The 391,362-nt window shown below is 71.5% G+C and carries 370 protein-coding genes, 4 tRNA genes, 1 other RNA gene and 2 pseudogenes; 243 read left to right on the forward strand and 134 right to left on the reverse strand.

Features of this window, described 5'->3' with window-relative positions; genetic code table 11:
- Positions 1 to 985: OmpA family protein (locus tag LUTJ29_RS0108870; RefSeq protein ID WP_027072214.1), on the forward strand; the 985-nt coding region annotated here is incomplete at its 5' end.
- Between the two features lie 143 nt (positions 986 to 1,128).
- Entirely contained in the window at positions 1,129 to 1,611 is a 483-nt protein-coding gene (locus LUTJ29_RS16860) for a hypothetical protein (RefSeq protein ID WP_043741000.1), read from the forward strand.
- 45 nt (positions 1,612 to 1,656) lie between these two features.
- Here the strand turns inward: LUTJ29_RS16860 and kbl are convergent, their stop codons facing one another.
- A complete protein-coding gene (kbl, locus tag LUTJ29_RS0108880; RefSeq protein ID WP_027072215.1) occupies positions 1,657 to 2,850 on the reverse strand; it encodes a glycine C-acetyltransferase in 1,194 nt (397 codons plus the stop codon).
- 82 nt (positions 2,851 to 2,932) lie between these two features.
- Positions 2,933 to 3,967, reverse strand: a complete 1,035-nt coding sequence (gene tdh, locus LUTJ29_RS0108885) for an L-threonine 3-dehydrogenase (RefSeq protein WP_027072216.1) — start codon at positions 3,965 to 3,967, stop codon at positions 2,933 to 2,935.
- 210 nt (positions 3,968 to 4,177) lie between these two features.
- Between tdh and LUTJ29_RS0108890 the strand changes: the two genes are divergently transcribed.
- The 7 genes from LUTJ29_RS0108890 to LUTJ29_RS0108920 all read left to right on the forward strand — a co-directional run bounded on the left by LUTJ29_RS0108890 (position 4,178) and on the right by LUTJ29_RS0108920 (position 14,050).
- Positions 4,178 to 6,277 (forward strand): S46 family peptidase, encoded by a 2,100-nt coding sequence (locus LUTJ29_RS0108890; RefSeq protein WP_232221195.1) that lies wholly within the window; start codon positions 4,178 to 4,180, stop codon positions 6,275 to 6,277.
- A 43-nt stretch (positions 6,278 to 6,320) separates the two neighbouring features.
- A complete protein-coding gene (locus LUTJ29_RS0108895; protein ID WP_027072218.1) occupies positions 6,321 to 8,474 on the forward strand; it encodes a S46 family peptidase in 2,154 nt (717 codons plus the stop codon).
- Positions 8,475 to 8,572: 98 nt separating this feature from the next.
- On the forward strand, positions 8,573 to 9,217 hold the full coding sequence (locus LUTJ29_RS0108900) for a histidine phosphatase family protein (RefSeq protein WP_027072219.1): 645 nt from the start codon (positions 8,573 to 8,575) through the stop codon (positions 9,215 to 9,217).
- Between the two features lie 86 nt (positions 9,218 to 9,303).
- Entirely contained in the window at positions 9,304 to 10,599 is a 1,296-nt protein-coding gene (gene folC, locus LUTJ29_RS16865) for a bifunctional tetrahydrofolate synthase/dihydrofolate synthase (RefSeq protein WP_051322872.1), read from the forward strand.
- Between the two features lie 41 nt (positions 10,600 to 10,640).
- Positions 10,641 to 11,684 (forward strand): SPOR domain-containing protein, encoded by a 1,044-nt coding sequence (locus LUTJ29_RS0108910; RefSeq protein ID WP_027072220.1) that lies wholly within the window; start codon positions 10,641 to 10,643, stop codon positions 11,682 to 11,684.
- A 61-nt stretch (positions 11,685 to 11,745) separates the two neighbouring features.
- Positions 11,746 to 13,218, forward strand: a complete 1,473-nt coding sequence (gene purF, locus LUTJ29_RS0108915; RefSeq protein ID WP_027072221.1) for an amidophosphoribosyltransferase — start codon at positions 11,746 to 11,748, stop codon at positions 13,216 to 13,218.
- 10 nt (positions 13,219 to 13,228) lie between these two features.
- Positions 13,229 to 14,050 (forward strand): ferritin-like domain-containing protein, encoded by an 822-nt coding sequence (locus LUTJ29_RS0108920; protein WP_027072222.1) that lies wholly within the window; start codon positions 13,229 to 13,231, stop codon positions 14,048 to 14,050.
- A gap of 89 nt (positions 14,051 to 14,139) precedes the next feature.
- On the opposite strand, the gene lpxH is transcribed toward LUTJ29_RS0108920, so the two are convergent.
- Entirely contained in the window at positions 14,140 to 14,895 is a 756-nt protein-coding gene (gene lpxH / locus LUTJ29_RS0108925; protein WP_027072223.1) for a UDP-2,3-diacylglucosamine diphosphatase, read from the reverse strand.
- Between the two features lie 80 nt (positions 14,896 to 14,975).
- On the opposite strand from lpxH, the gene gltX reads away from it, so the two are divergent.
- Entirely contained in the window at positions 14,976 to 16,379 is a 1,404-nt protein-coding gene (gene gltX, locus LUTJ29_RS0108930) for a glutamate--tRNA ligase (RefSeq protein WP_027072224.1), read from the forward strand.
- 31 nt (positions 16,380 to 16,410) lie between these two features.
- Complete coding sequence (locus LUTJ29_RS16870) at positions 16,411 to 16,941, forward strand: transcriptional repressor (RefSeq protein ID WP_051322873.1); 531 nt, start codon at positions 16,411 to 16,413, stop codon at positions 16,939 to 16,941.
- Positions 16,942 to 16,965: 24 nt separating this feature from the next.
- On the opposite strand, the gene LUTJ29_RS0108940 is transcribed toward LUTJ29_RS16870, so the two are convergent.
- Entirely contained in the window at positions 16,966 to 19,164 is a 2,199-nt protein-coding gene (locus LUTJ29_RS0108940; protein ID WP_027072225.1) for a TonB-dependent receptor, read from the reverse strand.
- 81 nt (positions 19,165 to 19,245) lie between these two features.
- On the opposite strand from LUTJ29_RS0108940, the gene LUTJ29_RS0108945 reads away from it, so the two are divergent.
- The 3 genes from LUTJ29_RS0108945 (at position 19,246) to LUTJ29_RS0108955 (ending at position 21,355) form a co-directional block, all read left to right on the forward strand.
- Positions 19,246 to 19,656 carry a MerC domain-containing protein gene (locus LUTJ29_RS0108945; protein WP_027072226.1) on the forward strand — a complete coding sequence of 137 codons (411 nt, stop codon included), beginning with the start codon at positions 19,246 to 19,248 and terminating at the stop codon, positions 19,654 to 19,656.
- A gap of 105 nt (positions 19,657 to 19,761) precedes the next feature.
- Complete coding sequence (locus LUTJ29_RS0108950) at positions 19,762 to 19,947, forward strand: 30S ribosomal protein THX (RefSeq protein ID WP_027072227.1); 186 nt, start codon at positions 19,762 to 19,764, stop codon at positions 19,945 to 19,947.
- Between the two features lie 220 nt (positions 19,948 to 20,167).
- Positions 20,168 to 21,355, forward strand: coding sequence for a GNAT family N-acetyltransferase (locus LUTJ29_RS0108955; RefSeq protein ID WP_084524806.1), 1,188 nt, complete (start codon positions 20,168 to 20,170; stop codon positions 21,353 to 21,355).
- A 7-nt stretch (positions 21,356 to 21,362) separates the two neighbouring features.
- Here LUTJ29_RS0108955 and LUTJ29_RS0108960 read toward each other — a convergent pair whose 3' ends face one another.
- Entirely contained in the window at positions 21,363 to 22,577 is a 1,215-nt protein-coding gene (locus LUTJ29_RS0108960; protein ID WP_027072229.1) for a dipeptidase, read from the reverse strand.
- Positions 22,578 to 22,600: 23 nt separating this feature from the next.
- Positions 22,601 to 23,821, reverse strand: coding sequence for an imidazolonepropionase (gene hutI / locus LUTJ29_RS0108965; protein WP_027072230.1), 1,221 nt, complete (start codon positions 23,819 to 23,821; stop codon positions 22,601 to 22,603).
- Positions 23,822 to 23,969: 148 nt separating this feature from the next.
- Between hutI and LUTJ29_RS16875 the strand changes: the two genes are divergently transcribed.
- Positions 23,970 to 25,220 (forward strand): formimidoylglutamate deiminase, encoded by a 1,251-nt coding sequence (locus tag LUTJ29_RS16875; protein ID WP_051322874.1) that lies wholly within the window; start codon positions 23,970 to 23,972, stop codon positions 25,218 to 25,220.
- A 96-nt stretch (positions 25,221 to 25,316) separates the two neighbouring features.
- Positions 25,317 to 26,489 carry a 5-demethoxyubiquinol-8 5-hydroxylase UbiM gene (gene ubiM / locus LUTJ29_RS0108975; protein WP_027072231.1) on the forward strand — a complete coding sequence of 391 codons (1,173 nt, stop codon included), beginning with the start codon at positions 25,317 to 25,319 and terminating at the stop codon, positions 26,487 to 26,489.
- Positions 26,490 to 26,510: 21 nt separating this feature from the next.
- Here the strand turns inward: ubiM and LUTJ29_RS0108980 are convergent, their stop codons facing one another.
- The 3 genes from LUTJ29_RS0108980 to LUTJ29_RS16880 are packed head-to-tail and all read right to left on the reverse strand — an operon-like array spanning position 26,511 to position 29,904.
- Positions 26,511 to 27,026 (reverse strand): methylated-DNA--[protein]-cysteine S-methyltransferase, encoded by a 516-nt coding sequence (locus tag LUTJ29_RS0108980; RefSeq protein ID WP_027072232.1) that lies wholly within the window; start codon positions 27,024 to 27,026, stop codon positions 26,511 to 26,513.
- Complete coding sequence (locus LUTJ29_RS0108985; protein ID WP_027072233.1) at positions 27,023 to 28,567, reverse strand: AlkA N-terminal domain-containing protein; 1,545 nt, start codon at positions 28,565 to 28,567, stop codon at positions 27,023 to 27,025. Before LUTJ29_RS0108985 ends, LUTJ29_RS0108980 begins: the two co-directional genes overlap by 4 nt.
- 50 nt (positions 28,568 to 28,617) lie before the next feature.
- Positions 28,618 to 29,904, reverse strand: coding sequence for an ectonucleotide pyrophosphatase/phosphodiesterase (locus LUTJ29_RS16880; protein WP_051322875.1), 1,287 nt, complete (start codon positions 29,902 to 29,904; stop codon positions 28,618 to 28,620).
- Positions 29,905 to 30,067: 163 nt separating this feature from the next.
- Between LUTJ29_RS16880 and LUTJ29_RS16885 the strand changes: the two genes are divergently transcribed.
- Positions 30,068 to 30,400 carry a hypothetical protein gene (locus LUTJ29_RS16885; RefSeq protein WP_043741001.1) on the forward strand — a complete coding sequence of 111 codons (333 nt, stop codon included), beginning with the start codon at positions 30,068 to 30,070 and terminating at the stop codon, positions 30,398 to 30,400.
- Between the two features lie 25 nt (positions 30,401 to 30,425).
- Here LUTJ29_RS16885 and LUTJ29_RS19115 read toward each other — a convergent pair whose 3' ends face one another.
- Together LUTJ29_RS19115 and LUTJ29_RS0109005 are read right to left on the reverse strand one after the other, a co-directional pair.
- Complete coding sequence (locus LUTJ29_RS19115; RefSeq protein WP_255327208.1) at positions 30,426 to 30,557, reverse strand: hypothetical protein; 132 nt, start codon at positions 30,555 to 30,557, stop codon at positions 30,426 to 30,428.
- 137 nt (positions 30,558 to 30,694) lie between these two features.
- Positions 30,695 to 31,276, reverse strand: coding sequence for a TetR/AcrR family transcriptional regulator (locus tag LUTJ29_RS0109005; protein ID WP_027072234.1), 582 nt, complete (start codon positions 31,274 to 31,276; stop codon positions 30,695 to 30,697).
- Positions 31,277 to 31,426: 150 nt separating this feature from the next.
- Here LUTJ29_RS0109005 and hutU point away from each other — a divergent pair, with 150 nt between their 5' ends.
- Positions 31,427 to 33,097, forward strand: coding sequence for a urocanate hydratase (hutU, locus tag LUTJ29_RS0109015; RefSeq protein WP_027072236.1), 1,671 nt, complete (start codon positions 31,427 to 31,429; stop codon positions 33,095 to 33,097).
- Between the two features lie 15 nt (positions 33,098 to 33,112).
- Here hutU and LUTJ29_RS16890 read toward each other — a convergent pair whose 3' ends face one another.
- From LUTJ29_RS16890 to LUTJ29_RS0109035, 4 genes are all read right to left on the reverse strand, one after another.
- On the reverse strand, positions 33,113 to 34,972 hold the full coding sequence (locus tag LUTJ29_RS16890) for an FUSC family protein (RefSeq protein ID WP_084524808.1): 1,860 nt from the start codon (positions 34,970 to 34,972) through the stop codon (positions 33,113 to 33,115).
- A gap of 403 nt (positions 34,973 to 35,375) precedes the next feature.
- Positions 35,376 to 35,696: a hypothetical protein gene (locus LUTJ29_RS0109025; protein ID WP_027072237.1), complete on the reverse strand. Its 321-nt coding sequence runs from the start codon at positions 35,694 to 35,696 to the stop codon at positions 35,376 to 35,378.
- A gap of 88 nt (positions 35,697 to 35,784) precedes the next feature.
- Positions 35,785 to 35,961 carry a hypothetical protein gene (locus tag LUTJ29_RS18645; protein WP_198012666.1) on the reverse strand — a complete coding sequence of 59 codons (177 nt, stop codon included), beginning with the start codon at positions 35,959 to 35,961 and terminating at the stop codon, positions 35,785 to 35,787.
- Positions 35,962 to 36,371: 410 nt separating this feature from the next.
- Complete coding sequence (locus tag LUTJ29_RS0109035; RefSeq protein ID WP_027072238.1) at positions 36,372 to 36,731, reverse strand: DUF1428 domain-containing protein; 360 nt, start codon at positions 36,729 to 36,731, stop codon at positions 36,372 to 36,374.
- 255 nt (positions 36,732 to 36,986) lie between these two features.
- On the opposite strand from LUTJ29_RS0109035, the gene LUTJ29_RS16895 reads away from it, so the two are divergent.
- Positions 36,987 to 38,135 (forward strand): hypothetical protein, encoded by a 1,149-nt coding sequence (locus LUTJ29_RS16895; protein ID WP_084524809.1) that lies wholly within the window; start codon positions 36,987 to 36,989, stop codon positions 38,133 to 38,135.
- Positions 38,136 to 38,139: 4 nt separating this feature from the next.
- Here LUTJ29_RS16895 and LUTJ29_RS0109045 read toward each other — a convergent pair whose 3' ends face one another.
- Positions 38,140 to 39,993: an ABC transporter ATP-binding protein gene (locus LUTJ29_RS0109045; RefSeq protein WP_051322876.1), complete on the reverse strand. Its 1,854-nt coding sequence runs from the start codon at positions 39,991 to 39,993 to the stop codon at positions 38,140 to 38,142.
- A 77-nt stretch (positions 39,994 to 40,070) separates the two neighbouring features.
- Positions 40,071 to 41,012 (reverse strand): alcohol dehydrogenase catalytic domain-containing protein, encoded by a 942-nt coding sequence (locus LUTJ29_RS0109050; RefSeq protein ID WP_051322877.1) that lies wholly within the window; start codon positions 41,010 to 41,012, stop codon positions 40,071 to 40,073.
- Positions 41,013 to 41,133: 121 nt separating this feature from the next.
- Here LUTJ29_RS0109050 and soxR point away from each other — a divergent pair, with 121 nt between their 5' ends.
- On the forward strand, positions 41,134 to 41,589 hold the full coding sequence (soxR, locus tag LUTJ29_RS0109055) for a redox-sensitive transcriptional activator SoxR (protein ID WP_027072241.1): 456 nt from the start codon (positions 41,134 to 41,136) through the stop codon (positions 41,587 to 41,589).
- A 6-nt stretch (positions 41,590 to 41,595) separates the two neighbouring features.
- On the opposite strand, the gene LUTJ29_RS0109060 is transcribed toward soxR, so the two are convergent.
- Complete coding sequence (locus tag LUTJ29_RS0109060) at positions 41,596 to 43,335, reverse strand: DUF2207 domain-containing protein (protein WP_027072242.1); 1,740 nt, start codon at positions 43,333 to 43,335, stop codon at positions 41,596 to 41,598.
- Positions 43,332 to 43,886: a LemA family protein gene (locus tag LUTJ29_RS0109065; protein WP_027072243.1), complete on the reverse strand. Its 555-nt coding sequence runs from the start codon at positions 43,884 to 43,886 to the stop codon at positions 43,332 to 43,334. The genes LUTJ29_RS0109060 and LUTJ29_RS0109065 overlap by 4 nt, the downstream gene beginning before the upstream one ends.
- A 167-nt stretch (positions 43,887 to 44,053) precedes the next feature.
- Here LUTJ29_RS0109065 and LUTJ29_RS0109070 point away from each other — a divergent pair, with 167 nt between their 5' ends.
- Positions 44,054 to 44,557 (forward strand): DUF4019 domain-containing protein, encoded by a 504-nt coding sequence (locus LUTJ29_RS0109070; RefSeq protein ID WP_027072244.1) that lies wholly within the window; start codon positions 44,054 to 44,056, stop codon positions 44,555 to 44,557.
- Between the two features lie 21 nt (positions 44,558 to 44,578).
- On the opposite strand, the gene LUTJ29_RS0109075 is transcribed toward LUTJ29_RS0109070, so the two are convergent.
- Together LUTJ29_RS0109075 and LUTJ29_RS16900 are read right to left on the reverse strand one after the other, a co-directional pair.
- Entirely contained in the window at positions 44,579 to 45,520 is a 942-nt protein-coding gene (locus tag LUTJ29_RS0109075) for a DMT family transporter (RefSeq protein WP_027072245.1), read from the reverse strand.
- 79 nt (positions 45,521 to 45,599) lie between these two features.
- Positions 45,600 to 46,484, reverse strand: coding sequence for a LysR substrate-binding domain-containing protein (locus LUTJ29_RS16900; protein WP_043741002.1), 885 nt, complete (start codon positions 46,482 to 46,484; stop codon positions 45,600 to 45,602).
- Between the two features lie 101 nt (positions 46,485 to 46,585).
- Between LUTJ29_RS16900 and LUTJ29_RS0109085 the strand changes: the two genes are divergently transcribed.
- Together LUTJ29_RS0109085 and LUTJ29_RS16905 are read left to right on the forward strand one after the other, a co-directional pair.
- The gene (locus LUTJ29_RS0109085; RefSeq protein ID WP_027072246.1) at positions 46,586 to 47,482 is read left to right on the forward strand and encodes a DMT family transporter; all 897 of its coding nucleotides are present in this window, start codon (positions 46,586 to 46,588) and stop codon (positions 47,480 to 47,482) included.
- A 164-nt stretch (positions 47,483 to 47,646) separates the two neighbouring features.
- On the forward strand, positions 47,647 to 48,906 hold the full coding sequence (locus LUTJ29_RS16905) for an amidohydrolase family protein (RefSeq protein ID WP_051322878.1): 1,260 nt from the start codon (positions 47,647 to 47,649) through the stop codon (positions 48,904 to 48,906).
- Here LUTJ29_RS16905 and LUTJ29_RS16910 read toward each other — a convergent pair.
- The 3 genes from LUTJ29_RS16910 to LUTJ29_RS0109105 all read right to left on the reverse strand — a co-directional run bounded on the left by LUTJ29_RS16910 (position 48,888) and on the right by LUTJ29_RS0109105 (position 52,143).
- Positions 48,888 to 50,222, reverse strand: a complete 1,335-nt coding sequence (locus LUTJ29_RS16910; RefSeq protein WP_051322879.1) for an MFS transporter — start codon at positions 50,220 to 50,222, stop codon at positions 48,888 to 48,890. The two genes, LUTJ29_RS16905 and LUTJ29_RS16910, sit on opposite strands and share 19 nt — an antisense overlap.
- 3 nt (positions 50,223 to 50,225) lie before the next feature.
- A complete protein-coding gene (locus LUTJ29_RS0109100; RefSeq protein ID WP_084524811.1) occupies positions 50,226 to 51,209 on the reverse strand; it encodes an aldo/keto reductase in 984 nt (327 codons plus the stop codon).
- Between the two features lie 97 nt (positions 51,210 to 51,306).
- Positions 51,307 to 52,143, reverse strand: a complete 837-nt coding sequence (locus LUTJ29_RS0109105; protein WP_027072248.1) for a DUF72 domain-containing protein — start codon at positions 52,141 to 52,143, stop codon at positions 51,307 to 51,309.
- Between the two features lie 262 nt (positions 52,144 to 52,405).
- Here LUTJ29_RS0109105 and LUTJ29_RS0109110 point away from each other — a divergent pair, with 262 nt between their 5' ends.
- From LUTJ29_RS0109110 to LUTJ29_RS0109165, 12 genes are all read left to right on the forward strand, one after another.
- A complete protein-coding gene (locus tag LUTJ29_RS0109110; RefSeq protein WP_027072249.1) occupies positions 52,406 to 54,043 on the forward strand; it encodes a TldD/PmbA family protein in 1,638 nt (545 codons plus the stop codon).
- A 158-nt stretch (positions 54,044 to 54,201) separates the two neighbouring features.
- Positions 54,202 to 55,836 (forward strand): TldD/PmbA family protein, encoded by a 1,635-nt coding sequence (locus LUTJ29_RS0109115; protein WP_027072250.1) that lies wholly within the window; start codon positions 54,202 to 54,204, stop codon positions 55,834 to 55,836.
- Between the two features lie 21 nt (positions 55,837 to 55,857).
- Positions 55,858 to 57,192, forward strand: a complete 1,335-nt coding sequence (locus tag LUTJ29_RS0109120; protein ID WP_027072251.1) for a TldD/PmbA family protein — start codon at positions 55,858 to 55,860, stop codon at positions 57,190 to 57,192.
- 151 nt (positions 57,193 to 57,343) lie between these two features.
- Complete coding sequence (locus LUTJ29_RS0109125; protein ID WP_027072252.1) at positions 57,344 to 58,057, forward strand: DUF4159 domain-containing protein; 714 nt, start codon at positions 57,344 to 57,346, stop codon at positions 58,055 to 58,057.
- Positions 58,058 to 58,109: 52 nt separating this feature from the next.
- The gene (locus tag LUTJ29_RS0109130; RefSeq protein ID WP_027072253.1) at positions 58,110 to 59,108 is read left to right on the forward strand and encodes a MoxR family ATPase; all 999 of its coding nucleotides are present in this window, start codon (positions 58,110 to 58,112) and stop codon (positions 59,106 to 59,108) included.
- 7 nt (positions 59,109 to 59,115) lie between these two features.
- Positions 59,116 to 60,012 (forward strand): DUF58 domain-containing protein, encoded by an 897-nt coding sequence (locus LUTJ29_RS0109135; RefSeq protein WP_027072254.1) that lies wholly within the window; start codon positions 59,116 to 59,118, stop codon positions 60,010 to 60,012.
- Positions 60,009 to 61,172, forward strand: a complete 1,164-nt coding sequence (locus LUTJ29_RS0109140; protein WP_027072255.1) for a BatA domain-containing protein — start codon at positions 60,009 to 60,011, stop codon at positions 61,170 to 61,172. Before LUTJ29_RS0109135 ends, LUTJ29_RS0109140 begins: the two co-directional genes overlap by 4 nt.
- The gene (locus LUTJ29_RS0109145; RefSeq protein ID WP_027072256.1) at positions 61,169 to 63,313 is read left to right on the forward strand and encodes a DUF4175 family protein; all 2,145 of its coding nucleotides are present in this window, start codon (positions 61,169 to 61,171) and stop codon (positions 63,311 to 63,313) included. Before LUTJ29_RS0109140 ends, LUTJ29_RS0109145 begins: the two co-directional genes overlap by 4 nt.
- Positions 63,310 to 65,139 (forward strand): hypothetical protein, encoded by a 1,830-nt coding sequence (locus LUTJ29_RS0109150; protein ID WP_027072257.1) that lies wholly within the window; start codon positions 63,310 to 63,312, stop codon positions 65,137 to 65,139. The genes LUTJ29_RS0109145 and LUTJ29_RS0109150 overlap by 4 nt, the downstream gene beginning before the upstream one ends.
- A 40-nt stretch (positions 65,140 to 65,179) precedes the next feature.
- Entirely contained in the window at positions 65,180 to 65,533 is a 354-nt protein-coding gene (locus LUTJ29_RS0109155) for a GFA family protein (RefSeq protein WP_027072258.1), read from the forward strand.
- 95 nt (positions 65,534 to 65,628) lie between these two features.
- The gene (locus LUTJ29_RS16915) at positions 65,629 to 66,432 is read left to right on the forward strand and encodes a DUF2785 domain-containing protein (protein WP_084524812.1); all 804 of its coding nucleotides are present in this window, start codon (positions 65,629 to 65,631) and stop codon (positions 66,430 to 66,432) included.
- A gap of 73 nt (positions 66,433 to 66,505) precedes the next feature.
- The gene (locus tag LUTJ29_RS0109165; RefSeq protein WP_027072259.1) at positions 66,506 to 67,459 is read left to right on the forward strand and encodes an aldo/keto reductase; all 954 of its coding nucleotides are present in this window, start codon (positions 66,506 to 66,508) and stop codon (positions 67,457 to 67,459) included.
- Positions 67,460 to 67,566: 107 nt separating this feature from the next.
- On the opposite strand, the gene LUTJ29_RS0109170 is transcribed toward LUTJ29_RS0109165, so the two are convergent.
- Both LUTJ29_RS0109170 and LUTJ29_RS0109175 read right to left on the reverse strand, forming a co-directional pair.
- Positions 67,567 to 67,863: a hypothetical protein gene (locus LUTJ29_RS0109170; RefSeq protein WP_027072260.1), complete on the reverse strand. Its 297-nt coding sequence runs from the start codon at positions 67,861 to 67,863 to the stop codon at positions 67,567 to 67,569.
- A gap of 75 nt (positions 67,864 to 67,938) precedes the next feature.
- Entirely contained in the window at positions 67,939 to 68,856 is a 918-nt protein-coding gene (locus LUTJ29_RS0109175; protein ID WP_027072261.1) for a peptidylprolyl isomerase, read from the reverse strand.
- A gap of 118 nt (positions 68,857 to 68,974) precedes the next feature.
- Here LUTJ29_RS0109175 and LUTJ29_RS0109180 point away from each other — a divergent pair, with 118 nt between their 5' ends.
- Both LUTJ29_RS0109180 and LUTJ29_RS0109185 read left to right on the forward strand, forming a co-directional pair.
- On the forward strand, positions 68,975 to 69,349 hold the full coding sequence (locus tag LUTJ29_RS0109180) for a PadR family transcriptional regulator (protein WP_027072262.1): 375 nt from the start codon (positions 68,975 to 68,977) through the stop codon (positions 69,347 to 69,349).
- Complete coding sequence (locus tag LUTJ29_RS0109185) at positions 69,346 to 70,284, forward strand: sensor domain-containing protein (protein ID WP_027072263.1); 939 nt, start codon at positions 69,346 to 69,348, stop codon at positions 70,282 to 70,284. Before LUTJ29_RS0109180 ends, LUTJ29_RS0109185 begins: the two co-directional genes overlap by 4 nt.
- Positions 70,285 to 70,327: 43 nt before the next feature.
- Here the strand turns inward: LUTJ29_RS0109185 and phaZ are convergent, their stop codons facing one another.
- Positions 70,328 to 71,647 (reverse strand): polyhydroxyalkanoate depolymerase, encoded by a 1,320-nt coding sequence (phaZ, locus tag LUTJ29_RS16920; protein WP_051322880.1) that lies wholly within the window; start codon positions 71,645 to 71,647, stop codon positions 70,328 to 70,330.
- 103 nt (positions 71,648 to 71,750) lie between these two features.
- Complete coding sequence (locus tag LUTJ29_RS0109195; protein ID WP_027072264.1) at positions 71,751 to 72,365, reverse strand: class I SAM-dependent methyltransferase; 615 nt, start codon at positions 72,363 to 72,365, stop codon at positions 71,751 to 71,753.
- A 72-nt stretch (positions 72,366 to 72,437) separates the two neighbouring features.
- Between LUTJ29_RS0109195 and LUTJ29_RS0109200 the strand changes: the two genes are divergently transcribed.
- The gene (locus LUTJ29_RS0109200; RefSeq protein WP_027072265.1) at positions 72,438 to 72,890 is read left to right on the forward strand and encodes a CopD family protein; all 453 of its coding nucleotides are present in this window, start codon (positions 72,438 to 72,440) and stop codon (positions 72,888 to 72,890) included.
- Positions 72,891 to 72,926: 36 nt separating this feature from the next.
- On the opposite strand, the gene LUTJ29_RS0109205 is transcribed toward LUTJ29_RS0109200, so the two are convergent.
- Together LUTJ29_RS0109205 and LUTJ29_RS0109210 are read right to left on the reverse strand one after the other, a co-directional pair.
- Complete coding sequence (locus tag LUTJ29_RS0109205) at positions 72,927 to 73,712, reverse strand: 3-hydroxybutyrate dehydrogenase (RefSeq protein ID WP_027072266.1); 786 nt, start codon at positions 73,710 to 73,712, stop codon at positions 72,927 to 72,929.
- Between the two features lie 82 nt (positions 73,713 to 73,794).
- A complete protein-coding gene (locus tag LUTJ29_RS0109210; protein ID WP_051322881.1) occupies positions 73,795 to 75,510 on the reverse strand; it encodes an alkaline phosphatase in 1,716 nt (571 codons plus the stop codon).
- 256 nt (positions 75,511 to 75,766) lie between these two features.
- Between LUTJ29_RS0109210 and LUTJ29_RS0109215 the strand changes: the two genes are divergently transcribed.
- The 3 genes from LUTJ29_RS0109215 to LUTJ29_RS0109225 all read left to right on the forward strand — a co-directional run bounded on the left by LUTJ29_RS0109215 (position 75,767) and on the right by LUTJ29_RS0109225 (position 80,027).
- Positions 75,767 to 77,104, forward strand: a complete 1,338-nt coding sequence (locus LUTJ29_RS0109215) for a dicarboxylate/amino acid:cation symporter (protein ID WP_027072268.1) — start codon at positions 75,767 to 75,769, stop codon at positions 77,102 to 77,104.
- Between the two features lie 117 nt (positions 77,105 to 77,221).
- On the forward strand, positions 77,222 to 78,604 hold the full coding sequence (locus LUTJ29_RS16925; RefSeq protein WP_043741003.1) for a pitrilysin family protein: 1,383 nt from the start codon (positions 77,222 to 77,224) through the stop codon (positions 78,602 to 78,604).
- 22 nt (positions 78,605 to 78,626) lie between these two features.
- On the forward strand, positions 78,627 to 80,027 hold the full coding sequence (locus LUTJ29_RS0109225; RefSeq protein ID WP_027072269.1) for a pitrilysin family protein: 1,401 nt from the start codon (positions 78,627 to 78,629) through the stop codon (positions 80,025 to 80,027).
- A 152-nt stretch (positions 80,028 to 80,179) separates the two neighbouring features.
- Here LUTJ29_RS0109225 and LUTJ29_RS0109230 read toward each other — a convergent pair whose 3' ends face one another.
- The 4 genes from LUTJ29_RS0109230 to LUTJ29_RS0109250 form a co-directional block, all read right to left on the reverse strand.
- The gene (locus LUTJ29_RS0109230; protein WP_027072270.1) at positions 80,180 to 81,064 is read right to left on the reverse strand and encodes a bile acid:sodium symporter family protein; all 885 of its coding nucleotides are present in this window, start codon (positions 81,062 to 81,064) and stop codon (positions 80,180 to 80,182) included.
- A gap of 24 nt (positions 81,065 to 81,088) precedes the next feature.
- Positions 81,089 to 81,505: a hypothetical protein gene (locus LUTJ29_RS16930; protein WP_043741004.1), complete on the reverse strand. Its 417-nt coding sequence runs from the start codon at positions 81,503 to 81,505 to the stop codon at positions 81,089 to 81,091.
- A 149-nt stretch (positions 81,506 to 81,654) separates the two neighbouring features.
- Positions 81,655 to 82,368 carry a C40 family peptidase gene (locus LUTJ29_RS16935; RefSeq protein WP_232221191.1) on the reverse strand — a complete coding sequence of 238 codons (714 nt, stop codon included), beginning with the start codon at positions 82,366 to 82,368 and terminating at the stop codon, positions 81,655 to 81,657.
- Between the two features lie 206 nt (positions 82,369 to 82,574).
- Entirely contained in the window at positions 82,575 to 83,189 is a 615-nt protein-coding gene (locus LUTJ29_RS0109250; RefSeq protein ID WP_084524813.1) for a C40 family peptidase, read from the reverse strand.
- A 60-nt stretch (positions 83,190 to 83,249) separates the two neighbouring features.
- Between LUTJ29_RS0109250 and LUTJ29_RS0109255 the strand changes: the two genes are divergently transcribed.
- From LUTJ29_RS0109255 to gorA, 5 genes are all read left to right on the forward strand, one after another.
- Positions 83,250 to 83,732, forward strand: a complete 483-nt coding sequence (locus tag LUTJ29_RS0109255) for a peptidylprolyl isomerase (protein WP_027072272.1) — start codon at positions 83,250 to 83,252, stop codon at positions 83,730 to 83,732.
- A gap of 75 nt (positions 83,733 to 83,807) precedes the next feature.
- Complete coding sequence (locus LUTJ29_RS16940; protein WP_051322882.1) at positions 83,808 to 85,772, forward strand: serine hydrolase domain-containing protein; 1,965 nt, start codon at positions 83,808 to 83,810, stop codon at positions 85,770 to 85,772.
- A gap of 44 nt (positions 85,773 to 85,816) precedes the next feature.
- The gene (locus LUTJ29_RS0109270) at positions 85,817 to 87,019 is read left to right on the forward strand and encodes a DUF418 domain-containing protein (protein WP_084524814.1); all 1,203 of its coding nucleotides are present in this window, start codon (positions 85,817 to 85,819) and stop codon (positions 87,017 to 87,019) included.
- A 41-nt stretch (positions 87,020 to 87,060) separates the two neighbouring features.
- A complete protein-coding gene (locus LUTJ29_RS0109275) occupies positions 87,061 to 88,317 on the forward strand; it encodes an FAD-dependent oxidoreductase (protein ID WP_027072274.1) in 1,257 nt (418 codons plus the stop codon).
- Positions 88,314 to 89,678 carry a glutathione-disulfide reductase gene (gorA, locus tag LUTJ29_RS0109280; protein WP_027072275.1) on the forward strand — a complete coding sequence of 455 codons (1,365 nt, stop codon included), beginning with the start codon at positions 88,314 to 88,316 and terminating at the stop codon, positions 89,676 to 89,678. Before LUTJ29_RS0109275 ends, gorA begins: the two co-directional genes overlap by 4 nt.
- 71 nt (positions 89,679 to 89,749) lie before the next feature.
- On the opposite strand, the gene LUTJ29_RS16945 is transcribed toward gorA, so the two are convergent.
- Entirely contained in the window at positions 89,750 to 90,733 is a 984-nt protein-coding gene (locus LUTJ29_RS16945; protein WP_043741044.1) for a glycoside hydrolase family 43 protein, read from the reverse strand.
- Positions 90,734 to 90,888: 155 nt separating this feature from the next.
- Here LUTJ29_RS16945 and hutG point away from each other — a divergent pair, with 155 nt between their 5' ends.
- Positions 90,889 to 91,665 (forward strand): N-formylglutamate deformylase, encoded by a 777-nt coding sequence (gene hutG, locus LUTJ29_RS0109290; RefSeq protein WP_027072276.1) that lies wholly within the window; start codon positions 90,889 to 90,891, stop codon positions 91,663 to 91,665.
- An 18-nt stretch (positions 91,666 to 91,683) separates the two neighbouring features.
- Here hutG and LUTJ29_RS0109295 read toward each other — a convergent pair whose 3' ends face one another.
- The 3 genes from LUTJ29_RS0109295 to LUTJ29_RS0109305 form a co-directional block, all read right to left on the reverse strand.
- A complete protein-coding gene (locus LUTJ29_RS0109295; protein WP_232221192.1) occupies positions 91,684 to 93,990 on the reverse strand; it encodes a glycoside hydrolase family 127 protein in 2,307 nt (768 codons plus the stop codon).
- A gap of 152 nt (positions 93,991 to 94,142) precedes the next feature.
- Positions 94,143 to 95,870, reverse strand: coding sequence for an IlvD/Edd family dehydratase (locus LUTJ29_RS0109300; protein WP_027072278.1), 1,728 nt, complete (start codon positions 95,868 to 95,870; stop codon positions 94,143 to 94,145).
- Between the two features lie 146 nt (positions 95,871 to 96,016).
- A complete protein-coding gene (locus LUTJ29_RS0109305) occupies positions 96,017 to 97,024 on the reverse strand; it encodes a LysR family transcriptional regulator (protein WP_027072279.1) in 1,008 nt (335 codons plus the stop codon).
- Positions 97,025 to 97,172: 148 nt separating this feature from the next.
- Here LUTJ29_RS0109305 and LUTJ29_RS16950 point away from each other — a divergent pair, with 148 nt between their 5' ends.
- From LUTJ29_RS16950 to LUTJ29_RS0109335, 6 genes and pseudogenes are all read left to right on the forward strand, one after another.
- Positions 97,173 to 98,522, forward strand: coding sequence for an MFS transporter (locus tag LUTJ29_RS16950; protein WP_043741005.1), 1,350 nt, complete (start codon positions 97,173 to 97,175; stop codon positions 98,520 to 98,522).
- An 18-nt stretch (positions 98,523 to 98,540) separates the two neighbouring features.
- Complete coding sequence (locus tag LUTJ29_RS16955; RefSeq protein WP_051322884.1) at positions 98,541 to 99,506, forward strand: glycoside hydrolase family 43 protein; 966 nt, start codon at positions 98,541 to 98,543, stop codon at positions 99,504 to 99,506.
- Positions 99,503 to 100,561 carry an arabinan endo-1,5-alpha-L-arabinosidase gene (locus LUTJ29_RS0109320; protein ID WP_198012668.1) on the forward strand — a complete coding sequence of 353 codons (1,059 nt, stop codon included), beginning with the start codon at positions 99,503 to 99,505 and terminating at the stop codon, positions 100,559 to 100,561. Before LUTJ29_RS16955 ends, LUTJ29_RS0109320 begins: the two co-directional genes overlap by 4 nt.
- 226 nt (positions 100,562 to 100,787) lie before the next feature.
- Complete coding sequence (locus LUTJ29_RS0109325; protein ID WP_027072281.1) at positions 100,788 to 101,192, forward strand: hypothetical protein; 405 nt, start codon at positions 100,788 to 100,790, stop codon at positions 101,190 to 101,192.
- Positions 101,193 to 101,334: 142 nt separating this feature from the next.
- Positions 101,335 to 101,691: pseudogene (arsC, locus tag LUTJ29_RS0109330) on the forward strand (arsenate reductase (glutaredoxin)); the annotation flags it as partial.
- Positions 101,692 to 101,770: 79 nt separating this feature from the next.
- Positions 101,771 to 102,175, forward strand: a complete 405-nt coding sequence (locus LUTJ29_RS0109335) for a GFA family protein (RefSeq protein ID WP_027072283.1) — start codon at positions 101,771 to 101,773, stop codon at positions 102,173 to 102,175.
- Between the two features lie 48 nt (positions 102,176 to 102,223).
- Here the strand turns inward: LUTJ29_RS0109335 and LUTJ29_RS0109340 are convergent, their stop codons facing one another.
- The gene (locus LUTJ29_RS0109340) at positions 102,224 to 103,780 is read right to left on the reverse strand and encodes an alpha-L-arabinofuranosidase C-terminal domain-containing protein (RefSeq protein WP_027072284.1); all 1,557 of its coding nucleotides are present in this window, start codon (positions 103,778 to 103,780) and stop codon (positions 102,224 to 102,226) included.
- Between the two features lie 69 nt (positions 103,781 to 103,849).
- Entirely contained in the window at positions 103,850 to 106,684 is a 2,835-nt protein-coding gene (locus LUTJ29_RS0109345) for a TonB-dependent receptor (RefSeq protein ID WP_051322885.1), read from the reverse strand.
- 495 nt (positions 106,685 to 107,179) lie between these two features.
- On the opposite strand from LUTJ29_RS0109345, the gene LUTJ29_RS16965 reads away from it, so the two are divergent.
- The 10 genes from LUTJ29_RS16965 (at position 107,180) to LUTJ29_RS0109400 (ending at position 120,780) form a co-directional block, all read left to right on the forward strand.
- The gene (locus tag LUTJ29_RS16965) at positions 107,180 to 108,268 is read left to right on the forward strand and encodes an aldose epimerase family protein (RefSeq protein ID WP_051322886.1); all 1,089 of its coding nucleotides are present in this window, start codon (positions 107,180 to 107,182) and stop codon (positions 108,266 to 108,268) included.
- A 59-nt stretch (positions 108,269 to 108,327) separates the two neighbouring features.
- The gene (locus LUTJ29_RS0109360) at positions 108,328 to 109,134 is read left to right on the forward strand and encodes an SDR family oxidoreductase (RefSeq protein ID WP_051322887.1); all 807 of its coding nucleotides are present in this window, start codon (positions 108,328 to 108,330) and stop codon (positions 109,132 to 109,134) included.
- A 345-nt stretch (positions 109,135 to 109,479) separates the two neighbouring features.
- A complete protein-coding gene (gene araD1 / locus LUTJ29_RS0109365) occupies positions 109,480 to 110,484 on the forward strand; it encodes an AraD1 family protein (RefSeq protein ID WP_027072287.1) in 1,005 nt (334 codons plus the stop codon).
- A 20-nt stretch (positions 110,485 to 110,504) separates the two neighbouring features.
- Positions 110,505 to 111,941, forward strand: a complete 1,437-nt coding sequence (locus tag LUTJ29_RS0109370; RefSeq protein ID WP_027072288.1) for an aldehyde dehydrogenase family protein — start codon at positions 110,505 to 110,507, stop codon at positions 111,939 to 111,941.
- 83 nt (positions 111,942 to 112,024) lie between these two features.
- Positions 112,025 to 112,990 carry an ABC transporter substrate-binding protein gene (locus LUTJ29_RS0109375; protein WP_043741048.1) on the forward strand — a complete coding sequence of 322 codons (966 nt, stop codon included), beginning with the start codon at positions 112,025 to 112,027 and terminating at the stop codon, positions 112,988 to 112,990.
- Between the two features lie 85 nt (positions 112,991 to 113,075).
- The gene (locus tag LUTJ29_RS0109380) at positions 113,076 to 114,569 is read left to right on the forward strand and encodes a sugar ABC transporter ATP-binding protein (RefSeq protein WP_198012669.1); all 1,494 of its coding nucleotides are present in this window, start codon (positions 113,076 to 113,078) and stop codon (positions 114,567 to 114,569) included.
- Entirely contained in the window at positions 114,569 to 115,633 is a 1,065-nt protein-coding gene (locus LUTJ29_RS0109385; RefSeq protein ID WP_051322888.1) for an ABC transporter permease, read from the forward strand. Before LUTJ29_RS0109380 ends, LUTJ29_RS0109385 begins: the two co-directional genes overlap by 1 nt.
- Positions 115,630 to 116,658, forward strand: a complete 1,029-nt coding sequence (gene yjfF, locus LUTJ29_RS0109390; RefSeq protein ID WP_027072292.1) for a galactofuranose ABC transporter, permease protein YjfF — start codon at positions 115,630 to 115,632, stop codon at positions 116,656 to 116,658. The genes LUTJ29_RS0109385 and yjfF overlap by 4 nt, the downstream gene beginning before the upstream one ends.
- Positions 116,651 to 118,636, forward strand: a complete 1,986-nt coding sequence (locus LUTJ29_RS0109395) for a glycoside hydrolase family 97 protein (protein WP_043741007.1) — start codon at positions 116,651 to 116,653, stop codon at positions 118,634 to 118,636. Before yjfF ends, LUTJ29_RS0109395 begins: the two co-directional genes overlap by 8 nt.
- A gap of 38 nt (positions 118,637 to 118,674) precedes the next feature.
- A complete protein-coding gene (locus tag LUTJ29_RS0109400) occupies positions 118,675 to 120,780 on the forward strand; it encodes a glycoside hydrolase 43 family protein (protein WP_027072294.1) in 2,106 nt (701 codons plus the stop codon).
- Between the two features lie 678 nt (positions 120,781 to 121,458).
- Here the strand turns inward: LUTJ29_RS0109400 and parE are convergent.
- Positions 121,459 to 123,348 carry a DNA topoisomerase IV subunit B gene (parE, locus tag LUTJ29_RS0109405; protein ID WP_027072295.1) on the reverse strand — a complete coding sequence of 630 codons (1,890 nt, stop codon included), beginning with the start codon at positions 123,346 to 123,348 and terminating at the stop codon, positions 121,459 to 121,461.
- A gap of 175 nt (positions 123,349 to 123,523) precedes the next feature.
- On the opposite strand from parE, the gene LUTJ29_RS16970 reads away from it, so the two are divergent.
- The 9 genes from LUTJ29_RS16970 to truD all read left to right on the forward strand — a co-directional run bounded on the left by LUTJ29_RS16970 (position 123,524) and on the right by truD (position 131,287).
- Positions 123,524 to 123,937, forward strand: coding sequence for a globin (locus tag LUTJ29_RS16970; protein ID WP_043741009.1), 414 nt, complete (start codon positions 123,524 to 123,526; stop codon positions 123,935 to 123,937).
- A 175-nt stretch (positions 123,938 to 124,112) separates the two neighbouring features.
- Positions 124,113 to 125,792 (forward strand): CTP synthase, encoded by a 1,680-nt coding sequence (locus LUTJ29_RS0109415; protein ID WP_027072296.1) that lies wholly within the window; start codon positions 124,113 to 124,115, stop codon positions 125,790 to 125,792.
- A 98-nt stretch (positions 125,793 to 125,890) separates the two neighbouring features.
- Positions 125,891 to 126,730, forward strand: coding sequence for a 3-deoxy-8-phosphooctulonate synthase (kdsA, locus tag LUTJ29_RS0109420; protein WP_027072297.1), 840 nt, complete (start codon positions 125,891 to 125,893; stop codon positions 126,728 to 126,730).
- Positions 126,731 to 126,943: 213 nt separating this feature from the next.
- The gene (eno, locus tag LUTJ29_RS0109425; RefSeq protein WP_027072298.1) at positions 126,944 to 128,230 is read left to right on the forward strand and encodes a phosphopyruvate hydratase; all 1,287 of its coding nucleotides are present in this window, start codon (positions 126,944 to 126,946) and stop codon (positions 128,228 to 128,230) included.
- Positions 128,231 to 128,240: 10 nt separating this feature from the next.
- Positions 128,241 to 128,567 carry a cell division protein FtsB gene (gene ftsB, locus LUTJ29_RS16975; RefSeq protein ID WP_051322889.1) on the forward strand — a complete coding sequence of 109 codons (327 nt, stop codon included), beginning with the start codon at positions 128,241 to 128,243 and terminating at the stop codon, positions 128,565 to 128,567.
- An 8-nt stretch (positions 128,568 to 128,575) separates the two neighbouring features.
- Complete coding sequence (gene ispD, locus LUTJ29_RS0109435) at positions 128,576 to 129,289, forward strand: 2-C-methyl-D-erythritol 4-phosphate cytidylyltransferase (RefSeq protein ID WP_027072299.1); 714 nt, start codon at positions 128,576 to 128,578, stop codon at positions 129,287 to 129,289.
- Positions 129,286 to 129,735, forward strand: coding sequence for a hypothetical protein (locus LUTJ29_RS0109440; protein ID WP_027072300.1), 450 nt, complete (start codon positions 129,286 to 129,288; stop codon positions 129,733 to 129,735). The genes ispD and LUTJ29_RS0109440 overlap by 4 nt, the downstream gene beginning before the upstream one ends.
- Positions 129,732 to 130,211: a 2-C-methyl-D-erythritol 2,4-cyclodiphosphate synthase gene (ispF, locus tag LUTJ29_RS0109445; RefSeq protein WP_027072301.1), complete on the forward strand. Its 480-nt coding sequence runs from the start codon at positions 129,732 to 129,734 to the stop codon at positions 130,209 to 130,211. Before LUTJ29_RS0109440 ends, ispF begins: the two co-directional genes overlap by 4 nt.
- The gene (truD, locus tag LUTJ29_RS0109450; protein WP_027072302.1) at positions 130,208 to 131,287 is read left to right on the forward strand and encodes a tRNA pseudouridine(13) synthase TruD; all 1,080 of its coding nucleotides are present in this window, start codon (positions 130,208 to 130,210) and stop codon (positions 131,285 to 131,287) included. Before ispF ends, truD begins: the two co-directional genes overlap by 4 nt.
- Here truD and LUTJ29_RS0109455 read toward each other — a convergent pair.
- Positions 131,284 to 131,850, reverse strand: a complete 567-nt coding sequence (locus LUTJ29_RS0109455) for a Smr/MutS family protein (protein WP_027072303.1) — start codon at positions 131,848 to 131,850, stop codon at positions 131,284 to 131,286. The two genes, truD and LUTJ29_RS0109455, sit on opposite strands and share 4 nt — an antisense overlap.
- 103 nt (positions 131,851 to 131,953) lie before the next feature.
- Between LUTJ29_RS0109455 and surE the strand changes: the two genes are divergently transcribed.
- The 4 genes from surE to LUTJ29_RS0109475 are packed head-to-tail and all read left to right on the forward strand — an operon-like array spanning position 131,954 to position 134,901.
- Entirely contained in the window at positions 131,954 to 132,736 is a 783-nt protein-coding gene (gene surE / locus LUTJ29_RS0109460; RefSeq protein WP_027072304.1) for a 5'/3'-nucleotidase SurE, read from the forward strand.
- On the forward strand, positions 132,736 to 133,419 hold the full coding sequence (locus tag LUTJ29_RS0109465; RefSeq protein WP_027072305.1) for a protein-L-isoaspartate(D-aspartate) O-methyltransferase: 684 nt from the start codon (positions 132,736 to 132,738) through the stop codon (positions 133,417 to 133,419). Before surE ends, LUTJ29_RS0109465 begins: the two co-directional genes overlap by 1 nt.
- A complete protein-coding gene (locus LUTJ29_RS0109470; RefSeq protein WP_051322890.1) occupies positions 133,419 to 134,069 on the forward strand; it encodes an exopolysaccharide biosynthesis protein in 651 nt (216 codons plus the stop codon). Before LUTJ29_RS0109465 ends, LUTJ29_RS0109470 begins: the two co-directional genes overlap by 1 nt.
- A 43-nt stretch (positions 134,070 to 134,112) precedes the next feature.
- A complete protein-coding gene (locus LUTJ29_RS0109475) occupies positions 134,113 to 134,901 on the forward strand; it encodes a peptidoglycan DD-metalloendopeptidase family protein (RefSeq protein ID WP_027072307.1) in 789 nt (262 codons plus the stop codon).
- A gap of 16 nt (positions 134,902 to 134,917) precedes the next feature.
- Here the strand turns inward: LUTJ29_RS0109475 and LUTJ29_RS0109480 are convergent, their stop codons facing one another.
- Both LUTJ29_RS0109480 and yhbY read right to left on the reverse strand, forming a co-directional pair.
- Positions 134,918 to 135,292, reverse strand: coding sequence for an Mth938-like domain-containing protein (locus tag LUTJ29_RS0109480; protein WP_027072515.1), 375 nt, complete (start codon positions 135,290 to 135,292; stop codon positions 134,918 to 134,920).
- A gap of 17 nt (positions 135,293 to 135,309) precedes the next feature.
- Complete coding sequence (gene yhbY, locus LUTJ29_RS16980; protein ID WP_043741010.1) at positions 135,310 to 135,615, reverse strand: ribosome assembly RNA-binding protein YhbY; 306 nt, start codon at positions 135,613 to 135,615, stop codon at positions 135,310 to 135,312.
- A 140-nt stretch (positions 135,616 to 135,755) separates the two neighbouring features.
- Between yhbY and rlmE the strand changes: the two genes are divergently transcribed.
- From rlmE to LUTJ29_RS0109505, 4 genes are all read left to right on the forward strand, one after another.
- Positions 135,756 to 136,400, forward strand: coding sequence for a 23S rRNA (uridine(2552)-2'-O)-methyltransferase RlmE (rlmE, locus tag LUTJ29_RS0109490; RefSeq protein WP_027072308.1), 645 nt, complete (start codon positions 135,756 to 135,758; stop codon positions 136,398 to 136,400).
- 30 nt (positions 136,401 to 136,430) lie between these two features.
- Positions 136,431 to 138,344, forward strand: a complete 1,914-nt coding sequence (gene ftsH / locus LUTJ29_RS0109495; protein WP_027072309.1) for an ATP-dependent zinc metalloprotease FtsH — start codon at positions 136,431 to 136,433, stop codon at positions 138,342 to 138,344.
- A 124-nt stretch (positions 138,345 to 138,468) separates the two neighbouring features.
- Positions 138,469 to 139,368 carry a dihydropteroate synthase gene (folP, locus tag LUTJ29_RS0109500; RefSeq protein ID WP_027072310.1) on the forward strand — a complete coding sequence of 300 codons (900 nt, stop codon included), beginning with the start codon at positions 138,469 to 138,471 and terminating at the stop codon, positions 139,366 to 139,368.
- Between the two features lie 55 nt (positions 139,369 to 139,423).
- The gene (locus tag LUTJ29_RS0109505; RefSeq protein WP_027072311.1) at positions 139,424 to 139,693 is read left to right on the forward strand and encodes a DksA/TraR family C4-type zinc finger protein; all 270 of its coding nucleotides are present in this window, start codon (positions 139,424 to 139,426) and stop codon (positions 139,691 to 139,693) included.
- Between the two features lies 1 nt (position 139,694).
- Here LUTJ29_RS0109505 and LUTJ29_RS0109510 read toward each other — a convergent pair whose 3' ends face one another.
- Both LUTJ29_RS0109510 and LUTJ29_RS0109515 read right to left on the reverse strand, forming a co-directional pair.
- Complete coding sequence (locus LUTJ29_RS0109510) at positions 139,695 to 140,801, reverse strand: tetratricopeptide repeat protein (protein ID WP_027072312.1); 1,107 nt, start codon at positions 140,799 to 140,801, stop codon at positions 139,695 to 139,697.
- Between the two features lie 104 nt (positions 140,802 to 140,905).
- Positions 140,906 to 142,183 (reverse strand): hypothetical protein, encoded by a 1,278-nt coding sequence (locus LUTJ29_RS0109515; RefSeq protein WP_156911557.1) that lies wholly within the window; start codon positions 142,181 to 142,183, stop codon positions 140,906 to 140,908.
- Positions 142,184 to 142,493: 310 nt separating this feature from the next.
- On the opposite strand from LUTJ29_RS0109515, the gene LUTJ29_RS0109520 reads away from it, so the two are divergent.
- From LUTJ29_RS0109520 to LUTJ29_RS0109560, 9 genes are all read left to right on the forward strand, one after another.
- Positions 142,494 to 143,198: a fused MFS/spermidine synthase gene (locus tag LUTJ29_RS0109520; RefSeq protein WP_027072314.1), complete on the forward strand. Its 705-nt coding sequence runs from the start codon at positions 142,494 to 142,496 to the stop codon at positions 143,196 to 143,198.
- A gap of 67 nt (positions 143,199 to 143,265) precedes the next feature.
- A complete protein-coding gene (locus LUTJ29_RS0109525; protein WP_198012670.1) occupies positions 143,266 to 145,305 on the forward strand; it encodes a S9 family peptidase in 2,040 nt (679 codons plus the stop codon).
- A 25-nt stretch (positions 145,306 to 145,330) separates the two neighbouring features.
- A complete protein-coding gene (locus LUTJ29_RS16985; protein WP_043741011.1) occupies positions 145,331 to 146,638 on the forward strand; it encodes an MFS transporter in 1,308 nt (435 codons plus the stop codon).
- Between the two features lie 170 nt (positions 146,639 to 146,808).
- Positions 146,809 to 147,267 carry a DMT family transporter gene (locus LUTJ29_RS0109535; RefSeq protein WP_027072316.1) on the forward strand — a complete coding sequence of 153 codons (459 nt, stop codon included), beginning with the start codon at positions 146,809 to 146,811 and terminating at the stop codon, positions 147,265 to 147,267.
- 26 nt (positions 147,268 to 147,293) lie between these two features.
- A complete protein-coding gene (locus tag LUTJ29_RS0109540; protein WP_084524837.1) occupies positions 147,294 to 147,884 on the forward strand; it encodes a hypothetical protein in 591 nt (196 codons plus the stop codon).
- Between the two features lie 35 nt (positions 147,885 to 147,919).
- Entirely contained in the window at positions 147,920 to 148,285 is a 366-nt protein-coding gene (locus tag LUTJ29_RS0109545) for a DUF6164 family protein (protein WP_027072318.1), read from the forward strand.
- A 155-nt stretch (positions 148,286 to 148,440) separates the two neighbouring features.
- Positions 148,441 to 149,997: a leucyl aminopeptidase gene (locus LUTJ29_RS0109550; protein ID WP_027072319.1), complete on the forward strand. Its 1,557-nt coding sequence runs from the start codon at positions 148,441 to 148,443 to the stop codon at positions 149,995 to 149,997.
- 82 nt (positions 149,998 to 150,079) lie between these two features.
- Positions 150,080 to 150,838 (forward strand): sulfurtransferase, encoded by a 759-nt coding sequence (locus tag LUTJ29_RS0109555; protein WP_027072320.1) that lies wholly within the window; start codon positions 150,080 to 150,082, stop codon positions 150,836 to 150,838.
- Complete coding sequence (locus tag LUTJ29_RS0109560) at positions 150,835 to 151,230, forward strand: hypothetical protein (RefSeq protein ID WP_027072321.1); 396 nt, start codon at positions 150,835 to 150,837, stop codon at positions 151,228 to 151,230. The genes LUTJ29_RS0109555 and LUTJ29_RS0109560 overlap by 4 nt, the downstream gene beginning before the upstream one ends.
- Here LUTJ29_RS0109560 and LUTJ29_RS0109565 read toward each other — a convergent pair.
- Positions 151,215 to 152,057, reverse strand: coding sequence for a helix-turn-helix transcriptional regulator (locus LUTJ29_RS0109565; protein ID WP_027072322.1), 843 nt, complete (start codon positions 152,055 to 152,057; stop codon positions 151,215 to 151,217). The genes LUTJ29_RS0109560 and LUTJ29_RS0109565 overlap by 16 nt on opposite strands.
- A 109-nt stretch (positions 152,058 to 152,166) precedes the next feature.
- Here LUTJ29_RS0109565 and LUTJ29_RS0109570 point away from each other — a divergent pair, with 109 nt between their 5' ends.
- Entirely contained in the window at positions 152,167 to 152,580 is a 414-nt protein-coding gene (locus LUTJ29_RS0109570) for a hypothetical protein (RefSeq protein WP_027072323.1), read from the forward strand.
- Between the two features lie 9 nt (positions 152,581 to 152,589).
- Here LUTJ29_RS0109570 and LUTJ29_RS16990 read toward each other — a convergent pair whose 3' ends face one another.
- The 3 genes from LUTJ29_RS16990 to LUTJ29_RS18085 form a co-directional block, all read right to left on the reverse strand.
- Entirely contained in the window at positions 152,590 to 153,348 is a 759-nt protein-coding gene (locus tag LUTJ29_RS16990; protein WP_051322891.1) for a gamma-glutamyl-gamma-aminobutyrate hydrolase family protein, read from the reverse strand.
- Between the two features lie 114 nt (positions 153,349 to 153,462).
- Complete coding sequence (locus LUTJ29_RS0109580; RefSeq protein ID WP_027072324.1) at positions 153,463 to 155,307, reverse strand: DEAD/DEAH box helicase; 1,845 nt, start codon at positions 155,305 to 155,307, stop codon at positions 153,463 to 153,465.
- Positions 155,308 to 155,352: 45 nt separating this feature from the next.
- Entirely contained in the window at positions 155,353 to 156,447 is a 1,095-nt protein-coding gene (locus tag LUTJ29_RS18085; protein WP_051322892.1) for a diguanylate cyclase, read from the reverse strand.
- 169 nt (positions 156,448 to 156,616) lie between these two features.
- On the opposite strand from LUTJ29_RS18085, the gene LUTJ29_RS0109590 reads away from it, so the two are divergent.
- The gene (locus LUTJ29_RS0109590) at positions 156,617 to 158,221 is read left to right on the forward strand and encodes a YdiU family protein (RefSeq protein ID WP_084524818.1); all 1,605 of its coding nucleotides are present in this window, start codon (positions 156,617 to 156,619) and stop codon (positions 158,219 to 158,221) included.
- 81 nt (positions 158,222 to 158,302) lie between these two features.
- Positions 158,303 to 158,722: a CBS domain-containing protein gene (locus LUTJ29_RS0109595; protein ID WP_027072326.1), complete on the forward strand. Its 420-nt coding sequence runs from the start codon at positions 158,303 to 158,305 to the stop codon at positions 158,720 to 158,722.
- Between the two features lie 25 nt (positions 158,723 to 158,747).
- Here LUTJ29_RS0109595 and LUTJ29_RS17000 read toward each other — a convergent pair whose 3' ends face one another.
- Positions 158,748 to 159,422: an MliC family protein gene (locus LUTJ29_RS17000; RefSeq protein WP_084524819.1), complete on the reverse strand. Its 675-nt coding sequence runs from the start codon at positions 159,420 to 159,422 to the stop codon at positions 158,748 to 158,750.
- A 121-nt stretch (positions 159,423 to 159,543) separates the two neighbouring features.
- Positions 159,544 to 161,331 (reverse strand): M14 family metallopeptidase, encoded by a 1,788-nt coding sequence (locus LUTJ29_RS0109605; protein WP_027072327.1) that lies wholly within the window; start codon positions 161,329 to 161,331, stop codon positions 159,544 to 159,546.
- Between the two features lie 176 nt (positions 161,332 to 161,507).
- Between LUTJ29_RS0109605 and LUTJ29_RS0109610 the strand changes: the two genes are divergently transcribed.
- Both LUTJ29_RS0109610 and LUTJ29_RS0109615 read left to right on the forward strand, forming a co-directional pair.
- Positions 161,508 to 163,100 carry an MFS transporter gene (locus tag LUTJ29_RS0109610; RefSeq protein ID WP_144774589.1) on the forward strand — a complete coding sequence of 531 codons (1,593 nt, stop codon included), beginning with the start codon at positions 161,508 to 161,510 and terminating at the stop codon, positions 163,098 to 163,100.
- Between the two features lie 23 nt (positions 163,101 to 163,123).
- Complete coding sequence (locus LUTJ29_RS0109615; RefSeq protein ID WP_027072329.1) at positions 163,124 to 163,726, forward strand: rhomboid family intramembrane serine protease; 603 nt, start codon at positions 163,124 to 163,126, stop codon at positions 163,724 to 163,726.
- A 61-nt stretch (positions 163,727 to 163,787) separates the two neighbouring features.
- Here the strand turns inward: LUTJ29_RS0109615 and LUTJ29_RS0109620 are convergent, their stop codons facing one another.
- Entirely contained in the window at positions 163,788 to 163,976 is a 189-nt protein-coding gene (locus LUTJ29_RS0109620; protein WP_027072330.1) for a hypothetical protein, read from the reverse strand.
- Between the two features lie 189 nt (positions 163,977 to 164,165).
- On the opposite strand from LUTJ29_RS0109620, the gene LUTJ29_RS0109625 reads away from it, so the two are divergent.
- The 4 genes from LUTJ29_RS0109625 (at position 164,166) to cfa (ending at position 167,440) form a co-directional block, all read left to right on the forward strand.
- Positions 164,166 to 164,453: a GNAT family N-acetyltransferase gene (locus LUTJ29_RS0109625; RefSeq protein WP_027072331.1), complete on the forward strand. Its 288-nt coding sequence runs from the start codon at positions 164,166 to 164,168 to the stop codon at positions 164,451 to 164,453.
- Positions 164,454 to 164,775: 322 nt separating this feature from the next.
- Positions 164,776 to 164,985, forward strand: a complete 210-nt coding sequence (locus LUTJ29_RS0109630) for a cold-shock protein (RefSeq protein WP_027072332.1) — start codon at positions 164,776 to 164,778, stop codon at positions 164,983 to 164,985.
- A gap of 443 nt (positions 164,986 to 165,428) precedes the next feature.
- Positions 165,429 to 166,271: a DUF3298 and DUF4163 domain-containing protein gene (locus LUTJ29_RS0109635; RefSeq protein ID WP_027072333.1), complete on the forward strand. Its 843-nt coding sequence runs from the start codon at positions 165,429 to 165,431 to the stop codon at positions 166,269 to 166,271.
- 50 nt (positions 166,272 to 166,321) lie between these two features.
- Positions 166,322 to 167,440, forward strand: a complete 1,119-nt coding sequence (cfa, locus tag LUTJ29_RS0109640) for a cyclopropane fatty acyl phospholipid synthase (RefSeq protein WP_027072334.1) — start codon at positions 166,322 to 166,324, stop codon at positions 167,438 to 167,440.
- Here cfa and treF read toward each other — a convergent pair whose 3' ends face one another.
- From treF to LUTJ29_RS0109655, 3 genes are all read right to left on the reverse strand, one after another.
- Complete coding sequence (treF, locus tag LUTJ29_RS17005) at positions 167,441 to 169,018, reverse strand: alpha,alpha-trehalase TreF (RefSeq protein ID WP_051322894.1); 1,578 nt, start codon at positions 169,016 to 169,018, stop codon at positions 167,441 to 167,443.
- A complete protein-coding gene (locus tag LUTJ29_RS0109650; protein ID WP_051322895.1) occupies positions 169,015 to 169,854 on the reverse strand; it encodes an NAD-dependent protein deacetylase in 840 nt (279 codons plus the stop codon). The genes treF and LUTJ29_RS0109650 overlap by 4 nt, the downstream gene beginning before the upstream one ends.
- 154 nt (positions 169,855 to 170,008) lie before the next feature.
- On the reverse strand, positions 170,009 to 172,198 hold the full coding sequence (locus tag LUTJ29_RS0109655; protein WP_027072336.1) for a M3 family metallopeptidase: 2,190 nt from the start codon (positions 172,196 to 172,198) through the stop codon (positions 170,009 to 170,011).
- A gap of 165 nt (positions 172,199 to 172,363) precedes the next feature.
- Here LUTJ29_RS0109655 and LUTJ29_RS17010 point away from each other — a divergent pair, with 165 nt between their 5' ends.
- Positions 172,364 to 174,427 carry an amidohydrolase family protein gene (locus tag LUTJ29_RS17010; protein WP_043741012.1) on the forward strand — a complete coding sequence of 688 codons (2,064 nt, stop codon included), beginning with the start codon at positions 172,364 to 172,366 and terminating at the stop codon, positions 174,425 to 174,427.
- Positions 174,424 to 174,906, forward strand: coding sequence for a glutathione peroxidase (locus tag LUTJ29_RS0109665; RefSeq protein ID WP_027072337.1), 483 nt, complete (start codon positions 174,424 to 174,426; stop codon positions 174,904 to 174,906). Before LUTJ29_RS17010 ends, LUTJ29_RS0109665 begins: the two co-directional genes overlap by 4 nt.
- Positions 174,907 to 174,930: 24 nt before the next feature.
- On the opposite strand, the gene LUTJ29_RS17015 is transcribed toward LUTJ29_RS0109665, so the two are convergent.
- Both LUTJ29_RS17015 and LUTJ29_RS0109675 read right to left on the reverse strand, forming a co-directional pair.
- On the reverse strand, positions 174,931 to 175,350 hold the full coding sequence (locus LUTJ29_RS17015) for a universal stress protein (RefSeq protein WP_051322896.1): 420 nt from the start codon (positions 175,348 to 175,350) through the stop codon (positions 174,931 to 174,933).
- A 70-nt stretch (positions 175,351 to 175,420) separates the two neighbouring features.
- Positions 175,421 to 176,215 carry a ferredoxin--NADP reductase gene (locus LUTJ29_RS0109675; protein ID WP_027072338.1) on the reverse strand — a complete coding sequence of 265 codons (795 nt, stop codon included), beginning with the start codon at positions 176,213 to 176,215 and terminating at the stop codon, positions 175,421 to 175,423.
- A gap of 116 nt (positions 176,216 to 176,331) precedes the next feature.
- Here LUTJ29_RS0109675 and LUTJ29_RS0109680 point away from each other — a divergent pair, with 116 nt between their 5' ends.
- The gene (locus tag LUTJ29_RS0109680; RefSeq protein ID WP_027072339.1) at positions 176,332 to 176,877 is read left to right on the forward strand and encodes a DUF488 domain-containing protein; all 546 of its coding nucleotides are present in this window, start codon (positions 176,332 to 176,334) and stop codon (positions 176,875 to 176,877) included.
- A 15-nt stretch (positions 176,878 to 176,892) separates the two neighbouring features.
- Here the strand turns inward: LUTJ29_RS0109680 and LUTJ29_RS0109685 are convergent, their stop codons facing one another.
- The 4 genes from LUTJ29_RS0109685 to LUTJ29_RS0109700 all read right to left on the reverse strand — a co-directional run bounded on the left by LUTJ29_RS0109685 (position 176,893) and on the right by LUTJ29_RS0109700 (position 181,617).
- Positions 176,893 to 178,773, reverse strand: coding sequence for an ABC transporter ATP-binding protein (locus tag LUTJ29_RS0109685; RefSeq protein ID WP_027072340.1), 1,881 nt, complete (start codon positions 178,771 to 178,773; stop codon positions 176,893 to 176,895).
- Between the two features lie 222 nt (positions 178,774 to 178,995).
- Positions 178,996 to 180,396: a PhoH family protein gene (locus tag LUTJ29_RS0109690; protein ID WP_027072341.1), complete on the reverse strand. Its 1,401-nt coding sequence runs from the start codon at positions 180,394 to 180,396 to the stop codon at positions 178,996 to 178,998.
- Between the two features lie 100 nt (positions 180,397 to 180,496).
- Positions 180,497 to 180,979, reverse strand: coding sequence for a peroxiredoxin (locus LUTJ29_RS0109695; RefSeq protein WP_027072342.1), 483 nt, complete (start codon positions 180,977 to 180,979; stop codon positions 180,497 to 180,499).
- 50 nt (positions 180,980 to 181,029) lie between these two features.
- Positions 181,030 to 181,617, reverse strand: a complete 588-nt coding sequence (locus tag LUTJ29_RS0109700; RefSeq protein WP_051322931.1) for a glycine cleavage system protein R — start codon at positions 181,615 to 181,617, stop codon at positions 181,030 to 181,032.
- Between the two features lie 155 nt (positions 181,618 to 181,772).
- Here LUTJ29_RS0109700 and dapA point away from each other — a divergent pair, with 155 nt between their 5' ends.
- Positions 181,773 to 182,678, forward strand: a complete 906-nt coding sequence (gene dapA, locus LUTJ29_RS0109705) for a 4-hydroxy-tetrahydrodipicolinate synthase (protein ID WP_027072344.1) — start codon at positions 181,773 to 181,775, stop codon at positions 182,676 to 182,678.
- Positions 182,679 to 182,702: 24 nt separating this feature from the next.
- The gene (locus tag LUTJ29_RS0109710; RefSeq protein ID WP_027072345.1) at positions 182,703 to 183,212 is read left to right on the forward strand and encodes a hypothetical protein; all 510 of its coding nucleotides are present in this window, start codon (positions 182,703 to 182,705) and stop codon (positions 183,210 to 183,212) included.
- A gap of 706 nt (positions 183,213 to 183,918) precedes the next feature.
- Here the strand turns inward: LUTJ29_RS0109710 and fdxA are convergent.
- Positions 183,919 to 184,242, reverse strand: a complete 324-nt coding sequence (fdxA, locus tag LUTJ29_RS0109715) for a ferredoxin FdxA (protein ID WP_027072346.1) — start codon at positions 184,240 to 184,242, stop codon at positions 183,919 to 183,921.
- A gap of 150 nt (positions 184,243 to 184,392) precedes the next feature.
- Positions 184,393 to 184,468: transfer RNA gene (locus LUTJ29_RS0109720), tRNA-Glu, on the reverse strand.
- Between the two features lie 140 nt (positions 184,469 to 184,608).
- On the opposite strand from LUTJ29_RS0109720, the gene pcnB reads away from it, so the two are divergent.
- From pcnB to LUTJ29_RS19055, 6 genes are all read left to right on the forward strand, one after another.
- Positions 184,609 to 185,934, forward strand: coding sequence for a polynucleotide adenylyltransferase PcnB (pcnB, locus tag LUTJ29_RS0109725; RefSeq protein ID WP_051322897.1), 1,326 nt, complete (start codon positions 184,609 to 184,611; stop codon positions 185,932 to 185,934).
- Positions 185,931 to 186,425 carry a 2-amino-4-hydroxy-6-hydroxymethyldihydropteridine diphosphokinase gene (gene folK / locus LUTJ29_RS0109730; protein WP_027072348.1) on the forward strand — a complete coding sequence of 165 codons (495 nt, stop codon included), beginning with the start codon at positions 185,931 to 185,933 and terminating at the stop codon, positions 186,423 to 186,425. Before pcnB ends, folK begins: the two co-directional genes overlap by 4 nt.
- A 4-nt stretch (positions 186,426 to 186,429) precedes the next feature.
- Positions 186,430 to 187,248 (forward strand): 3-methyl-2-oxobutanoate hydroxymethyltransferase, encoded by an 819-nt coding sequence (gene panB / locus LUTJ29_RS0109735; protein ID WP_027072349.1) that lies wholly within the window; start codon positions 186,430 to 186,432, stop codon positions 187,246 to 187,248.
- A 10-nt stretch (positions 187,249 to 187,258) separates the two neighbouring features.
- Positions 187,259 to 188,113: a pantoate--beta-alanine ligase gene (gene panC / locus LUTJ29_RS0109740; protein ID WP_027072350.1), complete on the forward strand. Its 855-nt coding sequence runs from the start codon at positions 187,259 to 187,261 to the stop codon at positions 188,111 to 188,113.
- Positions 188,114 to 188,246: 133 nt separating this feature from the next.
- On the forward strand, positions 188,247 to 189,749 hold the full coding sequence (gene pgi, locus LUTJ29_RS0109745; protein ID WP_027072351.1) for a glucose-6-phosphate isomerase: 1,503 nt from the start codon (positions 188,247 to 188,249) through the stop codon (positions 189,747 to 189,749).
- 122 nt (positions 189,750 to 189,871) lie between these two features.
- Complete coding sequence (locus LUTJ29_RS19055; RefSeq protein ID WP_144774592.1) at positions 189,872 to 190,564, forward strand: hypothetical protein; 693 nt, start codon at positions 189,872 to 189,874, stop codon at positions 190,562 to 190,564.
- A gap of 159 nt (positions 190,565 to 190,723) precedes the next feature.
- Here LUTJ29_RS19055 and queG read toward each other — a convergent pair whose 3' ends face one another.
- Complete coding sequence (queG, locus tag LUTJ29_RS0109755; RefSeq protein WP_027072353.1) at positions 190,724 to 191,800, reverse strand: tRNA epoxyqueuosine(34) reductase QueG; 1,077 nt, start codon at positions 191,798 to 191,800, stop codon at positions 190,724 to 190,726.
- 24 nt (positions 191,801 to 191,824) lie between these two features.
- Here queG and LUTJ29_RS0109760 point away from each other — a divergent pair, with 24 nt between their 5' ends.
- From LUTJ29_RS0109760 to LUTJ29_RS0109785, 6 genes are all read left to right on the forward strand, one after another.
- The gene (locus LUTJ29_RS0109760) at positions 191,825 to 193,321 is read left to right on the forward strand and encodes a bifunctional ADP-dependent NAD(P)H-hydrate dehydratase/NAD(P)H-hydrate epimerase (RefSeq protein WP_043741013.1); all 1,497 of its coding nucleotides are present in this window, start codon (positions 191,825 to 191,827) and stop codon (positions 193,319 to 193,321) included.
- Positions 193,318 to 193,794 carry a tRNA (adenosine(37)-N6)-threonylcarbamoyltransferase complex ATPase subunit type 1 TsaE gene (tsaE, locus tag LUTJ29_RS0109765; protein ID WP_027072355.1) on the forward strand — a complete coding sequence of 159 codons (477 nt, stop codon included), beginning with the start codon at positions 193,318 to 193,320 and terminating at the stop codon, positions 193,792 to 193,794. The genes LUTJ29_RS0109760 and tsaE overlap by 4 nt, the downstream gene beginning before the upstream one ends.
- A 118-nt stretch (positions 193,795 to 193,912) precedes the next feature.
- The gene (locus tag LUTJ29_RS0109770) at positions 193,913 to 195,445 is read left to right on the forward strand and encodes an N-acetylmuramoyl-L-alanine amidase (RefSeq protein ID WP_027072356.1); all 1,533 of its coding nucleotides are present in this window, start codon (positions 193,913 to 193,915) and stop codon (positions 195,443 to 195,445) included.
- A 185-nt stretch (positions 195,446 to 195,630) separates the two neighbouring features.
- Positions 195,631 to 197,460 (forward strand): DNA mismatch repair endonuclease MutL, encoded by a 1,830-nt coding sequence (mutL, locus tag LUTJ29_RS0109775; protein WP_027072357.1) that lies wholly within the window; start codon positions 195,631 to 195,633, stop codon positions 197,458 to 197,460.
- A gap of 2 nt (positions 197,461 to 197,462) precedes the next feature.
- Positions 197,463 to 198,407, forward strand: a complete 945-nt coding sequence (locus LUTJ29_RS0109780; RefSeq protein ID WP_027072358.1) for a DUF1684 domain-containing protein — start codon at positions 197,463 to 197,465, stop codon at positions 198,405 to 198,407.
- Positions 198,408 to 198,478: 71 nt separating this feature from the next.
- Positions 198,479 to 199,441: a TraB/GumN family protein gene (locus LUTJ29_RS0109785; RefSeq protein WP_027072359.1), complete on the forward strand. Its 963-nt coding sequence runs from the start codon at positions 198,479 to 198,481 to the stop codon at positions 199,439 to 199,441.
- A gap of 42 nt (positions 199,442 to 199,483) precedes the next feature.
- Here the strand turns inward: LUTJ29_RS0109785 and rnfB are convergent, their stop codons facing one another.
- The 7 genes and pseudogenes from rnfB to LUTJ29_RS0109820 all read right to left on the reverse strand — a co-directional run bounded on the left by rnfB (position 199,484) and on the right by LUTJ29_RS0109820 (position 209,136).
- Positions 199,484 to 199,912: an Rnf electron transport complex subunit RnfB gene (rnfB, locus tag LUTJ29_RS17020; RefSeq protein ID WP_051322899.1), complete on the reverse strand. Its 429-nt coding sequence runs from the start codon at positions 199,910 to 199,912 to the stop codon at positions 199,484 to 199,486.
- 32 nt (positions 199,913 to 199,944) lie between these two features.
- Positions 199,945 to 200,109 (reverse strand): annotated as a pseudogene (locus LUTJ29_RS0109795) (HAD-IB family hydrolase); the annotation flags it as partial.
- Between the two features lie 8 nt (positions 200,110 to 200,117).
- Entirely contained in the window at positions 200,118 to 202,205 is a 2,088-nt protein-coding gene (gene metG / locus LUTJ29_RS0109800; protein ID WP_027072361.1) for a methionine--tRNA ligase, read from the reverse strand.
- A gap of 109 nt (positions 202,206 to 202,314) precedes the next feature.
- Positions 202,315 to 202,752, reverse strand: coding sequence for a DUF2147 domain-containing protein (locus LUTJ29_RS0109805; RefSeq protein ID WP_051322900.1), 438 nt, complete (start codon positions 202,750 to 202,752; stop codon positions 202,315 to 202,317).
- 157 nt (positions 202,753 to 202,909) lie between these two features.
- Positions 202,910 to 203,677 (reverse strand): sel1 repeat family protein, encoded by a 768-nt coding sequence (locus tag LUTJ29_RS17025; RefSeq protein ID WP_051322901.1) that lies wholly within the window; start codon positions 203,675 to 203,677, stop codon positions 202,910 to 202,912.
- Positions 203,678 to 203,846: 169 nt separating this feature from the next.
- Positions 203,847 to 206,714: a TonB-dependent receptor gene (locus LUTJ29_RS0109815; RefSeq protein WP_027072363.1), complete on the reverse strand. Its 2,868-nt coding sequence runs from the start codon at positions 206,712 to 206,714 to the stop codon at positions 203,847 to 203,849.
- A gap of 397 nt (positions 206,715 to 207,111) precedes the next feature.
- Positions 207,112 to 209,136, reverse strand: coding sequence for a prolyl oligopeptidase family serine peptidase (locus LUTJ29_RS0109820; protein ID WP_027072364.1), 2,025 nt, complete (start codon positions 209,134 to 209,136; stop codon positions 207,112 to 207,114).
- 239 nt (positions 209,137 to 209,375) lie between these two features.
- Here LUTJ29_RS0109820 and apbC point away from each other — a divergent pair, with 239 nt between their 5' ends.
- Positions 209,376 to 210,224, forward strand: coding sequence for an iron-sulfur cluster carrier protein ApbC (apbC, locus tag LUTJ29_RS0109825; RefSeq protein ID WP_027072365.1), 849 nt, complete (start codon positions 209,376 to 209,378; stop codon positions 210,222 to 210,224).
- A 96-nt stretch (positions 210,225 to 210,320) separates the two neighbouring features.
- Positions 210,321 to 210,893 carry a dCTP deaminase gene (gene dcd / locus LUTJ29_RS0109830; protein WP_027072366.1) on the forward strand — a complete coding sequence of 191 codons (573 nt, stop codon included), beginning with the start codon at positions 210,321 to 210,323 and terminating at the stop codon, positions 210,891 to 210,893.
- A 10-nt stretch (positions 210,894 to 210,903) separates the two neighbouring features.
- Here the strand turns inward: dcd and pcp are convergent, their stop codons facing one another.
- Genes pcp through LUTJ29_RS0109870 form a run of 8 tightly spaced genes read right to left on the reverse strand, consistent with a single transcriptional unit; the run spans position 210,904 to position 216,746 of the window.
- On the reverse strand, positions 210,904 to 211,548 hold the full coding sequence (gene pcp, locus LUTJ29_RS0109835) for a pyroglutamyl-peptidase I (RefSeq protein ID WP_027072367.1): 645 nt from the start codon (positions 211,546 to 211,548) through the stop codon (positions 210,904 to 210,906).
- Entirely contained in the window at positions 211,545 to 212,498 is a 954-nt protein-coding gene (locus tag LUTJ29_RS0109840; RefSeq protein WP_027072368.1) for a DUF979 domain-containing protein, read from the reverse strand. The genes pcp and LUTJ29_RS0109840 overlap by 4 nt, the downstream gene beginning before the upstream one ends.
- Positions 212,495 to 213,202 carry a DUF969 domain-containing protein gene (locus LUTJ29_RS0109845; protein WP_027072369.1) on the reverse strand — a complete coding sequence of 236 codons (708 nt, stop codon included), beginning with the start codon at positions 213,200 to 213,202 and terminating at the stop codon, positions 212,495 to 212,497. The genes LUTJ29_RS0109840 and LUTJ29_RS0109845 overlap by 4 nt, the downstream gene beginning before the upstream one ends.
- Positions 213,199 to 213,954, reverse strand: coding sequence for a 5-oxoprolinase subunit PxpA (locus tag LUTJ29_RS0109850; RefSeq protein ID WP_027072370.1), 756 nt, complete (start codon positions 213,952 to 213,954; stop codon positions 213,199 to 213,201). The genes LUTJ29_RS0109845 and LUTJ29_RS0109850 overlap by 4 nt, the downstream gene beginning before the upstream one ends.
- On the reverse strand, positions 213,947 to 214,918 hold the full coding sequence (locus tag LUTJ29_RS0109855) for a biotin-dependent carboxyltransferase family protein (protein WP_027072371.1): 972 nt from the start codon (positions 214,916 to 214,918) through the stop codon (positions 213,947 to 213,949). The genes LUTJ29_RS0109850 and LUTJ29_RS0109855 overlap by 8 nt, the downstream gene beginning before the upstream one ends.
- The gene (gene pxpB, locus LUTJ29_RS17030) at positions 214,915 to 215,625 is read right to left on the reverse strand and encodes a 5-oxoprolinase subunit PxpB (RefSeq protein WP_198012672.1); all 711 of its coding nucleotides are present in this window, start codon (positions 215,623 to 215,625) and stop codon (positions 214,915 to 214,917) included. The genes LUTJ29_RS0109855 and pxpB overlap by 4 nt, the downstream gene beginning before the upstream one ends.
- Positions 215,622 to 216,059, reverse strand: coding sequence for an HIT domain-containing protein (locus LUTJ29_RS0109865; RefSeq protein ID WP_043741014.1), 438 nt, complete (start codon positions 216,057 to 216,059; stop codon positions 215,622 to 215,624). The genes pxpB and LUTJ29_RS0109865 overlap by 4 nt, the downstream gene beginning before the upstream one ends.
- A gap of 12 nt (positions 216,060 to 216,071) precedes the next feature.
- Positions 216,072 to 216,746 carry a dienelactone hydrolase family protein gene (locus tag LUTJ29_RS0109870; protein ID WP_027072373.1) on the reverse strand — a complete coding sequence of 225 codons (675 nt, stop codon included), beginning with the start codon at positions 216,744 to 216,746 and terminating at the stop codon, positions 216,072 to 216,074.
- 185 nt (positions 216,747 to 216,931) lie between these two features.
- Between LUTJ29_RS0109870 and rimO the strand changes: the two genes are divergently transcribed.
- Positions 216,932 to 218,317, forward strand: coding sequence for a 30S ribosomal protein S12 methylthiotransferase RimO (gene rimO, locus LUTJ29_RS0109875; RefSeq protein ID WP_232221193.1), 1,386 nt, complete (start codon positions 216,932 to 216,934; stop codon positions 218,315 to 218,317).
- A gap of 18 nt (positions 218,318 to 218,335) precedes the next feature.
- Here rimO and greB read toward each other — a convergent pair whose 3' ends face one another.
- Together greB and LUTJ29_RS0109885 are read right to left on the reverse strand one after the other, a co-directional pair.
- Positions 218,336 to 218,839, reverse strand: a complete 504-nt coding sequence (gene greB, locus LUTJ29_RS0109880) for a transcription elongation factor GreB (protein ID WP_027072375.1) — start codon at positions 218,837 to 218,839, stop codon at positions 218,336 to 218,338.
- A 65-nt stretch (positions 218,840 to 218,904) separates the two neighbouring features.
- Positions 218,905 to 220,398 carry a helicase HerA-like domain-containing protein gene (locus LUTJ29_RS0109885; protein WP_027072376.1) on the reverse strand — a complete coding sequence of 498 codons (1,494 nt, stop codon included), beginning with the start codon at positions 220,396 to 220,398 and terminating at the stop codon, positions 218,905 to 218,907.
- 134 nt (positions 220,399 to 220,532) lie between these two features.
- Here LUTJ29_RS0109885 and LUTJ29_RS0109890 point away from each other — a divergent pair, with 134 nt between their 5' ends.
- Complete coding sequence (locus tag LUTJ29_RS0109890; protein ID WP_043741015.1) at positions 220,533 to 222,068, forward strand: transglycosylase SLT domain-containing protein; 1,536 nt, start codon at positions 220,533 to 220,535, stop codon at positions 222,066 to 222,068.
- A gap of 25 nt (positions 222,069 to 222,093) precedes the next feature.
- Here the strand turns inward: LUTJ29_RS0109890 and LUTJ29_RS0109895 are convergent, their stop codons facing one another.
- The 3 genes from LUTJ29_RS0109895 to LUTJ29_RS0109905 form a co-directional block, all read right to left on the reverse strand.
- Positions 222,094 to 222,573 (reverse strand): DUF6491 family protein, encoded by a 480-nt coding sequence (locus LUTJ29_RS0109895; RefSeq protein WP_027072378.1) that lies wholly within the window; start codon positions 222,571 to 222,573, stop codon positions 222,094 to 222,096.
- 266 nt (positions 222,574 to 222,839) lie between these two features.
- On the reverse strand, positions 222,840 to 223,688 hold the full coding sequence (asd, locus tag LUTJ29_RS0109900) for an archaetidylserine decarboxylase (RefSeq protein WP_027072379.1): 849 nt from the start codon (positions 223,686 to 223,688) through the stop codon (positions 222,840 to 222,842).
- The gene (locus LUTJ29_RS0109905; RefSeq protein WP_027072380.1) at positions 223,685 to 224,332 is read right to left on the reverse strand and encodes an SCO family protein; all 648 of its coding nucleotides are present in this window, start codon (positions 224,330 to 224,332) and stop codon (positions 223,685 to 223,687) included. The genes asd and LUTJ29_RS0109905 overlap by 4 nt, the downstream gene beginning before the upstream one ends.
- Before the next feature lie 191 nt (positions 224,333 to 224,523).
- Between LUTJ29_RS0109905 and prmB the strand changes: the two genes are divergently transcribed.
- The 7 genes from prmB (at position 224,524) to LUTJ29_RS0109940 (ending at position 232,249) form a co-directional block, all read left to right on the forward strand.
- Entirely contained in the window at positions 224,524 to 225,495 is a 972-nt protein-coding gene (gene prmB, locus LUTJ29_RS17035; protein ID WP_051322902.1) for a 50S ribosomal protein L3 N(5)-glutamine methyltransferase, read from the forward strand.
- A gap of 16 nt (positions 225,496 to 225,511) precedes the next feature.
- The gene (gene aroC / locus LUTJ29_RS0109915) at positions 225,512 to 226,606 is read left to right on the forward strand and encodes a chorismate synthase (RefSeq protein WP_027072381.1); all 1,095 of its coding nucleotides are present in this window, start codon (positions 225,512 to 225,514) and stop codon (positions 226,604 to 226,606) included.
- Complete coding sequence (locus tag LUTJ29_RS17040) at positions 226,599 to 227,603, forward strand: D-glycerate dehydrogenase (protein ID WP_051322903.1); 1,005 nt, start codon at positions 226,599 to 226,601, stop codon at positions 227,601 to 227,603. The genes aroC and LUTJ29_RS17040 overlap by 8 nt, the downstream gene beginning before the upstream one ends.
- 126 nt (positions 227,604 to 227,729) lie before the next feature.
- Positions 227,730 to 228,758 carry an aspartate-semialdehyde dehydrogenase gene (locus LUTJ29_RS0109925; protein ID WP_027072382.1) on the forward strand — a complete coding sequence of 343 codons (1,029 nt, stop codon included), beginning with the start codon at positions 227,730 to 227,732 and terminating at the stop codon, positions 228,756 to 228,758.
- A 120-nt stretch (positions 228,759 to 228,878) separates the two neighbouring features.
- Positions 228,879 to 230,735: a FimV/HubP family polar landmark protein gene (locus LUTJ29_RS0109930; RefSeq protein WP_051322904.1), complete on the forward strand. Its 1,857-nt coding sequence runs from the start codon at positions 228,879 to 228,881 to the stop codon at positions 230,733 to 230,735.
- Between the two features lie 5 nt (positions 230,736 to 230,740).
- Positions 230,741 to 231,559: a tRNA pseudouridine(38-40) synthase TruA gene (gene truA, locus LUTJ29_RS17045; RefSeq protein ID WP_051322905.1), complete on the forward strand. Its 819-nt coding sequence runs from the start codon at positions 230,741 to 230,743 to the stop codon at positions 231,557 to 231,559.
- 33 nt (positions 231,560 to 231,592) lie between these two features.
- A complete protein-coding gene (locus LUTJ29_RS0109940) occupies positions 231,593 to 232,249 on the forward strand; it encodes a phosphoribosylanthranilate isomerase (protein WP_027072384.1) in 657 nt (218 codons plus the stop codon).
- Here the strand turns inward: LUTJ29_RS0109940 and LUTJ29_RS0109945 are convergent, their stop codons facing one another.
- A complete protein-coding gene (locus tag LUTJ29_RS0109945) occupies positions 232,250 to 233,155 on the reverse strand; it encodes a LysR family transcriptional regulator (RefSeq protein WP_027072385.1) in 906 nt (301 codons plus the stop codon).
- A 97-nt stretch (positions 233,156 to 233,252) separates the two neighbouring features.
- Between LUTJ29_RS0109945 and trpB the strand changes: the two genes are divergently transcribed.
- The 7 genes from trpB (at position 233,253) to LUTJ29_RS17055 (ending at position 240,445) form a co-directional block, all read left to right on the forward strand.
- A complete protein-coding gene (trpB, locus tag LUTJ29_RS0109950) occupies positions 233,253 to 234,470 on the forward strand; it encodes a tryptophan synthase subunit beta (protein ID WP_027072386.1) in 1,218 nt (405 codons plus the stop codon).
- Positions 234,470 to 234,970 (forward strand): hypothetical protein, encoded by a 501-nt coding sequence (locus LUTJ29_RS17050; RefSeq protein ID WP_051322906.1) that lies wholly within the window; start codon positions 234,470 to 234,472, stop codon positions 234,968 to 234,970. The genes trpB and LUTJ29_RS17050 overlap by 1 nt, the downstream gene beginning before the upstream one ends.
- 43 nt (positions 234,971 to 235,013) lie before the next feature.
- A complete protein-coding gene (gene trpA / locus LUTJ29_RS0109960) occupies positions 235,014 to 235,814 on the forward strand; it encodes a tryptophan synthase subunit alpha (RefSeq protein WP_027072387.1) in 801 nt (266 codons plus the stop codon).
- An 83-nt stretch (positions 235,815 to 235,897) separates the two neighbouring features.
- Complete coding sequence (accD, locus tag LUTJ29_RS0109965; RefSeq protein WP_027072388.1) at positions 235,898 to 236,779, forward strand: acetyl-CoA carboxylase, carboxyltransferase subunit beta; 882 nt, start codon at positions 235,898 to 235,900, stop codon at positions 236,777 to 236,779.
- The gene (gene glmM, locus LUTJ29_RS0109970; RefSeq protein ID WP_027072389.1) at positions 236,776 to 238,137 is read left to right on the forward strand and encodes a phosphoglucosamine mutase; all 1,362 of its coding nucleotides are present in this window, start codon (positions 236,776 to 236,778) and stop codon (positions 238,135 to 238,137) included. The genes accD and glmM overlap by 4 nt, the downstream gene beginning before the upstream one ends.
- 78 nt (positions 238,138 to 238,215) lie before the next feature.
- A complete protein-coding gene (locus LUTJ29_RS0109975) occupies positions 238,216 to 239,154 on the forward strand; it encodes a 2-oxoglutarate and iron-dependent oxygenase domain-containing protein (protein WP_027072390.1) in 939 nt (312 codons plus the stop codon).
- Between the two features lie 85 nt (positions 239,155 to 239,239).
- On the forward strand, positions 239,240 to 240,445 hold the full coding sequence (locus tag LUTJ29_RS17055) for a hypothetical protein (RefSeq protein ID WP_051322907.1): 1,206 nt from the start codon (positions 239,240 to 239,242) through the stop codon (positions 240,443 to 240,445).
- Between the two features lie 24 nt (positions 240,446 to 240,469).
- Here the strand turns inward: LUTJ29_RS17055 and LUTJ29_RS0109985 are convergent, their stop codons facing one another.
- Positions 240,470 to 241,273, reverse strand: coding sequence for an SDR family oxidoreductase (locus LUTJ29_RS0109985; protein WP_027072391.1), 804 nt, complete (start codon positions 241,271 to 241,273; stop codon positions 240,470 to 240,472).
- 64 nt (positions 241,274 to 241,337) lie between these two features.
- Here LUTJ29_RS0109985 and tpiA point away from each other — a divergent pair, with 64 nt between their 5' ends.
- The 19 genes from tpiA (at position 241,338) to LUTJ29_RS19060 (ending at position 259,437) form a co-directional block, all read left to right on the forward strand.
- Positions 241,338 to 242,090 carry a triose-phosphate isomerase gene (gene tpiA, locus LUTJ29_RS0109990; RefSeq protein WP_027072392.1) on the forward strand — a complete coding sequence of 251 codons (753 nt, stop codon included), beginning with the start codon at positions 241,338 to 241,340 and terminating at the stop codon, positions 242,088 to 242,090.
- A gap of 34 nt (positions 242,091 to 242,124) precedes the next feature.
- Positions 242,125 to 242,598, forward strand: a complete 474-nt coding sequence (gene secG, locus LUTJ29_RS0109995) for a preprotein translocase subunit SecG (RefSeq protein WP_027072393.1) — start codon at positions 242,125 to 242,127, stop codon at positions 242,596 to 242,598.
- A 56-nt stretch (positions 242,599 to 242,654) separates the two neighbouring features.
- Positions 242,655 to 242,739 (forward strand) — tRNA-Leu (locus LUTJ29_RS0110000).
- A gap of 80 nt (positions 242,740 to 242,819) precedes the next feature.
- Complete coding sequence (locus LUTJ29_RS0110005; RefSeq protein ID WP_027072394.1) at positions 242,820 to 243,176, forward strand: NADH-quinone oxidoreductase subunit A; 357 nt, start codon at positions 242,820 to 242,822, stop codon at positions 243,174 to 243,176.
- The gene (locus LUTJ29_RS17060; protein WP_043741016.1) at positions 243,167 to 243,754 is read left to right on the forward strand and encodes an NADH-quinone oxidoreductase subunit B; all 588 of its coding nucleotides are present in this window, start codon (positions 243,167 to 243,169) and stop codon (positions 243,752 to 243,754) included. The genes LUTJ29_RS0110005 and LUTJ29_RS17060 overlap by 10 nt, the downstream gene beginning before the upstream one ends.
- Positions 243,747 to 244,520, forward strand: coding sequence for an NADH-quinone oxidoreductase subunit C (locus LUTJ29_RS0110015; RefSeq protein WP_027072395.1), 774 nt, complete (start codon positions 243,747 to 243,749; stop codon positions 244,518 to 244,520). Before LUTJ29_RS17060 ends, LUTJ29_RS0110015 begins: the two co-directional genes overlap by 8 nt.
- Complete coding sequence (locus LUTJ29_RS0110020; protein ID WP_051322908.1) at positions 244,517 to 245,812, forward strand: NADH-quinone oxidoreductase subunit D; 1,296 nt, start codon at positions 244,517 to 244,519, stop codon at positions 245,810 to 245,812. Before LUTJ29_RS0110015 ends, LUTJ29_RS0110020 begins: the two co-directional genes overlap by 4 nt.
- Positions 245,813 to 245,820: 8 nt before the next feature.
- On the forward strand, positions 245,821 to 246,348 hold the full coding sequence (gene nuoE / locus LUTJ29_RS0110025; protein WP_027072397.1) for an NADH-quinone oxidoreductase subunit NuoE: 528 nt from the start codon (positions 245,821 to 245,823) through the stop codon (positions 246,346 to 246,348).
- Entirely contained in the window at positions 246,348 to 247,715 is a 1,368-nt protein-coding gene (gene nuoF / locus LUTJ29_RS0110030; protein ID WP_027072398.1) for an NADH-quinone oxidoreductase subunit NuoF, read from the forward strand. The genes nuoE and nuoF overlap by 1 nt, the downstream gene beginning before the upstream one ends.
- Positions 247,712 to 249,973: an NADH-quinone oxidoreductase subunit NuoG gene (gene nuoG / locus LUTJ29_RS0110035; RefSeq protein WP_027072399.1), complete on the forward strand. Its 2,262-nt coding sequence runs from the start codon at positions 247,712 to 247,714 to the stop codon at positions 249,971 to 249,973. The genes nuoF and nuoG overlap by 4 nt, the downstream gene beginning before the upstream one ends.
- Positions 249,970 to 251,073 carry an NADH-quinone oxidoreductase subunit NuoH gene (nuoH, locus tag LUTJ29_RS0110040; protein ID WP_084524823.1) on the forward strand — a complete coding sequence of 368 codons (1,104 nt, stop codon included), beginning with the start codon at positions 249,970 to 249,972 and terminating at the stop codon, positions 251,071 to 251,073. Before nuoG ends, nuoH begins: the two co-directional genes overlap by 4 nt.
- The gene (gene nuoI, locus LUTJ29_RS0110045) at positions 251,073 to 251,561 is read left to right on the forward strand and encodes an NADH-quinone oxidoreductase subunit NuoI (RefSeq protein WP_027072401.1); all 489 of its coding nucleotides are present in this window, start codon (positions 251,073 to 251,075) and stop codon (positions 251,559 to 251,561) included. The genes nuoH and nuoI overlap by 1 nt, the downstream gene beginning before the upstream one ends.
- Positions 251,562 to 251,571: 10 nt before the next feature.
- Positions 251,572 to 252,204, forward strand: coding sequence for an NADH-quinone oxidoreductase subunit J (locus LUTJ29_RS0110050; RefSeq protein ID WP_027072402.1), 633 nt, complete (start codon positions 251,572 to 251,574; stop codon positions 252,202 to 252,204).
- Positions 252,204 to 252,527, forward strand: coding sequence for an NADH-quinone oxidoreductase subunit NuoK (gene nuoK, locus LUTJ29_RS0110055; RefSeq protein WP_043741017.1), 324 nt, complete (start codon positions 252,204 to 252,206; stop codon positions 252,525 to 252,527). The genes LUTJ29_RS0110050 and nuoK overlap by 1 nt, the downstream gene beginning before the upstream one ends.
- Positions 252,528 to 252,738: 211 nt before the next feature.
- Positions 252,739 to 254,802: an NADH-quinone oxidoreductase subunit L gene (nuoL, locus tag LUTJ29_RS0110060; protein WP_027072404.1), complete on the forward strand. Its 2,064-nt coding sequence runs from the start codon at positions 252,739 to 252,741 to the stop codon at positions 254,800 to 254,802.
- A gap of 4 nt (positions 254,803 to 254,806) precedes the next feature.
- Positions 254,807 to 256,321 (forward strand): NADH-quinone oxidoreductase subunit M, encoded by a 1,515-nt coding sequence (locus LUTJ29_RS0110065; protein ID WP_027072405.1) that lies wholly within the window; start codon positions 254,807 to 254,809, stop codon positions 256,319 to 256,321.
- 13 nt (positions 256,322 to 256,334) lie between these two features.
- Complete coding sequence (nuoN, locus tag LUTJ29_RS0110070) at positions 256,335 to 257,798, forward strand: NADH-quinone oxidoreductase subunit NuoN (protein WP_027072406.1); 1,464 nt, start codon at positions 256,335 to 256,337, stop codon at positions 257,796 to 257,798.
- A 76-nt stretch (positions 257,799 to 257,874) separates the two neighbouring features.
- Positions 257,875 to 257,951: transfer RNA gene (locus LUTJ29_RS0110075), tRNA-Met, on the forward strand.
- Positions 257,952 to 258,066: 115 nt separating this feature from the next.
- A complete protein-coding gene (locus LUTJ29_RS19060) occupies positions 258,067 to 259,437 on the forward strand; it encodes a hypothetical protein (protein ID WP_027072407.1) in 1,371 nt (456 codons plus the stop codon).
- On the opposite strand, the gene LUTJ29_RS18835 is transcribed toward LUTJ29_RS19060, so the two are convergent.
- The 13 genes from LUTJ29_RS18835 to LUTJ29_RS0110145 form a co-directional block, all read right to left on the reverse strand.
- Complete coding sequence (locus LUTJ29_RS18835) at positions 259,418 to 259,567, reverse strand: hypothetical protein (RefSeq protein ID WP_198012673.1); 150 nt, start codon at positions 259,565 to 259,567, stop codon at positions 259,418 to 259,420. The two genes, LUTJ29_RS19060 and LUTJ29_RS18835, sit on opposite strands and share 20 nt — an antisense overlap.
- Positions 259,564 to 259,755, reverse strand: coding sequence for a hypothetical protein (locus LUTJ29_RS0110090; protein ID WP_027072408.1), 192 nt, complete (start codon positions 259,753 to 259,755; stop codon positions 259,564 to 259,566). Before LUTJ29_RS0110090 ends, LUTJ29_RS18835 begins: the two co-directional genes overlap by 4 nt.
- Positions 259,748 to 260,002, reverse strand: a complete 255-nt coding sequence (locus LUTJ29_RS0110095) for a hypothetical protein (protein WP_144774219.1) — start codon at positions 260,000 to 260,002, stop codon at positions 259,748 to 259,750. The genes LUTJ29_RS0110090 and LUTJ29_RS0110095 overlap by 8 nt, the downstream gene beginning before the upstream one ends.
- 83 nt (positions 260,003 to 260,085) lie before the next feature.
- Positions 260,086 to 262,137, reverse strand: coding sequence for a ParB/RepB/Spo0J family partition protein (locus tag LUTJ29_RS0110100; protein ID WP_027072410.1), 2,052 nt, complete (start codon positions 262,135 to 262,137; stop codon positions 260,086 to 260,088).
- Between the two features lie 102 nt (positions 262,138 to 262,239).
- Positions 262,240 to 262,440 carry a hypothetical protein gene (locus LUTJ29_RS0110105; RefSeq protein ID WP_027072411.1) on the reverse strand — a complete coding sequence of 67 codons (201 nt, stop codon included), beginning with the start codon at positions 262,438 to 262,440 and terminating at the stop codon, positions 262,240 to 262,242.
- Between the two features lie 7 nt (positions 262,441 to 262,447).
- Complete coding sequence (locus tag LUTJ29_RS0110110) at positions 262,448 to 262,723, reverse strand: hypothetical protein (RefSeq protein WP_027072412.1); 276 nt, start codon at positions 262,721 to 262,723, stop codon at positions 262,448 to 262,450.
- A complete protein-coding gene (locus LUTJ29_RS19065; RefSeq protein ID WP_027072413.1) occupies positions 262,716 to 263,639 on the reverse strand; it encodes a hypothetical protein in 924 nt (307 codons plus the stop codon). The genes LUTJ29_RS0110110 and LUTJ29_RS19065 overlap by 8 nt, the downstream gene beginning before the upstream one ends.
- Positions 263,636 to 263,932: a hypothetical protein gene (locus tag LUTJ29_RS0110120; RefSeq protein WP_144774218.1), complete on the reverse strand. Its 297-nt coding sequence runs from the start codon at positions 263,930 to 263,932 to the stop codon at positions 263,636 to 263,638. The genes LUTJ29_RS19065 and LUTJ29_RS0110120 overlap by 4 nt, the downstream gene beginning before the upstream one ends.
- Before the next feature lie 49 nt (positions 263,933 to 263,981).
- Positions 263,982 to 264,158 carry a hypothetical protein gene (locus tag LUTJ29_RS18650; RefSeq protein WP_156911560.1) on the reverse strand — a complete coding sequence of 59 codons (177 nt, stop codon included), beginning with the start codon at positions 264,156 to 264,158 and terminating at the stop codon, positions 263,982 to 263,984.
- 1 nt (position 264,159) lies between these two features.
- The gene (locus LUTJ29_RS18655) at positions 264,160 to 264,300 is read right to left on the reverse strand and encodes a hypothetical protein (RefSeq protein ID WP_156911561.1); all 141 of its coding nucleotides are present in this window, start codon (positions 264,298 to 264,300) and stop codon (positions 264,160 to 264,162) included.
- The gene (locus tag LUTJ29_RS18660; RefSeq protein WP_027072415.1) at positions 264,293 to 264,607 is read right to left on the reverse strand and encodes a hypothetical protein; all 315 of its coding nucleotides are present in this window, start codon (positions 264,605 to 264,607) and stop codon (positions 264,293 to 264,295) included. The genes LUTJ29_RS18655 and LUTJ29_RS18660 overlap by 8 nt, the downstream gene beginning before the upstream one ends.
- Positions 264,592 to 264,840, reverse strand: coding sequence for a hypothetical protein (locus LUTJ29_RS18665; RefSeq protein WP_027072416.1), 249 nt, complete (start codon positions 264,838 to 264,840; stop codon positions 264,592 to 264,594). The genes LUTJ29_RS18660 and LUTJ29_RS18665 overlap by 16 nt, the downstream gene beginning before the upstream one ends.
- Positions 264,837 to 265,094, reverse strand: coding sequence for a hypothetical protein (locus LUTJ29_RS0110145; RefSeq protein ID WP_027072417.1), 258 nt, complete (start codon positions 265,092 to 265,094; stop codon positions 264,837 to 264,839). The genes LUTJ29_RS18665 and LUTJ29_RS0110145 overlap by 4 nt, the downstream gene beginning before the upstream one ends.
- Positions 265,095 to 265,304: 210 nt before the next feature.
- Between LUTJ29_RS0110145 and LUTJ29_RS0110150 the strand changes: the two genes are divergently transcribed.
- Entirely contained in the window at positions 265,305 to 265,595 is a 291-nt protein-coding gene (locus LUTJ29_RS0110150; RefSeq protein ID WP_027072418.1) for a hypothetical protein, read from the forward strand.
- Here the strand turns inward: LUTJ29_RS0110150 and LUTJ29_RS0110155 are convergent.
- Genes LUTJ29_RS0110155 through LUTJ29_RS18415 form a run of 3 tightly spaced genes read right to left on the reverse strand, consistent with a single transcriptional unit; the run spans position 265,592 to position 266,874 of the window.
- Entirely contained in the window at positions 265,592 to 265,870 is a 279-nt protein-coding gene (locus LUTJ29_RS0110155) for a hypothetical protein (protein ID WP_144774217.1), read from the reverse strand. The genes LUTJ29_RS0110150 and LUTJ29_RS0110155 overlap by 4 nt on opposite strands.
- Positions 265,867 to 266,208: a hypothetical protein gene (locus LUTJ29_RS17065; RefSeq protein ID WP_144774216.1), complete on the reverse strand. Its 342-nt coding sequence runs from the start codon at positions 266,206 to 266,208 to the stop codon at positions 265,867 to 265,869. The genes LUTJ29_RS0110155 and LUTJ29_RS17065 overlap by 4 nt, the downstream gene beginning before the upstream one ends.
- An 18-nt stretch (positions 266,209 to 266,226) precedes the next feature.
- Positions 266,227 to 266,874, reverse strand: a complete 648-nt coding sequence (locus LUTJ29_RS18415; protein WP_027072420.1) for an XRE family transcriptional regulator — start codon at positions 266,872 to 266,874, stop codon at positions 266,227 to 266,229.
- A gap of 73 nt (positions 266,875 to 266,947) precedes the next feature.
- On the opposite strand from LUTJ29_RS18415, the gene LUTJ29_RS17070 reads away from it, so the two are divergent.
- Positions 266,948 to 267,184, forward strand: coding sequence for a helix-turn-helix transcriptional regulator (locus LUTJ29_RS17070; RefSeq protein WP_084524827.1), 237 nt, complete (start codon positions 266,948 to 266,950; stop codon positions 267,182 to 267,184).
- Positions 267,185 to 267,204: 20 nt separating this feature from the next.
- On the opposite strand, the gene LUTJ29_RS0110175 is transcribed toward LUTJ29_RS17070, so the two are convergent.
- Positions 267,205 to 267,504, reverse strand: coding sequence for a hypothetical protein (locus tag LUTJ29_RS0110175; protein WP_027072421.1), 300 nt, complete (start codon positions 267,502 to 267,504; stop codon positions 267,205 to 267,207).
- Positions 267,505 to 267,717: 213 nt separating this feature from the next.
- On the opposite strand from LUTJ29_RS0110175, the gene LUTJ29_RS0110180 reads away from it, so the two are divergent.
- The 36 genes from LUTJ29_RS0110180 (at position 267,718) to LUTJ29_RS18680 (ending at position 298,219) form a co-directional block, all read left to right on the forward strand.
- Positions 267,718 to 268,101 carry a hypothetical protein gene (locus LUTJ29_RS0110180; protein WP_144774215.1) on the forward strand — a complete coding sequence of 128 codons (384 nt, stop codon included), beginning with the start codon at positions 267,718 to 267,720 and terminating at the stop codon, positions 268,099 to 268,101.
- A 4-nt stretch (positions 268,102 to 268,105) separates the two neighbouring features.
- Positions 268,106 to 268,330 carry a hypothetical protein gene (locus LUTJ29_RS0110185; protein ID WP_232221194.1) on the forward strand — a complete coding sequence of 75 codons (225 nt, stop codon included), beginning with the start codon at positions 268,106 to 268,108 and terminating at the stop codon, positions 268,328 to 268,330.
- A 69-nt stretch (positions 268,331 to 268,399) separates the two neighbouring features.
- Positions 268,400 to 268,540, forward strand: coding sequence for a hypothetical protein (locus LUTJ29_RS18670; protein WP_156911562.1), 141 nt, complete (start codon positions 268,400 to 268,402; stop codon positions 268,538 to 268,540).
- Positions 268,540 to 268,707 carry a hypothetical protein gene (locus LUTJ29_RS18675; protein ID WP_156911563.1) on the forward strand — a complete coding sequence of 56 codons (168 nt, stop codon included), beginning with the start codon at positions 268,540 to 268,542 and terminating at the stop codon, positions 268,705 to 268,707. The genes LUTJ29_RS18670 and LUTJ29_RS18675 overlap by 1 nt, the downstream gene beginning before the upstream one ends.
- Before the next feature lie 183 nt (positions 268,708 to 268,890).
- Entirely contained in the window at positions 268,891 to 271,224 is a 2,334-nt protein-coding gene (locus tag LUTJ29_RS17080) for a DUF5906 domain-containing protein (RefSeq protein WP_043741020.1), read from the forward strand.
- Between the two features lie 313 nt (positions 271,225 to 271,537).
- The gene (locus LUTJ29_RS0110205; protein WP_144774214.1) at positions 271,538 to 272,134 is read left to right on the forward strand and encodes a hypothetical protein; all 597 of its coding nucleotides are present in this window, start codon (positions 271,538 to 271,540) and stop codon (positions 272,132 to 272,134) included.
- Between the two features lie 3 nt (positions 272,135 to 272,137).
- On the forward strand, positions 272,138 to 272,737 hold the full coding sequence (locus tag LUTJ29_RS0110210) for a hypothetical protein (RefSeq protein ID WP_027072425.1): 600 nt from the start codon (positions 272,138 to 272,140) through the stop codon (positions 272,735 to 272,737).
- Complete coding sequence (locus LUTJ29_RS17085) at positions 272,734 to 274,662, forward strand: phage terminase large subunit family protein (RefSeq protein ID WP_156911564.1); 1,929 nt, start codon at positions 272,734 to 272,736, stop codon at positions 274,660 to 274,662. Before LUTJ29_RS0110210 ends, LUTJ29_RS17085 begins: the two co-directional genes overlap by 4 nt.
- Before the next feature lie 12 nt (positions 274,663 to 274,674).
- The gene (locus LUTJ29_RS0110220; RefSeq protein WP_027072426.1) at positions 274,675 to 275,007 is read left to right on the forward strand and encodes a hypothetical protein; all 333 of its coding nucleotides are present in this window, start codon (positions 274,675 to 274,677) and stop codon (positions 275,005 to 275,007) included.
- Entirely contained in the window at positions 275,007 to 275,696 is a 690-nt protein-coding gene (locus LUTJ29_RS0110225) for an NTP transferase domain-containing protein (protein ID WP_027072427.1), read from the forward strand. Before LUTJ29_RS0110220 ends, LUTJ29_RS0110225 begins: the two co-directional genes overlap by 1 nt.
- Complete coding sequence (locus LUTJ29_RS0110230; protein WP_084524828.1) at positions 275,686 to 276,306, forward strand: galactosyltransferase-related protein; 621 nt, start codon at positions 275,686 to 275,688, stop codon at positions 276,304 to 276,306. The genes LUTJ29_RS0110225 and LUTJ29_RS0110230 overlap by 11 nt, the downstream gene beginning before the upstream one ends.
- Complete coding sequence (locus tag LUTJ29_RS18100) at positions 276,303 to 277,673, forward strand: glycosyltransferase family 2 protein (protein WP_051322911.1); 1,371 nt, start codon at positions 276,303 to 276,305, stop codon at positions 277,671 to 277,673. Before LUTJ29_RS0110230 ends, LUTJ29_RS18100 begins: the two co-directional genes overlap by 4 nt.
- Positions 277,670 to 278,239: a hypothetical protein gene (locus LUTJ29_RS0110240; RefSeq protein ID WP_027072429.1), complete on the forward strand. Its 570-nt coding sequence runs from the start codon at positions 277,670 to 277,672 to the stop codon at positions 278,237 to 278,239. The genes LUTJ29_RS18100 and LUTJ29_RS0110240 overlap by 4 nt, the downstream gene beginning before the upstream one ends.
- Positions 278,240 to 278,295: 56 nt before the next feature.
- Complete coding sequence (locus LUTJ29_RS17095; RefSeq protein ID WP_043741021.1) at positions 278,296 to 278,520, forward strand: hypothetical protein; 225 nt, start codon at positions 278,296 to 278,298, stop codon at positions 278,518 to 278,520.
- Between the two features lie 22 nt (positions 278,521 to 278,542).
- The gene (locus LUTJ29_RS17100; protein WP_051322912.1) at positions 278,543 to 280,126 is read left to right on the forward strand and encodes a phage portal protein; all 1,584 of its coding nucleotides are present in this window, start codon (positions 278,543 to 278,545) and stop codon (positions 280,124 to 280,126) included.
- Entirely contained in the window at positions 280,126 to 282,438 is a 2,313-nt protein-coding gene (locus LUTJ29_RS18105; RefSeq protein ID WP_051322913.1) for a ClpP-like prohead protease/major capsid protein fusion protein, read from the forward strand. Before LUTJ29_RS17100 ends, LUTJ29_RS18105 begins: the two co-directional genes overlap by 1 nt.
- An 88-nt stretch (positions 282,439 to 282,526) precedes the next feature.
- Positions 282,527 to 282,886, forward strand: coding sequence for a capsid cement protein (locus LUTJ29_RS0110265; protein WP_043741022.1), 360 nt, complete (start codon positions 282,527 to 282,529; stop codon positions 282,884 to 282,886).
- Between the two features lie 67 nt (positions 282,887 to 282,953).
- Positions 282,954 to 283,265 carry a hypothetical protein gene (locus tag LUTJ29_RS0110270; protein ID WP_144774211.1) on the forward strand — a complete coding sequence of 104 codons (312 nt, stop codon included), beginning with the start codon at positions 282,954 to 282,956 and terminating at the stop codon, positions 283,263 to 283,265.
- Positions 283,262 to 283,783 carry a glycosyl hydrolase 108 family protein gene (locus LUTJ29_RS0110275; RefSeq protein ID WP_027072432.1) on the forward strand — a complete coding sequence of 174 codons (522 nt, stop codon included), beginning with the start codon at positions 283,262 to 283,264 and terminating at the stop codon, positions 283,781 to 283,783. Before LUTJ29_RS0110270 ends, LUTJ29_RS0110275 begins: the two co-directional genes overlap by 4 nt.
- 9 nt (positions 283,784 to 283,792) lie before the next feature.
- Positions 283,793 to 284,152, forward strand: a complete 360-nt coding sequence (locus LUTJ29_RS0110280; protein WP_027072433.1) for a hypothetical protein — start codon at positions 283,793 to 283,795, stop codon at positions 284,150 to 284,152.
- A gap of 3 nt (positions 284,153 to 284,155) precedes the next feature.
- On the forward strand, positions 284,156 to 284,602 hold the full coding sequence (locus tag LUTJ29_RS0110285; RefSeq protein WP_027072434.1) for a hypothetical protein: 447 nt from the start codon (positions 284,156 to 284,158) through the stop codon (positions 284,600 to 284,602).
- 1 nt (position 284,603) lies between these two features.
- Positions 284,604 to 284,903, forward strand: coding sequence for a hypothetical protein (locus tag LUTJ29_RS0110290; protein ID WP_027072435.1), 300 nt, complete (start codon positions 284,604 to 284,606; stop codon positions 284,901 to 284,903).
- Positions 284,900 to 285,091 carry a DUF1508 domain-containing protein gene (locus LUTJ29_RS0110295; protein ID WP_043741023.1) on the forward strand — a complete coding sequence of 64 codons (192 nt, stop codon included), beginning with the start codon at positions 284,900 to 284,902 and terminating at the stop codon, positions 285,089 to 285,091. Before LUTJ29_RS0110290 ends, LUTJ29_RS0110295 begins: the two co-directional genes overlap by 4 nt.
- Entirely contained in the window at positions 285,088 to 285,924 is an 837-nt protein-coding gene (locus LUTJ29_RS0110300; RefSeq protein ID WP_027072437.1) for a hypothetical protein, read from the forward strand. The genes LUTJ29_RS0110295 and LUTJ29_RS0110300 overlap by 4 nt, the downstream gene beginning before the upstream one ends.
- Positions 285,921 to 286,322, forward strand: coding sequence for a hypothetical protein (locus tag LUTJ29_RS17115; protein WP_051322914.1), 402 nt, complete (start codon positions 285,921 to 285,923; stop codon positions 286,320 to 286,322). The genes LUTJ29_RS0110300 and LUTJ29_RS17115 overlap by 4 nt, the downstream gene beginning before the upstream one ends.
- Entirely contained in the window at positions 286,315 to 286,749 is a 435-nt protein-coding gene (locus LUTJ29_RS0110310) for a hypothetical protein (protein ID WP_027072438.1), read from the forward strand. Before LUTJ29_RS17115 ends, LUTJ29_RS0110310 begins: the two co-directional genes overlap by 8 nt.
- 33 nt (positions 286,750 to 286,782) lie before the next feature.
- Entirely contained in the window at positions 286,783 to 287,550 is a 768-nt protein-coding gene (locus LUTJ29_RS0110315) for a hypothetical protein (RefSeq protein WP_027072439.1), read from the forward strand.
- A gap of 11 nt (positions 287,551 to 287,561) precedes the next feature.
- Entirely contained in the window at positions 287,562 to 288,020 is a 459-nt protein-coding gene (locus tag LUTJ29_RS17120) for a hypothetical protein (protein ID WP_051322916.1), read from the forward strand.
- Positions 288,021 to 288,330: 310 nt separating this feature from the next.
- Complete coding sequence (locus LUTJ29_RS0110330; protein WP_084524829.1) at positions 288,331 to 291,114, forward strand: tape measure protein; 2,784 nt, start codon at positions 288,331 to 288,333, stop codon at positions 291,112 to 291,114.
- Positions 291,101 to 292,285 carry a hypothetical protein gene (locus tag LUTJ29_RS0110335; RefSeq protein ID WP_027072441.1) on the forward strand — a complete coding sequence of 395 codons (1,185 nt, stop codon included), beginning with the start codon at positions 291,101 to 291,103 and terminating at the stop codon, positions 292,283 to 292,285. The genes LUTJ29_RS0110330 and LUTJ29_RS0110335 overlap by 14 nt, the downstream gene beginning before the upstream one ends.
- Positions 292,275 to 293,360: a phage BR0599 family protein gene (locus LUTJ29_RS0110340; protein ID WP_027072442.1), complete on the forward strand. Its 1,086-nt coding sequence runs from the start codon at positions 292,275 to 292,277 to the stop codon at positions 293,358 to 293,360. Before LUTJ29_RS0110335 ends, LUTJ29_RS0110340 begins: the two co-directional genes overlap by 11 nt.
- Positions 293,351 to 293,776, forward strand: coding sequence for a hypothetical protein (locus LUTJ29_RS0110345; protein WP_027072443.1), 426 nt, complete (start codon positions 293,351 to 293,353; stop codon positions 293,774 to 293,776). Before LUTJ29_RS0110340 ends, LUTJ29_RS0110345 begins: the two co-directional genes overlap by 10 nt.
- Positions 293,773 to 293,994: a hypothetical protein gene (locus LUTJ29_RS0110350; protein ID WP_027072444.1), complete on the forward strand. Its 222-nt coding sequence runs from the start codon at positions 293,773 to 293,775 to the stop codon at positions 293,992 to 293,994. Before LUTJ29_RS0110345 ends, LUTJ29_RS0110350 begins: the two co-directional genes overlap by 4 nt.
- Positions 293,987 to 296,776: a phage tail protein gene (locus LUTJ29_RS17125; RefSeq protein ID WP_051322917.1), complete on the forward strand. Its 2,790-nt coding sequence runs from the start codon at positions 293,987 to 293,989 to the stop codon at positions 296,774 to 296,776. The genes LUTJ29_RS0110350 and LUTJ29_RS17125 overlap by 8 nt, the downstream gene beginning before the upstream one ends.
- Positions 296,777 to 296,780: 4 nt before the next feature.
- Complete coding sequence (locus LUTJ29_RS0110360) at positions 296,781 to 297,611, forward strand: hypothetical protein (RefSeq protein WP_027072445.1); 831 nt, start codon at positions 296,781 to 296,783, stop codon at positions 297,609 to 297,611.
- The gene (locus LUTJ29_RS18680) at positions 297,608 to 298,219 is read left to right on the forward strand and encodes a hypothetical protein (RefSeq protein ID WP_144774207.1); all 612 of its coding nucleotides are present in this window, start codon (positions 297,608 to 297,610) and stop codon (positions 298,217 to 298,219) included. Before LUTJ29_RS0110360 ends, LUTJ29_RS18680 begins: the two co-directional genes overlap by 4 nt.
- Before the next feature lie 165 nt (positions 298,220 to 298,384).
- Here LUTJ29_RS18680 and LUTJ29_RS18685 read toward each other — a convergent pair whose 3' ends face one another.
- Positions 298,385 to 298,522 (reverse strand): hypothetical protein, encoded by a 138-nt coding sequence (locus LUTJ29_RS18685; RefSeq protein ID WP_156911565.1) that lies wholly within the window; start codon positions 298,520 to 298,522, stop codon positions 298,385 to 298,387.
- A 126-nt stretch (positions 298,523 to 298,648) separates the two neighbouring features.
- Between LUTJ29_RS18685 and LUTJ29_RS0110370 the strand changes: the two genes are divergently transcribed.
- Entirely contained in the window at positions 298,649 to 298,849 is a 201-nt protein-coding gene (locus LUTJ29_RS0110370; RefSeq protein ID WP_027072447.1) for a hypothetical protein, read from the forward strand.
- Positions 298,850 to 298,901: 52 nt separating this feature from the next.
- Here LUTJ29_RS0110370 and LUTJ29_RS0110375 read toward each other — a convergent pair whose 3' ends face one another.
- Together LUTJ29_RS0110375 and LUTJ29_RS0110380 are read right to left on the reverse strand one after the other, a co-directional pair.
- The gene (locus LUTJ29_RS0110375) at positions 298,902 to 299,282 is read right to left on the reverse strand and encodes a hypothetical protein (RefSeq protein ID WP_051322918.1); all 381 of its coding nucleotides are present in this window, start codon (positions 299,280 to 299,282) and stop codon (positions 298,902 to 298,904) included.
- An 853-nt stretch (positions 299,283 to 300,135) separates the two neighbouring features.
- On the reverse strand, positions 300,136 to 301,065 hold the full coding sequence (locus tag LUTJ29_RS0110380; protein ID WP_027072449.1) for an SOS response-associated peptidase family protein: 930 nt from the start codon (positions 301,063 to 301,065) through the stop codon (positions 300,136 to 300,138).
- Positions 301,066 to 301,194: 129 nt separating this feature from the next.
- Here LUTJ29_RS0110380 and tcmP point away from each other — a divergent pair, with 129 nt between their 5' ends.
- The 10 genes from tcmP (at position 301,195) to LUTJ29_RS0110425 (ending at position 314,229) form a co-directional block, all read left to right on the forward strand.
- Entirely contained in the window at positions 301,195 to 302,028 is an 834-nt protein-coding gene (gene tcmP / locus LUTJ29_RS18430) for a three-Cys-motif partner protein TcmP (protein WP_084524831.1), read from the forward strand.
- Between the two features lie 8 nt (positions 302,029 to 302,036).
- Complete coding sequence (locus LUTJ29_RS0110385) at positions 302,037 to 302,777, forward strand: phage Gp37/Gp68 family protein (protein ID WP_027072450.1); 741 nt, start codon at positions 302,037 to 302,039, stop codon at positions 302,775 to 302,777.
- 314 nt (positions 302,778 to 303,091) lie between these two features.
- The gene (gene rimP / locus LUTJ29_RS0110390) at positions 303,092 to 303,649 is read left to right on the forward strand and encodes a ribosome maturation factor RimP (protein ID WP_027072451.1); all 558 of its coding nucleotides are present in this window, start codon (positions 303,092 to 303,094) and stop codon (positions 303,647 to 303,649) included.
- Between the two features lie 107 nt (positions 303,650 to 303,756).
- Complete coding sequence (nusA, locus tag LUTJ29_RS0110395; RefSeq protein ID WP_027072452.1) at positions 303,757 to 305,268, forward strand: transcription termination factor NusA; 1,512 nt, start codon at positions 303,757 to 303,759, stop codon at positions 305,266 to 305,268.
- Positions 305,269 to 305,363: 95 nt separating this feature from the next.
- Positions 305,364 to 307,964: a translation initiation factor IF-2 gene (gene infB / locus LUTJ29_RS0110400; protein ID WP_027072453.1), complete on the forward strand. Its 2,601-nt coding sequence runs from the start codon at positions 305,364 to 305,366 to the stop codon at positions 307,962 to 307,964.
- Positions 307,965 to 308,042: 78 nt separating this feature from the next.
- A complete protein-coding gene (gene rbfA, locus LUTJ29_RS0110405; protein WP_027072454.1) occupies positions 308,043 to 308,402 on the forward strand; it encodes a 30S ribosome-binding factor RbfA in 360 nt (119 codons plus the stop codon).
- A 73-nt stretch (positions 308,403 to 308,475) separates the two neighbouring features.
- Complete coding sequence (gene truB / locus LUTJ29_RS0110410) at positions 308,476 to 309,441, forward strand: tRNA pseudouridine(55) synthase TruB (protein WP_027072455.1); 966 nt, start codon at positions 308,476 to 308,478, stop codon at positions 309,439 to 309,441.
- Between the two features lie 176 nt (positions 309,442 to 309,617).
- On the forward strand, positions 309,618 to 309,878 hold the full coding sequence (rpsO, locus tag LUTJ29_RS0110415) for a 30S ribosomal protein S15 (protein ID WP_027072456.1): 261 nt from the start codon (positions 309,618 to 309,620) through the stop codon (positions 309,876 to 309,878).
- 123 nt (positions 309,879 to 310,001) lie between these two features.
- Positions 310,002 to 312,110: a polyribonucleotide nucleotidyltransferase gene (pnp, locus tag LUTJ29_RS0110420; protein ID WP_027072457.1), complete on the forward strand. Its 2,109-nt coding sequence runs from the start codon at positions 310,002 to 310,004 to the stop codon at positions 312,108 to 312,110.
- A gap of 718 nt (positions 312,111 to 312,828) precedes the next feature.
- Complete coding sequence (locus LUTJ29_RS0110425; RefSeq protein WP_027072458.1) at positions 312,829 to 314,229, forward strand: replicative DNA helicase; 1,401 nt, start codon at positions 312,829 to 312,831, stop codon at positions 314,227 to 314,229.
- A gap of 15 nt (positions 314,230 to 314,244) precedes the next feature.
- On the opposite strand, the gene LUTJ29_RS0110430 is transcribed toward LUTJ29_RS0110425, so the two are convergent.
- On the reverse strand, positions 314,245 to 314,955 hold the full coding sequence (locus LUTJ29_RS0110430; protein ID WP_027072459.1) for a hypothetical protein: 711 nt from the start codon (positions 314,953 to 314,955) through the stop codon (positions 314,245 to 314,247).
- Positions 314,956 to 315,092: 137 nt separating this feature from the next.
- Here LUTJ29_RS0110430 and alr point away from each other — a divergent pair, with 137 nt between their 5' ends.
- From alr to LUTJ29_RS0110445, 3 genes are all read left to right on the forward strand, one after another.
- Positions 315,093 to 316,232, forward strand: a complete 1,140-nt coding sequence (alr, locus tag LUTJ29_RS0110435; RefSeq protein WP_027072460.1) for an alanine racemase — start codon at positions 315,093 to 315,095, stop codon at positions 316,230 to 316,232.
- Positions 316,233 to 316,263: 31 nt separating this feature from the next.
- Positions 316,264 to 317,733, forward strand: coding sequence for a deoxyribodipyrimidine photo-lyase (locus LUTJ29_RS17130; protein WP_051322920.1), 1,470 nt, complete (start codon positions 316,264 to 316,266; stop codon positions 317,731 to 317,733).
- A gap of 117 nt (positions 317,734 to 317,850) precedes the next feature.
- Positions 317,851 to 318,525, forward strand: coding sequence for an OmpA family protein (locus tag LUTJ29_RS0110445; RefSeq protein WP_043741133.1), 675 nt, complete (start codon positions 317,851 to 317,853; stop codon positions 318,523 to 318,525).
- A 218-nt stretch (positions 318,526 to 318,743) separates the two neighbouring features.
- Here the strand turns inward: LUTJ29_RS0110445 and ssrA are convergent.
- Positions 318,744 to 319,096: a transfer-messenger RNA gene (gene ssrA, locus LUTJ29_RS18435) on the reverse strand.
- 114 nt (positions 319,097 to 319,210) lie between these two features.
- Here ssrA and LUTJ29_RS18110 point away from each other — a divergent pair.
- Complete coding sequence (locus tag LUTJ29_RS18110) at positions 319,211 to 321,433, forward strand: CHASE domain-containing protein (protein ID WP_051322921.1); 2,223 nt, start codon at positions 319,211 to 319,213, stop codon at positions 321,431 to 321,433.
- A 15-nt stretch (positions 321,434 to 321,448) separates the two neighbouring features.
- Here LUTJ29_RS18110 and smpB read toward each other — a convergent pair whose 3' ends face one another.
- Positions 321,449 to 321,943 carry an SsrA-binding protein SmpB gene (smpB, locus tag LUTJ29_RS0110455; protein ID WP_027072462.1) on the reverse strand — a complete coding sequence of 165 codons (495 nt, stop codon included), beginning with the start codon at positions 321,941 to 321,943 and terminating at the stop codon, positions 321,449 to 321,451.
- Between the two features lie 39 nt (positions 321,944 to 321,982).
- On the opposite strand from smpB, the gene LUTJ29_RS0110460 reads away from it, so the two are divergent.
- Both LUTJ29_RS0110460 and LUTJ29_RS0110465 read left to right on the forward strand, forming a co-directional pair.
- Entirely contained in the window at positions 321,983 to 322,411 is a 429-nt protein-coding gene (locus LUTJ29_RS0110460) for a type II toxin-antitoxin system RatA family toxin (RefSeq protein WP_027072463.1), read from the forward strand.
- A 2-nt stretch (positions 322,412 to 322,413) separates the two neighbouring features.
- On the forward strand, positions 322,414 to 322,683 hold the full coding sequence (locus LUTJ29_RS0110465; protein ID WP_027072464.1) for an RnfH family protein: 270 nt from the start codon (positions 322,414 to 322,416) through the stop codon (positions 322,681 to 322,683).
- On the opposite strand, the gene LUTJ29_RS0110470 is transcribed toward LUTJ29_RS0110465, so the two are convergent.
- Positions 322,680 to 323,072 (reverse strand): outer membrane protein assembly factor BamE, encoded by a 393-nt coding sequence (locus LUTJ29_RS0110470; RefSeq protein ID WP_027072465.1) that lies wholly within the window; start codon positions 323,070 to 323,072, stop codon positions 322,680 to 322,682. The genes LUTJ29_RS0110465 and LUTJ29_RS0110470 overlap by 4 nt on opposite strands.
- Before the next feature lie 111 nt (positions 323,073 to 323,183).
- Between LUTJ29_RS0110470 and LUTJ29_RS0110475 the strand changes: the two genes are divergently transcribed.
- Positions 323,184 to 323,588, forward strand: coding sequence for a Fur family transcriptional regulator (locus LUTJ29_RS0110475; RefSeq protein ID WP_027072466.1), 405 nt, complete (start codon positions 323,184 to 323,186; stop codon positions 323,586 to 323,588).
- Positions 323,589 to 323,661: 73 nt separating this feature from the next.
- Here the strand turns inward: LUTJ29_RS0110475 and recN are convergent, their stop codons facing one another.
- Positions 323,662 to 325,332 (reverse strand): DNA repair protein RecN, encoded by a 1,671-nt coding sequence (recN, locus tag LUTJ29_RS0110480; RefSeq protein WP_027072467.1) that lies wholly within the window; start codon positions 325,330 to 325,332, stop codon positions 323,662 to 323,664.
- A gap of 139 nt (positions 325,333 to 325,471) precedes the next feature.
- Here recN and hrcA point away from each other — a divergent pair, with 139 nt between their 5' ends.
- From hrcA to dapB, 5 genes are all read left to right on the forward strand, one after another.
- Positions 325,472 to 326,536, forward strand: coding sequence for a heat-inducible transcriptional repressor HrcA (gene hrcA, locus LUTJ29_RS0110485; RefSeq protein WP_027072468.1), 1,065 nt, complete (start codon positions 325,472 to 325,474; stop codon positions 326,534 to 326,536).
- Between the two features lie 42 nt (positions 326,537 to 326,578).
- A complete protein-coding gene (gene grpE / locus LUTJ29_RS0110490) occupies positions 326,579 to 327,100 on the forward strand; it encodes a nucleotide exchange factor GrpE (protein ID WP_027072469.1) in 522 nt (173 codons plus the stop codon).
- 98 nt (positions 327,101 to 327,198) lie between these two features.
- Complete coding sequence (dnaK, locus tag LUTJ29_RS0110495) at positions 327,199 to 329,121, forward strand: molecular chaperone DnaK (protein ID WP_027072470.1); 1,923 nt, start codon at positions 327,199 to 327,201, stop codon at positions 329,119 to 329,121.
- A 132-nt stretch (positions 329,122 to 329,253) separates the two neighbouring features.
- On the forward strand, positions 329,254 to 330,378 hold the full coding sequence (gene dnaJ, locus LUTJ29_RS0110500) for a molecular chaperone DnaJ (protein WP_027072471.1): 1,125 nt from the start codon (positions 329,254 to 329,256) through the stop codon (positions 330,376 to 330,378).
- A gap of 52 nt (positions 330,379 to 330,430) precedes the next feature.
- The gene (dapB, locus tag LUTJ29_RS0110505) at positions 330,431 to 331,147 is read left to right on the forward strand and encodes a 4-hydroxy-tetrahydrodipicolinate reductase (protein WP_084524833.1); all 717 of its coding nucleotides are present in this window, start codon (positions 330,431 to 330,433) and stop codon (positions 331,145 to 331,147) included.
- On the opposite strand, the gene LUTJ29_RS18115 is transcribed toward dapB, so the two are convergent.
- Complete coding sequence (locus LUTJ29_RS18115) at positions 331,144 to 331,644, reverse strand: hypothetical protein (protein ID WP_051322922.1); 501 nt, start codon at positions 331,642 to 331,644, stop codon at positions 331,144 to 331,146. The genes dapB and LUTJ29_RS18115 overlap by 4 nt on opposite strands.
- A gap of 181 nt (positions 331,645 to 331,825) precedes the next feature.
- Here LUTJ29_RS18115 and carA point away from each other — a divergent pair, with 181 nt between their 5' ends.
- From carA to recJ, 5 genes are all read left to right on the forward strand, one after another.
- Positions 331,826 to 332,950 carry a glutamine-hydrolyzing carbamoyl-phosphate synthase small subunit gene (carA, locus tag LUTJ29_RS0110515; protein WP_027072473.1) on the forward strand — a complete coding sequence of 375 codons (1,125 nt, stop codon included), beginning with the start codon at positions 331,826 to 331,828 and terminating at the stop codon, positions 332,948 to 332,950.
- A 140-nt stretch (positions 332,951 to 333,090) separates the two neighbouring features.
- Positions 333,091 to 336,339 (forward strand): carbamoyl-phosphate synthase large subunit, encoded by a 3,249-nt coding sequence (gene carB / locus LUTJ29_RS0110520; RefSeq protein ID WP_027072474.1) that lies wholly within the window; start codon positions 333,091 to 333,093, stop codon positions 336,337 to 336,339.
- 10 nt (positions 336,340 to 336,349) lie between these two features.
- Complete coding sequence (gene greA, locus LUTJ29_RS0110525) at positions 336,350 to 336,826, forward strand: transcription elongation factor GreA (protein WP_043741025.1); 477 nt, start codon at positions 336,350 to 336,352, stop codon at positions 336,824 to 336,826.
- A gap of 6 nt (positions 336,827 to 336,832) precedes the next feature.
- Positions 336,833 to 337,765, forward strand: a complete 933-nt coding sequence (locus LUTJ29_RS17145; protein ID WP_043741026.1) for a phosphoglycerate mutase — start codon at positions 336,833 to 336,835, stop codon at positions 337,763 to 337,765.
- On the forward strand, positions 337,765 to 339,483 hold the full coding sequence (gene recJ / locus LUTJ29_RS0110535) for a single-stranded-DNA-specific exonuclease RecJ (protein WP_051322923.1): 1,719 nt from the start codon (positions 337,765 to 337,767) through the stop codon (positions 339,481 to 339,483). Before LUTJ29_RS17145 ends, recJ begins: the two co-directional genes overlap by 1 nt.
- Positions 339,484 to 339,490: 7 nt before the next feature.
- On the opposite strand, the gene LUTJ29_RS0110540 is transcribed toward recJ, so the two are convergent.
- A complete protein-coding gene (locus LUTJ29_RS0110540) occupies positions 339,491 to 340,735 on the reverse strand; it encodes an acyltransferase family protein (RefSeq protein ID WP_027072476.1) in 1,245 nt (414 codons plus the stop codon).
- Between the two features lie 143 nt (positions 340,736 to 340,878).
- Between LUTJ29_RS0110540 and LUTJ29_RS0110545 the strand changes: the two genes are divergently transcribed.
- The 5 genes from LUTJ29_RS0110545 to LUTJ29_RS0110565 all read left to right on the forward strand — a co-directional run bounded on the left by LUTJ29_RS0110545 (position 340,879) and on the right by LUTJ29_RS0110565 (position 347,963).
- Positions 340,879 to 341,754: a LytTR family DNA-binding domain-containing protein gene (locus tag LUTJ29_RS0110545; RefSeq protein WP_027072477.1), complete on the forward strand. Its 876-nt coding sequence runs from the start codon at positions 340,879 to 340,881 to the stop codon at positions 341,752 to 341,754.
- Between the two features lie 86 nt (positions 341,755 to 341,840).
- Positions 341,841 to 342,969, forward strand: a protein-coding gene (gene prfB, locus LUTJ29_RS0110550; RefSeq protein ID WP_144774363.1) for a peptide chain release factor 2 whose coding sequence is annotated in 2 segments (ribosomal slippage) — positions 341,841 to 341,915 and positions 341,917 to 342,969 — 1,128 coding nt in all. Because the reading frame shifts where the segments join, the coding sequence is not laid out codon by codon here.
- Between the two features lie 96 nt (positions 342,970 to 343,065).
- Positions 343,066 to 344,583, forward strand: coding sequence for a lysine--tRNA ligase (lysS, locus tag LUTJ29_RS0110555; protein WP_027072479.1), 1,518 nt, complete (start codon positions 343,066 to 343,068; stop codon positions 344,581 to 344,583).
- A gap of 180 nt (positions 344,584 to 344,763) precedes the next feature.
- Positions 344,764 to 345,822: a two-component system response regulator gene (locus LUTJ29_RS0110560; RefSeq protein WP_027072480.1), complete on the forward strand. Its 1,059-nt coding sequence runs from the start codon at positions 344,764 to 344,766 to the stop codon at positions 345,820 to 345,822.
- Between the two features lie 5 nt (positions 345,823 to 345,827).
- Positions 345,828 to 347,963 (forward strand): ATP-binding protein, encoded by a 2,136-nt coding sequence (locus LUTJ29_RS0110565; RefSeq protein ID WP_027072481.1) that lies wholly within the window; start codon positions 345,828 to 345,830, stop codon positions 347,961 to 347,963.
- Between the two features lie 17 nt (positions 347,964 to 347,980).
- On the opposite strand, the gene LUTJ29_RS0110570 is transcribed toward LUTJ29_RS0110565, so the two are convergent.
- Both LUTJ29_RS0110570 and LUTJ29_RS0110575 read right to left on the reverse strand, forming a co-directional pair.
- Positions 347,981 to 348,898: a crotonase/enoyl-CoA hydratase family protein gene (locus tag LUTJ29_RS0110570; RefSeq protein ID WP_027072482.1), complete on the reverse strand. Its 918-nt coding sequence runs from the start codon at positions 348,896 to 348,898 to the stop codon at positions 347,981 to 347,983.
- A 209-nt stretch (positions 348,899 to 349,107) separates the two neighbouring features.
- Positions 349,108 to 350,781: a long-chain fatty acid--CoA ligase gene (locus LUTJ29_RS0110575; RefSeq protein ID WP_027072483.1), complete on the reverse strand. Its 1,674-nt coding sequence runs from the start codon at positions 350,779 to 350,781 to the stop codon at positions 349,108 to 349,110.
- Between the two features lie 143 nt (positions 350,782 to 350,924).
- On the opposite strand from LUTJ29_RS0110575, the gene LUTJ29_RS0110580 reads away from it, so the two are divergent.
- Positions 350,925 to 351,398 (forward strand): nuclear transport factor 2 family protein, encoded by a 474-nt coding sequence (locus LUTJ29_RS0110580; protein WP_027072484.1) that lies wholly within the window; start codon positions 350,925 to 350,927, stop codon positions 351,396 to 351,398.
- Positions 351,399 to 351,440: 42 nt separating this feature from the next.
- Here the strand turns inward: LUTJ29_RS0110580 and acnA are convergent, their stop codons facing one another.
- Entirely contained in the window at positions 351,441 to 354,188 is a 2,748-nt protein-coding gene (gene acnA, locus LUTJ29_RS0110585; RefSeq protein ID WP_027072485.1) for an aconitate hydratase AcnA, read from the reverse strand.
- A 170-nt stretch (positions 354,189 to 354,358) separates the two neighbouring features.
- Between acnA and LUTJ29_RS17150 the strand changes: the two genes are divergently transcribed.
- The 4 genes from LUTJ29_RS17150 to LUTJ29_RS0110605 all read left to right on the forward strand — a co-directional run bounded on the left by LUTJ29_RS17150 (position 354,359) and on the right by LUTJ29_RS0110605 (position 358,056).
- Positions 354,359 to 354,565: an AbrB/MazE/SpoVT family DNA-binding domain-containing protein gene (locus tag LUTJ29_RS17150; protein WP_043741027.1), complete on the forward strand. Its 207-nt coding sequence runs from the start codon at positions 354,359 to 354,361 to the stop codon at positions 354,563 to 354,565.
- Complete coding sequence (locus tag LUTJ29_RS0110595) at positions 354,562 to 354,960, forward strand: type II toxin-antitoxin system VapC family toxin (RefSeq protein ID WP_027072486.1); 399 nt, start codon at positions 354,562 to 354,564, stop codon at positions 354,958 to 354,960. Before LUTJ29_RS17150 ends, LUTJ29_RS0110595 begins: the two co-directional genes overlap by 4 nt.
- Before the next feature lie 66 nt (positions 354,961 to 355,026).
- On the forward strand, positions 355,027 to 357,618 hold the full coding sequence (acnB, locus tag LUTJ29_RS0110600) for a bifunctional aconitate hydratase 2/2-methylisocitrate dehydratase (protein ID WP_027072487.1): 2,592 nt from the start codon (positions 355,027 to 355,029) through the stop codon (positions 357,616 to 357,618).
- Between the two features lie 117 nt (positions 357,619 to 357,735).
- Complete coding sequence (locus LUTJ29_RS0110605) at positions 357,736 to 358,056, forward strand: DUF3817 domain-containing protein (protein ID WP_027072488.1); 321 nt, start codon at positions 357,736 to 357,738, stop codon at positions 358,054 to 358,056.
- Between the two features lie 62 nt (positions 358,057 to 358,118).
- Here the strand turns inward: LUTJ29_RS0110605 and LUTJ29_RS0110610 are convergent, their stop codons facing one another.
- The 4 genes from LUTJ29_RS0110610 to LUTJ29_RS17155 are packed head-to-tail and all read right to left on the reverse strand — an operon-like array spanning position 358,119 to position 360,790.
- A complete protein-coding gene (locus LUTJ29_RS0110610; protein WP_027072489.1) occupies positions 358,119 to 358,718 on the reverse strand; it encodes a lysogenization regulator HflD in 600 nt (199 codons plus the stop codon).
- Positions 358,715 to 359,836, reverse strand: a complete 1,122-nt coding sequence (gene mnmA, locus LUTJ29_RS0110615) for a tRNA 2-thiouridine(34) synthase MnmA (protein ID WP_027072490.1) — start codon at positions 359,834 to 359,836, stop codon at positions 358,715 to 358,717. Before mnmA ends, LUTJ29_RS0110610 begins: the two co-directional genes overlap by 4 nt.
- Positions 359,833 to 360,297: an NUDIX hydrolase gene (locus tag LUTJ29_RS0110620; RefSeq protein WP_027072491.1), complete on the reverse strand. Its 465-nt coding sequence runs from the start codon at positions 360,295 to 360,297 to the stop codon at positions 359,833 to 359,835. The genes mnmA and LUTJ29_RS0110620 overlap by 4 nt, the downstream gene beginning before the upstream one ends.
- Positions 360,298 to 360,310: 13 nt before the next feature.
- Entirely contained in the window at positions 360,311 to 360,790 is a 480-nt protein-coding gene (locus LUTJ29_RS17155) for a hypothetical protein (protein ID WP_051322925.1), read from the reverse strand.
- A gap of 113 nt (positions 360,791 to 360,903) precedes the next feature.
- Here LUTJ29_RS17155 and clpS point away from each other — a divergent pair, with 113 nt between their 5' ends.
- Together clpS and clpA are read left to right on the forward strand one after the other, a co-directional pair.
- The gene (clpS, locus tag LUTJ29_RS0110630) at positions 360,904 to 361,224 is read left to right on the forward strand and encodes an ATP-dependent Clp protease adapter ClpS (protein ID WP_027072492.1); all 321 of its coding nucleotides are present in this window, start codon (positions 360,904 to 360,906) and stop codon (positions 361,222 to 361,224) included.
- Positions 361,225 to 361,302: 78 nt separating this feature from the next.
- The gene (clpA, locus tag LUTJ29_RS0110635) at positions 361,303 to 363,582 is read left to right on the forward strand and encodes an ATP-dependent Clp protease ATP-binding subunit ClpA (RefSeq protein ID WP_027072493.1); all 2,280 of its coding nucleotides are present in this window, start codon (positions 361,303 to 361,305) and stop codon (positions 363,580 to 363,582) included.
- A gap of 135 nt (positions 363,583 to 363,717) precedes the next feature.
- Here clpA and LUTJ29_RS0110640 read toward each other — a convergent pair whose 3' ends face one another.
- From LUTJ29_RS0110640 to trxB, 5 genes are all read right to left on the reverse strand, one after another.
- A complete protein-coding gene (locus LUTJ29_RS0110640) occupies positions 363,718 to 365,574 on the reverse strand; it encodes a DUF885 domain-containing protein (RefSeq protein WP_027072494.1) in 1,857 nt (618 codons plus the stop codon).
- 147 nt (positions 365,575 to 365,721) lie between these two features.
- Positions 365,722 to 365,940, reverse strand: coding sequence for a translation initiation factor IF-1 (gene infA / locus LUTJ29_RS0110645; RefSeq protein ID WP_027072495.1), 219 nt, complete (start codon positions 365,938 to 365,940; stop codon positions 365,722 to 365,724).
- 119 nt (positions 365,941 to 366,059) lie between these two features.
- The gene (gene aat, locus LUTJ29_RS0110650; protein ID WP_027072496.1) at positions 366,060 to 366,809 is read right to left on the reverse strand and encodes a leucyl/phenylalanyl-tRNA--protein transferase; all 750 of its coding nucleotides are present in this window, start codon (positions 366,807 to 366,809) and stop codon (positions 366,060 to 366,062) included.
- 58 nt (positions 366,810 to 366,867) lie between these two features.
- The gene (locus LUTJ29_RS0110655; protein WP_027072497.1) at positions 366,868 to 367,992 is read right to left on the reverse strand and encodes a GNAT family N-acetyltransferase; all 1,125 of its coding nucleotides are present in this window, start codon (positions 367,990 to 367,992) and stop codon (positions 366,868 to 366,870) included.
- 68 nt (positions 367,993 to 368,060) lie between these two features.
- Positions 368,061 to 369,020 (reverse strand): thioredoxin-disulfide reductase, encoded by a 960-nt coding sequence (gene trxB / locus LUTJ29_RS0110660; protein WP_027072498.1) that lies wholly within the window; start codon positions 369,018 to 369,020, stop codon positions 368,061 to 368,063.
- A gap of 201 nt (positions 369,021 to 369,221) precedes the next feature.
- Between trxB and ald the strand changes: the two genes are divergently transcribed.
- The 4 genes from ald to LUTJ29_RS0110680 all read left to right on the forward strand — a co-directional run bounded on the left by ald (position 369,222) and on the right by LUTJ29_RS0110680 (position 374,298).
- Positions 369,222 to 370,289: an alanine dehydrogenase gene (ald, locus tag LUTJ29_RS0110665; RefSeq protein WP_027072499.1), complete on the forward strand. Its 1,068-nt coding sequence runs from the start codon at positions 369,222 to 369,224 to the stop codon at positions 370,287 to 370,289.
- Positions 370,290 to 370,335: 46 nt separating this feature from the next.
- A complete protein-coding gene (locus tag LUTJ29_RS0110670; protein ID WP_027072500.1) occupies positions 370,336 to 372,690 on the forward strand; it encodes a DNA translocase FtsK in 2,355 nt (784 codons plus the stop codon).
- 246 nt (positions 372,691 to 372,936) lie between these two features.
- On the forward strand, positions 372,937 to 373,563 hold the full coding sequence (gene lolA / locus LUTJ29_RS0110675) for an outer membrane lipoprotein chaperone LolA (RefSeq protein WP_027072501.1): 627 nt from the start codon (positions 372,937 to 372,939) through the stop codon (positions 373,561 to 373,563).
- 33 nt (positions 373,564 to 373,596) lie between these two features.
- Complete coding sequence (locus LUTJ29_RS0110680) at positions 373,597 to 374,298, forward strand: hypothetical protein (RefSeq protein ID WP_144774367.1); 702 nt, start codon at positions 373,597 to 373,599, stop codon at positions 374,296 to 374,298.
- Positions 374,299 to 374,409: 111 nt separating this feature from the next.
- Here the strand turns inward: LUTJ29_RS0110680 and LUTJ29_RS0110685 are convergent, their stop codons facing one another.
- Complete coding sequence (locus LUTJ29_RS0110685) at positions 374,410 to 376,434, reverse strand: hypothetical protein (protein WP_027072503.1); 2,025 nt, start codon at positions 376,432 to 376,434, stop codon at positions 374,410 to 374,412.
- A 286-nt stretch (positions 376,435 to 376,720) separates the two neighbouring features.
- Between LUTJ29_RS0110685 and LUTJ29_RS0110690 the strand changes: the two genes are divergently transcribed.
- Both LUTJ29_RS0110690 and LUTJ29_RS0110695 read left to right on the forward strand, forming a co-directional pair.
- A complete protein-coding gene (locus tag LUTJ29_RS0110690) occupies positions 376,721 to 378,067 on the forward strand; it encodes a replication-associated recombination protein A (RefSeq protein ID WP_343122689.1) in 1,347 nt (448 codons plus the stop codon).
- Positions 378,068 to 378,245: 178 nt separating this feature from the next.
- Positions 378,246 to 378,320: transfer RNA gene (locus LUTJ29_RS0110695), tRNA-Val, on the forward strand.
- Positions 378,321 to 378,389: 69 nt separating this feature from the next.
- Here the strand turns inward: LUTJ29_RS0110695 and LUTJ29_RS17160 are convergent.
- On the reverse strand, positions 378,390 to 379,391 hold the full coding sequence (locus LUTJ29_RS17160; protein WP_043741028.1) for a restriction endonuclease: 1,002 nt from the start codon (positions 379,389 to 379,391) through the stop codon (positions 378,390 to 378,392).
- Positions 379,392 to 379,575: 184 nt separating this feature from the next.
- Positions 379,576 to 379,848 (reverse strand): polyhydroxyalkanoic acid system family protein, encoded by a 273-nt coding sequence (locus LUTJ29_RS0110705; protein ID WP_027072505.1) that lies wholly within the window; start codon positions 379,846 to 379,848, stop codon positions 379,576 to 379,578.
- Between the two features lie 75 nt (positions 379,849 to 379,923).
- Between LUTJ29_RS0110705 and LUTJ29_RS0110710 the strand changes: the two genes are divergently transcribed.
- The gene (locus tag LUTJ29_RS0110710) at positions 379,924 to 380,721 is read left to right on the forward strand and encodes an FHA domain-containing protein (RefSeq protein ID WP_027072506.1); all 798 of its coding nucleotides are present in this window, start codon (positions 379,924 to 379,926) and stop codon (positions 380,719 to 380,721) included.
- Here LUTJ29_RS0110710 and LUTJ29_RS0110715 read toward each other — a convergent pair.
- Both LUTJ29_RS0110715 and msrP read right to left on the reverse strand, forming a co-directional pair.
- The gene (locus LUTJ29_RS0110715; RefSeq protein ID WP_027072507.1) at positions 380,713 to 381,327 is read right to left on the reverse strand and encodes a protein-methionine-sulfoxide reductase heme-binding subunit MsrQ; all 615 of its coding nucleotides are present in this window, start codon (positions 381,325 to 381,327) and stop codon (positions 380,713 to 380,715) included. The genes LUTJ29_RS0110710 and LUTJ29_RS0110715 overlap by 9 nt on opposite strands.
- Before the next feature lie 80 nt (positions 381,328 to 381,407).
- Entirely contained in the window at positions 381,408 to 382,376 is a 969-nt protein-coding gene (msrP, locus tag LUTJ29_RS0110720; RefSeq protein WP_027072508.1) for a protein-methionine-sulfoxide reductase catalytic subunit MsrP, read from the reverse strand.
- Positions 382,377 to 382,499: 123 nt separating this feature from the next.
- On the opposite strand from msrP, the gene serC reads away from it, so the two are divergent.
- From serC to aroA, 3 genes are all read left to right on the forward strand, one after another.
- Positions 382,500 to 383,594: a phosphoserine transaminase gene (gene serC, locus LUTJ29_RS0110725; RefSeq protein ID WP_027072509.1), complete on the forward strand. Its 1,095-nt coding sequence runs from the start codon at positions 382,500 to 382,502 to the stop codon at positions 383,592 to 383,594.
- Entirely contained in the window at positions 383,587 to 384,885 is a 1,299-nt protein-coding gene (gene pheA, locus LUTJ29_RS0110730) for a prephenate dehydratase (RefSeq protein WP_051322926.1), read from the forward strand. The genes serC and pheA overlap by 8 nt, the downstream gene beginning before the upstream one ends.
- 85 nt (positions 384,886 to 384,970) lie before the next feature.
- Complete coding sequence (gene aroA / locus LUTJ29_RS0110735) at positions 384,971 to 386,296, forward strand: 3-phosphoshikimate 1-carboxyvinyltransferase (RefSeq protein ID WP_027072511.1); 1,326 nt, start codon at positions 384,971 to 384,973, stop codon at positions 386,294 to 386,296.
- Positions 386,297 to 386,352: 56 nt separating this feature from the next.
- On the opposite strand, the gene LUTJ29_RS18120 is transcribed toward aroA, so the two are convergent.
- Together LUTJ29_RS18120 and LUTJ29_RS17170 are read right to left on the reverse strand one after the other, a co-directional pair.
- A complete protein-coding gene (locus tag LUTJ29_RS18120) occupies positions 386,353 to 386,919 on the reverse strand; it encodes an energy transducer TonB (RefSeq protein WP_051322927.1) in 567 nt (188 codons plus the stop codon).
- A gap of 88 nt (positions 386,920 to 387,007) precedes the next feature.
- A complete protein-coding gene (locus LUTJ29_RS17170; protein ID WP_043741029.1) occupies positions 387,008 to 387,661 on the reverse strand; it encodes an energy transducer TonB in 654 nt (217 codons plus the stop codon).
- Positions 387,662 to 387,786: 125 nt separating this feature from the next.
- Here LUTJ29_RS17170 and serS point away from each other — a divergent pair, with 125 nt between their 5' ends.
- A complete protein-coding gene (gene serS / locus LUTJ29_RS0110750) occupies positions 387,787 to 389,115 on the forward strand; it encodes a serine--tRNA ligase (RefSeq protein ID WP_027072512.1) in 1,329 nt (442 codons plus the stop codon).
- A gap of 58 nt (positions 389,116 to 389,173) precedes the next feature.
- Here serS and LUTJ29_RS0110755 read toward each other — a convergent pair whose 3' ends face one another.
- Positions 389,174 to 389,749 (reverse strand): NAD(P)H-dependent oxidoreductase, encoded by a 576-nt coding sequence (locus tag LUTJ29_RS0110755; protein WP_027072513.1) that lies wholly within the window; start codon positions 389,747 to 389,749, stop codon positions 389,174 to 389,176.
- Positions 389,750 to 389,861: 112 nt separating this feature from the next.
- Between LUTJ29_RS0110755 and LUTJ29_RS17175 the strand changes: the two genes are divergently transcribed.
- Together LUTJ29_RS17175 and LUTJ29_RS0110765 are read left to right on the forward strand one after the other, a co-directional pair.
- The gene (locus LUTJ29_RS17175; RefSeq protein ID WP_051322928.1) at positions 389,862 to 390,866 is read left to right on the forward strand and encodes a LysR family transcriptional regulator; all 1,005 of its coding nucleotides are present in this window, start codon (positions 389,862 to 389,864) and stop codon (positions 390,864 to 390,866) included.
- 115 nt (positions 390,867 to 390,981) lie between these two features.
- The gene (locus tag LUTJ29_RS0110765) at positions 390,982 to 391,188 is read left to right on the forward strand and encodes a hypothetical protein (RefSeq protein WP_144774617.1); all 207 of its coding nucleotides are present in this window, start codon (positions 390,982 to 390,984) and stop codon (positions 391,186 to 391,188) included.
- The last annotated feature ends 174 nt before the right edge of the window (positions 391,189 to 391,362 follow it).

Here is a 391,362-nt window from a genome sequence, read left to right on the forward strand (position 1 = left end):
GGCGCAGGACTACGACGACCGCTGGTACCTCACCGGTTCGGTCGGATACAACCTGCAGGACGAAGACCGTCGTACGGACGACGCGTTCGCCGCCGCCCTGGGCGTGGGCCGCTTCATCAGCCCCGAGTGGTCGGTGGAAGGCGCGCTGAACTACCAGAACCCGCAGTTCAAGCACAACAGCGACCTGCTGTGGAGCCAGTACGGCGTGTCGGTGGACTTCCGCCGCCACTTCATCAGCGAGGAGCGCAACTGGGCCCCGTACCTGCTGTTCGGCCTGGGCTACCAGCGTTCGGAAGAGGAGTACGTGGCGACGTCGGGCACCGAATCGCCGCTGCAGCGCGAGGACGGCAACCTGGCGGCGAAGGTCGGCGTGGGCGTGCAGGGTGACTTCTCGCGCCGCGTGGCGGTGCGTGCCGAACTGGCGACCCGCTTCGACTTCGACACCAGCAGCTACGCGGCCGAGAGCGGCACCGACTCGTCGGGCTACCCGCACCAGATGGAGGAGAGCTACTTCTCCGACGTGATCGCGTCGCTGGGCGTGATCATCCCGCTGGGTCCGGAGCCGACCAAGCCGGTGGCCCCGCCGCCGCCGCCGCCGGCGGCCGAGCCGGCTCCGCCGCCGCCGCCGGCGCCGATCACGATCGACCTGAACGGCGTGAACTTCGACTTCGACAAGGCGACGCTGCGTCCTGACGCGGTGCAGATCCTGAACGAGGCGGTGGAGATCCTGCGCCGCTATCCGGAGCTGCGCGTGGAAGTGGCCGGCCACACCGACCTGTGCGGTCCGGACGCCTACAACCAGCGCCTGTCGGAGCGTCGTGCGGCCGCGGTGTACGACTACCTGACCAGCAACGGCATCGACGCCAGCCGTCTATCGGGCCCGGTGGGTTACGGCGAGAGCCGTCCGCTGGAGCCGACCCCGCAGACGCTGCCGGGGTGCAAGAGCGAGGTGAACCGTCGCACCGAGCTGAACGTCCAGAACTGATCCGGACGCACAGTGCAGACCAGGAAGCCCGGCCACGTGCCGGGCTTCCTTTTTGTGCGCGGTCGCCCGCCGTGGCATCCATGCCCTTGTCGTCGCCTCAGGCGCTGCTACACTCCGCCGCAACTGTGCAAGGGGTAGCGACGATGCGTGGACTGGCGATGGTGGTGCTTTCGATGGCGGCGTTCGGCGCGCAGGCGTCGTCGAGCCAGTGCCAGGACATCGCCGCCCGGCCGACGGCGGTGCGTCCCACCGTCCTCACGCCGGTGGCGGCCGGCTTCGCGGTGGTCAATCCGCAGCTGGGTTCGCAGCGTGGCGTGCTGGCGCCCGACTACGACGAGACGCAGTCGGTCGACAACGTGCTCTGGCGCCTGAAGGTGGAAGGCTGCCGCAGCCTGGCCGCGGCCCCCGCCGCGACCGCCACCCCGGCCGGCTACGTGAAGAAGACCGAATTCGACAACACGCCGTACCGGTTCAACATGACCCAGAACGGCCGGCGCATGACGGCCGACGATTTCGACGCGTGGCTGCAGGCCAACGGCTACAGCGCCGGTCGCCGCGTCGATCCCAACGCGCAGCAGCAGGCGCCCGCCGAGGCCGGCGCCGCCGAGGCCGCGCCGCAGCAGTAAGGCGCGAGGGCCGCGGCAGGGTGCCGCGACCCGCCCGGCGCGTGCTCAGCCCCCGAGTACGCCCAGTTCCCGCCCGACCCGGACGAAGGCGTCGATTGCCCGGTCCAGGTGTTCGCGCGTGTGCGCTGCGGACATCTGGGTGCGGATCCTGGCCTGCCCCTTGGGCACCACCGGGAAGAAGAAGCCGATCGCGTACACCCCTTCTTCCAGCAGGCGCTGGGCGAACCGCTGCGCGAGCGGGGCGTCGTAGAGCATGACCGGGCAGATCGGGTGGTCGCCCGGGCGCAGGTCGAAGCCCGCGGCGGACATGCGTTCGCGGAAATAGGCGGTGTTCTCGCGCAGCCGCTGGCGCAGCTCGTCGGCGGAGGCGAGCATCTCGAACGCGCGGATCCCGGCGGCGACCACGTGCGGCGGCAGCGAATTGGAGAACAGGTACGGACGCGAGCGCTGGCGCAGCAGCTCGATGACTTCCGCGCTGGCGGTGGTGAAACCGCCCAGCGCCCCGCCCATGGCCTTGCCGAGGGTGCCGGTGATGATGTCGATGCGGTCCAGCACGCCCTTGACCTCGGCCGAGCCGCGGCCGGTGGCGCCGAGGAAGCCGGTGGCGTGGCATTCGTCGATGTGGACCAGGGCGCCATACCGTTCCGCGAGCGCGGTGATCTCGTCCAGCGGGGCGACGAACCCGTCCATCGAGAACACGCCGTCGGTGGTGATCATGATCGTGCGCGCGCCGTCCGCCTTCGCCTGCTGCAGCTGCTTCTCCAGGTCGGCCATGTCGCAGTTGGAGTAGCGGTAGCGCCTGGCCTTGCACAGGCGCACGCCGTCGATGATCGAGGCGTGGTTGAGCGCGTCGGAGATGATCGCGTCGTTCTCGTCCAGCAGCGGCTCGAACAGGCCGCCGTTGGCGTCGAAGCAGGCGGCGTAGAGGATCGTGTCCTGCTTGCCGAAGAAGTCGGCGATGGTGCGCTCGAGCCGCTTGTGCAGGTCCTGGGTGCCGCAGATGAAGCGCACCGAGGCCATGCCGAAGCCGTGGCTGTCGAGCGCCTGCTTCGCCGCCTCGATCATGGCAGGGTGGTCGGCCAGGCCGAGGTAGTTGTTGGCGCAGAAGTTCAGCACCCGGCGCCCGTCCTCGAGCGTGATCTCCGCCGCCTGCGGGCTGGTGATGATCCGCTCGGACTTGAACAGTCCCGCTTCGCGGATCTCGTCGAGGGTCTCGGCGTAACGGGTGGTCAGGGACATCGGTGGAACCTCCTGTCGCCCAAGGGCAGGGTATGGGGGCGGACGCGTGCGTCGCGGGGCGCCGTGAAGTGTCTGGCCGGGCTCAGGTCCAGCTCAGCACGACCTTCCCGCACTTGCCGCCTTCCATCAGGTCGAAGCCCTTCTGGAAGTCGTCGGCGTGCAGCTGGTGGCTGAGCACCTTGCCGAGCGGGAAGCCCGACAGCACCAGCTGGGTCATCTTGTACCAGGTCTCGTACATGCGACGGCCGTAGATGCCCTGCACGGTCAGGCCCTTGAAGATGATCCGGTCCCAGTCCACGCCCGCGCCCTTGGGCAGGATGCCGAGCAGGGCGACCTTGCCGCCGTGGTACATGGCGTCGAGCATGTCGTTGAAGGCGCGCGGGTTGCCGCTCATCTCCAGGCCCACGTCGAAGCCGTCCATGTGCAGGTCGGCCATCACGTCCTTCAGCGAGGTGTTGGCGACGTTGACCACGCGCGTGGCGCCCATGTCGGCGGCCAGCTTGAGCCGGTAGTCGTTGACGTCGGTCACGACCACGTTGCGGGCGCCGATGTGCTTGCAGATGCCGGCCGCCATGACCCCGATCGGGCCGGCGCCGGTGATCAGCACGTCCTCGCCGACCACGTCGAACTCGAGCGCGCAGTGCGCGGCGTTGCCGTAGGGGTCGAAGAACGCGGCCAGCTCGCTCGGCACCTGGTCGGGCACCGGCCACAGGTTGCTGGCCGGCATGACGATGTACTCGGCGAAGGCGCCGTCGCGGTTCACGCCGATGCCGACCGTGTTCGGACACAGGTGCTGCTTGCCGGCGCGGCAGTTGCGGCAGTGGCCGCAGACGATGTGGCCCTCGGCCGACACGCGCTGGCCGACGCTGTAGCCCGACACGCCCGGACCGAGCGCCGCGACGCGGCCGACGAACTCGTGGCCGACCACCAGACCCTGCCGGATCGTGCGCTGGGCCCACTCGTCCCAGAGGTAGATGTGCAGGTCGGTGCCGCAGATGGCGGTCTTCTCGACCCGGATCAGCACCTCGTTGGGGCCGGGGGCCGGGACCGGCACCTCCTCCATCCACAGGCCCTTGGCGGTCTCGCGCTTGACCAGCGCCTTCATGGTTTGGCTCATCGTGCCGTCCTGGAGGAGGGGGCGGAAAGTATAAGTTGCACCGGCAACCGAGCGCGCCTCCGCGCCGCCCCGTGGGCCGGGCGGGGGCAGGGGGTCTAGAATCCCGACTCTTTCACCTGGAACCGTTCCGGCATGCGTCGTATCGCCCCGACCCTGGCCACGCTGGCCCTGGCCTTCGCCCCCGTTCCCGCGGCCCTGGCCGACGAAGGCATGTGGCTGCCTTCGCAGCTGCCCGACGTCGCCGGGGAGATGCGGGCGGCGGGCTACCGCGGCGATCCGGCCGGACTGGCCGACCTGACCGCGGCTCCGATGAACGCGGTGGTGCGCGTCGGCGGCGGGACCGGCGCCTTCGTCTCGGCGCAGGGCCTGGTGCTGACCAACCACCACGTCGCCTTCGGCGTGATCCAGTACAACAGCGGCAAGGGCCGGGACGGCGTCGAGCGCGACCTGATCGGGGAGGGCTACATCGCCCCGGACCGCACGGCCGAACTCCCGGCCAGCCCCGACTTCCGCGTGCTGGTGACCACCGGCTTCGACCGGATCACCGACCGCGTGCTCGAAGCCGCCCGCGGCCGGACGGGCCGCGCCTACCACGATGCGGTCGATGCCGCCGGCAAGGCCGCGGTGGCCGAGTGCGAGGCCGAACCCGGCTACCGGTGCTCGATGGCGACCATGGACTACGGCCGCGACTTCTACCTGGTACGCCAGCTGGAACTGCGCGACGTGCGCCTGGTCTATGCGCCGCCGAGCGCGATCGGCCGCTACGGCGACGAGATCGACAACTTCATGTGGCCGCGCCACAGCGGCGACTTCACCCTGCTGCGCGCCTACGTCGGGCCCGACGGGAAGCCGGCGCCGTACGCGCCCGGCAACGTGCCCTATGCGCCCCCGTCGCACCTGCAAGTGTCGGTGGAGCCGGTCCGGGAGGGCGACTTCGCCATGCTCGCCGGCTATCCCGGCACGACCTACCGCCATCGCACCGCGTCGGAGTTCCGCGACCAGGTCGAGTCGCAGCTGCCCTGGCGCGTGGACACCTTCGGCGCCCTCGTCGACGTGCTGGAACGGGCCGGTGCCCGCGACCGCGCCGCCGCCACCCTCTACGCCTCGCAGCTGGCCAGCCTGAAGAACAACCTCAAGCGCGCCCGGGGCGAACTCGACGGACTGCGCCGCAGCGACGCGGTGGCCGTGCGCGCGCAGGACGAGGCGCGGATGCTGGCCTGGGTCGAGCGCCAGCCGGACGCGGCGCGGATGCGCCGCGACGTCGCCGCCACCGAGCGCCTGCTGGCGGACGCCAGGGCGACCCGCGAGCGCGACCAGCTGTTCGGCCTGATGCGCAGCCAGACCCAGCTGCTGCGCAGCGCCCTGCAGCTGCAGCGGCTCGCGGTCGAACGCGGCAAGCCCGATCCGGAGCGCGAGAGCGGCTACCAGCAGCGCGACGAAGCACTGATCGAGGGCCAGCTGCGCCAGGTGCAGCGCCGCTACGCGCCCGAGGTCGAGCAGGCCCTGCTGGCCGAACTGCTGCGGCGCTACCACGCGTTGCCGGCCGGCCAGCGCCTGCCCGAGGTCGATGTGGTCTTCGGTGCCGACGAGGCCGCCAGCAGGCAGGCGCTGGCGCGGCTGTACGGGCAGACCCGGCTCGGCGACGAGGAGGTCAGGCTGGCGCTGTTCAAGGCTTCGCCCGAGGCCATCGCCGCCGACGCCGACCCGCTGATGCGCGCCGCCGCGGTCCTGCTGCCGGCGGTGCTGCGGCTCGAGGCCGAGGAGAAGGAACGCGCGGGCGAGCTCCTGCGCCTGCGGCCGACCTACATGCGGGCCCTGGGTGGTTTCCGCGCCTCGCGGGGGCAGGCGGTGTATCCGGACGCGAACGGCACCCTGCGGGTGAGCTTCGGGCGGGTCAGCCCGATGTCGCCGCGCGACGCCGTCGACTACCGGCCGCTGACGACGGTGGCCGGGATCCTCGAGAAGCACACCGGCATCGAGCCCTTCGACGCGCCGCCCGCGCTGCGCGAGGCGATCGCCCGCGGCGACTTCGGCAGTACCGCCGACCCGACGCTCGGCACCCAGACCGTGAACTTCCTCACCAACCTCGACACCACCGGCGGCAACTCCGGTTCGCCGGTGCTCGACGCCGACAATCGCCTGGTGGGGTTGAACTTCGACAGCAACTGGGAGGCGGTCAGCGCCAGCTGGATGTTCGATCCGCGCTACAAGCGCGCGATCCACGTCGACATGCGCTACATGCGCTGGCTGATGGCCAAGGTCTACCCGGCGCCGCACCTGCTCGCGGAGATGAGCCTGCCGGCGCAGTGACCCCGCGTCCCGCATCCTTCAACACACGAACCGAGGAACGACGATGAGAACGACTCTCCTGGCAGCCGCCCTGCTGGTGGCCGGCACGGCCCATGCGGCCGAGGGCATGTGGGTCCCGCAGCAGCTGCCGGAGATTTCCGCGGCGCTGAAGAAGGCCGGGCTCAAGCTCGACCCGAAGCAGCTGGCCGACCTCACCGGCGACCCGCTGGGCGCGGTGGTCTCGCTCGGCGGTTGCACCGCCAGCTTCGTCTCGCCGCAGGGCCTGGTGGCGACCAACCACCACTGCGCCTACGGCGCGATCCAGCTCAACTCGACCCCGGAGAACAACCTGCTGCGCGACGGCTTCAACGCCGCGGGGCAGGGCGACGAGATCACGGCCGGGCCGAACGCGCGCATCTACGTGCTCGATTCGATCACCGACGTCAGCGATCGCGTTCAGGCGGCGATCGCCGCCGCCGACGGCCCGCTCGGGCGCACCCGCGCCCTGGATGCGGTCGAGAAGCAGCTGGTGTCCGAGTGCGAGGCCGAGCCGGGTTACCGTTGCAGCCTCTACAGCTTCCTCGGCGGCAACACCTACCGCCTGTTCCGCAACCTCGAGATCCGCGACGTGCGGCTGGTCTATGCGCCGCCCGGCGGCGTCGGCAATTTCGGCGGCGAGGTCGATAACTGGATGTGGCCGCGCCACACCGGCGACTTCGCCTTCTACCGTGCGTACGTGGGGCCCGACGGCAAGCCGGCGGCGTTCTCGCCGGACAACGTGCCGTACCAGCCTCGCCACTGGCTGAAGATCGCCGACCGCCCGCTGCGCGAGGGCAGCTTCGTGATGGTCGCCGGCTACCCGGGCCGTACCAGCCGTTACGCGCTGGCCGGCGAGTTCGAGGACACGGTGGAATGGACCTATCCCTCGATCGTGCGCCACTACCGCGCGATGGCCGCGCTGGTGGAGGAGCGCGGCAAGGCCGACCCCGACATCGAGGTCCGATACGCCAGCACCGTGCGCGGCTGGGAAAACACGATGAAGAACTACCAGGGCCAGCTCGAGGGCTTCGCCCGGATCGGCGCGGCGGAGCGCAAGCGCGCCGAGGAAGACGCCGTGCTGGCCTGGCTGGCCGGTCGCGGCGACGAGGGCGCGGCGGCGGTCGAGGCGCACCGCAAGCTGGTCGAGCTGGACGAGGCCGAGCGCGCCACCCGCGACCGCGACCTGGTGCTGCGCATGCTCCATAACACCGGCGCGCTCTCGGCCGCGATCACGCTGTACAGGCTGGCGGTCGAGCGCGAGAAGCCCGACGCCGAACGCGAGCAGGGCTACCAGGAGCGCGACCTGCCCACGATCGAGGGCGGGCTGCGGCAGATGGAGCGACGTTACGTGGCGGCGATGGACCGTGAGCTGCAGCGCTACTGGCTGTCGGAGTACGTCAAGCTGCCGGTGGAGCAGCGCGTGCCGGCACTCGACAAGTGGCTCGGCGGCGACGGCGAGGCGGCGGTCGAGGCCGCGCTCGACCGGCTGGCGAAGTCCAGGGTCGGCGAGACCCCGGTGCGCATGGCCTGGTTCGAGGCCGGGCGCAAGGAGCTCGAAGGCAACCGCGACCCGGCGATCGCGTACGCGGTGGCGATGATGCCGACCCTGCTCGAGCTGGAGCAGGAACGCAAGGTCCGCGCCGGCGAGCGCCTGGCGGCACGCCCGGTGTACCTGCAGGCGATGGCGGACTACCGCCGCAGCCAGGGCGGCAGCGTATACCCGGACGCGAACTCCTCGCTGCGCATCACCTTCGGCAACGTGGTTCCGTACACCGGCCTGGACGGCACCCGGCACCAGGCCTTCACCCGGCTCGAGGAGGTGGCGGCCAAGGCCACCGGCGAAGCGCCGTTCGATGCGCCGCAGGCGCTGCTCGACGCGGTCGCGCAAGGGCGACACGGGGGCCTGGCCGACCGCCGCCTGCGCACGGTGCCGGTGAACTTCCTGTCGGACCTGGACGTGACCGGCGGCAATTCCGGCTCGCCCGTCCTCGACGCGCAGGGCCGCCTGGTCGGCCTGCTGTTCGACATGAACTGGGAAGCGGTGGTGTCGAACTGGGTGTTCGACGCCGGCATGACCCGCACCATCTCGGTCGACCAGCGCTACATGCGCTGGATCATGCAGGAGGTGTTCCCGGCGCCGCGGCTGCTGGAGGAAATGGGCGTCCCGGCCGGGCGCTGAGCCCGCGGGCGGCCGGGTTCGCTTAGACTATGCGCCGCGCGGGCGCCGGACGCCCGCGCGCCCGCAACGCGAACCCACCTTCCTGGACCCGCAGCCGCATGAGAATCCTGCTTGCCCGTCACGGCGAGACGCCGTGGAATGCCGAAGGCCGTTACCAGGGGCAGGAGGACATCCCGCTGTCGCCGGTGGGCGAGAAGCAGGCGCGGCTGCTGGGCGAACGGCTGCGCGACGTGCGCATCGACAAGGCGGTCAGTTCGCCGCTGACCCGCGCCTACCACACCGGCCAGCTGGCGCTGGGCGAGGCGCGCGCGCCGATGCTCACCACCGAGATGGGCTTCATGGAGATCGCCCACGGCACCTGGGAAGGCAAGCTCGCCAGCGAAATCGCCGAACTGGACCCGGACCTGCTGCGCGCCTGGCGCGAGGCGCCCGACACCGTGCAGATGCCGGGCGGCGAGTCGCTCAAGCAGGTGCTCGCGCGCTCGTGGGAGGCGCTGGAGTGGTCGGTCGAGGGCCTTGGCGGCAACGACACCCTGCTGGTCGTCGCGCACGACGCGGTCAACCGCGTGATCCTGTGCAACGTGCTGGGCATCCCGCTGTCGCGGCTGTGGTCGTTCCGGCAGGCGCCGACCACGCTCAACCTGCTCGAGGGCGACGACCTGTCGCGCCTGGAGGTGGTGCGGCTCAACGACTGCTCGCACCACACGGCCTTCTTCGGCGAGGCGGTGCACCGGGCGCTCTGAGCGCCGGTCGCTGCCGCGCCCGGCCGTGCGCGCCGCCGTCACGGTCGGCGCGAACCGCGATCGTCCGGCCAACCTGGTCCAACGCCGTGCCTGAGACGCTGACAGACTGGCTTGCCTGGATCGAACGCCAGCATCCGCGGGCGATCGAGATGGGCCTCGATCGCGTGCGCGAGGTCGCCGCGCGCATGCGGCTGGGGCGTCCGGCCCGGCGCGTGGTCACCGTGGCCGGGACCAATGGCAAGGGTTCGACGGTCGCCTTCGTCGAGGCGATCGCGCGGGCGGCCGGGCTGCGCACCGGCGCCTACACCTCGCCGCACCTGTTCGAATACCGCGAACGCGTGCGCATCGACGGCGCCGATGCCGGCGACGACGCGCTCGTGGAGGCCTTCGCCGCGGTGGAGGCGGCGCGCCGCGCGACGCCGCTGACCTACTTCGAGTTCGGCACCCTGGCGGCGCTGTGGCTGTTCGGGCGCGCCGGACTGGACCTGGCGATCCTCGAGGTCGGCCTCGGCGGGCGCCTGGACGCGACCAACCTGGTCGATCCGGACGTGGCCGTCATTACCACGGTCGACCTGGACCACCAGGACTGGCTGGGCCCGGACCGCGAGGCGATCGGCGCCGAGAAGGCGGGGATCGTCCGCGCCTGGAAGCCGGTGGTGCTGGGCGAGGACGACCCGCCCTCGAGCGTGCTGCGCCATGCCTACGCCCTGGGGGCGTCGGCGATCCGCGCCGGCAGCGACTTCTTCTTCGAACCGCTGGACGACGGTGGCTGGCGCTGGCGCGAACTCGACTACGCGCTGGACCTGCCGCCGCTGGCGCTCGATGCGCCGGTGCAGATGCGCAACGCGGCCACCGCGATCGCCGCGCTGCGGGCACTGGACATCGAGTTGCCGGAGCAGGCGTTCGCGCGCGGCGTCGCCCGGACCCGCCTGCCCGGGCGGCTGCAGGCCTTCGCGCACGATGGGGTGGAGGTGCGCGTCGACGTGGGACACAACCCGCAGGCGGCGCGCGAACTGGCCGCGTGGTTGCGTGCGCGTCCCGTGGCGGGGCGCACCCACGTGCTGTACGCGCCCCTGGCCGACAAGGATGCCGCCGGCGTGGTGGAAGCGTTCGATGGCGCGGTCGACCGCTGGTGGCTTGCCGGGACGCCGGGCGCCGGCGCGCGCGGGATCGCGATGGACGCGCTGGCCGCGCGCCTGGGCGGGAGCGCGGCCGGGAACGCACAGGCCTTCCCCGGGCCGCAGGACGCGTTGGACGTGCTGCTCATGGCCGCGGCGCCGGGCGACCGCGTGCTCGTGTTCGGGTCGTTCCACGCCGCCGAAGCCGCGTTGCGCCGGCTGCGTGGCCGGGGTTCAGAAGCCGGCGCCGACGCGGGCGTATAATCCGCGGGCCCGCCGCCCTTGCCGAACCTGGTCGGAACCTGATGGATGCCGGACTCAAACAGCGCCTGATCGGTGCCGCCGTACTGGTCGCGCTGGCCGTGATCTTCCTGCCGATGCTGGTCAAGGGCCCGGCCCCCGACAGCGGGGTCTCCGACCTGTCGATGCGCGTGCCCGACGCGCCGCAGGAGGGCTACCGCACCGTCGACCTGCCGCTGGTGGTGCCGCCCGAGGCGCCGGGCGGCGGGGTGCTGCCGGTGCCCGAGCCCGCCCCCGGGGACGGATTGCCGACGGTCGATACCGCCACCGCCTCGCCCGATGGCGACATGCTGGTCGAAGACGCGCCGCTCCCGGACGATGCCGCGGACCTGGCCACGCCGCCGGCCACGCGCCCGGCCGAACCCGCGCAAGCGGCAGCCCCGAGGCCGGCACCGGAGCCGGCGCGGCCCGACGCCGCCGCCGCGCCGAAGCTGCCGCCGACAGCCGCGGGCGGCGACTACGTGGTGCATTTCGGCGCCTTCTCCACCGAACGCGATGCGCAGCTGATCGTGCGCCAGCTGGGCGAGGCGGGCCTGACCGCCTATGCCGAGCCTTTCACGCTCAACGGGCGCCCGGCCCAGCGCGTGCGCCTGGGGCCGTACGCCTCGCGCGAGGCGGCCGAAGTGGTGCGGGTGCGCGCGGCCCAGGTCCGCAATGACGTGACCCCGCGGGTCCTGGCGCTCGATGCCGAGGCGCCGGCCGCGCCTGCCGCGACGCCTGCCCGCGGCGCCACCGCATCCACCGCGCCGGCGTCCCCGGCGCCGGCGGCCGGGGCGCCTGCGTCCCGCACCACGCCGGCGACCGCCGCGCCGGGCGTCGGCTTCGCCGTGCAGGTCGGCGCCTTCAGCAATGCCGCCGAGGCCGAACGCCTGCGCGAGCGCCTGCGCGGCCTGGGCTTCACCGCCTTCACCGACACGGTGGACACCGAACGCGGCCGCCTGACCCGGGTCAAGGCCGGGCCGGTGCCCGCGCGCGAGGACGCCGAGCGGCTCAAGTCGCAACTGCGCAGCCGCGCGGGGCTCGACGGGCTGGTCCGCCCGCACCCTTGAGCGTCCACGCAACCGCCCTCTTCCCGCAGTCCCGCCAGCAGCCCGAACCGGAACCACAGCCATGTGCGGCATCATCGGCATCGTCGCCACCACCGAAGTCGCGACCGCGCTCTACGACGGGCTGACCGTGCTCCAGCACCGCGGCCAGGACGCGGCCGGCATCGCCACCGCGAACGGCACCCAGCTGCGCGTGCACAAGGGCAACGGCCTGGTGCGCGACGTGTTCGACGCGCGGGCGATGCGGCTGCTGCAGGGCAGGGTGGGCATCGGCCACTGCCGTTATCCCACCGCAGGCAGCGAGGGCAGCGACGAGGCGCAGCCGTTCTACGTGAACTCGCCCTACGGCATCGCCCTGGCCCACAACGGCAACCTGGTGAACACCGACACCCTGCGCCGCGAGGTGTTCGAGCAGGACCGCCGCAATATCAACACCCAGTCCGACTCGGAAGTGCTGCTCAACGTGTTCGCGCACGAGCTCGACAAGAGCCGCACGCTCACGCCCGAGGCCGCGTTCCGCGCGATCGAGGGCGTGAACCGGCGCGCGCGCGGCGGCTACGCCGTGGTCGCGACGGTGCTGGGCCTGGGCCTGGTGGCATTCCGCGACCCGCACGGCATCCGCCCGCTGGTGCTGGGCAAGCGCGAGACCGAGGCCGGCAACGAGTACGCGATCGCTTCCGAATCGGTGGCGCTGGACATCCTCGGCTTCGAGCGCGTGCGCGACATCGGGCCCGGCGAGGGCGTGGTGGTGACCTCGCGCGGCGAGCTGCACACCCGCCAGTGCGCCGAGGCCGGCGTGCACGCCCCGTGCATCTTCGAATACGTGTACTTCGCCCGCCCCGACTCGATGATCGAGAATATCTCGGTGCACAAGGCGCGCATGCGCATGGGCGTGACCCTGGGCGAGAAGATCCTGCGCCTGCGCCCGGATCACGACATCGACACCGTGATCCCGATCCCGGACACCTCGCGCGACGCCGCGCTGGAGCTGGCCAACACGATCGGGGTGAAGTACCGCGAGGGCTTCATCAAGAACCGCTACGTCGGCCGCACCTTCATCATGCCGGGGCAGGGCGAGCGGGTGAAGTCGGTCAAGCGCAAGCTCAACCCGATCCCGCTGGAGTTCCGCAACCGCGTGGTACTGCTGGTCGATGACTCGATCGTGCGCGGCACCACCTCGCAGCAGATCGTGCAGATGGCGCGCGACGCCGGCGCGCGCAAGGTGTACCTGGCCTCGGCCGCGCCGCCGGTGCGCCACCCCAACATCTACGGCATCGACATGCCCACGCCCGAGGAACTCATCGCGCACGGCCGCAGCGAGGAGGAGATCGAGCGCATGATCGGCTGCGACTGGCTGGTCTACCAGGACCTGCCGGACCTGGAGAAGGCCGTGGCCGGGCCCAAGTTCGAGGGCATGCGGTTCGATACATCCTGCTTCAGCGGCGAGTACGTGACCGGCGTGGACCCCGGCTACTTCGACGGCCTGCGCCAGCTGCGCTCGGACGACGCCAAGCGCCAGCGCCGGCTCGCGCTCTGAACCCGGGCCGATGCCGACGCTGTTCGAGGCCGCGCGCGAGTGCCTGGACGCGGCGGCGGTCGACGACAAGATCGCGCTGACCCGCGCCCACGCCGCCGCATTCGCCCGCGGCGAACTCGCGGTGCCGGATGAGGCGCCGCCGCCCGATCCCATCCGCATGCCTGGGCGCCCGCCGCGCCCGCGCCTGGTGCACCCGCGCGAACTGCCGCGCCGTGGCCTGGGCAGCGACCCCGGCCGCGCCGCCTTCCTCCACGCGATCGCCCACATCGAACTCAACGCGGTCGACCTGGCCTGGGATGCGGCCTACCGCTTCCGCGGGATGCCGCCGGACTACTACGCGGACTGGGTGCGGATCGCCGACGACGAGGCCCGCCATTTCCTCCTGCTGCGCGAACGGCTGCGCGCGTTCGGCCACGACTACGGCGACTTCGACGCCCACAACGGCCTGTGGGAGATGTGCGAGAAGACCGCGCACGACGGGCTTGCGCGCATGGCGCTGGTGCCGCGGGTGCTGGAGGCCCGGGGGCTGGACGTGACGCCCGGGATGATCGCGAAACTGCGCTCGCTCGGCGACGACGCATCGGCCGACGCGCTGGAGGTGATCCTGCGCGAGGAGGTCGCGCACGTCGCCGCCGGCAGCCGCTGGTTCCGCTGGTTCTGCGAGCGGCGCGGCGTGGTTCCGGAACCGACGTTCCGCGCGCTGCTGGCCGAATACGCGCGCGCGGTGCTGCACGGCCCGTTCAACCTCGAGGCGCGCGGCGCCGCCGGCTTCAGCGAGGAGGAACTGGCCGCGCTGCAGCAGGCCGCGCAAGACGCCGCCGCGACGCCGTAGGAGTGGCTTCAGCCGCGACCGCGATCCGGACAATTCGGGAAGGCCGGTCCAGGGAAGCCCGACCCGCCCGGTCGCGGCTGAAGCCGCTCCTACAGCCCGTCCTGCGGGGCGAGGGGCAGGGCGCGCAGGTCGTAGCCTCCGTCCGACACGCGCAGCACCGAGCCCTGGGTGTACCAGTCGCCGAGCACGATCCGGCGGCGCGCGCGGCCGCCCGCTTCCAGCGCGTGGATCGCGGGCCGGTGGGTGTGGCCGTGGATCAGGGTGTCCACGCCGTAGCGGACGAAGGTGTCCTCGACCGTGGCCGGGGCGACGTCCGTGATCGTCTCCATCGTGCCCGCCTGCTGCAGTCCGCCCTGGTGGGCCTGGCTGGCGGCGCGCGCGCGGGCCGCGAACTCGAGCCGGGCCTGCAGCGGCTGGGCGAGGAAACCCGCCTGCCATGCCGGATCGCGGGTCTGGGCGCGGAAGGCCTGGTAGGCGTGGTCGTCCGTGCACAGCTGGTCGCCGTGGCTGATGAGCACCGGCGCGCCCGCGAGGACGATCACCGCCGGGTCGGGCAGGATCGCGAAGCCCGCCCGGGCCGCGTAGCCGGCGCCGAGCAGGAAGTCGCGGTTGCCACGCTGGAAGTACACCGGCACGCCGGCGTCGGCGAGCGCGCGCAGCCGTTCGGCCACCACCGCGCCGGCCTCGGACGGATCGTCGTCGCCCACCCAGGCCTCGAACAGGTCGCCGAGGATGTACAGGGCCTCGGCGTCGCGGGCCTCGCCGTCGAGGAAGCCGCAGAACAGGCGCGTGATGTGCGGCCGGGCCGGGTCCAGGTGCAGGTCGGAGATGAACAGCGTCGCCATCGCGCGATTGTAGGCGTCCGCCGGGGCGGTGGCGGCCCCGACCCGGTAACATGGGCGTCTTTCCAGCCCTGCCTGCCCAGATGACCTGCCGTACCCGCTTCGCCCCCAGTCCCACCGGCTTCCTGCACATCGGCGGCGCGCGCACCGCGCTGTACTGCTGGCTGGAGGCGCGGCACCGCGGCGGCCAGTTCATCCTGCGGATCGAGGACACCGACCGCGAGCGCAGCACCCAGGCCGCGATCGACGCGATCCTCGAGGCCATGGACTGGCTGGGGCTGGACTACGACGAAGGCCCGATCTTCCAGACCCAGCGCCTGGACCGCTACCGCGAGGTCGCCGAACGGCTGGTGGCCGAGGGCAAGGCCTACTACGCCTACGAGAGCAGGGAGGAGCTCGAGGCGATGCGCGAGGCCGCGATGGCCCGCGGCGAGAAGCCGCGCTACAACGGCGCGTACCGCGACCGCGACGAGCCCAGGCGCGACGATCCGAACCGGGTGATCCGGTTCAAGAACCCGCAGGGCGGCGTGGTGGCCTGGGACGACAAGGTCAAGGGCCGGATCGAGATCGCCAACAGCGAACTCGACGACCTGGTGATCCTGCGCGCCGACGGCTACGCCACCTACAACTTCGCGGTGGTGGTCGACGACATGGACATGCGCATCACCGACGTGGTGCGCGGCGACGACCACGTCAACAACACCCCGCGCCAGATCAACCTTTACCGCGCGCTGGGCGCGCCGGTGCCGGACTTCGCGCACCTGCCGATGATCCTCGACGAGCACGGCGCCAAGCTCAGCAAGCGCACCGGCGCGGCCGACGTCATGCAGTACCGCGACGCCGGATACCTGCCGCACGCGCTGCTCAACTACCTGGTGCGGCTGGGCTGGTCGCACGGCGACCAGGAGATCTTCTCCATCGAGGAGATGCAGCGCCTGTTCGAGCTCAAGGACGTCAATGCCAAGGCCTCGCGCCTGGACCCGGCCAAGCTCGGCTGGCTCAACCAGCAGTACCTGAAGAACGACGACCCCGCCGACGTCGCCCGGCACCTGGAATGGCACCTGCGCCAGTGCGGCTTCGACCTGTCCGCCGGTCCCGCGCCGGCCGACGTCGTGGTCGCGCTGCGCGACCGCGTGCAGACGCTGCGCGACATGGCCGAGCGCGCCTCGGTCTGGTTCCGCCCGCTCGAGCGCTACGACGACGCGGCCGTGGCCAAGCACCTGAAGGCCGGCGCGGACACGCCGCTCAGGGACGCGCGCGAGCGCTTGGCCGCGCTGCCGGAGTGGACCGTGGAGGCGATCGGTGCCGCGCTGCAGGCCACCGCCGAGGCGCTGGGCCTGGGCATGGGCAAGGTGGCCCAGCCGATGCGGGTGGCGATCACCGGCACCCAGGTCAGTCCCGACATCGCCCATACCGTGTACCTGGCCGGCCGCGAGGAGGCGCTCAGGCGCATCGACGCCGCCATCGCCCTGGTGCCCGCCGGTTGAGAACCGGCCGCGGCGGCGCCATCATCGGCCAATGGGCAAGCGCGCGCTGAACCACGCCACCGGCTGCATCGACCCCGACCACCACGTGCACGACGCGCGTGGATTCGTGCGCGCGGTCGAGCGCGCCTGCCAGGAACGCGGCCTCCGGCTCACGCCGATCCGTGCCCGGGTGCTGACCCTGGTGGCCGAGGCGGGAAGGCCGGTGAAGGCCTATGACCTGCTCGACCAGGTGCGCGCGGGCAAGGGCGTGGGCGCCGACGCGCCGCCCACGGTGTACCGCGCGCTGGATTTCCTGCTTGCCAACGGCTTCATCCACAAGCTGCAGTCGGTCAACGCGTTCGTCGCCTGCCACCATCCCGACAGCGCGCAGCACTCGGTCCCGTTCCTGATCTGCAACCGCTGCCACGGCGCGGTGGAGCTGGAGGACGCGGACGTGGTCGCCGCCCTCGACGCCCGCGCCCGGGCACTGGGCTTCGTGCCGCAGGCGCAGACGCTGGAAGTGCACGGGCTGTGCGCGGAATGCGCGACGGGCAATGCGCCCGCGCGTGGCGCCGACGACTGACACCGCGGCCGGGCCGCGCGTGCGCTAGAAGAAGAACCGGATCCCCGCGGCCACGCTGCGACCCGGCAGCGGCGCCAGGTCGCGCAGGAAGGAGGTGTGCGGCCGCGCCTCGCGGTCGAGCAGGTTGCTGGCGTCCACGAACAGCTCCATGGCGCTGCCGTCGGCGGTGTCCCGGTGCCAGGCGAGGTTGGCGTTGACCAGCAGGTAACCCGGGCTCGGCGCCTCGTGCGCGGCCACGCGGTGCTGCCGCGCGTGGTGGATCGCGCCGATGCCGGCGCGCCATGCGTCGCTTTCGAAGCGCAGCTCGGCGCCGGTGCGGCGGGGCGCGAGCCGCGGCAGGTTGCCGTCCAGCGCGAGTTCCGCAGTGTGGACGTGGAGGTGGTCGCCGTGCGGCACGGCGAACGACACCGTGCGGGTGCCGTCGCCGTCGAGCCGGCCGCGGACGGCGTCGGCGAAGGTGCGCAGGGTCCAGCTGCCGTGGAGGCCTTCGTGCAGGGCCCACTGCAGGTCGAGCTCGCCGCCGGTGAAGCGCGCGTCGGCCTGGTTCCAGGCGCGCACCGGCGTGCCGCCGTCCTCGACGCCGGTGTCGGCGAGGTAGATGAAGTCGCGGTAGTCGATCGCGTACAGCGAGGCGCCCACGCGTACCCGGCCGTGGTGCCAGTGGACGCCGGCCTCGATCCGGTTCGCGGTTTCGCGGCGCAGGGCCGGATCGCCGAACTCCCAGCTGCGCGTGGCCACGTGCAGGCCGTCGGAGTACAGCTCCTCGGCCGTGGGCGAGCGTTGCGCGCGGTCGAGTCCGAACGACAGGTGCAGGTCGTCGCCGACGTGCCAGCGCGCGGCCGCGGACAGGCTGGTGGCGCCGAAGCTGCGCGAGGGACTGCCCGCCCGGGCGCCGTCGGCATCGACGCGGTTGCGGTCGTGGCGCGCGCCGAGTTCGAGTTCCAGCGCGTCGAAGCGGCGGCTGCCGATCCAGAACAGGCCGATGTCGCGCGAGCGCGAACCCGGCACGAAGGCCTCCTCGCCCTCGGCCTCGAACCTGCGCCGCCAGGCCTGCAGGCCGAAGGCGCCGTCCCAGCCAGCCCAGGGGCGGTGGGCGAGTTCCAGGCGCAGTTCGGTGCTGTCGTTCCGGAACACCGTGCCGACCTCGCGGCCTTCGAACTCGGTGTGGTTGTAGGTGGTGCGGGCCAGCTTCACCCGCAGCGTGTCGAAGGCGCCGGGCCCGTCGAGGCCGGCGCGGACTTCCTGGCGGCGCTGGTCCATCGCGACGTGGGTCGCGTCGTGGTCGCCCGCGGGTCCATGCCCGCCTGCTTCGTGCCCGTCCCCGTGGTCATGGTCGTGGTCGTCGTCGTGACCCTCGCCGGGATGCGCGTGGCCGGGAATGCCGTAGCGGCTGCTGAACAGGCTGGCGCCGGCGCCGATGAAGCCGCGCTCGCCCACCCACGACATTCCCAGCGCGCCGCTGTCGGTGCGCACGAAACTGTTGGGCAGGCGGCCATGGACGTCGTGTTCCCCGTGGTCGTGCGCTTCGGCGCGCAGGCTGGCGCTCTCCGCATGGCCCGGGATGCGGTAGTCGCCGGTCTCGCGATGCAGGGCGTCGAGATGGAAGACCACGCGCCCGGACGCCGAGGTCCCGTCCAGGCGCACCAGCCCGGTCCGCTCGTCGCTGCCGCTGGCGGCGCGCAGCTCGGCGCGGCCCTGGAGCGGTTCGGTCGTCGCGCGTTCGGGGACGCGGCCGTCGACGACGTTCACCGCCCCACCGATCGCGCCGCTGCCGTAGAGCAGGGTGGCCGGCCCCTTGAGCACCTCGACCTGGTCGGCGAGGAAGGGTTCGATCGCCACCGCATGATCGACGCTCACCGTCGACACGTCGCCCGAGGCCAGACCGTCGTTGAGCACCTGCACGCGTGCGCCGTCGAGGCCGCGGATCACGGGGCGGCCCACACCCGGGCCGAAGTACGACGACTGGACGCCGGGCAGGCGGCTCACCGTCTCGCCCAGGCTCACCGCGCGGACCTCGTCCAGCCGGCTCCCGGCCAGGACTTCGACCGGCCGAGCCAGGTCCTCGGCGGTCCGCGGGAGGGGATTGGCCCGCACCACCACCTCGTCCAGGTCCTTGATGTCCCCGTGGCGGGGATCGTCGTGGTCGGCGGAGGCGGATGCGGTGGAAGAGAGCGCGAGCAGGATCGCTGCCGCGAGCGCGCACAGGGCGGGATGGTCGTGCATGGGAGGGGGGATGGCGTGGGGTCCAGTGATGTTATACTATTACGATTCCAGTCGCCCGCCGCTGTCAACCCGTCTTCCGTCATGCCCCACCACCACCGCCATCGATGGCTCGACCGCTTCGGCGCCGCAGGCTCGCTGGCCTGCGCGGCGCACTGCGCGCTGCTGCCGCTGGCGATCGCCGCGCTGCCTTCGCTCGGCCTGGCGATGTGGCTCGGCGACGGGTTGGAGCTGGGCTTCGTGGTGTTCGCTTCGCTGCTGGGTGCGTCCAGCCTGCTCTGGGGCTACCGCCGCCACCGCGCCCTGCGCGCGCTCGGGCTGCTGCTGCCCGGACTGCTGGTACTCTGGGCGGGCGTGCTCTACGCGCCGCTGCACGAGTCGGTGGTCCCGCATGCGGTGGCGATGACGTTCGGCGGGACCCTGGTCGGCCTCGGCCACCTGGTGAACCTGCGCCTGAACCACGGCCACGTCCACGACGCCAGCTGCGCGCACTGAGGGCGGCGGGGCCGCATGCTAGAATCCGCGGCCTCGCGCCAGTGCGCGGCGGCCCCCGGGGCCGTATTTCTTTCTGCCGAATTCCAAGCATCCAGGAGCACGACGATGGGCAAGGGCGACCGCAAGACGGCCAAGGGCAAGCGCTACATCTCCAGTTACGGCAAGGCGCGTCCGAAGGCCGTGGCCAAGGCCAGCGGCAGCGCCGCCGCGCCGGTCGCGAAGGCCGCCAGGGCCCCGGCCAAGGCGCCGGTCCGCAAGGCGGTGAAGAAGGTCGCTGCCAAGGGCGAGTGATCCGGTTCCCGTCGTGACCGGAAAGAGCCCCGCATTGCGGGGCTTTTTCATGCCCGCGGTCCGGTCGGCGGATCGCGGGCGGCGGTCGCCTGCGCGGGCAAGGGGCCGGACGGACGCGCGGATGATGGCGGAGCGGGCGTCGGGCAGGCCGCCTGCATCCGGCGCGGCCCGCGCGCGCTGAACGCAGGCCCCTTCACGGAGCCCCCTGCTGTCCGGATCGATGCCCGTTTCGCGTTGGAGTGGGTACCTGCGAAGCCGTGGAGCCGGACCCATCGCCCCTCAAGTCGAGTTCCTGGATGTCGAGGCGTACGACGGGCTGGCGGATGACTGGGCCTGGCTCGAGGCGAGGTCCGACGGGTCGCCGTTCACCAGCTGGACCTGGGTATCGACCTGGCTGCGCTGCCTGCCGGACGGCGTGCGGCCGGTCGCCTGCCGCGTGCACGACGCCGAGGGCCTGCTTGCGCTGGGCCTGCTGGTCCGGACGCCGGAGCGTTCGCTGCTGCGCCTGTTCGGTGCGCAGTCCCTGTACCTGCTGGAGACGGGCGATCCCGGGATCGACGAGGTCACGCCGGAGTACGTCGGACTGTTGCTGCGCCGCGGCCACGAGCGCGCGGGATACGCGGCCTTCTTCGAGGCGGTGGCCACGCGCTGTCGCAGCTGGCGCCGCATCCAGGTCTCGGCCACCGCGCACGCGGAACTGATCCAGCGCGCGCTGCCGGAGGGGCTGCGCGCCTACTGCATCGCCGAACGGCCTGCCTACCACGTGGACCTCGCGGCGATCCGGGCGTCCGGCCGGGACTACCTGCAGCACCTGTCGAAGAAGGCCCGGGCCAACCTCGCCCAGGTGCGCCGCGCCTACGGCGCGCTCGGACCCCTGCGCGTCGAAGAGGCCGGCGATTCCGGACGCGCGATCGAGTGGCTCGGCGAGTTGCGCATCCTGCACGAGCGGCGCTGGGAGTCGCGCGGCCAACCGGGCTCGTTCGCGAGTCCCTTCTTCCGCGCGTTCCACGAACGCATGCTCCGCGACCATGCCGCCAGCGGCTTCGCCCGACTGCTGCGGGTGACCGCGGGCGACCTCGTGGTCGGCTACCTCTACGCCTTCCACTGGCGAGGCGGCTGCTACTACTACAATTCCGGATTCAACTACGGCGCGCTGCCGCGCTACGACAGTCCCGGCATCGCCGCGGTGCACGCCGTGGTCGAACACGGCCTCGGGCAGGGTTGGGACCTGTTCGAGTTCCTGGCCGGCGACCAGGACTACAAGCGCAGGCTCAGCACCGGCGCGACGCGGATGCACTGGATCGACGTGCGCCGGGCCGGCGTGCGGCTGGCATTGGAGGGTGCGGTGACGCGCCTGCTGGCGCGCCGCTCGCTGGGGACGCCCCTCGCAGAAACCCTCGTGGCCTGAGCGCGCGTCAGCGCGCCGTGGCGCCCGCCTCGACTTCGGCCCAGACCCGCAGCAGGTTGCCGCCGAGGATCTTGCGGATGTCGGCGTCGGAATAGCCGCGCGCCTGCAGGCCCGCCACCAGGTTGGGGAAGTCGGCGACCGAGCGCAGCCCGTCGGCGAGTTCCCCGCCGACGCCGTCGAAGTCCGACCCCAGGCCGACGTGGTCGATGCCCAGCAGGCGCACGCCGTGGTCGATCTGGTCGAGCACCGCCGACAGCGGGGTCCGGGGCGTGGGATGGTCGCGGTCCCAGGCTTCCTCGAACGCCCGCGCGTCTTCCAGCGCCCTGCCTTCCGCCGCGGCGGCGGCGTTGCGCGCGTCAAGCGCGGCGCGGGCGCGGTACTTCGCCTGCAGGTCGCTGGCGGCCTGCGGGTTGACGAATGCGGTTCCGAACGGAACCTGGACCACGCCGCCGCGCGCTGCGATGGCCTTCGCCAGCTCGTCGCTGATGTTGCGCTCGAAGCCCGGGGTGAAGTGGCGGAAGGCCGAATGGCTGGCGATCACCGGCACCCGGCTCAGCGCGATCGCTTCCGCCGCCGCCGCGTCGGAGACGTGGGAGACGTCGACCATGATGCCGAGCCGGTTCATCTCCGCCACGAGCTCGCGTCCGAACGGGCTCAGCCCGTTCCACCTGCGCTCCACGCCGTAGGAGGAATCCGCGACGCGGTTGGCGGCGCTGTGGGCGAGGGTGATGTAGCGGATGCCGCGGTCGAAGAAGACCCGCACCAGGGAGAGGTCGTCGCCGATCGGCGCGGCGTTCTCCATGCCCATGGGCAGCAGCACGCGGCCGCCGGCGCGCAGGCGCTCCACATCGCGCGGCGAGGTGAGGATCGCGAAGCGGTCGGGGTGGCGATGCACCAGCGCCTCGACCGCGTCGATCTGCGCGTGCGCCGACTGGCGCGCCTTGCCCTCGCGGTCCTCGCGCGCCGAGGTGTAGATCGACATGAAGGCGACGTCCAGGCCGCCCTCGCGCGCCCTCGGCCAGTCGAACTCGCGGTCGGGCGCGGCTTCGCCGAGGTCGGCCCAGGCGTGGGCCAGCATGCCCGGCGCGTCGATGTGGGTGTCGACGATCACCGCGTCGCGGGCAAGCGCGCGCGCGCGGGCGAGCGCGTCGTCGTCCGCGTGTACGCCGGACAAGGCGGACGCCAGGACAAGGGCGAGGACGAGGCGGGCGGGCAGGGGCATGGGGGACTCCGGGGTGGACGGGATCACGACAGGCGCTGGCCTGCCGCATGGACGAGGCGGGCCAGCCGGCCGCCGAGCCAGTAGCACAGCTCGGCGGGATGGCCGATGTCCCAGCAGACGAAGTCGGCGCGCTTGCCCACGGCGAGGACGCCGCGGTCGTCCAGGCCCAGCGCCTTCGCCGCGTGCACGGTGGCGCCGCGCAGCGCCTCTTCGGGCGTGAGCGCGAAATGGGTGCAGGCCAGCTGCATCGCCTGGCGCAGCGACAGCAACGGCGAGGTGCCCGGGTTGCAGTCGGTCGCGACCGCCATCGGAACGCCCTGGGCGCGGAATTCCGCGATCGGCGGCAGCCGCGTCTCGCGCAGGACGTGGAAGGCGCCCGGCAGCAGCACCGCCACCGTGCCGGCACCGGCCATCGCCGCGACGCCTGCGGCGGAGGTGTATTCGACGTGGTCCGCGGAAAGCCCGCCGAACTCCGCCACCAGGGCCGCGCCGCCGCCGTCGCTGAGCTGGTCGGCGTGCAGCTTCACGGGCAGGCCCAGCGCGCGCGCGGCCTCGAACACGCGGCGCGCCTGGGCGGTGCTGAACCCGATGCGCTCGGCGAAGGCATCGACCGCGTCGACCAGGCCTTCGCCATGCAGCACCGGCAGCCATTCGCACACCGCGTCGATGTAGGCGTCCGCGCGACCGGCGTATTCGGGCGGCAGGGCGTGGGCTCCGAGGAAGGTGGTGCGCACGTCGACGCCCAGCGACTGGCCGATCCGGCGCGCGACCCGCAGCATCCTGCGCTCCGCGTCCAGGTCCAGGCCGTAGCCGGACTTGATCTCGAGCGTCGTCGCGCCGTCGGCCAGCAGTGCGCGCGCACGCGGCAGCGACTGCGCGAACAACGATTCCTCGTCGGCCTCGCGGGTGGCGCGCACGGTGGAGACGATGCCGCCGCCGCTGCGCGCGATCTCCTCGTAGCTGGCGCCATGCAGGCGTTGCTCGAACTCGGCGGCCCGGTTGCCGCCGAACACCAGGTGGGTATGGCAGTCCACCAGGCCGGGCGTGACCCAGCCGCCGCCGCCGTCCACCACGTGGTCGGCCAGGCGTTCCGGATCCCCGGGCAGGTCGGCGCGCGGTCCGGCGAAGACGATGCGTCCGTCGCGCCAGCCCAGCGCGCCGTCCTCGATCGCGCCCCAGCCCGCGTCGCCCCCGAGCGTGGCCAGTCCGGCCCCGACCAGCACGCCGTCCCAGATCTCAGGCATCGCGCGCTCCCGCATCGCGCGGGCCGGGGAAGCGCGCGCGCGCAGCGGCCGGCGGCATCGTCGATGGCGCTTCGAGCATGGCGGCACCCGATGAAAGGGACATCACGGCAAGGTAGCCTAACCCACTCCCGTCGCCCCCGGTCCGTCGATGCCCGCCTCCGTCCCGCTCCCGATCCAGCGCACCGCCTCGGGCTGGCAACTGCCCGGCATCGCCAACCTGCATTCGCATGCGTTCCAGCGCGCCATGGCCGGGCTGGCCGAGCGCCAGACCGACCCCGCCGACTCGTTCTGGACCTGGCGCGAGACGATGTACCGGATGGCCGCGCGATTCGATCCGGACGCGCTGCACGCGGTCGCCTCGCAGCTGTACGTCGAGATGCTCGAGGCCGGCTATACCTCGGTGTGCGAGTTCCACTACCTGCACCACGCGCCGGACGGCCGTCCCTACGCCACGCCCACGGCGATGTCCGACGCGCTGGTCGCCGCGGCGCGCGACACCGGCATCCGCCTGACCCTGCTGCCGGTGCTCTACATGACCGGCGGTTTCGACGGGCGCCCGCTGGGGGAACGCCAGCGGCGCTTCGGCAACGACGTCGATGGCTACCTGCGGCTGTTCGAGGCGCTGCATGCGCAGTCCGACGAGCTGTTGCGCGTGGGCTGCGCCCTGCACAGCCTGCGCGCGGTCCCGGAGGCCGCGATGCGCGCGGTGCTCGCCGCGCTGCCGCCGGACGTGCCGATCCACATCCACATCGCCGAGCAGGTGGGCGAGGTCCAGGACTGCCTGGCGATGCGCGAGCTGCGGCCGGTCGAATGGCTGGTGCGCAACGTCCGGGTCGACGCGCGCTGGACCCTGGTCCACGCGACCCACCTCAACGACGGCGAAGTGCGCGACATCGCCGGAGCCGGTGCGACCGTGGCGATCTGCCCGACCACGGAGGCGAACCTCGGCGACGGGCTGTTCCGTCTGCGCGAATACCTCGACGCGGGCGGGGCCTGGGGCATCGGCTCGGACTCGCACGTGTCCGTGTCGCCGGTCGAGGAACTGCGCTGGCTGGAATACGGCCAGCGGCTGGCGACGCGCCGGCGCAACATCGCGGTGGCGCCGGATTCGCCGGGCGTGGGCACGACCCTGCTGCGCGGCGTGCTGGCCAGCCGCGCGCAGGCGACCGGCTTCGACCGCCTCGAAGGGGACCTGGTCGTGCTCGACGCGGACGCGCCCGCACTGGCCGCCGCGCATGCCGGCGACGTGGCCGAACGCTGGATCTTCGCCGGCAATGTGCCGATGGTGCGCGACGTGCACGTGGCCGGCCGGCAGGTGGTCGCGGACGGCCGGCATCCGCGGCGCGGCGAAATCGCGGCGCGCTACGCGGCGACGGTGCAGGCGCTGTTGCGGGACTGAGGGGCGGCGCGGCGATGCGCGCCTGACCTGGATCAATGCGGCACCCACGGCCGGCGGGCGACCCTTCCGCCGTCGCGGGCAAGTGGAGGTGGGTGCATGAAGGTGGATGTCGCGATCGTCGGCGCGGGGCCCGCCGGGCTCTGCTTCGCCCGCTCGCTGGCGGGCAGCGGGCTGTCGGTGGCGGTGGTCGAGCGGCAGCCGCCCGAAGCGATCGCCGGACCCGCCTTCGACGGCCGCGAGATCGCCCTGACCCATGCCTCGCGCGCGATCCTCGAGCGGCTCGGCCTGTGGCAGCGCTTCGATCCGGACGAGGTGTCGGTGCTGCGCGATGCGCGGGTGAGCAACGGCGAGGCCGCCGCCGGGCTGGACGTCAGCGCGGCCGACGGACGCAGTGGCCAGCTCGGCTGGCTGGTGCCCAACCACCTGATCCGCCGCGCTGCATACGACCTGGTCGCGACGCAGCCGGACGTGCAGCTGCTGGCTGGGCGGGGCGTGGCCGGCGTTTCACGCCAGTCCGGCGGGATGGGGCTGGCGCTCGAGGACGGCGGCACCGTGCAGGCGCGCCTGCTGGTCGCGGCCGACAGCCGCTTCTCGCAGGTGCGGCGGATGCTGGGGATCGGCGCGCGCTCGCGCGACCACGGCCGGCAGATGCTGGTCGCCCGGGTCGCGATCGAACGGCCGCACCGGCACGTGGCCTGGGAGTGGTTCGGCTACGGACAGACGCTCGCGCTGCTACCGCTCAACGGCGACCGCGCCTCGGTGGTGCTCACGCTTCCGCCCGCCGACATGGCGCGGATCGTGGCGATGGACGACGCGGCGTTCGGCGCGGAGATGGAGCGGCGCTTCCGCGGCGAGGTCGGCGCGATCCGGGCGCAGGGGACGCGCCACGTGTATCCGCTGGTGTCGGTATTCGCCGACCGCTTCTGCGTACCCGGTGCGGCGCTGGTGGGCGACGCCGCGGTCGGCATGCATCCGGTCACCGCGCACGGCTTCAACCTCGGCCTGCAGGGCCAGGCGACGCTGGCCGAGGTCGTCCTGGAGGCCCATCGCAGGGGCGCGGACATCGGCGCCGCCGAGGTCCTGGCGCGCTACGACCGCCGCCACCGCGCCGCGGCCTGGCCGATGTACGCCGGCACGCGCCTGGTCGTGCGGGTGTTCACCGACGACCGCATGCCCGTGCGCGGCCTGCGCGCGGCGATCCTGGGTACCGTCAACCGGCTGCCGCCGCTGCGCCGGGCGATCGCGGGTCGGCTGACCCAGGCGGCGTAGGCGGCCCGGCCCGGAGGCCGGTCAGGCGACCGCCATCGGGAACAGGTCGAACGCCTCCGGCAGCGCGCCTTCGAGCTTGAGCAGGTACTGTTTGGCCGGCAGACCACCACCGAAGCCGGTGAGCGAGCCGTCGGCCCCGATCACGCGATGGCAGGGCAGCACGATCGGCAGCGGGTTGCGGCCGTTGGCGGCGCCGACCGCGCGCACCGCGGCGGGGCGTCCGACCCGCGAGGCCAGCTCGGCGTAACTGATCGTCGCGCCGTACGGAATCGTGGCCAGCGCGTTCCACACGGCGCACTGGAACGCTGTGCCCCGTGGCGCGAGCGGCAGCTCGAAGACGCGCCTGCGTCCGGCGAAATACTCCTCCAGCTGCCGGCGCGCGCGCCGCAGCAGCGGGCTGTCGCCTTCGCGCCAGTCGTCGCCGCGGCGCACGGGATGGCGGTTGCGCTGGAACTCGATCGCGCGCAGGGCGGTGTCGTCGGCGGCGATGGACAGCGGGCCGACCGGGCTGTCGATGATGGTGGTGAGGACGTTCACGCGGCTTTCCTCCTGTGGCGGGCTACGCGCCGCGGCTGCGGCTGCGCGGGGGCGAGGCCTGCTTCGCGCCAGGCGTGGATGACGGCGTAGGCGCGCCACGGCCGCCACGCCCCCGAGCGCCGTTCCAGCGCGGCCGCGCGCGCGGCGGGCGATGCAGGCACGTCGTCGCCGGCGGGCAGCTGGCGTTGCAGCACCAGGTCGCCGGCGGGGAACGCGTCGGGGTGGCCGAGCGCGCGCATGGCGATGTAGTGCGCGGTCCAGGGACCGATGCCGGGCAGCGAGGTCCAGGTCCCGACGAAGTCCTCCAGCGTGCGGGCCGCGCTGAAATCGACCTGGCCGTCGAGCAGCGCGCGCGCGATCGCGCGGATGGTGCGGGCGCGTGCGTCCGGCACGCCGAGGCCGGACAGGTCGGCGCCGGCGATCTGCGCTGGTCCCGGGAACAGGCATTCCAGGCCCGACGCCGCGAGCGCCGGCGGCAACGCGGTGCCGTGCAGGCGGGCCAGGCGCGCGGCGAGGGTGCGTGCGGCGGGGACGCTCACCTGCTGCCCGAGTACGGCGCGCACCGCGGTCTCGAATCCGTCCCAGCCGCCGGGCAGGCGCAGGCCCGGGCGCCGGCGCAGCAGCGGACGCAGCGCGGCGTCGCGCGAGAGCACGGCGGCGATCGCCTGCGGATCGGCGTCGAGGTCGAACATGCGGCGCACCCGCTCCACCGTCGCCAGCATCCGCGACGGGGCGCAGCCGTGCAGCTCGAGCTTCAGCGCATGCTCGTCCCCGTCCGCGCCACGCGACCAGCGGCTGACGCGGAACCAGCCGGTTTCGCCGGCGTCGGCGAAGGCGCGCGCGTAGCTGTCGTCGTCGACGCGTTCGACGCCCGGCAGCGCGCGCTGGCGCAGGAAGTCGAGGCTGGCGGCGAAGTCGTACGGTGGCCGGTAGGCCAGGCGCAGGGTGACCGCCTCGCCGTCGCCCGCCTCCGGCCGCCGCCGCAGTTCGCGCGGCGCCATCCCGTAGGCTTCGCGGAAACAGGCGTTGAAGCGGCGCAGGCTGCCGAAGCCGGCGGCCATCGCCACCTGCGTGACCGGCAGCGTGGTCTGGGTGAGCAGCTGGCGCGCGAACAGCAGGCGGCGGGTGCCGTGCACCCCGATCGGCGGTGCGCCGAGGCGTTCGCTGAACAGGCGGCGCAGCTGGCGTTCGCCCACGTGCACGCGCGCCGCCAGCGCCGACAGCGGCGCGTCGGACAGGAAGCCCTCGTCGATCAGCCGCAGCGCACGCGCCAGGGTGCCGTCGCCGCGACGCCAGCTGCCGTCCGCCGGCGAGAGCTCGGGGCGGCAACGCAGGCACGGCCGGAACCCGGCGGCCTCGGCCGCCGCGGCGCTGGCGAAATAGCGCACGTTGCGCGACTTCGCCGGCGGCGCCGGGCAGGTGGGCCGGCAGTAGATCCCGGTGGTCGCGACCGCGGTGAAGAACAGCCCGTCGAACCGCGCGTCGCGGCTCAGGCGCGCCTGTTCGCAGATCGGCGGATCGGGGAGCGCGGGGGTCGACATGGGAGCCAGTCTAGCGCCGGGGGTGGCGCCGGACTGGCCGTTTCCGGACATCAATGCGCGGGCGTGCCGGTGCCGTCCGCCACCTCTCCTGGCTCGCGCAGCGCCGGCAGCAGGGCGCGGGGATCGCCGTCGTCGCCGACCGGCTGCAGGCCGAGCAGGCGCGCCAGCAGCGGATACACGTCGACGTTGTCGATGGGCGGCAGCGCGACCCCGCGCCTGAACGAAGGACCGCCGGCGACGAACACCGCGCGCATCGACGGATCCGCCGGATCGTAGCCATGCGAACCGCGGGTCCCTGGCGGCCGCCGCGCGATATGCTCGCGTGGCAGCGCGTCCCAGCCCGGATCCATCTGGCACACGATCGGCGGGACCCGCGGATGGCGGCCGTAGTGCCAGCGTGCGGGCAATTCGTGCCTGCGCCAGCACTGCCAGTGCGCGTGACGGCCGAGCAGCCGGCGTTCGGCATCCGCTTCGCGGCCGGCCTGCGGCCGGAACCCCAGCACCTGGCCGGCGCTGACCAGCACCGCATCGGCCGGGTCGACCATGTCCTCGATCGCGACCACCTGTCCCGCGGGGACCTCGGCCATCCCGTGGTCGGACACGATCACGATGTCGGTGCGCGCCGCCGCGCCGCTGCGTCCGAGTTCGTCGAGCAGCCGGCCGATCGCCGCATCCACCTCGCGCATCGCCGCGCGCAGCTGCGGCGAACCCGGTCCATGCGCGTGCGCCGCGCCGTCGGGGTGCTCGAAGTACAGCAGCGCCAGGCGCGGGCGCGTGTCCTCCGGTTCCGACAGCCAGCCGGCGACGGTGCGGATGCGCTCGTCGATGGGCCGGGTCTCGTCGAACAGGAACCACCGGTCCGGGCGCACGCCCTGCACCGCGGCCTCGCTCCCGGGCCACGCGAGCGCCGCGGTGCGCAGTCCGGCGCGCTCGGCGGTCACCCACAGCGGCTCGCCGCCCCACCAGCGGCCGTCGCCGACCGCGTCGCGCATCTTCAGCGTGAACCGCCCGAGGTCCGGGTCGGACATGGTGTTGTGGACGATGCCGTGGCGGTCCGGCCGCAGCCCGGTGACGATCGTGTAGTGGTTGGGGAAGGTGAGCGCCGGATAGGACGGGCTCATCCAGCGTGCATGCACGCCTTCGCGCGCAAGCCGGTCGATGTTCGGCGTGTCCCCGCGTGCCAGGTCGTCGGGATGTACGCCATCGAGCGACACCAGCAGCAGGCTGCGTGGCCCGGTGGCGGCGTCGTCGGGGGCGGGAGCGTGGGGAAGGGGGTGGGCGCAGGCCGCCAGCCACAGCAGCCACGCCGCCACCGACAGGCGCCAGGCGGTTCTCATCCCGCCATGATAAGGCGTGCGCACGCGATCGCCCCGCGCCGCCTGGCGGGTCGAAGACGCTGACAGGGCTCTGAACCAAGCGACCGCGCTGCTTGATTCGGCGCCGGGCGGGCGTATGTTGGGTCGTTGGCCAGTGTTGGCCGATCCGTGCCGAGGTACCCCCATGACCATCTCCCCGCGCCACTACGCCAACCGCGTCCTGCTCGCCGGCCTCGCCGCCGGGCTGTTGTCGCTCGCCCTGCCGGCGGTCGCGCTCGCCCAGGACGAGGAACCGGAGGAGGAGGGCAGGGCCGCCGTCCGCAAGAGCGACCCGCAGGACCGCTTCTGCATCCGCGAGACCGGTTCGCGCATCGTCGCCACCCGCAACCGCAACCGCAGCGACGAGCAGGAGTGCGTCAGCGCCTCGGGGCGCGTCTATACCCGCAAGGACATCGAAGAGAGCGGGTCGGCGGACCTGCGCGACGCGCTGCGCCGGCTGGATCCCTCGATCCGCTGATCCCGGCGTCGCCGCGCACCGCGCGTCAGCGTCGCGGTGCGCGGAGGAGCGGCAGGCTCGCCGCCAGCAGCGCCGACAGTGCGAGGCAGGCGAGGCCGAAGGCATCGCCCCACAGCCGGTAGGGCGCGCGGGTGTCGCGCAGCGGCACTTCGGCCACCAGTGAAACCGGTCCCTGCGTCCCGACGGCCGAGGCCTCGGCGATGATCCGTCCGCGGTCGTCGCTGACCGGAGCCGGCCCACCAGGCGGCGGCCGCGAGCACGGTGCACGCGGCCGCGACGAGGGCGGTGCGCGGGTCAGGCCTTGAGTCCATCGAGCAGTCTCCCCAGCGAAGCCTTGTAGAACGCCTGGAAGCGGCGGTCGTCGTAGCTGAAGCGCCCGGCGCGGTAGAGCGCGACCAGGCCGTGCGAATGCGCCCAGAGCGTCATCGCGATGTCCCACGGGTCCCCGTCGCGCAGCACGCCGCGCGCCTGCGCGTCGACCACCGCGTCGTGGACCACGTTGAGCGTGGGCGAACGGCGGGCGCGGAAATCCTCGGGAAAGCGGCGGGCGTCGTCGCGGCGCACCGAGAACGCGTAGTCGAACAGGTGCGGATGCGCCAGCGCGTAGTCGAGGTAGATCATCTGGATCGCCACCAGCTGCGCCAGCGGATCGCCGCCCGACTTGCGCGCGGCCCAGTGGCGGGCGATCTCCTGGAAACTGTCGTCGCCGATGCGCTTGAGCAGCGCGTCGCGGCTGGGAAAGTGGCGGTAGATCGCCATCGGGGTGATCCCGGCCGCCTCGGCCACGCGCCGCATGGTGACCGCCCCGGGCCCTTCGCGTTCGAGCAGGGCGCGCGCGGCGGCGAGGATGCGCCGGGCGGTGGGCGGGCGGCTCATGTATACCCTGTATACGACGGCCGGGTTCCGGGTGCAATCGCGCCCCGTGTCGGCCGGTTTCCCCCTGCCGGGGCAGGGTGCGCGGCTGGCGGGGCCCGCGCCGCCGGCGCACACTTTCCGGCTGCATTCGCACGTTTTCCCGGAGTTGCCATGACCAGCCCCCGCCATGACCCGTCCCGTGAGGTCCGCGCGCCGCGCGGCACCGCCCTGCACTGCCGCAGCTGGCTCACCGAGGCCGCGTACCGGATGCTGCAGAACAACCTCGATCCGGACGTAGCCGAGCGCCCGCAGGACCTGGTGGTGTACGGCGGCATCGGCCGCGCCGCGCGCGACTGGGCCTGCTTCGACGCCATCCTCGACGCCCTGCGCACGCTCGGCGACGACGAGACCCTGCTGGTGCAGTCGGGCAAGCCGGTGGGCGTGTTCCCGACCCATCCCGACGCGCCGCGGGTGCTGATCGCCAATTCCAACCTGGTGCCGGCCTGGGCCAACTGGGAACACTTCAACGAGCTCGACCGCAAGGGCCTGATGATGTACGGCCAGATGACCGCGGGCTCGTGGATCTACATCGGCTCGCAGGGCATCGTGCAGGGCACCTACGAGACCTTCGTCGAGATGGGCCGCCAGCACTACGGCGGCAACCTGCGCGGCCGGTGGATCCTGACCGCGGGCCTGGGTGGCATGGGCGGCGCGCAGCCGCTGGCGGCCTCGCTCGCCGGCGCCTGTTCGCTGACCATCGAATGCCGCCAGGAGGCGATCGACTTCCGCCTGCGCACGCACTACGTCGACGAGCAGGCCAGCGACCTGGACGACGCGCTGGCGCGCATCCGCCGCTACACCGTGGCGGGCGAGGCGAAGTCGGTGGCGCTGCTGGGCAACGCGGCCGAGATCCTGCCCGAACTGGTGCGCCGCGGCGTGCGCCCGGACTGCGTGACCGACCAGACCAGCGCCCACGACCCGGTCCACGGCTACCTGCCGATCGGCTGGACCGTGGGGCAGTGGCTGGACCTGCAGAAGACCGACCCGGCGCGCGTGGGCGACGCGGCGCGCAAGTCGATGCGCGTGCACGTCGAGGCGATGCTCGCCTTCCACGCCCAGGGCATCCCGACCGTGGACTACGGCAACAACATCCGCCAGATGGCCAAGGACGAAGGCTGCGCCAACGCCTTCGACTTCCCCGGTTTCGTGCCGGCCTACGTGCGGCCGCTGTTCTGCCGCGGCGTCGGCCCGTTCCGCTGGGTGGCGCTGAGCGGCGACCCGGAGGACATCCATCGCACCGATGCCAAGGTCAAGGAGCTGATCCCCGACGACCCGCACCTGCACAACTGGCTGGACATGGCGCGCGAGCGGATCAGCTTCCAGGGCCTGCCGGCGCGCATCTGCTGGGTCGGCCTGGGCCAGCGCCACCGCCTCGGCCTTGCATTCAACGAGATGGTGCGCAAGGGCGAACTGAAGGCGCCCATCGTGATCGGCCGCGACCACCTGGATTCGGGCAGCGTGGCCAGTCCCAACCGCGAAACCGAGGCGATGCGCGACGGCAGCGACGCGGTGTCCGACTGGCCGCTGCTCAACGCCATGCTCAACGTCGCCGGCGGCGCCACGTGGGTGAGCCTGCACCATGGCGGCGGCGTGGGCATGGGTTACTCGCAGCACGCCGGGGTGGTGATCGTCTGCGACGGAAGCGAGGCGGCCGACCGCCGCATCGCCCGCGTGCTGTGGAACGACCCGGGCAGCGGGGTGATGCGCCATGCCGACGCCGGTTACGACATCGCCGTGCAGTGCGCGAAGGAGCAGGGGCTGAAGCTGCCGATGCTGGGCTGAGCACGCGCGCCGGCCTCAGTCCAGGCCCCCGCCAAGGATCCGGCGCAGGTCGTCGACGTCCTCCCGCAGCAGCGGCGGCAATGGCGTCGGCGGCGGGGGCGGGCCGAATTCGCGCCAGGCCCGGGCCAGCGCTTCCAGCGTGGCCGCGACGCGGGGCATGTCGCCCGGTTGCAGCGGCGTCGCGTCGGGCGCCGTTGCGGTGCCGTTGCGCTCGACCTCCCAGCACGCGGCGAGCACGCGGTAGGCCAGGCGCAGGCAGACCGCCACCGCGGGCCAGAGTCGCTCCGCAGCGTCGCGCTGGGCGCGCGACCCGGCCAGCGCGTCGTCCAGGCGCTGTTCGAGTTCGAACACGCGCCGTTGCAGGTCGCGACGGACCGTGCGCGCCGCGGGAGACGACACGTTGCCGGCCGCCAGCACGCCGCAGGTATCGCGCACCGCGAACAGCGCGTGGGCGATGCCGTCGCCGAGCGTGCGGTCGTCGGCCCTGGGCGGCAGCAGCCGGAAGGCGGCCAGCGCGCAGGCGCAGCCGAGCAGGGTGTCGACACCGCGCGCGAGCAGCAGGCCGGCGACATCGTCGACACGATGGCCGCCGCTGGCGATGGTCAGCGCCACGCCGGTAATGAAGACCACCGCGAGCGCGTAGTGGCGGACGACGATCATCTCGATCACGAACTGCAGCGCCATGACCACCAGCACCAGCCACGCGCCCTCCGGGCGCCACCACAGGATCGCGCCGGCGAGCAGCAGGCCCGCCCAGGTGCCGAGCGTGCGCTCGGCGCTGCGCTGCACGGTGCGGGGCCAGTCGAAGCCCTGGTGGAGCATCAGCAGCGCCGCGGCGATCGCCCAGTAGGCGCGCCCCAGCTCGAACGACGCCGCCAGCGCGCCCGCGAGCATCGTGGCCAGGCCGACGCGCAGCACCACACGCAGTGCGTTCGAACCGGGGGCGAGGGCTTCGCGCAACAGCGCCCATGCGCGCGGATAGCCGTGCGGCAGCTCGTCCTGCGCCAGGCCGCGCGGCCGCGCGATCGCCGGCTTGCCGGCCTCCGCGGTGAGGGCGCGCGCCCGCTCGAGCAGGGCATCGCGGTCGGCCGGCGTGGCCGACGGATCGATGGCGCTGGCGAACACCAGGTGCAGGTCGCGATTGACCGCGCGCAGGCGTTCGAGCTCGCCGCCCCTGCGCGCCGGGATGGGCTGGAAGCCGACCAGCATCTGCCAGCTGTCGAGCAACGCCTGTGCCGCCGCGCGGCGCGCTCCGGGATGGCCGGGGCCGGCCTGGATGCAGGCGGCGACGGCGCGGCCGGCGGCCGCCACCGCGCGGCGCTCGGGACCGCGCAGCTGGACCAGCGCGCCCGCGGTGTGCAGCCCCCAGGCCACCGCGCCTCCGGCCAGGACCAGCAGGCCCGCCTGCGCATGCGACAGGTCGCCGACGGGCAGCGCGGTGCCGGCCGCGCAGGCGAGCACGAACATGTAGGCGCCCGGCGGTCCCAGGCGCACGGCATTGCACAGCCAGGTCGCCAGCATCGCGACCGCGGCCAGGGCCGGGACCACCAGCCAGGGCCGGCCTTCGAGCCAGAGTCCGAACATCACCGCCGCGGCGAATGCGCAGGCGACCAGCGCCAGGGCGATCGCCCGCGACGCGTAGGGGCGCCCGCCACCGTAGAGCGCGGTGAACGCGCCGAGCGTGGCCATGAGGCCGGCGGAGGGGTGGCCGGTCCACACGCCGGCCGCGACCGGGATTCCCATCGCGAGGGCCGCGCGCAGCGCGAACGCCCAGCGCAGCGGCGGCCCCGGCCGGACATGGCGCAGGGTCCGCAGGACCTGCCTCGGGGTCGGGGCAGGAGGTGGGTCCGGGGCGGGAGGAAGGGCCGCAGGCATCGGGCCATCGTAGCGGCCCACGTGGCGTTCAGCGTCCTTTACTGCGGCGCAGCAAAAAATTCCGGACTCTGGTATGATTTAACACGCAACGCGTTGTAATTCCTACAATTATGGAGGACAAGATTAACAATCTGAAGCGTTCCGTCCTGACCCTCATCAGCCGCCGCCATCGCCCCAGGGCGCGCGTGCCTGCCCCCGCCGCGCGGCACAATCCACGCCCGGTGGCGCGACCCCCGGCACCGGAGGCGCCCAGGCTTCCCGCCGCGCCCGCGCACCCGTCCCCCCGCCCCCTCTATACCCCCGGACGCTACCTGAGCAGCCCGTGGCGCCAGATCCGCGCCGGGCACCCACTGTTCCGCATCGGCTGACCGCCGGCCGCTCCGGCCCTGCGGCGGTCCGCTCGCTACTGGAGCTCCAGCGTCGCCAGCAGCTGCAGGCGGCGCTGGTACGCGTCCCAGTCCGCCGGGCTGCGGGTCGGCGCGGTCGCGTCCGAGTACAGGTGGATCCGGTCGGTGTCCTGGCTCCGGGCATGGCTGAGCAGTTCGGCCTTGGCCGGCGTCAGCCCGACCAGCTTCACCGCGTGCGGCGCGTAGTCCACGTGTCCGGTGGTGCGCATGCCCAGCGGCTTGTAGAGGCGGTTGAGCACCACGTGCCCGTGGCCCTCCACGCGCTCGATGCAGTAGGGCAGGAAGATACGGCGGAACTCCTCGGTTCCCTGGTCCATGTCGGCCTCCCCGGTGGCGGTGGCCGCCAGTGTTTCGCTTCGACGGCCGCGCCGCAACCGTGGTCCCCGGAGGGTCGGGGCGCCGGCGTCAGGCGCCGCGATGGCGCAGCAGGAGCAACCCGTACACGACCACGGAGCCGACCACGTACACCGCGTCGACCACGGTCCGCCGCCGCGGGTGGTCGCGGCTGCGGGTGGCGTCGATCAGGAACTGGCGCAGCAGGAAGGTGTAGAGCACGTAGTACAGCATCTGCACCACGTGCACCGGCCAGGCGTGGTCCCCGACGCGGCGGTCGAAGCGTTCGAGGATCCAGCCGATCCGGCATGGATGCCGAGGATGCCGAGCGCGGCGTTGATGAACATCCAGTGCACCTGGTCGCGGCCGAAGATCTGCACGCAGAACGCCGGGTACACGACGATGGCGATGCCGCCGTGCATGTACAGGAAGGCCAGGCCCGGGGGTCTGCCGGCCGTAGGCCATCAGGAAACCCGACAGGCCGAACATGGCCATGTGCACCGCGAAGAAGGGGTACACGAACCGCTTCGGGAGTGTCCGGACACGTTTCCGGCTGGCGTCGGCCATGCGCGTCCCCGGCCGCCATCCGCAGGCGGGCGGCCACGGGGAGGCATGATCGCATCGCCGGCGGCCGCGGCGCAGGCGCCGGCGACGACCCGCTAGCGGTGCAGTTCGAGCACGGTCTCGAAGCCGCCGAAGATCATGCGCCTGCCGTCGAACGGCATCGAGGAGGCATCCCCGGACATGCGCGGATCCTCCATCACCTTGCGGTTGCCCGCGTCGCGAGTGGCCCGGTCGGGCCACTCCACCCACGCGAACACCACGGTTTCGTCGGGCGTGGCCTGGACCGCACGCCGGAAGTCGGTGAGCCTGCCCTCCGGCACGTCGTTGCCCCAGGCCTCGATCACCCGGGTGGCGCCAGCGTCGAGGAACACCGGGTCGATGGCGCGCGCGTGCCCGATGAACGCGTCGCGGTTGGCGGTGGGAACGGCGATCACGAATCCGTCGATGTACGGCATGGCTGTCTCCTGTGCGCGAGGCCGGGGGCCGTATTGGCCGCGCCGGCGACGACGGACGCCGAAGGCGGTCCGTCATGGCTGCGACGGGCGAACGGGCCCGGATTCGACATCGCGGGGCACGCCGCGGCCGGGCATGCAACGGTCCGGTTCACCTGAGGTCAGGTTCCAGGCGCGGTCGCGGCCTACACTGGAACGCCCCACATACGCGCGGTGCGCCGGCCCACGCCTGCCGCGTCGCGCCCGGATGCCTACCCGATGCGACTCCTGCTTTCCGCCGTCTGTCTCCTGGGCCTGCTGCCTGGTTGCAGCGCCCCAGAGCCCGACCGGCCCGGCAGCACCGTGCCGGTCGCGAGCGCCGAGGAAGGCGGCGCGGTCAGCACCGCGCCGGTACCGCTGGCCGACGAGGAGGGTGCCGGCCTGGCGGCCGAGCCCGAGCCCGAGCCCGAGCCCGACGATCCCGGCATCGACTGGGCGCCGGTCGACCTGGCCCCGGGCGTCGCGTCGATCAGCTGCGAACTGGACTACGCCAGCCACGGCGACGGCGAGCCGTTGCCCTCGCTCGAGCGCGAAGCCCTCGACGCGGCGCTGGCGCCCTGCGCCGAGCGCGGCGTGCTGCGCCTGCGCTACGCGGGCAAGATCAACGGCGGATTCACCCAGCTGATGCGGCGGGTGACCCTCGTGGCCGAAGAACTGGACATCGGCAAGCGCGTGCTCGACATCGATTCGAGCGGCGGCATGGTCGAGGACGCGATCCGCGCCGGCGACGGCATCGCCGAGTCGCGCTGGACGATCTGGGTGCGCGAGGGCGCGGTCTGCCACAGCGCCTGCGTGTTCGTGCTCGCCGCCGGCGACATGCGCATGATCAGCGGCCGGGTGGGCATCCACCGCATCATCCGGATGAGTTCCACCGCCACCACGCGCGCCGAACTCAACCGCGAACTGCGCGCGGTGTACGACCGGGTCCGCGACTACCTCGAGCGCAACGGCGCCGCCACCGCGATGGCCGACATCATGATGGCGGTACCCAACCGCAAGCTGCGGCTGCTCACCGCCGGCGAGCTCGGCCTGTACGGGCTGGACGGCATCAACCCGGCCCAGGACGATCTGGACCGGCTGCGCCTGATGCGCAAGTGCGGCGAGGATTTCGTGGTCCGCCGCGACGCGTTCGCGCGCGCCTTCGACGCCAGCTGCAAGGCGCCGGGCACGGACCTGGAGACGCTCAACGCCTGCGGCCTGGAACTGCGCAGGCAGTACAGGTTCCCGGACGAAGTGTGCCCGGCCGAAAGCCCGCTGTCGGAGTTCGACGCGCTGCTGGCGGCCGAGACCCCGGAGCAGGCCGCGCCGCGGCCGCGCGAGGCGCGCGACGACGGAGCCGGCCGGGGCGGCGACGCCGGCGCCCACTGAGCGGTCAGCCGGCCTCGATCGCCTCGTCCGCCGCGCAGCCGAGGAACCCGCCCGACTGCCGCTCCCAGAGCTGCGCGTACAGTCCGCCCGCGGCGACCAGTTCGGCGTGGCTGCCCTGTTCGACGATCGCGCCCTGTTCCATCACGATCAGGCGGTCCATCGCCGCGATGGTCGAGAGCCGGTGGGCGATGGCGATCACCGTCTTGCCTTCCATGAGCCGGTAGAGGTTCTCCTGGATCGCGGCCTCGATCTCGGAGTCCAGCGCCGAGGTGGCCTCGTCCAGGACCAGGATCGGCGCGTCCTTGAGCAGCACCCGCGCGATCGCGATGCGCTGGCGCTGGCCGCCGGACAGCTTCACCCCGCGCTCGCCGACGTGCGCGTCGTAGCCGCGGCGGCCCTCGCTGTCGACCAGCTCGAGGATGAAGTCGTGGGCGCGGGCCTGTTTCGCGGCCTCGACCATCTCCTCCTCGCTCGCGTCGGGACGCCCGTACAGGATGTTCTCGCGCACCGAGCGGTGCAGCAGCGAGGTGTCCTGGGTGACCACGCCGATCTGCGCGCGCAGCGAATCCTGCTGCACGGTGGAGATGTCGATGCCGTCGACCAGGATCCGCCCGCTCTCGACGTCGTGGAAGCGCAGCAGCAGGTTGACCAGGGTCGACTTGCCGGCGCCCGAGCGCCCGACCACGCCGATCTTCTCGCCGGGCCGGACGTGCAGGTCGAGGTGGTCGATCACGCCGCCGGCCTTGCCGTAGTGGAAGCCGACGCCTTCGAAGCGGATGTCGCCGCGCACGCGGGGCAGCGGCGGTGCGCCCGGCGCGTCGTCGACCGTGGGCGGCAGCGAGATCGAGTTGATCCCGTCGTGGACGGTGCCGATGTTCTCGAACAGCATCGACAGTTCCCACATGATCCACTGCGACATGCCCAGGATGCGCAGCACCAGGGCCACCGTCGCCGCGATCGCGCCGGCGCCGATCGCGCCGCCGTGCCACAGCCACAGGCCCAGGGCCACGGTGGCGAACAGCAGCGCCATGTTCATCGCGTACAGCAGGCTGTACACCCGCGTGGCCAGGCGCATCTGCGGATAGACGGTCCCGAGGAAGCCGTCCATCGCCTCGCGCGCGTAGGCCTGCTCGCGCTGCGAGTGGGAGAACAGCTTGACCGTGGCGATGTTGGTGTAGCTGTCGACGACCCGGCCGGTCATCACCGAGCGTGCGTCGGCCTGGGCGCGCGAGATCTTCTCCATGCGCGGCACGAAGTGCCACATCAGCAGCGAGTAGCCGGCGATCCAGGCGGCGAACGGCAGCATCAGCCGCCAGTCCGAGGAGGCGGCCACGGCCAGGGTGCCGGCGAAGAACACCAGCACGTAGTTGCCGATGTCCAGCAGCTTGATCACGGTCTCGCGCACCGCCAGCGAGGTCTGCATCAGCTTGGTCGCGATGCGGCCGGCGAACTCGTCCTGGAAGTAGCCCATCGACTGCCGCAGCAGGTAACGGTGCACGTTCCAGCGGATCCGCATCGGGAAGTTGCCGAGCAGGGTCTGGTGCTGGACCAGCGAGTTGAGCAGCACCATCGCCGGCAGCGCCAGCAGCACCAGCACGCCCATCCACAGCAGGCGCCCGCCCTCGGCGTCGAGGAACGTGGCCGGGGTGGTGCTGCCGAGGCGGTCGACCAGCGAGCCGACGTAGGCGTACAGCGCCAGCTCGGCGATCGCGATGCCGGCGGTGGTGAACGCCATCAGCAGCAGCCAGGGCTCGGCGCCGCGGGTGTAGTGGCGGCAGAAGGCGTAGAGCGAGCGCGGCGGCTGCCGCGGCGGGTCGGCGGGGAAAGGGTCGAGCCTGGATTCGAACCAGCGGTACATGTGGGGGGGCACGTGCGGGTCGGGACCGGATTGTCGCCGATCGTCGGTGACGGGAGCCGCGGCACGGGTGGAACGGCTCATGCCGTCAGCACCGCGATGCGGCCCAGGTGGTGCTCGGCGATGGCGTCGAACGCCCGCGAGAGCGCGCGCAGCGGAAAGCGGCGCGAGACATGCGGCAGCAGCCGGTTGCCGATGGCATGGGCGTGCAGCGCGTCGAGCAGGGCGGGTTCGAACCGGGTGGCGTAGGCGCCGGGACCGGTGCCGCCGCGCGGCGCCGGCGCGACGCCGACGCCCTCGGGCCAGGCGACACGGCTACCGGCGGGCATCGCCGCGACGACCCGCGCGGCCGCTTCGCCGCCCGCGGTGAGCAGGGCCAGGGCACGGGTCCCGGCGAACCGCGCGACCTCGCGCTCGAAGCCGCGACGGCGACCGTCGACGACCTCGTCCGCGCGCAGGCGCGCGGCCAGGCGCAGGCCGTCGGGACCGGACGCGATCGCGAGCGTGCGCAGGCCCATGGCGCGCGCCAGCTGCAGGGCGAGATGCCCGACGCCGCCGCTGGCGCCGAACACGACCAGCGCGTCGCGCGCACCGGCGGCAAGCGCGTCGCGCAGGCCCCGCAGCGCCACCATGCCGTCCACCGGGAGCACCGCCGCCTGGTCCATCGATATCCATGGCGGGACACGGCGCGCGAGACGCCCTTCGAACAGGGCGAAGCCGGCGTGGGTGCCGGGCTCGCCCGCGTGCCTGAGCAGCAGGCCGTAGACGCGCTCGCCGGCCTGGAAGTCGCCCGCGCCGGGGCCGGCCGCGACCACCACGCCGGCACCCTCGGCGCCGGTGACCAGCGGGAACCGCGCCGGACGACTGGAGCGACGGGCGAACACCCTGTCGCGCTCCAGCCGGTCCCAGTGCCCGACGCCGGCCGCGTGCAGGCGCACCAGCAGCTGTCCGGGGCCGGGCGTGGGGACCGGCAGTTCGCGCAGCGCGGGGCGTTCGGATGCGCCATGGCGGTCGAATCCCATGGCGGGCATGGTGCGGGGGAGTGCGCCGGCGGGCGCCGTGGCAGGAAGCATCCGGAGGGCCTTGAACGGGGATGCGTCGCAGGGTAGAACCTCAAGTAATGTTGAGGTCAAGGGGTACGGCATGGCACATCGGTCCTGCGTGGCGGGCGAGCTGACGGTGGGCGAGGTCGCCGCGCGCAGCGGCGTCGCGGTCTCGGCGCTGCACTTCTACGAGGCGAAGGGACTGATCCGCAGCCTGCGCACCGCGGGCAACCAGCGCCGCTATCCCCGCGACGTGTTGCGGAGGATCGCGGTGATCAAGGTCGCGCAGCGCACCGGCATCCCGCTGGCGCGGATCCGCGAGGCGCTGTCGGCGCTGCCGGACGGGCGCGCGCCCACGGTGGCCGACTGGCGCCGGCTGTCGCGGCGCTGGCGGGCGGAACTCGATGCAAGGATCGCGCGCCTGGTCCACCTGCGCGACGAGCTCGACGGCTGCATCGGCTGTGGCTGCCTGTCGCTGAAGCAGTGCCCGCTGCGTAATCCCGGCGACCGCATGGCGCGGCTGGGCCCGGGCGCGAACACGCTCGATCGCGACTGACGCGGCTCAGCGACCGCCGCCGCCGCCCCCGCCGCCCCCGCCGCCGGAGAACCCGCCGCCGCCACTGCCCGAACTGCTGCCTGGCGGCGTCGAGGACGAGGCGATGCGCGAGGTCAGGCCGCTGCCCAGCGCCGAGGCGAAGTTGCCGATGTCGCCGATGCCGTTCCGGCCGCCCTGGAACCAGGCCATGGACGCGGTCGCGGCCGCGGCCGCCGCGGCGCCCACCGCGAGGGTGAACTTCTTCGTCCAGGCCTGCTCCACGTCCAGCGCCACCGCATAGGGCAGCAGCCGTTCGAAGCGCCGCGCGTCGAGCGGTGGTTCGGGCTCGCCGGGTGCCTGCAGGCGCTGCAGGTCCTGGCGCTCGGCCACGCCCAGATAGCGACGCAGGCCCTCGATCTCGTCCAGCAGCCTGCGGCCCTCGGGAGTCGGCGCGCGCACCAGGAAGGCGAACACCAGCGCGACCGCGGCCATCAGCACCACCGGCACCAGCGTCAGCAGCACGCCGTCGCCGCCGCCGAGCTTGAAAGCCAGCACCGAGAAGCCGATCGCGAGCAGCAGCGCGATCGTGGAACTGCCGCCGTTGTTGTTGAACATCGTCCCCTTGAACCTGCGTGCGAGCGCATCGGTATGGCGGCGGATCGCGCCCTGCAGGCGGACGGCGTTGGCCTTGTCGAGCTCCACCGTGGACCCCTGCTCGAACAGGGCCCCGAGCAGCGCCGTCCGGTCGTCCCCGGCGGCCGCGCCGCCGGTGCGGTGCAGGGTCCAGTCGTCCCGGAGCAGGCCCTTGTCGCGCTCGATCCGCAGCGCGCCGTCGACCGCGAGCGCGAGCGCGTCCGCGGTGAAGCAGCGGGTGTCGTAGCCCATCTCGCGCACGTAGCGCAGCCCGGCAGGCGAGATCCCCTTCGGCGGCGTGTAGCGCACCACCACCGTGCCGGGCCGGGGATCGCGTCCCACCTGCCACCAGCGCACCAGGCACCAGGCCAGCAGTACCAGCAGGCCGCACGCGGCAACCAGCGGGCCGCGGTTGTCGGCCAGCAGCCAGCGCCACTTCTGCGCGGCGTCGGGTTCGGCCACGACGCCCTTGGGGAAGGCGACGACGACCGCCATGCCCTCGCCCGGGCCGAGCGGGCGGGTGGTGCGCCAGCGCGCCAAGCCCGGCTGGGCGATTTCCACCACGTAGTCGCGGCCGGTCGCGCCCTGTGCGCCGGTGTAGGCCTCGGCGTGCATCGCTTCCAAGGGCACGGCCACGGGCAGCCGCACCTCGACGCTGCCGGCCAGGATCGGGAATACCCATCCGGTGCCGATCGCGTTGAAGTACAGCTCGTCATGCGTATCGAAAAAGCCGAGCTGGCGCGTGGTCCGGTAGCGCAGGGTCCAGGTGTAGGTGGCGGGCACGGGCAGGAAATCGTCGTTGCCGGTGTTCACCCGCACCCCGTTGCCGCGCCGCTCGGTGAACCAGGGCTCGGGCCGGCCGTCGCGCAGCACCTCCAGCACCTCGAAGCCGACCACCACGCGGTTGCCGTAGCGGTCGCGGTAGCGGGTGGGGAAATCCCGGTAGATGCCGCGGCGGATCTGCGTGCCCTCGGCGCGGACGCGGATGCGTTCGGTGATCTCCAGGCTGCCGTCGGCGGCCACGTCGATGCGCACGTCGTAGCGCTCGATCCGCTCGAACGCGGCCGCCGGCGCGGCCCAGGCGAGCAGGCACAGCAACGCCAGCGTCCCCAGCGCGAAGCGCATCGCGTTCATGGCAGTTGCACCCGCACCGCGGCGCGTTGCGACTCGCCGGCCTCGAAGAATTCCTCGGGCCGGAAGCCGGCCAGGCGCGCGACGAGCAGGTCGGGCACGCGCTGGGTGGCGTCGTTGTAGTCGCGCACCGCGCCGTTGTAGAAGCGGCGCGCGGACTGCAGGTGCTCCTCGACCTCCACCAGGTCCTGCTGCAGGCGCAGGAAGTTCTCGCTGGCCCTGAGGCCGGGGTAGGCCTCCTTGAGCGCGAACAGCCTGCCCAGCGCCTGCCCGAGTTCGTCCTCCACCGCGGCCAGGCCCGGCCGGCTGTCCTGGGCCAGGGCCCGCGCGCGCAGTTCGGTGACCGCCTCGAGCAACGCGCGTTCATGCCCGGCGTAGGCTTTCGTCGCGGCCACCAGGGCCGGCACCAGGTCGTGGCGCCGGAGCAACTGCACGTCGATGTCGGCCCAGGCGGTCCGCACCTGGTTGCGCAGGCGCACCAGGCGGTTGAAGGCGACGACCGACCACGCCAGCACGGCGGCGACGGGCAGGGCCAGCAGCAGGGTCGCGTTCATCGGGTCCGGCTCTCCCCCCGGGTGGGTGTACCGTACCGGACGCTTGCGGGCGGCGCGGCGTGACCGACAGGGTAGCGGATCGGGCCCGGTGGGCTCCATCGGGTCGTCACTGCATCCGGCGGCGGCGGCCGCTACACTCCACCGACCAGACCGAGGAGGCAATGACGATGGACAGACTGCGCCTGTGCACCACCCTGCTGGCAGTCGCCCTATGCGGCGGTGCCGCCGCCCAGCAGCCCGCGGCCCAGCCCGCGCCGGCGGGTGGGCAGCCGGCGATGGAGCAGCTGACCCCCGAGCAGCAGGCCGCGCTGGCCCGGCAGGATGCCGACATGACCCGGGCGGCGCTGCAGGTCATGCAGCTGGTCGATGCGAACCGCATCGGCGAGGTCTGGGACGGGGCCTCGGAGGCCATGAAGCGGATGGTGACGCGCGACGACTTCATCCGCCAGGTCACCATCGACCGCAACCGCCTCGGCGCGGTCGCCTCGCGCTCCGACGCCCACGTCAGCCGCTCGCTGTTCCCCGCCGGCCAGCAGGTGCCCGAAGGCCTGTACATCAACGTGCGCTCGGCGACGAAGTTCGCCAACCATCCGGAGCCGGTGCGCGAGCTGGTCTCGTTCCGCCTCGACGAGGACCGGGTCTGGCGGGTGTCCGGCTACAGCCTGCGCTGACCCGCGCGGGCCGGCGCCAGGCTATTCGACGATGCCCTTGGCCTCGGACGTTCCCAGGACCTCCGGATGGCCGATCCGCCGCTGCCGCTGCAGCAGCGGATGCGCGAACACCACCGCCAGCAGGATCGCGACGCCGCCGTAGAACAGCGGCGTGAGCTCGCGCTGCTCGGAGAGCAGCAGCATCGCGAGCACGATCGCGTACACCGGTTCGAGGTTCAGCGCCATCTGCGCGGAGAAGGCGCTCATGTGGCGCAGTGCGACCAGCGAGAGCGCGAACGGGAACAGGGTGCAGGCGCCGGCGAGCAGCACCAGCCAGGCGGCGTCGGCGGGCGAGGGCAGCACCAGCAGCGGGCCCGCGAACGCCGGCACCAGTTCCTGCACCAGGGGCGCCAGCGCGGTCAGGGCCAGGGTGCCGGCACCGAGCTCGACGGCGGTCACCGTGAGCGGGTCGGCGCGCTCGACCAGGCGCTTGTTGAGCGATCCGAACACGGCCACCAGCACCGCCGACAGGGCACCCACGGCGATCCCGGCGCGCATTTGCGTGGACACGCCGCCGACCACCATCGCCACTCCGGGCAGCACCAGCACGCCCAGTGCCAGGTCGCGCCGCGAGAACCGTCCGCCGGCGACCTTCGGTTCGATGAGCGCGGTGAACACGGTCGCGAACGCCATGCAGGTGGCGGCCACCGAGGCATTGGCCAGCTTGATCGCGCCGTAGAAGGTGAGCCAATGCAGCGACACCAGGACCCCGATGCCGGCGTAGGCCAGCAGCAGCCGCGCGGGCAGCGCGCGCAGGCCGCGCCAGACCCGCGGGACCAGCATCAGCGCCGCGACCACCAGCCCCATGCGCCACCACACCAGCGGCAGGGCGGGCAGGCTGATGAGCTTGCCCAGGATGGCCGTGAAGCCCCACAGCAGCACGCACAGGTGGATCTGCAGGTGGGCCTTGGCGGTGGGGGTCATGCGCGGACGGCGGGCGTGCGTCGGTGCGACAGCATGCCCGCCGCGCGCGCCGGCGTCACTGGCGGCGGTGGCGCGGGCGTCATCGGGCCGCCTGTTCCAGCAGCCAGTCGATGACCCGCCGCACCGCCTGGCGCGGGCGCCGATGGGCCGGGTGGATCACGTGGTAGGCGTAGCGCCCCGGCATGGCCTCGCCCGGAAGCCGCACGAACTGGCCGCCGTCCAGCCAGGGCGCGACGATGCGCTCGCGCGCCAGGGCCGCGCCGAGTCCGAACGCGGCGGCGCGCAGCATGTCGGTGCTGTCGCTGAACACGAAGCGTTCGTCGAAGCGCGCGTTGCAGATGTCGTTGGCGCGGAACCAGTCGTGCCAGCCCTGGTGGCTGAGGTCGGCCACCAGCGGCAGCCTTGCGATGTCGGCCGCGTCGCGGACGCGTCCGACGCCCGGCATCGACGGCGCGGCCACCGGGAACAGCGACTCGTCCATCAGGTGGATCGCTGACAGCCCCGGCCAGCGGCCGGGGCCGTGGCGGATGCCGAGGTCCGGACCGCCGGTGTCGAACCGGGTCAGCGAGATCTCGGTGTCGATCCGCAGGCGGATGTCGGGATGGCGCTGCGCGAAGTCGGCCAGCCGTGGCACCAGCCAGGCGTAGGCGAACGAGTGCAGGGTGGTGAGGCGCACCGTCTGCGCGTCCTCGCGGCGGCTGCGCAGTTCGCGCATCGCATCGTCGATCTCATGGATCGCGCCCCCGGCGACGTCGGCCAGGCGCCTGCCCTCCGCGGTCAGGGCCACTCCGCGGGCGTGGCGGGTGAACAGGGCCACCCCCAGTCGCGATTCGAGCTTGCGCACGTGGTGGCTGACCGCGCTCGCGGTCAGGTGCAGTTCCTCGGCGGCGTGGGCGAAATTCTGGTGGCGCGCTGCGGATTCGAACGCGGCCAGGGCGGAAAACCAGTCGGAGCGGAGCGCCATCGAGCCACAAATCCCGTTTGTGCCTTGGCCCGAAAGTATGCGCTTGTCGCCGCCATGCTGGCAGGCACAATCCAATGACCTCCCCCACGAGGGTCGCCCGAATGTCCTGTCCGAACGTCGCCGCGGCGCCGCCGCGGAGCCTGGAGTCCGCCCGCTGGCTCAACCCCCTGGAACTGGGCGTGCTGGGTGCGATCTGGGGCGCGTCGTTCCTGTTCATGCGCGTGGCCGCCGACGACTTCGGTCCCGCGCCGCTGGTGGAGATGCGCCTCGCGCTTGGCAGCCTGGTGCTGCTGCCGTTCCTGTGGCGCGCACGGTCGCAGTTCCCCTTGCGGCTGTGGCCTAAGCTGGCGCTGATCGGCGCGATCAACTCGGCGCTGCCGTTCCTGCTGTTCGCCTGGGCCGCGCAGCGCGCCCCGGCCGGGATCGGCGCGATCGCCAATGCGATGACGGTGCTGTTCACCGCGCTGGTCGGTTTCCTGTTCTTCGGCGAACGCATCGGCACGCGGCGCGCGCTGGCGCTGGTGGTCGGCTTCGTTGGCGTGGTGGTGCTGGCGAGCGGCAAGGCCGCCGGCATGAGCATCGGCGCCGCCACCGCGGCCGGTGCGCTGGCCTCGCTGCTGTACGGCCTCGGCATCAACCTGGTGCGCCGCCACCTCGGCGGCCTGCCGCCGGCGGCGGTGGCCTCGGCGACGCTCGGCAGCGCCGCGCTGCTCACCCTGCCGGTGGCGATCGCGACCTGGCCGGTGCATCCGCTGCCGGCGGCGGCCTGGCTGTCGGCGGCGATGCTCGGCGTGCTGTGCACCGGGATCGCCTTCGTCATGTACTACCGCCTGATCGCGCGCATCGGCGCCAGCCGTGCCTCCACCGTGACCTACCTGGTGCCGCTGTTCGGCGTGGCGTGGGCGTGGTGGCTGCTCGACGAGCCGCTGACCTGGACCATGGCGCTGGCCGGCATGCTGATCCTGGGCAGCGTGGCCTTCAGCCAGAGGGCCAGGTAACGCGCACGATGCGCACCGCGTTGCCGCCAGGCTTCGCCGGTGTCGTTCCCGGTGCGCGCGATCGCCACGCCTGGTTGAACGGGAAACGAATCTGCGGCGATGTCCGGCCGCAGGGAGCTGTCGTACACTCCGCCCCCGCATCCATCGTCCTGCGGAGGGGTTCCATGCCGTCGTTCCGTTCGTCCGCGCTGGTCGCGGGCCTGCTGTGCGTAGCCGCCATGACGTGTCCGGCGACGGCCAGGGAACTTGCCATCACCAATGCCCGGATCGTGGCGGCGCCGGATGCCGAGCCGATCGCCTCGGGCACGGTCCTCCTGCGCGATGGCAGGATCACAGCGGTGGGCGACTCGACCGAAGTCGCGGTGCCCGAAGGCGTGGAGCGGCTCGATGCCGGTGGCGGAACGGTGGTCGCGGGCTTCTGGAACAGCCATGTCCATCTGATTGCGCCGCCGCTCGACCGGTCCGCGACCCAGCCGGGCGACGTCCTGTCCGAAGCCCTGCTCACCCAGTACCTGCGCTGGGGCTTTACCACGATCTTCGATATCGCGTCTCCCCCGGGCAGCGCATTCGTGCTGCGTATGCGCATCGAGGATGGCGACGTCACGGGTCCGGCCATTCTCACCACTGGCACCCCGTTTTTCCCGGTGGACGGCGTTCCTGCCTACCTGCCCACCGATCTGGGAGGCTGGTCGCTCAAGCAGGCCGAAGTGGCGACGCCTGAGGAAGCCGCCGGGCGCGCGCGCCGGCAGCTGGCCGCAGGCGCGGACGGGCTGAAGATCTTCGCCGGTGCCATGGTCGGCGGCGAGCTCGGCGTGTTGCCGATGGACGACGCCATCGGCAAGGCGGTGGGCGATATCGCGCGTGAGGCGGGCAAGCCGCTGTTCGCGCACCCGGGCAACCAGGCGGGGGTCGATGCCGCGATCGCCGCCGGCACCAGTGTGTTTGCGCATACCGCGCCGCTCATGGGCCCGTGGGACGATGCCCTGGTGCAGCGGCTGCTGGCCGAGGACATCGCGCTCATCCCGACCTTGAAGCTGATCGAGATCGAGGTGCGGAAGGAGGGTGGCACGCCGGAGGTCGTCGAGCGCGTGATGGCCGTTTCCCGCCAGCAGCTCGAGGCGTTCTCCCGCGCGGGAGGCACGGTCCTGTTCGGCACCGACTCGGGCTACATCGACTGGTACGACACCCGCGACGAACTCCGGCAGATGCACGCATCCGGCCTCGACTGGCGCCAGGTGCTGGCCAGCCTGACCACCGCGCCCGCGCAGCGCTTCGGCCAGGCGGGGCGCAAGGGGCGCCTCGCCCCGGGCATGGATGCGGACCTGGTGGTGCTGGGCGGTGATCCGGCCGAGGACGTCGCGGTGCTGGCGGACGTGCGCTACACGCTGCGCGCAGGCAAGGTCGTCTACGCCGCCGGTCCCTGAGCAGCAGGGGGGCGGGCGCCGGGTCCGGCCTGCGTCGCCGCCCGGTGCACGTGCGCCCGCCCGAGCCAGAGGCCGAGCAGCGCCCAGGCGACGGCCAGCGGCACTACCACGGTCGCCAGCCCGCCCAGCGCCAGGCCGATCCGGCCGAGCGCGCCTTCGACCTGCGCCCCGACCACGTCGCCGGCGCGATAGACGAAGGTGTCGATGAAGGCCTTGGCCTTGTACTTCTCCTCGCGGCTGACCACCGTGAACAGCGCCTCGCGCGCGGGGCGGGTCAGTCCGCGCTGGACGGCGCGGTTCATCGCCTCGAGCACGACCAGCATCGCGAACGAACCGTAGATCGCCAGGCCGACGAAGCCCAGCGCGGTGGCGACCGGCAGCACCGCCAGGGCCACCGCCAGCCCGAAGCGGCGGATGATCTGTCCGGTGAGGGTGAGCTGCAGCGCCAGCACCGCGATCTGGGTCCACATGTCGATGCTGCCGAGCAGGCCGGTGCGCGCGTCGAGGTCGCTCTCGGCCGCGGCCACCATCTGCAGCCGGGTGAAGTAGATGAAGGTGGCCACCACGGTCATCGCCAGCACGTAGCCGGCGATGCCCATCAGGTAGGGCGAGGCGAACACCGCGCGCAGGCCCGCCCACGCACTGCCGCCGATGCGGCGTTCCTCGCTGGCGATGTCGGACGCCGCTTCGGCGGCGGCGGAGGCCCCGCGGTCGCTGCGTACGTGCACGAGCACCCAGGCCAGCAGGATCGCCAGCAGCAGGAATCCGGCCGCGACCAGCAGCAGGCTCGGCGTGCCCAGCGGTTCGGCCAGGCGCGAGGCCAGCCAGGGGCCGAAGATCGCGCCCAGGGTGCCGCCCACCGCGACCAGCGCGAACAGGCGCCGCCCCTGGTCGCTGCTGAAGCGGTCGGCCAGCAGGGCCCAGAACACCATGGTCACGAACAGGTTGAACACGCTGAACCAGACGTAGAACACCTGGCCGCTGCGCGTCCCGACCGCGCCGGGCGCGAACACCAGCAGCGCCCAGAAACCGGCCAGGCTCAGGGCGAAGAAGGCGTAGGTGGCGGAGATGAAGTGCAGCCGCCGCAGCCGCGCGACCAGCCCGCCGAACAGCGGGTTGACCGCGAGCGTGACCACGGCGGTGCCGATGAACAGCCAGCGCACGCTGTCGATGCCGCGCTCCATGCCCAGCGCATCGCGCGCCGGGCGCAGCATCATCAGCGCGGTGAGGATGCAGAAGAAGAACGCGGCGGCGACCAGCACCGGCGCCAGTTCGCCGTGCCGGAGGTTGAACAGGTCCGCGAGGCGCCCGCGCATGGGTCAGGCGAACATCGCGACCAGTTCGGCCTGCTGCGCGTCGTCGAGCAGCGGCCCGGTCCCGCCGCGCAGGTTGTCGGCCTGGCGTTCGGGCTTGCCGGTGGCGGGGATCACCGCGGTCACCGCGGGGTGGCTGATCGCGAACTTCAGGAACATCTGCGCCCACGACGTCACGCCGACGTCGGCCGCCCAGCCGGGCAGCTCGCGGTCGCGCACCGCGGCGAACAGGCGGCCGTCGTCGAAGGCGCGGTTGACGATCACCGCGATGCCCAGCTCCTGCGCCAGCGGGAAGATCGTGCGCGCGGCCTGCGGCGCGTTGACCGAATAGTTGATCTGGACGAAGTCCGGCTTTTCCGCGCGCATCAGGCGCGCGGTCTCGGCGTGGCCGCTCTCCAGGTAGTGGGTGATGCCCACGTACTTCACCTTGCCGGCGTCCTTGAGCTCGCGCGCGTAGGGCATGGCCTCGGCCATGTTGCGCAGGTTGTGCACCTGCAGCAGTTCCACGTGGTCGGTGCGCAGGCGCCGCAGCGACGCGGCCCACTGCGCCTCCAGCGCCTCGCGGCTGTCGGCGGCGAGCTTGGTGGCCAGGAAGCAGCGCTCGCGCCAGCCGCCCTGCTCGAGCAGGGCCCCGACCACGTCCTCGGCGTTGCTGTAGTTGGGCGAGGTGTCGAGCAGGCGTCCGCCGCCCTCGAAGAAGATCCTCGCCACCTCGCGCAGGGCGTCGAAGTCGGGCGAGTCCAGCGGCACCTCGTAGCTGCCCGAGGTGCCGACGCCGATCGCCGGGATCGATTCGCCGCTGGCCGGGATGGTGCGCATGACGAGTCCGCCCGCGAGCGGCGCGATGCCGGCGATGGCGCCGACGGGCTTCTCGCGCGGCCGGCCGGGCAGGGGATCGGCGCGGTCCTGGCTGCAGGCGGCGAGCGGGGCGAGGGCGACGCCGGTGGCGGCCAGGCTGACGGAGGCGATGAATCGGCGGCGGCTGGTCATGGCGGATCTCCAGGGAAGGGGGCTGGATGTCGCGTCGGCAACGGGCAGGGTAGGCGCAAGCCGGCGTCCGGATCCAGAGGACATCGTCGAGCTCCACTCAACCCGGGTGCGCGCCCAGCAGGCGTAGCAACCCGATCGCGGCCGCGGGATTGCGTTCCTTGGCGGCATTGATGAAGAAGACGAACACCTCGCGGTGCGCGGCCCCCGGCGCGGGCGGCGCGAGCAGGGGCAGGCCTTCGGGCGCGCCTCCGGCGGCCCAGGTCCGTGCGCGCTGCGCCCAGGCCGCCAGTTCGCGCGCCGGATAGCCGCTGGCCACCTGCGCGCGCGAGCGCATCAGCCGCGCATAGACGAAGTCGGCGGTGGGATCGGCGACATTGGGGTGCTCGTCCGAGTCGGTGTAGACGATGGCGACGCCGTGGCGGCGGGCCAGCGCCACGTAGCCGGCATCGACGAAGGCGGGATCGCGCACGTCCAGCGCGTGGCGCAGGGGGCGGCCTCCCGCGTGGCGCGGGAGAAGCCCGAGGAAGGCCGCGAAGGCGTCGCGGTCGAGGCGGGGGCCGGCGTCGAACTGCCAGACCAGCGCGCCGAGCCGGTCGCCCAGCTCCGCGATCCCGCCGACGAAGTCCTCGATCTGCGGTCCGGTCCGGTCGAGCGCGCGCGACCGGGTGATGCGCATCGGGGCCTTGGCGGTGAACACGAAGCCCGGCGGGGTCTGGTCGCGCCAGGCGGCATAGATCGATGGCTTCTGCGCCCGGTAGAAGGTGCCGTTGATCTCGATCGCGGAGAGCTGGCGGCTGGCGAACTCCAGTTCGCGCCGCTGGACCAGGCCCTTCGGATAGAAGTTGTCGCGCCAGGCCGGGAACACCCAGCCGCCGACGCCCACGCGGATGCCGTTGACCGCGGGCACGCCCGCGTCCACCGGCGGCGTGCTCACGCGGCCCACGGGCGGCCCCCGGCGCTTCCCGGACGGCACCCGGTGGGGGCGCACGGACCCTTGCCGGCGTGTTCCATCGCGTGCTCCGTCGTGGCTGCGACCGCAGTATGGCGAGGGCCGGGTTCGCGTCGCGTGGACGCGACGCAGGACGCATTGGCCACGATCCGCGGCGCGCCCGGACGTGTCGAAAGTCATGGCCGCCATCCGCGCCGACCGGGACTATGCTGGGGCGCAATCGGATGTCCGGAAGCGGAGGCGGGCGATGCAGCGACGTGGTTTCCTGGCCCTGGGCGGACTCGCCGCCGGCGCGGCGCTGCTGCCGCCGCTGGTGCATGGACGCGCGGTGGCGGCCGAACGGCTGCTCGAACGCATCGACGACGGACTCAAGCGCCGGCTGGCCGACGCCGCGCTGCAGGCGGCGACCGACGCCGGCGCCAGCTACTGCGACATGCGCGTCGGCCGCTACCTGCGCCAGTCCCTGCTCACCCGCGAGGCGCGGGTGGAGAACGTGACCAACGAGGAGTCGGCGGGCGTGGGCGTGCGCGTGATCGCCGCCGGCGCCTGGGGCTTCGCCGCGACCAATCGCCTCGACGTGGATGCGGTCGCGAACGCCGCGCGCCAGGCAGTGGCGATCGCCAGCGCCAATGCGCGGATCCAGGCCGGCGGTCCGGTCACGCTGGCGCCCGCGCCCGGGGTCGGCGAAGTGGCGTGGCGCACGCCGATCGCGAAGAACGGCATGGAGGTGCCGATCCGGGACAAGCTCGACCTGCTGCTCTCGGTCAACGCCGCGGCGATCGAGGCGGGCGCGAGCTTCGTCAACTCCAGCATGTTCCTCGTCAACGAGCAGAAGTACTTCGCCTCCACCGACGGCTCCTACATCGACCAGGACGTGCACCGGATCTGGGTCCCGTTCACGGTGACCGTGATCGACCAGGCCAGCGGGAAGTTCCGCACCCGCAACGGCCTGTCGGCGCCGATGGGGATGGGCTACGAGTACCTCGACGCCGATCCGTCGCAGCGGTTCGATCTGCCCGGCGGGGTGGTGGCGTACGGCCGCTCCTACGACATGCGCGAGGACGCGGTGGCCGCCGCGCGCCAGGCGCGGGAGAAGCTCCGGGCGCCGTCGGTCAAGCCCGGCCGCTACGACCTGGTGATCGACCCGAGCAACCTGTTCCTCACCATCCACGAGAACGTCGGCCATCCGCTCGAGCTCGACCGCGTGCTCGGCTACGAGGCCAACTACGCCGGCACCAGCTTCGCCACCCTCGACAAGCGCGGCAGCTTCCGCTGGGGCAGCGACATCGTCAACTTCGTCGCCGACCGCACCCAGCCCGGCAGCCTGGGCGCCGTGGGCTACGACGACGAGGGCGTGCAGGCCAAGCGCTGGGACCTGGTCCGCGACGGCATCCTGGTCGACTACCAGTCGGTCCGCGACCAGGCGCACATCCTGGGCAAGGCGGAGTCGGACGGGTGCTGCTACGCCGACTCGTGGTCGAGCGTGCAGTTCCAGCGCATGCCCAACGTCTCGCTCCAGCCCGGCAAGGCGCCGCTCACGGTGCGGGAGATGATCGCCGGGGTCGAGAACGGGCTCTACATCCACGGCCGCGGCTCGTACTCGATCGACCAGCAGCGCTACAACGCGCAGTTCGGCGGCCAGCTCTTCTTCGCCATCCGCAATGGCGAGGTGCAGGGGCTGGTGGAGGACGCCGCGTACCAGATCCGCACGCCGGAGTTCTGGAACGCCTGCTCGGCGATCTGCGACGCCCGCGACTACCGCCTCGGTGGCTCGTTCTTCGACGGCAAGGGCCAGCCGAGCCAGGTCTCGGCGGTCTCGCACGGCGCGGCCACGGCGCGCTTCGACGGCCAGAACGTGATCAATACCGCCCGGTCGCTGGGCTGAGGCCCGCCGCATGGCGGGGATGTGCCGAAAGTCATTTGCGCCATGCGGCGGCGCCGCACAGAATCGGGTGAAACCATCCCGCCCGGCATGACCGCACCCCACCGGTGCCATCGCCGCGGCGGCGCTGGCGCCACGCCCAACCAACCGGAGAGCGCTCCGTGCAACGACGAGATTTCCTGGCCCTGAGCGGCCTTGGCATCGGCAGCCTGGCGCTGCCTTCCTGGCTCGGCAAGGCGGTGGCCGCCGAGCAGCTGGTCACCACCCTCGACGTGGCGATCAAGAAGCAGCTTGCCGACGCGGCCCTGCAGGCGGCGCGCTCCTCCGGCGCCAGCTACTGCGACGTGCGCATTGGCCGCTACCTGCGCCAGTTCGTGATGACCCGCGAGGACAAGGTCCAGAACGTGGTCAACACCGAGTCGACCGGCGTGGGCATCCGGGTGATCGCCGACGGCGCCTGGGGCTTCGCCGCCACCAACGGCCTGACCACCGACGCGGTGGCCGAGGCCGCCCGCCGCGCCACGGCGATCGCCAAGGCCAATGCCAGGGTGCAGGCCGAGCCGGTGCAGCTGGCCCCGGCGCCCGCCTATGGCGAGGTGTCCTGGCGCACCCCGATCAAGCGCAACGCGATGGAGGTGCCGCTCAAGGACAAGGTCGACCTGTTGCTCTCGGTCAACGCGGCCGCGCTCAACGCCGGCGCCAGCTTCGTCAATTCGACCCTGTTCCTGGTCAACGAGCAGAAGTACTTCGCCTCCACCGACGGCTCCTACATCGACCAGGACGTGCACCGGATCTGGGCGCCGATGACCGTGACCGCGGTCGACAAGGACAGCGGCAAGTTTCGCACCCGCGATGGCCTGTCCGCGCCGATGGGGCTGGGCTACGAGTACCTCGACGGCGACCCGGCGCAGAAGTTCGTCAGCCCCAACGGGGTGGTGAACTACGGCCACTCCTACGACATGGTCGAGGACGCGGTGGCCGCGGCGAAGCAGGCGCAGGAGAAGCTCAAGGCGCCGTCGGTCAAGCCCGGCCGCTACGACCTGGTGCTCGACCCCTCGCACACCTGGCTCACGATCCACGAGTCGGTCGGCCATCCGCTCGAGCTCGACCGCGTGCTCGGCTACGAGGCCAACTACGCCGGCACCAGCTTCGCCACGCTCGACAAGCGCGAGTCGGGGTTCCGCTACGGCAGCGACCAGGTCACGATCTTCGCCGACAAGACCCAGCCCGGCAGCCTGGGGGCCGTGGGCTACGACGACGAGGGCGTCAAGTGCAAGCGCTGGGACCTGATCCGGGACGGCATCCTGGTCGACTACCAGACCATCCGCGACCAGGCCCACATCCTCGGCAAGACCGAGTCGGACGGCTGCTGCTACGCCGATTCCTGGTCGAGCGTCCAGTTCCAGCGCATGGCCAACGTGTCGCTGGCGCCCGGCAAGTCGAAGCTGTCGGTCGCCGACATGATCAAGGACGTCGAGAACGGCATCTACATCATTGGCGACGGCTCATTCTCGATCGACCAGCAGCGCTACAACGCGCAGTTCGGCGGCCAGCTGTTCTACGAGATCAAGAACGGCGCGATCACCGGCATGATCGAGGACGTGGCCTACCAGATCCGCACGCCGGAGTTCTGGAACGCCTGCGTGGCGGTCTGCGACGAGAGCGACTACCGCCTCGGCGGCTCGTTCTTCGACGGCAAGGGCCAGCCGGGCCAGGTGTCGGCGGTCTCGCACGGCTCGAGCACCGCGCGCTTCAACGGCATCAATGTCATCAACACCGCACGTTCGCTCGGCTGACGGCGCAGGAGAAACGAACCCATGACCATCTTCACCGAAGCCGAAGCCAAGGCCATCCTCGACAAGGTCATCGCCCTGTCCAGCGCCGACGAGTGCACCGCGGTGCTCTCGGGCGGCAACAGCGGCAACATCCGCTTCGCCCTGAACAACGTGTCCACCAGCGGCACCGTCGACGACGTCGACCTGGTGGTCTCGGTCGCGTTCGGCAAGCGGGTCGGCACCGCCACCATCAACGAGTTCGACGACGCCTCGCTCGAGCGCGTGGTGCGTCGCGCCGAGGACCTGGCCAGGCTCGCCCCGGAGAACCCCGAGTTCATGCCGGCGATCGGCAAGCAGTCCTACGCGGCCACCGCCACCCACAGCGCGGCGACCGCGGCGATCACCCCCGAGTACCGCGCCCAGGTCGCGGCCAGCTCCATCGCGCCGTGCCGCGAGGCCGGGCTGGTGGCGGCGGGCTTCCTCGAGGACAGCCGCTCGTTCACCGCGATCGCCAACAGCAACGGCAACTTCGGCTACCAGACCGCGACCAGCGCCGACTACACCTGCACCGTGCGCACCGAGGACGGCCGTGGCTCGGGCTGGGTGGGCCGCAACGTCACCGACATCTCGCAGTTCGACGCCGGCCGCGACATCGCCGTCGCGATCCGCAAGGCCCGCGAGTCCGCCGACGCCAGGGCGCTGGAGCCGGGCAAGTACACCGTCATCCTGGAGCCGCACGCGGCCGCGGGGCTGATCTCGTTCATGATGTACTTCTTCGACGCCCGCCAGGCCGACGAGGGCCGCAGCTTCCTGTCGAAGAAGGGCGGCGGCAACAAGCTCGGCGAACAGGTCTACGACCCGCGCGTGAGCATCTGGGCCGACCCGGCCGACCCCGACGTGCCGGTGCTGCCGTGGGACGACGAGGGCCTGGCGCGCAAGCGCATGCCGGTGATCCAGGACGGCAAGGTCGCCAACCTGCTGTACTCGCGCTACTGGGCCCAGCAGCAGGGCAGGGAGCCGGTGGCGGCGCCGGGCAACCTGATCATGGCCGGCGGCACCAAGTCGACGGCGGACCTGGTGCGCGAGACCGAGCGCGGCATCCTGGTCACCCGCACCTGGTACATCCGCATGGTCGACCCGCAGACCGTGCTGCTCACCGGCCTGACCCGCGACGGCACCTTCTACATCGAGAACGGCCAGATCCGTTACCCGATCAAGAACTTCCGCTTCAACGAGTCGCCGGTGATCATGCTCAACAACATCGACGAGCTCGGCAAGCCGGTGCGGGTGAGCGGCGACGAGTCGCGCTTCGCCATGATGATCCCGCCGATGCGCCTGCGCGACTTCACCTTCACTTCGCTGTCCGACGCGGTGTGACGGCTCGCCTCGCCCCATGCCGGCTCCCCGCGCGGGGCGAAGGCGGACGGCCTGCACGGCGCTGCCGTGCAGGCGACCCGGGTGCGCGGGGCGCGGCGCCGCGGCGCAACCGGGGCGCGGGGCTGGCGGGGCGCGCATGAGCGGAACGTCCATGACGCGCGCGCGGTTCCTGCGCCTGGGGCTCGGCGCGGCCGCCGGGGCCTGGTTGGCGGCGCGCGCGCCGGTCGCGCGCGCGGCTTCGTCGGCGGGCTACGATTTCTGGTTCACCCGCCTCAAGTACGACTCGGGCGACTGGGACGTGGACGAGCGCATGCCGTCCAACCTGATCACCGCGCTGATCGATTACACCGGGCTGTGGGTGGATCCGAAGGAGCACGTGGTCGAACTCGCCGACCCGAAAATGCTGTCGGCCCCGTTCTGCTACCTGGCGGGCCATCGCCTGGTCGAGTTCAATCCCGCCGAGCGGCGCAACTTCGAACGCTACGTGCGCAACGGCGGGTTCGTGTTCGTGGACGACTGCAACCACGACATCGACGGACTGTTCGCCAAGTCGTTCGAGGCCCAGATGGCCTCGATCTTCGGCCCGCGCGCGCTGGCGCGGATCCCGAACAGCCATCCCGTCTACAGCAGTTTCTTCCGCTTCCCCGACGGCCCGCCGGCGACCAGCTTCGAGCTCAATGGCTGGGGCGACGACCTGGTGCACGACTACCTCAGGGGCATCAGCATCGACGGCCGCCTGGGCGTGCTCTACAGCAACAAGGACTACGGCTGCGAGTGGGACTACGACTGGCGCAACAAGCGCTTCCTGGCCGAGGACAACACGAAGTTCGCGGTCAACATCGTGGTCTATGCGCTGACCGGATGACGCCGCCGGCGAACGCCTCCCCGCACCACCTGCCTCCTCCCCCCGGATGCCCATGAACGCCCCACTCACCGAATCCGAGATCCAGGCCCGCGTCGCGCGCCTGCCCGAGCTGCGCGCCGCGATCGCCACCGCCATCGTCGGCCAGCACGACGTGGTCGAGCAGCTGCTCACCGGCCTGCTCGCCGGCGGCCACTGCCTGCTCGAGGGCGTGCCCGGCCTCGGCAAGACCCTGCTGGTCCGCACCCTGGGCCAGGCCCTGGACCTGCAGTTCCGGCGCGTGCAGTTCACCCCCGACCTGATGCCGAGCGACCTGCTCGGCACCGAGCTGCTGGAGGAGGACCACGGCACCGGCCGGCGCGAGTTCCGGTTCCAGAAGGGCCCGGTGTTCACCAACCTGCTGCTGGCCGACGAGCTCAACCGCACCCCGCCCAAGACCCAGGCGGCGCTGCTGGAGGCGATGCAGGAGCACACGGTCAGCTTCGCCGGCGTGACCCACGCGCTGCCGGAGCCGTTCTTCGTCCTCGCCACCCAGAACCCGATCGAGCAGGCCGGCACCTATCCGCTGCCCGAGGCCCAGCTCGACCGCTTCCTGCTGCACATCGCGCTCGAGTACCCCGACGAGGCCGAGGAGCGCGCGATCCTGGCGCAGACCACCGGCGCCCGCGTGGCCGAGGTGCCGCGGGTGATGGGCGGCGAGGAGGTGCTGGCGCTGCAGGCGCTTGTGCGCGAGGTGCACGTGGGCGAGGAGGTGCTGGCCTGGATCACCCGCCTGGTGCGCGCCACGCGCCCGGGCGACGGCGCGCCGCAGGTGGTGCGCGACTACGTGCGCTGGGGCGCCGGGCCGCGCGCCGGGCAGTCGCTGGTGCTGGCGAGCAAGGCGCGCGCGCTGCTGCACGGTCGCCTGGCCGTGACCCGCGAGGACGTGGCCGCGCTGGCCGCGCCGGTGATGCGGCACCGCCTGCTGCTGTCGTTCGCGGCCGAGGCCGAGCGCAAGCGGCCCGACGACGTGATCGCCGCGCTGCTGCGCGAAGTGCCGTTCCCGTCCGCCTGAGCCGGCGATGGACGACGACCTGCTGCCGCCGTCGTTGCGGGCGCGGCTGCGCGAGCTGCGCATCGGCTCGCGGCGGATCAGTCCGCTGCGCGGCGGCGGCGTGCACCGCAGCCGCGACCGCGGCGCGGGCCTGGAGTTCTCCCAGTACCGCGGCTACGAACCGGGCGACGAGCCGCGCCGCATCGACTGGAAGCTGTACGCGCGCAGCGACCGCTTCTTCGTCCGCGAGGCCGAGCGCGACAGTCCGTTGACGGCCTGGGTGCTGCTCGACGCCAGCGCGTCGATGGCCCAGGCCGACGAGTCGCGCCCGCAATGGACCCGGCTGGACGCCGGCAAGGCGCTGGCGGCGGCGATCGCAGAGGTCGTGGTGCGCCAGGGCGACCACATCGGGCTGGCCGTCCTGCGCGACGGGGCCATGCGGCTGGCGCCTGCCGCGCCCGGCGCGCGCCAGCGCGACCGGGTGTTGCTGGAGCTGCATGGCGTCGAGGCCCGGGGCGTGTTCCCCGCGGGCGAGCGGCTGATGCCGCTGTGGGCGCGGATCGGCGCCGACGAGCTGGTGGTGTTCATCGGCGACTGCTTCGACGAGGCCTGCATCGCGCTGGCCGAGCGCCTGGCCGGCGCGCGGCGCGAGGTCGTGGTGATCCAGCTGCTCACCGTGGCCGAGCGCGATTTCCCGTTCGACGACGGCCGCATGTTCCGTGATCCCGAGACGGGCGACACGCTGCCCGGCGACGGCCGCGCGCTGCGCGAGGGCTTCCTCGCCCGTTTCGGCGACGCGCAGCGGGCCCTGCATGCGCGGCTGGACGCGGCCGGCATCCGCCACGCGGTGCACGTGCTCGACGAGCCGCTGGAGCGCCCGTTGCGGCAGCTGTTCGCGAACGACGCGGAGGCCGCTGGCGCGTGAACCTGGTCCTGCTGCTGCCGGCCGCCCTGGGCGCGCTGCTCGCGCTGGCGATCCCGCTGCTGATCCATCTTTCGCGTCGCCAGCAGTACCGGCCGACCGTGTTCGCGGCACTGCGCTGGCTGCGCGCCAGCCCGAAGCCGCGCAGGCGGGTGCGTTTCGACGAATGGCCGCTGCTGCTGGTGCGGCTGCTGCTGCTGGCGCTGATCGCGCTGTGGCTGGCCCGCCCGGTGCTGCATGGCGCGCCCGATACGACGCCGTGGACAGTGGTGGCGCCGGGCGTGCCCGACGGACAGGTGCGACAGCTCGCAGGCAACGGCGAGGGCGAGCTGCGCTGGCTTGCCGCCGGCTTCCCGCCGCTGTCGCAGCCGGCCCCGGCGTCGCCGCAGCCGGTCGCCAGCCTGCTGCGCCAGCTCGATGCCGAACTGCCGGGCGGGGCCGCGCTGCGCGTGGTGGTGCCGGAACGGCTGTCGGGACTGGACGGTGGGCCCCTGCAGCTGTCGCGCGAGGTCGAATGGCATGTGGTGCCGGCGGGCGATGTCGCCCCACGGCAGGTTGAAGCTGCCCCGCGCGCGATCGTCGTGCGCCATGCGGAAGGACAGGAGGAAGCGGTGCGCGTCCTGCGCGCCGCGGTGCTTGCGTTGCGGGAGCCCGGAGGAGGCGAACCCGCCTTCGAAGCTGCAGCCGTCGACGAGCCGCTTCCCGGCGGCATGCGCCGGCTCGCCTGGATCGCCCCGGGTCCCTTGCCAGACGCGGCGAGGCGCTGGATCGAGGACGGCGGCGCGGCGCTGCTCGGGCCCGGGACCGGGTTGGAGCTCGCGGACGCGGAATGGCGCGCCGTCTGGCGCGACGACGACGGGACGGCGCTCGTCGAGGAAGCCGCGCTCGGCCGCGGCCGCGTGCTGCGCCTTCACCGGCCGTTGCGGCCGGCCGACATGCCGCAGCTGCTCGAGCCGTCGTTCCCGCATCGGCTGCAGGCATTGTTCGAACCGCCGCCGATGCCGACGCGGGCCTTCGCGCAGGACGTCGCGCCCGTTCGCATCGACGTGGCCTGGCCGGCCGCGCCGCGCGCACTCCAGCCGTGGCTCGCGGTCCTCGTCGCGCTGCTGGCGCTGCTCGAACGCTGGCTGGCGACTTCGCCGCGCCGCGGAGGCCGCGCATGAGCGCCGTGCTGCAGCAGCTGTCGCGCGGCGCGCGCGTGCGGGTGTTCGCCGGCGGCCTGCTCACGGGCCTCGGCATCGCGGTGGCCTGCGCGGCGCCGGCCTGGCACGCGTGGGGCACCGGCGTCGCAGGCATGGTGGGCGTCGCGGTGGCGGCGGCCGCCACGCTGCTGGCGTGGCGCAGGGCGCGCCGATACGACGCGGCATGGGCGGCATCGCGGCTGGACGCCACCCGTCGCGACCTGGAAGACAGCACGGCGCTGCTGCTGGCGGACCAGGACGCGCTCGGTCCGCTGCAGGCACTGCAGCGCGAACGCATCGCGCGGCGCCTGCACGAGCGCCCGCCGGGCGACCTGCGCCCCGCCTGGGCCTGGCGCGCGATCTGCACCGGATGGCTGGTCGCCGCGATCGCCGTGGCGTTTGCGCTGGCCTGGCCGCGGGGCACGCCGACCCCGCCGGCACCTGCCGTCGCCAGCTCAGCAGCGCCCGCGCCGGAGGCGCCGCCGCGGCTGGTGGAAGCGCAGCTGCGGATCGAACCGCCCGGCTACACCGGCATCGCCGCCACCACCACGGACGAACTCGACGTGCAGGCGCCGGTCGGATCGCGCCTGCACTGGACCCTGCGCTTCGACCCGCAGCCCGCCGCGGCGGCGCTTGCGCTGCACGACGGCAGCCGCGTCGAACTGCGCCGCGGGGATGACGCGTGGGTGGCGGAGACGCGACTGGAGGCGTCGCTGCTCTACCGGGTGTCGGCCGAGGGCGAGGCCGCGCAGGGCCGACTGCACCGCATCGACGCGGTGCCGGACGCGGCGCCGGTGGTGCGGGTCCGCATTCCGGAGCGCGGGCTCACCCTGGCCGACCCGCCACCGCGCGCCTGGCCGCTGTCGTTCGAGGCCGAGGACGACCACGGCCTGCAGGCGGAGGCCCGCCTGCTGGTGACGCGCTCCGAGGGCAGCGGCGAGAACGTGCGCTTCCACGAGCACGTGCGCGTGCTGCGCGGCCGCGGCGACCGCCGCGCGCTGCGCTTCGACGCCAGCCTCGATCCCTCCGACTTCGGCCTGCAGCGTGGCGAGGACCTCGTCGCCCGGCTCGAGGTGCGCGACAACCGCTCGCCGCAGCCGCAGGTGGCGCGCAGCGCGAGCGTGATCCTGCGCTGGCCGGAGCAGCCGCTGCTCGGCGCCGAAGGCCTGGAGGGCCTGGCGCGGCAGGTGCTGCCGGCGTACTTCCGCAGCCAGCGCCAGATCATCATCGACGCCGAGGCGCTGATCGCGCAGAGGCCGCAGCTGTCGGAGGACGCGTTCGCAGCGCGTTCGGACGCGCTCGGCGTGGACCAGCGCCTGCTGCGGCTGCGCTACGGCCAGTTCCTCGGCGAGGAAAGCGAAGCGGGCTCGCGTCCGCCGCCGACCAGCGACCTGCCGGTGGCGGACGCGGAGGATGGCGAGGACGGGCACGCGCACGACGACGGGCACGATCATGCGGCGTCGGACCCTGCAACGCCGCAGGGTTTCGGCGATCCGGGCGGCATCCTGGAGGCCTTCGGCCATACCCACGACCTGCCGGAGGCGGCGACCCTGCTCGATCCGGAAACCCGGGAGATCCTGCGCAGCGCCCTGCGCGAGATGTGGCAGTCGGAACTGCACCTGCGCCAGGCCGAGCCGGCGAAGGCGCTGCCGTACGCGAACCGCGCGCTCGAGTTCATCAAGCAGGTGCAGCAGGCCGACCGCATCTACCTGCAGCGCGTCGGCACCCGCCTGCCGCCGATCGACGAAACCCGGCGCCTGGGCGGCAAGCGCGAGGGCATCGCGCCGCGCGCGCCGTCGCCGCCGTCGCGACCGGGCGACGACCCGGTGCAAGCGGCCTGGCAGGCGCTGGGCGAAGGCGGCCCCGTCGCCACGGAGACGCTCGACGCGGTGCAGGACTGGGCCGCCGACCATGCCGCGCTCGTGGGCGACCCGCTGGCCCTGGTGGCGGCGATCGACGCGCTGCGCATCGATCCCGGCTGCGTTGCCTGCCGCGAGGACCTGCGTGGGCTGCTGTGGGCGGCGATGCGCCGGCCCGACGGTGGCGTCGCGCCGCGCGAGACGGGCGGCGAAACGGGGCGGCGCTATCTCGAACTGCTGCAGTCCGGGGAGGGAGCGCGATGACGCCGCAACTGATCGTCGCCTCGCTGCTGGCCATGGCGGTGGTGACGGGCTGGACCCGGTTGCTGCTGGCCTGGCGACGCGATCGCGCGGGTGAGCGGACCTGGCGGCGCATCGCGCTGCTGCTCGCGCAACCCGCGATGGCCGCCCTCCTGTACCTGGTGCTGTACCCGCCGCCGCAGGGTGGCGGCGCCGGCGGGGTGCCGACCGTGCTCGCCGAAGCCGCGGATGCAGGGGCGCTCGCGGACGCCCCCGGTCCCGTGTTCGCGCTGCCCGAGGCGCCGGCCATTGCCGGCGTGGGGCGCGTGCCCGACCTCGCCACGGTCCTGCGCCGGCATCCGGGCACGCGGCGCGTGCGCGTGGCAGGTGCCGGACTGACCGCGCGCGACCTGGATGCCGCGCTCGGGATCGCGATCGAGCCGGTGTTGACCGACCTGCCGCCCGGCGTGTGGCGCGTGCACGTGTCCTCGCCGGTCGTCGCCGGCGCGACGCTGCGGATCTCCGGGCAGGCCGGAGGCGTGCCGGGCGGGCAGGTCGAACTGCGCGACCCGGCGGGACGCCGCGTGGACGCGATGGCGCTGCCCGACGACGGCGCGTTCTCGCTCTCGGCTGGGGTGCACGCGCCCGGCACGGCGACGTTCGTGCTGCGGGTGCTCGATGCCGACGGCGGCGTGGTCGAGAGCGCACCGGTCGCCACGCATGCCGAAGCGCCGCTGGCGCCGCGGGTGCTGCTGCTGTCCGGCGCGCCGAACCCCGAGACGCGCGCGCTGTCGCGCTGGATGCACGATGCCGGCTTCGCGGTCCAGTCGCGCATCGCGCTCGGCGGCGGGGCGGCGATCGCGAGCGGGTCCGCCGAGGTCGACGATCCGCGCCTCGACCTGCTGGTGGTCGACGCGCGCGCCTGGCAGGCGCTGGGCGAGGGCGGCCGTGCGCGCGCCCTGGCCGCGGTCGAGGCGGGGATGGGCCTGCTGCTGCGCGCCGACGTGGCGCTGCCGGCGGCGGCCCTGCGCCCGCTGTCGGGCAAGGAGTTCGCGCTCGCCGGTGGCACCGGCACCACCGCGTTCGCCCTGGCGCCGCCGCGGCTGGCCGACGAGGCCGCGCTGCGCGCGCGACTGGGGACCGGCACGCGCGATGCGCCGGTCGACGTCGGGGCCGCCGCCGGCACGCCGCCGCAACTGGCGCGACGCGACCTGCGCGCCACCGGCGCGAGCGCAGTGCCGCTGCTGCGCGATGCCCAGGGCGATGCGGTCGCGTGGTGGCGGCCGCACGGGCAGGGCCGGATCGGCGTGTGGACGCCGGTCGACACGTGGCTGCTGCCGCTGGCCGGTCGCCGCGACCTGCACGCGGAGCTGTGGAACACGGCCTTCGCGGCGCTCGCGCGGCCGCGGCCACGCGCGGACATCCGCATCGACGGCCAGCCGCGCGCCGGCGAGCGCGTGGCCGTCTGCGGCGTTGGCGCGGACGCCACCGTGTCGGCGCCGGACGGCGTGCGCACGCGGCTGCTGCCCGATCCGGACGCCGGCGGCTGCGCGGCCTTCTGGCCTGCGGCCGGTGGCTGGCATCGGGTCGAGGACGGGGAGTCCGGACTTGCGTTCCACGTGCTCGCGCCGGACGCACTGCCGGGCGTGCGGCTGGCGGCGATGCGCGAGGCCACGCTGCGGCTGGCGGCGAAGGGGCCGGTGGACGGTGATCCTGGTGTCGCCCTGGTCGCGCCGCGCCGGATGCCGTCCTGGCCCTGGTTCCTGGCCTGGCTGCTGCTGGCGACCGCGGCCTGGTGGCTGGAGCGCGCCCGCGCCGGGCGTGCCGTGCCCGGGCGCGACCGGGCCTGACCGGCGCTATGCTGGCGGCGGGTGAGGAGGAGACCACGCCATGCCGACTTACGAGGGAAGCTGCCACTGCGGTGCGATCGCGTTCGAACTCGAAGGCGAGATCACCGAGGGCTACGACTGCAACTGCTCGATGTGCCGCCGGCGCGGCGGCCTGCTCGCGTTCCTTCCGCGCGAGGCGCTGGTGCTCAGGACGCCGGAGTCGGCGCTCGGGACGTACAAGTTCAACCGCCACGTCATCGACCATCATTTCTGCAAGGTCTGCGGCATCTCGCCCTTCAGCGAGGGCGTGCATCCGGCCACCGGCGCGAAGACGGTGGCGGTGAACCTGCGCTGCCTGCCGGACCTCGACCTGGCCTCGGTGAAGGTCGTCCCGGTCGACGGCGCCAAGCTGTGAGGCATGTCCGGCACGCGTCGTGGGTGGCGCGCGCCGGACTGGCCGTCGCCCTCGCGCTGCCCGCCGCGGCGTCCGCCGCATGCCCGCCCGAGGGCATGGATCGTGAGGGGCTGCAGGCGTTCAAGGTACGGCGCTTCGAAACGGCGGACCCGGCGCAGCGGCAGCGGCTCGCGCTTGCGCTGGCCGGATGCCTGGGCGATCCGGATCCCGCCGTGCGCGACGGCATCGCCTACCAGGCGCTGGCGCAGTGGATGCGCGCGGGCGAGCTCGACGTCGCCACCCTGCGCGCGCTGCGCGATCGCCTGCACGCGCTGGTCGACGGCGGCGAGGGCGAGGGCTTCGCGCGTCCGTTCGCGGCGCTGGTGCTGTCGGAAGTGGCGCGCACCGACCGCATCGCGCCGTGGATGACGCCCGGCGAGCGCAAGGCCATGGTGCGCAAGGCGGCCGGCTACGTGGCCACCGTGCAGGACTATCGCGGCTTCGACGATGCCCGGGGCTGGCGCCACGGCGTGGCGCACGGCGCCGACTGGCTGCTGCAACTGGCGCTCCATCCGGCGCTGGAGCGCGACCAGGGCGACCTGGTCCTCGAGGCCGTCGCCGCCCAGGCCGTGCCCGGGACCGCGCACGCCTACGTGTTCGGCGAGCCGGCGCGGCTCGCGCGCCCGGTCCTGGCGCTGGCCCGCAGCCGGCTGTACGACAGGGGCGACTGGCAGGCGTGGTTCGCCGACCTGCCGCCGCGCCTCGGCGATCCCGGGCTCGCCTACGCCGACGAGGAGTGGCTGGCGCGGCGCCACGACCTGGTGGCGTTCGTGCTTGCGCTCTACGTCGGGGCCGACCGGGATCCGGTACTGGGCGAGCTCAAGCCGCTGCTCGTGGAGACGCTCGGGGCGGTGCCATAGCCGGCTCGCGTGCGTTGAATCCCGCCGGCACCGCGGTCACACTCGGCCTTCATTGCCGATGGAGGATGGATCGATGGCGACCCGACGCGATTGCCTGAAGTTCACGCTGGCCACCGCGGCGGCGACGGCGCTGCCGCAGGCCCGCCTGCTGGCGCAGGAGGCCGGGCCCCTGCTGACGCGCGCGGTGCCGAAGACCGGCGAGCAGCTGCCGGTCGTGGGCCTCGGCAGTTCGGCCACCTTCGCCCAGGTGGCGCGCAGCGAGGACGTCTCGGCGCTGCGCGAGGTGCTGCAGGCGCTGGTGGAGGGCGGCGGGCAGGTGTTCGACACCGCGCCCGCGTACGGCGCCTCGGAGGAAGTGGCCGGGCAGATCGCGCACGAGCTGGGCCTCGGCGAGCGGGTGTTCTGGGCGACCAAGCTCAACGCCGTGCCGCGCGGCGGTGGGACCGCCGACCCGGCCGCCGCGCGCGAGCAGCTGGAGACCTCGTTCCGGCGACTGGGCAAGGATCCGCTCGACCTGGTCCAGGTGCACAACCTGGCCGACATCCCGACCCAGCTGGCGCTGCTGCAGCGCTACAAGGCCGACGGGCGCATCCGCCACGTCGGCGTGACCTCGACCAGCAAGCAGGCGTATCCGCGCCTGGTCGAGGTGATGCGCAACGAGGACATCGATTTCATCGGCGTGGACTACGCGGTCGACAACCGCGACGTCGAGGAGACCATCCTGCCGCTGGCGCTCGAGCGCCGGATCGGGGTGCTGGTGTACGTGCCGTTCGGGCGCACGCGGCTGTGGAGCCGGATCGGCGACCGGCCCCTGCCGGACTGGGCGGCGGAGTTCGACGCCACGTCCTGGGCCCAGTTCATGCTCAAGTACGTGCTCGCGCATCCGGCGGTCACCTGCGTGACGCCGGCAACCAGCAAGGCGCGCAACATGCTCGACAACCTCGGTGCGGGCCGCGGCCGGCTGCCGGACGACGCGCAGCGCCGGCGCATGGTCGAATTCATCGACGCGCTGCCGCCCGCGCCGTAGGAGCGGCTTCCGGCGCGACCGGCCTCCTGGCCCATGGCCGCGTGGACTGCACCGCCTGCGGGTCGCGGCTGAAGCGCTCCTGCGGGGGCGCGCGTCGGCGACGCGGGTTACTCCGGCTCGTCGGTCTCGAACTCGACGAAGACCTCCAGGTCGAAGGCGAGCGCTTCCACCGCTTCGCGCACGCGGCGTTCGGTGGAGGGGTTGGGGACCTCGATCTCGATCTCGTGGGTCTCGGTGCCGCGCACGTCGTGCAGTCCGGCCGAGCTGGAGTCGGCGTCGTCCATGTGCGGCATCAGGTCGTCGACTTCCTCGACGTGCTCGATGCCGTCGAGGCTTTGCAGCAGGTTGGCGATCGCACGGACCTGGTCGTCGTTGCCGGCGATGCGCATGCGGAGCAGGGCCATGGTGTCCTCGGGCTGCGGGAAGCTCCAGGGCAGACTAGGGCGGCCTCGGCCAACGCGGCGTGAGGACGGCGCGGGTCAGTCGCGCGGCGTGCGCGAGGGAATCGCGATGTTGCACAGGTCCACGTGGCCGGCCGGGCGCTTGTAGAACGCGTCGCGACGATTGCGGCGCGATTCGACGTAGGCATCGAACGTGGCGGTGTCGGTGCGCAGCACCTCGATCGGCTCTCGCTGCTCCGCGGGCAGCTCGGAGGCCAGGGTGATGGCGCGGATCGGGACGTGCCGCGCCGGATCCTCGAGCATCCCCAGCGGCTCGGGGCCGCGCGGCACCGCGCTGAGCAGCTCCATGCCCCGGATCACGCGTCCGACCAGGGTGATGTTGCGGTCGAGCTGGCGCGGCGACTGGCCGGTCACCACGTAGAGCTCGGCGCCGATGCTGCTGTCGGCCTCGAGGTTGCGCCCGGCGCCGACCGCCCCGTAGCAGTGGGCCATCCACGCGACGCCGTCCGTGCCCTCGCGGGCGGCGGGGAAGCCGGCGACGAACCCGGCTTCGGGCGCCCAGCCGTCACGGTCGGGCAGGGGATGGAAGTCGAGGTCGCGCGCGGGGCGCTCGAACTCGGCCGGAAGCCGGGTGCGCGCGCTGCCGGTCGGCCTGGCCCGTTCCGGATCGTCGGCGTGGGGGTCGCCGAACTGGACCACGAAATTGTCGTGCGAGCGGTAGATCGCCGCCCCGTTCCAGAAGCCCTCGCGGGCCAGGATCCGGATGTTCTCCACGTGTTGCGGGGCGAAGTCCGGAGCCAGTTCGATCACCACCCGGCCGGCGTCCAGGTCCATGTAAAGGGTGTTGGCGGGATCCGGGGTGCGCCAGTCGGCGGGCGTGGAGGCCTCCAGGACCTCCTGGGTCGTGCGCGTGGGCGGCGCGTCGGCACCGGCCACCGCGGCCGGGAGCGCGAGGGCGGCGGCGAGCAGGACGGCAAGTGCGGGCTGGCGGGGCATGGGCGGGCGCCGTAGGAAGGAGTCCGCGGATTGTGGCCTCCCGAACGCGGGGCGACTAATGGCACATTCGCTATAGAGAAGTCCTTAATAGCATGTCCTCCATCCGGAGGATCGCGGCGTGGACACAGGCGAAGACCAGGGCGCGGCGCAGCTGCGCAAGTTCCAGAAGGAGCTCAGCGCGGGCACGGTGGCGCTGACCCTGCTGGCGGTCCTCGCGTCGGGTGAGCCGATGTACGGCTACCAGATCGCCAAGACCCTGGAGCGCTTCGGCGACGGGGTGCTGGCCGGAAAGCAGAGCACCCTGTACCCGGTGCTCCGCAACCTGCAGGCGGCCGGGTTGCTGGACAGCTTCACCGAGCCGTCGGACGCCGGCCCGCCCCGGCGCTACTACCGCATCACCGGCGCGGGGCTGGCGGCCCTGCGCGACTGGGCCGCCGCCTGGCGCGCGACCCGCGACTCCGTCGACGCCGTCCTGGAGGGGACCCGCCCATGAACCGCAACACGCTGCCGACCACGATCCCGGAGTACCTGGAACAACTGCGCCGGTCGCTGGCCGGCGCCGATCCCGCCCTGGTCCAGGACGCCCTCTACGATGCCGAGGAATACCTGCGCTCGGAGCTGGCCGAGCAGGCCGGCAGGAGCGAGGCCGAGGTGATCGCGGCGGTCGCCTCCAGCTACGGCGCTCCCGACGAGGTCGCCGACATCTACCGCGATACCGAGGTCAAGGTGCAGACCGCGCTGCGCCCGCCGGCGCCGCCGAAGCGCAAGTCGGCGCTCGGCCGCTTCTTCGGCGTGTTCGCCGACCCGCGTGCCTACGCCTCGCTGTTCTACATGGCGCTGGCGCTGGCCACGGGGATCTTCTACTTCGTGTGGGTGGTGACGGGGCTGTCGGTGTCGCTGGGCCTGTCGGTCACCATCATCGGCATCCCGCTGCTGATCCTGTTCTTCGGCTCGGTGCGGGTGCTGTCGCTGGTCGAGGGCCGGATCGTGGAAGTCATGCTGGGCGAGCGCATGCCGCGCCGGCCGCTGTACACCGCGCGCGGGCGCACCCTCATGCAGCGCATCGGCGACATGTTCACCGACGTGCGCACCTGGTCGACGATCCTGTACATGCTGCTGATGCTGCCGCTGGGCATCGCCTACTTCACCCTGGTCGTGACCCTGGTGGCGACCTCGCTGGCGTCGATCGCGACGCCGCTGCTGGTGTGGACCGGCGTGGCCGACGCGGGCATCGACGTCAACGGCTGGCAGCTGCTGTACATCGATGGCGACACGGTGTCGACCTCGATCCCGGCGCTGGCCCTGCCGCTGCTGCTGGTGGGCGGGGTGCTGCTGCTGTTCGCCACGATGCACGTCGCCCGCGGCATCGGCCGCCTGCACGGGCTGCTGGCCAAGCACCTGCTGGTCAAGACCGCGCAATACACGTAAGCCAGGGAGCGCGCCGCGCGGCGCCATGCCCCCGTGCGGTCGCTCAGGCGGCGCGCGTGGCCCGCTTGCGCGGCTTCGCCGCCTTCTTCGTCGCAGGCGCCTTCGCGGGCTTCGCATCCGCGACGTGCGCGACGATGAAGTCGCGCACGCGCGGATAGACCTGCTCGCGCCAGCGGCGGCCGCTGAAGATGCCGTAGTGGCCGGCCCCCATCACCGTGTAGTGCTCGCGGTCGGCCCCCGGGATCGAGGTGCACAGGTCGTGCGCGGCGCGGGTCTGGCCGAGGCCGGAGATGTCGTCGAGCTCGCCCTCGATGGTCATCAGCGCGGTGCCGGTGATCTTCGACGGATCCACGCGCTCGCCGGCCACGTCCCACAGCCCGCGCGGCAGCAGGTGCTCCTGGAACACGATCCGGATCGTGTCGAGGTAGTACTCGGCCGGCATGTCGAGCACGGCGTTGTACTCGTCGTAGAACTTGCGGTGCGACTCGGCGTCGTCGAGGTCGCCCTTGACCAGGTTCTGGTAGAAGTCCCAGTGCGACATGAAGTGCCGCTCGGGGTTCATCGCCATGAAGCCGGTGTGCTGGAGGAAGCCCGGGTACACGCGGCGGCCGGCGCCGGGGAAGTGGCCGGGCACGGGGTGGATGACGTTGTTCTCGAACCACCACAGCGGCTTCTGGGTGGCGAGGTTGTTGACCGCGGTCGGCGAGCGGCGCGGGTCCACCGGCCCCCCCATCAGCACCATCGAGCGCGGCACGGGTTCGCCGCGCGCGGCCATCAGCGAGATCGCCGCCAGCACCGGCACCGTCGGCTGGCACACGCCGATCACGTGCAGGTCCTTGGCGCCGATCAGGCGGATGAAGTCCTGGATGTAGGCGACGTAGTCGTCGAGCGAGAACGGCCCGGCTTCCTTGGGCACCATGCGCGCGTCGACCCAGTCGGTGATGTAGACCTTGTGGTCGCGCAGCAGGGTGCGCACGGTGTCGCGCAGCAGGGTGGCGTGGTGGCCGGAGAGCGGCGCCACCACCAGCACCGGCGGCTGGCCGCGCATCTCGGAGATGGTGTCGGCATCGTCGGTGTAGCGCTTGAAGCGCTGCAGGCGGCAGAACGGACGGTTCGACACCGTCTTCTCGATCACCGGGTAGGTCTCGCCCTGCCACTCGATCGAGTGGATGCCGAAGGCGGGTTTCTCGTATCCCTTGCCGATGCGGTAGAGCAGTTCGTTGGCGGCGGCGACGCGCTGGGCGCCGGGCATCGCCGACAGCCAGCTGCCGCGGGCGGAGAACGCACGTGCATTGGCCTCCGCCCAGAAGGTGAGCGGCGCCATCCAGGAACGGGTGAGTTCGTGGAACTGGTACAGGAGCATGGATCAGGCCGGTCGGGGCTGCTGCGACGCAGCATACCGCATCGGGGTGCACGTCGAGTCAAGCCGCTGCGGCTGCAGTCGCCGGGGAAAGGGCGGCGCTTGTTCAGCTTCCGCGGCCGGTCCCAGGCGGCGCGAGCTCCAGCGCGGCGGCGTCCGCGGCAAGCGCCGGCGAGAGCCAGCAGTGCGAGCCCACCTGGCGGAAGCCCAGCGCGGCGAAGCGGCGGCGGTAGAAGGCCGCCGGCCGCGCATGGAACTCGACGTCGTCGCCCTCGGTCTCGTCCTCGCGGGTGAAGCACTCCAGGAAGGCGACGCCGCCGCACAGCTCGGCCAGCCCGGGGAGTCCGCGGTCGAGCTCTCGCAACGGCAGGTAGTGCATCACGTCGCTGCACACCAGCAGGTCCACCGGCGGGCAGGGGCGCAGGTGGGCGAAGTCGGCGAAGCGCGCCAGGTGCAGGTTGCGGTGCGCGCCGTAGCGCTCGATCGCGTACGTGCTCGAGTCGAAGCCGATGTACCGGGCCTTCGGCCGCAGCTTCAGCAGCGGCGCGCGCCAGGCGCCTTCGCCGCAGCCGACGTCGAGCACCGTGCGCAGCGGGCGCTCCAGGTGGTACTCGGCCGTGGCCACCGCCAGCGCCACCTTGCGCGCCAGGCGCTGCGCGCCGCCGATCCCGCGGGCGCGGTACCAGGTGTCGAAGTAGCGGCGGTCGTAGCGCTTGGCCATCGGGGCTGGGGTCCGGAAAACGGGGCGCTACAATAGCGCGACCGTCCGTCCGCGTCCGCGCAGGAGATCCGCTTGAACGCCTACCTCGTGACCAAGTCGCTGCACCTGCTGGTGGTGATGGCGTGGGTGGCGGCGGTGTTCTACCTGCCCAGGATCCTGATCAACCTGGCGGAGGCCGGCGACGACGCGGCGGTGCGCGCGCGCCTGGTGCTGATGGGCCGGCGGCTGTACCGCTTCGGCCACGTCATGTTCGGCCTGGCGCTGGTCGCGGGCGTGGTGCTGTGGCTGGGTTACCGGGTGATCCCGGACTTCCCGACCATGGTCGGCGCCGGCACCGGCTGGCTGCATGCCAAGCTCGGCCTGGTGGTGCTGCTGCTCGCCCACTTCGTGGTGGGCGGGCGCTGGCTGGCGGGATGCGCGCAGGGACGGGCGCTGCCATCGGCGCGCGCGTTGCGCATCTACAACGAGGTCCCGGTGTTCGTGTTGCTGGCCGTGATCTGGCTGGTGCTGGCCAAGCCGTTCTGAACGGGCGCCGGCCGCGTGCCGGCGCCGCCGCGACCATTACTGCATGAACCACCCGTGGCTGACCACGAGGCTCTGGCCGGTGAGTGCGTTGGTCTCGAACGCGGCCAGGGCGAGGGCGACGTTGGCCACGTCGTCGACGGTGGTGAACTCGCCGTCCACCGTGTCGCGCAGCATGATGTCGCGCACCACCGCCTCCTCGCTGATGCCGAACTCCTTCGCCTGCTCGGGGATCTGCTTCTCCACCAGCGGGGTACGCACGAAGCCGGGGCAGATCACGTTGGCGCGCACGCCGTAGGCGGCCGCCTCCTTGGCCACGGTGCGGCACAGGCCGAGCAGGCCGTGCTTGGCGGTGACGTAGGGCGCCTTGAGCTTGGAAGCCAGGTGCGAATGCACCGAGCCCATGTAGATGATCGCGCCGCCCTCGCCGCGCCGCTCCATGTCGCGCAGGCATTCGCGGGTGGTGAGGAACGCGCCGTCGAGGTGGATGGCGAGCATCCGCTTCCAGTCGGCGAGGCTGAAGTCGGTGAGCTTGTTGACGATCTGGATGCCGGCGTTCGACACCAGCACGTCGACCTTGCCCCAGCGTGCGACCACGGCGGCGATGCCCTCGACCACCTGGGCCTCGTCGGTGACGTCCATGGTCACGGCCATGGCCTCGCCGCCCGCGTCGCGGATCGCGCGCGCCGCGTCCTCGGCGTCCGCGGTCCTGAGGTCGGCGATCGCGACCCGCCCGCCGGCCCGTGCATACACCTCGGCGATCCGGCGCCCGATGCCGCTGGCCGCGCCGGTGACCACGCAGACCTTGTCGTCGAGTCGGTTCATGGGGGACTCCTGGGTGGGGCAGGTCAGGATAGCGGCGGAGGCGGGGCGGGCGCGACGGCCCGCGCACGCGACCGCCGCGGCGTCACGGTGCGGCGCCGAAGTCCGCTGGCGCCGGCAGTTCGACCGGCACCCCGTCGGCGTTGCAGGTGCCGGCCTGGCAGAGGCGTTCGCGCAGGCGCGGCGTGGCCTGGACGATGACGTGGTAGATCACGTGCTGCTCCAGCGTGCCGCGGAAGGCATGGCTGCCGGGGCCGCGCGCCCAGATGCCGACGTCGTCGCCGCCGTGGGTTTCCGACGCCATCGGCACCAGTGCCTCCTGCATGTAGTCGGGATCGGTGGTGTCGACGCGGGCCAGGTCGGGCCGGCCGTTCGCGGGCTGGAAGCCGGCGGCGGCGTGGAAGTGGCGCTTGGGCCCCGCCGCCTGGCGCGCGCTGGCGCCGGTGTAGCCCGGGCCGTTGGCGTAGACCAGGGTGGTGTAGGGCAGGCCGAGCATGTCCAGCGCGTAGCGGTCCGGATCGTCGTCCTCGCTGGTCCGGCCGCGCACCTTGTCCAGGATCGGATTGCCGCGCCGCGGATAGCCGACGAAGCCGAGCGTGTGCGAATGGTCCGCGGTGACCACGATCAGGGTGTCGTCCGGCGAGGTCAGTTCCGCCGCGGCACGCACCGCGCGCGACATCGAGGCGGTCTCGTCGAGCGCGCGGTAGGCGTTGCCCTCGTGGTTGGCGTGGTCGATGCGCCCGCCCTCGACCAGCAGCACGAAGCCGCCGGGGTCGCGCGACAGGCGGCGGATCGCCTCGCGGGTCATCGTCTCAAGGTCAGGCTCGCCGCCGGGGTCGCGCGGGCGGTCGTGCTCGTAGCGCATGTGCTCGAACTCGAACAGGCCCAGCAGCGCCGGCGCATCCGCCGCGGCCTCGAACTGTGCCGCGTTCCAGGCGAACGCGCCGCCCGGGTTGCGCTGCAGCCATTCCTGGACGAGGTTGCGCCCGTCCAGGCGCGCGCCTTCCTTGTCGGGATGCTCGGGATCGCGTTCGCCGGCCGGCAGGAAGTGGCGGCGGCCGCCGCCCAGCAGCACCTTGGGGCCGGTGCCGGGCGCGAACTCCAGCAGCTGGCTGGCGATGTCGCGGCAGCCCTGTTCGCGCGCCTTCTCCGGCATCACGCCGTCGGACTCCCAGTTGCGGTCGGGGACGTGCGCGTAGGTGGCCGCGGGCGTGGCGTGGGTCAGGCGCGCGGTGGTCACGATGCCGGTGGACATGCCGGCCGACGCGGCCAGGCGCAGCCAGGACAGCACTTCGCGGCCGCGGCTGTCGGCGCAGTCCGAGCGCACGCCGGCCGATACGCCGATCGCCCCCATGTGCGACTTCACCCCGGTGGCGATCGCGGTCATGGTGCCGGCCGAGTCCGGGGTCTGCGAATCGGTGTTGTAGGTCTTGGAGAAGGCGGTGTGGGGGAACCGCTCCCACGACAGCAGGTGCTCCTCGCCGGGCGTCCCGGCGCGCTGGCCGTCGAAGATGCGCGCCGCCGCGACCGTGGTCAGGCTCATGCCGTCGCCGAGGAACACGATCACGTTCTTCGCCCGGCCCTGCATCGCGCCGTTGGCGGCCGCGCGCGCGGCGCCGCTGCGGTACCACCACTGCGCGGTCTCGCCGTCGGGGTGCTCGATTGCGGGCACCTCCACGACGGGGATCGGGGGCGGGGCGTCGCGGGACGGCGTCGCGCCGCAGGCGGCGAGCAGCGTCGCCAGCAGGGCGGCCGCGAAGGAATGCGACGATCGGGGCAAGGGGCGGGAAGTGCCGGGCATTTCGTGTCCAGTACGTGCGATGGGTGCGGGGCGCGCGCAGGCGCGAGGGCGGAAGTGTCCGTGGCATGGGGGGGCGACGTCCAGCGCCGGCCGCGCGCTTCGGGCTGGACGGATTGCCCGGGTGCGGGGCGCAGGCCGTACGCACCGTCGCCGCCGGACGTCCTGCTGGCGGCACGCCGTCGTTCCGGCAGCCGCGTCGCCACGGCGGGGGTGGTGGGCTAAGGTGGCGTCCTTCGCCGCCCCCCACGGTTCCCGCATGTCCGTCGCCCAGGCCTGGTTCCGGATTCCCTTCTGGCAGCGCGTCGCCGCCGGCTTCGTGCTGGGCGCGCTGGCGGGCTGGGCGATGGGACCGGCGGCGCAGACGTGGTTCGGGCCGCTGGGCGCGGTGTACGTCAACCTGATCAAGATGATCGCGATCCCGCTGGTGTTCTTCGCGGTCGTCAGCGCGGTGGGGTCGCTGGCCGGCCAGCGTTCGATCGCGGGGCTGGCCGGGCGCACCTTTCTGTGGTTCGCGATCACCGCGGTGCTGGCGGTGGCCGTGGGGCTGGCGGCCGGCTGGCTGTTCCGGCCCGGCGTGGGCGTGGACGCGGCCAGCCTGCAGGTCGCGGCCAACTACCGGCCGCGCGAGGTGCCCGGGCCACTGGACGTGCTGCTCAACATCGTGCCGGAAAACCCGTTCCGCGCGCTGGCGGCGCTGGGCGCGGGCAAAGCCGCCGATGGCCAGAACGTCATCGTGCCGAGCAACTTCACCATCCTGCAGGTGATCTTCTTCGCCGGCCTCGTGGGCTTCGCGCTGGTGAAGCTGGGCGCGAAGACCGAGGGCCTGCGCGGGCTGTTCGACCAGGGGCGCGAACTGATGATCCAGGTCACCCGCTTCGTGCTCGAGGCCACGCCGCTGGGCACCTTCGGCCTGATCGCGGCGCTGGTGGGCAGCTACGGCTTCGGCCAGCTGCTGCCGCTGGGCAAGTTCGTGCTGGCGCTGTACGCGGCCTGCGCCTTCCACATCGTGGCGGTGTACAGCGGGCTGCTGCTGGCGCACGGGCTCAACCCGCTGAAGTTCTTCCGCGGCGCGGCGCCCGCGATGCAGGTGGGATTCGTCGCCTCCAGCAGCTTCGCCGCGCTGCCGCTCTCGCTCACCAGCGCCAGCCACAACCTGGGCGTGGACCGCGACTACGCCGGCTTCGCCGTGCCGCTGGGGGCGAGTATCAAGATGGATGGCTGCGGCGCGATCTATCCGGCGCTGGGCGCGGTGTTCATCGCCCAGTTCATGGGCCTGGAGCTGACCACGGGCCAGTACGTGATCATCGCCCTGGCCTCGGTGCTGGGCAGCTTCGGCACCGCGGGCGTGCCGGGGACGGCGGTGATCATGGCCACCGTGGTGATCGGCGCGGCGGGCCTGCCGCTCGAGGCGATCGGCATCCTGTACGCCATCGACCGCGTGCTCGACATGATGCGGACCATGACCAACGTGACCGGCCAGGTACTGGTCCCGGTGCTGGTGGCGCGGCAGACCGGCCTGCTCGACCGGGAGGTCTTCGAGCGCGCCTCGAGCAATGTCGGCCTCGAGGCGGGCGAGAAAGCCGGTAGCGGCTGAGCCCGGCCGGAGCCGCGGGTCCGGGGGCGTCGGGCGGGGACAGCCATGACTTTCCTCCTACGGTGGCCGGCCGCGGCTGCAGTAACGTGGGCCGTCCACATCGGGCAGGAGGTGCCCATGAAGTCCTTGCTTGCAGGCGTGCTGCCGTGGCTGCTGGCCGCGGCGCCGGCGTTCGCTTCCGACGGCGACCGGTGGGAGATCCCGGTCGCGGTGAAGAAGCTCGACAACGGCCTGACCGTGGTGGTGTCCGAGGACCGCAGCTCGCCCGTGGTCGGGGTGAGCGTGGTGTACGGCATCGGCATGCGCCTGGAACCGCGCAACCGCACCGGCTTCGCGCACCTGTTCGAGCACCTGATGTTCGAGGGCTCGGAGAACGCGCCCGAGGGCACCTTCGACCGCGTGATCACCGGCGGCGGCGGCCGCAACAACGGCTCGACGCGGCCGGACTTCACCAACTACATCGAGGTCGCGCCCTCGTCGGCGATCGAGCCGATCCTGTGGCTCGAGGCCGACCGCATGCGCATGCTCGACTTCAACCCGGCCACGCTGAAGAACCAGCAGGACGTGGTGAAGGAGGAGATCCGGGTCAACGTGCAGAACCAGCCCTACGGCGGCTTCATGTGGCTCGACATCGGCTTCCAGGCGTTCGAGAAGTGGGAGAACAACCACGACGGCTACGGCAGCTTCGACGACCTGGAAGCGGCCACGCTCGACGACGTGCGCGCCTTCCACCGCGACTACTACGGCCCCAACAACGCGGTGCTTGGCCTGGCGGGCGACATCTCGCCGGAGGAGGGTTTCGCCCTGGCCGAGAAGTACTTCGGCGGCATCCCGGCGCGTCCGGTGCCGCCGGCGCCCGATTTCAGCGAGGGCCTGAACACGCAGGAGAAGCGCCTGGTCCAGGCCGACAAGCTGGCCCAGGTGCCGGCGGTCGCGATCGCCTGGAAGATGCCCGGGCGCGGCAGTCCCGACCAGCCGGCGATGTCGGTGCTCGGCGCGCTGCTCGCCAACGGCGACGCCTCGCGGCTGTACCAGGGCCTGGTCAAGGGCCGCGAGCTGGCCCTGACCGTGGACGGCCTGTACGGCCTCACCAGCGAGTGGGAATACAACGGGCCGACCCTGTTCACCGTGTTCGCGCTCTACAAGCCCGACAGCGACGGCCACGCCATCGTGCGCGCGGTGGACGAGGAGATCGCGCGGATCGTCGCCGAGGGCGTGGACGACGCGACCCTGGCGCGGACCAAGACCGCGCTGCTGGCCGACTGGTACAACGGCATGGAGCCCTTCATCTCCCGCGCCGACACCCTCGCCAAGCTGCAGCTGCTGTGGGGCGACGCCGGCGTCGCCAACCGCATCCCGGGCTGGATCGAGGCGGTCACGTCGGAGGACGTGCAGCGCGCCGCCAGGACCTACCTCGTGGCGTCCAACCGCACCGTGATCGACCGCGTGCCCGAGGCGCAGCTCGCCGCGCGCCGCGTCGACGCCCCGCAGGCCGAGTGAGGAGAGCGCGATGAAGACGACGATGACACTGGTCCTCCTGGCCGCCTGCGCCGTCGCGGCGCCCGCGATCGCGTCCGGGCCCGCCGAACTGCCGCGCGACCTGCCGCCGTACGCGGCCGACAAGCCGCTGCCGGTGCCGCAGATCGAGCGCCGCACCCTCGACAACGGACTGGAGGTATGGGTGGTGCCGCGCGACGGCGTGCCGCGCGTGGACTACGTGCTGGCGGTGCGCAATGCCGGCCATGGCGCGGACCCGGCCGACGCGCCTGGCTTCGCCGGGTTGCTCGCCGGCATGCTGACCGAAGGCACGGCCAGGCGCGACTCGCGCGAGATCGCCGAAGCGGCGCAGTCGTACGGCGGCAGCGTCGGCGCGAGCGCCAGCAACGACGGTGTGCTGGTGTATGCCGACGCGCTGGCCGCCCACGCCGGGCCGATGCTGGGCCTGCTGGCGGAGATCGTGCGTGGGCCCGTGTTCCCCGACGACGAGGTGGTCCTGGCCAAGGCCAACGCACTGCAGTCGCTCAAGGCGATGCAGGCGCAGCCTTCGTTCCGCGCCTCGCGCGAACTGCTGGCCGCGACCTACGGCGACCATCCCTACGCACGGACCCAGTTCACCGAGGAGTCGATCGCCGCGGTCACGCCCGAGGGGCTGCGCAAGGCGCATGCGCTGCGCTTCCGTCCCGACCGCGCGCTGCTGGTGGTGACCGGCCGGGTCGAGCCGGAGGAAGCGTTCCGCCTCGCCCGGTCGGCGTTCGGCGAGTGGAAGGCGCAGGGCCCGACGCTCGCGCCGGCGCCCGCCGCGCCGCGCGAGGCCACGCCGGCCCGGGTGCTGGTGCAGCGCGGCGGCAGCGTGCAGGCCACGCTGCGCCTGGGACGGCCCGCCATCGCGGCCACCGACGAGGACTACGTGCCCGCGATCCTGACCGGGACCATCCTGGGCGGCGGCTTCAGCAGCCGCGTGAACCAGAACCTGCGCGAGGACAAGGGCTACACCTACGGCGCGAGCGCCGGCTTCTCGACCTCGCGCATGGGTGGCCGGGTGCAGGCGGGCGCGGACGTGCGCAACGAGGTGACGGGCGCCGCGCTGGAGGAGTTCTTCTCCGAGTTCAGGCGCCTGGCCGAGGAACCGGTGCCGGAGCAGGAGCTGCTCGACAACAAGCGCTACGTCGCCGGCGGCTACCTGATCAGCAACCAGCTGCAGCGCTCGGTGGCCTCGACCCTGGCCTCGAACTGGCTGGTCGGCCTGCCGGCGGACTTCCTGTCCGGCTACGTGCCGCGCATCCAGCAGGTCGATGCGGAGCAGATACGCGACATCGCGCGCAAGTACTTCGATCCGAAGGACCTGTCGATCATCGTCGTGGGCGATGCCGCGGCGATCGAGGACCAGCTCGGCGCGTACGGCGAGTTCCGCAAGGTCGAATAACCGGCGGTATCCCGCGTCGGACCCGACCCCCATCCCGGCCTTCCCCCGCAGGCGGGGGAAGGAGCGGGATGCCTGGACACCGTCGCCCGTGACCCCTCCCCCGCGGGTGGGGGAAGGAGCGAGCCACCGATCGCGCTGCCCGATCTCCCTTCTCAGCGGCTGCCCGCGGGCGCGGCGGCAGCCGCCGGTGCGCGTGCCGCCCACCAGGCGAACGCCGCCGCGGTGAAGAACATCAGCAGGCTGTAGACGGCCGCCGGTACCGACATCGCCGCGTTGCCCAGCACGCTCAGCGCGATGAAGATCGCGAGCGTGCCGTTGTGGATCCCGATTTCCATCGCGATCGCCACCGCCTGCCGCCTGGGCAGGCGCAGCGCCAGCGGTGCCGCGTAGCCTGCGCCCATGCTGGCCAGGTTGAACAGCAGGCAGGCCAGCCCGACCACCGCGAACCACGCCAGCAGGGTGCTCCAGGCCTGGACCACCGCGGCGACGATCAGCAGCGCCAGCACCAGCACCGAGAGCAGCCGCACCGGCTTCTCCATGCGCGCGGCGAAGCCCGGCGCGAAGCGGCGCACGGCCATGCCGATCGCCACCGGCATGACGATGATCACCGCCACCTCGACGATCTTCTGCACCGGCGGCGGCACGTACTGGCCGGCGCCGAGGAAATACCCGAGCGACAGGTTGAGGATCACCGGCAGGGTGGCCAGGCACAGCAGGCTGTTGATCGCGGTCAGGGTGATGTTGAGCGCGACGTCGCCGTGGGCGAGGTGGCTGTAGATGTTGGCGGTGGCGCCGCCCGGCGAGGCCGCCAGCAGCATCAGCCCGACCGCAAGTTCCGGCGACAGCCGGAACAGCAGCGCCAGCGCGAACGCGACCCACGGCAGGACGCCGGTCTGCAGGAACAGCCCCAGCAGCACCGCGCGCGGATAGCGTGCCACGCGGCGGAAGTCGTCGACGGTCAGCCCGAGTCCCAGGCCGAACATGATCACGCCCAGCGCGAGCGGCAGCAGCAGGGTGGTCAGCAGGGAAGACTGCATCGGCACGCTCCCTTGGCGTTGGAATCAGGCGGGTGGCGCCGGCGCGCGCCGCGTGGCCAGGTGCGCGGCAAGCCAGGCGATCGGGACCGGCAGCAGCACGCCGGCCACCGTCATCCACGCCGGATGCGGAAGCATGGCCGAATTGAGCAGGACGCCGAGCACGATCATCGCCCCCACGCACAGCGCGGCACCGGTGGCGTGGCGGCGGCTGGTGCGCGCGGCGGCGGCGGCGCCTGCGAAGGACGCGAGGGCCCAGCCCATCAGCACCCAGAGCTTCTTGCCGGTCGTGGACTCGGCCACGAGCCGGGCCAGGTCTTCCTCGCTGTCGAAGTGGACGCCGGGCGGCAGCGGGAACAGCGACATGCCGAGGTACTCGACCAGCAGCATGGTCGCCAGCGCGACGACCAGGCCGAGCAGCAGGGCTGCGATCGTGCGGACCATCCGGTGTTCCTCCCGGCGGACTGCCGGCAGTGTACGCGGTGTCCGCCCGGATCAGGCGGCATCGCCGCAATCGTCGACTCCGCGCCCACCAACGCAAGGGGCCGCGTTGCCGCGGCCCCCACTCTCCCGCGCCTTGCCTTCGGCGCGGCTCAGCTGTCGCTGCCGAGCTGCGCCACGCGACGCGCCTGCAGGAACCTGCTGGCCCAGTAGCCGTTGTCGAGCTGGGAGACGGTGACGTCGCGGCCGGTCCGCGGGGCGTGCAGGAAGCGGCCCTCGCCGATGTAGATGCCGACGTGGTCGACGCGCTTGCCGCGGCGGCCGAAGAACACCAGGTCGCCCGGGACCAGCGAGCCGCGGTCGACCTTGACGCCGTCGCGCGCCATGTCGCGCGAGATGCGCGGCAGCTCGATGCCGAGCGCGGTGCGGAACACGTAGCCGACCAGGCCGCTGCAATCGAAGCCGGAATCGGGGCTGCTGCCGCCCCAGCGGTACGGCGTGCCGAGCAGGGCAAGGCCGCGCTTGAGCAGGGACTGGACGGCGCCCTGTTCCGCCTCTTCCCCCGTGGCGGCGTCGCCGGACGGCGCCGGCTGCGCGGCCCGGGCCCGGATCAGCTGGTCGACGTCGCTGGCGAACAGCATGTCGCGGTCGGCCGAGCGCAGCGGATCGGCGATCAGGTTGCGGGTGACGGAGGCGGAGGCCGGGGCGGCAGGGCCGTCGGCGGAGTCGGCGGCGAGGCCGGGACCGGCGAGGGCGGAAGCGGGAGCGAGGGCCGCGGCGGCGCAGAAGAGGGCGATTCGAAGGCCGGTTCCGGGGCGCCAGGGACGCAGGCGGGCCGGAACGGACGGTGCGGATTCGGTCGTCACGCGGTCTTCACGGGTGCGGATCAGCGGCGAAGTGTGCACGAGTGAAGACGGCGTGATGTTAAATCACGGTTACACAAACCTGTCCAAGTGCGTGATTCCGCTCACAAACAGGCGCGGCCCGGAAGGCGTACGGCGCCGCGGGAGCGCGCAGGAAGCGGGGTTGCGGGCGTCCTGAACCGATCCCGGTGCGGCGACCGGTGCGGCACTCAGTCCAGCACCCGTTTGGCTCCGGTGTAGTGCCGGCGCCAGTAGTCCGCGTCCAGGTGGTCCAAGCGCACGGTGCCGCCGGTGCTGGGGGCGTGCACGAACCGTCCCTCGCCGACGTAGATGCCGACGTGGGTGACCTGGGAACCGCTGCCGAAGAACACCAGGTCGGCCGCGGCCAGCTGGCGCGGCTCGATCTTCGGCCCCTGCCAGGCGGCGAGTTCGCGCGAGGTGCGCGGCAGGCGCAGGTCGAGCACGTCGCGGAAGACGTAGTTCACCAGCCCGCTGCAGTCGAACCCGCCCTCGGGCGTGTTGCCGCCGTAGCGGTAGGGCGTGCCGACCAGGCTGATGGCGCGCATCAGCACCGCATTGGCCGCGGCCGGGTTGCGCGGGGCCACCACCGGCCAGTCGCGCTGCGGCGTGGTGGCGGTGCGCGCGGGGGCGGGACGGACCTGGTCCCGGGCGCAGCCGGCCAGCAGGGCCGCGAGGGCCAGCAGCGCGACCTGCGCGGCCCTGCGCGGGCCGCGGGTTGGCGTTGCTGCGGCGGAGACCGGATAATGCGCGGCTCCGTCGTCCGTGGCGGGGGTGCGGGCGCGGTTCTCTGCCATGCGCGGCATCCTGCACGGACCCTCCCGTCCAGACAAGCCGCGGCCCGCGCCGCGCCAGCGAGCCGCCCCATGAAGATCGAGAAAGACCGCGTCGTCCGTTTCCACTACACCGTCTCCGAAGCCGGCCAGGAGCCGCTGGAGTCGTCGAAGGAGTCCGGGCAGCCGGTGGCGATCCTGGTCGGCCACGGCAACATCATCCCGGGCCTGGAAAAGGCGCTGGACGGGCGCGAGGCCGGCGAGAGCTTCGCCGTCGACGTGCCGGCCGCCGAGGCCTACGGCGAGCGCCGCGAGGGCCTGGTCCAGCGCGTGCCCAAGAAGCACTTCGGCCCGCAGAAGCTCGCGCCGGGCCAGCAGGTGGTGCTCAACACCAACTTCGGCCCGCGCGCGGTGACCGTGCAGAAGGTGGGCCTGAGCGTGGTCGACGTGGACCTCAACCATCCGATGGCCGGCAAGGACCTGCACTTCGACATCGAGATCGTCGAGGTGCGCGAGGCCAGCGCGGAGGAGATCGAGCACGGCCACGTCCACGGCGACGGCGGCCACCAGCACTGATCCCGACGGCCGCGCGCGACACGGCCGGGCCGCGGCGCGATGTGATGTAATCCCCCGGGCACCACGGGGGGAACCATGTCGCGCCTGCTGCTGGCCGCATTCGCGGCCGTGCTGATGCTGTGTCCACCGCCCGCGCCCGCGCAGGCGCAGGCGCCGCCGCCACCGCCAGGCATCGAAGCCGGGGACGCGCAGGCGCCCGTGCCGCGCGCGATCGACGCCGCCGACCTGTCGGCCTATGTCGACGGGCTGGTCGAGTCGGCGATGCGGCGCGACGGCATCGCCGGGGTCACGGTGGCGGTGGTGGATCGCGAGGGCCCGCTGCTGCTGCGCGGCTACGGCATCGCGGCGCAGGCGCCGCAGCGTGCGGTGGATCCGGCCGGCACGCTGTTCCGGATCGGTTCGGTGTCCAAGACCTTCACCAGCCTGCTGGCGCTGGAGCTGGTCGACGAAGGCCGCCTCGACCTCGACGCCCCGGCCAACGACTACCTGCCCGAGGCATTGCGGCTGCCCGACGACGGCCTGCCGCCGGTGCTGGTGCGGCACCTGTTCACGCATACCGCCGGGTTCGAGGATTCGGCGCTGGGCCACCTGTTCGTCGACCGCGCCGACGCGGTGCCGTCGCTGGAGGACTACCTCGCGCGGCACCGCCCGCGCCGGGTGCGCGCGCCCGGCAAGGTCGCGGTGTACTCGAACTATTCGCTCGGGCTGCTGGGCGCGATCGTCGCCAGGGCCCGGGGCGCGGCCTTCGAGGAGCTGGCCGAGCGACGGCTGTTCGCGCCGCTGGGCATGCGCCTGACCACGTTCCGCGAGCCGCTCGCCACGGGCGACGCCAGGCGCGCGGGCGCGGCGCTCGAGGGACGCTGGTCGCAGGGCTACCTCCGCCAGGGCGGCGGCTTCGCGCCGCAGCATTTCGAATACATCGCCCACGTCGCGCCCGCCGGCAGCGCCTCGTCCACCGCGGACGACATGGGCCGCTACCTGCGCATGCTGCTGCGCGGAGGCGAACTGGACGGCGCCCGCGTGCTGGCGCCGTCGGCGCACGCGCGCCTGTTCGGGCCCTCGCTGTTCCGCAACGCGCCCCAGACCGGCGGCTTCAGCTACGGCTTCTTCGACTGGAACCTCGGCGCGACGCGGGTGCTCGCCCATGGCGGCTCCACCGGCTGGTTCCATTCGATGCTGATGCTGGCGCCGGAGGAGGGCGTCGGGATCTTCGTCTCGACCAATACCGACACCGGCCGCGGCCTGGCCACGCAGCTGCCGGCGCGGGTGCTCGAGCGCTACTTCGAGCGCGCACGGGCGCCGGCCGCCCGTGCGGCGGCCGTGGACACCGCCCGCTTCGCCGGCAGCTACACGGGCATGCGGCGCAACTACACCTCCGCCGAGAAGGTGTTCACGGGCACGACGATCGACGTCGAGGCCGCGGGCGACGGCGTGCTCGTCGCCAGCGGCGGTGGCCAGGCGCGGCGGTTGCTCGCCGAGGGCGGACTGGTGTTCCGCGAAGCCGAGGGCGCGGGGCGGGTCGTGTTCCGCGAGGATGGCCAGGGCCGGATCATCGGCTTCCACGATTCGGCCGGGCACGATTCGTTCGAGCGCACCCGGCCCTGGCGCGGCAAGCCCGCGCTCGTGCTGGCGCTCGCGCTCGCGGGGGCGGTCTCGCTGCTGGTGCTGGCCGGCGGCTGGCTGCGCCGCGACCGGCGCGACAAGGCCGGGCCACCCGCGCGGCGCGCCGCGTTCTGGATGTACGTCTCGGCCCTGGCGTGGCTGGGCTTCTGCGCCGGGCTGCTCTGGTACGCGAAGTGCGCGACGGGCGATCCGGAACTGGTGTTCTACCGCTATCCGGGCGCGTTGCTGACCGTGCTGCTGTGGAGCGTGCCGCTGCTGTACCTGCTGGTCCTGGTGGACGCCTGGCACCTGGGCGCGGCCTGGCGCGCGCGCGGCTGGGGCCCGGGTCGCCGGCTGCGACACGTGCTGGCGGTGCTGGTATGGGTCGCGGCGGCGGTGGCACTGTGGGACTGGAACCTGGTCGGCTGGAAGCTGTGACCGCGGCGTCGCCGGTCCCCCCGCCGCTGCCGGCTCCCGCGCCCGTGGACGCGGACCGTCGCCTGCAGGCGCTCGACGCCCTGCGCGGCTTCGCGCTGCTGGGCATCTTCCTGATGAACATCGAGTGGTTCACGCGCCCGCCGCAGCACATGGGCAGCGGCATCGACCCGGCCGCGACCGGCCCCGACCACGTCGCCGCGATGGCCGTGTACGTGCTCGTGCAGGGCAAGTTCTGGGTGCTGTTCTCGCTGCTGTTCGGGATGGGGTTCGCGCTGATGTCCGGGCGCGCGGTGTCCGGACCCGCGTTCCGGCGGGTGTACCTGCGCCGCTGCCTGGCCCTGCTGGGATTCGGGCTGGCGCACGGGCTGCTGCTGTGGAGCGGCGACATCCTCCACGCCTACGCGCTGGGAGGCCTGCTGCTGCTGGCGCTGGACGGGATCCCGCGCCGCGCATGGCCGTGGCTGGGCGCGGGCCTCTACATCATGGTGGCGGGGATGCTCGTCCTGTACGGGCTGGTCCTGGGCCTGCTTCCGCTCGAAGCGCAGCAGGCATTCGCACGGATGGCCGCGGACACCGACCGGGCCGCGGCGGCCGCGGCGGCGGCGTTGGGCGGCGGCAGCTGGCCCGCGGCCGTGGCCGGCAATGCGCACGCCTTCGCCACCATCACCTTGCCGGGACTCGTCGTGCTCCTGCCCATGGTGCTGGGCGTGTTCATGCTCGGGGCGTGGCTGTACGGCACCGGGCGGTTCGCCGACGTGGCGGCGCACTGCGGCTGGTTCGCGCGGCTGGCCGCCTGGACCCTGCCCACGGGCGCGGCGCTGACCGCCGCCTCGCTGGCGGTGGGCACGCACTTCGACGGCATGCGCGAGGCCGGTCCCATGACCCTGGCTTCGGCGCTGCTGATGCTGGCCAGCCTGCCGCTGGCGCTGGGCTACCTGGCGCTGTTCGCGCTGGCGCTGGGCACGCGCGCGCTGGCGCGGCCGCTGCTGTGGCTGGCGCCGGCCGGACGCATGGCGCTGACCCACTACCTGCTGCAGTCGCTGGTGGCCGCGCTGCTGTTCCATGGCTGGGGATTCGGGCTGTGGGGCCAGGTCGGGCGCGCGGGTCAGGTGGCGATCGTGGTCGCGGTGTTCGCGCTGCAGGTGCTGGCCAGCCACTGGTGGCTGGCGCGTTACCGCTTCGGACCGATGGAATGGCTGTGGCGGCGCATCAGCTACGGCGCGCCGCCGCCGATGCGACGCGCCTGAAACCAAACGGGGCGCGTCGCGCGCGCCGTTACACTTCAGGGATGGTGGAACGCACTGACATCCTGGTGGTCGGCGCGGGCGTCTCCGGGCTGGCGAGCGCATTGTGCCTGCTCGGGCGCGGTCGCAGCGTGCGGGTGCTCGATGCCGGCCGCGTTGGCGGCGGCAGCTCGCACGGCAACTGCGGCACCCTGACGCCCAGCCATGCCGGGCCGCTGCATGCGCCCGGCATGGTGGCCCAGGCGCTGCGCTGGATGTTCACGCCCGATGCGCCGTTCTACGTGCGCCCGCGCCTGGATCCCGCGCTCTGGGGCTGGATGCTGCGCTTCGCCGCGCGCTGCAACCCGCGCGACTGGGACGCGTCGGCGAGGGCGCGCGCGGCGATCCTCAATGCTTCGCGCGCGGCGTTCCCGGAGTGGATCGCGCGCTACCGGCTGGACTGCCAGTACTCCGAACCCGGCGCCGACTGCGTGTTCCGCGATCCGGCGCAGCTCGACGCCTACGTGCGCCACCTGCCTGCACTGGCGGCGCTGGGCATCGAGTCGCGGGTGATCGACGGGCGCGAGTACCTCGCCGCGGATCCGGCGCTGCGCGAGGGCCTGGCGGGCGCGGTGCACTTCCCCGGCGACGCGCAGCTGCGACCGGACCGATACGTGGTCGAGCTGGCGCGCGCGGTCACCGGGGCCGGCGGCGTGATCGAGACCGGTTGCGAGGTAACCGCGGCCGAGACGCGCGACGACGGCATGCGCGTGTCCACGTCGCTCGGCGAACGCCATGCGCGCGACATCGTGCTCGCTACCGGCGCCTGGTCGCCGCTGCTGGGGCGTTCGCTCGGACTGCGCTGGCTGCGGCGTGCGATGCAGCCGGGCAAGGGCTACTCGATCACCTACGCGCGGCCGTCGCTGGTGCCGCGGAGGCCGCTGACCCTGTTCGAACGCCGGGTGTGCGTGACGGTCTGGGAGGACGGCTACCGGCTCGGCAGCACGATGGAGTTCTCCGGCCACGACGCCACGCTCAACCGCCGCCGCCTCGATGCGCTCGAGCGCGGCGCGGCCGAATACCTGCGCGAGCCGGTCGGGCCGGCGAAGCGCGAGGAGTGGTACGGCTGGCGGCCGCTGTCCTGGGACGACCTGCCCATCATCGGCCGTGCACCCGGGCACCGGCACCTTTGGCTGGCGACGGGACATGGCATGCTCGGCGTGAGCATGAGCACGGCCACCGGCCGGCTGCTGGCCGAGCTGGTGACCGGGGAGACGCCGCACCTGGACCCCGTCCCGTACTCGCCGGAGCGATTCGCATGAGCCAGCCCGCGTTCGATTTCGACCTCGTGGTGCTCGGCGGCGGCAGTGGTGGCCTGGCCGGCGCGTTCCGGGCGGCGTCGCACGGCGCGCGCGTGGCCCTGCTCGAGCCGGGCGAACTCGGCGGCACCTGCGTCAACGTCGGCTGCGTGCCGAAGAAGGCGATGTGGCTGGCGGCCAGCCTCGCCGGCGACCTGGCCGTGGCCGCGCAGCTGGGCTTCGACCTGCCGCAGACGCCGACCCTCGACTGGCCGACCCTGGTCGCCGCGCGCCAGCGCTACATCCACGGCATCCACGCCAGCTACCGCCGGCGCCTGGACGAGGCGGGGATCGTGCTGGTGCCCTCGCGCGGCCGCCTGGTCGACGCGCATACCGTGGAATGCGACAACGGCAACCGCCTGCGCGGGCGCCACCTGCTGCTCGCCACCGGGTCGCGGCCGCGGCGGCCGGATGTCCCGGGCGCGGAACTGGCCGGCGTCTCCGACGACTTCTTCGCCTTCCACGCGCCGCCGGGCCGCGTGGCGCTGGTCGGCGGCGGCTACATCGCGGTCGAGCTGGCCGGGGTGCTGCAGGCGCTGGGATGTCGGGTCGACATCCTGGCGCGCGGCGAACGGCTGTTGTCGCACTCCGACGCGGAACTGGTGGAGCGGCTGCAGGAGGACTACCGCCAGCAGGGCATCGGCCTGCACCTGGGCCGGGAGCTGGCGGCGATCGAGGGCGGGCCGGGGGCGCTGTGCATCCGCGACCGCAATGGCGGGACGATCGACGGCTGCGCGCACGTGATCCTCGCCATCGGGCGGCAGGCGAACACGGCCGGCATCGGCCTGGAGGCGGCCGGGGTGGAACTCGATGGCGACGGCAACGTCGTGGTCGACGCCTTCCAGCGCAGCAGCGTGCCGCACATCGCTGCCGTGGGCGATGTCACCGGCCGCGCGATGCTCACCCCGGTGGCGATCTCCGCGGCGCGTCGTGCGATGGACCGCGTTTTCGGCGGTCGCGACGATGCGCGGCTGGACTACGACGACGTGCCGACCGTGGTGTTCTCGCATCCGCCGCTGGCCGCGGTCGGCCTGACCGAGGCCCAGGCCCGCGAGCGCCACGGCGACGCCGCGGTGCACGTGTATCGCAGCCTGTTCCGGCCGATGCGCCAGGCCCTGGTCGACCGGCCGCGCCACAGCCTGTTCAAGCTGGTGTGCGTGGGCGACGAACGCCGCGTGGCGGGCATCCACCTGCTGGGCGAGGGGGCGGACGAGATCCTGCAGGGCTTCGCGGTGGCGCTGAAGCGGGGCATCACCCTGGACGACCTCCACGACACGGTCGCGATCCATCCGACCAGCGCCGAGGAAGTGGTGCTGATGCGCTGAGCGCTGCGGCGGGGCGCGCGCCATCACGCAATGCGCGACGGCGCGCATCGCCTCCGTGCGCAGGCAGGGACTCAGGGCTTGCGCGGCACGGACACGCCCTCGCGGGTGTGCTCGATCGGGACGATGCCGCCGTCGGCGTCGTAATGGAGGTGCTCGACTGCCACCGCGCGGCGACCGAGTCCGCCGGCATGGTCGCCGACCGTCAGCACGCCGTTGTGGTAGAAGAAGTACCACTGGCCCTTGAACTCCACGATCCCCGGGTGGATCGTGAAGCTGTTCTCCGCCGGGCCGCTGATCTCGCCGCGATACGTCCACGGCCCGGTGATGGACGGGGCGGTGGCGTAGGAGACAAGTTCGTCCTCCGAGACCGACTTGTCCATCGAGGCGTAGGTCAGGTAATACGTGTCGCCGCGCTTGTGCACCCACGGTCCTTCGACGTACTTGGGCAGTTCGGCCTGCAGGATCGGGCCGTCGAGTTCGATCATGCTGGGCTTCAGGCGCGCGTAGTAGAAGTTGGCGTTGCCCCACATCAGCCAGGCGGTGCCGTCGTCGTCGATGAAGACGGTCGGGTCGATGTCGTCCCAGGTGTGCGGCCCCTGCGGCGTCATGTCGTTGCTGACCAGGGCGGTGCCGCGCGCATCGACGAATGGCCCGGTCGGGCTGTCGGACACCGCCACGCCGATCGCCTTGCCGGGCCGGGTCCGGTCGTGCTCGACCGTGGCGTAGAAGTAGAACTTGCCGTCCCTTTCGATCGCCTGCGAGGCCCAGGCGTCGCGGCTGGCCCACTTGAAGGCGGTCGGCTTCATGACCGGGCCATGGTCGGTCCAGGTCGCCATGTCCGTGGTCGAGTACACCCGCCACTCGACGATGTTGAACATCTCCTCGCCGCGGGCCATGTCGTGGCCGACGTAGAGGTAGAGCGTATCGCCGACGACCAGCGGCGCCGGGTCGGCGGTGTGCCGGTCGGCGAACAGCGGATTGGTGGCGGCGCGCGCCACCGGCATCGCGGTGGCGCAGGCGGCGATGAGGCAGGCCATCGGAAGCAGGCGTTTCATCGGCGGATCCTTTGCGGTGCGCATCCGGGCACGGGATGCGGGGAAGGGGACGGCAGGGGGAAGGCATGCGCGGCGCGGGGATGGCGACGGCCGCGGACGGAAGTGGCGGGCGGGACACGGGCCGGGTGCGGTCGCGGGACCGTACAATCCCGGCCATGGAAATCTTCACCCTGCATCGCGGCACGGCGCCATTGCTGGTGAGCCTGCCGCACGACGGCACCCTCGTACCCGACGACATCGCCGCGCGGCTGACGCCGCAGGGGCGGCGCGTGCCCGATACCGACTGGCACATCGCGCGCCTGTACGCGTTCGCGCGCGAGCTGGGCGCCTCGGTGCTGGTGCCGCGCTTCTCGCGCTACGTGATCGACCTCAACCGCGGCGAGGACGATGTCTCGCTGTATCCGGGCCAGAACACGACGGGGCTGTGCCCGGTCGTGCGCTTCTCCGGAGAGCCGGTCTACCTCGAGGACCAGGCGCCCGACGAAACCGAGGTGCGCGCGCGGGTGGAGCGCTACTGGCGCCCGTACCACGACGCGCTGCGCGGCGAACTCGAACGCGTGCGCGCCGCGCACGGCCGCGTGGTGCTGTGGGAGGGCCACTCGATCCGCGGCGAGCTGCCGTTCCTGTTCGAGGGCCGGCTGCCGGACCTCAACCTCGGCACCGCCGGCGGCGCCAGCGCCTCGCCGCAGCTGCGTGCCCGGCTGGAGGCCGTGCTCTGCGCGCAGGACGCTTTCGACTGGGTCCACAACGGCCGCTTCAAGGGCGGCTTCATCACCCGCCACTACGGCGACCCCGCGCGCGGCATCGAGGCCGTGCAGCTGGAGATCAGCCAGCGCATCTACATGGACGAGGACAGCTTCGCCTACGACGAGGCGAAGGCGACGCGGGCGCAGGCGGTGACCCGACGGCTGCTCGAAGCCGCGCTGGGCTGAGGGCGCGGCCGCCACGGATCACTCGCCCGACAACAGCCGCACTTCGAACACGCGCGGGGTGCGGCGTCCGTCGCGGGCGATGAAGCGCAGCTCGAGACCCTCGGCGCCGGCGCGCGCGGCGAGCGCCTGGGGCAGGGGGATGAGCCGGGTGTCGAAGTCGTCGCGGCCACCGCCTTCGAAGACGATGCGTTCGACCACCTCGCCGCCGGCCTCCACGTCCATGGCCACGTTCCAGTCGCCGCCGAACAGCACCAGCATCAGCGCCCGCGGCGGCGCGGAGGCGTCGCGCCGCGGCGCCAGGCGGTAGCCGAACCAGCCGCGCGCGTCGCGCCAGCGCCGCCCGAGCAGCTGGCCGGTGGCCGATTCCTCGCCGGCGTACCCGTGCTCGATCTCCGGCTGCTGCTCGCCGGGTTGCACCCGGTCGAGGGTGCGCGCCTCCAGCGCCTGGCGCTCGCGCTCGGCGGCCTCGAACGCCGCCAGCACCGCCGGATAGCCGGCCTCGGTCGTGGTCCGCCAGTAGCAGACGTAGCGCGCGTCGTGGATGCGGAAGAAGGGCTCCAGCCGCAGGCCGCGGGCGCTTGCCGGGCGCAGCAGCGCATCGGCCTCGAACGTCAGCGGCGGGGCGCCGGGCACGGGCCGCACGTGCGAGGCCAGCGCGTCGCGCGCGCCCACCAGCATCGGCGCGCCGTCCATCGGCAGGTACGGGCCGGGCGCGATATGGCTGCCGCGGCCGTCGTCGGCGACGAGGCCCTCGAGGTCCTCCTCGCCGGTGCGCGCCGCCAGCAGGAGCGGGCCGTGCATCAGCGCCACCCAGTCGCGATCGGCGAACAGCGGCTCGATCCGCGTGTGCATGGGCAGCTCCACCTCCACCCGGTCGCCGTCCGACCAGGTGCGCGCGATGTCGGCCCACTGCCCGGGCGCGGAGGACAGCGGCCGGGGCCTGCCGTTGATCCGCACCTGCAGCGGCCCCTCGAGCCAGGCCGGATGCCGCAGGCGCAGGGTGAACGCGCGGGGCGCGTCCAGCGCGAGTTCCAGCCGCGTGCGTGGCTCGTCGGGGAAGCGCGTGCGCTGTTCCAGGCGCACGCCACGCTCGCGCCAGTGGACGTGCGCCGGCATGTACAGGTTCACCGACAACGTCTCGCCGTCGTGGGAGCAGGCGAAGGCGCCGTGGCGGGCGTGGTTCTCCAGCCCGCTGCCCACGCAGCACCAGAAGCACTGCGTCGGCTGCGAATAGACCCGGTAGTGGCGCGGCCGGACCGGGGTGAAGTACACCAGCCCGCCGTGCCCGGGATGCTGGGTGGACAGGATGTGGTTGTACAGCACCCGCTCGTAGAAGTCGGCGTAGCGCGGCTGCGGATCGAGCCGGTGCAACAGCGCGGTCAGGCGCAGCATGTTGTAGCTGTTGCAGGTCTCCGGACCCTCGCGCGAGGCCAGCAGGGTCGAGGCGTCGTCGACCGGGTGGAAGTGCTCGCGCACGCTGTTGCCGCCGAAGGCGACGCTGCGGCGCAGGGCCACGGTCTCCCAGAAGAAGCGCGCGGCATCGATCCAGGCCTGGTCGCCGTCGAGCTCGCCGATGCGGGCGAAGCCGATCACCTTCGGGATCTGGGTGTTGGCGTGCAGGCCGTCGAGGCGGTCTTCGCGGCGCAGCAGCGGCTCGAGCAGGGCGCGGTGGCTGAAGCGGCGCGCCAGGCGCAGGTAGCGGCGTTCGCCGCTGATCGCGAAGCAGTCGGCCAGCACCTCGTTCATGCCGCCGTGCTCGGTATCGAGGATGCGCTGCAGGGTGGCGTCGTCGACGTGGGCGACCAGTGCCTCGCACCAGTCGGCGAAGCGCAGCAGCATGTCGCGCGCGTCGCGGCGGCCGGCGAGCAGCCAGGCGTCGCGCAGGCCGGCGTACATCTTGTGCAGGTTGTAGAACGGCACCCAGGCGCCGTCGAGCGAGAACGCCTCGGCCTTGAACTCGCCGCTGGCGATGCGCGTCCAGAGCCGGCGACCGCCCGGCACGCCGCCGAGGTAGCCGTCGCCGTTGGCCTGCTGGCATTCGGCCAGTCCGGCGAGCATCACGTCGAGGCGTTCGTCCGCCAGCGGTTCGCCCTGCGCGGCCAGCGACGCCAGCGCGGACAGCACGTGGCCGGCGGTGTGCCCGTCCAGCCCCATCGATTCCCAGTTCGGGTACTTGTCCGCGCGCGGCGCCAGGCCGGCCTCGATCCGGTACGGCGCCAGCAGGCGTTCGACCTCGAGCGCGGCCAGGTAGCGCAGGTTGCGCGCCTGGGCATCCGCGAACGGACCCGGCCCCAGCCGCACGTCCGCCAGGCCGACCGCCGGCATGGGGCGAGAATGCCCCGGGGCCGCCGCGGAGGCCGGGAGGAGAGGCGCCACCGCAGCGGTGCCCAGGGCCTGGAGGAAGCCGCGCCGGGTGGGCGAGGGCGCCGCGTCGACAGTTCCGTTCCGCGCGCTGCCGTCCATCGCCCGCCGCGGCCTCAATGCGAGTCGCCGGCGACCCCGTCGCCGCTGCCGCCGACCAGGAAGTCGAGGTCGGCGCCGAGGTGGGCCTGCTGCACGTGCTGGACGTAGAGGCGCTCCCAGCCGCGCGCGGGCGGCGGCGGCGCCGTCCACTGCGCGCGCCGGCGCGCGAGTTCGGCCGCGTCCACCTCCAGGTGCAGGCGGCGGCCGGGCACGTCGAGTTCGATCACGTCGCCCTCGCGCACCAGCGCCAGCGGGCCGCCCGCGGCGGCCTCGGGCGAGACGTGCAGCACCACCGTGCCGTAGGCGGTGCCGCTCATGCGCGCGTCGGAGATCCGCACCAGGTCGGTGACGCCCTGGCGCAGCAGCTTCGGCGGCAGTGGCATGTTGCCGACCTCGGCCATGCCCGGATAGCCGCGCGGGCCGCAGTTCTTCAGCACCAGGATGCTGTCGGCGTCGACCTCGAGCGCCTCGTCGTCGATGCGGCGCTTGAAGTCGTCGATGTCCTCGAACACCACCGCGCGGCCGCGGTGCCGCAGCAGGTGCGGCGAGGCCGCCGAGGGCTTGATCACCGCGCCGTCGGGGGCGAGGTTGCCGCGCAGCACGGCGATGCCGGCCTCGGGCCGGACCGGCTCGGCCAGCGGCCGGATCACGTCGCGGTTCCAGCACGGCGCCTCGGCGATGTTCTCGCCCAGGGTGCGGCCGTTGACCGTGGGTGCGTCGAGGTCGAGGTGGGCGGCGATCTCGCGCAGCACCGCGGGCAGGCCGCCGGCGTAGTAGAAGTCCTCCATCAGGTACTGGCCCGATGGCTTGAGGTTGACCAGGCAGGGCAGCCGCGAGCCGATCGCGTCCCAGTCGTCCAGGCTCAGGTCCACGCCCAGCCGGCCGGCGATGGCGAGCAGGTGGATCACCGCGTTGGTCGATCCGCCGATCGCGGCGTTGGCGCGAATCGCGTTGGCGAAGGCCTTGCGGGTGAGCACCTTCGACATGCGCAGGTCCTCGCGCACCATCTCGACGATGCGCCGGCCCGACAGGTGGGCGAGGCGGAACCGGCGCGCGTCCACCGCCGGGATCGCCGCGTTCTCCGGCAGCGACATGCCGAGCGCCTCGACCATGCATGCCATCGTCGACGCGGTGCCCATGGTCATGCAGCTGCCCTTCGAGCGCTGCATGCAGGCCTCGGCCTCGTTGAACTCGTCCTGGCTGAGGGTGCCGGCGCGCACCATCTCCGACATCTCGATCACGCCGGTGCCGGAACCCACCGGCTTGCCGCGCCAGTTGCCCGAGAGCGAGGGGCCGCCGGAAATGCCGATCGTCGGCAGGTCCACGCTGGCCGCGCCCATCAGCAGCGCCGGCGTGGTCTTGTCGCATCCCATCAGCAGCACCACGCCGTCGATGGGGTTGGCGCGGATCGATTCCTCCACGTCCATCGCCGCGAGGTTGCGGTACAGCATCGCGGTCGGGCGGATCTGGGTCTCCCCCAGCGACATCACCGGGAATTCGAGCGGGAAGCCGCCAGCCTCGTACACGCCGCGCTTGACGTACTCGGCCAGCTCGCGGAAGGAGCTGTTGCAGGGCGTGAGCTCCGACCAGGTGTTGCAGATGCCGATCACCGGGCGCCCGTCGAACATCTCGTGCGGGACACCCATGCCCTTCAGCCAGCTGCGATAGTAGAAACCCTGCTTGCCGTCGCGACCGAACCATTGCTGGCTGCGACGGCCCGGTTTCCTGGGAGGGGCGCTCATGCGGTCGGGGATCCTTCCTGCCCGTGGACGTAGGGAGGCCGGCGCGGATCCGACCGGACCCGTCCCCGACCTGTTGCCCCGGCGATGCTACCGGGCGTATCCATGCCCGAAAAATAACAATTCACCGGATATCGATACGGGAGTGGTTATGCGTCTGCCGGCTCGCGCCGGCGTCGCGACGGGGCCGGCCGCGGCGGTGCCGCCGGGGCCGGGTAGATCCGGGCCGCCGCCGACTTGAGCGCGTCGAGCACGGTGCGCGCACCGGGGGAGAGCAGCCAGTCGGTGCGGGTGATGAACCCGAACGAATCCATGCCGCACGACAGCTCCACCGGCAGGATCCGCACCGCGCCGTGGCGGGCGTAGTGGCGGGCCACGTCCACCGGCACCACGGCCAGGTGGTCGCCGTCCTCGAGCAGGCGCGGCACCAGCACAAGCGCGGCGGTCGCGATCACCCGTCGCGGCACGTCCAGGCCGGCGTTCTGGAACATCAGCTCGAAGCGGTGCCGCAGCACGCTGCCCTCGGGCGGCAGCACCCAGGGCAGGGCGGCGAGGTCGGCGAGGCTGGGGGTGCCGCCGGCCAGCAGCGGATGGCCGGGGCGGCAGATCGCGCAGACTTCCTCGTCGGCGATCGGCTCGTAGTGCAGGTTGCGCTTGTCGTGGCGCGGGAACAGGCGCCCGATCATCAGGTCGATGCGGTTCTGCGCCAGCTGCTCGAGCAGCACGTCGCTGCTCTCGATCGACACCGACACGCGCAGGTCCGGGTGTTCGCGGTTGAGCGCCGCCAGCACCGGCGGCAGCAGGGTCATGGCCGGGCCGGAGATCGCGCCCACCGAGACGTTGCCGGCGTGGCCGGCGCGCAGCGCCTCGATCTCGGCGCCGGCCTCGCCGAGGCTGGCCAGGGCGATGCGGGCGTGGCGGATCAGGCTCTCGCCGTACCAGGTGGCGCGCATGCCGCGCGGCAGGCGCTCGAACAGCGGCACGCCGATCAGGTCCTCGAGGTCCTTGAGCAGCTTGGAGGCGGCCGGCTGCGACATGTTCAGCGACTCGGCCGCGCGGTGGATGTTGCCGTGCTCCTCGATCGCGATCAGCAGCATCAGCTGGCGGGTCTTGACGCGGGCGCGGACGAACCAGGGCGGACTGGGCACGGCAGGCATCCTATATCGTCATTGCAATCGATTATCACGATTTTCCTATTTGTTGCATATCCCTCCGCGTGGCCAGAATGGTTCCGTCCGGAACCGCGCGCAGACGCGGCCCGGGCCGACCGCGCCCCGACCGGCCGCGGCACCCTCGGGAGGGGCGATGCAGGACCACAAGCTGTCGGTACTGGAGAAGATCGGGTTCGGCGCCGGCGACATGGCGGTGAACGTGGTGATCTCCTCGATGATGCTGATCATCACGTTCTTCTACACCGACGTGTACGGCCTGCGCCCGGCCGACGTCGCCCTGCTGCTGGTCGTGGTGCGCCTGTTCGACGCGGTCACCGATCCCCTGATGGGCCTGCTGACCGACCGCATCGAGACCCGCTGGGGCCGCTACCGGCCGTACTTCCTGGTGTTCGCGCTGCCGTTCGGCATTTCGGTGTCCCTGACCTTCACCACGCCCGACGCCGCCTACGGCGCGAAGCTGGCCTGGGCCTACGCCACCTACCTGCTGGTGACGCTGTTCTTCACCATCGTCACCATTCCCTACATCTCGCTGATCGGCGTGCTCACCGCCGACCCGAAGGAACGGCTGTCGGCCAACGGCTACCGGCTGTTCTTCGCCAAGGTCGCCGCTTTCCTGGTGACGATCCTGGTCCCGCTGCTGGCCGAGCGCTGGGGCCAGGGGCAGCTGGCCGAGGGCTACCGCTGGGCGATGGGGCTGATGGGGCTGATGGCGGCGGTCCTGTTCCTGTTCTGCTTCTTCACCACCACCGAACGCGTCCGCCACCAGGTCGAGCGCACGCCGCTGCTGCAGCAGGCCCGGCTGCTGCTGCGCAACGACCAGTGGCTGCTGCTGTGCGCGGTGTGCGTGATCGGCACCGTTGGCTACGTGGTGCGCGGCTCGGTCGCGGCCTACTACGCCAAGTACTACCTGGGCGGCGACGCCCGGCTGCTCTCGGCCTTCCTCGCGACCGGCGTGGTCGCCGCGATCCTGGCCATGGTCGCCTCGACCTGGATCACCAAGCGCTGGTGCAAGGTGGCGATGTTCCGCTGGACGCAGCTGCTGGTGGGCGTGCTCAGCCTGGCGATGTACCTGCTGGTGGGCCCCGGCGACGTCGCCCTGGCCTTCGTGTTCTATTTCCTCATCTGCTTCGTGGTCGACCTGCACGCGCCGGTGTTCTGGTCCGCGGTGGTGGAGTCGGTGGACTACGGCCACGCCAGGGCGGGCACCCGCGTGGCCGGGCTGGCGATGGGCGGCATCTCGTTCTGCCAGAAGGCCGGGATGGGCCTGGCGGGGGCGATCGTCGGCATGCTGCTCGCGGGCTTCGGCTACGTGCCCGACCAGCCGCAGAGCGAGACCGCGCTCAACGGCATCGCGCTCATGCTGACCCTGATCCCGGGCGTGTTCCATGCGCTGATGGGCGGGGTGATGTTCTTCTACCGGATCACCGACGGCTACTACCAGGAGATCAAGCGCAGGATCCTGGTCGACGCGCCGGCCCCCTGAGCACTGGATGGTTCCCGCATGCGGATCACGAACCCCTTCATCCCCAACCGCGCCGACCCGCACGTCTCGCTGCACGACGGCCACTACCATTTCACCGCGTCCGTCCCCGAGTACGACCGCGTGGTGCTGCGCCGCTCGCGCACCCTCGACGGGCTGGCCTCCGCGCCGGAGCGGGTGCTCTGGACGCCGCCGCCCGGTGGACCGGCGAGTTCGCTGGTCTGGGCCCCGGAGCTGCACCGCATCGACGGAACCTGGTTCGTCTACTTCGCCGCGGCCCCGTCGCGCGACACCAGGGACGGGCTGTTCCAGCACCGCATGTACGCGCTGCGCTGCACCGATGCCGACCCGATGTCGGGCGAGTGGACGTTCGCCGGGCAGGTGGACAGCGGGATCGACGCGTTCTGCCTCGACGCCACCAGCTTCGAACACCGCGGCGTGCGCTACTACCTGTGGGCGCAGAAGCATCCGGACATCCCCGGCAATTCGAACCTGTACCTGGCGCCGCTGCGCGACGGGCTGCATGTCGAAGGCGCCCCGGTGCTGCTCAGCAGGCCGGAGTTCGACTGGGAGGTGCAGGGCTTCATGGTCAACGAGGGGCCGTCCGTGCTGGTGCGCCACGGGCGCGTGTTCGTGAGCTACTCGGCCAGCGCCACCGACGAGCGCTACGCGATGGGCCTGCTGTGGGCGGACGGGGGCGCGGACCTGCTGGATCCGGCCAGCTGGCACAAGTCGCCCACGCCCGTGTTCGTGTCCGATCCCGCGCGGGAGGTATTCGGCCCGGGCCACAACAGCTTCGTCCTGGCGCCCGACGGCCGCACGGACCTGCTGGTCTACCACGCCCGCAACTACACCCGCATCGAGGGCGATCCGCTGTGGAATCCCGACCGCCACACCTGCATCCAGCCCCTGCAGTGGGATGCCGACGGGATGCCGGTGTTCGGCCGGCCGCTGCGCGAGGCGGAGATCCCGGAGGCGTCGTCGTGAGCGCGCGCTGGCTCGCGATCGCGTTCGCCGTCGTGCTGGCGTGCCCCGTGCTCGCGCAGCAGCCGCCGAACAACGACGACATGATGGAAAGCCCGCCAGTGGCGGCGCCGCGCGAGGGCTACTGGGCCGACGTGCTGGCCCACGACCCGGTGATGGCCCGCCAGGGCGACACCTGGTACCTGTTCGTCACCGGCCCGGGCATCACCGTCTACAGCTCGCGCGACATGGAGACGTGGAAGGCCGAGACGCCGGTGTTCCCGGAGATCCCCGCCTGGGCCTACGACATCGTGCCGAGGTTCAACGGCCATGTCTGGGCACCCGACATCTCCTTCCACGACGGGACCTGGTACCTGTACTACTCGATCTCCAGCGGCGGCAGCAACGCCTCGGCGATCGGCGTCGCCACCAACACCACGCTCGACCCGGCCGATCCCGGCTACCGTTGGGTGGACCATGGCATCGTCCTGCGCTCGGTCCCGCACCGGGACCTGTGGAACGCCATCGACGCCAACCTCGTCGAGGACGACGACGGCACGCCATGGCTGGCGTTCGGTTCGTTCTGGGGCGGGCTGAAGCTGGTGAAGCTGCGCGAGGACCGGCTCGGCCTCGCCGAGCCCCAGGTCTGGCACACGCTGGCCAGGCGCGAGCGTCCGGCCCTGCTCGACGACGCCGACCCCGGACCCGGCGCGGTCGAGGCCCCGTTCGTGTTCAGGCGCGACGGCTGGTACTACCTGTTCGTCTCGTACGACCACTGCTGCCGTGGCGCGAAGAGCGACTACCGGATCATGGTCGGCCGCTCGCGCACCCTCGCCGGTCCCTACCTCGACCGCGACGGCCGGCGCATGGACCAGGGCGGCGCCACCGAAGTCCTGCGCGGCACCGCCCGCTGGCCCGGCCCTGGGCACAACAGCGCCTACACCTTCGACGGCCGGGACTGGCTGGTCTTCCACGCCTACGATACCGGGGATGGCGGACGGCCCAAGCTCAAGGTGCTGCCGCTCGCCTGGGATGCCGAGGGTTGGCCGGTGGTGGACCAGTCGGGGCTGGACAGGTAGCGGCCGTTCCGGGGCACGTGCGTGTCGACCGGCCGCGATCTGGCCGTCCGCATGGAAGGCGTATGATCCGGTGCAGCCCGGTCGACGCCGATCGCGCCGGGCGCGTTCCCGCCAGGCTGTCCGGACCGCCGTGAGCATGGCGGCCTCCGCCGGTCTTCCGGGACCGCCCGGCGGCCGCGGACGCAAGACGCGCGACCGCCCCACGCACCGCTTCCGGGGAGGTGGCATGGACGACGCGCAGGACCACTTCATCGAGCTGCTCGCGCAGCTCATCGCGCGGGCCAACCGGATGCTGGCCGACGGCCGCAGCGTGCCGCCGCTCGGGCTGATGCTGATGCGCGACGGCAGCGTGGAGGTCTCGATCGCCGCGGACGCGGGCGAGGACCAGCTTCCGGAGCTGCTGGACGGGCTCCAGGCCAGCCTCTCGGACAGGGCGATGCACGAAGACGCCGTCGCATCGTGCATCGCCTACGCGGACGGCGACGGCGAACGCATCATCGCGCTGCTGGAGAACCGCGAGCACTGGTGCGCCACCGCGCTGCTGCCGGTGGCCGGCGATCCGCCCGCGGTCGACGGCGAAGCCATCACCATCGAGGACGGCGGGCTCCACGTCTTCCCGGCCAGCCACTGATCGAGGCGCCGGGGCGAGCCGTGATGCCGCGCGCCGGCCCGCCGGGGAGGACGGGAACCGCGCGGGTACAATGTCCCGGGGCAGGTGCGGCCCGGATGCGGACGCTGCGCATCGGCCTGCATCCCGAGTCGCGGAGAACCGAATGAGCGGCATCGCGATCTACCACAACCCGCGCTGCGGCACGTCGCGCAACGCCCTGGCGATGATCCGCGAACGGGGGTTCGAACCCACGGTCATCGAGTACCTGGAGGATCCGCCCGATCGCGACCGGCTGCGCGCGCTGGCGCGCGACTCCGGCGTGGGCGTGCGCGGGCTGGTGCGGGCGAAGGAGCCGCTGTACGCGGAGCTGGGGCTGGACGATCCGGCCCTGGACGACGAGGTGCTGCTCGACGCGATGCTGGCGCACCCGGTCCTGATCAACCGTCCGATCGTGGTGACCCCGGTCGGCACGCGCCTGTGCCGGCCGGCGGACACGGTGCTGGAGATCCTCCCCGGGGCTTGACCGCGGGCGGTGGCGCCTGTTCACAACGGGCGCGATCCGGGCGAAGCTTGCGCCTGTGTTGGCGACGGGGTGCGCGATGCTCTCGGGTGGATGCCTGTGTGGTGCGGTCCGGTACCGGTCTGGAGGGCCTGCGCTGTTCTCCATCGTCTGCCACTGCCGCGACTGCCAGCGCGCCTCGGGCAGCGGCGGGGTGCCGGTGCTGGGCGTGCCGAAGTCGTCGTTCGAGGCCAGCGGGCCGGTGAAGGCGGGGCGCACGCCGGGTGGCAGCGGGCGTAGCGCGGTGCGCAACTTCTGCGGCGAATGCGGCAGCCTGCTGTTCGGCACGCCCGAGTCCGATCCGGACCTGGTGACGATCTACGCCGGCTCGCTGGATGATCCATCCCGGTTCGTGCCCAGCGACGCGCTGTTCGTCGCGCACCGGCCGCCGTGGGCGCGGCTGGAAATGGGCCTGGCCGAGCACCCGGGCATGCCGGGCGCCTAGACCGGCGCGCGGTCCTCCGGGCGTGGCCCGGAGGACCGCAAGGGGCCGCTACTGCAGCTTGAGCACGACGATCGACCGGGCCGGCAGGTCGACCGCCAGGTTGCCGCCTTCGATCCGTGCGCCGTCGAACGCCTTCGGCTGCACCCGGTCGGGGGCGTCGAAGGTGTTGTGCGCGGTGATCGCGTCGGCGGTCAGCACGCGGCCGGACACGCCGGTCGCCTGCACGCCGGCCACCGCCACCGAGACGCTGGCCGGGCGCTGGGCGTCGAGGTTGCTCAGCGCCACGTACACGTGGCCGTCCTGCGCCCGCACCGCCGAGCCGTGCACCGCGGGCACCCTGGTCCCGCCATGGCGGTACTCGGGCGCCTTGAGCTCGAGCGGCAGGTGGGTCGCGTCCTGCCACGGCAGGTACATCTCGAAGACGTGGTAGGTGGGCGTGAGCACCATCTTCGCGTCATCGGTCAGGATCATGGCCTGCAGCACGTTCACCATCTGCGCGATGTTGGCCATCTTCACCCGGTGCGCGTAGCGGCTCATCACGTCGAAGTGGATCGCGGCCACGAGCGCGTCGCGAAGCGTGTTCTGCTGCTGCAGGAACCCGGGGTTGGTGCCGGGGTAGGGCGCGTACCAGGTGCCCCACTCGTCGAGGTACAGGGCGACCTTGTTCTCCGGGTCGTACCGGTCCATCACCTCGATGTGCCTGCGCAGCAGCTCGTCGACCTTCAGCGCGCCCTCGAGGGTGAGGATCCAGGCCGATTCGTCGAACTCGAAGCTCGACTGGCGCGGCGGCCAGCCGCCGGGCACCGTGTAGTAATGCACCGACAGCGCATCCATGTGCTTGCCGGCGATTTTCATCATCACCTCGGTCCAGTTGTAGTCGTCGCCATTGGCGCCGGCCGCGACCTTGGTGATCTGCTGCCCGGCCGGGACCTTGACGAAGGTCTGGAACTGGCGGTGCAGGTTGGCGGCGTGCTCGGGCGTCATGTTGCCGCCGCAGCCCCACATCTCGTTGCCGATGCCGAAGAACGGCACCTTCCACGGCTTGTCGCGGCCGTTGGCGCGGCGCTCCTCGGCCAGCGACGAGCCCTTCTCGTAGGTCATGTACTCGACCCACTCGGCCATCTCGCGCGGCGAGCCGCTGCCGGTGTTGCCGGAGACGTAGGCGTCGGTGCCCAGCAGTTCGGCGAAGTCCATGAACTCGTGGGTGCCGAAGCTGTTGGGCTCCTCCACGCCGCCCCAGTGGGTGTTGATCTTGACCCGGCGCTTCTCGCGCGGGCCGATGCCGTCGCGCCAGTAGTACTCGTCGGCGAAGCAGCCGCCGGGCCAGCGCACCACCGGCACCTTGAGCTTCTTCAGCGCCTCGACCACGTCATTGCGGTAGCCGCGGGTGTTGGGGATCTTCGAGTCCTCGCCCACCCAGATGCCGCCGTAGATGCCGTAGCCCAGGTGCTCGGCGAACTGGCCGAAAATGTAGCGGCTGACGGTCTCGCCGGGCTGGTCGGCGCGCAGGGTCGCGGTGGCGCGCGCCGGTTCCTGGGCCTGGGCCAGGCCCGCGGCGAACAGGGCGGTGGTCAGCGCAAGCATTCGGACGGTGGTCTTGAGCATGGTTCCTCGGCCTCGGGTGTCGATGGGTCGGGTGCGTCGCCGGGCGCGCCGGGCGCCCGGCGCGCCGGGTCAGAAACGGTAACGCAAACCGACGGCGAAGGTGCGGCTGTAGAGCGCGGTGCCGAAGTTGTGCGTGCCGGGGTACTGGTAATAGCTCTGGTAGATCTCGTTGGTGAGGTTGGTGGCGTCGAAGGTCAGGCTGAGCGAGTCGCTGGCCTCCCAGCTCATCTGGAAATCGAGGCTCTTCTCCGCGTCGAAGTACACGCCCAGCGGGTTGGCGAACTGCGGCGCCTCGTAATGGTGCAGGAAGTCGTCGCGCCAGACGTAGGACAGGCGGGCGCCGAAGCGGGCACGCTCGTAGGCGAGCACGACGCTGTAGGAGGTGTCGGAGATGCCGAACATCGGCGTGGTGGTGCTGCCCACCACCTCGCCCGCGGTGTTGGTGATCGGGATCTGCTGGCTGGAGTCCAGCGCGGTGTAGCTGGCCTGGATGCCGAAGCCGTCGAGCAGCCCCGGCAGGTTGTCCGGGAACCACACCAGGCCCAGCTCGACGCCCTCCAGTTCGCCGCTGGAGGCGTTGTCGGGCTGGGTGAGGATGTAGTCGTAGCCCTCGTAGGTCACGCGCCGGCGGAAGTCCGACACCATGCCCTCGATCTCGCGCCGGAACACGGTGCCGTACAGGGCGCTGCCGGGGGCGAAGTACCACTCCAGGCCGAGGTCGTAGTTCTTCGATTCGGTCGGCCGCAGGTTCGGGTTGCCGCCGGTCGCCGTGCCGTAGCCGATGTTGGTGACGTCGTCGGTGTAGATGATGTTCGGGTTGAGCTGGGCGAACCCGGGCCGGCGCAGGGTCTCGCCGTAGGCCAGGCGCGCCATCAGGCCCGGGGTGAAGCTGTAGCGCAGGATCAGGCTGGGCAGCACCTTGGACGCGCTGGCCGAGGCGGTGCCTTCGCCGAAGCGCATGTCGGTGTCGACGTCGACGTAGCGCAGGCCGACCTGGCCGTCGAGGGTCCGCTCGCCGAAATCGAAGGCGAAGTCGCCCTGCACGTAGGCGTTGGTGGTGATCTCCCCGACGTTGAAGTTCTCCGTCATCACCAGCTGGTCGCCGGTGGGGCGGCCATAGAGCTGCCGGTAGAAGTCGGCATTGGCGCGGATGTAGTGGCCATCCGGCACGACCCACGAGGACGGGACGTCGGAGCGGCCGTCGAAGAAGCCCCGGTTGGTGTGCACCAGTCCCGGGCGCGCGGCGAACGAACAGTCGGGCAGGGCGAGGTCGCAGGCGTTGTCCGGACCGACCCGCATGCCTTCGCTGGCGCTGCGATCGTCGTAGCGCACGCCGAAGGACACCTTGTGGAACGGGCCCCAGTCCGCGGCGTAGTCGCCGTCGAAGGTGAAGGTGACCGCGTCGCCCCGGGCGTAGTTGGCGTTGTCGTAGAGCTGGGCCAGGTTCCACTGCGCCGGATCGGCGGTGTCGCTTTCGTCGATGCCCGGCGTTTCCGGATCGTCGTCGAAGCCGAACGCGGGCTTGCCCCCGCCGGCATTGAAGTCCACCCACACGCTGCGGGTGACCCGCTCGGCGCGCATGGCGAAGAAGTCGGTCTCGTACTCGCTGTCCTGGTAGGTGACCTCGGAGCGCAGCTTCAGCCGTTCGCCCACGTCCCAGCGCCCGCCCAGGGCGTAGAGGAAGCTGTCGGTCCGCCCGGTGGACAGGTCGCCGCTGGTGAAGTTGTACGGGAAACCGATGCCGCGGCGGGCACGCACGATGTTGGTGCCCGGGTACAGCTCGATGTTCTGGCCGGGGTTGTCGCCCAGGGCGCCCCACCAGTCGACGAACGAGAACAGCAGCGAGTTGAACGATTCGTTGCGGTAGCCGTTGTAGAACGCTTCGAACACGTACTCCGAGGCGTCGTCCGGGGCCCACTGCAGCGAGACGCTGGCGGCGGGGCGCTCGCGCTTGCCGGTGAGGTCGCTGGCGAACACCGCGTCGCGCGAAAGCACGTACTCGTACTGCTGGCCGCGCACCGGGACCGTGGAGCCCGGCGCGAAGGGCAGGCCGGCCTCGAGTCCCGGCTGCCACACATCGGCGCCGTCGATGATGGTCGGGATGCGCTCGTAGGGCACGAAGCCCTCCGGCGGGTTGTCGGTGAAGAAGGGCACCATCGCGCCGGCGGTCACGCTCTGGTCGCGATAGTTGGTCTCGGCGTACGACACGTTGACCAGCGCGCCGAACCGGCCGCCGCCCACGTCCCAGGTGTTGGACGCCAGCAGGCTGACGTTGGGGTCGGTCTCGTTGTTCTGCTCCTGGTGGATCGCGCGCGCGGCGACCACGAACCGGCGTCCGTCGAAGTCGAACGGGCGGTGGGTGCGGATGTCGAGCGTGCCGGCGATGCCGGTCTCGATATGCGCCGCCGAGCGGGTCTTGAAGACCTCCACGCTGGCCAGCAGGCTCGCCGGCACGTCGGCCAGCGCCACCGACCGGCCCGAGGCGGTGAAGATGTTGCGGCCGTTGATGGTGGTGTTGACGTCGTTGAGGCCGCGGATCGAGACCGTAGACACCTCGCCGTCGCCGCGGTCGGTGGTCTGCACGCCGGTCACGCGCTGCAGCGCCTCGACCAGGTTGTTGTCCGGGAACTTGCCGATGTCCTCGGCCACGATCGCGTCGACGATCTGCATCGAGCCCTGCTTGATCGTGAGCGCGTCGACCAGGCTGCCGCGCAGGCCGCGCACCTCCACGCGGTCGAGTTCGACCGCGTCCGCGCAGGGCGCGGCGGGATCGTCGGCGGTGGGGCAGGTGCGCGGCGCGTCCTGCGCGGTGGCGGGCAGGGCGGCCATGGCGAGTGCCAGCGCGGCGGGCAACGCGGCAAGGCGCAGGGCATGCGGCTGGGTCCGGCGGGTTGGACGGTTCATGTGGGCCTCGATGTCTCGGGATGTCGGGAAACCCCGCGCCGCCGTGCGACGCGGCGGGATCAGGGGAACAACGACCGGGTCGGCGGGCGGCGCCATCGGCGGCGCGTGGGCCGCGGGCCGGACGGGATCGCGGCGTGGGGGCGTGGCATGGCGGCATCCGCGGATGCCGCTCGAATCTGCGTCGTCACTGTCAAACCCCTCCCGGTTCCGTCTGGACGCTGTCGTTCGATTCGTGTCCGTCGCGCGCTGCGCGGCGAGGCGTCCCGGCCGTGTCTGGTGGCGTTGTGTGGCCGGGACGCGAACCGAGAATAGTTTCGGGTTTGATAACCTTCTAATGAATTTATGGCCCAGATGAATATGAAAGCGGATATGTTTTGCGGGACCCCCGCGAGGCATTCGATCTGGCCTTGCACCGATCCCAAAAGCGGGATGGCAGGCCTGCCGGGACGCCCCTAAGCTGCCGCGCGGCGGAGGGTCCGCCGCACGGGAGCAGGCATGGGCGGCATCCGGAACTTCGGACGGCTCGACGATGGGCCGGCGGTCGGCGCATATGCGATCGGCGATCCGGCGCAGGTGTCGGCGGAAATCCTCGACCTGGGCGGGATCCTCGCGCGGCTGCGCGTTCCCGGCGAGCGGGGCGCGGTTGACGTGGTGCTCGGCCTCCCCGACGCGCGCTCCTACGCCGTTGATCCGGCGTATCTCGGGCAGCTGGTCGGCCGCTACGGCAACCGCATCGCCGGCGCGGCGTTCGTGCTCGACGGCCGGCACTACAGGCTCGATGCCAACGAAGGACCCAACCAGCTCCATGGCGGCGCCGCGGGCTTCGGCCGGCGGCTCTGGAGCGTCGCCTCGCATTCGGAGGAGGCGCTGTCGCTGTCGCTGCGCTCGCCGGCGGGCGAGGGAGGCTATCCGGGCAACCTCGAGGTGGTGGCCACCTACCGTGCCGAAGCGGACGGACTGAGCCTGGTGTTCGAGGCGCGGTGCGATGCGCCGACGCCGTTCAATCCGACCCACCATCCCTACTTCAACCTCGCCGGCGACCGCGGCGTGCCGGCCGCGGCCCAGTGGCTGCAGGTCCCCGCGTCGCACTTCCTGCCGGTGGACGCGGCGCTGATCCCGCTCGGCGGCGTGGCGCCGGTGGACGGGACGCCATTCGATTTCCGCGTTGCGCGCCCGCTCGCCGGCGCCGCGCCGCATCCGCAGCTCGAGGCCGGCGGCGGCTACGACCACTGTCTCGTGCTCGACGCCGCGCGCGGCTTCACCGCGGCGCTGTATTCGCCGCACAGCGGGGTGGCGATGCGCCTGGACGCCGACGCGCCTGCGCTGCAGTTCTACGGTGGCCAGGGGCTGGCGCGCCAGCATCCGGGGCTGGGCGACGGCATCTGCCTGGAACCGCAGGACTACCCGGACGCGCCGAACCGGCCCGGGTTCCCGCCGGCGATCCTCGCGCCCGGCCAGCGCTACGTGCGCAGGATCCGGTACCGCTTCGCCCGTCCCGGGCGCGGGCGTGGCTGGGACGAGGTCGCGCGGGCGCTCCGGCTCGACCAGCCCGGCCTTGGCAGCGACGACGCGTCGCCCGCATAGTCGGGCGGACGCCACCTTCCATGCCGGCCGCATGGCCGGCCACGCATCGAGGAATACGCATGGCGACAACCCAATCCACGCACGACGCCCGGCGGATCGGCGAACAGGCCTGCTACCCGAACCTCGCCGGACGCCGCGTGTTCATCACCGGCGGCGGCAGCGGCATCGGCGCGGCGCTGGTGGAGGCGTTCGCGCGCCAGGGCGCGCGGGTGGCGTTCGTCGACATCGCCACCGCGTGCAGCGAGGAGCTGGTGCGCTCGGTCGAGTCGGCGGGCGCGTCGCGCCCCTGGTTCCGCGCCTGCGACGTGACCGACGTGGCGGCGCTGCAGCAGGCCATCGCCGACGGCGCCAGCGCGCTGGGCGGCGACTTCCACGTGCTGGTGAACAACGTCGGCAGCGACGACCGCCACCGGCTCGAGGAGGTCACGCCCGAGTACTGGGACCGGCGCGTGGCGATCAACCAGCGGCCGGCGTTCTTCGCGATCCAGTCGGTGGTGCCGGGCATGCGCCGGCTGGGCGGCGGTTCGATCATCAACCTCGGTTCGACCGGCTGGCAGTGCAAGACCGGCGGCTACCCGGTGTACGCCACCGCCAAGTCGTCGGTGAACGGGCTGACCCGCGGCCTGGCGCGCGAGCTGGGCGCCGACCGCATCCGCATCAACGTGGTCACTCCCGGCTGGGTGATGACGCAGCGCCAGATCGAACTGTGGCTGGACGAGGCCGGCGAGGAAGACCTCAAGCGCAACCAGTGCCTGCCGGACAAGGTCTGGCCGGACGACATCGCCGCGATGGTGCTGTTCCTGGCCTCGGACCAGGCGCGCGCGATCACCGCCCAGGAATTCGTGGTCGACGCCGGCTGGACCTGAGCGGCGGTCGGGGATGACCTCCTTCCCCCGCGTGCGGGGGAAGGCCGGGATGGGGGGCTTCAGCGGCATCGAAGAGTGGAAGGGGCCGGGTGGCCTTCGTTGCCCCCACCCCGGCCCTCTCCCGCAGGCGGGGGAGGGAGTCGTCGGGCGGTCGACCTTCCCCCGCATGCGGGGAGGGAGCCGTCCAACGGGCGGGCACGGAGCGCGCGGGCGGGACGGAACAGGCGGTCCGCAGCCTGGCTCGATATGCCCCTATCCATATCGATTTCCCTCTGAATCGAATTGGATGGATATCCCTCGCCCCGGCAGAATGGGCGTGGCATTCCTGGCAGGACCGCTCAGCAGATGCGATTGATCCAGCTGAAGGACGGGGCCGACGTGCGCGTCGGCATCGTCGAGGAGGACGGCCGGCACGTGCGCGTGCTCGGCGGCGTGGATGGCACCTGGGCCCTGGCCCGGGCCGCGATCGGCGCGGGGAGGAGCCTGGCCGAGGCGGCCGGAGCGCTCCCGGTCCAGGCGCGGCTCGAGTACGCGACGCTGCTCGCCGAGCGGCGCGTGCTTCCTCCGCTGCACCATCCCGACCCGGCGCACTGCATGGTCAGCGGCACCGGCCTGACCCACCTTGGCAGCGCCGCGGCGCGCGATGCCATGCACCAGAAGCTGCAGCAGCAGGCGGAGGAGGGCAGCCTCACCGACTCGATGCGCATGTTCCAGTGGGGCGTGGAAGGCGGCATGCCCGCGCCCGGCGAAGTCGGCGCCCAGCCCGAGTGGTTCTACAAGGGCGACGGCTCGATCGTGGCCGCGCCCGACGCCGAACTCGACTCGCCCGAGTTCGCCCTCGACGGCGGCGAGGAGCCCGAGCTCGTCGGCCTGTACGTCATCGACGACGCGGGCGTGCCGCACCGCCTCGGCTTCGCGATCGGCAACGAGTTCTCCGATCATGTGACCGAACGCCAGAACTACCTGTACCTGGCGCACTCCAAGCTGCGCGCCTGCGCGATCGGCCCCGAGCTGCGCGTCGGCGAGCTGCCGCGCGACCTGCGCGGCACCAGCCGCCTGCGGCGCGACGGCGCCGTGGTCTGGGAGAAGCCGTTCCTCACCGGCGAAGCCAACATGTGCCACTCGCTGGAGAACCTGGAGTACCACCACTTCAAGTACGCCGCGCACCGGCGCCCCGGCGACGTGCACCTGCACTTCTTCGGCACCGCCACGCTGAGCTTCGCCGACGGCGTGCGCACGCAGCCGGGCGACGTGTTCGAAATCGACCTGCCGGAGCTGGGCGCACCGCTGCGCAACACGCTGCGCAGCGTTCCGGCCGGCTTCCGGCCAGGCGGGGTGCGCCCGCTCTAGGCGCACGGGAGGGCCCCCACATGGAACAGCATTTCCGCAGCTACGTCGGCGGCCAGTGGGTCGACGGCAGCGGCAGCCACGCCGACGAGAATCCCGCCGACCTGGCCTCGCCGGTCGGCCGCTACGGCGTGCTCGACGCGGCGGCGACGGCGCAGGCGGTGGATGCGGCGGCCGCGGCGCTGCCGGCCTGGTCGCTGTCCAACCCGCAGCAGCGCGCCGACATCCTCGGCTTCGTGGGCAGCGAGATCCTCGCCCGCAAGGAGGAGCTGGGCCGACTGCTCGCGCGCGAGGAGGGCAAGACCCTGGCCGAGAGCATCGGCGAGGCCACGCGCGCCGGGCAGATCTTCAGGTTCTTCGCCGGCGAGGCGTTGCGCATCCCCGGCGAGAAGCTGGCTTCGACCCGTCCCGGCGTCGAGATCGAGATCACCCGCGAGCCGGTCGGCACCGTCGGCATCATCGCGCCGTGGAACTTCCCGCTGGCGATCCCGGCCTGGAAGATCGCCCCGGCCCTGGCCTACGGCAACACCGTGGTGTTCAAGCCGGCGGAGATCGTGCCCGGCTGCGCCTGGGCGCTCGCCGAGATCCTCTCGCGCGCCGGCCTGCCCGACGGCGTGTTCAACATGGTCCTGGGCAGCGGCCGCACGGTCGGACAGGCCCTGGTCTCGCACCCGAAGCTGGACGCACTGACCTTCACCGGCTCGGTGCCCACCGGCCGTGCCCTGCTGAAGCAGGCCGCGGAGCGGGCGCTGAAGGTGCAGATGGAGATGGGCGGCAAGAATCCGCTCGTGGTGCTGGCCGACGCCGACCTCGACACGGCGGTGGAATGCGCGGTCAATGGCGCGTTCTTCTCCACCGGCCAGCGCTGCACGGCCTCGAGCAGGCTGATCGTCGAGTCGGCGGTCCACGACGCCTTCGTCGAACGGATGCAGGCCCGCCTCGCGCAGCTGAAGGTGGGCGATCCGCTCGATCCGTCGGTGCACATCGGGCCGGTGGCCAGCGGCGCCCAGCTCGAGACCGACCTGTCCTACATCCGGGCCGGGCACGAGGACGGCGGCGAGCTGCTGGCCGGGGGCGCGCGCGTGGACTGTGCCACCGAGGGCCACTTCCTGGCGCCGACCCTGTTCGCGGCCCAGCCGTCGCACCGGATCGCGCGCGAGGAGATCTTCGGCCCGGTCGCGGCGGTGCTGCGCGCCGACGACTACGAGCACGCGCTGGCGCTGGCCAACGACACCCCGTTCGGGCTGTGCGCGGGGATCTGCACCACATCGCTGAGGCACGCCTCGCATTTCAGGCGCCACGCCCAGGCGGGCATGGTCATGGTGAACCTGCCCACCGCCGGGGTGGATCCGCACGTGCCCTTCGGCGGCCGCAAGGCCTCGAGCTACGGCCCGCGCGAGCAGGGCCGCTACGCGGTGGAGTTCTACACGACGGTCAAGACCGCCTACATCGCCCCCTGAGGGCGGGCCCGGTGCCGGCACGCCCCGGCGCATGGCAACATGCTTGGTAGCGCAAACATCAAGATGGCGTACGGGAGGAGATGATGCGGAAGGTTTCTGGAGTGCTGGCGCTGCTGTGCGCCGCGATGCTCGCCGGCTGCGGCGGCGGGGAGGGAGGCGGCGCCGGCGACTCGATCACGGTCGGTTTCAGCCAGGTCGGCGCCGAGAGCGAGTGGCGCACCGCCAACACCCGCTCGGTGAAGGAGGCGCTGGCGCCGCCGGAATTCAACCTGCGCTTCTCCGACGCGCAGCAGAAGCAGGAGAACCAGATCAAGGCGCTGCGCTCGTTCATCGCCCAGGGCGTGGACGTGATCGCGTTCTCCCCGGTGGTGGAGACCGGCTGGGACACGGTGCTGCAGGAGGCGAAGGCCGCCGGGATCCCGGTGGTGCTGACCGACCGCGCGGTGAAGGTGTCCGACGAGTCGCTGTACGCGACTTTCATCGGTTCGGACTTCGTCGAGGAAGGCCGCCGCGCCGCGCGCTGGGTGATCGAGGACAGCGAGGGCAAGCCGGGCCCGATCCGGATCGTCGAACTGCAGGGCACGGTCGGTTCGGCCCCGGCCAACGACCGCATGCGCGGCTTCAAGGAAGTGATCGGGGAAGACGACCGCTTCGTGATCGTGCGCTCGCAAAGCGGCGACTTCACCCGGGCCAAGGGCAAGGAAGTGATGGAGGCCTTCCTCAAGGCCGAAGGCGGCAACATCGACGTGCTCTTCGCGCACAACGACGACATGGCCATCGGCGCGATCCAGGCGATCGAAGAAGCCGGCCTCAGGCCTGGCACCGACATCCGCATCGTGTCGATCGACGGCGTGCGCGGCGCGTTCGAGGCGATGAAGGCCGGCAAGCTCAACGCCACGGTCGAATGCAACCCGCTGCTCGGCCCGCAGCTGGCGCAGCTGATCCGCGACGTGCACGCCGGGCGCGAAGTGCCCCGGCGCGTGGTGGTGGAGGAGGGCGTGTTCACCCAGGACCAGGCCGAGGCCGAACTGCCCAACCGCAAGTACTGAGCCCGGCCCCGATGCGTCGCTGTCGCCTGACCCGCACGCCGGCCCGGTGCCGGCGCGCGCAGCCGCATCCGCGGGGGACGTGGCGGTGAGCCACGTGCTGCACGCGCAGGGCCTGCGCAAGCGCTTCGGCGCCACCGTGGCGCTCGACGGCGCGGGCCTGTGCCTGCGCGCCGGCGAGATCCACGCGCTGATGGGCCAGAACGGCGCCGGCAAGTCGACGCTGATCAAGCTGCTCACCGGGGTCGAGCGCCCCGACGCCGGCACCGTGGAACTGGACGGGCGCCCGATCGCCCCGTCCAGCCCGCTCGAGGCGCAGCGCGAGGGCATCAGCACCGTCTACCAGGAGGTCAACCTCTGCCCGAACCTGTCGGTGGCGGAGAACCTGCATGCGGGCCGCTATCCGCGCCGCTTCGGCCTGATCGACTGGCGCCGGGTGCGCGCCGGCGCGCGCGAGCTGCTGGGCCGGCTGCACCTGGACCTCGACGTGGACCGGCCGCTGGCCTCGTACCCGGTCGCGATCCAGCAGATGGTGGCGATCGCGCGCGCGCTGGGGGTGTCGGCGAAGGTGCTGATCCTTGACGAGCCCACTTCGAGCCTGGACGAGGGCGAGGTGCAGGAGCTGTTCGCGGTCATGCGCCGGCTGCGCGAGCAGGGGATGGCGATCCTGTTCGTCACCCACTTCCTCGACCAGGTGTACGCGGTCTCCGACCGGATCACGGTGCTGCGCAACGGCACGCTCGTCGGCGAGTACACGCCCGGGGAGCTGCCGCAGGCGGCGCTGGTCAAGGCGATGGTCGGGCGCGACGTGGCGCTGGCCGAAGGGCGCGCCGACCATGCCGGCATCGCGGCGGACGCGCCGGTGGTGCTGGAGGCGCGCGGCCTGTCGCGCCGCGGCGCCCTGCATACGGTGGACCTGCAGGTGCGCGCGGGCGAGGTGGTGGCGCTGGGCGGCCTGCTCGGCTCGGGCCGCACCGAACTGGCGCGGCTGCTGTTCGGCCTGGATCGCGCAGACGAAGGCACGCTGCTGCTCGAGGGCGCGCGCGTGGACCTGCGCCATCCCGCCGACGCGGTGGAGCGCGGCCTGGCCCTGTGCCCGGAGGAGCGCAAGACCGAGGGCATCGTTGCCGAACTGTCGGTGCGCGAGAACATCGTGCTGGCCCTGCAGGCCCGGCGTGGCTGGTGGCGCGCGCTGCCGCGGTCCCGGCAGGACGAACTCGCCCGCCACTACGTCGAGTTGCTGGGCGTGCGCACGGCCGGGATCGAGACGCCGGTGGGCGCGCTGTCCGGCGGCAACCAGCAGAAGGTGGTGCTGGCGCGCTGGCTGGCCACCCGGCCGAAGCTGCTGATCCTGGACGAGCCGACCCGTGGCATCGACATCGCCGCCAAGCAGGAAATCATGGGCGAAGTGGTGCGCCTGGCGCGCGAGGGCATGGCGGTGCTGTTCATTTCCGCCGAGCTCGAGGAGCTCACCCGGCTGGGCGACCGCATCGTGGTGCTGCGCGAGCGGCGCAAGGCGGGCGAGCTGCCCGGCGGCAGCGAGGGCGCCCGGGTGCTCGACCTGATCGCGGGACACGCCTGATGGCAACGACCGATCCAGACGCGCAGGCGCCGCTGCCGCTGCATCGCAGGATGCTCGCGCATCCGCTGTTCTGGCCGCTGCTGGCGCTGGCCCTGCTGCTGCTCGGCAACGGCCTGCTCAACCCGGGCTTCCTGGCGCTGGAATGGCGCGACGGACGCCTGTACGGCAACCTGGTCGACATCGCCAACCGCGCCGCGCCGCTGGTGCTGGTGTCGATGGGCATGACCCTGGTGATCGCGGCGCGCGGCCTCGACATTTCCGTGGGCGCGGTCCTGGCGATCGCCGCCACCGTCGCCGCCTGGACCATCGGCCGCATGACCGCCGGCGGCGGGACGGGCCTGGCGCCGCTGTTCGCCGCGATCGGCGCGGCGCTGGCCACCGCGGCGCTGTGCGGGCTGTGGAACGGGGTGCTGGTGGTCAAGGTCGGGATGCAGCCGATCATCGCCACCCTGATCCTGATGGTGGCCGGACGCGGTGTCGCCCAGCTCATCAGCGGCGGCAACATCCTCACCATCTACTACCCGCCGTACTCCTTCCTCGGCACAGGCTTCCTGTTCGGGCTGCCTTTCCCGCTGTACGTCGCCGGCGCGCTGTTCGTGGTCCTGGCGCTGCTGCTCGACCGCACCGCCCTGGGCATGTTCATCCGCGCCATCGGGCACAACCCCGCCGCCGCGCGCGTGGCCGGGGTGCGCGCCCGCGCGATCACGCTGTGGCTGTACGTGTTCAGCGGCTTCTGCGCCGGGCTGGCGGGCCTGCTGGTCAGTTCCAACGTGGCCAGCGCCGACGCCAACAATGCCGGCCAGCTGCTCGAACTCGACGCGATCCTCGCGGTCGCGCTGGGCGGCACCGCGCTGGCGGGCGGCCGCTTCAGCCTCGCCGGCAGCGTGGTCGGCGCGCTGATCATCCAGGCCCTGACCACCACCATCTACGCCATCGGGGTGCCGCCGCAGGTGAACTACGTGGTCAAGGCGCTGCTGGTGGTGGCGGTGCTGCTGCTGCAGTCGCCGGAGTTCCGCGCCAGGGTGCGGGCGCTGGCGCGGCGCCCGGCGAGGGGGGGCGCATGAGCGCGGTGCCGCTGCGCGCGCTGTTGCGGGGCGGCGGCGTGGCGCGCCTGTGGCGCGATCCGCGCTATGCGTCGCTGGCGGTCACGGTGTCGCTGTTCGTCGCGATGTCGGTGGCCGGCGGCGTGCTGTACGACGGTTTCCTGCGCCCGCAGGTGTTCCTCAACCTGTTGATCGACAACAGCTTCCTGCTGATCGTCGCGGTCGGCATGACCTTCGTGATCCTGACCGGCGGCATCGACCTGTCGGTGGGCGCGGTGATCGCCTTCAGCACCGTGCTGCTGGCCAGCCTCGTCCAGCACCACGGCTGGCATCCGCTGCCGGCGATCGGCGCGGTGCTGGTGCTGGGCACCGGGTTCGGCGCGCTGATGGGGGTGCTGATCGAACGCTACCGACTGCAGCCGTTCGTGGTGACGCTGGCCGGCATGTTCCTGGCGCGCGGCGCGGCCACGCTGGTGAGCGTGGACTCGATCGGCATCGACCACGCGTTCCACGTGGCGGTGGCGAGCCTGCGCATCCCGCTGGGCGGGCGCACCTCGATCTCGGCCGGCGCGCTCATCGCGCTGCTCGTGGTGGCCGTGGGCGCGCTGCTGGCGGCGAAGACGCGCTTCGGTCGCACCGTGTACGCGATCGGCGGCAACGTGCAGTCGGCGCACCTGATGGGCCTGCCGGTCAAGCGCACCCTGGTGCAGGTGTACGCGCTCAGCGGCTTCTGCTCGGCGCTGGCCGGGGTGGTGTACACGTTCTACATGCTCAGCGGCTACAGCCTGCACGCGACGGGGCTGGAACTGGACGCGATCGCCGCCGTGGTGATCGGCGGCACGCTGCTCGCCGGCGGAAGCGGCTACGTACTGGGCACGGTGTTCGGCGTGCTGGTGCTGGGCCTGATCCAGACCCTGATCGCGTTCGATGGCACCCTGAGCTCATGGTGGACCCGGATCGCGATCGGCGTGCTGCTGCTGGCGTTCTGCCTGCTGCAGCGGCTGCTGGCGCGCACCGGTCCCGCGGGCGGTGGCGGTCATGGGTGAGCGGGTGCCACGCCGCCGCCTGGAGGCGCGCGCCCTGCGCGTCCTCGCCGCGCTGGCCCTGCTGGGTGCCTGCCTGCCGCTGATCGCCGCAGACGCGGTGGCGCCTGGTGACGTCGCCAGCCCTGACGGCCGCCTGCGCGTGGAAATGTCGCTCGACGCCGAAGGCAGGCCCACCTGGCGGCTGCTGCGCCAGGGCCGCGAGGTGGTCGCGCCCTCGCCGCTGGGCATGGTGGGGGAGGGCGTGGACCTGTCGCGGGCCCTGGCCTTCGCCGGGGCCGATGCGGTGGAGCCGGTGGCCGACGACTACGAGCTGCTGTCGGGCAAGCGTCGCCACAACGCATATCGCGCCAATCGCCGCGTGTTCCGCTGGCGCGATGCGCAGGGAAACGAACTCGTCGTGGCCTGGCAGGTCTCGAACGACGGCGCCGCCTTCCGCTACGAGCTCGAGCGCGAAGTACCGGGCCTGCGCACCTGGACGCGCGATGCGGCGACGTTCCGCCTGCCGTCCACCGCCCACGCCTGGCTGCAGCCGCTGGCCGAGCCCAAGACCGGCTGGGGGCGCACCAACCCGTCCTACGAGGAGGACTACTTGCAGGACGTGCCGGTGGGCACGCCGAGCCCGATGGGCCATGGCTGGGTGTTCCCGGCGCTGTTCCGCAGCGGGGAGGACTGGATCCTGCTCAGCGAGGGCAGCCTGCGTCGCGGCGACGCCGGCAGCCGCCTGGACGACGGCGCGCGTCCCGGCGAATACGTGCTCGCCTTTCCCGACGAACGCGAGGCGCTGCCGGGCAAGCCGGCGCTGCCGTGGATCGAATCGTTCCCGTGGCGTTCGCCCTGGCGCATCGTGGCGGTGGGCGACCTCGCCACCGTGGCCGATTCCACCCTCGGCACCGACCTGGCCGACCCGCCGGCGGTGGCCGCGCCCTCGGTGCCGGGCAAGGCGTCGTGGAGCTGGCCGCTGCTGGGCGACGACCACACCGTGTTCGAGGTGCAGCGGCAGTTCGTCGACTACGCCGCGCGCATGGGTTGGCGCTACACCCTGGTCGACGGGCTGTGGGACACCCAGATCGGCGAGGACAAGCTCGCCGAACTGGTGGAGTACGCGCGCGGCAAGGGCGTGTCGATCCTGGTCTGGTACAACTCGGCCGGCGACTGGAACGAAGCGCCGCAGACGCCCCGAAGCCGGCTGCTCGACCACGCCAGCCGGATGCGCGAGTTCGACCGGCTCAAGGCCATGGGCGTGGCGGGGCTGAAGGTGGACTTTTTCGGCGGCGACGGCTCCTCGATGATCGCCTACTACCTGGACCTGCTGGCGGACGCGGCGCCCTACGGCTTCCAGATGAACTTCCACGGCTCGACCCTGCCGCGCGGCTGGCAGCGCACCTGGCCGCACCTGCAGACGATGGAGGCGGTGCGCGGCCTGGAGTTCGCCACCTTCGAGCAGGCCAATGCCGACCGGATGGCCGTGCACGCGGCCACGCTGCCGTTCACGCGCAACGTGTTCGACCCGATGGACTTCACCCCGGTGGCGATGGCGAAGCTCAACGACCGGGTGCAACGGCGCACCAGTCCGGCGTTCGAGCTGGCCCAGTCGGTGCTGTTCGTCTCCGGCATCCAGCACTACGCCGAGACGCCCGAGGGCATGGCCCAGGTGCCGGACTACGTGCGCGGTGTCCTCGCAGGCCTGCCGGAGGTGTGGGACGACAGCCGCTTCCTCGACGGGTACCCGGGGAAGTACGCCGTGTTCATGCGCGAGGGCGGCGGCCGCCGGTACGTGGCCGGGATCAATGCCGGACCCGGGCCGCGGACGATCACGCTGGATGCGCAAGCGCTGGGCGGCGGCACCCTGCGCGGCGCGCTGGTCACCGACGGCGGCGATGCCCCTGGCTTCGCCCTGCGGCAGCTGGAGCTGGCGCCGGACGCGCCGCTGGACCTGGAACTGCCCGAGGCCGGCGGATTCGTGCTGCAGCTGGACTGACGCAGCGGCGCGGGCCGCGCCGCGCGGGGAGGTGATCGATGGTGTGGGCGCGACTGTTGCTGATGCTGTTCCTGCTGGCCGTCGGCGCACCGGCCCGCGCGGCGACGGCCACGTGGACCGCCGACAACGGCAACGGCACCTACACCAACCCCCTCTTCTACGACGAGTTTTCCGACCCGGACCTGATCCGCGTCGGCGACTGGTTCTACCTGACCGGCACCACCATGCACGCGGTGCCGGGCCTGCCGGTGCTGCGCTCGCGCGACCTGGTGAACTGGGAATTCGTGTCGTACGCGCTGGCGGAATTCCCTCCGGGCCCCGAATACCGCCTGGAGGAAGGCAGGGACCTGTACGGCCAGGGCATCTGGGCACCGGTACTGCGCCATCACCATGGCCGCTTCCACATTTTCGCCAACATCAACGAGCGCGGGCTGCACGTGTTCACCGCCGAGGATCCGGCGGGGCCGTGGGCGCACACGGTGATCGACCGCAACCTGCACGACCTGTCGGTGCTGTTCGACGACGACGGCCGGGTGTGGGCGGTGTTCAACTACAACGAGGTGCGGCTGGTGGAGCTCAAGCCGGACCTGTCCGGCGTGGTCGAGGGCAGCGAGCGGGTGATCATCCCGGCCGGCCACGGCATGGGCGAGGGCCACCACTTCTACAAGATCGATGGGCGCTACTACATCATCAGCGCCAACTACGCCCCGGTCGGGCGCATGCAGGCCGCGCGCGCCGACCGCCTGGACGGCCCCTGGGAGACGGTCGCCATCAGCGCCAGCGAAACCATGGGCTTCCAGCGCGGCTGGTGGGAGGACAGCGTGGGCCAGCGCTCGCCGATCCCGGCCGACGGCGCCCGGTTCTCGCACCGCAAGCCGGGCGACAACGAACTCGGCGCGGTGCCGCTGCACCAGGGCGGGATCGTGCAGGCGCCCGACGGCAGCTGGTGGGGCTTCTCGATGATGGACCTCAAGTCCATCGGCCGCACCACCTTCCTGTCGCCGGTGACCTGGCACGAAGGCTGGCCGTACTTCGGGCTGCCGGGCAACCTCGGCCGCTCGCCGCGGACCTGGACCAAGCCGCAGGCGGGTGCGGAGGTCCGGCCCCGTGCGCCGTACGCGCGCAGCGACGGGTTTTCCGCCGCGCAGCTGCAGCCGGTGTGGCAGTGGAACCACCAGCCGCAGGCGGGCAAGTGGTCGTTGCGCGAGCGCCCGGGATACCTGCGCCTGCATACCCTGCCCGCGGCAGGCTTCCTGCATGCGCGCAACACGCTGACCCAGCGGGTGGTGGGACCGGAGGCGACCGCCACCGTCGTGATGGATGCTTCGGGGCTGCAGCCGAGGGATATCGCCGGCCTCGGCCTGCTCAACATGCCGGCCGCATGGCTGGCGGTGGCGCGGGAAGACGGCCGGCACGTCCTGCGCTGGTATGCGCAGGACCGGGACCGGCGCGTCGACGTGCCGCTGGAGCAGGCGCGGGTGCACCTGCGCGTGCGTGGCGACCACGACCAGGACCTGGCCTGGTTCTCCTGGAGCGAGGACGGGCGCGTGTTCCACGACATCGGCGAGCCGGTGCGCCTGCCGTACCAGCTCAAGACCTTCCAGGGCGTGCGCTACGCGCTGTTCGCCTTCAACCGGGAGGGTCGCGAAGGCGGATACGCGGACTTCGACCGTTTCGAGCTGGTCGAACCGCTCGCCGACCGCTCGCGCAATATTCCGCTGGGCGAGGTGGTGGTGCTGGAGAACCTGGGCGACGGCAGCATGGCGACGGTGCATCCGCTGGGCGTGGTGCAGCCGCTGCCGCCCGGCGCGGAGAAGGCGAAGTCGCCGGCCGCCCGCTTCCGCGTGCACGACCGCGGTGGCGGCCAGGTGGCGCTGGAAGCGATGGACGGCAGCGGTTTCCTGACCGTGGTCGGCATCGGCCTGTCCGCGGACGTGCGCCTGCTGCCCGAGCATCCGGTCGACAGCCGCTTCATGTGGCAGGACCTGCTGCGCGGCGAGTTCATGCTGCTGTCGATGAAGACCCATCGCTACCTGGGCATCCTCCCGCACAGCGGCGAGCCCTATGCCGCGGACCGGCCCGGGACGCGTCCGGACCGGCGCGACGGGACGGTATTGCGGTGGCGCGTGCACTTGGGCGAGTGAGGCCGGGACCGGGTTCTGCGCGATGACGTCGATACGGTTGGACCGCGCCGGAACCGGGCGGCCTTGCGGCGATGTCCCCCGGCCGCCGACTGCGTCGACGTCCTCCTCCTTGATTTCGCGCAAGGCCTCCCGACCCCGGCGCGCCCGGGCTTGCGGCAAGCACACGCCCGTCGCCCGGACAGGTCGCTTGGCCCGGATATGGCCAATGGCCGCATCCGGGACGCGGGCACAAGGCACAAGGCACAAGGCACAAGGCACAAGGCACAAGGCACAAGGCACAAGGCAGAGGAGAGGCGATCCCGGCTGCGCCAGGTTTGCGCGGACTACGCGCTACTCGTCGAGGGCGCGCGTGCGGCTGGGATGTGCGTGCGGCGCATCCATCCGAAGCGAGCCGTGTCGCGGGCGGGGAGGCCTTGCGATGAAATCAAGGAGGAGGCGGCCGCCGCAGGCGGTCGCCGGGGGACATTCATTGCAAGGCCTCCCCGGTCGCAGCACGGCCCTTCCGGTCACGCCGGAACCGGGACGCTGACCTCACCCGGGGAAACGCCAATGAAGCACCCGCGTCACGCCTCGAGCGTCGCCAGGTCGCCCTTCTGCTCCAGCTGCGCCCCGCGAGGCACATGACATCCCGGGTGGAACGAGGTCGTTGCAACGGCCGAGGTCGATGAGGCGCGCGCGTCACACCTCGAGCGTGGCCAGGTCGCCCTTCTGTTCGAGCCACGCCTTCCGGTCGCTCGCCCGCTTCTTCGCCAGCAGCATGTCCATCAGCCCGCGCGTCTCCACGTCGTCGTCGATGGTCAGCTGCACCAGGCGGCGCGTGTCGGGATGGATGGTGGATTCGCGCAGCTGGGAGGGGTTCATCTCGCCCAGGCCCTTGAAGCGGGTCACGCTGACCTGGCCCTTGATCTTCTCGCGCTCGATCTTCTCCAGCAGCAGCCGCTTCTCCTCCTCGTCGAGGGCGTAGAACACCTGCTTGCCCACGTCGATCCGGAACAGCGGCGGCATCGCCACGAAGATGTGGCCGGCGCGCACCAGCGCGGGGAAGTGCCTGAGGAACAGCGCCGAGAGCAGGGTGGCGATGTGCAGGCCGTCGGAATCCGCGTCGGCGAGGATCACGATCTTGCCGTAGCGCAGGCCGCTGATGTCGTCCTTGCCCGGGTCGCAGCCGATCGCGACCGCGAGGTCGTGCACTTCCTGCGACGCGAGCACGCCGCCCGAGGCGACCTCCCAGGTGTTGAGGATCTTGCCGCGCAGCGGGAGGATCGCCTGGAAGTCCTTGTCGCGGGCCTGCTTGGCGCTGCCGCCGGCCGAATCGCCCTCGACCAGGAACAGCTCGGTGCGGGAGAGGTCCTGGCTGATGCAGTCGGCGAGCTTGCCGGGCAGGGCGGGTCCCTGGGTGACTTTCTTGCGGACGATCTGCTTCTCGGTCTTCAGGCGCGCGCTGGCGCGCTCGATCGCGAGCTGGGCGATCTTCTCGCCGAAGTCCACGTGCTGGTTGAGCCACAGCGAGAACGCATCGTGCGCCGCGTTCTCCACGAACCCGGCGGCCTGGCGCGAACTCAGCCGTTCCTTGGTCTGGCCGCTGAACTGCGGGTCGGTCATCTTCAGCGACAGCACGAACGACACCCGGTCCCACACGTCCTCCGGCGCCAGCTTCACCCCGCGCGGCAGCAGGTTGCGGAAGTCGCAGAACTCGCGCAGTGCGTCGGTGAACCCCGTGCGCAGGCCGTTGACGTGGGTGCCGTGCTGGGCGGTGGGGATCAGGTTGACGTAGCTCTCCTGGACCAGGTCGCCCTCGGGCACCCAGGCCACGGCCCAGTCCACCACCTCGGTGTCCTTCTTCTGCTGGCCGACGAACAGCTCGGGCGGCAGCAGCTCGCGCCCGGCCAGTTCGCCCCTGAGGTAGTCGCGCAGGCCGTCCTCGTAATGCCAGGTGTCGCGTTCGCCGCTGGCCTCGTCGAACAGGGTCACGGTCAGGCCGGGGCAGAGCACGGCCTTGGCCCGCAGCAGGTGGCGCAGGGCGCGCACGCTGAACTTCGGGCTGTCGAAGTACTTCGGGTCCGGCCAGAAGCGCACGCGGGTGCCGGTGTTCCTCTTCCCGACCGTGCCCACCACCTCCAGCGGCGTGGCGCGCTCGCCGTCGCGGAAGGTGATGCGGTGTTCGGCGCCGTCCCGGCGGATGTGCACCTCCACCAGCGACGACAGCGCGTTGACCACGCTCACGCCCACGCCGTGCAGGCCGCCGGAGAAGGTGTAGTTGCGGTTGCTGAACTTGCCGCCCGCGTGCAGGCGGGTGAGGATCAGCTCCACGCCGGGGATCTTCTCCTCGGGGTGGATGTCCACCGGCATGCCGCGGCCGTCGTCCGCCACCTCGCAGCTGCCGTCCCTGTAGAGCGTGACCGAAATCTCCCGCGCATGGCCCGCCAGCGCCTCGTCGACCGAGTTGTCGATCACCTCCTGGGCCAGGTGGTTGGGCCGGGAGGTGTCGGTGTACATGCCGGGCCGGCGCTTGACCGGGTCCAGGCCGGACAGGACTTCGATGTCGGCGGCGTTGTAGCGGGAACTCATCATCGGGGGGCGGTCGACTGCAAGGCGCGCAGGATGCGGGCCGGGAACGGGGCGGTCAAGGATCGCGCCCGTCCGTCGCAGGAGCCGGGACGGGAGCGGCGTCATTGCGGCGGATCAATGCGGGCCGGGGCGCGGTCCGGCCATCCTGCGGGCTCCACAGGGGGCTCGATCCACGATGGCAGACCAGTACGAGGACCTGCAGCAGAGCTACGGCCGCTGCCTGCGCACCGGCCGCTTCATCGAACGCTTCTACGAGGTGTTCATGGACAGCGACCCGCGGATACGGCCGCTGTTCGCCGGCACCGACATGGGCCGCCAGCGCATGGCACTGCGGCGCGGGATCAGCGTGGCGATCTTCCATGCCGCCGGCAGCCCGCTGTCGCAGCGGGCCACCGCGGAAATGGCCCGGGTCCACTCCCGGAAGGGCCGGGCCCCGGTCGATCCGGCGCTGTATCCGGCCTGGATCGAGAGCCTGGTGCAGGTGGTCGCCGAATCCGACCCGGAGGCCGACGAAGCCCTGCTGGCGCGCTGGCGGCAGGCCATGGAGGTGGTCTGCCGCACGTTCGCGGCGCATTACCAGGCCGGTTGAGGCGCCGCGCGCGGCGCGACGGCGCGGCCTGTGGCCCCGGCGCGCGGCCGCAGGCGCGGCGGACCGCCGCGGCATCGCCGTTGCCGCGCCGTTGCCGCGCCGTCCGCGCACGACGGGCTGGGTGCCGGGCGCCGGGACCTGTAGAATGGGGCTTTCCAGCGGGTGCCCACTCCCCATGACTTCCCCCGGCTACGTCACTCCCCTCGTCTTCGTCACCGGCGGCGTGGTGTCCTCGCTCGGCAAGGGCATCGCGGCGGCGTCGCTGGCCGCGATCCTCGAAGCCCGCGGCCTGCGGGTGACGCTGATGAAGCTGGATCCCTACATCAACGTCGACCCGGGCACGATGAGCCCGTTCCAGCACGGCGAGGTCTACGTCACCGACGACGGCGCCGAGACCGACCTGGACCTGGGCCACTACGAGCGCTTCATCAACGTCCGCCTGTCGGGCAAGAACTCGATCACCACCGGCAAGATCTACGAGTCGGTGATCCGCAAGGAGCGCCGCGGCGACTACCTCGGCGCCACCGTGCAGGTGATCCCGCACATCACCGACGAGATCAAGCGCTGCATCGACGCCGCCACCCAGGGCTTCGACGTGGCCCTGGTGGAGATCGGCGGCACCGTGGGCGACATCGAGTCGCTGCCGTTCCTGGAGGCGATCCGCCAGATCCGCGCCGAGCGCGGCCCGGACAAGGCGATGTTCATGCACCTGACCCTGGTGCCGTTCATCGCCGCCGCGGGCGAGCTCAAGACCAAGCCCACCCAGCACTCGGTCAAGGAGCTGCGCTCGATCGGCATCCAGCCCGACATCCTGGTCTGCCGCAGCGAGCAGCCGCTACCCGACGGCGAGCGGCGCAAGATCGCGCTGTTCACCAACGTGACCGAGAAGGCGGTGATCTCGGCCGTCGACCTCGACAACATCCACAAGCTGCCGATGTGGCTGCACGCCCAGGGCCTCGACGGCCTGGTGGTCGAGCGCCTGCGGCTGGAGGACAGGGCGGCGCCGGCCGACCTGTCCGAATGGCTGGCGGTGGTCGATGCCAGCGAGCACCCGATCGACGAAGTCGAGATCGCCGTGGTCGGCAAGTACGTCGACCACAAGGACGCGTACAAGTCGGTGGGCGAGGCGCTGCGCCACGGCGGCATCCGCCAGCGCACCCGGGTCAACCTGCGCTGGATCGAGTCCCAGGACATCGAGCGCGACGGCGCCGAGCGGACCCTGCGCGGCGTGCACGGCATCCTCGTGCCCGGCGGCTTCGGCGACCGCGGCTTCGAGGGCAAGGTGCTGGCGTCGAAGTTCGCGCGCGAGAACGGCATCCCGTACTTCGGCATCTGCTACGGCATGCAGGCGGCGGTGGTGGACTTCGCCCGCCACGTGGCCGGGCTGGAGGGCGCCAACAGCACCGAGAACGACCGCCAGACCCCGCACCCGGTGATCGGCCTGATCACCGAGTGGCGCACCAGCACCGGCGAGATCGAGCGTCGCGACGAGAAGTCCGACCTCGGCGGCACGATGCGCCTGGGCCTGCAGGAGCAGCGCATCAAGCCGGGCACGAAGGCGCGCGAGCTCTACGGCAGGGACGTGGTCGGCGAACGCCACCGCCACCGCTACGAGTTCAACAACCGCTACCGGACCCAGCTCGAGGACGCCGGCCTTGTGATCTCGGCCAAGTCGATGGACGACCTGCTGGTCGAGATGATCGAACTGCCGGGCCACCCGTGGTTCATCGCCTGCCAGGCGCACCCCGAGTTCCTCTCGACGCCGCGCACCGGGCATCCGCTGTTCATCGGCTTCGTGCGTGCCGCGCGCGAGCAGAAGGCTGGCGGCAAGCTGCTCAAGGAAGCCAAGGCCTGAGCCCTGGCGCGATCCCGCCCGTGGCGGGGTGACGGGCGCGCCCGCGCGCCCCTTCCGGTCCGCGGCCCGCCGCGGACCGCCACAACCAAGGTGTCCTCATGGAACTGTGCGGATTCAAGGTCGGCCTCGACCAGCCCCTCTTCCTCATCGCCGGCCCCTGCGTGGTCGAGTCCGAACAGCTGCAGCTCGACGTGGCCGGGCGGCTGAAGGAGATCACCGGCCGGCTGGGGATGAACTTCATCTTCAAGTCCAGCTTCGACAAGGCCAACCGCACCTCGGGCAGCAGCTTCCGCGGCCCGGGGATGGAGGAGGGCCTGCGGGTGCTGGCCGAGGTCAAGCGCCAGATCGGCGTGCCCGTGCTCACCGACGTGCACGAGTACACCCCGATGGACGAGGTGGCCGCGGTGGTCGACGTGCTGCAGACGCCGGCGTTCCTCGTGCGCCAGACCGACTTCATCCGCAAGGCCTGCAGCGCCGGCAGGCCGGTCAACATCAAGAAGGGCCAGTTCCTCTCGCCCTGGGACATGAAGCCGGTGGTGGAGAAGGCGAAGTCGACCGGCAACCAGCAGATCATGGTCTGCGAGCGCGGCGCCAGCTTCGGCTACAACAACCTCGTGAGCGACATGCGCTCGCTGGCGGTGATGCGCGAGACCGGCTGCCCGGTGGTGTTCGACGCCACCCATTCGGTGCAGCTGCCGGGCGGGCAGGGGACGAGCTCGGGCGGCCAGCGCGAGTTCGTGCCGGTGCTGGCGCGCGCGGCGGTCGCGGTGGGCGTGTCGGGCCTGTTCGCCGAAACCCACCCGGATCCGTCGAAGGCGCTGTCCGACGGCCCCAACGCCTGGCCGCTGGACCGGGTGGAGGGCCTGCTCGAGACCCTGCTCGAGCTCGACGCGGTCACCAAGCGCCACGGCTTCGCCGAGCAGGCGCTGCAGGGGTGACCCGGGGCGGCCGTGCCGGCCGCCCGCCGCCCGCCGGCGTTTCGACATCCGCGCGGCGGCGGAGCGCCGCGGCCCGGCGGCCCACGCCACCGCCGCCGTCCGGCGACGCTTTCCCCGGAAACGGATCCGGCGGCCGGACGACCCCGGCCGGCAGGATGCGCCGCGCTCCGCTAAACTCGCGGCCGACTCCATCCTCCTGATGTTTGCGCCTACATGACCAGCATCGCCAAGATCCACGCCCGCGAAATCCTCGACTCCCGCGGCAATCCGACCCTGGAGGCCGAGGTGACCCTGGCCGACGGCTCCTTCGGCCGCGCCGCCGTCCCCTCCGGCGCCTCGACCGGCGCCCGGGAGGCGGTGGAACTGCGCGACGGCGACAAGACGCGCTACCTGGGCAAGGGCGTGCGCAAGGCGGTGGCCAACGTCAACGGCCCGATCGCCGAGGCGCTCGCCGGCTTCGACGCCGCCGACCAGGCCGGCCTGGACCGGCGCCTGATCGACCTCGACGGCACCGAGAACAAGGGCCGCCTGGGCGCCAACGCGCTGCTGGCGGTGTCGCTGGCCAACGCGCACGCCGTGGCCGCCTCGCGCAGGCTGCCGCTGTGGAAGCACCTCGGCGGCGACCGCGCGCCGGTGCTGCCGGTGCCGATGATGAACATCATCAACGGCGGCGCCCATGCCGACAACAACGTCGACTTCCAGGAGTTCATGGTCCTGCCGGTGGGCGCGTCCTCGTTTTCCGAGGCGCTGCGCTGCGGCACCGAGATCTTCCACGCGCTCAAGTCGGTGCTCAAGGGCCACGGCCTGTCCACCGCGGTGGGCGACGAGGGCGGCTTCGCGCCCGACTTCCGCAGCAACGTCGAGGCCCTCGACACCATCCTCGAGGCGATCGGGAAGGCCGGCTACAAGGCCGGCGACGACGTGCTGCTGGGCCTGGACGTGGCCTCGAGCGAGTTCCACGACAGCGGCAAGTACAACCTGGTCGGCGAGAACAAGCGCCTGACCAGCGAGCAGTTCGTCGACTTCCTCGCCGACTGGGTGGCGCAGTACCCGATCGTCACCATCGAGGACGGCATGGCCGAGGACGACTGGGGCGGCTGGAAGCAGCTCACCACGCGCCTGGGCGACAAGGTCCAGCTGGTCGGCGACGACCTGTTCGTGACCAACCCGAAGATCTTCAAGGAAGGCATCGACAGCGGCACCGCCAACGCGATCCTGATCAAGGTCAACCAGATCGGCACCCTGACCGAGACCCTGGAGGCCATCGCGATGGCCGACGCGGCGAGGTACGCGGCCATCGTCTCGCACCGCTCGGGCGAGACCGAGGACACCACGATCTCGGACATCGCCGTCGCCACGACCGCCACCCAGATCAAGACCGGATCGCTGTGCCGCAGCGACCGCGTGGCCAAGTACAACCAGCTGTTGCGGATCGAGGAGCAACTCGGCGCCGGCGCCGCCTACGCCGGTCGCGACGCCTTCGTCTCTCTGCGGCGCTGATCCGCCTGCCATGCGCTGGTTGCGCGTCCTGCTGCTGGCGCTCCTGATCCTGCTGGGCTGGCTGCAGTACCGGCTGTGGTTCGGCGAGGGCGGGACACGCGCGGTCCAGGCGCTCGAGGAGCGCGTCGTCCAGCAGCGGCGGCAGAACGAGGGCCTGCAGCAGCGCAACGCGGCGCTGGCCGCGGAGGTGGCCGACCTCAAGTCGGGCGAGGCCGCGATCGAGGAACGCGCGCGCAACGAGCTGGGCATGATCCGCCCGGGCGAGACGTTCTACCGGGTGGTGGACGACCAGCGCAGCCGCACCGGCGAGGAACCGGAAGAGGAGGCCCGGCCGTGAGCGCGGACCTGGTCGCGGGCGTCTGGGGCATCGTGGTCGCCGCCGGCCGCGGCACCCGGTTCGGCGGCGAGCTGCCCAAGCAGTACGTGCAGGTGGCCGGCCGGCCGCTGCTGCTGCACACCCTCGACGCGCTGCTCTCGCATCCGGGCGTGCGCGGCGTCGCCGTGGTGCTGGCCGAGGGCGATCCGCACTGGCCCGGGCTGGACACGCTCCACGGCAAGCCGCTGCTGGCCTGCACCGGCGGCGACACCCGCGCCGACTCCGTGCTCGCCGGCCTGCAGGCGCTGCCCGTGGAGGTGCGCGCGGACGAGTTCGTGCTCGTGCACGACGCAGCGCGCCCGAACCTGCGCCATGCCGACCTCACCGGACTGCTCGAGCGCGGGCGCGCCGATCCGGTGGGGGCGATCCTGGCCGCGCCGGTGCGCGACACGCTCAAGCGCGCCGGCGACGACGGCGGCATCGACGCCACCGAGCCGCGCGAGCGGCTGTGGCGCGCGCTCACGCCGCAGCTGTTCCGGCGCCTGCAGCTCACCCGCGCGCTCGAGGCGGCGCGCGACGCGGGCGTGGCGGTCACCGACGAGGCGATGGCGATGGAGCGCCAGGGCATGCGGCCGTTGCTGGTCGAGGGCGACGAGGACAACTTCAAGATCACCACCGCCAGCGACCTGGCGCGGTTCGAATTCATCCTGGCGCGGCGCCGGGCGAGGGGAGAGGGGCAATGAGGCACGTCGTGGCGGGACTGCTGGCCGTGGCCGGCGCGGTGGCACCCTGGGGCGCGACCCGGGCGCAGGAGGCCGGCGACCTGCAGTCGTGCGTGATCTCGGCCGCCGGCGCGGACGACCAGCGCACCCTGGTGCAGTGGATGTTCTCGGCGATCGCGCTGCATCCGGACCTGTCGGACATGGCCCAGGTCAGCGACGAGCGGCGCGCCGAGGCCAACCGCGCGATGGGCGAGCTGATGGTCCGGCTGCTCACCGTGGACTGCGCCGACCAGGCCCGGCGGGCGTTCCGGGATGGCTCGGCGGAAGGCGCCTTCGGCGAGGCCTTCGGCCGCGTCGGCGAGCTCGCCGGCGAGGGCCTGTTCAACGATCCAAGGGTCGCCGCCGAGGCCGCCGGCCTGATCCGGCACGTGGACATGAACCGGATCGTGGAGCTGTTCCTGCCGTGAGCGTCCGCATCGGCCAGGGTTACGACGTCCACGCCTTCGGCGAAGGCGACCACGTCATGCTCGGCGGCGTGCGCGTGCCCCACGAGCGCGGCGTCACCGCGCACAGCGACGGCGACGTGGTCCTGCACGCGCTTTGCGATGCGATGCTCGGCGCGCTCGCGCTGGGCGACATCGGCATCCATTTCCCGCCCGCCGACCCGCGCTGGAAGGGGGCCGACAGCCGCGTGTTCCTGCGCCACTGCAACGCGCTGCTGCGCGAGCGCGGCTGGCGGGTGGGCAACGCGGACGTGACCGTGGTCTGCGAACGGCCGAAGGTCGGCCCGCACGCGCAAGCCATGCGCGAGCTGATCGCCGGCGACCTCGGCATCGCCGTCGACGCGATCAGCGTCAAGGCCACCACCAGCGAACGGATGGGCTTCACCGGCCGCGGCGAGGGCATCGCCGCGCTGGCGGTGTGCCTGCTCGTGGCGGCGTGAGCGACGACGCCGGCCGGCTTCCGCGTGCCCACGGCGCGCCGGTGCTGCGGGCGCGCCTGCGCGAGGCGCCCGAGGACTTCAGGGTCGCCGAGATCGATGCGTTCGAGCCCAGCGGCAGCGGCGAACACCTGCTGCTGGCGGTCGAGAAGCGCGCGCTCAATACCGTGTTCGTCGCCCGCAGGATCGCGCGCTGGGCGGGCGTGCCCGAATCGGCCGTCGGCTATGCGGGGACCAAGGACCGCCACGCCCTGGCGCGCCAGCGCTTCACCGTGCAGCTGCCCGGTCGCGAGCCGCCGCCGCTGGAGCAGCTTTCGTTCGAGGACCCTGCCACCGGCGAGGCACTGCGCGTGCTGGAGGCGGTGCGCCACGCGCGCAAGCTGCCGCGCGGTGCGCTGGCCGGGAACCGCTTCGCGCTGACGCTGCGCGGCGTGGAGGGCGATTCGGCCGGGATCGAGGCGCGGCTGCACTCGATCGCGGCCCGCGGCGTGCCCAACGCGTTCGGCGTGCAGCGCTTCGGCCACGGCCGAAGCAACGTGGCGAAGGCGCTGGCGATGTTCTCGGGCCGGCGCGTGCGGCGCGAGGAGCGCTCGATGCTGCTCTCGGCCGCGCGGTCGGAACTGTTCAACAGGGTGCTGGCGGCACGGGTGGAGGCGGGGCACTGGGACCGCGGACTGGACGGCGAGGTGTGGATGCTCGACGGCAGCCGCAGCGTGTTCGGCCCGGTCGCCGCCGACCCGGATCTTGAGGCGCGCCTGGCGGCGTTCGACATCCATCCCACCGCGCCGCTCTGGGGACGGGGCGAACTGCGCAGCGCGGGTGAGGCGCGCGCGTTCGAACTGGCCGCGCTCGACGATCCGGCGTCGCGGCGCCTGCGCGAGGGACTGGAAGCCGCCGGCCTGCGCCAGGAGCGGCGCGCCACGCGGTTGAAGGTGGCGGAGCTGGCGTGGTCGTGGCCGGGGGAAGGCGTCCTGCGCCTGGAGTTCGCGCTGCCGCCCGGCACCTACGCGACCAGCGTGCTCGCAGAGCTGGGCGACGTGGTGGACGTGGCGCGCGACGGCGCCGCGCACCAGGACTAGCCCGTCCGGCGCGGCCGCAACAGGACCAGCACCGCCCCGGTCCCGCCTTGCGCGGGGGGTGCGGAGTGGAACGCGAGCACGTCGCCGCGCTGGCGCAGCAGCCGGTCGCACAGGTTCTTGAGCACGGGCACCCCTTCCGAGTTCAGGCCCTTGCCGTGGATCACGCGCACGCAGCGCATGCCCGCCTGGCCTGCGTCGTGCAGGAAGCGGCGCAGCAGGTCGGCGGCCGCGGCCGCGCTGGCATGGTGCAGGTCGATCTCGTCCTGCACCGCGTATTCGCCCTGGGCCAGGCGCTTGAGCACGCGCGAGGGGACGTCGTCGCGGCGGTGGCGCAGGGTGTCGCCGGCCTCGACCGGCGCTTCGTCGAGCAGACGCAGGAACTCGTCGCGGGCGTCGGCGTCGTCGAGCTCGGCCATGCGCGTGCCCGGGCGTGGCCTGGGACGCGCCGGGCGCGGATCGGCCGGCGGCAGCTCGCGCACGGGGCCGATCGCGGCCCGGAACAGCGCGGCATCGTCGTCGTCCCAGTCGGGCGTGCCGTTGGGCGGTGGAGGCTTTTTCGCCATCGGGCCGCAGTATGCCGCGTTCCACGCGGGCGGCGCGACCGCGTCGTCGCATCCGGTATCATGGGGCCACGGCATCGGCAGCGAGGGTGGTCCCGGAAGGTTCATGCGCGTACTGGTCAGCAACGATGACGGCGTCGATGCCCCCGGCATCCGCATCCTCGCGCAGGGCCTGCGCGATGCCGGCCATGAGGTCCTGATCGTCGCCCCGGACCGCGACCGCTCCGGCGCCAGCAACTCGCTGACCCTGGACATGCCGCTGCGGGTGGAACAGATCGAGTCGAAGGTCTGGCGCGTGTTCGGCACGCCCACCGACTGCGTCCACGTCGCCATCACCGGCATGTTCGACGTGGAGCCGGACATCGTCGTCTCCGGCATCAACAACACCGCCAACCTCGGCGACGACGTCATCTATTCGGGCACCGTCGCCGCGGCGATGGAGGGGCGTTTCCTCGGCCTGCCGGCGATCGCGATGTCGCTGGCGACGGTCAACCACGACGGCCGCTACTACGAGACGGCCGCGCGCGCCGCGGTGGAGATCGTGGAGCGGCTCAAGGCCGATCCGCTGCCGGCCGACACGATCCTCAACGTCAACGTGCCCGACCGCGCCTGGAGCGACATCGCCGGGTTCGAGGTCACGCGCCTGGGCAACCGCCACCGCGCCGAGCCCTGCACCCGCCAGGACGACCCGCGCGGCCGCACCTGGTGGTGGATCGGCGCGGCCGGCCCGGAGATGGACGCAGGTCCCGGCACCGACTTCCACGCCGTGCGCTTCGGCCACATCTCGATCACCCCGATCCACGTCGACCTCACCCGCTACCAGGCGCTCGAGCAGGTGTCGAGCTGGGTCGGCGGGCTGGCCGCGGAGCTGAGGGAGGCCGCGCCGTGATGACGCCGCGCCTGCGCCTGCAGCCCGAGGCGATCGGCGTCGGGATGACCTCCCAACGCGTGCGCGACCGCCTGATCGAGCGCCTGCGCGCCAACGGCATCCGCGACGAACGCGTGCTCAACGCGATCCGCACCGTGCCGCGCCACCTGTTCGTGGACGAGGCCCTGGCCACGCGCGCCTACGAGGACACCGCGCTGCCGATCGGCCACGGCCAGACCATCTCGCAGCCGTGGGTGGTGGCGCGCATGACCGAGGCGCTGTTCACCGACGGCCACGCCCCGCGCAAGGTGCTCGAGGTGGGGACCGGGTCGGGCTACCAGGCCACGGTGCTGGCCGCGCTGGGGCTGGAGGTCCACACCGTCGAGCGCATCGGCGACCTGCTGCGCGTGGCGCGCAAGCGCTTCCGTTCGCTCGGGCTCAACGTGCGCAGCCGCCACGACGACGGCCGCATCGGCTGGCCGGAGAACGGCCCGTACGACGGCATCCTGGTCACCGCGGGCGCGCCGGCGCTGGTCGACGCCCTCACCGCGCAGCTGGCGCCGGGCGGCATCCTGGTCGCCCCGGTCGGCGCGTCGGGCGCGCAGCAGCTGCTGATGCTGCGCAGGGAACAGGACGGTTCGATTTCGCAGCGCGACCTCGGCCCGGTGGTGTTCGTACCGCTGCTCTCGGGCACCATCGACTGATGGCGGCGCGTGCGGCGTCCCCGGTCGGGGAAGGACAGAGCCTCGGCACGCAGATCGAGGGGATGATCGAACGCATGCCCCCCGACTACGTGAGCGTCGGCGAGCTGCTCGACCTGTTCGGCGACGAAGGCCTGCTGCTGGTGACCATCCTGCTGACCCTGGTGTTCCTGATCCCGGTCTCGATCCCGGGCGTGAGCACGGTGTTCGGCGCGGCGATCCTGCTGGTCGGCGTGAGCCGCCTGCTGCGGCGCCAGCTGTGGCTGCCCGGCAAGGTGCGCAACCGGCGGCTGCCCTCGGGGCGCCTGCGCCCGGCGCTCGCCGGTGGACTGCGCTGGGTACACCGGTTCGAGAAGCTGAGCCGGCCGCACCGGCTCTCCGTCCTGGTCGACGGCCGGGCCCAGGACACCGTCAACAGCCTCGCTTTCATCCTCGCCGCGCTGCTGCTGATGGCGCCGTTCGGCTTCGTGCCCTTCAGCAACACGATCCCGGCGCTGGCCTTGCTGGCCTATGCGATCGGCTTCATCCAGCGCGACGGCGGGGCGGTGCTGCTCGGTCACCTGGCCAACATCGGCACCGTGGTCTACTTCAGCGTACTGATCGGCGGTGGCGGCTTTGTGGCGCAGGAACTGTTCAAGCGCGTTGCGGGATGATGCCCGCGCCCCCGGAGCCGGACCGGAAGGACGACACCCACAGATGAGCAAGCGACCGCGCCCGTACACGATCGCCCTGCTGGCAGGCCTGGCCATGCTCGCGCTGGCGCTGGCCGCCTGCAGCAGCAAGGTGGTGCGGACCACGCCCGCCGGCGGTGGTCCGCCGAAGGTCTCGACACCGAAGCCGGGCGCGAGCGTGGTGGTCAAGCGTGGCGACACGCTCTACCGGATCGCGGTGAACAACGGCATCAGTCCGATGGACCTTGCGCTGTGGAACGGGATCGCGCCGCCGTACACGATCTATCCGGGCCAGCGGCTGCTGCTTTACCCCCGCCAGGGCGGGGCGCGTGGCGGCGGCACCGCCACCGCGAGCCGGCCCGCGGCGTCCGGGACCCAGCGGCCGCCGGTGCGTCCGACGCAGGCGCCGCCGCAGCCCACGCAGCCGCCGCCGGCCACCAGCAGCGTGGCCTGGCGCTGGCCCACCGACGGCCAGGTGGCCGCGCGTTTCGCGGCGGGAGATCCCACCCGCCAGGGCATCGACATCGTCGGCCGCAGCGGCCAGCCGGTGCGCGCCGCCGCGGACGGGGTGGTGGTGTATTCGGGTTCGGGCCTGGTGGGCTACGGCGAACTTGTGATCGTCAAGCACGACGAGCAGTGGCTCTCGGCCTACGGCCACAACCGCACCCGGCTGGTGAGCGAGGGTGCGCGGGTCAAGGCCGGGCAGCAGATCGCGGAAATGGGCAGCACGGGCGCGGCACGCGACATGCTCCATTTCGAGATTCGCTACAACGGCAAGCCGGTCGACCCGCTGCAGTACCTGCCGCGCCGCTGAGCGGGGAGCGCAGGCCTCAGCCGGCGAGGATGAAGCCGGCGACGACCCGCCGGCCTTCACTGGCGAGCACGTTGTAGGTGCGGGCGGCGGCGGCGTTGGTCATCGATTCCAGGCCGACGCCGCGCGCGAGGCTGGCGGCCATGGTCGCGGCCGGCGGAAAGGCCTGGGTGGCGCCGCAGCCGAGCAGGATCAGTTCCGGGCCCAGCGCGAACAGCGCCTCCAGCTCGGCCACCGCCAGGGTGCGCACGTCGCGCACGGGCCAGTCCTCGACCAGGCGGTCCGGGGCGATGATGAAGCTGCGCTCCAGCCGGCGTTCGTTCACCAGCGCGCTGACGCCGTCCGCGCCGCGCATGAAGAAATCGAAGTCGGGCCGTTCCTGGATCAGCTGCATGGTCGGTGCCCCGGCCCTCAGGCGCGCGGCAGGACGATCTGGCGCTTGTCCTTCGACGGCCGGTACAGGACCGCGACGTGGCCGATGCGCTGCACCAGGGCCGCGCCGGTGCGTCCGGCGATCTCCTCGACCAGGCGGTCGCGGGCGTCGCGGTCCTCGGCGGCGACCTTGACCTTGACCAGTTCGTGGTGCTCCAGGGCGCCGTCGAGCTCGGCCAGCAGCGCGTCGGTCACGCCCTTGCCGCCCACCTGCAGCATCGCCCGGAGGTCGTGCGCCTGGCCTCTCAGGAATCGGGTCTGGGCGGGCGTGAGGGCGATCGGCATCGGCGGGCGGCGGCACGGGGGACGGGCCGGGCAGGGTATCATGGCGACCGCAGTCCCTTCCCGGGGCCGCGCCTGGCGACCCGCCCAGCCCGGACCCCCGTCCCGGCCGCACCCTCGCCGGCGACGAGACGGAGCAGGCCGTGGCCCGCAGCAAGAGCAGCCATCGCTGGCTGAAGGAACATTTCTCCGACCCCTACGTGAAGAAGGCCCAGGCCGAGGGCATGCGCTCGCGCGCGGCCTACAAGCTCGAGGAGCTGGTGGCGCGCGACCGGCTGCTCAAGCCCGGGATGGTGGTCGTGGACCTGGGGGCGGCGCCCGGAGGCTGGTCGCAGTGGGTGCGGCAGGAGCTCCACCGGCTCGACCCGGCGCGGCCGGGCCGGGTGCTGGCGCTGGACATTTTGGACATGCCGCCGCTGGCCGGGGTCGAGTTCCTTCATGGCGATTTCAGGGAGGATGCGGTCTTATCCAGCCTTGAGACGATGCTGGGGGGCCAGTCCGTGGACCTTGTGTTGTCCGACATGGCCCCCAACAAGAGCGGTGTGGAAGCGGTCGACCAGCCGCGCGCCATGCACCTGGCAGAGCTTGCGATGGACTTCGCCGACCGCCATCTGCGGCCCGGCGGGGCGTTCCTGATCAAGCTGTTCCAGGGCGTGGGGTTCGACGGGTACGTGCGCGACCTGCGCCGGCGCTACGCCAGGGTCGCGATCCGCAAGCCCGCGGCCTCGCGCCGGCGCTCGCCGGAAGTCTATGCCCTCGCCCAGGGCAAGCTGGCGGCAATCAAGTAGCATGGCCCCATTGGAAGACCGGAAGAACCGATGAACGACCTGGTGAAAAACCTCCTGCTGTGGGCCATGGTGGCCGTCGTGCTGATGCTGGTCTTCAACAGCTTCAGCCCCGGCACCGGCGCGACCAGCGAAGTGCGCTACTCGCAGTTCATCGAGCAGGTCCGGCGCGACCAGATCCGGTCGGTGAAGATCGCCGAGGACGAGAAGACCATCGAGTTCGTCACCAAGGGTGGCGAGACCGGCACCGTGATCGCCCCGCGGCGCGACGAAGGCATGATGAACGACCTGATCAACCACAAGGTCGACATCCAGGCCGCGCCGCCGTCGAGCGGGCCGTCGCTGGTGTACATCCTGATCAACCTGTTGCCGGTGGCGCTGATCATCGGCTTCTGGTTCTTCATGATGCGGCAGATGCAGCAGGGCGGCGGCAAGGGCGCGATGTCGTTCGGCAAGTCGCGCGCCAAGATGCTGAGCGAGGACCAGACCAAGGTCACCTTCGCCGACGTCGCCGGCTGCGACGAGGCCAAGGAGGAGGTCGCCGAGCTGGTCGAGTTCCTGCGCGACCCGTCCAAGTTCCAGCGCCTGGGCGGCAAGATCCCGCGCGGCGTGCTGATGGTCGGTCCGCCGGGCACCGGCAAGACCCTGCTCGCCAAGGCCATCGCCGGCGAGGCCAAGGTGCCGTTCTTCTCGATCTCCGGCTCGGACTTCGTGGAGATGTTCGTGGGCGTCGGCGCCAGCCGCGTGCGCGACATGTTCGAGCAGGCCAAGAAGCACGCGCCCTGCATCATCTTCATCGACGAGATCGACGCGGTCGGCCGCCATCGCGGCGCCGGGCTGGGCGGCGGCCACGACGAGCGCGAGCAGACCCTCAACCAGCTGCTGGTGGAGATGGACGGCTTCGAGGGCGGCGAGGGCGTGATCGTGATCGCCGCGACCAACCGTCCCGACGTGCTCGACCCGGCGCTGCTGCGCCCGGGCCGCTTCGACCGCCAGGTGGTGGTCGGGCTGCCGGACGTGAAGGGCCGGGAACAGATCCTGCGCGTGCACATGCGCAAGGTGCCGCTGGCCGAGAACGTGGAGCCGATGGTGATCGCCCGCGGCACGCCCGGCTTCTCCGGCGCCGACCTGGCCAACCTGGTCAACGAGGCCGCGCTGTTCGCCGCGCGCGAGAACGCGAAGGAGGTCCGCATGGACCACTTCGACCAGGCCCGCGACAAGATCCTGATGGGCGCCGAGCGCCGCTCGATGGCGATGAGCGAGGAGGAGAAGACCCTCACCGCCTACCATGAGGCCGGCCACGCCATCGTCGGGCGCCTGGTGCCCGAACACGACCCGGTCTACAAGGTCACCATCATCCCGCGCGGCCGCGCGCTGGGCGTGACCATGTACCTGCCCGAGGGCGACAAGTATTCCTACAACCGCACCGCGATCGAGTCGCAGCTGTGCTCGCTGTACGGCGGCCGGGTGGCCGAGGAGCTGGTGTTCGGGCCGGACAAGGTCACCACCGGCGCCTCCAACGACATCGAACGCGCGACCAAGATGGCGCGCAACATGGTCACCAAGTGGGGCCTGTCCGACGAGATGGGGCCGATCGCCTACAGCGAGGACGAGGACGAGGTGTTCCTCGGCCGCTCGGTCACCCAGCACAAGAACGTGTCCGACGACACCGCGCGGCGGATCGACGAGGTCGTGCGCGGCATCCTCGACAAGGCCTATGCGCGCACCCGCGAGATCCTCACCGCCAACATGGACAAGCTGCACGCCATGGCCAAGGCGCTGCTGGAGTACGAGACCATCGACGTGCCGCAGATCGACGCCATCATGGAGGGCCGCGAACCGCCGCCGCCGATGGGCTGGGTGGAATCCGGCAAGGGCGGCGGCAAGGGCGGAGATGGCGGCGCGCGCCCGCTGCCCCCGATCGGCGGCCCGGCCGAGCAGACCTGATCCGGCTCGCGTCCGCGCACGGGCAAGGAAGGACGGCGCCGGCGACCCCGGTGCCGTTTCTCTTTGCACCGGCGCCGCGCCAGCGGCACGATTACGCCACGCACCTCCATCGGCCTACCGACCCATGTTCGACACCGCTCCCCAGCTCGATTGCGCAGGCCGTGTCCTCCGGCTCGACCGCACCCGGGTGATGGGCATCGTCAACGTCACCCCGGATTCGTTCTCCGACGGCGGAGAGCACTTCGATCCGGACGCGGCCGTCGCCCACGGGCTGCGGCTGGTCGAGGAGGGCGCGGACATCCTCGACGTGGGCGGGGAGTCGACCCGGCCCGGCGCCGAGGCCGTGCCCGTGGAGGAGGAACTGCGCCGGGTCGTGCCCGTGGTGGAAGCGCTGGCGCGCGCGACCACGGTGCCGGTGAGCGTCGACACCTACCGTCCGCAGGTCATGCGCGCCGCGGTGGCCGCCGGCGCCGGCATGATCAACGACGTGTATGCGCTGCGCCACGAGGGTGCCCTCGACGCGGCCGCGGAGCTGGGAGTGCCGGTAGTGCTGATGCACATGCTCGGCGAGCCGCGCACGATGCAGGACGCGCCGGTGTACGACGATGTGGTCGCCGACGTGCACCGGTTCCTGGCCGAGCGGATCTTCGCGGCCGAGATGGCCGGGATCCCGAAGAGGCGGATCCTGGTCGACCCGGGTTTCGGGTTCGGCAAGACCACCGCGCACAACCTGCAGCTGCTGGCGCGCCTGGAACGCTTCACCGAACTGGGCGTGCCGGTGCTCGCCGGGCTGTCGCGCAAGCGCACGATCGGCGAACTCACCGGTCGCGGGGAACCGCGCGACCGGCTGCACGGCTCGGTCGCCGCCCACCTGGTCGCGGCCCAGCGCGGGGCCGGCATCGTGCGCGTCCACGACGTGGCCGCGACCGTCGATGCGCTCAAGGTCTGGCAGGCGGTGGCGGAAGTTCCCGAGCCGCGCCGCGATCCCGGCGCGCCGGCGATCAGCTGGCCGGACGGGATCTGAACACCGGATGCGGTAAACAGGCCGCATCGATTGCATTGGTTCGACGGAGGACGCCATGGCAACGGGCTGGGCAGGCGACGGCGCGGTGCACGACCAGATCGAGGCGACGGTGAAGGACGCGATCGAGCGCGCCCGCAGCCAGCTGCCGCAGGGCCCCGGCCTGGAGCATTGCGAGGAATGCGACGCGCCGATCCCCGAGGCGCGGCGCAAGGCGATGCCGGGCGTGCGCCTGTGCGTCCGCTGCCAGGAGGCCGAGGAGCGCGGGGAGCAGCAGTCGCACAGCGGCTACAACCGCCGCGGCAGCAAGGACAGCCAGCTGCGCTGAACTACAGGCCCTTGCGGCGCAGCAGGTCGAGCTTGGCCGTGTAGTTGGCCTGCATCTGGCCGCTGCTCAGGTCGCGCGCGCGCCGCAGCTCGCGGCCGGCCGATTCGGCGTCGCCCATGTGCAGGAGGGCGCGGGCGAGGCCGTAGTGGAAGCGGTGGTCCTCTTCGTACATGCCGATCGCGCGCCGGTAGTGGCGCGCCGCGGCGGCGTAGTCGTCGCGGCGCTCGGCCTCGACCGCCTGCATGAACGCATGGTAGGGATTGCGCTGGCGCAGCCGCTCGAGCCGCCGGGTGTAGATCTCGGCCGTGGCGTGCTCGCCACGCGATGCGTACAACGCCGCCATGTTCATCAGCGTGCCGTCGTGGGTGCGGTCCAGCTCAAGCGCCCGCCGGAATGCCCGCTCGGCCTCGTCGGACCTGCCCTGGCGCAGGCGCAGCACGCCGGCGTTGTTCCAGGCCGAGGGATAGCGCGGATCGGCGGCGAGCGCGGCATCGATGAAGCGGGCGGCGTCCGCATGGCGTCCCTGGGCCAGCAGCCCTGCCGCGCGGTTGCTGTAGTACACGGCCAGCAGGCGGGAATCGTCCACGCGCTTGGGCGGGTCGCGGCTCAGCACGCTGTCGCTGGCCACATCGACCGTGTATTCGTGGGGACCTATGCGGACCCCGGCATTGACGTGGTTGCTGAAGTACAGCGTCTCGCCGTCGGAGTACCAGGACAGGGTGCGCGCGATCTCCTGCGGGTAGGCCTCGAATCCGGCCGCGCGCGCCAGCGCGATCGTGAGCAGGGTGAACGACAGGCAGTTGGCCTGGCGCTTCTCCCAGACCTCGGCGACGGTGTAGTCGGCGTCGTGGCGGTACTGGATGCCGAGTCCGTCCGGGTCGTGCAGGAATGCGACCAGGCGCTCGAGCCGGCCCATGCCACGTGGCGTGCGGTCGATGACCCGGGTCTTGAGCGCATCGAGCAGCGCGGGCGGCAGTGCCATCACCTCGTCGGGCGACGGCAGCGACGCCTCGACGGCCGGGACTTCGATGGCGGGCGGCGCAAGCGGCATCGCTTCCTGCGGAGCAGGCGATGCGGCCAGTGCGGCCGCGAGCAGCCAGGCGTTCATGGCGGCCTCCTCCAGCGCGTGGCAGCCGGACCCAGTCTACGCCCGGGCCCGGCGTACGCCATGCTGCACCGCGGAAGATCCGGTCGGGGCCTGGCGGCCCCGCGTCAGTTCAGCGCCTGCAGGCCCAGGATCGTCGCCAGTACCACTGCCAGCACCGTCAGTTCGCCACGTGCGTCGCGGCCGCCGTGGCGGTGGCTGCCGTGGTAGCCGTCCTCGTAGCCGCGCTCGAAACCCTGGCGGAAGTAATACGCGTACTGGTCGTAGCTGATGTAGTGGCCGTGGTAGCCGTAGCTTGCGTCGCGGTAGCCGTAGCTGCCGCGCACGTCATAGCGCCAGCCGTCCTGGCGGTCGGCCCGCCCCGCGTGGAGGCCCTCCCGGTAGCCGCGCTGCACGGCCTCGCGCATCAGTTCGGCGCCGTAGCGGTTGGTCTCGTACCAGCGGCCGCCGTAGGAATAGCGGTAGCTGGCCGGCGTCCAGTAGTACGGGTCGCGGTCGTAGTTCCAGCGGGTGCCGCGCCAGCGACGCTCCTGCTCGCGCAGGCGGGCCTGGTACTCGCGCTCGTAGCGGTACTGGGCCATGCGTCGCTGCTGCTGCAGTGCGCGCGCGCGCTCGGCGCCGCGGCGTTCGGCCAGCTGGCGCTGGCGTTCGCGCTCGCGGTGGAACTGTTCCGCGCGCCGGCGTTCGGCCTCGATGCGGGCCTGCGCCCGAGCGCGCTCGATGCGGCCGCGGTCCTGCGCCTGGCGCCGGCCGACTTCCCGGTCGTCGCGGCGCTGGACGCGGGCGGGCTGCGGGCCGGCGGGCTGCGGACGCGACTGCGCGGGCCGCTCCACGCGCTGGCGCGGCGGCGCGTTGCCGGCGGCCTGCCGGGGCGCGGTCGTCGGGGTCCGGCCCGCGGGACGCGGTGCCTGGCGCGATTCGCGTGCGGCGGCCTGCGCCGGCGGACGCGCGGCGGTCGGGGTGGACGTGTCGGGTCCGGACTGGACGCGCACTCGCGCATCCCGGCGCGGCTCCTCGCGGCGGGTGGCGCCCTGGCGCTGCACGACCGTGGCGGGGCGGCTGGCGGGAGCGGCGGGACGTTCCGCTGCCTGCCCGCGGTTGGCCGCGTTGCGGCGCGGACCGGCCTGGCCCTGCGCCTGCGGGGGGCGTTGCGCGGGCCCGGCGCGCTGCGGTCGCTGCGCGCTGCGCTCGGGTGTGGCGGCGCGCCGACGCTCGGCATCGTCGCCGTCGCGGCGCGTGGTTTCGACCTTGCGCGGCTGGCTGCGTTCGTCCGGGCGGGCGTCGCGACCGCCGCGACCGCGCTCCTGGGCGAGGGCGGGGAGGGTGGCCACGGCGATCGCGAGTGCGACGGCGAGGCGGAATGCGCGGGAAAGAGACTGGTTCATGGCGCGGCCCCTGCCGACGGACCGCGCCGGCGTGGGCACAGTGTTGGGGCAGCCGGCATGAACCGGTTCTGAGGCCGGCCGCAGCGGTTCAGGCTCCGGACGGACGCGCGCCGCGGGACTGAATGCCCGCACCGGCGCGGCGGCCGCGCGCGTCAACGCGGCCTGCCGCCGTGCGTGGGGGCGCTTCGCGGTAGTCTTCCCGCCCGGTCGATCACGTGGAGCCAGGGTGGGCACAGGTGGCAAGGCAGGCGGCGGTCCGGCGGGCGACGGGCCGCGGGGGGACGGAGCCGGGGCGCATCCGCGTCCGGTCGTGCGCCTGGGCTGGCGCTATACCGACCTGCAGTTCGAGGGTGGCGTGTCCCAGAGCCGGATGCGTACCTTCCGCCCGGGACAGCTCGCCGTCGACTACACCCGGACCATGATGGCCAGCCTGCTGTGGCAGCCGCGACCGGCGCTGATCGGGATGGTCGGCCTGGGCGGCGGCTCGCAGGTGAAGTTCTGCCACCGCCACCTGTCCGATGCCCGGGTCGAGGTGGCCGAGATCAATCCGCACGTGGTGGCCCTGCGGCGCCGGTTCCGGGTGCCCGACGACGATGCGCGGCTGCGCGTGCACCTGGCCGATGGCGCGCATTTCGTGCGCGACTTCGCCGGTCGCTTCGACATCCTGCTGGTCGACGGCTACGACCTCACCGGCATCCCGGCCGCGCTGTCGAGCCAGTCGTTCTACGATGATTGCCGGCGCGCGCTGGCGCCCGGCGGCGTGTTCGCGAGCAACCTGTATGCGACCGATGCCGATGCCCACATGGCCAGGCTGGCGCGCGCGTTCGGCCGCGACCGGGTCTGGCTGCTGGAGGAGGCGCGCCAGAGCAACCGCGTCGCCTTTGCCTGGGACGGGGACCCGTTCCCCGGTGGGCGCATCGACCTGGCGGCCCGACTCGCGGAGATCCCGCGCGGGGCGGCCCGGCAGCTTGCCGACACCCTGCGCCGCGTCGCGGCGGCCTGGAACGCGCGCTGAGCCGGCGCTTGCCATCGTGCCGCGGGGCGGCGAAAGTTCCCGCTTCATGTCTGCAAGGGGTTCGATGATGCGCCATTCGATGCTGCGGGCCGTGGGCCTGCTGCTGCTCCTGTTCGCCCTGCCGGTGCTGGCCGCCAACGGCGGCATGACGCTGGAACAGCTGGCGACGCTGCGCGCGGTGAGCCAGGCGACGATCAGTCCGGACGGCAGCCGCATCGCCTACGTCCTGTCGGTGCCGCGCCGGATCGGGGTGGACGACGACGGGCCGGCGTGGGGCGAGCTGCACGTGGCCTCGCGCGACGGCGCCAGCCGTGGCTACGTCACCGGCAAGGTCAATGTCGGTGGCCTGGCCTGGGCGCCGGACGGCCGCTCCCTCTACTACCTCGCCAAGCGCCAGGGCGACGAGGCGCGCAGCCTGTACCGGATCCCGGTCGACGGCGGCGAGTCGTCGGTCGTCGCCACCCTCAAGTCCGACATCCGCGGGTTCAGCCTGTCGGCGGACGGCAACCAGGTGGCGTTGCTGGCGCCGCAGCCGGAGAGCGACGAGCTCAAGGCGCTCAGGAAGAAGGGCTTCAGCCAGAAGGTCTACGAAGAGGACTGGCGCCCGGTGCAGCTGTGGATCGCCGGCACCGGCGAGGGCGCCGCGCCGCGGCTGGTGGAAGTGGAAGGCAGCGTGCAGTCGGTGCGCTGGAGCCCGGCGGGCGACCGCCTCGCGCTGCTCGTCGCGCCCCGCCAGCTGACCGACGACACGCTGGTCTTCACCCGGGTGCGGATCGTGTCGCCCGAGGGCCGCGTGCTCGGCAAGGTCGAGAATCCCGGCAAGGTCAGCGACCTGGCGTGGAGCCCCGATGGCGCGCACCTGGCCTTCATTTCGGCCGAGGACGAGCACGACGCGCAGCAGGGCCGCCTGTTCGTGGCCGGGCGCGACGGCGGCGCCTGGCGCGACCTGCTGCCCGGCCTCCCCGGCCACGTGGTGGACGTCGAGTGGCGCGACGCGTCGACCGTGCAGTTCCTCAGCTTCGAGGGCGTGCAGGCGCGGCTGGGCGAGGTCGGCCTCGACGGCGGGGCGCAGCAGACCCTGCTGCCGGCCGAAGGCCCGGTGTGGAACAGCTTCGACCGCAGCCGCGGCGGCGACATCGCGCTCCTGGCGAGCACGCCGCAGCATCCGTCCGAGCTGTTCCTGCTGGCGGCCGGGGAAGCGGCGCCGCGGCGCCTGACCGACAGCAATCCCTGGCTGGCCGACGTGCGCCTGGCCCGCCAGGAGGTGATCCGCTACCAGGCCCGCGACGGACTGGAGATCGAAGGCCTGCTGGTGCACCCGCTCGAGCGCCGCGGCAACGAGCGGGTGCCGCTGATCGTGGTCGTGCACGGCGGGCCGGAGTCGCACTACACCAACGGCTGGCTGACGTCCTACGCGCAGCCGCTGCACCACGCCGCCGCGCGCGGCTACGCGCTGTTCCTGCCCAACTACCGCAGCAGCACCGGGCGCGGCGTGGAGTTCTCGAAGAAGGGCTTCGGCCGTCCCGGCATGGAGGAGTTCGACGACGTGGTCGACGGTGTCGACCACCTCATCGCCACCGGCCTGGTGGACGGATCGAAGGTCGGCATCACCGGCGGTTCCTACGGCGGCTACGCCAGCGCGTGGGGCGCGACCTACTACAGCGAACGCTTCGCCGCCGCGGTGATGTTCGTGGGCATCTCCGACCAGGCCAGCCTGGTCACCACCGGCGACATCCCCTGGGAGCAGTACCTGGTCCACATGGGCACCTGGCCGTGGGAGGACCCGGAGCTGTTCCGCAAGACCAGCCCGATCACCTACGCGAAGCAGTCGAAGACGCCGACCCTGATCCTGCACGGCGAGGCCGATCCGCGCGTGCCGCCGATGCAGTCGTACATGTTCTACCGCTACCTGAAGCTGGCCGGGCAGGCCCCGGTGCGGCTGGTGCTGTACCCGGGCGAGGGCCACGGCAACGCCCGCGCGGCCTCGCGCTACGACTATTCGCTGCGCCTGATGCAGTGGATGGACCACTACCTGAAGGGACCGGGCGGCGAACCGCCGCCGTACGCGATCGACTACGCGCTGCCGGACGGGGACGCGAAGAAGTGAGCCCGGTGCGGCCGGAGGGAACGCAATGAGCATGGCGGCGGCGCAGGCCGCGCCCGCCGCCCCGCCCGCCGGCGCCGACCGGCGCCGCGTGCTGCTGGCCAGCCTGGTCGGCACCACGATCGAGTTCTTCGACTTCTACATCTACGCCACGGCGGCGGTGCTGGTGTTCCCGCACCTGTTCTTCCCGCCGGGCGACCCGGCCACGGCCACGCTGCAGTCGTTCGCCACGTTCGCCCTGGCCTTCATCGCGCGTCCGTTCGGATCGGCGCTGTTCGGCCATTTCGGCGACCGGATCGGGCGCAAGGCCACCCTGGTCGCGGCGCTGCTGACGATGGGCATCTCGACCGTGGTGATCGGCCTGCTGCCGACCTACGCCCAGGTCGGGATCGCCGCACCGCTGCTGCTGGCCCTGTGCCGGCTGGGGCAGGGCGTCGGCCTCGGCGGCGAGTGGGGCGGTGCGGTGCTGCTGGCGACCGAGAACGCGCCGCCCGGCAAGCGCGCCTGGTACGGCATGTTCCCGCAGCTGGGCGCGCCGATCGGCTTCCTGCTCTCGACCGGCGTGTTCCTCGCCCTGACCCACTGGATGGGCGACGAGGCCTTCCTGGCGTGGGGCTGGCGGGTGCCGTTCCTGGCCAGCGCGGTGCTGGTCGCCGTGGGCCTGTGGGTGCGCCTGCGGATCACCGAGACCCCGGACTTCCAGCGCGCGATCGAGCGCGAGGAGCGGGTCCGGCTGCCGATGGCCACGGTGGTCCGCCACCATCCCCTGGCTCTGGTCAGCGGCACCGTGGCCCTGGTCGCGACCTTCGTCCTGTTCTACCTGATGACGGTGTTCGCGCTGAGCTGGGGCACTTCGAAACTCGGCTATCCGCGCGAGCATTTCCTGATGCTGCAGATGCTGGGCGTGCTCTTCTTCGCCCTGACCATCCCGCTCGCGGCCCTGTACGCCGACCGCTACGGTCGGCGCAACGCGATGATCACCGCGACGGTGCTGATCATCGCGTTCGGCTTCGCCTTCGCGCCGCTGCTCGAATCGGGCAGCGACTGGGGCGTGCTCGCCTTCCTCGCCCTGGGGCTCGGCGCGATGGGCCTGACCTACGGCCCGTGCGGGACGATCCTGGCCGAGATGTTCCCGACCGCGGTGCGTTACACCGGCGCGTCGCTGGCGTTCAACGCCGCCGGCATCCTCGGCGCCTCGCCCGCGCCGTACATCGCCACCCGGCTGGGCGAGCGCTACGGGCTGGCCTCGGTGGGCTGGTACCTGGCCGCGATGGGCGTGCTCACGCTGCTTGCGCTGCTCACCGTGCGCCGCGACGCACCGGGCGAACGCCCGTAGGCGCGGCTTCAGCCGCGGCCACCGGGGCGGATTGCGCGCTACCTCCGCGCCGCCACGCCGGGGCGCGGGCAATGCTGCGGCACGCGACGGAGGCAGGCGCCGACGGCGTTCACGATCGGCGCCGCGAGGACGGGAATAGACTGTCCGCCCCTCCGGACACGGGCCCCTGCGTGAAGACCTGGACCCTCCTCGGCATCGCGATCGCCATCGCCGTCGGCAGCGTGCTGCCGCTGCAGGCGCTGATCAACGCCCGGCTCGGCGCGCTGACCCACGGTCCGCTGTACGCCGCGTTCGTCTCGTTCCTGGTCGGGACCTGCCTGCTGGGCGCGGCGCTGCTCGCCATGCGTTCGCCCCTGGTGCCGACGCAGCCGCTTGGCTCGCTTCCGGCCTGGATCTGGACCGGCGGCGCGATCGGGGCGTGCATGGTGCTCGCCGGCACCGTGCTGGTCCCGAGGCTCGGCGCGGGGGCGCTGTTCTGCCTGCTGGTGCTTGGACAGGTGGTGGGCGCGCTGCTGCTCGATCATTTCGGCGTGCTGGGGGCCCGGCGACCGGTCGACCTGGCGCGCCTTGCGGGCGCGCTGCTGGTCGTCGTGGGCACCGCGCTGGTGGTGCGCCCGTGGAAGTCGTGAGCAACGCGCCGGACCTGCCGCAGGGGATGCTGGATGCGCTCGAGGCGGCGTATGCGCGGCCCGCGCGCGCCTACCATCACTTCGGCCACGTCCGCGAGGTGCTGCGCCATTACGACGAGGTTGCGGCGGGGCCGGGGTGGAGCCAGCCATGGGAGGTGCGCCTGGCCGTGCTTTACCACGATGCGGTGTACGAACCCGGGCGCACGGACAACGAGGCGCGATCGGCCGCGTTCGCGCGTGCGCAGATCGCGCGCTGGCTGCCGGAGGCGGGCGTGGATGTCGACCGCGTCGCCGCGCTCATCGAACTGACGGCACGCCACGGCCAACTGGCGCGCAGGGATTTCGAAGGCTCGCCGCTGGCGGCCGACACCTGCCATTTCCTCGACTGCGACATGGCCATCCTGGGCGCGGAGCCGGCCGTGTTCGATGCCTACGACCAGGCGATCGCGGCCGAGTACCGCGGCCACGTGCCCGGCTGGGTGTTCCGGATCAACCGCCGCCGCTTCCTCAAGGGGCTGCTGGCTCGGCCACGGATCTTCCTCAGCGACTTCTTCCACGCACGCTTCGATGCCCGGGCCCGCGCCAACCTGCGCCGCTGCGTCACCGGCAAGCGCTGACGGCCGGCGCACCCGCGGCCGGCTATGATCGGGCCATGGCCAAGCTGCTGCTCAACCTGCGCCACGTGCCCGACGACGAGGCCGACGACGTGCGCGCGCTGCTCGACGCCGCGCGGATCGACTACTACGAGACGCGTCCGGGGCCTTTCGGGATCTCGGCCGGCGGTATCTGGATCCGCGACGACGGCGATTTCCCCGCCGCGAAGTCGCAGATGGCCCGCTACCAGCACGATCGCGCCGGCAGGGCGCGCGCCGAACGCGAGCAGGCATTGCGCGACGGCACGGCCGAGACGTTCCTCGACGTCGTGCGGGCGCAGCCGGTCCGTGTCGTGCTGGTGCTGGTGGCGATCGCGCTCCTGCTCGGGTTGATGGCGCTGCCGGCATACCTGATCTGGCGCTGATCGCGGCGCCGCGGACGGGATACGCGACGTCCAGGGGCGCGCATGACTTCCGGCATGGCCCCGGCGTGCGACCGGCGGGGTAAGGTCCGGGCAGGCGTGGCCCGTGCATCGGCGACCGGGCCGGCGAACTCCCTCCATCTCTTTCGGGGCATCCGATGTCCAGATCCGTTGTTGCGTGCGTCCTGACCCTGATCCTGGCCCTGGCCTGCCCATCGTCCGCGCTCGCCCGGCGCAGCCTGTCGTTCGCGCCGCATGCGGTACCGGAGCAGGGCACGGTGGCGATCGCCGTGGCCGAAGGCCTGCCGGACGAGAGCAGCTTCGCCGTGGTCGATGCGCGCAGCGGCGGGGCGCTGCGCCGCGCGGCGGAACTCGAAGGCTTCCGCGGCAAGTCCGACAGCCTGCTCGACCTGCGCGGCTTCGCCGGTTACGAGCGGCTGCTCGTGGTGGGCACCGGCAAGGGGCCGCTGGCGCCGACCGCGATGCAGGACATCGGCGGACGCGTGGCGCGTGCCACGGCGCGCAGCCGGACCGCGCGCGTCGACCTGGTCTGGGACGGCGACGAGGCCGAGGCCGGCGCGCACCTGGCCTTCGGCGCCGCGCTCGGCCAGTACCGGTTCGACAAGTACCGCTCGAAGCAGGAGGACGACGGCGAGGACGGAGCCGGCGCCGGGGTGCTCGCGATCCGTACCCGCGAAGGCGAGGCCGCCGCCGCGGCCTGGACCGCGCAATGGAAGCCGGTGGCCGACGCCGTGGCCTTCGCCCGCGACCTGTCCACCGAGCCGGCCAACGCCCTGTGGCCGGAGGAATTCGTCTCGCGCGTGCGCGCCGCCTCCGCGGGGTTGCCGCTGCGCATCGAGGTGCTGGACGAGGCGGCGATGCGCCGGCTGGGCATGGGCGCGATGCTGGCCGTGGGCCAGGGCAGCGTGCGCCCGCCGCGGCTGCTGGTGGTGCGATACGACGGCGGGGCCCGCGGCGAGGCGCCGCTGGCCTTCGTCGGCAAGGGCATCACCTTCGACAGCGGCGGCATCTCGATCAAGTCCAACAACAACATGTGGCAGATGAAGGGCGACATGGCCGGCGCCGCCACGGTGGTGTCCACGGTCATCGCCCTGGCCGGGCGCAAGGCGCCGGTGAACGCGGTGGCGGTGGCGGCGCTGGCCGAGAACATGCCCTCGGGCAGCGCGTCGCGCCCGGGCGACGTGGTGCGCACGGCGTCGGGCAAGACCTTCGAGATCATGAGCACCGACGCGGAAGGCCGCATGGTGCTGACCGACGCGCTGTGGTACGTGCAGCGGCAGGACCGCCCGAAGCTCGTGGTCGACGTGGCCACGCTCACCGGGTCGATCATGGCCGCCCTCGGCGGCGACTACGCCGGACTGTTCTCGCGCGACGACGCGCTGGCCGCCCAGCTGCTGGCGGCCGGCGAGGCCAGCGGCGAGGAGCTGTGGCGGATGCCGCTGCGCGACGACTACGGCAGCCGGCTGAAGTCGCCGATCGCCGACATCCGCAACGGCGGCGGCTCGCCCGGTGCGGGCATGGGCGCGTACTTCATCGGCGAGTGGGTCGAGCGCGGACTGCCGTGGGCGCACCTGGACATCGCCGGCTCGGACTGGGCCTCCAGCGCGAAGCCGACCGTGCCCGAGGGCGCCACGGGCTTCGGCGTGCGCCTGCTGGACCGCTTCGTCCGCGACCACCACGAGCCGCGCGGCTGAACGTCCCGCCGGTCGTGGCGGCAACGGACCGCTACAATGCCGGCCGGGCGCTCCGCCCGGCCTGGCCGCCGTCCCGCGTTCCATGATCCGCAACATCGCCGCCTACCATTTCGTCGAGGTCGCCGATCCACCGGCGCTGGCCGGGCGCGTGCGCGGCTGGGCGGAGGACGGCGGGTTGCGGGGAACGGTGCTGGTGGCGCCGGAAGGGATCAACCTGTTCCTCGCCGGCGCGGATGCCGCGGTCGGCGGTTTCCTGGAGCGGCTGCGCGCCGATCCGCGTTTCGCCGCGATGGTGGTCAAGGACAGCTGGAGCGGGTCGGTGCCGTTCGCGCGGCTCAAGGTCAAGCTCAAGCGCGAGATCATCAGCTTCCGCCGCCAGGACGCCTCGCCGCTGCGCGGGCGTGCGCCCGCGGTGGCGCCCGCCGACCTGGCGCGCTGGCTGGCGGCAGGCCACGACGACGCGGGCCGGCGCGTGGTGCTGCTGGACACCCGCAACCGCGAGGAAACCTCCTACGGCGCCTTCGCCGGTGCCGTGCGGCTGCCGATCGACAACTTCGCCGACCTGCCGGCCGCGCTCGAACCGCATCGCGAAGCCCTGGCCGGCGCGACGGTGGTGGGCTACTGCACCGGCGGCATCCGCTGCGAGAAGGCCGCGTTGTGGATGCGCGCCAGCGGCATGGACAACGTGCTGCAGCTCGAGGGCGGCATCCTCGGCTACTTCGAGGCGGTCGGCGGGACCGGCTATGAGGGCCGCTGCTTCGTGTTCGACGCACGCGTGGCGCTGGATCCGCAGCTGCGCCCGCTGGTCGACGGCGCACCCGCGCAGGCGGAGGCGGCATGAGCTGGCTCGGCCTGGTCCTGCTGCTGGTCGGCGCGTACCTGGCGTACAAGCTCGTGGGTGCGCTGCTCAAGATGCTGATGTTCGCGCTGGCGCTGGTCGGCGCGTACTGGTTCCTGGCGCCGCAGCTGGGCTGGCCCACGGTCTCCGACCTGTTCTACGTGTTCGGTCCGGACTTCGGCGGCCGCCGCATCGAGGAGCTCGCCGCGCCGGGCGAGCTGGCGAAGATCGCCACCGAACGCGTGGTCGATGGCGTGGTGGAACGCGTGGGCGGCATGCTGCCGGGCGACGCGCCACAGGCCGACCCGCAGCCGCTTCCGGGAGATGTCGACGCCGATGCGGTCGAGCCGCTGCCCGGCGACGTGCCCGGCGCCGCGGATCAGCCGACCCGGTAGGGCGCGTCGCGGCGCAGGAACGGCAGCGTCGCCATCCTGCGCAGGAAGCCGGTGGTGCGCAGCACCTTCGCGGTCTTCTCGTCGGCGGGGAAGAACGATTCGATCGCCAGCTCCGACAGGGTCACTTCCACCGGCGTACCGAACACGGTCGTCGTGCTGAGGAAGGACAGTTCGCCGACCTCCGAGCGCATGCGCATCGGCACCACCACCGCCCCGGGCTCCGGGAGATCGTCGTGGTCGGGCGCGGGATAGCCGGCGAGTTCGGCGTGCAGTGCCGCGAGCCTGGCGTCGCCGGTCGCCTCGATCTGCTGGCGCAGGCGATGCAGCAGGTGCGCGCGCCACTGGCCGAGGTTGGCGATGCGCGGTGCCACGCCGTCCGGGTGCAGGCTCAGCCGCAGCAGGTTCACCGGTGGCGCCAGCAGTTCCGGTGCCACGCCCTTGAGGAACGGGGCCAGGGCCCGGTTGGCGGCCTGCAGGTTCCAGTAGCGGTCGACGGCGAGCGCCGGGTAGGGCTCGTGCCCGCGCAGCACCAGCGCGATCGCCTTGCGTGCTTCCTCCAGGGACGGGTCGTCGATCCGGCGTTCGCTGTACACCGGGGCGTAGCCGGCGGCGACGAACAGCGCATTGCGTTCGCGCAACGGCACCTCGAGCCGGTCCGAGAGGCGCAGCAGCATCGCCCGGCTGGGCAACGAGCGCCCGGTCTCGATGAAGCTCAGGTGCCGCGTCGAGGTGTCGGCCAGCATGGCCAGGTCGAGCTGGGACAGGTGGCGGCGCTGGCGCCAGTCGCGCAGCTGCTCGCCGACGGGACGGGGGCTGGTGGCGGTCATGCGGCGCACCTTAGCAGTGCCGGCTTGCCGCCTGCATTACCTGGCAGGTTATCGCGCCGATGACCATGGATGGCGACGATGGCCCCGTCCCATCCACAGGAGCAAGGCCATGAACGTCCGTACCCTCTTCGCCCATCCCCGCTTCCTGCCGCGCCTGCTGCGCGTGGACGCCATCGCCAGCGGCGCGACCGCGGTGCTGCTGCTCGCCGGGGCCGACGCGCTCGCGCCCTGGCTGGCGCTGCCGGCCGCGCTGCTGCGTGGCGCGGGCCTGGTGCTGGTCCCGTTCGTGCTGTGGGTCTTCGCCATGTCGCGCCGGCCCACGCCTCCGCGCGGCGCCACCGCGGCGGTGGTCGCGATCAACCTGGCCTGGGTCGCCGCCAGCGCGTGGGTCGCCTTCGGTGGCGCCTGGCAGCCGAGCGCGTGGGGCCTCGCCTTCGTCGGCGCGCAGGCGCTGGTGGTGCTGGCGTTCGCCGACCTGGGCTGGTTCGGCCTGCGCGCCGCGCGCCGCGCCGCGGCGGCCTGAGGCGGTGCGCTATTCGCCGAACTCGCGCGAGGGCAGGGCGATGCGGCGGTTCGGCCGGCCGACGAGATCGAGGAAGTTGTTGAAGACCGCGTCGGCCCGGGCCTGCATCCCGGCGATGTGCTCGCGGGTGTGGGCGCGGATCGCCGCCTCGTCGTGCAGGCCCTCCATGCGTTCGAGTTCGGCGCGGTAACCGGGCGTGGCGAGCCAGCGTTCGATCAGCGGTTCGTCCATCTCCAGGTGGAACTGGAAGCCATAGGCCTTCTCGCCCCAGCGGAAGGCCTGCTGCTCGCAGGTCTCGGTCCGGGCCAGGTGCACGGCGCTGCGCGGGATCTCGAAGTGCTGGCCGTGCCACTGGAACACCGGCACGTCGTCGCCCAGCGGCGCCAGCACCGGGTCGGTGCGCCCGGCCTCGGTGGCGCGAACGCGGTACCAGCCGATCTCCGGCACGCGGTGTCGCCGGACCGGCGCGCCGAGCGCGTGCGCCAGCAGCTGGGCGCCCAGGCAGATGCCGAGCACCGGCTTGCCCTGGCCGAGCATGCGCTCGATCGCGCGCAGCTCGGTGCGCAGGTGCGGGCGGGCCTTCTGGTCCTCGACGTTCATCGGACCGCCCAGCACCACGAGGCCGCGATAGCGGTCGACGTCCGGCTCGGCGTCGGGCGTGCGCTCGAAGTTGACGAAGCGGATCCGGTGGCCACGCCGCCGGATCAGCGGGTCGAGCGTGCCCAGCGGCTCGGCGGCCACGTGCTGGAAGACGAGGATGCGGGACATGCGCCGATTCTAGAAAGGATCGGTACCGGCCGTGCGCGATGGTTGCCGCTGACACCGCCCCGTCACGGGCGATCGACCGGGACAGGGCCGCGTCCGTGAAGGACCGGGGCGCCGTCAGCCGGGTCGCCGCGGCTTCGGCTGGCGGCTCCCGGGCGGCTTGCCGGGCCGGCCGGCGCGGCCGCGCACGGGCGCGGCGTCGACGCGGCGGATGCGCAGCTGCTGGCCGGAGACCCAGACCTTCTTCAGGTGTTCGAGCACCTCGCGCGGCATCCCCTCGGGCAGGTCCACGAAGCTGTGGTCCTCGCGGATGTCGATGCGGCCGATGTAGCGGCTTTCCAGGTCGGCCTCGTTGGCGATCGCGCCGACGATATTGGCCGGCTGCACGCCGTGCACGTGGCCGACCTCGATCCGGAACGTCTCCATCGCGAACCCGGCCGCGGCGTCCGCGCGCGGCTTGCGCACCGGGCGCGGCGACGGGGCCTGCGCGTCCTCCGCGAACAGCGCTTCGGCGTCGTTGCGCGCCGGCTTCGTGCGCGGTGGGGCGGGACGCGCGTCCCCGTCGTGGTCCTCGCGCGCGCGCCGCTCCATGCGCTCGCGCGGGCCGAGGCCTTCGTCGCGGTCGCGGCGCGGCGGCGGCGCGTCGAGCAGCAGCGGCTTGTCGCCCTGGACCACCCGCGCCAGCGCGGCCGCGATCTCGGCCGCGGGCACGTTCTGCTCGCGCTCGTAGCGTTCGACCAGGTCGCGGTACAGGGCGAGGTCGGGGCTGCCCAGTGCCTCGGTGATCCTGTCCATGAACCGGGCGACGCGGCGCTCGTTCACCGTCTCCACGCTCGGCAGCTGCATCGGCTCGATCGGCTGCCGGGTCGCGCGTTCGATCGCGCGCAGCATGCCGCGCTCGCGCGGGGCGGCGAACAGGATCGCCTCGCCGCTGCGCCCGGCGCGGCCGGTGCGGCCGATCCGGTGCACGTAGCTCTCGGTGTCGTAGGGGATGTCGTAGTTCAGCACGTGGCTGATGCGTTCCACGTCCAGCCCGCGCGCGGCCACGTCGGTTGCGACGAGGATGTCGACGCGGCCGTCCTTGAGCTGCTGGATGGTCTTCTCGCGCTGCTTCTGGTCGAGGTCGCCGTTGATCGCGGCGGCGGCGAAGCCGCGCGCGCGCAGGCGTTCGGCCAGTTCCTCGGTGCCCAGCTTGGTGCGCGCGAACACGATCATCGCGTCGAAGGGCTCGGCCTCGAGGATCCGGGTGAGCGCGTCGAGCTTGTTGGTACCGCTGACCATCCACACCCGCTGGCGGATGTTGGCCGCGGTGGTGGTCTGCGACCGGATCGCGACTTCCACCGGATCCTTGAGGTAGGTCTGGGCGATGCGCTTGATCTGCGCCGGCATGGTCGCCGAGAACAGCGCGACCTGGCGCGTGTCGGGGGTCTTCTTCAGCACCGCCTCGACGTCGTCGATGAAGCCCATGCGCAGCATCTCGTCGGCCTCGTCGAGCACCAGGGTGCGCAGCCGCGAGAGGTCGAGCGAACCGCGTTCGAGGTGGTCGATGACCCGCCCGGGCGTGCCCACCACCACCTGCACCCCGCGCTTGAGCGCGGCCAGCTGCGGGCCGTAGCCCTGGCCGCCGTAGATCGGCAGCACGTGGAAGCCGGGGAGGTGGGCAGCGTACTTCTGGAACGCCTCGGCCACCTGGATGGCGAGTTCGCGGGTCGGCGCCAGCACCAGCACCTGCGGACCGCGCGCCTCCGGGTCCAGCCGCGCCAGGGCCGGCAGCGCGAATGCCGCGGTCTTGCCGGTGCCGGTCTGGGCCTGGCCCAGCACGTCGCGGCCCGCCATCAGCGGCGGAATGGTGGCGGCCTGGATCGGGGAGGGGGACTCGTAGCCCACGTCCGCGAGCGCGCGCTGCAGCGGCCCCGGCAGGGAGAAGTCGGAGAAGGACACGGAAGGCGACGGGGCACTCATGGGCAGGATCGCGCCGATGGCGCCACGCTGGAAAGGCCGTCCATTCTACGCCCCGGGGGTCGCGTCCTCGCTGAACGCCGGGGCCGCCGACTCCGCCCGCAGCACCATGTTGCGCCCGCGGCGCTTGGCTTGCAGCATCACCGCATCGGCGCGCGCGACCAGCTGCTCCAGGGTCTCGCCCGGGCGATGGCGCGCCACTCCGCAACTCACGCTGCTCGAGAACGGCCCGGGCAGGGCGGCTACCGCGTGGCGGACACGCTCGGCGAACGCGAACGCGGCGTCCCCGTCGGCGCCCGGCAGCAGGACGACGAACTCCTCGCCGCCGACCCGGGCCACCAGTTCGCCAGCGCTGCAGTGCGACTGCAGGGTGGCCGCGGTCGCCCGCAGCAGCTGGTCGCCCACGGCGTGGCCGAAGGTGTCGTTGGTGCGCTTGAAGTGGTCGAGGTCGAGGTACGCGACGGCCACCGGCCGGCGCGCGCCACGGGCCTGGTCGAACGCGCGGGCTGCGCGCGCCTCCCAGCCTTCGCGGTTGAACAGGCCGGTCAGGGAGTCGACGTGGATCCTCCCCAGCAGGCGCTTGCGCAGGCGGAACACGTCCAGGGCCGTGTCCAGCCAGACCCGCCGGTGGCCCAGCCCGATCCCCACGCCCACCAGCAGGAACCCGGCGTAGGCGGCGAACAGCGTGGCGTCCGCGCGCAGCACGGCCAGCATCGCGAACAAGGGCAGCGAGAACACGACCACCACCGCCGCCGCCGTCAGGCGATGCAGGGCGAAAGGCAGGATGATGATGGTGGTCAGGACCGCGGCCACGTGGGTCAGGCTCATGCGCTCGGGCTCGGCCAGGGTGGTCATCGCGATCCCGGCGCTGAACACGCAGGCATAGGCCACCAGTGCGGCTTCACGCCAGAAGGCGCGAAAGCGCGCGCGCATCACCACCGCCATGGCCACCAGGAGCGAGAACAGCAGCAGGCGCCGGGGCAGGCTGTCCATGGCCAGCGCGGGCGACACCGCGTAGTCGCGCGTCCAGCCGATGAGGAACAGCAGCGGCAGGCCGAAGGTGAGCGCCGTGCGGCTGGCGGCGGTGTTGCGGTAGGCATACGCGAAGAAGCTGCGTCGCTCGGTGGCCGACAGTCCGGCCAACTGTCCGTCCAGCGCGTGCTTCCAGTCCCCGGCGATGGTGCCTCCTCCCCCCCGTCGGCCATGCGGCGATGAGAGCCACCGACGGCGGCTGGAAGCAAGCGCGGACGCGGTGCTATGGTTGGGTGGCTGTCCGACGCGGGCGCAACGCCCGGCAGGGTACGCTGGCGGCATGGACCTGCCCCGGCTGCGCTTCGACAACGCCCTGCCCCGCGACCTGCCCGGCGACCCGGAGGCCGGCCCGCGGATCCGCCAGGTGGCGGGAGCCGCGTGGTCGCGGGTCGCGCCCACGCCGGTACCCGCCCCCGTGCTCCTGGCCCATTCGCGCGAAGTGGCGGACGAGCTCGGCTTCGCGCCCGGGCAGGTCGCGGGCGCCGCCTTCGCCTCGGTCTTCGCCGGCAACGCGCTGATGCCGGGGATGGACCCGTTCGCGACCAACTACGGCGGGCACCAGTTCGGCCACTGGGCAGGCCAGCTGGGCGACGGGCGGGCGATCACGCTGGGCGAATGCGTCACGGCCACCGGCGGGCGCCGAGAGCTCCAGCTCAAGGGCGCGGGCCCGACGCCGTATTCGCGCACCGCCGATGGTCGTGCGGTGCTGCGCTCCTCGGTACGCGAGTTCCTGTGCAGCGAGGCCATGCACCACCTGGGGGTGCCGACCACGCGCGCGCTGTCGCTGGTGGCCACCGGGGAGGCCGTGGTGCGCGACATGTTCTACGACGGCCACCCGGAGGCCGAGCCCGGCGCGATCGTGTGCCGGGTGGCGCCTTCGTTCCTGCGCTTCGGCCACTTCGAACTGCCGTACTCGCGCGGCGACTTCGAACTGCTGCGGCGCCTGGCCGATTTCTGCATCCGGCGCGATTTCCCGCACCTGCTCGGCAAGCGCGCCGGCGAGCCGCTGGACGCATTGCGCGAGGCGGGTGCGTTCGACGAGGCGCTCTACGCCGCCTGGTTCGCCGAGGTGTGCGAGCGCACCGCGCGCATGGTCGCGCACTGGATGCGGGTGGGCTTCGTGCACGGGGTGCTCAACACCGACAACATGTCGATCCTCGGCCTGACCATCGACTACGGTCCCTACGGCTGGATCGAGCCCTTCGACCAGGACTGGACGCCCAACACCACCGACGCGCAGGGCCGTCGCTACCGTTTCGGCTGGCAGCCGCGGGTGGCGCACTGGAACCTGGCCCGGCTGGCGCAGGCGCTGTCGCCGCTGTTCGGCGACGCCGCGCCGCTGCAGGCCGGCCTCGACCGCTATGCCGAGGCCTTCGTGGAGGCCGACCGCGCAGCCACCGCGGCGAAGCTCGGGCTGGCTGCGTGCAGCGACGCGGACGCGGAACTCATGCGCGCGCTGTGCGGGCTGCTGCAGGCGGCGCAGGTGGACATGACCCTGTTCTTCCGCGCCCTCGTCGACCTCGACCTGGGCGCGCCCGCGCTGGACGCCTTCGACGGCGCCTTCTACGACCCGGCGCTGCGCGACGCGCACGCGGAGGCTTTCGGCGCATGGCTCCGGGATTACGCCGCGCGGGCCCGGCAGGAGGACCCGGCCGCGCGCCGGCGGCGGATGCTGGCCGCCAATCCCCGCTACGTGCTGCGCAACTGGCTGGCGCAGCAGGCGATCGACCGCGCCGCTGCCGGCGATCCTTCCGGCATCACCGGGCTGCTCGACGTGCTGCGGCGGCCGTACGGGGACCAGCCCGGGCGCGAGGCCTACGCCGTGCGGCGGCCCGACTGGGCGCGCGACCGCCCGGGGTGCTCAATGCTGTCCTGCAGTTCCTGAGCCCGGCCGCGGTGCTCGCCTCGGCGCCCGCGCCGGGGGACAATGGGGGTCGTCACCAGCCGCCGCCAGAGGAGCGCCGCCATGTCCCCCATCCGGGTTCCCGTCGAGGAGTTCACCACGCCCGATCCGGTTACCGCCGGCCCGGACATGTCGATCGACGAGCTGCGCAGGCTGATGGACGCGCACGGCATCCGCCACCTGCCGGTGGTGCGCGACGGTGCCGTGGTCGGCGTGGTCAGCGACCGCGACGTGCGCCTGGCGATGGGGCTGGACGACGACCGCAGGCAGCTGCTCACCGCCGCCGACATCATGGCCGGCGAGCCGGTCAGCGTCGGCGCGCACCGGCCCCTGGAGGAAGTCGCCTTCCTGATGTCCGAGCGCAAGGTCGGCAGCGTGATCGTCAACGATGCCGACGGCGGCCTGGTGGGCATCTTCACCGCGACCGACGCGCTGAATGCGCTGATCGAGATCATCCGCGGCGGCGGCAGGCCGGGCGCCTGAGCCCCCGGTCCGCCGCCGGCGGACGTCAGCGGTCGAGGAACGCGCCGCAGCCGTGGTAGAGCTGCGCGCCGACCTGGAGCTCGATCGCCGCGGGATAGGTGAAGTCGCTCATGCCGTCGCTGCAGTCGCCGTGGGTGACGCGCAGGGTGACGGCGCTGCCGTCGTCGGCGGTGCCCGACCAGCCTTCGCCGTCGGCGAGCGGCGAGGCGCCGGCGACCAGCAGCTGGCGTTCGCCCATGTCCAGCTCGAGGCGCATCGCCGGTACGTCGCCGCCGTCCACTTCCAGCGCCCAGAACGGCTCGGTACCGGTGCCGCGGAAGGCCACGCCGCGTGCGCGCGCCTCGTCCCAGGGGGACACTTCCTCGGTGGTGACGCACGCGTGGTTCGCGCCATCGAGCGTGAGCGTGGCCTCGTCGCCCTTGTTCCAGAACTCGTTGCCGGCCTCGTCGGCGTAGCGCGCGCCGGATGCCGAGACCGCCTGCGGCAGCACCGTGCGGTCGCCGTTGATCCAGAGGGTGACGTTGCCCGCGGCGTTGTCGAACACGGTGCCGACCAGGAGATCGCCGCAGCGGAAGTTGGCCGCCACGGTGTCCGGCGCTGGCGATGGCGCATCCGCCGGGCGCTCCGGTCCGGCGGGCGCGGGTGCCTGGCGGCAGGCGCCAAGCAGGAGCACGGCGAGGCAGGCGAGGGGAATGCGCATGGCGGACCTCCGTGGCACGGGGACGCCCACTGTCCCGCTTCGCCGGGACGGGCGCAAGGCGCCCCGGGAGGCCGCACCGGACCAGGGGCCGCCCTGTGCCCGGCGGGAATGGCCCGCGCGCTCAGTCCGGCGCGCGGTCGACCCGCATCACCGGATACAGGTCGAGCTGCTCGTCCCAGGACGGGTGGCGTCGGTAGAAGAACTCCAGGCGGGCCGAGGGATCGCCGGCGAAGTCCGGGTCTTCGCGCAGCCGCCGCCCGAACGCCTCCCGGAGTTCCGGATCGACCTCCAGCATCTGCCGGGCCACGTCCTCGGCCACGTAGGCCTCCATGTACTCCTTGCGCTCGAAGGCGTTGTTGAACAGGCCCCACTGCAGCAGCGAATCGGGCGCCTGCGGCTCGAGCAGGGCCATCACCAGCCGCGCCTTGGGCTGGGCGATCGGGACGAACAGGGCGCCGGGCCGCAGCGGACGGATCTCGGGCAGCCAGGCCCCCTCCACCGACAGGCGCTGGTGGCTCTCGACGGGGGTCGCGGCGAAGCGCTTGGCGGTGGCGCGGAACACCTGGACCTCGACCTCGCGCGCCGGTCGCATGCCGCAGTCGGATGGCGCCTCGCAGCCCAGCCGCCGGAAGTCGATTCCATGCGCATCCAGGCGCTCGGCGACCATCGCCGCATGCGCAGGCGGAACCAGGTAGCCGGCGCGCGGCGCCTCCACCACGGTCTTCGGCACCACCACGTCGCGCAGCGGCACCTTCCAGACCTGCGGCGTGGTCTCGTCGTAGCGGGTCATCAGCGCGCCCGACACCTCGGACGGCGTACGGGTATAGGCGTAGCCGCGGAACTCGACGATGCGGCTCTCGTCCGTCGCCGTGTAGTCCAGGGCCACGGGCTGGCCGGAGAGGTCGCGCGCGTCGGCCGCCCGCGCCAGCGCCATCCATTCGCGGCCGTTGCGCGCGACCTGGCCGAGGATCGACACGATGGTGTTGCGGGTGATGCGCACCCGCACCGGGTATTCCTTCCACGAGTGCGTTTCCACCAGCATCGCCAGGCGGTTGCGCAGCAGGAAATAGCCGGTGGAAAAGCGCGGTGGCGACACGCCGTCCTCGAAGCCCGAGGCCGGGTCCTCGTAGTCCTCGAACGAGGGGTAGTAGGGCAGGGGCAGCGAACCCTGCGCCTCGAGGTCGGCGACGGTGCGGTCGCGCAGCGAGCGGCCCGCCGCGCGCAGTCCCTCGTCGCCGCCGTACAGCGGTTCGACCTGGATCGAGATGTCGTGCTCGAACTGGGCGCCGTCGGTGGCGTGCAGGTCGATCGTGGCGATCGGGTCCCATTCCCCGACCAGGCGCAGCATGGCGCGCATCTCGGGCGAATCGGCCTTGGCGTAGTCGCGGTTGAGGTTGAAGTTCTGCGCCGTGGTGCGCCAGCCCATCTGTTCGGGCCCGCGCTGGTTGGGCCGGTTCCAGGGCCCGAAGCGCTCGTGGCCATCGATGTTGAACACCGGCACGAACAGCCAGACCAGGTGCTCGAGCGCGCCAGGCGCGGCCCGGCCGTGGAGCACCTCGCGCAGGGCGAGGAAGCCCGCGTCCTTGCCGTCGACCTCGCCGGCGTGGATGCCGCCCTGCATCAGCACCACCGGGATGCCGCGCTCGCGCGCCGCTTCCGGGGTCAGCGCGCCGCTGCGCGAGACCACCAGCACCTTCATCGGCCGGCCCTCGGGCGTGGTGCCGAAGTCCAGGCAGCGCACCGCGTCGGGATGGCGTCGCTGGAACGCGGCGCACAGGGCCACGGTCTCGTCGTAGCGCCCGGTGCGCTCGAAGCCGCTGCGTTCGGCCAGGGTGTGCAGCGGCCCGGGCGTGGATGCGGCGAGCGGCGCGGACAGGAACAGGACGGCGGCGGCGAGGAACGGCTTCATGCGGGATCCGGCGGCTGGCGAAGCGGCGATGATGCCAGCGGGACGGCTCGCGGCCCAAGTGTCAAGGGCCTGCCCCACGGGCGCTACGGCGCCAGATCGGATAGCCTGCCCGCCTTCGACATCCGGATCCGACGCCCATGACCCAAGGCGCCCAAGCCCAAGATGCAGCCGGCCGCATGCCCGGCCAGATCAAGTACATCATCGGCAACGAGGCCTGCGAGCGGTTCAGCTTCTACGGGATGCGCAACATCCTGGTGCCGTTCCTGATCAGCTCGGTGCTGCTGCAGTACCTGCCCGAGGGCAGCGAACGCGAGGCGATGGCCAAGGAGGTCTTCCACAGCTTCGTCATCGGCGTGTACTTCTTCCCGCTCCTGGGCGGCTGGCTGTCGGACCGGTTCTTCGGCAAGTACAACACCGTCCTGTGGTTCTCGCTGATCTACTGCGCGGGGCATGCGTGCCTGGCGATGTTCGAGGGCAACCGCACCGGGTTCTTCACCGGCCTGTTCCTGATCGCGCTGGGCTCGGGCGGCATCAAGCCCCTGGTGGTGAGCTTCTGCGGCGACCAGTTCGACCAGACGAACAAGGACAAGGCCAAGGTCGTCTTCGACGCGTTCTACTGGATCATCAACTTCGGCTCGTTCTTCGCCTCGCTGTTCGCGCCGCTGCTGCTGCGCCACTTCGGGCCCGCGGTGGCGTTCGGCGTGCCGGGCGTGCTGATGTTCATCGCCACGGTCATCTTCTGGGCCGGGCGCCGGCAGTACGTGAACGTGCCGCCCTCGGGTGCTGACCCGGATTCGTTCATGGCGGTGGTGCGCACCGCGCTGGGCCCCCGCGGTCGCGGCGACGGCAAGGGCGGGACCGCGATCGCGTGGACCGGCATCGCGGTCGCGGCGCTGATGCTGGCGTTGTGGGCGCTGCAGGCGCTGGGCGTCGCCGTGCCGTGGCCGGAGGCGTTCGGCTTCGTGATCACCGCCTGCCTGGCGCTGGGCGTGCTGATCGCCGCGGTCGGCGTGGGGGCCTCGCTGCAACTCGAGCGCGCCCGCGGCCTGCACCCGGACGCCGCCGTGGACGGCGTGCGCGCGGTGCTGCGGATCCTGATCGTGTTCGCGCTGGTGACCCCGTTCTGGTCGCTGTTCGACCAGAAGGCCTCGACCTGGATCATCCAGGGCAACGCGATGGTGATCCCGCACGACCAGTGGTGGTGGCCGAGCTGGCTGGTGAAGGACGCGGCGCAGATGCAGGCGCTCAACCCGCTGCTGGTGATGCTGCTGATCCCGTTCAACAACCTGGTGCTGTACCCCGCGCTGCGCGCGATGGGCTTCCAGGTGACGGCGCTGCGGCGGATGGGGTGGGGCATCGCCTTCTCGGGCGTGGCCTGGATCGTGGCCGGCGTGCTGCAACTGTGGATCGACGGCGGTGCGGAGGTGTCGCTCACCTGGCAGGCGCTGCCGTACCTGCTGCTCACCTTCGGCGAGGTGCTGGTCTCGGCCACCGCGCTCGAGTTCGCCTACAGCCAGGCGCCGCACGCGATGAAGGGCGTGATCATGGCGTTCTGGTACCTCACCAGCACCTTCGGCAGCCTGTGGGTGCTGTTGACCAACGCCGGGGTGCGCAACGATGGCTTCCGGGCGCTGATCGCGCAGTCGGGGATGAGCGAGCCGGCGTTCCTGATGTTCTTCTTCGCCGCGTTCGCCTTCGTCGCCGCGGCCGCGTTCGCGTTGTACGCGCGGCGCTACCCGATGCAGGACAACTACCGCGTCGCCGCCTGACGGAGCCGCCCATGCGACAGCCCATCGTCACCTACCTGCTGGTCGCGGCCACCGTGTTCGTGTCGTGGCGCGCGTTCGGCGACCGCAAGCTGCTGGAGCGGCTGATCCTGTGGCCGCCGGCGATCAGCCGCCATGGCCAGTACGACCGGCTGCTCACCCACGGCTTCATCCACGCCGACCTGCAGCACCTGCTGTTCAACATGATCACGCTGTTCTTCTTCGGGCGCGCGATCGAGCCGGTGTTCGTCGGTCGCATCGGCCAGCTCGGGTTCGCGCTGTTCTACCTGTCGGCGATCGTGGTGGCGATCATGCCGACCTATTTCCGCCACCAGCGCGACGCCGGCTACCGCAGCCTCGGGGCCTCCGGGGCGGTCTCGGCGGTGCTCTTCAGCTTCATCCTGTTCGCGCCGTGGAGCCTGATCTTCGTGCTGTTCCTGCCGGTGCCGGCGATCGTGTACGCGGCGCTGTACGTGGGCTACTCGATCTGGATGGACCGGCGCGGCACGGACAACGTCAACCACAGCGCGCACCTGTGGGGCGCTGCCTACGGCGTGCTGTTCACGGTGATGATGGAGCCGCGCGTGGCCAGCACCTTCCTGGCCAGGCTGCTCAGTCCTTCGTTCTGACGCCGCGTCGCGGCGCGCGCGTCGGCACGGGCGCGCGCGATGGCGCGCCCGGGTTCGTCGCTCAGTGGGCGGTGGTGCGGACGATGCGGCCGTGGCCGTGCGCATCGTCGTCGTTGACCTGGTAGGTCTGTTCCAGGCCGCCGTAGACCAGCGAGTCGAGCTGGCTGAACTCGAGGCTGTCGACGTCGCCGGCGCGCACGAGTTCGAACAGGCGGGCGATGGCCTGGTGCTGGGCCTCTGGATCGATCATGGTCCCCCTCCGGGATGCTGTCTCGGTCAGGAGCTACGAAGCAGGATCCATGCCAGATCGAAACGTGATTCCCATCAAGGAATTTCGGACGTGGTGCGTCACCCCGGGACCGGAAACGGCCTGCCGTTGACGGCCACTCCGGTCGGGTTGGCCCACAATGGCCAGCAGGCGACATGCCCTGGAGCAGCCATGGAACCGATCCGGATCGACCACCTGGAAGGCCACCACTTCGAAGCCGCGCTGCCCGAAGGGCGGGCGGTGCTGGAGTACCGGATGTCCGGCGGACGCATGGTGATCCTGCACACCGACGTGCCCGAGGCGCTGCGCGGGGGCGGCCTCGGCGGCCGCCTGGTGCAGGCCGCACTCGACCACGCGCGTGCCCACGGGTTGCGGGTGGAGCCGCGCTGTCCCTATGCCGCCGCCTGGATCGGGCGCCATCCGGAGTACGCGTCGCTGGTGGTCGAGGGCCCGGGCTGACCCGGCGACGGGCAACCCGTCCAGGTCCCGAAGGGTCGCGGAGAACCTTCGATACACCGACGTATGGACGCCGGCCAGGAATCCGTAGGCGGGCCGTTCACACTTGGGACGGAAAGTGCGCTATGGTGCACGCACTGTTCAAGGCCGGGATCACGGTACATCGTGACTCCGATGCGGTAGATCAAGTGGCAAGGCCGTCCCCCTTGGCGGCTGCTCCAAGCGATCCGCTCCATCGTTCGCGTTACCCCTTGCTGGACACAGTCCAGGCTTCCCGCAGGGAACCTGGTATCCACCCAACTGTTTCGTATCAAGGAGTAGCAACATGTCCGAACGTCAGACCGGCACCGTCAAGTGGTTCAACGACGCCAAGGGCTTCGGCTTCATCACCCCGGAAAGCGGCCAGGACCTCTTCGTCCACTTCCGCTCGATCCAGGGCACCGGCTTCAAGACCCTGCAGGAAGGCCAGAAGGTCTCCTTCAAGGTCGTGCAGGGCCAGAAGGGCCTGCAGGCCGATGAAGTGCAGGCGCTCTGAGCGACCGACCGCTTCACGCCAAGTTCGAAGCAAAGCCCCGGGTGCGAACCCGGGGCTTTTTTCTTGCCTGCGCCGCGCGCAGCGCCCGGGGATCGACGGGGCCAATGCCAGGGGCGGGGTTCATCCGGGGTCCCCCGGGTCGCGCCGCCCAGCCCGCATCGACCCGGATGCGCCTGCGTCGCGACGTCCGCCGGGCAGCGCGCGGCCGGCCGGTGCATGGGGCGCCGTCGCCACGTCCCATCGCGTCGGGGAGGGACTGTCACACACGTGGGGAGGTGGACGTCCTGGAGCCCGGATCCAGGTCCACGCCCGCGGGAAACCGACGGCGCGGGACCCCGCCGGGCGTCTTGACCTGACGTGCACCCGGGCGTTGTTACAAAAACGTTAGATGCGCGTATGCTTGCGCGCCTTCCAACCAGCTCGACACGGGGAAACGCGGGAACATGGATCGGCTTGAACGTGCGGTTGCTGTGCTGCTGCTGTTGGCCCTGGCCGGATGCCGGGACCAGGCGCCGTCGCCGTCGCCGACCGGTTCCGCACCGCCCCCGGCGGTGCAGGCGCCCGATGCCCCGGCGCCGCGCGAGCCGGTGGTGCTCGAGGACCTGGTCGAAACCAACCCGCGCTACATCATCGGCATCAGCTATCCGCCCGAGGTCAACCGCTATCCGGGGCTGGCGGCCGAACTCAAGGCCTATTCCGATGCCGCGCGCCAGGACCTGATGGACGCGGTGGCGGCGCTCGGCGACGATGCCGACGGCATGCTTTACGACCTCGCCCTCGAGTACACGGTCGTCGCCGACACGCCGGAGATCTTCGCCGTCGCCGCGGACGGCAGCAGCTTCACCGGCGGCGCCCATGGCGCGCCGCTGATCGCGCGCTTCGTGTGGCTGCCGCGCCACGACCGCCTGCTCACCGCCGACGCCCTGGTGCCGGACCCGGCGGGATGGGAAGAGATCGCCCGCCATGCGCGCGAGCAGCTGCACGCCGCGCTGTCGCAGCGGGTCGACGCCGACGAGCTGGAACCGGCCGAGCGCGCCCGGGTGGTGCGGGCGGCGGGGCGGATGATCGAAGAGGGCACCGCGGCCGAGGCGGACAGCTTCTCCGAGTTCGAGCCGGTGCTTGGCCCCGACGGCCGCATCGTGGCGCTGCGCTTCGTGTTCCCGCCGTACCAGGTGGGCCCGTATTCGGACGGCGTGCAGGCGGCCGAGGTGCCGGCGCGGGTGCTGCTGCCGCACGTGGCGGCCGAGTACCGCGCGCTGTTCGCGGAGCCCGACGCGGCACAGTAGACTGGCCAGCGCAGGTGCCGGCGCAACCCTGGCCGGCACGGGGACGGAGCATGCGCCAGGACCGGTTCCGGACACGACTTCAATCCCTGCTCGCCAGCGCCGACGTGCGCCTCGACGGCGACCGGCCGTGGGACATGCGCATCCTCGACCCGGGCGTGCCGGCGCGCCTGCTGGCGGGTGGCTCGCTCGCGCTGGGCGAAACCTACATGGACGGCGGCTGGGAGGCCGGTTCGCTCGACGGCTTCCTGCAGCGACTGCTCGAGGCGGGCCTCGACCGGCGCGTGGTGCGCCTGGCCGACGTGCGCCTGGCCCTGCTGGCACGGCTGGTCAACCTGCAGGCCGGACGCCGCAGCCTGGCGGTCGGCGAGCGCCACTACGACCTGGGCAACGACCTGTACGCGGCCATGCTCGGCCGGCGCCTGGTGTACAGCTGCGGCTACTGGCGCGACGCCGACGACCTGGACGCGGCGCAGGAGGCCAAGCTCGACCTGTGCTGCCGCAAGCTCGGCCTGCGCGAGGGCATGCGCCTGCTCGACATCGGTTGCGGCTGGGGGGAACTGCTGCGCTACGCCGCCGAACGCCATGGCGTGTCCGGCGTGGGCGTGACCATCTCGCGCGAGCAGGCCGCGTACGCACGCGAACTGTGCCGTGGCCTGCCGGTCCAGATCCTGGTCCAGGACTATCGCGAACTCTCCGGGCGCTACGACCGCATCATCTCGATCGGCATGTTCGAGCACGTGGGCGTGCGCAACTACGCGTCCTATTTCGACGTGGTCCGCCGCTGTCTCGCCCCGGACGGGCTGTTCCTGCTGCACACCATCGGCGCCAATACCAGCCGCACCCACACCGATCCGTGGATCGAGAAGTACATCTTCCCCAACTCGATGCTGCCCTCGGCCGCGCAGGTCACCAGGGCGCTGGAAGGCCGCTTCGTGATCGAGGACTGGCACAACTTCGGCGCCGACTACGACCGCACCCTGCAGGCCTGGCGCGACAACATCGAACAGGCCTGGCCGCGCTTGCCCGACCGTTACGACGAGCGGTTCCGGCGGATGTGGCGCTACTACCTGGCGGGTTCGATGGCCTCCTTCCGCACCCGCCACATCCAGCTCTGGCAGATCGTCCTGTCTCCCGACGGGGTGCCGGGGGGCTACATCGCGCCACGCTGATCAGCGCGGCGCGCCGGCGACGGGGTAGCGCGCGAGCAGGGCGCGGAGCACTCCGTTGGTCCAGCCGAAGCCGTCCTGCAGCGGGTATTCGCCGCCGCCGGCCTCGGCTTCGCCGGTCACGTCGTATTTCTCGACCAGCTTGCGCTGGCGCGCGAACAGCTCGAGGTTGCGCCGGATCCAGCGCGTGGCGACCTCGCGCGCGAACTCGTGCTCGCCGTAGCGCTCCAGGCCGCGGATCGCAAGCCATTGCAGCGGCGCCCAGCCATTGGGCAGGTCCCACTGCTCGCCGCTGCGCACCGTGGTCGTGGCCAGGCCGTGGCGCTGCAGCAGGCGCTCGCGCAGGACGCGCGCCACCGACCTGGCCTGCGCTTCGTCGGCGATGCCGAAGTACAGCGGATACACCGTGGCCAGCGTCACCTGGCCGGTCGAGGCCATGCCCTCAAACAGGTGGTCGGTGAACACGCCTTCGTCGTCGTCCCAGAGCAGGCGCCGGATCGCATCGGCGCGCCTGGCCGCGCGCGCCTGGTACGCGGCGGACGCGTCGGCATCGCCCGCCGCCGCGTGCGCGCGCGCCAGGGTCGATTCGAGCGCGTGCAGGAGGCTGTTGAGGTCGGGCGGCAGCAGCTCCACGGTGCGGATCGTGTGCAGGCTGCTGCCGTCGGCCAGCCAGCGCGAGCTGAAGTCCCAGCCGCTCTCGGCCCCGGCCCGCAGGTTGCGGTAGACCTCGGGCGCGGGACGCGGGGAGGCCGCGGCGGTGGCCACGTCCATGATGTGGCTCTCGTCGCGCGGGGTGTCGCAGTCGTCCCAGTAGCGGTTGAGGAGGGTGCCGTCGGCCAGGCGCACGACGCGGCGGTGCGCGGCGCCCGGCGCCAGCGACTCGGCGCCGTCCATCCAGAACGCGTACTCGCGCTCGAGCGCGGGCAGGTAGGTGGCCAGGACGCCCGGCCCGTCGTGGTCGGCCAGCAGGACCACCATCGCGGCGAAGAACGGCGGCTGCGAGCGGCTCAGGTAGTAGGTGCGGTTGCCGTTGGGGACGTGGCCGTAGCGCTCGATCATGGCCGCGAAGTTGGCGACCATCGAGCGCACCAGGTCGATGCGGCCGCTCTCGAGCAGGCCGAGCATCGTGAAGTAGGAATCCCAGTAGTAGATCTCGTCGTAGCGCCCGCCCGGCACCACGTACGGCGCCGGCAGGGGCAGCAGCGAGCTGCGCGCGTCGCCCGGCGCGGGCTGGCGCTCGAGCTCGCGCCACAGGCGGTCGATGTGCGCGACGACATCGTGCGCCGGATCCGTCCGGTAGTCGCCGCCGGCCGGGCGCGGAAGCTCGAAACGCTCCGCGATGAACGCCTCCAGGTCGAACCCCGGCGCGTCGCGGCGCGCGGCGTACTCCGCCGCGATCGCCGCGGGCGCGGCCCTCGGGATGGCGTCCACCATCGCCTTGGGATCGGGCAGGGCACGCTGGGCGTCCGCGAACAGCGGGCCATAGACCTCGGGAAACCCGGCCACGCAGTGCCGGGCCGCGGCCGGCGCGCAGGCCAGGCCCAGCAGCAGCGTCGCAAGCAGGCGATGGAAGCGGTTCATGCCAAAGCCTCCTCCAGTGCGGTGGTGATGTCCGCGTCGACGCGCAGCCCGGCCAGGTCGTCGGCGCGGGTGCGACCGCGGTTGAGGATCGCGACCGGCAGGCCCAGGTCCACCGCGGCGCGCACGAAGCGCAGGCCCGACCAGACCATCAGCGACGAGCCGGCCACGAGCATCGCATCGGAGCCGTGCAGGGCCCGTCGCGCCTGCTCCACGCGCGTGCGCGGCACGGCCTCGCCGAAGAACACCACGTCGGGCTTGAGCAGGCCGTCGCAGCGGGCGCAGCGCGGAGCACGGAAGCCGGCGACCGCCTCGTCGGCGATATCCGCGTCGCCATCGGGCGCGGCGCGTGCCATGCCGGCATGCCAGCCGGGGTTGGCGGCCTCGATCCGTCCCTGGACCGCCTCGCGCGACGTGCGCTCCCCGCAGCCCAGGCACACCACCGCGTCCAGGCGCCCGTGCAGGTCGAGTACGCGGCGGCTGCCGGCGCGCTGGTGCAGGCCGTCGACGTTCTGGGTCAGCAGCAGGTTCACCCGGCCGCGGCGCTCGAGCTCCGCCAGCGCATGGTGGGCGCGGTTCGGCCGCGCGGCCAGGAACCGCGGCCAGCCCACGCTGCTGCGTGCCCAGTAGCGTCGGTAGGCTGCGTCGCTGCCGACCAGCGCTTGCAGGGTGATGGGCGGGGTGCGCTTCCAGTCGCCGTTGGCGTCGCGGTAGTCGGGGATGCCCGACGCCGTGCTGCAGCCGGCACCGGTGAGCACGAACACGCGCTGGTGGCGGCCGAGCCAGTCGCGCAGCGAAGCGGCCGCGGTGGCGACGGAAGGTGCGGCGGGCGCGGGCATGGGGCGATGCTAACCGGCGGCCGCGGGCCGCTCCAGGGGCGATCGCGCCGCGCCTGGTGGCGAGACCATGGCCAAGGCGCGGGCTGTCGGCGCCGGACACGCAAACGCCGCCGGGGTTGCCCGGCGGCGTCGCGTTGCATCCCGGCGCGGGTGCTCAGTCCGCGGACGGCGCCGCGTCCAGCCCGCGCTTCTTGAGCAGCGGTTCGATCCGCGGCTCGTGGCCGGTGAAGTCCACGAACAGCTGCCTGGCGTCCTTGGCCCCGCCGCGCGAGAGCAGGGTCTCGCGCAGGCGGTCGCCGTTCTCGCGCTTGAGGCCGCCGTTGGCCTTGATCCACTCCACGGTGTTCGCATCGAGCACCTCGGACCAGATGTAGGCGTAGTAGGCCGCCGCGTAGCCGCCCATGATGTGGCTGAAGTACGGCGTGCGGTAGCGCGGCGGGACCGGTGCGTAGTCCAGACCGGCCTGCTCGAGCGCCTGCGCCTCGTACTCCATGACCTGGGCCGCGGACGGCAGCCGGTCGGCCGGCAGCTGGTGCAGGTACTGGTCGATGACCGTCGCCCCGAGGTACTCGGTGGTGGCGAAGCCTTCGTTGAAGGTGGCCGAGGCCATCTTGCGGTCGAGCAGCGCCTGCGGCAGCGGCTCGCCGGTCTCGTGGTGCCTGGCGTAGTTGGCCAGGATCTCGGGCCAGTCGGCCCACATCTCGTTGACCTGCGAGGGGAATTCGACGAAGTCGCGCGGCACGTTCATGAAGAAGTACGGGTACTTCACGTTCGAGAACATGCCGTGCAGCGCGTGCCCGAACTCGTGGAACGCGGTGGTGACCTCGTCCCAGGTGAGCAGGGTCGGCTGGCCTTCCGGCGGCTTGGGGATGTTGAGGTGGTTGGCGACCACCGGCAGCGTGCCCTCCAGTCCGGACTGGCCGACGTAGGAGTTCATCCACGCGCCGCCGCGCTTGGACGGACGTGCGTACGGGTCGAAGATGAAGATCGCCAGCTGCTTTCCATCCTTGTCGAACACGTCGTACGTCCACGTGTCGGGGTGGTACTTCGGCAGGTCGGTCCGCTCCTTGAAGGTGATCCCGTACAGCCGGGTGGCGGCGAAGAACACGCCGTTCTCCAGCACGTTCTTCATCTCGAAGTACGGCTTGAGCTGGTTGTCGTCGAACTCGTATTCGGCCGCGCGCACCTTCTCGGTGTAGTAGGCCCAGTCCCAGGGCTCGAGCTGGAACGACGGCTCGCCCTTGGCGGCCTGCTCGCGGTCGATCATCGCCTGCAGCGCGGCGCCCTCGCGGCGCGCGTTGGCCACCGCGGCCGGCACCAGGCGGCCGAGCATGTCGTTGACCGCCTCCACCGTACCCGCGGTCTCGTCGGCCAGGGTGAAGGCGGCCGGCGTGTCGTAGCCGAGCAGGCGCGCACGCTCGCTGCGCAGCTTCAGCACCTCGGCGACGATGCCGGTGTTGTCCCACTGGTTGCCGCGGCTGCCGCGCGCGATCGAGGCCTTGTGCAGGCGTTCGCGCAGGGCGCGGTTCTCCAGCTGCGCCATCGGCGGCTGTCCGGTGGTGTTGAGCAGGGTGATCAGGTACTTGCCCTCGTGCCCGCGCGCCTTCGCGGCGGCCGCAGCGGTGGCGATCTGGGCGTCGGTCAGGCCGGCGAGCTCGGAGGCATCGTCGACCAGCACCGCGGAATCGTTGACCTCGTCGAGCACGTTGTTCGAGAACTGCGTGCCCAGCGCCGCCAGGCGCGAGTTGATCTCCTTCAGGCGCGCCTTGTCCGCGTCCCCCAACTCGGCGCCGGCGCGCACGAACTGCTTGTGGTACTCCTCGACCAGGCGCACGCCTTCCTCGTCCAGGCCCAGCTCGTGGCGGCGCTCGTAGACGGCCTTGACCCGCGCGAACAGGTGCGGATCGAGCATGATCTCGTCGCGGTGCGCGGCGAACTTCGGCGCGAACTCGTTGTTGATCTTCTTGCGGGCGTCGTTGGTGTCGGTGCCGTTGAGGTTGGCGAAGATGCGGCGGGCGTTGGCCAGCAGCTTGCCGGACTTCTCCAGCGCGAGGATGGTGTTCTCGAACGTCGGCACCGAGCGCTGGTTGGCGATCGCCCGGATCTCCTGCAGTTCCTGGGCCATCCCGGCCTCGAACGCGGGTGCGAAGTGCTCGTCGCGCAGCTTGTCGAACTGCGGATAGCCCAGCGGCAGCGGGCTCTCGACCAGCAGGGGATTGGCGGACTGGGCGTCGGTGGCGGTCTGGGCGTTCACGGGCGCTGGCTGGGTGTCCTGGGCGGAAACGGGGGCGGAGACGACGGCGGTCAGGGCGACGGCCAGGGCCGCGGCGAGCGGATGCTTCATCGGTCGTTCCTCTGCAACTCGTGGAGAACCCCAAGGTTAGCCGATCGCGCGTGACGGCCGGCCATGACGAACGGCACATGGTGTCCGCGCGCCTTCGCGGCGCTAGACTCGGGCCTGGCCGGGCGCGCCGGCCGACGAGCCGCAGGCGCGGCAATGGGGGCACTCATGGCCAGAGGCAGGTTTCCCCGGGCCGGGGCGGGGCTGGCGATCGCGTTCGCGTTCGCGTTGGCCGGCGAGGTCGCCGCCGCGCAGACGCTGCGCTACGTGGCGCTGGTGGACGGCGGCACGCAGGCCGGCCACCAGGTCGTCGTCGAAGGCGACGACGGCGTGACCCGCTCCGAGTTCATCTTCAAGGACAACGGCCGCGGCCCGGAGCTGAAGGAGGAGTTCACCCTCAACCCCGACGGCACCTTCCGCAGCTACCGGGTCACCGGCACGTCGACGTTCGGGGCCCCCGTGGACGAGACGTTCACACTCGCCGACGGCGTCGCGCGCTGGACCTCGACCTCCGGCCGCGGCGAGCAGCCGGTCGGGCCCGGCGCGCAGTACTCGCCGCTCGGCGGCAGCCCGGCCGCGACGTCGGTATCGCTGGCCGCGCTGGCCAAGCGTCCGGACGGGCGCCTGCCGCTCATTCCCAGCGGCGTGCTGAGCGCGCGCAAGGTGGCCGAAGCCGAGGTCCGCAAGGGCGGCGATCGCCGCACCGTGCAGCTGCTGGCGATCACCGGCGTCGGATTCAGCCCGAGCTTCGCCTGGGCGACGGACGAGGCCCGGCCGCGCCTGTTCGCCTACATCTACCCCGGCTTCGTGCAGATGATCGAGGAGGGCTGGGAGTCCAACGCCGACGCGCTGGAGGAGGTGCAGAAGCGGGCCGAGTCCGAGGCGCTGGTGGCCATGCACGGCCGGCTGGCGCACCGCCTGCCGGGCAGCACCCTGATCCGCAATGCGCGCGTGTTCGACAGCGAGCACGCGCGCCTGGGCGAAGCGTCCGACGTGCGCCTGCGCGACGGCAGGATCGACTCGGTGGTCCCGGCGGGCACCGACGCGGACGCCGCCGACCACGTGATCGACGCGGGCGGGCGCGTGCTGCTGCCGGGCCTGTTCGACATGCACGCCCACGTCAGCCGCTGGAGCGGAGGCCTGCAGCTGGCCGCGGGCGTCACCTCGCTGCGGGACATGGGCAACGACAACGCCACCCTGCAGCAGGTCATCGCCGAGGCCCGTGACGGGACCCTGGTGATGCCGCGGATCGTGCCCGCCGGATTCCTCGAGGGCGAGAGCGCGCAGTCGGCGCGCAACGGATTCGTGGTCGCCGACCTCGAAGGCGCGAAGAAGGCGATCGACTGGTACGCCGACCACGGCTACCGCCAGCTCAAGGTCTACAACTCGTTCCCGAAGCAGATCCTCGCCGACACCGTCGCCCACGCCCACGCCCGTGGCCTGCGGGTGAGCGGCCACGTGCCGGTGTTCCTGCGCGCGCAGGACGCGCTCGACGCCGGCTTCGACGAGCTCAACCACATCAACCAGATCATGCTCAACTTCATGGTGCGGCCCGACACCGACACCCGCACACTGGAGCGCTTCTACCTGCCGGCGCGCGAGACGGCGGACCTGGACCTCGACTCGAAGCCGGTGCAGGACTTCATCGCCCTGTTGGCCGAGAAACAGATCGTGATCGACCCGACCCTGGCGACCTTCGAGTTCCTGCACCAGCGCGAGGGCCAGATCACGCCGATCTTCGCAGGGGTCGAGGATCACCTGCCGCCGGACGTGCAGCGCAGCCGCCGCGCCGCCGAGATGGACATCCCCGACGACGCCACCGGCGCGCGTTACCGCGAGTCCTTCGACCGCATGGTCGAATTCGTGGGCCGCGCCTGGCGCGCCGGCGTGCCAGTCGTCGCCGGCACCGACGAGGTGCCCGGCTTCACCCTGCACCACGAACTGGCGCTGTACGTGCGCGCAGGCCTGAGTCCGGCCCAGGCGCTGCAGGTGGCGACCTGGAACGGAGCCAAGTACTCGGGCGTGCTCGACACGCTGGGCAGCATCACGCCCGGCAAGGTCGCCGACCTGGTGCTGGTGGACGGCGATCCCACCGCCGACATCGGCGACATCCGCAAGGCCGCCACGGTGATCCAGGGCGACGTCGCGTACTACCCGGCGGAGATCCATGCCGAACTCGGCGTGCGGCCGTTCGCCCAGCCGTTGCGTGCAGTCCCGGGGACCACGAAGTGACGAACGCCTTCGACTTCACCGCCACCGGCATCGACGGGCGTCCGCGGCCGCTGTCGGAGTTCGCCGGCAAGGTGCTGCTGGTGGTCAACGTCGCCTCGAAGTGCGGCTTCACGCCGCAGTACGCGGGCCTGCAGCAGCTGTGGACCGACTACCGCGAGCGCGGCCTGGTCGTGCTCGGCTTCCCCTGCGACCAGTTCGGGCACCAGGAACCGGGCGACGAGGCGCAGATCAAGGCGTTCTGCACGCTCGACTACGGGGTCGATTTCCCGATGTTCGCCAAGGTCGAGGTAAACGGGGCGAATGCGCATCCGCTGTGGGCCTGGCTCAAGCGCGAGAAGGGCGGGCTGCTCGGCATCGACGCGATCAAGTGGAACTTCACCAAGTTCCTGGTGGGCCGCGACGGCCGGGTGCTGTCGCGGCATGCGCCGGCGGTGGCGCCGGATGCCCTGCGCGGGCCGATCGAGGCCGCGCTGGGCTGAAGGCCGGGGCGGGCCTGCCTGCCGTCAGGTGACGATGGTGACCGGCACCTTCGTGCCCGCCAGCACCTTCTGCGAGACCGAGCCCAGCAGTACGCCCTTGATGCCACCCGCGCCGCGCGAGCCCATCACGATGATGTCGGCCTTCTTCTTCGCGACCGTGTCGAGGATGGCCGGGGCCACGTCGCCCACCCGCTCGACGAACTCGACGTCCACCTTGCGCCGCTTCAACAGCCTGCGGGCTGGGCCGAGCAGGCGCGCGAACGACTCGGCATGGTGCGCCGCGGCCGCCTCGGCGCCCATCTTGCGCGCGGCGCCCGGGAACAGCGAATCGTCCACCGCCATCACCACCAGCTTGCCACTGCGGAACGCCTTGCACAGCGCCAGCGCATGCTGGAGCGCACGGGTGCTGGCGTCGCTGCCGTCGACCGGGACCAGGATCTTCATCGTCGGACATCCTCCTCAGTGCGGATGATTCTACGCCGGCGCGGCGCGGGCAGGGATGCGGCCCGGCGAGTCACTTCTCGACGAAGGCGCGCTCGAACACGTACTGGCCAGGCGTGCCGATCCGCGGCGCCGCGCTGAAGCCGCGCCGGTCGAGGATGGCCCGGAAGTCGGCCAGCATCTGCGGGCTGCCGCAGATCATGGCGCGGTCGTGCTCCGGGTCGAGCGGCGCGAGGCCCAGGTCGGCGGCCATGCGGCCGCTGTCGAGCAGGTGGGTGAGGCGGCCACGCTGGTCACGGCCCTGCCACTGGAACGGCTCGCGGCTCACCGCGGGGTAGTACAGCAGCTGGCGCGAGATCTGCTCGCCCAGGTATTCGTGCCGCGGCAGCTCGTTGACGATGTAGTCGCGGTAGGCCAGGTCGGCCGCGCCGCGCACGCCATGGGCGACGATCACGCGCTCGAAGCGCTCGTAGGTGTCGGGATCCTTGATCACCGACAGCCACGGCGCCAGGCCCGTGCCTGTGCCCAGCAGGTAGAGGTTGCGCCCCGGGTGCAGGTCGCTGATCAGCAGGGTGCCGGTGGGCTTGCGGCCGACGAGAAGGCTGTCGCCCGGCTGGATGTGCTGCAGGCGCGAGGTCAGCGGCCCGTCGGGCACCTTGATGCTGAAGAACTCCAGCTGCTCTTCCCAGTTCGCGCTGGCGATCGAATACGCCCGCATCAGCGGCCGCCCGTCCACTTCCAGTCCGATCATCACGAACTGGCCGTTGTCGAAACGGAAGCCGTCGTCGCGGGTGGTGGTGAAGCTGAAGTAGCTGTCGGTCCAGTGGCGGACGTCCAGCACCGTCTCGGTGCCGAAGGCGGAAGACATGCGGGAGGGGAGGGTGTGGAGGGAGTTTCGCCCGCATATTGTATCCGCCGGGGGCGGCCGGCCGGGGCGGCCGCACGTGGGCAACTTGTCCACGTGCCGCGTGGCAGGCTGGGAACATGGACAGGCTCTGGACCATCGGTCACTCCACGCGGACGCTCGAGGCCTTCGTGGCCATGCTCCGGGAGGCCGGGATCGCCTGCGTGGCCGACGTCCGGCGTTTTCCTGGCTCGCGGCGGCACCCGCAGTTCGGGGCCGAGGCGCTCGCGGCCGGCCTGGCCGGGGCCGGGATCGGCTACGGGCACATGCCCGCGCTGGGCGGGCGGCGCCGGCCGCGCCCGGACTCCCCCCATACCGGCTGGCGCCACGCGGGCTTTCGCGGTTATGCCGACTACATGGACACGCCGGCCTATGCCGCCGCCCGCGAACGCCTGTTCGCGCTCGCGCGCCGGACGCCGACCGCGGTGATGTGCGCCGAGGCGACCTGGTGGACCTGCCACCGCGGCCTGATCGCCGACGATGCCAAGGCCCGCGGCTGGACGGTCATCCACCTGCTCGCGCCGGGCGATGCGCGCGAGCATCCGTGGACGTCGGCGGCACGGCTGGTCGACGGACGCCTCGACTACGGCGCGCCGGACGACGACCAGGGGCGGCTTCCGCTCTGAGCGGGCGGGGTGCGGTCAGCGGTAGCCGGCCGCCTGCAGCTCGAACAGTTCGGCGTAGCGACCGCCCTGGGCCATCAGCTCCTCGTGGGTGCCGCTGGCCTCGACCCGTCCGTCGGCGAGCACCAGGATCCGGTCGGCCATGCGCACGCTGGAGAAGCGGTGCGAGATCAGCACCGCGGTGCGGCCGTCGGACAGCTCCTTGAAGCGCCGGAACACCTCGTACTCGCTGCGCGCGTCCAGCGCCGCGGTGGGCTCGTCGAGGATCATCACCTGCGCGTCGCGCATGTAGGCGCGCGCGATCGCGATCTTCTGCCATTGGCCGCCGGACAGGTCCACGCCGTCGCGGAAACGGCGGCCGATGACCTGGTCGTAGCCGGCGGGCAGCGCCTCGATCACCTCGTCGGCCATCGCGCGCCGCGCTGCGTCCCTGATCCGGTCCATGTCGCCCATCCGGTCGATCTGGCCGACGCCGATGTTCTCGGCCGCGGTCAGGTGGTAGCGCACGAAGTCCTGGAAGATCACCCCGATGTTGGCGCGCAGCTCGTCCAGGTCGTACTCGCGCAGGTCGTGCCCGTCGAGCAGGATCCGGCCTTCGTCCGGGTCGTACAGGCGCGCCAGCAGCTTGACCAGGGTGGTCTTGCCGGCGCCGTTCTCGCCGACCAGGGCCAGCACCTCGCCCGCGCGCAGCTCGAAGTCCATGTGCCGCACCGCCCAGCGCTCGGCGCCGGGGTAGCGGAAGCCCACGTCCTCGAACACGAAGCCCTGGCGGATCGGCTTCGGGAACGGGCGCGGATCCGGCGGCGAGGCGATCTCCGGCTCGATCTCGAAGAACGAGAACAGGTCGTCCAGGTACAGGGCCTGGCTGGCGACCTGGGAGAATCCGATCAGCAGGCCCTCGAGCAACTGGCGCAGGCGCCGGAAGCTGCCGGCGAGGAAAGTCAGGTCGCCGATGGTGAAGTCGCCGCGCACCGTGCGCCAGGCGATGTAGGCATAGGCCACGTAGTAGCCGAGCGTGCCCAGCGCGGCCAGCAGCGTGCCCCAGAACGCGCGTCGCCGCGCCAGCGCGCGGTTGGCGAGGTAGAACCTGTGGGCCAGCGTCCGGTAGCGGTCCACCAGGAAGCGGTGCAGGTTGAAGATCTTCACTTCCTTGGCGGTCTCGACGCTGGCGCCGGTCTGGCGCACGTACTCGAGCTGCCGGCGTTCCGGCGTCCACTGGAAGTTGAGCGAGTAGCCCAGGGCGCTGAAGTGGGCCTCGCCGAGGAACGCCGGGACCAGCGCGATCGCCAGCAGCACCATCAGCCACGGCGCGTACACCAGCAGGCCGATGGCGAAGCTCACGACGGTGATCGCGTCCTGCACCTGCCCGAACAGCTGGCCCATCAGGTTCATCCGGCCCATGGTCTGGCGCCGGGCGCGGTCGAGCTTGTCCTGCAGCTCCGGGTCCTCGAAGTCCTCGAGGTCCAGGGTCGCGGCGTGCTCCATCAGGCGCACGCTGGTGGCATTGGTGAACAGTTCCGAGAGCAGCGAGTCGGCGTAGTTCACCAGCCGGCCGAGCAGGTCGGAGAGGATCGCCACCCCGAACTCGATCGCCAGCAGCCATGCCAGGTGGTCGAGCTGGCCGCTGCGCCAGGCCTCGCCGATGGAGTCGAACGAGAGGCCCAGCCCGACCAGCCGGATCGCCTCGTCGATGATCAGCTTGCCGATGTACAGCGTGAGCACCGGCATGAACGCGCGCACCAGGCGCAGGCCCATGCTGGCCATCGTCAGCCACGGGCTGGTCGCCCAGATCTGGCGCAGGAACGGTGGCAGGTTGCGCATCGCGTCGAAGCGCTCGCGCAGGCTGGGCCGGCTCGCCGAACGGGCGGGCTTGGGGGTGGCGTCGGCGCTGTGGCTCATGCCCGCATTGTGCATGGGGCGGCGCAGGGTGTCGTCAACGCCAGGGGCGTGGGGCTCCGCGGACGTGGTCCGCAGGCCGCAACCGGTTGATCAGGCCGGGCCGCGACGGCGGCCGTGTCCTGCAAGAGCGGCTTCGGCCGGGACCGTGCCAGCACGGCAACCGCCGAGCCCGTCGTGGCTGAAGCCGCTCCCGCGGGTGGCATCGGGGGCGGCGATGCTGGGTCAGAGCACTTCGGAGGCGTAATCGGCCAACCGCGAACGCTCGCCGCGGCGCAGGGTCACGTGGGCGCTGTGGGCCCAGTTCTTGAAGCGGTCCACGGCGTAGGTCAGGCCCGAAGTCGTCTCGGTGAGGTAGGGCGTGTCGATCTGCTCGACGTTGCCCAGGCACACGATCTTGGTGCCGGGTCCGGCGCGGGTGATCAGGGTCTTCATCTGCTTGGGGGTGAGGTTCTGCGCCTCGTCCAGGATCAGCCAGCGGTTGAGGAAGGTGCGTCCGCGCATGAAGTTGAGCGAGCGGATCTTGATCCGCGAGGCGAGCAGGTCGTTGGTGGCCGCGCGGCCCCAGCTGCCGCCTTCCTGGTCGCGGGTGAGCACCTCGAGGTTGTCGGTGAGCGCGCCCATCCACGGCGTCATCTTCTCTTCCTCGGTGCCGGGCAGGAAGCCGATGTCCTCGCCGACGCTGACCGTCGCGCGGGTCATGATGATCTCGCGGTAGCGCTGCTGGTCCATGGTCTGGGCCAGGCCGGCGGCGAGCGCGAGCAGGGTCTTGCCGGTGCCGGCGGTGCCGAGCAGAGTGACGAAGTCGATCTCCGGGTCCATCAGCGCGTTGAGCGCGAAGTTCTGCTCGCGGTTGCGCGCGCTGATGCCCCACACCGCGTGCTGGCTGCCGCGGAAGTCGTCGACGATCTGCAGCACCGCCTTGCCGTCCTCGACCCGGTCCACGCGGAACTCGGACTGGTCGTCGCCCGGCAGGTACAGGTACTGGTTCGGGTACCAGTCGCAGTCCTGGGCCGTGGCCACCTCGTAGTAGGTGCGACCGCGGTCGGTCCACGAGCGCAGGTCCTTGCCGTGGCGGGTCCAGAAGTCCTCCGGCAGCGGCGTGGCGCCGGTGTAGAGCAGGCTGAAGTCGTCGAGCGCGCGGTCGTTCTCGTAGTCCTCGCTGACGATGCCGGCGATGGCCGCCTTGATCCGCAGGTTGATGTCCTTGGAGACGAACACCACCGGGTACTCGGGTTCGTCGCGGCGCAGCTGCAGGATCGCGCCGAGGATCCGGTTGTCCGGCGCCACCGCGCCGAACGACGTCTTGTCCTCGGCCGGCATCGTGGTCTGGAAGCGCAGCTTGCCGATGCTGGCCGCGCCGCGCAGCTGCAGCGAGCGCGGGCGCTCGAGCACCAGGCCTGTGGCGATCTTGTCCGCGCCCTGCGACTCGATCAGCTCGTTGATGAAGCGGCTGACCTGGCGCGCGTTGCGCGCCGCCTCCGACATTCCCTTCTTGCCGTTGTCCAGCTCCTCGATGACCTGCATCGGCAGGAACACGTCGTGCTCCTCGAACCGGAACAGGGCGGTCGGATCGTGCATGAGGACGTTGGTGTCCAGCACGTACACGCGCTTGCCTTGGGTCATCATCGGGCGGATCGCCTCCGATTGGCGGTGGAGCGGGGACGGCCGCGCGCCGCCGCGGCCTGCGGGGCAGGGCGGCGGGGCGTGGCCGGGCAGGGGGGGCTCACGTGTCGCGTGCGGCCTTGAGCGCGTCGAGCACGGCCCGGGCGTGGCCGGCGACCTTGACCCCGCGCCATTCGGCGACGAGGCGGTGCGAGGGGTCGATCAGGAAGGTGCTGCGCACCACGCCCAGCACCTTGCGGCCGTACATGTTCTTCTCGTGGATCACGTCGAACGCCCGGCACAGCTTCTCGTCCGGGTCGCTGACCAGCGGAAAGCGGAAGCCCTGCTTCTGGCAGAAGTTGTCGTGCGACTTCACCGAGTCGCGCGAGACCCCCAGCACCGCCGCATCGAGCTTGCGGAACTCCGGCAGCAGCGCGTTGAACTCTAGGCCCTCGGTGGTGCAGCCCGGGGTGGAGTCCTTGGGGTAGAAGTACAGCACCAGCCACTGTCCGGCGTAGTCCGCGAGGGTGGCGCTGGCGCCGCCCGAGAGCGCGAGGGGCATCGCGAGGAGGGACTTGGGAAGGATCTTGCCGACGGCGGTCATGCTGCTGTGGGTCGCTCCTGGTTCGACGGGCGTCCTGTGGCGGCGGGCGCTCAGAACTTCATCGGGTCCATGATCGCGTCGAGGTTGAGGTGGTCGCAGAACTCGAGGAAATCGTCGCGCAGCGCGGCGATGTGCATGTTCGCCGGCACGCCGATGGTGACCTGGGCCGAGAACATGTCGGCGCCGGTCTGCATCGCGCGGTAGCGCGAGCAGTGCAGGCTCTCGATCGTGATGCCCTGGCGGTCGAAGAAGTCGGCCAGCTGGAACAGGATGCCGGGCTTGTCGGCCGCCACCACCTCGACGATGTACGGCAGCAGGTTCGACTGCACCGGCTTGGGCCCGGTGCGGTACCACACCAGCTTCAGGTCTTCCTCGCGCTCGAGCCGGGCGAGCATCGCCTCGAGCTTGGCCACCGCGTCCCACGACCCGGTGGCGAGCGCGGTGACGGAGACGTCCCGGCCGACCGTGGACAGCCGGGTGTCGACGAGGTTGCACCCGCTGTCGGCGATGCGCCTGGTCACGGCCAGCAGCGGCGAGGCCGGATGCGTCGTGTAGGCGTTGATCAGCAGGTAGTTCTCGTTCGGCGAAGGCCGGGATGCGTTGTCTGGATCGGTCAAGGCGGCGTCCGCGGCGGTGATGGATCTGTCGTGGAATGCGGTGTGAACGGCGGCCCGTCGGGGCCTGGAATCGCGGCCAGCATACTTGCCCGTGCTTCCAAGCCGCAAGTAACATGCCCGTGCCCGAATCCTCCTTGCCGCGCCCGGCGCGCGGCCACCGCACGAGACTCTCCCACTTGCGACTTTCCGGCAGCATCACAGCGCTGGCGACGCCGTTCACGGCGACGGGCGGGCTCGACCTCGACGCCTGGCGGCGCCTGCTGCTGGCGCAGCTCGCGGGCGGGACCCAGGCACTGGTGGTAGCCGGTTCCACGGGCGAGGCGGCCATGCTGTCGGAGGAAGAATACGAGACCCTGCTGCGCACCGCGGTGGAGGTGGCCGGCGGCCGCGTCCCGGTGCTCGCGGGCACCGGCCACACGGCTACCTCGCGCACCATCGAGGCCACGCGCCGTGCCGCCGCGCTGGGCGCCGATGCCGCCCTGGTCGTGACGCCGCCCTACGCGCGCCCGACCCAGGCCGGCCTGCTGGCGCACTATCGCGCCGTGGCCGGGGAAGGCGGGCTGCCGGTGGTCATGTACAACGTGCCTACGCGCACCGGCTGCGACCTGCAGCCGGCCGCGGTCGCCAGCCTGGTCGGCCATCCGCGGATCGCCGGCGTGAAGGAAGCGGTCTCCGACCCACGCCGGCTTCGGGAGTGGCTGGCACTGCGCGTCGAGGGATTCGCGGTGCTGTCGGGCGACGATGCCAGTGCCGCTGCCGCCATGCTCGGCGGTGCCGACGGCGTGGTGTCGGTGGTGTCGAACGTGGTGCCCGGCGCGATGCGTCGCCTGTGCGAGCTGGCGCTGGCCGGACGCCGCGACGAGGCATTGGCCTGGGACGCGCGGTTGCAGCCCCTTTACGCCTTCGCGTCGATCGAGCCCAATCCGATCCCGGTCAAGGCGCTGCTGGAGCGGCTTGGTTTCGGCGCCGGCCCGCGCCTGCCGCTCACGCCCCTGTCCGAGGCCCACCAGGCCGCCGCCGCGCGGATGGCCGCCACGGTCGAAGCGCTCGAACGCAGCCTCCGCGATCCGCTCGCGGCCTGACCCTTTTCCCGCAGGAGACACCCGATGCGTCATTCCCGTTCCCTGATCCGCCTGCTCGCGGTCGCGCTGGTCGCCGCCGCCGTGCTCGGCGCCAGTGGCTGCAAGTGGTTCCGCAAGGGCAGCGAGCTGTACGCGGGTCCGCCCGAGACCCGGCCGCTGGAAGTCCCCCCCGACCTCGATCGCCCCGACACCTCGGGTGCCATGCAGATACCGGGAACCGGCAGCGTGACCCGCTCGTCGATCGCGGCCCCGGCCAGTCCGCAGCCCAACGGCTTCGCAGTGGCCGGCGACCAGGACGCGGTGTTCACCCGCGTCGGCGAGGTGCTGGCGGCGACGCCGGGCCTGACCATCGTCAACCGCGCCCAGCTGCTGGGCACCTACGACGTCGATTACGAAGACGCGAAGTTCCTGATCCGCGTCACCCGCACCGACAGCGGCGCCTACGTGGCGGCGGTCGATCCGCGCGGCCTGCCGGCGGCCGGCGAGCCGCCGCAGAAGCTGATCGCGGCGCTGCGGGCCGCCCTGGCCCCGTAACGGCCCGGGCCGCGGCGCGACGCACCCGCCGTCGCCGGCGACGGACCGACCTGGCGGGGACACCGGGCGAGGCCGGACGGGCATTGCGGCCGCTCCGGGCCGACTGACCGCGGCCCCGCGTTCCCGGTCTGGGCGCCGGCATGGTGCTGCTGGCCGGCTGCTGCACCCTCGGCGCCGCGCTCGTCCGGACGGTGCCTGTCGACCTGGCCTCGAGCCTGGTCTGGCCGCTGCGCGCGTGGGGCGTCCGCGCCGTGCCGATCCCGTTGCTCCGGCCCGGGCTCCGGGTCCCCGGTTCGCAGGCGGGTGCCGTAGCGCGTTGTCCCTCGCTGCGAGGGCATTCGCGCTGGCCTGCCCGATCGCCCTGGACGTGCTCGAGGGCGCCCCGCCTGCGCCAGGCCTGGTCTGTCAGCTGCCCCGGAACGCGACCGCGCAGGCGCGCGTGGTGCTGGCCCCGCGGCTCGTGGACATGGGCAGGCGCGCGGGTGCCGTCGCGGCCGCACCCGACCGCGTTTCGCGCGGCGGTGCCGTCCAGCGGGGGCGCTGGCCGCGTCCGGCGAGGCCGCGGCCGAGTGGATCGGTTGCGGGCTGGTGGCGGTGCAGCCGCACCCGGTCGGCGCCCTGGAGCGCCAGCTGGTCGACCGGGACCGGACCCTGGCACCGATGCCGGGGCGGCGCAGCCAGGCCCGGTTGGCGCCGGGCGCGGGTCTCAGCGTTCGAGCAGGGGCAGCTTGCCCGGCTTGCCTTCCCACTCCTTGGCGTCGGGGAGCGGATCCTTGCGCGCGGTGATCACCGGCCACTCCTTCGCCAGCTCGGCGTTGAGCGCCACGAAATGCTCCTGCCCGGCGGGGACGTCGTCCTCGGGGTAGATCGCGTTGATCGGGCACTCGGGCTCGCACAGGGTGCAGTCGATGCACTCGTCGGGGTCGATCACCAGGAAGTTCGGGCCCTCGTGGAAACAGTCGACCGGGCACACCTCGACGCAGTCGGTGTACTTGCACTTGATGCAGTTCTCGGTGACGACGAAGGGCATTGCGCGGGGTTTCCGTGGGGCCGGGAGGAACCATGGAATTCTAGAACAGCCTCGCATCCGGCGCTGCGAAGCGTTCGCATCCGCGGGCGCAGGGCGCCGCGGCGGGGCTGCGAAAAAAAGGAAGCCCGCTTTCGCGGGCTTCCGGGAAGATGGCGCTCCCTACGGGATTCGAACCCGTGTTTTAGCCTTGAGAGGGCCACGTCCTAGGCCTCTAGACGAAGGGAGCGGGGGTTGTGCGCGGACCGGGCCGGCAGGACCGCCGGTGGCGTGGACCGCCCCGCGAAGGGCCGGTGGGCCAGCGCGGCTTGCTAGTATAGCAGGCTTGCGGCCGCGCGATAGCGGTGCCGACTGGAATCCCCTGGCCTGATGCCGACCCAAGACCCGTCCCCGAGCGCGCTGAGGATCATCCCGCGCGACCAGCACCCGATTTCGCGCCGGGCGATCAGCCCGAATGCGCTGCGCGTCCTGTATCGACTGCACGAGTCCGGCTACCGGGCCTGCCTGGTGGGCGGGGCGGTGCGCGACCTGCTGATCGGCCTGGCGCCCAAGGACTTCGACGTCGCCACCGACGCCACGCCCGAGCAGGTCAAGCAGCTGTTCCGCAACTGCCGCCTGATCGGCCGCCGCTTCCGCCTGGCGCACGTGGTGTTCGGCCGCGAGATCATCGAGGTCGCCACCTTCCGCGCCAACGTGGACGACGGCAGCGGCGACCGCCAGGTGGTCGACGGCGGCATGGTCCTGCGCGACAACGTCTACGGCACGATCGAGGACGACGCGGTCCGCCGCGACTTCACCGCGAACGCGCTCTATTACGACATCTCCGACTTCTCTGTGCGCGACTACGTCGGCGGCTTCGAGGACGTCAGCAACCGCGTACTGCGCCTGATCGGCGACCCCGAGGCGCGCTATCGCGAGGACCCGGTGCGGATGCTGCGCGCGGTCCGGCTCTCGGCCAAGCTCGGCTTCGACATCGAACCGGGCACCGCCGCGCCGCTGCCGGAACTGGCGCCCCTGCTCGCCGAGGCCGCCCCGGCGCGGCTGTTCGAGGAGTGCCTGAAGATGTTCCTGGCCGGGCACGCGGTGGCGAGTTTCGAAGGGCTCGACCGCCACGGCCTGCTGCCGGCCCTGTTCCCGGAAACCGCGGCGGCCCTGGCCGCCAATCGCAGCGGCGCGCTGCGGCGGATGCTGGTCGAGGGGCTGCGCAGCACCGACCAGCGGGTGGCGCGCGACGAGCCGGTCTCGCCCGCGTTCCTGTTCGCGGTGCTGCTGTGGCCGGCGTACTGCCGGACCCTGATCGGCCTCCAGGCGCAGGGCCTGCACGCGCCCGAGGCCGAGCGCCGCGCGGCCGACCGCGTCACCCTGCACCAGCTGGAGCGGGTGGCCCTGCCGCGCCGGTTCTCGCTGCCGATGCAGGAGATCTGGCTGATGCAGGGTCGCTTCTCGCAGCGCCAGCGCAAGCGGGTCACGCGCACGCTGTCGCATCCGCGCTTCCGCGCCGCGTTCGATTTCCTGGTGCTGCGTCGCGCCGCGTCGCCCGCGCACGAGGAAGACATCGCGTTCTGGCAGGAGGCGCAACAGGACCCCGACGCGGCGATCGCCTCGCATCCGGCCGACGTCGCGGCGGCGGAGGAGGGCATGGCGCCGCGCCGCCGCCGCCGTCGCCGCCGGCGCAGCCACGCCGCAGGGGAATGACCGCGATCCGGGCCTGCGTCGGCCTCGGCGGCAACGTCGGCAACGTGGCGCGCACGCTGGCCGGGGCGTTCGACGCGCTGGGCAGGCTGCCCCGGACCAGGTTGCTGCGCGTCTCCCGCCTGTACCGCACGCCGGCCTGGGGCCACACCGGCCAGCCGGACTTCCTCAATGCCGCCGCGGTGCTCGACACCGCGCTGCCCGCGCGCGGGCTGCTCGACGGCCTGCTCGCGATCGAGCGCGGCTTCGGCCGCAAGCGCGATCCGGACGGGCTGCGCTGGGGGCCGCGCACGCTCGACCTCGACCTGCTGCTGTACGGCGAGGCGATCATCGACGAGCCGGGCCTGCAGGTCCCGCACCCGCACCTGCACGAACGCGCCTTCGCCCTGGTGCCGCTGGCGGAAATCGCGCCCGACGCCCGCATCCCCGGCCACGGCGACGTGGCCGGCGTCCTGTCCCGGTTGGATGCCGCCGGCATCCAGGCGCTACCCTAGCGCCATGAACGCACCCGCCCCCGAGAAGCCGATCACCGTCCCGCAACTGGCCGAGGCCAAGGCGGCCGGTCGCAGGCTGGCGATGCTGACGGCCTACGATGCCGGCTTCGCGCGCGTGTTCGACGCCGCCGGCGTGGACATCGTGCTGGTCGGCGACTCGCTCGGCATGGTGGTCCAGGGCCATGACTCGACCCTGCCGGTGAGCGTGGACGACATGGTCTACCACGTCGCCGCGGTGTCGCGCGGCCTGCGCCGCGCGCTGCTGCTGGCCGACCTGCCGTTCCAGGCCGACGCGACCCCGGAGCGCGCGCTCGACGCGTCCACGCGCCTGCTGCAGGCCGGCGCGGGCATGGTCAAGCTCGAGGGCGCAGGTCCGCACAAGCTGGCCGCGATCCGGTTCCTGTGCGCGCGCGAGATCCCGGTCTGCGCGCACCTGGGCCTGACCCCGCAGTCGGTGCTGCGCTTCGGCGGCTACAAGGTGCAGGGGCGCGAGGCGGCGGCGGCGGAGCAGCTGCGTGCCGACGCGCTCGCGGTGGCGGAGGCCGGCGCGGCGATGCTGGTGCTCGAATGCGTGCCCTCGGCGCTGGCCGCGGAGATCACCCGCGCCTCGCCCATCCCGACCATCGGCATCGGCGCCGGCCCGCACTGCGACGGCCAGGTGCTGGTGCTGCACGACATGCTCGGCCTCGACAGCGGCCACCGGCGGCCGAAGTTCGTGAAGGACTTCCTCGCCGGGGGCGGATCGGTCGCCGGCGCCGCGCGCGCCTACGTCCAGGCCGTGCGCGACGGCAGTTTCCCCGGGCCCGAACACGCCTACGACTAGCGCCCGACCCATGATCGAGATCACCGGCGAGATCGACCGCCTGCGCGCGCGCGTCCGGGAATGGAAGCGCGAGGGCCTGCGCGTGGGCTTCGTGCCCACGATGGGCAACCTGCACGCGGGGCATTTCTCGCTGGTCCGGCTGGCGCGCGCGCATGCCGACCGGGTGGTCGCCAGCGTGTTCGTCAACCCGACCCAGTTCGGCCCGAACGAGGACCTCGAGCGCTATCCGCGCACCCCGGAGCGCGATGCCGAGGGGCTCGACGCCGCCGGCTGCGACCTGCTGTGGATGCCGTCGGTCGAGACCATGTACCCCTATGGCGCCGGCCAGGAGGTGCGCATCCGGGTGCCCGGCGTCACCGACGTGCTCGAGGGCGCGCACCGCCCGGGGCACTTCGACGGCGTCGCCACCGTGGTCGCGCGCCTGTTCAACCAGGTGCAGCCGGATGTGGCCGCGTTCGGGCGCAAGGACTACCAGCAGCTGGCGGTGATCCGCTACCTGGTGCGCGACCTGGCGTTCCCGGTCGAACTGCTGGCGGGCGAGACGGTGCGCGAGGTCGACGGCCTGGCGATGAGCTCGCGCAACCAGTATCTCGACGAACGCGAACGCGCGCTTGCGCCACGCCTGCACCGGGTCCTGACGTCGATGCGCGAGGCGATGCGCGCGGGCACGGCGCCGGCCGACGTCGAAGCACGGGCACGGGCCGCGCTGGTCGGGGATGGATTCGAGGTCGACTACGCGGTGGTGCGCCGGCCCGACCTGACGGACGTCGGCGCCACGGTCGAACCCGGCACGTACGTGGCCCTGGTCGCGGCGCGGCTGGGCCGCACCCGGCTGATCGACAACCTCGAGTTCGAGCTGGGCTGAGCGGCCGCTGCGGGCGGCCGCGTTCGCTCCTATACTTGCCCGCTGTTCGCGGGCGCGGTCGTTGGCGCCCGTTTCGGCGGCAACGGTTTCGCCGTGCCGCGACTCCTCCCACCCAGGCAGCAGGCAGACGACCATGTCGGATTTCGCGATCCTCCGTTCCCACGCCCGGCGACTCGAATCCAGCCCGATCGCGCGCCTGCTGGAGGAGGATCCGGGTCGCGCACGATCGCTGGCGATGCGGGTGGGGCCGCTGTACGCCAGCTTCGCCCGCCAGCGCTACGACGCGCCCGCGCTCGATGCGCTGCATGCGCTGGCCCAGGCGCGCGATTTCCCGGGGGCCATGCGCCGCCTGCTCGACGGCGAACAGGTCAATCCCACCGAAGGGCGCGCGGCGCTGCACAGCGCGCTGCGCGGCGACGGTTCGCAGGCGCCGTATGCCCGCGAGTGCAGCGCCCAGGCGCGCCAGGCGCGCGAGCGGATGGCGGAGCTGGTGCGGCAGGTCGTCGACAGCGGCGTGACCGACGTGGTCAGCGTCGGCATCGGCGGCTCCGACCTCGGCCCGCGCCTGGTGGTCGATGCGCTGGCCGAACCGGGCGCGACGCCGCGGGTGCATTTCCTGTCCAACGTCGACGGCAACGCCGCGCGCCGCGTGCTGGCCGGGCTGGATCCGGCGAAGACGGCGGCGATCCTCATCTCCAAGACCTTCGGCACCCAGGAGACCCTGCTCAACGGCCGCATCGTGCGCGAGTGGCTGGGCGACGACGTCCGGGTGTACGGCGTGAGCGCCAATGTCGAGCGCGCGGCCGCGTTCGGCATCGCGCCGGAGCGGATCCTGCCGATGTGGGACTGGGTCGGCGGGCGTTATTCGCTGTGGTCGGCGGTGGGCTTCCCGATCGCGCTGGCGATCGGCATGGAGCGCTTCGGCGAGCTGCTGGCCGGCGCCGCCGAACTCGACGCGCATGCCGGCAGCGCCGCGCCGCGCGAGAACCTCGCGGTCATGCACGCGCTCACCGCGCTGTGGAACCGCAACGCGCTCGGCCTGGCCACCCAGGCGGTGCTGCCCTACGACGAGCGGCTGAAGCTGCTGCCCAACTACCTGCAGCAGCTGGTGATGGAGAGCCTCGGCAAGTCGGTCCGGATCGACGGATCGGCGGTGGGCGAGGAGACGGTGCCGGTGTGGTGGGGCGGTCCGGGGACCGACACCCAGCACAGCTTCTTCCAGGCGCTGCACCAGGGCACGCAGGTGGTGCCGGCCGACTTCATCGGCGTGGTGCGCAGCGAGGACGGCTACGGCGAGAACCATCGCGCGCTGCTGGCCAACCTGCTGGCGCAGACCGAAGCCCTGGCCAACGGCCAGGACAACGCCGATCCGCACCGCGCCTACCCGGGCAACCGTCCGAGCACGCTGCTGCTGCTCGACGCGCTCACCCCGCATTCCCTGGGCATGCTGATCGCGCTCTACGAGCACAGCGTGTACCTGCAGTCGGTGGCCTGGGGCATCAATGCCTTCGACCAGTTCGGCGTCGAACTCGGCAAGCAGGTCGCCAACCGCCTGCTGCCGGCGCTGGAAGGCGAGGCCGAAGCGGACGACCCGGTCACCCGCGCGCTGCTGGCGGAGATTTCCGCCCGCGCCTAGGGGCGCCGGATGGGCGCGGTCCCTGTCACGTGGCTGCAGCGCCTGCGAATGCTGTTTCCTGCCGGCGGGCGGCGCGCCCCGAGGATCCCATGATGCCTTCTTGCCGGATTGCGCTTCTCGCCATGCTGCTGGTGTCCTGCAGCACAGCCACTGCCACAGCCACGGCCCCGGATGCATCGCAGCCGGAGGCCGAGGTGTATGTGGAATTCCTGTGGCAGAAGACGCCGGAAGGCGCCATCGCCAGGCAGATCGCCCACTCCTTCGCCCTGGACGGTCGATTCGACCACCAGGTCTGCGTGGCCATCCTGGAAGAGGGCATCGATGTCCAGGGCATGACGCTGCAGGCGGTGGATCAGTCCGGCGCGGTCGTGGCCGGCCGGGCCCATCGTGATTTCGACGGTCGCAAGAAGTGCGTTCCGGCCGATCTGCCGGCTGCCGCGGTGCCCGGGCAATGGACGTTCAAGGTCTATCTCGATGGCATCGATCTCGCGGTGGGCGAGCGCATGATCGATGTGTTTCCGACCGTGGATGCACTCGTTTCCCGGGCTCCCGCGGACGTGCCGTACGTGCTTGGCCGCCCGAACTACGATTCCTCCATTCCGCCCGGGGACTTCCACGGTGAAGTGTCTTGGATCATGCACGTCACCAGGTCGGGATCGGTCAGCCGGGTGGAGATCGAGACCGCGGAAGGCGTCGGCGCGAAGATGCGGGACCGGGCGCTGGCGGCAGGATTCCTGACCCTGTTTCCACCCGATCCGGCTCGCGCGGAGAACGCGACGTTCCGGCGGCAGGTGTCGTTTCGCAACAGCGAGTAGCACGGCGCCTGCCCGCCCGGGGGCGGCAGGACCGGTCCGGCGCGATCTGCGCAGCCACCGTAGGAGCGGCTTGAGCCGCGATCGCCGAATCGGGCGTCGACGAACCGGATGCATCCATCGCGGCTGAAGCCGCTCCTACAGGCGGTTTTCGGTGACGATCTAGGCGGCGGCGTGCTGGCGCAGCGCCCATTCGACGTGTTCGCGCACCACAGGGTCGTCGGCGTCGCGGCGCGAGTGCAGGGCGGCCAGCACCTGGGGGGTGGTGGGCGCGTTGCCCAGCGCCACGGCGATGTTGCGCAGCCAGCGCCGGTAGCCGCTGCGGCGGATCGCCGAGCCTTCGGTGCGCTGCAGGAATTCTTCCTCGCTCCAGGCGAACAGCTCGTCGAGCGTGGCCTCGTCGAGGCGGTTGCGGGCGCGGAAATCCGGTTCGTCGGTGCGGCGCGCGAACTTGTTCCAGGGGCACGCCAGCTGGCAGTCGTCGCAGCCGAAGATGCGGTTGCCGATCAGCGGGCGCAGTTCCTCGTCGATCGGACCTTCGTGCTCGATGGTGAGGTAGGAGATGCAGCGCCGCGCATCGAGCCGGTGCGGGGCGACGATGGCGCGCGTCGGGCAGACCTCGATGCAGCGCACGCAGGTTCCGCAGTGCGCGCTGGCCGGCGCGTCCACCGGCAACGGCAGGTCGACGTAGATCTCGCCGAGGAAGAACCACGAGCCGCCGTCGCGATCGATCAGGCAGGTGTGCTTGCCGATCCAGCCCAGGCCGGCGTCGCGCGCCAGCGCGCGTTCGAGCACCGGCGCCGAATCCACGAACACGCGGTGGCCGAAGCGGCCGATGCGTTCGGCGATGCGGTCGGCCAGGCGCTGCAGCCGGGTGCGCATCAGCTTGTGGTAGTCGCGGCCGAGCGCGTAGCGGGCCACGTACGCGCGTTCGCCATCGGCCAGGGTGGCCCAGGCCTGGTCCGGGTCCTGGCCGTAGTCCAGCCCGACCGAGATCACCCGCACCGTCCCGGGCACCAGTTCGGCGGGGCGCGAGCGCCGGTCGCCGTGCCGGGCCATCCAGTCCATTCCCCCGTGCAGGCCCCGGGCCAGCCAGTCGCGCAGGTGGCGCTCGTCGCCCTCCAGGTCGACCCCGGCGATGCCGCAGCGCTGGAACCCCGCCTCGCACGCGAGGCCGCGGATCCACCGGGCCAGCGCGTGGAGGTCGGACGGCGTGGCGTTGGCGACGGGATCCTGCACGCGCGAAGTATAGAATCCGGGCCAATGGACACCCCCGCCGGCCCGCGAGGCACCCCGCTGTACGACGCAGCCGCGTTGCGTGCGCTGGAGTCGGAGATGGCCTCGCGCCTGGGCGACGGATTCGGGCTCATGGCGCGCGCGGGCCAGGCGGCCTGGTGCGAACTGCTCGCGCACTGGCCCGGGCTGCAGCGCATCGTGGTGGTGTGCGGACCCGGGAACAACGGCGGCGATGGCTATGAACTGTGCCGGCACGCGCACGAATCCGGACGCGATGCGCGCGTGCTTCGGCTCGAGTCCCACGCGCCGCGGACCGACCTTGCCCGGCGCGCCAGCGAGGCGTTCCGCGAGGCCGGCGGGCGCGTCGCCACCCCGGGCAGCGGCTTCGCAGGCGCGCAGCTGGTGGTCGATGCGCTGTTCGGAATCGGGCTGTCGCGGGCGCCCGACGCCGACACCGCCGCGCTCATCGAGGCCATCAACGGCTCCGGCCTTCCGGTGTTTTCGCTCGACGTGCCCAGCGGACTGGACGCCGACCGCGGCAGCGCGCCCGGCGCCGTGGTGCGCGCCACCCACACCCTGCAGCTGCTGGGGCCGCACACGGGGCTGTATACCGGCGACGCCCTGGACTGCACCGGCACGCTTTCGCTGTCCACGCTCGGCGCGGACGATGCGCTGGCGCGCGCGCCGGCCGCGGCCTGGCGACTGGGGCGCGAAGCCCTCGACGGCTGGCTGTCGCCCCGGCGGCGCAACGCGCACAAGGGCGACAGCGGCCACGTGCTGTGCGTAGGCGGCGACACCGGACACGGCGGCGCGGTGATGCTCGCCGCGGACGCGGCCCTGCGCTGTGGCGCCGGCCTGGCAAGCGTCGCCACGCGTTCGGCCCACGTGCCCGGCCTGCTCGCGCGCAGGCCCGAAGCGATGGCCCGTGGCGTGGACGGCGCCGCGGCGCTGGCGCCGCTGCTCGCGCGCGCCGACGTCGTGGCACTGGGCCCGGGCCTGGGCCAGGGAAGCTGGGGCAGGGCGCTGTACGGCGCGGTCCTGGCCGCGGGACTGCCGCTGGTCCTGGACGCCGACGCCCTGAACCTGCTGGCCGCTGCCCCGCGCGAACTGGCCGCGGACACCATCCTCACGCCGCATCCGGGCGAGGCGGCGCGCCTGCTTGGCATGGAGACGACACAGGTCCAGGCCGACCGGTTCGCCGCCGCCGCTCGATTGGTCGAACGCTACGGATGCGTGGTGGTGCTGAAGGGGGCGGGCACCGTGGTGGCCGCGCCCGGCCAGTCGCCGCGCGTGGTGGCCGCGGGCAATCCCGGCATGGCGGTCGGCGGGATGGGCGACCTGCTCACCGGCTGTATCGCCGCCCTGCGCGCGCGGGGCATGCCCGCGTTCGAAGCGGCGAGCCTGGGCGCGTTGCTGCATGCGCTCGCCGGCGACGCCGCCGCGCGCGATGGCGAGACCGGGCTGTTGCCGTCCGACCTGCTGCCCTGGCTGCGCGCGCTCGCCAGCGGCAGGAGCGTCGGATGAGTGGACTGCGGCTGGCCGACGAGGCCGCGACGAATGCCCTGGCAGGTGAACTCGCCCGGACCGCGCCGCCCGGCGCCGTGGTGTACCTGCATGGCAACCTCGGTGCCGGGAAGTCCACCCTGGCCCGGGCATGGCTGCGGGCGATCGGGGTCGAGGGCACGGTGCGCAGCCCGACCTACACCCTGGTCGAGCGCTACCCCCTGGCCGGGGGAGGGGAGGCCCTGCACCTCGACCTGTACCGGATTGGCGCCCCTGGCGAGCTCGAATTCCTGGGCCTGGACGAAGCCGGGGCAGCCCTGTGGCTGGTGGAATGGCCGGAGCGCGGCACGGGCGCGCTTCCGCCCGCGGACCTGCATGTCCGGCTCGAACCCGACGGCGCCGGCCGGCGCGCCCGGCTGGAGCCGGGGACCCCGGCCGGGGCGGCATGGCTGGCGCGACTGCGGCCCGAGGGCCGACTTGCGCCCGACAGCTGAACCGGAGCCATAGGAAACGACGGCAGGTTGCCGATTTGAAAGGGAAACTGCGTTGCAAATATGGCCCATCAGTGATTGACTACGGCCCATGCGCGCGCGGGGAGCCCACCTTCAACAGTTGCTTCTAGGCCTGGCCCTCCTCGCGGCCCTGGCCTGGAACCTTGCGCATGGCGCCGAAATCCGCGCCGTCCAGCTCGGGAGCGGTCCCACCGGCACCCGCGCCGAGATCCAGGTCGATGCCGAAGCCGAGTACCGCCTGATCCAGCTCCAGGACCCGGACCGGCTCGTGGTCGACCTGCCGGCGAGCCGCCTGGCCGGGGCCCTTGCCCTGCCGCCCGCGGCGGGCGTGGTGAAGAGCGTCCGCACCGGCCAGCCGGTGGCGGGGACCACCCGCATCGTGTTCGACCTGGCCACGCCCGTGGTGGCGCTCAAGCCGCGCTTCGAGGCCGGTCCCGGCGGGACCCGCCTGGTCATCGAATGGCCGGGCGACGGCCATCCGGATCCCATCGCCCAGCTGGCCGCCACGCCCCCGGCCGGACAGGCGCGTGCGGCCGGCGCCAATACGCAGTCCCCGGCTTCGTCTGCGGCGGCCTCCCCGGCCCCCGCTGTCGCCGACGCCCAGGGCGCGGGCGACGAGGCGGCTGCGGTCGACCAGGCCGCGGCTTCGGCGGAAGCCACCGCGCGCCTGCTCGCCGAACTGCGCGAGTCCGGCCAGCTGGGCTCCGCGCCCGCCACTGCGGAGGCGACCGCCGCGACCGCCCCGCAGCCGGGTGGATCGGCGCCGATCCCCGCCGCGACCCAGGTCGCCCGGCCTGCGCCCGAGGCAACAACCCCGGCCGCGACGGCGTCCGCCCAGGCCTCGACGCCGCCCGCCCCGGTGGCGCGCGCCGCGACTGGCGGCCGGCCGCTGGTGATCGCGATCGACGCCGGCCACGGCGGCCAGGACCCGGGCGCGATCGGTCCCAGCGGCACCCGCGAGAAGGACGTGACCCTCGCGATCGCGCGCGAACTGGCGCGCCAGGTCAACGCCACCCCCGGGCTGCGCGCGCACCTGGTGCGCGACCGCGACGTGTTCATCCCGCTCAACAACCGCGCCCGCATCGCCCGCCAGGCAGGCGCCGACATGTTCATCTCGATCCATGCCGACGCCGCCGAAAACCGCAATGCCAAGGGTTCGTCGGTGTACGTGCTCTCGCTGCGCGGCGCGTCGTCGCAACGTGCGCGCTGGCTGGCCGAGAAGGAGAACGCGGCCGACCTGATCGGCGGCGTGCGTGCCCCGTCCAACGACAGCGTGCTCGCCAACGTGCTGCTCGACCTCACCCAGAGCGGGCAGATGAAGGCGTCGGAGGACGCCGGCCAGCACGTGCTCGCCGGCCTCAAGCGCATCGGCAACAACCACAAGCCGCACATCGAGCGCGCCAACTTCGCGGTGCTGCGCACCTCCGACATGCCGGCGATGCTGGTGGAAACCGCGTTCCTGTCGAATCCGGAAGAGGAAAGGCGGCTGACCGACCCGGGCTTCCAGCGCACCGTGGCGCGCGCGATCCTCGACGGGGTGGACACCTATTTCGCGAGCCAGCCGCCGCCCGGCACCCTGTATGCCGCGCGCGCCGCGGCCAACCGCGTGGCCAGCGTCGGCGGCAGTCCCTGACGCGGGACGCCGGCCGCCTCGCGGGCGAGGCATGGGCCGCCGTCGGCACACGTCCCCGCGATCCCTGCAACCTGGGCGCCCTGCAGCGACGGTTCCGCCTCGCGTCCTCGCCGACATGTGACGTCCCGGCCGGATCGCGCCCGACGCGCGCCGGCGCATCGCCGCGCGCCCGGTATCATGCAGGGATGCCGATCCAGCAGTTGCCCGACACCCTGATCAACCAGATCGCCGCCGGCGAAGTGGTCGAACGCCCCGCCTCGGTGGTCAAGGAACTGGTCGAGAACGCGCTGGACGCGGGTGCGCGCCGGATCGAGATCGACCTGGAGGAAGGCGGGGTGCGCCTGGTGCGGGTGCGCGACGACGGCAGCGGCATGTCCGCCGCGGAGCTGCCGCTCGCGGTCTCGCGCCATGCCACCAGCAAGATCGCCAGCCTCGACGACCTCGAGGCGGTGGCCACGCTCGGCTTCCGCGGCGAGGCACTGCCTTCGATCGCCTCGGTCAGCCGCTTCCTGATCGGTACCCGGCGCGCGGACGATCCGCACGGCGCGGCGCTCGAGGTCGATGGCGGCCGCGTCGGCGAGGTCATGCCGAAGCAGCTGCCGCCCGGTACCGTGGTGGAGGTCCGCGACCTGTTCTACAACGTACCGGCGCGGCGCAAGTTCCTGCGCGCCGAGCGGACCGAGTTGGGCCACGTCGAGGAATGGCTGCGTTCGCTGGCCCTGGCGCGCCCCGACGTCGAACTGCGCGTCTCCCACAACGGCAAGCCGTCGCGGCGCTACCGCGCGCTGGCCGATGCCGGCGCGGGACTGTTCACGGACGAACGCCTGTCCGTGACCCTGGGCGAGGAGTTCGCGCGCCACGCCCTGCGCGTGGAGCATGCGGCCGCCGGCCTGCGCCTGCATGGATGGATCGCGCAGCCGGCCTATTCGCGCGCCAGCGCCGACCAGCAGTACCTGTTCGTCAACGGTCGCGCGGTGCGCGACCGGGGCGTCGCCCATGCGATGAAGCAGGCCTACGCCGATGTGCTCTACCACGGCCGCCAGCCGGCCTGGGTGCTGTTCCTGGAGCTGGACCCGACCCGGGTCGACGTCAACGTGCACCCGGCCAAGCACGAGGTCCGCTTCCGCGATCCGCGGCTGGTGCACGACTTCGTCTATCGCACCGTGCACGATGCGCTCGCGCGGACGCGCGCCGGCCACGCCGGGCCGCCGGCCGCGCATCCCGCTCCCTTCGCGGCCACCGCCGCCCGGGGACCGCACGATGACGCCGCGACGGCGCGTCCATCCTGGGGCGCGATGCCTTCGCAGCCGGCGATGCCGCTGCAGGTCGACGACGCGCGCGCGGCCTACGCCGCACTGTATGGCGCCGTCGCGCCACAAACCTCCGGCGCGCCACAGGCGCCGCTGCCTCCCCCGGATGCCTCCGCCGGCATTCCGCCGCTGGGCTACGCCATCGCGCAGCTGCACGGCATCTACATCCTCGCCGAGACCGCCGACGGCCTGGTCGTGGTCGACATGCATGCCGCGCACGAGCGCATCGGCTACGAGCGCCTCAAGGCGGCGCACGACAGCGAAGGCCTGCGCGCGCAGCCGCTGCTGGTGCCGCAGACCGTGGCGGTGTCAGAGCGCGAGGCCGACGTGGCCGAGCAGGAGGCGGCGACACTGGCCGAACTGGGTTTCGAGGTCGACCGCAGCGGTCCGCAGTCGCTGCTGCTGCGCAGCGTGCCGGCGTTGCTGGCGCACGGCGACACCGAGGCGTTGCTCCGCGACGTGCTGGCCGACCTGCGCGAGCACGGCGAGAGCCTGCGCGTGCGCAGCGCCCGCGACGAACTGCTCTCCACGATGGCCTGCCACGGCGCGGTGCGGGCCAATCGAAGGCTCACCATTCCGGAGATGAACGCGCTGCTCCGGCAGATGGAGGAAACCGAGCGCTCGGGGCAGTGCAACCATGGGCGTCCGACCTGGGCGCACTTCCCGTTGGCGGAGATCGACCGTTGGTTCATGAGGGGGCGTTGAGCATGGAAAGGATGCGGCTGTGGTCGTGCGTGCTGCTTGGACTGGTGCTGGCGGGATGCGGCGGGCCGCCGGGCGGAAGCGAACCCGGGGTGGACGCGACGGCTGCGCCCGTGGTGGCCGATCCCGGGTTCGTGGCCGAGCAGGACGCCTGGCGCGCCGAGCGCCGGGCCGAGCTGCGCCGGCCCGACGGCTGGGCCAGCCTGATCGGGCTGCACTGGATCGAACTTCCGGCGCACTACGTGGGCAGCGGACCCACTGCGGGGATCCGCCTGGCGAAGGGTCCCGAGCGCATGGGCCTGCTGCAGCAGCAGGGCGGGAAGGTGTTCCTCACGCCGGACGCCGAGGCGGGACTGACCGTCGATGGCGAGCCCGCGCAGGGGCGCTTCGAGCTGCTTCCGGACTCTTCGCCGACGCCGACCGTGGTCGGCTTCGACGAAGGCAAGGGGCTGTTGACGCTGATCGATCGGGGCGGGCGCAAGGCCCTGCGGGTCAAGCACGCCGAAGCCGAGGGCCTGGTTCGCATGGGCGAGCTGGACTACTGGCCGGCCGACCCCTCCTGGCGCATCCAGGCCCGGTTCCAGCGGCATCCGCCGGGGCGGACGATCCAGATCGTGGACATCCTCGGGCAGCAGGGACCGCAGCCCAACCCGGGCGTGGTCGAGTTCGAGCGCGACGGCATGCTGTACCGGCTCGAGGCGCTCGAGGGCGAGGATGGCGGGCTGTTCCTGATCTTCGCCGACCGCACCAGCGGGCACGAGAGCTACGCCGCCGGGCGCTATCTGTACACCGCGGCTCCCGATGCGGATGGAGGCGTGGTGGTCGACTTCAACCGCGCCTACAACCCGCCGTGCGTGTTCAGCGACTACGCCACCTGTCCGCTGCCGCCGCCGGAGAACCGCCTCGACCTGGCGGTGACCGCCGGCGAGAAGAAGTACGTGCGGCCCTGAACCCGGCCCCTGGTCACATGGCGCGGCCGTTGCGCGTCCAGTCGACGGAGCCCCACCGACAAGGAGTACCGATGCATCCGATCCGCAGACTGTCCACCCGTGCACTCCGCCGCGTCGTGGCCGCGTTCGTCCTGGTGGCCTTCGCCGCCGCGGTCCACGCCGACGCGACGCGCGAGCCGCCGGTGCCACTGCTGTGGAAGGTGTCCGACGACGACAACGCGGTGTACCTGCTCGGTTCGTTCCACCTGCTCAAGCCCGACGACTATCCGCTCTCGCGCGACATCGACACGGCGCTGGCCGACGCCGACGTGGTCATGTTCGAGATCCCGCCGGAGGAGCTGGGGTCGCCGGCGCTGGGCATGCGCATGGCGCAGGCGGCGATGCGTTCGGATGGCACCCTGCTCGACAGCGACCTGCCGGAGGAGACACGCGCGGCGCTGGCCCGCTGGATGGAAGGCAACGCCACGCACCTGCAGGCGCTGCAGCTCACCCCGCAGGCGATGCAGATGTTCGAGCCCTGGTTCGCGGGGCTGATGGTGGCGGTGGTGGAGATGGGCAAGGCCGGGCTCGATCCGGCCCTGGGCCTGGACATGCACCTCGCCCGGCGCGCGACCCAGGCAGGCAAGTCCATGGGCGGCCTGGAGACCGGCACCGAACAGATCGCGTTCCTCGACGGCATGGCGCTGGAGGAGCAGGTGCAGTTCCTGCAGGAAGCGCTGGCGGGTGCGGAGCTCGGCAGCGAGGAGATCGAGAAGCTGCACGCGGCTTGGCGCAATGGCGACGTCGATACGCTGTGGGCGTCGATGGCCGTGGAGATGCGCGAGCGGTTCCCGGGGCTGTACCGGCGGATCAACGTGGCGCGCAACGACGCCTGGGTGGAGCGGCTCGACGCGCGCCTGCGGTCGCCGGGCACCGAGGACACCCTGGTCGTGGTCGGCGCGTTGCACCTGCTCGGCGAGGACGGCGTGGTCGAGAAACTGCGCGCGCGAGGTTACGAGGTCGAGCGCATCTGCTCGGCCTGCGCCACCCGGTAGCGGGATCGACGGCGGCGGCACCCACGGCTGCCGCCACGCGCGTCAGCCGGGTTGCCCGGCAGGCAGCATCACGATGCAGTCGACCGGGCAGGCGGGCAGGCACAGCTCGCAGCCGGTACACAGTGGCGCGAGCACGGTGTGCATGAGCTTGCTTCCGCCGACGATGGCGTCGACCGGGCAGGCCTGGATGCAGCGCGTGCAGCCGATGCAGTCGGCTTCCACCACGCGTGCCACGAGTGGCGGCTTGTGTTCGCCGCGGCTGCGGTCGTAGGGCCGCGGCTCCACGCCGAGCACGTGCGCCAGGGCGCGCGCGCCGGCATCGCCTCCGGGCGGGCAGCGGTCCACGCCGGCCTCGCCGCGGGACATGGCTTCGGCATACGGCCGGCAGCCGTCGAAGCCGCACTGGCCGCACTGGGTCTGCGGCAGCAGGCGGTCGAGGCGTTCGACCAGGTCCGGTCGCGGCCCGCTCATGCCTGGCGCACCCCGCCGTACCAGCGCTCGTGGATGCCGGCCGCGGACGCCACGCCGGGCCGGAAGCCGGGCAGCCACGGCCCGACCGTCGACCGTGCGCGCGCCAGCCGCCGTGGCGTGGCCACGGTGCGCAGGAACCGCGCACGGGTGTCGTAGCGGGCGAGGGCGTGGTCGAAGTCGAACAGCGCCAGCTGCATCGGCCGGGTCAGCGCACCGGCATCCCGGGCTGCGCGCCGTCGTCCACGTCCAGCAGGGCCAGCGCACCGCCGTCGAAGCCGGCGGACAGGATCATCCCTTCGCTCACCCCGAAGCGCATCTTGCGCGGGGCGAGGTTGGCGATGAACACGACGTGGCGGCCGACCAGCTTCCCGGGCTCGCCGTAGCTGGCGCGGATGCCGGAGAAGATCTGGCGCTGGCCGAGTTCGCCGGCGTCGAGCAGGAACCGCAGCAGCTTGTCCGAGCCTTCGACGAAGCCGCACTCGAGCACCTTGCCGATGCGCAGGTCGAGCTTCGCGAAATCGTCGATGCCGACGTACTGCGGCGTCTCGGCGGGCGCGGCGGCCTTGGCGGCAGGCGCAGCGGCCTCGGGCCTGGTGGACAGGGTGTCGCGGGAGGCGTCGGTCATGGCGTCGATGCGCTTGGGGTCGATGCGGGTGAACAGGGGGGTGTAGGCGGCGAGGGTGCGGCCGTCGAGTTCGACGAAGCGGCCCGGCGCAAGCTCCACGCCGCCCAGGTACTGCTCCACACGCGCGGCGATGCCGGGCAGGATGGGCTTGAGCATGCCGGCGATGTCGGCGAAGGCCTGCAGCGCGGTGGCCAGCACCAGGTGCAGGTCGGCGCGGCGCGCGGGATCCTTCGCCAGCGACCACGGCGCGGTCTGGGCGATGTATTCGTTGACGCTGTCGGCGGCGGCCATGGCGTTGCGGGCGACCGCGGCGAAGTTCCCGCGCTCGTAATCGCCGGGCGCGCACGCGCACGCGCTGCGCACGCCTTCGCGCATCGCGCGCGCCTGCGCGTCCCAGCCGTCGCTGGTGCCGGCGGGCGTGCCGGGCGGCAGCACGTTGCCGAATCCGGTCTCGAGCAGCTTCGCGCAGCGGCTGGCGATGTTGACGAACTTGCCGACCAGGTCGCTGTTCACGCGGGCCACGAAGTCCGACAGGTTCAGGTCGAGGTCGTCGACGCCGCCGGAGGACTTGGTGGCGAAGTAGTAGCGCAGCGCCTCCGGGTCCAGGCCGCTGTCGAGGTAGGTGCGCGCCATCACGAAGGTGCCCCGCGATTTGCTCATCTTGGCGCCGTCCACGGTCAGGTAGCCGTTGACGTGCAGCTGGTCGGGCAGGCGCAGGCCGTTGCCGTGCAGCACCGCCGGCCAGAACAGGCCGTGGAAGTTGACGATGTCCTTGCCGATGAAGTGGTGCAGTTCGGCGTGCGCGCCGGGCCGCAGCAGCTCCTCGAACGCGACTTCGTCGAAGCCGGCCTTGCGGCCGCTGCGGGCCAGCGCGAGCAGGCTGGAGAAGTAGCCGATCGGCGCGTCGAGCCAGACGTAGAAGTACTTGCCCGGATGGCCGGGGATCTCGAAGCCGAAGTAGGGCGCGTCGCGGGAGATGTCCCAGTCGCGCAGGCCGCCCTCGGCGTCGATCCACTCGCGCAGCTTGGCCTTCACGCCCGGGACGGCGACCTCGCCCTCCAGCCAGTCGCGCAGCACCGTCGTGAAGTCGCCGACCTTGAAGAAGAAGTGCTCCGATGCGCGCAGCTCGGGCGTCGCGCCGGACACCACCGAGCGCGGGTCCTTGAGTTCGGTGGGCGAGTAGGTGGCGCCGCACGCCTCGCAGTTGTCGCCGTACTGGTCGGGCGTGCCGCAACGGGGGCAGGTGCCCTTGACGTAGCGGTCGGGCAGGAACATCGCCTTGACCGGGTCGTAGAGCTGCTCGATCGAGCGGCGTTCGATGTGGCCGCCTGCCTCGAGCGCGCGGTAGAAGCGCTCGGTCAGTTCCCGGTTCTCGGGCGAGTGGGTGGAGTGGTACCAGTCGAAGTCGACGCGGAAGTCGGCGAAGTCGCGCTCCTGGCTGGCCTGGGTACCCCTGATGAATTCCTCGGGCGCCACGCCGGCCTTCTCCGCGGCGAGCATGATCGGCGTGCCGTGGGTATCGTTGGCGCAGACGAAGTGGACGGTGCCGCCCGCCAGGCGGCGCGCGCGCACCCAGATGTCGGCCTGGATGTAGCCGACCAGGTGGCCGATGTGCAGGTGCCCGTTGCCGTAGGGCAGGGCGCTGGTGACGATGGCGGGGCGGTGCATGTCGACGGGATCGGCGGGGAGCCCGGATTATCGCATGCCGCATGCGGCACGGCCGGCGCGGCGCCGGCCGTGCGGGGGCCTCGCGGCCCCGGAACGACGGGACGCGCGGCTACTGCCGGATCCACACCTGCGACTTGCAGATGAAGGCCACGCAGCCCGACACCTGGAGCCGGCTGCCGCCGTCGATCAGCTCCATCTTGGACTTGTACACCTTGCCCTCGTCGGGCTTGAGGATGGTGCCGCCGGCGTACTCGCCGCCGCCTTCGGGCTTCATGCCGCGGATGATCTCCATGCCCGTGATCGGCTGGTTGCGGCGATCGTCCTTGCACTTGTCGCAGGTCGGATTCGGCCGGCTCGGGTTGAGCAGTTCGACGATCCGGCCGGTGAGGGTGCCGTCGGCGGCCTGGGTGATCTCCACGATCGACTTGGCCTGGCCGGTCTGGTCGTCGATGGTCTTCCAGCGGCCGGTGGCCGGATCGGCGGACAGGGCCGGCAGCGCGACGGCCAGCAGGGCGCCCGCGGCGACGCGGCAGAGGATCTTGTGCATCTGGATCTGTACTCCCGAAAAGGAACCGAACGAAGAAGACGGGTGGCCGGCCGGGCCGGCATACCACTTGTAACGCATCGCGGGTCGCGCCGGCCGGGCGGGCGTCGCCGCGTTCAGGGCGGCGACATGGATGATCGCGCGTCCCGCGGGAATCGCGTCAGGGCGGGGATCCGGGCCGATCCGCGGGTTCCCCGGTCGGCGCCGGTTCGGCCGCCGGTCCCGCGTCGGTCGCCTCGCGTACCTGCTCCACGGCGCCCACGCTCACTTGGCCGATGCGCACGTTGGTCCAGATCCGGTCCTGCCACTGGCGGTACTGCACCGGGTCCCAGTATTCGGGCCGGTAGTACTGCGATGCGTCCATCGTGCCCACGCCGGGGACGTGGACCTGGACCTGGCTGGTCTGGGAGCCGAGGCGGCTGCCGGTCATCTTCCTGAGCTCGCGCTTGAACACCTGCGCCAGGCGCGGCCCGGTAACGTCGTCGCCGTACTCGGCGCGGATCGACGGCCCCAGGGCGCGGGCGCGGTCGCGCTCGTGCTCCTGCAGCTGCGACCAGTACATGTCGCGCTTGCGGACGAAGCTGGTGTAGCCGCGGTCGGCGGCGAGCTCCATCCACACGTAGGCCGCGGCCCGGTCGAGCTCCGTGCCCAGGCCGATCCAGAGCATTTCGCCGACGATCGCCTGCGACGGCTTGTCGCCGTACCAGGCCGCGCGCTTGAACTCCGCGAACGCGCGCGGGTGGTCCTTCTCGCCGTACGCGTCGAGGCCGCGGGTGCGGTGCAGCAGGTCGGGATGGCCGTCGAGGAACCCGGCCGCGACCAGGAACGGATCGATCGTCGGGTCGGTGTGGCGGGCGTCGCGCGCCAGCGCGGCGGCGGGCAGCAGGAGCAGGAGGAGGACGAGGCAGGCGATGCGCGACTTGGGCATTGGCGGTTTGCTGGGATGGTGGGATGCCGTGGCGGCAGGTTATCGGAACGGTGGGCGTTGGCGCCGGCCGGAAGTCACGCCCGGCCCCGTGCCACGCTCCATCGGACGGGCAAAAAAGAAGCGGCGCTTGCGCGCCGCTTCCAGTGCTGCATGACAGCAGGTGTTGCGATCAGAACTTGTAGTTGAAGCGGGCGAACAGGGTACGGCCGTACAGGTCGTACTGGGTCGCGAACGCCGGGATGTTGCCGTAACGGGTGGCGACGCCCGTCGACACGGTCGGCGGCTCGTCGTTGAACACGTTGCGGATACCCACCAGCATCGACCACTTCGGCTGGTTGTAACGCAGCGAGACCGAGTGGTACAGGCGCTCCTCGGCCCAGATGTCGCGCTGGGCGCCCTCGAAGCCCTGGTAGGTGAACGTCGGGTCGAGATCGAAGTTGCTGGTCTCGCCCACGTAGTCCATGAACCAGGTGTAGGTGAAGTCGCCACGGGTCAGGCCGGCACGCAGGTTGCCCACGAGTTCCGGGTAACCGATGTAGCCGGTCAGGTCGTCGCGGGTCTGGCCGCTCTCCTCCGCGCTGTCGAACAGCAGGTAGAAGTTCTCGGTCGTGTAGGTGAACGACGCCTCGACCTCCAGCTTGCCCCACGCGAAGTCGTTGTCGTAGCGGGCCAGCAGGTCGTAACCGCGGGTCTTCTGCTTGTTGATGTTGATGTAGGTCGCGAAGACGTCCGTGATCATGTGCGCCTGCGGACCGGTCGCCGGGTTGCGGATCAGGTTGTTGCAGAACGCGTTGGGGAACGTCGGCGAGCCGTAGCAGCCCTGGACGATGTTGGCCGCGCTCAGGGTGCTGATCTGGTCGCGGACGTCGTACTCGAAGTAGTCGAGGGCGACGCTGAGCGGGGCGAAGGTCGGCGTCCAGACGATGCCCGCGGTGCGCGCGGTCGAGCGCTCAGGGGTCAGGAAGCCGGCGCCGCCGCCCTGGAAGATCTCGGCCGACGAGCTGCCGGCGGCGGTGTAGTCCTCGGGGATGCCGACCGCGGCGCAGTTGGTACGGAGATAGTCGTTGCTCGACTCACCCCACCGGATGCACGGGTCGATCTGGCTCTGGGCCAGGAAGCCCGACAGGTTGCCCAGGTACAGCTCGTACAGGCCCGGGGCGCGGTACGAGGTGCCCTTGGTGGCGCGCAGGCGCACCGACGGGACGATCTGCCAGCTCAGGCCGGTCTTCCACACCTTGTCCGATTCGCCGACGGAGTCGTAGTCGAACCAGCGGCCCGACACGTTCCACATCAGCGACTCGAAGCCCGGGACGCCCTTCAGCAGCGGCACTTCGAGCTCGGCGAAGATCTCCTTCACCTTGTCGTCGCCCTTGGTCACCTGGGCGCTGCTCTGGCCCCACAAGTCGCCCGACAGCTCCATCTCGCTGGGCTGGTCGTGGATACTGAAGTCGCGGTACTCGACGCCGATCGCGGCGCCGACGGCGCCGGCCGGCAGGTTGAACAGCTCGCCGGTCACGACCGCGTTGAACACCAGCTGGTCGTACACGGTGTTGCCGGTGTGCCACTTGCCCACGGCCGCCACCAGGTCGTCCATGCACTCGCCGCTCAGGATGCACGGCTGGAAGTAGTCGATCCGGGCCTCGCCGCTGTTGGCGCGGGTCAGGTCGCCGGTGAGGGCGGTGGAGATGGCACCCACGCTGTAGTCACCGTCCGAGCGCGAGTACGACAGGTCGGCCTGCCACGCCCAGGTGTCGGTGAAGCTGAACAGGCCGTCGAGGCCGGTGTTCACGTAGATGTAGTCGACCTCGATGCTCTGGTCGGAGGGGTACGGCATGATCGGCGTCGCATAGCCGGACGGCACCGGGCCTTCCACGGTCGGGAAGAACTGGCGCATGCGGTGGGTGTCGGTCGTGCGGCGGTTGAGCAGCAGTTCCGTATCCCAGTTCACGTTGCCGAAGCTGAAGCTGGAGCTGGCGAAGATGTTGTAGCGCTCCTGCTTGTCGATCAGCTGCACGTCGTCCCACAGCTCGCTCTGCAGCACCTGCATGTGGCCGGCGCGCGGCGAGTTGGCGTAGTTCGTCACGATGTTCGGGACGTAGCCCGGCAGCGTGGTGCCGATGGTCGAGCCGTCGCGCGACGGCACGTAGCGCACGCCCGTGAAGTAGTCGTCGAAGCCGTTGATGATGCCGTTGTTGGTGCAGCCTTCCAGGCGGGTGCCGGCGTTGATCGAGCGGTCTTCGCGGTCGATGCGGTTGCCGTTCTGGTCCCACACCAGGTCTTCGGCGCAGCGCAGGAAGCGGCGGTCGCCGAAGCGCAGCGGTTCGTGCAGGTAGTACTCACCGGCGACGACGATGCTGCCGTTGTCGAAGTTCCAGCCGTTGGCGCCCGAGATGCTCCACACCTCGCCGCCGCCGGCGAACGGGACGCGCATGCTGGCGGTGATTTCCGGCGCGTCGATGTTCTTGCGGGTGATCAGGTTGACCACGCCGGCGACAGCGTCCGAGCCGTAGATGGACGAGGAGCCGTCCTTCACGATCTCGACGCGCTGCAGGATCGAGGAGGGGACCACGTTGAGGTCGAACGCGCCGACTTGGCCGCGGGTACCGGCCGGACCCGGGCGGTGGCCGTTCAGCAGCACCAGCGAGCGGTTGGCGCCGAGGCCGCGCAGGTCGACCGACTGGGTGCCGGTGCCGCCCTCGACGACGAAGCCGGCGAACTGGTGGCTGATCTGGGTCGAGCCGGCCGCGACGCTGGACTTCTGGAGGAATTCGGCGGTGTCGACCTGGCCGACGGCGACGTTGGTGTCGGCGGTGATCACCTGCACGGGCGAGGTGGTGTCGTACTCGACACGGCGCAGCAGCGAGCCGGTGACCGTGATCCTCTCCAGCTCGGTCGCGCGGGCATTGGTCTGGGCGGTGGCTTCCTCGGACTCGTCCGTTTCCTGGGCCATGGCCGCCGGGCCGTAGAGGCATGCTGCAACTGCTACGAACAGCGGCAACTTCTTGAAAATACTGCGCTTGCTGTTGATTTCACGCATTTGGATGGAACCCCGTGGAGTTGAACGGACGAACACGTTGTTACGTCCCCGTTAACCGAGTATATGTCTTGACGCCCGGTTCACGCAATATTTACTTACTCGGCGAACCAACCGGGCAAACCGGCGGTCCAACCACCGTCTGTTCGTGTCTCGATGACGGGCATTGCCGGCCTCGCGGACCGCTGTTTCCGCCAGCTGCCGGCGGTCGGCCGGAGCCGTGCGCGGCGACGTGCCGGGGGCTGAGTGACCCTGCGTTCCTGCGATACGGTTGCATCTGGAACAGGCTGTTCCAGTGGCAGGACCGGGGGATGGCCGGCGGCGGGTGCCGTGGCGGGGACAAAACGCGAAGGGCCCCGGTCATTCCGGGGCCCTTCCACTGTCTCCCTGCCGTGCGTGCTTACAGGCCGCCCGGGCCGCAGTCCTTGCGCAGGAACTCTTCGATCAGCCCCAGCGTCTTCTCCTGGTGGCGCGGATACCACGGCATGCTGTGCGGCATGTCGGGGATCAGCTCGAAGCGGGCCGGCACCTTGTCCTTGATCGCCGCGTAGAAGCCGCTGGCATGCTGCGACGGCGTGCGCACGTCGCGGTCGCCCACGAACAGCAGCACCGGGATGTTGGCCTTGTCGGTGTTGCGCATCGGGTCCATGCCCTTCAGGGTCCGGCCCTGCAGGATGCGCTGCACGAAGTTGTCGCTCCACGCGCGGCCGATGCGGGCCAGGTCGGTCACCGGGGCGCCCGAGATGGCGCACTGGTACGGGCTGTCCGGGCGCACCGCCGCGGCGGCCGCGGCGAAACCGCCGTAGGAGTAGCCGAAGATCGCGATGCGGTCGGGATCGGCGATGCCCTCCTTGACCAGCCAGACCGCGCCGTCGTCCTTGTCGTCCTGCATCTTCTGGCCCCACTCGGCGTCGCCGGCGAGCCACAGCTTGCGGCCCAGGCCGGCGGAACCGCGGTACTGCGGACGCAACACGGCGTAGCCGCGCGAGGTCAGGAACGGCACCCAGCCCGACGCGTCCCAGCCGCCGTAGTCGCGCGCCCACGGGCCGCCGTGGGGGTGGATGATGGCCGGGAGCGGGCCGTCAGCCGGCTTCCAGCCGGCGGGCAGGTCGAGGATGGCGGGGATCTTCAGGCCATCGCGTGCCTCGTAGGTCACCCAACGCTGCTCGCCGATCGACGAGGGCTTGATCCAGGGACGCTGGTTGCCCAGCTCGACCACCTGCTTGCGGTCGAGCAGCACGCCGTAGGTCGGCGGGTTCTGCGGGCCGCTGGCGGTGAACAGGACCCGCGAGAGGTCGTCGTTGTAGCCGGTGATGCCGACGTTCTGGCCGGGATAGGCCTGCTTCAGGGCGGCGTGGATCGCCGCCATCGTCGGCTCGATGTAGGTGGCCTCGCGCACGGGGCCGTCGACCACGAAGCCGAGCACCTTGTTGAAGTTGCTGGGCTGGGTACCGAGGATCAGGCTGGCGATCGAGAACTCCGGGTGGGCCAGCAGCGGCTCGTCGTCGAACTTGCGCGCGGCCGGGTCGTACATCCAGGCCTGGACCAGGTCGGAGAACAGGTCCGTCAGCACGTAGAACTTGTTGGTTTCCTCGTCGATGCCGACGATGTTGACCGCGTGCCGCTCGCTGACCTTGCGGGTGAGGTTGTCGTGCACTTCGAACTCGCCGCTGGCCGGGTTCTTGACCAGGACGCGCTGCTCGAAGTCGCCGCCCGAGATCGGCTCGATCTCGGTCCGGGTCAGGAGCGAGCCGTCGCGCGGGTTGAACAGGCCGGGGCTGGAACGGCCGCCACCGCGGAACAGCAGCGATGTCTCGCCCGTGCGCAGGTTGTACAGGTAGTAGTTCGCCGCCAGGGTGGCCGAGTTGAGCTGCTGGATGATGACGTTCTCGGGATCCAGCGGCAGCGTGTTGATCAGCGCGGCGGTGCCCTGGATCTCGAGGCAGCGCTGCATGTCCTCGGACACGCCCAGCCGGCGGGTGTTGTCGGCGAAGGCCTCGGAGAACTTCTTGTGCCCGGTATCGGCCAGGTAGGCCTTGGTCACGAAGGTCCTGGTGGCGCCGGTGCTGCGGCCCTCGCCGCAGCTGGCGAGCTGGCCCGTCCACTCCTGGCGACCGATCACCAGCATGCGGTCGGCCTTCATCGCCGAGGCGGCGATGAACTTCATGCGGTCGCCGGACGGGGTGATGATCGGGCCGCGATCGAGGTTGTCCAGGTCCCAGGTGGCGACGCCGGTCTCCTTGTTGTCGGATCCGGGCATGGCCACGATGGCGACGATGGTCTTGCCGTCGGAGCTCATCGACGCGTAGTCGATGTTCGGCAGTCGCGCCAGCGCGTCGATGGGAATCGGTTCCACGGCCGGCGCGGCCGCCGGCAGCAGGCCAAGCGACAGGGCTGCCGCCTGCAGGAATCTGGAAAGTCTCATCATGCCCCCGGAATCATGGATCAGGATCGTAGGAAACGCGCCGGCTCCGTGGCCGGGCGACGGCGACGCCCCCGCTGGCTGGCGGACGCGCCGGTGCAGATCATAGCGTTTGCGACCCTCCAGGCGGCAATCGACGCCGGTCCGGGCGCGTGAAGACGCGTCGCCACAGGCGCGGGCAGGATCGCGGAGAAGCGGGCGCGCTAGACTGGAGCGCCCCCGCAACCGGTTCCAATCCCCGCATGGCCATCCACGCGCACGCGGTGCAAGGCGGACTCAAGCCGCTGCCGGACATCCGCAACATCATCGCCGTCGGCTCGGGCAAGGGCGGCGTCGGCAAGTCGACCACCGCCGTGAATCTCGCCCTGGCGCTTGCCGCGGACGGCGCGCGGGTGGGCGTGCTCGACGCCGACGTGTACGGGCCGAGCATCCCGACCATGCTCGGGCTGTCCGGGCGCCCCGACAGTCCCGACGGCAAGACGATCGAGCCGATGCGCGCGCACGGGATCGAGGCGATGTCGATCGGGCTGCTGGTGGACCAGGACACGCCGATGATCTGGCGTGGGCCGATGGCGACGTCGGCCCTGACCCAGCTGCTGGGCGACACCCGCTGGGGCGGCGGCGAGGGCCTGGACGTCCTCGTCGTGGACCTGCCGCCCGGCACCGGAGACATCCAGCTCACCCTGGCGCAGAAGATCCCGGTCGCCGGCGCGGTAGTCGTGACCACGCCCCAGGACGTGGCCACGCTGGACGCGCGCAAGGCGCTGCGGATGTTCGAGAAGGTGGGCGTGGCGGTCTTGGGACTGGTGGAGAACATGGCCCAGCACGTGTGTTCCAACTGCGGGCACGTCGAGCACCTGTTCGGGCAGGGCGGCGGGGAACGGATGGCGGCGCAGTACGGGGTGCCCCTGCTGGGCTCGCTGCCGCTGGAGATCGGGATCCGCGAGCAGGGCGACGCCGGGGTGCCGATCGTGGCCGCGGCGCCGGAGTCGGCGGTCGCCCGGGCCTACCGCGACACTGCGCGCCGGCTGCTGGAGGAGCTGGACAGGCGTCCGCGCGCGCCGCGGGGCATCTCCGCCTCGCTGGTCTGACGCCAGCCCCTGCGCCGCGCCGGCCCCGCGGTTCCGGCCGGCGGTGGCGCCCCCTACAATGCCGCGACTGGCCGCACCGGCCGCAGGGAACACCGCATGAGCATCAAGAGCGATCGCTGGATCCGGCGCATGGCCGAGCAGCACGGCATGATCGAACCGTACGAGCCCGGCCAGGTGAAGGAGGCCGAGGGCGGCCGCATCGTCAGCTACGGTACCTCCAGCTACGGCTACGACGTGCGCTGCTCGCGCGAGTTCAAGGTGTTCACCAACATCAACTCGACGATCGTCGATCCGAAGCACTTCGACCCGAAGAGCTTCGTCGATATCGAGGCGGACGTGTGCATCATCCCGCCGAACTCGTTCGCGCTGGCGCGGACGGTCGAGTATTTCCGCATCCCGCGCGACACCCTGGTGGTGTGCCTGGGCAAGAGCACCTACGCGCGCTGCGGGATCATCGTCAACGTGACCCCGCTCGAGCCGGAGTGGGAAGGCCACGTGACCCTGGAGTTCAGTAACACCACGCCGCTGCCGGCGCGCATCTACGCCAACGAGGGCGTGGCCCAGATGCTGTTCTTCCAGTCCGATCCGGACGACGTGTGCGAGGTCTCGTACAAGGACCGCGGGGGCAAGTACCAGGGCCAGACCGGGGTCACCCTGCCGCGCACCTGAGCCGGCGGCTTCAGTCGACCGCGCCGGCCGCGAGCGGCACGTCCACCGGCGTGCGCAGCGCCACCTCGATGCACAGCCCGAGCGCCCGTTCCAGCAGGGCCGGCGAGAACGGGCCATCGCCGTCCGCCGGCGGCACGTGCACGAATCCGCCGCGGATGCCGCCGCGGTTGCGGAGCTGGTGCATCAGGCCGTAGAAGACGTGGTTGCAGACGAAGGTGCCCGCGGTCTGCGAGACCTCGGCCGGGATGCCCTCGGCCTGCAGCGCGCGCAGCATGGACTTCAGCGGCAGGGTCGAGAAGTACGCGGCCGGGCCGCCGCGGACCACCGGCACGTCGACGGGCTGGCGGCCCGCGTTGTCGGGGATCCGTGCGTCGTCGACGTTGATCGCGACGCGTTCGAGCGACAGCGCCCTCCGGGTGGCCGCAAGCCCGGTGCACAGGACCAGGCGCGGCCGCACTTCGCGCATCGCGCGCCTGAGCGCATCGCGCGCCACGCCGAACTCGACCGGCAGCTCGCGCGCGACAAGGACGTGGCCGGCGATCTCCCGGCCGTCGAGCGCGCGCACCGCTTCCAGGCTGGGATTGCGCGGGGCGTCGCCGAACGGGCCGAAACCCGTCAGCAGGACCTTGCGCTTGGAATGGCGCTTCGCGTTCACCGGAACACGATGAAGTACATCAGCGCGATGTTGCAAGCCAGCAGCGGCAGCGCGGTGGCGACCTGCTGGCGGATCACCGCGTTGGGATCCTTCAGCTCCAGCAGCGCGGCGGGCACGAGGTTGAAGTTGGCGGCCATCGGCGTGAGCAGGGTCCCGCAGTAGCCGCTGAGCATGCCGATCGCCGCCAGCGAGGCGGGGTCGGCACCATGCCGCTGGACCAGCAGTGGCAGGCCGATGCCCGCGGTCAGCACCGGGAAGGCGGCGAAGGCGTTGCCCATGATGATGGTGAACAGGGCCATGCCGATCGCGTAGGCGGCGACCACCACGAAGCGGTTGTCGACCGGGATCGCCATGCGCACGAGTCCGGCGACGGCGTCGCCCACGCCCGCCGCGGCGAACACGCTGCCCAGCGTGGCCAGCAGCAAAGGGAGCAGGGCGGCCCAGCCGACCGCATCGATCAGGCGGCGCGACTGCTCGACCGCGCTCCACGGCGACTGGCGCGTGAGCCGGCAGGCGGCGATCGCCGCCACCACGCAGGCGATGCCGAGCGCGACCAGGGTGGTGTGCTCGCGCCCGAGCAGGAAGCGTTCGCCGATGCGCAGGTCCTTGAGCACCACCGCGAACAGCACGCAGACCGCGGGGATGAGCAGGGCGGGCCAGAACAGTCGGTTGCCAAGCCGTCGCGCCTCCGCCTCGCGGTCGGCCGTCGAGGTTTCCTCGTAGCGCCCGCGCGCCAGGCCGCCGAAGCCGGCCAGGCAGGCGAGCAGCACCACGACCGCGCCGACCAGCGCCGGCGGCAGGCGGTCGGCGGCCAGGAACATCGCGCCCAGCAGGCCCCAGAACAGCGCGGTGGTGTGCCGCCGCGGATTGTGGCGGTCGCGCAGGCCGAGCGCCGCGACCGCGAGCAGGTAGGCGCCGGCGAGCCAGTAGACGAGGTCGAGCGTGATCATGCACCGTCCCCGCCGTCGCGCGGGGCGCGCAGCGCAGCGGCCTCGCGGGCCAGGCGTGCATCCATGCGCAGCAGGCGGCCGGCGTGGATCAGGAACGCGCAGATCGCGGTCGGGACGCCCCACAGGGCGATGTGCAGCGGTTCGAGGTCGATGCCGTGTCCGGCGAAGAAGCCCTGCATCAGCAGCACCGCGCCGAAGGCGATGAACACGTCCTCGCCGAAGAATCGGCCGACGTTCTCGCTGGCGGCGGTCATCGCCTTGATCCGCTCGCGCACCTCCTCGGGCAGTGGGCCGTGCAGGTGATCGGCCGCGCCGACGGCCATGGGCGCCATCAGCGGGCGCACGGTCTGGGCGTGGCCGCCGAGGTCGACCAGGCCCAGGGCCGAGAGCAGCTGGCGCCCGGCGAGGTAGGCGGCGAGCGCGCGTCCCGCGGTCGCGCCGCGCAGGCGCCCGATCCATTGCTGCGCGCGTTCCTTCAGGCCGTGCCGCTCCAGCAGTCCGATCGCGGGCAGGGTGAGCAGGAACAGCGCCAGGTAGCGCTGGCGGGTGAAGGCTTCGCCGATCAGCGCCAGCACGTCGCCAGGCGCGATCCCCGCGAGCAGGCCGGTGGCGATGCCGGCGACCACCACCACCAGCGCCGGGTTGAGGCGCAGCGCGAAGCCGGCGACGACGACCAGGATGCCGAGCAGCGGCCAGTAGTTCACGGCGCGTCCCCCGGGGCGCGGACCACGATGCCCTCGGCTTCCAGCGCCTCGCGCAGGGCGCGGGCGAAGGCGGCGGCGTCGTGGCGGTCGCCGTGCAGGCAGAGCGTGTCGGCGCGCAGCGCGATGCGGCTGCCGTCGATCGCGTGCACCGCGTGCTCGCGCACCAGGCCGCGCACCTGGGCCAGCGCGCCCTCGAGCGTCTCGATCACCGCCCCGGGCTGGCCGCGGGGCGCCAGCCGGCCGTCGGCGGCATAGCCGCGCTCGGCGAACGCTTCCTCGGCGATCTGCAGGCCGGCGCTGCGTCCCGCCGAGGCGAGGTCGGAGCCCGCGAGCGCGTACAGGCGAAGTCCGCGATCGATCTCGCGCACCGCGTCGGCGATGGCGCGCGCGGTGTCGAGATCCCGCGCGGCCAGGTTGTACAGCGCACCATGCGGCTTGACGTGGCGCAGCCGGCCGCCTTCGGCGTCGCAGGCGACCGCCAGCCGCCGCACCTGGGCCAGCACCAGCGCGTGGACCTCGCCGGGGGCGAGCGCAAGCTCGCGGCGGCCGAAATGCGCCCGGTCCTCGAACGAGGGATGCGCACCGATCGCGACGCCGTGGCGCAGGCACAGCGCGACGGTTTCGCGCATGCTCGCCTCGTCGCCGGCATGGCCGCCGCAGGCGATGCTGGCCGAGGAGATCCAGGGCACGATGGCGGCGTCGTCGCCGCAGCCCTCGCCCAGGTCGCAGTTGAAGTCGATGCGGTCAGGCACGTGCGCGTCTTGCCTCCAGGGCCAGCGCGATTCTATGCAGGCGCTGGCGCTGCCGGGCAAGCGCGGCGCGCGCCTCGGCGGCGGTGCAGGGAGCGAAGCGCACGCCATCGCCGGGCCTGAGCTGCGCCAGCAGCGGCCAGTCGGCGCGGATGGCCTGGCCGATGCGCGGATAGCCGCCATGGGTCTGCGCATCGGCCAGCAGCACGATCGGCTGGCCGCCGGGCGGCAGCTGCACGCAGCCGGGCGCGACCGGCTCGGAGACGCGTTCGCCCGGATCGGCCAGCGCCAGCGCGGGGCCCTGCAGGCGCAGGCCCTGCCGGTTGCTGTCGGGCGCGATCTTCCACGCCTGGCCGTGCAGCGAACGTTCGCCGGTGGTGGCGTCGGGCCCGGGAATCACGCGCACCACGCGGTCGGGCGAGGGCCGGGGGCGATCGTCGAACGCGGTGTCGATCCACCAGGCCGGCACGTGCAGGCACGGCGCGTCGACCTGACCCGCCAGGGGCAGCTGGTCGCCGGCGCGCAGCGGTCGGCCGGCAAGCCCCTCGAAGCCGGCGCGCAGGTCGGTGCTCGCGCTGCCGAGTACGCTCGGCAGGCGCAGGCCGCCCAGGACCGCGAGATAGCTGCGCGCGCCGTCCAGGCAGCGGCCGAGCCGGAGTTCGCAGCCCGCGGGAACATCCACCGGCCGCGCCATCGGGATCGCCTGGCCATCCGCGCTGGCCTCGATGGTCGCGCCGCACAGGGCGATGCGCGCCGGAACGTGGAAGCGCAATCGCGGACCGGACAGGGTGATCTCGAGCGCCGGCGCATCGCCCGGATTGCCGACGAGCAGGTTGGCCAGGGCCAGCGCCCAGGGATCGAGCGCCCCCGACATCGCGATGCCCAGGTGGCGAAGGCCCGGCCGGCCCGTGTCCTGGGGCAGGGTGCAGACACCCGGGGCCAGCACCTCGATGCCGCGCGTGCTCATGCGCCTGCCCCCGCGAGGGCGTGGAAGCGCGCCGCGTCGATCGCGACGAAACGCACGCGCTGTCCGGCCTGCAGCAGCGTCGGTGGCGTGCGCGCGGCGTCGAACAGGCGCAGGGGCGTGCGCCCGATGACGCGCCAGCCGCCGGGGCTTTCGCGCGGATAGATCCCGGTCTGGCCGCCGCCGATGGCAACGCTGCCCGCCGGCACCCGCGTGCGCGGCCGGGCCAGGCGCGGTACCGCCAGGCGCGGGTCGAGTCCCAGCAGGTAGGGGAAGCCGGGCGCGAATCCGATCATGGCCACGCGGTAGTCGCCACCGGCGTGCAGGGCGACGACCTCGTCGCGGGCGAGCCCGGCCTGCGCGGCGACCTCGTCGAGGTCGGGCGCGAACGCGCGGTCGTAGCAGACGGGGATCTCGACGGCAGGGAGGACGCCGACGGCGTCGTCTTCCGAGTCGGCGTCCGTGTCGGCGAGCGCGCGCAGCCACTGCGCGACCGCGTCGATTCCGTCGTCGCTCCCGGCGTGCGCCCCGTCGACGAACACGGCCAGGCTGGCGTAGGCGGGCACGACCTCGCGCAGCCAGGGCGGTGCCTCGCGCTCGATGCGCCGCGCCAGCGCGTGCACGCGGGCGTTCACCGCCGGGTCGATGCGACGGGCCAGGCGCAGCAGCAGCGCGTCCTCGCCGAGCGGCTCGATCCCGATCCGGCTCACGCCTGCCCGCGCAGTGCCGCGTCCAGCGCCCGGACGCGGTCCACGAGCGCCTCGGGCGTGTAGGGGCGGGCGGTCACCCGGCCCCAGACCGGCGCCGGCCAGGCCGGGTCGTCCTCGAAGCGGGCGATCACGTGCACGTGCAGCTGCGGCACCAGGTTGCCGAGCGCGGCGACGTTGAGCTTGAACGGACGGACCGCGTCGCGCAGCGCGCGGCAGGCCAGGTCGATCTCGTCGCTGAGCTGGCGCCGCTGCGCCGGTTCGAGGTCGATGAGCTCGCGCGCGCCGGCCACGCGGGGCACGAGCACCAGCCAGGGATAGTTGGCGTCGTCCATGAGCCGCAGTTCGCTCAGTTCCAGCGTGGCCAGCGGATGGCTGTCCGTGGCCAGCTGCGGATGCAGCGACCAGGGGCCCGGGTCATGCGCGTGCCGGGTCATGCGGGCTCCTCCTCAGCGCAGTGCCGATTCGAGGAACGCCAGCGTGCGCTTGCGCGCGAGCGCGGCGCTGGCGGGGTGGAAATGGCGCGGGTCGACGTCGCGGTTGAAGGCGTGGTCGGCCTCCGGATAGACGTGGATGGTGGCCTCGGGCCAGGCGTCGCGGTGTGCCTGGATGTACTCGGGCGGGGTGCTGGCGTCGCGGCCGCCGAAGTGGAACAGCATCGGCGCGCGCAGCGGCTCGCCGAGGAAGTCCCGCGAACGCGCGCCGTAGTACGCGACCGCCGGCAGCCCCAGCCGGGTGTTGGCCAGCAGCGCCATGCTCCCGCCCCAGCAGAAGCCGACCGCCGCCACCTGCAGGCCTTCGCCCTGGAGCTGGGTGGCCGCGGCCCGCAGCACCGCGACCGCGCGCTCGGTGCCCAGTTGGCCGACCAGTTCGCGGCCGCGGGCGAAGCCGGCCTCGTCGTAGCCCAGCTCGACATTGCGGGCCACCGGGTCGAACAGGGCCGGGGCCAGGGCCACGTAACCGGCCGCGGCATAGCCCTCGGCGACGCTGCGGATGTGCTCGTTGACGCCGAAGATCTCCTGGATCACCAGCACCGCGCCCAGCGCGGCGGCCCGGTCGGGCGGGTCGGCCCGCCAGGCGGTGATGGCGCCTTCCGGCCCGGGGATGACGGTGTCGCGGCCCATGGCGTCGCCTCCATCGCAGGAGTGCCCGATTCTAGCCGAGGCTATACTTCGCGCCCCGTGACGCCGCGTGGCGCCGCTCCGACTTCTCCCCGGCGCCCGCGCCCGGGGCCCGCCGACCTCCCGGCCGCTCCATGCCCCGTCCAGCCGGCGCCGGACGCGTGGACAGGCCGCCGCCCGCTTCCTACATGACTGCCGAACCGATGAAATCCGCCGAACGTGCGCCGCGAGTGGGCGTGGTGTCGCTTGGTTGCCCCAAGGCCCTGGTCGACAGCGAGCGCATCCTCACCCAGCTGCGGGTCGAGGGCTACGAGCTGGTGCCGACCTACGAGGACGCCGACGTGGTGGTGGTCAACACCTGCGGCTTCATCGATTCGGCCGTGGCCGAGTCGCTCGACGCGATCGGCGAGGCCATGGCCGAGAACGGCAAGGTGATCGTGACCGGCTGCCTGGGCAAGCGCTCGGAACTGATCCGCGAACAGTTCCCGGACGTGCTGTCGATCAGCGGCCCGCAGGACTACGCCAGCGTGATGGGCGCGGTGCACCAGGCGCTGCCGCCCAGGCACGATCCGTTCACCGACCTGCTGCCGCGGCGCGCGACCGAGGACGAGGTCGGGATCAAGCTCACGCCCAGGCACTACGCCTACCTCAAGATTTCCGAAGGCTGCAACCACCGCTGCAGCTTCTGCATCATCCCGTCGATGCGCGGCGACCTGGTCTCGCGTCCGGTCGACGAGGTGCTGCGCGAGGCCGAGCGCCTGGTCGTGCGCGGCGGGGTGAAGGAACTGCTGGTGATCTCGCAGGACACGTCGGCCTACGGCGTCGACCTGCGTTATGCCGAACGCGAATGGCGCGGCAAGGCGTACCAGACGCGGATGAAGGCGCTGTGCGAGGGGCTGGCGGAACTGGGCGTGTGGACGCGCCTGCACTACGTCTATCCCTACCCGCACGTGGACGAGGTGGTCCCGCTGATGGCGCAAGGCCGGCTGCTGCCGTACCTGGACATCCCGTTCCAGCACGCCAGCCCGCGGATCCTGAAGCGGATGAAGCGGCCCGGCGCGGTCGACAGGGTGCGCGAGCGGATCGCCCGCTGGCGCGACATCTGCCCGGAGCTCACGATCCGCAGCACCTTCATCGTCGGCTTCCCCGGCGAGACCGAGGCCGAGTTCGAGGAACTGCTGGATTTCCTGCGCGAGGTACGGCTCGATCGCGTGGGCGCGTTCGCCTATTCGCCGGTCGAGGGCGCCAGCGCCAACGCGCTTCCCGACCCGGTGCCCGAGGAGGTGAAGCAGGAGCGCCTGGCCCGGTTCATGGAAGTGCAGGCGGAAATCTCGGCGCAGAAGCTCGAGGCCAGGGTCGGCACCGTGCAGCGCTGCCTGGTGGACCTCGTCGACGGCGAGCTGGCGATCGCGCGCTCGATGGCCGACGCGCCTGAAATCGACGGCGTGGTGCAGATCCAGAATGGCTTCGAGGCCGGCCTGCAGCCCGGCGATTTCGTCGATGTCGAGATCATGGGCAGCGACGAGCACGACCTGTACGGCGAAGCCGTGCCTGCGCTCAGGGTGCTGGACTGATTGCGCCCGCGACGCGGTTCAGCCGTCGTAGCGCACGTCGATGATGAAGAAGCGTGCCGGCCCGGCCGGCAGCCGGGCCTCGAACTCGTCGTCCACGCGCTTCTTCAGCATCGCGCGCGCCAGCGGGGAATCGATGCTGATCCAGCCGCGCGCCGGGTCGGTCTCGTCGGGTCCGACGATGCGGTAGCGCGCGGTTTCGCCGCTGGTCGCGTGCTCGACCTCCACCCAGGCGCCGAAGAACACCGCTTCCGGGTCGGACGGCACCGTGTCCACCACGCGCAGCGCCTCCAGGCGCTTGCTCAGGTAGCGCACCCGGCGGTCGATGCCGCCGAGCTGCTTCTTGCGATAGGTGTACTCGGCGTTCTCCGAACGGTCGCCCTCGGCCGCCGCGGCCGCCAGCGCCTTGACCACCTCGGGGCGCTGCACGCGCCACAGGTCGTCGAGCTCGGCCTTGAGCCGCGCGTGGCCCTCGCGGGTGATCAGCGCGGTGCTCTTCTCGGGCGGTGGACGCCAGCGACCCATGGCTCAGCGTTGTCCGTTGGCGGATGCATGGGGCAGGGTGGAACGGCACTGCATGCGACGGCCCGCTACTTCAGGATGCTGCCCAGCAGTCCGCGCACGATCCGGTTGGTGATGGTGCGCGCAGCCTGCTTGCCGGCCGCCTGCACCACGCCCTGGCGGCGCTTGGTGCCGAACAGGAACTCGTTGACCGCGCGGCCCATGCCGCCTTCTTCCTGCGGCGCCGCGTCCTTGCCGCCCCTGGCCGGCGGCGCGCCGGCGTGGGTGGTCGCGGCCTCGGCGCGGCGGGCGAGGATCTCGGCCGCCGACTCGCGGTTCACCGCCTTGTCGTACTTGGCGCCCACGGGGCTTGCGGCGCGCACCTGCGCACGCTCGGCCTCGGTGATCGCGCCCATCCGGCAGCGCGGCGGCGCCACCAGAGTGTGCTCCACCGGCATCGGGATGCCCTTCTCCTGCAGGGTCGACACCAGCGCCTCGCCGGTGCCGAGCGAACCGAGCGCGCGCGCCACGTCGAGGTTGGGATTGGCGACGAAGGTCTCGGCCGCGGTGCGCACCGCCTTCTGGTCGCGCGGGGTGAACGCGCGCAGCGCGTGCTGCACCCGGTTGCCGAGCTGGCCGAGGATGTCGGGCGGCACGTCGTCGGGGAACTGGGAGCAGAAGTACACGCCCACGCCCTTGGAGCGGATGATCCGCACCACCTGTTCGATCCGCCGCTGCAGCGCCGGTGGCGCGTCGTCGAACAGCAGGTGGGCCTCGTCGAACACGAACACCAGGCGCGGCTTGTCCAGGTCGCCGACCTCGGGCAGGCTCTCGAACAGTTCCGAGAGCAGCCACAGCAGGAAGCTCGAGTACAGGCGCGGGCGCAGCACCAGCTGGTCGGCGGCGAGGATCCCGATCACGCCACGGCCGTCGGGGGTGGTGCGCATCAGGTCGGACAGTTCCAGCGCCGGCTCGCCGAACACCTGGTTGCCGCCTTCCTGCTCCAGGCGCAGCAGGGCGCGCTGGATCGCGCCGATCGACTGCGCGCTGACCAGGCCGTACTCGGCCGACACCGTCTTGCGCTCCTCGGCCAGCAGGTTGAGCAGCGCGCGCAGGTCGTCCAGGTCGAGCAGCAGCAGGCCGCGGTCGTCGGCGAGCTTGAACGCGATGTCGACCACGCCGGCCTGGGTGTCGTTGAGCTCGAGGATGCGCGAGAGCAGGGTCGGCCCCATCTCGCTGACCGTGGTCCGCACCGGGTGGCCGAGCTTGCCGAACAGGTCCCAGAACACCACCGGGCTGGCGGCCGGGGCCCAGTCGGGGATCCCGATCTGCCCGATCCGCGCCTGCAGTTTCTCGTTGCTGCTGCCGGGCACCGCGAGCCCGGCGACGTCCCCCTTCACGTCGGCCAGGAACACCGGCACGCCGATCCGGGAGAAGCCCTCGGCCAGGGTCATCAGGGTGACCGTCTTGCCGGTACCGGTGGCGCCGGCCACCAGGCCGTGGCGGTTGCCGTACTTCGGCAGCAGGTGGACGGGACCGCCGTCGGGCGTGGTGACCGCCTTGCCGACCAGGATGGGTTCCATGCGTTCGATCCGTGTGGGACGTCGCAGATTCTAGGCGCAGGCGGCCGGGCCTCCCAGATGCCGTCCCGGTTTCCTTGTTCCCCCGAGGTGCAGCGGATACCCTGCGGGCCGCTTCGGTCCCCACCCGGTGGTTGATGTCCATCCTCGTCCGTACCGCCTGCTGGCTGCTGCCGGCCGTCCTCCTGTCCGTCGCGATGTCCGCGCCGGCGCACGCGCAGTCGCGCCGTGCCCAGGCGGCGATCGACGCCCTGAACGAGCGCATGCTCGCGGCCGAGACCCGTTACCGCGAGGCGCTGGTGAAGATCCGCAACGCCGACCCGGCCGGCGTGGACGAGGGCAATGCCGCGCTCGAGGACATGGAGGACGTGCTGGTCGAGTGCGGCCGGATCAAGGGCTGCAACAACGCCGGCCTGCTGGCCAGCTTCAAGCGCCTGCTCAAGGCGCAGGCCGACGCGGCCTCGGCCACCGGCGGCGAGGCGGAGGACGTGGACACCACCGTGATCGACGATTCCGGCGTGGCCGGCGTCGAGGTCCCCGACAGCGCCAGCGCCGCCGCGCTGCTGGCCGCCGAGGACCGCCGCTTCCTCGAGCAGGTGAAGATGAACCCCGCGGTGCAGGCCGCGATCCGCCGCTGGCTGACCGACATGCGCACCTCGCTGATCACCAGCCACGAGAACTACCAGTACATGCAGCACATGATGTCGCCGGCGTTCAAGCGCCGCGGCCTGCCCGAGGCGCTGCTGTTCGGGATCCTGGCCAAGGAATCCAACGGCCGGGTGCATGCGCGCTCGCGCGCCGGCGCGGTCGGCCCGCTGCAGTTCATGCCCGCCACCGGCCGCCGCTTCGGCCTCGGCCCCGACGGCACCGGCTTCGACACCCGCTACGACCCTCGGGCTTCGGCGGACGCGGCCGCCGCCTACCTGTCCGAACGCTACGCCGAACTCGGCAACCAGATCGAACTGTGGCTGGCCGCGTACAACGGCGGCGAGGGCCGCGCGCGGCGCGTGTACCAGGAAACCGGCGGACGCAGCTTCTGGGACGCCGACGTCTACAACCAGTTCCCACCGGAAACCAAGGACTACGTGCCGATGGTGATCGCGGCGGCGTGGCTGTACCTGCACCCGAAGGAATACGGCCTGGCCTTCCCGCGGGTGGACGCGCGCCCGGCCTTCATCCAGCTCCAGCGCCCGGCCTCGATCTACGAACTGACCATCTGCCTGGGCAATGGCGGCACCCGCGACGGCTACATGCGCGTGCTGCGCAACCTCAACCCGCAGTACGAGGCCGACGCGATCATCCCGGCCGGCACCCGGCTCAATGCCACGGTGCGCATGGCCGGGCTGTACGAACGCTGGTGCACGCGCGGTGCGCGCGCCGAGCTGGCGCGCACCCTGGTCGAGAGCGACGCGGCCACGGCGATCGTGCGGGTGGGCGACATGGAAACCGTGACCCGGCCCGATGGCACGGTGCAGCAGCGCCCGGTCGCGCCCGCGCCGCGCGCCGCGCCGGCGCGGCCGCGCACCCACCGCGTGGCCTCCGGCGAGACGCTGGCGGCGATCGCGCGCCGCTACCAGTGCAGCGTCCGCGCCCTGGCCTCGGCCAACGGCGTCCGGCCGCCGGCTTACATGCTGCGCGCCGGACAGACCCTGAAGCTGGAAGGCTGCCGCTAGCGGCGTGCCGCCGGCCGGGCGTCGCTCATTGCGCAGGCGTCTGTGCGTCGTCCTCGCGTTCGACCGGAGCGGCCTCGCGCAGCGCGTCCAGCGCCTCGCGTTCGGCCTTGCGCACCGCGGCCACGTCCAGCGGCCTGATCGTCTTGATGTGGCAGCGGATCTGGATCGGCGAGAGGCCCGGGCCGGCGGGGGTCACCGAATCGAAGCGCGACGCGATCGTTCCGCCGCGGCTGGTGACGCCGATGGCGTGCGCATGGGGCAGGTCGGTGCAGGGGCCGGTCAGTTCGAGCAGGTAGGCCCGGTTGGCGTGGGTGTGCAGCACCAGTGCCTCCGTGCCCACGGGGCTCCAGCCGCTGAAGCGGCCGGGATGCAGGATCGAGTTCACCGGTTCGCCGGCGTGCGCCCGGAGCAGGGCCAGCCGGTCGACGCTGTCGATCCGGGGCCCGGTGGCACAGCCGGCCAGCGCAATCGCCAGCGCGATGGTGGAAGCAATCAAGCGTCTCATGTCCGGCTCCTGTGCGGGTAAGGGTCGCTGCGCCGGTGGCGGACGCCGCCGGCGCCTTGCCGTGAATCTATCCCTGCATACGCACGAGAGCGCGGCCTGGTCGCAATGGCCGTTCAGCTTTCCGTCGCGCCGCGGCATCGCGCTGGACCGCGGCCCGGGTCGCGGCGGCCACGCGACGGGCGGACACGGTGGCGGCAAGGATCGGGAGCCCGCGCCGGAGGCACTGCGGCAGGCCCGGCTGCCAGCCGGCCAGGAATGGCGCGCTCTTATGCGGTCGTGCGCCGCGCCAGGGCCTGGCCCAGACGGACCGGCGTCTCGGCGCGCAGCGACGGCTCGAGTTCGGCCACGCCGTCGGGCAGCAGCACGATCACGGTCGAACCGTAGTTGAAGCGGGCCATCTCCTCGAACCGCTCCAGCACGATGTTCTCGCCGGTCCAGTGCTTCGAGGTGATGCGATCGCCGTAGGCGGGGATCTCCTCGCCGCTCCAGACCGTCTCCACGCCCGAGACCAGCAGGGCGCCGACCATCACCACGGCCATCGGGCCGAAGTCGGTGTCGAAATGGCAGACCAGGCGCTCGTTGCGCGCGAACAGGCGCGGCACCGAGGCCACCGCGTCCGGACCCACTGAGAACAGGCGGCCGGGCACGTGCACCGTCTCGCGCAGGCGCCCGGTCCAGGGCATGTGCACGCGGTGGTAGTCGCGCGGCGACAGGTACACCGTCGCGAACCGCCCGTTCGCGAACGGACCCGCCGCCTCTTCGCTGGCGAGCAGTTCGGCGGCGGTGAAGGAGCGGCCCTTGGCCTGGAAAATCCGGCCCTGTTCGATCCGGCCGCACTGGCTGATGCGACCGTCGGCGGGCATCAGCAGCGCGCGCGGGTCCGGATCGGGCGTACGCGCGCCGGGCTTGAGCGCGCGGGTGAAGAAGGCGTTGAAGGTGGGGTAGGCGGCCGGGTCGGATTCGGCCGCTTCGTCGAGGTCGACCTTGAAGCGACTGACCACCGTGTCGATGAGCCAGCGCCGGATCCGCGGCGAGTCCGAATAGGCCAGCGCGCGCGCCAGCGACGACAGCAGGCGGTGCGGCAGCACCCAGGTCAGCGCGGTGACCAGGCTCACGGACGTGTCCCGGACAGCGCCAGCAGGTCGGCGGCGATGCCCTCGGGGTCGTCCACCGCGCTGCCGGTGATCACGCCGGCCATGCGGCCGCGCGGGTCGAGCACCGCCATCGAGGCGCTGTGGTCGATCGAGTACTGGTCCGCGGGTGCGCCATCCGGTGGCGGCACCTTGGCGAAGACCATCGACAGCGAGCGGGTGAACGCCTCCAGGGTCGGGATGTCCGCGGTGGCGGCGAGGGTGTCGCGGTGGAAGGCGTGGGCGTATTCGCCGATGCGGTCGGGCGAATCGCGTTCGGGATCGACCGAGACGAACAGCACCCGCGGCCGGGTCGAGTCGGGCAACGCCTCCCACTGGCGCTGGGCCACGGCCAGGCGCGCCAGGGTGGTCGGGCACACGTCGGGGCAGAAGGTGAAGCCGATGAACACGAGCGTCCAGTGGCCGTGCAGCTCGCCCGGGAGCAGCTGGGTGCCGTCGGACTGCTGCAGGGCGAACTCCGGCAGCTCGCGCGGCTGCGGGAACAGTTTCACCGTGCGCAGTGCGGGCTGCTGTTCCGGCGCGGGCGCGAAGAACTGGCGCGAGGCCAGCAGGCCGAGCCCCGCGGCCAGGGCCACCAGCAGCACGATGACGATGGGACGGTTGAACATGCGCGGATCCGTGTGGGGCCGGCCATCATACCCCCGGCACCGCTATACTTTCCGGTCCGCCAGGGCCAGCGCAGGGCGATGCGACCGTCCGGCGGGCCTCCGCCGCTCGAGCGTGCCGCCTGCCCGGTCCGCGCCGCGATGGCGGGTCGCCGATCCACCGTATCCGTCGCCCACGATCCCGGACCCGCGCCATGACCGATGAGCTGCAGACGATCATCGACCTGATCCGCTACGGCGCCAGCCGCTTCCAGGCCGCCGGCCTGACCTTCGGCCATGGCTACGACAACGCCCTGGACGAGGCCACCCAGCTCACCCTGCACGCGCTGCACCTGCCGCACGACCTGTCGCCGGTGTATGGACAGGCGCGCGTCACGCTGGCGGAAAAGGAAGACGTGCTGGCGCTGTTCCTGCGCCGCATCGAGGAGCGCGTGCCGGCCGCGTACCTGACCGGCGAGGCCTGGTTCGCCGGCCTGAGCTTCAAGACCGACCGCCGCGCGCTGGTCCCGCGCTCGCCGATCGCCGAACTGATCGAGGCCGGCTTCGAGCCATGGCTGGGTGGGCGCGACGTGCGCCGCGCGCTGGACCTGTGCACCGGCTCGGGCTGCATCGCCATCGCGATGGCCCACTACAACCCCGACTGGCACGTGGACGGCGCCGACATCAGCGAGGACGCGCTGTCGCTGGCGCGGGAAAACGAAGCCCGGCTGCTGGTGCGCAACACCCGCTTCATCCGCTCCGACCTGTTCTCCAACCTGCAGGGCGAGCACTACGACCTGATCGTCAGCAACCCGCCCTACGTCACCAACGAGGAGACCGACGCGCTGCCGCAGGAGTATTCGTACGAACCCGAGCTCGGCCTGCGCGCCGGCGACGACGGGCTCGACCTGGTCCTGCGCATGCTGCGCGACGCGCCGCTGCACCTCACCGAGCAGGGCCTGCTCGTCTGCGAGGTGGGCGAGGCCGAGCGCGCGCTGACCGCGCTGCTGCCCGAACTGCCGCTGGCGTGGGTGGAGTTCAAGGTCGGGCAGATGGGCGTGTTCGTGGTCGAGCGCCACGACCTCGTCGCCCACCACGCGCGGATCCGCGAACTGGCGGATGCGCGCGAGGCTGGGGCATCATCGGCCGCCGACCCGGCGCCGCCGGCGACCGGCGGCCTGTTCTGAACCGCGAGGAAGCGAGTTGAACACGTTCGGCCATCTGTTCCGCGTGACCACCTTCGGCGAGTCGCACGGGCCGGCGATCGGCTGCGTGATCGACGGCTGCCCGCCCGGGATCGCGATCGCGCCCGAGGACTTCGCCCACGACCTGGCGCGGCGCGCCACCGGCAAGACCCGCCACACCTCCGCGCGGCGCGAGGCCGACGAGGTCGAGATCCTCAGCGGCGTGTACGAGGGCGTCACCACCGGCACCCCGATCGCGCTGCTGGTGCGCAACACCGACCAGCGCAGCAAGGATTACAACGCCATCGCCCGCCAGTTCCGCCCGGGCCATGCCGACTACGCCTACTGGCAGAAGTACGGCATCCGCGATCCGCGCGGCGGCGGCCGCAGCTCGGCGCGCGAGACCACGATGCGGGTGGCCGCGGCGGTGGTGGCGAAGAAGTGGCTGGCCCGGCGCGGCGTGACCGTGCGCGGTTGCCTGGTCCAGATCGGCGACGTGGTTCCGCGCGCGCACGACTGGAACGCGGTCGAAGGCAACCCGTTCTTCTGGCCCTGCGCCGAACAGGTGCCCGAGCTCGAGGCCTACATGGACGCGCTGCGCAAGTCCGGCGACTCGGTGGGCGCGAAGGTGGTGGCCGTGGCCGACGGCGTGCCGCCGGGCTGGGGCGAGCCGGTGTACGGCAAGCTCGACGGCGAGCTCGCCGCGGCGATGATGTCGATCAACGCGGTCAAGGGCGTGGAAATCGGCGACGGATTCGCCAGCGTGGCCCAGAAGGGCACCGTGCACCGCGACGTGATGACCCCGGACGGATTCCTGTCCAACCACGCCGGCGGCGTGCTCGGCGGGATCTCGACCGGGCAGCAGGTCGTGGTCTCGGTCGCGTTCAAGCCCACGTCCAGCCTGCGCCTGCCGGTGCAGGGCGTGGACGTGGACGGCAACGTGGTGGACATCGTCACTACCGGCCGCCACGATCCCTGCGTCGGCATCCGGGCCACGCCGATCTGCGAGGCGATGCTGGCGCTGGTGCTCATGGACCAGGCGCTTCGCCACCGCGCCCAGTGCGGCGACGTGGGCGAGGTCCCGCCGCGCATTCCCGCCGGGGCCGGTGGCTGAGCCGCGGCCAAGGGTCTGGGTGTCGCAGCCGCTGTTCGACGACATCGTCGGACGGCTGGGCGAGTACTTCGACGTGGACGCGACCGCGGAGGTCACCGCGTGGAGCCCGGCCCGGGTCGCGGAGAAGCTGCGCGACGCGGCGGGCGCGGTGGTGACCCTGAACGAGCGCATCGGCCCGGCCGAGATCGCGCAGGCGCACGGACTGCGCGCGGTGGCCAACGTCGGCGTGGGCTACGACAACCTCGACGTGGAGGCGCTGCACGCGCGCGGCATCGTCGCCACCAATACGCCCGACGTCCTGACCGAGACCACGGCCGACCTCGGCTTCGCGCTGGTCCTGGCGGCGGCGCGGCGGATCACCGAGGGCGAGCGCTGGCTGCGTGAAGGCCAGTGGCGGCAGTGGTCGTTCGACACCCTGCTGGGCCACGACGTGCACGGCGCCACGCTCGGCATCCTCGGCATGGGCCGGATCGGCCAGGCCATCGCCCGGCGCGGCGGGCACGGCTTCGGCATGCGCGTGCTCTACCACAACCGCAGCCGCCTGCCGGCTGGTATCGAAAGCAACTGTCGTGCGGCCTACGTCGACTTCGATACACTGCTGCGCGAATCGGACCACCTCGTGCTGGTCCTGCCGTATTCGCCGCAGACCCGCCACGTGATCGACGCCGCCGCCCTCGCGAAGATGAAGCCGACCGCGACGCTGACCAACATCGCGCGCGGCGGCCTGGTCGACGAGGATGCGCTGGCCGACGCGCTCGCCGGAGGCCGCCTGGCCGCGGCGGCGCTGGACGTGTTCGAGGGCGAGCCCCGGGTCAACCCGCGGCTGCTGGCGCTGCGCAACGTCGTGCTGACCCCGCACGTGGGCAGCGCCAGCCACGCCACCCGCCGGGCCATGGCCGCGCTGGCCGTGGACAACCTCGTCGCCGCCCTCGGCCACGGCCCGCGCGCCGGCGATCCGCCGACGCCGATCGCCGCCAAAGCGACCGCCAAACGATAGGGGAGCCCCAGGCCCGGCCGCGTCCGCGCGGGCTCCCCCGAACCTCCCGCGATGGCGCGCGCCTCCGGTGCGCCGCGCCAGCATGCCCGGATCCGATTTCCACCTACCTTTTCCAGCGGATAGCCCATGAGCACCCCCAGCAACCGTCGTTTCAACGTCGCCGTCGTCGGCGCCACCGGCGCCGTCGGCGAAGTGATGCTGTCGATCCTCGCCGAACGCGATTTCCCGGCCGCCAGCGTGGTCGCGCTCGCCTCCGAGCGCTCGGCCGGCAGCACCGTGCAGTTCCGCGACCAGGACCTCGTGGTCCAGGACCTGGCCACCTTCGACCCGGCCGGCATCGACATCGCCCTGTTCTCGGCCGGCGGCGAGACCTCGAAGCAGTACGCGCCGGAGTTCGCCGCCGCCGGCGCGGTGGTGATCGACAACTCCTCGGCTTTCCGCTACGACGACGACGTCCCGCTGGTGGTGAGCGAGGTCAACCCCGAGCAGGTCAAGAGCCGCCCGCGCGGGATCATCGCCAATCCCAACTGCTCGACCATGCAGATGCTGGTGGCGCTGGCGCCGCTGCACCGCAGGTACGGGATCGAGCGCATCAATGTCGCCACCTACCAGTCGGTGTCGGGCGCCGGCCGCACCGCGATGGAAGAGCTGGGCAAGCAGACCGCGCAGTTGCTGGGCTTCCAGGACATCGACCCGCAGAAGTTCCCGGTCCAGATCGCCTTCAACCTGATCCCGCACATCGACAGCTTCCTCGACAACGGTTTCACCAAGGAAGAGATGAAGCTGGTCTGGGAGACCCGCAAGATCCTCGGCGACGACTCGATCCAGGTGAACCCGACCGCGGTGCGCGTGCCGGTGTTCTACGGCCATTCCGAGGCGGTGGCGATCGAGACCCGCGAGAAGGTGACCGCGGAGGAGGCGCGCGCACTGCTGGCGTCCGCACCGGGCGTGGAGGTGGTCGACGAGCGCCGCGCGGGCGGCTATCCGACCCCGGTCACCCACGCCTCGGGCAAGGACGCGGTGTACGTCGGCCGCATCCGCGAGGACATCTCGCATCCGCGCGGCCTGAACCTGTGGATCGTGTCCGACAACATCCGCAAGGGCGCCGCGCTCAACGCGGTGCAGCTGGCCGAGCTGGTCGCGGCCGAGGGCTGATGCATGCGTGGCCGGCGCGGGTGGGACCGCGTCGGCTACCTCTTCCGGGCGTGCGTCGGGCGAGCGCGGACTGCGACCGGACATTGCGGAGGCGGCGCCGGGCCGGATAGAGTCGCCGCCATGCCTGCGCCGCCGTCCCCGTCCACGACCCCGCGCAGCCGGCTGGCGACGCTGCTCGTCGGCCTGCTGCTGTCCGTGCTCGCGTGGCCGGCGTTCGCGCTCGGCCTGGGGCAGGTGGAGGTGCGCTCGCGCGCGGGCGAGCCGCTGCTGGCCGAGATCCCGATCATCTCCAGCGATCCGTCGGAGCTCGAGTACCTCGAGGCGCGGCTGGCGTCGCCCGAAACGTTCCGCCGCATCGGTCTGGATCCGCCCACCGGGCTGGTCTCGGACCTGCGGTTCAGCATCGCGCTCGATGCCCGCGGCCGTCCGGTGGTGCGCATCACCACCGAGCAACCGGTCGAGCAGCCGGTCCTCAATTTCCTGGTCGAGGTCGAGTGGGGCCAGGGGCGCCTGGTGCGCGAATACTCCGCGCTGGTGGCCACGCCCGATACCGTGGCCGCGCCCGCGCAGCCGCCGATCCAGGCCCCGCAGGCCGCGCCGTCGAACGTGATCGAGCGGTTGCCCGATGCGGCGCCGCCGGCCGAGGACGCGACCGCGGCCGGGGAACCCGCGGACACGCCGGCCAGCGATGCCGACACCGTGGCCACTTCCGCCGAGCCCGTCCAGGCCGAACCGGCGCCGCCGCCCCGCGCGCAGGCGCCGGCGCCCGTGGCCCGTGCCCCCGCGCAGGCGCCGGCGCCGGGTGGCGAGTTCGGGCCGGTGCAGCGCGGCCAGACCCTGAGCGAGATCGCCGCTTCGCTGGCAGCGGGCAGCGGCTACAGCCTGAACCAGGTGATGCTGGCCCTGTTGCGCTCGAATCCCGAGGCCTTCATCGGCGGCAACATCAACCTGATCCGCCAGGGCGCGGTGCTGCGCATCCCGCCGAGCGATGCCTGGTCGGAGACCAGCGTGGCCGAGGCCAACGCGATCGTGCGCGAGCACGTGGCGCGCTGGCGCGAGATGCGGCGCCCGGTGCCGCAGCCCGATGCGGTCGCGGCCGGCGAGGCCGCTCCCGCCGGCCAGACCGGGGATGCGCGGTCGGGGGCCTCGGCGTCGTCCGCACCGCGCGTGGCCGACGCGAGGCTGGAGATCGTGCCCGCCGCGGCCGAAGGCGCCGGCGGGACCAGCACACAGACCGGCACCGCCGCCGGTGGCGAGGGCGACATGCTGCAGCAACAGGAACTGGTCCAGACCCGCGAGACACTCGCCGCGCGCGAAGCCGAGCTCGAAGAGCTCAAGTCGCGGCTGGCCGAACTCGAACAGCTCCAGCAGCAGCAGGCCCAGCTGATCCAGATGAAGGACAGCGAGCTTGCCGCCGCGCAGCAGCGGCTGGCCGAAAGCAACGTCCGGTCGCCGGAGGCCGGGGCGCTGCCGTGGCTGTGGCTCGGCATCGGGCTGGTCGCGGCGGTGCTGCTGGCCGCGTGGCTGCTCTCGCGGCGGCCGCGGCCGGCGCCGGCGCGCAAGGGCGTGCCCGGGTTCGCGGCCGCGCCCGCCGGCGCGCGCGAGCCGACCGTGAAGCCTGCCGGAAAGGCGCCCGTCGCCCCGGCGCCCGGCCCCGTGCCGCCAGAGCCCGAGCCGGAGCCCGCCCCGCCGCCGGCGCCGCAGAAGGCGCCCACCTGGACCGCGCCGCCCGCGGCCGCGACCGGGGCGTCCCCGACCTGGCACGTGGGCGGTGGCGCGCGTACCGAGGCCCCGTCCGGCGCCGAGGTGGTGCCGCTCAACGCCGGTCCGGCCGGGCAGGACCGGATCGAACTGGCCCGTGCCTACCTCGACCTGGGCGATACCGACACCGCGCGCAGCCTGCTGCAGGAAGTGGCCGACTTCGGCGATCCGGGTCCGCGCGACGAGGCCCTGCAGCTGCTGCGGGAACTGGCCTGAACGGTGTGCAGCGCTACGCGCTGGGCGTCGAGTACGACGGCAGCGGCTTCCGCGGCTGGCAGCGCCTGAGCAAGCCCGGCCAGCCCGACCCCGACACCGTGCAGGGCGTGCTCGAAGAGGCGCTGTCTTCGGTGGCGGCCGCGCCGGTGTCCACGGTGTGCGCCGGCCGCACCGATGCCGGCGTGCACGCGCAATGCCAGGTGGTGCACTTCGACAGCGAGGCCGCGCGCGACCCCCGCGCCTGGACCCTGGGCGCCACCACGCGTCTGCCGCCGTCGGTGAGCGTGGTCTGGTGCCGGCCTGTCGATGCCGCGTTCAACGCACGCTTCTCGGCGGTGGCGCGCCGCTACCGCTACCGGATCCTCAACCGCCAGGTGCGCCCGGCGCTGGGCCGCCAGTGGCTGGCCTGGGTGTGGTCGCCGCTGGATGCGGACGCGATGCACCGCGCCGCCCAGGCACTGGTGGGAGAACACGACTTCGAGGCCTTCCGCTCGGCCGAATGCGAAGCCGCCCACGCGCGCCGCGAGCTGCAGCACATCGCGGTGGCGCGCGATGGCGACATCGTCACCGTCGACGTGCAGGCGAATGCCTTCCTGCACCACATGGTCCGCAACATCGTCGGCTCGCTGCTGGAAGTGGGGCGGGGCGCGCGCCCGGAGGACTGGATCGCCGAACTCCTGGCCGGGCGCGACCGCACGCGTGCCGGCCCGACCGCGTCGCCCGGCGGCCTGGTGTTCCTCGGCCCGCGCTATCCGCGCACCTGGCCGTTGCCCGAAGAGGTGCTGGTCGACGCGGCGACTGCACGCCGACCCGCAAAGCGGTAGGCTCTGGCGCAGTCCCACGGGCGAACCGGCCGCATGCCATTCCAACCGTTCCGCACCCGCATCAAGTTCTGCGGCATGACCCGGCCGGGCGACGTACGCCTGGCGGGCGAGCTGGGCGTGGACGCGGTCGGTTTCGTGTTCGCGGCGCGCAGCCGGCGGCGGGTGGAGCCGGCGCAGGCGCTGGCGATGCGCGAGGCGCTGGCGCCGATGGTCGATGCCGTGGCCCTGTTCATGGACAACCCGGCCGAGGAAGTGCGGCAGGTGGTGACGACCATGCGGCCGTCGCTGTTGCAGTTCCATGGCGACGAGGACGAGGGCTTCTGCCGCAGCTTCGGGCTCCCGTACCTCAAGGCCGTGCCGATGGGCGCCGATGCGTCGCCCGACCCGCTGGAGCTGCATGCGCGCTACCCGACCGCGGCGGGGTTCCTGCTCGATGCGCACGCGCCGGGCGAGCCGGGCGGCGGTGGCCGCGCCTTCGACTGGGCGAAGGTGCCGCGCGGGCTGACCAAGCCGATCCTCGTGGCCGGCGGCCTGACCCCCGACAACGTCCACGACGCGATCGTGGCCACGCGGCCCTGGGGCGTGGACGTGGCCAGCGGGGTGGAACTGCAGGGCGGCGCGCCGGGGATCAAGGATGGCGCGCGCATGCGCCGCTTCGTCGAGGAAGTGCGGCGCGCCGATTGCGGCTGATCACGCCCCGGCGCGATCCGTCGCCGCGAGCTGCGCGCGCAGCCAGCCGGCAAGGCGCTCGAGTTGCGGATCGTCGCCGGCGCGGGTGCACAGGCACCAGTGCGCGCCGGTCTCGACGAAGCCCCAGGGGGCGACCAGCCGCCCGGCCTCCAGTTCGGCGGCCACCAGCGGCTGTGGCGCGATCGCCACGCCCAGTCCGGCCAGCGCGGCCTCCAGCAGGTAATAGAGGTGTTCGAAGCCGGTGCCCATGCGCAGCGCCGCGGGGTCGATGCCCTGGCGTCGCGCCCATTCCGGCCACGCCTGCGGACGCGAGGCGGTGTGCAGCAGCGCTTCCCCGATCAGCGCCGACGGAGGCCGGCCCGCGATGCGGGCGGCCGCGGGATGGCGCGGATCGACCACGGGTCCGACCCGTTCGGGGGCGAGCACGTGCACCCGCCACTGCGGCGGCCATGGGGGTGCGCCGATCAGCAGGGCGGCGTCGAGCCCGGGCAGGGCGGGGGCGAATGCCCCTTCGTGCGGCGACAGGTGCAGCTGCAGGCCGGGCAGGTCGGCGCGCAGCCGCTCCAGGCGCGGGATCATCCAGCGCGCCAGCAGGCTGCCCGGGCAGCCGATGACCCGCGTGCCGGGTTCGCCGCCGCGGCGCAGGCCGCGCACCGTGGAGCGGATGCCGGCGAAGGCGCTGCCGGTCGCTTCGGCCAGGCGCCGGCCGGCCTCGGTCAGCCGCAGGCGGCGGCCGTCGCGGTGGAACAGGGCGACGCCCAGCTCCTCCTCCAGCAACCGGACCTGGCGGCTGATCGCCCCATGGGTGACATGCAGCTCGCCCGCGGCCCGCGAGAGGCTGCCCAGGCGGGCGGCCGCCTCGAAGGCGCGAAGCGCGTTGAGCGGGGGCAGGTCCGGCGCCGCCATGTGTGATCCAGAATCACAAGGACGTCAGATAATATCGATTTATCGGGCGGCTGGTGTGCGCTAGAGTCTCAAGGACAGCAGTTCCGGGAAGGATTCGATGAGCAGCCCCGCCCCGCCGGATTTCCACGCCTGGCCCGACGCCGCCGGCCATTTCGGCCGCCACGGTGGCCGCTTCGTGGCCGAGACCCTGATGGGGCCGCTGGAGGAACTGGCCGCCGCCTACGACGCCGCGCGCGCCGATCCGGCGTTCATCGCCGCGTTCGAGAAGGACCTCAAGCACTACGTCGGCCGGCCCAGCCCGATCTACCACGCGCAGCGCCTGAGCCGCGAAGTGGGCGGCGCGCAGATCCTGCTCAAGCGCGAGGATCTGAACCACACCGGCGCGCACAAGATCAACAACACCATCGGCCAGGCGCTGCTCGCCGCGCGCATGGGCAAGAAGCGGATCATCGCCGAGACCGGCGCCGGCCAGCACGGGGTGGCCAGCGCCACCGTCGCCACGCGACTGGGCCTGGAATGCGTGGTGTACATGGGCGCCACCGACATCGAGCGGCAGAAGATCAACGTCTACCGGATGAAGCTGCTCGGGGCGGAAGTGGTGCCGGTGACGTCCGGCTCGGCGACGCTCAAGGACGCGCTCAACGAGGCGATGCGCGACTGGGTGACCAACGTCCACGATACCTTCTACATCATCGGCACCGTGGCCGGGCCCGATCCGTACCCGCGCATGGTGCGCGACTTCAACGCCGTGGTCGGGCGCGAGGCGCGCGCGCAGGTGCTGGCCGAGTACGGCCGCCTGCCGGACGCGATCACCGCCTGCGTCGGCGGCGGCAGCAATGCCATCGGCCTGTTCCATGCCTTCCTCAACGACGCCTCGGTGCGCATCGTCGGCGCGGAAGCGGCCGGCGATGGCATCGACACCGGCCGCCATGCCGCCTCGCTGTCGGCGGGGCGGGTGGGGGTGCTGCACGGCAACCGGACCTACGTGATCTGCGACGACGACGGCCAGATCATCGAGACCCATTCGATCTCCGCCGGCCTCGACTACCCGGGCGTGGGCCCGGAGCACGCCTTCCTCAGGGACACCGGCCGCGCCGAGTACGTGGGCGTGACCGACGCCGAGGCGCTGGAAGCCTTCCACCGCCTGACCCGCACCGAGGGGATCCTGCCGGCGCTCGAATCCAGCCACGCCGTCGCCCAGGCGATCAAGCTGGCGCGCGGGCTGCCGCGGAACGCGCTGGTGCTGTGCAACCTGTCCGGTCGCGGCGACAAGGACGTGCACACCATCGCCGCGCGCGAGGGAGTGGAGATCTGATGCCGGCCTTGCTGGCGCTCCTGCTGCTGGCGCACGGTGGCGGGAGCGCGTCGCCCGCGGACTTCGATTGCGTCGCAGGGGTGTGCATCGACCAGCCGCTCGACCTGGCGGCCGGGGGCGGCTGGCAGGTCGAGGACTGGCCCGAGCCGCACGCCTGCACCCGGGCGTCCGGTGGCCGCCTGCCCGCGGGTGTCGGCGTCCTGCTGCTGGACGGGCGCGTGGCGCGCTTCGAGATCGGCCTGTCGGACGACGGCGAGGCAGCGCCCGAGGCGCCGTTCGGCCTGCGCCGCGGCATGTCGCTGGCCGAGGCGGGCGCGCGCCTGCCGTCCGACGGGATCGACGTGGACTTCCACAAGCACGCCTGGCCGCCCGGGCTTTACCTCGACTGGCGCGATGCCACGCGCGACCGCGCGCTGCGCCTCGAACTGCCCGGTGCGGAGGTCGAGGTGATCCTCTGGGGCCGCGCCGAGGCGGTCCGGCTGACCGAGGGCTGCGCGTGAAGACCTCCCTGCCTGTCCCGACCTTCCACCGGATCGATCGCCCATGAGCCGCATTCCGCAGCGATTCGCCCAGCTGGCCGCGCGCGGCCGCAAGGCGCTGATTCCCTTCATCACCGCCGGCGACCCGTCGCTCGAGGCCACGGTGCCGGTGATGCATGCCCTGGTCGAGGCCGGCGCCGACGTGGTCGAGCTGGGCGTGCCGTTCTCCGACCCGATGGCCGACGGCCCCACCATCCAGCGCAGCTCGGAGCGGGCACTGGCGCGCGGGGCGGGGATGGCCTGGGTGCTGGAGGCGGTGCGACGCTTCCGCGAACGCGATGGCGACACGCCCGTGGTGCTGATGGGCTACCTGAACCCGGTCGAGATCCGCGGCGCGGAAGCCTTCGCCCGCCAGGCCGCCGAAGCCGGGGTGGACGGGGTGCTGCTGGTCGACCTGCCGCCGGAGGAGGCGCCCGAGTTCCGCGCCGCCTTCGCCGCCCACGACGTGGACCTGGTGCTGCTGGCCTCGCCGACCACGCCCGACGCGCGCCTGTCCATGCTGCTGGCCAACGCCCGCGGCTACCTCTACTACGTGAGCTTCGCCGGGGTGACCGGCGCCTCCGAGCGGCTGGACCCGGCCGCCGCCAACGCCCACCTGCGGCGGATCCGGGCCGGCAGCCGGGTGCCGGTGGTGGCCGGCTTCGGCATCCGCGACGCGGCCAGCGCCGCGGCCATGGCCACCGACGCCGACGGCGTGGTGGTCGGCAGCGCCCTGGTCGCGGCGCTGGCCGATGCCGCCGATGCCGCGGAGGCCTCGCGTCGCGCCACCGCCTTCCTCGCGCCGCTGCGCGCCGCCCTGGACTGAGGCCCGCGTCCGTCCCCCGGCGGGACCGGCCCGTGCGCTAAACTGCGCCGCTTTAGCGGTCCTTCGATGGGAGCCGACCAGGCATGAGCTGGCTGAAGAAACTGGTGCCGCCGCGCATCCGCACCGACAGCGCTGCGACGCGCAAGCGCAGCGTGCCCGAGGGGCTGTGGGAGAAGTGCGAGCGCTGCGGCGCGGTGCTGTACGGGCCGGAGCTGGAGGAGAACCTCGAGGTCTGCCCGAAGTGCGCCTTCCATCGCCCGATCCGGGCGCGGGCCCGGCTCAAGGCCTTCCTCGACCCGGGCGAACTGCGCGAGATCGGCGCCGAGCTCGCCCCGACCGACGTGCTCCGCTTCCGCGACCAGAAGAAGTACGCCGACCGGATCCGCGCCGCGCAGAAGGCGACCGGCGAGCTCGACGCACTGGTGGTGGTCGAGGGCACCCTCAAACGGATGCCGATGGTCGCGGCCGCGTTCGACTTCGCGTTCATGGGCGGCTCGATGGGCTCGGTGGTCGGCGAGCGCTTCGCCCGCGGCGCCGAACGCGCGCTGGAGCTCGGCGCCGGCTACGTGTCGTTCTCGGCCAGCGGCGGCGCGCGCATGCAGGAGAGCCTGTTCTCGCTGCTGCAGATGGCCAAGACCTCGGCCGCGCTCGGCAAGCTGCGCGCGGCCGGGCTGCCCTACATCTCGGTGATGACCCATCCGACCACCGGCGGCGTCTCGGCCTCGTTCGCGATGCTGGGCGACGTCAACATCGCCGAGCCCGACGCGCTGATCGGATTCGCAGGCCCGCGCGTGATCGAGCAGACCGTGCGCGAGACCCTGCCCGAGGGCTTCCAGCGCTCGGAGTTCCTGCTCGAGCACGGGGCGATCGACCAGATCTGCGACCGCCGCCAGCTGCGCGACCGTATCGCCACCCTGATGGCGATGATGCTGCGCCAGCCGATGCCCAGGGACGAGGCCGCATGAGCCGGCGCTGGTTCGGAACCGACGGCATCCGAGGCCGGGTGGGCGAGGGCGCGATCTCGGCCGACTTCGTGCTGCGCCTGGGCAACGCCTACGGCCATACCCTGCGCGAGGCCGCCGAGGCGCGCGGCGACCGTCGCAAGCCGCTGGTGGTGATCGGCAAGGACACGCGCATCTCCAACTACATGTTCGAGGCCGCGCTCGAGGCGGGACTGGTCGCGGCCGGCGTGCACGTGCAGCTGATGGGCCCGATGCCGACCCCGGCGGTGGCGCACATGACCCGCTCGATGCGCGCCGACGGCGGCATCGTGATATCGGCCTCGCACAACCCGCACTACGACAACGGCATCAAGTTCTTCTCCGCCGAGGGCGAGAAGCTCGACGACGCCACCGAGCTGGCGATCGAGGCGGCGCTGGACCGCCCGTTCACCACCGTCGCGTCCGAGCGCCTGGGCAAGGCGGTGCGCACCCGCGACGCGGTGGGGCGCTACGTGGAGGCGTGCAAGAACTCGGTCCCGCGCAGCTTCAACCTGAGCGGCATGCGCGTCGTGGTCGACTGCGCGCACGGCGCCACCTACCAGATCGCGCCGCTGGTGCTGCGCGAACTCGACGCCCAGGTCGACACCATCGGCGTCGAGCCCAACGGCATCAACATCAACGCCGGCGTCGGCTCCATGCACCCGGAGGGTCTGTGCGAGCACGTGCGCGCCACCGGCGCCGACCTCGGCATCGCCTTCGACGGCGACGGCGACCGGCTCCTGTTCGTGGACAGCGACGGCGTGGTCCGCGACGGCGACGACCTGCTGTACGTGCTCGCGACCGACTGGAAGGAAAGCGGCCGCCTGCGCGGGCCGGTGGTCGGCACGATCATGACCAACTACGGGCTCGAACTCGCGTTGGGCGAGGCCGGGATCGAGTTCATCCGCACCAGGGTCGGCGACCGCTACGTGCACCAGGCACTGCTCGAGCACGGCGGCATCCTCGGTGGCGAGGCCTCCGGCCACCTGCTGTGCCTGGACCGCGCCACCACCGGCGACGGCATCATCAGCGCGCTGCAGGTGCTCGAGGTGCTGCGCCGGCGCAGGACCACGCTGCAGCAGGCGCTCGCGGGCGTGCGCAAGCTGCCGCAGAAGACGGTCAACGTGCGCTATTGCAACGGTGCGCGACCGGCCGAGTCGGACGCGGTGCAACAGGCGCTGGCGAAGGCGACGGCCGCGGTCGAGGGCCGTGGGCGCGCGTTCCTGCGGCCGTCGGGCACCGAACCGGTGGTCAGGGTGACGGTCGAGGCCGACGACGAGGCCCTGATGCTGTCGACCCTGGAGACGCTGGCCGCCGCGGTCCGGGCCGCCGCCGAAGCCTGAGGCGGGCACGTTTTCACGGCGTCCGGCGCGGCGCCGTGGCCCAATTGGCATGCGCGCCGGCAGTTGCAGGACACCACCATGAGTTCCAGGATCCCGACCCTCGACATCCGCCGCTACGACAGCGACCGCGACGCCTTCGTGGCCGAGCTGGGCGCCGCCTATCGCGAGTGGGGCTTCGCGGGCATCAGCCACCACGGCATCCCCCAGTCGCTGGTCGACGACGCCTACGAGGCCTTCCGCCGCTTCTTCGCGCTGCCCGAGGAGGTCAAGCGCCGCTACCACATCCCGGGCCAGGGCGGCGCCCGCGGCTACACGCCGTTCGGCGTCGAGACCGCGAAGGGCTCGCAGCACTACGACCTCAAGGAGTTCTACCACATCGGCCGCGAGCTGCCGCGCGACTCGAAGTACCGCGAAGTGATGCCGCCGAACGTGTGGCCGGCCGAGGTGCCCGAGTTCCGCGAGCACGGCCTGGCGCTGTACAACGCGCTCGACGCGCTCGGCTCGCGGGTGCTGTCGGCGCTGGCGCTGCACATCGGCCTGCCGGCGGACTACTTCGCCGACAAGACCGACTTCGGCAACTCGATCCTGCGCCCGATCCACTATCCGCCGATCACCGCCGACGACATCCCCAACGTGCGCGCCGGCGCGCACGGCGACATCAACTTCATCACCCTGCTGGTCGGCGCCTCGACCGCGGGCCTGGAGGTGCTGTCGCACAAGGGCGAGTGGGTGCCCTTCACCTCCGAGGGCGACACCATCGTGGTCAACATCGGGGACATGCTCGAGCGCCTGACCAACCACGTGTATCCCTCGACGATCCACCGGGTGGTGAATCCGCCGGGCGAGGAAGCGCGCAAGCCGCGCTACTCGGTGCCGTTCTTCCTGCACCCGAACCCGGACTTCCTGATCGACGTGCTGCCCTCGTGCATCACGCCGGACAACCCGAGCCGCTATCCCGAGCCGATCACCGCGCACGCGTTCCTCGAGCAGCGGCTGCGCGAGATCAAGCTCAAGTAGCTGGCGCCCGCGGCGCCCGCCACGGCGCGACGGGCGACCGACAGGCTGGCATGATGCCCGCCGACCCGTCGCGCCGGAGCGCCGCATGCGCACGCTGACCCGCCTGTCCGCCGTCCTCCTGTCCCTGCTGCTGCCGCTGGCGGCGCCCGCCGGGGCGGCCGCGGACCGCGTGGAAGCGCCCGCGAACGGCGCCCGCTGCGACGAGGCGCTGCCGCCCCGGGCCCGGGCCACGCTGCCCGATCCGTTCCTGCGGCCCGACGGTGGCCGCGTTGCCTCGCGCAGCGAATGGGCCTGCCAGCGCCGCATCCTGCGGGCGACGGCCGAGGCGCATGTCTACGGCGCCCGTGGGCCGGAACCCGAGCGGGTGGAGGCGCGCATCGACGGTGACGCGATCACCGTGCGGGTCGGGCAGGGCGGCCGCGAGGTGGAGTTCGGCGCCCGGCTCCGCCTGCCGGAAGGGCCCGGGCCGCACCCGGCCATGATCGTGGTCGGCGGCGTGGCGGGCGTGGACGATGCCCTGCTCGAGGCCGAGGGCGTGGCCCGGATCGACTTCGACGCCACCCAGGTGGGCGCCGAGACCGGCACCACGCGGGAGCGGCGTGGCGCCTTCTTCGAGCTGCACGACGGGGCGATGGATGGCACCGGCACCCTCATGGCCTGGGCCTGGGGCGTGAGCCGGCTCGTTGACGCGATCGCGGCCCACCGCGACCTGCTGCGCGCCGACGCGGTCGCGGTGACCGGCTGTTCGCGCTGGGGCAAGGGTGCGCTGGCCGCGGGCGCGTTCGACGAGCGCGTGGCCTTGACCATCCCGATCGAATCCGGCGCTGGCGGCGTGCCGGCCTGGCGCCTGCTGGGGGAGGGGGCGCAGCCGCCCGCGAGCGCGTTCGGCGAGCAGCCCTGGCTGGGCGAGGGGTTCGCCGCCCATCTGCAGGAGATCGGCTCGCTGCCCATCGACCAGCACGGCGTGCTCGGACTGGTCGCGCCGCGCGGCCTGCTGGTGCTCGACAACCCGCATGTCGACTGGCTCGGCGCCCCCGCCGGCCACGCCTCCGCGCTGGCGGCGGCGGAAATCTGGCGCGCGCTGGGCGCCGAAGGGAACCTCGGCTATCACGGGGCCGTCGCCGACGGCAGCCACTGCGCCTGGCGGGACGAGTGGACCGCGCCGGCGCGCGACGCCATCCGGCGCCACCTCAAGGGCGAAGCCGCCGCCGACCTGCCGCTGGTCGCGGCGCCCGGCAGCGCGGCGGACCTGGCGCCGCTGCGCGACTGGGAGGCGCCCGCGCTGCGCTGAGGCGCGGGGAGGGGCGGGGCGCCCTCAGCCGGCGCTGCGGATGCGCCGCGAGTTCTTCGCCATGCGCCTGAGCAGGAAGCGCTGGGGCAGGTGGCGCACGAGCGCGTGCAGCACGCGATAGAGGGCGCCCGGCACCACCAGCACCCGGCCGCGCTCCACGCCCTCGATGCCGGCGCGGGCGACCGCGTCCGCTTCCAGCCACAGCCAGCCGGGCAGCTTCGACATCATCTCCCGGGTCCCGGTGACGTCGTGGAATTCGGACCGGGTGAAACCCGGGCACAGTGCGCAGGCATGCAGGCCCGCGTCGGCGTTCTCCAGCGCCAGCGATTCGGTGAACTTGACCATGAACGCCTTGGCCGGCGCATACAGCGTCTGCCCGTCGGCCGAGGGGACGAGGGCCGCGAACGAGGCGACGTTGAGGATCCTGCCCGCTCCGGTGGCGCGCAGGGCGGGGAGCAGCCGCCAGGTCAGCTCGCAGACCGCGGCCACCATCACCTGCAGGAAGGCCGCGTGCGTGTCCCAGTCGCTGAGCCGGTAGCGGCCCGGCACGCCGTAGCCGGCGTTGTTGACCAGGATGCGCAGAGGCAGCCCCAGTGCCGCGACGGCGGCCGCCAGCCGCTGCGGTGCCCCGGGATCGGCCAGGTCCGCCGCCAGCACCCGGACATCGACCTGTCCGCGCAGCTCGGCCGCCAGCGCCTCCAGGCGGTCGGCGCGGCGCGCGGTCAGGACCAGCGGGACGCCGCGGCGCGCGTACTCGCGCGCGATCGCCGCGCCGATGCCGCTCGAGGCCCCGGTGACGAGTGCGTATCCCTGCTGCGGTGGCGGCATGCGGCCCTCCAATCGGCGTGGTGGTCGGATATCCTGTGCGCCGTTTCACGCATTGGGGGGCGACGTGCGCCGCAGGATCGTAGCCGGAAACTGGAAACTGTACGGGACCCGCGACTTCGCGACCGCGCTGCTCACGGACGTGGTCGCGGCGCTGCCGGTGGACGGCGTGGACGTCGTGGTGCTGCCGCCGCTGCCCTACCTCGGCGACCTGATCGAGGACTTCGAGGCCTATCCGGTCTCCTTCGGCTCGCAGGACGTCAGCCACAACGAGGAGGGCGCCTACACCGGCGAGGTGTCGGCGCGCATGCTCGTCGACGTGGGCGCGCGCTACGGCCTGGTCGGGCATTCGGAGCGCCGCCGCTACCACCACGAGAGCAGCGAGCTGGTGGCCCGGAAGTTCCTCGCCGCCTCCAACGCCGGCCTGGTGCCCATCCTGTGCCTGGGCGAGACCCTGGAGGAGCGCGAGGCCGGGCGCACCACCGAGGTGATCGCCGCCCAGCTGCAGCCGGTCCTGGACCTGGCGGGCGTGGCGCGGTTCGCTGGCGCGGTGGTGGCCTACGAGCCGGTCTGGGCGATCGGCACCGGCCGCACCGCCAGCCCGGAGCAGGCCCAGGAGGTCCACGCCTTCATCCGTGGCCAGGTGGCGGAGCGGGATGCTAGAATCGCTGATTCGCTGCCGATCCTGTACGGCGGCAGCGTGAAGCCGGCCAACGCCGCCGAGCTGTTCGCCCAGGCGGACATCGACGGCGGACTGATCGGCGGCGCCTCGCTGGTGGCCGGGGATTTCCTCGCCATCGCCCGCGCGGCGGCCCGCTGAGCCGGACCCGCAAGCCTTCCCCGAGTACGTCGCAATGCTGCTGGTCATCCTCAACGTGGTGTTCGTCCTGGTCGCGATCGCGATGGTCGCGCTGATCCTCATGCAGCGCGGCGCCGGCGCGTCCGCCGGCTCCGGCTTCGGCGGCGGTGCCTCAGCCACCGTGTTCGGCGCGCGCGGATCGGCCAACTTCCTGACCAAGGCCACCAAGTGGCTGGCGATCACCTTCTTCGCGATCACGCTGTTCATGGCGTGGTACGCGACCCGCCAGGCCACGGACGTGACCGCCGGGACCGACCTGGGCGTGATGTCGCAGGTGCCGGCCGCTCCCGTCGCGGCCCCGGGCGCCCTGGAGGTGCCCACCGCGCCGGCGCCCGCCGCCGGCGTTCCGGCCGCGCCGGAGCAGGCCGCGCCGCAGCAGCAGGAGTCCGCGGTCCCCGGGGCGCCTGCCGAAGGCGGGCAGGCGGACGGCGATGCCGGGGCGGAGGACCCCGCTGCTCAAACGCAGTAGGAAGGCTTACAATTGCGTGCTGCCGCAATCGTTGCAGGCGGCAGCGTTTGATCCTTGCCCAGGTGGCGGAATTGGTAGACGCACTACCTTGAGGTGGTAGCGGCTTCGGTCGTGGGGGTTCGAGTCCCCCCTTGGGCACCATTTTTCATCGGCGCGCCGCCGCACGGCGGCGCGTCGAGCAACGGCCGCGGCGACGCGGCAAGCAGCCGAGAGAACAACGAGTGCTGGCCGAATACCTGCCGACCCTGCTGTTCCTGATCGTGGCCACCGGTATCGGCATCGCCCTGCTGATCCTCGGAAACCTCCTCGGGCCCAAGCGCCCGACGCCCGAGAAGCTCTCGCCGTACGAATGCGGCTTCTCCGAGTTCGAAGACGCGCGGATGCGCTTCGACGTGCGGTACTACCTGATCGCGATCCAGTTCATCATCTTCGACCTCGAGATCATCTTCATCGTGCCGTGGGCGACGGTGTTCCGCGAGCTCGGGCCGCTGGGCCTGATCGAGATGGGCATCTTCGTCGGCATGCTGCTGCTCGGGTTCATCTACGTGTGGAAGAAGGGAGCGCTTGAATGGGAGTGATCCGGGCGATCCGCGGCCTGGCCGATTCGGCGAGCAATCCGCTGCCGGAAGGCCGCCTCGACGACATCCTGCGTCCCGAAGGCGAGAACCCGCTGCTCGAGCACGGCTTCCTGACCACCAGCACGGACGTCCTGCTCAACTGGGCGCGCACCGGTTCGATGTGGCCGATGACCTTCGGCCTGGCCTGCTGCGCGGTCGAGATGATGCACGCCGGCGCCGCGCGCCTGGACCTGGACCGCTACGGCGTGGTGTTCCGCCCGTCGCCGCGCCAGTCCGACGTGATGATCGTGGCCGGCACCCTGGTCAACAAGATGGCCCCGGCGCTGCGCAAGGTCTACGACCAGATGCCCGACCCGAAGTGGGTGATCTCGATGGGCAGCTGCGCCAACGGCGGCGGCTACTATCACTACTCCTACGCGGTGGTGCGCGGCTGCGACCGCGTCGTGCCGGTGGACGTCTACGTGCCGGGCTGCCCGCCGACGGCGGAGGCCCTGGTCTACGGCATCCTGCAGCTGCAGAAGAAGATCCGCCGCGCCACCAACTTCGGTGAACAGAAGACGGGGCTGCGCAATGGCTGAGGACCTGGGCAGGGAGACCGCCACCGCATTCGCGGAGCGCCTGCGCGCGCGCTTCCCCGGCGCCGAGGTCAGCCTCGCGCTGCCGCGCGGCGAGGTCGGAATCGTCACCGCCGGCGACTGGCTGGAGACCTGCGTGGCGCTGCGCGACGAGCTCGGCTTCGAGTCGCTGATCGACCTGTGCGGCGTCGACTACCTCGGCTACGGCACCGACGAGTGGGACACCGACGCCTCGTCCGACGGCTTCAGCCGCGGCGTCGAGGGCAAGGGGCCGGGGCGGTTCCGCTTCGGCGAGTCGCCGACCCGGCAGCTCGACGACCCCGAGGGCGAGGCCCCGGTGCCGGTGCCGCAGCGGCGCTTCGCGGCGGTGGCGCAGCTGTTGTCGGTCCAGCACAACCGGCGCCTGCGCGTGACCTGCTTCGCACGCGCCGACGACCTGCCGGTGGTGTCCTCGCTCACCGGCGTGTGGCCGGTCGCCAACTGGTTCGAGCGCGAGGCGTTCGACCTGTACGGCATCGTGTTCGAGGGCCATCCGGACCTGCGCCGGATCCTCACCGACTACGGCTTCATCGGCCACCCGTTCCGCAAGGACTTCCCGCTGATCGGCAACGTCGAGGTGCGCTACGACCCCGAACGCAGGCGCGTGGTGTACGAGCCGGTGACTTCGGTGGAGCCGCGCGTGAACGTGCCGCGCGTGATCCGCGACGACGCACGCTACCTGACCGCGGCCGCCGAGCAGATGGCCCGCCGCGCCGGAGGCGACCGATGAATGCAGTCCCCCGCGATCCCGGGCATCAGGCAGGCGCCGGCCAGGAGATCCGCAGCTACACGATGAACTTCGGCCCGCAGCATCCGTCCGCGCACGGCGTGCTGCGCCTGATCCTGGAAATGGACGGCGAGGTGGTGCGCCGCGCCGACCCGCACGTGGGCCTGCTCCACCGCGGCACCGAGAAGCTGGCCGAGTCCAAGCCGTTCAACCAGTCGATCGGCTACATGGACCGGCTCGACTACGTGTCGATGATGTGCAACGAGCACGCCTACGTGCGCGCGATCGAGACCCTGATGGGGATCGAGGCGCCCGAGCGCGCGCAGTGGATCCGGACCCTGTTCGACGAGGTCACCCGGATCCTGAACCACCTGATGTGGATCGGCTCCAACGCGCTCGACCTGGGCGCGATGGCGGTGTTCCTGTACGCGTTCCGCGAGCGCGAGGAGCTCATGGACGTGTACGAGGCGGTGTCGGGCGCGCGCATGCACGCGACCTACTACCGCCCCGGCGGCGTCTATCGCGACCTGCCCGAGCGGATGCCGAAGTACCGCGAGTCGCCGTGGCGCAAGGGCGAGAAGCTCAAGCGCTTCAACGAGTGGCGCGAAGGCTCGATGCTGGACTACCTGGAAGCCTTCGCGAAGGACTTCCCGGCGCGCGTCGACGAATACGAGACGCTGCTCACCGACAACCGCATCTGGAAGCAGCGCACGGTGGGCATCGGCGTGATTCCGCCGGAGCAGGCGCTGGCCTGGGGCATGACCGGCCCGATGCTGCGCGGCTCGGGCATCGCCTGGGACCTGCGCAAGAAGCAGCCCTACGCGCGCTACGACCAGGTCGAGTTCGACGTCCCGGTCGGCGTCAACGGCGACTGTTACGACCGCTACCTGGTGCGCGTGGCCGAGATGCGCCAGTCGGCGCGGATCATCGAGCAGTGCGTCAAGTGGCTGCGGGCCAATCCCGGCCCGGTGATGGTGGACAACTACAAGGTCGCTCCTCCCTCGCGCGAGGAGATGAAGAACGACATGGAAGCCTTGATCCACCACTTCAAGCTCTTCTCCGAAGGCTATTGCGTGCCTGCCGGCGAGACCTATGCCGCGGTCGAGGCGCCCAAGGGCGAGTTCGGCTGCTACCTGGTCAGCGACGGCGCCAACAAGCCGTTCCGCGTGCACCTGCGCGCACCGGGCTTCGCCCATCTCTCGTCGATGGACGAGATCGTGAAGGGCCACATGCTGTCGGACGTGGTGGCGATGATCGGCACGTACGACATCGTGTTCGGCGAGATCGACAGGTAAGGCAGGCGATGAAAGCGACAGGCAACTTCGAGAACGCGCGCAACGTCGACCCGATGGTCGTCCTGAGCGACGCCACGCGTGCCCACATCGACCACTGGCTGACCAAGTTCCCGCCGGACCGCAAGCGCTCGGCCGTGCTGCAGGGCCTGTTCGCCGCGCAGGAGCAGAACCAGGGCTACCTGACCGACGAACTGATCGCCGCGGTCGCCAAGTACCTCGACCTGCCGCCGGTGTGGGCCTACGAGGTCGCGAGCTTCTACTCGATGTTCGAGACCAGGCCGGTCGGCCGCAACAACGTGGCGTTCTGCACCAACATCAGCTGCTGGCTCAACGGTGCCGAGCAGCTGGTCGAGCACGCCGAGAAGAAGCTCGGTTGCAAGCTGGGCGAATCCACCGCCGACGGCCGCGTCTACCTCAAGCGCGAGGAGGAGTGCGTGGCCGCGTGCTGCGGCGCGCCGGTGGTCGTGATCAACGGGCATTACCACGAGAAGCTCACCCCCGAGAAGGTGGACGAGCTGCTGGACGGGCTGAAGTAATGGCGGGTCATTCGCACTACTCCGAGGGTTACGGCCCCGTCGGCCCCGCGCCGAAGGAGCACCAGGCCGTCTACACCACGCTGCACTTCGACAAGCCGTGGTCGTACGAGAACTACCTCAAGACGGGTGGCTACCAGGCGCTGCGCAAGATCCTGACCGAGAAGATCCCGCCGGCCGACGTGATCGAGATGGTCAAGCAGTCCGGCCTGCGCGGCCGCGGCGGCGCGGGCTTCCCGACCGGCCTGAAGTGGAGCTTCATGCCCAAGGGCGAGATGCAGAAGTACATCCTCTGCAATTCGGACGAGTCCGAGCCGGGCACGGCCAAGGACCGCGACATCCTGCGCTACAACCCGCACGCGGTGCTGGAGGGCATGGCGATCGCCTGCTACGCCACCGGTTCGACCGTGGCCTACAACTACCTGCGCGGCGAGTTCCACCACGAGCCCTTTGAGCACATCGAGGAGGCCCGCGCCGAGGCATACGCCAACGGCTGGCTGGGCAAGAACATCCTCGGCTCGGGCATCGACATCGACATCTACAACGTGCTCGGCGCCGGCGCCTACATCTGCGGCGAGGAAACCGCGCTGATGGAGTCGCTGGAGGGCAAGAAGGGCCAGCCGCGCTACAAGCCGCCGTTCCCGGCCAACTTCGGCCTCTACGGCAAGCCGACCACGATCAACAACACCGAGACCTACGCCTCGGTGCCGGCGATCGTGCGCAACGGGCCGGAGTGGTTCATGAACCTGGGCAAGCCGAACAACGGCGGCTGCAAGATCTTCTCGGTCTCCGGCCACGTGGCGCGGCCGGGCAACTACGAGATCCGCCTCGGCACCCCGTTCAGCGAGCTGCTGGAGCTTGCCGGCGGCATCCGCAACGGCAACCGTATCAAGGCGGTGATCCCGGGCGGTTCGTCGATGCCGGTGCTGCCGGCCGAGGTGATGATGGGCCTGACCATGGACTACGACGCGATCCAGAAGGCCGGTTCGGGCCTGGGGTCGGGTGCGGTCATCGTCATGGACCACACCACCTGCATGGTGCGCGCCTGCCAGCGCATCGCGCGCTTCTATTTCAAGGAAAGCTGCGGCCAGTGCACGCCGTGCCGCGAGGGCACCGGCTGGATGTACCGCATGCTCACCCGCATCGCCAGCATGGAGGCGACGCTCGACGACCTGCACACGCTGCGCGCCGCGGCGGGGCAGATCGAGGGCCACACCATCTGCGCCTTCGGCGAGGCGGCTGCCTGGCCGGTGCAGGGCTTCCTGCGCCACTTCTGGCATGAATTCGAATACGCCATCGTGAACAAGCGCTTCTACGTCGACGACGAGCTCGCCGGCACGCTGGCACGTCCCGCGGAGGCGCTGGCATGAGCGCTCAACCCGTCAACCCGAACCTGCCGCCCGACCACGTTACGATCTTCATCGACGGCGTGGAGCTGGCCGCGCCCAAGGGGTCGATGATCATCCATGCCGCCGACAAGGCCGGCATCCCGATCCCGCGCTTCTGCTACCACGACAAGCTGTCGATCGCGGCCAACTGCCGCATGTGCCTGGTCGACACCGAGGTCGGCGGCCGTCCGGCGCCGAAGCCGTCGCCGGCCTGCGCGACGCCGGTGATGGACGGGCTGAAGGTCTTCACCCGCAACGACAAGGCGCTCAAGGCGCAGCGGAACGTGATGGAGTTCCTGCTGATCAACCATCCGCTCGACTGCCCGATCTGCGACCAGGGCGGAGAGTGCGAGCTGCAGGACCTGTCGCTGGGCTATGGCCGCTCGGTCAGCCGCTTCGTCGAGCGCAAGCGCGTGGTGGCCGACGAGGACCTGGGCCCGCTGGTCGCCACCGAGATGACCCGCTGCATCCAGTGCACGCGCTGCATCCGCGTGACCGCGGAGATCGCCGGCACCTACGAGCTGGGCGGCATGTACCGCGGCGAGAACCTGCAGATCGGCACCTGGGACGGCAAGCCGCTGACCACCGAGCTGTCGGGCAACGTGATCGACGTGTGCCCGGTCGGCGCGCTCACCAACAAGGTGTTCCGCTTCCGCGCCCGCCCGTGGGAGCTGATCGCGCGCGAGTCGCTGGGCTGGCACGACGCGCTGGGCAGCAACCTGTTCCTGCACGTGCGCCGCGGCGAGGTGCTGCGCGCGGTGCCGCGCGACAACGAAGCGGTCAACGAATGCTGGCTGTCCGACCGCGACCGCTACTCGCACCAGGGCCTGTACGCGGACGACCGCGCGGCCAGGCCGCTGCTGCGCGTGGCTTCCAACGGCGACGAGGGCGACTGGCGCGAGGCCAGCTGGGACGAGGCGCTGGCGAAGGCGGCGCAGATCCTGCGCGAGAACGGCGCCGACAACCTCGGCGTGCTGGTGCACCCGGGGACCTCGAACGAGGAGGGCGCGCTGCTGGCGCGCCTGGCCGAGGGCCTGGGCACCGGCAACATCGACCACCGCATCGGCCAGCACGACCTGTCCGATGGCGCCGTGGCCGAGCCCTTCGCGATGCCGGTCGCCGACATCGAGAACGCGGACGCGATCGTGATCGTCGGTTCCAACCTGCGCCACGAGGTGCCGCTGCTGCACCAGCGCGTGCGCAAGGCCTGGCGCCGCGGCGCGAAGGTGCACGTGGTCGGCCCGGTCGACTTCGAGTTCACGTTCGACATCGCCAGCAAGGCGATCGTGCCGCCGTCGAAGGTGGCCGGTGCGCTGGCGTCGGCCGAGCTGGCCGAGGCCGTGCGCGGCGCCGGCAGCGTCGCGGTGATCGTGGGCGCGGTGGCCGAGAACGGTCCGCACGCGAGCGCGATCCGCGCTGCAGCGGCCGCGTTCGCCCGCGCCAGCGGCGCGTCGCTGTGCCGGATCCCGCAGGGTGCGAACGCGCTCGGCCTGGCCCGCCACGGCGTGCTGCCGTCCGGACTGGACGCCGGCGCGATGCTGGCCCGTCCGCGCGGCGCGTACGTCATCTACGGCATCGAGCCGGGCCTGGACTTCGCCGACCAGGCGGCCGCGATGAAGGCGCTGGGCGGCGCGCAGGTGGTGGCCTTCAGCCACTTCGCCTGCCAGTCGACCCGGCGCGTGGCCGACGTGATCCTGCCGATCGCCACCCTGTTCGAGAACGACGCGACGATGACCAACCTCGACGGCCGCGACCAGCGGGCGAAGGCCGCCGGCCGCCTGCCGGGCGAGGCGCGCCAGGGCTGGGCCGTGCTGCGCGCCCTCGGCGGCGCGCTGCAGCTGCCCGGGTTCGATTTCACCGACCTCGACGGCCTGCGCCAGGGCCTGCAGGCACGCGTGCCGACGCCGCGTCCAGGCCAGGCCGGGGAGCCGGCCACGGGCGATGGCCTGGAGCTGGCCGTGTCGCAGGCGATCTACCGGGTCGACGCACTGGTGCGCCGCGCGCAGGCGCTGCAGGCGCATCCGCTCAACGCCGGGCCGCGGGTCAGCCTGCATCCGGACGACGCCGCCGCCTCCGGCCTGGGCCAGGGCGCGATGGCGAAGGTGGCGGGCGCCGCCGGCACCGCCACGCTGCCGGTCAACGTCACCACGCTGGTGGCGCCGGGCTGCGCCTGGATCGAGTCGGGCTATGGTCCGACCGCGGGACTCGGCGCCGGCCGGGTGAAGGTGGAGGCCGCATGAGCGCGACCAATACCGCCTCCCTGCTGACGGCCTGGACGGCGCCGCTGCACGACCTGCTTGCGTCGCTGGGGCCGGTCGGCGTGGTGCTGTGGATCGTGCTCAAGATCCTCGCCATCGCCGTCCCGGTGATCCTGGCCGTGGCGTTCTACGTGGTCTGGGAGCGCAAGCTGATCGGCTGGATGCACGTGCGCCACGGGCCGATGTACGTGGGCTGGGGCGTGCTGCAGGCCTTCGCCGACGTGTTCAAGCTGCTGTTCAAGGAAGTGATCCAGCCCAGCGCCGCGCACCGGTCGCTGTACCTGCTCGCGCCGCTGATCACCCTGGCGCCCGCGTTCGCCGCCTGGGCGGTGGTTCCGTTCGACGCGCAGCTGGTGCTGTCCAACGCCAACGCGGGCCTGCTGTACCTGCTGGCGATGACCTCGCTGGGCGTGTACGGCATCATCCTCGCCGGCTGGGCCTCGAACTCGAAGTACGCCTTCCTCGGGGCGATGCGTTCGGCCGCGCAGGTGGTGAGCTACGAGATCGCGATGGGCTTCGCCCTGGTCGGCGTGATGGTCGGCGCCGGCAGCCTGAACCTGTCGCAGATCGTGATGGCGCAGTCGGGCGACGCCGGGCTGTTGGAGTGGTTCTGGCTGCCGATGCTGCCGCTGTTCGTCATCTACTTCGTGTCGGGCGTGGCCGAGACCAACCGTGCGCCGTTCGACGTGGTGGAAGGCGAATCGGAGATCGTGGCCGGCCACATGGTCGAGTATTCCGGGTCGGCGTTCGCGCTGTTCTTCCTGGCCGAGTACGCGAACATGATCCTGGTCAGCTTCCTGACCGCGATCTTCTTCCTCGGCGGCTGGCTGTCGCCGGTGCCGGCCGGCTGGATCCCCGACATCCCGGTGGTGCGCGTGGTCCTGGGCGACGGCTGGTGGTGGCTGTTCGCCAAGGTGTTCTTCTTCGCCAGCTGCTTCATCTGGTTCCGCGCCTCGTTCCCGCGCTACCGCTACGACCAGATCATGCGACTGGGCTGGAAGGTGTTCATCCCGCTGAGCATCGGCTGGATCGCGGTGGTGGCGTTGATGGCGTATTTCGGCGTGTTCGAGGCAGGGCAGTGATGGGCAAGTTCGTATCCTGGTTCCGGAGCCTGCTGCTGCTCGAGCTGCTCGGCGGCTTGTGGCTGACGCTCAAGTACCTGTTCCGGCCCAAGTACACGCTGATGTACCCGATGGAGAAGACGCCGCAGTCGCCGCGCTTCCGCGGGCTCCACGCGCTGCGCCGCTATCCCAACGGCGAGGAGCGCTGCATCGCCTGCAAGCTGTGCGAGGCGGTGTGCCCGGCGCTGGCGATCACCATCGACTCGGCGCCGCGCGAGGACGGCACCCGCCGCACGACGCGCTACGACATCGACCTGTTCAAGTGCATCTACTGCGGCTTCTGCGAGGAGTCGTGCCCGGTGGACTCGATCGTCGAGACCCACGTCCACGAGTACCACTTCGAAAACCGCGGCGAGAACATCCTCACCAAGCCCAAGCTGCTGGCGATCGGCGACCGCCTCGAGGCGGAGATCGCCGAGCGCCGCGCCGCCGACGCCGCCTACCGATAAGCGACCGACCATGGATTTCGCCCTGCTTGCATTCCTCGCCTTCGCCGTCGTGGCCGCCATCGCGGCGGGCGCGGTGATCAGCGTCAAGAACCCGGTGCACGCGGCGCTGTTCCTGGTGCTGACGTTCTTCAGCGTCGCCTGCACCTGGATCCTGGCCGGCGCCGAGTTCCTCGGCGTGGCCCTGATCCTGGTTTACGTCGGCGCGGTGATGGTGCTGTTCCTGTTCGTGGTGATGATGCTCGACATCGACATCGTGCCGCTGCGCGAGGGCTACGTGCGCTACCTGCCGGTCGGCCTGCTGGTCGCGGTGGTGATGCTGGTCGAGGTGCTGACCCTGATCGGGGTCAAGGCGCGCACGGTGCCGTTCGGCGCCGACCCGGTGGAGACCGCCGGCGGCAGCAACGTGGCCTGGGTGGCGCGGCGGCTGTTCACCGACTTCCTGCTGCCGTTCGAGGTCGCCGCGCTGATCCTGACCGTGGCCGTGATCGCGGCCGTGGCGCTGACCCTGCGCCGCCGGCCCGGCACCAAGCACCAGGACCCGTCCGAGCAGTCGCGGGTGCGCGCGGCCGACCGCGTGCGCCTGGTGAGCATGCCGGCGGAGAAGCGGGTGGAAGAAGCAAGCGGCGGGGAGGCGCAGCAGTAATGGAATTCCTCGGACAGGGCCTCGGGCTCGGCCACTACCTGGCGCTCGGCGCGGTGCTGTTCTGCATCAGCGTCGCGGGCATCTTCCTCAACCGCAAGAACGTCATCATCCTGCTGATGTCGATCGAACTGATGCTGCTCGCGGTGAACGTCAACTTCATCGCGTTCTCGCGCCACTTCGGCGACCAGGCGGGACAGATCTTCGTGTTCTTCATCCTGACGGTGGCCGCGGCGGAAGCCGCGATCGGCCTGGCGATCCTGGTCACGCTGTTCCGCAACCGGAGCACGATCAACGTCGCCGAGATCGACACGCTGAAGGGGTGAGCGCCGGCGCTCGCGGGCCACTGGCTCGCGCCGGCGCGGACGCCCGGCCAGGATGGCCGGGGAGGCCTCCCAGGAGGCCGCGCTGTTCGGCCATGGAAGGTCGCGGTGACAACCAGGACCCGGGATGGCGCGGGCCGCGGCCCGGGGCGGAACGTCGCCGGGCAGGGAAAGTGGTGAAGGCGGCATACGTACGACAGGCAACGGACCAGACATGGCGATTTCCACAACCCACCTGCTGATCATCGTGCTGGCACCGCTGCTGGGCGCGATCGTGGCCGGCTTCTTCGGCCGCCAGGTCGGGCGCGCCGGCGCGCACACGGCGACCATCCTGGGCGTCGCGCTCAGCTGTGCCTTCTCCTGCTACGTGCTGTACCAGCTCGTGGGGCAGGGCGCGGGGCCGTACAACCAGAACGTGTATACGTTCTTCGAGGTCGGCGGGTACTCGGCGCACGTCGGCTTCCTGGTCGACAGGCTGACCGCGATGATGATGGTCGTGGTGACCTTCGTCTCGCTGTTGGTCCACGTCTACACCATCGGATACATGGCCGAGGATCCCGGCTACCAGCGCTTCTTCGCCTACATCAGCCTGTTCACCTTCTCCATGCTGATGCTGGTGATGTCGAACAACTTCCTGCAGTTGTTCTTCGGCTGGGAGGCGGTGGGCCTGGTGTCCTACCTGCTGATCGGGTTCTGGTTCAGGCGGCCGACCGCGGTGTTCGCCAACCTCAAGGCGTTCCTCGTCAATCGCGTGGGCGACTTCGGCTTCCTGCTCGGCATCGCCGCGGTGGTCTGGTACTTCGGGACCCTCGACTACGCCAACGTGTTCGCCAGCGCCGGCCAGGTGCTCGAGGGCCGCACGATCGAGGTCCTGGCCGGGCACGAATGGTCGGTGGCGACGATGATCTGCATCTGCCTGTTCATCGGCGCGATGGGCAAGTCCGCGCAGGTGCCGTTGCACGTGTGGCTGCCCGACTCGATGGAAGGCCCGACCCCGATCTCGGCGCTGATCCACGCCGCGACGATGGTGACCGCGGGCATCTTCATGGTCGCGCGCATGTCGCCGATCTTCGAGCTGAGCGCCACCGCGCTGAACTTCGTCCTGTTCATCGGCGCCACCACCGCGTTCTTCACCGGCCTGATCGGCATGGTCCAGAACGACATCAAGCGCGTGGTCGCGTATTCCACGCTGTCGCAGCTGGGCTACATGACCGTCGCGCTCGGCGTGTCGGCGTACTCGGCGGCGGTGTACCACCTGATGACCCACGCCTTCTTCAAGGCGCTGCTGTTCCTGGCGGCCGGTTCGGTCATCATCGGCATGCACCACGAGCAGGACATGCGCAGGATGGGCGGCCTGCGCAAGTACATGCCGGTCACCTTCTGGACCAGCGTGGTCGGCACCCTGGCCCTGGTGGGCACGCCGTTCTTCAGCGGCTTCTACTCGAAGGACGTGATCATCGAGGCGGCCAGACTCGGCGCCGGGCGCGCCGGATGGATCGGCACCTACGCCTACTGGGCGGTGCTTCTGGGCGCGTTCGTGACCTCGTTCTACAGCTTCCGCCTGCTGTACCTGACCTATTTCGGCGAGGAGCGCTTCCGCCACGCGGCGCATGACGCGCATGGCCACGACGCGCACCACGACGACGGCCACGGCCACCATGGCCCGCACGAGCCGCACGAGTCGCCGTGGGTGGTGACGGTGCCGCTGGTGCTGCTGGCGATCCCCTCGGTCCTGGTCGGCTTCTTCACCGCCGGTCCGATGCTGTTCGGCACCGACTGGACCGGCCACCACGAGGCCGTGCCGTTCTTCGGCGACGCCATCCGCGTGCTGGCAGCCAACGACGTGATGTCGGCGCTGAAGGAAGAGCTGTGGCACGGGCCGACCGGGCTGGCGCTGCACGGTTTCGTCGCGCCCGCCTTCTGGCTGGTGCTGGCGGGCTTCCTGCTGGCCACCCTGATGTACGTCTGGCGGCCGGAGCTGCCGGCGAAGGTGGCGCACGCGCTGCGCCTGCCGATCCGCATCCTCGAGAACAAGTACGGCATGGACGACCTGTGGATCAAGGGCTTCGCCGGCGGGGGCCTGCTGCTCGGCCGCGGCTCGCGCGAGGTCGATTCCAGGCTGATCGACGGACTGTTCGTCAACGGCGCCGCGCGCCTGGTCGGATTCACCGCCGCTCTCGTGCGCCGCATGCAGACCGGATACCTCTACCACTATGCGTTCGCGATGATCGTCGGCCTGATCGTGCTGCTGGCCGTGCTGATCCGCCATTGGACCTGATCCCGTGCAGAACTGGCCCCTCCTCAGTCTCCTGATCTGGCTGCCGATCCTCGGCGGCGCCGCCGTGCTCGCGCTCGGCGAGACCCGCGCGCAGGCCGCGCGATGGACCTCGCTGGTCGTGGCGCTCGCCGTGTTCGCCCTCAGCCTGCCGCTGTTCACCGGCTTCGACCATGCCGCCAGCGGCATGCAGTTCGTCGAGCGGATGGCGTGGATCCCCGCCTACGACATCCAGTACCACCTCGGCGTGGACGGGATCTCGATCGCGCTGATCATCCTCACCACGCTGACCACCGCGCTGGTGCTGGTGGGCGCGTGGACCGCGATCGACCGCCGCGTCAACCAGTACTACGCCTCGATGCTGATCCTCGAGGGTCTGATGGTCGGCGTGTTCTGCGCCGTGGACGCGCTGCTGTTCTACGTGTTCTTCGAGGCCATGCTGATCCCGATGTTCATCATCATCGGCGTCTGGGGCGGCCCGCGGCGCGTGTACGCGTCGATCAAGTTCTTCCTGTACACCTTCCTCGGCTCGATCTTCATGCTGGTCGGCCTGGTGTACCTGTACCTGAAGGGCGGCAGCTGGCAGCTCCCGGACCTGTACGCGCTGCCGCTGACCGCGACCGAGCAGACCTGGCTGTTCTTCGCGTTCCTGGCCGCGTTCGCGGTCAAGATCCCGATGTTCCCGGTCCACACCTGGCTGCCGGACGCGCACGTCGAGGCGCCGACCGGCGGCTCGGTGATCCTGGCCGCGATCATGCTGAAGATCGGCGGCTACGGCTTCCTGCGCTTCAGCCTGCCAATTACCCCGGACGCCGGCCACGAATGGGCCTGGCTGCTGATCGCGCTGTCGCTGATCGCGGTGGTGTACGTCGGCCTCGTGGCGCTGGTCCAGGAGGACATGAAGAAGCTGATCGCGTACTCGTCGGTTTCGCACATGGGCTTCGTCACCCTCGGCACGTTCATCGCCTTCGCGCTGGTGCGCGACGTGGCGGGCGGCACCGACGCCGCGCGCCTGGGCCTGCAGGGCGCGATGGTGCAGATGATCTCGCATGGCTTCGTGTCCGGCGCCATGTTCTCGTGCGTGGGCGTGCTCTACGACCGCATGCACACGCGCATGATCAAGGACTACGGCGGCGTGGCCAACGTGATGCCGTGGTTCACCTTCTTCATGGTCCTGTTCGCCATGGCCAACTCGGGCCTGCCGGGCACGTCCGGCTTCGTGGGCGAGTTCATGGTGGTCCTGGCCAGCTTCCAGCACCATCCGCTGATCGCCTTCGTCGCGGCGCTGACCCTGATCATCGGCGCGGCCTACACCCTGTGGCTGGTGAAGCGGGTCATGTTCGGCGAGGTCGCCAACGCCCACGTCGCCCAGCTCCAGGACATCAACACCCGCGAGTGGATCGTGCTCGGCGTGTTCGCCGCCGGTACCCTGCTGATCGGCGTGTGGCCGGCGCCGCTGGTGGAGCTGATGGACCCGGCGATCGCCGAGCTGGCGAGCCACCTCGCCGCGAGCAAGCTTTGAGGACCCGCACGCGATGACCGCTGCCAACTTCCCCGCGCCTCCCGTCCGCTCCTTCGCCGAGCTCGCGCCGCTGACGCCCGAGCTGGTGGTGGTGTTCGGGGCCTTCGCGCTGCTGATGCTGGACCTGTTCCTGGACGACCGCCGCCGGGTGGTCACGCACGCGCTGGCGATCGTCACCCTGCTGGTGGCCGCGGCGCTGCTGTGGTTCGACGTGGGCGGGCAGGGCACCACCCTGGCCGGAAAGTTCGTGCGCGACGACGGCGCCGACGTGCTCAAGCTCGTCATCCTGCTGGTCAGCGCCGCGTCGATGGCCTACATCTGGCCGTTCCTGCGCGAGCGCGACCTGTACAAGGGCGAGGTCGCGGTGCTGGTGCTGTTCGCGGTGGCCGGCATGATGCTGCTGGTGTCGGCCGGCAGCCTGACCATGGTCTACGTCGGCCTGGAGCTGCTGGCCCTGTGCTCGTACGCGCTGGTCGCCACCGACCGCGACAGCCCGCTCGCCTCCGAGGCGGCGATGAAGTACTTCGTGCTCGGCTCGCTGGCCTCCGGCCTGCTGCTGTACGGCATGAGCCTGCTCTACGGCGCCACCGGCACGCTCGACCTGGTCCGGATCCGCGACATCGCCGGTTCGCTGGCCGGCGAGGACCGCACCCTGCTGCTGACCGGCACCGTGTTCGTGGTGGTCGGCGTCGCGTTCAAGTTCGGCGCCGCGCCGTTCCACATGTGGCTGCCCGACACCTACCACGGCGCACCGACCCCGATCACGATCTTCATCAGCTCCGCGCCCAAGCTGGCGGCTTTCGGCATGGCCTGGCGCCTGCTGGAAGTGGGACTGGGCCCGGCGCACGACGAGGTCCGGCTGCTGGTTGCGGTGGTGGCGGCGCTCTCGCTGGCGGTGGGCAACCTGTTCGCGATCGCGCAGGCGAACCTCAAGCGCATGCTGGCCTACTCGACCGTCTCCCACGTCGGGTTCCTGTTCCTGGGCCTGGCCGCTGGCGGCGAGGAGGGCTACGCCGCGGCGATGTTCTACGCCATCAGCTACGCTGTGATGTCGGTGGCCGCGTTCGGCGCGATCGTGCTGCTGGCGCGGCGCGGCTTCGAGGCCGACCGGATCGAGGATTTCCGCGGCCTGGCCGCGCGCAGCCCGTGGATGGCGGGGCTGGTGCTGCTGGTCATGGCCTCGCTGGCGGGCGTGCCGCCGCTGCTGGGCTTCTGGGCCAAGGTCGCGGTCCTGCGCGCCGCGCTCGAGGGCGACCTGCTGTGGCTGGCGATCGTGGGCGTGGTGTTCGCGGTGATCGGCGCGTTCTACTACCTGCGCGTGATCAAGGTGATGTACTTCGAACAGCCCGCGGGCGAGCCGATCACGATCCGTGGCGGCGCCCTGCAGGCGGTGTTCGCGGTGAACGCGCTGGCCCTGCTCGGCCTGGGCCTGGCCTGGGACCCGATCATGGCCTGGTGCCAGTCCGCGTTCTCCTGAGCGACCGGCGGCTGAAGACAGGCCCCGCGGACGGGGTTGTCAAACCGGCCGCCTGTCGCCATAATCTCGCGTCTGCTGCGGGGTGGAGCAGTCTGGCAGCTCGTCGGGCTCATAACCCGAAGGTCGCAGGTTCAAATCCTGCCCCCGCTACCAACGCTAGCTGCGATGCGGCGGCCTCGGCAACGAGGTCGCCGTTTTCGTATCTGACGGTCACGCGCTCGCCGACGACGTCGACCAGCGCGGCCCGGGCCTGCGGCGATCGCCGCACGTGGCCCGCCAGATCGGCCAGTACGCGCTCCCAGCGCTCCCGCAGCCGCGGGACCATCCGGGCCGGGCTGGCCTTCACGGCGGCCTCGGCTTCGCGTACGGCCGCCTCAGCGGCCTCGAGGTCGGCCTTGGTGCTGGGCGTGATGATCCCGGCACGGATGGCCGCCATGACGTTGCCGTGCCACTTCCGGGCTTCGGCCAGCCGTCTGGTCGCCTCTCCGCCGCTCTGGCGCAGGTGCGCCTGCACGGCGCGCTGGTACTCTGCGAAGGCCTCGGGGGCGCTCAGGCGCGCGCGTACGGCCGCCAGGAGGCCGTCCTCGGCCGCGGCCCGGGCAACCCGCAGCCCGGCGCAGGTGCCTCGCTGCTTGGCGTTTGCGCAGCCGTAGTTGTAGCGGTCGACAACCACCATGGGGCCGTTGCACAGCCCGCAGCGCAGGATGCCGGACAGGACGTGCTGCGGCGGCCGACCGGCGCTGCCGCCGGTGGCGCGGCTCTGCAGCCGCAGGCGGCGCTCCACGGCCGCCCACGTGCCGGCGTCGACGATGGCCAGCTCGGGGTGCTCGGTGACCACCCACTCCGACTGGGGACGCTCCTGGCGCACGCGTCGGCCGGTGTCGGGGTGCTTCACCCAGCGGCTGCGGTTCCAGACCTGCCGGCCAGCGTAGATGGGGTTGGCGAGGATGCCGATGCCGCGGCGCACGTCGCCGGCGACGGCCGACGCCGCCCAGGTGCGGCCGCGCGGCGAGGGCACCCGGTCCCGGTTCAGGCCGGCGACGATCTCGCGCGGCGACCGGCCGGCCAGGTACTCGGCGTAGATCCGGCGGACGATCTCGGCCTGGTCCTCGCGGATCTCGCGCTGGCCGGTGGCGCTGACGCGGTAGCCGTACGGCAGGCCGCCGGCGCTGGCGCCGTCGAGCGCGCGGCCCATGAGGCCGCGATGGGTCTTCTCGCGCAGGTCGTCGAGGTAGAGCTCGCCCATGAGGCCGCGCAGGCCCACCTCGGCCTTGTGGCCCTTCCGGCCGGTGTCCAGGCCGTCGCTGACGCCGATGACGCGCACGCCGGCGAAGGTGAGTCGGCGCGTGGCCTTCGTCGCCTCGACGCTGTCGCGCGACAGGCGGGTGAGGTCGTCGACCAGGATCACGTCGAACCGCGGCGCGTCGGCGAGCAGGCGCAGGTATCCCGGCCGGTCGTTGCGGGCGCCGGAGACGGCGGCGTCGGTGTAGACCACCGGCTCCGGCCAGCCCATGCGCGCGGCGTACTGGCGGCAGTTGCGCAGCTGGTCCTCGAGCGAGGCCTCGCGCTGGGCGTCGGACGAGTAGCGGGCGTAGGCGGCGACGTGCACGGCAGCGACCCTACGCCCTGGTGCCCGTAGCGGGCAAGGCGGGATTTTCCGCGCCGGGCTCCGAGCCGGGGTCGTTGGCTGCCTCGGCGCGCAGATAATCCTCGGCGTCCAGGCGCGCGAGGGCCTCGATAAGGCGGAGGACGGGGTCGTCGGACGTCATGCCAGCACGGGGCCGTATTTCATGGCCAGCCAAGCCGCAGCGCGGGCCTGTGCGGGCCAGGGCAGACCCTCCTCGGCCCACCGATCGACCAGCGCCTCGAGGGCACCCATCAGCTGCGTCTCGGAGAAGTCATGCGCTTCGAGAACGAGCCTAATCGGCTCGGGGCGCTCGTTGGTCTTGTCAGCCATTGGAAACCTCCATTGCGTTGTCGGGCAGGCGCGCCCGGATCTCGGCCTCGACCCGGGCGTAGATCGCGCGGATCCGCTGCACCTTCTCCAGCCCTCGCTCGTCGCACGGGAACAGGTGGTGGACCTGGCGCGAGCAGTCGCGGTGCACCACCTCGATCGACACGTCGTCCGCGAGGCTCTGCTCGCCGATCGCGATCAGTGCCAGATTGGCCGGGTCGATGAACTCTCGGGAAAGCCAAGTGATCACGCTGCGCGCTCCGGGGGTCATTCGTTCCGCTTGATGGGGTAGAGCGATCGGCCGGGCCACGCGCGGCGCGTGCTTCGCCACGGTCATGCCTTCGTCTTGGACTTCTTCGGCTTCTTGGCGGGCTGCTTCGCGGGCGCCTTCTTGGCCGCGGGCTTCTTCTTGGCCGGGGCCGTCACCGGCTTCTGCTTCGCGGGCGCCGCCGGCGCCTTCGCCTTGTTCTGGGCTGCCTTGGCGGCCGTGCCGGGCTTGGCCAGCTTGTAGCCCGGCCCGCGCAGCGGCTTCGGCAACCAGCCGCTGCCGGCGAGCAGCTTGGCGGCCTCGGCGATGGCCTCGTTCTTCTTCATTGCGGCGACTTTCTCGCCGGCGGCCTTGCCATGGACCTCGGCGACGGCCTCGGCCGCGAGGGACTTGGGCACGTGGTTGAGGTAGTGCTCGGCGTCGGGCTTCCAGAACTCGCGCATGTCGAGCTTGGTCAGCTGGGCGAGGGCGCGTGCCTGGTCCTTGGTCGGGTCGAGGGTGGCGGCGGCGACCAGCGCGAGCAGCTCGTGCAGTTCGTCGACCGACTTCGTGGCGACCCATGCCTGGATGTCGGCCGCCTTCTTGGGCAGCTTGGACTTGAGCGCCTTGAGCTTGGCGTCGACAGCTTGGCTGGCCGGCGATGAGACCACGTCGGCGAGCTCGACGCTCTTGCCGTGCGTGTCCGTGCGGTGCGGATTGTCGAGGCGGATCGCGAACACACGCTGGCTAGTACTCCCCGGGTCCAGCAGCGCCGTCAGCAGGTGGGTCAGCAGCAGCTCCAGTGCGAGGCCGTGGTCGTTCGTGAGGGCATCGCGCAGGGCGGCGCGGTGGTGCATGTGCAGTCGGTCCTCCATCGCGCGGCTCAGGGCCGCGCGCTTCCCTGCGTCGGCGCCCTTGGACGCCTTGTCCGGCGTGCCGGCGACCTTGCCGTCGGTGGCGATCTTCTGGCCCGGCTGCAGGCGGGCGTACTCGACGAGCATTTGGCCGCGGAAGTGGTCGATACGCACCAGGCAGCCGGATCGCTCCATCACATGCGTCGGCCACGTGAGCGCCTGCTCCTGGCGGCTTTCGAGGTCATCGACGAGCTCCTGGAGGTCGTCCAGTTCGCCGTTCAGTGCAGCTTCGCGTGCGGGGTCGTCGATCTCGTCGACGTCGATGGCTTCGATTTCCGCGATGCGGGCCCGTGCTTCGGCGAGCTTGCGCTGATCGGTTTCGGGAAGTGGCCGCGTCTCGGCAAGGTCGTCGGGGAAGCCTTTGGGGTAGGCGTTGAGTTCGCTGTAGTCCAGCGAGAGATGGGCCTCCACCCACGACCAGCCCTCGTCGCGCAGCGCCTGCGCCTTCGCCTCGAGGCGGTCCATGGCCAGCGATTCGAGCAGCTGGCGGTCGCACAGCCAGGTGTTGCGCTCGTCGAACAGGTCGCGGCGCACGGCGCCGCCGGCGGCCTCGTAGGCCTCGATGCCGACGAACTGCGCGACCGCGGAGCTCGCGCGCACGTCGCGGCTCGTGATGCGAGAGCGGATGTTGTGCTCCATCCGCTCCCAGTCGTGCTTGACCCCGAACCACGCCTGGTGCTGGAGCTCGTGGTCGTCGGTGAGCGCGAGCGCGCGCAGCTGGTCGAGTTCCATGCCGCCTTCGCGGAAGATCTGGAACAGCTGCGGGGAGACGTTGGCCAACTTGAGGCTGCGGTCGACCACGATGCGGGCGACGCCGAAGTGCTGGGCGATCTCGTCGCGGCTCTTGCCGGCGTCGGCCAGGGCCTTGAAGGCGTCGAACTCGTCCGCCGGGGCCAGGCGCGTGCGCACCAGGTTCTCCGCGGCGGAGGCCTCGATCGCCTGCCCGTTGGTCTCGACCAGCACGCGCACCGGGTGGTCGGCGGGCACCTTGCCCTCGGACTGCAGGCGCTGCAGCGCGACCAGGCGCGTGCCGCCGGCGAGGACCTCGAACACGCCGGGTTCGTTGGTGGCGGGCTCGACGATGAGGTTCTGCAGCAAGCCGTGGTGGAGGATGGAGGCGGCCATGGATTCGATCGCCTCGGGATCGCGGCGCTGGCGGGTGTTCTTCGGGGAGAGGCGCAGCTGGTTGAGGGCGACGGTCTGCACGGCGGGTTCGGTGGACATGGGTTCTCCTGGGGGCCGCGCAGTGCGGCGATGTCGGGTCAGGCGGCGGCAGGCGCCGCAGTGTTGGTAGAGGACGGGGTGATGCGAATGCCGGCGGAGACGTCAGAAGCCGAACAGGTCGCGGAGGAAGTCATCGTCCCGGCGAGCCGCTGATGGTGATGCGCCCGGCTTGCGCACCTCTTCGGTGAGTCGCCGCAGGGCGCGGACAAGCTTCAGCACGTCGCGCGCCATGGCATCGCGGTTGACGGTCATGCCGTCGAGGTGGCGCAGGGCGCGCGCTTCGATGTTGTCGAGTTCGCTCATGGCGCTGTCAGCTCGCGGCGGTCGCGCTCGCCGTCGAATCGTTCGCGGCTTGCAGGGTTCGCTTGATCTCGTCCAGCACGCGCGCCTGGTCATCGGCGGTGCGCAGCTGGCGCTCGAGGCGGGCGACGTAGGCCTCGAGTTCTTCGATGCGCTGCTCGTCTGCACGCCAATCGGCGGCGCGTTGGCGGAACTCTGCGGCGTTGACGGGGAGGCCCTGGGCGTCGTTCTGGTCGGCGACGCTGTCGAGGAAATCGGGGCCGGTGAGGCGGTCGCTGTTACTCATCGTCGATCTCCAGGGCGGGTGCGGCGCTGGACGCTTCGTCGCCGGCCCAGGTGCGCCGGAGCGGGCCGTTGGCGGGTTCGATGCGGGTGAAGAACTGCGTGGGGCCGAGGCGCTCGATCTTTCCGCCGCGCGCCTGGAACTCGGCGATGTCGGCGGCGATGCGCTCGCTGGCGGCGCGCTGCCTTTCTGGCACCCCGTCCAGCGCACAGGTCACTGGCGCTGGGCGCACCGGCGGGCGCGAGCGGGCGATCGACGTGATGGCCGCTCGCACCTCGGCGGTAGGCGGTGGGGGCATGCCGCGGGGCACGTCGCGCACTGGGGGTGCCTTGAGCTTCGGGCGCGGCTTCGCCTTCGGAGCCCGGGCGGGCTTCGCCCGGGGCGTCTTCGGGGCTCTGGTACGCCGCTTCTCGGCGGCGGCAGCCTGCCGAGCGCGCTTGAGCTCGGCCTTCCTGGCTTCCCTCGTCGCAAAGAGATCGGCCAGGGCCTGGTCGGCGGCTTCCTGCGTGAGCGCGTAGCAGGTGAACCAGCCGTCCTGGGCGCGGGCGATGTGGCCCTGCTGGAACAGGACGGACAGGCACGCGGACATGCGCGAGGACGTGGTGCCGGGGTCCACCTTGGCGCGTAGCTCCGCGACCGTGTAGCCGCGCCCGTCGGCGAGCAGCTCGCGCACGCGATGGGCGCGGCCGGTTTTGGTGGGGCGCCGGCCGCGGCGGCTCTTCGGAGCGCGGCCCGCGCTGTAGTACAGCCGGCCGTTCACCTTGTTGGCCCGCACCAGGCCCTTCTTGTGCATCGCGGAGAGCGACGCGCAGAACTTGTTGAGCTCGCCGCGCGGCTCGACGGCCTGCATGATGTCGCGGGCGGTGGCGGGGATGTGCTGCGTGGCCAGCCATTCGCGGATCCGGGCGCTGCGATTCATCGCCGGTCCTCGTTCGCCGCCGCCAGCAGCTCGCGCGCAACGGCGCAGCCTTCCTCGGTGAGCGTCATGCGGCTCGGGCAGTGGGGGTCGTCCAGTTGCACCAGGTCGGCGCGCTGCAGGCGCAGGGCCATGCGTTTGGTGACGCTGTGCACGATGGTCGGGCCGCTGTGCGGGTTGCGCTTCGGTGCGGCCACGAAGGCGTTGCCGATGCGCGGCAGCGAGTGTCCCGGCGCCTGGTAGGCGGCGATGAGGGCGCTCCGCTCGAGCGGAGTGACGTCCATGGTCGCGGACACGTAGGAATCCTTTGCCGGCCGAGGCCGGCGGTTGGGGTGTTCTGTGGGTTCAGCGGATCACGCCGGCGAAGACGGCGAGCGCGAGGGCGACCAGGAGCATGGCAATCGACAGGGCGATGCCGTAGCGCGGCCGCGGCGGCTGCACGCTGCGGCTGCAGCCGGCGTTGTCGAACGCCCGCTGGTGGATCGCCAGGAGCCGTGCGGCGGTGGACTCGGACAAGTGCATGTCAGCCTCCGGTGAAGATGTGCCAGATGAAGAGCCAGCCAGCGACGCCGCCGACCAGGAAGGCGACGCGGAGCGCGCAGGCGGCCGTGTCGCGCGCGGCGAGAATGTGGTTGAAGTCGGGGTTGCGGCGGCGGTCATCCACGGCTGCTCGCCTCCCTCGCGTCGTCCTCCCGCGCTGTGGGCCAGGACGGGGAACTGCAGTCCGCGATGTCGGCGTTGCCGTGCTCGATCACCGGCATGCCAGTGAGCCGCGCGTACTCCTCACGCAGCCGGAAGTCGATTGCGTCGAGCCGGCGTTGCTTGTCGCCGACGGTGATGAGGGCCCGCGCATTGGAGCCATTCGGGGCCTCGCGGCTGAGGAAATCGGAGATTCCGTTGAGGTGTTGCCGCTGCGACCTTACGCACTCGCGCAGCGCCACGACCTCGTCGGTGGTCAGCGGGGGGAACATGGGGCACCTCCTGGCGCTCGGGGGAGCGCGTTGTAGGCGGAGACGTAGGCGCGCACGCGCTGGTCGTACTGCGCGGCCAGGTGTTCGCGCTGCTGGTCGTCGCGCGCGTCGGACACCATGCGGCGCACGACGTCTCGACGGGTTTCGGGCATGCCCATGAAGTCCGACATCCAGACGGCGTGGCGGACGCGGGCGAGGTTGATGACGAGGGCGCTTGGGCCCTGGGAGCTCACCGCGGGCCTCCGCGCAGTTCCGCCCGCGCACTGCGCTGGTGGGTCCGCTCGTCGTTGGCGGCGCCGGCGCGCCGCCAAGCGGCCGCCTGGCGGGCGGCCTGGGCACGTTCGCGGAGGAGCTCGCGCTCGGTCTCGATGCGCCGGATGGCGGCGCGATGGCCGGCGGTGACCAGGGCGGCGACGGACATGCCGCCGATAACCAGGCCCCAGATGAGGCCGAGCAGGATGTCGGGGTTGGACAGCGGGTTGTACATGGACGCCTCCTGGGTAGGAGGCGGCCGGCAGGTCGCTGGGAGGAGGCCCTTCGCCGGTGGGGAGGCCGGCGTGCGACCTGCCGGTCGCCGCCCCGGCGGGTGCCGGGACGAGTGCAACCTTACGGGCATCCGTATCCCGTGTCAACGGGAATCCGTAACTATCTGCTAGGATGGCCCCCGCGCCATCCCGCGCGCCTTCGAGAAGCCACCATGGAGACGAACGAACTTCACCCCGGGGCCCGCCACCAGCGCTGCCGCGAGCAGGCCGAAGCCCGGCTGTCGGCAGCCAAGGCCGAGGGCCTGGCCGCCGTGGCCATCACCCCGGAAGCGCTGGCAGCGGTACATCGCGCCTTGCGCAATGCCGCGATGGACGCATGGGCTGCCAGCCGGGCCATGCACCGTGCAGGGCTCCACGGTCACCCCGCCATTGCCCGCATCGAAGCGCTCGCGCGCCAGGCCGAAGCGCTGCAGCAGGCGATGGCTGTGGAGATGTACCTCTAACCGTTCTCGGGGAGCCAGCCGCACTCTTCCAGGGTGCGGCGGCGTTCCTCGGTGCTGTCGTGGGACGCGACCGCCTCGACGTGGGCGGTGAGCTGGCCGGCGCGGATCCTGTAGCGCACCTGGGTCACCACGGCATACTCGTGGCCCTCCATCTCGTCGCGCAGGGCGGCCGGCACTTCGACAAACTCGCCCGCGCGCGGAACTGGCCCGTCGAGCGCGTGCTCCCGCACCGTGGTGCTGCCGTTGTGGCGGACGAAGTGCACGACCATGCTCATGGCGACGCCTCCGGGCTCTGGCGGCACACGTGGTTCACCAGCTCGAGCCGCAGCTCTTCAATGCCTTTGTCCGTGTCGCTGGCCAGCATGACGGAGGTGCCCGCCACCATGAAGGGCTTGAAGCCAACGTAGCCGCCGTAGGCGTTTTTCGCGTTCACTTCGCCGCAGACGATGACGCCCTGCTTGCCGGGGCGGACGAACACGTCCCGGTACTGCGCGCTGCCGGGGTCTCGCAGTTGGCGTTCCACGGCTGATTTCGCTTCCGCAATCGCTGCCTCGTCGTCCGCGGCGCTTGCGGCCATGCACACCCCGAGCAGCAGAACTCCTGTCCAGCGCATCCCCTTCTCCCTTTCGTGTCAGTCTTCCCAACTGCCAATCCAGCGCACCCGCCCGATCACTTCGAAATCTTGGTCGAACTCGATCGGCACGGGCTTGCGCCACTTCGGGTCGCTGGTGTTGTCGCTCACCAGGAACCATTGATCGCCGTACTGGTGCAGCCGCTTCACGTAGAAGCCGCCGTGGTGGCGCACCACGTAGATGCCGCCATCCCGGGGCTTGGTGTCATCGGTATCGAACAGCAGGGCGTCGCCATGGTGAATGCGCGGCTCCATGCTGTCGCCGCTGGCGTAGAAGATGCTCAGCTTGCGGGCGAAGAGCCCCTTCCGGCGCAGGCTGCTCGCCTTGAACTTCAGGCTGTGGGTCTCGGCGTACTCCTCCGGCGTCATGCCGTCGCCGGCGGCAACTTGCTGGCCGTAGGCGGTTATGTCCGCCCAGTTGCCATCGGTGTCCGGTTCTTTCGGTCCTTTGCCCGTCTCTAGCCACTCGACGCGACGGTGTAGCGCCTTGGCTAGGGAGTGAAGGGACTGCCCCTTCTTGGTATAGCCGAGCTCGAGGTCGCTTATCGCAGTAGGCGACATGCCGGCGCGCGCCGCCAGCTGAGCGCGGCTCCACCCGTACGACTCTCGTTCCTCACGAACCCGTTGTCCGATGGTCTTCCCGTCCATGGAGGAATTGAAACGGGAACCCGTAACGGAGGGCCGTTGACAATGATCAACGGATATCCGTAGGATGCTGGGCATGAGCATATGGGCCACCATCGTTTGCGATCTGGAGGGGCAGGGCTGGTCCCTGACCGAGCTGGGCAAGGCCATCGGGCTATCGCCCCAGGCCGTCAGCGACATCAAGCAGGGCCGCACCAAGGCCCCCAGCGGCATGGCCGCTGTCCGCCTGCACGAGATCCACCAGCGGATCGTGCAGCCCGCAGCCAACGACGACACCGCCCCAACCGAGGGCGAGGGCACGGGCAATGGCTGAGGGCGGCGAGCAGGTGGTGATCAACCTGATCCGGGAAGGAAAGGACCGGATCCGGGAGGCGCTGGACCGTTCGGGTTGGTACCGGCGATCGAGCGCCACGAGTCCAGGAAGTCTTGGGCCGACTCGGCCATCGCTGCAATGTCTGGGTTGGGGTGAGCTCCCAGGTGGTCCAGGCAGAGGACGGCCTGCATGAGCTTGTCCAGGCTCTCCCAGAACGGCTGGTTGTCGCGCTGCTCGCGCAGAAGTGCCAGCAGCGCCACCTCCATCGCCAAGGTCTTCGCGGCCAGCAGCTGGCTGGTCGGCAAGTCGGGTTGTGCCATGTCCGCCTCCGGTGTCGGGTTGGGGTTCAAGCGCCTGCCAGCCTACATCGGGGGCGGGCGCCATCCGGAAGAAGACGGCGGCCACGCGCGTGCGCCGGCCGTCCTGGATTTCCCACAGGGGGGGAAGCGTCGTGTCGCTGCAAGTGACTGTGTCCATGAAAAAATTTTGGCCGGTGGGAGTCTCTCAACTCCACTCAACTCGGTTGAGCGGCGATGAGTAGCCAGCTGGCGATGCCGCTGCCGCTGCGGCCGGAAGAGGTGGTGCGGGAGAAGACGCTGGGCGACGCGATCGCCCTGTGCGCCAAGGCCGGCGGGTACGCCCTCGACAAGACGCTGCAGCTGGAGCTGGAGGTGGACAAGGCCCAGTTCTCGCGCTGGATGTCCGGCACCGAGGGCATCGTGTGGCCCAAGCTGGACCGGCTGATGACCACCTGCGGCAACGACGCGCCGCTGCTGTGGATGCTGCACCAGCGCAACTACGACCTGCACAGCCTGCGCCACCAGGAGACCGAGGTGGAGCGCCAGAACCGTCTGCTGCGGGAGGAAGTGGCGGCCCTGCGCCGCGTGCTGCAGGCGGGAGTGGCCAACGATGCCTGACGCCATGGACGCCGTGCAGGCCGACGTCGACGCGCGCGTCGAGGACGCGCTGCGCCGCCACCGCGCCACCGTGCGCGAGCGGCCGGAAGGGCTGACCCATTGCGAGGTTCTCGACTGCCGAGAGCCGATCGAGGAGGCGAGGCGATTGCTGGGCGCACGCCTGTGTTCCGACTGCCAGCGCGAGGAAGACATTCGCGCGGCCCAGTTCGCACCCGGGAGGGGACGGTGACCAATGTTCACGAGACGATGCCACCAACGGGTGACGCATCGACCGCCGAACGCGGCGACGCGCCGCGCCATGGACCAGGTGCTCGGCGCGCTGGCGGCTCCGCCGCCGGCGATGTCGGCGGACGAGGCCATGGCCGAGCGCGAGCGTCTGCGGCTCGAGACGGAGTCGCATCGGCGGCGGCAGGGAGTGTTGAGGCTGAGCGGCACGTGATGCGCCGGCGGTCCTTCAAGCAGCTGGTCGCCGACTACCAGGCGATGCCAGGTGGCGACCTCAACCGCGAGATCGCCTACATGAGCGAGATCATCCCAGTGCTGCTGAAGCATCGCGCAGCGGCGCTCACTGCGCGCCGTCGTCAACGGCGGACTCCGCGCGCGTGATGGCTGCGCGATCCCCGCACCCCTTGGCGGGTGGAAGTCGGCCCGCGGTTCCGCGGGTTACTGAGCTGCGTCGATCGGAAGGCTCGATCGATGGGGCCGGTCGCGGGTCCTCCTGGCGGCCCCCGCACGAGGGTAATTCGGACCCCGCGCAGAGGGTAGTTAGCGAGGTCGCGGGTTACTGAAATGGCCGCCTCGAACTACGACGACGTCGTCCGCCAGCTCACCGAGGCAGGCCTGATCCTCCCTCGCGGGGGGCTCGAGGTCGGCACCGGGCGCACCGTCCGCTGCCTGGTCGAAAATGGCGGCCGGGAGAAGCGCGGGTGGTATCGCCTGCACGAGCTCCCGTCCACCTCGAACCCTGGCGACTTCATCATCGTCGGCAGCTTCGGCATCTGGCGCGGGAACGACCCGAACAGCCGGAAGGTGGAGCTGTCGAAGCGTGACCCGCTCACCGCCGAGCAGACGGCCGCGCTCAAGCGCCGCCTGGCCGAGGACCGCAAGCGAATCGAGCGCGAGCGCGCCCGGGAAGCGGCGCGAGCCGCGGCCACCGCGGCGAAGGTCTGGGCGAAGCTGCTGCCCGAGGGCGAGTCGCCCTACCTCAAGGCGAAGGGCGTCGGCGCCCACGGTCTCAAGTTCACGAAGCACGGCACAGCCGTGCTGCCGCTGGTCGACACGGTCGGCAAGATCCACGGCCTGCAGTTCCTGCGCACCGCCGCCCAGGCTAAGGAGGGGCGGCGACCGGCAAAGGAGTTCTGGCCGGTGGGCGTGGCGAAGAAGGGCCACTTCCACCTGCTCGGTCACCAGCCGCACTGGATCGTCCTGGTCGCGGAGGGGTATGCCACGGCCGCGTCGCTGTACGAAGCGACCGGCTTCCCGGTGGCGGTGGCCTTCGACGCCGGCAACCTGCTCCCTGTCGCCGAGGCGCTGCGCCGCCGCTACAAGCAGGCGCGGATCCTCGTCTGCGCCGACGACGACTGCTTCACCGACGGCAATCCCGGCGTGACCGCCGCGAGCGCGGCCGCCATGGCTGTGAGCGGAGCCTGGCTCGCGCCGAAGTTCGCCGACGAGGCCGCGCGCCAAGCGCGGTACGCCGCGAACGGGCACAAGCTGACCGACTTCAACGACCTCCACGCGCTGGAAGGCGTCGCCGCGGTGGGTGCGCAGGTCCGTGCCCGCCTCTCGGAATTGCGCTGGGACCCACCGCAATTGCGCGCGGTCTCTTCCTCCGCAGCCGGGGAGGGGGGCGATCGCCTGCGCGTGATCCAGGACCTCGACACGCTGCTCGAGCGGTATGCCACGGTGTACGGCAGCAACGGCGGCGTGTTCGATCGGGATGAGCACGCGCTGGTGGCGGAGCAGGACGTCCGGCGCGTGACCATCCGCTCTGACCTGTTCAGGTCCTGGATGGAGCATCCCGACCGCGCGATCGTCCGCATGGACGAGGTCGGCTTCGATCCGGCGGAAAGCGACCCCAGGATCACCTGCAACCTTTGGGGCGGCTGGCCCACCATGCCGAGGAAGGGCAAGTGCGACCTGCTGCTCGAGCTGCTGCAGTACATGTGCAGCGGCGAGCGCAACAGCCGCGAGCTCTACGACTGGGTGCTCAAGTGGGTCGCGTACCCGATCCAGCACCCCGGCGCGAAGATGAAGACCACCATCGTCGTGCATGGCCCGCAGGGCACCGGCAAGAACCTGTTCTTCGAGACGGTGATGGCGATCTACGGCAAGTACGGCCGGATCCTCGACCAGGACGCGCTCACCGACAAGCACAACGACTGGGCCAGCCGGAAGCTGTTCCTGATCGCGGACGAAGTGGTCGCGCAGGCGCACAGATTCGAGGTCAAGAACAAGCTCAAGACGTTGATCACCGGCACGTGGATCCGGATCAACCCGAAGCACATCGCTGCCTACGACGAAGCGAACCACGTCAACCTGGTCTTCCTGTCCAACGAGTCCATGCCGGTCGTGCTCGAGGAAGACGACCGCCGGCACTGCATCATCTGGACGCCGCCGAAGAAGCCGCCCGAGTTCTACGCCGCGCTGCTGCGCGAGATCGAAGAGGGTGGGGCGGCGGCGCTGCACGAGTACCTGCTCCACCTCGACCTGGGCGACTTCAACCCGGGCACGCCGCCGCCGGAGACGGAGGCCAAGCGCGAGCTCATCGACCTGGCGCAGGATAGCCCGGTCGAGTTCGTCGATGCGCTCTACCGCAGCGACATCGAGTACCTGCGTCCGGTCCCCGGTTTCAGCGCTACTTGGTACGACTGCTACAAGATCTGGTGCACGCGGGTAGGGGTCAAGCCGGCGAGCCTGAAGCGTTTCGTCGACGCCCTGCGCCGCCGCCGCGGGATCGACTCCAAGCCCGAGCGGTACACGGCTGGGCAGGGGATGAAGGCGCAGCGGATGATCACCTTCGGCCTTGAGCCCCCGGAAGGACAGTCCAGGCAGGAGTGGCTAGGTGCGCAGATCGAGTCGTTCACCACCATGGTGAAGGACTTCCGAGGGACGCAGCTGTGACCGGCGTCCATGCAACGCCAATTTGCCGTTGCAGCGACGCCTTGTGCAACGCCAGAAATGGCGTAACCACGCCGTTGCAACGCGTGCAACGGCAAATCGGCCTCACGTGTGTGCGCGAGACGCCGCGCCCCCAGAGCGCCCGCGCGCGCATATGCGCGCGCGTAGGGCATCGCGTTGCAGGCGTTGCAGGCGTTGCAGGCCCGTACCTGCGCCATTCCGCGCTTCGCGTTCCCGTTGCACCAGGCGTTGCACGCGGCTCGTTGCCGTCGCGCGCGCGATTTCCACTGTCCTAGACCAGAAAAAGGAGAGGAAGATGACCGGTCCACATCAGCGCTGCAGCGATCCGTACATGAAGGCCGACCTGGCAGTCGCCGCGCAGCGCATGTTCAATGCCGCCCTGCGCACGGCCCGGGCGTCTCGCATCGCGCCTGCTCAGGCGCTCCGGGTCGCGAACGATTTCGTCGTCCGGCAGCTTGGCTTCGACTGGATCTCAGAGCTGGGTATCGCAGCGGAACTGGAAGAGCTGGCGCCGGCCCACGAGCCGGTCACGATCACCGGGCGGGCCTCCAGCGTCGCCGAGTTCATGGAAGCCCTGTTGGCCGGCGAACTGGCACCGCTGAAGCCCATGCCGGGGCTCACCACGGCCTGGTATGGCGCTTACACCGCCTGGTGCTCGCGCTCAGGGAAGCGGGCGGCCCCACTCAAGCGCTTCGTCTACGAACTGGACCACAGCTACTCCTTCCGTACGGCGCGCAAGGGCCTGCGCGAGGCGGGAGTGCGCAGCCACCCGAAAAGCGTGCTGTGCTTCGGGATCGAGGCGCCGCGCGGTGTCCTGGAGTCAGAGTGGCTGGCCGACCAGGTGCGCAGCAGCTGCGAGCTGTTCGCGGCGGCCGGGTTGCGGATGAACTGACAGATGTCGACCGCCCCGGAAACCCTCGGCTTCCGCGAGTTCGCCACGCGCTACGGCTGGAAGGCCAGCTACGTGACCGAGCTGCGCAAGGCCGGCCGCCTGGTGCTGACCGAGGACGGCCGCCGCGTACGCGTCGCCGAGAGCCTGCGCCTGATCGAGGACACCCGAGACCCGGCGAAGGCCGCCGTCGCGGCCAGGCACGCCGCCGCCCGTGGCGCCGGCGCCACGGTGATCGAGGCGCCGGAGCGGGACGCGGCTGTCGATGTCGAGGGCGGCGAGGACGAACGGGGCGTCGCGCCGAGCGATCCCTTGGCCCTGCGCCGAGCCCGCGCCGCCGCCGAGCGCGAGGAGGCCCTTCTCCGCAAGGCCCTGCGCGACGAGCAGCGCGAGCTCGGCGAGCTGCTCCAGCGCGAGGACGTCGTTGCCACGATCGCCGACGTGATCACCACCCTCCGCACCAACCTGGAGAACCTGCCGACCACGCTGTCCGCGAGCCTGGCCGCGGAGACGGCGGAAGAACGCTGCCGGCTGATCCTCGCCACCGGCATCGAGCAGGCGCTCGAGGAGCTGAGCCGGAAGTTCCGGCAGATCGGGGGCGCATGACGTACCTGGCCGCCCAGCCCATCATCTTCCAGACCGTCGCGAGGGCGATCGCGCCGCGCAAGCCCATGCGCGTGAGCGAGTGGGCGGCGCGCTACCGCGTGCTGTCGAGCAAGGGCAGCCAGGAGCCGGGGCCGTGGCGCAACGAGCGCAACCCGCTACTGGTCGAGATCATGGACTGCTTCAGTGCGCGCAGCCCGGTGCGTGACGTGGTCGCGCGGCTGCCAATCCAATTCGGCAAGTCGGAGCTCGAGGCCAACGTCCTCGGCTACACCATGTGCGAGAACCCGATGCCGATCATCGTGGCGCTTCCGGCCGAAGTGTCCATGAACAAGTGGATCGACCAGAAGCTCAACCCGCTGATCGAGGAGACGCCCGCGGTGCAGGCGGTGATGACCAGCCTGTCGAGCCGCGAGGCGTCCAACCGGCGCAGCTTCAAGGACTTCCAGGGGGGCCAGCTCTACATCGAGCACGCGGGCAACCCGGTGCGCCTCAAGCAGACCAGCGCGGGCCTGGTGCTGGCGGACGAGTTCTCCAGCTTCGCCACCGCGCTCAAGACCGGCGACGACCCGGGCGAGCTGCTCGACGGCCGCACCACCGCCTTCCAGTCCAAGTACAAGCGGCTCAAGGTGGGCACGCCCGAAATCGTCGGCCAGTGCCGCATCAGTGAGCTGTACGAGAAGTCGGACCAGCGCCGCTACTACGTGCCGTGCCCTGATTGCGGGCACGAACAGCCACTGGACTGGAGCGGGGTGCAGTGGACACCGGACGGCTCGCATGCCTGGTATGCCTGCCGCGAGTGCGGCGCGGTGATCGAGGAGCACCAGAAGACCGCCCTGATCGCCGCCGGCCGCTGGGTGCCCGAGAACCCCGGCGCCGCCATCCGCGGCTACCACGCCAACGCGCTCTACTACCCGATCGGCCTCGGCCCGCGCTGGGTGGAGCTGGTGCGCATGTGGCGCGACGCCCAGGGCGACCCGGCCCGCCTCAAGACTTTCATCAACGACCGTCTCGCCGAGCCGTGGGAAGACCCGGCGATGCGCGCGGTCAAGTTCAACATCATCGCCGAACGAACGGAGCCGTTGCCGCTGCGGCCGGTGCCCAACTGGGTGTTGGCCGTCACCGCCGGCGTCGACACGCAGGACAACCGCCTGCCGGTGCAGATCGTGGGCTGGGGCCGCGGCATGACCTGCTGGCCGATCGACTACATCGAGCTGCCCGGCGACCCCGCGGACGACGAGGTCTGGACCGCGCTGACCGCGCTGCTCAATGCGCCCATCGAGCGGCAGGACGGTGCGCTCCTGCGGCTCGACGCATCGGCCCAGGATATGGGCGGCCACCGCACCGAGGCCGTGAAGGCGTTCGTGCGGTCGAAGCGCGTGCGCCGGCACATCGCCGTCTTCGGCGCCACGGCGAACAACGCGCCCCCGCTGGGCAAGCCGCGGCTCCACGACATCAACTGGCGGGGGCAGGTCGACAAGCGCGGCGTGCATGCGTACCAGGTCGGCACCGTCGCCATCAAGCACCACCTCTTCTCGCTGCTGTCCACGGACGCGGACAAGCCGGCCGAGGAGCGGAAGATCCGGTTCAGCGACGAGCTGAGCCCCGACTACTTCGGCGGCCTGGTCTCGGAGACCTACAACCCGCGCAAGAACCGCTTCGAGAAGATCCGCGGCACGCCGCGCAACGAGCCGCTGGACACGTGGGTCTACGCCTACGCCGCGGCGCTGCACCCCGAGCTGCGGATGAACCGCTGGACCCGCGCGAACTGGGACGCGCGCGAGGCGCAGGTGCTGGCGACCATCCGCCGGCCCGCCGCCAATGATTCCCGTGAAACACCGCCCACGCAGGCCGTCGCCGCCCGGCCCGCGAATGATTCCCGTGGAACACGACCGCGCCGCCGCGGCGCCGTCGTGGACCCCGACTGACTGGAGACCGTTATGGCCAAAGACGCGAACGCGGATGAGCTGGTTGATCAGCTCCGGGACCAGTTCAACAAGCAGATCCAGGACACCATCCGCGGGCTGCCGCCGTACCAGTCGCTGCAACTGGCGGACTCCCTCTGCCGGATCCAGCTCGACGTGCTGGCCGGTACCCGCGTGCTGTTCAAAGCGAAGCGGAAGGTGGACAGGGAAGCCGTCATTGAGGCGTGGCGGAAAGGGGCAACGATCGAGACGCTTATGCGGGACTTCAACATCAGCCAGAGCTACGCCTACGAAATCCTGCCGGCAAAGTCTCGCCGTAAACGCCGCCAGCAGAGGGGGGGCGGCTGATGCGCGCCATCATCCTGGCCGCCGGCGAGGCCTCGCGCTGGGGCAACTACCTCGGCGTGCCGAAGCACCTGGTCCCGGTCGGCGGCGAGCCGGTCCTGCACCGCACCGTGCGCCTGCTGCGGGAAGCGCGCCCAGGCCTGGACATCGTCATCGTCGCCCGGCCGGAGGACCTCGACCGCTACCTGGTGCCGGGCGCGGTGACCGTGGAAGCGGACCTCGACCCCGCGCGCTTCGACGCGGACAAGTTCCTCAGCTCGCGCCGCTACTGGAACTGGCAGGGCGAGACGGTGCTGCTCTACGGCGACGCGTTCTATACCCGCGACGCCATCGCCACCATCCTGTCCACGACGCCCGACGACGGCTTCCTGCTGTTCGCGCGGTTCGGCCCCTCGGCGATCACGGGCGCAAAGTGGGCGGAGCCGTTCGCGTTCCGCCTGCGCGGCGAGGTTCACCGGCGGTTCGAGGGGGCGGGGGACGAGCTGATCCGGCAGTACCGCACGCGCAAGCTGCATCGCATCGGCGGCTGGGAGTTCTACGCATCGCTCACCGGTGCCGACCTTTCGATGCCGGGCGAGTTCGCGGGGCACGGCGTGTGGATCGACGACTGGACCGAGGACTTCGACTACCCGCAGGACTTCGACGAGTGGGCCCGCCGGATGGTGATGGGAGGGCAGTTCCATGTCCTGTGACGTCTGCATTCCCTGGCGCGGCACCACGCCCGAGCGCGTGCGCATCTTCGAGACGGTGCGCACGTGGTGGGAGTCCAACGGGTTCCGCGTCGTGACCGGCGACTCCGGGCATGCCCGGTTCAACCGTGCAGCGTCGCGCAACGCGGCAGTCGAGCTCGCGACCACGAACGAGGTGATCGTCGCCGACGCCGACACCGTGCCGGCGGACATCGAGACCGTCCACCGCGCGGTGGTCCTGGCGCAACATGCGATGGTCTTCCCGTTCCGCGACTACATCTGCGTCGAGGCCGGCGACCTCAGTCACTCCCGCGTGAAGTGGGGCAAGAACGACTCGCCCGGCGGCATGTTCGCCATCAATCGCGCCGCCTACCGCGCGCTCGGAGGGCAGGACGAACGCTTCACCGGGTGGGGCTTCGAGGACGATGCCTTCCTCCTGGTCGCCCGCGAGCTGCATGGCGTGATCCAGCTGCGCGGCTGCGTCTACGCGTACGACCACGCCGAAGACCGCGACTGGAGCGACCGGAACCCGGGTCACGCGCTGCTGCAGGAGTACCGCGCCGCCGCGGCCAGCGGCCGCCTGCGGGAGTACCTGGAGGGCCGCCGCGCATGATCGGCATCGCCATCACCACCTTCAACCGCCGCGCCATGTTCGAGGCCACGCTGCGGCGGATCCTGGCGCTGGCGCCGGCGGACGCTCCGATCGTCGTCGTCGACGACGGGTCCACCGAGCCCGTCGCCGTGCCCGAGCGTGTCACGCTGTACCGCTTCGACTCGAACCAGGGCATCGCCGCCGCGAAGAACAAGTGCCTCGAGCTGCTCTGCGAGACCCGGGCCAACGACTTCTTCCTGTTCGACGACGATACGTGGCCCACCGCGCCCGGCTGGTGGCTGCCGTACGTGGAGAGCGACCAGCCCCACCTCATGTACCAGTTCGCGTCGTCGCCCGGGCACTGGGCGATCGACGAGGTCGGCGGTGACCCCCACCACCGTGCCTTCGACAAGCCGCGCGGCTGCATGCTCTACGTGCGCCGAGGCGTGCTGCGGGTGGTCGGGGGCCTGCATACCGCGTTCGGCAAGCACGGCGCCGAGCACGGCAATTGGTCCGACCGGATCTTCGCCGCCGGCCTCACGCGCTGGCCGTACGCCGACGTCCGCGCGCCGGCGCTGCACTGCCGCGACCAGGATGAGGCCGGTATCTCGTCCGTGGACTACCGCGAGCACCAGCAGTGGCGCAACGTCGACGCCTCGGCCCTGGCGGTCTATGCGCCGTTCCGGAGGCCCATCCCGGTGCTGGTGCCGCGCCGCGCCGACCACGGCGAGCGCGACGCGCTCTGGCGCCACGTCCGCCAGCTCTACTGGGACGCGATGCCGGGGTTCACCGTGGTCGAGGGCGCGCACGAGGAGGGGCCGTTCAACCGATCGGCCGCGGTGAACGCCGCCGCGGCCGCTGCCGGCGACTGGGAGCTGGCAGTCATCGCCGACAGCGACAGCTGGGTCGGCCGCCTGCAGCTGCGCGACGCGATCGCGCTGGCCCGTCGCACCGGTCGCATGGTCGCCGCGTTCGACCAGGTGTGCGAGCTGGCCGCGCCCACCACGCGCCGGCTGCTCGAGGAACGCGCCCTGTCCCTGGAGGACGGCTGGGCGACGGAGAAGGTGCGTACCGAGCAGCAGGACCCGACCACCGTCCAGTCCACCATGCTGGTGGTCCCGCGCCGGGTCTGGGATGCGGTGGGCGGCTTCGACGAGGGCTTCATCGGCTGGGGCTGCGAGGACAATGCCTTCTGGCGCTCGGTCGAACTGATCGCCGGAGCGCCGCTGCGCGTGCCCGGGCCGGCCTGGCACCTGTGGCATTCGCCAGGCCGGCCGGCGAGCCGGCACGAGCCGCACTACGTCGGCAACCTCCGGCGCTGGGGCAGGTACGCGGCGGCGCGCACCCCCGAGGACATCGCCTGGATCCGCGATCGGGTGCCCGTGTGACCCGCGTCGTCGTCGTCGCCCACCACGCCCGACGCCAGCAGGCCGAGGCCTTGGCCGAGTCCCTCGAGGCGCAGCTGCTCATGGACGAGGAGGGCAGGGGCGCGTGGTGGAACCATCGCCGGGCCCTGCGCTGGGCCGCCGACCAGGACGAGCGCGTGGTCATCATGGAAGACGACGCGCTGCCGGTGTCGTTCTTTCGCGAGCGCGCCGCGGCCGTGCTCGCCCGGTGGCCGGAGGAGCTGGTGAGCTTCTACCTCGGCACCGGCCGGCCGCCGCAGTACCAGGCGCGCATCCAGCGGCTGCTGGCCGACTGCGACGACCACATCGTGCTCGACACCCTGATCCACGGGGTCTGCTACTCGGTCCCCCCGGGCGGACTGCACCGGCTGCTGGCCGAGCCCACCGGCTACCAGGTCGATCTCAGTATCGGGGGCGTGTGGGGCCGGCCGGTCGTCTACACCGTGCCCTCCCTCGTGGACCACGCGGACGGGCCGCCGGTCGAGCGCCACTTCGACCGCCAGCCCCGGACGGAGCCTCGCCGCGCCTGGCGCCTGCCGCCAGGCTGAAATTTTTCCACTGCTCTCCATGACAGTGGAAAAGCGGGCTCCTACCTTGGGTGTCCATGTCGAGCACCCAAGCGCGTCTGGACCGCTATCTGGAGGCTGAGGCCCGCATCCTGACTGCGGGTTTCAGCGTCCAGTACGACGTCCGCCGCCGCCAGGAGGCCGAGCTCTCGGAGATCCGGAAGGCGATCGCCGAGCTCAAGGCCGAACTGGCCGCCGAATCCGCCGGGAGCTCCTCGCGCAGCAGCCTGCGCTACCGGACGGCGGTGTTCTGCCGTGGCTGACAAGCCCGCTACCGCCGTCCGCATGAACGCGCTCGATCGCGGCATCGCCGTGTTCGCGCCGCGGGTCGCGGCCCAGCGCATGTTCGCCCGCATGGTGCTGGCCACCTACGAGGGCGGCCGCAGCACGAAGCGCCGCAAGAAGAGCCGCGACAACAGCACCGGCGAGCGGCTGGTCGCGCGCGACGCGGCCACCGTCCGGGCCACCGTCCGCGACCTCGAGCGCAACCACGATCTGGTCGACGGCGCCCTCAGCGCGCTCACCCGCAACATCGTCGGCCCCGCCGGCATCAGCATCGAGCCGACCCCGCGCGTCGGCACGCGGGGCGACAACTACGACGACATCCACGACGACTTCGCGCGCGACCTGCTCAACGCCTTTCGCGAGTGGAGCAAGGCCCCGGAGGTCACCCGCACGCTCGACTGGGTGCAGGCGCAGGAACTGGCGTGCAGGTCCTGGTTGCGCGATGGCGAGTTCTTCGCCCAGCTGGTGGAGGGCAACAGCGCCTACATCCGACACGCCAGCAAGGTGCCGCTGTCGCTGGAGCTGCTCGAGTCGGACGTCGTCCCGAACGAGTACAACGACGAGGGCCGCAGGATCCTCGCCGGCATCGAGCGCAATGAGTGGGGCCAGCCGCTGGCCTTCTGGTGCTGGAAGCAGCACCCCGGCACCGGCGCCGTGTTCACGTCAGCCGAGCTCAAGCGCGTCCCGGCCGAGCGCATGCTGCATGTTGCGGTGCGTCGCCGCCTGTCCGGCCTGCGCGGCATCAGCCTCTTCGCACCCGCCATCGACCGCCTGCTCGACATCAAGGACTACGAGGAGAGCGAGCGCATCGCGGCCCGCATCGCCGCGCGCATGGCCTGGTACATCAAGCGCGACAAGGACATGACCGGCTGGACGCCGGACGCGAACTTCAGCCCGCAGGACGACGACCGCGACTTCACCCTCGAGGCCGGCGCGATCTTCACCGAGACCCTCCCTGGCGAAGAGATCGCCATGATCAATGCGAACCGGCCCAACTCGGGGCTGGAGCGCTTCCGCATGGCCATGCTGCGCGCGGCCTCGCGCTGCCTCGGCCTGAGCTACTCGTCCATGGCCGGCGACTACGACGGTACCTACAGCGCCCAGCGCCAGGAGCTGGTCGAGGCCTACGACGGCTACCGGATGATGACGGCCACCTTCGTGGCCCGCTTCGTGCGCCCCGTCTGGGAGAACTTCGTGCGCATGGCGATCGCCAGCGGTCGCGTGCGCGTGCCCGCGGAGGTGAACCCCGAGACCGTGGCCCAGGCCATGTTCCGTGGCCCGAAGATGCCGTGGATCGACCCGCAGCGCGAGGCGCGCGGCATGCGCGAGCTGTGCGAGCTGGGCGTCGAGTCCCGCACGGCCATCATCGCCGAGCGCGGCGGCCGGGTGCAGGACAAGTTCGAGGAGATCGCGCGCGAGCGGAAGTTGGCCGGCGAGCTCGGCATCCCGCTGGACGCCGGCAACGCGGCCGCCGCGCCGCCCGCCGAGGGCGACGACCAGAACACCGAAGACAACGACCAGCGCCGCCGCGAGGAGCGGCAGGCGCGCATGCGCCTGGTGCGCACCACCGGAGACCTCAGCTGATGATGCCGAAGCGCCACGCCCTGTCCGCCGCCCTCGCCGCGTCCCTGGCCGCCACCACCCTCGCGCCGCAGGCGGCGCCCCGCGACAAGACCGGCCGTCCGCACATCGAACCGCAGATGGCCCTGCGCCCGGTGGCCGCCGATGGCAGCGCGTACGAACTGCTGATCTACGGCGACATCGGCGACAGCTGGTGGGGCGAGTCCGTCACCGCGCAGTCGGTGGCGGAACAGCTCAACGCCCTGGACAAGTCGGTGTCCACGATCAACGTCCGGATCAACAGCTACGGCGGCAGCGTGGCCGACGGCCTGGCCATCTACAACGCGCTCAAGCGCCACCCGGCGACCAAGGCGGTCACGATCGACGGGGTCGCCATGTCCAGCGCCTCGCTGATCGCGATGGCCGGCGACACCGTGTCCATGCCCCCGACCTCGATCCTGATGATCCACGCGCCCTGGGGCGGCTGCATGGGCAACGCCAAGGAGATGCGCCAGTACGCCGACGTGCTGGACACCTTCTCCGAGGCGATGGCCGACGCCTACGTGCGCAAGTCCGGCAAGAGCCGCGAGGACATCCTCTCGCTTCTGCAGGATGGCGACGACCACTACTACACCGGCGAGGAAGCCGTCGCCGAGGGCTTCGCCGACGCGGTCAGCTCCGACGACGCAGGCAACGACGAGCCCGACGAGCTCGCGCGTGCCTTCGCTGCGCAGCTGCTGGATCGCATCAGCGCCCGCGGTGCGCCGGCGCGCTACGCCGGCATGGTCGTGACGGCCGCGCTGCGCGGTGCGCCGCGCAAGGCGCCGGCCGCACCGGCTGCCCGCACGGCCACGCTCGCCGTGGCCGTCGACGCCAGCGCCGTCCGCGAGGCGGTCGCCGACGCCCTCGCCGAACTCAATCCGCCGCCGGCCTCCGGCGCGCAACACCTGCCGGCGGCCGCCGGAACCAGCAACTCCGAGGAAAATGCCATGTCCCAGATCGACCCGAAGGCTGTCCTGCAGGCCGACAAGGCCCGCCGCGAGGCCATCCGCAACCAGTTCGCGCCGTTCGCGGCCCGCTCCGACCTCGACCAGGGCGCGCTGGCCGCGCTCCAGCGCGAGTGCGAGGACGACACCGACGTCACCGCCGAGGCGGCAGGCCAGCGCCTGCTCGACTTCCTGGGCAAGGTGAACCCGGCCACGCCCACGGCTGGTGCCATGCGTGCCGAAGCCGGCGAGCTGCAGGAGGGCCAGACCTACCGCCAGGGCGCCATCGGCGCGCTGATGCACCGCATCAACCCGTCGGCCAACGGCCACGACGAGCGTACGCGGCAGTTCCTGGGCTTCTCGCTGCTCGACATGGCCCGCGACTGCGTGGAGCGCACCGGCATGCGCACGCGCGGCATGAGCCGCCGCGAGATCGCGGTGCGCGCCCTGCAGTCCACCAGCGACTTCCCGGTGATCCTGGAGAACGTGGTCACCAAGACCCTGCGCGACGCCTACAACGAGACCCCGCGCACCTTCCTGCCGTTCTGCCGCCGCGCCACGCTGCCGGACTTCAAGGAAGTGACCCGCGCCCAGATCTCCGGCGCCCCGGACCTCAAGGAAGTGCTGGAGGGCGAGGAGTACGGCTACGCGGCGATGACCGACGGCGGCGAGAAGTACCGCGTCCGCAAGTACGGCCGCATCGTGGCGCTGACCTGGGAGGCCATCGTCAACGACGACCTGTCGGCGCTGACCCGCATCCCGACCGCGTTCGGCGCCAGCGCCGCCGCGAAGGAGTCCGACATCGTCTACGGCATCCTCACCGGCAACCCGAAGATGTCGGACAACGAGGACCTGTTCAGCGCCGCCCACGGCAACGTCGGCACGCCGACCGCGCTGCAGGCGGCCCTGGACGCCGACGCGGCGCTCGACCCGATCGCCGAGGCGCGGCAGATGATGGCGCTGCAGAAGGGCCTCGAGGGCCGGTACATCACCGTCACCCCGCAGTTCCTGATCGTGCCGCCCGGCCTGGAGAAGGCGGCGCTGCAGCTGACCACCGGCAACTTCGTGCCGGCCAGGACCGAGGACAAGAACGTCTTCGGTCCGTCGCTGACCGCGATCAGCGAGCCGCGCCTGCACGCCTCGAGCACGATCGCCTACTACCTGGCGGCCGCCCCTGGCCTGATCGACACCATCGAGTACGCCTACCTCGAGGGCAACGAGGGCGTGTTCACCGAGAGCCGCTGGGGCTTCGAGGTCGACGGGCTCGAGGTGAAGTGCCGCCACGTGTTCGGCGCCGCGGCCATCGACCACCGCGGCCTGTTCATGAACGCCGGCAGCGCCGGCAGCTGACGGCCGTGGGGCGCGGTGCCGCCGCGCCCCAGGCCCCGGCCTCGCGGTCACGCCGCACCCGAATCGATTCCACCCCGGAGCAAGCACCATGAACAACTTCAAGCAGCAGGGCGGCACCATCCGCTACACGGCCGGCAGCGACATCGCCAGCGGCGCCGTGGTCGTCGCCGGCATCCTGGTCGGCGTGGCCATCGCCGACATCGCCAACGGCGCGCAGGGCGCCGTGCAGATCGAGGGCGTCTTCGAACTGCCCAAGGCCACCGGCGGGGCCCTCACCCAGGGCGCCCCGGCCATCTGGGACATCAGCGACAGCAAGGTGATCGGCACCGGCGCCGGTGCCGGCGACATCGTCGGCTTCGGCGTGGTCCTGGAGACGGCCGGGTCCGACGCCGAGACGGTCCTGGTCAAGCTGACCCCGGGCGCCGGCACGGTGCAGGGCGGCGGCTGACGGCCACTGCATGCGCTGCGCCGGGGGAGCCCGGCGCAGCAGGTTTCCATCGGATCGGACAGGGGCGATGAGCGGAAAGGACATGCATGCCGAGGACGCGGTCGAGAACAAGCTCGCGAAGGTGGCGGTGAAGACGATGGTGATCTTGATGCCGTTCGTGTTCACCAGCGTCGTCGGGCTGGTCTCCTGGCAGCTGCGCGAGATCAAGGCCGAGCAGCAGGCCACGCGCACCAAGCAGGACGAGCTCGGCCGCGCCGTGGGGTCCATCGCCAGCGACGTCCGCGACCTCAACACCCGATTCGACCTCATCGCCGTGAAGAAGGTCGACGCGCTCGAGAAGCGCGTCGAGCGACTCGAGCAAGCCACCCGCACGCCATGACCGACCCCTTCCGCAAGTTCATCGACCGGCTGCTCTCGCACGAGGGCGGCTATACCGCCGACCGCCGCGACCCCGGCAACTGGACGGGCGGCCGCGTGGGCGTGGGGCAGCTCAAGGGGACGAAGTTCGGCATCGCGGCGAACACCTACCCGCAGCTCGACATCAAGAACCTGACCCGCGACCAGGCGGTCGAGATCTACCGACGCGACTTCTGGGAAGCGGCCAAGTGCGATCGCCTGCCGCCCGCCGTCGGCTTCCAGCTGCTCGACGGCGCCGTCAACAGCGGCATTCCGCAGGCCACGCGCTGGCTGCAGCGCGCCGTGGGCGTCGCCGACGACGGAATCCTCGGCCCGGTCACGCTGGCCGCGATCCGCGCCGCGGACCCCAACGACCTGGTGCTGCTGTTCAACGCGCAGCGCATCGAATTCATGACCCGCCTGTCGACCTGGGCGGTCCACGGCGCCGGATGGATGAGGCGCATCGCCACCAACCTCCGCTACGCCGCCACCGACAACTGAGGCCTCGCCATGTCCAAGCTCATCTTCACCGTCATGCTCCTGACCGTCCTCGCGGCGGCGTGGGTGTTCTACGCCAAGTTCACCCGCAAGGGCGCGGTGCCGCTCGACGTCGCCTTCCGCAGCTTCACCGTGTGGCTCTCGCTGCTCGGCGCGGCCTTCGGCCAGTTCATCGTCGACTTCCTCGCCTGGCTGGCGAGCATCTGGGAGCCGCTGCAGGCGCAGTTCGGCAGCCTGCTCGCCGTCGAGTCCGCCGGCATGGCACTGCAGGTCCTGAGCGGCATCTTCTTCCTGCTGCGCATGAAAGGCCAGGGTTTCCCGGGCTTCAAGTTCCCGGCCATCCCCGATCCTACGGACCAGGCGGGCGCCTGAGCCATGGGCCTTCTCGCCAATCTCTCGGTGAAGCCGCTGCTGTGGGCCAACGGCCTGCAGCTGGCGGCCATCGCCGCGCTTGGCGTGGCCCTGTGGGCGCAGGGCGTGTGGTGGGAGGGCAAGGTGGCCGACGTCGGTGCCGACCGCGACCACTGGAAGGTGGTAGCCGAGGCGCGCGGCGTCCGCGTCGACGAGCTCTCGGCCGCCAACTTCGCCTTCGAGTCGGTCAACGGCACGCTGCGCCGGTTGCTGGATGAGGCGAGGGGCGAGGCGGCCCGGCTCGGCGAGGAGGGGCGGGAGGCCGTGGCCGCCGCCCGTGCCGCAGAGGCGGATGCCACCCGCACCCTCGACGTCTGGATGGCCCGCTACGCCGACCAGGTGCGCATCGGGGATTGCGCCTCCGCCTGGCGCGCGGTGCAGGCGCATTGCCCCGCGATGGAGGGCTACTGACATGCGTGCGATCGCCGCCGCCATCGCCGTCGTCGCGCTGCTCGCCGGGTGCGGGCACGGCCGCCAGAACGTGCGCGGCGACCTGCCGGATCCACGCACCGCGGTCCAACCCGAGCTGCAGGTGGTCGAGCGATACGTGTACGTGCCGGTGCCGGCGCACCTCACCCGGCCCGAGCCGGTCGCCGAAGGGTCCCTGGCCGAGTGCCCGATCGTCGCGCGCAAGCGCCGCGCCGCGCTCGAGCGCGCCAACGCCCGCTTCCGGGAGATCGCCACCATCCAGGGCACGGAGGTGGAGCCGTGAGCCGCATCCGCCGCGGGCCCATGCGGCCCGGCTTCGAGCCCTACCAGGACCGCAGCGGCCAGTGGCGCTGGCGGTTGTTCGCCGCCAACGGCCAGGTAGTCGCCACCAGCAACGAGGCCTTCGCCTCGCGCGCGGGCTGCCTGCGTGCCATCCGCGCCGTGCGCGCGCTCATCGGGAGCCTGCCGTGAGCGTCCCGCTGCGCATCGAGGTCGACCCCGGCCGCATCTTCGACCGCCAGTTCACCGAGCTGGAGCAGAAGCAGCTGCCGTTCGCCGCGCGCCAGGCGGTGAACCAGACCGCGTTCGGCATCCGGGAGGCGTGGAAGCGCCAGGCGGCCAAGGTGTTCGACCGGCCGACGCCGTTCACCGTCAACGCGATCCTGTACCGCAAGGCGGGTGCCGTCGGAGGCGGCCGTGACGTCATGGGCGGCGTGGCCCACCGCGCAACCGGCAACGCGGCGGCCGAGGTGTACATCCGCGACGAGGCCCACAAGGGCACGCCGCCGTCGAAGTACCTGCTGCCGCAGGTCGAGGGCGGCGCGCGCCGGCACAAGGGGATGGAGCGCCTGCTGCAGGCCAAGGGCATCCTGCCCGCCGGCATGTTTGCCGTGCCCGGCCGCGGCGCCCAGCTCGACCAGCACGGCAACGTGCGCAGCGGCCAGGTGCGGCAGATCCTGTCGCAGCTGCAGGCCGGCCGCGAAGCCGGGTACATCTCCAACGAAAGCGAGCGCAGCCGGGGCCGCCGCCTGCGACGCAACGCGAAGCAGGGCCTGCGCGGTGGCAACTATTTCGCCCTGTCCAAGCGCCGCGGGCGCCTGCTGCCCGGCCTGTACGAGCGCATCGTCACCGGGTTCGGCAGCGCCGTGCGATCCATCTTCGTGTTCACGAAGGCACCGCAGTACCGCCCGCGCTACGACATCTACGACCTCGCGCGGCGCGAGTGGAACAAGCTGATGCCGTTCCACTTCAACCGCGAGCTGCGCAAGGCTGTCGAGACGGCCAAGTTCCGGGGGCGCGGATGAGCCAGGCCGCGTTTCTCCGGTCCTTCGACTCGGCGGCATTCGCGGGGTTCCTCGCGTCCGGCCTCGCCGACGCCGCGCGCTACCTGTCGCCGGCTGCCCTCGAGGCGATCGCGGCGCACGACCCGGAGGACCCGGACGCGCCGCCGCTGCCGGAGCCGCAGCCGTGCACGGTGCTGGTGGACCGCAATGTCGCCGACTTCGGTGACGACGGCGCGCCGGTCAACGTCGGGCGCATTCGCGTCACCTTCCTCGGCGCCGAGGTGTCGCCGGAGCGGCAGGGCCTCGTGACGCTGCTGGACGACGCCGGCAACGAGGCCGAGACATTCGAGCTGGCGCAGCGCGTCGCCACGGACGAGAGCGTGCGCGCCTGGTGGGTCAAGGGGGTGGACGATGCCTAGCCCCCGCGACACCTACCTCACGGCCGTGGTCGAGTGCCTGCAGCAGATCCGCACGAGCAACGGCTTCCTCACGGACATCGGCGCGAACGTGACCCGCGAGCCGGCCCCAAAGGTGGCCGACGACGCCGAGTTCGTGACCGTGGTCTGGGGGCGCCAGGATCGCCCGGCCGACCCGGGCCTCGCGCGCACGTCCCGGCTCACCACGCTGCAGATCATGGCGAAGGTGCCAGCCGCCCTCGACGACGCGCAGGAGCGCATCGACCAGGTGCTCAGCGACATCGAGCGGGCCCTCGATGGCCAGCTCACCAGGTTTCCGACCGGCTACCAGTTCCCCCAGTACCAGTCCGCCGAGCCGCTCAACGGCGCCGCGGCGGATGGATGGGCGGGGGTGGTGGTGACGGCCACCGGACACATCCCCAAGCGATAACCGCCGCCCCGCGGCACTACCGGAGATAGGACCATGAAAGACTACAGCTACCTGGGCAGCGGCATCGTGCTGATCCGCGAGTGGAACAGCAACGCCATCTGGGAGGAGCTCGGCAACACGTCCGCGTTCTCGATCAATCCGCAGGTCAACACGCTGCAGCTGGCCGACTACCAGAACCCGGGCGGCGGCATCCAGAACCGCGTCGACCGCATCACCGACTGGCAGCTCAGCCTGACCTTCCACGACATCAACACCGCCAACCTCGCCCGGTTCACTCGCGGCAAGGCGACGCCGGTGAGCGCGGCGACGGTGTCCGCCGAGGCGCACCACGCCTACAAGGGCAGCTATGTGCCGCTCAAGTACCCGGCCACCAAGATCAACTCGGTCACCGGGCCCAGCGGCTCGCCGAGCTACACCGTGGACGAGGACTACTTCCTCGACCGCGGCATGGTGTTCATCCCCGCGACCTCGAGCATCCCGAACGGCGACGGCGCGACGCCCAACATCGAGGTCAACTACGACCACGCCGACATCGGCCACGTCGAGGCCGGCGTGACCTCGCAGAAGTTCTATGAGCTGCACCTGCAGGCGGCCAACGAGGCCGGCGCGGGCAAGCTCGTCCAGGTGCGCGCCCACAAGGTCAGCGGCGGCATGCTCGAAAGCCTGTCGCTGCTGGGCGACGAGTACGCCTCCGCCACGGTGACCCAGTCGCTGGTCAAGGATTCGGCGAAGAAGACATCGGCCGACCACTCCGAGTACTTCTACTGGAACCAGGAGGAGGACGCCGTCAGCGGTAGCTGAGGCCCTGGACCATGACGAAGCCCAACGACCTGGACATCCTCGACCCGGCGCCTGTCGAAGTGGTGTACCGCGGTGAGCGGCTGGAGATCCGGCCGCTCACCGTCGGGCAGATTCCGAAGGTGGTGCGCCTGGCGCGCCCGATCATCGACGAGCTGCTCGCCGCGGACCTCGACGGCACTGGTGGCGACGGTGGCGACATCGTCGACCTGGTGCTGCGCATGGTCAGTGACCACGGCGAGGCCGCGATGCAGGCGGCAGCGGTGCTTACCGGCCGGCCGGTGGACTGGATCGAGGGCGGCAACGCGGCGGAGTTCGCCCTGTTGGCGCGCGCGGTATACGAGGTCAACCGCGATTTTTTCGGCCAGGCGCTCGCGCCGCTCCTGAGCGGGTGGACGGGCGCGGCCTACCGGTCGGGGAGTGGGGATGGGCCGACATCGTCGAATCCCTCGTCGAGCGCGGCCACAGCCTGAGCGACATCAAGGGCTACACGCTCGCGCAGCTGCGGGCCTTCGCGAAAGCCGGTGAACGGGCCCGCCGGATGGATCTGGCGGACCAGTTAACCATCCAGCGCGCCGCGGCGCACTACGAATCGAAAGACATTTCCGCCCTGCTGAGCAAGTTGACGGCCTGATGCAACGGTACTGCGATCCACCGCATCATCGAAAGCAGCTTCTGGCTTCCCCTGGCCAGATGGCGGTGTGCCTCACGACTGCTGCTGCGGCGCAGCGCGTCTCCCTTGACGCGCGCCGCATTCTCCGTCCTCAGAGCGAGGCATAGCAGATGGCGAACGGTCCGAGCCTGCGCGTTCGAATCTCCGCTGATCTTGCAGATCTCAAGCAAGGGCTCGGCCTGCTGCGTAGCGAGTTGGCGACGGTGCGCAAGCAGGCGGCCGCGGCGATGCCCAACCTCGGCAGCAACGCCGCGGTCGCGGGCGTGCGTCGGCTGCGGCAGGAGCTTGTTGGCCTGGCCGGCGCCTACATCTCGCTGCGTGGCGTCGGCGCGCTCAAAGGCTTCGCCGACGAGGCGACGATGATTCGCGGGCGGGTGCGCGCCGCGAAGGGCGATTACGAGGCCCTGCTGGCGCTGGCGCAGGAGACTCGATCGCGCTTCGAGGGCACGGTCGACCTGTACGCGCGAATGGAGCGTGCCACCCGCAACCAGAACGTCAGCCAAGAGCGGCTGATGCGGATCACCAAGGCGGTGAACCAGGCTGTCAAGTTGTCCTATGTCGATGCCGGCACGGCGAACGCGGCCATCACCCAGTTCGCCCAGGGACTTGCCGCGGGTGTGCTGCGCGGACAGGACCTCAACAGCGTGATCGCCGGTACGCCCGTCCTGGCGGAGGCCATCGCCAAGGGCTTGGGCCGACAGGTTGGCGAGATCAAGAAACTGGGCGAACAGGGCAAACTCACCACGCAGGAAGTGCTGAAGGCGCTGGAGAGGCAGGCCGATGCGCTTGAGAAGGAGTTTTCGGCGGTTCCCGTCACGATCTCCGACGCGCTCACCCAGATCCGGAACAGCTTCGTCGACTACGTCGGCGATCAGGATGAAGCGACTGGCGCGAGCCGGCGCTTTGCCGAGACGCTTCAGGACATCGCCAAGGACCTGCCCAAGTACCTGGACCCGCTGCTGACCGCGTTGAGGCTGGTGCTGGAGAATCTCGAGGCGCTGGCGGTTTTCATGGTCGTGCGGTTCGCGGGCGCGGCCATCCCCGCAGTCATCGCCGGGGTCGCATCGCTGGTGGCCTGGTTGAAGGCCGCCGCCACTGGCGCGACCACGCTGCGGGGTGCCCTGATGCTGCTTGGCGGGCCGGTGGGCGTGGCTGTGGCGGCGCTGGCGACTGGCGTCTATGTGCTCTCGAACCGCCTGTCGGAATCCGAGAAGGTGCAGCGCGAGCACAACAAGGCAATCGAAGAGTTCAACCGGCTCTCCGGCACGAGCAAGAAGGCGGCGTCGGAGTATGCGGTTGAGCAGCGCAAGCTGGCCCTGGCGACCCTGGCGGCGGCCCGCGCCCAAGTCGAGCAGCTGAGGGCTACGGCGGTCTCGGGCATGGGTGGCGTTGTGGGCTCGGCAGGTGCGCCGGCCACCGCGCTGCACGGACTGGGCGAGGCCCAGAAGAAACTGAAGGCCGCTCAGGCCGCAGCCGACGAGTGGGCGCGCAAGCTGGTCGAGCTGTCGCTGGCGATGAACGAAGAGTGGGACGCAGCCAACGCGCCCACTCCCCCCATCGATGAGCCCGCCAAGGCGATCGCCCGTTCCAACGCCCTGATGCGCGATACCGTCGCGCGGGCGCTTGCTGAGCTGGAGCGCCGATACAAGGAACACGAGGTTGGCATCAGCGAGTACTTCGCGGCGCGCCAGCAGTTGCAACAGCAGGCCATCGACCTGCAGATCGAGCAGGCTCGCAACGAGCTGGCCATCACCAAGGACCTCGGCAAGCGCCGGGACCTGGAAGAGCAGATCGCCATCCTGCTGCGCGACCGGGCAGACCTCGCGCCCACGGCCGCCCGCGAGCAGAAGGCGGCCGAGGAGGAGCTGGCCAAGCAGCTGGGCGAGGTGAAGCTGCGACTATTGGAGCTCGATGGCGAGACCGCCCGCGCGGCAGGGGCCAAAATCGAGGAAGAGTACCTCGAGCTTTTGCAGCGTCTGGAGGCGGCCAGCGACGAGACCGGCAAGGCGCTGGTGCGCAACCTCGTCGATCGGCTGAAGGCCAAGGCGCAATTCGACGGCCTGGCCGAGACGTTCGACCAGGTCACCGGGCGGCTGGCATCGCGCGAAGGCTCCATCAGCGCGCAGATGGAGGTCGGGGCGCTCGGCATGGGCGAGGGCGAGCGCCGGCTCAATGCCGAGCGCGAGGCCGCGCTGGTGAAGCTCCGGGAGCTGCGGGGGGAGACCGTGGCCTACCTGAAGACCCTGGCCCCCGACAGCAAGGAAGCCGGCGACGCGCTCGCCTTCCTCGACCAGCTGGACACGGAGCTGGCCAACATCACCGCCAGCCGGCGCCGGCTGGCCATGGCGCTCGAGGACCAGGCGGTCAGCGCCTTCGGCGACTTCCTCGGCGACCTCGTCGAAGGCACGAAGTCGTTCAAGGAAGCCTTCACCGACATGGTGCGCAGCTTCGTGGCCGGCGTGGCCCGGATGATGGCGCAGGAACTGGCGCTGCGGGCGATCCGTTCGCTGATCGGCGGATGGGGTGGCGGCGCCAGCGCCGGCGTGGGGCATTCCGGCGGCGTCGCGGGAATGCTGGGCACGGTGCGCCGCAACGTCAGCCCTCTCATGTTCGGCGCCGCGCCGCGCTACCACAACGGAGGCGTCGCGGGCCTCGCTCCGGACGAGGTGCCGGCCATCCTCCGCCGCGGCGAGGAGGTGTTGACCCAGTCGGATCCGCGGCATCGCTTCAACGGCGGCATGGGGGGCGGCGGCGACCGCACGGTGTTCAAGACCCCCATCGTGGCGATCGGCGACCGTGCCGTGGCGGACGCGCTGGCCAGCGCCGCGGGCGAGGAAGTGGTCCTCACCCACGTGCGCAACAACTGGGACACGCTGGTCAATGGCCCTCGCTGAGCCCGTCCCCTGGCCCTTCTACGCCGGCGGCGAGTTCACCGAACAGCTGACCTCGCGCACGGACATCCTCGGGGCCGCCACCGGCCCCGAGCAGCGTATCCGGCTGCGGCCGGAGCCTCACGTGCAACTGGCGTTCGATGGCCTGGCCGAGGGCGACGAGCGGCGCTGGCTCGAGAACCTGCTGCACCAGAACGGCGACGGGCAGTGGTGGGTGCCGTGGCCGATGGAGGGGCAGGCGCTGGCCTCCACGCTCTCCCTGGGCGCCTCCACGGTTCCGATCGACACGCGCTGGCGGCACTACGTCGCCGGCGGCCACGCGCTGCTGGTGGGGGCGGCGTCGCGCCAGTGGGAGCTGGTCGAGATCGACGACCTGACCGACTCCTCGCTCTCGCTGGTCGAGCCGACGGCCGCGGCGTGGCCGGCCGGCACGCGGGTCTACCCGGTGTTCCTCGCCCGGCTGGCGGGGATGCTCGAGCTCCCGCGGTTCACCGGCGACGCCGGCCGCTACCAGGCCACGTTCCGGGCCGACGAGGCCGTCGCCTGGCCGTCCAGCACCGGCAGCGTCACCTACCGCAGCCTGCCGGTGCTGGATGTGCCCGTGGAATGGACGGCGGACCCGCTGGACGTGCCCGAGCGCGAGCTCGGCACGGTGGACAACGGCGTGTCGCTGCCGTTCGTCCACGACCAGGCGGGCCAGCCCCGCAACCGCATCCGGATCCAGTGCACGGCGCGGGGACTGGAACAGGCCGCGGCGCTGCGGTCGCTGCTGTACGCACTCGGCGGCTGCTGGGGCGCCATCTGGGTGCCGAGCCTCGCCCACGACTTCCGCATCGTGGCCAACGTCGGCAACGGCGCCACGACCATCGACGTCGCCTGGGCCGGTTTCAGCGCGGGCGCACTCGCGCAGAACCGCCGCGACATCCGGATCACCCTCTGGAACGGCACGCAGATCTACCGGCGCATCACCAACGCGGTGCAGCAGAGCTCCAGCGTCGAACGGCTGACGCTCGACAGCGCGATCACGACCGGATTCAACGCCGCGGCCGTGGCGCAGGTGGCGTTCCTGCAGCTGTGCCGCCAGGAAGCGGACGTGAACGTCCTGCGCTGGTGGACGGCCGACGTCGTGCGCACCACGCTGGAGTTCCGCGGGGAGGCGAATCATGGCCTTTAGCCTGTTCGAGCTCTCGCGTTTCCTGGGCCGCAAGGTGGCGCTGTACACCTTCGTGCTCGGGCCGCTGGTGAGGCGGTACAACACGACCGATCGCGAGCTGACCATTGGCGGGGAGGTGTACAAGCCCGGCCGCGGCATCAGCCACTCGGCCATCCGCGACACCGCAAGCAGTGGCAAGGCCGAGGTGAAGATCACCATCCCGGCGGTGCTCGACCCGGCCGCGACCGGCACCCCGCCGACACAGGAGCTGCTGGGCTGGTGGCGCCCGTACCCGCCGTCCAGCCGGGTGACGGTGACCATCGCCGAGACGCACCTGGGCGACCCCGACGAGGAGATCTTCGAGGTGTGGTCGGGGCGCGTGATCGGGCCATCGTTCCGCGACCTCGAGATGGTGCTGACCTGCGACCCGTCGCACAGCAATCCGCGCACCTCCGGCCGGGCCCGCCGCATCTCCCGCAACTGCGGCGTGCCGCTCTACAGCCAGGGCTACGGCATGTGCAACCTCGACCCGGAGCCGATCGCTACCGCGGCCGTGGTGGCCGACGTGACCGGCAACGACGTCACGCTGTCGTTCCCGGCCACGCCGGCGCGGCCGATCAGCGGCGGCCCGCTGGAGTGGGTGGACGGGAACGATGAGCCGCAGGCGGCTGAGATCGTCTCGATCGACGGCAACGTGTTCACCCTGGACGACGCGGGCAACCTCGCCGTCGACGACGCGGTCACCGTCTACACGGATCCGCTGTGGTTCGTGGCCACGCTGGGCGTGGACGCCGTGGGCCTCACGCTCACCGCGCCGGAGTTCGGCACGTCCCCGTTCGGCCTCGAGGGCGGGATGATCCGCTGGGCGCGCGACAACGGGCTGGTGGAGACGCGGAACATCCTGGCCCACACCGGCACGTCGATCACCATCGACTACGGCCATGCCGACCTGGTCGCCGGCCGCGAGCTGCGCACCTATTGGGGCTGCCCGCACAACCTGGAGGCATGCACGGCGCGTGGCAACGCGATCCACTATCCCGGCTTCGTGTGGCTGCCGACCGACGACCCGATGGGGAGGTCGCAGGCGTGGGGCTGACCGATCGCATGCGCGCGCGTGCGCACTGGTGCTGGTGGATGGCGCGCTACCTGGTGCTGGACAAGCACCGCGAGGAGATGCGCCTCACCGCGTTCTGGGCGGCGAACGTGGTGGCCACCCTGTCCGGCCTGCTGCTGCTGGCCGACTGGCTGGGCCTGCGTCCGCCGCCGGCGCCGGGCGAGCCGCGCGCGGCGTGGTGGGTGCAGCTGATCCTGTTCGTGGTCTCGCTGCTCATCAGCTACGCGATGCGGCCCAAGGTGGAGCCGCCGAAGCCGGCCGAGGGCCAGCAGCCGGTGGTGGAGGACGGCGCCGCGCTCGATCGCATCTACGGCCGCGTGTGGACGGACGACAGCAAGTGGACCGCATGGAAGAACGGACAGCCCGAGCCGATCCGCAAGAAGCAGGGCAAGAAATGATCGTGACAATGCAGCACCTGCGCACCGTGCCGTACTTCGGCGACAAGCCGGGGTTCTGCCTGCCGCTGTCGCGCCAGTGGTTCGCGCGGCATGGGCTGGACTTCCGCGCGTTCGTGCGCGAGGGCATCGAGGCCGAGCGCCTGCTGGCCACCGGCGACGGCATGGCCGCCGCGCTGGTGCAGTGGGCGCGCGAGTGCCAGGAGCGCGACGATGGGTAGCAGCAAGAAGACCACCGTCAGCTACTGGTACCACCCGTTCTTCCAGCTGGTGCTGCACGAGGGCCCGTTCGACAAGCTGCTGGAGATCCGCGGCGGCGACGTGCCCGTGTGGCAGGGCGAGATGACCGCCAGCGGCAGCATCGAGATCGCCGCCGGCAACGCCTGGGGCGGCGAGGAAAAGGAGGGCGGCATCGAAGGCACGGTGGACATCAGCTTCGGCGAGATGGACGCGCAGCCGAACCCGTTCTTCCAGACCGCGATGGGCCACGACCCGTCCGGCCACAACGGCTACGCGCTGCTGCAGTTCAACAGCGGCCGCTACGGCGCCGGCAACCCGTACCCCAAGCCGATCTCCGTGCTGACGGAGCGGATCTATGAGGGGTGGCTGGATGATGTGTGCTGGTATCCGGAGAAGGCGGGGATCTCGCTTGGTTCCCGCTCCGTAGCGGTCGCCATTGCGCTCGATTGCTCGGGGTCCATGAACACCGTAACCGGCAACGGACAATCCCGCGCCTACAATGCGAAAGTCGCGATCGCTGGTGTGCTTGATTTCCTGGCCGGCCGGCTGGGGAGTGATCGAGTCGATTTGATGGGGGTCGGTTGGGGGCGCACCGCTAGTACCAGCGTCTGGCGAAGCGTTACCGGCAGCGACATCGACGCCTTGAAATCGTGGTTCAACAGTGTTGCCACGAACCAGTCGCAGACCGATTTTGCGGTAGCCACCGCCAGCGCTGAAGCCTTCTTCGCCGGTACTTCGCCCGCTGCGCGGAAGATCTTCATTTTCGTCACTGATGGCGAGCCCAGCCGGGAAGGACTTCCCTTTCCGTTGCCCGAGAATGACGCCGTGGATGTTTGCCAGGAGGCCGCAGACGCCCTGTTTGCCATTCCTGGTGTTCAGTCCTATGGCTTCAATATCGACCTGACGGAGACACGCTGGACCGCATTTCTCGATAACACTCCGGCCGATGGCATTCCTGTAATCGACGGCGCCGACTCCAATGCCCTGCGGCATGCAGTCGTCGGCGCGATCGGCGGCGGTATGGGAATGAACCCAGCCCATGTGGTCTATGACAGCCTCACCTGCCTGCAGGGCGAGCCGATCGGGACCATCGACGAGGCCAGCTTCCGGGCTGCCGCGGATCGGCTCTATGCCGAGGGCTTCGGCATCTGCACCCGCTACAACCACGCCGCCGAGACCATCGAACAGTTCCGCCAGCGCATCCTCGATCTGATCGGCGCCGAGTGCTCACGCTACAACGGCAAGTGGTACCTCGACCTCATCCGCGAGCTGTCGCCGGAGGAAATCGCCGAGCTGCCTGTGCTGACCGATGACGACATCCTCGAGTGGCAGGAGGATCCCACCAACCGCGACGATGCCGTCAACCAGGTCGCGGTGAAGTGGTTCGACCCGGCCACGAAGCAGAGCCGGCTCACTGCCCACGTCCACGCGCTGGCCGCCATCAACGCGCTGGGCACCGTGAACCCCGAGGTGCGGGACTATCCCGAGGTGCCATACGAGCAGCTGGCCAATCGCCTGGCCCTGCGCGATCTGCGCAACAAGTCGATCCCCACGCGCCGGCTCAACCTCACCACCAACCGCAGGCCCTACAACTGGCGCAAAGGCCACGCGTTCCGGCTGCAGGCGCCGCGCCGCGGCATCGCCGAGATGGTGTGCCGCGTGGGCGAGATCGACCGGGGCACGCTGCAGAGCGGCGCGATCCGCCTGGTGGCAGTGCAGGACGTGTTCGCCATGCCGTCCACGGCCTACATCGTGGGCCAGCCGCCAGTGCCGCCGCCCAGCCAGGTGCCCGAGCCGATCGAGCACCAGCTGCTGTTCGAGGCCCCCTATGTGGAGCTGGCCGGCGTGCTCTCCTCGGCCGACCTGGCCGCGCTGGACGAGGATGCCGGCTACGTGATGGCCATCGGCGTGCGGCCCGGCAACGGGCAGGGCTACGCGCTGCTGACCCGGCCCGCCGCCGGCGAGTTCGAACGCGCGGGCGTGTTCGACTGGTCACCGTCGGCCGTGGTGGTGGAGGGCGCGGGGTACACGGACACCAACTTCACGCTCGCCTCGGGCAGCCTGCTGGCGCGCGTTGAGCCGGGGACTGCCGCGCTCTGGGGCAGCGAGATCGTGCGGGTAGATGCGCTGGACCCGGTGACCGGGGCCGTCACCCTGGGCCGCGGCTGCGCCGACACTGTCGCCGTGAAGCATGCGCCGGGCGAGCGGATCCACTTTTTCGACACGTGGGCGGCCAGCGACCGGATCGAGTACGTCGCAGCCGAGACGGTCGAAGCGAAGTTGCTGCCGCGCACCGGCACGCAGGAGCTGGCCCCGGGCGACGTGCCCACGCTGGACGTCACACTCGACCAGCGCGCCGCGCGGCCTTATCCGCCGGCGAAGCTGCGCGTCGCCGGTCTGTCGGATCCAACGGTGCTCATCGGCGACGTTGCGGTCGCCTGGGCTCATCGCGATCGCGTGGCGCAGGCAGACCAGCTGGTGGACGCCGAGGTGGCCAGCGTGGGCCCCGAGCCCGGGACCACGTACACCCTGCGCGCATATCTCAATGACGTGCTCGACGACGAGCAGACCGGCATCACCGGCACGACCGCCACCTGGTCGCCCAGCGGCGCAGGGCAGGCGCGCATCGAGCTGTTCGCGCTGCGCGACGGCCTGGAGAGCTGGCAGGCGCAGGTGCGTGAGTTCGCGGTCGGCGCGCCGCTGCTTGCCGAGGACGGCAGCCCCATCACCGCCGAAGACGGCAGCCCGATCATCATGGAGTAGCACCATGCCCTACATCTCCGAAATGCCCAGCCCCAACCTGCCGCTCGACGGCATGGAGCTGATCCCCGTCCTGCAGGGCGCCGGCCTGCCGGGCAATCGCGGTCTGCCGCTGCTGGCCCACAACCCGGCCTTCGGCGGCGCGGTCCTCGCCCTGCGCGTGCCGCTTGCGGCCGACCTGTCGTCGACCAGCGAGGCCGACCCCGGTGCCGGTAAGATTCGCTGGAATAACGCGGATCCCGACGCGGCGACGGAGCTGTACGTCAGCGACGAGGATGCCGACGCCGGCGACCTGGCTTCTGCGCTCGCGTCCCTGGCCGTCGGCGGCTTCGTCTACGTGCAAGCAGCGCCCAGGGCAGACCGCGGCAACCGGCAGCGGTGGCAGGTGACAGGAAAGGCAGCGGGCAGCGGCTACACCACGCTCGAGGTGACCCTGCAGTCCAGTGCCGGGGCGTTCACGGATGGCACCGAGCTGGAATTCACCGTGCAGCAGCCGGCGCCTTCCCCCGGTGTCGATCGCAACGTCGTGACGGCGATCAGTTCCAGTGGCGGGACGGTCGTGCTGGACGCTTCGCTCGGCGACTACTTCACGACGACCCTGACCGAGGCGGTCGACACGGTCTCGGTCACGAACGTGCCGGCCGCCTGCACGCTCGGCCTCTGGATCACGCAAGCGGCGGCGCAGTACGCATGGACGTGGCCGTCGTCGTTCAACTGGGGAGCCGGTAACAGTGCACCGGTTGTCGCTGATTTGGCCGATGGAGACGAGCTGTTCGTTGTGATCTCGACATCGGATGCGGGCGCCACCTGGGATGCCAGCGCGAGGGTGCGCGCGTGAGCAGCCTGCTGTCCCAGCACGGCCTCATGCTGCGGCGACGCCTGTTCGAGATCGCTTGGGATCCGACCAACACTGCTGCGAGCATCACGCTCAGCAATGGCAACCGCACTGCCACAGGCAATGCGAACAGCGGTGGCCTCTCACGCTCGATGACCAGCAAAGCGACAGGCCGGTGGTACGCCGAGGTGCGCAACGATGCCTATTCAAGTGCCGGCACGAACGGTTGCGGATTCGTCGGCCTCGTTGTTCCCGGTGAGCCTGTCACCAATTGGGTGGGGCAGGGGGGCGGGTGTGCTGCCCTGTGGCGCGTGGGGAGCACTCTGCGCCGAGCCCTGGCCGGTGTCGAAACGTCCTTGTCTCTCACCGCCAGCGTCGGCGACGTCTACATGATCGCATGGGATGCTGACGACGGCCTAGTCTGGTACGGCCGGAACGGATCGTGGATGGCATCGGGCGACCCCGCGTCGGGAGAGAACCCGATGCAATCTCACGCGTCACTGGCTGGTGAGCATTACCTCGCGACGGGGCCTCGAAACTCGGGGAATCAGAACACGTTGCGGTCAACGCCAGGGTATGCGGTTCCTGCCGGGTTTACGTACTGGTCCTAATGGTAGGAATCGGCCTACACGTTGGCGCGCCATCGCCCGACTGCGCAGCCCCGTGCGGCGCGGCATCCTGCACCCGCCAGCAACACCCCCTGCCGCTGTGACGCCTGACCGATGGACGGGCAATGCGCGAGGGGCGGGCCGCGTCCGGGGCGGCTGTTGGCGCCATCAGTGCGGAACCGCAGGCTGCAGCAGCGCGTCCAACGCGCCGCGGCGCTCGCGCACGAGACGTTCCAGGTCGATCCAGACTCCCGGCGCCGGCGGCAACGAGTACCAGGTCAAGCGCTGCGAGATCATTGACGACATCGTGTACTTCCGCGCGGACAACCCGGCAGGAGACCACAACTGGGCCAAGCCGAAGCGCATGGACAACAAGCGCCACCCCATCCAAATCATCGGCCGGGTGCGCTGGATAGGGAGTTGGGAGGGCTGATGGACCCGAAGGATCGGCGGCGGCACCTCCACGCGTCCGCGCGAGCTGCGGTCGCCTATGGCATGGCCGTCGGGCTGTGGCTGGGCGTGAGGGCTTCGCATGCTGGATGGCTTGAGTGGGCCGCCTTCACCGTCGCTCTCATGTTCGCGCCAGCCATCGCCATGTCGCGGATCGACGCAAAGTACAGCTACACCGACTAAGAAAAAGCCCCTCTGGAGAGGGGCTTGGTGCTATGTTACGGGACAAGATGCATTAGCCACATGCGGCCATGCGCTCTTCAGGCTCGTACACGCCGGCTTCCGCTTCCGGCACACCAGTGGCTGCAGTTGCCATGGAGCTCGCGAACCGCTCCTGTGCCACGAGCTTGTACTCATGGCTGGCCCAGCGGACCAATATCCTCCGGATCAACGGCTGATAGCCCAAGCCTTCGCGCTCGGCGAAGTACTTGAGATCATCGATCAATGCCTTTGGCAGCCGGATCGAGATCATCTGCAACCCCATGGCGTCGTCGACGGAGCGATCATGCTCCGCAGAGGAAGCAAACGCGTGCTCGATCGCAGTGCCCAGCTCACCGGTTTCCCAAGGGCACTTCTCGACTTGAGCTTCGATTGTCCTCTTCTTCGTCTTTGCCATCTCTATGCCCCTTTCATTGAGTGCTGTGCACACAGTTGCTCGTAAATAGCAGCAGACCCATCATTGGGTTGGAATGCCGTCTTGATTGCGTAAAAGTCTTCGTACTCGACGTAGCAAACCTTCAATGGCCTACCACGATCAGTGGTCGACATGAACCACCACGTCGGTGGATCGGTATCGTGGCGTTCTCTGGGATCTCGGAACGAAGGGCCGACCCGGTTCAGGAAGCATTCGCCCACCTCTGCCTGAGTGACGTTGTGCTTGGTCAACAACTTGTCGCGTACGCGCTGCGAGATCTTGAAGGACTTCATCCCTGTGCCCGGTCCCGATTGGGTCATGGATTGTATATACGCCCCATCTGTATATACAAGACCAACTCGGCCTAGACCGTGATCTGGCGCTCATCTAGGTGAGGGACCTTCCTGAGCGGCTGCCGTCAGCGAGGCGTGAATGCCAGTCTAGCGGTCACGCCATCTCCAATAGCATCAATGGTTTACGAAACAAATCGACAACTCTTAACGTCCCTCGGCACCATGTCTGGCGGATGAGCGGTAGCAAGTAGCAGCGATCCGCAGCATCCCGTTCGAGACCGCCCTACGGCACCCGACAGCCCGAGCGCCCTGGGCAGCGCCCTGCCCTCCTGCCCAGCTATGTAGAACTTCGGGGTACCGTTCGTCGGGAAATTTGATGTCTGAGACATCATCGTCACCCCAGCCGGCGGGCCATGTCGGCGGCCTGGCGCTCGCGGGAGATTCGGGCGAGGGTGGGGCGGCTGAGGGGCTGAGCGCCAGAATTACGCCAACCCATGAAAAAACCCCGCGGCTGCGGGGTCTCTTGGTGCCCAGGAAGGGCATCAGGCCGCCTCGCGGTGCTCGTAGTAGGGATGGCGCTTGTCGTCGAAGATGGCGTGGAGCGCGTCGAGATTGCGCGGATCCGGGTTGAGCCAGGCCTCGACGTGCTCGGGCTTGATGTTGATGATCGTGCGGTCGTGGCCGGCCGCCGCCACCTCTGGCTCCGGGTCGTCGGTGATGGCGGCGAACGAGAGCAGCTCGGGCTCGGCGCCCGTCGGATCCGCCCAGTGCGACCAGAGGCAGGCGATCAGCATCGGCTCGCCGGTGCGCGGGGTGAAGGCGAGGACCTGGTTCTTGCCGTCCGGGCCCTCCACGTTCTCGTAGAACACGTCGGCCACCATGAGGGCATGGTGGTGGCCGAAGAGGCCGCCCCAGAACCCCTCGAGGTTGTCGCGCCGGGCGTTGTAGGTGCCGGGGAACTTGCGGTCGTAGAACGCCGGCTTGCCGGCGGGGCGGCACTGGTAGCGCATCGGCCGCACCCACCGCCGGCCGCCCTCAGCGACGATCACCGGGCAGTAGATGCCGGGGTAGATCCGCCAGTCCTGGTCGCTGACCTTGCCCTTTAGGGTGTCCAGCCGGCGCTGGGCCGCGGCCACCTTGTTGGCACCGATGCGGGCGTCCTCCCGGGCCTTCTTGGTGTCCTTGGCCTTCAGGGCGCGCTCGGCGTCCGCCACCCGGCGGCGCTGGGTGAACAGCTCCTGCGTCAGCTGGTCGATCTCCCAGGCGTCCCAGCGGCGGATGAGGTCCGCCAGCTCGGGCGGCCCGTCCTCGAGCAGCTGCCGCTCGATCGCCCGCGGCACCTTCGGCCGCTTCCGCGGGTCGCGCCCCTCCTTCCACCAGTACAGGCGGACGTAGGCATCGATGTCCATCCGGGCCCCGGTGGACCGGACGAACTGCTTGAATTCCTTGTGGACCTGGGCGGAGTAGCACATGGGGCAGCTTCGAGGGGCTGAGAGTCGTGTTCCGACCCGACATTACCACCTCGCGTGGTTGCCGCTTGTGCGCGACTATCCTCGATCTGCTAGCCTGCGGTCGCCTTCTGGGGAGAGGGGACTTGCTACATGTCCAAGCGGGATGAGGATCGGTACGAGATCGACCCGGACGACGGCCTGAAGCGTGAGATCGTGGGCGAGTGGAGTGCAGAAAAGCACCTTCGGCTGCGTCGGTACATTGACATCACGCGCGAAACTCGAAAGAAGTACAGCTCAAACCGGCCAGCGTACGTGGACCTCTATTGCGCCACTGGCCGCGCACGGATTCGAGAGACGCCTGATGTAGTCGATGGAAGCGCGGTGGTTGCGGCGACAATGCTTGATCCTCCCGCCGGCTTCACCGACCTCTATTTCGGTGATCTTGAGCTGGAACACCTCAACGCCTGTCAAGCGAGGTTGCAGGCGGCGAACGTGCCTCAGAACCTCTACCCGCTACACGGTCCCGCGGCGGAAACAGCGAAGCAGGTTGTCAAGCAAATCAACCCCTACGGGCTGCACCTGGCTTTCCTCGATCCCTATAGCATTGGGGCATTACCCTTCTCCGTCATCGAGACTTTAGGGTCGGTGAAACGCATGGACCTGATCATTCACATTAGTGAGAACGACCTCCAGCGCAACGTCATCGGCAAACGAGAATTCAAGCGTCTAGATCCCTTCTGCCCGGGCTGGGAGGGACACGTCGACCGTAGCGCGCCAAACCATGTGATCAAGAGGCAGATCCTTGAGGCGTGGAAGGCAAATCTGGCCTCGCTCGGGTACAAAGTCAGCGATAATATCGAACGAGTCCGTGGCGACAGAAATCAGCCGCTGTACTGGCTTGTTCTGGCGGCGCGCAATGATTTGGCGAATCGATTCTGGTCCGCTGTCAGCAATGTGAGTCCGCAGAGAGGCTTCCATTTTTAGGAGGGGCCATGACAACGCGATCGCGAATTGAGTGGACAGAGAGCACTTGGAACCCGGTTGTGGGTTGCACGAAGGTGTCGCCCGGCTGCAAGCACTGCTACGCCGAAGTGATGGCGCGTCGCCTGCAGGCGATGGGCGTGCCCGGTTACGAAGCCGGGTTCAAGAAGGTCAAGGTGCTGCCGCATCGACTGGCCGAGCCGCTGCAGCGGTCGAAGTCGACGCTCTACTTCGTGAACTCGATGAGCGATCTCTTCCACAAGGACGTCCCGGACGCGTTCATCGACCAAGTGTTTCAGACGATGTCTGCCGCCCACTGGCATACCTTCCAGGTGCTGACGAAGAGGGCCGAGCGGCTCGCCGCCTTCACCGCCGGCCGTGAGATCCCGGCGAACATCTGGCTGGGTGTCTCGGTCGAGAACCGGCGCCACGGAGTCCCTCGGATCGCCCAGTTGAAGAAGGTGCCGGCTGTGACCCGATTCCTGAGCGTGGAACCGCTGCTCGAGGACGTAGGAGAGCTGGATCTCGAAGGGATCCAGTGGGTCATCGTCGGAGGCGAGTCAGGGCATGGTGCCCGGCCGATGCATCCGGCCTGGGTCGACAGCATCCAGCGCCAGTGCGAGGCCCAGCGGGTCGCCTTTTTCTTCAAGCAGTGGGGCGCCTTCGGTGCCGACGGCGTCCGGCGCTCGAAGAAGGCGAATGGCCGCGACCTCCGGGGCCGGGTTTACGACGAGATGCCGGCCCACGCCTGAAGCTGGGCCGCTTGGCTGGCTTCCCGGCGGGTAGACGCCGAGGGCGCCGCCCGCTATGATTCGCGGCTCGCGCGGGACAGGACCACGCGGAGCGGCTCTCGCAGCCAGCGCCCGAATCCTGCCCCCGCTACCAGTTTCACCGGGTCGCCGGAAGCGCTGAGGCTTCCGCCGGACGCCGGGAAACCGGGCTTATCGAGGTGGCTGCTCGCCTCGATGCCGATATCCGGCCTCCGCGGCCGGACATTCAGGACAAGGGGCCCGTCGGGCCCCTTGTTGTTTTCCAGGCCCGCACGAGGCGCGGAACGGACGAGGACGTGACGGACAAGGCGACACAGATCGGCACGCTGCTCGCCCCCACGGTGGAATCGCTGGGGCTGCAGCTGCTGGGCGTCGAGTACCTGCCCGCGCCGGGCAGCGCGGTGCTGCGCCTGTACCTGGACGTGCCCGACGCCGAGGCCGGTTCGCGCCACGTGACGATCGACGACTGCGAGGCGGTGAGCCGCGAGGTGTCGGCCCGGCTCGACGTCGAGGATCCGATCTCCGGCAACTACACGCTGGAGGTCTCCTCCCCGGGGGTCGACCGGCCGCTGTTCACGCCGGCCCAGTTCGCCCGCTTCACCGGCGAGAAGGCCAAGGTCGGGCTGAAGCTGCCGCAGGACGGGCGGCGCCGGCTGACCGGGACCATCGTCGCGGTCGAAGGCGAGCGGATCGAGTTCGAGGTCGACGGCCAGCCGCTGGCGGTCGAGGCCGGGAACATCGAGAAGGCGCGGCTGGTGCCGGACTGGGAGGCGCTGGGGCTGGCGCCGGCCGGGGAGGCCAGGCCGGGCAAGCCCGGTCGCAAGGCGCGCGCGGCGAAGCCGGCGCGGGATTGAGGATGCATGGGTCGCGCCCGCCATCGCGGTGGGCGCGGCCGGGCGGTGGCGGGGCATCCCGCGCCGCCGGATGACGGGATCAGCGGTATTTCAGAGGTCTGACAGAGATGAGCAAAGAGTTGTTGCTGGTGGTCGACGCGGTCGCCAACGAGAAGGGCGTCCCCGAATCGGTGATCCTGGAGGCGATCGAGGCCGCGCTGGCCACCGCCGCCAAGAAGCGTTATCCCGACCAGGACGTGCTCACGCGCGTCTCCATCGACCCCAAGGACGGCAGCTACGAGACCTTCCGCCGCTGGGAAGTGGTGGCCGACGACGCGGTGATGGAGTCGCCCGACCGCCAGATCCGGCTCATGGACGCGCGCGACGAGGTCGAGGGCGTCGAGGTCGGCGACTACATCGAGGAGCAGATCGAGAACGTCGAGTTCGGCCGCATCGCCGCCCAGGCCGCCAAGCAGGTGATCGTGCAGCGCGTGCGCGAGGCCGAGCGCCAGCAGGTGGTCGACGCGTGGAAGCACCGCGTCGGCGAACTGGTGACCGGCGTGGTCAAGCGCGTGGAGCGCGGCAACGTCTACGTCGACCTCGGCGGCAACGCCGAAGGCTTCATCCCGAAGGACAAGGCGATCCCGCGCGACATCGTGCGTCCGGGCGACCGCATCCGCGGCTACCTGTACGACGTGCGCAGCGAACCGCGCGGCCCGCAGCTGTTCATCAGCCGCGCCGCGCCGGAGTTCATGATCGAGCTGTTCAAGCTCGAGGTGCCGGAAGTCGGCCAGGGCCTGGTCGAGATCAAGGCCTGCGCCCGCGACCCGGGCGACCGCGCCAAGATCGCGGTCATCGCCTACGACAACCGCACCGATCCGATCGGCGCCTGCATCGGCATGCGCGGTTCGCGCGTGCAGGCGGTGAGCAACGAGCTCAACGGCGAGCGCGTCGACATCGTGCTGTGGTCGGACAATCCCGCCCAGTTCGTGATCAACGCGATGGCCCCGGCCGAGGTGCAGTCGATCGTGGTCGACGAGGACAAGCACTCGATGGACCTGGCCGTGGCCGAGGACAAGCTGGCCCAGGCGATCGGCAAGGGCGGCCAGAACGTGCGCCTGGCCAGCCGCCTGACCGGCTGGCAGCTCAATGTCATGACCCAGGAGCAGGTCACCGCCAAGTCGGAGGCCGAACAGGCCGCCGCGCGCGCCCTGTTCCAGGAGAAGCTGGAGGTCGACGAGGAGATCGCCAGCATCCTCGTCGCCGAGGGCTTCAACACCGTCGAGGAGATCGCCTACGTCCCGGTCGGCGAACTGCTGGCGGTGGAGGGCTTCGACGAGGACATCGTCGAGGAACTGCGTGCCCGCGCCCGCGACGCCCTGCTCAACGAGGCGCTCGCGGTCGAGGAGGAGCTCGACGAGAACGCGCCGGCCGAGGACCTGCTGGCGCTGGAGGGCATGGACGACGAGACCGCGTACGCGCTGGCCGCGCACGGGGTGCGCACCGCCGAGGACCTGTCCGACCTGGCCGCCGACGAAGTGGCCGAGTTCGGTATCGAGGGCCTCGATCAGGAACGCGCCGCGGCGCTGATCCTGGCCGCGCGCGCCGAGGAGATCGCACGCCTGGAGCGCGGCGAATGACCACGCGATGAACGCCGCCCTGCATCGCTCAGGGCTTAGAATCCGCGTTTCCCTTGCTCTCGGCGAGGGGGCGCCAAACAGAGCATAGGAACCGAATGTCGCAACAAACCACCATCCGCAAGCTCGCCGCCCTGGTCAACACGCCGGTGGAGAAGCTGCTGGAGCAGCTGTCCGAGGCCGGCATGGAGTTCAGCGACCCGGACCAGGTCGTCACCAGCACCGAGAAGGTCAAGCTGCTCGGCTTCCTGCGCCGGACGCACGGCAAGGCGGGGCAGGCGGCCGAGGTCGCGACGCCCAAGAAGATCACCCTGAGCCGGACCCGCAAGCAGGAGCTGACGGTCGGCGGCGGGCGGAACAAGGCGACCGTCGACGTGGTGGTGCGCAAGAAGGTCACCCTGGTCAAGCCCGAGCCCGAGGCCGAGCCCGTGCCCGTGCAGGCCGGGGCCGCCGGGGCGCCGGTCGACGACGAACAGGCCGAGATCCTGCGCAAGCTCGAGGAATCGCGCCAGCGCAACCTCCAGGAACAGCAGCGCCTGGCCGAGGAAGACCGGCGCCGGGCCGAGGAGGCCGAGCGCAAGCGCCAGGAGGAGGAGGCCGAGCGCCTGCGCCGGGAGGCCGAACTGGCCGCCGCGGCCGCCGCGCCGGCCGAGGAGGACCCCGCGCCGCGCAAGACCGGGGGCCACGGCCATCCCAAGCCGGCGCCGCGCAGCGACGACCGCGGTGGCCACCGCCACAAGGCCGCCCGCGGCTCGCACGTCATGGTCGCCGGGGTCGAGGACGACGAGGCCACCGCGCGCTTCGCCGGCCAGCTGCACCTGAGCGCGTCCGACCGGGCGCGCCGCAGCAGCACCCGGGCCAAGTCCAAGCCGCGCCGCCAGATCGAGCAGTCGCGCAGCGGCGCCGGTCCGCACGGCTTCGAGCGCCCGACCGCGCCGGTGGTGCGCGAGGTCGCGATCGGCGAGGCGATCACGGTCGCCGACCTGGCGCAGAAGCTCGCGATGAAGGGCGGCGACGTGGTCAAGGCGCTGTTCAAGATGGGCGTCATGGCCACCATCACCCAGACCATCGACCACGACACCGCGGTGCTGGTGGTCGAGGAGCTCGGCCACAAGGCGGTCGCCGCGCAGGCCGACGACGCCGAGTCCGAGCTGCTCGCCCATGTCGAGGAAGTGCAGGGCGAGGCCCGTCCGCGTCCGCCGGTGGTCACGATCATGGGCCACGTCGACCACGGCAAGACCTCGCTGCTGGACTACATCCGCCGCACCAAGGTGGCCACGGGCGAGGCCGGCGGCATCACCCAGCACATCGGCGCCTACCACGTCGAGACGCCGAAGGGCGTGATCAGCTTCCTGGATACCCCGGGCCACGCGGCGTTCGCGTCGATGCGCGCGCGCGGCGCCAAGCTGACCGACATCGTGGTGCTGGTGGTCGCGGCCGACGACGGCGTCATGCCGCAGACGATCGAGGCGATCCAGCACGCCAAGGCGGCCGGCGTGCCGCTGATCGTGGCGATCAACAAGATCGACAAGTCCGACGCCGACCCCGAGCGGATCAAGAACGAGCTGCTCGCCCACGACGTGGTCGCCGAGTCCTTCGGCGGCGACACCCAGATGGTGGAGCTGTCGGCCAAGACCGGCCAGGGCGTGGACGACCTGCTGGACGCGATCTCGATCCAGGCCGAGGTGCTCGAGCTCAAGGCGGTGGCCGACGGCCGCGCCTCGGGCACGGTGATCGAATCCTCGCTGGACAAGGGCCGCGGCCCGGTCGCGACCGTGCTGGTCCAGCGCGGCCGGCTGGAGAAGGGCGACTACCTCGTGTGCGGCGTGCAGTACGGCCGCGTGCGCGCGCTGTTCGACGAGACCGGCTCCCAGGTCAAGTCGGCCGGCCCGTCGATCCCGGTGCAGGTGCTCGGCCTGTCGGGCGTGCCCGACGCCGGCGACGACTTCGTGGTCGTCGACGACGAGCGCCTGGCCAAGGACGTGGCCCAGCAGCGCGAGGCCAAGCGCCGCGAGCTGCGCCTGGTCCAGTCCGCCGGCAACCGGATGGAGGACATCATGGCCCAGATGGGCCAGGGCGAGACCCAGCAGGTGCTCAACCTGGTCGTCAAGGCCGACGTGCAGGGTTCGGTGGAGGCGCTGCGCCAGGCGCTGACCGCGCTGTCCAACGACCAGATCCGGATCAACGTGATCGTGTCGGGCGTGGGCGGCATCACCGAGTCCGACGCCAACGCCGCCGCCACCGCGAAGGCGACCATCATCGGCTTCAACGTGCGTGCCGACGCGGCCGCGCGCAAGGTGATCGAGACCCACAACCTCGACCTGCGCTACTTCTCGATCATCTACGACGTGATCGACCAGGTGAAGCAGGTCGCGTCCGGCCTGCTGGGCGTGGAGATCCGCGAGGAGATCATCGGCGTCGCCGAGGTCCGCGAGGTGTTCCGCAGCTCCAAGTTCGGCGCGGTCGCCGGCAGCATGGTGGTCGAGGGCGTGGTCAAGCGGAACAAGCCGATCCGCGTGCTGCGCGACAACACGGTCATCTTCGAGGGCGAACTCGAGTCGCTGCGCCGGTTCAAGGAGAACGTGGACGAGGTCCGCAGCGGCACCGAGTGCGGCATCGCGGTGAAGGCGTACAACGATGTCCAGCCGGGCGACCAGATCGAGTGCTTCGAGCGCATCGAGGTGCAGCGGACGCTGTAAGGCGCCCGCCGCACCGCGCCCGCGGGGCCGCGGATCCGCCAGGGTCCCGGCCCCCGCGCCCGGGCAGGAGCGAACCCCATGAACAGGTCATTCCATCGCACCGACCGCGTCGCCGCCCAGCTCCGCAGGGAGCTGGGGACGCTCGTGCGCGAGGCGGTGGCAGAGCACGGATTGCCCTCGGTGTCGGTCTCGGACGTGGAAGTGACCCGCGACCTGGCCCACGCCAAGGTGTTCGTGACCGCGCTGCAGCCCGAGCGCGCCCGCGAGGCGCTGGACGGGCTGCGCGGGGCGGCGCCGGAGATCCGCTTCCGGCTTGCGCGCCTGGTCAAGATGCGGCACGTGCCCGAGCTGCATTTCCACTACGACGATTCGGTCGACCGCGGCGAGCGCATCGACGCGCTGCTGCGCGACCTCGGGCCCGGCCCGGCCGGCGACTGAGCGGTCCGCCCGCCGCGGAGGGCGCACGGACGCCGCCCGCTGGCGCGGCCGGCGCCTCACATACAATCGCCCGATGGCCCAACGTCCCCGCACGAAGTTCAGGAAGCTCGACGGCCTCCTGCTGCTCGACAAGCCGCGGGGGCTGAGTTCGAACCAGGCCCTGCAGCGGGTGCGCCACCTGTTCCGCGCCGAGAAGGCGGGCCATACCGGCAGCCTCGATCCGCTCGCCACCGGCCTGCTGCCGGTGTGCTTCGGCGAGGCGACCAAGATCGCCGGCGGCCTGCTCGGCGCGCGCAAGGCCTACGACACCGTGGCCCGCCTGGGCGTGGTCACCGACACCGACGACGCCGAGGGCCAGCCGCTGCGCGAGCGCCCGGTGCCGCCGCTGCGCATCCCCGACATCGACGCCGCCCTGCGCGGCCTGACCGGCCGCATCCGCCAGCGTCCGCCGATCTACTCCGCGCTCAAGCGCGGCGGCGAGCCGCTCTACGCCAAGGCCCGCCGCGGCGAGGTGGTGGAGGTCGAGGAGCGGGAGGTGGAGGTGCACGAGTTCGCGCTGCAGTCGGCCGGCGACCTGCTCGACGACCTGCACGGGGTGCCGCCGCAGCTGCGCCTGCACGTGGAGTGCGGCTCGGGCACCTACGTCCGGTCCCTGGTCCGCGACCTGGGCGAGGCGCTGGGCTGCGGCGCCCACGTCGCCGAACTGCGGCGACTGTGGGTGGATCCGTTCAGGGAGCCGCGGATGTGGACCCTGGACGAACTGGGGGCGCTGGCCGCCCGCGGCGACCGCAGCCTGCTGGCCTGCCTGCTGCCGGTGGAGCGGGGCATGGCCTCGTGGCCGCCCGTGGAACTGGACGAGGCCCAGGCCCGGCGGCTCGGGCGGGGGCAGGCGGTCGACGGGCCGTTCCACCCGCCGGGCAGCGTGGCGGTGTACGGGCCGGACGGGCGGGCGCTCGGCCTGGGGCTGGTCGAGGACGGCCGGCTGCGCGCGCAGCGGCTGTTCAGCTGGGCGGCCGAGGCGCCGCGCCAGCCGGCCTGAACTTGTGGCTGTCCCGCCGAGCCGGTACACTTCCACGGCTTTTTCAAGCACTTTCAGACCAGCCGGGAGTCGTCGCCATGCGTGGCGTCCCCGTCCATCCATGACGAACCACGCGGTGCGCCGCAGCGTCCAGTACGCCGCGCCGTGTCTGCGGGTTTCGTGACCAAGAGGCGAACATGTCCATCGACAACAGCAAGATCATCCAGGAACACGCGCGCGGACCCAACGATACCGGCTCGCCGGAAGTGCAGGTGGCGCTCCTCACCGCCCGCATCGTGCACCTGACCGAGCACTTCAAGACCCACAAGAAGGACCACCACAGCCGGCGCGGCCTGCTGCAGATGGTCAACCGCCGCCGCAGCCTGCTGGACTACCTGCACCGCAAGGACCCGGCCCGCTACAAGGCGCTCATCGAGAAACTCGGCCTGCGCCGATAAAGTCGAGCTCCGCCGCGGCGCAGTGATGCGCCGCGGCTCTTTTTTGGCCACGCCGGGCGCGGCCGCCCGACCGGGACAGGGGTCCCGGCCGGTCCATCGAAAGAGTCATCAAGGAAAACCCAAGTGGCAAAAGTTACCAAGAGCTTCCAGTACGGCAACCGGACGGTCACGCTCGAAACCGGCGAGATCGCAAGGCAGGCCGGCGGCGCGGTGATGGTCTCCTGCGAGGGCACCGTTCTGCTGGTCACCGCGGTGGCCGCCAAGACGGCGCGCGAGGGGCAGGACTTCTTCCCGCTCACCGTCGACTACCAGGAGAAGTTCTACGCCGGCGGCCGCATCCCGGGCGGCTTCTTCAAGCGCGAGGGCCGCGCGACCGAAAAGGAGACCCTGATCTCCCGCCTGATCGACCGCCCGATCCGCCCGCTGTTCCCTGATGGCTTCCGCAACGAAGTCCAGATCATCGCCACCGTGATGTCGATGAACCCCGAGGTGGACGGCGACATCCTGGCCCTGATCGGCGCTTCCGCGGCGCTGTCGCTGACCGGCGCGCCGTTCAATGGCCCGATCGGCGCGGCCAAGGTCGGTTACCGCAATGGCCAGTACCTGCTCAACCCGACCACCAGCGAGCTGCAGGATTCGGACCTGGAGCTGGTGGTGGCCGGCACCGCGAACGCGGTGCTGATGGTGGAGTCGGAGGCCAACGAGCTGTCCGAGGACGTCATGCTCGGCGCTGTGATGTTCGGCCACCAGCAGATGCAGGTCGCGATCGCCGCAATCAACGAGCTCGTCGCCGAGGCCGGCAAGCCGAAGTGGGACTGGCAGCCGCCGGCGGCCGACGAAGGCCTGGTGTCGGCCCTGCGCACCGCGATCGGCGAGCAGCTGGCCAAGGCCTTCCAGGTGCGCGACAAGCTCGAGCGCCGCGACACCATCTCCGCGATCAAGAAGACCATCCTCGACGCGCTCGCGCCCGAGGCCGAGGCCAACGCCTGGGCGTCCGGCGACCTGGCCAAGGAGTTCGGCGAGCAGGAATACCAGACCATGCGCAACGCGGTGCTCAAGGACCGCGTCCGCATCGACGGACGCGCGCTCGACCAGGTGCGCCCGATCGAGTGCAAGGTCGGCATCCTGCCGCGCGTGCACGGCTCGGCGCTGTTCACCCGCGGCGAGACCCAGGCGATCGTCGCCGTGACCCTCGGCACGGCCCGCGACGGCCAGATCATCGACGCGGTGTCGGGCGAGTACAAGGAACATTTCCTGTTCCACTACAACTTCCCGCCCTACTCGGTGGGCGAGGCCGGTCGCTTCGGCGCGCCCAAGCGCCGCGAGATCGGCCACGGCCGCCTGGCCAAGCGCGGCGTCGCCGCGGTGATGCCGACGATGGAGGAGTTCCCGTACACGATCCGCGTGGTCTCGGAGATCACCGAGTCGAACGGTTCGTCCTCGATGGCGTCGGTGTGCGGTTCGTCGCTGGCGCTGATGGACGCGGGCGTGCCGATCAAGGCCCCGGTGGCCGGCATCGCCATGGGCCTGATCAAGGAAGGCGACGACTTCGTGGTGCTGTCGGACATCCTCGGCGACGAGGACCACCTGGGCGACATGGACTTCAAGGTGGCCGGCACCGAGAAGGGCGTGACCGCGCTGCAGATGGACATCAAGATCCAGGGCATCACCGAGGAGATCATGAAGGTGGCGCTGGCCCAGGCCAGGCAGGGCCGCCTGCACATCCTCGGCGAGATGGCCAAGGCGCTGACCGCGCCGCGCACCGAGCTGAGCGAGTTCGCGCCGCGCCTGCTGACGATCAAGATCCACCCCGACAAGATCCGCGAGGTCATCGGCAAGGGCGGTTCCACGATCCAGGCGATCACCAAGGAAACCAACACCCAGATCGACATCCAGGACGACGGCACCATCGTCATCGCGTCGGTCAACGCCGCCGCCGCCGAGGCCGCCAAGGCGCGCATCGAGCAGATCACCTCCGACGTGGAGCCGGGCCGCATCTACGAGGGCAAGGTCGTCAAGATCATGGACTTCGGCGCGTTCGTGACGATCCTGCCGGGCAAGGACGGCCTGGTGCACGTGTCGCAGATCTCGAACGAGCGCGTGGAGAAGGTCTCCGACAACCTGCGCGAAGGCGACGTGGTCAAGGTCAAGGTGCTGGAGGTCGACAAGCAGGGCCGCATCCGCCTGTCGATGAAGGCCGTGCTGGAAGGCGAGGGCGTCTCGGACGAGTAAGCCGTCCGGACCCTCGGCAGTGCAACAGAAGAGCGGGCCCCGGCCCGCTTTTTTGTTGCCGCGGTTCCGACCGTTCCCCCCGTAGGAGCGGCTTCAGCCGCGACCGACGACGCCGGACGCCGTCGTGCGCGTTCCCTCGAACCTCCGGACTGCGCAGCCGTCGCGAGGCGAGCTGATGCTCCTGGACGGCCCCCGTAGGAGCGGCTTCAGCCGCGACCGCGAAGGCCGGGGCACCGTGATCCTTCGTGGCTCCGTCGCGCTGTCCTGTTCTCGCCTCCGGAACGGGCCACGGCGAGGGCGGCCAGGCAGCGTCCCGTCTCCCGACTCCGGCGGACGGATGGCGGCGTCGCAGGACCGGATGGCCCCGGATCCGGACGGGCTTTCGAAGCGGGATGGCATCAGCATCACCGGGCCGCGGGTGGCTGGCCCGGGTTCGCGGACCAGCAGAACATGGATGTCCTGTGCCCGAGCCAGTCCTGACCGCGCAGGGAGCGATCCCGGGCCCGTCGGCCGTGGTGTCGCTGCGGAGGCGAGGCATCTCGGATGCAGACAGCAGTGCGGCTCCGCCATCTCATCGCCTGAGACGAAGGGCGCCTACAACTGCATCGTTATCCACAGCTTGTTCCGTCGCGCCTCCACAGCCCCTGCCGCTACGATGACTGCCACAGAACAACGATACGGCCGAGCCGACGGCCCGTCCCTGGGAGTCACCCCGCTGATGTCCGCACGCCCCGGTTTCCGTCAGGAAGGCCGCATCGACAATCGCGTTGAGCAGCTGCGCGTCCCGCCGCAGTCGATCGAGGCCGAACAGGCCGTGCTCGGTGGCCTGATGCTGGCCCCGGAGGCGTACGACAAGGTCGCCGACCTGCTGACCGATGGCGACTTCTACCGCCGCGACCACCAGCTGATCTACCGCGCCATCCGCGAGCTGGCCGAGAAGAACCGGCCGTTCGACGCGGTGACCCTGGGCGAGTGGTTCGAATCCCAGGGCCTGGGCGAACAGGTCGCCGGCGGCGCCTACCTCGTTGAGCTCGCGACCACCACGCCCTCGGCAGCCAACATCCGCGCCTATGCCGAGATCGTGCGCGACAAGGCGATCCTGCGCCAGCTGATCGAGGTCGGCACCGGGATCGTCAACGACGGCTTCCAGCCCGACGGCCGCGACAGCAGCGAGCTGCTGGCCAAGGCCGAGCAGGAAGTGTTCGCCATCGCCGAGGCCGGCGCGCGCGGGCGCCAGGACTTCACCCCGATCAACAAGGCGATGCAGGAGGCGTTCGACGTCCTCCAGACCCGCTTCGCCAGCGGCGGCGGGATCACCGGCCTGCCGACCGGCTACACCGAGTTCGACGAGATGACGGCGGGCCTGCAGCCCACCGACCTGATCATCCTCGCCGCGCGCCCGTCGATGGGCAAGACGACGCTGGCGCTGAACATGGCCGAGTACGCGGCGATGAAGACCCGCAAGGCGGTGGCGGTGTTCTCGATGGAAATGTCGGCCAGCCAGCTCGCGCTGCGCCTGATCTCCTCGGTCGGCCGGGTCAACGCCACCCGCCTGCGCACCGGCCAGCTGGAGGACGAGGACTGGAGCCGCGTGACCAGCGCGATCCGCCTGATCAAGGACGCCAAGGTGTTCATCGACGACACCCCGGCGCTCTCGCCCGACGTCCTGCGGGCGAAGGCGCGCCGGCTCAAGCGCGAGCACGACCTGGGCCTGATCGTGATCGACTACCTGCAGCTGATGCAGGTGCCGGGCAACAGCGAGAACCGCGCCACCGAGATCTCGGAGATCTCGCGCTCGCTCAAGGCCCTGGCCAAGGAGCTGAACGTGCCGGTGATCGCGCTCTCGCAGCTCAACCGCTCGCTCGAGACCCGCACCGACAAGCGCCCGGTGATGGCCGACCTGCGCGAATCGGGCGCCATCGAGCAGGACGCGGACGTGATCATCTTCATCTACCGCGACGAGTACTACAACAAGGAAAACTCGCCGGACAAGGGCTTGGCCGAGGTCATCATCGGCAAGCAGCGTAACGGCCCGACCGGCTCGGTGAAGCTGCGCTTCTTCGGCGAGTACACCCGCTTCGACAACCTCGCCCACGACTCGGTCGGCAGCTTCGAGTAGCGCCCCGGGCGGGCGTCATGGCGCTGGAAGCGTGGCGCTGCACTCGAGCAGGGATGCCAGCACCGCGTCGGCGATCCCGGCCATCAGCCCCCGGGTGAGGGCGGCTTCGAGTTCGCCGGCGCCTTCCGGCACTGCGGCCAGCGCCACCACCTCCACCCGGTCGTACGCGCGAATCGCCAGCCGGGATTCGGCAATGCTCCGGACCGCGCCGGGCGAGTCGAAGAAGCGCATCTTCAGCGGGAACGGATCCTCGCCCTCCCGGGGGTAGGTGACGTTGGTCATCCGCGTGCGGATGACGGGGCCGTGCTCGAGCTCGACCACGTCGTACTGCAGCAGTTCCGGGACCACACTGGCGCCGGCCTGCAGGCCTGCCAACTGCTGGTGGTGTTCGTCCTCGCGAGTCCTGCCAGCCGGGAGGGTCGAGGTGGCGACGTACACCTCATAGGGCGCGTCGTACGCCACCTTCACCAGCGAGACCGCGTTGCCGTGGAACAGCGCCGACACCCGCTGCCGGGCCTTGCCGGCCAGGGGGAACGTCGTGCAGTACACGTCGGCGAAGCGGAAGCGGCCATCCCAGGTTTCGGGAGCGACATCGACGACGGCACCGTCGATGAAGTGGGCGTCGCCGTCCAGGCGCTGCGGCCCGGCCCCGGCGGTAGCGATCAGGGGCAGGAGGGCGGAGAGCAGCAGGGCGCCCGCGCGGGCGCGCGCGTCGAATCCATTCATTCACGAGTCTCGTCCTGAGATCCGGATCCAGCCTAGCGCGAATCCGCAGTCGCGGCCAGTCAGTCCCTTGGCAGGGCCGCTAGAATCGGCTGAATGCCCGCGCCGGCACGTTGCCGGACGGGGTCGAGGAACCCCGCGTGACCACCGCCTTCACCCAGCGCCCGACCCGAATCCGCGTCGACCTCGATGCGATCTCCGACAATCTGCGCGCCATCGGCGCGCACGCGGGCGTGCCGGTGATGCCGATCGTCAAGGCCAATGCCTACGGGCACGGACTGGTGCCGGTGGCGCGGCACCTGCAGGCGCAGGGCGCGACCCGCTTGGGCGTGGCGTTCGTGGAGGAGGGCATCGCCCTGCGCGAGGCGGGCATCACCCTGCCGATCCTCGTGCTCGGCGGGATCTTCGGGCCACAGGTCGCGCTGTTCCTGCGCCATGACCTCGAGTTGACCGTGTCCTCGATCGCCAAGCTGCGCCAGGTGGAGGCGGCGGCCGAGGCGCTCGGGCGACGCGCGGCGATCCATCTCAAGATCGACACCGGCATGGGCCGCATCGGCGTGCGCCACGATTCGGCCGGTCCGTTCGTCGAGGCCGCGCTGGCCTCTCGCTGGTGCGAGATCCGCGGCATCTACTCGCACCTGGCCTGCGCCGACGATCCGGACTCCCCGATGACCGCACGCCAGCTCGAGCGTTTCCTCCAGGCGTGCGCGCACTTCGAGCGGGTGGGGGCGCCGATGCCGGTGCGCCACCTGGCCAACTCCGGCGGTGTGCTGCATTTCCCCGGCACCCGCCTGGACATGGTGCGGCCCGGGATCCTGCTCTACGGCGTCCTGCCCGACGCCGCGTCGCGCCCCGTGGTCCCGGTGCGCCCGGCGCTGTCGCTGGTGTCGCAGGTGGTGTACTTCAAGGTGGTGCGCGCCGGCGGTACGGTGAGCTACGGCGCGACCTGGACCGCGCCGGCGGACACCCGCGTGGTGACGGTCCCGATCGGCTACGGCGACGGCTGGCCCCGGGCGCTGTCCTCCCATGGCCAGGTGCTGGTGCGCGGGGAGCGGCATCCCGTCGTCGGCCGCGTGTGCATGGACCAGTTCATGGTGGCGATCGGCGCGTCGAGCGCCTGCAACGAGGACGAGGTGGTGCTGATCGGCCGCCAGGGCGACCAGGAGATCCGGGTCGAGGAGGTCGCCGCCGCCGCCGGTACCATTCCCTACGAAGTGCTGGTCCAGCTCAACGAACGCATCCCGCGCGACTACGTGGGCGCGGATGCCTCCGCCGGCTGACGCCACCTGCCCACCGGACACGGGATCGCGCATGGCCAACGCCCTCGTCTGGTTCCGCAACGACCTCCGGCTGGCCGACCAGCCCGCGCTGGCCGCCGCGCTGGCGGCCGGACAGGTGCCGGTGTGCGTCTACATCCACGAGCCGGAGGAAGAGGGCGACTGGGCGCCCGGCCCGGCCTCGAACGCATGGCGGCACCATTCGCTGGCGGCCCTGGACGCCTCGCTGCGCGCGCGCGGCTCGCGCCTGCGGATCTTCCGTGGCCCCAGCCAGCCGGTGATCGAGGCGCTGGTCGCCGCCTGCGACATCGAGGCGGTGTACTGGACCCGGCGCTACGAACCGGCGATCGAACGCCGCGACGCCGCGATCAAGCGCGCGCTGCGCGAACAGGGCGTGCACGCGGAAAGCTTCAACGGCGCACTGCTGTTCGAACCCTGGGAACTGGCGACGAAGCAGGGCGGGCCGTACCGCGTGTTCACGCCATTCTGGCGCGCCGCGCTGGCGCACTGGCGCGCGCACCGGCTGCTCGACGCGCCCGCCTCGATCCCCGACCTGGAGGGCGATCCTGACGGCATCCGGCTCGAGACGCTCCGGCTGCCGCCCGCGCGCGACCCGGACGCGCTGCTGCGCCACGGCTGGAAGCCGGGCGAGGCCGGTGCCCATGAGGCGCTGGAGCTCTTCATCGAGGGTGCGCTGCACGGATACCGCCAGGGACGCGACCGTCCCGACCAGGTCGGCACCTCGCGCCTGTCGCCCCACCTGCACTTCGGCGAGATCGCACCGTGGCGGATCGTCGCCGCGCTCGAGGCGCGGCGCAGTGCCGCCAATGCCGCCGACATCGACGCCTTCGTGCGCGAGCTGGGCTGGCGCGAGTTCGCCTGCCACCTCCTGCACCATTTCCCGCACACACCGGACGCGGACTTCAATCCGCGCTTCGACCGGTTCGAGTGGGCACCGCCGCAGCGCCGCCTGCTGCAGGCCTGGCGCCTGGGCCGCACCGGCGTGCCGATCGTGGATGCCGGTATGCGCGAACTGCGCGAGAGCGGCTGGATGCACAACCGGGTGCGCATGGTCGTGGCCAGCTACCTGTGCAAGCACCTGCGCCAGCACTGGCGCGAGGGCGCGCGCTGGTTCTGGCAGCACCTGGTCGACGCCGACCTGGCCAGCAACACGCTCGGCTGGCAGTGGGTGGCCGGCACCGGCGCGGACGCGGCCCCGTATTTCCGCGTGTTCAACCCGGTGACGCAGGCGGCGAAGTTCGATCCCGGGGGGCGGTACGTCGCGCGCTGGGTGCCGGAGCTGGCGCGACTGCCCATGCCCGCCCGGCACGCGCCGTGGACCGCGCCGCAACTCGCGCGCAGGCTGGCGCCGGACTATCCCGCGCGCCCGGTCGTGGGGCTGGAGGAGGGGCGGGAGGCGGCGCTCGCGGCCTGGCGCGCGCTGGCGGCATCGCGGCGGGAGGAGGATCAAGGCGACGCGTCGGAGGAAGGTGCGCCAACCTGAACGGCCGCGATCCGCGTCCGATGCGCCCGCGCCGGCCGTCACCATCCGTTGCCGGATCCCATGCTGGAATGCGCGGCGAACCCAACCGGCGGGTCGTCCCCGCACCAGGAGTGGCACATGCGTTACAGGAACCCGATCATCGCCTCCGTCCTCGCCAGCTCGCTCGTGCTGGGTGGTTGCGCCACCTACACCGGCCAGACCAACGCGCCGGACGACCCCAACCGCACCCGCAACAACGCCCTCATCGGCGCCGGCATCGGCGCGGTGGCCGGCCTGCTCAGCGGAAGCGACGCCACCGAGCGGCGCCAGCGTGCGCTGGTGGGCGCGGGCGTGGGTGGCCTGGCGGGCGGCGCGATCGGCGCCTACCAGGACCGCCAGGAAGCCGAGCTGCGACGCCAGACCGCCGGCACCGGCATCGAGGTCGACCGCGAAGGCGACACCATCAAGCTCAACCTGCCCGATGGCGTGACCTTCGACTTCAACCGCACCGAACTCAAGCCGCAGTTCTACCCGGCGCTCAACAACGTCGCCGCGACCCTGCGCGAATACGACCAGACCATCGTCGAGGTCAGCGGCCACACCGACAATGTCGGCACTGCCGCCGTGAACCAGCGCATCTCCGAGGAGCGCGCCCGGAACGTGGCCGACTATCTGATCGGACAGGGCCTGCGCCGCGAACGTTTCGAGGTCGCCGGCTTCGGTTACCAGTACCCGGTGGCCGACAACAGTACCGAGCAGGGCCGCGCGCTCAACCGCCGGGTCGAGATCCGGATCGTCCCGCTGCGCTCCTGACCGGATCCGCCGGTCGCAGACCGGGCAGGGCCGCGCAGGCGGCCCTGCCTTTCCCGTTGGCCTCCAACAAGTCTTCGCTCAGACGGGTTCGGAGGGGGCGATGGCCGGCGCATCCGCCGGCGGTGCGTCACGGATCGTACCGGGTCGTCGCGATCCCGGCCGTGGCCGGACCGGACACGCGGAAAGGCCCGCTTGCGCGGGCCTTTCCGGTCTGAAGATGGTGGAGGTGGGGGGAATTGAACCCCCGTCCGAAGGCACTCCATCCCCGGTACTACATGCTTAGCCCGCCGTTGGATCTCGTCCCCGGGCAGCACGGCGTGCGAAGCGCGCCCGGGAACCAGCCTGTGAGTTCAGCCGTGGCAGACAGGCGGCCGCCGCGGCTGGTTCCCGTGATGATGACCCTACATCCACGAGCACGGGCACAAGTGGGTTCGGGGCTTACGCCTTAAGCGGCGAGAGCGTAGTTGTCGTCGTTGGCAACTATGAGTTTGCCGCTGGATTAACGAGGAAAGCTGCCCCCTCGGCATGCACCAGGTGATTTCGCGACCCCCGTCGAAGCCAGTGCACCCCCGGGAGCGTCGATCACGCTGACACCGGCAGTATAGGGGCGGTCCGGGCCCACGCAAGGGCGGCCGCGGCGCGCGTTCAGGCTCCCTAGGCGCGGGCGTGCCGCTATCCTGTGGCCATGAGCCGCACCCAGCCAGGGGACAGCACGCCCGGGCCCGCCCGCCCGTCCGCGCGGCGGGGGTACCTGCTCGCGCTCGTGATCCTGGCCGGCTCGCTGCTGCTGGTCTGGATGTACGCGCGTGCCGCCGGCGAACGCGAGCAGCGGGCGCGCCAGGCCGAGTTCCAGACCCGCAGCGGCGAGGTGCTGATGCTGCTGCGCCAGCGCCTGCTGCACTACGAGCTGGCGCTGCGCGGCGGCGTGTCGCTGTACTGGTCGGTGTCGCGGCCGACCGAGCGCCAGTGGCGCGACTACGTCGGTGGCCTGGACATCGAGCGCCAGTTCCACGGACTGCTCGGCCTGGGCTACGTCCCCTACCTGCGGCGCACCGACCTGGAGGCGCTGCAGCTGGCGATGCGCGACGAGGGCAAGGGGCTGTTCCAGATCCGGCCGCACGGCGTGCGCGAGATCTACGGCCCGATCCTGATGCTCGAGCCGCAGTCGATCGGCAACATGAGCGCGGTCGGATTCGACATGTTCTCGCATCCGGTGCGCCGGGCCGCCATGGAGGCCGCGCGCGACAGCGGCGAGGTGCGCCTGAGCGCCCCGGTCGAATTGATCCAGCGCGGGGGCGACGGCCGGCGCAACGGCCTGCTCATGTACGCGCCGATCTACGCCAACGGCATCCTGCCGGGCAACGTCCAGGCCCGGCGCACCGCGATGTCGGGCTGGATCTACGCGCCGTTCCACGTGCGCACGTTCGTCGAGAGCGCGCTGCACCAGCTCGACGCGGCGCAGGAGTTGCGCATCGTCGACGTCGGGCCGGGTGGCCAGGCCAGCGAGGTGTTCGTCTCCCCGGGCTTCAGGGAGCAGTCGGACGACCACGTGCTGGTCCACTCGGAGACGATCGATCTCTACGGCCGGACCTGGCGCGTCGACTTCCAGTCGCCGCAGGCCGGGGGCGGCGCGGGCGCCGCCTCGGACCTGCACGCCAACGTGGGGGCCGGGCTGATCGTCTCGTTCCTGCTGTTCGCGGTGGTGCTGACGCTCGCCCATACCCAGTCGCGCGCCGAACGCCTGGCCGAGGCGATGAGCGAGTCCTACCGCCGCAGCGAACAGCGCTTCCGCAACGCCATGCTGTACTCGGCCAGCGGCATCGCCCTGCTGGACGGGCAGGGCCGGATCGTCGAGGCCAACCCGGCGCTGGCCCGGATCCTGGGCGTCGCCCCGGAGGGACTGCCCGGGACCGCGTTCGATGCCTGCTTCGTCGATCCCGAGACCGGCGCCACCACAGGCGACGGCCACTCCACGGCGACCCGCAAGCTGCTGCGCAGCGACGGCGATATCCGCCTGGTCGAGCTGGTGCGCTCGCCGGTGCCGGGCGACGTGGGCAGCGACGTCGCCACACTGGTGCAGGTCGAGGACGTGACCGACCGCCTGCGCGCCGAGCGCGAGGTGCGCCTGCTCAACCGCACCCTTGAGGCGCGGGTCGCGCAGCGCACGCGCGAACTGACCCTGGCCAACCACGAGCTCGAGTCGTTCGCCTACAGCGTGTCCCACGATCTGCGCGCGCCGCTGCGCACGGTGGAGGGGTTCAGCCGGCTGCTGGGCGAGCGCTTCGGCGCGTCCATCGGCCCGGACGGACAGGACTACCTGGCCCGGGTGCGCAAGGCCGCCAACCGGATGGACGAGCTGATCGACGCGCTGCTGAAGATGTCGCGGATCACGCGCGAGCCGCTGCAGCAGGCGCAGGTGGACCTGAGCCGCCTGGCCACGGAGGTCATCGGAGAGCTGCGCCAGGCCGAGCCGGGGCGCATGGTGGAAACGGTGGTCGAGCCCGGGATCGAGGCCTGCGGCGACCCCGCCCTGCTGCGCAACCTGTTGCAGAATCTGATCGGCAACGCCTGGAAGTTCACCGCGGGCCGCCCGCACGCCAGGATCGAGTTCGGCCGCGACCCCGAGGCGCAGCCGGCGCCGGGGATGGTGGCGCTGCGGGTGCGCGACAACGGCGCCGGGTTCGAGCCGGCCTACGCCTCCAAGCTGTTCCGGCCGTTCCAGCGCCTGCACGGCAGCGACGAGTTCGAGGGCCACGGGATCGGCCTGGCGACGGTCAAGCGCATCATCGACCGCCACGGCGGCAGCATCACCGCCGAGGCCGCGGTCGGGCAGGGCGCGACGTTCCGTTTCGTGCTGCCCGAGCGCCACCACGAGTCGCATCCGGACGGACACGACGAGGCGGACTGAAGCCGCGGCGCCGCTTCAGGCGTTGCGGTTGTGGGCCCGCATCACCCGCTGGCGGTCGCGTGACCAGTCGCGGTCGCGCGCGGCCTGGCGCTTGTCGTGGGCCTGCTTGCCCTTGGCCAGGGCCAGTTCCACCTTCACCTTGTTGCCCTTCCAGTACATCGCGGTGGGCACCAGGGTGTAGCCCTCGCGCTGGACGCGGCCGATCAGGTTGTCGATCTCGCGCCGGTGCAGCAGCAGCTTGCGGGTGCGGTGGGCGTCGGCGACCACGTGGCTCGAGGCCTGGATCAGCGGGGTGATCTGGGCGCCGAACAGGTACAGCTCGCCGTCGCGGACGATGGCGTAGGCCTCGCCGATGCTGGCCCGGCCGGCGCGGATGGCCTTCAGCTCCCAGCCCTGCAGCGCGATGCCCGCCTCGAACCGCTGCTCGAGGTGGTAGTCGTGGCGCGCGCGCCGGTTCAGGGCGATGGTCCGGTCGCCGTTTGCCTTATCCTTGCCGCTCTTTTTTCCCATCCGGCCATTCTCCCCGAACCTGGCCGGCGACGCGAGCACATGACCACCATCGAACGCAGCGCCCTGGTCGAACACTCCGCCAACCGGATGTTCGCCCTGGTCAACGACGTCACCGCCTACCCCCGGCGCTTCGCGTGGTGCAAGCGGGCCCAGGTGCTGGAACAGGGGGAGGGCCGGATGCTGGCGCGGCTGGAACTCGGGCTGGGCGGTTTCAACACCTGGTTCACGACCGAGAACACGCTCGACCCGCCGCGCCGGATCGACATGGACCTGCGCGACGGCCCGTTCCGCCGGCTGCGCGGCCGGTGGCTGTTCCATGCGCTGGACGAGAGCGCGTGCAAGGTGTCGCTGTCGCTGGACTTCGAGCCCCAGCGCGCGCTGATGCTGCCGGTGCTCTCGGTGGGGATGCGCGGGCTGGCCGACCGCATGGTCGACGACTTCGTGCGCGTGGCCGACCGGGGCGACTGACGATGCGGGTGCAGGTGGTCCGGGCGTGGCCGGAGCGGTTCGAGGCCGAGGAGCTGGAGCTTCCCGCCGGGGCCACGGTCGACGATGCGCTGCGCGCCACGCGGCTGCCGCGCGAGGGCGTGGCGGGCGTGGCGGTGCACGGCATGCGCGTGCGCGGCGACGCGCCGCTGGCCGATGGCGACCGGGTGGAACTGCTGGGGCCGCTGCTGGCGGACCCGAAGGAAAGCCGTCGCCGGCGCGCGCAGGCGCAGGCGGGACGCAGGCCGCGCTAGCGGCGGCGGTTGCCCTTTTCCTTCGGCAGGTTGCCGAAGCGGCGCATGCGCTCGGACAACTCCTTGTCCTGCTCGGGGAAGTAGTCGCCTTCCCAGCGCGCGAGGCGGTCGTTGTCGAAGTACAGGGTCAGGTTCCGGACCTCGGTGTCGCCGCGGCGGCCGAGGCGCTGGCTGGCGGTGTAGTCCCAGCGCTGGTGGTGGAACGGATCGGCGATCGACGGCGTGCCCAGCAGCAGCAGCACCTGCTGCTTGTCCATGCCCGGCTGCAGCTGGTCCACGGCGTCCTTCTCGATGAGGTTGCCCTGGTAGATCGGCTGCTTGTAGAGCATGCCGCAACCGGCGGTGGCCAGGGCGATCAGGGCGATGGACGCGATGCGTGCGATGGTCATGGAGCGCGGGCCTGCGGAAGGGCGGCGGGACAGCCGCGATGATACACTCCGGGCGCCTCGACACCGGCATCCCAGGCAGCTGGCGTTTAACCGCCTGTGAACGGAGACCCCATGGAATCGATGGATTTGCGCAAGGCCGGCCTGAAGGTGACGCACCCCAGGATGCGGATCCTTGCCCTGCTGGAGCAGAAGACGCCGCGCCAGCACATGACGGCCGAAGACATCTACCGCCAACTGCTCGAGCAGGGCGACGAAATCGGCCTCGCCACGGTCTATCGGGTGCTGACCCAGTTCGAGGCCGCGGGCCTGGTGATCAAGCACAACTTCGAGGGCGGCCACGCCCTGTACGAGCTCGACCGCGGCGACCACCACTACCACATGGTCGACATGAACTCCGGGCAGATCACCGAGTTCGAGAGCCCGCAGATCGTGGAACTGCTCAACCGGATCGCCGACGAGCACGGCTACATCCTCGACGAGCATTCGCTGGTGCTCTACGTGCGCAGGAAGCGCTGACCGCGCGACGCCCGCCCGGGCGCCGCGCCGCGAACCCCGCACCCTGGACGGGCGGCCGTTCCTGCCGCCGTGGTCAGGCCTCGTGGGCGGCCAGCAGGCGGCGCGCGGCGGCGCGGGCCTCGCGCGACACTTCCACGCCGCCCAGCATCCGCGCCAGCTCCTCCTGGCGCTGCTTCGGGCCCAGCAGTTCCACCGTGCTGTGGGTCGCGCCGTCGCGTTCGGACTTTCTGACCCGGTAGTGGGCGTGGCCCTGCGCGGCCACCTGGGGCAGGTGGGTCACGCACAGCACCTGGCGGCTGGCGCCGAGCGCGCGCAGCTTCTGGCCCACGATCTCGGCCACGGCGCCGCCGATGCCCGAATCGACCTCGTCGAAGACCATGGTCGGCACCGCGTCCGACCCCAGCGCCGCGACCTCGATCGCCAGCGAGATCCGCGACAGCTCGCCGCCCGAGGCCACCCGCCGCAGCGGACGCGGCGGCTGGCCGGCATTGGCCGACACCAGGAACTCGACCCGCTCGCCGCCCTGCGGATCGGGCCGGTCGCGCCCGAGCGGCTCCAGGGCGACCTCGAAGCGGCCGCCGCCCATGCCGAGTTCGGCGATCAGCGCCGTGGTGGCGGCGGACAGGCGTTCGGCCGCGGCGGCGCGGGCACGGCCGAGGGCGTCGGCCGCGTCGCGCCAGGCCTTCGCGGCCGCGGCGATCTCCTCGTCCAGGCGCTGCAGGCGGGAGCCGGCATCGAGCAGGGCGTCGCGCTCGGCCTCGAACGCCTCGCGCCGGCCCTCCAGTTCCTCCAGCGCCACCCGGTGCTTGCGCGCCAGGTCGTGCAGGCGGCCGAGGGTCGCGTCGAGCTCCTCGAACCGGGACGGGTCCAGGTCCAGGTCGTCGCGGATGCGCTGGAGCAGCAGCCCGGCCTCGCCGATCTGGATCGCGGCGGAGTCGAGCAGGGCATCGACCTCGTCCAGCCTGGGCTCGTGGGCGCGCTCGCGGGCCAGGCCGCCGCGCAGCTGCTCCAGGCCCTGCAGCACGCTCGGACCGTCGTCGCCGGCCAGGGCGGCCAGGGCGCCGTCGCAGGCGGCGATGAGCCCGGCGGCATTCGCGAGCCGGCGATGGCCGGCGACCAGCGACTCGATCGCCTCGGGGCGCAGGTCCTCGCGCTCGAGCTCGCCGATCTGGTGGTCGAGCCAGGCCAGGCGCTCGCTGACGTCGCCGGTGCGCGAAAGCGCCTCGCGCTCGCGTTCGAGCGCGCTCCAGCGGGCCGCTGCCGCGCGCACCGCGGCCAGCTCCGCGGCATGGCCGCCGAAGGCGTCGAGCAGGGCCAGCTGGCTGGATTTCTCCAGCAGCGCCTGGTGCTCGTGCTGGCCGTGGATCTCTACCAGCAGCCCGGCCAGCTGCGAGAGCTGGGCGAGGGTCGCCGGACGGCCGTTGATCCACGCCCGCGAGCCGCCGTCGGCGCGCAGGGTGCGGCGCAGGGTACAGGCCTCGCCCTCGTCGAACTCCTGCTCGCGCAGCCAGGCCAGGGCCTGGGGCGCGTCGGCGGTGTCGAACTCGGCGTGCAGCTCGGCCCGTCCGGCGCCGTGGCGGACCACGCCGGCGTCGGCGCGAAGGCCCGAGAGGAAGCCCAGCGCGTCGACCAGCAGCGACTTGCCGGCGCCGGTCTCGCCCGAGATCACGGTCATGCCCGGGCCGAACTCCAGTTCGGAGGCCGGGACGACGGCGAAGTCGCGGAGGGTCAGGCGCCTGAGCATGGGCCGCTAGTGTAGTCGCCGCCATCGCAGGAGCCGAGACGGTGGACCGCCCGCCCGGAGGCCGTCTTCCCCGCCGACGCGTTCAGGCTCGCGGCGGCCGGCTTGCAGGGCAGGGTGCGCGGGGATTTAATCGGGGACGATGGCCGCCAGGACCGCCCACGACCGACTCGATGCCCGCGCGCGGCAGCTGCTGCGTACCCTGATCGCGCGCCACATCCGCGACGGCGAGCCGGTCGGCTCGCAGACGCTGGCGCGCCACTCGGGCCTGGACGTGAGCCCGGCGACGATCCGCAACATCCTCGCCGACCTGGAGGAGCAGGGCCTGCTGTCGGCGCCGCATACCTCGGCCGGGCGGGTCCCGACCGCGCAGGGCTACCGGGTGTTCGTGGACTCGCTGCTGCAGGTGCAGCCGTTGCCCAATGCCGAGGTGGTGCGGCTGCGCGGGGAACTCGCCGGCGGCGGCAGCGGCAGCACCCAGGCCCTGCTCGGCAACGCCTCGGAGCTGGTCTCGGCCATGACCCACTTCGTCGGCGTGGTGTCGGTGCCGCGGCGCGAGCAGTTCGCGTTCCGCCACATCGACTTCGTGCCGCTGGACGCGCAGCGGGTAATGGCGATCCTGGTGTTCGCCGACAGCGATGTGCAGAACCGGATCATCCAGGTCCGGCGCCCCTACGACGCGGCCGAGCTCGAGCGGGTGGCCAACTACCTCAACGCCCACTTCGCCGGCCGGTCCATGGCCGAGATCCGCGCCACCCTGGTGCGCGAGCTGCAGGCCGCGCGCGACGAGATGGAGGCGCTGCTCTCGCACACGGTCGAGCTGGCCGAGCAGGCGCTGGCCCCGGTCGACAACGACGACATGGTGGTGGCCGGCCAGAACCGGTTGATCGGGGTCCAGGACCTGAGCGACCTCGACCGCCTGCGCGAGCTGTTCGAGGCCTTCGCCCGCAAGCGCGAGATCCTGCAGCTGCTCGAACGCACGATCCGCGCCCCGGGGGTGCGGATCTTCATCGGCGAGGAGACCGGCCTGGCCCCGCTGGAGGGCGTCTCGCTGGTCACCGCGCCGTACGGCCGGCCCGGCAAGGTGCTGGGGGTGCTGGGGGTGATCGGCCCGACCCGGATGGCCTATGACCGGGTCATCCCGGTGGTGCAGGCCACGGCCGAGGTCCTGGGGGCCGCCTTGAATCCGGATCCGCCGGCCCCATAGCTGGGCGGATCGGCGGCCTGACGACCGCCCAGCAGCCAGGACATGACCACCGAACCGACGCAAGACGCCGCCGCGCACGCGGCAGACGAACAGCCTACGCCCACGCCCGAGGAGCGGATCCAGGCCCTGGAGTCCGAGCTCGAGCAGCTCCGCGCCCAGATGCTGGTCGACCGGGCGGACATCGAGAACCAGCGCAAGCGCCTCGAGCGCGACGTGCGCAACGCCTGCCGCTTCGCCAACAAGCAGCTGCTGGGCGACCTGCTGCCGGTGTTCGACAGCCTCGAGGCCGCGCTCAACGCCGCCGCCGCCGAGGACCCGATGCGCGACGGTGTGGTCCTGACCCTGCGCGAACTGTCGCGCGTGTGCGAGAACAACGGCCTGGTCGAGGTCGCCCCGGCCCCGGGCGATGCGTTCGACCCCGAGCGCCACAACGCGATGAGCGTGGTCCAGACCGCCGAGGTCCCGGCCGGAACCGTGTTCCAGGTGTTCCAGAAGGGCTACGTGCTCCACGACCAGCTCCTGCGGCCGGCCCTGGTGTCGGTGGCGGGGGAGGAAGGCGCCTGAATCCGCGGCGCGGCGCTTGAAGCGGCGCCGCTCCAGCCCCAGATACGCAGCATCGGCGGCCTGCCGCCAACAGAACAGATTCCAGAGGGAAACCCATCATGGCAAAGATCATCGGCATCGACCTGGGCACGACCAACTCGTGCGTGGCGATCATGGACGGCGGCAAGGCCAAGGTCATCGAGAACAGCGAGGGTGACCGGACCACGCCTTCGATCGTCGCCTACACCAAGGACGGCGAGGTGCTGGTCGGCGCGTCCGCCAAGCGCCAGGCGGTCACCAACCCCAAGAACACCTTCTACGCGGTCAAGCGCCTGATCGGCCGCAAGTTCACCGACGCCGAGGTCAAGAAGGACCTCGGCCTGGTGCCGTACGCGATCATCGAGCACGACAACGGCGACGCCTGGGTCGCGACCAGCGACGGCAAGAAGCTGTCGCCGCAGGAGGTCTCGGCGCGCATCCTCGAGAAGATGAAGAAGACCGCCGAGGACTACCTCGGCGAGAAGGTCACCGAGGCCGTGATCACGGTCCCGGCCTACTTCAACGACTCCCAGCGCCAGGCGACCAAGGACGCCGGCCGCATCGCCGGCCTCGACGTCAAGCGCATCATCAACGAGCCGACCGCGGCCGCGCTGGCCTACGGCCTGGACAAGTCCGGCGGCGACCGCAAGGTGGCCGTGTACGACCTGGGCGGCGGCACGTTCGACATCTCGATCATCGAGATCGCCGAGGTCGACGGCGAGAAGCAGTTCGAGGTGCTGGCCACCAGCGGCGACACCTTCCTCGGCGGCGAGGACTTCGACAAGCGCGTGATCGACTACCTGGTCGAGGAGTTCCAGAAGGACCAGGGCATCGACCTGCGCAAGGACCCGCTGGCCCTGCAGCGCCTGAAGGACGCGGCCGAGCGCGCCAAGATCGAGCTGTCGAGCTCGCAGCAGACCGAGGTCAACCTGCCTTACATCACCGCCGACGCCTCGGGCCCGAAGCACCTGAACATCAAGCTGACCCGGGCCAAGCTCGAGGCGCTGGTGGACGACCTGGTGAAGAAGACCCTCGAGCCGTGCCGCACCGCGCTCAACGACGCCGGCCTGCGCGCCAGCGACATCAGCGAGGTGATCCTGGTCGGCGGCCAGACCCGCATGCCCAAGGTGCAGCAGGCGGTCTCGGAGTTCTTCGGCAAGGAGCCGCGCAAGGACGTCAACCCGGACGAGGCGGTCGCGATCGGCGCCGCGGTCCAGGGCGGCGTGCTGGCCGGCGACGTCAAGGACGTGCTGCTGCTCGACGTGACCCCGCTGAGCCTGGGCATCGAGACCCTGGGCGGGGTGATGACCAAGATCATCGAGAAGAACACCACGATCCCGACCAAGGCCTCGCAGGTGTTCTCCACCGCCGAGGACAACCAGTCGGCCGTGACCGTGCACGTGCTCCAGGGCGAGCGCGAGCAGGCCCGCTTCAACAAGTCGCTGGCCCGCTTCGACCTGACCGGCATCGAGCCGGCGCCGCGCGGCATGCCGCAGATCGAGGTGTCGTTCGACATCGACGCCAACGGCATCCTGCACGTATCGGCCAGGGACAAGAAGACCGGCAAGGAGCAGAAGGTCGAGATCAAGGCCGGCTCGGGCCTGTCCGAGGAGGAGATCCAGCGGATGGTCGCCGACGCCGAGGCGCACCGCGAGGAGGACAAGAAGTTCCAGGAGCTGGTCACCGCCCGCAACCAGGCCGACGCGCTCGTGCACTCGGCCCGCACCGCGGTGAAGGAGAACGGCGACAAGGTGCCGGGCGACGTGATCGGCCGGGTCGAGTCCGCGATCGCCGACGTCGAGGCGGCGATGAAGGGCGACGACAAGGGCCAGATCGAGGCCAAGACCCGCGCCCTGGAGGAGGCGGCGCAGTCGCTGTTCGCGGCCGCGGCCGCGGGCCAGCAGGGCGCCCCGGCCGGCGGTGCGGCAGGCGGTTCGACCGCCTCCGGCGACGACGTGGTGGACGCCGAGTTCACCGAGGTCAAGGACGACGAGAAGAAGTAAGCCCGCGGCGCCGGTCGGCAGGACCGGGACCCGCCGGGCGCGACGCGCCTGGGGTCCCGGCCCCCGGCCCGGCGCCCGTCCGCGGGACGCCCGCAGGCCCGACCCCCGACCCGATTCCCGAACCCCGGTGCGATGAAACGCGACTACTACGAGGTCCTCGGTGTCCCGCGCGACGCCAGCGAGGCCGACATCAAGAAGGCCTACCGCCGCTGCGCGATGAAGTACCACCCGGACCGCAACCCGGGGGACAAGGCGGCGGAGGCCGCGTTCAAGGAATGCAAGGAGGCCTACGAGGTCCTGTCGGACGGCGGCAGGCGCCGCATGTACGACCAGCACGGGCACGCGGCGTTCGAGCACGGCATGGGCGGCGGCGGTGCGGGGCCGGGATTCGGCCCGGACATGGGCGACATCTTCGGCGACATCTTCGGCAACATCTTCGGCGGCGGTGGCGCCCGCGGCCCGCGCCGCGGCGCCGACGTCGGCTACGTGATGGAGCTGGACCTGGAGGAGGCGGTCTCGGGCGCGGAGAAGCGCATCGAGATCCCGACCCTGGCCGAGTGCCGCGACTGCGACGGCACCGGCTCGGAGGACCGCAGGCTCGAGACCTGCACCACCTGCATGGGCCGCGGCCAGGTCCGCTTCCAGCGCGGCATCTTCTCGATGCAGCAGCCGTGTCCGCACTGCCACGGCCGTGGCCAGGTCATCGTCAATCCGTGCCGCACCTGCCACGGCAACGGCCGCATCGAGCAGAAGAAGGTCCTGTCGGTGAAGATCCCCGCCGGCGTGGACAACGGCGACCGCATCCGCCTGGCGGGCGAGGGCGAGGCCGGGCCCGCGGGCGCCCCCCCGGGCGACCTGTATGTCGAGGTGCGGGTGCGTCCGCATCCGATTTTCGAACGCGACGGCGACGACCTGCACTGCGAGGTGCCGATCCGGATCTCGCAGGCCGCGCTCGGCGACACCGTCCGCGTGCCCACGCTCGACGGCGAGGCCGAGATCCGGATCCCGGCCGAGACCCAGACCGGCAGGGTGTTCCGGCTGCGCGACAAGGGCGTCAAGTCCGTGCGCAGCCGTGCGCGCGGCGACCTCTACTGCAAGGTGGTGGTGGAAACCCCGGTCAACCTCACCGCCGAGCAGCGCGAACTGCTGGAGAAGTTCGAAGCCACCTTCGTCGGCGACGGCGCGCGCAAGCATTCGCCCAAGTCGAGCACCTTTGTCGACGGCGTGCGCGGATTCTGGGAGCGCATGACCTCCTGAGCCCGGTCGCGCCGGGCTTGCCGGCGACCGGGTGCGCGGCTAGCCTGCCGCCATGGGCAATCCCGTCCGACTCCTCATCCACGGCGCATCCGGCCGCATGGGGCGCGCGCTGCTGCGCCTGGCGGCCGAGCGCGCCGACGTCGCCGTGGTGGCGGCGGTGCAGCGGCGGGTGGACCAGCGCGTGGTCGACGGGATCCCCGTGTTCGCCGCCTCGGAACTGGCGGGGGCCCCGGACTTCGACGTCGCCATCGATTTCAGCCTGCCGGAAGGGTTCGATCCCGTCCTGGCCCTGTGCCGGGCGCGCGGATGCGCCCTGGTGTCGGGCACCACCGGTTTGTCCGATGCCCAGCGCGAGGCGCTGGAGGGCGCGTCCACGGCGATCCCGGTGCTGTGGCAGGCGAACTTCAGCGTGGGGGTGGCGGTGCTCGACGAACTGGTCGAGCGCGCCGCGTCCGCGCTGCCGGGCTGGGACTGCGATATCGTCGAGTCCCACCACGTGCACAAGCGCGACGCCCCCTCCGGCACCGCCCTGGCCCTGGGCGAATCGGCCGCGCGGGGCGGGGCCGTGCCCCGCTACGCCAGCCTGCGCGCCGGGGACATCGTCGGCGAGCACCTGGTCCAGTTCACCGGCTCCGGCGAGCGGATCGAACTGGTCCACCGCGCAGGCAACCGCGACATCTTCGCCCAGGGGGCGCTGGTGGCCGCCGCGCGGCTGGCCGGCCGGCCGCCCGGGCGTTACGGGCTGCGCGGACTGCTGTTCGCCGGCTAGTCCTCGACGAGCAGCTGCTCGAAGCGGGCGAGGGCGGCCTTGCCGCGCACGTCGCCGATGACCGTCCGGGCGCGCTCCAGGAGCTGTTCGAGCACGTCTTCGCTTTTCGCCTCCTCGAGCCTGAGCGCCAGGTCCTCGCCCATCGGCCCCAGCATCTCGTTCACGGCATGGGCGGCGCGGCGTCGACGGTCCCGCAGATCGCCTCCCGCGGCCGCCGCGGGCGCGGGGCCGGAGGCGGCCGCGGCGGCGGCCGGGGCTGGGCCGGGTGCGGGAGCCGGAGCAGCGCCGGCGACGGGGGACACCAGCCCCTTGGCCTGGAGGCTCTCGAGCAGGGCCAGCGCATCCTGGAGGCCCGACACCTGGCGCAGCTCGTCCACCGAGCGGTGGCCGTCGACCAGGATCAGCAGGCGGCGCTGGCGGATGTCGAGGCCGGCCTTGCGCTCCCCGATCTCCTGCTGGCCGGCCGCGGTCTTCGCATACACGGTCTTTCCGTTCATTGCCCCCCCCGGACGCACGGTACCGTTCGCAACAAACTTAGCGAGGGCCCGGCCGGTTGTACAGCGGGTTTTCCTTTTCCGGTCCCGGCCGGTATCATTCCCGCTCGCCTGATTCCCCCCGCTTCCGGACCGGCTTCCCCCCGCTCCGGCGGTTTTTTGCAACCCCACGTAGGCGAAGCCAGTGACCCAAACCGCAATCCTCGTCCTCGAAGACGGCACCGTGTTCGAGGGCGTATCCGTGGGCGCGCCCGACCTGTCGATCGGCGAGGTGGTGTTCAACACCGCCATGACCGGCTACCAGGAAGTGCTCACCGACCCCTCGTACGCGCGCCAGCTGGTGACGCTGACCTATCCGCACATCGGCAACACCGGCTGCACCGACCAGGACGACGAGGCCGCGCGTCCGTGGGTGGCCGGGCTGATCGTGCGCGACGTGCCGCGCCGGCCCAGCAGCTGGCGCGCGCAGGCCGCGCTGCCCGAATGGCTGAACGAGCGCGGCATCGTCGCCATCGCCGGCATCGACACCCGCCGCCTGACCCGCCTGCTGCGCGAGCGCGGGGCCCAGAACGGCGCGCTGATGGCCGGCGACATCGACGTCGACAAGGCGCTCGAGGCCGCGCGCAAGTTCCCCGGTCTCAAGGGCATGGACCTGGCGAAGGAAGTCACCACGCCGGAACCCTATACCTGGACCGAGGGCACGCTCGATCTGGACAGCGGCGAGTTCCGCCGCGTGCCGGCGCGCTTCCGGGTGGTCGCCTACGACTTCGGGGTCAAGCGCAACATCCTGCGCCTGCTGGCCGAGCGCGGCTGCGAGCTGACCGTGGTCCCGGCGCAGACCCCGGCGTCCGAAGTGCTGGCGATGAGGCCCGACGGCGTGTTCCTGTCCAATGGCCCCGGCGACCCGGAGCCGTGCGACTACGCCATCGCCGCCATCCGCGAGATCATCGCGGCCAGGGTGCCGGTCTTCGGCATCTGCCTGGGCCACCAGCTGCTTGCGCTGGCGGCCGGGGCGAAGACCGTGAAGATGGCCAACGGCCACCACGGCGCCAACCACCCCGTGCAGTCGCTGGAGGACGGGAGGGTGATGATCACCTCCCAGAACCACGGCTTCGCGGTGGACGAATCCAGCCTGCCGCCGAACGTGCGGGTGCTGCACCGCTCGCTGTTCGACGGCACCAACCAGGGCATCGAGCTGACCGACGCCCCGGCGTTCTCGTTCCAGGGCCACCCCGAGGCCTCGCCCGGCCCCTGCGACGTGGCGCCGCTGTTCGACCGCTTCATCGCCACGCTCGAAGCGCGCGCCTGAGCGCGCAGGGGCGGCACGGCTCCGCGCCGCGGGGCCTGTGACCGCCGGACCACGGCCGCGCACGCGCGGCGCCGCCGGGCCTGGCCCGGACCAGACACAACGGCCGCCCCCGGGCGCGTCCGCGAAAGACCGAGGAACGAATGCCCAAGCGCACTGACATCCAGACCATCCTCATCATCGGCGCCGGCCCGATCGTCATCGGCCAGGCCTGCGAGTTCGACTATTCGGGCGCGCAGGCGTGCAAGGCGCTGCGCGAGGAGGGCTACCGGGTGGTGCTGGTCAACAGCAACCCGGCGACCATCATGACCGACCCGGAGATGGCGGACGCGGTCTACATCGAGCCGATCAACTGGCAGACGGTCGAGAAGATCATCGCCAAGGAGAAGCCCGACGCGCTGCTGCCGACGATGGGCGGCCAGACCGCGCTCAACTGCGCGCTCGACCTGGCCGACAACGGGGTGCTCGAGAAGTACGGCGTCGAGCTGATCGGCGCCTCGCGCGAGGCCATCCGCATGGCCGAGGACCGCGAGCTGTTCCGGGTGGCGATGCAGGAGATCGGCCTGGAGTGCCCGCGGGCCGAGGTCGCCAGGAGCTTCGAGCAGGCGGTCGAGATCCAGGCGAAGGTCGGCTACCCGACCATCATCCGGCCGTCGTTCACGCTCGGCGGCAGCGGCGGCGGCATCGCCTACAACCGCGAGGAGTTCGAGGAGATCGTCAAGCGCGGCCTCGAACTGTCGCCAGTGCACGAGGTCCTGATCGAGGAGTCGGTGCTTGGCTGGAAGGAGTTCGAGATGGAGGTGGTCCGCGACAAGGCGGACAACTGCATCATCGTCTGCTCGATCGAGAACCTCGACCCGATGGGCGTGCACACCGGCGACTCGATCACCGTGGCCCCGGCGCAGACCCTGACCGACAAGGAATACCAGCGGCTGCGCGACGCCTCGATCGCGGTGCTGCGCAAGATCGGCGTGGACACGGGCGGTTCGAACGTCCAGTTCGGCGTCAACGCCCAGACCGGTCGCGTGGTGGTGATCGAGATGAACCCGCGCGTGTCGCGGTCCTCGGCGCTGGCCTCCAAGGCCACCGGCTTCCCGATCGCCAAGGTCGCGGCCAAGCTTGCGGTGGGCTACACCCTCGACGAGCTGCGCAACGAGATCACCGGCGGCCGCACCCCGGCCTCGTTCGAGCCGACCATCGATTACGTGGTCACGAAGATTCCGCGCTTCGCGTTCGAGAAGTTCCCGCAGGCCGACGCGCGCCTGACCACCCAGATGAAGTCGGTGGGCGAGGTGATGGCGATGGGCCGCACCTTCCAGGAGTCCGTGCACAAGGCCCTGCGCGGGCTGGAGACCGGCAAGGTCGGATTCGACCCGACCGGCCTGGACCTGTCCGACGAGAACGACCTGGCCGCCCTGCGCCGCGAGCTCAAGGAGCCAGGCCCCGAGCGCCTGTTCCACCTCGCCGACGCGTTCCGCGCCGGGCTGTCGGTGGACGAGGTGTTCTCGCTGTCGTTCGTCGATCCCTGGTTCCTCGACCAGATCGAGGACATCGTGCGCGCGGAGAAGGAGGTCGCGGCCGCCGGCATCGACGCGCTCGACGGCAGGCGCCTGCGCACGCTCAAGCGCATGGGCTTCTCCGACGCGCGCCTGGCCCAGCTGGTGGGCACCGACGAGTCGGCGATCCGCGCCCTGCGCCGCGCGCACGGGGTGAAGCCGGTGTACAAGCGCGTGGACTCGTGCGCGGCGGAGTTCGCCACCAGCACCGCCTACATGTACTCCACCTACGAGGAGGAGTGCGAGGCGGAGCCGACCGACCGCGAGAAGATCATCGTGCTCGGCGGCGGCCCGAACCGGATCGGCCAGGGCATCGAGTTCGACTACTGCTGCGTGCACGCCGCGCTCGCCCTGCGCGAGGACGGGTACGAGACCATCATGGTCAACTGCAACCCGGAGACGGTCTCGACCGACTACGACACCTCCGACCGCCTGTACTTCGAGCCGCTCACGCTCGAGGACGTGCTCGAGATCGTCGAGCTGGAGAAGCCCAGGGGCGTGATCGTGCAGTACGGTGGCCAGACCCCGCTCAAGCTGGCGCGCGCGCTGGAGGCCAACGGGGTGCCGATCATCGGCACCTCGCCCGACTCGATCGACCTGGCCGAGGACCGCGAACGCTTCCAGAAGCTGGTCGACGAACTGGGCCTGAAGCAGCCGCCCAACCGCACCGCGCGCAGCGCCGAGGAGGCGCAGGTGCTGGCGCGCGAGATCGGCTACCCGCTGGTGGTGCGCCCGAGCTACGTGCTCGGCGGCCGCGCGATGGAAGTGGTGCATGCCGATGCCGACCTGGCGCGCTACATGCGCGACGCGGTCAAGGTGTCCAACGACTCGCCGGTGCTGCTCGACCGCTTCCTCGACAACGCGGTCGAGGTCGACGTCGACGTGATCGCCGACAGGGACGGCAACGTGCTGATCGGCGGCGTGATGGAGCACATCGAGGAGGCCGGCGTCCACTCGGGCGACTCGTCGTGCTCGCTGCCGCCGTACTCGCTGCCGGCCGAGGTCCAGGACCGCCTGCGCGGGCAGGTGATGGCGCTGGCCAAGGCGCTCAACGTGGTCGGCCTGATGAACACCCAGTTCGCGGTCCAGACCGAGGACGACGGCAGCCACACCATCTTCCTGCTGGAAGTGAACCCGCGCGCGTCGCGCACCGTGCCGTTCGTGTCCAAGGCCACCGGCCTGCCGCTGGCCAAGATCGCCGCGCGCTGCATGGCCGGTCGGACCCTTGCCGAGCAGGGCGCGACCCGGGAAATCGTGCCCGACTACTACTCGGTCAAGGAGGCGATCTTCCCGTTCGCCAAGTTCCAGGGCGTGGATCCGATCCTCGGCCCGGAGATGCGTTCGACCGGCGAGGTGATGGGCGTGGGCCGCAGCTTCGGCGCCGCGTTCGCGCGCGCGCAGGAGGCGGCGGGGATCAAGGCGCCGCCGCCGGGCAAGGCCTTCGTCTCGGTGCGCGACCCGGACAAGAAGCGCGTGCTGCCGGTGGTCCGCAACCTGGTCGAGCGTGGATTCGGCATCGTGGCCACCTCGGGCACCGCCGCCTGGCTGCGCGACAATGGCATCGAGTGCGAGCAGGTGAACAAGGTGATCGAGGGCCGCCCGCACATCGTGGACCTGATCAAGAACGGCGAGATCGCGTATATCGTCAACACCACGGAGGGACGGCAGGCCATCGCCGACTCGTTCTCGATCCGGCGCGAGGCCCTGCAGCAGCGCGTGACCTATTCCACCACCGTGGCGGGCGCGCGCGCGCTCCTGCATTCGCTGGACTACCGCGGAAGCGGGCCGGTCTGGTCGCTGCAGGAGCTGCACGCAAGCCTGCGCACGGCCGTCTGAGGAACCAGCCATGAGAGCACCCATGACCCTGGCAGGCGCCCAGCGCCTGCGTGCGGAACTCGAGGAACTCAAGTCGGTCAAGCGACCGGCGGTCATCGCCGCGATCGCCGAGGCGCGCTCGCACGGCGACCTGAAGGAAAACGCCGAATACCACGCCGCGCGCGAGCAGCAGGGCTTCATCGAAGGCCGCATCCAGCAGCTCGAGAGCGAGCTGTCGCACGCCGACATCATCGACGTGACCAAGCTGGACGTCGGCGACAAGGTCGTGTTCGGCGCCAAGGTGACGATCGTCGACGTCGAGACCGACGAGGAACGTCGCTACCAGATCGTCGGCGACCTCGAAGCGGACATCAAGCTCGGCCTGATCGCGATCTCCTCGCCGGTGGCGCGGGCGCTGATCGGCAAGCACGCCGGCGACACGGTCACCATCGAGGCCCCGGCCGGCGCGCGCGAGTTCGAGATCGTCGACGTCAGCTACCGCGACTGACGCGCGATGGCCCGGGTCACGCTGCTGCTGCCCGCGTCGCGCCGGCTCGGCGCGCCGTCGGCCGCGGTTGCGGCGGCGCTCGGGCGCGCGGACATGGCGACGGCGCCGGGCGAAGGCCGGCGGGCGCAGCTGCGGCGCTGTTTCGACCTGCTGCCCGACCGCTGGCCGGTCGCCGCGCTCACCCGCCAGCTCGACGCCGGCGACGCCGCCGGCGCGACCTGGCTGCGCGCCGACCCGTGCCGGATCCAGGCCGACATCAACGGCGCGCGCCTGCTCGACCACGGCGACACGCTGGGCCTCGACGCGGAAGACGCCGCGCGGCTGCTGCCCGCGCTGCGGACCTTGTTCGGCGACGCCGGCATGCCGATCGACGCGCCGGTCCCGACCCGCTGGTACCTGCGGCTGGCGCCGTCCACGCCGCTGCCCGCGTTCACCGCGCCCGACGACGCGCTCGGCGCCGACGTGTTCGAGCACCTGGCCGGGGGACGCGACGGCCGCCGCTGGCGGAGCCTGCTTACCGAAGCCCAGGTGATCCTGCACAACCATCCCTGGAACGCGCAGCGGATCGCCGCAGGCAAGCGGCCGGTGAACTCGCTGTGGTTCTGGGGCGGTGGGGAACTGCCCACCCAGGTGCGTTCGCCGCATGCGTGTTTCCACCCCGGCGACGACCTGGCCGCCGCGCTGGCGGCCGCCGCCGGCACCGGCGCGCCGTTGCCGCCGCGGTTCGAGGCGGGCGAGGGCGATGTGGCCTACGACTTGTCCACGCTCCGCGACACGCCCGTGCTCGAGCGCGACTGGCTGCTGCCGGCGCTGGACGCGCTGCGCGCCGGACGCATCGCCTCGCTGGTGCTCGATACCGCCGACGGCACCGTGTTCACGCTCGCGCGCGGCCAGCGCTGGCGCTTCTGGCGCCGGCCCCGCGCCGGCTTCCAGGCCTGATGGCCGTGCGCATCCGCAGGCGCGGGGCGGTCGCGCCCGCCCCGGGCTGGCCCGACGCGATCCCGCCGCTGCTGCGCCGCATCTACGCCGCGCGCGGCATCGACGACCCGCGCCTGGCCCAGCCGCGCCTGGCGCAGCTGCCCGCGCCGGACGCGCTCGGCGGCGTGGTCGAGGCGGTGCGCCTGCTGGCCGACGCGATCGCCCGCGACACCCGCATCCTGGTGGTCGGCGACTTCGACGCCGACGGCGCCACCGCCTGCGCGGTCGCGGTACGCGGCCTGCGCATGCTCGGCGCGCGCGACGTCGTCCACGCGGTTCCGAACCGGGTGGTGCACGGCTACGGGCTGTCGGTCGGCCTGGTGGAGGAACTGGCAGCGCTGGATCCCGGGCTGCTCGTCACCGTCGACCACGGCATCGCCTGCCACGCCGGCGTGGGGGCGGCGCGGGCACGCGGCTGGCAGGTGCTGGTCACCGACCACCACCTGCCCGGCGAGGCGCTGCCGCCCGCGCACGCGATCGTCAATCCCAACCTGCGCGGCGACCTGTTCGCGTGCAAGGCGCTGGCCGGGGTCGGGGTCATCTTCTACGTGCTGCTCGCGTTGCGCGCGCGATTGCGCGAGGACGGCGCATTCGCCGGGCGCGAGGAACCCGACCTGGCGCGCCTGCTCGACCTGGTCGCGGTCGGGACCGTCGCCGACCTGGTTCCTCTCGACGCCACCAACCGTGCCCTGGTGTCGGCGGGCCTGCGGCGGTTGCGGACGGGGCAGGGCTGCCCCGGCCTGCAGGCGCTGGCCGAGGTGGCGGGACGCCGCCTCGGGACCTTGACCGCGGCCGACATCGGTTACGCCATCGCGCCCCGGCTCAACGCCGCCGGGCGGCTCGAGGACATGGCGCTGGGCATCGAGTGCCTGCTCACCGACGATCCTGCCCGCGCGCACGAACTGGCCGCCGTGCTGCACCGTATCAACCAGGAGCGGCGGGGCCTGCAGCAGGCCATGGTGGACGACGCCGAGGCGGTGCTGGCGGCGCTGCCGTCGTCCGGCGCGGAACCGCCGCTGGCCGTCTGCCTGTTCGACCCGGAGTGGCATGCGGGCGTCGTGGGCCTGGTCGCCTCGAAGATGAAAGAACGCCTGCACCGGCCGGTGGTCGCCTTCGCGCCGGCCGAACCCGGCGGCGACCAGCTCCGCGGGTCGGCGCGCTCGATCCCGGGCCTGCACATCCGCGACGTGCTGGCGGCGGTGGACAGCGCCCATCCGGGCCTGGTCGAACGCTTCGGCGGCCACGCCATGGCCGCCGGCCTGAGCCTGCGCCGCGAGGCCTTCCCCGCGTTCGAACAGGCCTTCGCCGCCGCGGTCGCCTCGATGCTCGACCCGGCGCTGCTCCGGGCCGAACTGCTCAGCGACGGCGAGCTGCTGCCCGGCGAGTTCGACCGCTTCCATGCCGAGGCCATCCGCGACGGCGGACCCTGGGGCCAGGGCTTCGCCGAGCCGCTGTTCGACGGCACCTTCCAGGTGCTGGACTGGAAGCCGGTCGGCGACCGCCACCTGCGCCTGCGCCTGCGCGCCGAAGGCGTGGCCGCGCCGCTGGCGGCGATCCATTTCGGCGGCCTCGACCTGCCGCCTGCCGGATACTGCCGGCTCGCGTACCGGCTGGCGCCGGACGACTGGCGCGGCGGCGATGCGATCCAGCTCGTGGTCGAACACCGCGAGCCGGCCTGAGCCGGCCTCAGCCGCCGCCGGAGGCGGTCCGCGGCGCCTGCCGGTGCCCGCGCTCCGGATCGCCGGCGGCCGCCGCCGGGCCCGGCGCCAGGCGCTTGAGCCCGAACAGCGGCCTGAGCAGGGGCACGCGCCGGATCGATTCGTAGCCGGCAAACGCGAGGGCGAAGGTCAGCACCACCAGCAGCGGCGCTTCCAGCAGCGGCGGCAGCGCCAGCGGTCGCAGGTGCCATGCAAGAAGCACCGTCAGCGTCTGGTGCAGGATGTAGACCGGGAACACCGCCTGCGAGAGGTAGCGCAGGGCGGGGCCGTCGCCCGGCGCGCACCGGCGGGCGAAGCCGAGGATGGCCACGATCGCGCACCACTGGTCGAGGCCCCAGAGCCCGCGCACCGCCAGGCGCAGCGCCTGCGGGGGATCGGCCTCGGCGTAGATCCGGAAGTAGCCCGCGATCGCCACCCAGCTGCCCAGCCACAGCCAGAGCGCCGGCCAGCGCGCGCGCTCGATCGCCGCCCAGGTCGCTTCGCCGCGCGCGACCAGGAACCCGAGCAGGAAGACCGGGAAGTACTGGGCGTGGTTGTACCAGTCGTCGACCAGCGCGTGGGTCGAGCCGAAGCGTCCGACCAGCAGCAGCCGGGCCGCTGCCAGCCACAGCGCCGGCAACAGCAGCACCGCGGGGGCGGAGGCGAGCAGGGCGTCGAGGCGGGCGCCGGCGCGCTCGGTCGCCTCCGGGGCGAGGCGCAGCAGCAGCCACAGGGCCACGGTGTAGACCCAGAGGTAGGCGACGAACCACAGGTGGTTCCAGGTCGGCAGCACCAGGCAGTCGTCGCCCCGGCAGAAGCTTCCGTCGCCGGCGAGGTAGCGGCCCCAGAACGCCAGGTAGCCGTCGTGGTACCCGCTCGGCAGCTTCTCCACCACCTCGTAGTACGACTGCGGCGGCACCACCACCAGCATCCCGAACGCGAGCGGCACCAGCAGCCGCCACGAGCGCGGTCCGAGGAAGCGCACGCGCCCGTTCGCGGCCGCGGCATCGCGCCTTGCGCGGGCCAGCAGGAAGGCCGTGGCCACGCCCGAGACCAGGAACAGCAGCGACAGCCGCCACGGCGAGCTGAGCATCATGAACGGCTCGAGCGCGGGGCCGGCCGCGGGGCTGTTGATATGCCAGTCCCAGGTCACGTAGTACATGCCCACGTGGTAGAGCACCAGCAGGCCGAAGGCGAGGACGCGGACCCAGTCGAGATCGTGGCGGCGTGTCATGGCGCGGTATCGTGGACGTCGCCGCCAATCTCCGCCCCGGCGCGGACGGCGGCAAGCGCGAAGTGACCGGCCGACCGGGCGCGGGGACGAACCGCGGCTGCACCGGGACCGGCCGGGAGCGCGGCGCCCGTAGAATTCCCGGCATGGCGCGCGCACCCACGCTCTACGAACGCTACCTGCCCTGGCGGCGCTGGGCGGAGGCGGGCTTCGTGTTCCTGGTCGTGGCCGGGAACGCCGCGGCCAACAGCGTGACGGTCTGGATGGATCTGGACCGGTACCCGCACAATCCGTTCCGGCCCTGGGAGCCGGCGGTCTGGGAAGCCAGCAGCGCGGTGATGTGGTTCGTGATCATCCCGCTGGTCGCGCGCCTGGTGCGGCGTTTCCCGACCCACTGGGACAACTGGCGGCGGCGGCTGCCGCTGCACCTGGCCGCGAGCGTGACGGTGTGCCTGGTGCACGTGGCCGGGATGGTGGGGCTCCGGATCCTGGCCTACCGCTGGCAGGGCGCCGACTACGACTTCGGGCCGTGGCCCCGCGAACTGGCCTACGAGTACCTCAAGGACGTGCGCACCTACGCCATGGTCGTGTTCCTGGTCGAGGCCTACGGCTTCGTGCTCAGGCGGCTGCAGGGCGAGGCCAGCCTGCTCGGGGCGCCGGACGAGGGCCCGGCGGTGGAGCCGGTCGAGCGGCCCGAGCGGTTCCTGGTGCGCAAGCTCGGTCGCGAGTTCCTGGTCGCGGCCGGCGACATCGAGTGGCTGCAGGCCTCGGGCAACTACGTGAACCTGCGCGTGCGCGGCCACGACTATCCGCTGCGCAGCACCCTGGGCGGCATCGCCGCGCGGCTGGACCCGGAGCGCTTCGTGCGGATCCACCGCAGCTACATCGTCAACCTCGACCACGTGGCCTCGATCGAGCCGCTGGACACCGGCGACGCGCGCCTGCACCTGAAGGATGGCGGCGAACTGCCGGTCAGCCGCAGCCATCGCGCGGGGCTGCGCGAGCGCTTCGGCGGGCCCTGACCCAGGCCCGCGCCGCGGCCCGACGCCTGCACCGGCGCGGGCGGATTGCTAGAATCGGCGGCTGTTTAACCTGCGGCACTTTCCCCATGATCGAACTCAATCCCGTGCGCCAGCGCATCGCCGACCTGAGCGGCCGCCTGGACGCGCTCAGGGGGTTTCTTTGACTACGATGCCAAGCGTGAACGGCTCGAGGAAGTAGAGCGCGAACTCGAACATCCCGACGTCTGGAACGACCCGGTCCGTGCCCAGGCGCTGGGCCGCGAGCGTTCGATCCTCGACAAGACCGTGAACGGCATCCGCCGCCTGAGCGAGGGCCTGGCCGGCGCCGGCGAGCTGCTGGAACTGGCCGAGGCCGAAGGCGACGAGGAGACCGCGCTGGCCGTGGTCGCCGACGTCGACGGCTACCAGAAGGGCGTCGAGCAGCTCGAGTTCCAGCGCATGTTCTCCGGCGAGATGGACAGCGCCAACGCCTTCGTCGACATCCAGGCCGGCGCCGGCGGCACCGAGGCCCAGGACTGGGCGGAGATGCTGCTGCGCATGTACCTGCGCTGGTGCGAATCGCGCGGCTGGAAGACCGAGCTGCTGGAGGTGTCGGGCGGCGAAGTGGCCGGGATCAAGTCGGCCACGTTCCGGGTCGAAGGCGAGTATGCCTACGGCTGGCTCAAGACCGAGACCGGCGTGCACCGGCTGGTGCGCAAGTCGCCGTTCGATTCCGACAACCGGCGCCACACCAGCTTCACCTCGGTGTTCGTCTCGCCCGAGGTGGACGACGACATCGACATCGACATCAACCCGGCCGACCTCAAGACCGACGTCTACCGCTCCTCGGGCGCCGGCGGCCAGCACGTCAACAAGACCGAGTCGGCGGTGCGCATCACCCACGTGCCCACCGGCATCGTGGTGGCCTGCCAGACCGAACGCAGCCAGCACGCCAACCGCGACCGCGCGATGAAGATGCTGGCGGCCAAGCTCTACGAGCTGGAGATCCAGAAGCGCAACGCCGAGAGGGACGCGGTCGAAGCCACCAAGTCCGACATCGGCTGGGGCAGCCAGATCCGCAACTACGTGCTCGACCAGAGCCGGATCAAGGACCTGCGCACCGGCATCGAGCGAAGCGACACGCAGAAGGTGCTCGACGGCGACCTGGACGAGTTCGTCGAGGCCAGCCTCAAGGCCGGCCTGGAGGCGGGCGCCAAACGCAGCGACGCGGTCTGACGCGCGGCCCGGCCCCGCCGCGTGCCCCGTCCAGCCCGCGCGACCGCCCCGCCTGACCGGCGGCACCCACACGACCCATCCCACAGGCAACCCACCGTGACCGAGTCCAAGCCCGACAGCCCGCAGCCCGCCGACGAGAACGCGCTGATCGCCGAGCGCCGGGCCAAACTCGCCGCGCTGCGCGCGCAGGGCGTGGCGTTCCCGAACGATTTCCGCCGCCGCGACCTCGCCGGAGACCTGCAGGACGAGTACGGCGATGCGGAGCGCTGGACCGGGGAGGCGCTCGAAGGCCTCGGCCGCCGGGTGTCGCTGGCCGGACGGATGCTGGCCAAGCGGGTCATGGGCAAGGCCGCGTTCGCCCAGATCCAGGACGTCAGCGGCCGGATCCAGCTGTTCCTGCAGTCGGCCGGCCTCGGCGAGCGCTACGACGCGTTCAAGGGCTGGGACGTGGGCGACATCGTCGGCGCCGAGGGCACCCTCATGCGGACCCGCACCGGCGAGCTGTCGGTGAAGGTCGAGAGCCTGCGCCTGCTGACCAAGTCGCTGCGCCCGCTGCCCGACAAGTGGCACGGCCTGGCCGACGTCGAGCAGCGCTACCGCCAGCGCTACGTCGACCTGGTGGTCAATCCCGAAGCGCGCGAGGTGTTCGTCAAGCGCTCGCGGATCATCGCCGCGATCCGGCGCTGGCTGGACGCGCGCCGCTTCCTCGAGGTCGAGACCCCGATGATGCACTACATCGCCGGGGGTGCCGCTGCGCGTCCATTCGTGACCCACCACAACGCGCTCGACCTGGACCTGTACCTGCGGGTGGCGCCGGAGCTCTACCTCAAGCGCCTGGTCGTCGGCGGCTTCGAGCGCGTGTACGAGATCAACCGCAATTTCCGCAACGAGGGCGTGAGCACCCGGCACAACCCGGAGTTCACGATGCTCGAGCTGTACGAGGCCTACGTCGCCTACGAGGAGGTCATGGACCTCACCGAGCACCTGATCCGCGACGTGGCCCGCGAGACCCTCGGCACCACCGACCTGCACTGGGAAGGGAACGCCATCGACGTCGGCGCCCCGTTCCGGCGCTGGCGGCTGGAGGAGGCGGTGCGCGAGCTCAACCCGCAGATCAGTCAGGCCGACTGCCGCGACCGCGAGGCCCTGGCCCGCCACTGCGCGGCGCTCAAGGTGCCGGTCAAGCCGTCCTGGGGCTGGGGCAAGCTGCTGCTGGAGATCTTCGAGAAGACCGTGGAGCACGGGCTGGTCCAGCCGACCTTCATCACCCACTACCCGGTGGAGGTGTCGCCGCTGGCGCGCGAATCGGACACCGAGCCCGGCATCACCGACCGCTTCGAGCTGTTCATCGGCGGCCGCGAGATCGCCAACGGGTTCAGCGAGCTGAACGACCCCGAGGACCAGGCCGCCCGCTTCCGGGCCCAGGTGGAGGCCAAGGCCGGCGGCGACGAGGAGGCCATGCACTACGACGCCGACTACATCCGCGCCCTGGAGGTCGGCCTGCCGCCCACCGGCGGGCTCGGGATCGGCATCGATCGCCTTGTGATGCTCTTCACGGATTCGGCCTCGATCCGCGACGTCCTGCTGTTCCCGTACATGCGGCCGGAAACCTGAACGCGGGCAGGGGAGGGCCGGGAGCGGTCGACCGGCCTGCCGGCGCGCCGATTTGCGTTCATACTGGGGGTGGAGCACAACTGGAGGGACCCGGGAGTGGGCACAGGACTTGCTTGCAATTCCACAGCGCGACTGCCCGCCGGGGTGCCTGCGGGAGCGCGACCTGAGCCGGAAGCATCCATGAATATCGTCATCGTCGACGACCAGACCTCGGCCCGCACCATGCTGCGGCACATCCTCGAGGACATCAGTCCCGAACTCGAGGTGCTGGACTTCGGCGATCCCCAGGCCGCCCTGCGCTGGTGCGAGGAGAACCGCCCGGACCTCCTGCTGCTGGACTACCGCATGCCGGTGATCGACGGGCTCGAGTTCGCCCGCCGCTTCCGCAAGCCGCTGCTGCACCGCGACGTGCCCATCGTCCTGGTCACCGTGGTCGGCGACGAACCGATCCGCCAGGCTGCGCTGGACGCCGGCGTGATCGACTTCCTGGTCAAGCCGGTGCGCCCGCGCGAGCTGCGCGCGCGCTGCCGCAACCTGCTGCAGCTGCGCCAGCAGTCCGAATCGATCAAGCAACGGGCGCTGTCGCTCGAGCAGCGCCTGCTGTCGAGCATGCACGAGGTGGAGGAGCGCGAGCGCGAGACCTTGCACCGGCTGGCCCGCGCGATCGAGTACCGCGACGCCGGCACCAGCGCCAACCTCGCCCGGCTGGCCGCCATTGCCGGCCTGATCGCCGAGCAGCTGGGGCTGTTCGAGGACGAGGTGCGGATGATCGAGTTGGCCGCGCCGCTGCACGACATCGGCAAGATCGCCATCCCCGATTCGGTCCTGCTCAAGCCGGGCCCCCTGGACGAGGACGAGCTCGCGGTGATGCGCGAGCATCCGCGCATCGGCCACGAGCTGCTGTCGGGCAGCCAGAACCGCTTCATCCAGATGAGCGCCACCATCGCGCTGCGCCACCAGGAGCGCTACGACGGCAGCGGCTATCCCGATGGCCTGGTGGGCGACCAGATCCCGCTCGAGGCGCGGATCGTGGCGGTGGCCGACGTGTTCGACGCGCTGATCTCCAAGCGTCCATACAAGCGCGCCTGGACCATCGACGAGGCGCTGGACTACATCGGATCGCAGTCGGGCAAGCTGTTCGATCCCGGCTGCGTGGCCGCGCTGGTCGGGAACCGCGACAAGGTCGAGGAAGTGTGCCAGCGCTTCCCGCCGGGCGCCAAGGCGCCGGCCGCGGGGTAACCGCCATGTCGCTGATCGGCACGATCCGCTCGAGGCTGGCCAACCGCCAGGACAGCGAGCACGGCCAGGCCAGCGTGCGCGTGGTCATGCTGCTGGTGGTCTACGCCTACCTGGAGCTGTTCGTGCGCGGCGTCCCCGGCGTCGAGCAGCCGCTGAACCTGTCGCTGGCGATCCTGGCCACCGACTTCGTGCTGGCGGTCGGGATCCTGGCCTGGATCGTCGCCCGGCCCGGGATCTCGCACCCGCGGCGCATGCTCGGCATGGCCCTGGACTACGGCCTGATGGGCACCGGCATGTACCTGCTCGGCGCGCTGCTGGCGCCGATGTACGTGATCATCATGTGGGTCACCGTGGGCAACGGCCTGCGCTACGGCCCCCGTTACCTGTACCTGGCGATCGCCGTGGCCTGCGTTGCCTTCGGCCTGGTGCTGCTGGGCACGCCGTACTGGCGCGAGAACATCTGGCTGGGCGGCGGCCTGCTGATCGGCCTGATCGCGATCCCGCTCTACCTGAGCTCGCTGCTGCGCGCCCTGGTCAAGGCGACCGAGGCGGCCAAGGCCGCGAGCGAGGCGAAGAGCCGCTTCCTGGCAAACATGAGCCACGAACTGCGCACGCCGCTCAACGGCATCGTCGGCATGGCCGAACTGCTGATGGCGTCCAGGCTCGACAGCGAGCAGCGCGACAGCGCCCAGGTGATCCAGACCTCGGCCCGTTCGCTGCAGCTGATCGTCGACGACGTGCTGAACCTGTCGGCGATCGAGGCCGGCCGCTTCAACCGGATCGACACCGACTTCGCGCTGCGCGAGCAGCTCAAGGGCATCTACGTGATGCTGATGCCCAGCGCCCAGGCCAAGGGCCTGTCGCTGGAACTCAACGTCGCCGAGGACGTGCCCGACCTGCTGCACAGCGACGCCAACCACCTGCGCCAGATCCTGGTGAACCTGCTGTCGAACGCGATCAAGTTCACCGACGAGGGCGGGGTGGTGCTGGAGGTGGCGCTGCTCGAGACCATGGGCAGCGACCAGGTGCGGCTGCGCTTCTCCGTCCACGACACCGGCATCGGCATCCCGGCCTCCGCCCTGGGCCGCCTGTTCCAAGCCTTCGAGCAGGTCGAGAGTGGCCATGGCCGGCGCTTCGGCGGCACCGGCCTGGGCACCACGATCGCCAAGTCGCTCATCGAACTGATGGGCGGCTCGATCCGGGTCGAGAGCCAGCTGGGCGTGGGGTCGCACTTCCACGTCGAGCTGCCGCTGCGCCTGGCCGAGGTGCAGATCGCGGCCGAGTCGGGCACGCAGGACAACGTCATCGCCTTCACTGACCCGTTCGTGCGCCATCGCGCGCGGGTGCGGTCGCTGCGGATCCTGGTCGGCGACGACCAGCCCGCCAACCTGATGGTGATGCGCCGGCTGCTGGAGAAGGCGGGCCATCGCGCGCACATCGTCAACGCCGGCGAGGACATCCTCGACGCGCTCGAGGGCCAGCAGTTCGATGCGGTGATCACCGACCTCCACATGCCCGGCATCAGCGGCCTGGAAGTCATCAAGCAGGCGCGGTTCCTGGAGGCCGGGCGCCGGCGCACGCCGTTCATCGTGCTCAGCGCCGACGCCACCAGCGAAGCCCAGGCCGAGTGCGAGCGGGCGGGCGCGTTCGCCTACCTGACCAAGCCGATCGCGGTCGACCGCCTGCTGCAGAAGCTGGCCGACATCGCCGAAGGCAATACCGATGTCGCGCAGGCGGCGCCCGCCGGGCCCGCGGCTGCGCCGGCCGAGCCGCAGCAGGCCGTGGTGTCCAGGCACATCCTGGACGAACTGCGCGAGATGGGCCTGGGCGAGGAGTTCGTGCAGCGCTTCCTCGCCGAGTGCGCGCGCGACGCGCGCAAGTGCATCGTCGACATCGAGCGCGCCGCCGAGGGCGGACGCTGGGACGAGTTCCGCGACGCCTGCCACGCCCTCAAGGGCACCGCGGCGAACATGGGCGCGATGCAGCTGAGCGAGAGCGCCTCGGCCGGCATGCGGATGCCGGTGGACCAGCTGGTGCGCAACTGGCGCAACCTCGACAACGCGCTGCGCCAGCAGCTGGAGCAGGCCCTGGCCGCCCTGCGCGAGGAGGGCGACCTGGTCCAGCTCGAAGCCGACGCCTGAGGCGTCGGCCGGGGGGATCAGCGGGCGAGGTGGCTGCCGCGGCCGGCCACGTTCTCCTGCGGCCCCGGGCGGCGCAGCTGGGCGCGGACCAGGCGCTCCATGGTGCGCAGCTGGCGGTCGTTGAGCTGCAGCGCGGTATCGACCCAGATCCGGGTGATGCGCATCAGTTCCTCGTGGCTCACCGGGTGCGCGCCTTCGCGGACGCGGTGCAGCGCCAGTCGGGCGCCGGCGATGCGGCGGTTCTGGCGCACCAGTTCGTGCACGGCGCGCACGCCTTCGCCCTTGGGCACGAGGACGTCGACCACGCCCATCCGGTGCAGCTCGTCGCTGCTGTACATCACTCCGTTGAGCATCATCTCCTCGGCCAGCTTGGGGCTCACGCGCTGCGACAGCAGCGAGTAGGCGCCCATGCCCGGGAACAGGCCGAACAGAACCTCGGGGAAGCCCATCTGCACGCCCTTCTCGGCGACGATGGTCTGGCAGGCCAGGGCCAGCTCGAACCCGCCGCCAAGCGCGTCGCCCTCGACGAGGCCGATGGTGTGCACGTTGGGGTGCATCCGGGTATGCAGCAGGTGGATGCTGTCCACGCACTCGGTGGCGTAGTGCAGCAGGCCCTCGCGGTCCTTGGCCTGGATCAGCTTGAGGAACAGGGCGAGGTCGCCGCCGAGGTTGAAGACGTGGGTGTCGGACCCGAGGACCACGTGGGCGAGGTGGGTCGGCGACTCGGCGGCCGCCTGCTCGACCTTGTCGATCGCGCTGCGGGCGAACAGGCGCAGCTCGCGCAGCATCTTCGGGGAGAAGCAGGCTCGATATGACGGGTCCGCGAACGCCTGCTGGGCATGCATGAAGCACCAGTGGGTATCGTTCGAGGCGTCGTGCTCGACGCGGATGGTGTTGAAGGAATGATCGCGGTGCAGCAGCTCGACGTTCGTCATGAGGGTCCCCTGAGGGGCCGCCGGCTTCACGTCGGACGTCTGGGCAAGCGGCGGCCCGAAGGAAGTTGACAAGTCCGACCGCGCGATTCTATGCACCCATTCAGGGGCGCTTGCAAGCAATTTCTGCCCTTGTGCGGCAGAAACTGCCCCCAAACGACGGGGCAACGGGGGGGGGGCCCCTTCCAGGGCGCCCGGCCGGCCCGGCCGGGTCAGTTCGCTTCGTCGCGGAGCGCCCGCCTCAGGATCTTGCCCACGTTCGTTTTGGGCAATTCGTCACGGAATTCGATGATCTTGGGCTGCTTGTAGCCCGTCAGGTTGGCCCGTGCATGGGCCTTGACCTGCTCCGCGGTGAGGGAGGGGTCCTTCTTGACGATGACCAGCTTCACCACCTCGCCGGACCGCTCGTCGGGGACGCCCACGGCGGCCACTTCCAGCACCCCGGGCATCATCGCGATGACGTCCTCGATCTCGTTCGGGTACACGTTGAACCCGGAGACCAGGATCATGTCCTTCTTGCGGTCCACGATGTAGAAGAAGCCCTGCTCGTCCATCCGCGCCATGTCGCCGGTGTGCAGCCAGCCGTCGGCGTCGATGGCGGCCGCGGTCTCCTCGGGGCGGTTCCAGTAGCCCTTCATGACCTGCGGGCCGCGGATGCACAGCTCGCCGACCTCGCCGACGGGCAGGATGTTGCCGTCCTCGTCCTTGATGCAGGCGTCGGTGGAGGGGATCGGCAGGCCGATCGAGCCGTTGTACTCGGCCAGGTCCATGGGGTTGATGCAGGCGGCCGGGGAGGTCTCGGTCAGCCCGTAGGCCTCGACCAGGGTCACGCCGGTGACCTTCTTCCAGCGTTCGGCCACCGCGCGCTGCACGGCCATGCCGCCGCCCAGGGTCAGGTGCAACTTCGAGAAATCGACCTTGTCGAAGCCCGGGGTGTTGAGCAGGCCGTTGAACAGCGTGTTGACGCCCGTGATCGCGGTGAACGGCTCGCGCTGGAGCTCCTTGACGAAGCCCGGCATGTCGCGCGGGTTGGTGATCAGGATGTTCTTGGCGCCGAACTTGGTGAAGACCAGGCCGTTCGCGGTGAGCGCGAAGATGTGGTACAGCGGCAGGGCGGTGACGATCACCTCCTCGCCGGGGCGGGTGTTGCCGCCGACCCAGGCCGAGGCCTGCTGCATGTTGGCCACCAGGTTGCGGTGGGTGAGCATCGCGCCCTTGGCCACGCCCGTGGTGCCGCCGGTGTACTGCAGGAACGCGATGTCCTCCGGAGAGATCGACACCTCGGGCAGCGCGTGCCTGGCGCCGAGCGACAGCGCGTCGCGGAAGCGCACCGCGGACGGGATGTCGTAGTCGGGCACCATCTTCTTCACGTACCGAAGCACGAAGTTGACGATGGGACCCTTGGGGAAGCCCAGCATGTCGCCGAGCCCGGTGGTGATCACGTGCTGCAGCGGGGTGTCGCCGAGCACCTCCTGCACGGTGTGGGCGAAGTTGTCCAGGACCAGGATCGCGGCGGCACCCGAGTCCACCATCTGGTGCTTGAGCTCGCGCGCGGTGTACATCGGATTGACGTTGACCACGGTCAAACCGGCACGCAGCACGCCGAAGGTGGCGATCGGGTACTGCAGGCAGTTGGGCATCATGATCGCCACGCGATCGCCCTTCTTGAGCCTGAGTTCGCCGAGCAGGTAGGCGGCGAACTGGCTGCTCAGGGTGTCGACGTCCCCGTAGCTGATGCACTTGCCCATGTTCGAGAACGCCGGCCGGTCGCGGTAGCGCCGGATCGACTCGTCGAGCATGGCCGGGATGGAGGGGTACTCGTCGACGTCGATTTCCGCGGGAACCCCGGCGGGATACTGGGCGAGCCAGGGGCGTTCGATCGTCATTCCATCCCTCCGCGGAACCGGTGCATGTGTTGTCTGGGGATACTGTCTGGTATGGATTGGAGCATAGGCCTCGGGGGCTGGCAAGGCGCGAACGCGCGCGGTCCAGCGGGGCGCGGAAGGGCCGCTCGGCTACAGTAGCGGCCATGGAAACGGAGCGTTCCCGACCCGGTGGCGGACGGCGTGCGGCGGCATTGGCGGGGGCGTGCGCGCTGCTGCTGCTGGCCATGCTGGGCGGGTGTTCGCGGCCCGATCCGGAGGCCGCGCTGCGCGATGCCTTCGCCGAGCTGCAGGCCACGATCGAACGTCGTGATCCTGCTGCAATGCAACAGCACCTGGCCGACGACTTCATCGGCAACGACGGGCTGGACCGCGACGGCGCGCGCCGCCTGGCGGCGCTGCTGGTGCTGCGGCACCGTGACCTGGCGGTCGATACCGGACCGCTGCGGCTCGAACTCGGCGAGGGACACGCCGTGGTCCGCTTCACCGCACTGCTGCGCGGCGGATCCGGTGGGCTGCTTCCCGACGCCGCGCGCGTGTACCAGGTCGAGACCGGCTGGCGCCTGGAGCAGGGGCGGTGGCGGCTGGCGAGCGCCCGCTGGACGCCGGTCGTGGACTGAGCCCGCCGGCCATCGCGGCCGGCGGGCCGTGCAGGCGCGCGGCTAGGCGGCGGCCAGCTGCCGCAGCACGTAGTGCAGCAGCCCGCCGTGCCGGAAGTACTCCACCTCCTTCGGGGTGAGCAGCAGCACGTGGACCTCGAAGCGCACCTGGCTGCCGTCGACCTTGCGCGCGACCACCGTGGCCGTGCGCGCGTTGCCGTCCTCCAGGCCGGTGATCTCGTACACCTCGGTGCCGTCCAGACCCAGGGTCTGGGCGTTCTCGCCGTCGTGGAACTGCAGCGGCAGCACGCCCATGCCGACCAGGTTGGAGCGGTGGATGCGCTCGAAGCTGGCGGCGATCACGGCCTTGACCCCGAGCAGGTTGGTGCCCTTCGCCGCCCAGTCGCGCGACGAGCCGGTCCCGTACTCGTGGCCGGCGATCACCACCAGCGGGGTGCCGTCGGCCTTGTACTTCATGGCCGCGTCGTAGATCGACATCTTCTCCGGTGGGTTGCTGCCGAAGTAGAGGGTGTTGCCACCTTCCTCGCCGCCGAAGAACAGGTTCTTGATCCGGATGTTGGCGAAGGTGCCGCGCACCATCACGTCGTCGTTGCCGCGCCGCGAGCCGTAGCTGTTGAAGTCCGGCGGTGCCACGCCCTTCGACTGCAGGAACCTGCCTGCGGGCGAATCGGGCTTGATCGCGCCGGCGGGCGAGATGTGGTCGGTGGTGATCGAATCGCCGAACAGGCCCAGCACGCGCGCGCCATGGATGTCGTCGATCCGGCCCACCTGCATCGTCATGCCCTCGAAGTAGGGCGGGTTCTTGATGTAGGTGGAGTCGGCGCTCCACTGGTAGAGCTCGCTGTTGGGGGCGTCCATCGAGTTCCAGCGGCTGTCGCCCTTGAACACGTCGGCGTAGTTCTGGCGGAACAGCTCCGGTCCCACGGTGGCGGCGATCAGGTCGCCGATCTCCTTGTTGCTCGGCCAGATGTCGCGCAGGTAGACGTCGTTGCCGTCCTTGTCCTTGCCCAGCGGTTCCCGGGTCAGGTCGATGTCCACCGTGCCGGCGATGGCGTAGGCCACGACCAGCGGCGGCGAGGCGAGGTAGTTCATCTTCACCTCGGGATGGATCCGGCCTTCGAAGTTGCGGTTGCCCGAAAGCACCGAGGCCACCGCCAGGTCGTTTTCGGCGATGCCCTTGGACACCGCCTCGGGCAGCGGGCCGGAATTGCCGATGCAGGTGGTGCAGCCGTAGCCGACCAGGTAGAAGCCCATCTTCTCCAGGTCGTCCATCAGCCCGGCCTTCGCCAGGTAGTCGGTCACCACCAGCGAGCCCGGCGCCAGCGAGGTCTTGACCCACGGCGCGGGCCTGAGGCCGCGCGCGGCGGCATTGCGCGCCAGCAGGCCGGCCCCGATCATCACCGCCGGATTGGAGGTGTTGGTGCAGGAGGTGATCGCTGCGATGACCACCGAGCCGTCCCGCAACTCGTGCTGGCAGTCGTCCAGGCAGATGGTGGACACCGGCTTGGCCGCCAGCCGCGGTGCCTGGGGCTGGCCGCCGCCCTCGCGCTCGAAGCGCACGACCTGCGGATCCGGGCCGCCGTTGCGGCGCGCGATGAGCGGGCCGAGGTTCTCGTGGAAGTTGGCCTTCATGTCCTCCAGCAGCACCCGGTCCTGGGGCCGTCGCGGGCCGGCCAGCGATGGCTTGACCGTGGCCATGTCGAGTTCGAGCACCGAGGAGTACCGCGCCTCGGGCTGGCCCGGCTCGTGCCACAGCCCCTGGGCCTTCGCGTAGGCCTCCACCAGCGCGATCTGTTCCTCGCTGCGGCCCGACAGGCGCAGGTAGCGGATCGCCTCGACGTCGATCGGGAAGATGCCGCAGGTGGCGCCGTACTCGGGCGACATGTTGCCGATGGTGGCACGGTCGGCCAGCGGCAGGTGCTGCAGGCCGTCGCCGAAGAACTCGACGAACTTCCCGACCACGCCGTGCTGGCGCAGCATCTGGGTCACCGTGAGCACCAGGTCGGTGGCGGTGGCGCCCTCGGGCAGGCGGCCGGTGAGCTTGAAGCCGACCACCTGCGGGATCAGCATCGACGAGGGCTGGCCCAGCATCGCGGCCTCGGCCTCGATGCCGCCCACGCCCCAGCCCAGCACGCCGATACCGTTGATCATGGTGGTGTGGGAGTCGGTGCCGAACACGGTGTCCGGGAACGCCCACCGGGTGCCGTCGATCTCGCGCTCGAACACCACCCGCGCCAGATGCTCCAGGTTCACCTGGTGCACGATGCCGGTGTTGGGCGGCACCACCTTGAAGTTGCGGAAGGCGTTCTGCCCCCAGCGCAGGAAGCCGTAGCGCTCGCGGTTGCGCTCGAACTCGATCCGGCCGTTGAGGTCCAGTGCCTCCGGGCGGCCGAAGGCATCCACCTGCACCGAGTGGTCGATGACCAGTTCCGACGGGATCTGCGGGTTGATCTGCTCGGGCCGGCCGCCGAGCTTGACCACCGCGTCGCGCATCGCCGCCAGGTCGACCACGCAGGGCACGCCGGTGAAGTCCTGCAGGACCACGCGCGCGGGCATGAAGGCGATCTCGGTCTCCGGCTCGGCCGCCGGGTCCCAGTTCGCCACCGCCTCGATGTGCCGGGGCTGGACCGTCACGCCGTCCTCATGGCGCAGGAGGTTCTCCAGCAGGATCTTCATCGAGAACGGGAGCCGGGCGATGTCGAAGCGCTCGCCCAGCCTGGGCAGGCTGGCGTAGGTGTAGGTCTTGCCGTTGACCTCGAACGTGGCGCGGGTGGCGAAGGAATCGGCCATGGGGGGCTCCTCTGGCTGGCGGGCGTCAGGTCTGTCCCGAGTCTACGCCGCTTCGCGTCGCGGCCCGATTACGCGGCTGGCGGCGGGGTCGGCCCAAAGTATGCGGGCTGGAGTATGGATGACAAGGTATGTATCATGTTCCCATATCGTTTCATCCATGGAGCCAGGCGATGGAAGCCACCGTGGCCGAGCGGGGCCAGATCACCCTGCCCAAGGCCGTGCGCGACGCCCTGGGCCTGACCAAGGGCAGCGTGCTCAAGGTCGAACTCGACGGCAGCCGCATCGTGCTCAGCAAGCACGTCGACGACGCGATCTCGCGGGTGCGCGGCAAGTTCGCGCTCGACGCGGCCGGCGAACCGGCCAAGCCGCGCGGATGATCGCGGTCGAGGCCCCGGTCCTGGTCGAGCTGCTGGTCGACGGGCCGCGCGCGGACGCCGTCGAGTCCAGCCTGCGCCAGGCGCTGGGCGGCGGCCGGGTGGTGGTCTGCGACGTGGCCCTGGCCCAGGTCAGCGCGGCGTTGCGCAACGGCGCCGAGGCGCTCGCGGCGCTGGAGGAGATGGGGGTGCATTTCAGCGCGCTCGAGCCCAAGTCCGCGCTGCGCGCCGGCGAGATGCTGCGTCGCCACCGCCAGCGCGGCGACGGCCACCGCCCGCTGGCCGATTTCCTGGTCGGTGCGCATGCGCTGCTGCAGTGCGACGGGCTGATCACCTTCGACGCGGCCTTCCACCGCGAATACTTCAAGGGCCTGAAGGTGATCGTGCCGCGGGCCTGAACCACGCCATTCCCGATTCCGCTCCTCTTTTCCGACTTTCCGATTCACCTGCTCCTGGAGAGCCCCATGCTCGAAGCCTATCGCCAACACGCCGCCGAGCGCGCCGCCCTCGGCATCCCGCCGCTGCCGCTGTCCGCGCAGCAGACCGCGGACCTGATCGAACTGATCAAGAACCCGCCGGCGGGCGAGGCCGAAATCCTGCTCGAACTGCTGGTGCACCGGGTCCCGGCCGGCGTCGACGACGCAGCCAAGGTCAAGGCCTCGTACCTGGCCGCGGTCGCCTTCGGCACCGAGGCCAACCCGTTGATCAGCCGCGAGCGCGCCACCGAGCTGCTGGGCACGATGCTGGGCGGCTACAACGTCTCGCCGCTGATCGATCTGCTCGACGACGCCGGGCTCGGCCCGATCGCCGCCGACGCGCTCAAGCACACCCTGCTGGTGTTCGACGCCTTCCACGACATCGAGGAAAAGGCCAGGGCCGGCAACGCGAACGCGAAGGCCGTGCTGCAGAGCTGGGCGGATGCGGAGTGGTTCACCAGCAAGCCGGAAGTGCCGCAGAGCCTGACCGTCACCGTGTTCAAGGTGCCGGGCGAGACCAATACCGACGACCTGTCGCCGGCCCCGGACGCCACCACCCGCCCGGACATCCCGATGCATGCGCTGGCGATGCTGAAGAACAGGCGCCCCGATGCGCCGTTCCAGCCCGAGGAGGACGGCAAGCGCGGCCCGATCGGCGAGATCCTCAAGCTCAAGGAGAAGGGCCACCAGGTTGCCTATGTGGGCGACGTGGTCGGCACCGGTTCCTCGCGCAAGTCGGCGACCAACTCGGTGCTGTGGTGGACCGGCGACGACATCCCCTACATCCCGAACAAGCGCGCCGGCGGCGTGTGCCTGGGCGGCAAGATCGCCCCGATCTTCTACAACACCATGGAAGACGCCGGGGCCCTGCCGATCGAGCTCGACGTGTCGAAGATGGAGCACGGCGACGTGGTCGAACTGCGCCCGTACGAGGGCAAGGCGCTCAAGAACGGCGAGGTGATCGCGCAGTTCCAGGTCAAGAGCGAGGTGCTGTTCGACGAGGTGCGCGCCGGCGGCCGAATCCCACTGATCATCGGCCGCGGCCTGACCGCGAAGGCGCGCGAAGCCCTGGGCCTGCCGGCCTCGACCCTGTTCCGCCTGCCGCAGCAGCCCGCCGATACCGGCAGGGGCTACACCCTGGCGCAGAAGATGGTCGGCCGCGCCTGTGGCCTGCCGGAAGGCAAGGGCGTGCGCCCGGGCACCTACTGCGAGCCGAAGATGACCTCGGTCGGTTCCCAGGACACCACCGGCCCGATGACCCGCGACGAGCTCAAGGACCTGGCCTGCCTCGGCTTCTCGGCCGACCTCGTCATGCAGTCGTTCTGCCACACCGCCGCCTATCCCAAGCCGGTCGACGTCAAGACCCACCACACCCTGCCGGAATTCATCTCCACCCGCGGCGGCATCTCGCTGCGCCCGGGCGACGGCGTGATCCACAGCTGGCTCAACCGCATGCTGCTGCCCGACACCGTCGGCACCGGCGGCGACTCGCACACCCGCTTCCCGGTGGGCATCTCGTTCCCGGCCGGCTCGGGCCTGGTCGCCTTCGCCGCGGCCACCGGCGTCATGCCGCTGGACATGCCGGAGTCGGTGCTGGTGCGCTTCAAGGGCCAGATGCAGCCGGGCGTGACCCTGCGCGACCTGGTCAACGCGATCCCGTACTACGCGATCAAGCAGGGCCTGCTGACCGTCGCCAAGCAGGGCAAGAAGAACATCTTCTCCGGCCGCATTCTCGAGATCGAGGGCCTGCCGCAGCTGAAGGTCGAGCAGGCGTTCGAGCTGTCCGACGCCTCGGCCGAGCGTTCGGCCGCCGCCTGCACCGTGCGCCTGGACAAGGAGCCGATCATCGAGTACCTCAACAGCAACATCACGCTGCTGAAGTGGATGATCGCAGAGGGTTATGCGGACGCGCGTACGCTGGCGCGCCGCATCCGCAAGATGGAGGAGTGGCTGGCCAACCCGCAGCTGCTCGAGCCCGATGCCGACGCCGAGTACGCCGCCGTGATCGAGATCGACCTCAACGAGATCGTCGAGCCGATCGTGGCCTGCCCGAACGACCCGGACGACGTGAAAACCCTGTCCGAGGTCGCCGGCACCAGGATCGACGAGGTGTTCATCGGCTCGTGCATGACCAACATCGGCCACTTCCGCGCCGCGGCCAAGCTGCTGGAAGGCAAGCGCGACATCCCGACCCGCCTGTGGGTCGCGCCGCCGACCAAGATGGACGCCTCCGAGCTGACCAAGGAAGGCCACTACGGCACCTTCGGCGTGGCCGGCGCGCGCATGGAAATGCCCGGCTGCTCGCTGTGCATGGGCAACCAGGCCCAGGTGCGCGAGGGCGCCACGGTGTTCTCCACCTCCACCCGCAACTTCCCGAACCGCCTCGGCCGCAACACCAACGTGTTCCTGGGCTCGGCGGAGCTGGCGGCGATCTGCTCGCGGTTGGGCCGGATCCCGACCCGCGAGGAGTACATGGCCGACATCGGCGTGATCAACGAGAAGGGCGCCGAGATCTACCGCTACATGAACTTCGACCAGATCGAGGAGTACCGGAAGACCGCGGAGAGCGTCGCCGCCTGACGCACGCGGCCGGTTGCGCGCAGCCGGCAGCGATCGACGGCCGGGCCGGCATGGCGCCGGCCGTCCTCTTGTTCGACGCGCCGGCCGCAGCGCCGGTGCCAGGAGAGAGCCGACCGCATGATCCGCTCCGACCGCCTTGCCCCTGCAGGCAGGCTGTTCGCCATCGCTGCGTTCGTCGAGGCCGCCACCTGGGCCGGCCTGCTGCTGGGCATGCTGCTCAAGTACGGCACCGGCACCACCGACGCCGGCGTCTGGCTGTTCGGCCGGCTGCATGGCGCGGCTTTCCTGCTCTACGCGGCGGTGGCAGTGGTGGCCGGCACGAAGCTGCGCTGGCCGATGTGGGCGCTGCTGCTGGCGCTGCTGGCAGCGGTTCCTCCGCTGGCCACACTGCCGCTGGAGACCTGGTTCCGCCGGCGCGGGCTGTTGTCCGGGCGCTGATCCCGGTGCACCGCGCCCGGCCACGCCGGGGCACCTGCGAAGGGCCGATCGCCGCGCCCGGCCTACAGCCAGCCCTCGATCGCCTCCTGCATGGCACGGCGGCGCAGGAAGAAGTCCCACACGCTGCCGCCCAGCTGCCGCCAAAGCACTGCCGAGCGCAGCGCCGCGAGCAGGATGGCGCGGATCTCGGCGACCACGCCAGGCTGCGCCAGGTAGTGCGGGTTGCCCTGGACCATCACCCGTGGCCGCAGGTGGCTGACGGTTTCGGCGTAGAGCGCGCCGAGCGCGGCGATCACGTCCGGATGGCTGCTGCCCAGTTCGAGCGCCTTCGGCCGGAGTTCGAGGATGCCTTCGTGGACGCGGTCCGCGATCGGGCCCGCGCTGGCGAAGCGGCGCTCGAGCTGGGTCACCGACAGCGCCAGCCGGGGCAGCTGCGGGTCGTCGCCCTGGCTGGCGAGGTAGTCGCGCAGCAGCAGCAGGCCGTCGCGCACGCGATTGGCGCCGCCGTACACGTCCTCGACCGATTCGGCGTCGATCCGGAACACGCTGTCGAGCGCGGTGGCGAGGACGCGGGCGTCGGCCTGGCCGGTCTCGGCCGTGCGCCGCACCTGGCGCAGGGCCTGGCCCAGCCCGGCGAGGGCGAGGACGCGGTCGTCGTTCATGCCGCGGCCTCGCGCAGGCGCCGTTCCAGGGGCGCGTCGGTGGCGGCGATGACGGCGCCGCCCAGGCAGGCCTCGCCGTCGTACAGGACCACCGACTGGCCCGGGGTCACTGCCCGCTGGGGGCGGGCGAAGACCACCTCGATGGCGCCGCTGGATTCGTCGATGCTCACCTGGCAGGGTTCCTCCGGTTGCCGGTAACGGGTCTGGGCCGTGCACTCGAAGCGGCGCGCGGGCGGCGCGCCGTCGATCCAGTGCGCCGGTTCGCTCCACAGTCGCGTGGACATGAGATAGGGGCTGTCGCTGCCCTGGTCAACCACGAGCACGTTGCGCGCCACGTCCTTGCCGACCACGTACCAGGGCGCCGCGTCGAAGCCGCGCATGCCGCCCAGCTGCAGGCCCTCGCGCTGGCCCAGGGTGAAATAGAACACGCCCGGATGGCGGCCCAGCACGCGACCGTCCGGGGTCTGGATCTCGCCCTCGCGCGCGGGCAGGTATTGCGACAGGAAGCTGCGGAAGTCGCGCTCGCCGATGAAGCAGATGCCGGTCGAATCCTTCTTGCCCGCGGTCGGCAGCCCGGCCTCGCGCGCGATCCGGCGCACGTCGGCCTTGGGCATGTCGCCGAGCGGGAACAGGGTGTGCGCCAGCTGCGCCTGGCCCAGCTGGTGCAGGAAATAGCTCTGGTCCTTGCCGCGGTCGCGCCCGCGCAGCAGGCGCCACCGGCCGTGCTCCCGCGCGAGGCGGGCGTAGTGGCCGGTCGCGATGTGGCGCGCGCCCAGTTCGCGCGCGGCGTCGAGGAAGTAGCGGAACTTGATCTCGCGGTTGCACAGCACGTCCGGGTTGGGCGTGCGGCCGGCGGCGTACTCGGCCACGAAGTGCTCGAACACGCCGCTCCAGTACTCGGCGGAGAAATCGCGGAAGTGGATCGGGATGCCGAGCCGGCCGCAGACCGCGACCGCGTCCCGGCGGTCCTCCTCGGCCCGGCACTCGCCGCTGCCGTCGTCCGCCCAGTTCTGCATGAACAGGCCGGCGATCGGGTGTCCGGCGTCGCGCAGCAGCAGGGCGGCGACCGAGGAATCGACGCCGCCGGACATGCCGACGATGATCTCCGCCGCGCTCATCCCAGCTGCGCGACGAGGTCCAGCGGGTGCCGGCGCCCGGCCAGGAAGTCGGCCACCACCCGCCACACCAGCGGGCTGCGGTGGCGGTCGGCCGCCGCGCGCAGCTCGGCGGGGGTCAGCCACAGGGCGCGCTCGATGCCCTCGTCCAGGGCACGCGCCGGATCGTGGGCCACCGGCTCGGCGGCGAAGGCGAAGCGCAGGTAGTGGGCCCCGGTGTCGGGGACCTTCCACTGGTAGGCGCCGACGAAGGCGGTCAGGCGCACGTCCCAGCCGGTTTCCTCGCGGGTTTCGCGCAGGGCCGCCTCGACCAGCGATTCGTCCGGCTCCAGGTGGCCGGCGGGCTGGTTGAGCACCAGCCGGCCCTGGACCCGTTCCTCCACGCACAGCAGGCGGCCGTCGTCGACGACCACCGTCGCCACGGTGACGTCGGGCTGCCAGAACCTGCCTTCGCGGTCGCTCATGCGGTGCCTTCCCTCAGAGTTCGTCCAGGTCGCCGCTGAGCTCGATTTCCTTGTCGTCCGCGATCTCGGCGACGATGTCCATGGCCGCCTCGAGCTGGGCGCCGTCGACGCTGTCGGGCAGCTTGATGACGTAGTAGAGCACGTCCCCGGCGACCTCCCAGGCCCCGATCTTCTGGCGGCGGCTCTCTTCCAGGAGCTCCAGCGCCCGGGCGCCCCCGATGCGGTCGCGGTCCACCCGGCCGGCCGGGGCGAACACCTCGCGGACGCGGAAGCCGCCGATCGACTCGGTGCGCCCGGACACGAACACCAGCTGGGTCCGGCCTTCCTCGGCGTAGTTGTAGGTGACCTTGTAGTCGCCGTCCTCGTCGACGACGTAGCGCACGCCGCGGGCGTCCAGGCGCGCGGCGACCGAGGCGTCGGCCAGCGCCGGGGCGGCGACCAGGCCCCCCAGGACCAGGGCCGAGGACAGGGCGAGAACGTTGCGGAGCAGCATTGGAGGATCCCCCGGTTGGACGTGTGAAACGCATTGTCTCGCGCCCGGCGCGGGCCCGTCCATGCCGGTGCGGATGGACTTCCGCCTCACGCGACCTTCGTATAATGGGCGCCATGACCCGGAAGCATTCGCCAGACCATGAGCAGGGCACGGTGGTCGAGACCGGCCGTCCCGAACTGGCGCGTCCGCCGCTGTATTCGGTCCTGTTGCTGAACGACGACTACACGCCGATGGACTTCGTGGTCGATGTCCTGGTGCGGTTCTTCGCCATGGATCTGGAGAAGGCCACCCAGGTCATGCTCCACGTCCACACCAGGGGCCGTGGGGTCTGCGGGGTCTACAGCCGGGAGGTCGCCGAGTCCAAGGTGGCCCAGGTGAACGAGTACTCCCGCCTCAACCAGCACCCCTTGCTCTGCACCATGGAAAAGGCCTAAAAGGGACCAGGGCCAAGGGCATGGAAAAGCCGGGTTCGCGGCCCCATACAGGTGGCAGTTCCCTGGAGTCCCAGCCCCATGTTCAGCAAGGATCTCGAATACAGCATCGGCCAGTGCTACAAGCGGGCCCGCGAGGCGCGTGACGAGTACATGACGGTCGAGCACCTGCTGCTGGCGCTGCTCGACAACCCGTCCGCCGAGGCGGTGCTCAAGGCCACCGGCGCCGATTTCCACCGCCTGCGCAGCGACCTCGAGCAGGCCATCCTGACGTCCGTCTCCAAGCTGCCGGACGACGACACCCGCGACACCCAGCCCACCCTGGGCTTCCAGCGCGTGCTGCAGCGGGCGGTCTACCACGTCCAGTCCTCGGGCAAGAAGGAGGTCACCGGCGCCAACGTGCTGGTGGCGATCTTCGGCGAGAAGGACTCGCACGCGGTGTACTTCCTGCACCAGCAGGACATCACCCGCCTGGACGTCGTCAACTACATGTCGCACGGCATCGCCAAGACCGGCGGCGAGGATCCGGCGCACACGGGCGAGGACGGCGCCGCGCGCGCCGATGGCGGCGAGGGCGAAGGCAAGGGCGATGCCCTGGCCGAGTTCGCCACCAACCTCAACGCGATGGCGGTCGAGGGGCGGATCGACCCGCTGGTCGGACGCGCCGAGGAAATCGAGCGCACCATCCAGGTCCTGTGCCGCCGGCGCAAGAACAACCCGCTGTACGTGGGCGAGGCGGGCGTGGGCAAGACCGCGATCGCCGAGGGCCTCGCGCGCCGGATCGTGGACGGCGAAGTGCCCGAGGTGCTGGCCAACGCCACGATCTACTCGCTCGACCTGGGCGCACTGGTCGCCGGCACCAAGTACCGCGGCGACTTCGAGAAGCGCCTGAAGGCGGTGCTGACTGCGATCAGGAAGCATCCGGGCGCGATCCTGTTCATCGACGAGATCCACACCATCATCGGCGCCGGTTCCGCCTCGGGCGGCACCATGGACGCCTCCAACCTGATCAAGCCGGCGCTGGCCTCGGGCGAGCTGCGCTGCATCGGCTCGACCACGTTCCAGGAGTACCGGGGGATCTTCGAGAAGGACCGCGCGCTGGCGCGGCGCTTCCAGAAGATCGACATCGCCGAACCGACCGTGGGCGAGGCCTACGAGATCCTGCGTGGGCTCAAGGCCCGCTACGAGGAGCACCACGAGGTCCAGTACGAGGACGAGGCGCTGCGCGCAGCGGTCGACCTGTCGGTCAAGCACATCGGCGACCGGCTGCTGCCGGACAAGGCGATCGACGTGATCGACGAGGCCGGCGCGCGCCAGCGGCTGCTGCCCGAGCATGCGCGCAAGACCCTGATCGACGTCGAGGAGGTCGAGCAGATCGTCGCCAAGATGGCCCGGATCCCGGCCAAGCAGGTCAGCGCCTCCGACCGCGACGTGCTCGCGCACCTGGAGCGCAACCTGAAGATGGTGATCTTCGGCCAGGATCCGGCGATCGAGACCCTGACCTCCGCCATCAAGCTGGCCCGCTCGGGCCTGGCCAACCCGGACAAGCCGATCGGCAACTTCCTGTTCGCCGGTCCCACCGGCGTGGGCAAGACCGAGGTTACCCGCCAGCTCGCGCTGCAGCTGGGCATCGAGCTGGTGCGCTTCGACATGTCGGAGTACATGGAGCCGCATTCGGTCTCGCGCCTGATCGGCGCGCCCCCGGGCTACGTCGGCTTCGACCAGGGCGGCCTGCTGACCGAGAAGATCGTCAAGACGCCGCACTGCGTGCTGCTGCTCGACGAGGTGGAGAAGGCGCACCCGGACATCTTCAACATCCTGCTGCAGGTCATGGACCGCGGCGTGCTGACCGACACCAACGGGCGCGAGGCGAACTTCCGCAACGTGATCCTGGTGATGACCACCAACGCCGGCGCGGCCCAGGCCGCGCGCCGCTCGATCGGCTTCACCCGCCAGGACCACAGCACCGACGCGATGGAGGTGATCCGCAAGAGCTTCACCCCGGAGTTCCGCAACCGCCTCGACGCGATCGTGCAGTTCCAGCCGCTGGGCATGGAGCACATCCTGCGCGTGGTCGACAAGTTCCTGATCGAGCTCGAGTCGCAGCTGCACGAGAAGAACGTCAGCCTCACCGCGACCCCGGAGGCCCGCGACTGGCTGGCCGCGCACGGCTTCGACCCGCTGATGGGCGCGCGGCCGATGGCGCGGGTGATCCAGGACCGGGTCAAGCGCCCGCTGGCCGACGAACTGCTGTTCGGCAAGCTGGTCAACGGCGGCCGGGTCAGCGTCGACGTCAAGGACGACGAGCTGGTGGTCGAGACCTTCGCCGAGCCGGAGAAGCTGTTGCCGGCGACGGTCTGAGGCGGTCCTGCGGCGCCCCTCGGCTGCGGCGACCGGAAGCGGGAACGGGAAGGGCGGCCAATGGCCGCCCTTCTTCGTGTCGTGCCCGTGGCCGGCCCTGATCGGCGTCGGCGACGGCCGCGACGGCGGCGCGCGTCAACCGCGCTTGCGCGCCTCGATCCACTGCGTAACGCGGCGCTCAAGCAGGTTCAGGGGCAGCGCGCCGCCGCCCAGCACGGCATCGTGGAAGCCACGGATGTCGAAGCGGTCGCCGAGCTCGGACTCGGCCTTCCGCCGCAGCTCCTGGATGCGCAGCATGCCGATCTTGTAGGCGGTCGCCTGGCCCGGCCAGGTGATGTAGCGCTGGATCTCGGAGCGGATCGCCGCCTCCGGCGTGGCCGAGTTGGCGCTGAAGTAGTCCACCGCCTGCTGCTCGGTCCAGCCCTTGGCGTGCAGGCCGGTGTCGACCACCAGGCGTACCGCGCGCCACAGCTCCGATGCGAGGCGGCCGTACTCCGAATACGGGTCCTCGTAGGTGCCGGGCATCTCGCGCGCCAGCCATTCCGCGTACAGGCCCCAGCCCTCGGAGTAGGCGGTCGAACGGGCCTGGGTGCGGAACTCGGGCACGCCGGTCAGTTCCTGCGCGATCGAGATCTGCATGTGGTGACCGGGCAGGCCCTCGTGGTAGGCGATCACCTCCAGTTCGGGCTTCGGCATCGCGTTCATGTCCGACAGGTGCGCGTAGTACACCCCCGGACGCGAGCCGTCCGGCGTCCCCGGGAAGTAGTGCTGCGCGGCGCCGGGCTGCTCGCGGAACGGCTCGACGCGCTTGACCACCAGGTCTGCCTTCGGCAGCAGCCCGAAGTACTGCGGCAGCACCTTCTTGATGTTGTCGATGGCGCGGGTGGCGTCGTCGATGTAGGCCTGCCGCCCCTCGTCGGTGTCGGGATACTTGAACTTCGGATCGGTGGCGATGTGGCGGAAGAACGCCTTCAGGTCGCCCTCGAAGCCGACCCGCTCCATCAGCGCCTCCATCTCGCCGTGGATGCGCGCCACCTCGTCCAGGCCGATCCGGTGGATGGCCTCGGCGTCGAGGTCGGTGGTGGTGTGGATGCGCAGCTGGTTGGCGTAGTAGGCCGCGCCCTCGGGCTGGGTACTGCCGACGCCGGAGGGGTTCTCCGCGGCATTGGCGCGGTCTTCCCCGGCCCAGGCGATCAGCGCGTCGTAGGCCGGCCTGATGTTGTCCAGCAGCGCCTGGCGGGCCTCGGCCTTGAGCTCGGCGGCGCGCGCCGCGTCGATCGCGTTCGCGGCCACCAGCGCGTCCGCCTTGGCCTGCAGGTCGGCCCACAGCGCCGAGTCGGCGCCGTCGTCGAACGGCGCGCCGGTCACCACCGCGCGCGCCTCGGTCAGCACGCCGTCGTAGGCGAAGCGGGGCATGCGGTAGCCGTCGGCGGCGTTGCGCCGGGCCATCTCCAGCAGCTGGCCCATCGCGCGCTTCGCCTCGGCCAGGCGGGCGATGTAGGCCCGGTAATCGGCCTCGCTCCCGACCTTGTGGAAGTTGATCAGGAAGGTCGGCAGGAACGACTGAGCGCCCTGCATCTGGTTGAACACGTAGACGTTCCGGCGGAAGCGGCTGGCCGCCGCCGCCTGTTCGTACTGTTGCTTCCACAGGTCGTAGGAGAGCCTGGCCTCGTCGTCGAGCGCGTCGCGGTCGAAGCTCGCTTCCATTTCCTCGACCGAGGCTCTGTGCCAGGCCAGCTGCGCGTCCTGCGCCTCCTCGGACATGTCGTCGAGCCGGTCGTAGAGCTCCTTGCGGCCCAGGAAGGTCAGCGCGATCGGGCTGAAGCGCAGCTGCTCCTCGTACTTGGTCGCGAACCAGGCATTCAGGCGCTGGCTCTCGTCCTGCACGGCCTCGGCCGTGGCGGGAGCGGCGGCGGACTGGGCGAGGACGGGCGCGGACAGGGCCAGCGCCACGGAAAGGGCGAGGGTACGGGCAAGGACGGGCCTGCGCATCGGACGGGACTCCTGGGGAAAGCCCGCAGGATAGGCGCAGCGCGGCCACCTCCGCCATGCGACCGATGGCACGGGGGCCGGGGACGGGGGTACTGCCCGCGGCAGGGGGCGCCGATGCGCGGCGCGGTGGGTCCGGCGAGGGCCGGCCTACTTCATGCGGTAGGTGATGCGACCCTTGGTCAGGTCGTAGGGGGTCATCTCGACCTTGACCCGGTCACCGGTCAGGATGCGGATGTAGTTCTTGCGCATGCGTCCGGAGATGTGCGCAATGATCTCGTGGCCGGTATCGAGCTTCACCCGGAACATCGTGTTCGGGAGCGTCTCGGTGACCGTGCCTTCGAATTCGATGACGTCGTCTTTCGCCATTCGTCCTGTATGCCGGTGGTTGCGGGTGCGGCGTGGCCGCGAAAATAAGCAGGCCATTGTCGCACGCGGCCGGCGACCGATGCAAAACGGGAGCGGGGGGCGGCCCGGCAGGCGCGGGTTCAGCCCCCGGCAAGGAGCCGGACCGGCCGTTGGCCGAACGTCCGGGTCCAGCCGCCCGGCAGTTCCGGTTCGGCCACCAGCGCCCGGACCCGGGCCAGGAATTCCGCCCGGGGCACCGACACCGCCCCCAGGGTGAGCAGGTGCTGGCTTTCGACCTGGGCGTCGATCCACGGCCAGCCCCGGCCGTGCAGCCAGGCGGCCAGCGCGGCGAGCGCGGCCTTGGAGCCCCCCGAGGCGTCGCTGAACATGCTCTCGCCGAAGAACATCCGGCCGATGGCGACGCCGTAGATGCCGCCGACCAGCGCCGCGCCCGGTTCCGGCCCGGCATAGACCTCGACGCTGTGCGCGTGGCCGAGCGCGTGCAGCCGGACGTACGCCTCGCGCATCTCCCGGGTAATCCAGGTGCCGCGCTGGCCGCGGCGCGGCGCCGTGGCGCAGCGCGCGACCACGCGTTCGAACGCGGTATCCGCGCGCGCCACCCAGGGCGAGGCGCGCAGGGTGCGACGGAAGCGCGAGGAGAGGCGGACGCCGTCTGTCCGGAATACCGTGCGCGGGTCCGGCGACCACCACAGGATCGGCTGGCCGTTCGAGTACCAGGGGAAGATGCCCTGGCGATAGGCGTTCAGCAGCCGGGTGGGCGACAGGTCCCCGCCGACCGCGAGCAGGCCGTCGGGCAGGCCGGGCACGCGGTCGGGCTCGGGGAAGGGGGCGTCGGGATCGTCGCCCAGCCAGGGGATCTGGAGGCTCACGGCGGCATTCTAGTGGGCCGGGGTGGCCGTGCCGCGGCGGGTCGCCGCATGCCGGCCGCTAGCCCCTGCGGAACGGGCTGCGCGCGGCGAGCCAGCGGCGGTGCTGCCCGATTGCGGCGCGTTCCCGGTCGCACCAGTCGGCCAGCGCGTCGCGGAAGCGCGGATCGGCGATCCAGTGGCGGCTGCGCACCGGCGTGGGCAGGAAGCCGCGCGCGATCTTGTGCTCGCCCTGGGCGCCCGGCTCGAACACGTGCAGGCCCTCGCGCAGGCAGTATTCGATGCCCTGGTAGTAGCAGGTCTCGAAATGCAGGCCGGGCAGCTGCACGTGCGCGCCCCAGTAGCGTCCGTACAGGGTGTCCGCGCCGCGCAGGCACAGCGCGCCGGCCACGGGTGCGCCGCCGTGCACGGCGAACACCAGGACCAGCTGCCCGGGCATGGTCGCGGCGAGGTGGCGGAGGAAGTCGAGCGTCAGCGCCGGCGCATTGCCGTATTCGGCGAAGGTCTGCAGGTAGAAGCCGTGCATCGCCGCGAGTTCGGCATCGCCGGCATCGCCGCCGTGGACCACCCGGAACCCCACTCCGGCGCGCGCGACCTTGGCCCGCTCCTGGCGGATGTTCTTGCGATGCTTGTGGTCCATCGCCGCGAGGTAGTCGTCGAAGCACGACCAGCCGGCATCGTTGCGCCAGTGGTACTGCAGGTCGGCGCGTTCCAGCCAGCCGGCGTCGAACGCGGCGTCTTCCGATCCAGGATGGAAGTTGACGTGCGCGGACGACAGGCCCAGTCGCGACGCTTCCGTCACCAGCGCCTGCGCGAGGCGGATGCGCAGCTCCGGGTTCGGCGCGAGGAGCCGCGGCCCGGTGACGGGCGAGTAGGGTACGGCGCACAGGAGCTTGGGGTAGTAGTCGAGGCCGTGCCGGGCATAGGCGTGGGCCCAGGCGTGGTCGAACACGAATTCGCCGTGCGAGTTGTCCTTGAGGTAGGCCGGCGCGGCGGCGAGCAGCCTGTCGCCCTCCCAGAGCGCGACGTGGTGGGGCGCCCAGTCCCATTCGGGGCGCAGGCATCCGGTCTGCTCGAGGCCGGAGAGGAAGGCGTGCGCGACGAACGGATTCGCGCCGCCGTGCAGCGCGTCCCACGCGGCGGCGGGGACTTCGGACAGCCGCGGATGGATCCGGACCTCAGCCATGGCGCAGCGGTCCGCGTTCCGGCCGCATCACCCCCGCGTCGCCGGGCGGGGGCAGGCGTGGCGAGGCCTCAGGCCTCCTTGTCCAGGAACCGCTCGGCATCGAGCGCGGCCATGCAGCCGAAACCGGCCGAGGTGATCGCCTGCCGGTAGTGCTGGTCGGCGACGTCGCCGGCCGCGAACACGCCCGGCACCGAGGTCGCGGTGGCGTTGCCGCCGAGCCCGGAGCGGATCTCGATGTAGCCGTTGTCCATCGCCAGCTGGCCTTCGAACAGGCCGGTGTTGGGCGTATGGCCGATGGCGACGAAGAAGCCGTGGACGTCGATCTCGCGCGTGGAGCCGTCGAGCACCGACTTCAGGCGCATGCCGGTGACGCCGGCGTCGTTGCCCAGCACTTCGTCGACCACGTGGTGCCAGACCGGTTCGATCTTCCCGGCCTCGACCTTGGCGAACAGCTTGTCCTGCATGATCTTCTCCGCGCGCAGGGTGTCGCGGCGGTGCACCAGGTAGACCTTGCGCGCGATGTTAGACAGGTACAGCGCTTCCTCGACCGCGGTATTGCCGCCGCCGACCACGGCCACGTCCTGGTCCTTGTAGAAGAAGCCGTCGCAGGTGGCGCAGGCGGACACGCCGCGGCCCTTGAACTTCTCCTCCGACTCGAGGCCCAGGTACTTCGCGGTCGCGCCCGTGGCGATGATCAGCGCGTCGCAGGTGTAGGTGCCGCTGTCGCCGACCAGGGTGAACGGGCGCCTGGACAGGTCCGCGGTGTGGATGTGGTCGAACACCACTTCGGTCTCGAAGCGCTCGGCGTGCGCCTGCATCCGCGCCATCAGGTCCGGTCCGAGCAGGCCGTGCGGGTCGCCCGGCCAGTTGTCGACCTCGGTCGTGGTCATCAGCTGCCCGCCCATCTGCAGGCCGGTGATCACCACCGGCTTGAGGTTGGCACGCGCGGCGTAGACGGCGGCGGTCCAGCCGGCGGGGCCGGAACCGAGGATCAGCAGGCGGACGTGCCGGGGCGGAGAAGCGCTCATGTATACTCGCTGTCGATGGAGTTGCGGCGTAACGGGGCACATAGCTTGGCGGCGCGGCGGCAGCAACACAAGGCGCGCACGCATGCGCCGCGCGGAACGCTGCGTATGCGGTCCGCGACCCCGGCGCGAGCGCCCGGTGTGCGGCCCGGTGGCCATCGCGCGACGTGTCCGTCGCGCTCCCGCGGCTGACCGGAGGCACGCATGCGCATCGGCGTCCCGAGGGAGACCAGGATCATGGAGGGGCGTGTCGCCCTGGTCCCCGCGGCGGCCGGCGACCTGGTCCGGCGCGGGCACGAGGTCTGGGTCGAAAGCGGCGCCGGCCTGGCTTCGGGTTTCGACGACGCGCAGTACGAGCGCCTGGGCGTGCGCATCGCCCGCGACGCGGCCGAGCTCTACGGACGCGGCGAACTGATCGTCAAGGTCAAGGAGCCGATCGAGGGCGACCTCGCGCTGCTGCGGCGCGAACACCTGCTGTTCTGCTACCTGCACCTGGCGCCGGATCCCGCGCTGGCGCGCAGGCTGCTGGACATCGGCCTGACCGCGGTCGCGTTCGAGACCGTGGAGCTCGACGACGGAACCCTGCCGCTGCTGGCGCCGATGTCGGTGATCGCCGGGCGGATCGCGGTCCAGGTCGGCACCCACCACCTGCACCAGCCGCTGGGCGGCAAGGGCGTGCTGCTGGGCGGCCTGCCGGCCACGCCGCGCGGCCGCGTGGTCGTGCTCGGCGCCGGCCAGGCGGGCGGCGCCGCGGCCGCGCTGGCCGCAGCCAGCGGCGCGCAGGTCGTGGTGTTCGAGAAGCGCCCGGACCGCCTGGAGTCGATGATGCGGCTGGGCGCCAACGTCACCGCGCTGTATCCGTACGAGGACCAGGTGGCGCGCGAGGTGGCCGCAGCCGACCTCGTGGTCGGCGCGGTCCTGGTGACCGGCGCGGTCGCGCCGAAGGTGGTCGGCCGCGACATGGTCCGGGCCATGGAAGCCGGCAGCGTGGTCGTGGACATCGCGATCGACCAGGGCGGCTGCGTCGAGACCTCGAGGCCCACGACGTGGCAGGATCCGGTGTACGTCGAGGAGGGGGTGGCCCACTTCTGCGTCACCAACATGCCCGGGGCGGTGCCGCGGACCGCATCGCAGGCGATCAGCGCGGCGATCCTGCCCTGGGTGGACCGGCTGGCCTCGGGCGGCTGGCGCGAGGACGCGGCGCTGGCCAGGGGCCTCAACGTGGAGCAGGGGGCGCTCCGTCATCCGGCCCTGCAATCCATGAAACTATGAATTAAGATCAAGCAATTGGGTCCTCTTCCTAAGGCAGTGCATGACGGTGGCTCGGGCGGTTCCTGAACGCGGCAGGCGCCAGCGCGCGTCGACGACGGAGGTCGCGCCGCCGGATCCGCGTCGCCAGCGGCTGCTGCGCGACATCGCGATGATCCTGGTCGCGCCGCTGCTGCTGTACCTGCTGGTCTGCCTGGTCACGTACTCGCCCGACGATCCGGGCTGGTCCACCGCGTCGGGCAGCGTCACCGCGCCGCTGTCGAACGCCGGTGGGCCGGTTGGCGCGTGGATCGCCGACGTGCTGCTGTACCTGACCGGCTACGTCGCCTACCTGCTGCCGCTGGTGCTCGGCGCGGTGGCCTGGATCGCCCTGTACGGGATGGACTCGGACGGCGACGGGCAGGTCGACTTCGGGCCTGCGCTGCGCCTGGTCGGCATCGTCGGCTTCCTGGTCGCGGCCACGGGCCTGCTGTACCTGCGCATGGGCGCGGTGGCGGGGTTGCCGGCCGGCGGCGGCGGCGTGCTCGGCCGCCTGGTCGGCAATTCGCTCAACCGCGGCTTCGGCGCGCTGGGCGGCAACCTGTTCCTGCTCGCGCTGCTGCTGGTGTCGGTGACCCTGGCGACGGGGCTGTCGTGGCTGGCCGTGGCCGACCGGATCGGCGCGTGGGTGCTGAAGCTGCCGGAGCTGCTGCGGCGCGGGCGCAGGCAGGCGGCCGACCACATCGAGGCGCGCGAGCGCCGGGTCGAGCGCGAGGAAACCCGCCGGGTCGAGACCGAACTGCGCGCGCGGCGGGAGAAGGTGAAGATCGAGCCGCCGCCGGCCCCGGTCGTGGAGAAGAGCGAGCGCGCCAAGCGCGAACAGCAGATTCCGCTGTTCCACGTCGGCGACGGCACCGGCCTGCCGCCGCTGGCCCTGCTCGACGATCCCAAGCCGCAGCCCAAGGGCTACGACGAGGAGACCCTGGAAACGCTCTCGCGCCAGATCGAGTTCAAGCTCAAGGACTTCCGCATCGACGCCCAGGTGGTCGGTGCCTATCCCGGTCCGGTCATCACCCGCTTCGAGATCGAGCCCGCGCCGGGCATCAAGGTCAGCCAGATCAGCTCGCTGGACAAGGACATCGCGCGCGGCCTGTCGGTGAAGTCGGTGCGCGTGGTCGACGTGATCCCGGGCAAGTCGGTGATCGGCCTGGAGATCCCGAACACGAGCCGGGAGATGATCTACCTGTCCGAACTCCTGCGCTCGAAGGAGTACGACAAGGCGCCGGGCCTGCTCACGCTCGCGCTCGGCAAGGACATCGCCGGCCGCCCGACCGTCGCCGACCTGGCGCGCATGCCCCACCTGCTGGTCGCCGGCACGACCGGATCGGGCAAGTCGGTGGCGGTCAACGCCATGGTCCTGAGCCTGCTGTACAAGGCCTCGGCCAAGGACCTGCGGATGCTGATGATCGACCCGAAGATGCTCGAGCTGAGCGTCTACGAGGGCATCCCGCACCTGCTGGCGCCGGTGGTCACCGACATGAAGGAGGCCGCCAACGGCCTGCGCTGGTGCGTGGCCGAGATGGAGCGCCGCTACAAGCTGATGAGCGCGGTCGGCGTGCGCAACCTGGCCGGCTTCAACAAGAAGGTGCGCGAGGCGCAGGAGGCCGGGCAGCCGCTGCTCGACCCGCTGTTCCGCCCGGGCGGCGGGGAAGGCGATGTCGCGCCCCCGCTGGAGACGCTGCCGTTCATCGTCATCTTCATCGACGAATTCGCCGACATGATGATGATCGTCGGCAAGAAGGTGGAGGAGCTCATCGCCCGCTTGGCGCAGAAGGCGCGTGCCGCCGGCATCCACCTGATCCTGGCCACCCAGCGCCCGTCGGTGGACGTGATCACTGGCCTGATCAAGGCCAACATCCCGACCCGCATCGCGTTCCAGGTGTCGAGCAAGATCGACTCGCGCACGATCCTGGACCAGTCCGGCGCCGAGACCCTGCTCGGCCACGGCGACATGCTCTACCTGCCGCCGGGCACGGCCATGCCCGAGCGCGTGCACGGCGCCTTCGTCAGCGACGAGGAGGTGCACCGCGTGGTCGAGCACCTCAAGCAGAGCGGCGGCGGCCCGGACTACATCGAGGGCGTGCTGGACGAGGCGCAGACGATGTACGACGGCTCGGCGGTCGGCGCGACCGGCCTGCCGGAGGCCGGCGGCGGCACCGGCGACGAGACCGACCCGCTGTACGACGAGGCGGTGAAGATCGTCACCGAGACCCGCCGCGCCTCGATCTCCGGCGTGCAGCGCCGGCTGAAGATCGGCTACAACCGCGCCGCACGCCTGGTCGAGGCGATGGAAGCGGCCGGCGTGGTGTCCGCGCCCGAGCACAACGGCGACCGCACCGTCCTCGCCCCGCCGCCCCCCAAGTAGGAGCGGCTTCAGCCGCGACCCGCGCGCCGGCCCGATCGTCCGCACTCGCCGCACGCCCGCGGCCCACCGGCGGCTACCCGTGCCCGTGGCGTGCGCTGGCTCGCCTGAACGGATCGCCGCGACCTCCCCCTGCGCCCGTCCGCCTCCGGCCCGTTCCTGCGTTGTTGTGACTGGATGGGACGGGTGCGCTGCATGTTCAGCTTCGGATTTGCAGACTTGCGCCTCCCATCACCCGAGGACGCCTGAATGATCCGCAATTGCCGCTGGCTGCTCATCGCCATCATCGCGCTGGCCGGCGTCGCGCATGCGGGCGCGCGCGACCGGCTCGACAGCTTCACCCGCGGCCTGAAGGGCCTCGAGGGACGCTTCACCCAGCACGTGTTCGACGAGGGCGGGCGCGTGCGCGAGACCTCCAGCGGCCGCGTGGCGCTGGCCGCCCCGCGCCTGTTCCGCTGGGAGTACCAGGATCCGTATCCGCAGTTGATCGTCGCCGACGGCACCACGGTGTGGGTGCACGATCCCGACCTCGAGCAGGTCACGCGCCGCCCGCAGGGCGGCGCCGAGCAGGACAGCCCGCTCGCCGCGCTGATCGACCCGGCGCGCCTGGACCGCGACTACATCATCGACGACGAAGGCGAAGCCGACGGCCTGCAGTGGCTGCTCCTGCGTCCGCGCAAGGCCGGCGAGGACGCCTCGTTCGAGTCCGCCCGCCTGGGCTTCGGCGCACAGGGGCTGGCGCGGATGGAGATCGTCGACGCGCTCGGCCAGCGCACGGAGATCCGCTTCAGCGGCTGGAAGCGCAATCCGGCGTTCGCCGCCGGCACCTTCAGGTTCACGCCGCCGCCGGGCGTCGACGTGGTTGGCGAAGGCTGACCGCACGGCGCGCCGGGACGCGAGGTTCAACGCATGCACGCTCCAATCCGGACGACGACCCGGCACGGCAGGCTCAGGGGGCTGCTCGCCGTCGCCTGCCTGGCCGCGGTGCCGGCCCTTGCGCAGTCGTCGCCGGTGGCCGCCCCGCCGGGGCCGCCTTCGCCGGTGGCCCAGCGCGCGGGTAGCGCGACCAGCGGCGACGAGGCGCTCGACAACGCGGTGGCGGCGGTGGTCGTGGCGGCGCTGGCCGAGCAGCTCGACACCGCCTCGATCGAAGTGAGCATCGACTCCTTCGACGTCGCCATCTCCAGCCTGCGCGACCGCCGCGTCAGCGGGCAGGGGCGGCTGCGCCTGGGCGAGGACGCAGAGTGGATCGGGTTCCGCTACAGCACGCTCTACGACACCCTGTTCAACAGCGCCGGGTATCCGCAGCTGACCATCGGCGGGGTCGCCGCCGGCGAACGCCTGGTGCCCAACGACGCGGTCCTGGTGCGGCAGCTCGAGGACCGGATCGCGGGCGAACTCGACCGCCAGTTCGGCGTGCCGACCGCACGCCTGCAGTTCGACGACATCAGCACCGTCGAGGGCGGGCAGCGACTGTTGCGCATCACCGCCGAGGGCGTGGCCGACTTCGGCCGCAGCGGCATGACCCCGGTCCGGATCGAGGCGCTCTACGACCTGGTCGCCAATGCCTGGCGGCGGGTGAACTACGAACTCGGGGGCACGACGCGCTGACCGGGGCCTCGCGGGCGAGGCTCCGCCCGCGCCAGTCGCGCCGGTCGCGGCCGGCGCCGGCCGGCGTCGGCCAGGGAACAGCGCTGGAAGCGCATGCGGCGCTGGCCGGCATCAGTGCCGGTCGCGTCGCGCCTCGCTGTCGCGCGAGCGGTCCCCGTCGTCGGCCAGGAACGGCAGCAGCCGCACCAGGAGACCGCGCAGGCCCGTCGCGCGTCGCGCGGGGGCCGGCATGGCCACGTCCCCGTCCGCGGTCGCGGGCGTCGCCGACGCACGTGCGGCCGCGGAAACAGCCGCGGGCACGGGAGGCGGGGCGGCGGCAGTGGTGGCCGGGGCGGCCGGTGGCGCCAGCGGCGTCCCGCCATTGCGGCGCACGCGCCGCGGCTGCAGGGGCGCCATGCCGTAGCCCGCGCGCAGCCAGTCGTTGATCGCGCCCGCGGTCAGCGCCGGGTTCCAGGTCGCCTTGGATTGGGCGTGGAACGCGTCCAGCAGGCCCTGGAAGCCGTCGAGGCCGAGGGTGGTGGCGTAGCCCTCCAGGTCGCGTTGCGGCGCCGGGAAGGCCGGCATCGAGCCGGTCGCCCCCTGGTCGCCGGTGTCGCTGCGCCACTGCGCGAGCGTGCGCAGGTTGCCGTCGACCTGGAACGCCTGGCTGGCGCCGCTGACGTAGCGGTTGGTGCCGGCGAAGGTGTAGCCGCCGCCGGCGAGCCGCACCAGCCGGCTGTTGCTCGGACTGACCACGGTATTGTCGCGGTACACGACGTTCACGCCGTCGCCGAGCTGGACGCTCGGGGTGCCGGTGCCGGTCGCGAATGCCAGCACGTTGCCGCTGATCGCCACGTCCTCGAAGCGCGTGCCCGAGTCGGTCTTGAGCGCGTAGGCATTGGTGATGCCGGAGCGGTTGTGGATCACCAGGTTGCCGGTCACCTCGCCGCCGAGCCAGTCGATCAGGTCGATGCCCCAGGCCAGGGAGCGGTTGGTGGGCCGGCTGCGGCCGATGTCCACCAGCACGTTGTCGCGGAACACCATGTCGCGGAAGCGCGCCGGGCCCTCGGAGTTGCCGCCGACGCTGACGCCGATCTCGCCCTCCACGTACAGGTTGTCCTCCATCACCACGCCGAGGGTCGGGTCGCCGGTATCGCCGGTCCACTTGTTGCCGATGGACGAGGCGCGCAGGAACAGGTTGCGCTGGAAGATCACGCCCTTGGCGAAGGAGAAGTACGTGTTGTGGTTGAACATCGTCGCCTGGCCTTCGGCCTGGGCGTTGTTGCCGTCGCGCGACTGGATCCGCCAGCCGTTGTGGTCGAACAGGTTTTCCTGCAGCAGCACCGAGGGTTGCAGCGGCTGTCCCGAACCCGTGTGGTACAGGCCCTGGGCGTGGGCGCTGGTGGAATAGTTGCCCGAGATGATGCTGCGCCGGATCACGAAGCGGGTGATGGGCTCGTTGCCGTCCCCGACGCCGCCGGTCAGGACGTTGTTGCTGTAGGCGCGGAACACGCAATCCTCGATCAGCACGTCGCGCACCTGGCGCCGGTCGCCGCGCAGGCGGGTGAACACGCTGATGCCCGAGGAACCGTCGAAACCCGTGAAGTAGGGGCCGTCGCTGTCGCGGGTGTGGGCCCAGAAGCGGAGGCCGACGATCGCGACGTTCACCAACTGGTAGTTGCCGATCGCCTTGTCGGTGCCGGTGCGCAGCTCGGGTCGCGGACCCGCGCCCCACGTCGTCGCGACCGCGCGCTCGGCCGGCGAACGGCCGCGCTTGATGTCGAGGCGCTCGTTCCAGACCCGGCCGGCGCGCAGCAGGATCCAGTCGGGCTGGTCCTCGCGCAGGTTGGCATGGGCGGCGGCAATGGTCCGGAAGGCGCGGATCGGGCCGCGTGGCGACTGCGGGTCCGCACCGATCTCGGGATCGGCGGGCAGGTAGATGCGCGCATCCGCGTCGTTGCCCTGCTGCGAATCCACGTACACCAGGCGGCTGTCGGCGGAGGGCGAAAGCCGGGTCCAGCCGGCCGCGTCCTGGGGCGGCAGCTGGAAATCGGAGACGGTGACCGGATCGGCGGCCGGGGCGGGGGCCGCCGCCAGGGCGACGGCGAGGGCGAAACAGGGGGCGAGGGACCGGCGCAGCCGGGCGAACAGGGACATCCGATATCCTCCTGCAGGCAAGCGGGGGCACTGCGTGCAATTCCCGACCGGCGCCGCCGGGGGATGCCAGGGCGGCGGGCGGCGCGGTCGGGCGGACGGTACCACGCTGCGCAGGCCGCGGGATGCGGGATGCGTCGCGGATCGCGCGCTGCGCGGACGCGCCGTGCCGAGGGCGCCGGTGCAGCCGCCCGGCCGGCTTGGTAAGGTGCCCGGTCCCTCCAGTCCCCCGACACGATCCGTGCCTCGCGCCAGGCGCCCAGCGCCCAATCCAGACGACTCCGGCGACCTGCTCGGCGCCGCCCCGGGCGCGCTGCAGCCGCTCGCCGAGCGCATGCGGCCGCGCAGCCTGGACGAAATGGTCGGCCAGCGCCGGCTGCTGGCGCCCGGCTCGGCGTTGCGGCGCTCGGTCGAGGCCGGCGCCGTGCATTCGATGATCCTCTGGGGCCCGCCGGGCTGCGGCAAGACCACGCTCGCGCTGCTGCTGGCACGCTACGCCGATGCCGAGTTCCGCTCGGTGTCGGCGGTGCTGTCCGGGCTGCCGGAAGTGCGCCAGGTGCTGGCGGAGGCGGCGCAGCGTTTCGCCGGCGGGCGCCGCACCGTCCTGTTCGTGGACGAGGTGCACCGGTTCAACAAGGCGCAGCAGGACGCGTTCCTGCCGCACATCGAACGCGGCACGATCGTGTTCGTCGGCGCCACCACGGAGAACCCCTCGTTCGAGCTGAACTCTGCGCTGCTCTCGCGCTGCCGGGTGCACGTGATGGAGGCGGTGTCGGCCGAGGACATCGAGGCCGCGCTGCGGCGCGCGCTGGACGACGGCGAGCGCGGGCTGGGTGGGCGCGGCCTGCAGGTCGAGGGCGAGGGGCTGCGCATGATCGCGGTCGCCGCCGACGGCGACGTCCGCCGCGGCCTGACCCTGCTCGAGATCGCCGCCGAGCTGGTGGGCGAGGGCGGCACCATCGATCCGGCGGTGCTGGAGCAGGTGCTCGCCGACCGCACCCGCCGTTTCGACAAGGGCGGCGAGCAGTTCTACGACCAGATCTCGGCCCTGCACAAGTCGGTGCGCAGCTCCAACCCCGACGCCGCGCTGTACTGGCTGGCGCGGATGCTCGACGGCGGCTGCGATCCCGTCTACCTGGCGCGGCGCCTGACCCGGATGGCGGTCGAGGACGTCGGCCTGGCCGATCCGCGCGCGCTGCAGATGGCGATCGACGCCTGGGACACCTACGACCGCCTCGGCAGCCCCGAGGGCGACCTCGCCCTGGCGCAGGTGACGATCTACCTCGCCAGCACCGCGAAGTCGAACGCCGCCTACCGCGCGTTCGGCGCGGCCCGCCGCGACGTGGCGCGGTACGGCACCCAGGAGGTGCCGCTGCACCTGCGCAATGCGCCCACGCGGCTGATGAAGGAACTCGGCTACGCGAAGGGCTACCAGTACGACCATGACGTCGAAGGCGGGGTCGCGCTGGACCAGACCGGCTTCCCCGACGCGATGGGCGAGCGCGTGTACTACGAGCCGGTCGAGCGCGGCATGGAGATCCGGCTCAAGGAGAAGCTCGACGGGCTGCGCGCGGCGCGCGAGCGGCAGCGCAAGGCGCCGCGCCACGGGGGCGGGGCCGCGGGCCAGGACGGCTGACCGCTGCGGCCGGATGGATCCACGGCCGCGGGGCGGCCAACCAGCGCGCCGCTTCCGGGCCGGTACCTGGTCGTGGCGCGGCCAGGGATCGCGACCGCCGGGCTTGCCGCCGCGCCGGGGGCCACGTAGAATTCGCGTCCCGTTTCCCGCGCCCCCGCTGCCGCGGAAGCGCGACACCGGGCGGTTAGCTCAGCGGTAGAGCATTGCCTTCACACGGCAAGGGTCGCAGGTTCGATCCCTGCACCGCCCACCAGACGAGAACGATCAAGGCCACCTGCGAAGGTGGCCTTTTTCGTTGCCGATCGTGCCGATGGCGGCGGGCCTAGTAGTTCCGGCACTGCCGGAAGCGCACGTTGCGGCCGCTGTCGGGCGGCGGCGTGAGCTGGATCCGCGACGACGCCAGTTCGTCGTAGCGCTCCATCAGCGGGCAGATGCGGGTGAAGGCGTCGCCGTCGATGGTGTTGAGGATCACGTGCAGGGTGGACTCGGTCGACCAGAACGCGCGGTCCACGTCGGGAAGTGTGGAGATCGCCGCGGCCACGTCGGCCCGCTGCCGTTCGATGGGCGCCGGCGCGGCGGGCTCCCCGGGTGCCGTGGTGGCCTCGCCGGGATCCGCGGGCGCCGCTGCGGCCGTCGCCGCAGGCCTGGGGACCGGTGCGTCGGACTGCGGCGCGGGCGCGGGCGCCGCCGGTTCCGCGGCGGGTGCGGCCGCCGCCGGCCCGGGCGTCGGCACGGGACGCGAAGGGGCGGGCAGCGCCAGCCAGGTCGCGACACCGGCCAGCAGCGCCGCCAGCCACGACAGCAGGATCCGCTGGCGTGCCAGGCGCGCCGCCTGGTCGCGGATCGCCGCCAGTTGCTGGGCCGGCAGGAAGTCGCGCAGCTGCGGCCACAATGCGGGGCCGTCCAGCAGCTCGATCCGCTGCAGGGCGGCGACCGGACGCACCTCGTCGCTGATCCGTCCCTGGGTGACCAGGAACGCCCCGGCGGCGTCCTTGAGCTGGATCGCGCGCGCCAGTTCGTTCACCGTCAGCCGTCCGAGCACGAACGCGCTGCCGTGCTTGCACGAGAGCAGCCAGCGCTCCTGGTCGCGCACGAGCACGAAGTCCTGGTCGTCGCCGCTGTTGTCCTCGTCGATCAGGCGCGTGAACCCGCGCCGGCCGAGCGCGTCGAGCACCATGTGGATGAAGCTGCGCCAGGACACGCCCGACAGGGCGGTGATGCCGGCGCGGGTTTCATCGCGGCGGCGCTGGACGAGGTGGAAGTAGACCGTCGCCAGTCCACCGACGAGCAGCGTCACGGCGATCGCGATGAGCCAGTTCGACATGGGTAACGGGGTACGGGGGGCGTGGAGAGGATAGCGGAATCACCGCCGCCGGAGAGGCGCAGGCGCATGACGACGAGGCCTGGCCGGGTTCCAACCGATACCGCCGCCCCGCGCCGGCGTGGCCCGGAGGCAGGGTCGGCGAGCGGACGGGGAAGGGCGCCGGGGCGCCTGGACGCAACCGTATTCAGAACCGCTCGGCCAGCACCCGCCGGATCTCGGCCTCGATCGGGGCGCGCATCGCCGAAAGCAGGAATCCGAGCGACGCGGTCACGTGCAGCAGCTGCGGTTCGAGCGCGATGCGGCCGTCCACGCCTGGACGGCTGAAGCGCAGGGTGTCGCCGTGCCAGTCGCATTCGACGCCGAAGCGCTGCACCAGCGAGTCGGCGACCTGCTGCACGGCCTGGCGCGCCTGCTCCATCGACAGGTCGTGGCTGTGGCGGATGTCGATACCGGCCATGGGGCGGGGAAAGTCCGGGGGGCGGTCATTCTGCCAGACGCGACGTCGCGCGCAGCGTGATAGATTGCCGCGCCTATGGAGTCCGTCAGACTGCGATTCGCCGGAGAGGCGTCGAACGACCGGCCGCTGGCGATCGGCGTGCACGGGCTCGGGCGGCGCGCGGGCGGCACGGTGGAACTGATCGAGGGCGGCAACGAGCCGGTGCGCCTGTGCGTGGACCGGCGCGGCGTCTGGCTGAACGTCGACGAGGGCGGGCCCGGCGTGCACGTCAACGGGCGCCAGGTGCGGCGGATGGCGATGCTGCGGATCGGCGACGCGATCTACGTCGACGGGACCGAGCTGCGCCTGGTGTCGGCGATCCCGGTACAACTGCCGCCCGACGACCTGCCGCCGCCGCCATCGGACGGCATGCCGAACCTGCGCGTGGTGCTGCGCGGCGTCGGCGGGCGTTACCACGGCCGCTGCTTCACCCTCGAGCGGCCGCGCCTGGTGGGTCGCAGTTCGGAAGCCGACATCCGCATCGACGACCCTGCGTTCGCCGACCGCCACGCGCGCCTGGAGCTGGCGGGCGACCAGGTGGTGCTGCGCGACCTGGGGTCGGCCGAAGGCAGCGTGGTCAACGGCGAGCCGGTGCGCGACGCGCTGCTGTCGCCCGGCGACCAGGTCGTATTCGACGGCCACCACCGCTTCGTGGTCGAAGCGCCGCAGCGCCGGCCGCGCGCGGCCGAAGCCCGGCCGGCGGCGCCCGACGCCTCCAACGACGACGAGGCCGCGCCTTCCACGGCGCCGGGCTGGCGCCTGCCCTGGCTGCTGCTGGCCGCGATCGGGATCGCCGCGGCGCTTGCGGCGCTGCTGCTGTTCGGCTCAGGCTGAGGCGCGGCGCGGCGCACGTCGCGCCAGGCGGGTCCACAGGCGCCAGCCCAGCAGCAGGGCGAGGATGCAGGCGTACAGCAGCGGCTCGCGGTAGTCCGATTTCACGATCCACCAGAAGTGCAGCACGGCGAACACGGCCACCGCGTACACCAGGCGGTGCAGCCGGCCCCAGTGGCGGCCCAGGCGCCGCATCCAGCCCCGGGTCGAGGTCAACGCGAGCGGGACCAGCAGCAGCCAAGCCGCGAAGCCGACGGTGATGTACGGCCGCTTTGCGATCTCCCCGAACACCATCGCCCAGTAGCCGGCCAGGTCCAGTCCGAGCCAGGCGGCGAAGTGGAGGCTGGCGTAGGCGAAGGCGTACAGCCCGAGCATGCGCCGGAAGCGCAGCAGCACCGGCTGCCCGGTGAGCTGCCGCAACGGCGTGACGGCCAGGGTGAGCAGCAGCAGGCGCAGGGCCCACTGGCCGAGCGCGTGCTCGATCGCCGCCACCGGGTCCGGGCCGAGCGCGTCGATGTCGATGCCGCGCAGGACCAGGCCTGCCTTCCAGGCGAGCAGCCCCAGCGGCAGCAGGGCCAGGAGATGCACCGCGAGCTTGGCCGCGACCAGCGGCAACGAGGCCTGCGCGTCCGGCCCCCGGCCCGGCCGGGCGCCGGCACCTTCGACCGCGCGGGCGCGCGGGCCGCGTTTCAGTACCACTTCTTCAAGTCCATGCCCGAGTAGAGCGAGGCCACCTGGTCCCCGTAGCCGTTGAACATGCGGGTCGGGATGCGGTCCGCGACCAGGCGGTTCGCCGTGCCGGCGATGCGGCGCTCGGTCTTCTGGCTCCAGCGGGGGTGGTCGACGTCCGGATTCACGTTGCTGTAGAAGCCGTACTCGCGCGGCTGCAGCCGGTTCCAGGCGGTCGGCGGCATGCGTTCGGTGAAGCGGATCGCGACGATCGACTTGATGCTCTTGAAGCCGTACTTCCACGGCACCACCAGCCGCAGCGGCGCGCCGTTCTGCTGCGGCAGCGGCTTGCCGTACAGGCCGGTGGCCAGGAACGCGAGCGGGTGCATGGCCTCGTCGATCCGCAGGCCCTCGCGGTAGGGCCAGTCGATCGAGCGGAACCGCACCCCGGGCATCTGCTCCGGGTCGGCCAGGCTGGTGAAGGCCACGTACTTCGCCCTCGAGGTGGGCGCGAACTTGCGCAGCACGTCGGCGAGCGGGACCCCGAGCCAGGGAATCACCATCGACCAGCCTTCGACGCAGCGCAGGCGGTAGATGCGCTCGGTGGGGGCGGCGCCGCGCAGCAGGTCGTCCAGGTCGACGATGCCCGGCCGATCGCATTCGCCCGACACCTCGACCTGCCAGGGAGAGGTGCGCAGGGTCCGCGCCGCCCGGGACGGGTCCGACTTGCCGGTGCCGAACTCGTAGAAGTTGTTGTAGCTGGTGACGTCCTCGTAGCGGGTGAGCGGTTCGTCGGTGCTGAAACCGGCGCGGGCCTCGGCCGGCGTGACCCGCGCGGTCGAAGGCGAGGGCGGCTCGGCCTCCGCGCAGCCCGCCAGCGACAGCAGCGGCATGCCCGCCATCGCGCCCAGCAGTTCGCGGCGCCTGCGGTACACGGTTTCATCGGTAACGGCCGATTCGGGAATGGCGAGCGTGCGGCGCAGGGACATGGCTGGTTTCCTCCGGAACTTCTGTTGGAACGCGCAACGCACGGAAAGTTGCGTCCCGGCGGGAAACGCTGGTGCACTGCGGCATACTAGGAGCCTTCCCGTCCCCGCATTATTCGTCGACCGATGGCGCGTGCATACAACTTCAGTCCCGGACCCGCGGCACTGCCCGAAGCCGTCCTGCGCCAGGCGCAGCAGGACATGCTCGAGTGGGGCGATGCCGGCGCTTCGATCGTCGAGATCAGCCATCGTGGTCCCGAGTTCCTCGAGGTCGCGCATCGCGCCGAGGCCGACCTGCGCACCCTGCTGGCGATCCCCGACGACTACGCGGTGCTGTTCCCGGCCGGTGGCGCGACCACCCAGCAGGCGCTGATCGCGCTCAACTTCGCCGATCCCGGCCAGCGCGTGGACTACGTGATCACCGGCCACTGGGGCCGTACCGCGCTCAAGCAGCTGGCGACGGTGGACGTGAACATCGCCGCGAGCAGCGAGGACGACGGGTTCCGCACCATCCCCGCGCGCGAGTCCTGGCGGCTGTCGAAGGACGCGGCCTACGTGCACGTTACCGCCAACGAGACCATCCACGGCGTGGAGTTCCGGCCGGCGTGGGGCCCGGTGCCCGACACCGGCGACGTGCCGCTGTTCGCCGACTTCAGTTCCAGCATCGCCTCCGAGCCGATCGACGTCTCGCGCTACGGGCTGATCTACGCCGGCGCGCAGAAGAACCTCGGCCCGGTCGGCATCACCGTGGTGATCGTGCGCCGCGACCTGCTCGCGCGCGCCGGCCATCCACGCGCGGACATCTTCAACTACGCCTCGCAGCTGCGCGCGGAATCGATGCTCAACACGCCGCCGACCTGGAACTGGTACGTGCTGGGCCTGACCGTGCGCTGGATGATCGAGCAGGGCGGCACCGCCGAATTCGACCGCCGCAGCGCCGAGAAGAGCGCGCTGCTGTACGACGCGATCGACGGCTCGGGCGGCTTCTACCGCAACGACGTGGATCCGGCGGTGCGCTCGCGCATGAACGTGCCGTTCTTCCTGCCCGACCCGGCGCTCGACGCGCCGTTCCTGGAGGGGGCGCGCGAGGCCGGCCTGATCGGGCTCAAGGGCCACCGGGTCACCGGCGGCATGCGCGCCTCGCTCTACAACGCGATGCCGGTCGAGGGCGTGCGTGCCCTGGTGGCCTACATGCGGGAGTTCCAGACGCGCCATGGCTGACAAGCGCAGTTCCAGCAAGGCCGCGCGCGGGCGCGGCACGCCGGCCCGCAACGCCGCCCCGGTCGCGGCCAGGGGCAAGCGCGGCGCGACCGGGTCCGCGCCCGCGCGCGGCAAGGGGGCCGGCGCCGAGCAGTCCGACCGCGCCTCCGCGGGCGAGATGAAGATCGACGCCGAGGCGTCGGCGCGCAGCCGGCGCGAGTTCGCCAAGCAGGCGCAGCCCGACCTGGCCGCGGTGCGCGCCCAGATCGACGGCATCGACCGCGAGATCCAGGCGCTGATCGCCGAGCGCGCGCTGTGGGCGCACCAGGTCGGCAAGGCCAAGGGCAAGCTGGCCGCGGCGATCGACTACTACCGGCCCGAGCGCGAGGCGCAGGTGCTGCGGCGCGTGGTGGACCGCAACCAGGGGCCGCTCAGCGACGAGGTCCTGGTGCGGCTGTTCCGCGAGATCATGTCGGCGTGCCTGGCCCAGCAGGAGCCGCTCAAGGTCGGCTACCTCGGCCCCGAGGGCACGTTCTCGCAGCAGGCCGTGCACAAGCACTTCGGCCACTCGGCGCGCGGCCTGCCGCTGGTGAGCATCGAGGAGGTGTTCGACGAGGTCGCCGCGGGCAACGCCGATTTCGGCGTGGTGCCGGTGGAGAACTCGGGCCAGGGCACGATCCAGTCCACGCTCGACATGTTCCTGACCTCGCCGCTGAAGATCTGCGGCGAGGTCGAACTGCGCGTGCACCAGTACCTGCTCTCGCGCACCGGCCGGATCGAGGACATCGAGCGGGTGTACTCGCACGGTATGTCGCTGGCGCAGTGCAAGAACTGGCTGCGGCAGAACCTGCCGGACGTGCACAAGGAAGCGGTGTCGAGCAACGCCGAGGCGGTGCGGCGCGCCAAGAAGTCCGACGATGCCGCGGCGATCGCCGGCGAGAACGCTGCGCACGTCTACGGCATGAAGGTGGTGGCCGGCCCGATCGAGGACCGCAACGACAACACCACGCGGTTCCTGGTGATCGGCCGGGCCTCGTTCCCGCCGTCTGGCAACGACCGCACCTCGCTGATGGTGTCGATCCGCGACCAGCCCGGCGCGCTCTACCGCATCCTCGAACCGCTGGCGCGGCGCGACATCAGCATGAACCGGATCGAGTCGCGGCCAGCCCATGGCGCGCTGTGGCAGTACGCATTCTTCATCGACGTCGCGGGCCATGCCGACGAGTCGCCGCTGAAGGACGCGCTGGCCGAGATCGACGATTTCGCCGGCGACGTGCGCGTGCTCGGTTCGTACCCGGTCGCCGTGCCCTGACAGGCCGTGGCGCGGGCCGGGCCGCCGGCCCGGCCGGGCGCGCGCGTCCCCGATTCCCATCGCATCTTCTCTTGGACAGGACCAGATGAGCAGCAGCACCAAGGGCACGGACTGGATCGCAACGCGGGGCACGCCGCTGCGCGGCGAGATCGCGGTGCCGGGCGACAAGTCGGTGTCCCATCGCGCGATCATGCTGGCGTCGATCGCCGAGGGCACGTCGCGCATCGAAGGCTTCCTCGAGGGCGAGGACGCGCGTGCGACCGAGGCGATCTTCCGGCGCATGGGCGTGCGCATCGAAGTCCCGGGCCCCGGACGGCGCGTCGTCCACGGCGTCGGCCTGCACGGGCTGCAGGCGCCGGACGGACCGCTGGACTGCGGCAACGCCGGCACCGGCATGCGCCTGCTCGCCGGCCTGCTGGCCGGGCAGGCGTTCGACACCGTGCTGGTGGGCGACGCCTCGCTGTCGAAGCGGCCGATGCGGCGCGTGACCGTGCCGCTGGCGCGCATGGGCGCGCGCATCGACACCGGCGAAGGCGGCGTGCCGCCGCTGCGCATCCACGGCGGCGCCGCGCTGCAGGGCATCGAGATCCGCACCGAGGTGGCCAGCGCCCAGGTCAAGTCGGCACTGCTGCTCGCCGGCCTGTATGCCGCCGGCACCACGACCGTGCACGAGCCGCATCCGACCCGCGACTACACCGAGCGCATGCTGCACGCGCTGGGCTGGCCGATCGGGTTCTCGCCCGGCCATGCACGGCTCGAGGGCGGGCACCGCCTGCTCGGCCGCGACATCGTGGTGCCGGCCGACTTCTCGTCGGCGGCGTTCTTCATCGTCGCCGCCAGCCTCATCCCCGGCTCGGAGCTGGTGTTGCACCGGGTCGGCATGAACCCGCGCCGGACCGGGCTGCTGCACGTGCTGCGGGCGATGGGGGCCGACATCGAGCAAACGCCGGCAGGGGAGCAGGGCGGGGAGCCGGTGAGCGACCTGCGCGTGCGCCACGCCCCGCTGCACGGGATCGAGGTCCCGGTTGAGCACGTGCCCGACATGATCGACGAGTTCCCCGCGCTGTTCGTCGCCGCGGCGTGCGCCAAGGGCCCGACCGTCGTCCGCGGCGCTGCGGAACTGCGGGTCAAGGAGTCCGACCGCATCGCCACCATGGCCGCCGGACTGCGCACCCTGGGCGCACGCGTGGACGAGACGCCCGACGGCGCGACCATCCACGGCGGCGCCCGCCTGGGCAGCGGCGAGGTGGACAGCCATGGGGATCACCGGATCGCGATGTCGTTCGCGATCGCGGCGCAGCTGGCCGCGGGCGAGGTGCGGATCCGCGACGTCGAAAACGTGGCGACCTCGTTCCCCGGGTTCGACGCGCTGGCGCGCGGAGCCGGCTTCGGGCTGCGCATCGCCGATTGACCGCACCCGCGGCCGGCTCGCGCGGCGCGACGGGCGACTGCCCGCCGCGGCGAGGGTCAGCGGTTGGCGATACGGAAGTCCACCGGCACCTGGACGGTGGATGCCACGGGCTTGCCGTCGCGGATCGCCGGTTCGAAGGTCCAGCCGCGCACGGCGTCGACCGCGGCGCGGTCGAGATCGCGCGAGCCGCTGCGACGCGAGATCGTGATTTCGCCCGGGCGGCCGTCCGCACCCACTTCGACCTCCAGCACCACCGTGCCTTCTTCGCCGGCCCGCCGTGCGGCTTCCGGATACTCCGGTGCGGGGTGGTTGAGCGGCAGCGCATTGCGATCGGGCAGGCGCGGCGCGGAGGCGGCGCGCTCGCGTGCGGTGGCGTCGCGCGAGTCCGGCGGCACGGACACCGGCGAGCGCGATTCTTCCGGCACGGGTTCGCCGATCTGGACCGGCGCGGGCGCGGTCGGCTGGGGATCCTCGCGGCCGAGGAAGTACCAGGCCGTGGCGATCACCACCAGCAGCAGCAACAGCCACAGCAGCAGGCTCGCGCCATGGCGTTCGCGGGGCGGCGGCGCCCCGGGCGGCAGCCCGTCATCGTGCACCGGGCGGTCGGGAGTGGGATCGGACATGTTTCGGTTCCTCGTGGAGATGCGCGCACCATTCCACGAGCGGGGTGCACGGGCCGTCGCGGCGACGTGCAGGAGCGGTGATCCGGACTCAGCGCTGCGCGTCGAAACTGATGACCTGCTGAACCGTCGCCGGAACCGCGACGCCGTCGCGGGTGGCGGGCTCGAAGCGCCAGCGTTGCACCGCGCGTACCGCGGCACGGTCGAGGTCGCGGTGGCGGCTGCTTTCGACCACGCTGACCTCGCGCGGACGGCCGTCGGCGCCCACATCGATGCGCAGCACGACCTGGCCGGTCCGGCCTGCACGCAGGGCCGCGCGCGGATAGTCCGGCGCCGGCGCGGAGACCGGGCGCGGCACCGTGGTGGTGCCGGCGGCAGGCGTCGCCGGTGCGTCCGGCCCGGCGGGCAGCGTTGACGGATCGACCATGCCCGGCGGCGGTTCGGGCGCACCGGCATGCCGGTCGATGCGCACCGCCTCGCCGTCGCTGTCCCCGTCCATGCCGCTGGCCGCGGAATCGCTGGCCGGAAGCGGCGCGGGCAGGGGCTCGAACACCTGGCCCGGTGCGCCGGCCGGGCCCTCGCCGGCGCGATAGAACTCGAACTGGTCGCGACGGTTCGCCAGCATCAGCAGGAACAGCAGCAGCCCGGCCAGCACCGCGCCCGCCACCAGCCACCAGCCGCGGCCGGCCGGCAGGTAGGCGGCGATCTTCCGCCGCCAGGGGCGTGGGGTGGACGGCGTGGACATGCGGCCGGCCTCTCGTGCGGGACGTTGCCGCGATTCTGGCACAGCCCGCCGGCGCCGCCCGGCCCAGCGGCGCAGGAACCGCGCAAACCGGCGATAATCACCGCTTTCCCGCCGCCGTTCCCGCCATGCTCGATCCCATCCTGCTCCGCCAGCACCTCGACGACACCGCCGCGCGCCTGCAGCAGCTGCGCGGCTTCGCCCTGCCGGTGGAACAGCTGCAGTCGCTGGAGGCCGAGCGCAAGCGGATCCAGGTGCGCACCCAGGAGCTGCAGAACCTGCGCAACACCCGCAGCAAGGAGATCGGCCAGCTGATGGGCACGGCGGCGCGCCTGGACAGGCAGGGCGACGCCGATGGCGCGGCGAAGGCGCGCGCCGACGCCGAGGCGATGAAGGCCGAGGTGGCCGGCCTCGGCGACGAGCTCAAGGCCAGCGAGGCGCGGCTGGACGCGATCCGCGGCGAGATCGAGGCAATCTCGCTGGGGGTGCCGAACCTGCCCGATCCCTCCGTGCCCGCCGGGGCGGACGAGTCGGGCAACGTGGAGCGGCATCGCTGGGGCACGCCGCGCACGTTCGACTTCGAGGCGAAGGACCATGTCGAACTGGGCGCGCGCCATGGCTGGCTCGACGGCGAGACCGCGGCCAAGCTGTCGGGCGCGCGCTTCACCGTGCTGCGCGGCCAGCTGGCGCGTCTGCACCGCGCGCTCGCCCAGTTCATGCTCGACCTGCACACGGGCGAGCACGGCTACGAGGAAACCAACGTCCCGCTGCTGGTCAACGCCGACTCGATGCGCGGTACCGGCCAGCTGCCGAAGTTCGAGGAAGACCTGTTCAGGACCCCGTTCGGCGAGGACGCACGCTACCTGGTCCCGACCGCCGAGGTGCCGCTCACCAACATCGTGCGCGACGCGATCGTCGAGGCCGGGCAGCTGCCGCTGCGGATGACCGCGCACTCGCTGTGCTTCCGCTCCGAGGCGGGCAGCGGCGGGCGCGACGTGCGCGGCATGATCCGCCAGCACCAGTTCGAGAAGGTGGAGCTGGTGTCGATCACCCGTCCGGAGGAGAGCGACGCCGAGCTCGAGCGCATGACCCGCTGCGCCGAGACCGTGCTGGAAAGGCTCGGGCTGCCGTACCGCCGCGTGCTGCTGTGCTCGGGCGACATGGGCTTCTCCGCGCGCAAGACCTACGACCTGGAGGTCTGGCTGCCGTCGCAGGGCACCTACCGCGAGATCTCGTCTTGCTCGAATTGCGGCGACTTCCAGGCCCGCCGCATGCTGGCGCGCTGGCGCAACCCGGACACCGGCAAGCCGGAACTCGTGCACACGCTCAACGGTTCCGGCGTCGCGGTCGGGCGCGCCCTGATCGCGGTGATGGAGAACGGCCAGCAGGCCGACGGCTCGATCCTCGTGCCCGAGGTGCTGCGCCCGTACATGGGCGGCCTCGACCGCATCGCCTGAGCCGTGGCGGCCCGGGGCCGGCCGCGCCCGCGCTCGTCGGCGCGACCGGCCGCGCCCGTCAGGCGGCTTCGGCGACCGCCTCGGGCAGGCTGTCGAGGGCGCGCGCGAGCGCGGTGGTGCGATGCTCCGGCGAGATGGCCACGCCGTCGGCGCGCACCACCTCGACGTCCACGCCGAGGAACCCGAGCACGTGGCGCAGGTAGGGCTCGACGAAGTCCGATGGCTGCCCGGCGTGTTCGCCGCCGGCCGAGACCGCCGCGATCACCCGCTTGCCCACGGCCAGGCCCTCGGGGCCGTTGGCGGTGTAGCGGAAGGTGCGGCCGCGCACCGCGATCCGGTCGATCCAGGCCTTGAGCGTGGAGGGAATGCTGAAGTTGTACATCGGGGCCCCGAGCACGACCACGTCGGCGTCGAGGAACTCGCGCAGCGTTTCCTCGGCCCGGGCGGCCTCCACCGGGTCATCCCCGGACAGGCTCCCCGGGGACAGGTGGGGCAGGGGATCATGGGCGAGGTCGCGGCGGATGACCTCCAGCCCGGGCACCCGGGCCTGCCAGCGTGCGACGATGGCCCCGGTGAGTTCGCGGCTGACCGACTGGTCACCGGTGACGCTTGAATCCACATGCAACAGCTTCATTTCCTTGATTCCCGTTTCTCCGGCTGGGCCGGCATGCGGCACACGATATGGCGTTGCGGGAATGGAATAAACGTGGTCAAATACGACTCATTGTTCCGAAAAAGGAGCGAACGTGCAGGACCTCAATGATCTGTACTACTTCGCGGTCGTGGTCGACCACGGCGGATTCGCCGCTGCCGAGCGCGCCCTCGGAATCCCCAAGTCGCGGCTGAGCCGCCGCATCAGCCAGCTCGAAAACGAGCTCGGCGTGCGCCTGCTGCAGCGTTCCACCCGCCGCTTCGCGGTCACCGACGTCGGCCAGAGCGTGTACCGCCACGCCCAGTCGATGCTGGCCGAGGCGACCGCCGCCCGCGAGGTGGTGGACCGGCTCAGCGCCGAGCCGCGCGGCGTGGTCAAGGTCAGCGTGCCGGTGGGCATCGCCCAGCAGCTGATGCCCAAGCTGCTGCCCGAGTTCCTCGCCCGCTACCCGGAGGTGCGCGTGCAGATGCACGTGAGCAACCGGCGCGTGGACGTCATCAACGAAGGCTTCGACGTGGCCATCCGCGTGCGCACCCGGCTCGACGACGACGGCAGCCTGGTGCTGCGCACCTTCGGCCAGATCCAGGAGCTGCTGGTCGCCAGCCCGCGTTACCTGGACAAGGCCGGGCGCCCCAAGGTGCCGGAGGACCTGGCCTCGCACACGTCGATGACGATGGGCGAGGAGGACGGTCGCCACCGCTGGGAACTGCAGGGCCGCGATGGCGAGGTACGCCGGGTCGAACTGAAGCCGCGCGTGTCCGGCTTCGATTTCCCGATGCTGATGGACCTCGCCCGCCAGGGTCTGGGCATCACCATGTTGCCCGAGACGATGTGCGCCGACGCGGTGCGCAGCGGCGCGCTGGAAGTGGTGCTGCCCGACTGGCGCCTGCCGCAGGGCGTGGCGCACGCGGTGTTCGCGTCGCGGCGCGGCATGCTCCCGGCGGTGCGCGTGTTCATCGACTTCCTGGCCGAGAAGCTGCCGCCGCTGATCGAGGAGTCCAGCCTCAACTGCCGCAGCTGCGGCAACGGGCAGGACGCCGCCCAGGCCGTCCGCCCCGCGCAGCGTCCGGGGCCGGGCGTGCAGGCCACGATCTCCTGAGCGGAACGCATCGCGTCGCTGCGACTGGTCGAAACCCGGTGCGGCGATCAGGGTCAGCTGGAACGGAGGGGAACCGATGGGGGTTGTTGGCAAGGCGCCGGGATGGCAGCGGGCTGTGTCCGCGCTGCTGACGCTTGGCTTCGCGTGGGCGTTCGCCACCCGCGCGCTCGACGGCGGGCTGGGTGCATGGCCCGAGGTGGTCGTCATGCTCGTGGCGTTGTATGGAGGTTACCTCTTTGGGTACTTTGCCTGGCGCGGCCGTCTGCCCGGCCGGCTGGCGGGCATGCATGGCCGGCGACCTCGCGGCGGTGGCGACGCCTGAGGACTCCCTGAGGACTCTCCGAGGTCAACACCAAGTCGCGGCACGGCCCGCTCCAGGCGCTGTGCGAAGATGTGGCCGGGTGGTTCAAGGCAGCGGTCTTGACCCGGAGGCCGCAGGCCGGAGGGAACAGCGGCGCAGCCGCTGGTCAAACCGCCGAAGACGGCGCGCCAGCGC

Origin of the sequence: Luteimonas sp. J29, assembly GCF_000472505.1 — a bacterium.
Taxonomy (GTDB): domain Bacteria; phylum Pseudomonadota; class Gammaproteobacteria; order Xanthomonadales; family Xanthomonadaceae; genus Luteimonas.

Excerpts from the sequence above, each read along its gene's own strand:
- LUTJ29_RS0109475 (WP_027072307.1), top strand. The coding sequence starts at position 134,113 with ATGAGCAAGCGACCGCGCCCGTACACGATCGCCCTGCTGGCAGGCCTG.
- LUTJ29_RS0109110 (WP_027072249.1), top strand. The coding sequence starts at position 52,406 with ATGCAGCGACGTGGTTTCCTGGCCCTGGGCGGACTCGCCGCCGGCGCG.
- LUTJ29_RS0110375 (WP_051322918.1), bottom strand. The coding sequence starts at position 299,282 with ATGGCAAAGACGAAGAAGAGGACAATCGAAGCTCAAGTCGAGAAGTGC.
- rnfB (WP_051322899.1), bottom strand. The coding sequence starts at position 199,912 with ATGAGCGGGCCGCGACCGGACCTGGTCGAACGCCTCGACCGCCTGCTG.
- LUTJ29_RS0109335 (WP_027072283.1), top strand. The coding sequence starts at position 101,771 with ATGCTCTCGGGTGGATGCCTGTGTGGTGCGGTCCGGTACCGGTCTGGA.
- LUTJ29_RS0110155 (WP_144774217.1), bottom strand. The coding sequence starts at position 265,870 with ATGAGCATGGTCGTGCACTTCGTCCGCCACAACGGCAGCACCACGGTG.
- mnmA (WP_027072490.1), bottom strand. The coding sequence starts at position 359,836 with ATGAGCGCGGCGGAGATCATCGTCGGCATGTCCGGCGGCGTCGATTCC.
- LUTJ29_RS0108960 (WP_027072229.1), bottom strand. The coding sequence starts at position 22,577 with ATGCCCCTGCCCGCCCGCCTCGTCCTCGCCCTTGTCCTGGCGTCCGCC.
- LUTJ29_RS16910 (WP_051322879.1), bottom strand. The coding sequence starts at position 50,222 with ATGCGCGGGCGCCTCGCGGACCTGTTCAACCTCCGGCACGGCGAACTG.
- LUTJ29_RS18115 (WP_051322922.1), bottom strand. The coding sequence starts at position 331,644 with ATGAACGGAAAGACCGTGTATGCGAAGACCGCGGCCGGCCAGCAGGAG.
- LUTJ29_RS0110565 (WP_027072481.1), top strand. The coding sequence starts at position 345,828 with ATGTCGCTGATCGGCACGATCCGCTCGAGGCTGGCCAACCGCCAGGAC.
- LUTJ29_RS0110105 (WP_027072411.1), bottom strand. The coding sequence starts at position 262,440 with ATGAGCGAACTCGACAACATCGAAGCGCGCGCCCTGCGCCACCTCGAC.
- secG (WP_027072393.1), top strand. The coding sequence starts at position 242,125 with ATGCTGCTGGTCATCCTCAACGTGGTGTTCGTCCTGGTCGCGATCGCG.
- LUTJ29_RS0109325 (WP_027072281.1), top strand. The coding sequence starts at position 100,788 with ATGGACGACGCGCAGGACCACTTCATCGAGCTGCTCGCGCAGCTCATC.
- ftsB (WP_051322889.1), top strand. The coding sequence starts at position 128,241 with ATGCGCTGGTTGCGCGTCCTGCTGCTGGCGCTCCTGATCCTGCTGGGC.
- LUTJ29_RS0109305 (WP_027072279.1), bottom strand. The coding sequence starts at position 97,024 with ATGCCTGCCGTGCCCAGTCCGCCCTGGTTCGTCCGCGCCCGCGTCAAG.
- LUTJ29_RS0110575 (WP_027072483.1), bottom strand. The coding sequence starts at position 350,781 with ATGACGATCGAACGCCCCTGGCTCGCCCAGTATCCCGCCGGGGTTCCC.
- LUTJ29_RS16890 (WP_084524808.1), bottom strand. The coding sequence starts at position 34,972 with ATGCCTGCGGCCCTTCCTCCCGCCCCGGACCCACCTCCTGCCCCGACC.
- LUTJ29_RS0109865 (WP_043741014.1), bottom strand. The coding sequence starts at position 216,059 with ATGACCCGGCACGCGCATGACCCGGGCCCCTGGTCGCTGCATCCGCAG.
- LUTJ29_RS0110655 (WP_027072497.1), bottom strand. The coding sequence starts at position 367,992 with ATGGCTGAGGTCCGGATCCATCCGCGGCTGTCCGAAGTCCCCGCCGCC.
- hutG (WP_027072276.1), top strand. The coding sequence starts at position 90,889 with ATGGAAATCTTCACCCTGCATCGCGGCACGGCGCCATTGCTGGTGAGC.
- LUTJ29_RS0110570 (WP_027072482.1), bottom strand. The coding sequence starts at position 348,898 with ATGACGAACGTCGAGCTGCTGCACCGCGATCATTCCTTCAACACCATC.
- lpxH (WP_027072223.1), bottom strand. The coding sequence starts at position 14,895 with ATGGCGACGCTGTTCATCTCCGACCTGCACCTGGACCCGGCCCGGCCG.
- folK (WP_027072348.1), top strand. The coding sequence starts at position 185,931 with ATGACCGCGATCCGGGCCTGCGTCGGCCTCGGCGGCAACGTCGGCAAC.
- LUTJ29_RS0110580 (WP_027072484.1), top strand. The coding sequence starts at position 350,925 with ATGGAAACGGAGCGTTCCCGACCCGGTGGCGGACGGCGTGCGGCGGCA.
- LUTJ29_RS0110680 (WP_144774367.1), top strand. The coding sequence starts at position 373,597 with ATGCACGCTCCAATCCGGACGACGACCCGGCACGGCAGGCTCAGGGGG.
- LUTJ29_RS17060 (WP_043741016.1), top strand. The coding sequence starts at position 243,167 with ATGGGAGTGATCCGGGCGATCCGCGGCCTGGCCGATTCGGCGAGCAAT.
- LUTJ29_RS0110685 (WP_027072503.1), bottom strand. The coding sequence starts at position 376,434 with ATGTCCCTGTTCGCCCGGCTGCGCCGGTCCCTCGCCCCCTGTTTCGCC.
- gorA (WP_027072275.1), top strand. The coding sequence starts at position 88,314 with ATGAGCCAGCCCGCGTTCGATTTCGACCTCGTGGTGCTCGGCGGCGGC.
- tsaE (WP_027072355.1), top strand. The coding sequence starts at position 193,318 with ATGAGTGGACTGCGGCTGGCCGACGAGGCCGCGACGAATGCCCTGGCA.
- LUTJ29_RS0109620 (WP_027072330.1), bottom strand. The coding sequence starts at position 163,976 with ATGATCGATCCAGAGGCCCAGCACCAGGCCATCGCCCGCCTGTTCGAA.
- LUTJ29_RS18650 (WP_156911560.1), bottom strand. The coding sequence starts at position 264,158 with ATGCACTTGTCCGAGTCCACCGCCGCACGGCTCCTGGCGATCCACCAG.
- yhbY (WP_043741010.1), bottom strand. The coding sequence starts at position 135,615 with ATGCCGATCGCCCTCACGCCCGCCCAGACCCGATTCCTGAGAGGCCAG.
- LUTJ29_RS0110015 (WP_027072395.1), top strand. The coding sequence starts at position 243,747 with ATGGCTGAGGACCTGGGCAGGGAGACCGCCACCGCATTCGCGGAGCGC.
- LUTJ29_RS0110610 (WP_027072489.1), bottom strand. The coding sequence starts at position 358,718 with ATGAACGACGACCGCGTCCTCGCCCTCGCCGGGCTGGGCCAGGCCCTG.
- LUTJ29_RS18110 (WP_051322921.1), top strand. The coding sequence starts at position 319,211 with ATGAGCCGCACCCAGCCAGGGGACAGCACGCCCGGGCCCGCCCGCCCG.
- LUTJ29_RS0109610 (WP_144774589.1), top strand. The coding sequence starts at position 161,508 with ATGCCCGGCCAGATCAAGTACATCATCGGCAACGAGGCCTGCGAGCGG.
- LUTJ29_RS0110275 (WP_027072432.1), top strand. The coding sequence starts at position 283,262 with ATGACCGACCCCTTCCGCAAGTTCATCGACCGGCTGCTCTCGCACGAG.
- LUTJ29_RS0109685 (WP_027072340.1), bottom strand. The coding sequence starts at position 178,773 with ATGAGCCACAGCGCCGACGCCACCCCCAAGCCCGCCCGTTCGGCGAGC.
- carB (WP_027072474.1), top strand. The coding sequence starts at position 333,091 with ATGCCCAAGCGCACTGACATCCAGACCATCCTCATCATCGGCGCCGGC.
- treF (WP_051322894.1), bottom strand. The coding sequence starts at position 169,018 with ATGAACCGCTTCCATCGCCTGCTTGCGACGCTGCTGCTGGGCCTGGCC.
- LUTJ29_RS0109165 (WP_027072259.1), top strand. The coding sequence starts at position 66,506 with ATGGCGACCCGACGCGATTGCCTGAAGTTCACGCTGGCCACCGCGGCG.
- nuoF (WP_027072398.1), top strand. The coding sequence starts at position 246,348 with ATGGCGGGTCATTCGCACTACTCCGAGGGTTACGGCCCCGTCGGCCCC.
- LUTJ29_RS0109215 (WP_027072268.1), top strand. The coding sequence starts at position 75,767 with ATGTCCGTCGCCCAGGCCTGGTTCCGGATTCCCTTCTGGCAGCGCGTC.
- LUTJ29_RS0108945 (WP_027072226.1), top strand. The coding sequence starts at position 19,246 with ATGCCCCACCACCACCGCCATCGATGGCTCGACCGCTTCGGCGCCGCA.
- truB (WP_027072455.1), top strand. The coding sequence starts at position 308,476 with ATGGCCCAACGTCCCCGCACGAAGTTCAGGAAGCTCGACGGCCTCCTG.
- LUTJ29_RS17000 (WP_084524819.1), bottom strand. The coding sequence starts at position 159,422 with ATGCGCATTCCCCTCGCCTGCCTCGCCGTGCTCCTGCTTGGCGCCTGC.
- araD1 (WP_027072287.1), top strand. The coding sequence starts at position 109,480 with ATGCGATTGATCCAGCTGAAGGACGGGGCCGACGTGCGCGTCGGCATC.
- LUTJ29_RS0109710 (WP_027072345.1), top strand. The coding sequence starts at position 182,703 with ATGCGTCATTCCCGTTCCCTGATCCGCCTGCTCGCGGTCGCGCTGGTC.
- LUTJ29_RS0110705 (WP_027072505.1), bottom strand. The coding sequence starts at position 379,848 with ATGGCCGGTATCGACATCCGCCACAGCCACGACCTGTCGATGGAGCAG.
- LUTJ29_RS0110265 (WP_043741022.1), top strand. The coding sequence starts at position 282,527 with ATGAACAACTTCAAGCAGCAGGGCGGCACCATCCGCTACACGGCCGGC.
- LUTJ29_RS16905 (WP_051322878.1), top strand. The coding sequence starts at position 47,647 with ATGCCGTCGTTCCGTTCGTCCGCGCTGGTCGCGGGCCTGCTGTGCGTA.
- LUTJ29_RS0109540 (WP_084524837.1), top strand. The coding sequence starts at position 147,294 with ATGCTGGATGCGCTCGAGGCGGCGTATGCGCGGCCCGCGCGCGCCTAC.
- LUTJ29_RS16930 (WP_043741004.1), bottom strand. The coding sequence starts at position 81,505 with ATGGTCCGCACGATCGCAGCCCTGCTGCTCGGCCTGGTCGTCGCGCTG.
- LUTJ29_RS0109690 (WP_027072341.1), bottom strand. The coding sequence starts at position 180,396 with ATGACCCAAGGCAAGCGCGTGTACGTGCTGGACACCAACGTCCTCATG.
- LUTJ29_RS0109400 (WP_027072294.1), top strand. The coding sequence starts at position 118,675 with ATGGTGTGGGCGCGACTGTTGCTGATGCTGTTCCTGCTGGCCGTCGGC.
- LUTJ29_RS0110050 (WP_027072402.1), top strand. The coding sequence starts at position 251,572 with ATGGATTTCGCCCTGCTTGCATTCCTCGCCTTCGCCGTCGTGGCCGCC.
- LUTJ29_RS0109550 (WP_027072319.1), top strand. The coding sequence starts at position 148,441 with ATGTCCAGATCCGTTGTTGCGTGCGTCCTGACCCTGATCCTGGCCCTG.
- LUTJ29_RS0110595 (WP_027072486.1), top strand. The coding sequence starts at position 354,562 with ATGATCGCGGTCGAGGCCCCGGTCCTGGTCGAGCTGCTGGTCGACGGG.
- LUTJ29_RS0109890 (WP_043741015.1), top strand. The coding sequence starts at position 220,533 with ATGTCCATCCTCGTCCGTACCGCCTGCTGGCTGCTGCCGGCCGTCCTC.
- LUTJ29_RS0109250 (WP_084524813.1), bottom strand. The coding sequence starts at position 83,189 with ATGCCGCGCATGGCAGAGAACCGCGCCCGCACCCCCGCCACGGACGAC.
- nuoL (WP_027072404.1), top strand. The coding sequence starts at position 252,739 with ATGGCGATTTCCACAACCCACCTGCTGATCATCGTGCTGGCACCGCTG.
- pcnB (WP_051322897.1), top strand. The coding sequence starts at position 184,609 with ATGCCGACCCAAGACCCGTCCCCGAGCGCGCTGAGGATCATCCCGCGC.
- LUTJ29_RS0109940 (WP_027072384.1), top strand. The coding sequence starts at position 231,593 with ATGCCATTCCAACCGTTCCGCACCCGCATCAAGTTCTGCGGCATGACC.
- nuoK (WP_043741017.1), top strand. The coding sequence starts at position 252,204 with ATGGAATTCCTCGGACAGGGCCTCGGGCTCGGCCACTACCTGGCGCTC.
- recJ (WP_051322923.1), top strand. The coding sequence starts at position 337,765 with ATGGCCGTGCGCATCCGCAGGCGCGGGGCGGTCGCGCCCGCCCCGGGC.
- LUTJ29_RS0109135 (WP_027072254.1), top strand. The coding sequence starts at position 59,116 with ATGGACGACGACCTGCTGCCGCCGTCGTTGCGGGCGCGGCTGCGCGAG.
- cfa (WP_027072334.1), top strand. The coding sequence starts at position 166,322 with ATGCGCCAGGACCGGTTCCGGACACGACTTCAATCCCTGCTCGCCAGC.
- LUTJ29_RS0109650 (WP_051322895.1), bottom strand. The coding sequence starts at position 169,854 with ATGCCCGCGCCCGCCGCACCTTCCGTCGCCACCGCGGCCGCTTCGCTG.
- clpA (WP_027072493.1), top strand. The coding sequence starts at position 361,303 with ATGTTCAGCAAGGATCTCGAATACAGCATCGGCCAGTGCTACAAGCGG.
- LUTJ29_RS0109205 (WP_027072266.1), bottom strand. The coding sequence starts at position 73,712 with ATGAACCGACTCGACGACAAGGTCTGCGTGGTCACCGGCGCGGCCAGC.
- LUTJ29_RS16860 (WP_043741000.1), top strand. The coding sequence starts at position 1,129 with ATGCGTGGACTGGCGATGGTGGTGCTTTCGATGGCGGCGTTCGGCGCG.
- LUTJ29_RS0110310 (WP_027072438.1), top strand. The coding sequence starts at position 286,315 with ATGCCTAGCCCCCGCGACACCTACCTCACGGCCGTGGTCGAGTGCCTG.
- LUTJ29_RS0109905 (WP_027072380.1), bottom strand. The coding sequence starts at position 224,332 with ATGTTCAACCGTCCCATCGTCATCGTGCTGCTGGTGGCCCTGGCCGCG.
- LUTJ29_RS0109780 (WP_027072358.1), top strand. The coding sequence starts at position 197,463 with ATGGAAAGGATGCGGCTGTGGTCGTGCGTGCTGCTTGGACTGGTGCTG.
- LUTJ29_RS0109195 (WP_027072264.1), bottom strand. The coding sequence starts at position 72,365 with ATGGCCAAGCGCTACGACCGCCGCTACTTCGACACCTGGTACCGCGCC.
- LUTJ29_RS0108955 (WP_084524806.1), top strand. The coding sequence starts at position 20,168 with ATGCCCGTTTCGCGTTGGAGTGGGTACCTGCGAAGCCGTGGAGCCGGA.
- LUTJ29_RS17070 (WP_084524827.1), top strand. The coding sequence starts at position 266,948 with ATGAGCATATGGGCCACCATCGTTTGCGATCTGGAGGGGCAGGGCTGG.
- pgi (WP_027072351.1), top strand. The coding sequence starts at position 188,247 with ATGTCGGATTTCGCGATCCTCCGTTCCCACGCCCGGCGACTCGAATCC.
- folP (WP_027072310.1), top strand. The coding sequence starts at position 138,469 with ATGTTCGACACCGCTCCCCAGCTCGATTGCGCAGGCCGTGTCCTCCGG.
- LUTJ29_RS0109300 (WP_027072278.1), bottom strand. The coding sequence starts at position 95,870 with ATGAGCGCCCCTCCCAGGAAACCGGGCCGTCGCAGCCAGCAATGGTTC.
- LUTJ29_RS18685 (WP_156911565.1), bottom strand. The coding sequence starts at position 298,522 with ATGTCGTCAATGATCTCGCAGCGCTTGACCTGGTACTCGTTGCCGCCG.
- LUTJ29_RS17170 (WP_043741029.1), bottom strand. The coding sequence starts at position 387,661 with ATGTCCACGCCGTCCACCCCACGCCCCTGGCGGCGGAAGATCGCCGCC.
- LUTJ29_RS0109695 (WP_027072342.1), bottom strand. The coding sequence starts at position 180,979 with ATGACCGCCGTCGGCAAGATCCTTCCCAAGTCCCTCCTCGCGATGCCC.
- LUTJ29_RS16900 (WP_043741002.1), bottom strand. The coding sequence starts at position 46,484 with ATGGCGCTCCGCTCCGACTGGTTTTCCGCCCTGGCCGCGTTCGAATCC.
- LUTJ29_RS0109680 (WP_027072339.1), top strand. The coding sequence starts at position 176,332 with ATGGACAGGCTCTGGACCATCGGTCACTCCACGCGGACGCTCGAGGCC.
- trpB (WP_027072386.1), top strand. The coding sequence starts at position 233,253 with ATGAGCAGCCCCGCCCCGCCGGATTTCCACGCCTGGCCCGACGCCGCC.
- LUTJ29_RS0110270 (WP_144774211.1), top strand. The coding sequence starts at position 282,954 with ATGAGCGGAAAGGACATGCATGCCGAGGACGCGGTCGAGAACAAGCTC.
- LUTJ29_RS17155 (WP_051322925.1), bottom strand. The coding sequence starts at position 360,790 with ATGCTGCTCCGCAACGTTCTCGCCCTGTCCTCGGCCCTGGTCCTGGGG.
- rbfA (WP_027072454.1), top strand. The coding sequence starts at position 308,043 with ATGAACAGGTCATTCCATCGCACCGACCGCGTCGCCGCCCAGCTCCGC.
- LUTJ29_RS0109065 (WP_027072243.1), bottom strand. The coding sequence starts at position 43,886 with ATGAACGCGACCCTGCTGCTGGCCCTGCCCGTCGCCGCCGTGCTGGCG.
- LUTJ29_RS0108940 (WP_027072225.1), bottom strand. The coding sequence starts at position 19,164 with ATGCACGACCATCCCGCCCTGTGCGCGCTCGCGGCAGCGATCCTGCTC.
- LUTJ29_RS0110185 (WP_232221194.1), top strand. The coding sequence starts at position 268,106 with ATGGACGCCGTGCAGGCCGACGTCGACGCGCGCGTCGAGGACGCGCTG.
- LUTJ29_RS0110460 (WP_027072463.1), top strand. The coding sequence starts at position 321,983 with ATGACCACCATCGAACGCAGCGCCCTGGTCGAACACTCCGCCAACCGG.
- LUTJ29_RS0109375 (WP_043741048.1), top strand. The coding sequence starts at position 112,025 with ATGCGGAAGGTTTCTGGAGTGCTGGCGCTGCTGTGCGCCGCGATGCTC.
- LUTJ29_RS17150 (WP_043741027.1), top strand. The coding sequence starts at position 354,359 with ATGGAAGCCACCGTGGCCGAGCGGGGCCAGATCACCCTGCCCAAGGCC.
- LUTJ29_RS0109985 (WP_027072391.1), bottom strand. The coding sequence starts at position 241,273 with ATGCCGCCACCGCAGCAGGGATACGCACTCGTCACCGGGGCCTCGAGC.
- LUTJ29_RS17015 (WP_051322896.1), bottom strand. The coding sequence starts at position 175,350 with ATGAAGATCCTGGTCCCGGTCGACGGCAGCGACGCCAGCACCCGTGCG.
- purF (WP_027072221.1), top strand. The coding sequence starts at position 11,746 with ATGTGCGGCATCATCGGCATCGTCGCCACCACCGAAGTCGCGACCGCG.
- LUTJ29_RS16945 (WP_043741044.1), bottom strand. The coding sequence starts at position 90,733 with ATGAAACGCCTGCTTCCGATGGCCTGCCTCATCGCCGCCTGCGCCACC.
- LUTJ29_RS0108900 (WP_027072219.1), top strand. The coding sequence starts at position 8,573 with ATGAGAATCCTGCTTGCCCGTCACGGCGAGACGCCGTGGAATGCCGAA.
- LUTJ29_RS18120 (WP_051322927.1), bottom strand. The coding sequence starts at position 386,919 with ATGTCCGATCCCACTCCCGACCGCCCGGTGCACGATGACGGGCTGCCG.
- LUTJ29_RS0109465 (WP_027072305.1), top strand. The coding sequence starts at position 132,736 with ATGACGCCGCGCCTGCGCCTGCAGCCCGAGGCGATCGGCGTCGGGATG.
- LUTJ29_RS0109895 (WP_027072378.1), bottom strand. The coding sequence starts at position 222,573 with ATGAGACGCTTGATTGCTTCCACCATCGCGCTGGCGATTGCGCTGGCC.
- LUTJ29_RS0109170 (WP_027072260.1), bottom strand. The coding sequence starts at position 67,863 with ATGGCCCTGCTCCGCATGCGCATCGCCGGCAACGACGACCAGGTCCGT.
- LUTJ29_RS0109025 (WP_027072237.1), bottom strand. The coding sequence starts at position 35,696 with ATGGACCAGGGAACCGAGGAGTTCCGCCGTATCTTCCTGCCCTACTGC.
- ftsH (WP_027072309.1), top strand. The coding sequence starts at position 136,431 with ATGAACGACCTGGTGAAAAACCTCCTGCTGTGGGCCATGGTGGCCGTC.
- LUTJ29_RS0109805 (WP_051322900.1), bottom strand. The coding sequence starts at position 202,752 with ATGCACAAGATCCTCTGCCGCGTCGCCGCGGGCGCCCTGCTGGCCGTC.
- greB (WP_027072375.1), bottom strand. The coding sequence starts at position 218,839 with ATGGGTCGCTGGCGTCCACCGCCCGAGAAGAGCACCGCGCTGATCACC.
- hutU (WP_027072236.1), top strand. The coding sequence starts at position 31,427 with ATGACCAGCCCCCGCCATGACCCGTCCCGTGAGGTCCGCGCGCCGCGC.
- acnB (WP_027072487.1), top strand. The coding sequence starts at position 355,027 with ATGCTCGAAGCCTATCGCCAACACGCCGCCGAGCGCGCCGCCCTCGGC.
- LUTJ29_RS16885 (WP_043741001.1), top strand. The coding sequence starts at position 30,068 with ATGACCATCTCCCCGCGCCACTACGCCAACCGCGTCCTGCTCGCCGGC.
- LUTJ29_RS0110315 (WP_027072439.1), top strand. The coding sequence starts at position 286,783 with ATGAAAGACTACAGCTACCTGGGCAGCGGCATCGTGCTGATCCGCGAG.
- LUTJ29_RS0110425 (WP_027072458.1), top strand. The coding sequence starts at position 312,829 with ATGTCCGCACGCCCCGGTTTCCGTCAGGAAGGCCGCATCGACAATCGC.
- LUTJ29_RS0109100 (WP_084524811.1), bottom strand. The coding sequence starts at position 51,209 with ATGACCAGCCGCCGCCGATTCATCGCCTCCGTCAGCCTGGCCGCCACC.
- LUTJ29_RS0109925 (WP_027072382.1), top strand. The coding sequence starts at position 227,730 with ATGAGCACCCCCAGCAACCGTCGTTTCAACGTCGCCGTCGTCGGCGCC.
- LUTJ29_RS0109230 (WP_027072270.1), bottom strand. The coding sequence starts at position 81,064 with ATGCAGTCTTCCCTGCTGACCACCCTGCTGCTGCCGCTCGCGCTGGGC.
- LUTJ29_RS0110710 (WP_027072506.1), top strand. The coding sequence starts at position 379,924 with ATGGAGTCCGTCAGACTGCGATTCGCCGGAGAGGCGTCGAACGACCGG.
- LUTJ29_RS0109440 (WP_027072300.1), top strand. The coding sequence starts at position 129,286 with ATGAGGCACGTCGTGGCGGGACTGCTGGCCGTGGCCGGCGCGGTGGCA.
- ubiM (WP_027072231.1), top strand. The coding sequence starts at position 25,317 with ATGAAGGTGGATGTCGCGATCGTCGGCGCGGGGCCCGCCGGGCTCTGC.
- LUTJ29_RS0110620 (WP_027072491.1), bottom strand. The coding sequence starts at position 360,297 with ATGAGCGACCGCGAAGGCAGGTTCTGGCAGCCCGACGTCACCGTGGCG.
- LUTJ29_RS0109005 (WP_027072234.1), bottom strand. The coding sequence starts at position 31,276 with ATGAGCCGCCCGCCCACCGCCCGGCGCATCCTCGCCGCCGCGCGCGCC.
- LUTJ29_RS17050 (WP_051322906.1), top strand. The coding sequence starts at position 234,470 with ATGCCGGCCTTGCTGGCGCTCCTGCTGCTGGCGCACGGTGGCGGGAGC.
- LUTJ29_RS0109855 (WP_027072371.1), bottom strand. The coding sequence starts at position 214,918 with ATGAGCACGCGCGGCATCGAGGTGCTGGCCCCGGGTGTCTGCACCCTG.
- LUTJ29_RS17025 (WP_051322901.1), bottom strand. The coding sequence starts at position 203,677 with ATGCCCAAGTCGCGCATCGCCTGCCTCGTCCTCCTCCTGCTCCTGCTG.
- lolA (WP_027072501.1), top strand. The coding sequence starts at position 372,937 with ATGATCCGCAATTGCCGCTGGCTGCTCATCGCCATCATCGCGCTGGCC.
- LUTJ29_RS0109210 (WP_051322881.1), bottom strand. The coding sequence starts at position 75,510 with ATGCCCGGCACTTCCCGCCCCTTGCCCCGATCGTCGCATTCCTTCGCG.
- LUTJ29_RS0109185 (WP_027072263.1), top strand. The coding sequence starts at position 69,346 with ATGAACCGCAACACGCTGCCGACCACGATCCCGGAGTACCTGGAACAA.
- LUTJ29_RS18660 (WP_027072415.1), bottom strand. The coding sequence starts at position 264,607 with ATGTTCCCCCCGCTGACCACCGACGAGGTCGTGGCGCTGCGCGAGTGC.
- LUTJ29_RS0109565 (WP_027072322.1), bottom strand. The coding sequence starts at position 152,057 with ATGACCGCCACCAGCCCCCGTCCCGTCGGCGAGCAGCTGCGCGACTGG.
- LUTJ29_RS0110335 (WP_027072441.1), top strand. The coding sequence starts at position 291,101 with ATGGCCCTCGCTGAGCCCGTCCCCTGGCCCTTCTACGCCGGCGGCGAG.
- LUTJ29_RS16915 (WP_084524812.1), top strand. The coding sequence starts at position 65,629 with ATGGATCGTGAGGGGCTGCAGGCGTTCAAGGTACGGCGCTTCGAAACG.
- LUTJ29_RS0110210 (WP_027072425.1), top strand. The coding sequence starts at position 272,138 with ATGTCGACCGCCCCGGAAACCCTCGGCTTCCGCGAGTTCGCCACGCGC.
- LUTJ29_RS0109840 (WP_027072368.1), bottom strand. The coding sequence starts at position 212,498 with ATGATCACGCTCGACCTCGTCTACTGGCTCGCCGGCGCCTACCTGCTC.
- panB (WP_027072349.1), top strand. The coding sequence starts at position 186,430 with ATGAACGCACCCGCCCCCGAGAAGCCGATCACCGTCCCGCAACTGGCC.
- nuoE (WP_027072397.1), top strand. The coding sequence starts at position 245,821 with ATGAAAGCGACAGGCAACTTCGAGAACGCGCGCAACGTCGACCCGATG.
- LUTJ29_RS0110360 (WP_027072445.1), top strand. The coding sequence starts at position 296,781 with ATGCCCTACATCTCCGAAATGCCCAGCCCCAACCTGCCGCTCGACGGC.
- LUTJ29_RS0109760 (WP_043741013.1), top strand. The coding sequence starts at position 191,825 with ATGGACACCCCCGCCGGCCCGCGAGGCACCCCGCTGTACGACGCAGCC.
- LUTJ29_RS0110545 (WP_027072477.1), top strand. The coding sequence starts at position 340,879 with ATGGCGCGCGCACCCACGCTCTACGAACGCTACCTGCCCTGGCGGCGC.
- recN (WP_027072467.1), bottom strand. The coding sequence starts at position 325,332 with ATGCTCAGGCGCCTGACCCTCCGCGACTTCGCCGTCGTCCCGGCCTCC.
- LUTJ29_RS0109560 (WP_027072321.1), top strand. The coding sequence starts at position 150,835 with ATGAGCTGGCTCGGCCTGGTCCTGCTGCTGGTCGGCGCGTACCTGGCG.
- LUTJ29_RS0109815 (WP_027072363.1), bottom strand. The coding sequence starts at position 206,714 with ATGCGTGAAATCAACAGCAAGCGCAGTATTTTCAAGAAGTTGCCGCTG.
- infB (WP_027072453.1), top strand. The coding sequence starts at position 305,364 with ATGTCGCAACAAACCACCATCCGCAAGCTCGCCGCCCTGGTCAACACG.
- dnaK (WP_027072470.1), top strand. The coding sequence starts at position 327,199 with ATGGCAAAGATCATCGGCATCGACCTGGGCACGACCAACTCGTGCGTG.
- LUTJ29_RS0109035 (WP_027072238.1), bottom strand. The coding sequence starts at position 36,731 with ATGCCGTACATCGACGGATTCGTGATCGCCGTTCCCACCGCCAACCGC.
- LUTJ29_RS0110430 (WP_027072459.1), bottom strand. The coding sequence starts at position 314,955 with ATGAATGGATTCGACGCGCGCGCCCGCGCGGGCGCCCTGCTGCTCTCC.
- phaZ (WP_051322880.1), bottom strand. The coding sequence starts at position 71,647 with ATGCTCCTGTACCAGTTCCACGAACTCACCCGTTCCTGGATGGCGCCG.
- nuoG (WP_027072399.1), top strand. The coding sequence starts at position 247,712 with ATGAGCGCTCAACCCGTCAACCCGAACCTGCCGCCCGACCACGTTACG.
- LUTJ29_RS17080 (WP_043741020.1), top strand. The coding sequence starts at position 268,891 with ATGGCCGCCTCGAACTACGACGACGTCGTCCGCCAGCTCACCGAGGCA.
- LUTJ29_RS0110090 (WP_027072408.1), bottom strand. The coding sequence starts at position 259,755 with ATGGCTGACAAGACCAACGAGCGCCCCGAGCCGATTAGGCTCGTTCTC.
- LUTJ29_RS0109870 (WP_027072373.1), bottom strand. The coding sequence starts at position 216,746 with ATGGGCCGCGACACCGTCATCCCCGGGCCGGAAGGCGCCATCACCGCC.
- smpB (WP_027072462.1), bottom strand. The coding sequence starts at position 321,943 with ATGGGAAAAAAGAGCGGCAAGGATAAGGCAAACGGCGACCGGACCATC.
- LUTJ29_RS0109360 (WP_051322887.1), top strand. The coding sequence starts at position 108,328 with ATGGCGACAACCCAATCCACGCACGACGCCCGGCGGATCGGCGAACAG.
- LUTJ29_RS0109295 (WP_232221192.1), bottom strand. The coding sequence starts at position 93,990 with ATGCCGGCGGTCGGCCTGGCGGACGTGCGGCTGGGGCCGGGTCCGTTC.
- LUTJ29_RS16965 (WP_051322886.1), top strand. The coding sequence starts at position 107,180 with ATGGGCGGCATCCGGAACTTCGGACGGCTCGACGATGGGCCGGCGGTC.
- LUTJ29_RS16985 (WP_043741011.1), top strand. The coding sequence starts at position 145,331 with ATGAGCATGGCGGCGGCGCAGGCCGCGCCCGCCGCCCCGCCCGCCGGC.
- LUTJ29_RS0110385 (WP_027072450.1), top strand. The coding sequence starts at position 302,037 with ATGACAACGCGATCGCGAATTGAGTGGACAGAGAGCACTTGGAACCCG.
- LUTJ29_RS0108985 (WP_027072233.1), bottom strand. The coding sequence starts at position 28,567 with ATGTCGACCCCCGCGCTCCCCGATCCGCCGATCTGCGAACAGGCGCGC.
- LUTJ29_RS0109070 (WP_027072244.1), top strand. The coding sequence starts at position 44,054 with ATGGACAGACTGCGCCTGTGCACCACCCTGCTGGCAGTCGCCCTATGC.
- LUTJ29_RS0109370 (WP_027072288.1), top strand. The coding sequence starts at position 110,505 with ATGGAACAGCATTTCCGCAGCTACGTCGGCGGCCAGTGGGTCGACGGC.
- LUTJ29_RS0109630 (WP_027072332.1), top strand. The coding sequence starts at position 164,776 with ATGTCCGAACGTCAGACCGGCACCGTCAAGTGGTTCAACGACGCCAAG.
- LUTJ29_RS0108890 (WP_232221195.1), top strand. The coding sequence starts at position 4,178 with ATGTGGCTGCCTTCGCAGCTGCCCGACGTCGCCGGGGAGATGCGGGCG.
- LUTJ29_RS0109885 (WP_027072376.1), bottom strand. The coding sequence starts at position 220,398 with ATGGAACCCATCCTGGTCGGCAAGGCGGTCACCACGCCCGACGGCGGT.
- LUTJ29_RS0110205 (WP_144774214.1), top strand. The coding sequence starts at position 271,538 with ATGACCGGTCCACATCAGCGCTGCAGCGATCCGTACATGAAGGCCGAC.
- LUTJ29_RS18105 (WP_051322913.1), top strand. The coding sequence starts at position 280,126 with ATGATGCCGAAGCGCCACGCCCTGTCCGCCGCCCTCGCCGCGTCCCTG.
- LUTJ29_RS0109415 (WP_027072296.1), top strand. The coding sequence starts at position 124,113 with ATGACTTCCCCCGGCTACGTCACTCCCCTCGTCTTCGTCACCGGCGGC.
- LUTJ29_RS16880 (WP_051322875.1), bottom strand. The coding sequence starts at position 29,904 with ATGAGAACCGCCTGGCGCCTGTCGGTGGCGGCGTGGCTGCTGTGGCTG.
- LUTJ29_RS0109945 (WP_027072385.1), bottom strand. The coding sequence starts at position 233,155 with ATGGCGGCGCCGGACCTGCCCCCGCTCAACGCGCTTCGCGCCTTCGAG.
- LUTJ29_RS0109050 (WP_051322877.1), bottom strand. The coding sequence starts at position 41,012 with ATGGGATTCGACCGCCATGGCGCATCCGAACGCCCCGCGCTGCGCGAA.
- LUTJ29_RS0109525 (WP_198012670.1), top strand. The coding sequence starts at position 143,266 with ATGCGCCATTCGATGCTGCGGGCCGTGGGCCTGCTGCTGCTCCTGTTC.
- LUTJ29_RS0109075 (WP_027072245.1), bottom strand. The coding sequence starts at position 45,520 with ATGACCCCCACCGCCAAGGCCCACCTGCAGATCCACCTGTGCGTGCTG.
- LUTJ29_RS0109060 (WP_027072242.1), bottom strand. The coding sequence starts at position 43,335 with ATGAACGCGATGCGCTTCGCGCTGGGGACGCTGGCGTTGCTGTGCCTG.
- LUTJ29_RS16870 (WP_051322873.1), top strand. The coding sequence starts at position 16,411 with ATGGGCAAGCGCGCGCTGAACCACGCCACCGGCTGCATCGACCCCGAC.
- LUTJ29_RS0108895 (WP_027072218.1), top strand. The coding sequence starts at position 6,321 with ATGAGAACGACTCTCCTGGCAGCCGCCCTGCTGGTGGCCGGCACGGCC.
- LUTJ29_RS17085 (WP_156911564.1), top strand. The coding sequence starts at position 272,734 with ATGACGTACCTGGCCGCCCAGCCCATCATCTTCCAGACCGTCGCGAGG.
- LUTJ29_RS0109150 (WP_027072257.1), top strand. The coding sequence starts at position 63,310 with ATGACGCCGCAACTGATCGTCGCCTCGCTGCTGGCCATGGCGGTGGTG.
- LUTJ29_RS16940 (WP_051322882.1), top strand. The coding sequence starts at position 83,808 with ATGTCGCGCCTGCTGCTGGCCGCATTCGCGGCCGTGCTGATGCTGTGT.
- LUTJ29_RS19065 (WP_027072413.1), bottom strand. The coding sequence starts at position 263,639 with ATGAATCGCAGCGCCCGGATCCGCGAATGGCTGGCCACGCAGCACATC.
- LUTJ29_RS0109145 (WP_027072256.1), top strand. The coding sequence starts at position 61,169 with ATGAGCGCCGTGCTGCAGCAGCTGTCGCGCGGCGCGCGCGTGCGGGTG.
- LUTJ29_RS0109155 (WP_027072258.1), top strand. The coding sequence starts at position 65,180 with ATGCCGACTTACGAGGGAAGCTGCCACTGCGGTGCGATCGCGTTCGAA.
- LUTJ29_RS17125 (WP_051322917.1), top strand. The coding sequence starts at position 293,987 with ATGGGTAGCAGCAAGAAGACCACCGTCAGCTACTGGTACCACCCGTTC.
- soxR (WP_027072241.1), top strand. The coding sequence starts at position 41,134 with ATGGCACATCGGTCCTGCGTGGCGGGCGAGCTGACGGTGGGCGAGGTC.
- panC (WP_027072350.1), top strand. The coding sequence starts at position 187,259 with ATGATCGAGATCACCGGCGAGATCGACCGCCTGCGCGCGCGCGTCCGG.
- LUTJ29_RS0109085 (WP_027072246.1), top strand. The coding sequence starts at position 46,586 with ATGTCCTGTCCGAACGTCGCCGCGGCGCCGCCGCGGAGCCTGGAGTCC.
- surE (WP_027072304.1), top strand. The coding sequence starts at position 131,954 with ATGCGCGTACTGGTCAGCAACGATGACGGCGTCGATGCCCCCGGCATC.
- rpsO (WP_027072456.1), top strand. The coding sequence starts at position 309,618 with ATGTCCATCGACAACAGCAAGATCATCCAGGAACACGCGCGCGGACCC.
- kdsA (WP_027072297.1), top strand. The coding sequence starts at position 125,891 with ATGGAACTGTGCGGATTCAAGGTCGGCCTCGACCAGCCCCTCTTCCTC.
- LUTJ29_RS0109045 (WP_051322876.1), bottom strand. The coding sequence starts at position 39,993 with ATGTACCGCTGGTTCGAATCCAGGCTCGACCCTTTCCCCGCCGACCCG.
- grpE (WP_027072469.1), top strand. The coding sequence starts at position 326,579 with ATGACCACCGAACCGACGCAAGACGCCGCCGCGCACGCGGCAGACGAA.
- LUTJ29_RS0109395 (WP_043741007.1), top strand. The coding sequence starts at position 116,651 with ATGGGTGAGCGGGTGCCACGCCGCCGCCTGGAGGCGCGCGCCCTGCGC.
- tdh (WP_027072216.1), bottom strand. The coding sequence starts at position 3,967 with ATGAGCCAAACCATGAAGGCGCTGGTCAAGCGCGAGACCGCCAAGGGC.
- LUTJ29_RS0109635 (WP_027072333.1), top strand. The coding sequence starts at position 165,429 with ATGGATCGGCTTGAACGTGCGGTTGCTGTGCTGCTGCTGTTGGCCCTG.
- greA (WP_043741025.1), top strand. The coding sequence starts at position 336,350 with ATGAGAGCACCCATGACCCTGGCAGGCGCCCAGCGCCTGCGTGCGGAA.
- hrcA (WP_027072468.1), top strand. The coding sequence starts at position 325,472 with ATGGCCGCCAGGACCGCCCACGACCGACTCGATGCCCGCGCGCGGCAG.
- LUTJ29_RS0110285 (WP_027072434.1), top strand. The coding sequence starts at position 284,156 with ATGGGCCTTCTCGCCAATCTCTCGGTGAAGCCGCTGCTGTGGGCCAAC.
- infA (WP_027072495.1), bottom strand. The coding sequence starts at position 365,940 with ATGGCGAAAGACGACGTCATCGAATTCGAAGGCACGGTCACCGAGACG.
- LUTJ29_RS0108950 (WP_027072227.1), top strand. The coding sequence starts at position 19,762 with ATGGGCAAGGGCGACCGCAAGACGGCCAAGGGCAAGCGCTACATCTCC.
- LUTJ29_RS18835 (WP_198012673.1), bottom strand. The coding sequence starts at position 259,567 with ATGACGTCCGACGACCCCGTCCTCCGCCTTATCGAGGCCCTCGCGCGC.
- clpS (WP_027072492.1), top strand. The coding sequence starts at position 360,904 with ATGACCCGGAAGCATTCGCCAGACCATGAGCAGGGCACGGTGGTCGAG.
- LUTJ29_RS0110175 (WP_027072421.1), bottom strand. The coding sequence starts at position 267,504 with ATGGCACAACCCGACTTGCCGACCAGCCAGCTGCTGGCCGCGAAGACC.
- LUTJ29_RS0110230 (WP_084524828.1), top strand. The coding sequence starts at position 275,686 with ATGTCCTGTGACGTCTGCATTCCCTGGCGCGGCACCACGCCCGAGCGC.
- LUTJ29_RS0109675 (WP_027072338.1), bottom strand. The coding sequence starts at position 176,215 with ATGTCTTCCGCCTTCGGCACCGAGACGGTGCTGGACGTCCGCCACTGG.
- LUTJ29_RS0110465 (WP_027072464.1), top strand. The coding sequence starts at position 322,414 with ATGCGGGTGCAGGTGGTCCGGGCGTGGCCGGAGCGGTTCGAGGCCGAG.
- LUTJ29_RS0109570 (WP_027072323.1), top strand. The coding sequence starts at position 152,167 with ATGAACGTCCGTACCCTCTTCGCCCATCCCCGCTTCCTGCCGCGCCTG.
- LUTJ29_RS0110225 (WP_027072427.1), top strand. The coding sequence starts at position 275,007 with ATGCGCGCCATCATCCTGGCCGCCGGCGAGGCCTCGCGCTGGGGCAAC.
- acnA (WP_027072485.1), bottom strand. The coding sequence starts at position 354,188 with ATGGCCGATTCCTTCGCCACCCGCGCCACGTTCGAGGTCAACGGCAAG.
- LUTJ29_RS0109820 (WP_027072364.1), bottom strand. The coding sequence starts at position 209,136 with ATGAGACTTTCCAGATTCCTGCAGGCGGCAGCCCTGTCGCTTGGCCTG.
- LUTJ29_RS0109590 (WP_084524818.1), top strand. The coding sequence starts at position 156,617 with ATGGACCTGCCCCGGCTGCGCTTCGACAACGCCCTGCCCCGCGACCTG.
- LUTJ29_RS17130 (WP_051322920.1), top strand. The coding sequence starts at position 316,264 with ATGGCCAACGCCCTCGTCTGGTTCCGCAACGACCTCCGGCTGGCCGAC.
- serC (WP_027072509.1), top strand. The coding sequence starts at position 382,500 with ATGGCGCGTGCATACAACTTCAGTCCCGGACCCGCGGCACTGCCCGAA.
- LUTJ29_RS0110380 (WP_027072449.1), bottom strand. The coding sequence starts at position 301,065 with ATGTGCTACTCCGCCCAGGTCCACAAGGAATTCAAGCAGTTCGTCCGG.
- LUTJ29_RS0110150 (WP_027072418.1), top strand. The coding sequence starts at position 265,305 with ATGGAGACGAACGAACTTCACCCCGGGGCCCGCCACCAGCGCTGCCGC.
- LUTJ29_RS0110370 (WP_027072447.1), top strand. The coding sequence starts at position 298,649 with ATGGACCCGAAGGATCGGCGGCGGCACCTCCACGCGTCCGCGCGAGCT.
- LUTJ29_RS0110640 (WP_027072494.1), bottom strand. The coding sequence starts at position 365,574 with ATGCGCAGGCCCGTCCTTGCCCGTACCCTCGCCCTTTCCGTGGCGCTG.
- LUTJ29_RS0109510 (WP_027072312.1), bottom strand. The coding sequence starts at position 140,801 with ATGAACGCCTGGCTGCTCGCGGCCGCACTGGCCGCATCGCCTGCTCCG.
- LUTJ29_RS17010 (WP_043741012.1), top strand. The coding sequence starts at position 172,364 with ATGGCCAGAGGCAGGTTTCCCCGGGCCGGGGCGGGGCTGGCGATCGCG.
- LUTJ29_RS0109275 (WP_027072274.1), top strand. The coding sequence starts at position 87,061 with ATGGTGGAACGCACTGACATCCTGGTGGTCGGCGCGGGCGTCTCCGGG.
- LUTJ29_RS0109455 (WP_027072303.1), bottom strand. The coding sequence starts at position 131,850 with ATGGCGAAAAAGCCTCCACCGCCCAACGGCACGCCCGACTGGGACGAC.
- LUTJ29_RS0110560 (WP_027072480.1), top strand. The coding sequence starts at position 344,764 with ATGAATATCGTCATCGTCGACGACCAGACCTCGGCCCGCACCATGCTG.
- nuoI (WP_027072401.1), top strand. The coding sequence starts at position 251,073 with ATGGGCAAGTTCGTATCCTGGTTCCGGAGCCTGCTGCTGCTCGAGCTG.
- LUTJ29_RS0110350 (WP_027072444.1), top strand. The coding sequence starts at position 293,773 with ATGATCGTGACAATGCAGCACCTGCGCACCGTGCCGTACTTCGGCGAC.
- LUTJ29_RS0110280 (WP_027072433.1), top strand. The coding sequence starts at position 283,793 with ATGTCCAAGCTCATCTTCACCGTCATGCTCCTGACCGTCCTCGCGGCG.
- LUTJ29_RS0109255 (WP_027072272.1), top strand. The coding sequence starts at position 83,250 with ATGAAGATCGAGAAAGACCGCGTCGTCCGTTTCCACTACACCGTCTCC.
- LUTJ29_RS16875 (WP_051322874.1), top strand. The coding sequence starts at position 23,970 with ATGCCCGCCTCCGTCCCGCTCCCGATCCAGCGCACCGCCTCGGGCTGG.
- nusA (WP_027072452.1), top strand. The coding sequence starts at position 303,757 with ATGAGCAAAGAGTTGTTGCTGGTGGTCGACGCGGTCGCCAACGAGAAG.
- yjfF (WP_027072292.1), top strand. The coding sequence starts at position 115,630 with ATGAGCGCGGTGCCGCTGCGCGCGCTGTTGCGGGGCGGCGGCGTGGCG.
- apbC (WP_027072365.1), top strand. The coding sequence starts at position 209,376 with ATGGCCATCCACGCGCACGCGGTGCAAGGCGGACTCAAGCCGCTGCCG.
- LUTJ29_RS16895 (WP_084524809.1), top strand. The coding sequence starts at position 36,987 with ATGCGACTCCTGCTTTCCGCCGTCTGTCTCCTGGGCCTGCTGCCTGGT.
- LUTJ29_RS17115 (WP_051322914.1), top strand. The coding sequence starts at position 285,921 with ATGAGCCAGGCCGCGTTTCTCCGGTCCTTCGACTCGGCGGCATTCGCG.
- dcd (WP_027072366.1), top strand. The coding sequence starts at position 210,321 with ATGAGCATCAAGAGCGATCGCTGGATCCGGCGCATGGCCGAGCAGCAC.
- hutI (WP_027072230.1), bottom strand. The coding sequence starts at position 23,821 with ATGCCTGAGATCTGGGACGGCGTGCTGGTCGGGGCCGGACTGGCCACG.
- LUTJ29_RS0109480 (WP_027072515.1), bottom strand. The coding sequence starts at position 135,292 with ATGCAGCTGATCCAGGAACGGCCCGACTTCGATTTCTTCATGCGCGGC.
- trxB (WP_027072498.1), bottom strand. The coding sequence starts at position 369,020 with ATGAGCGCTTCTCCGCCCCGGCACGTCCGCCTGCTGATCCTCGGTTCC.
- LUTJ29_RS0110605 (WP_027072488.1), top strand. The coding sequence starts at position 357,736 with ATGATCCGCTCCGACCGCCTTGCCCCTGCAGGCAGGCTGTTCGCCATC.
- LUTJ29_RS19055 (WP_144774592.1), top strand. The coding sequence starts at position 189,872 with ATGCTGCTGGTGTCCTGCAGCACAGCCACTGCCACAGCCACGGCCCCG.
- nuoH (WP_084524823.1), top strand. The coding sequence starts at position 249,970 with ATGAGCGCGACCAATACCGCCTCCCTGCTGACGGCCTGGACGGCGCCG.
- LUTJ29_RS0110220 (WP_027072426.1), top strand. The coding sequence starts at position 274,675 with ATGGCCAAAGACGCGAACGCGGATGAGCTGGTTGATCAGCTCCGGGAC.
- tcmP (WP_084524831.1), top strand. The coding sequence starts at position 301,195 with ATGTCCAAGCGGGATGAGGATCGGTACGAGATCGACCCGGACGACGGC.
- dnaJ (WP_027072471.1), top strand. The coding sequence starts at position 329,254 with ATGAAACGCGACTACTACGAGGTCCTCGGTGTCCCGCGCGACGCCAGC.
- LUTJ29_RS0108910 (WP_027072220.1), top strand. The coding sequence starts at position 10,641 with ATGGATGCCGGACTCAAACAGCGCCTGATCGGTGCCGCCGTACTGGTC.
- LUTJ29_RS0110470 (WP_027072465.1), bottom strand. The coding sequence starts at position 323,072 with ATGACCATCGCACGCATCGCGTCCATCGCCCTGATCGCCCTGGCCACC.
- LUTJ29_RS0109130 (WP_027072253.1), top strand. The coding sequence starts at position 58,110 with ATGAACGCCCCACTCACCGAATCCGAGATCCAGGCCCGCGTCGCGCGC.
- LUTJ29_RS16950 (WP_043741005.1), top strand. The coding sequence starts at position 97,173 with ATGCAGGACCACAAGCTGTCGGTACTGGAGAAGATCGGGTTCGGCGCC.
- LUTJ29_RS0110330 (WP_084524829.1), top strand. The coding sequence starts at position 288,331 with ATGGCGAACGGTCCGAGCCTGCGCGTTCGAATCTCCGCTGATCTTGCA.
- LUTJ29_RS0110475 (WP_027072466.1), top strand. The coding sequence starts at position 323,184 with ATGGAATCGATGGATTTGCGCAAGGCCGGCCTGAAGGTGACGCACCCC.
- accD (WP_027072388.1), top strand. The coding sequence starts at position 235,898 with ATGAGCTGGCTGAAGAAACTGGTGCCGCCGCGCATCCGCACCGACAGC.
- metG (WP_027072361.1), bottom strand. The coding sequence starts at position 202,205 with ATGCACCGCCCCGCCATCGTCACCAGCGCCCTGCCCTACGGCAACGGG.
- dapB (WP_084524833.1), top strand. The coding sequence starts at position 330,431 with ATGGGCAATCCCGTCCGACTCCTCATCCACGGCGCATCCGGCCGCATG.
- LUTJ29_RS0109505 (WP_027072311.1), top strand. The coding sequence starts at position 139,424 with ATGGCAACGGGCTGGGCAGGCGACGGCGCGGTGCACGACCAGATCGAG.
- LUTJ29_RS0110100 (WP_027072410.1), bottom strand. The coding sequence starts at position 262,137 with ATGTCCACCGAACCCGCCGTGCAGACCGTCGCCCTCAACCAGCTGCGC.
- LUTJ29_RS17160 (WP_043741028.1), bottom strand. The coding sequence starts at position 379,391 with ATGTCGAACTGGCTCATCGCGATCGCCGTGACGCTGCTCGTCGGTGGA.
- LUTJ29_RS18415 (WP_027072420.1), bottom strand. The coding sequence starts at position 266,874 with ATGGACGGGAAGACCATCGGACAACGGGTTCGTGAGGAACGAGAGTCG.
- LUTJ29_RS16970 (WP_043741009.1), top strand. The coding sequence starts at position 123,524 with ATGGCAGACCAGTACGAGGACCTGCAGCAGAGCTACGGCCGCTGCCTG.
- ald (WP_027072499.1), top strand. The coding sequence starts at position 369,222 with ATGCGCATCGGCGTCCCGAGGGAGACCAGGATCATGGAGGGGCGTGTC.
- LUTJ29_RS0109340 (WP_027072284.1), bottom strand. The coding sequence starts at position 103,780 with ATGCTCAAGACCACCGTCCGAATGCTTGCGCTGACCACCGCCCTGTTC.
- LUTJ29_RS0110290 (WP_027072435.1), top strand. The coding sequence starts at position 284,604 with ATGCGTGCGATCGCCGCCGCCATCGCCGTCGTCGCGCTGCTCGCCGGG.
- LUTJ29_RS18670 (WP_156911562.1), top strand. The coding sequence starts at position 268,400 with ATGGACCAGGTGCTCGGCGCGCTGGCGGCTCCGCCGCCGGCGATGTCG.
- LUTJ29_RS0109515 (WP_156911557.1), bottom strand. The coding sequence starts at position 142,183 with ATGAACCAGTCTCTTTCCCGCGCATTCCGCCTCGCCGTCGCACTCGCG.
- LUTJ29_RS0110180 (WP_144774215.1), top strand. The coding sequence starts at position 267,718 with ATGAGTAGCCAGCTGGCGATGCCGCTGCCGCTGCGGCCGGAAGAGGTG.
- prmB (WP_051322902.1), top strand. The coding sequence starts at position 224,524 with ATGACCGATGAGCTGCAGACGATCATCGACCTGATCCGCTACGGCGCC.
- kbl (WP_027072215.1), bottom strand. The coding sequence starts at position 2,850 with ATGTCCCTGACCACCCGTTACGCCGAGACCCTCGACGAGATCCGCGAA.
- eno (WP_027072298.1), top strand. The coding sequence starts at position 126,944 with ATGACCAGCATCGCCAAGATCCACGCCCGCGAAATCCTCGACTCCCGC.
- LUTJ29_RS0110540 (WP_027072476.1), bottom strand. The coding sequence starts at position 340,735 with ATGACACGCCGCCACGATCTCGACTGGGTCCGCGTCCTCGCCTTCGGC.
- LUTJ29_RS0110340 (WP_027072442.1), top strand. The coding sequence starts at position 292,275 with ATGGCCTTTAGCCTGTTCGAGCTCTCGCGTTTCCTGGGCCGCAAGGTG.
- LUTJ29_RS17145 (WP_043741026.1), top strand. The coding sequence starts at position 336,833 with ATGGCCCGGGTCACGCTGCTGCTGCCCGCGTCGCGCCGGCTCGGCGCG.
- msrP (WP_027072508.1), bottom strand. The coding sequence starts at position 382,376 with ATGTCCCTGCGCCGCACGCTCGCCATTCCCGAATCGGCCGTTACCGAT.
- LUTJ29_RS17120 (WP_051322916.1), top strand. The coding sequence starts at position 287,562 with ATGACGAAGCCCAACGACCTGGACATCCTCGACCCGGCGCCTGTCGAA.
- LUTJ29_RS0110145 (WP_027072417.1), bottom strand. The coding sequence starts at position 265,094 with ATGTACAACCCGCTGTCCAACCCCGACATCCTGCTCGGCCTCATCTGG.
- LUTJ29_RS0110445 (WP_043741133.1), top strand. The coding sequence starts at position 317,851 with ATGCGTTACAGGAACCCGATCATCGCCTCCGTCCTCGCCAGCTCGCTC.
- LUTJ29_RS0110110 (WP_027072412.1), bottom strand. The coding sequence starts at position 262,723 with ATGAGTAACAGCGACCGCCTCACCGGCCCCGATTTCCTCGACAGCGTC.
- LUTJ29_RS18675 (WP_156911563.1), top strand. The coding sequence starts at position 268,540 with ATGCGCCGGCGGTCCTTCAAGCAGCTGGTCGCCGACTACCAGGCGATG.
- LUTJ29_RS0109625 (WP_027072331.1), top strand. The coding sequence starts at position 164,166 with ATGGAACCGATCCGGATCGACCACCTGGAAGGCCACCACTTCGAAGCC.
- aroA (WP_027072511.1), top strand. The coding sequence starts at position 384,971 with ATGAGCAGCAGCACCAAGGGCACGGACTGGATCGCAACGCGGGGCACG.
- LUTJ29_RS0109785 (WP_027072359.1), top strand. The coding sequence starts at position 198,479 with ATGCATCCGATCCGCAGACTGTCCACCCGTGCACTCCGCCGCGTCGTG.
- trpA (WP_027072387.1), top strand. The coding sequence starts at position 235,014 with ATGAGCCGCATTCCGCAGCGATTCGCCCAGCTGGCCGCGCGCGGCCGC.
- pheA (WP_051322926.1), top strand. The coding sequence starts at position 383,587 with ATGGCTGACAAGCGCAGTTCCAGCAAGGCCGCGCGCGGGCGCGGCACG.
- LUTJ29_RS0109545 (WP_027072318.1), top strand. The coding sequence starts at position 147,920 with ATGGCCAAGCTGCTGCTCAACCTGCGCCACGTGCCCGACGACGAGGCC.
- parE (WP_027072295.1), bottom strand. The coding sequence starts at position 123,348 with ATGAGTTCCCGCTACAACGCCGCCGACATCGAAGTCCTGTCCGGCCTG.
- glmM (WP_027072389.1), top strand. The coding sequence starts at position 236,776 with ATGAGCCGGCGCTGGTTCGGAACCGACGGCATCCGAGGCCGGGTGGGC.
- LUTJ29_RS0109655 (WP_027072336.1), bottom strand. The coding sequence starts at position 172,198 with ATGAAGCATCCGCTCGCCGCGGCCCTGGCCGTCGCCCTGACCGCCGTC.
- LUTJ29_RS0109385 (WP_051322888.1), top strand. The coding sequence starts at position 114,569 with ATGGCAACGACCGATCCAGACGCGCAGGCGCCGCTGCCGCTGCATCGC.
- LUTJ29_RS0109175 (WP_027072261.1), bottom strand. The coding sequence starts at position 68,856 with ATGCCCCGCCAGCCCGCACTTGCCGTCCTGCTCGCCGCCGCCCTCGCG.
- LUTJ29_RS0108920 (WP_027072222.1), top strand. The coding sequence starts at position 13,229 with ATGCCGACGCTGTTCGAGGCCGCGCGCGAGTGCCTGGACGCGGCGGCG.
- LUTJ29_RS0109930 (WP_051322904.1), top strand. The coding sequence starts at position 228,879 with ATGCCTGCGCCGCCGTCCCCGTCCACGACCCCGCGCAGCCGGCTGGCG.
- LUTJ29_RS0109225 (WP_027072269.1), top strand. The coding sequence starts at position 78,627 with ATGACACTGGTCCTCCTGGCCGCCTGCGCCGTCGCGGCGCCCGCGATC.
- mutL (WP_027072357.1), top strand. The coding sequence starts at position 195,631 with ATGCCGATCCAGCAGTTGCCCGACACCCTGATCAACCAGATCGCCGCC.
- LUTJ29_RS0109580 (WP_027072324.1), bottom strand. The coding sequence starts at position 155,307 with ATGAGTGCCCCGTCGCCTTCCGTGTCCTTCTCCGACTTCTCCCTGCCG.
- LUTJ29_RS0109120 (WP_027072251.1), top strand. The coding sequence starts at position 55,858 with ATGACCATCTTCACCGAAGCCGAAGCCAAGGCCATCCTCGACAAGGTC.
- LUTJ29_RS0109595 (WP_027072326.1), top strand. The coding sequence starts at position 158,303 with ATGTCCCCCATCCGGGTTCCCGTCGAGGAGTTCACCACGCCCGATCCG.
- LUTJ29_RS16925 (WP_043741003.1), top strand. The coding sequence starts at position 77,222 with ATGAAGTCCTTGCTTGCAGGCGTGCTGCCGTGGCTGCTGGCCGCGGCG.
- nuoN (WP_027072406.1), top strand. The coding sequence starts at position 256,335 with ATGACCGCTGCCAACTTCCCCGCGCCTCCCGTCCGCTCCTTCGCCGAG.
- fdxA (WP_027072346.1), bottom strand. The coding sequence starts at position 184,242 with ATGCCCTTCGTCGTCACCGAGAACTGCATCAAGTGCAAGTACACCGAC.
- LUTJ29_RS0109125 (WP_027072252.1), top strand. The coding sequence starts at position 57,344 with ATGACGCGCGCGCGGTTCCTGCGCCTGGGGCTCGGCGCGGCCGCCGGG.
- LUTJ29_RS0110020 (WP_051322908.1), top strand. The coding sequence starts at position 244,517 with ATGAATGCAGTCCCCCGCGATCCCGGGCATCAGGCAGGCGCCGGCCAG.
- LUTJ29_RS17100 (WP_051322912.1), top strand. The coding sequence starts at position 278,543 with ATGAACGCGCTCGATCGCGGCATCGCCGTGTTCGCGCCGCGGGTCGCG.
- LUTJ29_RS0109975 (WP_027072390.1), top strand. The coding sequence starts at position 238,216 with ATGAGTTCCAGGATCCCGACCCTCGACATCCGCCGCTACGACAGCGAC.
- LUTJ29_RS17065 (WP_144774216.1), bottom strand. The coding sequence starts at position 266,208 with ATGCGCTGGACAGGAGTTCTGCTGCTCGGGGTGTGCATGGCCGCAAGC.
- LUTJ29_RS17095 (WP_043741021.1), top strand. The coding sequence starts at position 278,296 with ATGTCGAGCACCCAAGCGCGTCTGGACCGCTATCTGGAGGCTGAGGCC.
- rimO (WP_232221193.1), top strand. The coding sequence starts at position 216,932 with ATGACTGCCGAACCGATGAAATCCGCCGAACGTGCGCCGCGAGTGGGC.
- LUTJ29_RS0109470 (WP_051322890.1), top strand. The coding sequence starts at position 133,419 with ATGGCGGCGCGTGCGGCGTCCCCGGTCGGGGAAGGACAGAGCCTCGGC.
- serS (WP_027072512.1), top strand. The coding sequence starts at position 387,787 with ATGCTCGATCCCATCCTGCTCCGCCAGCACCTCGACGACACCGCCGCG.
- LUTJ29_RS17055 (WP_051322907.1), top strand. The coding sequence starts at position 239,240 with ATGCGCACGCTGACCCGCCTGTCCGCCGTCCTCCTGTCCCTGCTGCTG.
- LUTJ29_RS16990 (WP_051322891.1), bottom strand. The coding sequence starts at position 153,348 with ATGTCCCGCATCCTCGTCTTCCAGCACGTGGCCGCCGAGCCGCTGGGC.
- LUTJ29_RS16955 (WP_051322884.1), top strand. The coding sequence starts at position 98,541 with ATGCGGATCACGAACCCCTTCATCCCCAACCGCGCCGACCCGCACGTC.
- LUTJ29_RS0109345 (WP_051322885.1), bottom strand. The coding sequence starts at position 106,684 with ATGAACCGTCCAACCCGCCGGACCCAGCCGCATGCCCTGCGCCTTGCC.
- gltX (WP_027072224.1), top strand. The coding sequence starts at position 14,976 with ATGACCTGCCGTACCCGCTTCGCCCCCAGTCCCACCGGCTTCCTGCAC.
- LUTJ29_RS0109555 (WP_027072320.1), top strand. The coding sequence starts at position 150,080 with ATGATCCGCAACATCGCCGCCTACCATTTCGTCGAGGTCGCCGATCCA.
- LUTJ29_RS0110755 (WP_027072513.1), bottom strand. The coding sequence starts at position 389,749 with ATGAAGCTGTTGCATGTGGATTCAAGCGTCACCGGTGACCAGTCGGTC.
- LUTJ29_RS18100 (WP_051322911.1), top strand. The coding sequence starts at position 276,303 with ATGATCGGCATCGCCATCACCACCTTCAACCGCCGCGCCATGTTCGAG.
- LUTJ29_RS0109605 (WP_027072327.1), bottom strand. The coding sequence starts at position 161,331 with ATGAAGCCGTTCCTCGCCGCCGCCGTCCTGTTCCTGTCCGCGCCGCTC.